Genomic DNA, 461,373 nt, shown 5'->3' on the forward strand with positions numbered 1-461,373 from the left:
TCGACACCCTGTACGCGCGCGTGGACGCCCTGCGCGGTCACACCGAGGCCGGTGTCACCGACGCGCTCGCCCAGGGCAACACGCCCATGCAGGCCCGCCTGGAGCGGGACATCCTCGTCGCCGAGCGCTCGGGGCTGCTCGCCGCGCTCAACGCGGTGGACGGTTCGCTGTGCTTCGGCCGGATCGATCTGACGTCCGGCACCAGTCACCACGTCGGCCGGATCGGTCTGCGCAGGGACGACGCCGAGCGCACACCGATGCTGATCGACTGGCGGGCCGCCGTGGCCCGGCCGTTCTACCTGGCCACCGGCCACACCCCGATGGGGCTGCGGCGGCGCCGGCACATCACCACCGAGGGCCGTGAGGTCACCGCCCTGCACGACGAGATCCTCGATCTGGGCGACGCGACCCGCACCGGCCACGAGGACCCGACCGGCGACGCCGTCCTGCTGGCCGCGCTCGACGCCGCCCGCACCGGCCGGATGCACGACATCGTGCAGACCATCCAGGCCGAGCAGGACGAGATCATCCGGGCACCGCACCGCGGGGTGCTGGTGGTCGAGGGCGGCCCCGGCACCGGCAAGACCGCCGTCGCCCTGCACCGGGCCGCGTATCTCCTGTACGAATACCGTGAGTTGCTGGCCAAGCGCGCCGTTCTGATCGTCGGCCCCAACCCCGCCTTCCTCGGCTACATCGGCGAGGTGCTGCCCTCGCTGGGCGAGACGGGCGTCCTCCTCGCGACGGTCGGAGAACTGTTCCCCGGCGTGAAGGCGAAGGCGACCGACACCCGCGAGGCGGCCGCGGTGAAGGGGAACGCCGCGATGGCGGACGTCCTCGCCGCAGCCGTCCGCGACTGGCAGTCACTGCCCGACCCGGTGATCGCGATCGAGCACGAGCGCGAGATCCTCATGCTCGACGACGACCTCGTGCGGGTCGCCCGCGAGCGCACCCGCGAGGCCGGACTGCCGCACAACGTCGCCCGTGAGCACTTCGAGGGCCACATCCTCAACACGCTCACCGAGCTGTACGCCGAGCGCGTCGGCACCGACCCGTACGACGGCACGAACCTCCTCGACCCGAGCGATGTCACACAGATCCGCGACGAGATCGCCGAGAACCGTGAAGTGTGGGCGGCCATCGACCAGTTGTGGCCCCGCCTGACGCCACAGCGTCTGGTCGCGGACTTCCTCGCCGACCCGGTGGGCTACCTCCCCGACGAGGACGCGGCCGCGATCCGCCGCCCGGTGACCCGGGCCTGGACCGTGGCGGACGTACCCCTCCTCGACGAGGCGGCCGAACTGCTCGGCGTGGACGAACGGCTGGCGCGGGCCCGGGCCGAGCGCGAGCGGGAGACCCAGGTCGCCTACGCACAGGGCGTGCTGGACGTCTCCTACGCCTCCCGGACCTATGAGTTCGAGGACATCGACGACGAGGAGTCCGAGGTGCTGTCCGCGCACGACATCATCGACGCCGAACGGTTCGCCGAGCGGCAGGAGGAGGACGACCACCGCAGCGCCGCCGAACGCGCGGCCGCCGACCGGACCTGGGCCTTCGGACACATCATCGTCGACGAGGCGCAGGAGCTGTCGCCGATGGCCTGGCGGCTGCTCATGCGACGCAGCCCGACCCGCTCGATGACCCTGGTCGGCGACCCCGCGCAGACCGCGGAGGCGGCGGGCGTCGGCTCCTGGCAGAAGATCCTCGAACCGTATGTCGAGGACCGCTGGGACCACACCCGCCTGGGCGTCAACTACCGCACACCCGCCGAGATCATGGAGCTGGCGGCAGCCGTCGTACGGGCGGAGAACCCGGACTTCGAACCGCCGAGCTCGATCCGTTCGACGGGGGTACGGCCCTGGGTCCGCGCCACCGACGACCTCCCCGGCGCCGTGGCCAAGGCGGTCGAGGAGCTGACCCCCGCCGAGGGCCGGCTCGCGGTCATCGCCCCGCGCCATCTGCACGCCAGGCTGGCGGCGCACCTGGACGGGGTGACGGCGGGCGCCGAACCCGACCTCACCCGGACCGTCGTCCTCCTCGACCCGCGGCAGTCCAAGGGCCTCGAATTCGACTCCGTGCTGGTGGTCGAGCCGGGGCTGTACGGCACGAGCGATCTGTACGTGGCCCTGACCCGCGCCACCCAGCGGCTGGGGGTGCTGCACACCGGGCGGCTGCCGAAGGCGCTGGCCGGTTAGGGCGAGGGTGCCTCGGTCGTCGTCGTGGAGTAGTTCGGGTGCAGCGAGGGGGCGAGGGGCTCCAGTGACGCGCACAGGGCGGTAGGGAAGGCCGGCTCCCTGTCCCGCACGTCCTGGCAGCCTCCCTCCGCGGTGCGGAAGAACGGCTTCCAGCCCGACTTCCCGGCCTTGAAGAACCAGCGGTCGCCCAGCCGCGAGGTGCAGGCCCCGTTCGTGGTGTCTCCGCAGACCGGACCCGTGCGCCAGGAGAAGTCCAGCACCAGCCACCTGCCGTCGCAGTGCTCCGCGTCCCGATAGGTGTGCGCGGGTACGCCGACCGCCTTCAGCGCCTGGTCGTACGAGGGGGCGGTGCAGCCGGTGGCCGCAGGGGTGCAGCCCAGGTCGCCGCAGAGCCGCAGCGCGGGCAGGTGGGCGCCCTCGGCGGTGAAGACGGCGCCGGGGTAGCCGACCACCAACTCGCGCTCTCCCAGGGGTTCGGGCAGCTTGACGCGGGCCCTCGCCGTGGTCGTCTTCGAGCAGCCGGAGCTCCGGTCCCCGGACGGCGAGACGAAGGTGACCTGGACCGGCACGGTGTTCCCGACGGGCTCGGTGAGTTTCGCCTCGAGGTCGCGCACACACGGGTTCGGGCCGCTGGGCACCTCCACGGTGATGGTCACCGTGCGCCGGTCAGCGCCGATCTCGGCGCCGTTGATCTGGGTGCGCGTGGGCGCCGACAGCGTCCACCGGAGCGCGGTGGCCGCCGGGGACGCAGCGTCCGACGGCGAGGTCCCGCGGCCGGCCGCCTCGGTTCCGCACGCACCGAGCAGCAGTACGGCGACAGCGCAGAGCAGGACGGCCAGGGCCGCCCCGCGTGTGCTTCCGGATCGCATGGGCCCGCAACTCCCCGTGGACGCCGACGTGGACCCGGACCACTCTACGGAGCGGCGCTCCCGGCTACTCGGGCCGTAGCCACACCGTGGCCAGCGGCGGCAGCGAGAGCGTGATGCTGGCCGGACGGCCGTGCCAGGCGGTCGCCTCCGGCTTGATGACGTCCGGGTTGGTCACGTCTCCGCCGCCGTACTTGCCGACGTCGGTGTTGAGGGTCTCGTGCCAGGCGGGGACGGAGTCGGGCACGCCGAGGCGGTAGTCGTGGCGGACGACGGGGGAGAAGTTGGAGACGGCGAGGAGGGGGTTTCCTTCGGCGTCCAGGCGCAGGAAGGCGAAGACGTTGTCCTCGGAGGCGTCTCCCACGATCCACTCGAAGCCGTCGGGGCTCGTGTCCAGCTGCCACAGGGCCGGGGTGTGGCGGTAGACGATGTTGAGGTCGCGGACCAGGTCCCGGACCCCGCGGTGGTCCGCTTCCGCGCCGTAGCCGGGGTCGAGGAGCCACCAGTCCGGGCCGTGCGCCTCGGACCACTCGGCGCCCTGGGCGAACTCCTGGCCCATGAAGAGGAGTTGTTTGCCGGGGTGGGCCCACATGAAGGCGAGGTAGGCGCGGTCGGTGGCGCGCTGCTGCCACCAGTCGCCGGGCATCTTCGACACCAGGGAGCGTTTGCCGTGGACGACCTCGTCGTGGGAGATCGGCAGGACGTAGTTCTCGCTGTAGGCGTACACCATGGAGAAGGTCATCTCGTGGTGGTGGTACTTGCGGTGCACCGGCTCGTGCTGGACGTAGCCCAGGGAGTCGTGCATCCAGCCCATGTTCCACTTCAGACCGAAGCCCAGACCACCGAAGCCGCCGGGGCCGATGTGGTGGGTGGCACGGGTGACGCCGTCCCAGGCCGTCGACTCCTCGGCGATGGTCACCACGCCCGGCACCCGCCGGTAGACCGTGGCGTTCATCTCCTGGAGGAACGCCACCGCGTCCAGGTTCTCCCGGCCGCCGTGCTCGTTCGGCACCCACTGGCCGGGCTCGCGCGAGTAGTCGAGGTAGAGCATCGAGGCGACCGCGTCCACCCGCAGCCCGTCGATGTGGAACTCCTCGCACCAGTACACGGCGTTGGCGACCAGGAAGTTGCGCACCTCACGGCGGCCGAAGTCGAACTCCAGGGTGCCCCAGTCGGGATGCGCGGAGCGGAGCGGGTCCTCGTGCTCGTACAGGGGCCGCCCGTCGAACTCGGCCAGCGCCCAGTCGTCGCGCGGGAAGTGGGCCGGCACCCAGTCCATCAGCACGCCGATGCCCGCCTGGTGGAAGGCGTCCACCAGGTACTTGAAGTCGTCGGGCGTGCCCAGCCGGGCCGTCGGGGCGTAGAAGCCGGTGACCTGATAGCCCCAGGAGCCGCCGAAGGGATGCTCGGCGACCGGCATGAGCTCGACATGGGTGAAACCGAGGTCCTTGACGTACGCCGGGAGCTGCTCGGCGAGTTGACGGTACGTCAGTCCCGGTCGCCAGGACGCCAGATGGACCTCGTACACCGAGAACGGAGCCTCGTGCGCCGGGGTGTCCGCGCGCCCCTCCAGCCACACGTCGTCGTGCCACTCGTGATGCGAGGCGTGCACGATCGACGAGGTGTTGGGCGGGACCTCGGTCCTGCGGGCCATCGGGTCGGCCCGCAGGGTCTTCGAACCGTCCTGCCGGGTGATCGCGAACTTGTACAGCTCGCCCTCGCCGACGCCGGGCACGAACAGCTCCCAGATACCGGTCGAACCGAGGGAGCGCATCGGATACCCCGTGCCGTCCCAGAAGTTGAAGGTGCCGGCCACACTCACCCCGCGCGCGTTCGGCGCCCACACCGTGAAGCGGGTGCCGGTCACGCCCTGGTGGGTCATCGGCTCGGCGCCGAGCGCCCGCCACAGCTGCTCGTGCCGGCCCTCGCCGATCAGATGCAGGTCCAGATCGCCCAGCGCGGGCAGGAAACGGTACGCGTCCTCCGTCTCCTGGACGCTGCCCTCGTACGTCACGAGCAGCCGGTAGGCGGGGACCTCCTGCAGCGGCACGAGGCCCGAGAAGAACCCGTCGCCGTCGTCGTGCAGCTCCGCCCGCAGGGTTCCGGCGAGGACCGTGACGGAGAGCGCGTACGGCTTGAAGACGCGGAAGGCTATGCCGCCGGGTATCGGATGGGCGCCCAGGACGCCGTGCGGGTCGTGGTGGGTGGCGGAGAGCAGACGGTCGCGGTCGTGGGCGTCGAGGGCGGGAGAGGCGGCCGGCACGACGGGCTCGGGCCGCGCCGGCGCCTTCTCGGCGGGCGCCTTCTTCGCCGTGGCCTTCTGGGCGGCGGCCTTCTTCACCGCCGGAGTCTCCTTCGCGGCGGCCTTCTTGGTGACCGCCTTCTCCGCGGCCTTCTTGACCGACTTCTTCGGATCCGAATCGCTGGACGGGGGGCGCGGGGTCACGGGTGGAGCCTCCTCGGCTGTGCGGGTCAGATCAGATCGGATGTGGCGTACCGCTCGATCGCGGCCATCGGCACCGGCAGCCAGTCGGGGCGGTGGCGGGCCTCGTAGACGACCTCGTAGATCGCCTTGTCCGTCTCGTAGGCCCGCAGCAGCACGGGATCGGTACGCGGATCGGCGCCGGCGACCTCGGCGTACCCGGAGCAGTACGCGGCCCGGCAGGCGTGGGCCCAGCCCGGCATCGGGGGATCGGCCGAGAGGGCGGCGTAGTCGAAGGAGCGGAGCATGCCCGCCACGTCCCGCGCCGGCGGCTGTGGCATCCGCCGCTCGGCCAGCGGCTTCGACGGCTCACCCTCGAAGTCGATCAGCGACCACTGCCCGGCGGGCGAGCGCAGACACTGGCCCAGATGCAGATCGCCGTGCACGCGCTGCGCGGTCCAGGTACGGCCCTCCGCGGCCAGGTCGGCCAGCGCGGTGAACGCCGAGTGCAGCCCGGGGGCGTACGGGCGCAGCGAGGGCACCGCCTGCACGGCCGCCTCCAGGCGCTCGGTCATGCCGTCGACCAGCGGTTGCAGCTGGGCCGCGCCCAGGGTCACCGAGGGCAGCGCCCGGGCCAGCGCGGTGTGCACCTCGGCGGTGGCCCGCCCCAGCGCGCGCGCCTCCGCAGTGAAGTCCTCCCCCTTGGCCAGCTCGCGCAGCGCCAGCTCCCAGCCGTCCGCCGCGCCCTGGACGAAGGGCTGGAGCACACCGAGGACGGACGACTCCCCGTCGAGCTCGGCGTGCAGCCACGCCGTCGGCGCCGGTACCCGTGGGCAGCCTTCGCGGGCCAGCGCCAGCGGGAGCTCCAGGTCGGGGTTGACGCCGGGCACGACCCGGCGGAGCAGCTTGAGAATGAACGTATCTCCGTAGATCACCGACGAGTTCGACTGCTCGGCGGTCACCATGCGGGGCACCAGACCGGACCGGATCTCCTGGTCCGGGTCCCGTTCGAAGCGCAGCCCGCCGATGCGGGCCTGGGCGCGCAGCGCCTCCAGGAGCACCTCGGCGGGCCGGGTGTCGTACAGGGCCTCGTACACCGTGCGTCCGGCGAGCGGGCCCTCTTCCATGTGACCGATCAGCGCGGGCGCCAGATGGGGTGGCAGCGCCTCGCGCACGCCTATGAGGAGCTGGTAGCAGTCGCCCGAGGTCATGGGCTGATGGGCCCGCACCAACAGGTGGTACAGGCCCAGCCTGCCCTCGACGGGGAGCAGCTCGGTCGCCGCGACCAGCGAGAATCCGGTGACCGGACGGCCCTTGCCCGCGAACCACCGCTGCCGTGGCAGCCACTCCCGCAGCAGTGGATCAAGAGACGCAAGGAGGGCGGGACTCGTCGTGGCAGTACGGATGACGGCTTCCGACATGGCGTCGCGTCCTTTCCCCGGGGTGGGCGGGGTGTTACTGATGCGTGCCCCGGGCGGGACGGGGGAAACCGCCCCGCCCGGGCTTCTAGAGCGCTTCCTTGCGGAGGCGGAACCAGTAGAAACCGTGCCCTGCCAGCGTCAGCAAGTACGGCAGGTCCCCGATGGCCGGGAACCGCACCCCGCCGAACAACTCGACCGGGTGCCGTCCGTTGAACGTGCTCAGGTCCAGCTCCGTCGGCTGTGCGAAGCGGGAGAAGTTGTGCACGCACAGGACCAGGTCGTCCTCGTACTCGCGCAGGAACGCGATCACGGCGGGGTTGGACGACTGGAGTTCGGTGTAGGAGCCGAGGCCGAAAGCGGGGTTCTGCTTGCGGATCTCGATCATGCGGCGGGTCCAGTGCAGCAGCGAGGAGGGCGACGACATCGACGCCTCGACGTTGGTGACCTGGTAGCCGTAGACGGGGTCCATGATGGTGGGCAGGTACAGCCGCCCGGGGTCACAGGACGAAAAACCTGCGTTGCGGTCCGGTGTCCACTGCATGGGGGTGCGGACCGCGTCGCGGTCGCCGAGCCAGATGTTGTCGCCCATGCCGATCTCGTCGCCGTAGTACAGGATCGGCGAGCCGGGCAGGGACAGCAGCAGCGCGGTGAACAGCTCGATCTGGTTGCGGTCGTTGTCCAGCAGGGTGGCGAGCCGGCGGCGGATACCGATGTTGGCGCGCATGCGGGGGTCTTTGGCGTATTCGGCCCACATGTAGTCGCGTTCTTCGTCGGTGACCATCTCGAGGGTGAGCTCGTCGTGGTTGCGCAGGAAGATGCCCCACTGGCAGCTCGACGGGATCGCCGGGGTCTTGGCGAGGATCTCCGAGACCGGGTAGCGCGATTCGCGGCGCACCGCCATGAAGATGCGGGGCATGACCGGGAAGTGGAAGGCCATGTGGCATTCGTCGCCGCCGGACCGGTAGTCGCCGAAGTAGTCGACGACGTCCTCGGGCCACTGGTTGGCCTCCGCCAGCAGCACCGTGTCCGGATAGTGCGCGTCGATCTCCTTGCGGACCCGCTTGAGGAACTCGTGGGTCGCCGGAAGGTTTTCGCAGTTGGTGCCCTCTTGCTGGTAGAGGTACGGCACCGCGTCGAGGCGGAAGCCGTCGATGCCGAGGTCCAGCCAGAACCGCAGCGCGGAGATGATCTCCTCCTGGACCGCCGGGTTCTCGTAGTTGAGGTCCGGTTGGTGGGAGAAGAAGCGGTGCCAGTAGTACTGCTTGCGGACCGGGTCGAAGGTCCAGTTGGAGGCCTCGGTGTCGACGAAGATGATCCGGGCGTCCTGGTACTGCTTGTCGTCGTCGGCCCAGACGTAGTAGTCGCCGTAGGGGCCGTCGGGGTCGTTGCGGGACTCCTGGAACCACGGGTGCTGGTCGCTGGTGTGGTTCATGACGAAGTCGATGATGACGCGCATGCCGCGCTGGTGGGCGGAGTCGACGAACTCCACGAAGTCGGCGAGGTCGCCGAACTCGGGCAGGACGGCCGTGTAGTTGGAGACGTCGTAGCCGCCGTCACGCAGAGGTGACTGGAAGAACGGCGGCAGCCACAGGCAGTCGACACCCAGCCATTGCAGGTAGTCGAGTTTGGCGGTGAGGCCCTTGAGGTCGCCGACGCCGTCGCCGTTGCTGTCCTGGAAGGAGCGGACCAGCACTTCGTAGAAGACGGCACGCTTGAACCAGTCGGGGTCCCGGTCCTTCGCGGGGGTGTCCTCGAAGGTGTCCTGGACGGGCTCGTTGACGATCATATTGTGGGTGACCCTCCGGTCTGCGGGGTGGACGGTCGCAGGACGGTCAGGATGTGCGCGGGGCGAGTGCCCGGTTCGAGGCGCACATAGTTCGCCCTGCCCCAGTGATAGGTCTCGCCGGTGAGCTCGTCGCGCACCGGCACCGACTCGTGCCATTCCAGGCCGAGTTGCGGCATGTCCAACGAGACCGTGGCCTCCTGGGTGTGGTGAGGGTCGAGGTTGACGACCACCAGAACCGTGTTCGAGCCGCTCTGCTTCGAGTACGCGATGACCGCTTCCTGGTCCGCGTGGTGGAAGTGGAGATCGCGCAACTGGCGCAGTGCGGGGCTCGCCCGCCTGATCCGGTTCAGCTGGGTGATCAGGGGGGTGATGCTGTCGGCGGTGTCCCAGTCACGGTGGCGGAGCTGGTACTTCTCGGAGTCGAGGTACTCCTCGCTGCCCTCGCGCAGGGGGGTGTTCTCGCACAGTTCGTAGCCGCTGTAGATCCCCCAGGTGGGGGAGAGGGTCGCGGCCAGCACCGCCCGGATCTCGAAGGCGGGCCGGCCGCCCTGCTGGAGATAGGCGTGCAGGATGTCGGGGGTGTTGGCGAAGAAGTTGGGCCGCATATAGGCGGCCGCCTCACCCGACAGCTCGGTCAGGTACTCGGTGAGTTCTTCCTTGGTGTTGCGCCAGGTGAAGTACGTGTACGACTGCTGGAACCCGATCTGGGCCAGGGTGTGCATCATCGCCGGCCGGGTGAACGCCTCGGCCAGGAAGATCACGTCCGGGTCGGCGGCGTTGATCTCCGCGATCACCCGCTCCCAGAAGACCACCGGCTTGGTGTGCGGGTTGTCGACCCTGAAGATCCGCACCCCGTGCTCCATCCAGAACCGCAGCACCCGCAGCGTCTCCGCGACCAGACCGTCCATGTCGGCGTCGAAGGCGATCGGGTAGATGTCCTGGTACTTCTTCGGCGGGTTCTCCGCATAGGCGATGGTGCCGTCGGGGCGGTGATGGAACCACTCCGGATGCTTGTGCACCCAGGGATGATCCGGCGAACACTGCAGCGCGAAGTCCAGCGCGATCTCCAGATGGTGCTCGCGGGCCCGGGCCACGAACCAGTCGAAGTCCTCGATCGTCCCCAGGTCGGGGTGGACGGCGTCGTGGCCGCCCTCCGGGGAGCCGATCGCCCACGGCACGCCCACGTCCTCGGCGGTGGCGGACAGGGTGTTGTTGGGGCCCTTGCGGAAGGTCGACCCGATCGGATGGACCGGCGGCAGATACACCACGTCGAACCCCATCGCCGCGATCGCCCCCAGCCGCCGCGCGGCCGTGCGGAAGGTACCGTGCGGACGCTGCGGCGTGCCCTCGGAGCGCGGGAAGAACTCGTACCAGGCCCCGTACAGCGCCCGCTCCCGCTCCACCAGCAGCGGCAGCACCTCGGAAACCGTCACCAGCTCGCGCAGCGGATACCGCGCCAGCACCGCGTCCACCTCCGGCGTCAACGCCCCCGCCAGCCGCGCCGCGGCCGGGCGGGTCTCGTCGCGGAGGGCCGCCACGGCGGCGCGGATCACCTTGCGCAGGCCCTCGCCCTTGGGAACGCCGTCGGCGGCCCGCTCGTACAGGCGCGCGCCGTCCTCCAGGACGAGGTCGGTGTCCATGCCCGCCGGGATCTTGATCTGGGCGTGGTGGCGCCAGGTGCTGATCGGATCGCCCCAGGCCTCGACGTGGAACGTCCAGTGGCCGGGTTCACCGGCCGTGACCTCGGCGCCCCAGCGATCGGTGCCGGGGACCAGTTCACGCATCGGGGTCCAGGGGCCCGGGCGCCCTTCGGGGTCTTTCAGTACGACGTTGGCGGCGACCGCGTCATGGCCTTCGCGGAACACGGTGGCCGAGATCTCGAACGTCTCGCCGGTGACCGCCTTCGCGGGCCGGCGTCCGCGCTGGACGATCGGACGGACGTCGAGGACGGGTATGCGCCCGATGCCGTCGCCGACGGAGGGTGGCTCCGGAGGCGGTGGCTGGATGGCTGCCGAGTGGTGCTCGGGGGGTGACTCGGTACCGGCCGTCGGGGGTGCTGACGAGTGGTGCGTGGCGGGCATGACCGCTCCTGTCCGCGTCAACGTGGGTGGGCGGATGGCTGTGGGGAGGTGGGTCCTGCGTGGTGTTGCTGGGGGTTGTACCGGAGGAGCCTTCCCACCCTATTCGGGTGAGCAATCCGGCACTTTGTTAACTACTCACGCGTATGTCTACACACAAGACCGGCCCCGTTCGAGACGAACGGGGCCGAATCCTGCACACTGTCGCTACGGGGCCGGAACCTGCAGCAGTTTGTTCGGCGAGGCAAGCCCTCGGCCGGAGATTTTTCCGGAAACCGCCTGCGCGACCAGCGCCTTGGACACCTGTGCGGGTGTAGCCCTGGGATGGTCGGCCAGATAGAGCGCGGCCGTGCCCGCCGCGTGCGGCGACGCCATCGACGTACCCGAGAAGGTGGCCTTGGCGGTGTCGGCCTTGTGGGATGCCGAGGTGATCGCGACGCCCGGGGCGAAGAGGTCGAGGGCGGCGCCGAAGTTGGAGAAGTCCGCCCGCGCGTCCTTCTTGTCGCTCGCGCCGACCGTGATCGCCTGCCGGACGTTCGCGGGCGAGTAGAGGCTCGCCGGCAGCGCGTCGTTGCCCGCCGCGACCGTGTACGTGACACCCGACTTGATCGAGTTGCGTACGGCGGCGTCGAGTTGGGCGTTGCGGTAGCCGCCGAGGCTGACGTTGGCGACGGCGGGCTTCCTCGCGTGCTTGGTCACCCAGTCGATACCCGCGATGACCTGGGCGGTCGTGCCCGAACCGGCGTTGTCGAGGACACGGACGGCGACGACCTCGGCCCGCTTGGCGACGCCGTACCTGGTGCCCGCGACGGTGCCGGCGACATGGGTGCCGTGGCCGTTCCCGTCGCTCGCGGTCCGGTCGCCGTCGACGAAGTCCCAGCCGTAACGGGCGCGTCCGGCGAAGTCCTTGTGCGAGACGCGGATGCCGGTGTCGATCACGTACACCGTCGCTCCGGCGCCCGCGGACTCGGGCCAGGTGTAGCTCTTGTCCAGCGGCAGATTCTTCTGGTCGACGCGGTCCAGCCCCCAGGACGGCGGGTTCTGCCGGCTGCGCTCCAGGGTCACACGGGTGTCCTGGGTGACCGACGCGACGCGGGAGTCGGCGGCGAGGAACCTGGCCTGTCTCTCGTCGGCCTCGACCGCGTAGCCGTTGAGGACCGTGCCGTAGGTATGGCTTATTTTCGCCCCGTACATCTCGGCGACACGTCTTCCCGCCGACGACGGAGCCTTCGTTCCCCCCTTGAGAGTCACCAGGTAGCTTCCCCCGACGGAACCGGGGGTCCCGGCGCCGAGTATCTTCCCCTCCGGCGCGGCGTGCGCGGGCAGGGTGATGGCCGAAAGCGCGGCGGCACAGGTCACCGCGGTCAGGCCCCCCGCCCAGCGCAGACGCCATGTGCGCGTCCGTGCCATGGTGTGAGTTCCCCTCCTCGACTCGGCGTACGACGGCCGTGGTGCACCGGGAGCCGACCGGCGTGGCCGATACGCCACCCGCAGCCTCTCGTGGGGTGCGAAGCCGCCACAAGCACGCCTATGGGGGCGGAATCGGCCATACCGTCCATGGGGGGCGCGTGAAGGTTGCGGCGTTTTCCGGTCTGTCTGCTTCTGCCGCACCGTGGTTACGAGGGCCGCCGCCCTATACCGTCGACGGTGACGACGGGGCGCACAGCGCGGTGCGTCCCCCTCCGCACGTCGTACGAGGTGGCAATGAAGGCTATCCGTCGCTTCACCGTCCGACCCGTACTGCCCGAACCCCTCCGGCCGCTGAGCGACCTCGCGCGCAATCTGCGCTGGTCCTGGCATGCGGAGACCCGTGACCTGTTCCAGTCGGTCGATCCGGAGTGCTGGGCCGCTTCGGGCTGTGATCCCGTACGCCTGCTGGGCGACGTACCGCCCCGGCGGCTCGCCGAGCTGGCGGAGGACCGCCGCTTCCTGCGCCGGCTGACGGCCGCCGCGGACGATCTGCACGACTATGTCTCCGGCGCGCGCTGGTACCAGGCGCAGTCCGGCGAACTCCCCGCCGCCGTCGCCTACTTCTCACCCGAGTTCGGCGTCACGGCGGCCCTGCCCCAGTACTCCGGCGGTCTGGGCATCCTGGCGGGCGACCATCTGAAGGCGGCCAGTGACCTGGGCGTCCCGCTGATAGGCGTGGGCCTGCTGTACCGGCACGGCTACTTCCGCCAGTCGCTGTCCCGCGACGGCTGGCAGCAGGAGCACTATCCCGTCCTCGACCCCAACGAACTGCCCGTGGCGTTGCTGAGGGAGGCCGACGGCGCGCCCGCACAGGTGTCGCTGGCCCTGCCCGGCGGCAAACAGCTGCACGCCCGGATCTGGCTGGCCCAGGTCGGCCGCGTGCCCCTGCTGATGCTCGACTCCGACGTCGAGGAGAACGACCTCGGCGAACGCGGGGTGACCGACCGGCTCTACGGCGGCGGCAGCGAGCACCGCCTGCTCCAGGAGATGCTGCTGGGCATCGGCGGGGTCCGGGCGGTCCGCACCTACTGCCGGCTGACCGGCCACGCCGCACCCGAGGTCTTCCACACCAATGAGGGCCACGCCGGGTTCCTGGGGCTGGAGCGGATCGCCGAACTGGGCGATCAAGGCCTCGATTTCGACGCGGCACTGGAAGCGGTCCGGGCCGGGACGGTCTTCACCACCCACACCCCCGTCCCCGCCGGCATCGACCGCTTCGACCGCGAACTGGTCGCCCGGCACTTCGGCACGGATGCCGAGTTGCCGCGCATCGACGTCGAACGGATCCTGCGGCTCGGCATGGAGACCTATCCGGGAGGCGAGCCCAACCTGTTCAACATGGCGGTGATGGGCCTGCGCCTGGGGCAGCGCGCGAACGGCGTCTCGCTGCTCCACGGTCAGGTCAGCCGCGAGATGTTCTCCGGACTCTGGCCGGGATTCGACCCCGACGAGGTGCCGATCACCTCAGTGACGAACGGGGTGCACGCGCCGACCTGGGTCGCCCCGGAGGTCTTCCGGCTCGGCGCCCGGCAGATCGGCGCCCAGCGCACCGAGGACGCGCTGACGGTCGGCGGCTCGGACCGGTGGGACGCGGTGGGGGAGATCCCCGACCAGGACATCTGGGAGCTGCGCCGGGTGCTGCGCGAGCAGCTGGTGACGGAGGTGCGCGAGCGCCTGCGCGTGTCGTGGCGCCAACGAGGCGCGGGAACAGCCGAGTTGGGGTGGATCGACGGGGTGCTGGACCCGGACGTCCTGACGATCGGATTCGCGCGGCGCGTCCCGTCGTACAAACGCCTGACGCTGATGCTGCGCGACCGGGACCGGCTCATGGACCTGCTGCTGCACCCCGAGCGGCCGATCCAGATCGTGGTCGCGGGGAAGGCGCACCCGGCGGACGACGGCGGAAAGCGGCTGGTCCAGGAGCTGGTCCGGTTCGCGGACGACCCGAGGGTGCGGCACCGGATCGTGTTCCTGCCGGACTACGGCATGGCGATGGCGCAGAAGCTCTACCCGGGCTGCGACATCTGGCTGAACAACCCGCTGCGCCCGCTGGAGGCGTGCGGGACGTCGGGGATGAAGGCGGCGCTCAACGGCTGCCTCAACCTGTCGGTCCTGGACGGCTGGTGGGACGAGTGGTTCCAGCCCGACTTCGGCTGGTCGATCCCGACCGCGGACGGAACGGGCACGGACCCCGACCACCGGGACGACGTGGAGGCGGCGGCGCTGTACGACCTGCTGGAGCAGCGGGTCACGCCACGGTTCTACGAGCGCGGGCAGGGCGGGCTGCCGGACCGCTGGATCGAGATGGTCCGCCAGACCCTGACCCTGCTCGGCCCGAAGGTGCTGGCCGGCCGCATGGTCCGGGACTACGTGGAGCGCCTCTACACGCCGGCCGCGCACGCGCATCGCGCGATGACGCCGGACCTGGCGCGGGAGCTCGCCCTCTGGAAGGCGCGGGTGCGCGGCGCCTGGTCCTCGGTCACCGTCGACCACGTCGAGACGTCGGTCGCGACGACCACGGCGGAACTCGGGTCCACGCTCGGGCTACGGGTGCGGGTGGGGCTCGGTGAGCTGAGCCCCGAGGACGTCGAGGTGCAGGCCGTGTCCGGGCGCGTGGACGAGGAGGACCGGATCGCGGACGCGATGACGGTTCCCCTGAAGCCCGTGGGCGGGCCCGACCAGGAAGGGCGGTGGGTGTACGAGGGGCCGCTGTCACTGGACCGGACGGGGCCCTTCGGATACACCGTCCGCATCCTTCCCTCGCATCGGCTGCTGGCGTCCGGGGCGGAGCTGGGGCTGGTGGCGGTGCCGTCGGAGGACGTGGTGGAGGCGGCGGGGGTGCTGATGAGGTGACAGGCGCTTGAGCTCGACAGGCGGCTGGCGCGGCCCGGGCAGGACTCAGTCCTCGCCCCCGCCGCTCAGCCGCCGCAGCACCACCCCGCACCTGCGCGCGTACGCGTGCTGCAACCCCCGGGTCGCCGGCCCGCCCGCCTTGGCGTACCACTTCGCGGCCCGGCTGAACGCGGAGACGGTGAGCCAGACCGTGCCGTCTCCCGTCCGGTCCACGACGAAGGACTCCTCGCCGCACTCGGGGTGGCCGGAAAGCGTCCCGTACGCCCAGCCCGCGCGGCGGTGTTCCTCCACCGTCCAGACCACACGGCAGGGTGCCTTGATGAGGCCGGCCAGCGTCACCGTGACGTCGACGTCGGGCGCCGCGCGTTCCGCGGAGGCGTCGATGCCCATGCCCAGCGCCCGGTGCATCTCCCAGGTCAGGACCGCTTCCGAGGCGCGGCGGAAGACCTGTTCGCCCTCGCCGATGCGGTTGCGGACGTGGAGGGGGCGGAAGCCGGGCGGGCAGAAACCGTTCCGCTGGGTCGCGCCTACGTCGTCGTACGTGAAGGACATGGGAGACAAGGGTAGGGCGGCACCCGGGAATGCCTTCGTCCCGGGTACCGCCCAGCGAGCCCCCCTCGGGCTAGCTCACGTTGACCGCGGACCAGGCGGCGGCCACCGCCTTGTACTCGGTGCTGGTGGAGCCGTACAGGGCGGAGGCCGCCGAGAGCGTGCCCGTGCGTGCCGCCTTGTAGTTGGTCGTCGACGTGAAGTACGTCGTCAGCGCCTTGTACCAGATCTGGAGCGCCTTGGCGCGGCCGATGCCGGTGACCGTGGAGCTGTTGGACGTGGGCGAGTTGTAGCTCACGCCGTTGATCGTCTTCGCGCCGCTGCCCTCCGAGAGGAGGTAGAAGAAGTGGTTCGCGACGCCGGACGAGTAGTGGACGTCCAGGTTGCCGACCGAGGAGGACCAGGAGTCCGCCGAGCCGCCGTCCTTGCTGGGCTTGTCCATGTAGCGCAGCGGGGAGCCGTCGCCGTTGATGTCGATCTCCTCGCCGATGAGGTAGTCACCGACGTCGTTGGAGTTGGCCGCGTAGAACTCGACACCCGTGCCGAAGATGTCCGAGGTCGCCTCGTTGAGGCCGCCGGACTCGCCGCTGTAGTTCAGACCGGCCGTGTTCGAGGTGACACCGTGGCTCATCTCGTGGCCGGCCACGTCCAGCGAGGTCAGCGGGTGCGTGTTCGTCTCGCCGTCGCCGTACGTCATGCAGAAGCAGCTGTCGTCCCAGAACGCGTTGACGTACGCGTTGCCGTAGTGGACCCGGGAGTAGGCCGCGACACCGTTGTTCTTGATGCCGGAGCGGCCGAAGGTGGACTTGTAGAAGTCCCAGGTGGTCGCCGCGCCGTAGGCGGCGTCGACGGCCGCGGTCTGGTCGGTGGTGGAGCTGGAGGCGGCTCCGGTGCCCCACGTGTTGTCGGCGTCCGTGAAGAGCGTGCCAGCGGAGGAGCTGGTGCCGTGGGACTTGTTGTACGTCTTGTGGCTGCCGCGCGTGCCGTCGGTCAGCTGGTACGTCGAGCCCGACAGGGTGGTCTCCAGGCTGACCGTGCCCGAGTACAGGCTCTTGCCGGTGCCGGTCGCGTTCTCGATGCCCTGGTACTCGAAGAGCTTCTTGCCGGTGGCGGCGTCGGTGATGACGTGCAGCTGGTTGGGGGTGCCGTCGTCCTGGAAGCCGCCGACGATCGTCTCGTAGGCGAGGACGGGGGTGCCCGAGCCGGCCCAGACGACCTTGCGCGCGCCGTCGGCGGCGGTCTTCTCCGAGCCCGCGGCCTTGGCGATGGTCAGCGCCTGCTTCTCGGCCTTGGCGACGGTGAGCTTCGGGGTCAGGGAGGAGACCTTGATGGTCTTGGTCGTCGCTCTGGAGACGCCCTTGGCCGCACCGGACTTCGACTCGTGGACGACCAGGTCGCCACCGAGGACCGGCAGCCCGGCGTAGGTGCGCTCGTAACGGGTGTGAACGGTGCCGTCGGCGTCCTTCACGACGTCCTTGACGACCAGCTTCTCCTTGGCGCCGAGGCCTATCTCCCGGGCGGTGTCGGAGGCGTCGGCCTGCTGCTGCTTGATGAGCGTGGTGCGCGCGGCGGGAGACAGCTGGAGGGGCGCTGCGGCGAGAGTGGCCTTGCCCGTGGCTTCCGCCGGGCTCTGCGCCGCGGCACTGCCGGTGGTCAGACCGGTGGCGAGGAGGGCTCCGGCCGCGACAGCGGTGGCGATGGCCAGAGTGGTGTGCTTGCGACGCGCGTAGACGGGGGTCACACAAGCTCCTTAGTGGGGGAGCCCGGACGGTTGTGGGGCAACCGGCCGGGGTGGTTGTGAAGTTGTGCGGCGGGTGTGAGGAAGAGTGACATCAGGGCCGCATAAATGTCATGACCCCGTCGTGATGTTGGCCGAAAACCAGCGACTGGGTGAACATTTCCGCAATGTAAAGCGACGTGACCTCGGCAAAGGCCCAACAAGCCCTCGGTAAGGCGCTGGCAAAAAGAGGGCGCCGCCCCGGGGAGTCGAACCACCGGGACGGCGCCCTGTCCTTCAGCCGATCGGCACCACCCGGTCTACGGGAAGGTGAGCTTCCAGCTGTTGATGTAGCCGGTGTCGATCGCCGCGTTGTCCTGAACCCTCAACAGCCAGGTCCCGTTGGCGACTTCGGAGGACGCGTTCACCGTGTAGGTGGTGTTGAGGTTGTCCGTGCTCCCACCGGTGCCGTACGCCTTCAGCGTGTACGCCGAGCCGTCGGGGGCGACCAGCTGGACCTGGAGGTCACCGATGTAGGTGTGCACGATGTCGACCGCGACCGCGAGGTTCGACGGCGCGTTGCCCGTACGGCCGGACACCGTGATCGGGGACGTCACCGCGGCCCCGTTGTCCGGAATCGATACGTCGGTCGTGCTCTCGAAGGAGGTGCCGCCGCCACCGCCGCCACCGGGACGCGAACCGACCGCCACGCCCGCCCAGGCGTTCTGGACCGCCGTGTACTCCGCGCTCGTCGTGCCGTACAGCTCACCCGTCGCCGCGAGGGTGCCGGTGCGGGCCGCCGCGTAGTTGGTCGTGGAGGTGAACTTCGTGGTCAGCGCGCGGAACCAGATCTTCTCCGCCTTGTCGCGGCCGATACCGGTGACCGGAAGGCCGTCCGCGGTGGGCGAGTTGTAGCTGACGCCGTTGATGGTTTTGGCGCCGCTGCCCTCGGACAGGAGGTAGAAGAAGTGGTTCGCCGGTCCGGACGAGTAGTGCACGTCGGCGTTGCCGATGCTGGACGTCCAGTTGTTGTACGACGAGCCGTCCTTGCTCGGCTGGTCCATGTACCGCAGCGGCGTGCCGTCGCCGTTGATGTTGATCTCCTCGCCGATGAGGTAGTCACCGACGTCGGAGGAGTTGTTGGCGTAGAACTCGACGGTCGAACCGAAGATGTCCGAGGTCGCCTCGTTCAGGCCGCCGGACTCACCGCTGTAGTTGAGTCCGGCCGTGTTCGAGGTGAGCCCGTGGGTCATCTCGTGCGCGGCCACGTCGATCGACGTGAGCGGGTTGGTGTTGCCCGAGCCGTCGCCGTACGTCATGCAGAAGCAGCTGTCGGACCAGAACGCGTTGACGTAGTTGTTGCCGTAGTGGACGCGGGAGTACGCCCCGACGCCGTCACCGCGGATACCGCTGCGTCCGTGCACGTTCTTGTAGTAGTCCCACGTCAGCGCGGCACCGTAGTGCGCGTCCGCGGCGGCCGACTCCAGGTTGGACGGGCTGCCGTTGCCCCAGATGTCGTCCGGACCGGAGAAGAGGGTGCCGGTACCGGAGGTGCCGCGGTTGAGGTTGTACGTCTTGTGACCGCCGCGGGTGCCGTCCGTGAGGTTGTACGTCGACCCGGCCTGCGTGGTGCCGAGGGTGACCGAGCCCGAGTACACCGTGTTGCCGGTGCCGGTCTCGATCGCCTCCCACTCGTACAGCTTCGCGCCGGTCGCCGCGTCCGTGACGACGTGCAGCTCCTGCGGGGTGCCGTCGTGCTGGAAGCCGCCCACGACCGTCTCGTACGCCAGGGTCGGCTTGCCGTCGCCCGCCCAGATCACCTTGCGCGGGGCGCGGTTGACGGCGGGGCTCTTGGCGTCCTCCGCCTTCGCGGCGCCGAGGGCCTGGCTCTTGGCCTTGGCGGCGGAGACGGCGGCCGTGGTGGTGGCCGGCTTGATGGCGGCGCGGGTCGCCTTCACGACGGACTCGGTCGCGTCGGCCTTCGTGGATTCCACGACGAGGTCGCCGCCGAGGACGGGCAGGCCGTCGTAGGTGCGCTCGTAGCGGGTGTGGATGGTTCCGTTGCCGTCCTTGAGGACGTCACGGACGACCAGCTTCTCCTTGGCGCCCAGGCCCAGTTCCCTGGCGGTTTCCGCCTTGGTGGCGTTGGCCGTGCGGATCAGCGCGGCGCGCTGGGCGGGGGTGAGTTTGACGGACTCGGCGCCCGGTATGACCTTGCCCGCGGCCGACGGTGCCTTCTCCGGGGCTGCGGACGCGGCGCCCGACTGGACGGCCGCGGCGATCAGGGCGGACACACCGACCAGGGCCACTGCGGCGGCCCGGCGGGGCATGGTGTGGGAGGTGCGTCTGTGGGAGGAACTCGCTCTCAACACTGACTCCTGCGTCTGCGGGCCGCGGGTCGCGCGGCCGGGGGAGACCGGGCGGCGGGTGGGCCGGCCGGGCAGAACGGGAATTGCGCGTGCGGGAGTTCGGCCGCGGCACAGCGCTGTGCGGATGCTGTGGGGTTGCTGTGACGGGGCCGTGGGAAGAGTGGCAGCAGTTCGCGGTTTCTGTCAGGAGCGCGTCAGGAAGTTGGCTGGAAATCGTCCGTTGCCCGGATGGTCATGTTCGTTATACGGGCAATTTGCCTGCTCGTCAGGACGGCCGGCCCCCGTGCCACGAGTGCCACAGCGCCGCGTACGCCCCGTCCGCCGCCACCAGCTCCTCGTGCGAGCCGAGTTCGGTGAGCAGCCCGTCCTCCATCACCGCGACCCGGTCCGCGTCGTGCGCGGTGTGCAGCCGGTGCGCGATCGCGATGACGGTACGTCCCTCCAGTACGGCGGCCAGGGCGCGCTCGGTGTGCCGGGCGGTGGTCGGGTCGAGCAACGCCGTGGCCTCGTCGAGGATCAGGGTGTGCGGGTCGGCCAGCACCACCCGGGCCAGGGCCAGTTGCTGGGCCTGCGAGCCGTCGGTGGCGCGACCGCCGTCGCCCAGCGCGGTGTCGAGGCCGTCGGGCAGCTCACGCACCCAGGCGTCGGCGCCGACCGCGGCCAGCGCCGACCACAACTCCGCGTCCCCTGCGGACGGTTCGGCGATCAGCAGATTGTCCCGGACCGAGCCCAGGAACACATGGTGCTCCTGCGTGACCAGGACGACCTGGCGGCGCAGCAGCTCGGGGCCGAGCTCGACGACGGGCACCCCGCCGACCGTCACGCTGCCCGCGCTGGGCGCGTCGACGCCCGCGATGAGCCGGCTGAGCGTGGTCTTCCCGGCACCGGACGGCCCCACGACCGCGAGCCGCTCCCCGGGCCGTACCGTCAGATCGACCCCGTGCAGCACCTCGCCGCCCCGGCCGTAGGAATACCGCACGCCGGTCACGTCGATCCGGTCACCGGCCGGGGACAGGACCTTGGCCTCGCCGGCCCGCGGAGCGCGCGCCAGCCCCTCCACGCGGGCGAACGAGGCACTGGCGCTCTGCAGTTGCTCGACCCGGACCAGGATCTGGTCGAGCGGGTTGACCAACTGGTTGAGGTAGAGGGCGGCCGCCACGACCGAGCCCAGACTCATCGCCCCGTGCGTGTGCAGGAGTCCGCCGATGACCAGGATCCCGGCGATGGGGATGACGTACGACACCTCCACCGAGGGGAAGAACACGCTGCGCAGGTAGAGGGTGTGGAAGCGGGTGCGCCGGGCGGTCTCGAGGGTGTCCCGGCCGGCCCGGACACGCCGCTCCTCCAGCCGGAGCGCCTCCACCGTACGGGCGCCCGCCGCCGTCGCCGCGACGATCTCGGCGACGTCCGAGGTCGCCGCCCCCTCGGCGAGATAGCCCTCCCGGGCCCGGCGCAGATACCAGCGCAGGGCGAACCAGATCGGGGTGAGGCCGAGTACGGCGACGGCGCCGAGGACGGGATCGATCAGGAAGATGGCGACGAGCGCGAACAGGAACCGTACGGAGTTGATGAACAGGTCGGGACCGGCGTCGCGCAGTGTCGTGCCGACCGTGGCCACGTCCGCCGTACCGCGGGCGGTGAGGTCGCCCGTTCCCGCGCGCTCCACCACGGACGCGGGCAGGGCGAGCGTGCGGTCCACGAACTCCTCGCGGACCCGGGCGAGGGTGCGTTCGCCGAAGCGGTGGCCCACGTAACGGGCCCAGCGGGCGAGCAGCAACTCCGCGAGGGAGCACACCAGCAGGGCGAGGGCGAGCCGGTCCACGGCGCCCACTCCGCTGCCCGCGCGGACCTCGTCGATGATTCTGCCGAGCAGCCAGGGCCCGCCGAGGCCGGCGATCGCGGCCAGCGCGTTGAGGGCGAGGGCGGCGGTGAAGGCCCGGCCGTCGGCCCGGATCAGGCGGAGCGAGGCCTTGCGCACGTCCGCGGGTTCGGCGACGGGCAGGTGTCCGGACGTCACCGTACGGCCTCCTCGGAGTCGGTGTCCCTGGCGACGAGCCGGCGGTAGCCGGGGGTGGTGTCGAGGAGTTGGCGGTGGGTGCCGGTGGCCGCGACCTTGCCGTCGACCAGGTAGAGGACGGTGTCCATGTGGTCCAGGACCAGGGGGGAGGTGGTGGCGACGAGGGTGGTACGACCGTCGCGGGCGGCGCGGAGTCTGTCGGCGACGCGGGCCTCGGTGTGGGCGTCCAGGGCCGAGGTGGGTTCTGTGGCGAGGAGTATTTCCGGGTCGGCGGCGAGGGCTCGTGCGAGGCGGACGCGTTGGCGTTGGCCGCCGGAGAGGTTGCGGGCCTGGGCGTCGATCTGTGAGTCCAGGCCGTCCGGGAGGGCCTGGACTATGTCGTCGGCCACCGCTGCGTGGAGGGCTCGGGAGATGTGCGCTTCTAGGGGTGCCTCGGGTTGTCGCATGGCGTCCGCGGGTTCGTTGTGGCTGGTCGCGCCCCGCGGCGGAGCCGCAAATTGATACAGCCCCGAGCCCCTGAGGGTGTCTCCGGCGCTGTCTATGACGTTGCGCAGGGTGTCCGCGAACACGTCCGCCTCGTGGTCCGCCACCAGGATGCGGGCGCGGATCTCCTTCAACGGGATTTCGTCCAGGGGGACTTCGCCCCAGGTCGTTCGCGACGGGGTGTATCTGCCCAGGCGGTCGATCACCGTTGCCGCGTCCGCCGGATGGGCGCTCGCCAGTGCCGTCAGGCGGCCCGGTCGGACCTTCACGTCCGACTCGGGGTCGTGGAGTACCGACGGTTCCGCGGGGGCCGGCCTTGTGCCCGCGTCCTCCATCGGCTCCAGGCGCAGGAAACGTACGACGCGGCGGGCCGCCACCACGCCCCGGCTCAGCATGTAGCCGCACTCGACCCAGAACGCCACCGGGCCCACCAGGACCGCGACATAGCCGTAGACCGAGACCAGCTCGCCCACGGTGATGTCGCCCTGGGCTACGAGGCGGGCGGCCAGCCAGGTCACCACGGACAGGAAGACCGTCGGGAGGCCCACGCCGAGGGACTGGACCCAACTGGTGACCGCGCCGACGCGGTAGCCCTGCGCGCGCAGATGCTGGGAGTCGCGGTGGAAGGCGTCCGCGACCAGACCCTTGCCGCCGAGGCCGTTGAGAACGCGCAGGCCGCTCGCGAGGTCGGCGATACGGGCGGTGAGGACGCCCTGCCGCTCGCGGTACTCGGTCTCCGTGCCCTGGAGACGGGTGAGGAGAGGGCCGACGAGGACGACGATCGCGGGGATGCCCAGCAGCACCACGGCCGCGATCAGCGGCGAGACCGAGACCAGCAGTCCGGCGATCGTCAGATAGGCGATGACGGCCCCCACCCCCGGGCCGACCACGGTCAGGGCCTGGGCGATCGTCTGCACGTCGCCCACCCCGATCGTGACGACCTCCCCGGCACCCGCCCGGCGCGACAGCGCGGCGCCGAGCCGGACCGCGTGGCCGACGACGACCTTCACCGTGCGGAAGTTGGCGTCCATCCGCACCCGGGTCATCGTGCGGTGCCGCATGATGCTCAGCCACGCGTTGAACGACCCCACCACGAAGAGGACCGCGGACCAGCCGGTCAGCGCGCCGAAGTCACCCGGTTCCAGACCCTCGTCGATCGCCTTGGCCATCAGGTACGGCGTCGCGGCCAGCAGCACCATCCAGGTACTGGCGATCACCGCCCCGAGGGCACACCGGCCCGCCTGGCACCGCACCAGCCACCACAGGTACCACCAGCCGCCCCGCGCGTCGGGCGTGCCGGGATCCTCGTACGCGTCGATCACCTGTCGTTCCCCCCGATTCCCTACGCCAGACTGTCCCGCCACGCCCGGTGCAGATCCGCGAACCTGCCCGTCCCCGCGATGAGCTCGTCCGGCGGGCCGTCCTCGACGATCCGGCCGTGCTCCATCACCAGCACCCGGTCCGCGATCCCGACCGTGGAGAGACGGTGGGCGATCACCACCGCCGTACGGCCGTGCAGGACCGTCGACATCGCCCGCTGCACGGCCCGTTCGCCCGGGATGTCCAGCGAGCTGGTCGCCTCGTCCAGGATGAGCACCGCCGGGTCGGCGAGCAACGCCCGCGCGAACGCGACGAGTTGACGCTGACCGGCGGAGATACGGCCGCCCCGCTTGCGTACGTCCGTGTCGTAGCCGTCGGGCAGGGCGCTGATGAACTCATGGGCGCCGATCGCCTTCGCGGCCCGCTCGATGTCCTCGCGGGTGGCGTCCGAGCGGCCGATGGCGATGTTGTCGGCGACCGTGCCGGAGAACAGGAAGGCCTCCTGCGTCACCATGACGACCCCGCGCCGCAGTTCGGGCACGGCCAGCTCGCGCAGATCGACCCCGTCGAGCAGGACGCGGCCCTCGGAGGGGTCGTAGAAGCGGGCGAGCAGCTTGGCCAGCGTGGACTTGCCGGCGCCGGTGGAGCCGACCACCGCGACCGTCTGCCCGGCGGGGAGGGTGAGGTCGAAGCGGGGCAGGACCTCGCCGCCGGTGCGGTAGGCGAAGCGGACGCCGTCGAAGACGACCTCGCGGCCGGGGTGCTCGGACTCCAGGGGCGGAAGCTGCCGCGGCTCGGACGGCTCCGGCACCGACGGCGTCTGCGCGAGCAGGCCCGCGATCTTCTCCAGCGAGGCCGCCGCCGACTGGTACGAGTTGAGGAACATGCCGAGCCGGTCGATCGGGTCGTACAGCCGCCGCAGATACAGCACCGCCGCGGCCAGCACACCGAGCTCCAGCGTGCCGCCCGCCACCCGGTAGGCGCCCCACAGCACGATCAGCGCGACGGCCGTGTTGGCGACCAGCCGGGAGCCGACCACATAGCGGGCCATCTCGATGAGCGCGTCGCCGTTGGTGCGCTCGTGCCGCGTGTTGAGCACCGCGAAGTCGGCGTCGTTGGCCGCCTCGCGGCGGAACGCGCGCACCGGGCGGATGCCGTTCATCGTCTCGACGAACTTCACGATCACGGCGGCGATCGCCGTGGACCGCCGGGTGTACACCTCTCCCGCGCGCCGCTGGTAGATCCGGATGAGGAGATGGAGCGGCACGAACGACGCCACCGCCACCGCGCCGAGGCCCAGATCCAGCCAGAGCAGCAGCGCCGAGATGTAGACGAAGGACAGGACGACCGTCACCAGCTCCTGGAGCCCCTCGTTCAGGAGCTCGCGCAGCGACTCGACGTCCGCCGTGGAGCGGGAGATGAGCCGGCCCGAGGTGTAGCGCTCGTGGAAGTCGACGCTGAGGGCCTGCGCATGGCGGAAGATACGGCCGCGCAGGTCGAGGAGCACATCCTGGTTGACCCGCGCCGAGGCGAGGATGAACACGTACTGCAGCCCGCCCGCGGCCAGCGCGCACAGCAGATAGCCGACGCCCACGGCGATCAGCGGGCCGTGGCGGTCCTCGCGGAACGCCGGGACGGCCCTGTCGATCGCGTACGCCACCAGCAGCGGGCCCGCCTGCACCGCCGCCTGCTGGAGCAGCAGCAGAAACGCGGCACCGAGGGCGCGGGCCCGCATCGGCGCGAGCAGGGAGCGCAGGAGGTTCGAGGTCGCCCGGGGCGGTACGGGCAGGACGTCACGGTCGAAGGGATCGCCGCCGCCCGCGGACTTGTGGCCGTCCGGTTCCTCGTCGGCGGCGGTGGGCGCGGCCTTCGTCGGTGCCGTCATCGGTCCTCCCCCGTCTCCCCTGACCCCGCCATGAGGTGGGCGTACTCGGCGTTCGTGCGCAGCAGTTCGTGGTGGGTGCCCACGGCGGCGATCCGGCCCTGTGACAGCAGGGCGACCCGGTCGGCGAGCAGCACGGTCGAGGGCCGGTGCGCCACGATGAGCGCGGTGGTCTCGGCGAGCACCTCCCGCAGCGCGGCCTCCACGGCGGCCTCGGTGTGCACGTCCAGGGCGGACAACGGGTCGTCGAGGACGAGGAACCGGGGCTGCCCGACCACCGCCCTCGCGAGAGCCAGGCGCTGCCGCTGGCCGCCGGAGAGGCTGAGGCCCTGTTCTCCGACCTGGGTGTCGGTGCCGTGGGGGAGGGCGTGCACGAAGTCGGCCTGGGCGACGGCCAGGGCCCGGTCGAGATCCCCTTCCTCGGCGCCCATCAGCACGTTCTCGCCGACGCTCGCGGAGAAGAGGGTGGGTTCCTCGAAGGCCACGGCGACGAGTTCGCGCAGCGATTCCCGGGGGAGCTCGGTGATGTCCTGCCCGTCGAGTGTGATCCGGCCGGACGTCAACTCGTGGAGCCGGGGAACGAGCGCGGTGAGGGTGGTCTTGCCGCTGCCGGTGGCGCCTACCAGGGCCATGGACTCACCGGAGCGGACGTGGAGGTCTATGCGATCGAGGACGGCGGGTGAGTCGGGTGCGGCGTCGGGGTAACGGAACCGGACGTCGTGGAACCGAAGACCGTCGCTGTCGGCTGCGGGCCGGTGGGGGCTGGTCGCGCCCCGCGGCGCAGCCGCAATTTGATGCAGCCCCGCGCCCCTTTGGGGCGCGTCTGGCTCCGGTGTTTCGTCCATCACCTCGAAGTACCGTTCCGTCGCGCTCGCCGCGTCCTGGCTGATCGCCAGCAGGAAGCCGATCGAGTCGATGGGCCACCGCAGCGCCAGAGCCGTGGACAGAAAGGCGACCAGGGTCCCCGCCGACAGGTCCCCGTCGGCCACCTGTACCGACCCCAGCACCAGCGCGGCCCCGATGGCGATCTCCGGCAGCGTCACGATGACACCCCAGATCGACGCGAGGAGCCGGGCCTTGCGCAGCTCCGTCCCGCGCAGGGTCCGCGACAGTTCACGGAACGCCCGCGCCTGGCTCCGGTGGCGCCCGAAACCCTTGATGATGCGGATGCCGAGCACGCTCTCCTCGACGACCGTCGTCAGATCGCCGACCTGGTCCTGGGCGAGCCGCGCCACATGGAAGTACCGCCGCTCGAAGAGCACGCAGGTGACGATCACGGGCAGGGCGGGCCCCAGGATCACCAGCCCGAGCGTCCAGTCCTGAAGCAGCATGATGACCACGCCGATGAGGATCGTCACCGCGTTGACCAGCAGGAACGTCAGCGGGAAGGCCAGGAACATCCGCACCAGCATCAGGTCGGTGGTGCCGCGCGACAGCAGCTGTCCCGACGCCCACCGGTCGTGGAACGACACCGGCAGCCGCTGCAGATGGCGGTACAGATCCGCCCGCATCTCCGCCTCGACATGGGACAGCGGCCGCGCCACCAGCCACCGCCGCAGCCCGAACAGCAGCGCCTCCCCGAGCCCGAGCAGCAGCAGGAACAGCGCGCCGAGCCACACGCCCGCCGGATCCTGGTCGGCGACCGGTCCGTCCACCATCCACTTCAGGACGAGCGGGATCACCAGGCCCGCACAGGACGCGAGGATCGCCACCGCCGCGGCGCCGAGCAGCCGCGCCCGGACGGGCCTGACGTACGGCCACAGGCGCAGCAGGGTACGGACGGCGGAGTGTTCCTTGGTGGTGGCACGTGTCGAGGGCATCAGCAGTGAGCCTACAAATCGGCACTGACAACGCCCACCGAGTTTTGGCCGGACCGGAATCGGCCGTTGGACCTACGACCTGCGCGTTCGACCGGCCGCACGGCCCGGTCGTACCCCCGCGTCAACCGATCGGCTGATGCGCCTTCGAGCGCGACGGCCGATGTGCGCACCGCCCGCCGACCGCGACGCTGATGCCATGTCCGTCATCGAAGTCACCGAACTGCGCAAGTCCTACGGCGGCCGGCCCGCCGTGGACGGTGTCTCCTTCGCCGTCGAGGAAGGCGAGATCTTCGGCGTCCTCGGCCCTAACGGAGCCGGCAAGACCACCACCGTCGAGTGCGTCGAGGGCCTGCGCGTCCCCGACGCCGGCCGCGTCCGCGTCACCGGCCTCGACCCGATCGCCGACCACGAGCGGGTCGCCCGCGTCCTCGGCGCCCAGCTCCAGCAGAGCGAGCTCCAGCCCAAACTGACCGTGCGCGAGGCCCTGGAGCTGTACGCCGCGTTCCACGAGAAGCCCGCCGACTGGCGCCCCCTCGCCGAACGCCTCGGCCTGACCGGCATGTTGACCACCCGGTTCGGCAAGCTCTCCGGCGGTCAGAAACAGCGCCTGTTCATCGCGCTCGCCCTCATCGGCGACCCCAGGGTCGTCGTCCTCGACGAGCTCACCACGGGCCTCGATCCCCGCGCCCGCCGCGACACCTGGGAGCTCATCGAGGAGGTCCGCGCGAGCGGTGTCACCGTCCTGCTGGTCACGCACTTCATGGAGGAGGCGCAGCGGCTGTGCGACCGGATCGCGGTGATCGACAAGGGCCGGATCGCCGCCCTGGACACCCCGGCCGGACTGATCCGCCGCTCGGCGGGCGCCACCGTCATCAGCTTCACGCCGTCCGTCCCCCTCGACGACCGTGACCTGAACGCCCTGCCCGGGCTCGCGTCCGTCCAGCACCGGGACAGCCGCGTCACGCTCGCCGGCACCGACGAGACGGTCAACGCCGTCATCACCCTGCTGGCCCGCACCCACATCACGGCTCACCAACTCCGCGTCACCGAAGCCACGTTGGACGACGCGTTCCTCGACCTCACCGAGACCAAGGAGACAGCGGCATGAACACCGCCGTCCTCAGGACCGAGCTGCGGCTCTTGTGCCGCGAACCCGGCGCCCTCTTCTGGATCCTGCTCTTCCCGACCCTGCTGCTGGTGATCCTCGGCTCGATCCCGGCCTTCCACGACCACCAGGCCGACCTCGGCGGCCTGCGGACCATCGACGTCTACGTCCCCGTGGCCGTGCTCCTCGGCCTGATCGTGGGCGGCCTCCAGTCCATGCCGCAGACCCTCACCGGCTACCGCGAGCGCGGCATCCTGCGCCGTATGTCCACGACCCCGGTCCGCCCGTCCGCCCTGCTCGGCGCGCAGATGCTGGTCTACGGCGGTGCCGCCCTGGCGTCCGCGCTGCTCGCGCTCGCCGTCGGCCGGCTCGCCTTCGACGTACGACTGCCCGAGCAGCTCCCCGGATATCTGCTCGCCCTGGTCCTGGCCGTCCTGGGCGCCCTCGCGCTCGGCGCGGTGATCTCCGCGCTGTCCCGGACGACGAAGATCGCCGGTGCCATCGGGTCGGCCGTGTTCTTCCCGTCGATGTTCTGCGCGGGGGTGTGGGCGCCGGTGCAGACCATGCCGGACGTCCTCGCCCGGATCGTCGGGTACACCCCGTTCGGCGCGGCGGCCGAGGCCCTGAACCGGGCCGCGGGCGGCGACTGGCCGGGCTGGACGCACCTGGCGGTGGTGGTGGCCTGGACGGTGCTGCTCACGGCCGCCGCACGGCGCTGGTTCCGCTGGGAGTGAGGGAGGACCCGTGCAGACTGGGGAGATGACCGCGGCCGACCAGATCGAGCACCGTCAGGACCAGTTCCACACCTGGGGTGTCTACGGGCTGCTCGTCGTCTCCGTCGTCCTCGCGGTCGTCGCGAGCAATCTGATGGGGAGCGCCGCGGAGTGGTACGGGGCCGTGGCGCTGGTGGTGGCCGCGGTGCTGCTCCAGCTGTGGCACGGGCCCCGCCGCGGCCGCCGGACCCCGTCCCGCCGCGGGACCGTCTACTACGTGCTGCGGTGGGCGATCTCCTTCGCCCTCACCTGGATCAGCCCCTTCTTCGGCTTCTACGCGGCCTGCGGCTACTTCGACAGCGACGAGACGATCCGCGGAGCGTGGCGACAGCGGCTCGGTCTGTTCGCCACAGCCGTCGTGCTGGCGGGCACCCAGGCTGGCGGACTGCCGTTCCGCAGCATGATCCAATGGCCCCTGTTCGGCGTGATGCTGTGCACGAACACGGCCCTGCTGGGACTGACCGGTCATATCGCCCAGCAGGAGGAACAGCGCTCCCGCGACCGGGCCGTCGCCATCACCGAACTCGAACGCACCAACACGGCGTTGCAGCAGGCGCTCGACGAGAACGCCGCCCTTCACGCCCAACTCCTCGTCCAGGCACGGGAAGCGGGCGTCGCCGACGAGCGCCGGCGGCTCGCCGCCGAGATCCACGACACCATCGCCCAGGGCCTGACCGGCATCATCGCCCAGCTCCAGGTCGTCGCGAACGCCCCCGACCTGGACGTCGCCCGCACCCATCTAACCCGCGCCTCCGACCTGGCCCGGCACAGCCTCGGCGAGGCCCGCCGCTCGGTGCACAACCTCGCCCCGGTGGCGCTTCAGGACGCCGGGCTGCCGGAGGCACTGAAGAAGACGGTCGCCGAATGGGGTGCACACACGGGCGTACGGGCCGAGTTCACCGTGACCGGGAGGGCGGAGCAGCTGCACGAGGAGGTCGCCGCCACGCTGCTGAGGATCGTCCAGGAGGCCCTGTCGAACGCCGCCCGCCATGCGCGGGCCAGCCGGGTCGGGGTGACCCTCAGCTTCCTGGGGGACGAGGTGATCCTCGACATCCGCGACGACGGCCAGGGCTTCGACCCCCTCGCCGTCCCCGCCCGCACCCGCGCCGGCGGCTTCGGACTCGACGGCATGCGGGCCCGCGCCGAACGCATCGCCGGCTCCCTCGCCGTGGAGTCCGATCCGGGCCACGGCACGGCACTGTCGGCTCGCGTACCGTTGGTCCGCCATGACCCGTGACATCTCGCTGCTGATCGTCGACGACCATCCCGTCGTACGGGACGGTCTGCGCGGCATGTTCGAGAACGCCCCCGGATTCACCGTCCTCGGCGAGGCGTCGAACGGCGTCGAGGCGCTGGCGCGGGCCGCCGCGCTCGACCCCGACGTGATCCTGATGGATCTGCGCATGCCGGGCGGCGGGGGAGTCGACGCCATCCGGGAACTGACCCGCCGGGCCGCCCGCGCGAAAGTCCTCGTCCTCACCACGTACGACACGGACTCGGACACCCTGCCCGCCATCGAGGCGGGCGCGACGGGCTATCTGCTCAAGGACGCCCCGCGCGACGAGCTGTTCACGGCCGTCCGCGCGGCGGCGGACGGCCGTACGGTCCTCTCCCCGGCCGTCGCCTCCCGCCTGGTCTCGGCCGTGCGCGCCCCCGGCAACGAACCGCTCTCCGCGCGCGAACGCGAGGTGCTGGCCCTGGTCGCCAGGGGCACGTCCAACCGGGAGATCGCCCGGGAACTGTTCATCAGCGAGGCGACCGTGAAGACCCATCTCACCCACCTGTACGCCAAGCTGGGCGTCAAGGACCGGGCGGCCGCGGTGGCGACGGCGTACGAGCGAGGGATCCTCGGCTAGTCCGGGTACGGCAGCAGGGTGCCGGCGGTCTTCTCCCAGGACGCCTTCAGCTCGGCGAGCAACTCGGGCTCGTCCGGGGCCAGATCGGCCTGTTCGCGGGAGTCGGCGGCCAGGTTGTAGAGGTGGTCGGTCCTGTCGGCGTCCTGGTAGTACTTCCAGTCCCCGCGGCGCAGCGCCCGGTTGGCCCGCACCCGCCAGAACAGGTCCCGCTCGGGCAGCTCCTCGCCCTTGAGCAGGTATCCGGCGAGGCTCGTGCCGTCGAGCGGATACGCCGGGTCGGGGCGCGCGCCGCCGATCTCCAGCAGGGTCGCCGTCCAGTCGGGGGAGAAGTTGGGCTCGTGGCTGACCTGGTGGCCGTCGACGCGGGCGGGCCAGCGCACGATCGTCGGAACGCGGATACCGCCTTCGAGCAGCACGAACTTCTCGCCGCTGAGCGGCCAGTTGTAGGAGTAGCGCTCACCGCCGTTGTCGCTGGCGAACAGGACGAGGGTGTTCTCCTCCTGCCCGGAGCGGCGCAGCGCGGCGAGCACCTCGCCGACGGCGGCGTCCAGGCTCTCCACCATCTCCTTGTACTTCTCGACCGAGCCGCCGTCGAAGTGGTTGAGCGCGGCGACGACCTCGGCCTGCGTCTTCGCGGCGCGGATCTTCGCCTCGATCCCGGCGCCCGTCTCCTCGTCGCCCTCCGCGAGCCACGGCCAGTGCGGGGTGGTGAAGTTGAGGTTCAGCAGCCAGGGCCTGTCGTGGTCCCGGCCGACGTACTCGACGGCCCGCTCGGTCAGGACCTCGGTGTAGTAGCGCAGGTCCTTGTAGGTGGCGTCGCCCTCGTACAGGTCGTACTCGCCGAGCTGGCCGAGCTTGGAGAAGTACTCCAGCACACCGCCGTGGTTGCCGAAGAACTCGTCCCAGCCGGACTTGGTGGGGCTGTAGTCCGGCAGCCAGCCGCAGTGCCACTTGCCGATGAGGGCGGTGGCGTAACCGGCCTTCTTCAGCAAGGAGGCGAGCGTGGGGTGGTTCGGGTCCAGCCCCTGCGTCCGGTTTCCGATCGGCTCGGCGAGCCCGCCCGGGGTACGTCCCGGATAGCGCCCCGTGTAGAGGCTGAACCGGGTCGGCGAGCAGGTGGCCGACCCCGAGTACGCGTCGGTGAACCGCACACCCTGCCGGGCCAGCCGGTCCAGGTGCGGCGTCCTGATGTGCGGGGCGCCGTAGGAGGACAGGTCGGCCCAGCCGAGGTCGTCACCGAGGATGACCAGGAGGTTGGGGCGCCTGCCGGCGGAGGCGGCACGGCGGGCCCGGAAGGGGCGCTCGGCGGGGGCGGCGGTCTCAGCGGCCTCGGCGGCGGCGGCCGTACCGGCGACGGCGGTCACGGCACCGCCACCGACGAGACCACCGAAGGCACGACGGGATATCTCGGGCATGCCCTTCAGTGGATCAACCGACCCCGCCTCCTGACCAGAAATCCGCCGCGGAGTTCACGGACCTGCAACGTTGCCCGAGCCAACCGGTCTCAGCCGAGCTCCGGCTGCCCGGAGAAGGCGGCCCGCAGGAGATTGTTCCGTTTCCTGTTGATCTGGGTGGTCAACTGGATTGCCAGGGCGCAGCATCCGGTCAGCGCGGCCGTGGTGAGCAGTGGGATTCGCCAGCTGCCGGTCAGCTGCCTTCCGGTGTCGATAGCGGCCCACAACAGGAACGGTAGGAGAACCGCTCCGAAGATGGCCGCCAGAGTCACGACGTCGTCCAAGTCACGGTCCAACGAGGGCCTGAGCGCGATGAACAGCAGTCCCGCAGTGGCGACGAGTGCGAGGCAGACCACCTTGGCCAGTTCCGGGGGTCCCCAGGGACCGAGACCGAACGGGTGCCAGCCGAACACCTGCGAGGCGACGCGCGTGCCGCCGGTTCCGACGGTGAGGAGAGTCAGCAGACCTCCCGCGGCCCAGGCCACGGCGTTCAGGGTGCGCGGTGGATCCGGCTGCTCCTGGATCTGGCACCACTGGGTCCGCAGATCCTGTGCGCTGTGCCGCAGCCGCGCGCCGAACCGGACTGCCGGGTCACCGAACCGGATCTTGACGAGTTCTACCTGCACCGCCCACGGCAGAGCCCGCAGCACGGCCTGCTGCGTCGGTGCCACACCGTGGATCCTCAACAGCACATCGCGCAGCGGTTCCAGGGCCTGTCTGCCCCGGCCCGACGCCGCCGCCGGACTCTTGAAGGCGAACTCGCACAGACGTCGGCGATCGAGCAGAGGGCCCCTGGCGGAGACGTGAGACGGTAGCTCCAGCAGCTCCCAGGCCGCGTTGACCTGGCTGTCCACCTCGCCCCAGGTGGCGTCTCCGCTGGGCAGCCTCGCCCATCGAAATGTGGCACAGGCGAACAGAGGTATGCCGATATGCGGGTGGACGGCCGTGATGCCTGCTGCCGGTTCCATGTCCGCCGCCAGATCGGAGGCGGGATGCCCGTCGAGCCGCCCGCAGTCCATCAGCCACGCGACCCGCGCCGCGATCGTCTTCAGCGCGCCGCTGTACGGCAGCCCGCTCCAGATCCAGCCGTACTGCTGGTCGCGGGGGAGGCCCGAGGGGGGAGTCCACTCGCTCAGGGCGTCGCGCACGTCCGGGTTGCAGATCAGGGAGGCCAGATTCCAAGCCGCCGTCCGCGCGACGGGGAAGACCACCGGGTGTCCACTCCACAGCAGCCCCGCCAGTTGTATCGCCGCCGCCGGCGTCCCCACCGCCCTGAGTGAGCGCACCGCCCAGATCTCGCCCAGTTCGGCCCGCCGGGCCAGCGACGACACCGCCACGTCCCCCATCGCCTGGAGTGCCGTACGCGCCTCGTCGTCCTGTTGCCCGGCCAGGGCCTGCGCCGCCTCCTGGCGCCCCGACACGGTCAGGGCCCGCAGTGCCGCCGTCCGCCGCGCCGAGGCGGGCCCCTGTGCCGTCTCGACGAGCGCCTCCAGGACCCGCCGCCCCCGCGGGCTGTTGCTGGCGGCCAGCGTGCCGAGCCCCTTGGCGATGTGACCGTGGGGATCGCCAGGGGCGCCGAGCCCATCGAGGAAGAACGTCAGGATCTCCTCGGCAAGATCCTCCTCGATGTGCACGGCGTCGGCCAGACACTGCAGGGCGAGCACCTTGCGCCACATGTCGGCGTCCTCGAAGACCTCGCGTACCACCCGGGTGCAGGAGCCACGGGTGACCGCGCACCACATGCGCACGGTCTCCCGCCACGGTTTGGGGTCCCGCCGGTAGTGGTGCATCAACGTCCGCTCGTCGGCGCGCAGTTCACAGGCCGCCAGGTACTCGAGCAGCGTGAGGTGGGTGAACTGGTAGTGACGGCCGCGGTCGATGTCCTTGATCAGCTCGCTGCGGCTGACGATCTCCCGCAGCATTCCCTGGAGATGAGGGCTGCGGTCCAGGTCGAAGCCGGGCAGCAGCTCCTCGACGACGGACTCGAACTGCTCGCGCGTGATCTCCTGCTGGTCGCCGCGCGCCGACGACTCGCTCAGCTGCTTGAGAGCCAGCCGCTGGAGCACCAGGGTCTTGCGGCCCGCGTGGTACGAACCGATCGCCTCGCTGCGGTTCAGCAGCCGGTCCCGGTCCAGCAGATGGGCGACCGCCATGTCGTAGAAGCGGGACCGGGAGTTGGGCAGCGGGCCGACGCTCTCGGGCCGGTCGCCGGACTGGAGGTAGGCGATCAGGGTGAGCATCAGCGGGCTGCGCGCCAGCACCATCAGTTCCGGGTCGTCCTGGAGCGCCTGGAAGATCCGGGCCGCTGTGACCTGGTCGGCGAGCTCGGGCCACTTCGCCAGGAAGCGCAGGATGGAGGCGTCGTCGAACTCGGCGACCCGGATCTCCTGGTCGAACACGTCCTGCAGCTGCTGGTCGTAGGCAGCTGTCCGGCACGAGACGACCATGTCGCAGTCGGGATGCCGGACGGCGAATTCATGGAGGTCGCGGACCACCCGCTCGAACTCCTCGGAACCGACCTCGTCCAGTCCGTCGAAGAAGACCCGCAGTCCGCCGGAGTCCAGACGCCTCTCCACCATCTCCGCCGCGGTGGCGATGCCCGCCTGCTGGAACTTCTCGGTGATGAGCTCCTCGAAGGGGTCCTTCCTGCGGTTGCACGCGTGCAGTTCGACGATCACGGGCACGACCTTGTCGTCCCCGCCGTCCGCCCAGTCCAGCATCTCGTGCTTGAGCAGCAGGGTCTTGCCTGCCCCGGGGTCCCCCAGCAGAACGGTGCGGCGGTGGCCGTGCAGCAGCCCCGCCGCGTCGGTGCGCCCGCCGTTCTGCTCGCACTGCAGCGGCACATAGACGTCCCGCAGACCGGGCGGGCGCCCGCCCTCACCGTCTCGGTCGCCGGGCGAGAGGCCGATCCGCACTCGTGCGCACTCGACCCGGACCTGGTCGCGGTAGCGCTTCAGCCGGCGGCCGCCGACCGGGCGGAGCCGCCGGTACAGCCTGCGTACCGCGTGCGGAGTTGCCTGTGCGGCCCATGTGGCCAGAGTGGTGAAGTAAGGGCGCGCCACGAACAGAATCAGCGCCAAGAGGCCGACACCGAACGCGGAACCCAGAAGAGTCTGGATCTGTCCGCTCACGGACCGAGGCTACCGGCTCGGCCCTGCCCCACGAACGGCTTTGCTCACGAAGGCAGTTGAGGCCTCATCGGAACCCCACCGCCTACCCCGCCACCTTCAACAACAACACCGCCCGAGCCGGCACCGTGATCGCCGTCCCCGCCCGATGCGTCACCCCCGGCTCCTCCGCCTGGGTCTCCCGGGCCGTGTCGATGACCACCTCGTACCGTTCCGCCCACGGCGGGCCCGGCAGGACGAAGCTTGCCGGACGGTCTCCGGCGTGCAGTACGGCGAGGAAGCTGTCGTCGACGATCGGGGCGCCCCGCTCGTCGCGTCCGGGGATGTCGCGGCCGGACAGATACATGCCGAGGGTGGGTGCCGGGGCGTACCAGTCCCGTTCCGTCATCTCCGTGCCGCGTGCCGTGAACCAGGCCAGGTCCCGCAGCCCGTCCGCGGAGTGCGCCCGTCCGGAGAAGAAGGCCCGGCGGCGCAGGACCGGGTGTTGGTGCCGGAGTGCGATGAGCCTCGACGTCAGGTCGAACAGGGCCTTCCAGCCCGGCTGTTCCAGCAGCCCCCAGTCCAGCCAGCTGATCTCGTTGTCCTGGCAGTACGCGTTGTTGTTGCCGCGCTGGGTCCGTCCCAGCTCGTCGCCCGCGACCAGCATCGGCACCCCCGTCGACAGCAGCAGCGTCGTCAGCAGGTTGCGCAGTTGACGGCGCCTGAGCCCCCGTACCCGCTCGTCGTCGGTCTCGCCCTCCGCCCCGCAGTTCCACGACCGGTTGTCGTCCGAACCGTCCCGGTTGCCCTCGCCGTTGGCCTCGTTGTGCTTGCGCTCGTAGGACACCATGTCCCGCAGCGTGAAACCGTCGTGCGCGGTCACGAAGTTGACCGAGGCGTACGGGCGTCGGCCGCCCCAGGCGTAGAGATCGCTGGACCCCGACAGGCGGTAGCCGAGATCCCGCACGTCCGGCAGCGCGCCCCGCCAGAAGTCCCGTACGGCGTTGCGGTACCGGTCGTTCCACTCCGTCCACAGCGGAGGGAAGGCGCCGACCTGGTAGCCGCCCGACCCCACGTCCCACGGTTCGGCGATCAGCTTCACGCGCCGCAGCACCGGGTCCTGGGCGATCACCGCCAGGAACGGGGACAGCATGTCGACGTCGTGCATGGAGCGGGCCAGCGCGGCGGCGAGGTCGAAGCGGAAGCCGTCGACGCCCATCTCCGTCACCCAGTAGCGCAGGGAGTCGGTGATGAGTCGCAGGACATGCGGCTGGACCACGTGCAGGGTGTTGCCGCAGCCCGTGTAGTCGGCGTACCTCCGGGCGTCCGACTGCAGCCTGTAGTAGCCCCGGTTGTCGATGCCCTTCAGCGACAGCGTCGGGCCCAGCTCGCCCGCCTCCGCGGTGTGGTTGTAGACCACGTCGAGGATGACCTCGATCCCGGCGGCGTGCAGGGCGCGCACCATGCGCTTGAACTCGCCGACCTGCTGACCGGTCGTACCGGAGGCGGCGTAGGTGGCGTGCGGGGCGAAGTAGCCGATGGAGTTGTAGCCCCAGTAGTTCTTGAGGCCTCGCCGCAGCAGGTGGTCCTCGTGGGCGAACTGGTGCACGGGGAGCAGCTCCACAGCCGTGACGCCCAGCTTCACCAGGTGTTCTATGGCCGCCGGGTGCGCCAGCCCGGCGTAGGTGCCGCGCAGTTCCTCGGGTATCCCCGGGTGCAGTTTCGTGAAGCCCCGGACGTGCAGTTCGTAGATGACGGAGTCCGCCCACGGTGTCTTCGGACGGCGGTCGTCCTCCCACTCGTCGTCATCGTGGACGACGACACCCTTGGGGACGAACGGCGCCGAGTCCCGCTCGTCGCGCACGGTGTCGGCGACCTGCTGCTGCGGCCAGTCGCGGACATGCCCGTACACCTCGGGCGGCAGACTGAAGTCGCCGTCCACCGCGCGGGCGTACGGGTCGAGAAGCAGCTTCGCCGGGTTCCAGCGGCCGCCGGTCCACGGGTCCCAGCGGCCGTGCACCCGGTAGCCGTACCGCTGCCCGGGCATGACGCCCGGCACGAAGCCGTGCCAGATCTCGTGCGTCAGCTCGGTCAGCCGGGCCCGTGTCTCCTTGCCCCGCTCGTCGAAGAGGCACAGCTCGACCCCTTCGGCGCCGCCCGCCCACAGCGCGAAGTTGGTGCCCGCGACCCCGTCGGGGCCCACCCGGAACCGGGATCCCAGGGGCGTGGGTGCGCCCGGCCACACGGGTACCCCCGGTGCGGACGGCGTGCGCCGCGCACCGTTCACGACGGCCGGACCCGCTTCCTCGGCCACCGCCTCCTGCTCGGCTGCGCTGGACACCCTTCGTCCTCCCACGGCTCGGGGGACGACCTGGAAGGAGAGCGCACGGCATCCCGGCCGCGGCTCCCCAAGAGCGTCGTCCTCCCCACTGTTCTGCCCAACGGTTGGCCAACCGACCCGCGCCTGCGAGGGGCGCGAGGAACCGCGCGATCAGCCCCACCGGGCGGAGGATCCATGACGGCGTGTCAGCGGAGCGCCTCGCACTCACGTTTCCCCAGGGCGGGCCGGTCGTTGGGTGCGATGTGAGGCACGTACAAGGGCGCGCTCGGCGCGCAGGGGCCGCACTGGCCGCCGTACTGACATGGGCCGGACTGCTGGCCGGCTGCACTTCCGGATCCACGGGAGGGATCGATCTCGGCGGGCTGGGCAAGCCCCCCGCACCCGAGGACGTCATCCGCGTCCTGCCCGACGACAACAGCAAGGGCGTCCGGCAGGACACCAGATTCCTTGTCCGCGTACCCAGCGGGCGGCTGGAGTCGGTCGAGGTCGTCAAGGCGCAGGACGCGCAGGAGACCCCGGTGTCCGGGCACATCTCCGACGACGGCCTGCGCTGGGAACCCGACGAGGAGAGGCTCGCGCTCGCCGCCAAGTACACCGTCGACGTGGTGGCCCTGGACGGGCACGGGCGCCGCTCCGCCCGGCACACCACCTTCACCACGTACGTCCCCGACGAGCGCTTCATCGGATACGTCAGCCCGGAGAACCGCTCCACGGTCGGCACCGGAATGATCGTCTCCCTGGAGTTCAACCGGGAGATCGAGAACCGGGCCGCCGTCGAACGCGCCGTCCACGTCACGTCCGAGCCGCCCGTCGAGATCCGCCCGCACTGGTTCGGCACGGGCCGCCTCGACTTCCGTCCCGAGCGCTACTGGAAGCCCGGCACCCGGGTCACCGTCGGGCTGCGGCTGCGGGACGTCGAAGGGGCGCCCGGCGTCTACGGGTTGCAGTACAAGACGTTCTCCTTCACCGTCGGCCGCAGCCAGGTCTCCCTGGTCGACGCGGCGAAGCACACCATGCAGGTGCGGCGTGAGGGCGAGCTGCTCGCCACCGTGCCGATCACGGCGGGCGCCCCGAGGACGACGACGTACAACGGCAAAATGGTCGTCTCCGAGATGCTCGAGGTCACCCGGATGAACAGCCGCACGGTCGGCTTCGGCGGCGAGTACGACATCCCGGACGTCCCGCACGCCATGCGCCTGACCGACTCCGGCACCTTCCTGCACGGCAACTACTGGGCGCCGGACGCCCCCGGCAAGGTCAATGTCAGCCACGGCTGTGTGGGTCTGAGGGACGTGAAGGGGGGCGGTTCGGACACCCCGGCGGGCTGGTTCTTCGACCGCAGCCTCATCGGGGACGTGGTGGAGGTCGTCCACAGCAATGACAAAAAGGTCGCTCCTGACAACGGCCTCGGAGGGTGGAATATGGGCTGGAAGGAGTGGAAGGCGGGCAGCGCGGTGAAGTAGCCAGGTGGGGGGCGGGGTCGGGCCCCGGTCGAGCGGGCGCAGTTGGGACCGAACGGTGACAATCGCACCCCGCCGACGGGCCTGATCTTGCGGTTAATATCGCCGGACGCGCGGGACGCGCAGGGGTTGCGGGCCTGGGACCGGGCCCGGCGAGGGGAGAAAACATCTTGAACGTGCGACCGATATCGGGGGCGTCGGTTGACGCACGCGGGCGTGGCCGTCAGCGGATGGCCGCGCTGTTGCTGGGGGTCGTGCTGACCGCCGTCACCGCGTGCGGGGGAGGCGGCGGGGACTCGGACGCCAAGCCCGGCTCCGGCAAGGGCGCGGACACCGCGCAGAGCAAGCAGTCCGTGGCGGTCGTCTCCATCGCCCCCAAGGACGGTGCCAAGTCCGTCGAGACCAGCGGGGCTCTGAAGATCGGCGCCGACAAGGGCAAGCTGACCACGGTCGAGGTCAAGGACTCCAAGGGCGAGAAGATCGACGGCGCGATATCCGCCGACGGCGCCTCCTGGACGCCGGCCAGCCATCTGGCGGCCGCCACCAAGTACTCGGTGCACGCGGTCGCGAAGGACTCCGAGGGCCGTGAGGCCGCCGAGGACTCCAGCTTCACCACGCTGACGCCGAAGAACACCTTCATCGGCACCTTCACGCCCGAGGACGGCTCCAAGGTCGGCGTCGGAATGCCCTTCTCCATCCGCTTCACCCGGGGCATCACCAAGCCCGAGGACGTCGAGAAGGCCATCACCGTCAAGACCGAGCCGGCCGTCGAGGTCGCGGGCCACTGGTTCGGCAACGACCGGCTGGACTTCCGCCCCGAGGAATACTGGAAGTCCGGCACCAAGGTCACCGTCAAGCTGAACCTGGACGGCGTCGAGGGCCGCGACGGCGTCTACGGCGAGCAGTCCAAGACCGTGTCCTTCACCGTCGGCCGCAGCCAGGTCTCCATCGTGGACGCCAAGAAGCACACGATGAAGGTCATGCGGGACGGCAAGCTCTTCAAGACCATCCCGGTCACGACCGGCAAGCCCGGCTACGCCACCTGGAACGGCCAGATGGTCATCAGCGAGAAGTTCAGGGTGACCCGGATGAACGGCGACACCGTCGGCTACGACGGCGAGTACGACATCAAGGACGTCCCGGACGCCATGCGGCTGACCGACTCCGGCACCTTCGTGCACGGCAACTACTGGGGCGGCGACGCCTTCGGCAACTACAACGCCAGCCATGGCTGCATCGGTCTGCGCGATGTCCGCGGTGGCTACGACAGGTCGGTGCCGGCCGCGTGGTTCTTCGACAACTCGATGCCCGGTGACGTGGTGACGGTCAAGAACTCCACCGACCCGACGGTCGACCCGGCCAACGGCCTCAACGGCTGGAACCTCTCCTGGGAGAAGTGGAAGGCGTAAGCCCTACGGCGACGAGGGGCCCCGGTGTGAGACATCGCACCGGGGCCCCTGTCGTTAGTGGCCGTTAACCTTCCCTCATGACCGTGACTCTCGAAGTGGCCGACGGCGTCGGCACGATCCGACTCGACCGCCCGCCCATGAACGCGCTGGACATCGCCGTCCAGGACCGGCTCAAGGAGCTCGCCGAGGAGGCCACGCGCCGCGAGGACGTGCGTGCCGTGGTGATCTACGGCGGGGAGAAGGTGTTCGCGGCGGGCGCGGACATCAAGGAGATGCAGGCCATGGACCACACGGCGATGATCCTGCGCGCCCGCGCGCTCCAGGACTCGTTCACGGCGGTGGCCCGCATCCCCAAGCCGGTCGTCGCGGCCGTCACCGGTTACGCCCTGGGCGGCGGCTGCGAACTGGCGCTGTGCGCGGACTTCCGGATCGCCGCCGACAACGCCAAGCTGGGCCAGCCCGAGATCCTGCTCGGTCTGATCCCGGGCGCCGGCGGCACCCAGCGTCTGGCCCGGCTCATCGGCCCGTCCAAGGCGAAGGACCTCATCTTCACCGGCCGGATGGTCAGGGCCGACGAGGCCGAGAGGCTGGGCCTGGTGGACCGGGTCGTCCCGGCCGCCGACGTGTACACCGAGGCGCACGCCTGGGCGGCCAGGCTCGCGCAGGGTCCGGCGATCGCGCTGCGCGCCGCGAAGGAGTCCATCGACACCGGGCTGGAGACCGACATCGACACCGGACTGGCCGTCGAACGGAACTGGTTCGCGGGCCTGTTCGCCACCGCCGACCGCGAGACCGGGATGCGCAGCTTCGTCGAGGAAGGCCCTGGCAAGGCGAAGTTCCTGTGAGGAATCTCCTGAGGAAACCCGCCTGAACCACTTGCTGTTGACGGGACGTCTGATCCGGTTCCCTCGATGGGGCGGTTTATGGGAGCCTTAAGGCAACCTTAAGCCTGCCTTGTCGAGGGAGCCGTCGATTGCCGCCAGCCGAGCCTCCGTCGCAGGTCAGAGGGGCTGCTTCAAGCCCTGAAATGCCTTTGGCATATGTCGATCGGAACCAGCGGAATGATGGATTCCAGGGGGCGTATTCCGTAGAGACGACCCCGGAGGGCAGCGGGTGCGGCCATGATGGAGGCATGGCGGGGCTGGAGGGTATCGAACAGCCGCGGGGACACGGCCGTGCGACCGCGGCGCGCTGGTCGCCCACGGTCGAGGACGAACACGCGCTCAAGGTTCTGGAGTTGTTCGGTAACCCGACGGAGGCGGAGGTTCCGCTCCCCTCACGCCCCGAGTCCGCCGCCGCGGCCCGCCGGTTGACCCAAGTCGTGGTCCTGCGCCAGTGGGGACTCACCCCGAAGATGACCGAGGACGCGGTTCTGCTCGTCTCCGAGCTCGTGGGCAACGCCGTGCGTCATACGGGAGCCCGGGTTTTCGGGCTCCGGATGCGGCGTCGCCGTGGGTGGATCCGGGTCGAGGTGCGTGATCCCTCCCGCGGGTTGCCCTGTCTGATGCCGGTGCAGGAGATGGACATCAGCGGGCGGGGGCTTTTCCTCGTGGACAAGCTGTCCGACCGGTGGGGCGTCGACCTGCTGCCGCGTGGCAAGACGACGTGGTTCGAGATGCGGGTGGCTGACCGGTAGTTGTCCGGCTGCGGGTGCGTCGTGGCTTGTCGCGCCCCGCGGCGGAGCCGCCGATGTCGCAGCCCCGCGCCCCTAGGTGGGTGAATCGACCGATATATCCATGCAATCCCCTTAAATGGTCCGGGTGACCACGACCGATCGTCGGACCGTGCTGCGTGCCAGCGCCGGGCTCCTCCTCGCCACCGGGTGTGCCACCAGCGGTGCCGTCGCCCACCCCGTCCACTCCCGCGCACTGGCCAAGCCACCACTCGCACCCCGTCGCTTCCCCGGCCTCCCCGCCCAGCTCACCCACGGCCCCCGCACCCACCCCCGCGTAGCCCTCACCTTCCACGGCAACGGCGACCCCGCCACCGCCCGCGCCCTGCTCCGCGAGGCGGAACGGGCCGGGGCCCGCATCACCGTCCTCGCCGTCGGCACCTGGCTCGACGAGCACCCCGGGATCGCCCGCCGCATCCTCGACGGCGGCCACGACCTCGGCAACCACACCCTCCACCACCTCGGCGTCAACGACATGTCCGAGGCCGACGCCCGGGCCGAGATCGACGGCTGTGCCGAGCGGCTGAGACGGCTCACCGGCTCGATCGGCAGCTGGTTCCGGCCCTCGCGCGCCGCGCGTGCCACACCGCTCGTCGAGCGGCTGGCCCGTGACGCCGGCTACCCGCACGTCCTGTCGTACGACGTCGACTCCCTCGACTTCACCTCGCCCGGCGCCCCCGCCGTCACCCGCAAGGTCCTCGGCGAGATCCGCAACGGGTCCGTGGTGAGCCTGCACTTCGGGTACGCCGACACGGTCGCCGCCCTCCCCGCCGTACTGGAAGAACTCGACCGCCGCGGCCTGGCCGCCGTGACCACCACGGAGCTGTTCAGCTGATGCACCGCACCCACCTCCTCCAGCGCACCCTTGTCGCGGGCGCCGTACTCGCCGCCCTCGCCGCCTGTGGCACCGACGCCCGGGACAAGGCCCCCTCCGAAGAACGGCACCGCACCACCAAAGCCGCCGCCGTCCCCGCCCAGCCGAAGAAGAAGCCCGTCGAGGGACTGCCCGGCATGCCGCCCGTCCTCGACCCGAAGGACGTGTACGCCGCCGACCGCCCGGGCAAGCTCTCCCCGGTGGTCAAGGACTTCCCCTCCCGGGTCTACGTCCCCAACACCGAGTCCGACACGGTCTCCGTCATCGACCCGAAGACGTACCGGATCATCGAGACCGTCCGCGTCGGCCGCCAGCCCCAACACGTCGTCCCCTCCTGGGACATGAAGACCCTCTGGGTGAACAACAACCGCGGCCACACGCTCACCCCCATCGACCCGAGGACCGGGAAGGCGGGCAAGCCGGTCGCGGTGCACGACCCCTACAACCTCTACTTCACACCCAACGGCAAGTACGCCGTCGTGATGGCCTCCCTCGACCGCGAACTCGTCTTCCGCGACCCGCACACCATGGAGCAGGTCAAGACCGAACCGGTCAGCTGCTACGGCGTCAACCACGCCGACTTCTCCCTCGACGGCAGGTACTTCATCGTCTCCTGCGAGTTCAGCGGCGAACTGCTCAAGGTCGACACCGAGAAGATGAAGGTCGTCGGGCAGCAGAAACTCCCCTTCAAGGGGGCCATGCCGCAGGACGTGAAGATCTCGCCCGACGGGAAGCGGTTCTACGTCGCCGACATGATGGCCGACGGCATGTGGGTCCTCGACGGCGACACCTTCGGCAAGCCGAAGCTGCTGCCCACGGGCAAGGGCACCCACGGGCTGTACGTCAGCCGCGACTCCCGCGAGATGTACGTCTCCAACCGCGGCGAAGGCACCGTCTCCGTCTGGGACTTCGCACAGAACAAGGTCACCAGGAAGTGGCACCTGTCCGACGGCGCCAGCCCCGACATGGGCGGCGTCTCGGCGGACGGCAAGGTGCTGTGGCTGTCGGGGCGTTACGACGCCGAGGTGTACGCCATCGACACCCGCACCGGTGAGCAGCTGGCCCGGATCCCGGTGGGCAGCGGCCCGCACGGACTCGCGGTGTACCCGCAGCCGGGACGGTACTCGCTCGGCCACACCGGCATCTTCCGCTGACACCGGACCGGTTGACACGCCCCCGTACGAGTGATGATCCACAACCCGCCGTCGCAGAAACGGAATTGTGCTCCCCATGATCACAACCCAGCTGCGGCGGCGGGCTGCTGCCGCCGTCCTGTCCCTCGCCGCCGTCTTCGCGACCACGGCGGCCGCCGCCCCCGCGAAGGCCCCCGCTCCCCACGACTGCCCCGTCCAGTTCGACGACCCGATCAAGGCGGCCGTCGACAAGCGCGTCGAGGTCGACCGCATCACCCCGGACCCGGTCTGGCGCAAGACCTGCGGCACGCTCTACCGCAGCGACGGCCGCGGCCCCGAGATCGTCTTCGCGGAGGGCTTCAAGCCCAAGGACGTCATCGACGGCCAGTACGACATCGAGAAGTACGTCCTGGTCAACCAGCCCTCCCCGTACGTCTCCACGACGTACGACCACGACCTGTACAAGACGTGGTGGAAGTCGGGCTACAACTACTACATCGACGCCCCCGGCGGCGTGGACGTGAACAAGACCATCGGCGACACCCACAAGTGGGCCGACCAGGTCGAGGTCGCCTTCCCCGGCGGCATCCAGCGGAAGTACATCGTCGGCGTCTGCCCGGTGAACAAGACGACCAAGACCGAGATCATGAGCGGCTGTCAGAGCAACCCGCACTTCGAGGCCTGGCACTGAGCAGCAGCGCCTCCGCGCCGACGGGACGGTAGCCCGCCGCCTGGAACGCCCGTGTGCTGCGGGCGTTCCCGGGGGCCACCTGGGCCCACAGCGGCTCCTCGACGAGCTGCCGGGCGGCGGTCAGGAGCAGACGGCCCAGCCCCCGGTGGCGTACGTCCTCGTCCACCTCCAGCGAGACCTCCAGCCGGCCACCGATCCCGCGCCCCGCCACCAGGACCCCGCCGTCGGTCGTCCAGGCCCGTACGTCGTCACGGCGCCCGCGGGCGTACGCGATACGCGGATGACCGGCGTCCGTGATCTCCGCCAGCGCGAGCGGAGGCTCGCCGGGCAGGGGCGAGCCGACGAACATCGCGTCGATGGTCTCGGCCGTACGCCCCGTCCGCGCCATGAAGGCCGCCAGGAAAGCCGGGTTCATCGTCGCGGCCAGCGGATCGCACTCCAGGGCCGCCAGCGTGTCGTACACCCACCGCGGGTCCTCGTCCGTGAAGACGACGGAGTGCGCGGTGAAGGCGAGTACGCCCGCGTCCCGGGCGGAGGCCTGCGGCACGACGGTCGTACGGCCGTTGGGCGGCGGGAAGACACCGCGGGCGGCCGCGTCGAGAATGTCCCGAAGAGTCTCCACCGCACCCGCTCCTTGAGTCTCCACCCACTGGAAGGCCCAGACTCGCAGACATGATCGACGACGGCACCGGGCTTTTCACCATCGGCGAGCTGGCGCGGGCCACCGGCCTGACCGTCCGGACCATCCGTTACTGGTCCGACGAGGGCGTGCTCACGCCGGTGACCCGCTCGGACGGCGGCTACCGCCTCTACAACGCGGAGTCCGCCGCCCGCCTCGAACTGATCCGCACACTGCGCGAGCTGGGCCTCGGCCTGGTGGACGTGCGCAAGGTGCTGGCCGGGGAGCGGACGGTGGCGGAGGTCGCGGCGGCACATGTGGTGGCGCTGGACGCGCGGATCCGCTCGCTGAAGGTGACCCGGGCGGTGCTGTCGACCGTTGCGCGACGCGGGTCGACCGCGGAGGAGATGACTCTGATGAACAAGCTGGCACGGCTGTCCGCCGAGGAGCGGCGCAGGATCATCGAGGACTTCATGGCGGAGATCTTCGAGGGGCTCGACACGGCGGATCCCGACATCCGCACCCGGCTGCGGTTCGCCGGCTCCGCCAACCTGCCGGACGAACCCAGCCCCGAGCAGGTGGACGCGTGGGTGGAGCTGGCCGAACTCATCCAGGACCCGGAGTTCCGGGCGCTGATGCGCAGGGCGGTCGAGTTCAACGCGGCGGACCGGGGGCCCGATGTCCCCGCCGGGACGTCCCTGTGGTTCATGAGCCGGCTCGTCCAGCTGGCAGGGGAGGCGCGGGGGCGCGGGATCGCGCCCGAGGCGCCGGAGGCGGACGCGCTGCTGGCCGGTCTCCTCGGCGACGCCGACCGGGCCGAGGTGCTCAAGCGTCTCGAGGCGGGAACGAACCTGCGGCTCGCCCGGTACCGCGAGCTGTCGGCCGTCGTGAACGGGCTCGAACCCCAGCCGTCGTACGAGGAGGAGTTCGCGTGGGTGGTCGCCGCTCTGCGTGCTCGGAGCGCCGGATAATCTGGCCTCCGTCAGCAAGACGGCAAGGAACGACGAAAAAGGGGCGGCGCGGTGGCGGACATCGACGAGGCACGCAAGCATTTCGAACGGATCGACACGGACGGTGACGGCTTCATCACCGCAGCCGAGTTCAAGACCGCCCTCGCCCAGGCGGGCGACTGGAACGTCACCGAATCGGTCGCCGAGGTGATCATCAAGACACGCGACCTGAACGGCGACAAGGTGCTGTCGTTCGACGAGTTCTGGGCATACCTGAGCAAGTGACGCGAACGGAAGGGGGGCGCCCGGGCTCGGCTTTCGGGGCGCCCCCCTTCGTCATGCCCGGCGCACGGTCCAGCGGCCCTGGTGCCGGTCCAGGGACAGCGGCAGGTCGAAACACTTGCCGACCTGGTCGCTGGTGAGGACGTGGGCCGCCGGACCCTGCGCGAGGACGCGGCCCTCGCGCAGGAGCAGGGCGTGGGTGGTGCCGGAGGGGAGTTCCTCCAGGTGGTGGGTGACCAGGACGGTGGCGAGCGTGGGATGCTCCCGGCGCAGCTCGTCCAGCGCCGCGATCAGCTGCTCCCGGCCCGGCAGGTCCAGGCCGGTCGCGGGTTCGTCGAGGAGCAGCAGTCGCGGCTCCGGCATGAGCGCGCGGGCGATCAGGGTCCGGCCGCGCTGGCCCTGGGAGAGCGTGGGCCAGCGGGCATCGTGGAGCTCCGTGAGACCGAGCGTGGCGATCAGCCGTTCGGCGCGTTCCCCCTGCTCCGGTGTCGGGCGCCAACGGGGGAGCGGAGCCACGGAGTTGGTGAGCCCGGTCAGGACCACGTCCCGCACCCGCAGCGGCTCGGCGAGCGGATGACGCGGATCGACATGACCGACGCACGTCCGCAACTCCCGCAGATCCACCCGGCCCAGCCGGCTGCCGAGGACCTCCACCGATCCCCGGCTCGGATGGACCCGGGCACCCAGCAGGCTCAGCAGGGTGGATTTTCCCGCCCCGTTGGCGCCGAGCAGCGCCCAGTGCTCGCCGGCCCGGACGGTGAGAGACACCTCCTGAAGGATCGGCGTCCCCTCCCGTACGACATCCACCCCCTCGGCGCGCAGTACCTCCCTCACCGCGGCGCCCGGTTCACCGCCGACAGCACTGCCTGGACGGAGGCCCCCCGGCCCTCGCCGGCGCCCCAGGCCGGGACGCCGTCGGTCTCGCACTCGGCGTAGGCCGCCGTGCCGTCCTCGGCGAAGTCCCGGACGTGGACGGTGAATCCGGCGCCGGCCAGCGCGTCGACGAACGCGGTCACCGGACCGGCGCCGGTGCCCTCGTAGTCGCCCGTACGGTCCCCCGTGCGCAGGGTGCAGACGAAACGGTGCGCGCCGGACTCGTCCCGGTGGACCGACCAGGCCTCCAGGGCGACCTCCCCGTCCGTCACGACATACGTGGAACGGAACAGGCCGTACAGCTCCTTCGGCGTCATCTCCCGCCCGCTGTCGTCCGTGGCCTCCTGGACGACCCGCGAGAACTCGGGCCGCATACGGGCCGGCAGGTCGATGCCGTGGTGGGTCTTGAGCAGGTACGCCATTCCGCCCTTGCCCGACTGGGAGTTCACGCGGATCACCGCCTCGTAGGAACGGCCGATGTCGGCCGGGTCGATCGGCAGGTAAGGGACGTCCCAGGGCGCGTCCGGGTGCCCGGCCCGGCGGGCGAAGCCCTTGCTGATGGCGTCCTGGTGCGTACCCGAGAAGGCGGTGTGGACGAGGTCCCCGGCGTAGGGATGGCGGGGATGCACCGGCAGCCGGTTGCAGTGCTCGACCGTCTCCTTCACCGCGTCGATGTCGCTGAAGTCGATCATCGGGTCCACCCCCTGGGCGTACAGGTTCAGTGCCAGGGTGACCAGGTCGACGTTGCCCGTCCGCTCCCCGTTGCCGAACAGACAGCCCTCGACCCGCTGCGCCCCGGCCAGCACGGAGAGTTCGGCGCAGGCGACGCCGGTGCCGCGGTCGTTGTGCGGGTGCACGGAGAGGATGACCGAGTCGCGGCGGGACAGATGGCGGTGGAAGTACTCGATCTGGTCCGCGTAGACGTTCGGGGTCGCGATCTCCACCGTCGCCGGGAGGTTGTGCGTGACCGGACGGTCCGGGCTCGCGTCCCACAGCCCGGTCAGCCGGTCGCACAGCTCCAGGACGAAGTCGGGCTCGGTGAGGTTGAAGGTCTCGGGCGAGAACTGGAAGCGGACTCCGGGCGCCGCCCGCCGGACCATGTGCTCGGCCGCGTCCTTCACCGTCCGCCACACCTCGTCCCGGTCCCGGCCCAGGACGACGTCCCGCCACACCGGCGAGGTCGCGATGTACAGGTGGACGACGGCACGGGGCAGCCCTTCGATCGAGTCGAAGGTCCGGTCGATCAGCTCGCGCCGGGCCGGGGTGAAGACGACGGGGGTGACGTCGTCCGGTACGGCGCCGTCGGTCACCAGATGCCGTACGAAGTCGAAGTCGGTACGGCTCGCGGACGGATAGCCGACCTCGATCTCCTTGAAGCCCAGGGAGACCAGCAGGTCGAAGAAGCGGCGCTTGCGCGGCGTGTCCATCGGCTCGGCCAGCGCCTGGTTGCCGTCGCGCAGGTCGACGGGGACCCAGAGCGGGGCGCGCTCGATACGGGCGGAGGTCCAGCCGCGGTCGGTGACGGGGACGTCGACGCGCTGGTCGTAGGGGCGGTAGCGGTGGAACGGCATGGCGCTGGGCCGTTGCGGATTCCAGGTGAGGGTCATCGTCTGCTGCCTTCGTCGGCTCGGTCGGACGGTGACCGGCAGCACGGCGACCCGCGGCGGGGTGCCGGTCGCGTCAGGCCCCGCCGCGGCAGCCGAGAAGAAGACCGCGGAACGTCATACGGGCTACGCTAACCACTCCTCAGCTCCTCAGACAAGTGAGAATAGCTGGAGCACGGAAAACTCCTCAGACAAGTTGGTGAACGGTCGATGCCACTGGGTCCCCTCCGCCCGAGCCCCTTGGTGGAACAAGCCGCCGAGCGTCTGCGTGAGCAGATCGCCGCCGGTCACTGGGCGGTCGGCAGCAAACTGCCCGGCGAGACCACGCTCGCCAGGGAACTCGGCGTCGGCCGCTCGACGGTCCGCGAGGCGCTCCGCGCGCTGGCCGGCGCGGGTCTGGTGCAGCCCCGCCAGGGCGCCGGCGTCTTCGTCCTCGCGACCGAGCCGACGCGGGACTGGCCCACCCGGCTGCGGCGCGCTGCCGTCACCGACGTCTACGAGGTCCGCATGGCGGTCGAGGTCCACGCGGCCCGTCTCGCCGCGCGGCGGCGCACGCCCGAGGACGTGGCGGCGATGGAGGCGGCGCTGGAGGGGCGCCGGGTGGCTTCGGGCGCGGATGACGCGGCGTTCGTCGACGCGGACATCGCCTTCCACGCGGCCGTGGTGGCGGCCGCGCACAACCCCGTGCTCGACGACCTGTTCGCGGAGTTCACACCGGTCCTGCGACAGGGCCTCATCGACCTCCTGTCCCTGACCGGTCTGCGCACACGCGACCCCAACACGGCGGACGAGGCGCACGAGGCGATGGTCCGGGCCATCGCGGACGGGGACGCGGAGACGGCGGCCGAGGTGGTGCGCGAGGAGTTGGAGGACCCCTTCGCGGGCCAGGACGCGGTCAGGACGCCGTCCTCCGGTACTGCCCCGGCGCCACCCCGTACTCCCTCTTGAAGGCCTTGGCGAAGGCGAACTCGGAGGTATAGCCGGTGCGTTGGGCGACCAGGCGCAGGGGCAGGTCGTCCTCGCGGAGCAGCCGGCCGGCGGTCGTCATGCGCCACCACGTCAGATACGTCAGCGGCGGGCGCCCCACGAGGGCGGTGAACCGTCGGGAGAAGGCCGCGCGGGACAGGCCGCCGTGGGCGCCGAGTTCCTCCACCGTCCAGGGGCGGTCCGGGGCGGAGTGGATGGCCCGCAGCGCCGCTGCCACCGCGGGGTCGGCGAGCGCGGCGGCCCAGCCGGTGGGATGTCCGCCGGCGTGCGCCTCGCCCTGCCACCAGGCGCGCAGGATGTAGAGCAGCAGGGTGTCCAGGAGCGAGGAGACGATGGTGTCCGACCCCGGCTGCGGCTCGACCAGTTCCGCGCCCAGCAGCTCCACCGCCGCCCGCAGGGACCGGTGGGTGCCGACCTCGGCGGGCAGATGCACCACCTCCGGCAGCTCGGACAGCAGGGGGTGCGTCCGGCTGCGGTCCAGCCAGTAGGCGCCGCAGAGCATGACGGTGTCGGGAGGCGTCGTGGATTGCCTGGTGGGGGAGGGGGGTTCGGGGATGCTCCCGTCGGGGTTCGGCCGTACGACCTCCGGCTCCACGTCCAGGCCGCTCGCCAGCGCGTACCCCCGCCCGTGCGCCAGGAACACCACGTCCCCCGGTCCGAGCGCCACCGGCTCGCCCACCGTGGGGATCAGCCAGGCCGACCCCCGCAGCACCACATGGAACCCGGCGCCCTCCGAGTCCTCGATCCGCATCCCCCAGGGCGCGTACTTGTCCCGGCGCCCCGAGTGCGGCCGGCCGGCGCGCATCGCGGCGATCGCGTCGCTGAGTACGTCCATGTCCGCAACGGTAGCGGGGAGTTGAGAGTGGAAGACGTACGGACAGGAAAGGGAGACCGGTGGACATGGATCGTCTCGCCGCGGACTCCTAGCGTGGACGCCATGTCAACCACCGCACGTACCGTGCTCTTTCATGAAATCGGCGGACCTGACGTCCTCGAGATCGAGGAGGTGGCCGTCCCCGCGCCGGGTCCCGGTCAAGTCGCCGTGCGCGTCGAGGCGTTGGGCCTCAACCGTGCCGAGGCACTCTTCCGCTCGGGCGGCTACTACTACCAGCCGGCCCTCCCCGCCTCCCGCCTCGGCTACGAGGCCTCCGGCGTCGTCGAGGCGATCGGCGAGGGCGTCACCGAACTCGCCGTCGGCGACCCGGTGACGACCGGACCCGGCATCGAGATGAGCGCACAGGGTGTGTACGCGGAGCGGGTCGTGCTGCCCGAGAGCGCGGTCCTGCCCCGCCCCGCCTCCGTGGACGCCGTCACGGGGGCCGCGTCCTGGCTGACGTACACGACGGCGTACGGCGGCCTCCTGGAGACGGCCGGCCTGCGGCCCGGCGACCACGTCCTGATCACGGGCGCCTCCAGCGGGGTCGGCACCGCGGCGATCCAGGTCGCGCGGCGCATCGGCGCGATTCCGCTGGCGACGACCCGTTCGGAGGCGAAGCGGCAAGGGCTGCTGGACGCGGGGGCGGCGGAGGTGATCGTCTCCGGGGGCGACGCCGGGACGGTGGCCAAGGAGGTCAGGCGGCTCACCGGCGGCCGGGGCGCCGAGGTGATCTTCGACGCGATCGGCGGTCCCGGTTTCCGTCCGCTGGCCGAAGCGCTGGCGGAGGGCGGCACGGTCCTGGTCTACGGCTGGCTGGACCGCCGGCCCGCCGAGATCCCCTGGAACTGGCCGTTCACGATCCACACGTACGCCAACATGACCCTCACCGCGACACCGGGGGGCCGCCGCCGCTCCACGGCGTTCCTGAACGCGGGGCTGGCGGACGGGGGGTTCCGGCCGGTGGTCGCCGAGGTCTTCGACGGGCTGGACCGGATCCGGGACGCCCACCGGTTGATGGAGTCGAACCGGCACACGGGGAAGATCGTCGTACGGATCTGAGGCTCCGAGGAATACCTTCCGGGCCTCCCCGGTTGCCCTGCTCAGACGCATGCACATGCATCGACCTGGAGAGGGCTTTCATGAAGATCGGCATCATCGGCGCGGGACAGATCGGCGGCAACCTCACCCGCAGGCTCACCGCCCTCGGACACGAGGTGTCCGTCGCGAACTCCCGCGGCCCGCACACGCTCACCGAGCTGGCGAAGGAGACGGGTGCGACGCCCGTCCCGGTGGAGGAGGCGGCGCGCGGCGCGGAGGTGGTCGTCGTCACGATCCCGCTGAAGGCGATCCCCGACCTGCCCTCCGGCCTCTTCGCCGAGGCGGCGGACGGGGTCGCGGTCATCGACACCGGCAACTACTACCCCCGCCAGCGCGACGGCCGGATCGCCGCGATCGAGGACGAGGGCCTCACGGAGAGCCGCTGGACGGAACAGCACCTCGGCCATCCCGTCATCAAGGCCTTCAACGGCACCTACGCCCAGGACATCCTCGACCGCCACCGCCCGGCCGGCACCCCCGACCGCCAGGCACTCCCGGTCGCGGGCGACGACGCGGCGGCCAAGGCGAAGGTCCGCGCCCTGATCGACGAACTCGGCTTCGACACGGTCGACGCGGGCGGCCTCGACGACTCCTGGCGCCAGCAGCCGGACACACCGGTGTACGGACTGCGGGAGGGCGTCGAGGCGGTCACGAAGGCGCTGGCGGAGGCGAGCCCGGAGCGCCCGGCGGACTTCCGCGGCTAGACCCGGGCCGACGTCAGACGATCTCCAGCGGCATGTGCGGCCCGTCGGGAAGCTCGACCTTGATGGCATCCCCGGGCCGCACGACGCCGCCTTCGAGAACGACGCTCATGATCCCGGACTTGAACCGCGTCGTGCCGTCGTCGTCCCGCCCGACGACCTGCTTCATGAGCCCCTTCTGGAAGGTGTCGATCTGCGCACAGGGATTCCGCAGCCCGGTCACCTCGACGACGGCCTGCGTCCCGAGATGCAGCCGGGTCCCGACCGGCAGCCCGAGCAGATCGATCCCCCGGGTGGTGACGTTCTCCCCGAGCTCCCCGGCACCCACCTCGAACCCGGCCTCCCGCACCTCCTCGAACAACTCCTCGTGAATGAGGTGCACCTGCCGCAGATTCGGCTGCGAGGCATCCTTCTTCATCCGGAACCGGTGCTTCACCGTCTCCCCGGCATGCACATCCCCCTCCACCCCGAGCCCGGCGAGCAGCGTGACGCTGTCCCGGTTCGGCTTGGTGAACGAGTACGTCCCATTGCTGCTGACCGCAGCGACTGTCCCACCCATGCCGAGCAGCATAAGCCGAGCAGCGTAGATGGGCTCAGGCGTTCTCCGCCCACGCCCGCAGGGCGGCCTTGCTCGCGAAGTCCGCGACGTTCTTGTCCACCGGATCGTCGGTGTACTGGTGGAAGAGCCACTTCGCCTTGATACGGGGCTTGCCCGCGGTCACGTAGTCGGCGATCCAGAGGGCGTCACCGGCATAGGACGTCTTGTCGATGTCCAACCAGTAGTTGCGGTTGGCGTAGAGGATCACCCGGTTGTTCGGCCGCAGTTCCTTCAGCTTCCGGATGAACCGGTCCTTCTCCGCGTTGGTCGCGTGTGTCCCGTCCCCGGTCGTCTCCCAGTCCACCGCGAGGATCTCGCCGGCCCGCTCCGGAGCCTTGCTGAGGAAGTGCTCCGCCTGGGCGGTGAGGTTGCCCGGCCAGAGGAAGTGGTAGTAGCCGACGACCAGGCCGGCGTCGCGGGCCGTCTTCGTCTGGGCCGCCAGTTTGGGGTTGGTGTACGTGCGGCCCTCCGTCGCCTTGATGAAGACGAAGGAGAGGCCGTCCGTGTCGTAGGAGGAGGACTGGTACGAGCTGACGTCGATGCCGCGCAGCATGGGGGACTCCTCGAAATGCCGTAGGGGGACAGGAGTTGGAGTACCCCATACCTTAGGCACCACGGGTGTCAGGCACCGCGGGAGTTCAGCACTCGATGATGTTCACCGCGAGCCCGCCCCGCGCGGTCTCCTTGTACTTCACCGACATGTCCGCCCCGGTCTCCTTCATGGTCTTGATGACCTTGTCCAGGGACACCTTGTGCGAGCCGTCCCCGCGCATCGCCATCCGCGCGGCGGTCACCGCCTTGACCGCGGCCATGCCGTTGCGTTCGATGCAGGGGATCTGGACGAGGCCGCCGACGGGGTCGCAGGTCAGCCCGAGGTTGTGTTCCATGCCGATCTCGGCGGCGTTCTCGACCTGCTCCGGGGAGCCGCCGAGGACCTCCGCGAGCGCGCCCGCGGCCATCGAGCAGGCGGAGCCGACCTCGCCCTGGCAGCCGACCTCGGCGCCGGAGATGGAGGCGTTCTCCTTGAAGAGCATGCCGATCGCACCCGCGGCCAGCAGGAACCGCACGACCCCGTCCTCGTCGGCGCCCGGCACGAAGTTGATGTAGTAGTGCAGGACGGCCGGGATGATGCCGGCGGCGCCGTTCGTCGGGGCCGTGACGACCCGTCCGCCCGCCGCGTTCTCCTCGTTCACCGCCATCGCGTAGAGCGTGATCCACTCCATCGCGTGCGCCAACGGATCGCCCTCCGCCCGCAGTTGGCGTGCGGTGACGGCGGCGCGGCGCTTGACCCGCAGCCCGCCCGGCAGGATGCCCTCCCGCGACATGCCCCGCGAGACGCAGGCCTGCATCGCCCGCCAGATCTCCAGCAGACCGGCGCGGATCTCGTCCTCGGTGCGCCAGGCGCGCTCGTTCTCCAGCATCAGCGCGGAGATCGACAGCCCTGTCTCCCGGGTCACGCGCAGCAGTTCGTCGCCCGTGCGGAAGGAGTACTTCAGGACGGTGTCGTCCAGCTTGATCCTGTCCTCGCCCACCGCGTCCTCGTCGACGACGAAACCGCCGCCGACCGAGTAGTAGGTCTTGGACAACAGCTCCGCACCCGCCGCGTCGTACGCCCACAGCGTCATGCCGTTCGCGTGGTACGGCAGTGCCTTGCGCCGGTGCAGGACGAGGTCGTCGTCGAAGGAGAACGGGATCTCGCGCTCACCGAGGAGCTTCAGGACCCCCGTGTCCTTGATCGCCGACACCCGCTCGTCCGCCCCCTCCACGTCGACCGTGCGCGGAGAGGCTCCTTCGAGTCCCAGCAGCACCGCCTTGGGGGTGCCGTGGCCATGGCCGGTCGCGCCCAGGGAGCCGTAGAGCTCCGAGCGGACCGAGGCGACGTCGGGCAGCAGGCCCTCGTTGCGCAGACGGCGGGCGAACATACGGGCCGCACGCATCGGGCCGACCGTGTGCGAGCTCGACGGGCCGATGCCGATCGAGAACAGGTCGAAGACCGAGATGGCCACGGGAACTCCTTGCGAAAGGGTGGGGGCACACGTCGTCGGGTGCCCCCACCAGGGAACTACTTGTTCAGGCCGGGGTACAGCGGGTGCTTGTCGGCGAGCGTCTTGACCCGGGCCTTGAGGTCGTCGACGTCGTAGGACGGCTTCAGCGCGGAGGCGATCACGTCGGCGACCTCGGTGAAGTCGTCGGCGGTGAAGCCGCGGGTGGCCAGCGCCGGGGTGCCGATCCGCAGGCCCGAGGTGACCATCGGGGGCCGCGGGTCGTTGGGGACCGCGTTGCGGTTGACGGTGATGCCGACCTCGTGGAGACGGTCCTCGGCCTGCTGCCCGTCCAGCTCGGAGGCGCGCAGGTCGACCAGGATGAGGTGGACGTCGGTGCCGCCGGACAGCACGTTGACACCGGCCTCGCGGGCGTCCGGGGCTGTCAGACGCTCGGCGAGGATCCGCGCTCCCTCCACCGTACGCGCCTGGCGCTCCTTGAACTCCTCGCTCGCGGCGACCTTGAAGGAGACCGCCTTGGCCGCGATCACATGCTCCAGCGGGCCGCCCTGGAAGCCGGGGAAGACGGAGGAGTTGAGCTTCTTCGCGAACGCCTGCCTGGCGAGGATGATCCCGCCGCGCGGTCCGCCCAGGGTCTTGTGCGTGGTGGAGGTGACGACATCGGCGTACTCGACCGGGTTGGGGTGCAGACCGGCGGCGACCAGTCCGGCGAAGTGCGCCATGTCGACCCACAGGAACGCCTCGACCTCGTCGGCGATCCGGCGGAACTCGGCGAAGTCGAGCTGGCGCGGGTAGGCGGACCAGCCCGCGATGATCACCTTCGGCCGGTGTTCCTTGGCGAGGCGCTCGACCTCGGCCATGTCGACCAGGCCGGCGTCGTCCACGTGGTAGGCGACCACGTTGAACTGCTTGCCGGAGAAGTTCAGCCGCATGCCGTGGGTGAGGTGGCCGCCGTGCGCCAGGTCCAGGCCCAGGATGGTGTCGCCGGGGGAGGCGAGCGCGAACAGGGCGGCCTGGTTGGCGGAGGCACCCGAGTGCGGCTGGACGTTGGCGTACTCGGCGCCGAACAGGGCCTTGACCCGGTCGATGGCGATCTGCTCGGCGACGTCCACGTGCTCGCAGCCGCCGTAGTAGCGGCGGCCGGGGTAGCCCTCGGCGTACTTGTTGGTCAGGACCGAGCCCTGGGCCTCCATCACCGCGACCGGCGCGAAGTTCTCGGAGGCGATCATCTCCAGGGTGGACTGCTGACGGTCCAGCTCGGCATCGACCGCCGCGGCGATCTCCGGGTCGAGCTCATGCAGGGACGTGTTCAGAACGGACATCAGGTCTACGACTCCTCAGCCGGCGGAAAAGGCGGTGTACTCGTCGGCGGAGAGCAGGTCGGCCGGCTCGTCCGCGATGCGTACCTTGAACAGCCAGCCGCCTTCGAAGGGGGCGGAGTTCACCAGCGACGGGTCGTTGACGACGTCCTCGTTGACCGCGGTGACCTCACCGGAGACCGGGGAGTACAGGTCGGAGACCGACTTGGTCGACTCCAGCTCGCCGCAGGTCTCGCCCGCGGTCACCGTGTCACCGACCTCCGGGAGCTGCACGAAGACGACATCGCCGAGGGCGTTGGCCGCGTGCTCCGTGATGCCGACTGTCGAGACGCCGTCCTCGGCGCCCGACAGCCACTCGTGCTCCTTGCTGTAGCGCAGCTGCTGGGGGTTGCTCATGGCCTGAATTCTCCTGTACGCGGGGGAGTGCTGGTGGATGGGGGGCTACTGGGAACGTGCGTGAGCAGCGGAAATGTGCGCAGGGTCACGCGAGCGCGCGGGACCTCGCGTCCAGTGTCTACTTCTGGCGCTTATAGAACGGCAGAGCCACGACCTCGTAGGGCTCATGGCTGCCCCGGATGTCCACACCGACTCCGGTGCCCGGCGCGGCGTGCATGGCGTCGACGTACGCCATCGCGATCGGCTTGCCCAGCGTGGGCGAGGGGGCGCCGGAGGTGACCTCGCCGATCACCTGGCCGTCCGCGACCACGGCGTACCCGGCGCGGGGGACCCGGCGGCCCTCGGCGATCAGGCCGACGAGGACGCGCGGCGGCTCGTGGTCGGCGTGCTCGGCGGCCTCGCGCAGGGCCGCGCGGCCCACGAAGTCGCCCTCCTTCTCGAACTTCACGACCCGACCGAGGCCCGCGTCGAAGGGGGTCAGCTCCGTGGAGAGCTCATGCCCGTACAGCGGCATGCCCGCCTCCAGGCGGAGCGTGTCCCGGCAGGACAGACCGCAGGGGACCAGGCCGACGCCCTCGCCCGCCTTGGTCAGGGCCTGCCACAGCTCGACCGCGTGCTCGGGCTTCACGAACAGCTCGAAGCCGTCCTCGCCCGTGTAACCGGTGCGGGCGATCAGCGCCGGGACGCCGGCGACCGTGCCGGGCAGCCCGGCGTAGTACTTCAGTCCGTCGAGGTCGGCGTCGGTGAGCGAGGCGAGGATCCCCGGCGACTGCGGTCCCTGGACGGCGAGCAGCGCGTACGCGTCCCGGTCGTCCCGCACCTCGGCGTCGAAGCCGGCCGCACGCTCCACGAGTGCGTCCAGGACGACCTGGGCGTTGGAGGCGTTGGCGACCACCATGTACTCGGTCTCTTCGAGCCGGTAGACGATGAGGTCGTCGAGGATGCCGCCGTCCTCGCGGCAGATCATGGTGTAGCGGGCGCGGCCCACGCCGACGGAGGCGATGTTGCCGACCAGGGCGTAGTTCAGGAGGGCGGCCGCCTGCGGGCCGGTGACCGTGATCTCGCCCATGTGCGAGAGGTCGAAGAGCCCGGCCTTCGTGCGTACGGCGTTGTGCTCGTCGCGCTCGGAGCCGTAGCGCAGGGGCATGTCCCAGCCGGCGAAGTCGGTCATCGTCGCGCCGAGCGAGCGATGCAGGGCATCGAGCGCGGTAAGGCGGGGTTCATTGCTCATCGGACGGTTGTCTCCCAAGGCATGACGGCGAGGTCGTTCCTCCCCATCTGTCATCGGAACCTGAGAGGTTCGCCATGACCCCTGGGGACATGACTTGCACCTTGGGTGGAGCCGCCGGAGGGCGGCTCGCTTTTCAGATGTGCCTCGCCCGCGCGGTAACGGGGCCTGAGAGATTCAAGGGAGGGACTTGCTCCTTCGGCGCCCGGGCACTCGTACGAGGACGTACGGCCCGGAACTCTCCCGCGCGGATTCAAACGGCCGGTATGCAGTTGGCGCGGACATCATTGCACGCATCCGTCCGGCGGGGCAGGGGTGGCTCCCACAGGGGCCGCACAGCCTCAACCGTCACTCGCCGCACCCTGTAGCAGGCCTGTTGCGAGAAACGGACGGAAACAGGAGGCGCCGCGGATTACCTTCTCTTTACACTCGACGGGGAGGGTAACTCGTGACCCGCCCCAGGGGAGGACGATCACGGTGAACAGGCCCACTGCGTACGCCACCACGTCGGCCGTCGCGCTGCCCGCACAGCCGGCCGCTCCGGCCCGGGAGACGTGCGCGGCGCGACCGGTCGTCCGCGACCTGCGCGACCGCGCCGGCCACAGCCCGCACGCCCTGCTCTTCGCCCCGGACGACCTGGTCGTGATCACCGGCCTGCCCGGCAGCGGCAAGTCCACCCTGATGCGGCGGACGGTCAAGGGCGTCCGCATCGACTCCCAGGACACCCGCGACCGCTGGGACGACCGGGCGCCGCGCTTCCTGCCGTACGCGGTCTACCGCCCCCTCGTCCGCGCCGCCCACTACCTCGGTCTGTTCCGCGCCCTGCGCTCCGGCAAGGGTGTCGTCGTGCACGACTGCGGCACCCAGTCCTGGGTGCGCGGCTGGCTGGCCCGCGAGGCCCGCCGCCGTGGCGGCACCCTGCATCTGCTGCTGCTCGACGTCACCCCGGACACCGCCCTGGCCGGCCAGCGCGAGCGCGGCCGCGGCGTCTCGAGGTACGCCTTCCTGCGGCACCGCACCGCGGCCGACCGGCTGATCCGCTCCGTGGCCAAGGGCGACCTGCCGCAGGGCGTCGGCTCGGCGGTGCTGCTCGACCGGGACGCGGCGGACACCCTGCGCCGGGTCGGTTTCACGGGCTGATCTCAGCCGCCTCCACACCCGCTAGCCTTTTCAGCCACAGACAGGCCACAAGCGGCAGCACTCGGCAGGCGGACGGACAGATGGCATTCCCGGCACAGGCACACCCCCATCCGCACGGCGGCGGATGGCCCGGCAACGAGCTGGAGGAGGTGCTCTCGGCCTCCCTCGGCATGCCCGCGGCCGGCGGCCGGATCATCGAGGTCCTGGGCCGCAGCTTCGTCTGGGTCCCGCTGCCGAACGGCGGCGGCCCGCACAGCGGCCCGCTCGACCTGCCCAGCATGGAGATCGAGGGCCAGGCCTACGTCCCGGTCTTCAGCTCCGAGGAGCAGTTCCGGCACGTCGCGGGCGGGCACATGGCGTACACCATCGCGCCCGCGGTGGAGTTCGCGCGCGGTCTGCCCCCGCACATCGGGATCGCCGTGAACCCGGACGGTGTGGTCGGCGTCCCGCTCCCGCCGCCCGCCGTCGCCGAGCTCTGCCGCGTCGGCCGCACCCCGCTGGACGGCCCCAACACCGGCGGCCGCGTCAAGCTCTACGAGCCCGACTGGCAGGAGGACCCGGTCGACTTCCTCGCCACCGCCTCCGCCGAGTTCGCCGCGACCGGCGTGGTCCGCACGGCCCGCCGCTGCCTGGCCTCGATCGAGACGGCCGACCCCGTGATGTTCGTGGGAGTCGAACTCTCCCAATGGGAGGGCGACCTGCGTACCCTCCCCATGGACGCCCTGGGCCGCGCCCTGACCCGAACCCCGGTGCAGTGGCCGGTGAACCTGGTCCTGCTGGACGTAGCGGATGACCCGGTCGGCCACTGGATGCGAGAGAAAGTACGTCCGTTCTACCAAGGGAGCTTGTAAACGCCGCCAGGGGCACCGACCTCAGGGGCGCGAGGCTGTGTCGATTTGCGGCTCCGCCGCGTGGGCGCGATCAACCCCCACACACCCGCAGCCGACAGACCACCGCAAGCCCCGAGCTCCCACCGCTTAAGCTGTCGGCAGACACACGCAACTTTCCCGAAGGGGCGGTAGAAGGTGAGCGCGAGCGGCACCGCCGCGACCGGCCAGGTCGAGCACATGCTGCGCCAGGTGACGCCGGGGCGATACGACGCCTACGAGGCACTCCTCCGCGCCCTCGCCACCCCCTCCTCCGGTCAGATCTGGATGCTCCTCTGGCACGGCCAGTCGGGCTCGCCGGACGCCCAGTACGGAAACATGGAGGTGGGCGGGTACGGATACGCCCCGTGCGTCACCTCCGCCCAGGAGCTGAGCGCCAGCGGGTGGAACCGCTCCTACGAGGTCGTCGACGGCGTCGACGTCGCCCGCACCCTCTACCCCGACCACTTCGGCCTCTGGCTCAACCCGCACGCCCCCGGCGGCGGCGTCGGCATCCCCTGGCTCGACCTGCGCCGGATCGCCACCGGTCTGGAGCGCCAGCCCGCCGGCCCGCTGCGGCTGTCGGAGCCCGGGATCGAGATTCCGCAGTTCTACGGCCTGATCGCGCAGAACGCCCACCGCACCCCGGCCGTCCGCTCGCTGCGCCGCGCCTGGGTGCAGCCCGCGCTCGGGGCGCCGTACCTCGCCATCGGGCTGGACGTGTACGACACCAGCCCGCCCGCCGTGGACTCGGTGCGGGCGATGATGCAGCAGTCCATCGGCGCGGTCCCGGACGGGCTGCCGGTGTCGACCGTCGCCATGTCCGACGAGTACGACCCGGTCGCGATGTGGATGCGCGCGAGCGCCCGCCCCTTCTACGACCGCGAGGCGCACGCGGCGGCTCCGGCCCAGGCCCCGGCGGCGGGGTACGGCTACCCTCCGGCGCCCGGCGGCTACTGATCCAGACGGTCACAGGCTCTACTGTTACGGAAGTGCATCTGCGCGCGTAGATGAGGGCAGATAACGCCTATGAGGCCCTCATTGTCCCAACTGGTCCCCGTCCGGCGGCCGTTACCCGGCGTCCGGATAACGGAACCCTCCTAGCCGCATCACGTTTATGCATCCTTTCACCGCCAAGTCTGGCAACAGATCGCCAAAGCGTTGAAGACTCCCGCAGCAGGGGTGGGTTCGCCCCTGTGTACGACGGACTGATCACGCCGCCACAGCGGCAAGTGAAGGCCGGCTACCGCCGGTTGAGAGGGGCCCCTGCCAGATGACGGCACCACTGCACGAGCCGACCGCGGAAGCGGCCCCGAGCGCGGCCGAAGAAGCGGCGGTTATCAGCGCCGACGCCAAGGCCGTACAGGGGCGTTCCCTGGGACGGATCGCCTGGGAGCGCCTGAAGCGGGACAAACTGGCGCTCGCGGGCGGCATTGTCGTGCTCTTCCTCATCGTCGTCGCACTGCTCGCGCCGGTGATCACCAACCTGTACGGGCAGGACCCGAACACGTACAACGACAAAGACCTGATCGACCCGCTGTTCGGCACCCCCAAGGGGTCCTTCGGCGGCATCAGCGGCGACCACTGGCTGGGCGTCGAGCCGGTCAACGGCCGGGACATCTTCGCCCGGGTCCTCTACGGCGCCCGCATCTCCCTGCTCGTCGGCTTCCTGTCCGCGATCGTCGCCGTCGTCATCGGCACGATCCTGGGCATCCTGGCCGGGTTCTTCGGAGGCTGGGTCGACTCGGCCATCAGCCGCGTCATGGACGGGCTGCTGGCCTTCCCGCAGCTGCTCTTCATCATCGCGCTGGTCTCCGTCATGCCGAACGAGATGCTGGGACTGACCGGCACCGACGTGCGCCTGTTCGTGATGATCCTGGTCATCGGCTTCTTCGGCTGGCCCTACATCGGACGCGTGGTGCGCGGCCAGACGCTCTCGCTGCGCGAGCGCGAATACGTCGAGGCGGCCCGTTCGCTCGGCGCCGGGCGGTTCTACATCCTGTTCAAGGAGCTGCTGCCCAACCTGGTCGCGCCGATCATCGTCTACACGACGATGATGATCCCCACCAACATCCTCACCGAGGCGGCGCTCAGCTTCCTGGGCGTGGGCGTCAAGCCGCCCACGGCCTCCTGGGGGCAGATGCTCTCGAACGCGATCGACTACTACAAGTCGGACCCCACGTACATGGTGGTCCCGGGTGTAGCGATCTTCATCACCGTTCTGGCCTTCAACCTCTTCGGCGACGGCGTGCGTGACGCGCTGGACCCGAAGGGTTCCCGCTGAACTGCCGTACACAAAGCGTCCCGTGGCACCAACACGGGGTCTCTCATCAAATCCGGAGGATCCGAGATCGTGACTACCCAACGCACCTCAGGGCGGCGGAAGCAGGCGTTTGCCGCTGTCGCCGCGGTCGCCGCGCTGCTGACCACGGCGGCGTGCGGCGGCGGCGGTGATGACGGCGACGGCAACAACAGCTCCAAGGGCGCGGCCGGCTTCAACGCCGCGAACAACAAGGTCGCCCAGGCCTCGCTGGCCAAGAAGGGCGGCGAGCTGAAGTTCGCCGGTGCCCAGGACGCCGACTCGTGGGACACCACGCGTGGCTACTACGGCTTCATGTGGAACTTCGCGCGCTACTACAGCCGTCAGCTCGTGACGGGTGCCGCGGCGCCGGGCGAGAAGGGCACCGAGCTCACGCCGGACCTCGCCAACGGTCTGGCCAAGGTCTCCGACGACGGCAAGACCTACACGTACACCCTGCGTGACGGCATCACGTGGGAGGACGGCAAGCCGATCACGTCCAAGGACGTGAAGTACGGCATCGAGCGCGTCTGGGCGCAGGACGTGCTGTCCGGCGGTCCGGTCTACCTGAAGGACGTCCTCGACCCCAAGGGCGAGTACAAGGGTCCCTACAAGGACACCTCCAAGGACAAGCTCGGTCTGAAGGCGATAGAGACGCCGGACGACAAGACCATCGTCTTCAAGCTGCCCGCGGCCAACGCCGACTTCCAGGAGATCCTCGCCCTGGTCTCGGCCTCCCCGGTCCGCCAGGACAAGGACACCAAGTCCAAGTACGGTCTGAAGCCGTTCTCCTCCGGCCCGTACAAGTTCCAGTCGTACAGCCCGGGCAAGGACCTGGTCCTGGTCCGCAACGACAAGTGGGACCAGGCCTCGGACCCGATCCGCAAGGCGTACCCGGACAAGATCTCGGTCAAGTTCTTCTCGAACGCCAACGACCTGGACGCCCGTCTGCTCGCCGGTGACTACGACCTGGACATCAACCAGACCGGTCTGTCCCCGCAGGGCCGCACCAGCGCCCTCCAGGAGCACAAGGCCAACCTGGACAACCCGGTCTCCGGCTACATCCGCTACGCGGTCTTCCCGCAGACGGTGAAGCCGTTCGACAACATCCACTGCCGCAAGGCCGTGATCTACGGCGCCGACCACGTCTCGCTGCAGACCGCGCGCGGTGGCCCGGTCGCCGGTGGTGACATCGGCACCAACATGCTCCCGCCGACCGTTCCGGGTTCCGAGGGCCAGTCCTACGACCCGTACGAGCTCGCCGGTGCCAACAAGAACGGCAACGTCGCCAAGGCCAAGGAAGAGCTGAAGGCCTGCGGCAAGCCGAGCGGCTTCAAGACCACCATCGCGGTGCGTAACAACAAGCCGGTCGAGGTGGCCACCGCCGAGTCCCTCCAGGCCTCGCTGAAGAAGGTCGGCATCTCCGTCGACATCGAGCAGTACGACGGCTCGCAGACCTCCGGCATCATCGGCAGCCCCTCGAACGTGAAGAAGAAGGGCTTCGGCATCATCATCATGGGCTGGGGCGCGGACTTCCCGTCCGTCCAGGGCTTCGGTCTGCCGCTGTGGGATGGCAAGTACATCCTGGAGAGCGGTAACAACAACTTCGCGATGATCGACGACAAGAAGATCAACGGACTCTTCGACACCTACGTCAAGACGCAGGGTGACTCGGAGAAGCTGCAGCTCGCCAAGGACATCAACCACGCGGTGATGGACGGTGGCTACTACCTGCCGTTCGTCTTCGAGAAGTTCGTGAACTGGCGCGGTGACCGCCTGGCCAACGTCTACACGTCGGACAACTACAGCGGCATGTACGACTTCGTCAACCTCGGTCTGAAGTCCTCGAAGTAATCCCGGCACACCCGCCGAACGGCACGAAAGGCAGGTGAAGGCCGGCGACGTGTGATCGCGGGCCACCGGAAGACCTCCGGTGGCCCGCGATCCGCGGCGGGCCGAGAGCTGTGCTCGCTTACCTCATCAGGCGGCTGTTTGCCGCCGCAGTGATGCTCGTGGTCATCATCATGGTGGTCTTCGGCATCTTCTTCCTCGTCCCCAAGTGGGCGGGTGTCGACGTCGCCCTGAGCTTCGTGGGCAAGCAGGCCGACCCCGCCGCTGTCGAGGGCGTGCGGCAGAAGCTGGGACTGGGCGACCCGATCTACGCTCAGGTCTGGGAGTTCTTCAAGGGCATCTTCGCGGGCCGCACCTATGCGGGTGGCGGCGACGTCATCCACTGCTCCGCGCCGTGCTTCGGCTACTCCTTCCGCAGCGAGCAGGCCGTCTGGCCGGTGCTGACCGACCGCTTCCCGGTGACCCTGGGGCTCGCGCTCGGTGCCGCCGTACTGTGGCTGATCCTCGGCGTCTCGGCGGGTGTGCTCTCCGCGCTCAAGCGGGGCAGCCTCTGGGACCGCGGTGCGATGGTCGTCGCCCTCGCGGGTGTCTCCCTCCCGATCTACTTCACCGGTCTGCTGAGCCTGGCGATCTTCTCCTACAGCCTGGGCTGGATCGAGGGCGAGTACGTTCCCCTCGAGGAGAGCTTCACCGGCTGGTTCGGCGGCATGATCCTGCCCTGGATCACCCTGGCCTTCCTCTACGCCGCGATGTACGCCCGGATCACCCGCGCCACCATGCTGGAGATCCTCGGCGAGGACTACATCAGAACCGCGCGCGCCAAGGGCCTCAAGGAACAGGTCGTCATCGGCAAGCACGCCATGCGCTCCACGATGACGCCCATCCTCACCATGCTCGGTATGGACCTCGGCGCCCTCATCGGCGGCGCGATCCTGACCGAGACCACGTTCAGCCTCCCCGGCCTCGGCCAGGCGGTGCTGAACGGCATCAAGAACCAGGACCTGCCCATCATCCTGGGCGTCACCCTGATCACCTCCGTAGCCGTGCTGATCGCCAACCTCGTGGTGGACGTCATGTACGCCGTGATCGACCCCCGAGTGAGGCTCGCATGACCGAACTCAGCAAGAGCGGAGCGGCCGTGGGCGAGCCCACCCCCGCTTCGCCCGCGCCGACCGCGTTCCTGGAAGTGCGCGACCTGAAGGTGCACTTCCCGACCGACGACGGTCTGGTCAAGTCCGTCGACGGGCTCACCTTCCAGCTGGAGAAGGGCAAGACCCTCGGCATCGTGGGCGAGTCCGGCTCCGGCAAGTCGGTGACCTCGCTCGGCATCATGGGCCTGCACACCGCCGGCCAGTACGGCAAGCGCAAGGCGCAGATCTCCGGCGAGATCTGGCTGGACGGCACCGAGCTGCTCACCGCCGACCCCGACCACGTGCGCAAGCTGCGCGGCCGGGACATGGCGATGATCTTCCAGGACCCGCTGTCCGCGCTGCACCCGTACTACACGATCGGCCAGCAGATCGTGGAGGCGTACCGCATCCACCACAAGGTCGACAAGAAGACCGCCAAGCGCCGTGCCGTGGAGATGCTCGACCGGGTCGGCATCCCGCAGCCGGACAAGCGGGTGGACAGCTACCCGCACGAGTTCTCCGGCGGTATGCGCCAGCGCGCGATGATCGCGATGTCGCTGGTCAACAACCCCGAACTGCTCATCGCGGACGAGCCGACGACCGCCCTGGACGTGACCGTCCAGGCGCAGATCCTCGACCTGATCCGGGATCTGCAGAAGGAGTTCGGCTCCGCGGTCATCATCATCACGCACGACCTGGGCGTCGTCGCCGAGCTCGCCGACGACATCCTGGTGATGTACGGCGGCCGGTGCGTCGAGCGCGGTCCGGCGGAGAAGGTGTTCTACGAGCCCCGCCACCCCTACACCTGGGGTCTGCTCGGCTCGATGCCGCGCCTGGACCGCGACCAGCAGGAGCGCCTGATCCCGGTGAAGGGCTCCCCGCCCTCGCTGATCAACATCCCGTCCGGCTGCGCCTTCAACCCGCGCTGCCCGTACGCGGACATCCCGAAGGACGACGTCACCCGCACGGTCCGCCCCGAGCTGTCGGAGGTGGGCAGCCAGCACTGGGCCGCCTGCCACATGTCGCAGGAGCAGCGGGAGCGTATCTGGATCGAAGAGATTGCGCCGAAGCTGTGAGCGAGGACAAAGTGAGCATCCCTGCGCAGAGCGATGGCACGGTGATCACCAAGGGCGACGCCGCCCCTGGCGAGACCCTGCTGAAGGTGACCGGGCTCCAGAAACACTTCCCGATCAAGAAGGGCCTGCTCCAGCGGCAGGTCGGCGCGGTGCGCGCGGTCGACGGCATCGACTTCGAGGTCAAGTCCGGCGAGACGCTCGGTGTCGTGGGCGAGTCGGGCTGCGGCAAGTCGACGATGGGCCGGCTGATCACCCGGCTGCTCGAACCGACCGCCGGCACGGTCGAGTTCGAGGGCAAGGACATCACCCACCTCGGGGTGAGCGGGATGCGTCCGCTGCGCCGCGATGTGCAGATGATCTTCCAGGACCCGTACTCGTCGCTGAACCCGCGCCACACCATCGGCACGATCATCGGCGCCCCCTTCAAGCTCCAGGGCGTCACGCCCGAGGGCGGCATCAAGGCGGAGGTCCAGCGGCTGCTGTCGGTGGTCGGTCTCAACCCCGAGCACTACAACCGCTACCCGCACGAGTTCTCCGGCGGTCAGCGTCAGCGCATCGGCATCGCCCGCGCGCTCGCGCTCAACCCGAAGCTCGTGGTGGCCGACGAGCCGGTCTCCGCGCTGGACGTGTCGATCCAGGCCCAGGTCGTGAACCTGCTGGACGACCTCCAGCAGGAGCTCGGTCTGACGTACGTGATCATCGCGCACGACCTCTCGGTCGTCCGGCACGTCTCGGACCGGATCGCGGTGATGTACCTCGGCAAGATCGTCGAGCTGGCGGACCGCGAGTCGCTCTACCGGGCGCCTATGCACCCGTACACCAAGGCGCTCATGTCGGCGGTGCCGATCCCGGACCCGCGGCGCAAGAACGCCAAGAGCGAGCGCATCCTGCTCAAGGGCGACGTGCCCTCGCCGATCTCCCCGCCCAGCGGCTGCCGGTTCCACACCCGGTGCTGGAAGGCGACGGAGATCTGCAAGACGACCGAGCCGAAGCTCGTCGAGCTCAAGCCCGGTCAGCAGGTCGCCTGCCACCACCCGGAGAACTTCGAGGACCAGGCCCCGCAGGACACCGTCCTGCTGACGGTCGCCAGGGAGGCGGCCGAGCTGGTCGCGGACGAGGTGCTCGCGGAGTCGGCGGAGACGTCGGCGGCGGTGGCGGCGGAGGTCGCCGAGCTCACCGCCGAGGAGACGGCAGAGCCGGAAGCTCCTTCCGAAGAGCCTGAGGCTCCTTCCAAGGAGAAGTAAGCCCTGTCAGCGAGCCCCCGCCTTCATTTGTAAGGCGGGGGCTCACTGCTGGGTGAGAATATGAGGGTGTTCCAGAACCTGTTCAGCCCCTCCGTCCAGCACACGCTCGATCTGATCGGCATCTTCGTCTTCGCGATCTCCGGCGCGCTGCTGGCCGTCCGCAAGAACTTCGACGTCTTCGGCATCGCCGTCCTCGCCGAGGTCACGGCGCTGGGCGGTGGACTGTTCCGGGACCTGATCATCGGCGCGGTACCGCCCGCCGCCTTCACGGACCTGGGGTACTTCGTCACCCCGCTGCTCGCCGCCCTGCTGGTTTTCTTCCTGCACCCGCATGTGGAGCGCATCCAGGTCGGCGTGAACGTCTTCGACGCGGCCGGTCTCGGCCTGTTCTGCGTCGCCGGGACGACCAAGGCGTACGAGTACGGGCTCGGCCTCACCCAGTCGGTGACCCTCGGTCTCGCCACCGCTGTCGGCGGCGGTGTCCTCAGGGACGTGCTCGCCAACGAGGTGCCCTCGCTGCTGCGCTGGGACCGCGACCTGTACGCGGTCCCGGCGATCGTCGGCGCCACCATGGTCGCCCTGTGCATCCGCTACGACGCCCTCACCTCGTTCACCAGCGGGCTCGCGGCGCTCACGGCCTTCGTGCTGCGGCTGCTGGCGATGCGGTTCCACTGGCGAGCTCCGCGGGCCTGGAACCGGCGCTCGACCGTGCGCGAGGAGTAGCTGCCGCCCGGCCGTGCAGCAGTCCCATCTCCTCGGTCAGCCAGCGGAACGCCGGGATCACCTGCGGCCGCCACAGCGCCATGTTGTGGCCGCCCGCACTCTTCGGGACGTAGACGGCGTGCACGGTCGTCGGCGCCTTCGCGATCCGTGCGAGGCCGGTGGCCGCCTCGTAGCCGTCGCCGGGCTGGCCGGACTGGTAGAGCGCGACCGCGGGCGGGGTGCGGGCGGCGCGCAGCAGCACGTAGGGGTTGTTGGCGCGGCGCAGTGCGGGTGTCTCGGCGGCCAGCGAGTCGGGTTCGCCGATCGGGTCGTTGTAGCCGGACATGCTCACCGCGGCCCGGTAGCGGTCGGGGTGTGCGACGGCGAGCTTCGTCGCGCAGTGCCCGCCCGCCGAGTATCCGGCCACCGCCCAGCCCGCCGGACCGGCCTGGGCGCGGAAGTTGTCCGTGACCATCTTCGGCACGTCGACGCTGAGCCAGGTGTCGGCGTTCACGGTGCCCGTGATGTTGGCGCACCCGGTGTCCACCCCCGCCAGCAGGTTCATGCGCGGGGCGACCATGATGAACGGCGCCACCCGGCCGTCACGCATCAGGGGCCGCAGCTGGTCCGCCGCGTGCAGCGATCCGAACCAGGCCTTCGCCGAGCCCGGGTAGCCCGACAGCAGCTCGACGACGGGGAACCTGTGGTGCCGGTAGGCGGGTCGGCCGTACTGCGGCGGCAGCCAGACGTAGACCTCGGCGTTCACACCCGACACCCGGCCCGTGAGCTGGGTCTCCCGGACTGACCGCATCCCGGGACCGGAGGCGTCGGTGAAGTGCTGCCGGATCTTCGGGAGCCGTTTCAACGCGATACCGCCGGTGCCGTCGGCGCCGAGGTCCGCGGCCTGCTGGACGTGGTCGCCGGTGCCGAGCAGGTCGGCCCAGTCGTCGTACAGGTTGTTCTGGTTGTTGACCAGGACGAAGACGAGGGCGACGGCGGTCCCCTGGGCGAACACGACCATCAGCAGACGGCCCGCGGCGCGCAGGGCGCGGGGCCCGCGCAGCCGGGACCACAGGAGGAGCGGAAGGAGGACGGCGACGACGGACAGCACGATCAGTGTGGAGAGGAACGTGGTCCCGGTGAGGCTCATGCCCCTACAGAGGGGGCGGCGAGGCCTCGGGTTTACGGACGAGTGCGGACACTTACCAGGAAATTGCCCCGCTCTCACCCTGGCCCGACCGAGACCAAAGCTACCGCTTAGTAATTGGTTGTTGTACCGTTCAGCCATGCCAGAAGCAGCTACCGCCACGCAGGCCACGATCGGCGACAGCGAGTTCGACCGCGACACCGCGCTCACCCTTCGCGAGCCCGGCGTCTACGACATCGACCTCTCCGCCGGCTGGACGATCATCAGCGCCGTCAACGGCGGCTACCTTCTGGCCGTCCTCGGCCGCGCCCTCGCGGACGCCCTGCCGCACGCCGACCCGTTCACGATCTCCGCGCACTACCTGACCGCCTCCCAGCCCGGCCCCGCGGTCGTCCGCACGGACGTCGTCCGCACCGGCCGCACCCTGTCCACCGGCCAGGCCTCGCTCTTCCAGTACGACGAGCAGGGCAACGAGATCGAACGCATCCGCGTCCTCGCCTCCTACGGCGACCTGGACTCGCTGCCCGACGACGTCCGTACGACGGCGAAGCCGCCCGCCTTCCCGCCCATGGACCAGTGCTTCGGTCCCGAGGACGGGCCGGCCCCGGTCGACGGCAGCTCCGCCATCACCGACCGGCTGATGCTCAAGCTGGACCCGTCGACCCTGGGCTGGGCCCTCGGCGCGCCGTCCGGCAAGGGCGAGATGCGGGCCTGGTTCGGCCTCGCCGACGGTCGCGACGCCGACCCCTTCTCGCTGCTCCTCGCGGTGGACGCGCTGCCGCCCACCGCCTTCGAGATCGGCCTCAAGGGCTGGGTCCCGACGGTCGAGCTGACGGTCCACGTCCGCTGCCGCCCCGCGCCCGGCCCCCTCCGCGTCTCGATCACCACCCGCAACCTCGCCGGCGGCTTCCTGGAGGAGGACGCCGAGGTCTGGGACAGCACGGACCGCCTGGTCGCCCAGTCCCGCCAGCTGGCCCGCGTCCGGCTCGGCTGATCCGCCGCCGCTCCAGGCCGCTCCTGGTGGGTGCCTTCCGCGCGGGAGGGATCCTGGTGGGGTGAAATCCGACCGCCTCCTGTCGATCCTGCTGCTCCTGCAGACCCGCGGCCGTGTCCCCGCGCACGAACTCGCGGAACGCCTCGAGGTGTCCGTACGCACCATCTACCGGGACATCGAGGCCCTGTCCGCCTCGGGCGTCCCCGTCTACGCCGAACGCGGGCGGCACGGCGGCATCGAGCTGCTCGCGGGATTCCGTACGGATGTCACCGGGCTGACCGCCGACGAGTCCCGCGCCCTGTTCATCCTGGCCGCCCAGGGCGCGCACGCCGCGCTCGGTCTGGACGCGGCGCTCGGCTCGGCGCTGCGCAAGGTGATGGCGGCGCTGCCCGCACCCCATCGGCCCGCCGCCGAGGCGACCGCCCGGCGCATCCTTGTCGACGCCACGCGCTGGAAGGGCGGACCGCGGGCCGCCGTCGACCTGGACGTGCTCCAGGACGCGGTCTTCGCCGACCGCCGGCTCCGGCTGCGCTACCGGCACAGCGGGCAGCGGGAACCGAGGACGTACACCGTCGACCCGTACGGTCTCGTCTCCAAGGCCGGCGTCTGGTACCTCGTCGCCGACCGGCGGGGGAGTCCGCGGCTGTTCCGCGCCGACCGGGTGCGGGCGGCGACCGTGCTCGACGACCCGGTGAAACGCCGCCCGGGTGTCGAACTCGCCGACGTGTGGGAGGTGTTGCGCCGCGAGGTCGAGAAGCGGCCGGGCGGCATCGACGTCGTCGTGCGGGTCCGGCGCGACCGCCTCGACCTGTTCCTGCGGCTCAACGGCCCCTGGCTGGCCGAACTCCCCGCGGACGACGGCGAGGACGGCGGTGCGGGGGAGTGGGTGACGGTCCGGATGTCGTACGGCGAGCTCGGCGAGGCCCGCCAACTGCTCCAGTTCTCCGACCGGGTCGAGGTGCTCTCCCCGCCCGAGGTGCGCGAGGAACTGTTCCGGGCGGCCGCCTCTGTCACGGGTCTGTACCAGCGAGTAGACGGCGGACTCGAAGAAAATCGCAGTTCAGACGGGGTTCTTTAGAGGGGCTTTGCCTTGCGCACAGGCGGGGGACAGTGATCACTCAAGGAAGCCCTAAGCCGCGTTGATTGAGTTCCAGCCCTCAGGACTCCCTCATCCTTCTTGGAGTTGTTTCTCATGCAGCGTGCGCGTCTCATTCCCGCGGTGGCCCTGCTCGCGCTCTCGCCCCTCGCCCTGGTGGCCTGCGGCTCGGGCGACTCCTCGTCCTCCTCGAACAGCGGCAACTCCGGGCAGCAGTCGTGTCGGTCCGGTGCGCCGAGTGGCAACCCGTCGGGCATGCCGAGCGGCGCCCCGTCGGGCGCACCCACCGCCAACGGCACGGACCGGCCGTCCGGCGCGCCCTCCGGCATGCCCAGCGGCGGCCCCGGTGGGGGCGGTCAGGGTGGCGGTCCCGGCGGCGGCCAGGGCGGCTGCGGTGGTCCCGGCGGCGGCGGTGCGGCGCCGAGCGGTGCCCCGACCCAGCAGGCGACGGCGTCGGCCACGAAGAGCTGACCTGTCACGTCGTACGACAGGGGCGGCACTCCCGGTGAACGGGGGTGCCGCCCCTGGGCGTTGCGCTCGGCGCGGCTCAGCCGCGCCAGTGGTCCCGGCCGATGCTGATGAGCCGCATCTGGCTGGTGGCGACCTGCCGGACCCGCTCCCGCTCCTGCTCCGAGCCCTCCAGTGCCTCCAGGAACAGCGAGGCGGTGATGAGCATCTGGTCGACGTAGAGGTTCGCCAGCATCAGCAGGTCGTCGTCGCTCCAGCCCTCGGACTCCACGTCCTTGGCGAGCTCGTCCTTCACCTCCTGGGCGAACCGGGCCAGTTGGCCCCGGATGGCCTCCCGCACGGGCTGGACGCCGCCGTGCCGCTCACGGGCGATGAAGCGGACGTGGGCGGGGTGCGTGGCCACGTGGTGGGCGATCAACTCGACGGCGCGGACGATGCGTTCCTCGGCGCTCTCGGCCGAGGTGACCGTCGTGCGGATCAGCGGATGCAGGCTGCCCAGCGCCTCCTCGACGAGGGCCACGCCGAGGTCGGCGGTGGAGCGGAAGTGCCGGTAGAAGGCGGTCGGCGCGACGCCGATGGCCCGCGTGACCTCGCGCAGGCCCAGACTGCTCAGGCTCTGCTCCTCCAGCAGCCCCAACGCGGCGTCGAGGAGCGCCTGTCGGGTCTTCTGCTTCTGGACCTGCCGGATGCCGAGGGTGTGACTCATGTCTCCAGTAAACAACTGTTCTCTGGAATTGAGAAGTCGTAGGCAGCGCTAGACTGGGAACTCAGTGAACAAGTGTTACTACAACTGTTCACCGACACGTAACGAGAAGCACCACGCAAGCATCTCGGAGGGGGATCCATCCCATGCTGTTCCTCGTCGCCGCACTTCTGCTCTTCGGCGCCGTCCTGGGCACCGTCGCCCACGCGCCGTTCACCTTCACCGCCGTCGCCGCGACCGTGATCGCCGCCTGGCTCGGCATCTTCGCGCTCCGCGAGCGGCACTCCCGCCGCCACGCCTCGACCCGCTGACCCGCCGGCCCACCCGACATCACGCACCCAGGGAACTGATCACCATGCAGCTCACCGCACCGACCACCGACCGCACCCCGGTTCGCGACACTCCGGTCCGCGACGCCGACGGCATGGCCGTGGCCGCCTTCATCCTCGGCCTCGTCGGCCTCCTCGTCCTGAACGTCTTCCTCGGCCCGATCGCCATCGCCCTGGCCTCGGCCGCCCTGTGGCGCGGCACCGCCCGCCGCGGCCGCGCCTTCCTGGGTCTGGGCCTGGGCGTCGCCGACCTCCTGGTGCTGGTGGCGTTCATGCAGATGGACAGCACGGTGTCCTGGAGCTTCTAGCGTCAACCCTCGCACCGAGTCCTCTCCGCAGGGCCCGTAGAATCGGGTCACCATGGCTTACCTCGACCACGCCGCGACGACTCCGATGCTTCCCGAGGCAGTCGAGGCACTCAGCGCACAGCTGGCCGTCACCGGCAACGCCTCCTCCCTCCACGCATCCGGCCGCCGCGCGAGGCGCACCGTCGAGGAGGCCCGCGAGACCCTCGCCGAAGCACTGGGCGCCCGCCCCAGCGAGGTCGTCCTCACCTCCGGCGGCACCGAAGCCGACAACCTCGCGGTCAAGGGCCTGTACTGGTCCCGCCGCGACGCCGACCCGGCCCGCACCCGGGTCCTGGCCAGCCCCGTCGAGCACCACGCCGTCCTCGACGCCGTGCACTGGCTCGGCGAACACGAGGGCGCCACGGTCGAGTACCTCCCCGTCGACGCGTACGGCCGCGTCCACCCCGACGCCCTGCGCGAGGCCGTCGAGCGCAACCCCGACGACGTCGCCCTCGCCACCGTGATGTGGGCCAACAACGAGATCGGCACGATCATGCCGGTCCGTGAACTGGCGGACGTAGCAGGGGAGTTCGACATCCCGCTGCACGCGGACGCCGTCCAGGCCTACGGTCAGGTCCCCGTCGACTTCGCCGCCTCCGGCCTCGCCGCGATGACCGTCTCCGGTCACAAGATCGGCGGCCCGTACGGCATCGGAGCGCTCCTCCTCGGCCGTGAGTACACCCCCGTACCCGTCCTGCACGGCGGCGGCCAGGAGCGCCACGTCCGCTCCGGCACCCTCGACGTCCCCGCCGTCGCCTCCTTCGCGGTCGCGGGCCGGCTCGCCGCCGAGCAGCGCGAGTGGTTCGCCCGGGAGATCGGCGCCCTGCGCGACGACCTGGTCGAAGCGGTCCGTACGGCGGTCCCGGACGCGATCCTCGGCGGCGACCCTTCCCCGGGGGGCCGGCTTCCGGCCAACGCCCACTTCACCTTCCCCGGGTGCGAGGGCGACTCCCTGCTCCTGCTGCTGGACGCCCAGGGCATCGAGTGCTCCACCGGCTCCGCCTGCACCGCCGGCGTCGCCCAGCCCAGTCACGTGCTCCTCGCCACCGGAACCGACCCGGACCTCGCCCGCGGCACCCTCCGCTTCTCCCTCGGCCACACCTCCACCGAGGCCGACGTGGAGGCGGTCGCCAAGGCGATCGGCCCGGCGGTGGAACGCGCCCGGGCGGCGGGGCTGACCTAGGGAGCCGGAGGTGTGACCTGTGTCACGCCTTCACTGAGGCCTGGCGCACGAGCTTCATGTACCGGTCCCAGTCCCAGTGTTCACCCGGGTCGGTGTGGTCCGTCCCCGGCACCTCCACGTGCCCGATGATGTGCTCGCGGTCCACGGGTATGTCGTAGCGCGCGCAGATCCGGGCCGTCAGCCGGGCCGAGGCCTCGTACATCTCGTCCGTGAAGTCCTCGGGCCGGTCCACGAAACCCTCGTGCTCGATGCCGACACTGCGCTCGTTGTAGTCGCGGTTGCCCGCGTGGTACGCCACGTCCAGCTCGCGGATCATCTGGGTGACCCGGCCGTTCTTGCCGACTATGTAGTGCGCGGCCGCCTGGTGGTCCGGGTCCTGGAAGGCCTTCACCGCGCTGTCGAAGCTGCCCTGGGTGACATGGACGACCACCATGTCTATGCCGTAGTCGTCGGGCCGGTCCGCGCGCCGCCAGTTGGCGTCCGAGGCCGCGACCCAGCGTGCTCCGGTGTAGTCGACCTCGCCCGCCTTGCGCGGCTTCTCCACGCCGGGCGTGCGCCACCACAGGCGCGCCAGCTCGTCCCGGGCCAGCACACCGGTGCCCACCGCGGCGGCCGCCCCGCCGATCAGCAGGGCGCGGCGCCCGATCCGCCGGTCGCCGTCCTTGGATGCCTCGCTCGCCCCCATGTGATCGTCAACGGATACTCGTGGGCTCCGGTTCCCGCGCCCCCGTACCCTGGAGGAGTTATGACTCACTCCACGCAGCGCCCCCTCCGCGTCCTCGCCGCCATGTCCGGCGGCGTGGACTCCGCCGTCGCCGCCGCCCGTGCCGCGGAAGCCGGCCATGACGTGACCGGTGTCCACCTCGCCCTCTCGGCGAATCCCCAATCGTTCCGCACGGGCGCGCGTGGCTGTTGCACCATCGAGGACTCCCGCGACGCCCGCCGCGCCGCGGACGTCATCGGCATCCCGTTCTACGTCTGGGACCTCGCCGACCGCTTCCGCGAGGACGTGGTCGAGGACTTCGTCGCCGAGTACGAGGCGGGGCGCACCCCGAACCCGTGCCTGCGCTGCAACGAGAAGATCAAGTTCGCCGCCCTGCTCGACAAGGCGCTCGCGCTGGGCTTCGACGCGGTCTGCACGGGCCACTACGCCCAGGTGATCGTCCGTCAGGACGGCTCGCGCGAGCTGCACCGCGCCTCCGACATGGCGAAGGACCAGTCGTACGTCCTCGGCGTCCTCGACGAGAAGCAGCTCGCCCACGCGCTCTTCCCGCTCGGCGACACGGTCACGACGAAGGACGAGATCCGCGCGGAGGCCGAGCGCCGCGGCCTCGCGGTCGCCAAGAAGCCCGACTCCCACGACATCTGCTTCATCGCCGACGGCGACACCCAGGGCTTCCTGGCCAACCGCCTCGGCAAGGCGGAGGGCGACATCGTCGACGAGTCGGGCGCGAAGATCGGCACCCACGAGGGCGCGTACGGCTTCACCATCGGCCAGCGCAAGGGGCTGCGCATCGGCACCCCGGCCGCCGACGGCAAGCCGCGCTACGTCCTGGACATCTCCCCGGTGAACAACACCGTGACGGTCGGCCCGGCCGCCGCCCTGGACGTCGACGCGCTGACGGCGATCAAGCCCCGCTGGTGCGGCACCGCCCCCACCGGCCCCGGCACCTACACCGCCCAGCTCCGCGCGCACGGCGGCGAGACGCAGGTGACCGCGGAGCTGGTGGACGGCGAGTTGCGGGTGTCGTTCACCGAGCCCGTCCGCGGCGTGGCCCCCGGCCAGGCGATCGTGCTGTACGACGACACGCGCGTGGTCGGCTCGGCGACGATCGCGACGACCACGCGCGCGAGGTCGGGCGCTACGGCGTGAAGTAGTCGGCCAGCACCGGAGCCAGGGCGTCCGGGTCCACCATGTGGGTCTGGCCCGCCAGATTCCGGTACGACCCCTCCGGCACCGCCTCCGCGACCGCCCGGGTGGCCTCCTGGAGCCACTCGGGGCTCGCACCTCCCGCGACCGCCAGGACGGGGACGGTGATCGAGGCCAGCTGGTCCCGGGGCACCAGACCGTCGCCGAGGACGGCATTGTCGTAGGCCAGACTCGGTGCGACGGCCTCCATGCCGGGCCACATGGGGGACCGGCGGGCGCCCTGGATCATCTCGTCGGGCGTCTCGACGAGCCGGAGGAACAGCTCGACCGCGTCCCCGCGCCGGCCCTGAGCCAGGGCGACGGTCAGGTTCTCGGTGTACTCGGCCCGCCGCTTCGCACCGTCCTCGGAGAAGTCCGCGAACGGCGTCTCGTACACGGCGACCCGGCGCACCGGCAGCCCGCTCGCCGCCGCCCGGAGCACCAGCGCGCCGCCCGAGGAGATCCCGTACAGACACGCCTCGCCGCCCGCCGCGTCGATCAGTGCGGCGAGGTCCTCGACCTCACGCTCCACCGCGTACGGCGCCGTGTCACCGCTCTCGCCACGGCCCCGGCGGTCGTACACGAGGACCGTGAACCGGTCCGACAGCGGCACGGCCAGCGGAGCCACCGTGCCGCCCGTCGACATCGCCCCGCTCACGAGGATCACGGCGGGGCCCTGCCCGGTGCTTTCGTAGGCGAGGGGTGTGCCGTCGCGGGAAAGAATCTTCTTGTCCATGCCGGTGAAGACTGCCACCGGCCGCCGGACTAATCGGTGACATCCACCTCGTAGAAGCAGAGGTGGTCCTTGATCTCGGCCACGCCCGGCTTCGGATCGGGGTAGGCCCAGACCAGGTCCGCCGCGTCCGGCAGCGACCAGTACGAGGCCGTCCCCTTGAAGGGGCAGACGGTATGGGTGTCGGACGGGGTCAGCAGGTCCAGGCGTACGTCCTCGGCGGGGATGTAGTAGCGCACCGGAGAGCCCGTCTCGCGCAGGACGAGGGGCCGGTCGGTCTCCGCGAGGACCTGGTCGCCGTGGACGACACGGACGTGTGCGGTGCCCTTCTCGACGGTGATGCGGTGGCCTTGGGACACGGTGGGGCCTCCTTGGGGTAGCCGTATGTGGAAGATGCAGCGCGCGCCGGCCCCGAGTTCTTCCCGAGGAGGTCCTCATGGGAGCCGCAGATCCGTCCGGAGACCGCCAGAACGTCGTCCACCGGGTCCGTCACGCCCTGCGGCACCCCGGGCACATCGCGTACCACCGCGCGGTGACGGCCGACGACACGGACCGCAGCCCCGAGGCGGAGGCGGGGCACGACCTGTCGCGCGAACACTGGGCACAGCTCGGCCGGATGCAGTTCGACTATCTGCTGGCCCACGGCCTGCGCCCGGAGCACCACGTGCTCGAGATCGGCTGCGGGAACCTCCGCGCGGGACGCCTGTTGATCGACCACCTGGACACCGGCCACTACTACGGCATCGACATCTCCCCGGCCATCCTGCTCGCCGCCCAGGGCACCCTCGTACGCGAGGGTCTGCAGGCCAAACTGCCGCACCTGACGCTCGTCGGTGACCTGACCTTCGGCTTCCTGCCCGAGGGGCACTTCGACGTCGTCCACGCGCACAGCGTCTTCTCGCACTCGCCCCGGCAGGTAGTCGAGCAGTGCCTCGCGCATGTGGGGCGCCTCCTGGCGCCCGGCGGCCACTTCGACTTCACCTTCAACCGCACCGAGGGCCGCGAACACCAGCTGCCGCACGAGGACTTCTCCTACCGGACGCGGACCCTGACCACGATCGCCGCACGCCACGGCCTGAAGGCCCGTTTCATGGACGACTGGGAGCGGTTGCCGTACCGGCAGTCGAAGATCCGCGTCACCCTGATGTCGGACCGGCCCCGTACCGTGGGCCCATGAACATCTGCGTCTTCCTCTCCGCCGCCGATCTCGACGAGCGCTACACCCGCCCCGCGCGGGAGTTCGCGGAGCTGCTCGGCAAGGGCGGCCACACCCTGGTGTGGGGTGGTTCGGACGTCGGGCTGATGAAGGTGGTCGCGGACGGGGTGCACGAGTCGGGCGGCCGGCTCGTCGGTGTCTCGGTCGAGTTCCTGTCCGCCAAGGTCCGTCCCGGGGTCGACGAGATGGTGATCGCGAAGGATCTCGCCGAGCGCAAGAAGCTGCTCCTGGAGAAGGCCGACGCTGTGGTGATCATGGTGGGCGGCACGGGCACGCTGGACGAGGCGACGGAGATCCTGGAGCTGAAGAAGCACGGCCACACCGACAAGCCGGTGGTCCTGCTGAACACCGCGGGCTTCTACGACGGACTCAAGGAGCAGTTCCGGCGCATGGACGACGAGGGCTTCCTGCCGCGTCCACTGACCGACCTGGTGTTCTTCGCGGAGGAGCCGGTGGGGGCGCTGGCGTACCTGGAGGAGAGCCAGGGCATCGGGTGACCCCCGGGTGATGCGAGCATGGCGGCATGGCTACACATGTGATCACCGGGGCGGGCTCCGGCATCGGCGCGGCGGTGGCCCGCCGTCTGCACGCGCGCGGAGACGAACTCGTGCTCCACGCGCGCGACGCGGGCCGTGCGAAGGAGCTGGCGGCGGAGTTCCCCGGGTCGAGGACACTCGTCGGTGACCTGTCCGACCCGGACAAGCTGTCCTGGGCCTTCTCCCACCAGACGCTCCCCGACCGGATCGACTCCCTGCTGCACATCGCGGGCGTGGTCGACCTCGGTCCGGTCGGCGACCTGACCCCCAAGTCCTGGCGTCACCAGCTCAACGTCAACCTGATCTCCCCGGCCGAGCTGACCCGCCACCTCCTGCCCCAACTCCGCACCGCGCGCGGGCACGTGGTGTTCGTCAACTCGGGCGCGGGCCTGCGGGCGAGCGCGGAGTGGTCGGCGTACGCCGCCTCCAAGCACGGACTGAAGGCCCTGGCGGACTCCCTGCGCGCGGAGGAGCACGGCAGCGGCGTCCGCGTCACCTCCGTGTATCCGGGCCGCACGGCGAGCCCCATGCAGGCCAAGGTCCACCAGCAGGAGGGCAAGGAGTACGACCCCTCGGCGTGGATCGACCCCGAGTCGGTCGCCACGACGATCCTGACGGCGATCGACCTGCCCAGGGACGCGGAGATCAACGACCTGACGGTGAGGCCGGGACGATGACCGCGTTCGCTTTCGCTCCCGCCACCGGCGTGGGCTCCCTGCCCGGCGGCGACGCCAGGGAGGCCGCCAGGACGGCCACCGGTTCCTTCGAGGACTTCCCGTTCCTGCCCGAGCTCCCCGCGCGCGGACCCGGCGCGGACATGATCGGGCGGACCGCCGGGATGCTCGTCGAGGTGTACGCGCGCGTCGAGCCCAGCGGGTGGCGGATCGGGGACCGGCCGGGCCGGGACACCAAGCGCGCCCGGTCCTGGCTCAATGAGGACCTCGACGCCCTGGAGGAGTTCACCCAGGGCTACGAGGGCCCGCTCAAGGTGCAGGCCGTCGGCCCCTGGACCCTCGCCGCCGCGCTGGAGCTGAGGAACGGCGAATCCGCCCTGGGCGACCCCGGAGCCTGCCGGGACCTGGCCGTTTCGCTCGCCGAGGGACTGCGCGAGCACCTCGCCGAAGTGCACCGCCGCATCCCCGGCGCCCAGCTCGTCCTCCAGCTCGACGAGCCCTCCCTGATGGCCGTGCTCCGCGGGCACGTCAAGACCGCCAGCGGCTACCGCACCCACCGCGCCGTCGACCGGCAGGTCGTCGAGTCGACCCTCCGCGATGTCGTCGGGGTTCACGCGGACGGTCCCGTCGTGGTCCACTCGTGCGCACCGGACGTCCCGTTCGCCCTCCTGCGCCGGGCCGGTGCGGCGGCGATCTCCTTCGACTTCGGTCTTCTCACCGAGCGTGACGACGACGCGATCGGTGAGGCGGTGGAGGACGGCGCCCGGCTCTTCGCCGGTGTCGTACCCGGCACGGACACGGCATTGTCGGACCCTGCCGGTAGCGTCATGGGTGTCAGGACGCTGTGGCGCAGGTTGGGGCTGCATCCGGGGCTTCTCGCGGAGGCGGTCACGGTCACTCCGGCGTGCGGGCTCGCGGGGGCCTCCCCGAGTTACGCGCGTGCGGCTCTCGCCCACTGTGCCCAGGCGGCGAGGTCCCTCGCGGACAACCCAGAGTAACGGGAGGACAACACGGTGGCCGGCGACAAGCAAGCGGAGACGACGGTGCCCGCCGAGGCGCGGGAGCAGCACGCGAAGCTCGCTGAGCAGATCGAGGAGCACCGCTTCCGGTACTACGTGCAGGACGCTCCGGTCGTCAGCGACGCGGAGTTCGACCAGCTCCTGCGCTCGCTCGAGGCGCTGGAGGAGGAGTACGGCGAGCTGCGGACACCGGACTCGCCGACGCAGAAGGTCGCCGTCGAGTTCGAGACCGACCTCGCCAAGGTCGAGCACCGCGAACGCATGCTCTCGCTCGACAACGTCTTCGACGACGCGGGGCTCGCCGCGTGGGCCGAGCGCGTCCACAAGGACGTCGGCACCTCGGACCACCACTTCCTGTGCGAGCTCAAGATCGACGGCCTGGCGGTGAACCTGACCTACGAGAACGGCAGGCTCACCCGCGCGGCCACGCGGGGTACCGGGCGGATCGGTGAGGACATCACGCCCAATGTGATGACGATCGCCGAGATCCCGCACCGGCTGAAGGGCGACCGGGTGCCGAGCCTCGTCGAGATCCGCGGCGAGGTCTACTTCCCGATGGAGGCCTTCGAGGGCCTCAACGCCCGTCGCGTGGCGGCCGGTGAGAAGCCGTACGCCAACCCCCGCAACTCCGCCTCGGGTTCGCTGCGGCAGAAGGACCCGAAGGTCACGGCGACCCTGCCCCTGCACATGGTCGTCCACGGCATCGGCGCGCTGGAGGGCTTCGACGGCATGACCCGGCTGTCCCAGGCCTACGACCTGCTCAAGGAATGGGGCCTGCCCACCGCCGAGCACAACAGGGTGGTCGACGACCTCGACGGGGTACGGGAGTTCATCGCGTACTTCGGCGAGCACCGGCACTCGGTGGCGCACGAGATCGACGGCGCGGTCGTCAAGCTGGACGAGATCCCGCTCCAGGGACGCCTCGGCTCCACCTCGCGCGCGCCGCGCTGGGCGATCGCCTACAAATACGCGCCCGAAGAGGTCAACACCAAGCTCATCAACATCCGTGTGGGCGTGGGCCGTACGGGCCGGGTCACGCCCTACGCCCAGGTCGAACCGGTCACGGTCGCGGGCTCGGAGGTCGAGTTCGCCACCCTGCACAACCAGGACGTCGTCAAGGCGAAGGGGGTGCTGATCGGTGACACCGTGGTGATCCGCAAGGCCGGTGACGTCATCCCGGAGATCCTCGGGCCGGTCGCGGACCTGCGTGACGGCAGTGAGCGCGAGTTCGTGATGCCGGCCGAGTGCCCGGAGTGCGGGACGGCGCTCAGGCCCATGAAGGAGGGCGACGTCGATCTGCGCTGCCCCAACGCCGAGGGCTGCCGGGCCCAGTTGCGGGAGCGCCTGTTCTACCTCGCGGGCCGCAAGTCGCTGGACATCGAGCACTTCGGGTATGTGGCCGCCGCGGCCCTGACCGATCCGCTGGAGCCCTCCGATCCGCCGCTCACCGACGAGGGCGACCTCTTCGACCTCACCATCGAGCAGTTGCTCCCCATCAAGGCGTACGTCCTCGACCAGGACAGCGGTCTGCCCAAGCGTGACCCGAAGACCGGCGAGGAGAAGATCGCCACGGTCTTCGCCAACCAGCAGGGCGAGCCGAAGAAGAACGCGGTGGCCATGCTGGAGAACATCGCCGCGGCCAAGGAGCGCCCCCTGGCCCGTGTCCTCACCGGCCTCTCGATCCGCCACGTCGGCCCGGTCGCCGCCCAGGCGCTGGCCCGTGAGTTCCGCTCGATCGAGCGGATCGAGCAGGCGACGGAGCAGGAGCTGGCCGCCACCGACGGCGTCGGCGGGATCATCGCGAAGTCGCTCAAGGAGTGGTTCGCCGAGGAGTGGCACCAGGAGATCCTCCGCAAGTGGCGGGCCGCCGGCGTCCGCCTGGAGGAGGAGAGCTCCGGCGAGGACGAGGGCCCCCGCCCCCTCGAAGGCCTCACCGTTGTGGTGACCGGCACCCTGGACCGCTTCACCCGTGATGGTGCCAAGGAGGCATTGCAAACTCGGGGTGCGAAAGTGACCGGTTCTGTTTCGAAGAAGACGTCTTTCGTCGTTGTGGGTGACAATCCAGGTTCGAAGTACGACAAGGCGATGCAGCTCAAGGTGCCCGTCCTGAACGAGGACGGCTTCGACGTCCTGCTGGAACAGGGCCCCGAGGCGGCCGCCGAAGTCGCGCTTCCGACCGAGGAGTAGGCGCGCAGCGGGCGAGGAGCAGGACGGAGCAGCGGTTGAAGGCCACCCGATCGGCGCATACCAGATGCATACGGGTGGCCGGGGCGCATTCGGGCAACCGTCGGCGACCGTTGCCCGTGGAAGCCTTCTGCGGCCTACTGTTGAGAGGTGCGCCTGCCGTGCCCAGCTGCGGTCGGGGCATCCCCTTGCTCCTCCAGAGCAGGGGGAAGGGCTTTCCAACGCGGCGCCGTCGAAGGTTTGTCGGGCAACGGGCCGCGTGGCGTGGGCACCGCCGGCTGTGAGAGGGACGGGAATGGAACCGACCGAGAGCGCCGCCCCGGACTCACGGCTGCGCCGGATGACGGGCGCCTGGCAGGCGAGCCGGCGGTCGACGCGGTCCGCACCCCGTCCGGGCGAGGAGACGCGCGCCCTCGGACCGTACTCCGCCTCGGCAGCCGGACGTAGCCCCGTACAGCCCACCGAACACACCCCTGGACTGCCGGGCTCCGGGTCCGAGCGGCATCTGTCCTGGCCCGCGCTGCCCACCGGAGTCGTCGCGGCGGCCGGGTTCGTGCTCGGCGCCGGCTTCTACCGGGCCTTCACCGAAGGCCACGCGCTCTTCCCGTCCGGCACCGTCGGCTGGTCCCTGGCCCTGCTGAGCGGCATCATCGTCGGCCACCTGGTCGCGCTCGGCCGCGCCCGCTGGTGGGGCGGCACCGGCTCGGGCGCCGCCCTCACCCTCGCCGTGCTGCTGCTGTACGGCTGGGTGCCCGCCGGGATGGTCAGCCTCACCGTCGTCGTCCTGGTCGGCATAGCCAGGCGCAACCGCTGGCGACAGGGCGTCCTGCACGGCGCGGTGGACATCCTCGGCATCGGCGCCGGCGCCCTGGTGCTGGCCGCGTTCGGACGCGTTCCGTCCGTCGAGACCCCCTGGAACCCCGACACCTGGACCTTCTACACCGCCCCCGGGGTGGTCCTCGTGGCGGCCGCCTACCTCGCGGTCACCCGCACCCTGCTGTGGTACCTGCACGCCCCGCGCACCGGCGGACTGCCCACCGTGGCCCGCACCGCCCTCGTCAGACAGGGCCTGGTCGCGGTCGCGCTGCTCGGTATCGCACCGCTGGTCTGCGTCGTCGCCGTCGCCAAACCGGTGCTGCTGCCGCTCTTCTCGATCCCGCTCATCGCCCTCGACTCCACCCTGTGGATAGCCAGGGCCCGGGCGGAGGAGCAGCTGCGCGACCCGCTGACCGGGCTCCCCAACCGGCAATGGCTCCTCGAACGGATCTGGACCGCCCTGGACGACGCCGAACGCATCGGCGCCCGGGCCGCCCTGATGCTCATCGACCTCGACCGCTTCCGGTCGGTCAACGACACCCTGGGCCACCTGGCCGGTGACCGGCTGCTCCTGCAGATAGCCGACCGGCTGCAGGCGGCCCTGCCGCGCGGAGCGGAGGCCGCACGGCTCGGCGGTGACGAGTTCGCCGTCTTACTGCCCGTCGCCGACTCCACGACGTCCGCGACCCGGGTCGCCCGCAACCTCGTCGCGGCCCTCAGCTCCCCCCTCGACCTCGACGGGCTCACCCTCGTCCTGGAGGCCAGCGCCGGAGTCGCCGTCTTCCCCGACCACGCCCTGGACGCCGAGGGGCTGCTGCGCCGGGCGGACGTGGCGATGTACCAGGCGAAGCGGGACCGTACCGGCGTCGAGGTCTACGAGTCCAAGCGGGACTCCAACACCCCCGACCGGCTCGGACTGCTGGGCGATCTGCGCCGGGCCCTGGACGCGCACGAGGTCCAGCTGCACTACCAGCCCAAGGTCCGCTTCGACGGACAGGTGGCGGGCCTGGAGGCCCTCGTCCGGTGGGTGCACCCGGAGCGCGGGAAGGTGCCGCCGGACGAGTTCATCGCCATCGCCGAGTCGTCGGGGCTGATGCCGCACCTCACGGAGTACGTCCTGGACACCGCGCTCGCCCAGGTGGCCCGGTGGCGCGCCCAGGGCCTGTACGTGCCCGTCGCGGTCAACGTCTCCCCGCGCGACGTCCACACCCCCGGCTTCGCCGGCTCCGTCGCCGCCCGGCTGGCCCGGCACGGCGTCCCCGCGGGCTCGCTCCAGCTGGAGATCACCGAGCACGTGCTGCTGGAGGACCCGCAGCGCGCCGCCGACACCCTCGCGGGGCTGACCGGGCACGGCGTGAAGATGTCGCTGGACGACTTCGGCACGGGCTACTCGTCGCTGGTGCATCTGCGTCGGCTGCCGGTCAGCGAGCTGAAGATCGACCGCTCCTTCGTGGCGCGGCTGGCGATCGACACCGAGGACGCCGAGATCGTGCGGTGCACGGTGGACCTGGCTCACTCGCTGGGCCTCCTGGTGGTCGCCGAGGGCGTCGAGGACGACGAGACCTGGGAGCGGCTGCGGGACCTGGGCTGCGACGCCGTCCAGGGGTGGCTGGTCGCGGCGGCGATGCCGGCCGAGGAGGCCACCGCCTGGCTGCTGGCCCGGGGTTCACGCGGATGGCAGCGCCCGCGGGCGGCCCTGCCGGCGGCTGCCGCCGACGAGTAGCCAGGCGCTCTCCGCCCCCGCCGCCCTTACCCGTTCCCCTCCCCAGGGGCTGCCGCCCCTCCGGCGTTCGAGGAGCGGGGGTCCAGGAGGCTCCGCCCCCTGGACCCCCGCTCCTCGAACGCCGGAGGGGCTGAATTCACCGACGCCGACCGGGGGCGAGGAAACCGTTTCACGGGCACAGGGCGCCGCCCCATAGGATTGGCCCCAAACCACACACTCCCACCCAGAGGATCGCTGCATGCCTGGCATCACGCGCGAGGAGGTCGCCCACCTCGCACGGCTGGCGCGTCTGGAGCTGAAGCCCGAAGAGCTCGAGCACTTCGCGGGACAGCTGGACGACATCATCGGCGCGGTCGCACGCGTCAGCGAGGTCGCCGACCAAGACGTACCGCCGACCTCGCACCCGCTCCCGCTGACGAACGTCATGCGGGCGGACGAGGTCCGTCCGTCGCTCACCCCCGAGCAGGCGCTCTCCGGCGCCCCGGCCCAGGAGCAGCAGCGTTTCAAGGTGCCGCAGATCCTGGGGGAGGACTAACCGCCATGACGGACAACGTCAACATCATCAAGCTCACCGCCGCCGAGACCGCCGCGAAGATCGCCTCCGGCGAGCTCACCGCGGTCGAGGTGACCGAGGCCCACCTGGCCCGTATCGAGGCCGTCGACGAGAAGGTGCACGCCTTCCTGCACGTCGACCGCGAGGGCGCGCTGGCCCAGGCCCGTGCCGTCGACGAGAAGCGCGCCAAGGGCGAGAAGCTCGGCCCGCTGGCCGGCGTCCCGCTCGCGCTGAAGGACATCTTCACCACCGAGGGCATTCCGACGACCGTCGGTTCGAAGATCCTCGAGGGCTGGATCCCGCCGTACGACGCCACTCTCACCAAGCGGCTCAAGGCCGCGGACGTCGTCATCCTCGGCAAGACCAACATGGACGAGTTCGCCATGGGGTCCTCCACCGAGAACAGCGCCTACGGCCCGACCGGCAACCCCTGGGACCTCACCAGGATCCCCGGCGGCTCCGGCGGCGGCTCCTCCGCCGCGCTGGCCGCGCACATGGCGCCCCTCGCCATCGGCACCGACACCGGCGGCTCCATCCGCCAGCCGGCCTCCGTCACCGGCACGGTCGGCGTGAAGCCCACGTACGGGGCCGTGTCCCGCTACGGCATGGTCGCGTTCTCGTCCTCCCTCGACCAGGGCGGCCCCTGCGCCCGTACGGTCCTGGACGCGGCGCTGCTGCACGAGGTCATCGCCGGGCACGACCCGCTCGACTCCACCTCCATCGACGCCCCGGTCCCGCCGGTCGTCGAGGCCGCCCGCAACGGCAGCGTCGAGGGCATGCGCGTCGGCGTCGTCAAGCAGTTCCGCGGCGAGGGCTACCAGGCCGGTGTCATCCAGCGGTTCGACGAGTCCGTCGCGCTGCTGAAGGACCTGGGCGCCGAGATCGTCGAGCTGGACTGCCCGTCCTTCGACCTCGCGCTGTCGGCGTACTACCTGATCGCGCCGTCCGAGTGCTCGTCCAACCTCGCCCGCTTCGACGGCCTGCGCTACGGCCTGCGGGTCGGCGACGACGGCACCCACTCGGCCGAGGAGGTCACCTCCCTCACCCGTGAGGCGGGCTTCGGCCCCGAGGTGAAGCGGCGCATCATGCTCGGCACCTACGCGCTCAGCTCCGGCTACTACGACGCGTACTACGGCAGCGCCCAGAAGGTCCGCACGCTCATCACGCGCGACTTCGAGAAGGCCTTCGAGCAGGTCGACGTCATCGTCTCGCCGACGACGCCCACCACCGCCTTCCCGATCGGCGAGCGTGCCGACGACCCGATGGCGATGTACCTCGCGGACCTGTGCACCATCCCGACCAACCTGGCGGGCAACGCGGCCATGTCGCTGCCCTGCGGGCTCGCCCCGGAGGACAACCTCCCGGTCGGTCTGCAGATCATCGCCCCGGCGCTGAAGGACGACCGTCTTTACAAGGTCGGCGCCGCCGTCGAGGCCGCCTTCGTGGAAAAGTGGGGGCATCCGCTTCTCGAGGAGGCTCCGTCGCTGTGAGCGCACTGACCAAGGCCAAGGGCTTCAAGAAGTCCAAGTCCGGCACGTACCTGTCCATCGCCGGGACCGCGTTCGGCGCGATCGGCGTCGCCAAGCGGCTCAAGAAGGCCCGCGCCGACAAGGACACCCTGGTCCTCATCGACGCCACCGTGTCCGCCGTCGCCATCGTCACCGGCCTCGCCATCCTCTACCGCGAGCTGAAGCGGCTGGGCGACGACGACGTCCTGCTGGGCTGAGAGGGAAGTTTCACCGTGACCACCACGACCGACCTGGAGTCGTACGAGGACGCACTCGCGTCGTACGACCCCGTCATGGGCCTCGAGGTCCATGTCGAACTCGGCACCAAGACCAAGATGTTCTGCGGCTGTTCGACCGAACTCGGTCAGGACGCCAACACGCAGACCTGCCCCGTCTGCCTCGGCCTGCCCGGCGCGCTCCCGGTCGTCAACGCGACCGGAGTCGAGTCGGCGATCAGGATCGGTCTCGCGCTGAACTGCGAGATCGCCGAGTGGTGCCGCTTCGCCCGGAAGAACTACTTCTATCCGGACATGCCGAAGAACTTCCAGACCTCCCAGTACGACGAGCCGATCGCCTTCAACGGCTACCTCGACGTCCAGCTGGAGGACGGCGAGACCTTCCGTGTGGAGATCGAGCGCGCCCACATGGAGGAGGACACCGGCAAGTCGCTGCACGTCGGCGGTGCCACCGGCCGCATCCACGGCGCGTCCCACTCGCTGCTGGACTACAACCGGGCCGGCATCCCCCTCATCGAGATCGTCACCAAGCCGATCGAGGGCGCCGGCGAGCGTGCTCCCGAGGTCGCGAAGGCGTACGTCGCCGAGCTGCGCGAGCTCATCAAGGCGCTCGGTGTCTCCGAGGCCCGTATGGAGCAGGGGCAGATGCGCTGCGACGTGAACCTGTCGCTGCGCCCGCACGGCCGCGAGAAGTTCGGCACCCGCAGCGAGACCAAGAACGTCAACTCGCTGCGTTCCGTGGAGCGCGCCGCCCGCTTCGAGATCCAGCGGCATGCCGCCGTACTCAACAGCGGCGGGACGATCATCCAGGAGACCCGGCACTTCCACGAGGACACCGGGTCGACGACCTCGGGCCGCGTGAAGGAGGAGGCCGAGGACTACCGGTACTTCCCCGAGCCGGACCTCGTTCCGGTGGCCCCCTCGCGCGAGTGGGTCGAGGAGATCCGCGCCGGTCTGCCCGAACTGCCGCTGGCCCGCCGCAACCGCCTCGTCGCGGAGTGGGGCATCTCGGCGCTGGACATGCAGGCGATCCTCAACGCCGGTGCGCTGGACCCGATCGTCGCCACGATCGACGCCGGCGCGGACGCGGCCTCCGCCCGCAAGTGGTGGATGGGCGAACTCGCCCGCAGCGCCAACGAGTCGGGCACGTCGCTGGACGAGCTGGCCATCACCCCGGCGCAGGTCGCCCGGGTCACCGAGCTCGTCGCCAAGGGTGACCTCAACGACAAGCTGGCCCGTCAGGTCATCGAAGGCGTCCTCGCGGGCGAAGGCACCCCGGACGAGGTCGTCGACAAGCGCGGTCTGAAGGTCGTCTCCGACGAGGGTGCGCTGACCACCGCCGTCGAGGAGGCCATCGCCGGCAACCCGGGCATCGCCGACAAGATCCGCGGCGGCAAGGTCGCCGCCGCCGGCGCCCTGGTCGGCGCGGTCATGAAGGCGACCCGCGGTCAGGCCGACGCGGCCCGCGTCAAGGAACTGATCCTGGAGAAGCTGGGCGTCAGCGAGGGCTGAGGCAGGCGTGGGCGGGGCCCCGGAGGCATGACCTCCGGGGCCCCGCTGTCACTTACGGCGTCCCACGACCCGCGCGAAACCGAGCACATGCTCGACGTCGGCGTGCATCAGGTCGACCGACCAGCGCGCCATGTCCGCCATGAACTCGCTGGAGCTCTCCTCGGCGCACACCTCGCTCCACAGCAGCCAGTCGCGCCAGCCGTCCTCCAGCCAGTCGGCCGTCTCGACCGTCACGGCCCCGCCGCGCGTCCACAGCCGCCGCCACCAGGCGGGGGAGTGGAAGGCCCAGAACCCGGGGTCCTTCTCCCAGTACTCCGTCAGATGCGCCGGAGGGTCGTCGCCCTCCAACTCCTCCCGAAGCGCCGGTACGACGACCCCGATCCGCCCGCCGGGCTTCAACAGCCGCGCCAGCGTGGGCAGATACAGGTCGTTCGTGCCGAAGTACTGATACGCGTCGACGGAGACGATCGCGTCGAACGTGCCCTCGCCGAACGGCAGGTCGTGCGCCTCGGCGTACACCGGCAGCACACGGTCGCCGACACCCGCCTCGGCGACGCGTACGGCGTTCTCGTCGGCCCCGACCCACAGGTCGGCGGCGGTGACCTGGACGTCGTACTCCTTGGCGAGGAACACGGAGGTCATGGCGCGGCCGCAGCCCAGGTCGAGGACGCGGGCGCCGGGGCGCAGCCGGTCCAGGCCCAGCGCGGGCGCCAGCCACTCCAGCAGCCACAGCGCGTTGGGGCCCATCTGGTTCTCGATGACCCAGCGGACGTCGTAGCCGTTGCTGCGCGGATAGCGGCTCTGGGTCAGCCGCCGGACGAGGTCCTCACTCGAGGCACTCGGGGTGATGTCTGACATCGGTGAACGGGCTCCTTGAGTCCTTCGTAGGGAAGAGATGTGCAGAGGAGCTCGGTCGGACCTTCAAAAAATCAACCTGCTTCGGTCGGCGGCGGAAAGCCGGAGACGGCGGACGGCGGGACCGTAGCAGGGGGCGAGGCCGTCCGGCACCCGATTTCCCAGGGGGACGCGCTACGCTCGCCCGCCATGAACGGACGCGGTGATTCCGAGATACCGGAGGAGTACGCGGACCCGGCCGAGGACGCGCGGCGGGCCCGCTGGGCGGCTCTTGCCACCGGGGCCGTGCTGACGCTCGCGGGCATGGCGGCCTCGGCGCTCCGCTTCACGGGATCCGTCCCGGCGCTCGTCCCGGCCGCCTACGCCACCGGGGCCGCGGTCTGTGCGCTCGCGTCGGTGCTGGGTTCCCGGGGACGCACCCGCAGGGCGCTGTGGCTGCTGATCGTCGGCGTGATGGTGATGGCGCTGGGCGACCAGTTCGACTGAGGTGACAGAGAGGCCGTTACTGTCCTGTGATCTGCCTCCCACTCCTGTGAATAAAAGCACGAATGCGGTAAACGATCATTTCTGGCTGCAAGAGTGGTCTCCGCATTGCTCATGCGTTCTTTGCGGGCTGTTCTTCTCATCGACGACTGTTCCCGGTCAAAGATCCATAAATCCACCCGGGAGCACGTTTCGTGGCAGCCCTCGCACGCTGGTGTGTCCAGCGCCGCCTCGTCGCCGTTCTGCTGTGGCTCCTCGCCTTCGGCGGGGTGACCGCGGCGGCCGTGGCCACCGGCTCGGCGTACTCGAATGACTACGAGGTCCCCGGCACCGAGTCGGGCCGCGCCACCCAACTGCTGCGCGAAGGCTTCCCGGAGCTCGGCGGGGACAGCGACACCGTCGTCTGGCACACCGCGTCCGGCACGGTCCGTGCCTCCGCCGTCGAACAGACCATGACCCGGACCCTCGACGAGATCGCCGATCTGCCCGCAGTGGCCGCCGTCGTCAGTCCGTACGACGAGCAGGGCGCCACCCAGATCAGCGAGAACGGCCGGACCGCGTACGCCACGGTCACCTTCGACGACCGGGCCGAGGACATCGACGAGGGCCAGGCACAGGCCGTCGTCGACACCGCCGAGAAGGCGCGCAGCGACGGGCTCCAGGTGGAGCTGGGCGGCAGCGCCATCGCCCTCACCGAGTCCTCGGGCGGACATCTCGCCGAGGCCGTCGGCGTGCTCGTCGCCGCGCTCGTGCTGTTCCTCGCCTTCGGCTCGCTCGCCGCCTCACTGCTGCCCATCGCCACCGCGCTGGTCAGCGTCGGCACGGCCTACGCCGGGATCGTGCTGCTCGGGCACGCCATGACCGTCGCCGACTTCGCGCCCATGCTCGGCATGCTGATCGGGCTCGGCGTCGGCATCGACTACGCCCTGTTCATCGTGACCCGGCACCGGCGCGGACTGAAACGCGGACTGGGCGTCGCCGAGTCCATCACCAACGCCGTCGCGACCACCGGACGGGCCGTCGTCTTCGCGGGTGCCACGGTTTGCATCGCCCTGCTGGGCATGCTGATCCTCCGGCTGAGCTTCCTCAACGGCGTCGCGATAGCCGCCTCGCTCACCGTCGTCCTCACCGTCGCGGCCTCCGTCACCCTGCTGCCCGCCCTGCTCTCCTTCATCGGCATGCGCGCCCTGAGCCGCCGCGAGCGACGCCACCTGGACGAGCACGGCCCGCAGCCCGAGCTGCCGACCGGGCTCGCCGCGCGCTGGTCGGCGTTCGTGGAACGCCACCCCAAGCTGCTCGGCGCGGTCGCCCTCGCCGTCATGACCGTCCTGGCCCTGCCCACGCTGGGTCTGCACCTGGGCACCTCCGACCAGGGCAACAACCCGCAGGCGTCCACCACCCGCCAGGCCTACGACCTGCTCGCCGGCGGCTTCGGCCCCGGCGTCAACGGCCCGCTGACCCTGGTGACCCACGTCGACGGCGCCGAGGACAAGCTCCTCCTCGACAACCTCGACGCCACCATCCGCACCACCGAGGGCGTCGCCTCGGCGACTCCGGTGACCTACGACGCGGGCGGGGACACCGGGTACTTCACGATCGTCCCGGAGTCGTCCCCGCAGTCCCAGAAGACCAGCGACCTCGTCGACCGGCTGCGCACCGAGGTGCTGCCGCGCGCCGAGACCGGCACCTCGCTCGACATCCAGGTCGGCGGTGTGACGGCGTCGTACGACGACTTCGCCGAGGTGATCGTCGGCAAGCTGCCCCTGTTCGTCGGCGTCGTCATCGGCCTGGGCTGTCTGCTGCTCCTGCTCGCCTTCCGGTCCGTCGGCATCCCGCTGAAGGCGGCCGCGATGAACGTCGCCGCGGTCGCCGCCGCCTTCGGGATCGTCGTCGCGATCTTCCAGTGGGGCTGGGGGAGCGAGTTCCTGGGCCTCGGCCGGGCCGGGCCGATCGAGCCCTTCCTGCCGGTGATCATGGTGTCCGTCCTCTTCGGGCTCTCCATGGACTACCAGGTCTTCCTGGTCAGCCGGATGTACGAGGAGTGGCTGGAGACCGGCGACAACCGGCGGGCCGTCCGCGTCGGCCTCGCCGAGACCAGCCGGGTGATCAACTCCGCCGCGGTCATCATGATCTCGGTCTTCCTCGCCTTCGTCCTCAGCGGCGACCGCGTGATCGCCATGTTCGGCATCGCCCTCGCCGCCGCCGTCGCCCTCGACGCGTTCGTCCTGCGCACCCTGCTCGTCCCCGCCCTCATGCACCTGCTCGGCGGCGCCAACTGGTGGCTGCCGGGCTGGCTGGACCGCCGGATGCCCCGCATCAGCATCGAGCCGCCCGAGTGCCGGGCCGCCCATGCGAGGCTGGACGGCGTCGTGGCGGAGCTGGAGAAGGAGCGGGACATCGATGTACGCGATATCGCTGGGTGACGGCGCCGAACTGCGTCCGCTGGAGCCGTGGCACGCGGAGGAGTTCCTGGCGAACCTGGACCGCGGCAGGGAGTTCATCGGGGAGTTCATCCCCTTCGGCTCCCACGTGGTGGACGTGGAGTCCGCGCGCGAGACGCTCCAGCGCTACGCCCGGATGCGTTCCGACGACACCGGCGGCTACCACGGCATCTGGCTCGACGGAAAGCTCGTCGGCGGAGTGCTCACCCTCAACTTCGACGCCGCTCAGGGCAACGCCGAGGTCGGGTGCTGGCTGGAGCCCGCCGCCACCGGGCGCGGGCTGATCACCCGGGCGATGCGGGTGCTCATCGACTGGGTGATCGAGGAGCGCGGCATCCACCGCGTCGAATGGATCGCCGCCGCCGGCAACACCAACAGCCTCAATGTCGCCCGGCGGCTGGGGATGACCCGCGACGGTGTCCACCGCCAGGCGCACCTCTATGGTGGGGTGCGGCACGATCTCGAGGTGTGGTCGGTGCTGGCGCCCGAGTGGCGTGAGGCACGCGCGCGTGCTGCTCACAACGATCATTAAGAAACCTCTCAGACTGCGTCCGTACGGTGCGAGGTATGGGAACCAAGACTGTTGACGAGACCGGGGCCGACACGGGCCCCGAGGCCAGGACCGACGAGGAGAAGGTGGACGTCACGAAGAGCGACGCCGTGGGCGCCGACGAGGTGACCGAGGTCGATGACGCCGAGGACGGCGACGAGTCCGAACTCCTCGAGGGCGCCGGCGAGGACGAGAAGGAGGGCCCGTCCGGCGTCGGCCAGGGTGCGGCCGCCGTCGTGTCCGCCGGGCTCGGTCTCGTCTCCCTCACCGGTGGCTGGATCGGTACGGTCGCCGCCGCCCGCGAGACCCTCGTGGGTCAGCTGGAGACGGCGTCGACCGCGACCGTCGCCACGCAGGTCAAGGAGGTCTACGGCGACGCCTGGCAGACCTCCGCCCTGTGGGCCGGCTTCTTCGCGCTCGCCGCGCTGATCGTGGGCGTCTTCGTACTGGCCCGGCCCGCCTTCGGGGCGCCCGGCAAGCCGCAGGCCCCGTGGATCAAGTCGGTCGGCTGGGCGGGTGTCTCGCTCGGGGTCATCGGCCTGCTCCTGGCCGTCCTCAAGTACACCGACGTCCTGCTCGGACTGCCGTCCACGAGCTGAATCACCGCAGGTCACCAAGGGGTCTTAGGCCGAGCGTAAGCACCTTACGCGGCGCCTGAGGCCCCTTGGGCACGTCTAAGGCCCCTACCGTGGCCGAAGATGCGGAACTCTCCCGATGTGGCGGACCCGCCTTGGAGACGAAGGTAAAGGCATCGCAGAAAGCGAAGCACGAAACCGACTCTCCCAAGGGGACACCATGTACGAGTACGAGCTCTCCCAGCTGCGCTCCGCCGACCTGCGCCGCCAGGCCCAGCAGGAGCGGCTGGCCCGCGAGGCGGTCCGCGGACGCCGCGCCGCCCGCCGCGAGGCAGCCGGCCACGAGACCGAGGGCGAGGTGCATACCGGGCTCTCCCGCCGGCTCCGCTTCCTGCGCACCGCGTGACCACGGGGGAGGGGGACGGCCGCCCGCCGACCGAGGCGGCCGTCCCCCCGCACGCCGGGGCACCAGCCGACCCCATGAGGGAGGCGGCGGGCACCCTCCCCGCGAAAACCGGTGCCGCGCTGTCGGACCCCCGTGCGATGCTCGGGCCCGTGGAGACCAGGTCCGTCAGTCCCGTGTTCGTCGGCCGCGCCGATGAACTGACCCACTTGAACGAGGCGCTCGCCCGTGCCGCCGCGGGCGAGCCACAGGCCTTGCTGATCGGCGGCGAGGCCGGTGTCGGCAAGACCCGGCTCGTCGAGGAGTTCGCCACCGCGGCCGGCGGACACGGCGCGGTCGTCGCACTCGGCGGCTGCGTCGAGATCGGCGCCGACGGGCTGCCCTTCGCCCCGTTCTCCACCGCCCTGCGCGCCCTGCGCCGCGAACTGCCGGACGAGATGGCCGCTGCGGCCACGGGCCAGGAGGAGGAACTGGCCCGGCTCCTGCCCGAACTGGGCGAAGCGCCCTCGGGACGCCACGACGAGCAGAGCATGGCCCGCCTCTTCGAACTCACCGCGCGCGTGCTGGAGCGCGTCGCCGCCGACCGCACGGTCGTCGTCGCCCTCGAAGACCTGCACTGGGCCGACGCCTCCACCCGCCACCTCCTCGCCTACCTCTTCCGCACCCTGCGCACCGGCCGCCTCGTCGTCCTCGCCACCTACCGCGCCGACGACATCCACCGCCGCCACCCGCTGCGCCCCCTGCTCGCCGAACTCGACCGGCTGCGCACCGTCCGCCGCCTCGAACTCGGCCGCTTCAACCGCACCGAGGTCGGCCGCCAGATCGCCGGCATCCTCGCCTCCGAACCCGACCCGGCCACCGTCGACGACATCTTCGAACGCTCCGACGGCAACGCCTTCTTCGTCGAGGAACTCGCCGTCGCCGCCCACGAGGGCTGCTGCGCCGGCCTTACCGACTCACTGCGCGACCTGCTCCTGGTCCGGGTCGAGGGACTGCCCGAGAGCACCCAGCGGGTCGCCCGGGTCGTCGCCGAGGGCGGCTCCACCGTCGAGTACCGGCTGCTCGCCGCCGTCGCCGGACTCGCCGAGGACGACCTCATCGAGGCGCTGCGGACCGCCGTGAACGCCAACATCCTCAGCGCCGCACCCGACGGCGACGGCTACCGCTTCCGCCACTCCCTGGTCCGCGAGGCCGTCAGCGACGACCTGCTGCCCGGCGAGCGCTCCCGCCTCAACCGCCGCTACGCCGAAGCCCTGGAGGCCGACCCGGCGCTCGTGCCGGCCGACGGCCGCGTCATGCGCCTGGCCAGCTACTGGTACCACGCCCACGACGCGGCCAAGGCCCTGCCCGCCGTCCTGGACGCCTCCGTCACCGCCCGCCGTCGGCACGCCTACTCCGAACAACTGCGGCTCCTGGAACGCGCGATGGAGCTCTGGGACACCGCCCCCGAGAACGTACGGGCCGCCCTGCGACCCGTCGACTACGCCGAGGTCTACCCCGCCTGCGGCTGCGACCCGGCCACCACCCCGCTGCGCTATCTCGACCTGATGGCCGAGGCCGCCGTGGCCGGCCGGCTCTGCGGGGAACGGGAACGCGCCCTGAAGATCACCAAGCGGGCACTGCACCTCCTGGAGGAGGAGGGCGACCCGCTGCGCAGCGCCTGGTTCTGGGTACAGCGCTCCCGGCTGATCTCGGCGCTGTCCCGGGGCGACGGCTGGCAGGAACTGGCCACCGCCCAGGAGCTGGTACGCGGCCTGCCGCCCTCCGAGGTGCACGCCGAGGTCCTCGCCAGCGTCGCCAACTGGTCCATGGTGCACGTCCCCGGCCCCGACGCCTTCTCCGCCGCCGAGCGCGCCGTGGAGTACGCGCGCATGCTCGGCGTGCACGAGATCGAGATGAACGCCCGGCTCACCCTCGGCAGCCTCAAGGTCCACGCCGGTGACATCGAGACCGGACTCGGCGAGATGCTGGAGGTCAAGCGCGAGACGGTCGAGCACGGTCTCTCCGCCGTCGCGGCCCGCGTCTATGTGAACCTGCCGGACGCCCTCGAAGCCGTCGGACGCTCCGCCGACGCCGTGCCCGTCCTGGAGGAAGGGCTCGCCTACACCCGGCGGTTCGGCCTCCCGGACAGCGAGGCCTGGGCCTGGGGCAACCTTGCCGAATCCCTCTGCAGCCTGGGCCGCTGGGACGAGGCCGCCGAAGCCTCCGTCAACGCCGGTCGCATCGGGCAGAGCGCCAAGCCCCGCGGCTTCCACGCCCTCCTGCGCGCCGAACTCGCCCTCGCCCGCGGAGACCTGGCCGAGGCCCGCCTCCAACTGGCCGCCTCCCGAGCCCACTTCGGCAGCCACGACCGGCCGCCCCAGAACGAGATCCCCCTCGCCCGCATCGCCATCGGCGTCGCCGCCGGCGAGGGCCGCCTCCTGGACGCCCGCGCCGAACTCGAACGCGCCATGGACACCGGCTTCCCGCCCGACACCCAGCGCTACGCCTGGCCCCTCCTGCGAACCGCCGCCGCCATGGAGGCCGACGCCCTCGGCCTGCCCGCCGCCGACCCCGGCCGCGCCGAACTCCTCGAACGCATCCGTACGGCCGCCAAGCCCCTGGCCACCAACGTCCCCGTCTGGCAGGCCCACGAACGCTGGGTCCGCGCGGAACTCCTGCGCGCCGAGGGCACGAGCGACCCCGACGACTGGTCGGAGGTGACCGCCGCCTTCGAGTGCCTGAACCGCCCCTACGACCTCGCCCGCGTCCGCCACCGCCTCGCCGAGGCCCTCCTGGCCACCGGCGGCGAGGACGGACGCGACCGCGCCACGGAGCTGCTCCGCCTCGCCCACGTCGTCGCCCGCCACCTCGGTGCCCGTCCCCTGGCCGACGCCGTCACCCAGCTCGCCCAGCGCGCCCGCCTCCCCATGGCCCGCGCCCCGAAGCGGTCCCAGGCCCCGACGGCCGATTCCCTCGGCCTCACCGGCCGGGAACGCGATGTGCTGCGCCTGGTCTCCGCCGGCCGCAGCAACCGCCAGATAGCCGAGGAGCTGTTCATCTCCCCGAAGACGGCCAGCGTCCATGTCTCGAACATCCTGGCCAAGCTCGGCGTCTCGGGCAGGGGCGAGGCCGCGGCCGTGGCACACCGGCTGGAGCTGTTCCCGGCGGAGCCGCTCACCGGCCGGACGGCGGGATGAGGCCCCGCGGGAACGAGGCCACAGGCTCACCCTTCGGACCAACGGCGTCAGGCTTACGCTGTAAAGGACATCGGCCCAGGGAGGTCCCGTGTTCAACGCCTTCGAGGAACTGTTCGCACCCGGTCGAAAACACACCCAGGACGAAGAGAACCGGCTGGCACTGACACGGGAGGACATCGGAGACAACGACCCCGGACGCGGGCCGATAGACCTCGCGTCCGGCAAGGTCGTCGTACGGCGCCCGACATCGGACGAGGACGAGCCCGCCCAGGACTGACGGCCCGGTCAGCTCACCTGTATCTGCAGGATCCGGTCGTCCCCCTCCTTCGGGTCGCCCCTCCCGTCCGTGTTGCTGGTGACCAGCCACAGCTTGTCGCCGCCCGCCGACACCACCGTGCGCAGCCGGCCATACTCACCCTCCAGGAACGCCTGCGGGTCCGCCGAGGCCGCCGTGCCCTTCAGCGGGATGCGCCACAGGCGCTGGCCCTTCAGCCCCGCCATCCATATCGAGCCCTCGGCGTAGGCGATACCGCTGGGGGAGGCGTCATCCGTGGCCCACTGGGCTAGGGGGTCGCGGAAGTCACCCTCGTCGGACTTGCCTTCCGTCTCCGGCCAGCCGTAGTTGCCGCCCGGCTCGATCGCGTTCAGCTCGTCCCAGGTGTCCTGGCCGAACTCCGAGGCGAACAGACGCTGCTTGGAGTCCCAGGCCAGGCCCTGCACATTGCGGTGGCCCAGCGAGTACACGGGGGAGTCGGGGAACGGGTTGCCCGGAGCCGGCTCGCCCTCCGGCGTCAGCCGCAGGATCTTGCCGCCCAGGGACTTCTTGTCCTGGGACAGACCGGTGTTGCCGCTCTCGCCCGTGCCCGCGTACAGCATCTTGTCCGGGCCGAAGGCGATCCGGCCGCCGTTGTGGATATAGCCCTTGGGGATGCGCCTGAAGACGGTGTCCGGTGCGCCCAGCTGCTCGCCGGGCGGCTTCCCCTCCTCGTACAGCATGCGGACGACGCGGTTGTCCGAGGCAGAGGTGAAGTAGGCATAGACCATGTGGTCCGAGGCGTAGTCCGGTGACAGCGCGAGGCCCATGAGCCCGCCCTCACCGGCGGGGGAGACCCCTGGCACCTCGCCCAGCTCGGTCTTCTTGCCGCTCTCCCCGTCGACCCGGGTGATCGTCGCCTCGTCCCGGGAGGAGACCAGCAGATCGCCGTCGGGCAGCGGGGCCAGGCCCCAAGGGGTGTCCAGCCCGGTGGCGGCCGTGCGGAGCACCTTCACCGAGCCCTTCGCGGGAGGTGTCTCCTCGGCGGCCTGCCGGCTGGGGGCGGCCTCCGACGTCGTACTGCTGCTCGGTGTCGTCCCCCCGCCCGACGCCCCGCCACCGCCGTCGTCGGAGGAACATCCGGCCGTCACCAGGAGCGCGGTTGCGGCCAACACGGCCGACACTGCTCGTCGTTGCACGATCTCGGTCCCTTCGACGCGGTGGCTTCTACTGTTCTTACACCGCTCGGGCCTCACAGGTTCCCGATCTCCGGGACCCGAACCGCGACGGGCCGCTGTGCCGCCCGATCCCGTCAGTCCCAGGATCCCCGCGCCCTGGGCAGTGCCGCCACCTCCGCCAGGTCCTGCGCGGACAGCCGCAGCCCGGCCGCCGCCGCGTTCTCCGTCACCCAGCGCTCCTGCTTGGCGCCCGGGACCGGGACCACATGGCGGCCCCGGGAGAGCACCCACGCCAAGGCCACCTGGGCGGGTGTGACGGCGTCGCCGTGGCGGGCGGCGATGCGGCGCAGGCCGACGACGATCGGCTGGTTGGCGGCCATCATCTCCGCCGTGAAGCGGGGGTGGCGGGCCCGGACGTCGTCCGGTTCGAAGCCCTCGCCCGGGGTCAGCGTGCCGGTGAGGAAGCCGTTGCCCAGCGGCATCGCCGCCAGGAAGCCGACCCCGCGGGCCTCGCACCACGGCAGCAGCGACTCCAGGGCCTCCGGCGACCACACCGACAGCTCCGCCTCCACCGCACTCACCGGGAAGACCTGCTGGACGCGCTGCAGCTGGCGGATCGTCGCGTCGTGCAGCCGGGCCCCGGACCGGCGGCCACCGCGCGCACCCACCGCGCACAGCCCCAGCGACCGCACCTTCCCGGCCTGGACCAGTTCCGCCATCGCGCCCCAGGTCTCCTCGACCGGGACCTCGGGGTCGGCGCGGTGCAGCTGGTACAGGTCGATCACGTCCGTCTGCAGTCGCCGCAGCGACGCGTCGCACGCCCGCTTCACATAACCGGGCCGGCCGTTGGCCACGATGTGCTGCTCGCCGACCAGCAGCCCCACCTTCGTCGACACGAAGGCCTCACCGCGCCGCTCCTTCAACACCCGCCCCACCAACAGCTCGTTGGTGAACGGGCCGTACATGTCGGCCGTGTCCAGCAGCGTCGAGCCCAGGTCCAGCGCCCGGTGCACGGCCCTGAACGACTCCTCGCCCCGCTGCCGCGACCCGCTGTAGGCCCAGCTCATCGGCATGCAACCGAGTCCGACACCCCCCACCGCGAGCGCCGCCGCCCCGATCGTCCTGCGCTCCACCTGCTCGTGACCCTCCCTCTTCCGGCACCCCACAACCTAACCTCTGCATCCCACGCACCTGACATAGCCTCGGACCATGACCGCTGAAGTGTGGCTCCCCATCCCGCCGGAAGAGATCGCAGGGCTCCCGGAAGGGCCCCACTACCTGTTCTGGGACGGGGGTGAGGACGGGCGGCAGGAGTTCCCCGGGGACCCGGCCGACTGCGCCGTGTACGTCGTGCCGTACATGAAGCGGCAGCCCGTGAAGGTCCGCCCGCTGAAGGAGATGCGCAACCTGCGGCTCGTCCAGACGCTCACGGCGGGCGTCGACGACGTCCTGGCGCAACTCGACGACATCGTCCCCGGCGTGGAGCTGTGCAACGCGCGCGGTGTGCACGAGGCGAGCACCGCCGAACTCGCCCTGACGCTCACGCTGGCCTCGCTGCGCGGCATCCCCGGCTTCGTCCGCGCCCAGCAACAGGAGCACTGGCAGGGCGACTTCCACCCGGCGCTCGCCGACAAGTCGGTGCTCATCGTCGGCTACGGCTCCATCGGCTCCGCCATCGAGGACCGGCTCGTACCGTTCGAGGTCGCGCGGGTGGCGCGCGTCGCGCGCTCCGGGCGCACCACGGAGCGCGGACCGGTGCACCCGCTCGCCGAACTGCCCGCCCTGCTGCCGGAGGCGGACGTCGTCATCCTCTCCACGCCGCTCGACGACACCACCCGAGGTCTGGTGAACTCCGGGTTCCTGGCCCGGATGAAGGACGGCGCCCTCCTGGTGAACGTCGCGCGCGGTGGCGTCGTCGACACCAAGGCCCTGCTCGCCGAACTGGAGAGCGGCCGGATCACCGCGGCCCTGGACGTCGTCGACCCCGAACCGCTGCCCGCGGGGCACCCGTTGTGGCAGGCGCCCGGCGTGCTCATCAGTCCCCACGTGGGCGGACCGACATCCGCGTTCCTGCCGCGCGCCAAGCGGCTGCTGGTGGACCAGTTGGGGCGTTTCGTGAACCGGGAGCCGTTGCGCAACGTGATCCTTACGACGGGCTCCACAAGCGACGAGAGCCGCAGAGCAACAAGCGCGTAATCCGCTTCCGGTACCCTCCGCAATCCTCCGGACGCGGTCCGTGCTCGCATCCCCGCTGGTCGTCACGGAGCGTAGAGGAACTATGTCCCTGAGTGACGAGACTGGTGTATCGTCCCGACAGGGGCTGCGCCGCGGACAGTTCGGCGCCGGGGATGGACATTGCAGACTGTGAGGGGGGCGACGGGCGATGCACGGCCTATGGACGAACGATCCGACGCGGCGAAGCCGCCGACGACGACCCTGGCGCACGGCCGCGCGCAGACGCGGTCACCACGGCAGCCACACCTGCCGTCACAGCCATCACCAGCGCAGGCACAGCAGCCGCAGGAGGCATGCGCATCCAGCGACCCCGGATTCCCGGGACCCTGGAGCGGCGCGGACCAGGAGGGTCCGGTGAGTTCGCCGCCGCCTCCCACGACCACCCTCAACGGAGCGCTGCGGGCACAGCCTTCGCCGGGGGCGCGGCTGCCCCGGCCGCCGGCCTCCGGCAGCCGGACGAACATGGTCCACCAACTCCTGCTGGCCCTGGTGTGCGCGGGATACGCCGTCGGTTCCGCGCTCGGCTGGGGCTCGCAGGAAGTCGCGCTGATCATGGGCGACTTCGGGCTGAGCGCCGCGGCGGCCATCGCCGCCGTCTCCTGCTTCCTCTACGCCCGTAACCGGCGCGTCCGCTTTCGGCTCGCCTGGATACTGTTCGCCCTCTCCTCGGCCATGGCGTCCCTGGGCAACCTGGTCTGGGGGTGGTACGAGGTAGTTCTGCAACGCCCCGTGCCCACCCCCAGTTACGCCGACGGGTTCTTCCTGTGCTTCGCGCCGCCCGCCATCGTGGGCCTGCTGGTCCTCGCCAAACGGCCGGTGACGAAGGCCGGTTGGGTCTGCCTCGGTCTGGACGCCTGGCTGATCGGCGGCTCGCTGCTCACGCTCTCGTGGAGCCTGGCCCTCGCCCAGGCGGCGCGGTCCGACGGGTCGAGTGTGTCGCAGACCGCGCTGTCGCTCGCCTACCCGCTGCTGGACATCGCCCTGGTCAGCATGGTGCTCGCGCTGCACTTCCGGCGCTCGGCGGTGAACCGTACGGCGGTGAACACCGCGATCGGCGCACTCGCCCTGACCGTCATGTGCGACGCCCTGTTCACCTCGCCGCTGGTCCAGAACGCCTACCGCTCCGGCCAGTTGCTGGACGCGGGCTGGTTCGCGGGCTCGCTCCTGCTCGCCTACGCGCCCTGGGCCGCGGCCCGCCAGGGGCAGCCGGGCACCGAAGGGGCGGACGGCGCGGGGCACACGCGCGTGGTCCACGAGCATCTGCCGGGACAGCGCGGCGGCATCCACCACCACGCACCCCCGCAGGGCGGTGATCACAGCCGGTATCCGGCCGCGGGGCCCATCGTCGGTTCCCTGTCCGCGCTCACGCCGTATCTCGCCGCCGCCGTCTGCACGCTGGGCATCCTCTACAACGTCCTCAACGGCCACAGCGTCGACCGCGTGGTGCTCCTCACCGGCGGCACCGTCGTGCTCGCCCTCGTGGTGCGCCAGGGCATCATGCTGCTCGACAACATCACCCTCACCCAGGAACTGGCGCAGAAGGAGAACCACTTCCGCTCCCTGGTGCAGGGCTCCAGCGACGTCATCATGATCGCCGCACCCAACGGGATACTCCGCTACGTCTCCCCGGCCGCCGCCGGTGTCTACGGCTGCCCCGCGGAGGACCTGGTGGGCACCGAGCTGGCCAATCTCATCCACCCGGAGGACCTGGGCTGCGTGGTGCACGAGGTGCGCCGCTTCCTCGCCGCCAACCCTCTCGAGGAACCCACCACACGCATCGAGTGCCGTTTCCGGTCCGGCGACGGAGGCTGGCTCAATGTCGAGTCCACCGTCAACCGCCACCACGGCGGCCTCATCTTCAACAGCCGGGACGTGACCGAAAGAGTGCGCCTGCAGGCGCAGCTCCAGCACAACGCCGAGCACGACCCGCTCACCGACCTGCCCAACCGCGCCCTGTTCACCAAGCGTGTCCAGCACGCGCTCTCCGGCCGCCGCGCCTCCGACCGCGGCACCGCCGTCCTCTTCATCGACCTCGACGGCTTCAAGGCCGTCAACGACACGATCGGGCACCAGGCCGGGGACGAGCTGCTCGTCCAGGCCGCCCGCAGACTCCAGGACGCGGTCCGGCACGGCGACACCGCGTCCAGGCTCGGCGGCGACGAGTTCGCGGCCCTGATCGTCGGGGACGGCACCCGTGACCGCAGCGCCCGCGAGCGGCACATCCTGGACCTCGCCGACCGCCTGCGGATCACGCTCTCGCAGCCCTACCTCATCGACGGCAACGATGTCCGCGTCGCCGCCTCCATCGGCGTCGCGTTCTCCGAGCCGGGCCTCGGCGCGGGCGAGATCCTGCGCAACGCCGACCTGGCCATGTACCGCGCCAAGTCGGCCGGAAAGGGTCGCGTCGAGCTGTACGCGCCCCAGATGCAGCAGGACGTCGTACGCAAGGCGGAGCTGGCCACGCGCCTGCGGGCCGCGCTGCACGACGGCGAGTTCGCGCTGCTGCACCAGCCCGTGGTCTGTCTGGAGGACGGTCGGATCACCTCGGTCGCCGCCCAGGCACGCTGGCGCTCCTCGCAGGGGGTGCTCTTCACGCCGGCCGAGTTCCTCAGAGTCGCCGAGGACAGCGACAAGACCGCCGAACTGGGCCGCTGGATGCTGGAGGAGGCCGTCGAGCAGGCCGCCGAGCGCGCCGCGACCGGGCTGACCATGCCGGTGGCCGTCCGGATGAACGCCCGCCGGCTGCTGGACCGCTCCCTGCCGCTCGGCTCGATCGAGGCCCTGCTGACCCGGCACGGGCTGCCGTCCGGGTCCCTGGTGATCGAGCTGTCCGAGACCGACCCCCGGGTCTCCCTCGACGAGCTGGAACGCCGTCTCGGCGCCCTGCGCAGGCTCGGTGTCCGGATCGCCCTGGACGGCTTCGGGAGCGGCTACGCGGCGATCACGGCGCTGCGCAGACTCCCCGTCGACGTGCTCAAACTCGACCGCAGTCTGGTCGAGGGGGTCGTGGAGTCCGCGCGGCTGCACAAGATCACCAGTGGGCTGCTCAGGATCGCCGGCGATCTCGGGCTGCAGTCCGTGGCCGACGGCGTGGATCTGCCCGAGCAGGTCGTGGCGCTGCGCGCGATGGGGTGCACACACGGACAGGGAATGGCGTTTTCCGGTCCGTTGGACGAGTACCGGCTGCGCCGGGCGCTCGGTTCCGGCCATTATCCGGTTCCGCACGGACCGGCGGAGCCCGCGTTCGCGGGGGGAGGTGCGGGGGTGTACACAAGTGGTGTGCCCGCTGTTCTCGGAGGCGGAAGTGCCCTTCGCTCACATAATGAGACTCCCGTCCCACCCGCTTGACACTGGGTGTGCGCCGGGGGGAGGGTCTGTGCCATGCGCACCCGAATTCTCGTACTTGGACAGCGCGTCGGCTGAGCTGGTGACGTCCGGATCGACCCGGAACTCCCAGCGACCACACCCGGCGCGCTCCCCTCGCTTGCCTCTTGGCACGAGGGGTTTTTTGTTGCACAGACACCAGGCGTAAAAAGCATCACACCGTACGAACCTCGCAAAAACCCTCAGCATCGAGAAGAGAATGACGATGACCGAGCAGGCCACCGGGGCCCATCCGCAGCCGCGGCCCCGATCCGGAGGACAGCAGTCCGCCCCCGAGCACGTCACGGGCGCGCAGTCCCTCATCCGCTCTCTCGAGGAGGTCGGCGCCGAGACGGTATTCGGCATTCCCGGCGGTGCGATCCTGCCCGCGTACGACCCGCTGATGGACTCCCGGCGGGTGCGCCACGTCCTGGTCCGCCACGAGCAGGGCGCCGGCCACGCGGCCACCGGTTACGCGCAGGCCACCGGCAAGGTCGGCGTCTGCATGGCGACCTCCGGACCCGGTGCCACCAACCTGGTGACGCCGATCGCGGACGCGCACATGGACTCGGTGCCGCTCGTGGCGATCACCGGGCAGGTCGCGTCGAAGGCGATCGGCACGGACGCCTTCCAGGAGGCGGACATCGTCGGCATCACGATGCCGATCACCAAGCACAACTTCCTCGTCACCAAGGCCGAGGACATCCCGCGGGTGATCGCGCAGGCGTTCCACATCGCCTCCACCGGCCGCCCCGGCCCGGTCCTGGTCGACATCGCCAAGGACGCCCTCCAGGCGCGGACCACCTTCTCCTGGCCGCCCACCATGGACCTGCCCGGCTACCGGCCCGTCACCAAGCCGCACGCCAAGCAGATCCGCGAGGCCGCGAAGCTCATCACCAACGCCAAGCGGCCCGTCCTCTACGTCGGCGGCGGTGTCCTCAAGGCACACGCCACCGCGGAGCTCAAGGTTCTCGCCGAGCTCACCGGAGCGCCCGTCACCACCACACTGATGGCGCTCGGCGCATTCCCCGACAGCCACCCGCTGCACGTGGGAATGCCGGGCATGCACGGTGCGGTCACCGCCGTCACCGCGCTGCAGAAGGCCGACCTGATCGTCGCCCTCGGAGCCCGATTCGACGACCGCGTCACGGGCAAGCTGGACAGCTTCGCCCCGTACGCCAAGATCGTCCACGCCGACATCGACCCGGCCGAGATCGGCAAGAACCGCGCCGCGGACGTGCCGATCGTCGGGGATGCCCGCGAGGTCATCGCCGACCTGGTCCAGGCCGTGCAGAAGGAGCACAGCGAGGGCCACCAGGGCGACTACACCGCCTGGTGGAAGGACCTCAACCGCTGGCGCGACACCTACCCGCTCGGCTACGACCAGCCGAGCAACGGCACGCTGTCCCCGCAGCAGGTCATCGAGCGCATCGGCCAACTCGCGCCGGAGGGCACGATCTTCGCCGCGGGCGTCGGCCAGCACCAGATGTGGGCCGCGCACTACATCCAGTACGAGAAGCCCGCGACCTGGCTGAACTCCGGTGGCGCCGGAACGATGGGCTACGCGGTCCCGGCCGCGATGGGCGCCAAGGCCGGAGCCCCGGACCAGACGGTCTGGGCGGTCGACGGCGACGGCTGCTTCCAGATGACCAATCAGGAGCTCACCACCTGCGCCCTGAACAACATCCCGATCAAGGTCGCCATCATCAACAACGGCGCCCTCGGGATGGTCCGCCAGTGGCAGACCCTCTTCTACAACCAGCGGTACTCCAACACCGTGCTGCACTCCGGCCCCGACGACGTCAACCCGGCGGCCAGGGGCACCCGCGTCCCCGACTTCGTGAAGCTGTCGGAGGCCATGGGCTGCTACGCGATCCGCTGCGAGTCCCCGGAGGACCTCGACAAGGTCATCGAAGAGGCGAACTCCATCAACGACCGCCCGGTCGTCGTCGACTTCATCGTCCACGAGGACGCGATGGTGTGGCCGATGGTCGCCGCCGGCACCTCCAACGACGAGATCCTGGCCGCCCGGGACGTCCGCCCCGACTTCGGCGACAACGAAGACGACTGAGCGAGAGAGACGTAAAAGATCATGTCCAAGCACACGCTCTCCGTCCTGGTGGAGAACAAGCCGGGCATCCTCGCCCGGATCGCCGCGCTCTTCTCCCGCCGCGGCTTCAACATCGACTCGCTCGCCGTCGGCGTCACCGAGCACGCCGACATCTCCCGCATCACGATCGTGGTGAGCGTCGAGGCGCTGCCCCTCGAGCAGGTCACCAAGCAGCTCAACAAGCTCGTCGAGGTGCTCAAGATCGTCGAGCTCGAGCCGGCGAGCGCCGTCCAGCGTGAACTCGTTCTGGTGAAGGTGCGCGCCGACAACGAGACGCGCTCGCAGATCGTCGAGATCGTCCAGCTGTTCCGCGCCAAGACCGTCGACGTCTCCCCGGAGGCCGTCACCATCGAGGCCACCGGCGGCAGCGACAAGTTGGAGGCCATGCTCAAGATGCTGGAGCCGTTCGGCATCAAGGAGCTCGTCCAGTCCGGCACGATCGCCATCGGCCGCGGCGCCCGTTCGATCACCGACCGCTCACTGCGCGCCCTCGACCGATCTGCCTGACGCTTGACACGGGCGGCCGCGGTCGTCGGCCGCCCGTATGGCGAGACCCCGAAACTTCACGTCACCCCGCCGTCATACGGTGGGACGCAACACCTGCACTCAAGGAGAGAACCCAAAGTGGCCGAGCTGTTCTACGACGCCGACGCCGACCTGTCCATCATCCAGGGCCGCAAGGTCGCGGTCATCGGTTACGGCAGCCAGGGCCACGCCCACGCGCTGTCGCTGCGTGACTCGGGTGTCGACGTCCGGGTGGGTCTGCACGAGGGCTCGAAGTCCAAGGCCAAGGCCGAGGAGCAGGGCCTGCGCGTGGTGACGCCGTCGGAGGCCGCCGCCGAGGCCGACGTCATCATGATCCTGGTGCCGGACCCGATCCAGGCCCAGGTCTACGAGGAGTCCATCAAGGACAACCTCAACGACGGCGACGCGCTGTTCTTCGGCCACGGTCTGAACATCCGCTTCGACTTCATCAAGCCCCCGGCCGGCATCGACGTCTGCATGGTCGCCCCGAAGGGCCCGGGCCACCTCGTCCGCCGCCAGTACGAGGAGGGTCGCGGCGTTCCCTGCATCGCGGCCGTCGAGCAGGACGCCACGGGCAACGCCTTCGCGCTGGCCCTGTCGTACGCCAAGGGCATCGGCGGCACCCGCGCGGGCGTCATCAAGACGACCTTCACCGAGGAGACCGAGACCGACCTCTTCGGCGAGCAGGCCGTTCTCTGCGGTGGTACGGCCGCGCTGGTCAAGGCCGGTTTCGAGACGCTGACCGAGGCGGGCTACCAGCCCGAGATCGCGTACTTCGAGTGCCTGCACGAGCTGAAGCTGATCGTCGACCTCATGTACGAGGGCGGCCTGGAGAAGATGCGCTGGTCCGTCTCCGAGACCGCCGAGTGGGGCGACTACGTCACCGGTCCCCGCATCATCACGGACGCCACCAAGGCCGAGATGAAGAAGGTCCTCGCCGAGATCCAGGACGGCACCTTCGCGCGTGAGTGGATGGCCGAGTACCACGGCGGTCTGAAGAAGTACAACGAGTACAAGCAGCAGGACTCCGAGCACCTGCTGGAGACCACCGGCAAGCAGCTGCGCAAGCTGATGAGCTGGGTCGACGAGGAGGCGTAAAGCCTCGGCCGGCGGGGCCGGAGCGGACAGCTCCGGCCCCGTTGTCCAACCTGTCCGGCCACGGACGGGTGATCCTTCCGTAGAGGCGTAAGACGCTCTCGGCCGCGCCACTACACTGCCGTACTACATACGCGTCAGGCCCACAGCGTCGTGCGTCTTCCACGCGGCTAGCCACCTCCACCGCATGCGGCCGTCGGGACGGCCGTCCGCATTGGACTTGTGAGGACTCACGTGAGCTCGAAACCTGTCGTACTCATCGCTGAAGAGCTGTCGCCCGCGACCGTGGACGCGCTTGGCCCGGACTTCGAGATCCGGCAGTGCAACGGCGCCGACCGGGCCGAGCTGCTGCCCGCCATCGCCGACGTGGACGCGATCCTGATCCGCTCCGCCACCAAGGTGGACGCCGAGGCGATCGCCGCCGCGAAGAAGCTGAAGGTCGTCGCACGAGCCGGCGTCGGCCTGGACAACGTCGACGTCTCCGCCGCCACCAAGGCCGGCGTGATGGTCGTCAACGCCCCCACCTCCAACATCGTCACCGCCGCCGAGCTCGCCTGCGGTCTGCTGCTGGCCACCGCGCGCCACATCCCGCAGGCCAACACCGCGCTGAAGAACGGCGAGTGGAAGCGCAGCAAGTACACCGGCGTCGAGCTGGCCGAGAAGACCCTCGGTGTCGTCGGCCTCGGCCGCATCGGCGCGCTCGTCGCCCAGCGCATGTCGGCCTTCGGCATGAAGGTCGTGGCCTACGACCCCTACGTGCAGCCCGCGCGGGCTGCGCAGATGGGCGTGAAGGTCCTCTCCCTCGACGAGCTGCTCGAGGTCTCCGACTTCATCACCGTGCACCTGCCGAAGACCCCCGAGACCCTCGGTCTCATCGGCGACGAGGCCCTGCACAAGGTCAAGCCGAGCGTGCGCATCGTCAACGCCGCGCGCGGCGGGATCGTCGACGAGACGGCGCTGTTCTCGGCGCTGAAGGAGGGCCGCGTCGCCGGCGCCGGCCTCGACGTGTACGCGAAGGAGCCCTGCACGGACTCCCCGCTCTTCGAGCTCGACGAGGTCGTCTGCACCCCGCACCTCGGCGCCTCCACCGACGAGGCCCAGGAGAAGGCCGGCATCGCCGTCGCCCGCTCCGTGCGCCTCGCGCTCGCCGGTGAGCTGGTCCCGGACGCGGTCAACGTCCAGGGCGGCGTCATCGCCGAGGACGTCAAGCCGGGTCTGCCGCTCGCCGAGCGCCTCGGCCGGATCTTCACCGCGCTCGCCGGTGAGGTCGCGGTCCGCCTCGACGTCGAGGTCTACGGCGAGATCACCCAGCACGACGTGAAGGTGCTGGAGCTCAGCGCCCTCAAGGGTGTCTTCGAGGACGTCGTCGACGAGACCGTGTCGTACGTCAACGCCCCGCTGTTCGCGCAGGAGCGCGGTGTCGAGGTGCGCCTGACGACCAGCTCGGAGTCGGCCGACCACCGCAACGTCGTCACCGTGCGCGGCACGCTGGGCAACGGCGAGGAGGTCGCGGTCTCCGGCACGCTGGCCGGTCCGAAGCACCTCCAGAAGATCGTCGCGGTCGGCGAGTACGACGTCGACCTGGCCCTCGCCGACCACATGGTCGTCCTCAAGTACGAGGACCGTCCGGGCGTCGTCGGCACCGTGGGCCGCGTCTTCGGCGAGGCCGGCATCAACATCGCCGGTATGCAGGTGTCCCGTTCGGTGGCCGGCGGCGAGGCGCTCGCCGTCCTGACGGTGGACGACACGGTGCCCCCGGCGGTCCTGGCCGAGCTCGAGGTGGAGATCGGCGCGACGTCGGCCCGTGCGGTGAACCTGGTCTGACGTACCACGCGAAAAGCCGGGCGGGCCGAGGAATTCCTCGGCCCGCCCGGCCTTTTCCGTCCTACGCGGCAACCTTGTCCGGCTCCGGCTCCTTCACCGGCTCCCGCACCTCGACACCTCGCAGCGTCACCGCGGCCAGCACCGCCGCGCCCGCCAGCAGCACCGCCCCCGCGATCGCCGCCCAGTGCATCCCGTGGGTGAACGCCTCCCGGGCCACGGTCGCCAGTCCCGGCACCTGATCGGCGACCGCCAGCGCCCCGCCCAGCGTCTCGTGGGCCACGTCGGGCGCCGAGGCCGGGATGTCGTGGCGGTAGACGGCCGTACCGATGGAGCCGAGGACCGCCATCCCCAGCGCGCCGCCGAACTCCGCGCCGGTCTCCATCAGGGAGGACGCGGTGCCCGCCCGTTCGACCGGGGCGGTGCCCATCGCGAGGTCCATGATCTGGGACATCACGGTGACGGCGCCGACCGCGAGGACACCGCAGGAGACCAGCACCAGCCACATCGAGTCCGTACCGGCCAGTGCCAGCAGCGCGAAGCCGCACGCCGAGATCGCGAAGCCCGCGGTGACGACCCAGGCGCGGTTGACGCCCTTCTGGACGAGCGCGGTCGCGATCGGCGCGGCGGCCCCGATCGGCACCGACGGCAGCAGGGCCCACAGGGCTGACTCCAGCGCGCTCTTGCCGAGCACCGACTGCAGGTACTGCGTGGTGAAGTAGGCCGATCCCAGGATCCCGAACGCCGAGACGAGGTTCAGGGCGACGGCGGGCGCGAAGCCGCGGCCGCGGAACAGGGCCGGGTCGATCATCGGTGCGGCCGTGGTGCGCTGGCGGTGGACGAAGAGGGCGGCGAAGAGCAGACCGACGGTGATCGACAGGACGTAGAGGACGTTCCAGCCCTCCGAGGGGATCTCCTTGAGGCCGTAGATCACGGGGAGCACGGCGGCCATCGACAGGGGGACGCTCAGCCAGTCGAAGCGGCCGGGCGAGGGGTTCCGCGACTCGGGGAGCAGCAGCGGGCCGAGGAGCAGCAGCAGGGCCATCGCGGGCAGGTTGACCAGGAAGACCGAGCCCCACCAGAAGTGCTCGACCAGGACCCCGCTCATCACCGAGCCGAGCGCGATCCCGGCCGTCATCACGCCGGACCACAGGCCGATCGCCTTCGCGCGCTGGCCGGGGTCGGTGAACATCGTGCGCAGCAGGGCCATCGTCGAGGGCATCAGGGTCGCGCCGCCGATGCCGAGGACCGCGCGGGCCGCGATCAGGGTCTCGGCGCTGTTCGCGTACGCCGCCACCAGCGAGGCGGCGCCGAAGGCGGCGGCGCCGATCACCAGGAGCCTGCGGTGGCCGATACGGTCGCCGAGCGAGCCCATCGTCATCAGCAGGCCGGCCAGCACGAACGCGTAGATGTCGAAGATCCACAGCTGCTGGGTGCCGCTCGGCTCCAGGTCCGCGCTGATCGACGGGATCGCGAAGTAGAGGACGGAGACGTCCATCGAGACCAGGAGCAGCGGAAGCATCAGGACGGTGAGGGCGGTCCATTCACGGCGTCCGGCGAGGGTGCCGGTGGACGTGCTCGTCGGGTTCGTCATGGCGGCGACTATACGGATGTATTAAACGCTTGTCTATGACGCTTGTATAAATCGCTTGTCTAGATAGAGTTGAGCGCATGGGACACCGTGAGGATCTGCTCGAAGGCGCCAAGCGGTGCCTGCTGGAGAAGGGCTTCGCGCGCACGACGGCGCGCGACATCGTCAAGGAGTCGGGGACCAACCTCGCCTCGATCGGCTATCACTACGGCTCGAAGGACGCGCTGCTGGCCGAGGCGTACGTGTCGCTGGCCGAGGGGATGGGCGATGCCTTCGAGGGGGACGGAACGGCCATGAATGCCGAACCCGGTTCCCTCGAACGTTTCCAGGAGGTGTGGTCGAACGTCATCGCCACCATGCGGGAGCCCGGCTCGATCTGGCATCTCAGCATGGAGATCGTGGTCATGGGCGACCAACTGCCCGAGGTGCGCGACTACTTGGCGCGGGCCCAGCGGGAGGCCGGGCGGGGATTCGTGCCGATGCTCATGGGTGGGCGTGAGGAGGACGTCTCGGACGACACCGCGGACACCCTCGGCATGTTCTACGTGACGCTCATGACGGGGCTCATCGCCCAGTGGCACTTCGATCCGAAGACCGCGCCCAGCGGGGAACAGCTCGCCGAGGGGCTGCGCCAGGTGATCGCCGGGGTCAACAAGAGCTGATCCGTCCCTCCCGCATCTCCAGGACACGGTCCGCGAAATGCCGTACGACGGCCCGGTCGTGGCAGATGAACAGATAGCCGAGCCCCAGCTCGTCCCGGAGGTCGGCCAGCAGGTTCAGCACCCCGGCCCGCACCGACGGGTCCAGCGCCGACACCGGCTCGTCCAGCACCAGCAGGCGCGGCTCGGAGGCCAACGCCCGGGCGATCCCGGCGCGTTGGCACTGGCCGCCGGAGAGTTCGTGCGGATACCGGTCGCCGTACGACGGGTCGAGGCCGACCCGGTCCAGGAGTCCGGCCACCCGGGCGGGACCGGACGAGGCGTTCCAGCGGCCCTGGACCTTCAGCGGTTCCGCCACCGCGTCCCGGATGCGGTGGCGGGGGCTGAGGGAGCCGTAGGGGTCCTGGAAGACGGGCTGCATACGCGGGCGCAGGGGGCGGAGTTCGCGTTCCGTCAGGGTCGTCAACTCCCGGCCCTCGAAGCGGACTTCGCCGGAGGTCGGGCGGCGCAGCTGAAGCACCGCCAGCGCGGTGGAGGACTTTCCGCAGCCGGAGGGGCCGTTCAGGGCGAGGGTCTCGCCGGCCTCCAGGGAGAAGCCGACACGGTCCACCGCGGTCACGGCACCGTGGCGGACGACGAGGTCGCGGACGGCGAGAAGGGGTGTGCTCACACTCTCTCCCAGTGGTGGCAGGAGACCAACCGCCCCTCCACGCGCCGCGGTTCGGGTTCCTCGCGGCGGCAGGTGTCGGTGGCGAGCGGGCAGCGCGGGGCGAAGGCGCAGCCCGGCGAAAGCGTGCCCGGGGCCGGGGGTGTGCCGGGGAGGGCGGGCAGACGGCGCCCTCGGGCGTTCTGCGGGAGGGACGCCAGCAGGCCCGCTGTGTACGGGGCCCGGGGACGGGCCAGCACCTCCCGTGCCGGGCCGAGTTCGGTCAGCCGGCCGGCGTACATGACGAGCGCGCGGTCCGCGTGCCGCCGTACGACGTCCAGGTCGTGCGTGACCAGGACGAGCGCGGCGCCGACCGCCTCCCGCTGCTCGGCGAGGACCCGGAGCACCTGCTCGCGGCGTTCCTCGTCGAGGGCGGTGGTGGGTTCGTCGGCGACCAGGATGTCCGGTTCGTTGATCGTGGCCATCGCGACGACCGCGCGCTGGCGCATACCGCCGGAGAACTCGTGCGGATACGACCGTGCCCGCCGCGCGGCGTCCGGGATGCCCACCCGGTCGAGTGCCGCGACCGCGCGCGCCCGGGCCTCCTTGCGGGAGACGCGGGCCACCGACCGTACGGCGGCGGCGAGTTGGTCGCCCACCGGGTGCACGGGGGAGAGGGCGGACAGGGCGTCCTGGGGGACCAGGGCGATGCGGCTGCCGCGCTCGGCCGAGAGGTCCGGCCGGACGGTCCCGGTCGCCGTCGCGTCCTTGGGCAGCATGCCCAGCAGCGCCCGGGCGGTCAGGGACTTGCCCGCGCCCGACTCGCCGACGACCGCCAGCACTTCACGCGGGCGGATGTCGAAGGACAGTCCGCGCACGACCTCGACGCCGTCGAAGGCGATCCGCAGATCGCGTACCGACAGCAGTGCCTCAGACTCCAACGGGGATCTCCTTCACGGCTCGCCGGCCTTTCGTGCCGCTGCGGCCCTGCGCGTACGACGCCCCCGACACCGCCAGCCCCGCCAGCAGGGCCAGCGCCACCGCCGGGGCGAGGGCGGCCCAGGGGGCGCGTTCGACATAGGCGCGGGACTCGTCGAGCAGCAGGCCCCACTCCGGGGCGGGTGGCTGGGCGCCCAGGCCCAGGAAGCCCAGTGAGGCCAGGGCGAGCGCGATGCCGGGCAGCCGCAGCAGCGCGTGCCGGGCGACGGGCGCGGCGACCGAGGGCAGGACGTGCCGGGTCAGGATCCACAAGGGCGGTGCGCCGATGGCGCGTTGGGCCATCAGGAAGGAGGACGCCCGGACCTCCTGCACCAGCGACGCCGCGTGCGCGGCCAGCGGCGGCCACGAGATCAGGGCAACCGCGAGGGCCGCACCGCCCGTGCCGGGTCCGGCCGCCGCGGCGACCAGGATGCCGACGATCACCGGGGGCAGGGCGTTGGCGATGTCCGCCGCGCCCGCCGCGACACCGGGCAGGAAACCGAACACCAGCGCGACCAGCAGGCTCAGCAGACAGACGGCGGCGGCCGTGCCGACGGTGGAGGCGGCGCCGTGCCCGAGCCGGGCCAGGACGTCACGGCCGAGGCCGTCGGTGCCGAGCGGATGCACCCCGGTGGGAGAGGCCAGCCGGTTCGCGGTCTCGATCGCGTACGGGTCGCGCAGCAGACCCCAGCCGATCGCCAGGGCGAGGACGGCGAACAGGGCCGAGGGGATCGCCGGGTGGGTACGGACCGGCCTGGCGGGTGGCAGGGTGAGCGAGGCGTCCCGCAGGGCCGGACCCAGCAGCCGGCGCCGGGTGAGCGCGGACAGTGCCCCCACGGCCAGACCGAGCAGCAGCAGGGCGAGCACCGCCCCCTGGAGCAGCGGCAGGTCCTGCGACTTGGCGGCCCCCAGCGCCGTGCGCCCGATCCCCGGCACCGCGAACACCGTCTCCACGGCGACCGCGCCCCCGGTGAGCCCGACGGCGGCCATCCCGAACTGCGGGACCAGAGGCGGCAGTACGCGTCGGAGGGCGGCCGCGCAGACCCGGGCCCGGCCGACCCCGGCCCCGCGCCACAGCTCCACCCACCGCTCGTCGAGCACGGCGGGCAGCGCGTCCGCGACCAGCCGTCCGAGCAGCCCGCCCGCGGGGACGCCGAGCGCGAGGGCGGGCAGGACCATGTACGCCGGACCCTGCCAGCCGGAGGTGGGCAGCCATCCCAGCCACACCCCGCAGAGCAGCAACGCGACGGTGGCCAGCAGGAATTCGGGCACGGCGGCCAGCATCGCCGCGAAGGCCCCGGCCGACCTGCGCCCCCGTACCAGCACGGGCGCGACCAGTGCCCCCGCGAGCAGCACCGCGACGGCGAAGGCCGCGCCCATCAGCGCCAGCGACACCTGGAGCCCGGACACGACGGACGCCAGCACATCGGTACCCGACACCCACGAGGTCCCGAGGTCCCCGTGCAGCAGCTCGGACGCCCAGCTCCCCAGCAGCGAAAGGGGACCCGTGTCGAGGCCGAGATCCTGTCGTACGGCGTCCAGGGCCTCCTTCGTCGGCTCCTGCTCGGCGGAACGGGCGCGCAGGACGGTGAGCGCCGGGTCCCTGCCGGAGAGCCAGGGGAGCAGCCCGACGGCGGTCACGGTCCCGAGCAGGCACAGGACCCGGGTCACCCCGGCCGCGGTGGGCAACCGCCTTGAAGCGAGCCTCACTTGACGTACGTGTCGGCCGTGACCAGCTCACGCTCGCGCGGGTCGTGCGCGGCGTCCACGACGTCGGCGGCGTCACCCTGGATCACGCGCTCGTGCAGCATCGGGACGGCCGCGTCGGTGCCGAGCACGGCGGCCTCGGCCGCGATGACGGCCTTGCGCCGGGCCTCGCCGGCCTCGGTCCCGCCGGCCTTCCTCAGGGCGGCGTCCACCTGGGCGTCGGCGAGCTGGGAGATGTTGAAGGAGCCGTCGGAGGCGAAGTCGCTGTAGAGGTAGGCGGCCGGGTCACCGGAGTCGAGGACGGTCGCTCGGGACAGGATGAAGGCGTCGAACGCGCCGGCGAGGGCGTCGGACTCGATGTTGGCGTACTCGCGGACATCGAGCTTCACCTTGAACCCGGCCTTCTGAAGCTGCTGTTGCAGGGTGGCGGCGACCTCGGGGAGTTCGGCGCGGTCGGTGAAGGTGCCGATGGTCACGGTGCGGCCCTTCGGCTTCGCGGCGGCGGTGCGCTTGACGTCCGACCGCAGTTCGGCGGCCCAGGGCAGCGCGGGACCGAGCAACCCCTCGGCGACATCGGCGCGTCCCTCGTACACGCCCTTCACGATCGACTCGGCGTCGATCGCCTCGCGGGCGGCGGCACGCAGGGCGGCGTCCTTGAAGACGCCCTTCCCGTTGTTGAGGTACAGGGTGTTGGTGCGCGGCATCGGGACCTCGGTGATCAGGTCCTCGTCGAGGAGCGCGGCCTGGGAGACGGGGACCGCCTCGACGATGTCGGCCTCACCGCTGCGCAGGGCGGCGGCCCGGGCGGTGCCGTCGGGCACGAACCTCACGTCGATACCGGGGGACTTGGCCTTGCCGCCCCAGTAGGCGTCGTAGCGGTCGAGGGTGGCGGAGGAGGTGCCGTCGACCTCGGTGAGCTCGAAGGGGCCGGTGCCGGCGCCGACGGGGTTCACCGTCTTCCCGGTGTAGGCCTTCGCGGCGAGGACCGACAGCTGGGGCGAGCTGAGCCGCTGCGGGACCAGGGGGTCCTCGTCGGCGGTGGTGACGGTGACGGTGTCCGGGTCCTTCGTCTTCACGGTCAGGTCGACGCCGTCCAGGATGCGGGGCTTGGGGGAGGCGGTGGCGGCGGTGGTGAGCGAGCGTACGACGGCCTCGGCGTCGAGCTTCGTGCCGTCGTGGAAGGTGACGCCGTCGCGTATCTGGAACGTCCAGGTCCTGCCGGACTGCTGCCACTCGGTGGCGAGCGCGGGTTCGGCGTCCCCGTCGGCGTCGAGCTTCACGAGGGTCTCCGCCGTCGACCAGCGGGACAGCTTGAACGCGTCGTCGGAGAGCGGGGAGAGGGCCGAACGCGGGGGCAGCATCATCGCGACCCGGACGCGCTTGCCGTCACCGCCCCCGTCGCCCTCACCCTCGGCGGAGGCACCGGAGAAACAGCCGGTGAGCAGGGCGGAGGCCACGGCGGCCGAGAACAGGTGACGGGCGGGCAGGCGCACGGAACCCTCCGGGTAAAGGGGTGGTCAAGGGTGAGTGCGCCGACGCTAACACGATGACAATCATTTTCAGTAATCAGTGTGACGGAGATCGCGCAGCGCCGGGACCAGCGCGATCAGCATCAGCGCGGCCGTCGCAGCGAACGCCCACGGATAGCCGGTCAGCCCCGCGAGGACACCGAAGCCCGCCGCACCGACGCCCATGCCACCGTCGTAGGCGAGATTCCACAGCGCGCTGACCGTGCCGTACGAAGAGGCGGACACCCGGGCGTACATCAGGGTCAGGGTGGCGTTCTGGGCGATGCCGAAGCCGGCCCCGAACAGCGCCGATCCCGCGACGACGGCCACCGGGCTGCCGGTCGCCGCGGTGACCAGCAGGCCCGCCGCCGACAGGAGCAGACCGGGCAGGACGAGCCCGGCGCTGCCGTGCCGGTCACCGTGCCGGCCCGCCAGCCAGCGGGTGACGGTCGCGGCCGCGGGCTGGGCGAACAGGGCCGCCGCGATCACCGAGGAGGACACCGAACCGGCCGCCAACGGCAGGAAGGTGACCAGGATTCCGGCGGCCGTCGCGGTGGCGCCGAAGACGAGGACGGGGCGCAGCAGGGCACCGGTGCGCAGCCCGCGGACCACACCGACCGGCCGCTCGGCGCTCGCGCCACGGTCCGGCAGGCCGAACACCGAGACGATCGCGGCGAGCGCGGCACCGCCGCCGACGGCCGCGACGGTCCCGTACCCCGCGTGCTCCGCCAGCCACAGCCCGAGCGGCAGCGCGATCAGCGACGGCACACCGGACACCACGCCCACCACGGCGAGGCCCTCGCCCCTCCGCTCGGCCGGGATCAGCGTCGCCGTCAGGGCGCCGCCCGCGACGATGGTGAGCGCGAAGCCCAGTCCGCGCACCAGACACACGGCCACGATCCACACGATGTCCCGGGAGGCGGTCAGCGCCAGGGCCGGGGCGCCGAGCAGGAACAGGCCGGCGATCAGGACGACCCGGTATCCGAAGCGTGCGACCAGCCGGGGAGTGACCAGTTCACCGAGGACCGTGGAGAGCATCAGGGCACCGGTGGCGAGACCCGCCGCACCCCCGCCGCCCGACCCGGCCGCGTAGGCGGGGACGACCGACAGCAGCAGGAAGAAGCTGACGGTCGCCCCGACCAGGCTCACGAAGCGGAGCAGCAGGGGCCGGGTGAGCAGGGGCGGACGCGAACCGGTCGTTGGTGCGGGGTGCTTGGCCGAAGTCGTCATACCGTCGACGGTAGGTTCCCACCGGCCCTCCGCTAAGCTCCAATTCCATGCCAGTGCAGTGGGCCGGTCTGTCACCAGGGCTGCTTCTGACCGTCGACCGGGACAGCACGCAGCGACTGTCCGCGCAGGTGGAGGGACAACTGCGGGACGCCATCCGCACCGGTCGGCTCCAGGCCGGCGAACGCCTCCCGTCCTCCCGGGAACTCGCGCGGGAGCTCGGTCTGTCCCGTGGTCTCGTCCAGGACTGCTACGCCCAACTCCAGGCCGAGGGCTACCTCGTGACCCGCGTCGGCTCGGCCACCCGCGTGGCGGCCTGCGCCCAGCCGACGGAACCGGCCCCCGCATCCCCGGCCGGCCCCGGCCCCCGGCTGATCGCCGACTTCCGCCACGGGGTGCCGGACCTGACCTCCTTCCCGCTCGCCGACTGGCTCTGGGCCACCAGGGAAGCGGCCCGGCGCATGCCCACCGCCGACCTCGACTACGGGGATCCACGGGGGAGTTCGGCCCTGCGCGAGGTCGTCGCCGGATATCTGGGCCGGGTGCGCGGCGCCGCCACCGACCCTGCCCGGACCGTGGTCTGCTCGGGCTACGCGCAGGGGCTGAGCCTCGCCCTGGGCGCCCTCGCCCGCCGGGGTGCGCGGGTCGTGGCGTACGAGGACCCGGGCGGCCCGGCCACCGCGCGGGCGGCCGCCGAGGCTGCGGGGCTGACGGCCGTACCGGTCCCGGTCGACGAAGAGGGCGTGGACGTAGGGAAGTTGGCGGCCACCGGTGCCCGGGCCGTGATCGTCACCCCGGCCCACCAGTGGCCGACGGGAGTCGTGCTGGCGCCCGACCGCCGCCATGCGCTGATCGACTGGGCCGTGCGCCAGGACGCGTACGTCATCGAGGACGACTACGACGCCGAGTTCCGCTACGACCGCGAACCGGTCGGTGCGCTCCAGGGGCTGGCGGCCGACCGGGTGATCTCCATCGGCACGGTGAGCAAGTCACTGGCCCCCGCACTGCGGCTGGGCTGGCTGCTGTGCCCGCCGGCCCTGCTCGACCTCGTCACCGACCTCAAACGCGTCACCGACCGCGGCTCACCCACCCTCGACCAGCTCGCCCTCGCCCGCCTGATCGAGTCCGGCCGCTACGACCGCCATCTGCGGCGCATGCGCACGACCTACGCCACCCGCCGTACCGCCCTGGTCGACGCCCTGGCCGCGCACGCCCCCGCGGTACGGCTGTCCGGACTGGCGGCGGGATTCCACGCCGTGGCCCATCTGCCCGCGAGGGCCCACGAACACACCCTCGTCGATGCGGCTCGCACCCGCGGCGTCGGCCTGTACGGCATGAGCGCGTGCCGCACCTCGGCAGCCGCGGCGCCGCCTCAACTCGTCCTGGGATTCGGCAATGTGACGGAACGCGCGATCGCGGAGGGGGTGGCGGCGGTGGCGGACCTCCTCGACGGCGGCTGAGCCGGCACTCCTGGCGGACGCCGACTCGGATCGCGGCCCACCCGTGCTTTCAGCCTGCCCGGCGTTTGAGGACGAGGACCTGCCATTCCGATCCCCCGCCCACCCGCAGGCGGCTTCGCCTCTCAACGCCGGCCCGCATGCTTCAGCCCGTCCGGCGTTTGAGGACGAGGCCCTTGGGGCCGATGGGGGTCCAGGGGGCGGAGCCCCCTGGGGTGGGGTCGAAGGGGCGGCAGCCCCTGGGGAGGGGAACGGGTAAGGGCGGCGGGGGCGTAAACCCGATCAGCAGCAGCACGGGGTCACTCCCCGAAGGCCAGGCGGGCTCCGAAGGCGGCGATGACCGTGCCGGTGACGCGGTCCAGGACGCGGCGGGCGGACGGGCGGCGGAGCGTGTCGCGCAGGGTGCGGGCGAAGAGGATCAGGACGCCCGACCAGATCACCCCGAGCGCGATGTGCACGCCCGCCAGCAAGGTGCCGGCCACCAGGTGTGCCGCCGCGCCGCCCTCCGGGACGAACTGCGGCAGGACCGCCATGTAGAAGGCGCCCACCTTCGGGTTGAGCAGGTTCGTCAGGGCGCCCTTGCGCCAGCCGCTCCAGAAGCCGCCCCCGCTGTCCCCGTCCTGCGCGGGTCCGGCGTCCCCGCCCCGCCGCCGCAGCGTCGCCCACACCATGCGGGCGCCCATCCAGACCAGGTACGCGGCACCCGCCCAGCGCAGGGCGGTGTAGGCGAGGTGGGACGCGGTCAGGACGGCGGTGACGCCGAGCGCGCCGAGCACGCCCCAGACGAGGGTGCCGGTCTGGATGCCGAGGACCACGCCCCACGCGCGCGTGCGGCGCCCCGTGACGGCGGTGCGGAGGATGAGGGCGGTGTCGATGCCCGGGGTGAGGGTCAGCAGGCCCACGATCAGTGCGAAGGAGCCCAGTGCGGAGGCAGTGATCATGCGGGCACTGTAGAGGGGGGGAGTCGACGAATTCCCCCTCTTCCTGCCCGGATTCGGGCATGGGGACGGTCAAAAGAGCTCTTGAGGAGCTTTAGAGGCGCGCCCCCTTCAGTGCCATGTGCAGCAGCAGCCGGTCCTCGCCGTCGTCCAGGTCCAGGCCCGTCAGCTGCTCCACCCGGGACAGGCGGTAGTACAGGGTCTGGCGGTGGATGCCCAGCTCGGCGGCCGTGCGGCCCGCCTGGCCCGCGCGGTCGAGATAGATCTCGGCGGTGCGCGCGAGTTCGCGGTGGGCGGGGGAGAGCAGGGGCCGTACGGCGGGGTCGTGGGCCGTCTCCGCGGGGAGCGAGGTCAGCAGCCGGTACGGACCGATCCGCGACCACTCCGTGACCGGGCCGAGCGCAGGCTCAGCGAGGGCCGCGCGGGCCGCCGCCGAGGCCTCCCGCCAGGACGTCGCCAGATCGCCGAGACCGGTACGGGGCTCACCCACGCCGGCCGCCCGGGCGCCTTCCCCCAGCAGCCGCTGTGCCGCCGCGAGTGCCGGCGTCCGCACCTCGGGCGCCCGCAGCCGGACGAGGACCGCGAGGCTCTGCGCGGTCGTGCCCCACGGCACCGTGCACAGGGCCGTCGTGTGCGGCACCGTCCGCGCGGACGGCGCGTCGTCCAGGTCGGTGGACGGCCAGGGCGCGACACACACCACCGCGTGCGGCCCGTCGCCGCGCGGCCCGAGCGCCGTACGCAGCGCCGCCACCGCCATCTCCCCCTGCCAGCCCCGCTCGGCGGTCAGCACCGCCCGCAGCTCCCGGCTGAGGTCCGCCCCGTGCTGCGCCTCGTCCGCGAACAGCGCGCCGATCCGCACCGTCACCTCCATGGCGGCGGTCAGCTGGGCCTCGGTGGGCCCGGGGTCGGACTCCAGCAGCCAGACGTACCCCAGGACGACACCCCGATGGCGCACGGGCAGACAGATCCGTCCGCGGTACACCCCCGCCTCGGGCGTCGGCGGGATACGGACGGGACCGGTCGCGCGGGTGATGCCGAAGCCCTCGAACCAGGTCCGGACCGCGGCCGTCGAGCGGCGGGTCAGGATCGAGCGGGCGCGCACCGGGTCCAGCGCCGACGGATCGAGGTCGCCCTCACTGTCGTACGCCCCGAAGGCGATCAGCTCGAAGTCGCGGCTCTCCAGGGTCGCGGGTACCCCGAGCAGCTCGGAGATCTCGTCGACCAGCTCCTGGTAGTCACCGGCTCGGCTGGACGACGCGGCATCGGCTGTCACTCGGGCATTCTCCCGCACAATCCCGCCCCTTCATACATCTGTCTGAGATCTGCGGCACGGATGCGTGACAGCTGTCGATGGCCGACGATCGGAGGGATCCTTAGGTTTCACGGTGGTTCTATCTGCTGGTTTGTGGAGGTGCCCCGTGCTGGGTCCCGTGATTCTTGCCGCGTCGCGCAGCGACCGGATGCGACGCCTGATCTCGGCGGCGCCGGTGACCAAGCAGGTCGTCGACCGCTTCATCCCCGGCGAGACGGTCGACGAGGTCGTGCCGATCATCAGGGAGCTCACGGACCGGGGTCTGGAGCTGACGATGGACGTCGTCGGCGAGGACATCACCACCCCCGAGCAGGCCGAAGCCGCCCGGGACGCCTACCTCCGGCTCGTCGACCGGCTCAAGGAGCTGGACCTGGGCACCCGCGCCGAGATGTCCGTGAAGCTGTCGATGTTCGGACAGGCGCTGCCGGGCGGCCACGAGCTGGCCCTGGCCAATGTCCGACCGGTCGTCGAGGCGGCCGCCGCCATCGGTACCACCGTGACGCTGGACGCCGAGGACCACACCACCCTCGACTCGATGTTCGCCATCCACGAGGAGCTGCGGAAGGACTTCCCGCAGACCGGCTGCGTCATCCAGGCCTACCTCTTCCGCACCGAGGCCGACGCCCGCCGCCTCGCCGAGAGCGGCAGCCGCGTGCGGCTCGTGAAGGGCGCCTACAAGGAGCCCGCCGAGGTCGCGTACCAGCAGAAGCACGAGATCGACAAGGCGTACGTCCGCATCCTGAAGGTCCTGATGGAGGGCGAGGGGTACCCGATGATCGGGTCCCACGACCCGCGCCTGATCTCCATCGCCCAGGAACTGGCCCACCGGGCCGGCCGCAAGCCCGACGAGTACGAGTTCCAGATGCTGTACGGCATCCGCGGCGACGAACACCTGCGCCTCGCCGCCGAGGGCCACCGCATGCGCGTCTACACGGCCTACGGCACCGACTGGTACGGCTACTTCATGCGCCGCCTCGCGGAGAAGCCGGCGAACCTGCGCTTTTTCGCGCGAAGCATGATCACCAAGGGCTGATGCGCGGGGTGAGCGGCTGCCGTTGGCCTCCGGCGAGTGCTCGGAGGACGACGGCAGCCGCCCCGCGGCCGGCTGAGCCGGACCCGGATCCGCCGAAAGGAGTTACGGATCTCGTGACTCCGCCCCCGAAGAGGCTTCTCACGAACTCGCCGCAGCGAGCCCGTGACGGTCAAGCCCTGACCGCTGCTCACCATACGCAACCGCTTCAGCTCCCCCCGGCTGAAGCCCGGGAATCACTCGGAAGAGGTACCCCATGGACGCTGTGACCCAGGTCCCCACCCCCGTCAACGAGCCGGTGCACGGCTACGCCCCCGGCTCGCCCGAGCGCGCCCGTCTCGAGGTCAAGCTGAAGGAGCTGGCCGAGAACCCGATCGACCTGCCGATGACCATCGGCGGTGAGAAGCGGCTCGGCGGCGGCGACGCCTTCCAGGTCGTGCAGCCGCACAACCACAAGGCCGTTCTGGGCACGTACCGCAACGCCACCCAGCAGGACGCGCAGGACGCGATCGACGCGGCCCTCGCCGCCGCGCCCGCCTGGCGCGCGATGGCCTTCGACGACCGCGCCGCGATCATCCTGCGCGCCGCCGAACTCCTCGCCGGCCCCTGGCGCGAGACCCTCGCCGCCTCCACCATGCTCGGCCAGTCGAAGACCGCCCAGCAGGCCGAGATCGACACCCCCTGCGAGCTCGTCGATTTCTGGCGCTTCAACGTCAAGTATGCCCGCGACCTGCTGGCCGAGCAGCCCCCGGCGAACTCCCCGGGCGTCTGGAACCGCCTCGACCACCGCCCGCTCGAAGGCTTCGTCTACGCGATCACGCCCTTCAACTTCACGGCGATCGCGGGCAACCTCCCGACCGCGCCCGCGCTGATGGGCAACGTCGTCGTCTGGAAGCCGTCCCCGACGCAGACCCACGCCGCCGTGCTGCTCATGCAGCTCCTGGAGGAGGCCGGGCTGCCTAAGGGCGTCATCAACCTCGTCACCGGCGACGGCATCGAGGTCTCCAAGGTCGCCCTCGAGCACCGCGACCTCGCGGGCATCCACTTCACCGGTTCCACCAAGACCTTCCAGCACCTGTGGAAGACGGTCGGCGCCAACATCGAGAAGTACCGCACCTACCCCCGTCTGGTCGGCGAGACCGGCGGCAAGGACTTCGTCGTCGCCCACCCGAGCGCCGACAAGGCGATCCTCAAGACCGCACTGACCCGCGGTGCGTTCGAGTACCAGGGCCAGAAGTGCAGCGCGACCTCCCGGGCCTACATCCCGGCGTCGATCTGGAACAGCGGCTTCAAGGAGGAGTTCGCGGCCGAGGTCGACTACCTCACCATGGGCGATGTCACCGACCTCTCCAACTTCATCGGCGCCGTCATCGACGAGCGCGCCTTCGCCAAGAACAAGGCCGCCATCGACCGCGCCAAGTCCGACCCGGCCTGCACGATCGTCGCGGGCGGTTCGTACGACGACTCGGTCGGCTACTTCGTCCGCCCGACCGTCGTCGAGTGCTCGGACCCGGCGAACGAGGTCTTCACCACCGAGTACTTCGGCCCCTTCCTCGCCGTGCACGTCTACGAGGACGACAAGTACGACGAGATGCTGACCCAGATGGAGTCGGTGTCCGACTACGCGCTCACCGGCTCGGTCATCTCGGCCGACCGCGCGGCGGCGGCGTACACGATGGACAAGCTGCGCTACGCGGCCGGCAACTTCTACATCAACGACAAGTCCACCGGAGCCGTCGTCGGCCAGCAGCCCTTCGGCGGCGGCCGCGCCTCCGGCACCAACGACAAGGCCGGCGCCCCGCAGAACCTGATGCGCTGGACCCTGACCCGCGCCATCAAGGAGACCCTGGTCCCGCCGACCGACTACGCGTACCCGCACATGGGCTGACGGTAGGTCGGAGAGCTGGAAGGGCCGGGCTGTTGCCCGGCCCTTCGCCGTCTCCGGCTGGACCCGTGGCGCAGACTCGTGGCCATGACGGTGACGACTGACGACGGTGTACGGCTGTGGGCCACGCGGCAGGGGCACGGCGGCGAGGCCCTGGTGCTGTGTCACGGCGGCCCCGGACTGTGGGACATGTTCGAGGACGTGGCCGCCATGCTGGAGGACCGGGCGAGCGTCGTCCGCTGGGACCAGCGCGGGTGCGGGCGCTCCGAGCGGGCCGCGGGGCCCTGGACGACCGACCGGTTCGTGGCGGATCTGGACGCCGTACGACAGCACTTCGCGCTCGACCGGCCCGTGCTGCTCGGCCACTCCTGGGGCGCCCAGCTGGCGCTCAGCTATGCGCTGGCGCACCCGGAGCGGGTCGGGGGCCTCGTGTACGTGGGCGGCACGGGCATCGACCCGGTGTCCACCTGGCGCGGGCCCTTCGAGGAGAACTTCCGCGCGAGGCTGGGTGAGGTGCCCGAACGGCTCGCCCGTTGGCAGGAGTTGGTGGACGGGGACCGTGAGCGGGCGGTGCTGCAGTGGTCGGTCGACTTCGAGGACCGGGAGCGGGCGCTGGAGCACGCCGGTCGGATGGCGGACCCCTGGTTCGAGATCAACTTCGAGTGCAACAGGGCGCTGGGCGCGGAGACGAAACAGACCTGGGGGAGCCCCGAGCTGTACGCCGCCTGCCAGGGGCTGGATGTGCCGGTGCTGATCGTCGACGGTGAGCGGGACGTCCGGCCGCGCTGGGCGGTCGACTCACTGGAGCGGGCGCTGCCCCGGGTGCGGCGGGTGGTGCTCGCCGGTGCCGGGCACTCGCCGTGGGTGGAGGATCCGGACGGCTTCCGGGAGGCGGTGGGGGCGGCGCTCAGAGGGTCCGGCTGAGGAAGTCGCCTATCAGCGCGCCGATCTGGGGTGCGTGTGTCTCCAGGGCGAAGTGGCCCGTGGGCAGGAGGTGGATCTCGGCCTTCGGGAGGTCGCACTGGTAGGCGAGGGCGCCGGCCGGGACGAAGATCTCGTCGTGGGCGCCCCAGACGGCCAGCAGGGGGACCTGGCTGGTGCGGAAGTAGTCGTGGAAGGCGGGGTAGAGGGCGAAGTTGGAGCCGTAGTCGGCGATCAGGTCGAGCTGGATCTCCGGCTGGCCGGGGCGGGCCATGAGGGCCGCGTCGTGCTCGTACGCGTCCGGGCTGACGAGGTGTCGCAGGTCCTCCGGAACCCCGTGCAGGTACTGCCACTTGATGCCGTCCGGCGAGGAGATCTCCCGCACCGGCGCCTCGGTCTCCGGCGTCCGCTCGGCGATGAGCGCGAGCACGGGAGCCCAGGCCTCCTTCCCCAGCCCCTCCTCGTAGGCGTTGCCGTTCTGCGTGACGATCGCCGTCACCCGCTCGGGGTGCGCGAGTGCGAGCCGCAGGCCGATCGGGGCGCCGTAGTCCTGGATGTAGAGGGCGTACTCCTTCAGCCCCAACTGCTCGGTGAACTCGGCGGTGATCTCGGCGAGTTCGGCGAACGTGTACGCGAAGTCGGAGGCTCCCGGAGCCGACGAGCGCCCGAACCCGATGTGGTCCGGGGCGATGAGGCGGTAGCGGTCGGCGAGAAGCGGGATGAGGTCACGGAACATGTGCGAGCTGCTCGGGAAGCCGTGCAGCAGGAGGAGAGCGGGGGCGTCGGCGGGCCCGGCCTCGCGGTAGTGGACGTCGAGGCCGCGGACGGTGGTGGTGCGGTGGGCGGTCATCATGATGCTCTAACCCCTGACTGTCTCTGTGGCAGTTAGGTAAGTTCACCATGGATCGCTCTAACTGGTCAAGAGTATGAGAACAGTTAGGGCTCGCCGACCGCCCCCGCCCTCACCTGCTGGGTCACGTCCTCGCGCGTACCAAGATCTTCCCCACGTTCCCGCCCCCCAGCATCGACAAGAACGCCTCCACGATCCGTTCGAAGCCCTCCACCACCGTCTCGTCCAGCGTGAGCGCGCCGCTGAGGAGGTGCGGGACGGCGAAGTCGTACAGCTCGTCCTGGAGGTCGCGGTAGTCGCTGACCAGGAAGCCCTCGATGCGCAGGCGCTTCTCCACCACGTCGGCGTGGTTGAAGACGACCGGCGGCGCGTCCGGGGTGTTGTACTGGCTCACCGTGCCGACGCGGACCACGCGACCGTGGTCGCGCAGGGCGCCGATCGCCGCGCCCAGGTGGTCGCCGCCGACGTTGTCGACGAAGACGTCGATGCCGGTGGGGGCGGATTTCGCCAGGAGGTCCGGGACCGGGCCCTGGTGGTAGTCGAACGCCGCGTCGTAGCCGACCTGTTCGATCAGATGGCGGACCTTCTCCGGAGAGCCCGCGCTGCCCACCAGCCGACCCGCGCCCAGCAGCCGCGCGAAGCGGCCCGTCGCCGTGCCGACCCCGCCCGCCGCCGCGGAGACGAACACGTCGTCGCCTTCGCGGAGCCGCGCGATCCGGGTGAGACCGACGTACGCCGTCAGGCCCGTGCCGCCCAGCACGCTCAAGTACGCGGACAGCGGGACGCCTTCGTACAACGGCAGGCGTCTGATCTCCGCCGGGGTCACCAGGGAGTGGGTGCGCCAGCCCTGCCGGTGGAAGACGATCTTGCCCTCGGGCAGCCCCGGGTCCCGCGAGGCCACGATCCGGCCCAGCGCGCGGCCCTCCAGCGGCGCGTTCAACTCGAAGTCGCCGTCCATCATTTCGCGGTGGTAGGGGTCGACCGACCAGTAGAGGTTCTCCACCAGCGCCGTGCCGGGGGCGGGGGCGGGCAGGGAGGACTCCACGAAGGCGAAGTCGGCGGGGGTGGGGAAGCCCTTCGGGCGGGCGGTCTGGTGCACGGTGATCGCTGTGTCGGTCATGGACGGGACCGTACGGAGGAATGCCGGACCGCAGCAGAGGGTTGCGCTCATGGAACGGACACATCCATGAGCTTTCGCTCATAGCAGCAGGTGGGGGACCCGCCATGAGCAGCGCCGTCGATCTCGCGCCGCAGGAACTCCGTACCCTCGTCGCGGTCGCCGAGGAGGGCGGCTTCTCGGCCGCCGCCGTCCGGCTCGGCACGAGTCAGTCCGCCGTCTCGCACGCGGTGCGCGGCATCGAACGCAAGCTGGGCGTCGTGCTGTTCGACCGCGGACGGTACGGGGCCCGGCCCACGGCGGCCGGCGCACGGGCCGTCGCCCACGGCCGCCGCGTCCTGCGGATGCTGGACCTGCTCGTCCGGGAGGCGCGGGCCGCGGAGCCCCACGACGTCGCCGGCCCCCTGCGGATCGCCGCCTTCCGCAGCGCCGCCCTCCACCTCCTGCCCCCCGTCCTGGAACGCCTCACCGCACGGCACCCCGCGATCGAGCCGACCGTCACCGTCGTACGGGAGATCGGACCCGGCACGGCCGGAGAGGTCGCCGAGGGGCGGGCCGACCTCGGTATCGCCACCTTCGGCACCAGTTCCCCGATCCCGCCGCATCTGGTCGGGGACGTTCTGCTGGAGGAGCCGTACGCCCTCGTCCATCCGGCCGGCCATCCCGCCTCGCGCTCCCTGCCGCTCGTCGACTGGCGGGAGAACTGCTCCTCCTACACCCGCACCTGGTGGGCGGCCCAGGACTGGATCCCCACCGCGACCGTCCGCGCCGAGGACGACGGGGCGGTGCTCTCGATGGTGGGCAGCGGTCTCGGCATGGCGATCATGCCCGCGCTCTCCCTCACCAGGGCGCCGCACGGCCTGGAGATAACCGATCTCGGACCGGACCGGCCCACCCGTCGGATCGGATACGTCACCACACCCGAACTCGCCACCACCGCCGTCGTCCGGGCCCTGGTCCGCGAGCTGCGCAGCCATGCGAAACCGCAGGTCAGCGCCGTGTGACTCACTGCACTGTCTCAGATAGTAGGAAGTCCGAGTAATTGTGGAGACAGACCGAGCGTCCTCCCTTAGCTTTGTAGAAGCCGAACGTCTCGCTCGATCAAGCGAATGGCGGTCGTGAGCCGGGCCCCATGCAGGCAACCCCTGCGGCCAGTGCTCCCCGCCTCTTCCGGCGTCTCGCAACTCCCTTCTGCACTCCATGAATTCGAAGGAGTCGATTTCTCATGGCCGAGACGACCGCCCGCCGTCGAGTCCGTCACACCGTCCGTACGAACGAGTCCGACCGCAAGAACGCCGCGGCCGCCCTCCAGCGCGCCCTCGACCGCCGTGACAACGGCGGCTCGACCGGCCACTGAGGCCGCACACCCCCAGTACCGGGAGCCGCACCCGTCGGGATGCGGCGCGGGATCACGTCCCGCGCCGCACCTCGAAATGGTCGATCCGGTCGCCGTTCTGCGCCAGCGCCGACACCTTGAGCCTCGGGGTCGTACCGCTCTCCGCCTCCACCTGGAGGAAGGAGAACCCCCGGTAGCGCACCCGCGACCACTCCACGGTCTCCTTGTCGGCGGCCCGTGACTTCGTCCACCGGAAGGTGTCCACGGACTCGCGGTCGCGCACGTGCCCCTCGTAGCTCTCCTTCACGCCCGCCGGGAAGCCGTACAGGTCCTTGCCGCCGCCGCCCGCGGTGACGTACACGGTCCCGTCCCGCGTCGGGTCGGTCGACGCGCCGATCGGCACCCGCCTGCCGACCGCGTCGCCCTTGATGGCGTCGGTGCGCTCGTAGACGTGGTTGTGCCCGTTGATCACCAGGTCCACCTGGTGCTTCGCGAACAGCGGCAGCCACTCCTCGCGCACCCCGCCGTCGGAGGCGTGCGAGGAGGTCGAGTAGGCGCAGTGGTGGAAGAAGACGACGACGAAGTCCACCGACCCCCGCAGCTCGCCCAGCTTCTCGTCCAGCCACGCCGTCTGCTTGCCGCCCGTGTAGCCGAGGTTGGCGGGGATCTCGTACGACACGTCGTTGGCGTCCAGCGCCACGAAGCCGACGTTGCCGTATGTGAACGCGTACACGCCCGGCGCCGCGCGCGGATCGAAGCCGCTGTCCGGCAGGGACCAGCGGGCGAGCTGGCCGCCGTAGCCGTCGGGGGAGTACCAGGCCTCCATGTCGTGGTTGCCGGTCGTCACCATCCACGGCACCGACCGTGTGACCTCCTCGTTCTGCTTGAGGAACAGGTCCCAGTACGAGGGGTCGTAGCCGTCCGAGGTCTCGCCCCGGCCGTTGACGTTCGCATAGCAGATGTCGCCCGCGTGGAGATGGAACGCGGGGTTCCGGCGCAGCAGGATGTGGTCGTTGGCGGCGGCGGCCTTGCTGACGCCCTGGTCTCCGAAGGCCGTGAAGACGAACGTCTCCGGGCTCGCCGGGGCCGTGCGGAAGGACGCGATGGTGGAGCGGTGCGCGGCGGCGGCCGGGTCGAGTCCGTCGTGGCCGACGCCGTAGTAGTACGTGGTGCCGGGGCGCAGCCCGTCCAGGGCGGCGTGCAGGTAGTACTGGTCGAGGGCCGCGCGGACGCCCGGGACGCCCGGGGTGCGCAGATCGCGGACCTCGGCCCCGATCCGGCGGCTCAGATCGTCGGGGCGGGTGCCGATCCGGACGAATGGCTTCCGCACCGCGAGCGGGACCTGCCAGGAGATCCGCATCTGCGTCTTCGGGTCGGCGCCGAAGGCGAGGTGGCGGCCGAAGGGGGCGACGACCGAGCCGTGCACCTTGGCGGCGGTGGACGGGGAAGCGGCCGTACGGGAAGAGGGTGACGGCGAGTCTCCCGCGCAGCCGCCGGTCAGCAGCCCGCCCGCCACCGCGCCGGCCGTCACCAGGGTGCGGCGCCGGGTCACCTTCGTGCGCAGATACTCGTACTGCTCGGCCATGCTCATCCGGCGCGCGAGCCGCGGCGGGATGCCGACGTCGGGAAGGTCCATGCCGGGAAAGTTCCCAGCGCAGCCCAACACCCGCCATACATACGGGTGAACGCCAGTCGAAGGGCTGACGCCCAGGTGTGCGCGGCTGTCCGTATGGCGGACGTGTCGTGTCATCTCATGGGACGCGGAGTAGGGTGCCGACATGTCTCGCAGCATCAATCTCGCAGTGATTCCCGGTGACGGCATCGGCCAGGAGGTCGTGGCCGAAGGCCTGAAGGTCCTCTCCGCCGTCCTTCCGCAGGATGTGAAGCTGGAGACCAAGGAGTACGACTTCGGCGCCAAGCGCTACCACGCCACCGGTGAGACCCTCACCGACGCCGACGTGGACGCGCTGAAGCAGCACGACGCGATCCTCCTCGGTGCCATCGGCGACCCCAGCGTCCCCTCCGGCGTCCTGGAGCGCGGCTTCCTGCTCAAGCTCCGCTTCCTCTTCGACCACCACGTCAACCTGCGGCCGTCGAAGCTGCTGCCGGGTGTGGAGACGCCGCTGAAGGGCGAGCCGGCCATCGACTTCGTCGTGGTCCGCGAGGGCACCGAGGGCCCGTACACCGGCAACGGCGGCACCATCCGCAAGGGCACCCCGCACGAGGTCGCCACCGAGGTCTCCGTGAACACGGCCTTCGGTGTCGAGCGTGTCGTCCGCGACGCCTTCGCCCGTGCCCAGGCCCGTCCCCGCAAGAAGCTCACGCTGGTCCACAAGAACAACGTGCTCTCCTTCGCGGGCCACCTGTGGACGAACGTCTTCAACCAGGTGGCCGAGGAGTTCCCCGAGGTCACCACCGACTACATCCACGTCGACGCGGCCACGATCTACCTGGTCACCGACCCGGCCCGGTTCGACGTGATCGTCACCGACAACCTCTTCGGCGACATCATCACCGACCTCGCCGCGGCCGTCTCCGGCGGCATCGGCGTCGCGGCGAGCGGCAACATCAACCCCAGCGGCGAGTTCCCGTCGATGTTCGAGCCCGTTCACGGCTCGGCCCCCGACATCGCGGGCCAGGGCAAGGCCGACCCCACCGCCACGGTCCTGTCCGTCGCGCTGCTCCTGCGTCACCTCGGCTACGAGGCCGAGGCCGCCCGGATCGACGAGGCGGTCTCCGTCGACCTCGCCGAGCGCACCGGCAAGCCCGCGCGCAGCACCTCGGAGATCGGCGACGCGCTCGCCGTACGAGTAGCCGGCTGACCCGCCAGGCTCCCAGAACCACACGAAGCCGCCGGGTCGCATCCGCACCCGGCGGCTTTCCTTATGTCCCCGCCGGGTGCCACCATCATCCCCTGGGTCACATTCACGCCGTTTTCGTCCCTGGCCTCCGTAGCGCGATAATCGAACGCGGAGCCGCGGAATGAGGGAATGCTCGGACGTCCTAGCACTGGCAACTGACAGTAAAGGGCGTGGAGCGCGGCCCATCACTACACAACCGGTGAAGGACAACCACTCATGACGACGCCCACGATCGAGCTCAAGCCCTCAGCCTCGCCACTTTCCGACGCCGAGCGCGCCGCGATCCTGGCGAACCCCGGCTTCGGCCGCCACTTCACCGACCACATGGTCGTCATCAAGTGGACCGAGGGCCGCGGCTGGCACGACGGCCAGCTCGTGCCGTACGCCCCGCTCCAGCTCGACCCGGCGACGATGGTCCTGCACTACGCGCAGGAGATCTTCGAGGGCCTCAAGGCGTACCGCCAGCCCGACGGAACCGTCGCCACCTTCCGCCCCGAGAAGAACGCCGAGCGATTCCAGCGTTCCGCGCACCGCCTCGGCATGCCCGAGCTGCCGGTCGAGACGTTCATCGAGGCCTGCGACGCCCTCGTCCAGCAGGACCGGGACTGGGTCCCGGCGCACGGCGGCGAGGAGTCCCTCTACCTCCGCCCCTTCATGATCGCCACCGAGGTCGGCCTGGGCGTCAAGCCCGCCAACGAGTACCTCTTCCTGGTCATCGCCTCCCCGGCCGGCGCCTACTTCCCCGGCGGCGTCAAGCCGGTCTCCATCTGGCTCTCCGAGGACCGCGTCCGCGCCGTTCCCGGCGGCATGGGCGACGCGAAGACGGGCGGCAACTACGCGGCCTCCCTCCTCGCCCAGGCCGAGGCGGCCGCCAAGGGCTGCGACCAGGTCTGCTACCTCGACGCGGTCGAGCACAAGTGGGTCGAGGAACTCGGCGGCATGAACCTGTACTTCGTGTACGGCGACAAGATCATCACGCCGACGCTGACGGGCTCGATCCTGGAGGGCGTGACCCGCGACTCCCTGCTGGCGGTCGCCCGCGACCTCGGCTACGAGTCCGAGGAGGGCCGCGTCTCCATCGACCAGTGGCAGCGCGACGCCGAGAACGGCACCCTGACCGAGGTCTTCGCCTGTGGCACGGCCGCCGTGATCACCCCGGTCGGCACGGTCAAGCGCGCGAACTCCGAGTGGCAGCAGTCGGGCGGCGAGCCGGGCGAGGTCACGCTGAAGCTGCGGCAGGCCCTGCTGGACATCCAGCGCGGCACGGCCGAGGACAAGCACGGCTGGATGCACAAGCTGGGCTAGTCGCGGACCCGATCAGGGCCGCCGTGGACTCCGTGTCCGCGGCGGCCCTTTCGCATGCCGGGCTGTCGGCCGCGGCGCCGTCGTGGCTGGTCGCGCAGTTCCCCGCGCCCCTTCAGGGCGCATGTCGTGACCGGAATTAGAGCGGTGCTCAATGTGATGCGTGCCATGAAAGGCAGCCAGGGTTCCTTACATAGCCACCTGTGTTTAGAGTGGCGTTCTAAGAGAAGGGAACGACATGCGGCTGACCCCCACCGAACGCGACCGGCTGCTGCTCTTCGGAGCCGCCGAGCTGGCCCGTGCCCGCCGCGCCCGAGGGCTGCGGCTCAACGTGCCGGAGGCCACCGCGCTCATCGCGGACACCGTGTGCGAGGCCGCCCGCGACGGGGCGCGGCTCGCCGAGGCCGTCGAGCGGGCCCGCGCGGTGCTCGGCCCTGACGACGTGCTGCCCGGCGTCGCGGACGTCGTCACCGAGGTGCATGTCGAGGCCGTCTTCGACGACGGGTCCCGGCTGGCCGTGGTGAGCGACCCGATCGGCGGCGGGCTCGGCCCCGAGGCTCCCGGCGCGCTGCTGCCCGGACCCGAGCACACCGAGCCCGAGGCCGTCGTACGGCTGACGGTCACCAACACCGCCACCGTCCCCGTCTCCGTCACCTCCCACTTCCACTTCTTCGAGGTCAACCCTCGCCTCGACTTCGACCGCGCCGAGGCCTACGGGACACGGCTCGCCGTCCCCGCCGGCTCCTCGGTGCGGTTCGGGCCGGGGGAGTCGCTGGAGGTCGGCCTGGTGCCGATCGGCGGTGCCCGGGTCGCCATCGGCTTCGCCGGGCTCGTCGACGGACCGCTGGACGCGCCCGGCGCCCGCGAGGAGGCCCTGCGCCGCGCCGCCGCCTGCGGCTACCTGGGCGTGTCCGTCGAGGAGGCCGGCCGATGAGCCGCCCCGGAGGGCACCCCGCCGAGGCCCGCCGCCTCACCCCCCACGAGTACGCCGCCACCCACGGCCCCCGCGCCGGCGACCGCATCCGGCTCGGCGACTCCGGGCTGACGATCCGCGTCGAGGCCGACTCCCAGCGCCACGGCGACGAGTTCCTCGCCGGCTTCGGCAAGACCGCCCGCGACGGACTGCACCTCAAGGCCGCGGCCGTGCGGGAGACCTGCGACGTCGTCATCAGCAACGTCGTCGTGATCGATGCCGTGCAGGGGATCCGCAAGGTCTCCATCGGCATCCGGGAAGGCCGTGTCCACTCCATCGGGCGGGCCGGGAACCCCGACACCCTCGACGGGGTCGACGTCGTCGTCGGCACCGGCACGTCCATCGTGTCCGGCGAAGGGCTCATCGCCACCGCCGGGGCCGTCGACACCCACGTCCATCTGCTGTCGCCACGGATCATGGAGGCCTCGCTGGCCTCCGGCGTGACCACGATCATCGGCCAGGAGTTCGGGCCGGTCTGGGGCGTCGGCGTCAACTCGCCCTGGGCGCTGCGGCACACGTTCAACGCCTTCGACGCCTGGCCGGTCAACATCGGCTTCCTGGGCCGGGGTTCGTCCTCGCGCGACGCGCCCCTGATCGAGGCCCTCGCCGAAGGCGGTGCGTCCGGCTTCAAGGTGCACGAGGACATGGGCGCCCACACCCGGGCGCTGGACACGGCACTGCGGGTCGCCGAGGAACACGACGTCCAAGTCGCCCTGCACAGCGACGGGTTGAACGAGTGCCTGTCCGTCGAGGACACCCTGCGCGTCCTGGAGGGGCGCACCATCCACGCCTTCCACATCGAGGGCTGCGGCGGCGGACACGTCCCGAACGTGCTGAAGATGGCGGGCGTCGCGAACGTCATCGGCTCCTCCACCAACCCCACCCTGCCCTTCGGCCGGGACGCGGTCGCCGAGCACTACGGCATGATCGTCTCCGTCCACGGCCTGAAGACCGACCTGCCCGGCGACGCCGCCCTGGCCCGCGACCGGATCCGCGCCGGGACCATGGGCGCCGAGGACGTCCTGCACGACCTGGGCGCGATCGGCATCACCTCCTCGGACGCGCAGGGCATGGGGCGAGCGGGCGAGACGGTCCGCCGTACGTTCGCCATGGCAGGGAAGATGAAGGCCCAGTTCGGCGCCCCCGACGAGGACCACGACAACGAACGCGTCCTGCGCTACCTGGCCAAGCTGACGATCAACCCGGCCATCGCGCACGGTCTCTCGCACGAGGTCGGTTCCATCGAGGTCGGCAAGCTGGCCGACATCGTGCTGTGGCGCCCGGAGTACTTCGGCGCGAAACCGCAGCTGGTCCTGAAGTCCGGCTTCCCGGCGTACGGCGTGGTGGGCGACCCCAACGCGGCGACGGACACCTGTGAACCCCTGGTGCTGGGACCGCAGTTCGGCGCGTACGGCGCCACCCCCGCCGACCTCTCCGTCGCCTTCGTCGCCCGGGCGGCGCTCGACCAGGGCAACGACTCGATGCCGACCCGCCGCCGCAGGGTCGCCGTCCGCGGCACCCGCGGCATCGGACCGGCCGACCTGCGCCTCAACTCCCGTACCGGAGCGGTCGATGTCGACCAGCGCACCGGCCTGGTCACCCTCGACGGCGAGCCACTGCGCTCCGAGCCGGCCGACTCCGTCTCCCTCAACCGCCTGTACTTCCTCTAGGACCCCCGGAGCACCTGATGACCTACCGCATGCCCGCCGAGTGGGAGCCGCACGAGCGCACCTGGATGGCCTGGCCCGGACCCAACGCGACCTTCGCCGACGACGAGAAGCTCGCCGAGGCCCGGACCGCCTGGGCCGCGGTGGCCCGCGCCGTGCGCCGCTTTGAGCCGGTGACGATGGTGCACGGCACGGGCCAGGGGGAGTCCGCGCGCGAGCTGCTCGGACCGGACATCGACCTGGTGGAGCGCGAACTCGACGACGCGTGGATGCGTGACATCGGGCCCACGTTCGTGAGCGACGGCCGTCGACTGGCCGCCGTGGACTGGGTGTTCAACGGCTGGGGGGCACAGGACTGGGCGAGCTGGGAGCACGACTCCAAGATCGCCCGCCATGTCGCGGACCTGGCCGGGGTGCCGGTGCGGAGCAGCACCCTGGTCAACGAGGGCGGCGCGATCCACGTCGACGGCGAGGGCACGGTCCTGCTCACCGAGACGGTCCAGCTCGGCGCCGGGCGCAACCCCGGCTGGACGCGCGAGCGGGTCGAGGCGGAGATCCACGACCGACTCGGCACCAGCAAGGCGATCTGGCTCCCGCACGGCCTCGCCGGCGACTACGGCACGTACGGCACCCAGGGTCACGTCGACATCGTCGCGGCCTTCGCCGGGCCCGGCACCGTGGTCGTCCACAGCCAGCGGAACCCGGACCACCCCGACCACGCCCGCTCGCGGGAGTACGTCGAGATCCTGCGCGGACAGACGGACGCGAGGGGCCGCCGCCTGGAGGTCGTCGAGATCCCCGCCCCCACGGTCCTCAAGGATCAGGACGGGGAGTGGGTCGACTACTCGTACATCAACCACTACCTCTGCAACGGCGGCGTGGTGCTCTGCGCCTTCGACGACCCGAACGACGAACTCGCGGCCGGCGTCTTCCGCCGGCTCTTCCCCGAACGGACGGTGACACTGGTGGACGCGCGGACCGTCTTCGCGGGCGGGGGCGGCATCCACTGCATCACCCAGCAGCAGCCGCGGACGACGGTCAGGTAGAACGTACGGGTGAACGTGCTGACCTGTGCCGCCTGCGGAAGCCGCCTGACCGAGCCGCTGCGGCTCCTGCCGGAAGTGCCGCCCCGCCCGGAGTACGACGGACTCAAGAACCCCGACGGCTCCCGGCACGCCCCGTCGACCCTGCCGCGCGGGGCCTACGCGGTCGACCCGGAGCCGTGCGGGGCGCCGTACGTGCCGCATCCCGACCCCGAATGGTGCGGATCGGCCCACCCGGGAGACGTGTGCATGGGAGACCCCGACGGACCGGGATGCCTGATCTCCGCCGGGCCGCGCGACACATGGGTGGTCCACCCCGAGGACACCCGTGGGCGCCTGTCCGCCAACCCCGCCGTCGAGGAGGTCGGGTGCTGCGGCCGCCCCGGCCGCGAGGGGCCGAACGAGGTCTGCGCGGAGTGCGGCACGGCGGTGGCGACGCGGTACTCCGAGTGCTACGGCCCGTACGAGACGCACTTCCTGCCGGACGCCGTCCGCGTGGAGTCCGCCGTATGACCCCCGCCCGCCGTCGCACCCCCGCCCCGCCCCGCGAGGACGTCCTCGCCGCCGCCATGGAGATGATCGCCGAACTCGGCCTGGAGAAGCTCACCATGGCGGCCCTCGGCCGCGAGGTCGGGATGAGCAGCGGCCACCTCCTGTACTACTTCCACTCCAAGGACGAGCTGCTGCTCCAGACCCTGGAGTGGAGCGAGGGCCGGCTGGGCGCCGAACGCGGCCGCCTCCTCACCCGCACGGCCACCGCGCGCGAACGGCTCGATGCGTACGTCGACCTGTACGTCCCCCACGGCCATCGCGACCCCCACTGGACCCTCTGGCTTGAGGTCTGGAACCGCTCGCAGAACGCCCCCGCCGACGCCCGCGACCGGCAGGCCGCCATCGAGGGCGCCTGGCACCGCGACCTGGTGGCACTGCTGGCGGAAGGCGTGTCGAGGGGTGAGTTCCGCGCGGTCGACCCCGACCGCGTGGCCGCCCGGCTGCGGGCGCTGCTCGACGGATTCTCCATCCATGTGGCGATCGGGCTGCGAGGCGCGGACCGAGCGCAGATTCTCGGCCACGTACGGGAGTTCCTGGACGAGAACCTTCTCGCGGACGCCTGACCCCGAGCCCGGGTTGTACGCAAAAAGGCCGATTGACCCTGTGGCCCGTGGTGCGTTTGCCTCTTGGGGAGCCCTCGGCGCGGGGCCGGGGGAGAGCGTCCACGGGGGAACACAGGGGGGAACATGTCCAGAGCCGTACGTGTGTCCAGCATGTCCTTAGGTACGGCGCTGCTGCTCGCGCTCACCGGAACGACCGCCGGTGCCGAGCCGCACGCGCCCCGGGTGCACAGGGTCAGCACCGCCGCCGACGGCAGCCAGGCCGACGGGCAGTCGTCGGGCGGCGCGATCAGCGCCGACGGCCGCAAAGTGGCGTTCACCTCCGTCGCGCCGAGCTTCGGCTGCGCGCGCTTCGACAGGTGCCTGCTCGTGAAGGACCTGCACGACGGCGGGCTGACCAAGATCGACCTCGGCAGCGGCTACACCTACGGCTCGCCCGCGCCGAGCGCCGACGGCAGCCGTATCGCCTTCTCCGCGGGCACCCGGTTCCTCGCGCCCTACCTGTACGACGGCGCCACCGGCCGTACGGAGAAACTGTGGCCGCAAGACCCGCCAGGCTTCAACGAGTTGGGCCGCGCCCAGTCGATCAGCCCGGACGGCACGCATATCGCGTACACCATCGGCAACCGCAACGGCGACGAGAACTTCCGGCTGCTGTACGTCCGTGACACGGCCACCGGTACCGACGAGCTGATCTCACCGGCCGAGGAGGGCGACAAGCCGGGCGCCTCGGTGAGCGGCGACGGCAAGCGGGTCGCGTACTCGGTCCGGGGTGATGTGGAGGGGCCGGATCCGGCCGACCTCTTCGTGAAGGACCGGGCGACGGGGAAGCGGACCCAGGTCGACCAGGGCTTCGGCCCCGCCTCCCTGGTCCGTATCACCGCCGACGGCCGCCACGTCCTCTTCAACGCCGACAACGGTGTCTACAGCCGCGACCTCCGCACGGGCGACGCGCGGCGCGTGGCCGAGGGATCCGCCTCCTCGGTCACCGCGGACGGCCGGTACGCCGTCGTCGCGGGCGAGGACGGGGTGCGGGTGCGCGACCTGCGGACGGGGCTGCGGGGGGCCGCCCTTCCGCCGGACGCCCAGACCGGTGACGACATGCTGGCAGCCGGCGGGCGTGCGGTGGCGTTCAGTTCGAAGGCGTCCCACCTGGTGGCGGGAGACACCAACAGGGAGTCCGACGTGTTCGTCTTCTCGGGCGCGCTGAGGAAGAACCCGGCTCCGATGCCCTCCGTCACCGAGCGGATCAGCATGACCAGGGACGGACAGCAGCGGCCCGAGGCCTCGTACGACCCCGTGATGGGAGAGGGCAAGGTCGTCGCCTTCACCTCGGGCGACGACGTGTTCGTCAACGCGGCCGGCGGTCTCTCCCAGGTCGACTCCACCGACCAGGGCCCCTCGCGCGAGGGCGCCCCCTGCTACAGCGGGCGCATGGTCGGCTATGTGGCCCCGTCCCCGACCGACGGCGGCCCGCAGGTCCATATCCGCAACCGCTCGGTCGGGAAGCTGACCACCATCGGCTCCCACGACGGCGTCCGCTTCACCTGGATGGGACAGCCCCAGGTCGACCCGACCTGCGCGTGGGTCACCTACGCCGCCACACTGCCCGCCACCGACACCGATCCGTCGCCCGAACCCCGCCTCTACCGCTTCAAGTTCAACGGCGGCACCCTCGACGTGGTCAGCGCGCCCACGGGCGAGCCGGCGGGCAACCCGTCCATCAACTACGGCGGCCGGTACATCGCCTTCGAGCAGGGCGGCGAGGTCCACGTCCGCGACCTGGACACCGGTGCCCTGTCGACGCTCGGCGCGGGCTCGGCCCCGTCGATCAGCGCGGACGGCCGCAAGGTCGCCTTCCAGCAGGGTGGCGAGGTGCGCGTCCGCGACCTCGACACCGGAACGACCACCCGGATCAGGGGCACCCAGCCCTCGCTCTCCGGGGACGGCGCGCGCGTGGCGTACACCTCGCACGGCGCCGTATACCTGCGGGAACTCACCACCGGGAAGCGGCAGTTGATCAGCGTCGACCGCTGGGGCGGCCGCAACGACCTCCCGGCCCGGCATCCTTCCGTCAACGCCGACGGCACGGTCGTCGCCTTCGAGTCGGCGTCACCCGATCTGGTGGAAGGGGACACCAACGGGGTGTCGGACGTCTTCCTGCGGACAGTGCAATGACCAGCAGCAACCACAACGGGGGAACAACCATGCACAGCAACAAGCGAGCCGTCGCGCTCGCCGCCGCCTTCGTCGCCGCCACGGTGGCCGTGACCGTGACCTCGGCGGGCGCCGCGCCCCGCGTCCCGTCCACCGAGCGCGTCACCCTGTCGGCGACGGGGGAGCAGGGCAACGGCTCCGCGTACGGGCCGCAGCTCAGTGCCGACGGCCGGTTCGCGGCCTTCACGGCGGACGCGTCCAACCTGGTGCCCGGCGACACCAACGAGATGTCGGACGTCTTCGTGCGCGACCTGCGCAAGGGGACCGTCGAGCGGGTCAGCGTCAGCTCGGCCGGCGTACAGGCCGACCAGCCGTCGTCCGTGCGGGCCATCAGCGACGACGGCCGGTACGTCCTGTTCAGCTCGAACGCACGGAACCTGGTCCCCTGGGACACCCCGCCCGCGGACGCCGGTGCCGCCGACGTCTATCTGCACGACCGGCGCACCGGCACCACGCGGCGGATCAGTGTCGGCTTCGACGGGGGCTCCGCGTACGCGGCCGGCACCGACATGTCGGCGAACGCCCGCTACATCACCTTCAACGCCAAGGCCGACCGGATGGAGGAGGGAGCCCGCGACCTCTTCGGAGCCGTGTACGTCTTCGACCGCAGCACCGGCAGGACGGAGCGGGTCAGCAACCCGAACCGCCCGGACAACCCCGCGCTCTTCCAGGACGTGAGCGCCGACGGCCGCTATGTGCTGTACACGCAGCTGGTGCCGCGCAGTGGGCGCGGGATCACCTGGGTGCACGACCGCCGCACCGGCGCCGAGGAGCGGGTCAACGTCAAGGCGGACGGCTCCCCGGTCGAGGGGTACGCGATGCCCGCCACGCTCTCCGCGGACGGCCGCACCGTCGCCTTCCACAACACCGACGAGGGCCTGGTCCCCGGCCCCACCCCCGAGGACGCGTCCGACATCTATGTCCGCGACCTGCGTAAGGACGTCACCCGGCGGGTCGACACCGGCCCCGACGGCGAGACCATGCCCGACCGGCCGGAACTCAGCCCGGACGGCCGGTACCTGGGCTACGAGGCCACCCCGCGGCTGCCCGACGGCACGACCGGCCCGACCAACGTCTACCTTCGCGACCTGCGCACCGGCAGCACCCGTCTGGTGGGCGCGTCCGTCACCGGCGGGCCCGTGACGGACGCCTCCGTCTGGCTGAGCTCGGTGAGCGCGGGGGCGAAGCGCCTCGGCCTCGCCAGTGCCTCGTCCCAGCTCGTCGCCGGCGACACCAACGGCAGCTACGACGGCTTCGTCCGCCACCTGCGCTGACCAGCACCCGGTTCGCATCCTGAGACGGACGGTGAGCGCGGGGGAGTCTTGTGCCAGACTGCCCCCGTGCTCTCGTTCGCCATGATTATTGGCAGCAGGCGCGCCGGTCCGCAGTGACCGCCACGTACGACCAGGTACGGGCGGACACCGTCGTCCTCGACCCGCGCGCAGACCTCTCGCACCCGCGAGAGGTTTTTCGCTTTTCTGGCCCACCCGTAACCAGAGGCGAGAGCGCGAGGGACCATGTGGGGACGGTGGAGCCGGTCATTCCGGTACAGACCGAGATCCAATCCTCAGGAGCCTTGAGACCATGACCGCAACCAGCGAGCTCGACGATCAGTTCCACGTCTTCGACACCACCCTGCGCGACGGCGCCCAGCGGGAGGGCATCAACCTCACCGTCGCGGACAAGCTGGCCATCGCGCGGCACCTGGACGACTTCGGCGTGGGCTTCATCGAGGGCGGCTGGCCCGGCGCCAACCCGCGGGACACCGAGTTCTTCGCCCGCGCCCAGCAGGAGATCGAGTTCAAGCACGCCCAGCTGGTCGCCTTCGGCGCGACGCGCAGGGCCGGCGCCAAGGCGGCGGAGGACCCGCAGGTCAACGCACTGCTGGCGTCCGGCGCCCCGGTGATCACCCTGGTCGCCAAGTCCCACGACCGCCATGTCGAACTCGCCCTGCGCACCACGCTGGACGAGAACCTGGAGATGGTCCGCGACACGGTGTCGTACCTGACGGCACAGGGCCGCCGGGTCTTCGTCGACTGCGAGCACTTCTTCGACGGCTACCGCGCGAACCCGGAGTACGCGAAGGCGGTCGTACGGGCGGCCTCGGAGGCGGGCGCCTCGGTGGTCATCCTCTGTGACACCAACGGCGGCATGCTCCCCGCCCAGGTCCAGGCCGTCGTCTCCACGGTCCTCGCCGACACCGGCGCCCGGCTCGGCATCCACACCCAGGACGACACGGGCTGCGCGGTCGCCAACACCCTGGCCGCGGTGGACGCGGGCGCCACCCACGTCCAGTGCACGGCCAACGGCTACGGCGAGCGGGTCGGCAACGCCAACCTGTTCCCGGTGGTAGCGGCCCTGGAGCTGAAGTACGGCAAGAAGGTGCTGCCGGAGGGCAAGCTCCGCGAGATGACGCGGATCTCGCACGCGATCGCCGAGGTCGTGAACCTCACCCCCTCGACGCACCAGCCCTACGTCGGCGTCTCGGCCTTCGCCCACAAGGCCGGCCTGCACGCCTCGGCCATCAAGGTCGACCCGGACCTCTACCAGCACATCGACCCCGAGCAGGTCGGCAACACCATGCGGATGCTGGTCTCCGACATGGCGGGCCGCGCTTCGGTCGAGCTCAAGGGCAAGGAACTGGGCGTGGACCTCGGCGGCGACCGCGAGGTGGTCGGCCGGGTGGTGGAGCGCGTGAAGGAACGCGAGCTCAAGGGCTACACGTACGAGGCGGCGGACGCGTCGTTCGAGCTGCTGCTGCGCGCCGAGGTCGAGGGCAAGCCCCTGACGTACTTCCAGGTCGAGTCCTGGCGCGCGATCGTCGAGGACCGCCCCGACGGCAGCCACGCGAACGAGGCCACGGTGAAGCTCTTCGCCAAGGGCGAGCGCATCGTCGCCACCGCCGAGGGCAACGGCCCCGTCAACGCGCTGGACCGCGCACTCCGGGTCGCCCTGGAGAAGATCTACCCCCAGCTCGCCAAGCTCGACCTCGTCGACTACAAGGTCCGCATCCTCGAAGGCGTCCACGGCACCCAGTCCACGACCCGCGTGCTGATCTCCACGTCCGACGGCGCGGGGGAGTGGTCCACGGTAGGAGTCGCCGAGAACGTGATCGCGGCGTCCTGGCAGGCCCTGGAGGACGCTTACACCTACGGCCTGCTGCGCGCCGGCGTGGAGCCCGCCGAGTAACCGCCGCTCAACACGAGCCCTCGGCGAGCCCCTCGAACTCGCCGAGGCTCATGACCCGATCATCGGCCCAGACCTGACCGGGCTCCAGAGCGGCGAGGTCTGCCGCGCGGAACGTGACGGTGCCCGTGTACTCGTAGTTGAACTCGGCCTTCCCGAAGGCGAGTCGGTAGCTGTACGCCGGCACCAGCCGTTGCTGCCCGGCCGGCCGGGCGTGCCACGCGGCCGGCGGCTCGAACAGCGGGAACCCGATGTCCTCGCCCGCGCGTTTGCCGGACGTCTCCCAGCCGGAGAGGTTCTCGTCGGAGTCCTCCTCGGTCGGGGCCCCGGTCAGCCGGAGACCTTGGATCAGGTCGTCGCCGCACGGCCGCAGCAAGGCCTGGGGTGCCCCAGAGGCGTCCAGCCGCACCGCGACCAGCGGCAGTAGCGAGGCCCCGCACCCGCTCAGCAGCAATGCCCCGCCCACGGCCCCGACCAACGCCGCCACCCTCACACGCCCCATGCCCCCACCCTCCGTCGCCTTCACCACACCACGGGACGAAAAGCCGCACGACCACTGTTGTGCACCGTTCCCATTGCGGTCGCACAACGTGCCTCACCGGCCCGCCAGTTGGGGCTGAATGGCTGATGTGACGCCTTGACGGGCCTGGGTGCCACCAGTTAACTCACGGCGTGAGGTAAGTCATGAGTGGACTAACGAGAGCCAAGGGGGAAGCTCCATGCGAAGAACCGCCCTGCTCGCCTCAGCCGCCCTGCTGACAACCCTGCTGCCGATGGTGTCCGCACAGGCACAGCCACAGGCCGCCGACGATCCCGCCCCGGTCGCCGTGGACCGCTTCGAGGGCGAGGTGCCCTTCGCGAACCCGCCCGCGGGAGGCATCTTCACCTGGGGCAGCGACAACGACGACCCGCCCGCGCTCGCGCTCGAGGAACGCGCCGACGCCCCCGAGGGCGACCGCGTCCTGTCCGGCACCTACGACATCAGCGGCTACGGCGGCTTCACCCATGACTTCGCCTTCGCCGAGCCCGCCCACGACTGGTCCGCCCACAAGGGCATCCGCTTCTGGTGGGAAGGCCGCGACAACGGCAAGAAGGTCGCCTTCGAGCTCAAGGACGGCGGCGCCGACGGCGAGGCCTCCGAGCTGTGGACGACCTCCTTCACCGACGACTTCAGCGGCTGGAAACAGATCGAGATCCCCTTCACCGACTTCGCCTACCGCACGGACTACCAGCCCGTCGGCGGCATCGACCACATCCTCGGCCTCACCGAGACATGGGGCTACGCCGTCACCCTCCCCGTCGGCACCCAGGGCCGGTTCGCCATGGACGGCGTCGAGCTGTACGGCAAGGCCGACCAGTCACTGCGCGCCTCCGTCCTCACCGACTCCGCCGTCTATCCCACGGACGAGGGCGGCACGGCGACCGTGAAGATCTCCGTCGCCACCACCGGCTCCGCCCCGATCGACGAACCCGTCACCGTCGCCTACGAGACGGCCGCGACCGGCACCGCCGACCCCGGCAAGGACTACACCCCGGTCAGCGGGACCGTCACCTTCCCCGCGGGCACCGTCTCCGGCGCCACACGGACCGTGCGGGTACCGACGCTGAAGGACAAGCAGGCCGAGCCCGCCGAGACCATCCCCCTCGCCCTCACCGTCACCGGCGCCAAACCCCCGGCCGAGCCCCCGCAGATCGTCGTCGACGCGCACGGACTGCCGTATCTGAACGCCGAGTTGCCGGTGAAGCGGCGCGTCGCCGACCTCCTGTCCCGTATGTCGCTCGCGGAGAAGGCCGGTCAGATGACCCAGGCCGAGCGCGGAGCCGTGGGGACCGGGGCGGACGTCGCCACGTACGACCTCGGCTCGCTCCTGTCCGGCGGCGGCTCCACCCCGACGCCCAACACACCCGAAGCCTGGGCGAAGATGATCGACGGCTTCCAGCTCCGGGCCCAGGCGACCCGCTTCCAGATCCCCCTCGTCTACGGCGTCGACGCCGTCCACGGCCACAACAACCTGGTCGGCGCCACCGTCATGCCCCACAACATCGGCCTCGGTGCCTCCAGGAACCCCCAACTCGCCCAGCGGACCGGCGCGGTGACCGCCGCCGAGGTCCGCGCCACCGGCGTCCCCTGGGACTTCGCCCCCTGCCTCTGCGTCACGCGTGACGAACGCTGGGGGCGCTCCTACGAGTCCTTCGGCGAGGACCCGGCCCTCGTCGACTCCCTGGAGACGGTGATCCAGGGCCTCCAAGGCGCCCGGAACGGCAAGGACTTGAAGGACAACGACAAGGTCCTCGCCACCGCCAAGCACTTCGTCGGCGACGGCGGCACCGCGTACGGCTCCTCCACGACCGGCACCTACACCATCGACCAGGGCGTCACCAAGGTCACCCGGCAGCAGCTGGAAGCCGTCCACCTGGCGCCGTACGAGACCGCCGTCGACCGCGGGGTCGGCACCGTGATGCCCTCGTACTCCTCGCTCGACGTCCTCGGCGACGGCCAGGGACCGGTCAAGATGCACGCCCGCGCCGACATGATCAACGGCGTGCTCAAGGGCCGTATGGGCTTCGACGGCTTCGTGATCAGCGACTGGGACGGCATCGACCAGATCCCCGGCGACCGCGCGTCCGACGTCCGTACGTCGGTCAACGCCGGCGTCGACATGGTCATGGCCCCGTACGCCTTCAGGGAGTTCCGCACCACGCTCATGGAGGAGGCCCAGGCCGGGCGCGTCAGCGGGCAGCGCATCGACGACGCGGTCTCCCGCATCCTCACGCAGAAGTTCCGCCTCGGTCTCTTCGAGAAGCCGTACGCCGACACCAGCGGCGCCTCGAAGATCGGTTCCGCCGAGCACCGGTCCGTCGCGCGCCGGGCGGCCGCCGAGTCGCAGGTGCTGCTGAAGAACGCCGACGGCGTGCTGCCGCTGAAGGGGTCCCAGAAGGTGTACGTCGCCGGCTCCAACGCCGACGACATCGGCAACCAGAGCGGCGGCTGGACCGTCACCTGGCAGGGCGCGTCCGGCGACATCACCCCTGGTACGACGATCCTGGAGGCCATGCGGAAGAACTCCGCGCGGCTGACGTACTCCAAGGACGCCTCCGCCCCCACCACCGGCCACGACATCGGGGTGGTCGTCGTCGGCGAGACCCCGTACGCCGAGGGCGTCGGAGACGTCGGCAACGGTCATGACCTGGAGCTGAGCCCCGCCGACCAGGCGGCCGTCGACAAGGTCTGCGCGGCCATGAAGTGCGCGGTGCTGATCGTCTCGGGCCGCCCCCAGCTCATCGGCGACCGGCTCGGCGAGATCGACGCGCTGGTGGCCTCCTGGCTGCCCGGGACGGAGGGCGACGGCGTCGCGGACGTCCTCTACGGCAAGCGCGCCTTCACCGGGCAACTCCCCGTCACCTGGCCGAAGTCGCAGGAGCAGCTGCCGATCAACGTCGGCGACACGGCGTACGACCCGCAGTTCCCCTACGGCTGGGGCCTCACCACGCTGACCAAGGTGCCGGAGGGGGGCGCCACGACACTGAAGGCGCTCGGCGTCGCGGCGGCGGTGGCCGAGAGGGCCGGGTCCGAGGAGGCGGGCCGCGCGATCGTGACCAAGGCGCGGCTGATCGTCCAGCAGAGGAAGATCACGGCCGCTTCGGCCAAGCCCTTCGCCGAAGCGGACCACCTGCTGCTCACCGGGCGGTACGCGGCGGCGGTGGCACAACTGACACAGGCCTACCGGGCGACCGGCTGAAGCTCTTTTGGGAGGCTTCGGGTAGCTTCGAAGTATGACGTCCGTCCTGCGGACCCGAAGCCTCCCAGGGCTGCTCGCGGCACTTGTGCTCGCGGCCCTGACCGTACTGTGGGCGGTTCCCGCGCCCGCCTCCGCCGCCACGAGCGTCTCCAGGATCGCCGAGGCGCTCCGCGAGAGTCCGGTGTACGTCGACCCGGCGGCCTCCGCACAGCTGTCCTCCGGGGACGCCACCGCGCTCGCCGAGCAGATCGAGAACGCGGACAAGGCCCTGTTCGTGGCGGTCCTGCCCGCGGACCAACCGACCGAGAACCTCCTGCGGAACCTGCGCACCGCGACCGGCGTGACAGGTCTGTACGCGGTGCGGGTCGGCGACCGTTTCGACGCGGGCGCGGATTCCTCGGTCCTGCCGAGGACGGCCGTGCGCAACCTCGTCGCGAGCGTCGAGGGCGAGAGTGACGCGAAGACCCAGCTCGACGACTTCGCGGACCGGGCACTGGCCAACATGGGCGGCTCGGCGCCCGCGAGCTGGGGCTCGTCCTCCGACGGCGGAGGGGTCCCGGCGGGTGCGCTGGTGACGGTCGGCGCCGTGCTGGCGGTCGGTGGCGTGGGCGCGTACACGCTGGTCCGCCGTAACCGCCGCCGGCAGGCGGAGGAGCAGCGGGCCGCCCTGGAGAAGCTGCGGGTCGTGGTGGACGAGGACATCACCGCCTTCGGCGAGGAACTGGACCGCCTGGACTTCCACCCCGCCGAACCGGGCGCGGACGACGCCATGCGCGAGGACTACGAACACGCGCTCGACTCCTACGAGAAGGCGAAGTCGTTCATGGCGGCCGCGCGGCGGCCGGAGGAGGTCCGCGCGGTGACCCAGGCCCTGGATGACGGCCGCTTCTCCCTGGCACGACTGGCCGCCCGCAGGGAGGGCCGGCCCCTCCCGGACCGCCGCCCGCCCTGCTTCTTCGACCCCCGCCACGGCCCGTCCACCACGGACGCGACCTGGACCCCGCCCAGCGGTGCCCCGCGCGAGGTCCCGGTCTGCGCGGCCGACGCGACCCGCCTCGCCGACGGCCGCGACCCGGTGATGCGCGAGGTCGACACCGACCAGGGCCGCCGCCCCTACTGGGACGCGGGCCCCGCCTACGGCCCCTGGGCGGGCGGCTACTTCGGCGGCGGCCTGCTCCCCGGCCTCCTCGTCGGCACGATGCTCGGCAACATGATGACCACCCCGTCCTACGCCTCCGACCCCACCTCCGCCTACGAAGGCGGTGACACCTCAGGCGCAGACTTCAACTCCGACGACTTCTCAGGCGGCTTCGGCGGCGGCGACTTCGGAGGAGGCGGAGACTTCGGCGGGGGAGGCTTCTGACCGCACGGCCCTTGAGAACGAAGCCAAGCCGACACCCACCCGCTGGGACGGACCCTCTCGACGCCGGTCCAGGCATTTCAGCCCGTCCGGCGTTTGAGGACGAGGCCCTTCGGGCCGATCGGGGTCTGGGGCGGAGCCCCAGTGGGGTCGAAGGGGCGGAGCCCCTGGGGAGGGGACGGGTAGGGGCGGCGGGGGCGAAGGAAGCCCTCGTCCACGGCCACGGGCCCGGCGCACCACACGCCGAGCCCGCGGAAGACCGTACGAGACAACCCGCGCGTCAGAGAGAAGCCGCAGCCGACGCGATCGCCGACGCGAACGTCGACACCTCGGTGTACACACCCGGCGCGTTGGCCCGCGCACACCCGATACCCCAGCTCACGATCCCGACCTGCACCCACGCGTTGCTCGCGTCCCGCCGGAACATCGGCCCACCGGAGTCCCCCTGACAGGTGTCGACCCCACCCGCCGCGTACCCCGCACAGATCTCCTCGCTTGCGATGAGCCCGCTGTACCCGCTGTACGAACGGCAGGTCGCGTCACTCACGAACGGCACGGTCGCCTTGAGCATGTACCGCTGCTGGGAGCCACCCTCACTGGCCGCACCCCACCCGGCCACGGTGAACGTCCCGGTGTTGTACTGCGTGGTCGTCGCGATCTTCAGCGTCGGCAGATTGATCGGCGAGGCGAGCTTGATGAGCGCCCAGTCCTTGCCGTCACCGTTGTACCCGGGAGCCCGGTACACGTACGTCGACCTGACCTGGACCCGCCCGCTGGTGGACTGCAGGTCCACGACACCGGCGGTGGCGGTGATGGAGGTGTTGGCGCCGGTCCCGTTCACACAGTGCGCGGCGGTCAGCACGATCTGCTGCGTGTACAGCGCGCCGCCACAGCCCATGGAGAGCCGGACCATGAACGGGAACTCGCCCTGCGCGGCACGGGTCCCGCCGACGACGGGCGCAGGGGCGGCCTGCGCGGCCGAGACGGGCTGAAGACTGGCGATCGCGAGCGCGGCGGCGCCGAATGCCGCGCATCTCTTGAGGGCCGTGAGGAGTCTCTTCAACGTTCTGCCTTCCGTGGGGGGTGGAAGTGCTCATGAAGTGCTCAGTCCCAGATCTGTCGTGCGCATGCCAATCAGGAACGCAAAGAAACACCCATCTGTCGGCATGGGCCTGGCATGGGCAGGTCAAATCTGTTGCTGGATTATGAGAACGCTGTGACAGGCCGCACAAGGGGTGTGATTCGGCCAGCCCGGCCGCGCGTCAATTAGGACAGAAACCGACCTAATAGCGGCGTACGGTCACTCCATGTCGGAAACCTTCGCCTCCGCCGCCGCCCTCGAGGCCTGGCTCACCGAGCACCCGGCCCCCCACCCCGGCCTGTGGGTGAAGGTCGCCAAGAAGGGCTCGGGCATCCCCTCCGTCACCGCCGCCGAAGTCAATGACGTGGCCCTCTGTCACGGCTGGATCACCGGTCAGCGCAAGGGGTTCGACGCCTCGCACTTCCTCCAGAGGATCACCCCGCGCCGCACCGGCAGCCTCTGGTCCATGGTCAACGTGCGCCGGGTCGAGGAACTGATCACCGACGGCAGGATGCGTGAGACCGGCCTCGCGGAGATCGACGCGGCGAAGGCGGACGGACGGTGGGCGGCGGCGTACCTCTCCCAGAAGGAGGCGGAGGTGCCCGACGACCTGGCCGCCGCGCTGAAGCGCAGCCCGCGGGCCGAAGCGGCCTTCGAAGGGCTCGGCAGGACGGACCGGTACCAGGTCATGCTCGGTGTGCTGCGGGCCCTCACGCCGGAGAGCCGGGCCGCTCAGGTCGCCTCGGCGGTGGCCGGCCTGGAGGAACTGCCCGGCCGCGACGGCTGAGAACGCCGAGCGCCCGCCCTCAAGGACACGAGGGCGGGCATGCTCACGAACGACGCGTCACGCGTTCTTGATGGCCGAGATGTCGAAGTTCAGCTTGATCTTGTCGGAGACCAGCACGCCGCCCGTCTCCAGCGCCGCGTTCCAGGTCAGGCCCCACTCGGAGCGCAGGATCGTCGCCTTGCCCTCGAAGCCGACGCGCTCGTTGCCGAAGGGGTCCTTCGCGGCGCCGTTGAACTCGAGGTCGATGGTGAGCGGCTTGGTGGTGCCGAGGATGGTGAGGTCACCGGTGATGCGGTAGTCCTCGTCGCCGAGGGCCTCCGCCTTGGTGGAGCGGAAGGTCATCGTCGGGAACTCGTCCGTCTTGAAGAAGTCCGCGCTCTTGAGGTGGCCGTCGCGGTCCGCGGAGCCCGTGTCGATGCTGTCCATCTTGACGTCGATGGATGCCGAGGACGCGGCCGGGTCGCCGCCGTCCAGGTGCAGCGAGCCGCTGAAGTCGAGGAACTTGCCCTTGACGTTGGTGACCATGGCGTGGCGGACGGTGAAGCCGATCGTCGAGTGGGCCGCGTCGATCGCGTAGTCGCCGGTCAGGGCGGTCAGGTCGGTGTTCGCCATGGCGTGCTCCTTGGAAGTGAGGAAGTTGAACGTTGAATTACCTAACAGGAACGACCGTAGACCTATTCCGTACAAGTTTCAACATCATCCGTGAAGTGTTGGCGTGATTACGCTGAGGTGGTAGATGCCCAGGGCATGAACCCGTATCCCAGAGGCCCCCTCCGGCTCACCCGCCGGGCCGCCTTACTCACCGCGGCGCTCCTCGCCACGGCCGCCCCCGGTGCCCGCGCCGCCGCCCCCGACCCCTACCGCGCCCTGCGCCTCCGCTGGCTCGACATCGCCCTCGGCACCGGCTACGACCCCACCGCCGAGCCCTATGCCGCCCGCCTCGCCGAGACCGGCGCCCTCGCCCGCGGCTTTCGCGCGACCATGGCCCCCACCGCGACCTCCCTCTGGCCCGGCCACCCCTACGACCCGCCGTCCGGCATCACCCAGAGCTACGGCCGCCTGTGGACCATGACCCAGGCCTGCATCCAGTCGGGCACCGGCTCCACCGGCGACGAGTCCCTCCTCGCCGACGTCCTGCGCGGCCTCGACCACCTCTCCGCCACGGTCTACAACCCCTCCACCACCCGCTACGGCAACTGGTGGGAATGGCAGATCGGCAGCCCCCGGCTGCTCATGGACCTCACGGCCGCGCTGTACGACCACCTCACCGACGACCGGCGGGAAGCCGCCTGTGCCGCCGTCGACCACTTCGTCCCCGACGCGATGCTGAGCGACTACTCCGGTACCTCCACCGGCGCCAACCGCGTCGACCTGTGCCGCTCCGTCGTCCTGCGCGGCATCCTCGGCCCGGCCCCCGCCAAGATCGCCCTGGCCCGCGACGCGCTCTCGCCGGTCTTCCCGTACGTCGTCCAGGGCGACGGCCTCTACGCCGACGGCTCGTTCGTCCAGCACACCTGGGTCCCTTACTCCGGCACCTACGGCCAGGTCCTCCTCGACGGCCTAGGCCGCCTCTTCGCCCTCCTCGCCGGCTCCGAGTGGGCCGTGACCGACCCGAACCGGCAGATCGTCCTGGACGCCGTGGAGCACGCCTACGCGCCCCTGATCCACGACGGTCTGATGATGGACAGCGTCAACGGCCGTGCCATCAGCCGGGGTTACCTCAAGAGCGACGACCGGCACGTGCTGCGCGGCGACCACTTCCACGGCCAGGGCGTCATCGCCGCGACGGCCCTCCTCGCGGGCGCGGCGAGCGAGGCGGAGCGGGAGCGCTGGTACGGCCGTGTCAAGGGATGGATCGAACGGGACACCGTCTCACCGATCCTGACGGCGCGTCAGCTCGGCGTGGCCGACCTCGCCCGGCTGCGCGCGGTCGCCGAGTCCCCCGTGCCCGCCGCCCCCGACCCCGTCGGCCACCGGATCTTCGCCGCCATGGACCGGGCCGTCCACCGCCGCCCCGGCTTCGTCGCGAACATCGCCATGGCGAGCGACCGCATCGCGTACTACGAGTGCGGCAATGGCGAGAACCCGCGCGGCTGGCACACCGGAGCCGGAATGCTCTATTGGTGGACCGGCGGCCGGGCCGACCAGTACACAGACTGGTACTGGCCCACCGTCGACTGGTACCGCCTCCCGGGCACCACCGTCTCCACCCGCCGCCTTCCCGACCGGGCCGGTGGCGAATGGGGCGAGCCCAAACCCGACGCGCGCTGGGTCGGCGGTGTCACCGACGGCGAGTACGCGGCGATCGGACAGCACCTGAAGGGCCTCGGCTCGACGCTGGAAGCCCGTAAGTCGTGGTTCTGTGTCGCCGACGCGGTGATCTGCCTGGGCGCCGGCATCACCTGCGCCGACGGCGTCCCGGTCGAGACCGTCGTCGACAACCGCAACCTGGGGGAGGGCGGCACCCCGGCCTTCGTGCGGGGGCGCGGCTGGGCCCACCTGGAGGGCCACGGCGGCTGGGTGGTGCCGTACGGCGAACTGCGCACCCTCCGGGAGGACCGCACCGGCGCCTGGTCGGGCATCAACACCACCAGTACGACCGAGCGGGCCACGCGCCGCTGGCAGACCCTCTGGCTGGACCACGGCACGGACCCGACGGACGCGTCGTACGCCTATGTCCTGATGCCGGGGGCGTCCCGCCACGGGGTCGCGGCCCGCGCCGCCGACCGCCGGTGGCTGAAGGTGCTCGCCAATGACGGCACCCGCCAGGCCGTCCACGTCCCCTCCCTCTCGCTGACGGCCGCCAACTTCTGGCAGGCCGGTTCGGCGGGCCCGCTCGCCGCCTCCGCGGGCGCGAGCGTGCTGGTACGCCGCCGGGGCCGCACCGCTACCCTCTGCGTGAGCGAACCGCCGCGGACGGGGGAGCCGGTGGAGATCGCCTGGGACCATCCGGTCCGCGCGGTGATCCGGGCCGACGAATCGGTCGAGATCCTCGCCACGGGCCGCCGTCTGCGCCTCAGAATCACCCCGGGGAGGGCATGTGCCCCCCATGAATGTGAGGTGGCTCTCAGCTGATGTCTTTGTGTGATCTCTACAAGCGGGACGCCCCCTGAGCAGTCGGAATGGCTGCATGGCTCCGAGGTTCTGTTCAGGGGTACCAGGAAAACGGGTCGGAGACTGTACGGAGTCGACGGCCCGGTTTCCTTGCCGCACTTCGTAAGGTCACTACATGACCGTTTTGGATGACGCGCCGGGTGAGCCGACGGACGCACGGGGGCGAGTGGCCGAGCTGCACGAGATCCGTGCGCAGGCGATGGCCGGACCGAGTGACAGGGCGACCGAGGCGCAGCATGCCAAGGGCAAGCTGACCGCACGGGAGCGCATCGAGCTGCTCCTGGACGCGGGTTCCTTCCAGGAGGTCGAGCAGCTGCGCCGGCACCGGGCGACCGGGTTCGGCCTGGAGGCCAAGAAGCCGTTCACCGACGGTGTCATCACCGGCTGGGGCACGGTCGAGGGCCGCACGGTCTTCGTGTACGCGCACGACTTCCGGATCTTCGGCGGCGCGCTGGGCGAGGCCCACGCCACGAAGATCCACAAGATCATGGACATGGCCATCGCGGCCGGCGCGCCGCTGGTGTCCCTGAACGACGGCGCGGGCGCCCGTATCCAGGAAGGCGTCTCGGCGCTGGCCGGGTACGGCGGCATCTTCCAGCGCAACACCAGGGCGAGCGGGGTGATCCCGCAGATCTCGGTGATGCTGGGCCCGTGTGCGGGCGGCGCGGCGTACTCGCCGGCGCTGACGGACTTCGTGTTCATGGTCCGCGAGACCTCGCAGATGTTCATCACCGGCCCGGACGTGGTCAAGGCCGTGACGGGCGAGGAGATCACCCAGAACGGCCTCGGCGGCGCGGACGTGCACGCCGAGACCTCGGGCGTGTGCCACTTCGCCTACGACGACGAGGAGACCTGCATCGCGGAGGTGCGCTACCTCCTGTCGATGCTCCCGCAGAACAACCGCGAGAACCCGCCGCGCGCGGAGTCCACGGACGCCGCGGACCGCCGGGGCGACGTACTGCTCGACCTGGTCCCCGCGGACGGCAACCGGCCCTACGACATGGCCAAGGTCATCGAGGAGATCGTCGACGACGGCGACTACCTCGAGGTCCACGAGCGCTGGGCGCGGAACATCATCTGCGCACTGGCCCGTCTCGACGGCCAGGTCGTCGGCATCGTGGCGAACCAGCCGCAGTCCCTCGCGGGCGTCCTGGACATCGAGGCGAGCGAAAAAGCTGCGCGTTTCGTGCAGATGTGTGACGCTTTTAACATCCCGATCGTCACTTTCCTGGACGTCCCCGGGTTCCTCCCGGGCGTCGACCAGGAGCACGGCGGAATCATCCGCCACGGCGCCAAGCTCCTCTACGCCTACTGCAACGCGACCGTGCCGCGGATCTCGCTGATCCTGCGCAAGGCCTACGGAGGCGCCTACATCGTCATGGACAGCCAGTCCATCGGCGCCGACCTCACCTACGCCTGGCCGACGAACGAGATCGCCGTGATGGGCGCCGAAGGTGCCGCCAACGTCATCTTCCGCCGGCAGATCGCGGACGCCGAGGACCCCGAGGCCATGCGGCAGAAGATGGTCAAGGAGTACAAGTCCGAGCTGATGCACCCGTACTACGCCGCCGAGCGCGGCCTGGTGGACGACGTGATCGACCCGGCGGAAACCCGCGAGGTCCTCATCAAGTCCCTGGCGATGCTCCAGTCCAAGCACGCCGACCTGCCGTCCCGCAAGCACGGCAACCCCCCGCAGTAACCCAGCGGACCCTCCGCGGCACCCCTGCGGAAACCTCTCTCACGGAGACTGACACCCATGAACACTCCCGACATCCGCGTCGAGAAGGGCCACGCCGGGCCCGAGGAAGTCGCCGCGATCACCGCGATCCTCCTGGCCCGCGCCGCCGCCCAGCCCGCTTCCCCGGACCACCGCCCCCACCCCAAGGCCGGCTGGCGCCGCCTGGAACGCGAGGGCGGCTTCCGAGCCCCGCACAGCTGGCACTGAGCTGACGTACGACGTCTGAGGGCCCCCTCTCGAAAGAGAGGGGGCCCTCAGGCATTTGGCTTTCAGGGGCGCGAAGGTGTATCGATGTGCGGCTCCGCCGCGTGGGCGCGACAAGCCACTGGGCTGCCGCAGACGGCGTACAACCGTCCGTGGCAGCCCAGTGGCCGCAAACAGAGAACCACTTACCGCAGGCGCGCCATCAGCGCATGCTCCACGAGAGTGATCAGCGCCGACTTCGCGTCCGCACGGTGGCGAGCGTCGGTCGTGATGATCGGGGTGTCCGGGCCGATCTGAAGGGCCTCACGGACCTCGTCCGGGTTGTACGGCTGGTTCCCGTCGAACCCGTTCAGGGCGATCACAAAAGGAAGCCCCGAGTTCTCGAAGTAGTCGACAGCCGGGAAACAGTCGGCAAGGCGCCTCGTGTCAACGAGGACGATCGCACCGATGGCACCGCGCACCAGGTCGTCCCACATGAACCAGAAACGGTCCTGACCGGGCGTACCGAACAGGTACAGGATCAGGTCCTGGTCCAGGGTGATACGGCCGAAGTCCATGGCCACCGTGGTGGTGGTCTTGTCACCGGTGTGGGTGAGGTCGTCGATGCCCGCGGAAGCGGACGTCATGACGGCCTCGGTGCGCAGCGGGTTGATCTCCGAAACGGCCCCGACGAACGTGGTCTTGCCCACGCCGAAGCCACCCGCCACCACGATCTTCGCCGAGGTGGTGGAGCGGGAAGGACCGCCGCTAGAGCTTGCGAAGTCCACTGAGCACCCTTTCGAGCAGTGTCACGTCTGGCTGGCCGCCGGCGTTCTCGTCGCCGCCGGGCTGATGAATGGCGACCAGGCCCGCCTCCGCCAAGTCGGCGACGAGGATCCTGGCCACGCCGAGAGGGATCGTCAGCAGAGCCGAGACTTCGGCTACCGACTTGATCTCCCGGCAGAGGTTGCAGATCCGCTGATGCTCGGGCAACTGGCCCTGCATCTGGTGCGGCTGCGCGGTGGTGTGCACCAGTGCCTCGATGGCGAGCTGGTAGCGCGGGCGCGTCCGGCCGCCGGTCATGGCGTACGGGCGCACCAGGGGGTTGTGGTTGTTGTTCGACGCCCCTGAGGGCGCCGGCTCAGGGGCGCGTCGCTGCGGCTGCACAGGCTGGATACGCGGTGCCGACGGCTGGTCGTACGGCGAGGGGCCGGGGCCCTGGGGCGCGTACGGCTGCCGATGACTCGGTGCGGAGGGGAAGTTGTAACGGTTCGGGTTCTGGGAACCGTCGTTCTGACCCTGGCCAGGGCCGTACGACCAATTACCGGACGATGAACCGCCTGGGGGTGTTGCCACTTTCTCTCCTCCTCCGACTGTGCCGGGCACCGCATCACTGTGGAGCCGCGTCCCGAAACCTTATGGCCTCGGGACGCCAAAACGCACCGTCTGTCTGTTAGTTGAGAAGGCTCCCTTGGAGCTCGGCCCGAAGATCGGGCGTCAGGACCGTACCGGCACGGTCCACCAGGAGCGCCATCTCGTACCCGATGAGACCGATGTCCGCCTCGGGATGTGCGAGTACTGCGAGCGATGATCCGTCGGAGACGGACATGATGAAGAGGAATCCCCGCTCCATCTCCACAACCGTCTGGTTCACGCTGCCGCCCTCGAAGATGCGCGAGGCACCGGCGGTCAGTGAGGTCAGACCGGAGGCGACGGCCGCAAGCTGGTCGGCGCGGTCACGCGGAAAACCCTCGGACATCGCCAGAAGGAGTCCGTCGGCGGAGACCACCACCGTGTGGGACACCCCGGGGGTGTTGTCCACGAAGTTGGTGATCAACCAGTTCAGGTTCTGTGCCGCCTGGCTCATCGGGCTCACACTAACGCTCCTGGTTGTAGGTGCTGTCAGAACCGAAGCCCTGACCGTTCGTTTCACTGCTTGCGCTGCGGCCCCGCTCGACACCGCGGCGCAGGTTGCTCAACCTGCCCCGGACGTCCTCGGGAGCGCGGGAGACCTGTGGGCCGCCCTGCGGGGTGGTCTCGGCGGCTCCCTCGACCAGGTTGGCCTTGGGCACCCGCCTCGGCAGACCGGAGGAGGTGACCCCGCCCGCCTTGGGCTTCTTGAGCGCCGAAGCCTGCTGCCAGCGCTCGTCGTTGGCCGAACGCCAGTCACCGTTGCCGGTGCCGTTGCTCTCCGGTGCGGAGGCCGGCTGTTCCTGGGCCACGTGCCGCGAGCCGAACATGTCGGTCGTGCTGCCCGTGCCGTTCGTTCCGTTCGCACGGGCCGTGCCGTTCGCCCCGCCCCCGCCGGATCCGCGGCGGGGGAGCCCCGCCTCGGTCAGGTCGTGACTGGCCGACGGAGCCGGACCCGGACGGTCGAAGCCTACGTGGTCGCGCTCACCGACGTCAGCGGCCTGCGCGGATTCCGCTTCGGGAGCGTACTGGTCCTGGTACCCGTTCTGGTACCCGTCCTGCTGCGGCCAGTCGTCCTGGTAGCGCCGCTCCTCGAAGGCCGGGATGGATTCCGGTACGGACGTGTGGTCCGCCTGGGAGGGTTCCGCATACGTGGGCTCGGGGTAGCCGCCGTTCGCCGAGAAGCCGTCGTTCTGCGGCATGCCGCCGTTCGGCGCGTAGTACTGCTCGTCGTACGACGCCTGCTGCTGCGGCTCCTCGTACGCGGCGCGCTGCGGCTCGGCGTAGGGCGCCTGCTGCTGCTCCTCGTAGCCGGAGGGCTGCTGGAAGCCGCCGTGGCCGTTCTCGTAGGCGGCCTGCTGCGCGTCGAACTCGTCGGCGTACGACGGGTTCGCGGGGCCTTCCAGGGACGGCTGGCCGTGCTGGGCCTCCAGGGCCGCGCGACGCTCCTCACGCATGAGGGAGCGGCCCACGGGGTCCAGCTCGCGTATGTCGTCCGGGACCTCGGTGTAGCGGCTGTCGTCGAAGCCGAGTTCGGCGGCCGTGCGCATCGGCAGACCGTTGTTGAAGTTCTCGCCGCCGAAGCTCTGCTCCGGGATGATCTGCGAGACCGTGAACTCGTCCTGGGACGGCTGCTGCTGCTCGCCACCACCACCGTGGGTGATCGCGTCCGGCAGCATGACCAGGGAGGTCGTACCGGCCTGCTCGCCCGAGGGGCGCAGCTGGACGCGGATGCCGTGCCGGTCGGACAGCCGGCCGACCACGAACAGACCCATGCGCTGCGAGATCGCGGCGTCCACGGTCGGCGGGTTGGCCAGCTTGTGGTTGATGTCCGCGAAGTCCTCGGCGGTGAGGCCGATGCCCTTGTCGTGGATCTCGATCATCACGCGGCCGTCGGGGAGACGGGTCGCGGTCACGCGGACCTTGGTCTGCGGGGAGGAGAACGTGGTGGCGTTCTCCAGCAGCTCGGCGAGCAGGTGCACGAGGTCGGTCACGGCGCGGCCGTGGATCTCGGCCTCCGGGACGCCCGAGAGCTCGATGCGCTCGTACTGCTCCACCTCGGAGGAGGCGGCGCGGAGCACGTCGACCAGCGGGACCGGCTGGTCCCAGCGGCGGCCGGGCTCCTCGCCGGCGAGGACCAGGAGGTTCTCGCCGTTGCGGCGCATACGGGTCGCGAGGTGGTCCAGGCGGAAGAGGTTCTCCAGCTGGTCCGGGTCGGCCTCGTTGTTCTCCAGCTCGGTGATGAGGGTCAGCTGGCCCTCGATGAGCGACTGGTTGCGGCGCGACAGGTTGGTGAAGATCGCGTTGATGTTGCCCCGCAGGAGGGCCTGCTCGGCGGCGAGCCGGACGGCCTCGCGGTGGACCTGGTCGAAGGCGCGGGCGACTTCGCCGATCTCGTCGGTCGAGGTGATCGGGATCGGCGTGACCCGGGTGTCGACCCGGCCGGGGTCGGTGCGGGAGAGCTGGTCGACCAGCATCGGCAGGCGCTGCTCGGCGATACCGAAGGCGGCGTTGCGCAGCTGGCGCATCGAGCGGGACATCTGGCGGGCCACCATGCCGGCCAGGATGAACGCGGCGAGCAGGGCGACCACGACGGCGGCACCGGTGACGAAGGCGTCCCGCTGGGCCTCGTCGGCGATGCTGGCGGCCTCGTCCACGGCCTTGTCGGCCATGTCGGACTCGATCGTCCGGTAGACGTTGTACTTGAGGGTGTTGACCGCCCACCAGTTCTCGGCGGTGATGCCCTTGGTGGCGAGCGCGTCACGCTCGGACTTGTCCGTGGAGGTCAGACCGCCGATGCCCCGGACCATGTCGACGGGGTCGGCAGGGGGCGCCACATAGGCGGAGTTCTTCTGCTTGGCTTCCTTGGCCATCGCCGCGCCGTCGGCCAGGGCCTGCTTCTGCAGGGTGTCCAGCTTCTGGGCGTCGGCCTCGGTGCCACCACCGATGTACTCCTCGATGGCGATGCCCTCGAGGTAGGCGTACGAGGTGAGCGCGGTGCGCTGGGCGGCGAAGCTCTTGTCGTCGGTGCCCGGCTTGATCAGCAGGTGCATGCCGATGGAGCGCTCGAGCGACAGTGAGGCCTTGGTCAGCGCGATCGCGTAGACGGTACGGCCGTAGCTGGTGATGTTTCCGGTGCCGAGACCGAGTTCGTTGGAGAACTCCATCAGGGGGTGCGCGACCTCGACGTAACCCTCTTCGGTCTGCACACCGGCGAGGTTCTTGGTGTACGCGGCCGTACGCAGCTTCTGGAGCTTCGGCTCCACCTTGCGGAAGATCTGGAGGCGGCGCTGGAGGCCCGCCGTCTGCGGCATGTTCTGCGCGGCCTCGTCGAAGGCATCGGCGGCGGTGTCCGTGGCCTTGCGGGCGGCGACGACCGTCTTGTCGTCCTCACCCAGGCCCTGGAGCAGCGGGGCGGCGGTGGAGTCGCGCTCGGTGTAGAGGGCGTCGCCGTAGGTGAGGGCGGCCCGGACCAGACGTGCGGTCTTCTCCGCGTCCTCGGCCTGCTGCCAGGTGTCGATCGAGCTCTTCACCTGGAAGCCGCCCATGACGAGGCCGACCAGCACGGGTATGAGCAGGATCGCGTTCAGCCGCGTCGGCACGCGCCAGTTGCGCGGGGAGAGACGGCTGCCGCTCGGAGCGGGCGCGGCCGTCGGTTCCGAACCGGGCACAGGGGCGGGCGCCGCTCCGCGCGGCGGCGGGGTGAAGTTGCCCCGGGCCGACGGCTCGGGACCGTTCTTGCTTCGCCTCACTCGACCAACAACCTTCCGGCGGGGTCGGCACCAACGTTGTGCCGCAGTCTCTCAGAGCCCAGTACGCCATCGACTAGTGAGTACGTCTTTGACTATTGGGCAGTTCAGGCATTCCAGCATGTCCGCCTACGGTCCTCCAAACATGCGAGGGCGAGGATTCGGAGTGATGTAAGCCCTAGATAAAACGGTCATAAAGAGCGAGCCCCGTCAAATGACGGGGCTTTTGTGAGCGCAGTGAGACCGCTTGGCAACGACGCGTGGCCGTACCACCCGATTCCTCTGCCGAAACGTTATGAACACCGGGGCCGACCGTGTCAAAGGACACAGCCGGCTCCGGGGCGTCTACGACAACTTCCGTACGGCGCGGACGATTTGTGTGCTAGCGCAGCCGTGCCATCAAAGCGTGCTCGACCAGCGTGATCAGGGCACTCTTCGCATCCGAGCGGTGGCGGGCGTCCGTCGTGATGATCGGGGTGTCCGGACCGATCTGCAGCGCCTCGCGCACCTCCTCGGGTGCGTAGGGCTGGTGCCCCTCGAAGCCGTTGAGCGCGACGACGAAGGGGAGTCCCGAGTTCTCGAAGTAGTCGACCGCGGGGAAGCAGTCGGCGAGACGGCGGGTGTCCACCAGCACGATCGCGCCGATGGCACCGCGCACCAGGTCGTCCCACATGAACCAGAACCGGTCCTGGCCCGGCGTACCGAAGAGGTACAGGATCAGGTCCTGGTCCAGGGTGATGCGTCCGAAGTCCATGGCGACCGTGGTGGTCGTCTTGCCCCCGGTGTGCGTGAGGTCGTCGATCCCCGCGCTCGCCGAGGTCATGACGGCCTCGGTGCGCAGCGGGTTGATCTCGGAGACGGCGCCCACGAACGTGGTCTTGCCGACGCCGAAGCCGCCGGCCACCACGATCTTCGCGGAGGTGGTCGCCCGGCCTCCGTCAGAGCTTGCGAAGTCCACTGAGCACCCTTTCGAGCAGTGTCACGTCCGGAGCGCCGGTGCTCTCGTCGCCGCCCGGCTGGTGGATGGCGACGAGACCCGCCTCGGCGAGGTCCGCGACGAGGATGCGGGCCACACCGAGCGGCATGGCCAGGAGCGCCGACACCTCGGCCACCGACTTCACCTCACGGCACAGGTGGCAGATGCGCTGGTGCTCGGGGAGCAGGCCCATCAGTGCCGCCGGGTCGGCCGTGGTGCTGATCAGGGCCTCTATGGCGAGCTGGTAGCGCGGCCGGGTCCGGCCGCCGGTCATCGCGTACGGACGTACCAGCGGCTGGTCGCCCTCATCCTCGTACGGCTCCGCGTACGGATCATGAGAGGCGTTGGGCGGGGTCATGAATCCTCCGGGCGGGACAGCAAGTCGGTGAGTCAAGCCGTCTGACATGGCCGTGGGGGGATTGTGGCGGCCGGACGGTGGTTTGGTGAGACAGGTGGATCCGGGGCCGGTCAGTGAAGCAGACTGCCCTGTAGTTCGGCGCGGAGATCAGGCGTGAGGACCGCCCCCGCGCGGTCGACGAGCAGGGCCATCTCGTAGCCGACCAGGCCGATGTCGCAGTCCGGGTGCGCGAGCACGGCCAGCGACGAGCCGTCCGAGACGGACATCAGGAACAGGAAACCCCGCTCCATCTCGACGACCGTCTGTGCCACGTTGCCGCCCTCGAAGATCCGGGAGGCCCCGGCCGTCAGCGAGGTGAGACCCGACGCGACGGCCGCGAGCTGGTCGGCGCGGTCGCGCGGAAAACCCTCGGACATCGCCAGAAGGAGTCCGTCGGCGGACACGACGACGGTGTGGGACACCCCGGGGGTGTTGTCCACGAAGTTGGTGATCAACCAGTTCAGGTTCTGTGCCGCCTGGCTCATCGGGCTCAACTAACGCTCCTGCTGGTGAGTGGGGCTCGGGAAGCTGCCCGTCTGGCCGGTGCCGGCCTGACGACCTTGCTGGATACCCCGACGGAGATTGGTCAGCCGGCCGCGTACGTCATCAGGCGCACGCGAGACCGCCGGACCGGATTGGTGCTGTTGCTGCTGAGCCGTGCCCGGGACGAGGTTCGCCCGGGGCACCCGGCGCGGGAGGCCGGAGGTGGTGACTCCGCCCGCGGCCGGCTGCCTGACCCGCTCGGCCTGCCGGACGAGATCGTCGTTCGGCGAGCTGCGCCAGGAGGAGTTGGCCGCGGTCCGCTGGGGAGCGGAGGCGGAGGACTGGGGAGCCGCGGGAGTCTGCGGCTGCTGCGGGGCCTGAGCCGGAGCGCTGCCCTGCTGATCCTGCTGGCCGGCCTGCTGACCGTGGAACCAGTTGGTCTCCAGGGTGTCGTACAGCGGCGTCCGTCCGTCGCCCGCGCTCGTCGCCGGAGGCAGCGCCTCGGGCTCCTGACGGGCGGGACGCTGCGGACGCGGCGGGACCGGGGGAAGCGGGGCGCCGAAGTCGGCCGGACCACGTCCGCCGTTCGTCTGCGGGCGCTCGAACTGGCCGGTGTGCTGCGGGTTCTGCTGACCCGGCAGCGCGTGCTGGCCGGTGGAGCCGCTGTCCTGGCCCGGCATCGGGAACTGGCCCGTGGAGCCGTTGTCGTACCCCTGCGGAACCGTGAACGGGCCCGTCGCCGAGGGGCTGTTCTGCCCCGCGGTGCCGAAGACGTCCGGGCGGACGAACGAACCCGTGCCGTTCTGCGGGGCGTCGTACTCGGAGCGGGCGAACTGACCGGTGTTCTGCGGGGCGTCGAAGTCCGGGCGGGCGAACTCGGAGGTGGAGCCGGGACCCTGGCGGCCGTCCGACCGGGGGATCGCGGGCATCTCCGTGGTCGCGCCCGGGCCCTGCCGGTCGTCGATCCGCGGCATACGGGACGTCTGCGCGGAGTCCTGCTCGTCATGCCCGCGCGGGGTGTCGAGCGAGGTGTGCGAGATCTGCGGCTGCGCGTTCTCGTCGCTCCAGCTGGGCGTCCGGGGCTGCTGCGGGTTGCCGCCGGGCAGCTCGGCCCGCGGACCGCCACGGCCCGGGAGCTGACGCCCACGGCGACGGCCCTGCTGCTCGTTGCCCGAGGGAGCGGACTGCTGCGGCGGTACGGGACCGCGGCCGCCACCGAAGGCGTCCTGCGGCGCGGAGGTGCCCGCGGCCTGCAGACCCTGCGGGGCACCCGGCGCCTGACCGCCGAACCCGGCGCCCGCACCGGCCGGGGAAGGCCGGCCCTGCGGAGGAGCCGAGGGGGCCTGGGGTCCGCGCGCGCCACCCGGCGCACCCGGACGACCGCCGTTGCCCGTGCCCGGCAGCGCGGCCCGCGGCCCCTGACCGGCATTGAGCCGGCCACCGGGCTGAGCGCCGGCACCGAGGGGCGCACCCGCACCGAACGCGCCGCCCTGCTGGCCGGGGCCACGACGGGCCGCGGCCACACCGGCGGACGCCTGTGCGGCGGACGGGGCGCCACCGGCACCCTGGCCGGGCTTGGGCTGCGGCTTCTTGCCGCCCTGGGCGACATCGACGGGCAGCATGACCAGCGCGGTCGTACCACCGGAGTCGGACGGGCGCAGCTGGATGCGGATGCCGTGCCGCTGCGACAGCCGGCCGACCACGAACAGACCCATGCGGCGGGAGACCGAGACGTCCACGGTGGGCGGCGAGGCGAGCCGCTCGTTGATCGCCGCGAGGTCCTCGGGGGAGAGGCCGATGCCGGTGTCGTGGATCTCGATCAGTACGCGGCCGTCGGGCAGCGCGTGACCGGTGACCTTGACCTTGGTCTGCGGTGAGGAGAAGGAGGTCGCGTTCTCGAGCAGCTCGGCGAGGAGGTGCACGAGGTCGTTGACGACGCGGCCGGCGACTTCGGTGGTCGGCACCGAGGCCAGCTCGATGCGCTCGTACTGCTCCACCTCGGAGGCGGCGGCGCGGAGCACGTCGACCAGCGGGACCGGGCGGGTCCAGCGGCGGCCGGGCTCTTCACCGGCGAGGACCAGGAGGTTCTCACCGTTACGGCGCATACGGGTCGCGAGGTGGTCCAGCTTGAACAGCGAGGACAGCTGGTCCGGGTCGGCCTCACGGGACTCGAGCTCGGAGATCAGCGACAGCTGGCGCTGGATAAGACCCTGGGAGCGGCGCGAGAGGTTGGTGAACATCGCGTTGACGTTGCCCCGGAGGAGGGCCTGCTCGGCGGCGAGGCGGACCGCCTCGCGGTGCACGTCGTCGAAGGCCGCGGCCACCTTGCCGATCTCGTCCCGGGAGTGCACACCGACCGACTCCACGGACGTGTCGACGTCCTGCGGGTCGGACTCGGACAGCTGCTTGACCAGCTCGGGCAGCCGGTCCGTGGCGACCTTGGTGGCGGTCTCCTCCAGGCGGCGCAGCGAGCGGATCATGGACCGGGCCACCACGAAGGCGCCGACGAGCGAGATGCCGAGCACGAGCAGGATCAGCGCACCGGAGATGATCGCTTCCTGCTCCGACTCGTTGCGCAGCTCGCGGGCCTTCTGCTCCATCTCCTCGAGCAGCGTGTGCTCGATCTTGCCCATCTGGTCGATCTTGGAGGAGCTGTCGTCCACCCAGTCCTGGTAGGACCGCTTGTCCAGGTTCTCCAGGCCGTCCTGGGCGTTCAGGGCCCGGCTGGCGTAGGTGTCGGCGGACTGGATGGTCGAGTTGTTGTCGCTGATGGGCTCCATGAGCTCCACGGCGCTGGTCTTGCCGTAGATGACCTGGAAGCTCTTGATGTCGGCCTCTTCGTTGGTGAGAGCCGACTGGCCGTAGAGCCGGTCGTTCTCGGAGAGGTCGCCGAACGTCGTCTTGTTCGCGGGCAGCGCCGCCGCGAGGACCGCGCGCTGCACGGAGGAGTACTCCTTGGCGGCGGAGAAGGCCGCCAGGGCACGCGTGCGCTGGATCATCTCGGGGTTGCTGGTCGCCTGCGCCATGTCGCGCGAGAGGTCCAGCAGCTGCGTCACGAGGCGGTGGTAGGCCTCCACCGTCTGGGTGGAGTTGTTCTTCTGCTCGTACGCGGTGTTGCGGATCTTCTCGATACCGCGCAGGTTGCCGACCAGGAGCACCACGTTGTCGCGGATGCCCTGGAGGCCGTTGCCCTCGTCGCCGACCTCCTCCGAGGAGTCGACGAAGTCCTCGAGGGCGCGGTCCGTCTTGTCGCGCAGACCCTTGATCGTGTACTCGGTCGCGCTGGAACCGTGCGCCAGCGGGCCGGCGGACAGGTCGCGCTCCTTCTGGAGCGCGTCGGCCAGCGCCGTCGCCTGCTTGGTCATGTCCGTCAGCAGCTTCATGTTCTCGAGCTGCTGGATGTCGTCCATGTTGTCGCTGATGCGCAGGGCGCCCAGCGAGGTGGCCGCGACCACGGGCAGCGCGAGCAGCGACACCAGGCGGGTGGAGATCCGCCAGTTGCGCAGCGCTATTCGCGAGCCGGGTCCGGTCGGGCCCTTGGGCGCCTTCACCGTCGGGGCGGCGGGGTTCGCGGGTCCGGAGGACGCCGCGCCGGGTCGACCGGAGCGCTCGCCCCCGTCACCGGACGTGGCCGCCTGGCCCTGGTTCTGGGCGTGCTGGGGCGCGGAGCCGCCTTTCGGGCCAGTCCCGCCGTGCGGCTCCGGCTCCGCCGAAGCGCTGCCATCCCTCTTGAAACGTCCCTGCACTAGCGTCGCAACCTCTGGACCAGGCGCCCCTCCGAGTGAACGGAAGGACACGGTGTCGGCGTACTAGGGGGCGCCCTGAATTACGCCCCCCGATGGTCGTGAGTGACCGGCGCTGGCTCCCCCTTACTCGCCGCCACCCGGCGCGCGGAGCGCCCCCAGTGCGCCGGCTCGTTCCTGCGGCGGTCCGTGAGATTCCAGCACAGTGCAGGATCTCCAACAAGGGCCGTAGGCCAGGCTGTGACTTCCGTGACAGCACGTGAGGGGCGGGTTACGAGACGTAGGAAGTGATCCACTCAAAAGCGGACGTACCCGAACGGATCCCTTGTGGGACAAGGGTGTCCCAGTCGCCATGATCAGGAGCGGAATGGTGGCTTCAGGGGGTCAATGTCCGTTTCGTTGGGGTGGGTTGCGGGCCTGAATTGACCGCTTTGCGTCCCACCTCGTGAGCAAACTCACATGCAGATCATGGGGTCTTCACGCCTTCGGAGGGGAATCGCATGTTTAGCCTGACGCTTTACATGACGTAACACTTTGACAACCCGCGCCCACCCGGGGCCCCTTGGGACCCATGCGGCGCCCTAAGACGACAAGGTCTTGTACAACCGTGAAGACGACGATGATGTTCCGCAACATAGCCAACCCGCGGCGCACGACGCTGGCGCACCTCGAGGACGCCGACGACCTGCAGACCCCGGAGCTCCCGGAGCACTCGGTCGACCTCCCGGCCCAGACCGCCAACCCGCGCCGCACGATCCTGATGGACGTCCCGGTCTCCGCCACCGCCGAGTAGATCACGCTCGCAGAGCCGTCGGGGCGCCCGCCCCGATGCGCGAGGCGCCGGCCCCTTGCCGCGTTAGCCTGGAGCGTCAGACTCCAGACAGCTCAAGTGAGGGGCGCAAGGATCCCGTGCGCATCGCCAGATTCTCCATCGACGGGAACGTCGCCTTCGGCGCGGTCGAGGGCGACAAGCCGGACGAGCTCGTCCTCGACATCATCAAGGGCATCCCGTTCGCGGACTTCGAGCTCTCCGGTACGAAGGTCCCGCTGAGCAAGGTCCGGCTGCTGCCGCCGGTGCTCCCCAACAAGGTCGTGGCCTACGGCCGCAACTACGCCGAGCACGCGCGGGAACTGGGCAACGAGGTCCCCGACGCGCCGTTCGCCTTCTTCAAGCCGTCCACCTCGGTGATCGGCTCCGGCGACGAGATCCAGTACCCGTCCTTCTCCCAGGACCTCCACCACGAGGCCGAGCTGGCCGTGGTCATCGGCCGTATGTGCCGCGAGGTCCCGCGCGACCGCGTCAAGGACGTCATCCTCGGCTACACCTGCGCCAACGACATCACCGCCCGCGACGTCCAGAAGCGCGAGAAGCAGTGGGCCAGGGCCAAGGGCTTCGACACCTCCTGCCCGCTCGGCCCCTGGGTGGAGACGGACCTCGACCCCTCCGATCTCACGATCCAGCTCACGGTCAACGGCCAACAGCGCCAGCTCGGCCGCACCAGCGAGATGATCCACCCGATCGAGGATCTGATCGTCAACATCTCCGAGGCCATGACGCTGCTCCCCGGCGACGTGATCCTCACGGGCACCCCGGCAGGCGTCGGGCCGCTCACCGTCGGCGACGAGGTCGCCGTCACCATCGAAGGCATCGGCACTCTCACCAACAAGGTTGTCAAGCGTGGCTAGCGCACCCGTCCGCGTACGTTTCTGCCCCTCGCCCACCGGTAACCCCCATGTGGGCCTGGTCCGCACCGCCCTGTTCAACTGGGCGTTCGCCAAGCACCACCAGGGCACCCTGGTCTTCCGCATCGAGGACACCGACGCGGCCCGCGACTCCGAGGAGTCCTACGAGCAGCTGCTCGACTCGATGCGCTGGCTGGGCTTCGACTGGGACGAGGGCCCCGAGATCGGCGGCCCGCACGCCCCGTACCGCCAGTCGCAGCGCATGGACCTCTACAAGGAGGTCGCGGGCAAGCTGCTGGACGCCGGTCACGCGTACCACTGCTACTGCTCCCAGCAGGAGCTGGACACCCGCCGCGAGGCCGCCCGCGCCGCCGGCCGGCCCTCCGGCTACGACGGCCACTGCCGCGAGCTGACCGACGCGCAGGTCGAGGAGTACAAGGCGCAGGGCCGCGAGCCCATCGTCCGCTTCCGCATGCCCGACGAGACGATCACCTTCACGGACCTGGTCCGCGGTGAGCTGACGTTCACCCCGGAGAACGTGCCGGACTACGGGATCGTACGAGCCAACGGGGCGCCCCTCTACACCCTCGTGAATCCCGTCGACGACGCCCTGATGGAGATCACCCACGTCCTGCGCGGCGAGGACCTGCTCTCCTCCACCCCGCGCCAGATCGCCCTGTACAAGGCACTGACCGAGCTGGGCATCGCCAAGCGGACCCCGTCCTTCGGCCACCTGCCGTACGTGATGGGCGAGGGCAACAAGAAGCTCTCCAAGCGCGACCCGGAGTCCTCGCTCAACCTGTACCGCGAGCGCGGCTTCCTGCCCGAGGGGCTGCTCAACTACCTCTCCCTCCTCGGCTGGTCGCTCTCGGCCGACCAGGACATCTTCACGATGGACGAGATGGTCGCGGCCTTCGACGTCGCGGACGTCCAGCCCAACCCGGCCCGCTTCGACCTCAAGAAGTGCGAGTCGATCAACGGCGACCACATCCGCCTGCTGGACGTGAAGGACTTCACCGAGCGCTGCGCCCCCTGGCTGCGGGCCCCGTTCGCCCCCTGGGCGCCGGAGGACTTCGACGAGTCGAAGTGGCACGCGATCGCGCCGCACGCCCAGACCCGTCTGAAGGTCCTCTCGGAGATCACGGACAACGTCGACTTCCTGTTCCTGGCGGAGCCGGTCTTCGACGAGGCGTCCTGGACCAAGGCGATGAAGGAGGGCTCCGACGCCCTGCTCCGTACGGCCCGCGAGAAGCTGGAGTCGGCGGACTGGACCTCCGCCGAGTCCCTCAAGGAGGCGGTTCTGGCGGCGGGCGAGGCCCACGGCCTCAAGCTCGGCAAGGCCCAGGCCCCGGTCCGGGTCGCCGTCACCGGCCGCACGGTCGGCCTGCCCCTCTTCGAGTCCCTGGAGGTGCTGGGCAAGGAGACGACCCTGGCCCGTATCGACGCGGCCCTGGTGAAGCTGACCGCGTGACGCACGCGCACGTGAGGGGCGGCACCGGGTCACCGGGTGCCGCCCCTTCGCCGTACCCCGGACAGGGCGGCAACTCCCGGGTTACGGTCGGATCATGAGCATTCGTGCCGTGGTCTGGGACGTGGACGACACCCTCTTCGACTACACCGGTGCCGACCGCGCCGGAATGCGTCTGCACCTCGCGGCCGAGGGGCTGTCGGAGGCGTACGAGAGCGCCGAGCAGGCCATCGTGAGCTGGCGGGAGATCACGGACGCCCAGTGGGCGCGGTTCTCGGCGGGGGAGGTCGACTTCCAGGGCCAGCGCCGGGACCGGGTGCGGGCCTTCCTCGCCGCGGAACTGAGTGACGCGGAGGCCGACGCCTGGTTCGAGCGGTACATCGCCCACTACGAGACGGTCTGGACCCTCTTCCCGGACGTCCTGCCCGTCCTGGACGCCCTCGCCGACAGCCACCGGCACGCGGTGCTCTCCAACTCCAGCATCCACGTCCAGGACCGCAAACTGCGCGCCCTCGGCGTGTACGACCGCTTCGAGGCCGTCCTCTGCGCCGCCGAACTCGGCGTCTCCAAGCCGCAGGCCGGTGCCTTCCACGCGGCCTGCGAGGCCCTGGAACTCGCTCCGGGGGAGGTGGCGTACGTCGGTGACCATCCGGAGATCGACGGACGCGGTGCCGCCGAGGCCGGCCTGCGTTCCTTCTGGATCGACCGCGACGGCGTGTACACGGCCGGGACGGCACCCGTCGGCCTGCACCGGATCGCCAGCCTCGCCGAACTCCCCGCCCTCCTCGGCGCGGATACCCGTTTTGGAGCCCCGTCCACCTTCGGGTAATGTTCTTCCTGCGCCGCCGGAGACCGGGCCGAAAGGCCGGGACCGACGGAGCAAACTAGAACAAGATCCCCTTCGGGGCTTGCGTTCCAGTGGCCTATGGTGTAATTGGCAGCACGACTGATTCTGGTTCAGTTAGTCTTGGTTCGAGTCCAGGTAGGCCAGCTCGCAGAGCTCATCTGCAGCGGAGATCGATTCCGCAAAGCCCCCGTTGTGTAGCGGCCTAGCACGCTGCCCTCTCAAGGCAGTAGCGCCGGTTCGAATCCGGTCGGGGGTACAGATCCTTCCCGCGAGGATGGTCAGGGTAGCTCCCGCCGATCTCGATGCAGGATCGCTAGGGCCCCCGTTGTGTAGCGGCCTAGCACGCCGCCCTCTCAAGGCGGTAGCGCCGGTTCGAATCCGGTCGGGGGTACGAAAAGGTTTAAACCTTATTGGTCTATGGTGTAATTGGCAACACTACGGTTTCTGGTACCGTCATTCTTGGTTCGAGTCCAGGTAGACCAGCTCGGAACTGCGGAAACGCAGGATCGCTAGGGCCCCCGTTGTGTAGCGGCCTAGCACGCCGCCCTCTCAAGGCGGTAGCGCCGGTTCGAATCCGGTCGGGGGTACGTACAGGGAAGGCCCTCCACTTCGGTGGGGGGCCTTCGCCGTGCCCGGCGCCTACTCGTAGCCGTACCTCCGCGTCGACTCCTCCTCCTGCGCCAGCCGGTGCAGCGCCCGGAGCATCGGCTCGACGAGCACCACACCCAGCACCGCGACCTCCGCCTTCTCGGCCTCCGAGACATGCGACTCCATGAACTCCATGTCCAGCTCGGCCACTTGGTGCATGAGCCGGGCATAGGGCACGAGGGTCTCGGGATCCCAGTCGTAGCCGAGGCGGCGCAGTGCGGCCGTCGCCACCACCAGGGAGCGGAAAGAGGGCGAGATCGACGTCAGGGCCTGGGCGTTGGACCACCCCAGCGTCCGCAGCAGCTCCTCCATCGAGGCCCGTGCCCCCCGCACGAACTCGTCGTCAGCGTCCGGCTCCGGCACCTGCGGCATGGCCCACACCGCCGCGCCCAGCCGCATCGCGCGGGGCAGCGAATCGTCGTCGACATGCCCCAGCACCTCCCGGACCGTCGCCACCGGCATCCGGCCCACCTGGATCATCGCGCGGATCAGCCTCAGCCGGCGCAGGTGCTCCTCGTCGTACTCGGCCGTCGTCGTGTTGATCTGGCGGCCGGGGGCCAACAGCCCTTCGCGCAGGTAGTACTTGATCGTCGCCGTGGACACCCCACTGCGCTCGCTCAGTTCGGCCAGCCGCATGTCTTGCGCCCTTCATTGGGGAGTGCCACTATCCAAGCATTGCTCAGAAGGATAGTGCCGCTGTCCGACAGGGGAAACGGGGGCTCGTCATGTTCGCCAAGCCGGTACCGGGTCGCACCACAGCCGACGCCGAGGGCGATGTGGTCGTCCTGCTGATCGGCATGCGTATCAACCACTTCTGGGCCGTGCACCACTGGTTCCCGGTGCTCCTGGCCATGCCGCGGATGCTGCGCGAGCTGGGGAGGGCGCCCGAGCGGGGACTGCTCGGCCATGTCCTGCTGACGGCCAACCCGCGGACGTACTACGTCGTCCAGTACTGGGAGTCCAAGGAGAAGCTCTACGCCTACGCGCAGGCACCGGACATGTTCCACCGCCGGGCGTGGGCGATCCTCAACCGCAAGGAGAAGGCGGGCAAGGCCAGGCAGCACGTCGGGCTGTGGCACGAGACCTATGTCGTGCCCGAGGGGTCCTACGAGTCGATCTACGCCGACATGCCGGCCTTCGGACTCGCGGCGGCGCACGGTCAGGTGCCGCTGGAGCGGCGGGGGCGTACCGGCAAGGACCGCTTCGCGCACCGGTCGGCGAAGGCGAAGGTGGCCGAAGAAGCCAAGTGACGGGGGGATCGGGGGACGGGGAGGGCCTGCCGCGGCGTTGGGGCAGGTCCTCCCCGCTGTGGTGTCCCGGGTTCGTCAGCCGGTGCGGCGCAGGGCCTCGGAGAGGCGGGCGGCGGCGTCGATGACCGCCTGGGCGTGCATACGGCCCGGGTGGCGCGTCAGGCGCTCGATGGGGCCGGAGACCGAGACGGCGGCCACGACTCGGTTGGAGGGACCGCGGACGGGCGCGGACACGGACGCGACGCCCGGCTCGCGCTCACCGATGGACTGGGCCCAGCCCCGGCGTCGTACGCCCGAGAGCGCGGTGGCCGTGAAACGGGCGCCCTGCAGGCCGCGGTGGAGGCGCTCGGGCTCCTCCCAGGCCATCAGGATCTGGGCCGAGGAGCCGGCCTTCATCGTGAGCGTCGAGCCGACCGGGACGGTGTCCCGGAGTCCGGACAGCCGCTCGGCCGCGGCGACGCAGATGCGCATGTCGCCCTGGCGGCGGTAGAGCTGCGCGCTCTCGCCGGTGATGTCACGGAGATGCGTGAGCACCGGGCCTGCGGTGGCGAGCAGGCGGTCCTCGCCCGCGGCCGCGGCCAGCTCCGCCAGCCGGGGGCCGAGAATGAAACGGCCCTGCATGTCGCGCGCCACCATACGGTGGTGTTCCAAGGCCACGGCCAGCCGGTGGGCCGTGGGTCGTGCCAGTCCGGTGGCCGCCACAAGACCTGCGAGGGTGGCCGGACCGGACTCCAGGGCGCTGAGGACAAGGGCTGCCTTGTCCAGAACGCCGACGCCGCTACTGTTGTCCATGAAACGATACTCACGTCTCACTCTGTGAAACGCAAGTTCCTTTTTTCGTGAGACGCGCAACCCTTGGATACACAGCGGGCCCGCGGACCAACGGGCCTGGTGGCGGCTGCCCGGGAAACCAGGGGGTGCGGGCGCCGCTTCCTGAAGATCTCTAGTTGGGCCGGCGCACCGTTTGCCGGCCGGAGGGAAAGCGATGGGTAGGACACTCGCGGAGAAGGTCTGGGACGACCATGTCGTCCGGCGCGCCGAGGGCGAGCCCGACCTCCTCTTCATCGATCTGCACCTGCTGCACGAAGTGACCAGCCCGCAGGCCTTCGACGGCCTTCGCAAGAGCGGTCGCCCGGTGCGCAGGCTCGACCTGACCATCGCCACCGAGGATCACAACACCCCGACCCTCGACATCGACAAGCCCATCGCCGACCCGGTCTCCCGGGTCCAGCTGGAGACGCTGCGCAAGAACGCCGCCGACTTCGGTGTGCGCCTGCACTCGCTGGGCGACGTCGAGCAGGGTGTCGTCCACGTCGTGGGCCCGCAGCTGGGTCTGACCCAGCCCGGCATGACGGTCGTCTGCGGTGACTCCCACACCTCCACGCACGGCGCCTTCGGCGGTCTGGCGTTCGGCATCGGCACCTCCCAGGTGGAGCATGTGCTGGCCACCCAGACGCTGCCGCTGGTGCGTCCGAAGACCATGGCCATCACGGTCGACGGCGAACTGCCCGAGGGCGTCACCGCCAAGGACCTGATCCTGGCGATCATCGCGCGGATCGGCACCGGCGGCGGCCAGGGCTATGTCCTGGAGTACCGCGGCTCCGCCATCGAGAAGCTCTCGATGGAGGCCCGGATGACCATCTGCAACATGTCGATCGAGGCCGGCGCCCGCGCGGGCATGATCGCCCCCGACCAGACCACCTTCGACTACCTCGAGGGCCGGGTGCACGCCCCCAAGGGCGAGGACTGGGACGCGGCCGTCGCGTACTGGAAGACGCTGAAGTCGGACGAGGACGCGGAGTTCGACGCCGAGGTCGTCATCAAGGCCGACGAGCTGTCGCCGTTCGTCACCTGGGGCACCAACCCCGGCCAGGGCGCGCCGCTTTCGGCGACCGTCCCCGATCCTGCTTCGTACGAAGACGCTTCGGAGCGCCACGCCGCCGAAAAGGCCCTGGAATACATGGGGTTGGAGGCCGGACAGCCGCTGCGCTCCATCAAGGTGGACACCGTCTTCGTAGGTTCGTGCACCAACGGCCGTATCGAGGACCTGCGCGCCGCGGCCGAGCTCGTGAAGGGCCGCAAAGTCGCCGACGGTGTACGGATGCTGGTCGTCCCCGGCTCCGCGCGGGTCGGTCTGCAGGCCGTCTCCGAGGGCCTGGACGTCGTCTTCAAGGACGCCGGCGCCGAATGGCGGCACGCGGGCTGCTCGATGTGTCTGGGCATGAACCCGGACCAGCTGGCTCCCGGTGAGCGCTCCGCGTCCACCTCCAACCGCAACTTCGAGGGCAGGCAGGGCAAGGGCGGCCGTACGCACCTGGTCTCGCCGCAGGTCGCCGCCGCGACCGCCGTGCTGGGCCACCTGGCCTCGCCCGCCGACCTGTCCGACGCCCCTGTGCCCGCTGGAGTCTGAGAGTCATGGAAGCATTCACCACGCACACCGGCCGGGCCGTCCCGCTGCGCCGCTCCAACGTCGACACCGACCAGATCATCCCTGCTCACTGGCTCAAGAAGGTGACCAGGGACGGGTTCGAGGACGGTCTGTTCGAGGCCTGGCGCAAGGACGAGAAGTTCATCCTCAACCAGCCCGAGCGCGAGGGTGCGACCGTCCTGGTCGCCGGCCCCGACTTCGGCACCGGCTCCTCCCGTGAGCACGCCGTGTGGGCGCTGCAGAACTACGGCTTCAAGGCCGTCATCTCCTCCCGGTTCGCCGACATCTTCCGCGGTAACTCGCTCAAGAACGGCCTGCTCACGGTGGTTCTGGACCAGAAGATCGTGGACGCGCTCCAGGACCTCACCGAGAAGGACCCCGAGGCCGAGGTCACGGTCGACCTGGAGGCCCGCGAGGTGCGCGCCGAGGGCATCACCGCGAGCTTCGAGCTGGACGAGAACTCCCGCTGGCGGCTGCTGAACGGGCTGGACGACATCTCCATCACCCTTCAGAACGAGGAAGACATCGCCACCTACGAGGCCAAGCGGCCCTCGTACAAGCCGCGGACGATCGAGGTCTGATCCCCAGGCGTCCAACAGGTCGACTTTCGGCCACCGCAACACCCCCGCCGTACCCCCGATCAGCCCGATCGGGGGTACGGCTGTGTCTGCACCCGAACGGCCCTGCACCCGCTCGTGACCGTCCTCAACTTCCCACGTTAGGAGGGGTGTTGCCGGGGTACGCGAGTTGTACACCCGCGGCTTCCACAAGTGCCCGGAAGGCCGTTTGAGGCGGCAGTTGCACCCTGAGCAGGCGACAACTCGCCCCAGATGGCACAATCTGTGCATGGAACACGACGGCCAACTCAAGCTCTATGCGGCAGTCGCGGACCAACTCAAGGAAGCGCACACAAGAGTGCGCGCACTGCAAGTCCCGGAGGGCGTACGGATGGCGCTGACCCGGAAGCTGCTGGTCATTACGGCCGCGGCCAAGCACGATCTCGCCGATGCGGCAAGGCGTCTGGAGGCCTTCACGGCGGACCTCGACGCGGGTCGATTCCCCGAAGAGGAACGCTGAACAAGTCCACAACAGTCGAACCCGTTGCGGCACAAGGGTGATAAGCCCGTTTCGTGTTTGATTTGCGGTATATATCTGCCTAACGTGCGAAAAAGCCTGAACAGTTTCGTTCGGGCAATGTCTCCGAAGGGGAAGACGTGAACAAGGCGCAGCTCGTAGAAGCGATTGCCGACAAGGTCGGTGGCCGTCAGCAGGCCGCCGACGCGGTCGACGCGGTCCTGGACGCCATCGTCCGCGCGACCGTGGCGGGGGACCGGGTCTCGGTCACCGGCTTCGGTTCGTTCGAGAAGGTCGACCGTCCGGCTCGGTACGCCCGCAATCCCCAGACGGGCGAGCGGGTTCGGGTCAAGAAGACCTCCGTCCCGCGCTTCCGTGCCGGCCAGGGCTTCAAGGACCTGGTGAGCGGCACGAAGAAGCTCCCGAAGAACGACGTCGCGGTCAAGAAGGCGCCCAAGGGCAGCCTGACCGGCGGATCTTCGGCGACGGTCAAGAAGGCCGCCGCGAAGAAGGCCGCCCCGGCGAAGAAGGCGACGGCCGCCGCGAAGAAGACCACGGCGAAGAAGACGACCGCCAAGAAGACCACGGCGACCGCGAAGAAGACCACGGCGAAGACGACGACGGCCAAGAAGACCACGGGCGCCGCCAAGACCACCGCCGCGAAGAAGACCACCGCCAAGAAGGCGACGGCCAAGAAGGCCCCGGCGAAGAAGGCGACGGCCAAGAAGGCCCCCGCCAAGAAGTCGGCGGCTCGCACGACCACCGCCAAGAAGACCACCGCCCGCAAGCGGTAGGGGCGCAAGGGTACTCACGCGCCGGGCCGGACTCCGTGTCGGAGTCCGGCCCGCGGCGTGTTCAGGGGGTTCAAAAGGTCTGCAGGGTCACGAGGGTGACCTTGGAGTCCTCCAGTTCGATACGCACCCGCTGCCCGGGGCGCAGGAGCCTAAGACCGCCCGCGTCGAACGCCGGGGCGTCGAAGGGGACGGGGGTGCCGTCGTCCAGCAGCACGCTGCCGGTGCGGGTGTCGGCGTCGTACGTGTAAGCGGTGGCCTGCATGGTCGTCAGGGTAGTGGCTGGTGGTCGGGTGCGGGGTGCGTCGCGGCTGGTCGCGCCCGCTCGGCGGAGCCGCTCAGCGAGGCGGGCCCGCGCCCCTTCGGGACGTTCCTACTGGCCCCTGATCAGTAGTCCCGCGGTTGCCACTGCGGTCCTCGGGCCCACCCCCAGCGCCAGCGCCGCCCGCAGGTCCTCGCCGGTGTCCACGTCCTGTCGTACGGAATCCACCCCGGCGAGACACAGCTCCACCGCCCCCGACGCACGGTGGCGGGCCCGGGAATCCGTGCCGAAAGCCGGACGCAATTCCTGGCCCTTGGCGGCGGCCAGCAAAGTCGTGCCGATCGCGGCCGCATCCGGGAGAAAAGCACGGGGGAATTCGGCGGCCGCATCCAGTACCCGGGCCAATTCCCAGGGGCGCAGTGCCGGCACATCGGCATTCAGGGCTGCCACGGCGCTTTCGGGGTGCCGGGCACGTACGGTCGCGGCCCCGTGCGCCAGCGCCGCGTTCAGGCCCGCGCGCGGCTCGTCCGGGACGACGCGGGCGCCCAGGGCGATCAGCTCCCGAGCCGCCCGGGCGTCGTCCGTGACGACCGCCACATCCGCGACGGCAGGGCTGGCCAGCGCGGCTGCCACCGTGTCCTGGGCGAAGGCGAGGGCCAGGCCCGGACGCAACGCGTCGGCGGCGGTGTCCGAGAGCCTGCTCTTGGCGCGCGCCAGGGGCTTCAGGGGTATGACCAAGGTCCACTGCACGAGCGTTCCGTCCCTCTCTTGTCGCGAGCATTGTCACTCAGCCGTCACCTGGGCCATCTGGCGGCCGTCGCCCCTAGGCGTACGGTGTTCTCGACAGACGGGCGGCCTGGGGCGACACTTGTCCGGCCCTCAGGCCCTAGAGGAAGGTGTCCGCGTGCCCCGCCGCAGAATCGGCTTCTGGTACCGCCTCGCAGCGGTGATCGCCAAACCGCCTCTGGTGGTTCTGATCAAGCGGGACTGGCGCGGAATGGAGAACATTCCGGCCGACGGTGGATTTATCACCGCGGTGAACCACAATTCGCACGTCGATCCCTTCGCCTACGCACACTTTCAGTACAACACCGGCCGCGTTCCGCGATTCCTCGCGAAGAGCAGTCTTTTCAAGAAGGGATTCGTCGGCGCCGTCATGCGCGGCACCGGACAGATCCCCGTCTATCGCGAGACGACCGACGCGCTGAGCGCCTTCCGGGCCGCGATCGACGCCGTGGAACGCGGTGAGTGCGTGGCCTTCTATCCCGAGGGCACCATCACCCGGGACCCCGCCCAGTGGCCCATGACCGGCAAGACCGGCGCCGCGCGCGTGGCCCTGCAGACCAAGTGCCCGGTGATCCCGGTCGCGCAGTGGGGCGCCAACGAGCTGCTGCCGCCGTACGCCAAGAAGCTCAACCTCCGTCCCCGCAAGACCTCGCACGTCCTCGCGGGTCCCCCCGTGGACCTGTCGCGCTTCTACGACAAGGAGATGAGCCCGGAGATCCTGAAGGAGGCGACCGAGGTCATCATGGCCGCGGTCACCCGCCAGCTGGAGGAGATCCGCGGCGAGAAGGCGCCCGAGTCACCCTACGACCCGCGCCAGGAGCGGATCGAGCAGCGGCGCAGGACCTCCGCGCAGACTCAGGCGAAGGTCGAGCAGGAAGAGGGGCAGAGCACGTGAGCAAGCCGGTCAAGGCGGCCGTCTTCGGCACCGGATCGTGGGGCACCGCCTTCGGCATGGTGCTGGCCGACGCGGGCTGCGAGGTCACCCTGTGGGGCCGCCGCGCCGAACTCGCGGAAGCGGTCAACTCCACGCACACCAACCCGGACTACCTGCCCGGCGTCGAACTCCCGGTGAATCTGCGGGCGACGACGGACGCAGCCGAGGCCGCGCGCGACGCCGACTTCACCGTACTCGCCGTCCCCTCACAGACGTTGCGCGGCAACCTCGCCGAGTGGGTGCCGCTGCTCGCGCCCGACACGGTCCTCGTCTCCCTCATGAAGGGCGTCGAACTCGGCTCCGCCATGCGGATGAGCGAGGTCATCGAGGACGTCGCCAAGGTGGGCCCGAACCGCATCGCGGTGGTCACCGGACCCAACCTCGCCCGCGAGATCGCGGCCCGCATGCCGGCCGCCGCGGTGGTCGCGTGCGCGGACGAGACGGTGGCCCGGCGGCTCCAGTCGGCTTGCCACACGCCGTACTTCAGGCCGTACACCGAGACGGACGTGATCGGTTGCGAGCTGGGCGGCGCCGTGAAGAACGTCATCGGGCTCGCCGTCGGCATCGCGGACGGCATGGGGCTCGGCGACAACACCAAGGGCTCGCTCATCACGCGCGGTCTCGCCGAGACGATGCGCCTGGGGCTGGCGATGGGCGCCGACCCGCTGACGTTCTCCGGACTCGCCGGTCTGGGCGACCTGGTGGCGACCTGCTCCTCGCCGCTGTCCCGCAACCACACCTTCGGCACCAACCTCGGCAAGGGCATGACCCTCCAGGAGACCATCGCGGTCACCAAGCAGACCGCCGAGGGCGTCAAGTCCTGTGAGTCCGTGCTGGATCTGGCACGCAGGCACGGCGTCGACATGCCGATCACCGAGACGGTCGTCGCCATCGTGCACGAGGGCAAGCCTCCGGTGGTCGCCGTCAAGGAGCTGATGTCGCGCAGCGCGAAACCCGAACGACGCTGAGCGACGCCCCCTGAGCCACGCTGTATCGGGGCTCTACCAACGGGTACTCTCAACGCGATATGAGCACCGAGAACCTCCCCCAGAGCCCTGAGCAGCCGCCTCGCAAGCCGCGCGTGGCCGTCGTGTTCGGCGGGCGCAGCTCCGAACACGGGATCTCCGTGGTCACGGCCGGCGCCGTCCTCAAGGCCATCGACCGGACGAAGTACGACGTTCTGCCGATCGGCATCACCCAGGACGGCCGTTGGGCCCTCACCGCCGACGAGCCGGACCGGATGGCGATCGCCGAGCGCCGGACGCCCAACGTCGAGGAACTCGCCGAGTCGCGCGAGGGCGGCGTGGTGCTCCCCGTCGACCCCGCGAACCGTGAAGTCGTCTACAACGAGCCGGGATCGGTGCCCAAGGCGCTCGGCGAGGTCGACGTCGTCTTCCCCGTCCTGCACGGCCCCTACGGCGAGGACGGCACCCTCCAGGGCCTGCTGGAGCTCTCCGGTGTCCCCTACGTCGGCTCGGGTGTGCTCGCCTCGGCCGTCGGCCAGGACAAGGAGTACATGAAGCGGGTGTTCACCTCCTTCGGGCTCAAGGTCGGCCCGTACGTGGTGATTCGGCCCCGCGAGTGGGAGCAGGACGAGCCGGCCGCCCGCAGGAAGATCGTCGACCTGGCCGCCGAGCACGGCTGGCCGCTGTTCGTGAAGCCCGCGCGCGCGGGTTCGTCGATCGGCATCACCAAGGTCGACGACCCGTCCGGGCTGGACGAGGCCATCGCCGAGGCCCAGCGGCACGACCCGAAGATCCTCGTCGAGGCGGCGCTGCGCGGCCGTGAGATCGAGTGCGGTGTCCTGGAGTTCGAGGACGGCCCGCGAGCCTCGGTCCCCGCGGAGATCCCGCCGCCGGACGCGCACGCGTACTACGACTTCGAGGCCAAGTACATCGACTCCACCCCGGGCCTCGTCCCGGCCCCGCTGACCCCCGAGGAGACGGCGGAGGTCCAGCGCCTCGCCGTGGCGGCCTTCGACGCGGCGTCCTGCGAGGGCCTGGTGCGCGCGGACTTCTTCCTCACGGAGGACGGGGAGTTCGTCATCAACGAGATCAACACGATGCCGGGCTTCACCCCGATCTCGATGTACCCGCAGATGTGGCAGGCGACCGGGATCAGCTACCCGGAGCTGGTGGACCTGCTGATCCGGGCGGCGCTCCGGCGCTCCACTGGCCTGCGCTAGCGGCCCCTCCGGGAAGCCGTGGGGCTCACTTCCCGAAGGGGATCGCCTTCTTGACCGGCGAGGCCATGTCGGTCAGCATCCCCGCGGTGTCCCGCCCCTCGGGCACCGTCACCTCGACGTACGCATGCCGGTTGGCCGTGGTGAAGCGGGTCGATCCGTCGTCCTGCTTCTCCATGAGCCACTCGACGCCGTTCACCTCGCCCGCTATCGCCTTGGGGTCGCTTCCGGCCGCGACCTTGGGGTCGATCATCTTCGGCGGCCGGACGACACCGCAGCGCAGTATGATCGCCGGGCTTCCCCAGCCCGCCGTCAGCGCGGACGCGGGCTCGGGATCACGCCGGTCGAGACCGTCGACCTTGTCCGGCAGGACACTGTCCAGGTTTCGGCACAGCTTCGCGACCTTCGCCGTGGGGCTGGGAACCGTCACCGAGTCACTGTCGTCTGCTGAGGAGCACCCTGTGGTGACGATCAGCAGGGCCAGGGCGGGCAGCCCGAGGACAGCGCGGTGCCGGTGCCGGAAAAGGTTCACCGGCCAAGGGTAGACGGGGGCTACAGATGGACGACCGGGCAGGTCAGGGTGCGGGTGATGCCGTCCACTTGCTGGACCTTCGCGACCACCATGCGGCCCAGGTCGTCCACGGTGTCGGCTTGCGCCCGCACGATCACGTCATAAGGTCCTGTCACGTCCTCGGCCTGGATCACCCCAGGAATCTTGCTGATCGTCTCGGCGACGGTCGACGCTTTGCCGACCTCCGTCTGGATCAGGATGTACGCCTGTACCACGGAACCTCCAGGGCGGCCACGAGGATCATGTGGGGAAAAGGAACGCCACGGTATCGCGTCGCCGCTCGCCGCGGGGAGACCTGTGGGACAGGCGGCCTCCGCGCCGGGGGCAGGCATGACAGAAGTTGACGGTCTCTTCGACCGTATCGGGGACACTGGTCACGCGCGACCGGGCACAACAAGGGACAGAAGGGGCGAAAGGGCAATGAAGGGCACTGTTGGTGAGCTCGGGGAGTTCGGGCTCATCAGGGAGCTCACCTCCCGTCTCACCACCACCCCGGCGGTCCGGGTCGGCCCCGGCGACGACGCCGCGGTGGTGGCCGCTCCCGACCGCCGGGTCGTGGCCAGCACCGACATCCTCCTGGAGGGGCGGCACTTCCGCCGCGACTGGTCCACGGCCTACGACGTGGGCCGCAAGGCCGCCGCACAGAACCTCGCGGACATCGCCGCCATGGGCGCCGTACCGACGGCCCTCCTGCTCGGCCTGGTCGTGCCGGCCGAACTCCCGGTCACCTGGGCGAGCGAGCTGATGGACGGGCTGCGCGACGAGTGCCAGGTGGCGGGCGCTTCGGTGGTGGGCGGGGATGTCGTACGCGGGGACACGATCATGGTCTCCATCACCGCGCTCGGCGATCTGCGCAACCAGGAGCCCGTGACGCGCGGCGGCGCACAGCCCGGCGACCTCGTCGCGGTGACCGGCTGGCTGGGCTGGTCCGCGGCCGGGTTCGCGGTGCTCTCCCGCGGCTTCCGCTCACCGCGCGCCTTCGTGGAGGCGCACCGGCGTCCCGAACCGCCGTACCACGCGGGCCCCGCGGCCGCCGGGCTCGGCGCGACCGCGATGTGCGACGTGAGCGACGGGCTGATCGCCGACCTCGGGCACATCGCCGAGGCCAGCAAGGTCCGTATCGACATCCGCTCCGGCGCGATCGACATCCCCTCCCAGATGAACGACATCGGGCAGGCCGTCGGCGTCGACCCCATGCAGTGGGTGCTCACCGGGGGAGAGGACCACGCGATCGTGGCGACCTTCCCGCCGGACGTGAAGCTGCCGGCCCGCTGGAAGGTCATCGGCGAGGTCCTCAACCCCTCGGCGCTGCCCCAGGTGACGGTCGACGGGGCGCCCTGGACCAGCAAGGGCGGCTGGGACCACTTCGGGGACATCGAGTCGTGAGCGCGCCGCCGAGGGTGCTGACGGTCGCGGGCTCCGACTCCGGCGGAGGCGCCGGGATCCAGGCCGACCTGAAGACGATGCTCGCGCTCGGCGTGCACGGCATGAGCGTCGTCACGGCCGTCACCGCGCAGAACTCCCTCGGCGTGCAGGGGGCTTGGGAGTTGCCGGTGGCGGCGGTGCGGGCCCAGTACCGCAGCGTCGTCGACGACATCGGCGTACAGGCCGTGAAGACCGGCATGCTGGCCTCGGCGGAACTCGTCGAGGCGGTGGCCGAATTGATCGGCGGCACGGACGCCCCGGCCGTCGTCGACCCGGTCGGCATCTCCAAGCACGGTGACTCGCTGCTGGCCGCGTCCGCGCTGGACTCCGTGCGGACGAAGCTGCTGCCGGTGGCCACGGTGGCGACACCGAACCTCGACGAGGTGGCGCAGCTCACCGGCGTACGGGTGGAGACCGAGGACGACCTGCGCCGGGCCGCGGCCGCCATCCTGTCGTACGGGCCGCAATGGGCCCTCGTCAAGGGCGGTCATCTCACCGGCGACGCCGTCGATCTGCTCACCGACGGCTCGCGGGAGCACTGGCTGCGCGCGCCCCGTTACGACAACCGGCACACGCACGGCACGGGCTGCACGCTCGCCTCGGCGATCGCCTCGCATCTCGCCAAGGGCCTGTCAGTGCCGGAGGCGGTGGCGGCGGCCAAGGAGTACGTCACCTGGGCGATCCGGGGCGGGTTCGCGCTGGGCGGGGGTATCGGGCCCGTGGATCACGGGTGGGCCTTCAGGTTTCCGGGAGGACCGGGTACCACCTCGGCCTGACGGCCGTGGCCCTCCGGCCGGCGGGCGTTGCCCGGGCACAGCAAGAAGCCGATCCACCTGTCGGTGGACCGGCTACTTACAGCGAACCAGCAGTGGCCGCGCGCTTAACTGTGCGTCAGCGCGAGACCTTGCCGGCCTTGATGCACGAGGTGCAAGCGTTCACGCGCTTCGGCGTCCCGCTGACCACAGTACGGACGCGCTGGATGTTCGGGTTCCAGCGACGGGACGTACGGCGGTGCGAGTGCGAGATGTTGTTGCCGAAGCCCGGCCCCTTGCCGCAGACGTCGCAGTTGGCAGCCACGGGTCACTCCAAAGACTTCAGATGCACTTACGGATAGAACCCGGCGTGCCGGGATCGAGATCGTAGGATCAGAGATCTGAGTGGCGCTGCCGGGGGAAAAGGCCCGATGAGATCGGGCAACCGGAGCAGCATACAACGACTGCGCCAGTACAACGAAACTACCATGGCTGCTCATGGGCCTGCTCCAGGCCCTCTTCCGGCGGACACCTCTCCGGGGTCTACGCTGCGTCCACGTCCGGGCAGCTCAGGGAGGCGCAGGTGGCGCAGGTGCCGCAGACATTCTTCGATGCTCTCGCGGTACGCACCTGGTGCGGCCTCGCGTTGACGGCGCTGGGGCGGGCGCGCGAGGAGATCGACGCGATCAATGTCTACCCCGTCGCCGACGGGGACACCGGCACGAACCTGTACCTGACCATGGAGTCCGCCGTCGCGGCCGTCGAGGCCGCCTTCGAGGGCCACGGGGTCGGCCCCGGAGGCCGCCCGGGCGGCTCGGGGGGTGCCGGGAAGCCGTCACCGGCCGACGCGGCGCGCGCGATGGCGCACGGCGCCCTCATAGGCGCCCGGGGCAACTCCGGCACGATCCTCGCGCAACTGCTGCGCGGCATGGCCCAGGTGCTCGCCGCCGACAGCGACACACCTCACACCGACGGGGCCGGCCTGCGGCTCGCCTTCCGGCACGCCGCCGACTCCGCCCGCCAGGCCGTGGCTCACCCGGTCGAGGGCACGGTCCTCTCGGTCGCCTCGGCGGCGGCCGACGCGGCCGAGAGGACCGACGGCGGCTGCGGGGCGGTCGCCCGGGCCGCCTACGAAGGGGCACGGGAGGCTCTCGCGGCCACTCCCGGCCAGCTGGCCGTGCTGGAGCGAGCCGGGGTGGTCGACGCCGGGGGGCGGGGACTGGTGGCGGTGCTCGGGGCGTTGGTGGAGACGTTCACGGGGGAGGCGCCGGGGGCGGTCCCCGGGCGGCTCCCACGGGTGGGGCACGAAGGGTCAGGGGCCTTCCACGCGCGCGTGGACACCGGTGGCGCGGAGAGGACTGACGGTGTCGCGGCACCTGGCGCTGTCGCTTCCGTGGCCTACGGCGATCCGCGCGGAGGCTCCCTGTCCTTCGACTCCGGCTCCGCGGCTCGGGCCGATGCCCTTGCGGTCGGGGCGGTGGGCCCCGGTGACGTCGACGAGTGCGCCGACAGCCCCCCCGAGCAGGGCGGGCCCGCCTTCGAGGTGATCTATCTCCTGGAGGCCGAGGACGACGCCGTGGACCGGCTGCGGATGCGGCTCGACGGTCTCGGGGACTCGCTCGTCGTGGTGGGCGGCGACGGACTGTGGAACGTCCATGTGCACGTCGACGACGCGGGCGCCGCGGTGGAGGCGGGAGTCGAGGCCGGGCGGCCCTACCGGATCCGGATCACACACTTCGCGCTCGGCGACGTGCATACACGGGGCGGTGAACGGCCGCCGCGGGAGCGGGTGCAGCGGGCCGTCGTCGCCGTCGTACCCGGCGAGGGCCTGGCCGGGCTCTACAGCGAGGCCGGCGCGACGACCGTGCTCGCCCGCCCCGGAGAGCCGCCCGCCAGCGGGGAGATGGTCGAAGCCGTACGGCGGGCCCACGCGCGCGAGGTCGTCCTGCTGCCCAACGACGCCGACCTGCGCCACACCGCCGCCGCGGCGGCCGAACAGGCCCGCGCGGAGGGCATCCGCGTCGCCCTCATCCCGACCCGCTCCGCAGTCCAGGGCATCGCGGCGCTCGCCGTGCACGAGCCCGAGCGCCGCTTCGACGAGGACGTCGTGTCGATGACCTCGGCGGCCGGCGCGACCCGCTACGCCGAGGTCGTCCTCGCCGAGCGCCAGTCCTGGACCATGGCCGGCATCTGCCAGGCCGGCGACGTGCTCGGCCTCATCGAGGGCGACGTGTCCGTCATCGGCTCGGATGTCACCGCCGCCGCCGAGACCGTCCTGGACCGCATGCTCTCGGCAGGCGGCGAACTGGTCACCCTCGTCCTCGGCGACGAGGCACCCGAGTCCATCGCCGACCACCTCGAAGCACGCGTGCGTGAGGGACACCTCGGCGTCGACACGGTGGTCTACCGGGGCGGACGCCAAGGAGCCCTGCTGCTCATCGGGGTCGAGTAGCCGCTAGTCCTCCACGACGTCGAGCATCTGCCGCGCCTCCGCCCGCCGGGCCGGCACCGTCTCGTCGGTCTCGCTCTCCTCGTACGCCTCGTATGCCTGGTACGCCGCCAGCACCGCACGCGCGCGTGCCGCCGCCCGGTCGGGGCGGCCCAGGTCGGCCTCCAGCCAGCCCGCGGCGAGCTCGGCGCCGGTACGGCTGTGCAGGGCGTCCTCGCCGAGCGCGGCGAACACCACGATGGCCTCCGTCACCTGGGACAGGGCGTCCTCCATCGCGGCCCGGATGGAGTCGTCATCGTCGTCCTCGGCGGCGGAACGGGCGAGCAGGTCGCCGAACTGCCGGTGCGTGTGGCCGAGCTCGGCGACGAGCCGCTGCCGGGCCTCCTCGTCGGCGGCGTCCGCCCCCAGCGCCTCCTCGCACTCCCGGACCGCGTCCGCCATCAGCTCCTTGGCCTCGCCCTGCCCGTCCTCCGTGCCCAGCGCGAGCCACGCGCGGGCGCGCAGGGCACGGACCAGGCCGTGGACGTCGCCGAGCGAGCGCCACAGCTCGCCCGCGCGGGCGTAGGCCCGGTCCGCCTCGGCGGACAGCCCGGCCTGGCCGAGGGACTCGGCGGCGAGATGGGCGAGCGTCGCGTGGTCCTGCTGCTCGGGCCATAGCCTCGCGATCTCGGCCGCCTGCAACCGCCGCTCGGCCGCCGCGCGGTGCTCGCCGAGCTCGCTCAGACAGTCGCCGAGCCACCACTGCACCTGGACGACCGCGCCGTCGCCGTGCGTCTCGGGGGCCAGGTCGGGCAGCGCCGACTCCAGCACCTCCGCGGCCTCGGCCCACCGCCCCTGCCGCAGCAGGAACCCGCCGAGCAGCTGCCGCGCCCACGCGCCCAGCGCCGGCCCCTCACCGGCCGCGTCGGCCCAGTGCGCCGCCTCCAGGGCATGCTCGGCGGCCTCCTCGACCATCCCCCTGCCACCCAGCACCTCGGCGAGCTGGAGGTGCAGCTGGGCTCGTCCGATCGCCTCCAGATACGGCCCGCCGTGCTCCAACGCGGCCCGCAGCGCCCGCTCGGCCTCCTCGACGTCGCCCATATGGTGGGCGAGCTGCGCCAGCCGGGCCTCCGACTCCACGGCGAACCACGGCAGCCCGGCCCCCACGAACCCCTCCGCGGCATGCCGGAACAGGTCCGCACCGGTCCGCAGCTCCCCGGCACCGACGGCCAGCTCCGCGAACATCGCCCACGCCTCGGCGGCCCGCGACCCGAGCTGCACATCGTCCCCGGCCCGCCCGTCGACAAGCGCGAGCACCTCCCGCACGGCGGCGTCGGCGTCGGCTCGAAGGGAGGCCACGGAGGGCCGACGGCCCGGGACTCCGGCCGCTGTCGGGCTACCGCCCGGGGCGGCGGTCGGCGTCGGGTCGCCGTCTGAGCCCTCGGTTGTTGTCGGGTTGCTGCCTGGGGCCGTGGGTGCTGCCGGGGTGTTGTTCGGGGCCTCGGCAGTCGTCGGGTCGCCGTGTGCGCCTGTGGCGGCCGTCGCGGTGCCGTCGAGGGTCCTCGCTGCCGTCAGGTCGCCGTCCGTGATCCTGCCGTCCGTCGAACCGTCGTCCGAGGCCCCGGCCGCTGTGGGGTTGCTGCCTGGGGCCGTGGGTGCTGCCGGGGTGTTGTTCGGGGCCTCGGCAGTCGTCGGGTCGCCGTGTGCGCCTGTGGCGGCCGTCGCCGTGCCGTCGAGGGTCCTCGCTGCCGTCAGGTCGTTGTCCGTGATCCTGCCGTCCGTCGAACCGTCGTCCGAGGCCCCGGCGGCTGTGGGGTTGCTGCTTGGGGCTGTGGTTGCTGCCGGGGTGTTGTTCGGGGCCTCGGCAGTCGTCGGGTCGCCGTGTGCGCCTGTGGCGGCCGTCGCGGTGCCGTCGAGGGTCCTCGCTGCCGTCAGGTCGCCGTCCGTGATCCTGCCGTCCGTCGAACCGTCGTCCGAGGCCCCGGCTGTTGTCGGGTTGCCGCTCGTAACCCCGCCGTCCGTCGAGCCGTCGTCCGGCGTCTCGCCCTGGCGGGCAGCGCCACCGAGGGCCCCACCTGGCGGGAGGCCGTCCGTGACCGGGTGGTCCGCGGGAGGCTCGGCCGTCGTCGGTGCCCCCTCGCCGGCAGGGGCCTCCTCGACGGGACTCGCCCCTTCGGCGTCCGGCCGCTCGCCCCCCTCCGGCGTCTCCCCGGCCTCCTGTACCCGCCGCATCAGGATCCGGGCCCGTGCCATCAGCACCGACGCCGTCTGGCGTACGCCGGTGCCGTCCTCGGCGTAGAGCGCGAGGATCTCGTCGTACGGGCCGGCGATCGCCGTGAGCGCCGCGTCCGTGTCGCCCGCGAGGGTGCGGACGAGCGCCCCACGCGCGCGTGCGGCCAGCGCCTCGCCCGGGTCGCCGGCCTCCGTGTACAGCTCGGCGGCACGCTCGAACAGCTCGATGCCCTCGGGGCCGAGGTCCATGGCCTGGTGGTCGGCGATCTCCGCCCGGTCGCGCGGGTCCAGTTCGACACCCTGCGCCGCCCGTGAGACCGCCACCCACGCCTCGACGGCGTTCGGCCGCAGACCGTCCGACAGCCGCCGCGCCTCGGCGATCAGAGCCGCCAGATCCGGTTCCGCGGCCTCCGGCGCGACCGCGGGGGACGTGGCCGGCGGGGCGGCCGTCCTCGCCGACCGCACCCCCAGCGGCAACCGCTCCACCAGCGGCTCCTGCGCCATACGCGCGCGTGCCCGCTCACTGACGTGTGCCGTGCCGTTGCGCGCGTCGAAGCGGTCGGCCAGGTCGAGGGCCTCCGCACGCGCGTGCGTGGCGAGTTCACGGGCCGTCCACGAACGGCCGGCCGGTCCCGGCACCTCACGGTCGCCGAGGCCGAGCCCCGTCAGCCGGTCCATGAGCAACGCCACCACGCTCAGGAACTCCAGCCCGCTGCGCGGATGCCCGGTGTCCGTGAAGTACGCGGGCCGCTCCGCGAGCAGCTCCAGACCGCGCGCCTCATTGCCGCTCAGGGCGCAGAACTCGACGTGGTCCGCATAGGCGCCGCGCATGCTCTCCATGGCCCGTACGAGCCGGAAACCCCGCAGATGGTTCGCGCGCGCCTCGTCGAGGCGGCCGAGGCGCAACAGGGGCAGCAGGGAGGCCGCGAGCGAGGTGTGCGGCTCGTGCGCGCAACTGAGCTCGCCCTCCAGGACCGGCGCCCACAGCTCGAGCGCCGCCGCGTCCCGGCTCCGCTCGCTCTGCCACCAGCCCTGCCCGTGCAGCTCACACGCGGGACAGTCGGCCATGCGGTCCCGGTCGGCGGCGAGCCACGCGACGTACGCGCGTTCCGCGCGCGGCAGGTCCCCGATGTGCGCGGCGACGTTGAACTCGGCGCTGCGCACGGCCCGTTCGGAGTGCCCGGCAAGCCGGTAGCGGTGCTCCATCTCGCCGAGCCACTTCTCGATCGAGGCGAGCGGCACATGCGGCTGGTCGAGCATGCCGGACGACATCCACTTGAAGACCCAGTGCAGGGTGTGGGTCTCGTACTCGTCGAAGTCCTCGGGCCGCTCGTCCCACATGCGCAGCAGACGCGCGAAGGGGACGAACATCTTGTCCTTCTCGGAGCTGTAGTTGTAGACCTTCAGCTGGTGTCCGAGCGCCTCGATCACGGCGAGCGGCACGTTCAGCTTCTCGGCCGCCACCAGCAGCTGCTCCGCGCGCGCGTTGCGGGCGGGACCCTCCGGCTGCTCGCCGTTCTCGGCCATCGCCCGGCGCAGCGTGTCGAAGTCCGTGATCTCGCTCATCAGCGACCCTCCTCGCCGTTCGTGGCCCACTCCAGAAGGCCCATGAAGGCCCGGTTCAGCAATGCCGAGTCCGCGGGCCTGAGCGGCCGCTGTGCCATCAGCAGCGCCTGTCCGTACAGGGACTCCGTCGCGGTGCCGATCAGCTCCGGATCGCCGAGTGAACTGATCCTCCGGATCAGCGGATTGAGGTGGTTGAGCACCAGACGCGCGCGTGGCGCGCTGCCGCGCAGCGAGCCGAGGATGCCCGCCCACAGGTCGTCGGCCCGCGCCTCGGCGTCCGCGCGCGCCTGCTCGTGCCGGGCGGACCGGTCGTCCAGGTGCAGCGCGGGCACGGAGAGCGGGCGGAACGCGCGCAGGACGACGTCACAGCCCAGCGGATCGAGTCTGGCCCGCGCGGCGGCCAGGAACCCGGACAGCGCCAGTTCGTCGGCCGGGTCGACCGCGTCCAGGTGCGCGGTCACGGTGTCGGTGTCCAGCTCGGCGACCACCGTGCCCGGCCGCACCGAGGGGAGCGCCTCGACCAGGTCGCTGTCGTACGTGTAACCGCCGTTGACCACGCCCACGCCCTGCGCGGACGCGATCGGCGCGACCTGCCGGTACTCCTCCACGGTCCGTGTGAAGTGCACGACGGGGTGCCGCTGTGCGAACTCCTCCAGGGACAGCTGTCCGTCGGTCGTCTCGAAGGGCAGCCACGGCAGCATGGTGCGCAGCATGTCCTTGTCGTGCCGGGCCAGTGACTTCACGCCCAGGTGGTGCACGGAGAGGAAGGCCGCCAGCCGCTCCGGATCACCGGCGGCCAGCCCCGTCAGCCAGGACCGGATCCTCTCGCCCAGCGCCTCCCGTACGGCCGCCAGCGTCTCGTCCTCGTACAGCGACTCGCGCGAGGCCGTCGGCCGCAGACTGTCCGTGTCCAGGACGCAGCGCACGAAGAACGCCCAGTCCGGCAGCAGCTGTTCGGCGCGCTCGGTCAGCAGCATGCCCTTGAGGTGGACGCGGTGCGTCGCGCGCGTGGCCGGGCTGACCGCCGAGGGCAGCACGTACGCCACCCCGCGGATCCCGGCGAGCGGCACGGTCAGCTCGATCGAGTCCAGCGGGGTGAACCCGAAGAGGTCGTGACAGTGCCGCGCCAGGGCCACCCTTCGGGTGGCGGGGGAGGGGTAGGACCGGTCCCAGGGCGCCGGCAGGTCGGTGACCGCCTCGTCGCCCACCCGCACGTCGTACGGCAGCAGCGAGCCGAAGTCCCGCGCCAGCGTGAGGACCCGCTCGGGGGTGAGCCACTCGCCGGCTCCCGGCCGAGCCGTCAGATGCACGGTGGTACCGGGCTCGGGACGGGCCTCGTGCGGCAACGTCCGCACGGTGTACGAACCGTCGTCGCTCGCCGTCCACTCCACGGGTGCCGCCTCGGGCGTACGGGCACTACGGCTGACGACCCGGATCCGCTCGGCCACCACGAAGCAGGCGAGCAGGCCGATGCCGAACTGGCCGAGGAAGTCGGAGCGGACCTCCTGAAGCCCGTCCTGAAGCGCTCCGGCCCGCTTCGAGCTGCGGCCGATGGTCGCCAGCAGGGTGTGCACATCCGCCTCGGTGAGCCCCACGCCGGAGTCCTCGACCCGCAGGGTGCCCTCCTGGGCGTGGAGCCGCACCCTGGCCGGGGCGTCGGGCTGTTCGGCGCGCCGGGCGGTGATGGCGTCCACGGCGTTCTGCAGCAGCTCGCGCAGATAGACCTTCGGACTGGAGTAGAGGTGATGGGACAGCAGGTCCACCAGGCCACGCAGGTCGACCTGGAACGTATGAGGTGACGGGGATGCCTGGGATGACTGTGAGGTCTGGGAGTCCATCGCTGCAACGCCGAGGGTGGGGAGGTCTTCGGCGCGGGGTTGGGCGGTCCCGGTGGGGCGGTGACCGCGGGATGGCCGGAGCGCGTCATCCTAGAGCCGGAACAGCCCGTCTGACCAGGGGTTTCGCGAGACGTATACGGCAATGTCAGTGGGGTGGTGTGCAATGGATCTCGTGCCCGCACTCGAAGAACCACTGAAAAAGGTGCTCGGCCCACCCACCGCGAAGGTGATGGCCGAGCATCTCGGCCTGCACACCGTCGGCGACCTCCTGCACCACTACCCGCGCAGATACGAGGAGCGGGGCCAGCTCACACACCTGGCCGACCTCCCCATGGACGAGCACGTCACCGTGGTCGCCCAGGTCGCCGACGCCCGGCTGCACACCTTCGCCTCGGCCAAGGCTCCCCGCGGCAAGGGCCAGCGGCTGGAGGTGACCATCACCGACGGCAGCGGCCGCCTCCAGCTGGTCTTCTTCGGTGCCGGTGTCCACAAGCCCCACAAGGAGCTCCTGCCGGGCACCCGCGCGCTGTTCGCGGGCAAGGTCTCGGTCTTCAACCGCCGCCTCCAACTGGCGCACCCCGCCTATGAGTTGCTGCGCGGAGACGCCGAGGAGACGGTGGAGACCTGGGCCGGCGCCCTGATCCCCATCTACCCCGCCACGGCCAAGCTGGAGTCCTGGAAGATCGGCAAGGCGATCCAGACGGTCCTTCCCAGCGCCCAGGAGGCGGTGGACCCCCTCCCGGACTCCCTCCGTGACGGCCGGGGCCTGGTCCCCCTCCCCGAGGCCCTCCTCAAGATCCACCGTCCGCACACCAAGGCCGACATCGAGGACGCCCGCTCCCGCCTCAAGTGGGACGAGGCCTTCGTCCTCCAGGTCGCCCTCGCCCGCCGCCGCCACGCCGACGCCCAACTCCCCGCGGTGGCCCGAGAACCCAAGTCGGACGGCCTCCTGACCGCCTTCGACGCCCGCCTCCCCTTCACCCTCACCGAGGGCCAGCAGAAGGTCTCCAAGGAGATCTTCGACGACCTGGCCACAGAGCACCCGATGCACCGGCTGCTGCAGGGAGAGGTCGGTTCGGGGAAGACGATGGTGGCCCTCAGAGCCATGCTCGCCGTCGTCGACGCCGGCGGTCAGGCCGCCATGCTCGCCCCCACCGAGGTCCTCGCCCAGCAGCACCACCGCTCGATCGTCGAGATGATGGGCGATCTGGCCGAGGGCGGAATGCTGGGCGGGACCGAACACGCCACGAAGGTGGTGCTCCTGACCGGTTCGATGGGCATGGCCGCCCGTCGCCAGGCCCTGCTCGACCTCGTCACCGCGGACGCCGGGATCGTCATCGGCACGCACGCGCTGATCGAGGACAAGGTGCAGTTCCACGACCTCGGACTCGTCGTCGTGGACGAACAGCACCGCTTCGGCGTGGAACAGCGGGACGCCCTGCGCGGCAAGGGCAAACAGCCGCCCCATCTCCTCGTCATGACCGCCACCCCCATTCCGCGCACGGTCGCCATGACGGTCTTCGGCGACCTGGAGACCTCGGTCCTCGACCAGCTCCCGGCCGGCCGCTCCCCGATCGCCAGCCATGTGGTCCCCGCCGCCGACAAGCCCCACTTCCTGTCGCGCGCGTGGGAGCGCGTGCGCGAGGAGGTCGAGAACGGCCATCAGGCCTATGTCGTCTGCCCCCGCATCGGCGACGAGGAGGTGGACCCGAAAAAGAAGAAGTCCGCCGAGGACGAGGCCGAGAAGCGCCCGCCGCTGGCCGTTCTGGAGGTGGCCGACCAGCTGGCCAAGGGACCGCTCCAGGGCCTGCGTGTCGAGGTCCTGCACGGCCGGATGCACCCCGACGACAAGGACGCGGTCATGCGCCGCTTCGCCGCCGGCGAGACCCATGTCCTGGTCGCCACCACGGTCATCGAGGTCGGCGTCAACGTCCCGAACGCCACCGCCATGGTGATCATGGACGCCGACAGGTTCGGTGTCTCCCAGCTCCACCAGCTCCGCGGCCGCGTGGGCCGCGGCTCGGCGGCCGGCCTCTGTCTCCTGGTCACCGAGATGCCCGAGGCCAGCCCCGCCCGCCAGCGCCTCAACGCCGTCGCCGCCACCCTCGACGGCTTCGAGCTCTCCCGTATCGACCTCGAACAGCGCCGGGAGGGCGACGTCCTCGGCCAGGCCCAGTCCGGCGCCCGCACCAGCCTGCGCATGCTGGCCGTCATCGAGGACGAGGAGATCATCGCCGAGGCCAGGGAAGAGGCGGCGGCAGTGGTGGCGGCGGATCCGGAGCTCACCGACCTCCCGGGCCTGCGCACAGCCCTGGACGCTCTCTTGGACGAGGAAAGAGAGCAGTACTTGGAAAAGGGGTGAGGAAGACCCCCAGGGGCGCGGGGCCGTAATCCATATGCGGCTACCGCCGCGCGGGCGCGACCAGCCACACTGATACCGGAAGCCACCCACGACCAAGGATCGAAGATGACCCGCGTAATCGCCGGTGCAGCCGGCGGTCGCCGCCTGGCCGTCCCGCCAGGGACCGGCACCCGCCCCACGTCCGACCGTGCACGCGAAGGTCTCTTCTCGACCTGGCAGTCCCTGCTCGGAGGCCGCCCTCTCGACGGGGAACGCGTCCTGGACCTGTACGCGGGCTCAGGCGCCGTGGGCCTGGAGGCCCTCTCCCGTGGCGCAGGCCACACCCTTCTCGTGGAGGCCGACGCCCGAGCGGCCCGCACGATCCGCGAGAACGTGAAGTCTCTCGGTCTCCCCGGCGCCGAGGTGAGGGCGGGCAAAGCCGAACAGATCGTCCAGACGCCGGCGCCGCCGGACCCGTACGACATCGTCTTTCTCGACCCCCCGTACGCCGTCTCGGACGACGATCTTCGGGAGATTCTGCTCACACTCCGCACCCAGGGCTGGCTCACGGCCGAAGCCCTGGTCACCGTGGAGCGCAGCACCAGAGGCGGAGAGTTCCACTGGCCGGACGGCTTCGAAGCGCTCCGGTCCCGTCGCTACGGCGAAGGAACCTTTTGGTACGGTCGCGCCGCCTCTACGTGCGAAGACGCACGATGACCGGACCGGAGAGCGAGGGATCTCAAGTGCGCCGCGCCGTCTGTCCCGGGTCGTTCGACCCGATCACCAACGGACATCTCGACATCATTTCCCGCGCCTCCCGTCTGTATGACGAGGTCTATGTCGCGGTCATGATCAACAAGTCCAAGAAGGGCCTGTTCGAGGTCGACGAGCGGATCGAGCTGATCCGCCAGGTCACCGCCGAATACGGCAACGTGAAGGTCGAGGCCTTCCACGGCCTCCTCGTCGACTACTGCAAGCAGCGCGACATCCCGGCCATCGTCAAGGGCCTGCGCGCGGTCAGCGACTTCGACTACGAGCTGCAGATGGCCCAGATGAACAACGGCCTGTCCGGCGTCGAGACGCTCTTCGTACCGACCAACCCCACCTACAGCTTCCTGTCCTCCTCGCTCGTCAAGGAGGTCGCCACCTGGGGCGGAGACATCGCCCACCTGGTGCCGCCGCTGGTCCTGGAGGCGCTCAACGAACGCCTGCGCAAGGACTGATGGGGCTACAGTCGTCCCGTCCGTCTCCAACACAGCTGTAGAGAGTGGCGAGCACAGGTGGACGTGCAGAAGAAGCTCGACGAGATCGTCGCCGCGGTCTCCGGCGCCCGGTCGATGCCCATGTCGGCCTCGTGCGTGGTCAACCGCGCCGAGCTGCTCGCGATGCTGGAGGAGGTGCGGGCGGCCCTGCCCGACTCCCTCGCCCAGGCCCAGGAGCTGATCGGCGGCCGTGAGCAGATGGTCGAGCAGGCCCGCCAGGAGGCCGAGCGGATCATCTCGAGCGCGCACGCCGAGCGCGGCTCGCTGATCTCCGACACCGAGGTCGCCCGCCGCTCCCAGGCCGAGGCCGACCGCATCCTCGCCGAGGCCCGCCGCGAGGCCGAGGACGTCCGCGCGGAGGCCGACGACTACGTCGACTCCAAGCTCGCCAACTTCGAGGTCGTCCTCACCAAGACCATCGGCTCCGTCGGCCGCGGCCGCGAGAAGCTCCTCGGCACCGGCCCGGGCCTCGACGAGCAGGGCTACGAGGACGAGGACGCCCCCGAGCGCAGCCATGACCCCGAGACCCTGCGCCGGGACGCCGACACCTACGTCGACACCAAGCTCGGCGCCTTCGAGGCGGTCCTCACCAAGACCCTGGAGGCGGTCGGCAAGGGCCGCCAGAAGCTGCACGGCCGGATCGCCACGGACGACCTCCGCTCCCTCGCCGACGACAACACCACCGTCCAGCACTCCAGCGACGCCGACTACCTCGCCGACCTCACGGCCCTCGCCGAGCAGGACAACCGGGCCGCCGCCGGGCAGGCCGCCCCGCCGCAGTACGACCCGCAGCCGGCCTACGGCTACCAGCAGACGGACACCTACGGCGGCTACCCACAGCAGCAGGCCTACGCCCAGCAGCAGGACGCCTACGGCTACCAGCAGGCCGATCCCTACGCGTACCAGGGCTACGACGCCCAGCAGGCCGCCTACGACGCCGGACAGGCCCAGCAGGGCCAGCAGCAGGACCAGCAGCAGGTCCAGCAGTCGTACGCCCTCGACGAGACCAGCCTCTTCGACACCGGCATGATCACGCCGGAGCAGCTCAGGGCCTACGAGCAGGGTCGCGGCCAGTAAGAAACCACCGGATTGGGCCGTGAGGGAAAGGTCCAGTATCCTGGCTCTTCGGTCGCGTGTACGTCCGCGATCAGCGCTGCCCGGGAACACCGAAGGGCAGCGTCCCTCTGAGCTCGAAGATCGAAAGCAGGAATGGCTCTGAACGCCCGCCTCGACCACCGCAAGCCTCTCGTGTTCGACACGCACGAGCTGGGGCGGCGGCCCGGTGCGCTGCAGCGCCTGACCCGTGAGATCGACGCTCCCAAGGATCTCGGGATCGCGGGAGTGATCGGAGTGCCGGAAGGCGCCCCGGTGAAGCTCGACCTCCGGCTCGAGTCGGTCATGGAAGGGGTGCTTGTCACAGGCACCGCCCGTGCACTGGCCGAGGGGGAGTGCGTAAGGTGTCTGGAGCCGCTTGAGCTGGAGCTCGCAGCGGACTTCCAGGAGATGTTCTCGTACCCTGACGCCGACGACCGGGGCCGCCCCAAGGCGGAACCGGCCGACGACGCCGAGGAAGACGAGGACAGGCTCTTCATCGAGGACGGCTTGTTCGACCTCGAACCTGTGCTGCGTGACGCGGTGGTGCTTGCCCTGCCGATGCAGCCGGTGTGCCAGGACGACTGCCCCGGCCTGTGCTCCGAGTGCGGAGTGCGGCTGGCGGACGACCCGGACCACCACCATGACGCCGTCGACATCCGTTGGGCGGCACTGCAGGGACTCGCCGGTTCACTCGAAGATGGCGAGAAGGACGAGATCAGTGGCGAAGCGCCTCGACCGGCGCGCGCCAACGAGAAGCAGGAGAAGTAGCCGTGGCTGTTCCGAAGCGGAAGATGTCGCGCAGCAACACGCGCCACCGCCGGTCGCAGTGGAAGGCTGCGGTCCCCACCCTGGTTGCGTGCGAGCGCTGCCACGAGCCCAAGCTGCAGCACATCGCGTGCCCGTCTTGCGGCACGTACAACAAGCGCCAGGTCCTCGAGGTCTGAGCGGCTGGTGAGAGGCACTGTGTCCACTCCGAAGAAGAATTCTGCGGACAACACGGCCTCGTCCCACACGCTGTTGGAAGGGCGGCTCGGGTACAAACTCGAGTCCGCCCTTCTGGTGCGTGCGCTGACCCACCGGTCCTATGCGTACGAGAACGGCGGTCTGCCCACCAACGAGCGCCTGGAGTTCCTCGGGGACTCCGTGCTCGGCCTCGTGGTCACGGACACGCTGTACCGCACCCACCCCGACCTGCCCGAAGGCCAACTGGCCAAGTTGCGGGCCGCGGTGGTCAACTCTCGTGCGCTGGCGGAGGTGGGCCGTGAGCTCGACCTGGGCTCCTTCATCCGGCTCGGCCGTGGTGAAGAGGGTACGGGCGGCCGGGACAAGGCATCCATCCTTGCCGACACCCTTGAAGCGGTGATCGGCGCGGTCTATCTCGACCAGGGTCTGGACGCGGCGGGCGAACTCGTCCACCGGCTCTTCGACCCACTGATCGAGAAGTCCTCCAACCTCGGTGCCGGCCTGGACTGGAAGACCAGTCTCCAGGAGCTCACCGCGACCGAAGGGCTCGGCGTCCCCGAGTACCTGGTCACGGAGACCGGCCCCGACCACGAGAAGACCTTCACTGCTGCCGCCCGCGTCGGAGGCGTCTCGTACGGCACCGGCACCGGCCGCAGCAAGAAGGAGGCGGAGCAGCAGGCCGCCGAGTCCGCATGGCGGTCCATCCGGGCCGCGGCGGACGAGCGAGCCAAGGCTGCGGCGAAGGTCGTCGAAGCCGACGCCGACGCCGGCGCCGACGAGGCGCCCGCCTCCGCCTGACCGCACAGCGCGATACCCAGAGCGCCCGTCCCGCACCGGGGCGGGCGCTCGGCTCATACACCGGGGGATCCCATGCCCGAGTTGCCCGAGGTCGAGGTCGTACGGCGAGGTCTGGAGCGGTGGGTCGCCCACCGTGCCGTCGCCGAGGCCGAGGTGCTGCACCCGCGTGCGGTACGCCGTCACATCGCCGGCGCCGACGACTTCACCCACCGCCTCAAAGGGCATCGCATCGGTGTGCCCAGCCGTCGCGGCAAGTATCTGTGGCTGCCGCTGGAGGACACCAACCAGTCGGTCCTGGCGCACCTCGGCATGAGCGGCCAGCTGCTGGTCCAGCCGCACGAGACCCCGGACGAGAAGCATCTGCGCATCCGCGTCCGTTTCGCCGACGGCCTCGGTACGGAACTCCGCTTCGTCGACCAACGCACCTTCGGCGGCCTGTCGTTGCACGACAACACCGAGGACGGTCTGCCCGACGTCATCGCGCACATCGCCCGCGATCCCCTGGACCCGCTCTTCGACGACGAGGCGTTCCACCAGGCGCTGCGCCGCAAGCGCAGCACCATCAAACGGGCCCTGCTCGACCAGTCGTTGATCAGCGGAGTGGGCAACATCTACGCGGACGAGGCACTTTGGCGTGCCCGCGTCCACTACGAGCGCCCGACCGCGGGATTCACACGCCCGCGCACGGCCGAACTCCTGGGTCACGTCAGGGATGTGATGAACGCGGCGCTCGCGGTGGGCGGCACGAGTTTCGACAGCCTGTACGTCAACGTCAACGGCGAGTCAGGCTACTTCGACCGCTCGCTCGACGCGTACGGCCGCGAGGGGCTGCCCTGCAAGCGGTGCGGTACGCCGATGCGGCGAGCGGCCTGGATGAACCGGTCCAGCTACTTCTGCCCGAAGTGTCAGCGGGCGCCGCGCGTCTCGTCGTAGTGCTGACGGGCCGCGAGCACGTCGTCCATGCGGCCCTCCACGAACTCGATGAGGCCGACCAGTCGCTCGGCGACGCCGCGTCCGAGCGGGGTCAGTTCGTAGTCCACGCGGGGCGGGTTGGTCGGCTGGGCCTCGCGGTGCACCAGGCCGTCGCGCTCCAGTGCCTGCAAGGTCTGGGAGAGCATCTTCTCGCTCACGCCGTCCACACGACGGCGCAGCTCGTTGAAGCGCAGGGAGCCCTCGTGGAGGGCGCAGAGCGTCAGCCCGCCCCAGCGTCCCGTCACATGCTCCAGCGTGTTGCGCGAGGGACAGGCCTTGGCGAACACGTCGTAGGAGATGTCGAGCGTGGTGTCCATACATCCAGCGTACGGGAGCGCAGCGCTAACGAAAAGGGAGCACTAACCGTAAGTTAGCGCTCCCTTTGTCGGTCAGTAGCCGAAGTCCTGCGTCCACCACGGGCCACCCGACCCGAAGTGCACACCGACCCCCAGCGTCTGGAAGTCGCAGTTCAGGATGTTCGCCTTGTGGCCCGGGCTGTTCATCCAGGCCTCCATCACCGCGGCCGCGTCGGTCTGGCCCCGGGCTATGTTCTCGCCGCCGAGGCTGGTGATGCCGGCTGCCTCGGCCCGGTCCCAGGGAGTCTTGCCACTGGGGTCGGTGTGGTCGAAGAAGCCCTCGGCGGCCATCGCCTCGCTGAAGTCCTCGGCGAGCTTGCCCAGCGCGCTGTTCGCGGCCACCGGGCTGCAGCCCACCTTCGCCCGCTCCTCGTTGACGAGCTTCAGCACCTCGGCCTCGGCCTGTACCTCCGCGGAGACCGTCACCGGGGCCTTGGTGTTCGCCGGTGCCTTCGTGGCCGCGCGCGAGGGCGTCGTCTCCGGCTTCTTCTCGCTGGGTGTGGCCGTCGGCTTCTTCGACGGCGTCTTGGTCGGCGCGGCCGTAGGGGTGGAGGGTGAGGCGGACGGCGTGGGAGAGGCCGAGCGCTCGCCGGCGCGGCTGGCCGCCTCGTCGTCCCGGCCCTCGTCGGCGCTGCCGGAGGTGCCGCCCTGCTCGGTCGCGGAGTTGGTCGGGGTGTCCGCGGCCTGCACGTTGTCGGCGTTGCCGCCGCCGAGCTTGTAGTTGTCGAGGCCGGGCACCACACCCGTGGCCACCGCGACCGTACCGATCGCGACCGCCGCGGAGACCCCGAGCAGCCCGGTCCTGACCGGCGTCACGACCCTCTTCTTACGGCGACGGCGCGAACCCCCGTCGCGCCGCGGGCCGTCACCGGGCGAGTAACCCTCGCTGGGGAACAGCGCGGTGCTCGTGGTGCCCGTGGACTGCGCGTACTCGTCGTCCGTCGCGTAGAGGTAGGTGGTGCTGCGGGCGTGTGCCTCGGGGTTCAGATAGGGCGCGATGCCCACCGTGGGGTACTCGCCCGTGTGGTGGCTCCGGGCGTCGGCGTCGAAGTCGTACGAGAACTGCTGGTCCAAGCCGTAAGAGTGCTGCGGGTCGTAGTCGTACGAGTGCTGCGGGTCGTAGCCGCTCGTGTACGAGCCGTCTGTTTCCGTGACCCCCGTGGCGCGGCCCGTGGCGGCGCGGCCGGCGGCGGAGCGTCGGTGGCGTCCCATGTGTCCTGGCCTTCCTCGTCCTTTGTGGCCGACTCGTCCCCAGCGGTCGGACCGAACTCACAAAACTCACACGATCGAGTGAGTTTCGTATGAGATTCATTGGCAGGGGACGGTACCGCATGGCGCCAGGGGAGGGAGAGCCCAGAGAGACATTGGTTGGTTAGGTTGCGTCTATGAGCGAGGATGTGCGACTGGTCGCCTGGGTGCGAGGACGTGTCCAAGGTGTGGGTTTCCGCTGGTTCACGCGGGCCAAGGCCCTCGAACTCGGTGGGTTGAGTGGTTTTGCTCTCAATTTGGGGGACGGACGGGTCCAGGTGGTCGCGGAGGGCCCGAGGAAGCACTGCGAAGGACTCCTCGACTGGCTCCAGGGCGAGGACACGCCCGGGCGCGTGGACGGTGTCACCGAGATCTGGGACACACCCCGCGGGGGTTACGACGGGTTCGCCATCCGCTGAGCCGGTTCTGTAAAGCGGGCCAGGTGGGACCCGCGGGACATGCCACCGGCACCTGCCTGAAGCAGAAAGGCCCTGGTGGTTGCCAAGAACGGCATTTCCTGGGAGGCTCCGCACTTAAGGATGATCGCTACGCCCCTAGGGCCCCGCAGGAGTCGCCGCGCCGCCGTTTCCAGGCCGCGTGCCCCCGGGTTGCCGCCAATACAGGGCGTGATCGTGTTGACCGTCAAACTTTTTGGTGAGACGCTGAATGCACCCCGCGCACCTTAGCTGTTTGGCATGGATGAACGGCAGCACAAACTCAACAGTGCCAAGCATCGCGGGTGCGAATCCCTCACGACCCACACCGCTTCGGTCGGTCACTCAGTGTGGAGGACCATCCATCATGGCAAAGGCGCTTCTCGGTTACGTCGGCGGCTCCGACCCGCGACTCATCGCCGAGATGCGACGGCTCCAGCAGCGCGTCCAGGACCTCGAATCCGAGCTCGTACGGATTCAGGCCGAAAACGACGCGCTCGCGGCTGCCGCTTCTCACGACTCGCTTCTGGAGAGCATCGACGCACACCAGGCGGAGCCTGCGCTCACCTGATCACTGCATCGCATCACGACATACGCAGTGGTTGGGCCGCCCGGATCAACCGCTAAGTAGTCAGAGTTCGAGTTTGCAAGGGACGCTTCGGCGTCCCTTCTTTCTTTCCCCCGCGTACAACAACACCTTCCCGCTCTCTTTAACGTCTGATGTGCCCTGCACGTTCATGGGTGAAACCGCGGGGGACAGCGCGTTCATGGAGTGAGACAAGCCCGGAAGGTAGAGTCCAGCGGCGTGCACCTCAAGGCCCTGACCCTGCGCGGGTTCAAGTCGTTCGCCTCCGCGACCACGCTCCGGTTCGAGCCGGGTATCACGTGCGTCGTCGGACCGAACGGCTCGGGCAAGTCCAATGTGGTCGACGCCCTCAGCTGGGTCATGGGCGAGCAGGGCGCCAAGTCGCTGCGCGGCGGCAAGATGGAGGACGTCATCTTCGCCGGCACCACCGGGCGGCCCCCGCTGGGCCGCGCCGAGGTGTCCCTGACCATCGACAACTCCGACGGGGCGCTGCCCATCGAGTACGCCGAGGTCACCATCACGCGGATCATGTTCCGCAACGGCGGCAGTGAGTACCAGATCAACGGCGACACCTGCCGGCTGCTGGACATCCAGGAACTGCTCTCCGACTCCGGCATCGGCCGCGAGATGCATGTCATCGTCGGCCAGGGGCAGCTCGACTCGGTCCTGCACGCGGATCCGATGGGCCGCAGGGCCTTCATCGAAGAGGCCGCGGGTGTGTTGAAGCACCGCAAGCGCAAGGAGAAGGCGCTGCGGAAGCTGGACGCGATGCAGGCCAACCTCGCGCGCGTGCAGGACCTGACGGACGAGCTGCGCAGACAGCTCAAGCCGCTGGGCCGCCAGGCGGCGGTCGCGCGGCGGGCCGCGGTGATCCAGGCGGATCTGCGCGACGCCCGTCTCAGGCTCCTGGCCGACGATCTCGTACGGCTGCGCCAGGCGCTCTCGTCCGAGATCGCCGACGAGGCCGCGCTGAAGGAGCGCAAGGAGGCCGCCGAGCAGGAGCTGAAGAAGGCCCTGCAACGGGAGGCTCTCCTGGAGGACGAGGTGCGGCAGCTGACGCCGCGGCTCCAGCGGGCCCAGCAGACCTGGTACGAGCTCTCCCAGCTCGCCGAGCGGGTGCGCGGCACGGTCTCGCTCGCCGACGCGCGCGTGAAGAGCGCGACCTCGGCGCCACCGGAGGAACGGCGTGGCCGTGACCCCGAGGACATGGAGCGCGAGGCCGCCCGGATCCGTGAGCAGGAGGCCGAGCTCGAAGCGGCCCTGGAGGCGGCCGAGCACGCGCTGGAGGACACGGTCACGCACCGCGCCGAACTGGAACGCGCGCTCGTCCAGGAGGAACGGCGTCTGAAGGACGTCGCCCGCGCCATCGCCGACCGCCGCGAGGGGCTGGCCCGGCTGAACGGCCAGGTCAACGCGGCTCGTTCGCGCGCCGCCTCGGCCCAGGCCGAGATCGACCGGCTGGCCGCCACCCGGGACGAGGCCCAGGAGCGGGCCTTCGCCGCGCAGGAGGAGTACGAGGCGCTCAAGGCGGAGGTCGACGGGCTCGACGCGGGCGACGCCGAACTGGCGGAGCGGCACGACGCGGCGAAAGCGGAGCTGGCCGAGGCGGAGGCCGCGCTGACGGCGGCCCGGGAAGCGGCCACGGCGGCGGAGCGGAAGCGGGCGGCGACCCAGGCCCGGCACGAGGCGCTCGCGTTGGGGCTGCGCAGGAAGGACGGCACGGGAATACTGCTGGGCGCGAAGGATCGCCTCACCGGCCTGCTGGGCCCGGCGGCAGAGCTGCTGACGGTGACACCGGGCTACGAGGTGGCGCTGGCGGCGGCTTTCGGAGCGGCGGCGGACGCACTGGCGGTGACCTCACCGTCGGCGGCGGCGGACGCGATCCGGTTGCTGCGGAAGCAGGACGGCGGACGGGCGTCATTGCTGCTGGCCGGGGTGCCGGAGGCGCCCCTCGGGGGCGCGGGGAACGGCGCGACCGGCCACGACGAGCCGGCTGACGCCACACGACCCCGCGCGGCGGATTTCGTCCGCGGCCCTTCGGACCTCATGCCGGCCGTACGACGTCTGCTCCACGGCATCGTCGTCGTCGGCACTCTCGAAGACGCCGAGGACCTCGTCTACGCCCGCCCCGACCTGACCGCCGTCACCGCCGAAGGCGACCTCCTCGGCGCGCACTTCGCCCACGGCGGCTCCGCGGGCGCCCCCAGCCTCCTCGAAGTACAGGCATCCGTCGACGAGGCAGCGGCCGAGCTGGAAGAACTCGCCGTCCGCTGCGAGGAGTTGAGCGAGGCCCAGCACGAGGCCCAGGAGCGGCGGAAGGAACGCACCGCACTGGTCGAGGAGCTCAGCGAACGGCGCCGCGCCGCCGACCGGGAGAAGTCGACCGTGGCCCAGCAGCTCGGCCGGCTGGCCGGACAGGCACGCGGCGCCGCGGGCGAGGCCGAACGGTCCGTCGCCGCCGCGGCCAGGGCGCAGGAATCGCTCGACAAGGCCCTCCAGGACGTGGAAGAACTCGCCGAACGTCTCGCCGTCGCCGAGGAGCTGCCCGTCGAGGAGGAGCCGGACACCTCCGTACGGGACCGGCTCGCCGCCGACGGTGCCAACGCCCGGCAGACGGAGATGGAGGCCCGGCTTCAAGTGCGGACGCACGAGGAGCGGGTCAAGGGTCTCGCCGGCCGCGCCGACTCCCTCGACCGCGCCGCCCGGGCCGAGCGCGACGCACGCGCGCGTGCCGAGCAGCGGCGGGCACGGCTGCGGCACGAGGCCACGGTCGCCGAGGCCGTTGCCTCCGGTGCGCGGCAACTCCTCGCGCACGTCGAGGTGTCCCTCGGGCGAGCCGACGAGGAGCGGGCCGCCGCCGAGGCCGCCAAGGCGCGCCGCGAGCAGGAGCTGGCCGCCGCCCGCAACGCCGGCCGGGATCTGAAGGGCGAGCTCGACAAGCTGACCGACTCGGTGCACCGGGGTGAGGTGCTCGGCGCCGAGAAGCGCATGCGGATCGAGCAGCTGGAGACCAAGGCGCTGGAGGAGCTGGGGGTCGAGCCCGCCGGGCTCGTCTCCGAGTACGGGCCCCATCAGCTCGTACCGCCCTCTCCGCCCGCCGAGGGCGAGGAGCTGCCGGAGGACCCGGAGCATCCGCGCAACCAGCCGAAGACGTTCCACCGGGCCGAGCAGGAGAAGCGGCTCAAGGCCGCCGAACGGGCCTATCAGCAGCTCGGGAAGGTGAACCCGCTCGCGCTCGAGGAGTTCTCGGCGCTGGAGGAGCGGCACAAGTTCCTCAGCGAGCAGCTGGAGGACCTGAAGAAGACCCGCGCCGACCTGCTCCAGGTGGTGAAGGAGGTCGACGAACGCGTCGAGCAGGTCTTCACCGAGGCCTTCCGGGACACCGCCCGGGAGTTCGAGGGTGTCTTCAGCCGGCTGTTCCCGGGTGGTGACGGGCGGCTGATCCTCACCGACCCCGACAACATGCTCACCACCGGCGTCGACGTGGAGGCGCGTCCGCCGGGCAAGAAGGTGAAGCGGCTCAGCCTGCTCTCGGGCGGTGAGCGGTCGCTGACGGCCGTGGCCATGCTGGTGTCGATCTTCAAGGCCCGGCCCAGCCCGTTCTATGTCATGGACGAGGTCGAGGCGGCCCTCGACGACACCAACCTGCAGCGGCTGATCCGCATCATGCAGGAGCTGCAGGAAGCCTCGCAGCTGATCGTCATCACCCACCAGAAGCGCACGATGGAGGTCGCCGACGCGCTGTACGGCGTCTCCATGCAGGGCGACGGTGTGTCGAAGGTCATCTCGCAGCGACTCCGCTAGTCACGTGGCCTCTACACCTATCACGACCTGCGCCTTCTGGCTGACTTCAAGTCTTGAACGAATCGACACCTCGCGGGTACGGAAAATTCACAGCCGTCCCCCTGTTGACTAAGAAACTTGAAGGCATAGTCTCTGCAACGTTGCTTTTACCTTCAGGTGGTGGGCGGCGTGAAGCTATGCGCCACTGGAAGGGCTCACCCCCCACCCGGCAGCGCTGCCGGTGGCCCGAGGAGTTTCACTTGACCAGCACAGCGGCACCCACGTCAGGAGCCAGGTCGGCTCAGCCCGAGCACCTCGGGCACGTCATCTTCATCGCGGCGGCGGCCGCGATGGGAGGCTTCCTCTTCGGCTACGACAGCTCCGTGATCAACGGCGCGGTCGAGGCCATCCGGGATCGCTACGACATCGGGTCCGCAGCGCTGGCCCAGGTCATCGCCATCGCCCTGATCGGATGCGCCATCGGCGCCGCGACCGCCGGCCGGATCGCCGACCGGATCGGCCGCATCCGGTGCATGCAGATCTCGGCCGTCCTCTTCACGGTCAGCGCGGTGGGCTCGGCGCTGCCCTTCGCCCTGTGGGACCTCGCCTTCTGGCGCGTCGTCGGCGGCTTCGCCATCGGCATGGCCTCCGTGATCGGCCCCGCCTACATCGCGGAGGTCGCCCCACCGGCCTACCGCGGTCGCCTCGGTTCCTTCCAGCAGGCCGCGATCGTCATCGGCATCGCCGTCTCTCAGCTGGTCAACTGGGGCCTGCTGAACGCGGCCGGCGGTGACCAGCGCGGCGAGCTGATGGGCATCGAGGCCTGGCAGGTCATGCTCGGCGTCATGGTGATCCCGGCCGTCCTCTACGGCCTGCTCTCCTTCGCGATCCCCGAGTCCCCGCGCTTCCTGATCTCCGTCGGCAAGCACGAGCGCGCCCGCGAGATCCTCAAGGAGGTCGAGGGCGACACCATCGATCTGGACGCCCGCGTCACCGAGATCGAGCACGCCATGAACAGCGAGCACAAGTCCACCTTCAAGGACCTGCTCGGCGGCAGCTTCTTCTTCAAGCCGATCGTCTGGGTCGGTATCGGCCTCTCGGTCTTCCAGCAGTTCGTCGGCATCAACGTCGCGTTCTACTACTCCTCGACCCTGTGGCAGTCGGTCGGTGTCGACCCGACGGACTCGTTCCTCTACTCGTTCACGACGTCGATCATCAACATCGTCGGCACCGTGATCGCCATGATCTTCGTGGACCGCGTCGGCCGTAAGCCGCTGGCCCTCATCGGCTCGGTCGGCATGGTGATCGGTCTCGGACTGGAGGCCTGGGCCTTCTCCTTCGACCTGGTCGACGGCAAGCTGCCGGCCGCGCAGGGCTGGACCGCCCTGATCGCCGCCCACGTCTTCGTCCTCTTCTTCGCCCTGTCCTGGGGTGTGGTGGTCTGGGTCTTCCTCGGCGAGATGTTCCCGAACAGGATCCGCGCCGCCGCCCTGGGTGTGGCCGCCTCCGCGCAGTGGATCGCCAACTGGGCCATCACCGCGAGCTTCCCCTCGCTGGCGGACTGGAACCTCTCCCTGACCTACGTGATCTACACGGTCTTCGCCGCGCTCTCCATCCCGTTCGTCCTCAAGTTCGTCAAGGAGACGAAGGGCAAGACGCTGGAGGAGATGGGCTGAACGGCCCGCACGAACTCGGGGGGACGGGCCCATCCCCGCTGTCCTTCTCCCCGTATCCTGCCGCCGCCCCCGACCCGGTCACTGCCCGGGTCGGGGGCGGCGGTGCCGTTGGGTCACCGCACAGGTCAGTCCGTCAGCGCCGGCAGCACCTCCTGCGCGAACAGCCGCAGACTCCGCCACCCCTCCTCCAGCGGCATCCCGCCCGCCAGCGGATGCAGGACGAGGTTGTCGAGGCCCTGCGCCACGCACTCGGCCGGAGTCAGGATCCGGTACACGCCCTCGGCACGCAGCTCGTCCACGGTCGTGGCCCCCGACCGCACGGCGGACCGGATGTCCCCGGACTGCCAGGAGGCGTACGTCCGGGCCTCGTGCAGGAAACAGGAGCCGTACATGTCCCACGCCCGGTCCGGGTCCTCGGCGATGTGCAGCAGCGGGGTCTCGGCGGCGGGCATCATGGTCCAGCCCTCGGTGTCGTACTCGACGAGCCGCTCCTTGTAGTACGCCTCCAGCTCCGGCAGATGCGCGCTGGGGAAGAACGGCAGGCCCAGACGGGCGGCCCGGCGGGCGGCGGCCCGGGAGGAGCCGCCGACCAGGAGCAGGGGGTGCGGGTCGGTGCAGGGGCGCGGGGTGACCCGTACCGTACGGCCCCGGTACTCGAACTCCTCGCCGGTCCAGGCCCTGAGCAGCGTCTCGAGGAGTTCGTCCTGGAGCTTGCCGCGTCGCTTCCAGTCCACGTCGAACTGGGCGTACTCCTCGGGCCGGTAGCCGATTCCCGCGACCGTCACCAGGCGGCCGCCGCTCAGTAGATCCAGTACGGCGATCTCCTCGGCCAGCCGGAGCGGGTCGTGCAGCGGGCCGATGATCGCCGAGACCGTGACCGCGATCCTTCGGGTCGCTCCGAAGACGGCGCCCGCGAAGGCGAACGGCGAGGGCAGCCAGTTGTTGGCGACGCCGTGGTGCTCCTCGGTCTGCACGGTGGTGATCCCGTGCTCGTCGGCGTACGCGGCCATCTCCAGGGCGGTCTGGTAGCGGGCGCGCAGGGAGGCGGGGCCGGCGCCGGGTTCGACGAGGTTGAAGCGTACGACCGTGACGGGCATGGGTTCCCCCTCGATGCACTGGACGGTGGAGGGGGACGCTAGCTGACGATGCGTCAGATGGCCATGGTCGCGGGCCCTCGGGCGAGGTCGCCGACGCCGGGCCGGAGCCGCCCCGGTACCAGGAGGCGCTGGTGCTCATGGGGCGCCATCATGCTTTGATCTGTTTGGTCCCTCTATGAGCCCTTTTGTTCTTTGGTGGAAAGTGCAGGCTGGGTCCGGCAGGGGCCCATGACTGATACTGGACAGGTTATGGAAACCGTCATCCTTGCTGTAGTCATCGCCGTGGTCGTGCTCGGTGTGCTCGGCGGGCTCGTCGTCGGCAGCCGACGTAAGAAGCCGCTGCCCCCGCCGCCTCCCGCAGCGCCCGACATCACCGCCCCTCCGGCCGAGCCGCACGTCGGCGACGAGGCCGAGACGCCCCGCGACGAACCGCGCCGGACGATAGAGGAGGTGGATCTCCCGGACGGCTCGGCCCCGGTCGCCGTCGAGGAGCCGCCGGCTCTTGAAATCCCCGAGATCGAGGTCCCCGAGCCCACGGCCGGACGTCTCGTCCGCCTGCGCGCGCGCCTCTCCCGCTCCCAGAACGCGCTCGGCAAGGGGCTGCTCACGCTCCTGTCGCGCGAGCACCTCGACGAGGACACCTGGGAGGAGATCGAGGACATCCTCCTCACCGCCGACGTCGGCGTCGCCCCCACCCAGGAACTGGTCGAGAGCCTGCGCGAGCGCGTGAAGGTGCTCGGCACCCGGACCCCCGAGGAGCTGCGCGGCCTGCTGCGCGAGGAGCTCCTCAAGCTGCTCGGCACCGACTTCGACCGCACGGTCAGGACCGAGCCCGAGACCAGCAAGCCCGGCATCGTGATGGTCGTCGGTGTCAACGGCACCGGCAAGACCACCACCACCGGCAAGCTCGCCCGGGTCCTGGTCGCCGACGGCCGCAGTGTGGTCCTCGGCGCCGCCGACACCTTCCGTGCCGCCGCCGCCGACCAGCTCCAGACCTGGGGCGACCGGGTCGGCGCCCACACCGTCCGGGGCCCCGAGGGCGGCGACCCCGCCTCCATCGCCTTCGACGCGGTGAAGGAGGGCAAGCAGATCGGCGCGGACGTCGTGCTGATCGACACCGCCGGGCGCCTCCACACCAAGACCGGGCTCATGGACGAGCTCGGCAAGGTCAAGCGGGTCGTCGAGAAGCAGGCGCCGCTCGACGAGATTCTGTTGGTGCTGGACGCCACGACCGGGCAGAACGGCCTCGTGCAGGCCCGTGTCTTCGCCGAGGTCGTCGACATCACCGGCATCGTGCTGACCAAGCTGGACGGCACCGCCAAGGGCGGCATCGTGATCGCGGTCCAGCGGGAGCTGGGTGTGCCGGTGAAGCTGGTGGGTCTCGGTGAGGGTGCCGACGACCTGGCGCCCTTCGAGCCGGAAGCGTTCGTGGATGCCCTTATCGGTGAGTAGTACTCACCCGCCGTCGGTGGGGAGAACGCCTCCACATGAAGAAGTGCCCGCCCCCGAGGTGCAGTCGGGGACGGGCACTTCTTCATGTGCGCCTGCTCGTACCGCTACGCCCGCGACCGGTGTGCCACGTAGGCGAGCGTCCCCAGCAGCAGCCTCGCCGCCGGCGGTTTCGTCGCCGAGTCCAGCGCGGGGGAGCGCAGCCACTCGACCGGGCCCAGGCCCGCCCGGTCCGAGGGCGGGGCCGTGATGTGGGTGCCGGGGCCCAGGCCACGCAGGTCCAGGGAGGTCGGGTCGTCCCAGCCCATGCGGTAGAGGAGTTCGGGCAGTTCGGCGGCGGCGCCGGGGGCGACGAAGAACTGCGCGCGGCCCTCGGGGGTCGCCGTCACCGGGCCGAGGGGCAGGCCCATGCGCTCCAGGCGGACCAGGGCGCGGCGGCCGGCGGGTTCCGCCACCTCGATCACGTCGAAGGCCCGGCCGACGGGCAGCATCACCGAGGCGCCCGGGAACTCGGCCCAGGCGCCGGTCACTTCGTCCAGCGTCGCCCCGGCGGGCACCTCCGGCGCGAAGTCCAGCGGGTGCGCGCCCGGTGTCTGGCAGTCCGCCCGGCCACAGGAGCAGGCGCCCGCGGCGGCCCGGGCGCCCGGGACGACGTCCCAGCCCCAGAGTCCGGTGAACTCGGCCACGGCGGTGCACTCCGACGAGCGGCCGCGGCGACGCGAGGAGGACCGGATGTCGCGGATACCCCGACTGCTGCCGATCGTGAAGCCCATGCCCCCTCCAACGGGTCCGACGCACCGGTGGTTACGAGACGTGCACGGAAAGTGACCTGAGCGCTGTTCCCGAACGTCCGCTCGGCGCCCGGATGCGCCCCGGGTGGCGTGCTCGGCCCTGTGCGCCCCTGAGTGCACCGTTCCGCCCACTCCCGGCTGTCCTATGTCAAGTGAATCGCGCGCAGGCGACCGTGAGTTCATTCGAAGGGGTGGCGAATGGTGGCGTTTCCGGGATCCCCATGGCTGGAGGGGTGATCGTAGGATTACTGTGAGTGCACGAGTCCTGGGGGCACATGCACTTGTGGGTATGCCGGAGGCAAGTCGGTATCCCGTTCGAAGGGTGAGAAGTACCGGACGGGCGGCCGTATTTACCGGCATTCTGATAGGGCTTGGCGCACTCAGCGACAAGTGGTCTCAGGGATGGGGGCGTTCCAGTGAGCGGCAACGGCGAAAGCGGAACGGGCGCCGGCAGCGCGGCGAACGGTGACAAGCGCCCCAATGAGCTGCTCACCTCGTGGTTCGTGCGCAGCGGCTGGTCGAAGGGCGAACTCGCCCGCCAAGTCAACCGCCGGGCCCGCCAGTTGGGCGCCAACCACATCTCCACCGACACCTCGCGCGTCCGCCGCTGGCTGGACGGCGAGAATCCCCGTGAGCCGATCCCCAGGATCCTGTCGGAGCTGTTCTCCGAGCGGTTCGGCTGTGTCGTCTCGGTCGAGGATCTCGGCCTGCGGGCCGCCCGCCAGTCACCGTCCGTGTCCGGGGTCGACCTGCCCTGGACGGGCCCGCAGACCGTGGCCCTGCTCAGCGAGTTCTCGCGCAGCGACCTGATGCTGGCGCGGCGCGGCTTCCTCGGGACCTCGCTGGCCCTGTCCGCGGGCCCGTCCCTCATCGAGCCCATGCAGCGCTGGCTCGTGCCCTCCCCGTCCGCCGCGCACCACGAGCCCGAGTCGGCGGCCGCGGCCCGCCGGGTCGGCCGGCTGTCCAAGCCCGAGCTGGACCTCCTCGAGTCCACCACCGTGATGTTCCGGCAGTGGGACGCCCAGTGCGGCGGCGGTCTGCGCCGCAAGGCGGTCGTCGGCCAGCTGCACGAGGTCACGGACCTCCTCCAGGAACCCCAGCCCGACACCACCACCCGCAAGCTGTTCAAGGTCGCCGCAGAACTGGCGGAGCTCGCGGGCTGGATGTCGTACGACGTCGGGCTCCAGCCGACCGCGCAGAAGTACTTCGTCCTGGCCCTGCACGCCGCCAAGGAGGCCGGCGACAAGCCGCTGGGCTCGTACGTCCTGTCCAGCATGAGCCGCCAGATGATCCACCTGGGCCGGCCCGACGACGCCCTGGAGCTGATCCACCTCGCGCAGTACGGCAGCCGGGACTGCGCGAGTCCGCGCACCCAGTCGATGCTGTATGCGATGGAGGCCCGCGCGTACGCCAACATGGGACAGCCCGGCAAGTGCAAGCGTGCCGTCCGGATGGCCGAGGACACCTTCGCCGACTCCGATGAATGGGACGAGCCGGACCCCGACTGGATCCGCTTCTTCTCCGAGGCCGAGCTGTACGGCGAGAACTCCCACTCCTACCGTGACCTGGCCTATGTCGCCGGCCGCAGCCCCACGTACGCGTCCCTGGCCGAGCCCCTGATGCAGCGGGCCGTGGACCTCTTCGCCAAGGACGCCGAGCACCAGCGGTCGTACGCGCTCAACCTGATCGGCATGGCCACCGTGCACCTGCTCCAGCGCGAGCCCGAGCGGAGCACGGTGCTCACCGAGGAGGCGATGCATATCGCCAAGAAGGTCCGCTCCGAGCGGGTGAACACTCGTATCCGAAAGACGGTGGACACGGCCGTACGCGATTTCGGTGATCTCGCCGAGGTTGTGGATCTCACCGAGAAGCTCGGCATCGAGCTTCCGGAGACGGCCGAAGCAGTCTGAATTCCTTGAGCCCCGGCCGCGGCCGGCCCTCCCGAACTGCCCGACTCGGCTCCCCCATGCCAGGTCATCGGAAGGCCGACCGCGGCCGGTTTCTTGCCTTCACCGAAGGTTGCGCCACGATAACGATCATTCCGGTGAACATCCGGCAGTTCATCGAGGCGTAACACGTAAGGCGCCTTCGTCACGGCGGCGAAACAACGAGGGGCTTCCAACGAAACCGCGCTGCGCCAATCTCATGGCGCATAACCGGCCCACCCCTCAATCCGCTCAGGCTTCGCCCGCACGGGGCCGTACCAACGACGAGGAGACGCCGATGGCACCAGCCATCACGATGGCGGCAGACGTAGAGCTGTCGCCCGCCAACACGGGCTTCATGCTCATCTGTTCCGCCCTGGTGCTACTCATGACCCCGGGTCTGGCCTTCTTCTACGGAGGCATGGTCCGCGTCAAGAGCACCCTGAACATGCTGATGATGAGCTTCATCAGCATGGGGATCATCACCATCCTGTGGGTGTTGTACGGCTTCTCCGTCGCCTTCGGCGCCGACAAGGGCAGCCTCGTCGGCTGGACGTCGGACTTCGTCGGGCTCAGCGGAATCGACAAGGGCGACCTCTGGCTCCCGTACAACATCCCGGTCCTGGCCTTCATGGTCTTCCAGCTGATGTTCGCGATCATCACGCCCGCCCTGATAAGCGGCGCGCTGGCCGACCGTGTGAAGTTCTCCGCCTGGGCGCTGTTCATCGCGCTGTGGGCCACGATCGTGTACTTCCCCGTCGCCCACTGGGTCTGGGGCACCGGCGGCTGGGCCTTCGACCTGGGCGTGATCGACTTCGCCGGTGGTACGGCGGTCCACATCAACGCCGGTGCCGCGGCGCTCGGCGTCATCCTGGTCATCGGTAAGCGCGTCGGATTCAAGAAGGACCCGATGCGCCCGCACAGCCTCCCGCTGGTCATGCTCGGCGCCGGTCTGCTGTGGTTCGGCTGGTTCGGCTTCAACGCCGGTTCGTGGCTCGGCAACGACGACGGCGTCGGCACGCTGATGTTCGTCAACACGCAGGTCGCCACCGCCGCCGCCATGCTGGCCTGGCTCATCTACGAGAAGATCCGCCACGGCGCGTTCACCACGCTGGGCGCCGCCTCCGGCGCGGTCGCCGGTCTGGTCGCCATCACCCCGTCCGGTGGCGCGGTCACCCCGATCGGCGCGATCGCGGTCGGTGCCATCGCCGGTGTCCTGTGCGCCATGGCCGTCGGCCTGAAGTACAAGTTCGGCTACGACGACTCGCTCGACGTCGTCGGTGTCCACCTCGTCGGCGGTGTCGCGGGCTCGGTCCTGATCGGCTTCTTCGCCAGCGGCAAGGGCCAGTCGGACGCGACCGGCGTCTTCTACGGCGACCACTCGTGGACCCAGCTGTGGAAGCAGCTCGCCGGTGTCGGCGGAGTCCTCGCCTACTCCCTGATCGCCTCCGCGATCCTCGCCTTCATCCTCGACAAGACCATCGGCATGCGGGTCACCGAGGACGAAGAGGTCGCCGGTATCGACCAGGCCGAGCACGCCGAGACCGCATACGACTTCAGCGGCGCCGGTGGCGGTGCCGCCAAGACCGCGGCCGCTCCCGCCGCCGCAGGAGCGGGCAAGAAGGTGGACGCATGAAGCTCATCACCGCAGTCGTCAAGCCCCACCGGCTCGACGAGATCAAGGAAGCCCTCCAGGCCTTCGGAGTCCACGGCCTGACGGTCACCGAGGCGAGCGGTTACGGTCGTCAGCGGGGCCACACCGAGGTCTACCGCGGTGCCGAGTACACCGTCGACCTGGTCCCCAAGATCCGCATCGAGGTCCTCGCCGAGGACGACGACGCCGAACAGCTGATCGACGTCATCGTCAAGGCCGCCCGCACCGGCAAGATCGGTGACGGCAAGGTCTGGTCCCTGCCGGTCGAGACGGCCGTACGGGTCCGGACCGGCGAGCGCGGACCCGACGCGCTCTGACAGAAGAAGATTTAGGAGCTGCTGGGTGTCGAGTACGGACGTGCGAAAAGAAGCAGAAGACTCGGGACCCAGCGGCTACGCGGCGGCCCGGCTGCGCCTCCTCACCGAGGGGGCGCAGTCCGGGCCGCCGCGCCGTTCGGCCCTCGCCGAACTGACGGACGACTGGCTGTCGGGGCTCTTCGACACCGGCGCCGAGGCGCTGCGCGGGGTCTCCCTGGTCGCGGTCGGCGGCTACGGCCGTGGCGAGCTGTCCCCGCGCAGCGACCTGGACCTGCTCCTGCTGCACGACGGCAGCGACTCCGGCGCCGTCGCGACCCTGGCCGACCGTCTCTGGTACCCGGTCTGGGACCTGGGCCTCGCCCTCGACCACTCCGTGCGGACGCCCGCCGAAGCCCGCAAGACGGCCGCGGAGGATCTGAAGGTCCAACTCGGTCTCCTGGACGCCCGTCACCTCGCCGGTGATCTGGGCCTGACGGCCGGACTGCGCACCGCCGTCCTCGCCGACTGGCGCAACCAGGCGCCCAAGCGCCTGCCCGAACTCCAGGAGCTGTGCGCCGAGCGCGCCGAGCGCCAGGGCGAGCTCCAGTACCTGCTGGAGCCGGACCTGAAGGAAGCCCGCGGTGGACTGCGGGATGCCACCGCCCTGCGCGCCGTCGCCGCCTCCTGGCTGGCCGACGCCCCGCGTGAGGGCCTCGACGACGCCCGGCGCCGGCTGCTCGACGTACGCGACGCCCTGCACCTCACCACCGGGCGCGCGACCGACCGGCTCGCGCTCCAGGAGCAGGACCAGGTCGCCGCCGAGCTCGGACTGCTCGACGCGGACACGCTGCTGCGGCAGGTGTACGAGGCCGCGCGGGTCATCGCCTACGCCAGCGATGTCACCTGGCGCGAAGTGGGCCGCGTGCTGCGTTCGCGCGCCGTGCGGCCGCGGCTGCGCGCCATGCTGGGCGGCGGCAAGCCGGTGGCCGACAGGTCGCCGCTGGCGGAGGGCGTGGTCGAGCAGGACGGCGAGGTGGTGCTCGCCCGCGCCGCGCGTCCCGAACGCGACCCCGTGCTTCCGCTGCGCGCCGCCGCGGCCGCCGCACAGGCGGGCCTGCCGCTGTCGTTGCACGCCGTACGGCGTATGGCGGCCAATGTGCGGCCCCTGCCCACGCCCTGGCCCGCCGAGGCACGCGAACAGCTCGTGACCCTGCTCGGCTCCGGCTCCCCGACGATCGATGTCTGGGAGGCGCTGGAGGCGGAGGGGCTGATCACCCGACTGCTCCCCGACTGGGAGCGGGTGCGCTGCCGGCCGCAGCGCAACGCGGTGCACATCTGGACGGTCGACCGGCATCTCATCGAGACCGCGGTGCGGGCCTCCGAGTTCACCCGCCGCGTCCACCGCCCCGACCTGCTGCTCGTCGCCGCGCTGCTGCACGACATCGGCAAGGGGTGGCCCGGTGACCACTCCGTGGCCGGCGAGATCATCGCGCGTGACGTGGCGAGCCGGATCGGCTTCGACCGCGAGGACGTGGCGGTGCTCGCCTCCCTCGTACGCCATCACCTGCTGCTCGTGGACACGGCCACCCGGCGTGACCTGGAGGACCCGGCGACGGTCCGTTCGGTCGCCGACGCGGTCGGCTCGCAGGGCACGCTCGAACTGCTGCACGCCCTGACGGAGGCCGACGCGCTGGCCACCGGACCGGCCGCCTGGTCGTCCTGGCGGGGCTCGCTCGTCGCCGACCTGGTCAAGCGGGTCGCGGCCGTGCTCGCCGGCGACGACCCGGACGAGCCCGAGGCCGCGGCGCCCACCGCCGAGCAAGAGCGGCTCGCCATCGAGGCGATCGCGACGGGCAGCCCGGTTCTGTCGCTGCGCGCGCAGACCGAGCCGCCGGCCGTCGCGGAGGGACAGCCGGCCGGTGACCCCGAGCCGCTCGGTGTGGAGCTGCTGATCGCCGTACCCGACCGGCCGGGCGTGCTGCCCGCGGTGGCCGGCGTGCTCGCCATGCACCGCCTGACCGTCCGCACGGCCGAGCTGCGCGCACTGGACCTGCCGGACGGTGTCGAGGGCTCGGTGCTGCTGCTGAACTGGCGGGTGGCGGCGGAGTACGGCTCCCTGCCGCAGGCGGCGCGACTGCGCGCGGACCTGGTGCGGGCGCTGGACGGTTCGCTGGACATCGCCGGGCGGCTGGCCGAGCGGGACGCCGCGTATCCCCGCAGGCGCGGTGTGGTGGCGCCCGCGGCACGGGTGACCGTCCATCCGACCGCGTCCCGGCTGGCCACGGTGTTCGAGGTGCGCGCGCAGGACGCGCCGGGGCTGCTGTTCCGGATCGGGCGGGCGCTGGAGGACGCGGGAGTGCGGATGCGCAGCGCCCATGTGTCCACGCTGGGCGCCAACGCCGTCGACGCGTTCTACGTCACGGGGGCCGAGGGGGCGCCGCTGCCGGGGGAGGAGGCGTCGAGCGTGGCACGGAAGCTGGAGGAGACGCTGCGGGCGTGACCTTGCGGTCGTGTTGGCCGACAGCCGGGTGCGTTGCTGGCTGACGCGGGGGTGGCCGGACCGTCGGGTGTGTGCCCGGCTGACGCGGGGTGGTCCGGGGCGCCTCCGCGAGGCCGGCACGCGTGCGATCCGCTCCCCGCCGACGCGGGGGTTTCCGTCTTCGTCCGCTCAACCCGGCGGGCGGGGACGAATTGCTTGCCGGGCCGGATACCCTGGAAGGCAGTCCAAACGCCCCCGACTCCGAGGACCGACGCCGCCGTGTTCGATACCCTCTCCGACCGCCTCAGCGCGACTTTCAAGAATCTCCGCGGCAAGGGCAGGTTGTCCGAGGCGGACATCGACGCCACGGCCCGCGAGATCCGCATCGCCCTTCTCGAAGCGGACGTGGCCCTGCCCGTCGTCCGTACGTTCATCAAGAACGTCAAGGAGCGCGCGCTCGGCTCCGATGTCTCCAAGGCGCTGAACCCGGCGCAGCAGGTTCTGAAGATCGTCAACGACGAACTCGTCACGATCCTCGGCGGTGAGACCCGGCGACTGCGCTTCGCCAAGCAGCCGCCCACCGTGATCATGCTCGCGGGTCTGCAGGGTGCCGGTAAGACCACCCTCGCGGGCAAGCTCGGCCGCTGGCTGAAGGAGCAGGGCCACTCGCCGCTCCTCGTCGCCGCCGACCTCCAGCGTCCCAACGCCGTGAACCAGCTCAGCGTCGTCGCCGAGCGCGCGGGCGTGGCCGTCTACGCGCCGGAGCCCGGCAACGGCGTGGGCGACCCGGTCAAGGTCGCCAAGGACTCCATCGAGTTCGCGAAGTCCAAGGTCCACGACATCGTGATCGTGGACACCGCCGGCCGCCTCGGCATCGACCAGGAGCTGATGCAGCAGGCGGCGGACATCAGGGACGCCGTCTCGCCCGACGAGATCCTCTTCGTCGTCGACGCGATGATCGGTCAGGACGCGGTCAACACCGCCGAGTCCTTCCGCGACGGCGTCGGCTTCGACGGCGTGGTGCTCTCCAAGCTCGACGGTGACGCCCGCGGTGGTGCGGCCCTGTCGATCCGGCAGATCACCGGCAAGCCGATCATGTTCGCGTCGAACGGCGAGAAGCTCGAGGACTTCGACGCCTTCCACCCTGACCGGATGGCCTCCCGCATCCTCGACATGGGTGACCTGCTCACCCTGATCGAGCAGGCGGAGAAGACGTTCAGTCAGGAAGAGGCCGAGAAGATGGCCTCCAAGCTGGCGTCCAAGAAGGGCCAGGACTTCACCCTGGACGACTTCCTGGCCCAGATGGAACAGGTCAGGAAGATGGGCAGCATCTCCAAGCTGCTCGGCATGCTTCCCGGCATGGGCCAGATCAAGGACCAGATCAACAACCTGGACGAGCGCGACGTCGACCGCACGGCCGCCATCATCAAGTCGATGACCCCGGCCGAGCGCCAGGACGCGACGATCATCAACGGCTCCCGCCGCGCCCGTATCGCCAAGGGCTCCGGCGTCGAGGTCAGCGCGGTCAAGAACCTGGTCGAGCGGTTCTTCGAGGCCCGCAAGATGATGTCCCGCATGGCCCAGGGCGGCGGCATGCCGGGGATGCCCGGGATGCCGGGCATGGGTGGCGGTCCCGGCCGCGCCAAGAAGCAGCCGAAGCAGGCCAAGGGCAAGCAGCGCTCCGGCAACCCGATGAAGCGCAAGCAGCAGGAGGCCGAGGAGGCCGCGCGCCGGGCCGCGGCCGCCCAGGGCGGCAACGCCTTCGGTGTGCCGGGCCAGCAGGCCCCGCAGGACTTCGAGCTGCCGGACGAGTTCAAGAAGTTCATGGGCTGACGGTTCGTTCTGTACGTCGCTGGGGGCGCCCTCCGTTGTGGAGGGCGCCCCCAGCGTCGTAGGCGCACATGCCCGTGTTCCTGGTCGCCGACCTCGGAACGTTGAGACCGGCCGACGGCCCGCGACGCGGCACCGCCGGCGAAGCGCTACAGCACGCGCGCGATCAGGTACCGGAACACGTTCGGCATCCACACCGTCCCGTCCCGGCGCTGGTACGGGTGGAGGGCCTCCACGACCTCCTTGTCGACCTGGGCCTGGTCCGTCGCGGAGATCGCCGCGTCGAACAGGCCCGTGGAGAGCAGGCCCCGCAACGCGCTGTCCACGTCGGCGTAGCCGAAGGGGCAGGCGACCCGGCCGGAACCGTCCGGCTTGAGGCCCGCCCGCTGGGCCACCTCCTCCAGGTCGTCGCGGAGGGCGGGGCGCCAACTGCCCGCGCTGCGCAGCGGATCCGCCAGCTTGGTGGCCACCCGCAGCACGGACGACGTGGTGCACCGTTCCGGTGGACCCCAGCCGGCGAGCACCACGGGTGCCCCCCGCTCGACGAGCGGCGTCGCCGCGGCGAGCAGCCCGGCGAGCCCCTCCGAGTCGCCCGCGAGACACCCGATGGGCTCGAAGGCGGTCATCAGGGTGTACGCGGGCGTCTCCGCGTCGGCCGCGTCCCGAGGGTGACCGTCCACGATCCGGGTCCGCGCACGCGTGCGTGTGCCCCACTCCTCCGGCAGCAGCCGCTCCCGGGCCAGCGCCAGTCGTTCCGGGGCCGAGGAGTCGACCCCGGTGACCGCGGCCCCTCTCGACGCCGCCATCAGCAGGGCGAGTCCGCTGCCGCAACCGAGGCCCAGCACCCGGGTGCCGGTGCCCACTTCGAGTCGCTCGTAGACGGCCTCGTAGAGCGGAACCAGCATCCGCTCCTGGATCTCGGACCAGTCACGCGCGCGTGCACACCGGTCCACACGGGGCTCCTGCCCCGTATGAGTCAGGTGCTGCCGCACGAGCGTAGGTGTCATCGAAAGCGCCCCAATCCGCCGAGAGTTGCTGCTGTGCCCGATTCCATGGCCCCCGTGACGTGCGCTCGCACTCCCCCCGTATGCCAGATAACTCCGCACTCGAGCGCGCGTCCAGGGTCTGTGGGGCCCGGCTTGAGGGTTCCCTGGACACCTGACGAGAATTCACATCCCGGCAACCTGGAGCCGTACCATGGTCATCCGACTGAACGGGTACGGGCTGGGGGAGCGGACGCGGGCGGAGACGGCCGCTGCTGATCAACCAGTGGGCGGACGTGGTCCGTTGGGAGCAGTTCCAGGCCGTCGCTCCGGCGATCAAGGGCGACGAGACGGTTCTGGCCAAGGTCCGCGGGTGCGACGGTCGGAGCCTGTCGGCACGGATCGGGATCGAGCCCGTGACCTGGCGAGCGGTACGGCGAAGGCGGCCGGTTGCGCGGTGATCGTACGGTGTCTGGTCGTCGCGGGCGGGTCGGTTGGCGACGGAGACAAGGCGCCCGGTAACGTCACCGTCGTCGCCCGCGCTGATTGAGGTAGCGGCCTTCCGGCGCGAGAGCGACCGAAACGCCTCTTGCGCATCCGCGGACCACAGTCGCCCCGGGGCGCGGACACCGTCTACGTGGCGGGGCGTATATCGGCCTACGTACCGGCTTAGTACGAGCTGTGAGGCTTCTCCGCAGATCAGCGCACCCGCCCTCGTCCGGACGCATCAGCGGCAACTGACGGGTACGTGCAAATTATTTGGGATGCCCCGGAATCGGAACACTGGGGCACCCCGGCTCGTTGTCATTACGTGAGCACGACACAGACACCACCTGTTCTCGCCGCCGAGCTGGCGCAGGCGTGGGCCGACATTCAGCGGTACCACCCCGAGCTGCCCGATCTCGCCGCGCCAGAGTCCCTGATCGGAGAGTCGTCGTCCGCGTGCGGACACGAGCTCTCCTTCGAGCGACTGCTCCACGAGGCAGTCCATGGGATCGCCGCCTCCCGCGGCGTCCGCGACACCTCCCGCGCCGGCCGCTACCACAACCGCAGATTCCTCGCGATCGCCGAGGAGCTGGGCCTGGACCACCCCGAGGAACCGCATCCCAGCAGTGGCTTCTCCCTGGTCACGCTCAACCCCGAGGCCAAGCGCCGCTACCGCCCGACCATCGAGCGGCTCCAGCGCGCCCTGAAGGCCCACACGGCGGCCACCTCCGCCGACACGGCCCGTTCCTTCCGCGGCCCGGCCGCCCGGCACGGCTCGTCCGGCGGTGGCGTACGCGTCAAGGCGGTCTGCGACTGCGGTCGCAATGTGCGCGTCGTCCCGTCGGTCCTGGCGCAGGCGCCGATCGTCTGCGGAGGGTGCGGCAAGCCGTTCCGCATTCCCGAGGTACTCGGGGCCGCGTAACCGCGGCCGGTGGAGTACCGGCATCTCGTGGGTGCCGGCACGACGCCTGGGGGCACCCTGCGCTGCCGGGTGCCCCTCAGGCGTGCCCCGCCGCGGGCTCCGTCCGACGCGACCCGCCGGGTATGGCACAATGGCTAGCTGTACTCGACAGCCGCACAGGAACCCTCTCGCCTCCGGCTGACGCGTCCATCGGGCACTCGGGTACCGCAACCCCACGCGGCAATCTCGCCGTGCCCAACCACGTCAAATCCAGGAGAACCCACTCCCGTGGCAGTCAAGATCAAGCTGAAGCGTCTGGGCAAGATCCGTTCGCCTCACTACCGCATCGTCATCGCCGACTCCCGCACCCGTCGTGACGGCCGTGCGATCGAGGAGATCGGCCTGTACCACCCGGTGCAGAACCCCTCGCGCATCGAGGTCGACTCGGAGCGCGCGCAGTACTGGCTGGGTGTCGGCGCGCAGCCGACCGAGCCCGTCCTCGCCATCCTGAAGCTGACCGGCGACTGGCAGAAGTTCAAGGGCCTGCCCGCCCCGGCTCCGCTGCTCGTGGCCGAGCCGAAGGCCACGCGCCCGGTGTTCGACGCTCTCGGTGGCGACGACGAGGGCAAGGGTGAGGCCATCACCCAGAAGAAGAAGGCTGAGAAGAAGGACGAGGCTGCCGCCGAGTCCGAGTCGACCGAGGCCTGAGCATGCTCGAGGAGGCTCTCGAGCACCTCGTGAAGGGCATCGTCGACAACCCTGACGATGTGCAGGTCGCCTCACGCGACCTGCGTCGTGGGCGAGTGCTGGAGGTCCGGGTCCACCCCGACGACCTCGGCAAGGTGATCGGTCGCAACGGCCGCACCGCACGCGCTCTGCGTACCGTCGTGGGCGCCATCGGCGGCCGTGGTGTCCGCGTCGACCTTGTCGACGTCGACCACGTCCGCTGACGCCAAACGCAGCACCGGCTCGGGCCGGGGAGGGCCACTGGGCCGTCCCCGGCCCGTAGTCGTACCTACAGGAGAACAAGCACAGTGCAGCTGGTAGTCGCTCGCATCGGCCGTGCCCACGGCATCAAGGGCGAGGTCACCGTGGAGGTCCGCACCGACGAGCCGGAGCTCAGGCTCGGGCCCGGCGCCGTACTGCTCACGGACCCCGCCTCCACCGGCCCCCTCACCATCGAGACCGGCCGCGTCCACAGCGGACGCCTCCTTCTGCGCTTCGAGGGCGTGAAGGACCGCTCCGGCGCGGAGGCCCTCCGCAACACCCTCCTGATCGCCGAGGTGGACCCGGAGGAGCTGCCCGAGGAGGAGGACGAGTACTACGACCACCAGCTGATGGACCTGGACGTGGTCACCAAGGACGGGCTGGAGGTCGGCCGGATCACCGAGATCTCGCACCTGCCCTCCCAGGACCTGTTCATCGTCGAGCGGCCCGACGGCAGTGAGGTGATGATCCCCTTCGTGGAGTCGATCGTCACCGAGATCGACCTCGAGGAGCAGCGGGCGGTGATCGACCCGCCGCCCGGGCTGATCGACGACCAGGCCGAGATCGCGTCGTCCAAGGAAGACAGCGCATGAGGCTCGACGTCGTCACGATCTTCCCCGAGTACCTCGAACCGCTGAACGTCTCCCTCGTCGGCAAGGCACGCGCGCGTGGACAGCTGAACGTCCACGTCCACGACCTGCGCGACTGGACGTACGACCGCCACAACACCGTCGACGACACCCCCTACGGCGGCGGCCCCGGCATGGTCATGAAGACCGACCCGTGGGGAGACGCGCTGGACTCCGTGCTGGCCGACGGCTATGACACGGGCTCCCACGCGCCCGCGCTCATCGTCCCCACGCCCAGCGGCCGTCCCTTCACCCAGGAACTCGCCGTGGAGCTCTCCGAGCGGCCCTGGCTGGTCTTCACGCCCGCCCGCTACGAGGGCATCGACCGCCGCGTCATCGACGAGTACGCCACCCGGATGCCCGTCTACGAGGTCTCCATCGGCGACTACGTCCTCGCCGGCGGCGAGGCGGCCGTCCTCGTCGTCACGGAGGCCGTGGCCCGGCTGCTGCCCGGTGTCCTGGGCAACGCCGAGTCCCACCGGGACGACTCCTTCGCGCCCGGGGCCATGGCGAACCTCCTGGAGGGCCCCGTCTACACCAAGCCGCCCCGCTGGCGCGGCCGGGAGATCCCGGAGACGCTGCTCAGCGGCCACCACGGCAAGATCGCCCGCTGGCGGCGCGACGAGGCGCTCAAGCGCACCTCGGCCAACCGGCCCGACCTCATCGAGCGCTGTGAGCCCAAGGCCTTCGACAAGAAGGACCGCGAGATGCTCTCCATCCTGGGCTGGGCGCCCGATCCGGCAGGGGAGCCGTACGGCCGATTTTGGCGTCGGGTCGACGACGTGGAACAATAGGTCGCTGTTGTGCGTCGTCCGGCGTGCGCCCCTGCCACAGGGGGACACGACGCCCGCCCCGGCACGGACAGCATCCTCCGATACACCTAGCTACCGCCTATGACCTGTGGCATGGGTGAAGAAAGCAGACGAAATGTCTCACCTGCTCGACTCCGTCGACAGCGCGTCGCTGCGCACCGACATCCCGGCCTTCCGCCCGGGTGACACCGTCAACGTCCACGTCCGCGTCATCGAGGGCAACCGCTCCCGTGTGCAGCAGTTCAAGGGCGTCGTCATCCGTCGCCAGGGCGCCGGTGTCCGCGAGACCTTCACGGTCCGCAAGGTCTCGTTCTCCGTCGGCGTGGAGCGCACCTTCCCGGTGCACACCCCGATCGTCGAGAAGATCGAGCTCGTGACCCGCGGTGACGTGCGTCGCGCCAAGCTGTACTACCTCCGTGAGCTGCGCGGCAAGGCCGCGAAGATCAAGGAGAAGCGCGACAACTGATCTCGCCTTCCGGGGTCCACAGAGGGGCCGGATAGCATCTGGCCCCGATGGACACCGAAGCACAGCAGACGGAGCGCGACCGCTCCTCCCGCCCTTCCGCATCCGAGGAGATCTCGGACACAGAGGGTCAGGAGGGGCGGTCGCGCTTCGCGTTGGTGTCGTGGATCACCCAGTGGCTTCCCGGCGGCCGGATCAGCGTGACCCTGTTGGTCTGCCTGCTGTTTTTGCTGTCTCTCAACGCTTTCGTGGCGCAACCGTTCCAGATTCCCAGCGGATCCATGGAAAACGGATTGAGGATCGGGGACCGGGTTCTCGTAAATAAGTTGGCGTACCGTTTCGGTGCCGAGCCGCGGCGCGGAGATGTAGTGGTGTTCGACGGAACCGGGTATTTCGGGGATGCGGACTACATCAAGCGGGTCGTGGGTGTGGGGGGAGACCACGTGGTCTGCTGCGACAAGGAGGGGAGGATCCAGGTGAACGGCCGGTCGGTCGACGAGTCGTCGTTCCTGTATCCCGGTGACTCTCCGTCCTCGGTGGACTTCGACGTCGTCGTGCCCGACGGCACCCTCTTCGTCCTCGGTGACCACCGCGGCGAGTCCAGCGACTCCCGCGACCACCTGGGCTCGCCCGGCGGCGGCATGATCCCGGTGACCGAGGTGATCGGCCGCGCCGACTGGATCGTATGGCCGACCGCGCACTGGACCCGGCTGCACCGACCCGACGCCTACGCGCGGGTGCCCGCCGCGGCAGGTGCCGATGGGTAATCGCGGCAAACCGCGCGGTGTGCCCAGCGACGCCGCCGACAACCTTCTGCCCACCGGCGTCCGGCGCGCCTCCGCTCCCTCCGGCGGTCGTACGCGCGCGGAGCGGCGCAAGCTCCAGCGGAAGGTCAAGCGGCGCCGCAGGCGCTCCGCCGCCAAGGAGATACCGCTGCTCGTCGGTGTCGCCGTGCTGATAGCCCTGGTGCTGAAGACCTTCCTCGTGCAGGCCTTCGTGATCCCGTCCGGCTCCATGGAGCAGACGATCCAGATCGGCGACCGGGTGCTGGTCGACAAGCTCACCCCGTGGTTCGGCTCCAAGCCGCAGCGCGGGGACGTCGTGGTCTTCAAGGACCCGGGCGGCTGGCTGCAGGACGAGCAGACGACGACGAAGAAGGAAGACCCCGTCGTCATCAAGCAGATCAAGGAAGGGCTCACCTTCATCGGCCTGCTGCCGTCCGACAACGAGAAGGACCTCATCAAGCGCGTCGTCGGCGTCGGCGGGGACCGGGTCAAGTGCTGTGACGCGGAAGGGCGGGTCACCGTCAACGGCGTCCCGCTCACCGAGGGCGACTACCTCTATCCCGGCAACGCACCCTCGACGCAGGAGTTCGACATCACCGTCCCGCAGGGGCGGTTGTGGGTGATGGGCGATCACCGGGCCAACTCCGCGGACTCCCGCGCACATCAGGACACTGACTACGGCGGTACGGTCTCCGAGGACTCGGTGGTGGGACGGGCGAGGGTCATCGCCTGGCCCTTCGGCCACTGGAACAGCCTCGACGAGCCGAAAACATACTCATCCATTACCGACTCGGCCGCCGCGTCGACTGCGGCTCCCCAACTGTCGCATAGGGTTGCCTCCGACGATCCGAACGGAACGATCCAGCTCCCGAGCCCTGCGGAACTCCCGCTCGTTATGGGAGTGGTGGGCCTGCGCCGTACATGGGGCAGGCGGCGGCACAGAGTAAGGAGTTGGCGTGGGGGATGTGGCGGTTGGCGCACGGTCCGGGCACGACGGCGAGGAGCACCGCGGACGCCCCGTGGACGCGCCCGACCCGGCCACGGACGACGCCGTGACCTCAGGGAGTGACTCCGCGGCGGACGAGCGGCCACAGCCCGGGGACGACGGGCCGGGCGACTCGGCCCCCAAGCAGAAGACCCAGCGCTCCTTCTGGAAGGAACTGCCGATCCTGATCGGCATCGCGCTCGTCCTGGCGCTGCTGATCAAGACGTTTCTGGTGCAGGCGTTCTCGATCCCCTCCGACTCGATGCAGAACACCCTCCAGCAGGGTGACCGCGTCCTGGTCGACAAGCTCACCCCGTGGTTCGGTTCCGAGCCCGAGCGCGGCGAGGTCGTCGTCTTCCACGACCCCGCGCAGTGGCTGGCGGGTGAGCCGACCGCCGACCCGAACGCCATCCAGACGTTCCTCAGCTGGATCGGCCTGATGCCGTCCGCCGAGGAGAAGGACCTCATCAAGCGTGTCATCGGCGTCGGCGGCGACACCGTCGAGTGCAAGGGCACCGGCCCGGTGAAGGTCAACGGCAAGGCACTGAGCGAGTCGGCGTACGTCTACCCGGGCAACACCCCGTGCACGGTCGACGACATCGGCGGCCAGTTCAAGGTCAAGGTGCCCGAGGGCTACATCTGGGTCATGGGCGACCACCGCCAGAACTCACGCGACTCGCGGTACAACCAGGACGACAAGTACCACGGCATGGTCCCGGTCGACGAGGTCGTCGGACGCGCCATCGTGAAGGCCTGGCCGCTCAACCGCTGGGGCACCCTGCCGGTCCCGGACACCTTCGACCAGGATCTGAGCGCGCGGTCCGCCGCCTCCACCGCCCTGTCGGCGGCCCCGCAGGGCCTCGCGCTCGCGGGTGTGGTGCCGGTGGTGCTGTGGCGTCGGCGCAGGATCGCGCCGGCCGAGACCCGCTGACCCAGGGAAACCTTTACGGAGCGGATGACCTTCGTCGCTGGTGAGGGGCTGACCGCGTCCGGTACCGCCGGGTAGGGTGCGGACCCATGGGTGGCGAGAGCACGACACGCACGGCCCCGCGCAGCGGAGGCACGAACACGGGCCCGGTGGGCAGCCGGACCGGACAGCGACTGTCCGGACTGGCCGTCGCGCTGGGCCTTGTGCTGTTCCTCGGCGGGTTCGCCTGGGGAGCGGTGGTCTACCGGCCGTACACCGTCCCCACCAGCTCGATGGCGCCCACCATCGACGCCGGCAACCGGGTGCTGGCCCAGCGGGTCGACGGCGGTGACATACGCCGGGGCGATGTCGTCGTCTTCACCGACAAGACCTGGGTGTCCAACGCCCCCGTGGTCAAGCGCGTGGTCGCGGTCGGCGGCGACACGGTCGCCTGCTGCACGGACGGCAAGCTGACCGTCAACGGCAAGCAGATCGACGAGCCGTATCTGCCCGCGGGCAGCGCGGCCGAGTGGAAGACCATCCCGTCCGTGACGGTCCCCGAGGGACGTCTGTTCCTGCTGGGTGACGAGCGGCAGGGCTCCCTGGACTCCAGCGCCCATCTGACGGACGCCGCCAGCGGCACGGTCGCGCGGTCCGCCGTGACGGCCCGGGTGGACGCCGTCGTCTGGCCGATGAACGGCATGCTGAAGGAACCGACCGGCTTCGAGAAGCTCGGTGCGCTCTCCCCGCCGGGCCCGCTGCGGACCATCACGATCCTGATCGTGGCCGGTGCGGTGCTCGTCCTCGGCGGCGGCGCCTACGGCCCGGTCGCCAATCTGCTGGGCCGCGGCCGTTCCCGGACCCGGACGGAGCCCGTGGGTGCCCGCTGAGGCTTCGGCGGACACCTACCAGGGCGGATTGCGCAAGGTCGCCAGAGTGGTGCTGCTCGACCCGGACGACCGCATCCTCCTGCTGCACGGCCATGAGCCGGACGATCCGGCGAACGACTGGTGGTTCACCCCGGGCGGCGGGATCGAGGGCGAGGAGACTCGTGAACAGGCCGCTCTGCGGGAACTCGAGGAGGAGACCGGCATCACCGAGGTGGAACTCGGTCCGGTGCTGTGGCGACGGATGTGCTCCTTCCCGTTCGCGGGCCGTCGGTGGGACCAGGACGAGTGGTATTACTTGGCCCGGACCGCCAGGACGTCGGATGTGGTGCCCGGGGCCGTGGCGCTGACCGAGCTGGAACGACGCAGCGTCGCCGGAGCGCGCTGGTGGACGTGTCAGGAACTGACCCAGGCACATGAGACGGTGTATCCGACCAGACTCGCCGGGCTGCTCCGCAGGCTGCTCGACGAAGGTCCCCCGGCCACGCCCGTGACCCTCGACCCCGAAATCGTCTAGGGGCTGACGGGACTGGCGCACAATGGTGGGACCGCACGGCTGAAGGGGAACATGCCATGAGCGCCGAGGACCTCGAGAAGTACGAGACCGAGATGGAGCTGAAGCTCTATCGGGAGTACCGCGATGTCGTCGGTCTGTTCAAGTACGTGATCGAGACCGAGCGGCGCTTCTATCTGACCAATGACTACGAGATGCAGGTGCACTCGGTCCAGGGTGAGGTGTTCTTCGAGGTGTCGATGGCGGATGCATGGGTGTGGGACATGTATCGGCCGGCTCGGTTCGTGAAACAGGTGCGAGTGCTCACGTTCAAGGACGTGAACATCGAGGAGCTCAACAAGAGCGATCTGGAGCTCCCGGGCAGCTGACGTTGCCCCATCGGGGTGACGGAGTTTTCCACAACCACTGAGTAGCCCACCAAGATCAACTTGGTGGGCCGCTGTGCGTGACGGTTGGCGCCGGAGGTGGTGCCGACATGAACACACATCAGGCACGCAGTGCACTGGGAAAGTACGGCGAGACGCTGGCCGCGCGGCAGCTGGCGGCAGCGGGGATGACGGTCCTGGAGCGCAACTGGCGCTGTGGCAGGACCGGTGAGATCGACATCGTGGCGCGGGACGGGGACGTCCTGGTCGTCTGCGAGGTCAAGACACGCCGGACGGGTGCCTTCGAGCATCCGATGGCAGCCGTCACCCCTGAGAAGGCGGAGCGGCTGCGAGGTCTCGCCGCCTGCTGGATCCACGCCCACGGAGGAGCACCGCCGGGCGGGGTCCGCATCGACCTCGTGGGCGTCGTCCTCCCGAACCGCGGCGCACCCGTCGTCGAGCACGCGCGAGGGGTGGCCTGACATGGGGTTCGCTCGTACGTGCTCGGTGGCGCTGGTGGGCGTCGAGGGCGTGGTCGTGGAGGTCCAGGCGGATCTGGAGCCGGGGGTGGCGGCGTTCACGTTGGTGGGGCTGCCGGACAAGAGTCTTACGGAGAGCAAGGACCGGGTTCGCGCGGCGGTCGTGAACTCGGGTGTCGGGTGGCCGCAGAAGAAGCTGACGGTGGGGCTCAGCCCGGCGTCGGTGCCGAAAGCCGGCTCGGGCTTCGATCTCGCCATCGCGTGTGCCGTGCTCGGCGCCGCGGAGCGGATCGACCCACGGGTGCTCGCCGACATCGTGATGATCGGAGAGCTGGGCCTCGACGGACGTGTACGTCCGGTCCGGGGCATCCTGCCGGCGGTGCTGGCCGCCGCGGACGCGGGCTATGAGCAGGTCGTCGTGCCGGAGTGTGCCGCGGTCGAGGCCTCGCTGGTGCCTGGTGTCTCCGTGCTGGGTGTGCGCAGTCTGCGACAGCTGATCGCGGTCCTCGCGGACGAGCCGGTCCCCGACGAGGAGCCGGACGAGCCGGGCCGCCCCGACCCGCTCATGGCGGGCCTGCGGATGCCGGGCACCGGCGCCGCCACGGGGATGCACAGCATGGGCGCCGCACAGCAGGACTACGGCCACGACCTCGCCGACGTCGTGGGCCAGCGCTCGGCCCGTACGGCGGTGGAGGTCTCGGCGGCCGGCGGCCACCATCTCTTCCTCCAGGGGCCGCCAGGCGCCGGCAAGACCATGCTCGCGGAGCGGCTGCCCGCCGTCCTGCCCCGGCTGACCCGCGAGGAGTCCCTCCAGGTCACGGCGGTGCACTCGGTGGCGGGTCTGCTGCCGCCGGGCAAACCGCTGATCGACGTCGCGCCCTACTGCGCCCCGCACCACTCGGCCACCATGCAGGCGCTCGTCGGAGGCGGCCCGAGCATCGCCCGGCCCGGCGCGGTGTCCCTGTCCCACCGGGGGGTCCTCTTCCTGGACGAGACCCCGGAGTTCAGCAGTCAGGCCCTGGACGCGCTGCGGCAGCCCTTGGAGGCGGGCCATGTGGTGATCGCCCGCAGCGCGGGTGTCGTACGGTTCCCGGCGAAGTTCCTGATGGTGCTGGCGGCCAACCCGTGCCCCTGCGGACGCTTCTCGCAGACCGACGACTTCTGCGAATGCCCGCCCTCGGCGATCCGCCGGTACCAGGCCCGGCTCTCCGGCCCGCTGCTCGACCGGGTCGACCTGCGGGTGGAGGTGGACCGCGTCACCCGGGCCCAGCTCACCGAGCGCGGGGCCCGGGGCGAGTCGACCGCGACCGTGGCCGACCGGGTACGGGCGGCCAGGGAGCGGGCCGCGGCCCGTCTCACCGGCACCCCGTGGCGGACCAACAGCGAAGTGCCGGGCCGTGAGCTGCGCAGCCGCTGGCACGCGGTGCCCGGCGCGATGGACGAGGCCGAGCGCAACCTCGAACGCGGCGTCCTGACGGCCCGCGGACTCGACCGTGTCCTGCGCGTCGCCTGGACCGTCGCCGACCTGATCGGACACGACCGCCCCGACGCGACCGACGTCGCCCTCGCGCTGCAACTGCGCACCGGGGTCCCCAGGGGCGTACCGATGGCCATCGGAGCGCTGACGTGAACGCGGGCCAGGACCCGGACGGCGAACTCCTCGCCCGGGTCTTCCTCACCCGGGTCGTCGAACCCGGTGACGAGGTCGCCGGGCGGTGGGTGCGGGAGTTCGGGGCGTGTGAGGTGGCCCGGCGGGTGCGGGAGGGGCAGGAGGTCTCGCTGCCGGGGGTGACCGGGAAGCGGTGGGGCGGGCTGGTGGCTCGGGGGAGGGCCGCCGAGCCGGATGCCGATCTGCGGATCGCGCGGGACTGCGGGGTGCGGTTCGTGTGTCCCGGGGACGCCGAGTGGCCCGGGCAGCTCGACGACCTCGGTGACGCGCGGCCGCTGGGGCTGTGGGTGCGCGGGGCGCCCAGTCTGCGGATGTGGGCGCTCAGGTCGGTCGCCGTCGTGGGCGCCCGGGCGTGCACCGAGTACGGGGCCCACATGGCGGCCACCCTCGCGTGCGGTCTCGCCGAGCGCGGGTGGGTCGTCGTGTCCGGCGGAGCCTACGGAGTCGACGGCGCCGCACACCGCGGTGCCCTCGGCGCCGGCGGGGCCACCGTCGCCGTGCTGGCCTGCGGGGTCGACCGGCCCTACCCGCCGGGGCACACCGAGTTGATCACCAGGATCGCGGAACAGGGCCTGGTGGTCGGGGAGTTGCCGCCCGGCGATCATCCGACGCCGAGCAGATTCGTGCTGCGGAACCGGGTGATCGCCGCGCTGACCCGAGGGACCGTGGTGGTCGAGGCCGCCTATCGGAGCGGTTCCCTCGTCACCGCGCGGGCGGCGCAGCGGCTCGGCCGGCACACCATGGGCGTGCCCGGGCCGGCCACCAGCGGACTCTCCGCCGGGGTGCACGAGCTGCTGCGCGGGGACGCGGTGCTCGTCACGGATGCCGAGGAAGTCGTCGAGCTGGTCGGCGACATGGGAGAGCTCGCCCCGGACCGGAGAGGACCCGTCCTGCCGCGCGATCTGCTCACACCGGGCGCCCGGCGGGTCCTGGCCGCGCTGCCGTCACGCGGCGCGGCGACCGCGGCCGAGGTCGGAAGCGGTGCGCAGACGACGCGGGACGACGCGATCGCGAGACTGTACGAGCTCCGATCACTTGGTTACGTCGAACGACACGGCGACGGCTGGAAGTTGACACGCCAGGCGATGATCTCCGTCCGGGACGGTCGGAGTCGATGCTGACCGAGCGTGTTCGGCCGTCCGGGGGAACCCCGACAGCCTTGGGAATTCCCGCAGTTGACCTCGCCGCCCGGTCACGCAGAGCTACTGCCGTGACCCGGCGGGGCGGTCAAAGGAACGTATCTGCGCACAGCTTCCGCCACGCACTTCGCACACCGCGACACTCCAGTCACGCTACGCTCACGGGGATTCCGGCACAGACCGGCACCTCGGCATCGAACTCGACATCAGGCAGACAGCTCACCCAGGCACACCTCATTCACGGCAGAACGGCACAAGGCGACGAATGCCCCAGCACACCTCCGGGTCCGACCGGGCGGCGATCCCCCCAGCCGCCCGCGACGGTAGCGTGCGGCCGCCCGCTCCCTCGACACTCGACGAACTGTGGCGTTCGTACAAGGGGACGGGCGACGAGCAGCTGCGGGAGCAGCTGATCCTGCACTACTCGCCGCTGGTGAAGTACGTGGCGGGCCGGGTGAGCGTGGGGCTGCCGCCCAATGTCGAGCAAGCCGACTTCGTGTCCTCCGGGGTCTTCGGGCTCATCGACGCGATCGAGAAGTTCGACATCGACCGGGAGATCAAGTTCGAGACGTACGCGATCACGCGGATCCGGGGCGCGATGATCGACGAGCTCCGGGCGCTGGACTGGATTCCGCGCTCGGTGCGGCAGAAGGCGCGCAACGTCGAGCGGGCGTACGCGACGCTGGAAGCGCGGCTGAGGCGGACGCCCAGCGAGGGCGAGGTGGCCTCCGAGATGGGGATCGCGGTGGACGAACTCCACGCGGTCTTCAGCCAGTTGTCGCTGGCGAACGTGGTGGCACTGGAGGAGCTGCTGCATGTCGGGGGCGAGGGCGGGGACGGGCTCAGCGTCATGGACACGCTGGAGGACACCGCCGCCGACAATCCGGTCGAGGTGGCCGAGGACCGGGAGCTCAGACGGTTCCTGGCGCGGGCCATCAACACGCTGCCCGAGCGGGAGAAGACCGTGGTCACCCTCTACTACTACGAGGGGCTCACGCTCGCGGAGATCGGGAACGTGCTGGGTGTGACCGAGAGTCGGGTCAGCCAGATCCACACCAAGTCGGTGCTGCAACTGCGCGCGAAACTGGCCAGCTTCGGCCGCTGACCTGGCCGAATGACAAGCGCCGGGACGAGTGACTCCCGTCGGGCGTGGTGCGTCCGTAAAGTGGACGACGTGCCAAGGATTCGAGCGGCCTCCGTGGCCGAGCACCGGTCGATGCAGCGAGCCGCCCTGCTGGACGCGGCTCGGTCGTTGCTGTCCGAGGGCGGGACGGAGGCGCTGACGTTTCCGGCTCTCGCCGAGCGGACGGGGCTGGCGCGGTCGTCCGTGTACGAGTACTTCCGGTCGCGGGCCGCGGTGGTCGAGGAACTGTGCGAGGTCGACTTCCCGGTCTGGGCCGCGGAGGTCTCGGCGGCGATGGCCGCGGCCGAGGGGCCTGAGGCGAAGGTCGAGGCGTATGTGCGCCGGCAGCTGGCCCTGGTCGGGGACCGGCGGCACCGGGCTGTCGTGGCCATCTCGGCCAGTGAGCTGGATGCGGGGGCCCGGGAGAAGATCCGGGCCGCGCACGGTGGCCTCGTGGCGATGATCGGGCAGGCGCTCGGGGAGATGGGGCACTCGGAACCCCGGCTCGCCGCGATGTTGCTGCAAGGGGTCGTGGACGCGGCTGTGCGGCGGATCGAGCTGGGGATGGCGGAGGATCCTTCGGCCATCACGGACGCCGCTGTGGCCATGGCCCTGCGGGGCGTTCGGGGCTGAGGCGCGTGGGGCTGCCGTAGGGGCGGGGACCGTGCCCGTGCTCGCGGAGTGCCGTCTGCGCCCACCTGTGCCGTCTCGGGCAGCATCGCGTGCCCGTTGGCTAGGTGACCGAAGGAGGCAGCGGCACCCCAAGTACCGGCAGGAGCCTCGACGGGCCCCTGTGCAGCAGCCACGGTGGCAGCAGTGACAGCGGGTCCAGGTAGACCTCCTCTTTCCGCAGGCCCCAGTGCAGGCACGGAGCCGTGCAGTGCGAGCCCGTCGCCGCCACCGTGCCGAGCACCTCGCCGGGCGCCACCTCGTCCCCCTTCCCGACCGACGCCGTCACCGGTTCGTACGTCGTACGCAAATCCGTGCCGGCGAGTTCCACCGAGACCACGCCCTTGCCGGCCACCCGCCCCGCGTACAGCACCCGCCCCGCCGCCACCGCTCGTACAGGTGTGCCCGGTGCGGCCGCGAGGTCCACGCCCCGGTGACCGCGGCTGTACGCCGTCGCCGGGGGCTCCCAGCCCCGTAGGACCGAGGGACGCACCCCCACCGGCCAGGCGCGGCCGATGGCCGGAACCGAAGGGTCCGGGGCGGCCGGCGGAGGCGGGGCCGGGTCACCCGACACCGGGCCCGCGGCCAGCACCGTCAGCACCAGGGCCAGCAGCAACCCCGGGCCGCCCCCGCTCACACATCGCATCGCTCGCATGCCGCAAGCCTGCGGGAAAGCCGTGATCACGGCCGGGGGCTGTGGACCGCGCCGCGGTTGTGGACATCGGCGTCACCCGGTACCCCGCGGGTCCCGTACACTTCTACTGGCGATCCGGGTCACCGGGTCGACTTCGCACGCCCCGACACGGCGGCCGGCAACGGTCCCGGTCAGCGCCCCTCGGTCCTTAGCGGCACGGCGCATGTGGGCGTCAGGACATAACCGAGAAACAAGGAGAACGGCCATGGCCGTCGTCACGATGCGGGAGCTGCTGGAAAGCGGCGTCCACTTCGGTCACCAGACCCGTCGTTGGAACCCGAAGATGAAGCGATTCATCTTCACGGAGCGCAACGGCATCTACATCATCGACCTGCTCCAGTCGCTGTCGTACATCGACCGCGCCTACGAGTTCGTCAAGGAGACCGTCGCCCACGGCGGCACGGTCATGTTCGTCGGTACGAAGAAGCAGGCGCAGGAGGCCATCGCCGAGCAGGCGACGCGCGTCGGCATGCCCTACGTCAACCAGCGCTGGCTGGGCGGCATGCTCACCAACTTCTCGACCGTCTACAAGCGCCTGCAGCGCCTGAAGGAGCTCGAGCAGATCGACTTCGAGGATGTGGCCGCGTCCGGCCTCACCAAGAAGGAGCTCCTGGTCCTCTCGCGTGAGAAGGCCAAGCTCGAGAAGACCCTCGGTGGTATCCGCGAGATGTCCAAGGTTCCCAGCGCCGTCTGGATCGTGGACACCAAGAAGGAGCACATCGCGGTCGGTGAGGCCCGGAAGCTCAACATCCCGGTCGTCGCCATCCTCGACACCAACTGCGACCCCGACGAGGTCGACTACAAGATCCCGGGCAACGACGACGCGATCCGCTCCGTCACCTTGCTCACCCGCGTGATCGCCGACGCCGTCGCCGAGGGACTCATCTCCCGCTCCGGCGTCGCCACCGGCGACAAGGGTGACAAGGGTGCGGGCGAGCCGCTCGCCGCGTGGGAGCGCGACCTGCTCGAGGGCGAGAAGAAGGCCGAGGAGGCCCCGGCCGCCGACGCTCCGGCCGCTGCTGAGGCGCCGGCCGAGGCTGCTGCCGAGGCCCCCGCCGCCGAAGAGGCCGCCGCCCCCGCCGCCGACGAGGCGCCCGCTGCCGAGGCGCCCGCCGAGGCCGCTGCCGAGGCTCCGGCCGCCGAGGCCGAGCAGGCCTGACCCCTCACCCCTTCGGGTCTTTTGACGGCGGGGGCCGACCAGCCCCCGCCGTCAAGCCCGTAGATCTTCAGACTTCGAGAGAGATTCCAGGAATCATGGCGAACTACACCGCCGCCGACGTCAAGAAGCTCCGCGAGCTCACCGGCGCCGGCATGATGGACTGCAAGAAGGCCCTGGACGAGGCCGAAGGCGATGTCGACAAGGCCGTAGAGGCCCTGCGCATCAAGGGCCAGAAGGGCGTCGCCAAGCGCGAGGGCCGCTCCGCCGAGAACGGCGCCGTGGTCTCCCTCATCGCCGACGACAACACCTCCGGTGTCCTGGTCGAGCTGAAGTGCGAGACGGACTTCGTCGCCAAGGGCGAGAAGTTCCAGGCCGTCGCCACCGCGATCGCCGAGCACGTCGCCGCCACCTCCCCGGCGGACCTCCAGGCCCTGCTCGCCTCCGAGATCGAGGCCGGCAAGACCGTCCAGGCGTACGTGGACGAGGCCAACGCCAACCTCGGTGAGAAGATCGTCCTGGACCGCTTCGCGCAGTTCGCCGACGGTTTCGTCTTCTCCTACATGCACCGCACCATGCCCGACCTGCCCCCGCAGATCGGTGTCCTGGTCGAGCTCGACAAGGCCGACGCCGACCTGGCCAAGGGTGTCGCCCAGCACATCGCCGCCTTCGCGCCGAAGTACCTCTCCAAGGAGGACGTGCCGGCCGAGGTCGTCGAGTCCGAGCGTCGCGTCGCCGAGGAGACCACCCGCGCCGAGGGCAAGCCCGAGGCCGCCCTGCCGAAGATCGTCGAGGGTCGCCTCAACGGCTTCTTCAAGGACGCCACGCTGCTCGGCCAGCCGTACGCGCTCGACAACAAGAAGTCCGTCCAGAAGGTTCTGGACGAGGCCGGTGTCACCCTGAAGCGCTTCACGCGTATCAAGGTCGGCATCTGAGTCCGTACCGCGTGCGACGTCCGACCCCGATAGGGTCGGAGACAGTCGTCCGGTACGCCGCCACGCACGCGCGCGGCGGACGACAGCAGATCTGACGAGGAGGCCATTGCCGCGCATGGGATACGAACCAGTTCCCATCGGCAATGGCCTTCTTCGTATGTGCGACCCCTTGAAAGAGGCGAGAATCCGATGACCACCAAGGCCCAGAAGAGCGACGACGGCAAAGTGAGCGGCCGGTTTCTGCTGAAGCTGTCCGGAGAGGCCTTCTCCGGCGGTGGGGGCCTGGGCGTGGACCCGGACGTGGTGCACAAGATCGCCCGCGAGATCGCGGCAGTCGTGCGCGACGGCGCGGAGGTCGCGGTCGTCATCGGCGGCGGCAACTTCTTCCGCGGCGCCGAACTCCAGCAGCGCGGCATGGACCGCGCCCGCTCCGACTACATGGGCATGCTCGGCACCGTGATGAACTGCCTCGCCCTCCAGGACTTCCTGGAGAAGGAGGGCATCGACAGCCGCGTGCAGACCGCCATCACCATGGGGCAGGTCGCCGAGCCGTACATCCCGCTGCGCGCCGTGCGCCACCTGGAGAAGGGCCGCGTGGTCATCTTCGGCGCCGGTATGGGCATGCCGTACTTCTCCACCGACACCACCGCCGCCCAGCGCGCCCTGGAGATCGACGCCCAGGCGCTACTCATGGGCAAGAACGGCGTGGACGGGGTCTACGACTCCGACCCGAAGGCCAACCCCGAGGCCGTCAAGTTCGACTCGCTCAGCTACGGCGAGGTCATCACCCGCGACCTCAAGGTCGCCGACATGACCGCCATCACGCTGTGCCGCGACAACAAGCTCCCGATCCTCGTCTTCGAGCTCCTGGCAGAGGGCAATATCGCCCGCGCCGTCAAGGGTGAGAAGATCGGCACGCTCGTGGGTGACCAGGGCAGCCGGGACTGACGATCCGGCAACCAACCCGTCCGGGGGACGGACGGGACGGACCCTGACCGGGGGATGGACAATGTCCTGCCGGTCGGGAACCGTGCAGGAAGAAGACGCGACGCAGCCGGCCGCCGCCCCTCACCAAGGAACCGCAGCCGGGCCTCACTCAAGACACGCAGGAGCAAGTGGTGATCGAAGAGACCCTCCTCGAGGCCGAGGAGAAGATGGAGAAGGCCGTCGTGGTCGCCAAGGAGGACTTCGCCGCGATCCGCACCGGTCGTGCGCACCCGGCGATGTTCAACAAGATCGTGGCCGACTATTACGGTGCGCCGACGCCGATCAACCAGCTGGCTTCGTTCTCCGTGCCGGAGCCGCGCATGGCCGTGGTGACCCCGTTCGACAAGAGCGCGCTGCGCAACATCGAACAGGCGATCCGCGACTCCGACCTGGGCGTCAATCCGAGCAATGACGGCAACATCATCCGTGTGGTGTTCCCCGAGCTGACCGAGGAGCGCCGCCGCGACTACATCAAGGTCGCCAAGGCCAAGGCGGAGGACTCCCGTGTGTCCATCCGTTCGGTCCGCCGCAAGGCCAAGGACGCGATCGACAAGCTCGTCAAGGACGGCGAGGTCGGCGAGGACGAGGGCCGCCGTGCGGAGAAGGAGCTCGACGACGCCACGCACAAGTACGTCGCCCAGGTGGACGAGCTCCTGAAGCACAAGGAAGCGGAGCTGCTCGAGGTCTGATGAACGACTCTTCCTGGGGAGCGCCGCCACAAGCCGGGTACTGGGGGCCGTCCGACCAGGGGCCTGTCCAGGGGGCTGCCCCGGCGGGTCCCGCGTACGATGCGCCTGAGGCGCAGCACACTCGCCCCATGCCCATCGTGCCTGACGGACCTGACGTGCCCCGATACGGCGACGACCAGGATGACGACCGGGGGGCCGCTCGGCTGAGCGGCCCCTTGTTCCGCGACGAGACCACGTCGGCGCAGCCCCGTGCGGCGGCGCCGCAGAATCCGGAGCCCATGCCCGACGCCCCGCAGCCGGCTCCCGCGCCGCAGAAGAAGAGCGCGGGGCGGGATCTGGGTGCGGCCATAGGGGTCGGCGTCGGACTCGGTGCGGTGATCGTCGCGTCCTTGTTCGTCGTCAAGGCCGCCTTCGTCGGCGTCATAACGGTCGCCGTCGTCGTCGGTCTGTGGGAGCTGACGTCCCGGCTCGAGGAGCGCAAGGGCATCAAGGCGCCCCTCGTGCCGCTCGCGGTCGGCGGTGCGGCCATGGTCGTCGCCGGGTACGTCCGGGGCGCCGAGGGTGCCTGGGTGGCGATGGCACTCACCGCGCTGGCCGTCCTGGTCTGGCGGATGACCGAGCCGCCCGAGGGCTATCTGAAGGACGTCACCGCGGGGGTCTTCGCGGCGTTCTACGTGCCGTTCCTGGCGACGTTCGTCGCGATGATGCTCACCGCGGACGACGGCGCGTTCCGTGTCATGACGTTCCTGGTCCTGACGGTCGTCAGCGACACCGGGGCGTACGCGGTCGGCTGGCGCTTCGGCCGGCACAAGCTCGCGCCGCGCATCAGCCCCGGCAAGACCCGCGAGGGCCTGCTCGGCGCGGTGTCGTTCGCGATGGTCGCGGGCGCGCTGTGCATGCATTTCCTGATCGACGACGGCATCTGGTGGCAGGGCCTGCTGCTGGGCCTCGCGGTCGCCGCCAGCGCCACGCTCGGCGACCTCGGCGAGTCGATGATCAAGCGGGACCTCGGCATCAAGGACATGGGCACGCTGCTGCCGGGCCATGGCGGCATCATGGACCGGCTGGACTCGCTGCTGCCGACGGCGCCGGTGGTGTGGCTGCTGCTGGTGCTGTTCGTCGGGTCCGGCTGATCGCTTCCGGCTGACCGGTTCGGCTGTTCGTTTCCGTACAGGGAGAAGCCCTCGCTTCGGCGGGGGCTTCTCCGCGTCCGCCTAGGACGCGCAGACGTCCTTGAGCTCGTTCGCGGCGGCGTCGATCCGGCTGCTGTCCGGGTCGGTGTCGCCGTCGAGGACGGACCTGTTGTAGTCCTGGATGGCCTGGTTCAGGTCGTCGACCGCCTTGTCGACCTCGCCGTCGTCCGTGTCATTGTTGATCTTGTCGAGGTTCTTCTCGATGGTCTCGATGGATTCCTCGGTCCTCGACGGGTCCTTCGCCGCGTCCCGGCCCGCCTCGTGGATCGCCCTGAGACCGTCGGCGATCGTGTCGGCGTTGGTGAGACAGTCGAGCGCGTCGTCGGTGTTCTCGCAGCCGGTGAGGAGCCCGGCGGTCAGGGTGACGGCGGCGACGGTGGTGGCGAGGGCGGCGATACGGCGTCCGCGTCGTCGGTTGGCGGCCATGGAACGGGTCCCCTCCTGGAAGGCACAGGGCGCTGCTGCGATCTGTGTGCCGTCCACGATTCCGCCGTAGGGTCCCCTGCTACGAGGCAGCTGCCTCCCGTATGGGTGGTGGAGCGGGCTACACCGTGAAGGGCGGGGCGTATGCGGGTGCCGGACAGCCTGGAACGGCTGCGGGAGTGGCTGGAGCACTACGGGATTCCCCACGAGTCGTGGGGGACCGCCGGGACCAAGTCCGTCCAGCACCTGTGGGACGAGATCGAGGCGGGGGAGACGACCCTGGACTCCGAGCCACCGCTGCGCCGCGTCACCGTGGTCTCCCTGCGCGTCCGGCAGGGCGGCAAGGAGCTCGTGGAGATCGCGCAGCTGATGGCCGACGGGACCTGGCGCTCCAGGAACGAGGCCCCCGCCGAGAAGATGAAGCCCGGCGAGGACGCGGCGGACACGGCGCGGCGGTGCGTGGCCGAGGAACTCGGAGTCGAAGGCCCCGGCGTCGTCGTGGGCTCCGTGTCCGAACGGCGTCAGCGCCGGGACTCCTCCCCGTCGTATCCGGGTCTGGCGTCCGAATACGTCTTCCACGACATCGAGGTCCAGGTGCCGGGTCTGTCTGCGGGGAACTTCTGGACCCGGGAGGCCGGCGACGGGGTCGTTTCCGCCCATCTCTGGGCGTGGCGGTAGCCGACTGGGGCACTCCGGTTGATCTGCGACACTGGTATGACCATGCCCAAGCCCGGAGAACTCACTTTCGTCGCCCCCCGCGGAGCCAAGAAGCCGCCGCGGCACCTTGCCGATCTCACACCTGCCGAGCGCAAGGATGTCGTGGCCGAGATCGGTGAGAAGCCGTTCCGTGCCAAGCAGCTCTCGCAGCACTACTTCGCGCGGTACGCGCACGATCCGGAGCAGTGGACCGACATCCCCGCCGGTGCTCGCGGAAAGCTGCAGGAGGCGCTGCTTCCTGAGCTGATGACCGTCGTACGGCATCTGTCGACCGACCAGGGGACCACCCGCAAGACGCTGTGGCGGCTGTTCGACGGGACGCTCGTGGAGTCGGTGCTGATGCGGTACCCGGACCGGGTCACCATGTGCATCAGCTCGCAGGCCGGGTGCGGGATGAACTGTCCCTTCTGCGCGACCGGACAGGCCGGACTCGACCGGAATCTGTCCACCGCCGAGATCGTCCACCAGATCGTGGACGGGATGCGGGCGCTGCGCGACGGGGACGTGCCCGGCGGGCCCGCGCGGCTCTCCAACATCGTCTTCATGGGCATGGGCGAGCCGCTCGCCAACTACAAGCGGGTCGTGCAGTCCATCCGGGCCCTCACCGACCCCGCCCCCGACGGGCTCGGCATCTCGCAGCGTGGCATCACCGTCTCGACCGTCGGTCTGGTGCCGGCCATCCACCGGTTCTCCGACGAGGGCTTCAAGTGCCGGCTCGCGATCTCGCTGCACGCGCCGGACGACGAGCTGCGCGACACCCTCGTCCCCGTGAACACGCGGTGGAAGGTGCGCGAGGTCCTCGACGCCGGGTTCGAGTACGTCGAGAAGTCGGGGCGCCGGCTCTCCATCGAGTACGCGCTCATCCGGGACATCAACGACCAGGCCTGGCGCGGTGACCGGCTCGGGCGGCTGCTGCGGGGCAAGCCCGTGCATGTGAACCTCATTCCGCTGAACCCGACTCCCGGGTCCAAGTGGACCGCCTCCCGGCCGGAGGACGAGAAGGCCTTCGTCGAGGCCATCGCCGCGCACGGGGTGCCCGTCACCGTCCGGGACACCCGTGGGCAGGAGATCGACGGGGCCTGCGGTCAGCTGGCGGCGGGCGAGCGGTAACCTGAGCCCGTACGTACATCTTCATATTCCGACAGGGGAGCGCCACAGCGCTGAGAGTGCGGCAATCGGGCCGCAGACCCTCTGAACCTCGCCCAGGTCATTCTGGGTAGGAAGTTCGGTCATCACTCAAGCTGTTGCGCCCTGCCCGGAGCCCTCCAGGGGTTCCGGGCAGGGCCGCGTCTCTTCCTGGTCACCCCAGGAGGAATCCAGTGAGCATCACCAAGAAGGCCACGGTCCTCGCCGTCGGCTTCGGCCTCGTCGCGCTGTCCGCGTGCGGGTCGTCCGACAGCGACAACGACAGTGGCGGCGGCGGCTCCAAGACCGTCACCCTCGTCAGCCACAACTCGTGGGCCGTCTCCAAGAGCGTCCTCGCCGCGTTCGAGAAGGAGTCCGGGTACAAGGTCAAGGTCCTGGAGGACGGCGACGCCGGGCAGGCCGTGAACAAGGCCATCCTGACCAAGGACAATCCGCAGGGCGACGTCTTCTTCGGCGTCGACAACACCCTGCTGTCCAGGGCGCTGGACAACGGGCTGTTCCAGTCGTACGAGGCCAAGGGATCCGACCTGATCCTGCCCGCGTACCGGGTCGACGAGAACAAGCACCGGGTCACGCCGATCGACACCGGCGACATCTGCGTCAACTATGACAAGGCCTACTTCAGCGAGCACAAGCTGGACCCGCCGGCCTCCTTCGACGACCTGGTCAAGCCCGCCTACAAGAACCTCCTCGTCACCGAGAACGCCTCCACCTCCTCGCCGGGGCTGGGATTCCTTCTCGGGACCGCCGCCAAGTACGGCGATGGGGGCTGGGAGGGCTACTGGACCAAGCTCAAGGCCAACGGCGTGAAGGTCGTCGACGGCTGGGAGCAGGCCTACAACGAGGAGTTCTCGGGGTCCGCCGGCGGCAAGAAGGCCAAGGCCGACCGGCCGCTCGTCGTCTCCTACGCCTCCTCGCCGCCCGCCGAGGTCATCTACGCCGACCCGAAGCCGACGACCGCGCCGACCGGGGTCGCCGAGGGAACCTGCTTCCGCCAGGTCGAGTACGCGGGCCTGCTGAGCAACGCCGGGAACAGCAAGGGCGGCAAGGCGCTCCTCGACTTCCTGCTCACCAAGCGGTTCCAGGAGGACATGCCACTGAACATGTTCGTCTACCCCGTGCGGGAGGCCGCCGAGGTGCCGCAGGAGTTCACGAAGTACGGCCCGCAGGCCAAGGACCCCGAGACCCTCGACCCCGCCGAGATCGCCGCCAACCGTGACCAGTGGGTCAAGTCGTGGACCTCGCTCGTACTGAAGTAGCCCCACGCGGGAGCCTCAGGGGGAACGTGGCGCGGCTCGGGCTCATGGCCCTGCCCGTCGCGTTCTTCGGGGTCTTCTTCGCCTGGCCCGTCGCCGCGATCGTGGCGCGCGGGCTCAAGGCCGACGGCACGTGGCAGTTCGGCCGGATCACGGACGTGCTCGCACAGTCCGACATCCGGCACGTCCTGTGGTTCACCACCTGGCAGGCCCTCGCCTCCACCGCGCTCACCCTGCTGGTCGCGCTGCCGGGCGCCTATGTCTTCGCCCGCTTCGACTTCCCGGGCAAACAGGTCCTGCGGGCGGTCGTGACGGTGCCGTTCGTGCTGCCGACGGTCGTCGTGGGGACGGCGTTCCTGGCACTGGTCGGGCGCGGGGGACTGCTCGACGAGCTGTGGGGCGTACGGCTGGACACGACCGTGTGGGCCATCCTGCTCGCGCACGTCTTCTTCAACTACGCGGTCGTCGTCCGCACGGTCGGCGGGCTCTGGTCACAGCTCGACCCGCGGCAGGAGGAGGCCGCGCGGATGCTGGGCGCCTCGCGCCTCGCGGCCTGGCGGAAGGTGACCCTGCCCGCGCTCGGGCCCGCCGTGGCGGCCGCCGCCCTCATGGTCTTCCTGTTCACCTTCACCTCCTTCGGTGTGGTGCAGATCCTCGGCGGACCGACCTTCTCCACCCTCGAAGTGGAGATCTACCGCCAGACCTCGGAGATCTTCGACCTGGCCACGGCCGCGGTCCTCACGATCATCCAGTTCGTGGCCGTCGGCTCGATCCTCGCCCTGCACGCCTGGACCGTACGGCGACGGGAGACCGCGCTGCGGCTGGTGGACGCGTCCGGGACGGCCCGGCGGCCGCGCGGGGCGGGACAGTGGGCGCTGCTGGGCGGGGTGCTGCTCACCGTCGTCGTCCTCCTGCTGCTGCCGCTCGCCGTGCTCGTGCAGCGTTCGCTCGACGCCCCCGACTTCGGGTACTACCGGGCGCTGACGAAGTCCGACGGGGGAGTGTTCCTGGTGCCCCCGATCGAGGCGGTCGGCAACTCCCTTACGTACGCGCTCGCCGCCACCGCCATCGCGGTGGCGATCGGCGGTCTCGCCGCGGCGGCGCTGACCCGGCGGGACGCGGGGCGGTTCGTCCGGGGCTTCGACGCGCTGCTGATGCTGCCGTTGGGGGTGTCCGCGGTGACCGTCGGGTTCGGGTTCCTGATCGCCCTCGACGAGCCGCCGCTGGATCTGCGGGCCACCTGGATCCTGGTGCCGCTCGCGCAGGCGCTGGTCGGTGTGCCCTTCGTCGTACGGACCATGCTGCCCGTGCTGCGGGCCGTGGACCACCGGCTGCGGGAGGCCGCGGCGGTGCTCGGGGCGTCGCCCTGGAAGGTGTGGCGGGAGATCGATCTGCCCCTGGTACGGCGGGCGTTGCTGATCGCGGCCGGGTTCGCGTTCGCCGTGTCGCTGGGGGAGTTCGGGGCGACCGTGTTCATCGCGCGGCCCGACAACCCGACGCTGCCGGTCGCGGTGGCGCGGCTGCTGGGGCGAGCCGGTGAGCTCAACTACGGGCAGGCGATGGCCCTTTCGACGATTCTGATGGTGGTGTGCGCGGTGGCGCTGCTGGTCCTTGAGCGGCTGCGGACCGATCGGACGGGTGAGTTCTGATGCTGCTGAGCCTTCAGGGCGCCACGGTCCGCTTCGGCGGGCGGGCGGTGCTCGACAGGGTCGACCTGTCGGTCGCCGAGCACGAGATCGTGTGTGTGCTCGGGCCCAGCGGGAGCGGGAAGTCGACGCTGCTGCGGGTGGTGGCCGGGCTGCAACACCTGGACGAGGGGCAGGTGTTGCTGGACGGGCGCGATCAGGTGGGGGTGGCCGCGCACAAGCGCGGGGTCGGGCTGATGTTCCAGGATCATCAGCTCTTCCCGCAGCGGGACGTGGGCGGGAACGTGGCGTTCGGACTGCGGATGCACGGGGCTTCCAAAGCCGAACAGGGCTCGCGCGTACGGGAGTTGCTCGACCTCGTCGGGTTGCCGGGCGCCGGTCGGCGTGCCGTCGCCTCGCTCTCCGGTGGTGAGCAGCAGCGGGTCGCGCTGGCCCGGGCCCTCGCGCCCCGGCCGCGGCTGCTGATGCTGGACGAGCCGCTCGGGCAGCTGGACCGCTCGCTGCGGGAGCGGCTCGTCGTCGAACTGCGCGAGCTGTTCGGACGGTTGGGGACCACCGTGCTCGCGGTCACCCACGACCAGGGCGAGGCGTTCGCGCTTGCCGACCGGGTCGTCGTGATGCGGGACGGGCGGATCGCCCAGTCCGGTACGCCCCTTGAGGTGTGGCAGCGGCCCGCGGACGAGTTCGTGGCCCGCTTCCTCGGCTTCGAGAACGTCGTGGAGGGCATGGTCGGCGGAGAGGCCGCGGACACGCCCTGGGGCAAGCTGCCGGTCCCTGCGGACGCCGCGCAGGGCCCCCGGAGTCTGCTGGTGCGGCCCGCGGGCGTGCGGCTCGTGGCCGCCGACGAGGGGCTGCCCTGCACGGTGGCCGCCCGCACGTTCAAGGGCACGCACGTCGCCGTACGACTGCGACCGGAAGGGGACGCGCCGCACCTGGAGGCGGCGTGCGCCCTGCGGGAGGCGCCGGAGGTCGGGGACCGGGTCGGTGTGGAGTTCGACGCGGCCGAAATCGTCGTGCTCGGCTGATCCGGGTCCCCGTAGGGTGCGGGGCATGACGCCGCTCGCCCATGACCGTTACTGCGACGAAATCGCCCACCAGGTCGGCCTGCTGAGGTCCGTGGTGACCTCGGGCGCCGACCTGTCCGGCACGGTGCCGACCTGCCCCGACTGGTCGCTGGAGCAGCTGGTGCGGCACACCGGCGGGGCTCTGCGCTGGGTGGAGCTGATGGTGCGCACCAGGGCCGACGCCGAAGTCCCCGAGGAGCAGGTGCCCTTGGGGGACGGGCCCGAGCCCACGGGAGACGCGGCCGCGCTGGACGCGTGGCTCGCCGAGACCGGCGACATGCTCGTCGGGACACTCCGGGAGGCCGGGGCGGACACGGCGGTGTGGGCCTGGGCCGGGATCCCCACCTCCGGCTTCTGGGCCCGCCGGATGGCCCACGAGCTCACGGTCCACCGCGCCGACGCCACCCTCGCCGCGGGACTGCCCTACGAGGTCGCGCCCGACATCGCCGCCGACGCGATCGACGAGTGGCTGCAGATCGTGGAGTTCGTGCAGCGGACCATGCCGCACGACGAGGCCGGGGAGTTGAGGGGCGCGGGGCGCAGCATTCATCTGCACGCCACCGACGGCGCTCCCGCGCTCCGCGCCGAGTGGATGGTCGAGCTCACCGACGACGTCATCGTCTGGCGGCGCGGGCACGAGAAGGCGACGGTCGTGCTCAGGGGGCCGCTGACCGCCGTACTGCTCGCCTTCTACCGTCGACTGCCGCTGGACAGCCCGGAGTTGGAGGTGCTCGGTGAGCGGGAGCTGCTGGAGTTCTGGCTGGAGCGGGCCACGTTCGGGTGACGGTCCCCGGGCACGACCGCGGCCCGCCCCCCGACGGGGGACGGGCCGCAGCGGTACTGCTCACGAGACGTCAGCGGGTGTTGCTCGCCCCACGACGACGCATGCCGAAGAAGACCGCGCCGCCACCGATGGCGACGAGGGCCGCCGCGATGCCGGCGATGACACCGGTGTTGGAGTTCGCACCGGTCTCGGCGAGGTTGGAGTCACCGGCCGCGGGGGTCGGCGCGTTGCTCGGCGAGGACGCCGGAGCGGTGCTCTCGCTCTCCGAGGCCGACGGGGTCGGGCTGGGGCTCTCCTCCTCGGCCGGCGGGGTGGCCGAGTCCGACGGGGACGGCGTGGCCGTCGGGGTCGGGGACTCCTCCTCCGGCTTGCAGGCCGTGGAAGGGGTCGTCAGGTTCGGCTTGATGTCCGCGCCCTTGATGTAAGGCAGGGCTACGACGTGGACGCGGTACTCCGCGTTGGGCGCCCAGTCCTCCTTGAAGGTGATGGTCGTGCCGTCCTTGGAGCCCTTGACGGTCTGTTCGCCGACCATGCGGACGTCGGCGTTCTTCTCCACCAGGTACACCGAGACAGTGGCCTCGACGCCGGCCTTGTCGACGTCGGTGACGGTGATGACGCCGTTGGTGCCGTCGCACTTGGCTTCGGCGGAGAACTCGTTGATGTTGCATGCCAGCGCATTGCCGGCGGCGCCGAGCGCGAGCGCGGCCGAGGCGGAGGCGACACCGAGGATGCGCACGGAACGTGCGACGGTGCGGCGGGATATGGACAGAACTGCCACGTTTGTCCTTTACGGGATGCGCAAATGCGGGGGGTTGAGGGAGAAGTGATGTGACATCACGATCCCCACGAGACTCACAGGTTTATAAGCGTGACGTAAGTAGTGTCAACGTGTAGACGCATCCTGGGCATTGGCTTTGCCGTCTTATTAACCACCAAGACGTTTCAACGCCTCTGGAGCCTCCTCGATTCGGTCAACCAGGGCGATTCGCGACTCCATCGACCGCTCCCGGGCAAGTGACCGCAACAACGGCCACGTCGGCAGCTTCTCGGTCCAGTGCGCCCGGTCGACGAGCACCATCGGCGTCGGCTCGCCGCGTGACTCGTAGTAGTTGGGCGTCGCGCTGTCGAAGATCTCCTGTACGGTCCCGGCGGCGCCCGGCAGGAACACCACACCGGCGGTGGAGCGGGCCAGCAGGCCGTCCTCCCGGGTGGCGTTGGCGAAGTACTTGGCGATGTGCGAGGCGAAGGGGTTCGGCGGCTCGTGGCCGTAGAACCAGGTCGGGATGCCGACGGAGGTGCCGCCCCGGGGCCAGCGGGTGCGCACCTCGAAGGCGGCCGACGCCCAGTCGGTGATCGAGGGCGTGAACTTCGGTGCCGTGGCGAGGAGTCGCAGGGACTCGGTGAGCATCTCGTCGTCGAGGGGGGCGGCGTACGCGCCGAGGTTCGCCGCCTCCATCGCGCCCGGGCCGCCTCCGGTGGCGACGGTGAGGCCGGCGCGGGTCAGCTCGCGGCCGAGCCGTGCGGCACCGGCGTAGGCCTCCGTGCCGCGGCCCATCGCGTGGCCGCCCATCACGCCCACGACCCGGGTGTCCCTGAGGAGTTCGTCGAGAGCGTCCGAGACCGCGTCGTCGTGGATGGCCCGCAGCATCGAGGCGAGTATGTCGCCGTCGGCCTTGGTCCGCTGGAACCAGGCGTACGCACGGGCGTCGAGCGTCTTCTCGTACCCCTTGCCGAGCCCGGCGAAGAGCTCGTCCGGCGAGTAGAGGAGGCCGCGGTACGGGTTGAACGGCAGGTCCGGGACGGGCGGGAAGACCATCGCGCCGTCCGCGCTGACCTTGGCGGCCGCGTCCTCGCGCATCGGGCAGCCGAGGAAGACGGCGCCCGCCGTGTCCGTGGCGAGCAACTCCCGGGTGCGGTCCGTCAGATCGACGGCCTGGACGCGGAAGCCGACGAGGGTGCCGCGGGCCGAGACCGTGGCGTCGAACTCGTCGAGGCTCTCGATCTCGCGGTCGTTGTGGTGGGCCGCATGGGCGGGCATCGTCTGCACCCGCCCATGCTAGGCACAGCTCCTGCGGCGGGAGTTCAGCCGATCGCGGCCGGGTCCATCCACACGACCTCCCAGGTGTGGCCGTCGGGGTCGTCGAAGGCGCGGCCGTACATGAAGCCGGGGTCCTGGACCTTGTCCGACACGGTGCCGCCCGCGGCGCCCGCCTTCTCGACCAGTTCGTCGACCTTCTCGCGGCTCTCGGCGCTCAGACAGATGATCATCTCGCTGGTCGTCGCGGCGTCCGCGATCTCCTTCTTGGTGAAGGTCGAGTAGAACGGCTTGGTGAGGAGCATCGCGACGATGGTGTCGCTGATCACCACGGAGGCCGCGTTCTCGTCGCTGAACTGGGGGTTGATCGAGTAGCCGAGCTCCGTGAAGAACTTCTTCGAGGCGTCGAGGTCGTTGACCGGCAGGTTGATGAAGACCATCTGCTGGTACGCGGTGGAGGTCATGTCTGGCGTCTCCCATCGGGTTCGTGATGTTCGGTGGGTAGACCCGGGCGCCGAACGGAACTCATCGGCGAGTGGTCATCTTTTTTTCTACGAGTTCTCAGCGGGCCAGCGGCATCGCCGCCAGCTCGGCGACGAAAAGGGTGAGGGGGACGAAGAGGACCAGCACCGCGCCCGCGCGCAGGGCCGCCGCGCTGCGGAGCATGGTCGCGGGGGCGCCCAGGCGCAGGAGGGCGGCGGTGGTGTCCGCGCGGGCGTGTTTCGCCTCCACGGCCGCGGTGAGCAGGGTCGCCACCGTGCAGCCGGTCACCAGGAGGGCGCCGAGGACGGTCAGGGGACCGAAGGCGTCGCTGCCGGGGTGACGGAGCTCGGCCATGGCGTACGTGGCGGAGGCGACCGCGCAGACCACACCGAGGGGGCGGCCGATGCGGCTCGCTTCCTCCATGAGGACCCGGCCGGCGAGCAGGCGCAGGGCGCCCGGGCGGACCGCTTGCAGGAGGCGGCCGCAGAGGTGCGTGAGGCCGGGACCGGCGAGGGTCAGACCGACGGCGGTGAGGAGCCAGCCGAGGAGGACGGGGGTGGGACCGCCCGGGAAGGTGAGGGGGGTTGCCGAGGCTTCGGCGGCGTAGGCCTCCACCGCCAGGCCCGCGGCCAGGACCGCGATGCCCCAGGGGAGGTCCTTCGGGGCTTCCCTGGGGGTCTCGGGGAGGTTGTGGGGGTCCGGGTCGTCGGTCCCGCTCTCCTGGGCGGGAGGCGCTTCGCCGGACCGCGTCTGCCCGGTGCCGTCGGCCCCCCGTCGCAGCCGTGAGCCGAACCGGCCGTACGCGCCGAACGTCTCCCTCGTCCCCGTCCGGTCGTACGCCCCGAAGCGGCCGTACGACCGCGCGGCCCGCCGGGTCACGGTCGTGCGGGTGTCCTTCGGCCGGTGTACCAGGGCCACCGCGACCGACGCGATCACCGGGACCAGGCCCAGTAGGGTCAGCGCCGCGGGCAGCGGCAGGGAGGCGTCCGCGGCCAGGAACTCCGCCGCCGCGCCGTCGAAGGGCATCCCGGTCAGATCGCCCCGCAGGTGGAGGAAGAAGAGCAGGGCCAGCATCGAGCCCAGCGTGCAGGACAGGGCCGTGGTCGCGGCCGAGACCGCCATCAGACGGGCGGGGCCCAGGCCGATCGCCGCGAGGCCGGGGCGGGGGCGGGTGCCGGGGTCCGTGCGGGCCACCGCCACCGCGAAGTAGACCGTCGCCGCCAGCGGCGTCAGACACCACGCCAGGCGGAGCACCGAACCCCTCGGGTCGTCCGGGTGGCTGATCGCGTAGCCGAGGGTGCACAGCAGGAGGAATCCGGTGCCCGCCGCCGCCATGGCCACCAGCAGGCGGCGCAGCTGTACGGCCGGCTTGGCACCGCGGGTCAGACGGAGAGCGAGCACGCGGCCCGGCCTTCCGACTCGGCGACCGGGGGGAGGTGGACCGTGTTCACCCGGCGGCCGTCCAGGAGCGAGACCGTGCGGTCGGCCAGCGCCGCCGTGTCCGCGTCGTGGGTCGCCAGGACCACGGTGATGCCGTGCGAGCGGGCCGCCGTGGTCAGGGTGCGCAGTACATGGGCCCGGTCCGTGCGGTGCAGCGGGGCCGTCGGCTCGTCCGCGAACAGCACCGTCGGTGCCGGCGCCAACGCCCTGGCGATGCAGACCCGTTGGCGCTCCGCCTGGTGCAGTTCGTGCGGGCGCTTGCGGGTCTTGTCGCCGATGTCGAGGCGCTCCAGCCACTCCAGGGCGGCGGTCTTGGCGCGCCGGCGGCTGGTGCCGCGGAGCATCAGCGGGAGCGCGGCGTTCTCCCAGACGTTGAGCTCGGGGACGAGGACCGGGACCGGGTCGATCCAGCCGAAGCGGTCGCGGCGCAGCCGTTCCCGGGTCATCGGGCCCATCGTGTGGACCGGCACGCTGTTGAACCAGATCTCGCCGCGCTGGGCCGGGACCAGTCCGGACAGACAGTGCAGCAGGGTGGTCTTGCCGCTGCCGCGCGGGCCGCCGACGGCGAGGATCTCGCCCTCCTGGACGCCGAGCGAGACACCGCCGAGGCCCGGTGAGCCGTCCTTGTAGGTGAAGTGCAGGGCGCGCGCCCAGAGAACGTCGTTGTCGGGCGGGGCCTGCATACGCGTACACCTCGTTCTGATCCGTTATCCCTGCAAGTGATCCCCCGTGCGGGGGAACGAAGACAGGGCCGATCGGTCACTGGGCACGCTAGGGAGTCCGCCGTGCGAGGCCGGACAGCACGCGGCCCCGGGCGCCCGTTTCTCACTCGAACGGGCGGCACCGGGGCCGTTGTTGATCATCCAGACGGAAGATCGGTGCGCGAAGGTCAGAGCTTGGTCCACGCCTCCGTCAGCGTCGCGCGCAGGATCTGCTCGATCTCGTCGAACGTCTCCTGGTTGGAGATCAGCGGCGGGGCGAGCTGGACGACCGGGTCGCCGCGGTCGTCGGCACGGCAGTACAGGCCGTTGTCGTACAGCGCCTTGGAGAGGAAGCCGTACAGGACGCGCTCGGTCTCCTCGTCGGTGAAGGACTCCTTGGTCGTCTTGTCCTTGACGAGCTCGATGCCGTAGAAGAACCCGTTGCCGCGGACGTCGCCGACGATCGGCAGGTCGTACAGCTTCTCCAGCGTCGCGCGGAAGGCGCCCTCGTTGTCGAGCACGTGCTGGTTGAGGCCCTCGCGCTCGAACAGGTCGAGGTTGGCGATGGCGACCGCCGCGGAGACCGGGTGGCCGCCGAAGGTGTAGCCGTGCAGGAAGGTGTTGTCGCCCTTGTAGAACGGCTCGGCCAGCCGGTCGGAGATGACGCAGGCGCCGATCGGGGAGTAGCCCGAGGTCATGCCCTTGGCGCAGGTGATCATGTCCGGGATGTAGTCGAACTTGTCACAGGCGAACGTCGTACCGAGGCGGCCGAAGGCACAGATCGTCTCGTCCGAGACGAGCAGCACGTCGTACTGGTCGCAGATCTCGCGCACCCGCTGGAAGTAGCCGGGCGGCGGCGGGAAGCAGCCGCCCGCGTTCTGCACCGGCTCCAGGAAGACCGCGGCGACCGTGTCCGCGCCCTCGAAGAGGATCTCCTGCTCGATCTGGTCGGCGGCCCAGCGGCCGTAGGCCTCGGGGTCGTCGCCGTGGATCGGGGCGCGGTAGATGTTGGTGTTCGGGACCTTGTGCGCGCCCGGGACCAGGGGCTCGAAGGGGGCCTTCAGGGCCGGCAGACCGGTGATGGACAGGGCGCCCTGCGGGGTGCCGTGGTAGGCGACCGCGCGGGAGATGACCTTGTACTTGGTCGGCTTGCCGGTGAGCTTGAAGTACTGCTTGGCGAGCTTCCAGGCGGTCTCGACCGCCTCGCCGCCACCGGTGGTGAAGAAGACCTTGTTGAGGTCGCCCGGCGCCTCGTGCGCGAGACGCTCCGCGAGCTCCACGGCCTTCGGGTGGGCGTAGGACCACACCGGGAAGAACGCGAGCTCCTGCGCCTGCTTGAAGGCGGTCTCGGCGAGTTCGGTGCGGCCGTGGCCGGCCTGGACCACGAACAGGCCCGCGAGACCGTCGAGGTAGCGCTTGCCCTTGTCGTCGTAGATGTAGGTGCCCTCGCCCCGGACGATGGTGGGGACCGGGGAGTTCTCGTACGAGGACATGCGGGTGAAGTGCATCCACAGGTGGTCGTACGCGGTCTGGCTGAGGTCCTTGGAGCTCACGGTTATCGGGTCCTCACGGTTATCGGGTTCCCCACATGTAGGTCTGCTTCTTGAGCTTCAGGTAGACGAAGCTCTCGGTGGAGCGCACGCCGGGGATGGCGCGGATGCGTCGGTTGATGACCTCGAGAAGGTGGTCGTCGTCCTCGCAGACGATCTCCACCATCAGGTCGAAGGAGCCCGCGGTCATCACCACGTACTCGCACTCGGCCATGGAGGTCAGCGCGTCCGCCACGGACTCGACATCGCCCTCGACGTGGATTCCGACCATCGCCTGGCGCCGGAACCCCACGGTGAGGGGGTCCGTGACGGCGACGATCTGCATCACGCCCTGGTCGAGCAGCTTCTGGACGCGCTGGCGCACGGCGGCCTCGGAGAGGCCGACGGCCTTGCCGATGGCGGCGTACGGCCGGCGGCCGTCCTCCTGGAGCTGTTCGATGATGGCGAGGGAGACGGCATCCAGATGAGGAGTGCCGTTCCTGGACTCGCGGGAGTCCCTGTGCTCTGCGCTTCGACTGGCCACGACCTCACTGTGCACGACGTCTCGATGGTTTCGCAAGGTCGCAGCAATGAAATTCGTTGTTTACGGGAGTGAGTACTGCGGATTTCGCAGCCGCGGCGCGATCAGGGGTGTTGAAAACGTGGGTGAGGCGATTAGGGTGGGTGTCTCAACCAATGGACAGTTCGACCCGACACAGGAGGCCGGCAGTGAGCACCGAGCCGCGTGGGCTGCGCACCCTACGGAACTACATCGCTGGCGAGTTCCGGGACGCCGCTGACGGACGCACCACCGAGGTGGTCAACCCCGCGACCGGCGAGGCGTACGCGACCGCGCCGCTGTCCGGAGCGGCGGACGTCGACGCCGCGATGAGCGCGGCCGCCGCCGCCTTCCCCGGCTGGCGCGACACCACCCCCGCCGAGCGCCAGAAGGCCCTGCTGAAGATCGCGGACGCGTTCGAGGAGCGTGCCGAGGAACTGATCGCGGCCGAGGTGGAGAACACCGGCAAGCCGATCGGGCTCACGCGGTCCGAGGAGATCCCGCCGATGGTGGACCAGATCCGGTTCTTCGCCGGTGCGGCCCGCATGCTCGAGGGCCGTTCGGCCGGTGAGTACATGGAGGGGATGACCTCCATCGTCCGCCGTGAGCCGGTCGGCGTCTGCGCACAGGTCGCGCCGTGGAACTACCCGATGATGATGGCCGTGTGGAAGTTCGCGCCGGCGATCGCGGCCGGCAACACGGTCGTGCTGAAGCCGTCGGACACCACGCCGGCCTCGACGGTCCTCATCGCCGAGATCATCGGGTCGATCCTGCCCAAGGGTGTTTTCAACGTCGTCACGGGTGACCGTGACACCGGCCGGCTCATGGTCGAGCACCCGACCCCGGCCATGGCCTCCATCACCGGGTCCGTGCGCGCGGGCATGTCCGTTGCCGAGTCCGCCTCCAAGGACCTCAAGCGGGTCCACCTGGAGCTGGGCGGCAAGGCGCCGGTCGTGGTCTTCGACGACACCGACATCGCCAAGGCCGTCGAGGACATCTCCGTCGCGGGCTTCTTCAACGCCGGGCAGGACTGTACGGCCGCGACGCGCGTGCTCGTACAGGAGGGCATCCACGACGAGTTCGTGCAGGCGCTCGCGAAGGCCGCCGCCGACACGAAGACCGGGCAGCCGGATGACGAGGACGTGCTGTTCGGTCCGCTCAACAACCCGAACCAGCTGAAGCAGGTCTCCGGGTTCGTCGAGCGGCTGCCGGCCCACGCGAAGGTCGAGGCCGGTGGGCACCGGGTCGGGGAGAAGGGGTACTTCTACGCGCCGACCGTCGTGTCCGGGCTCAAGCAGGACGACGAGATCGTGCAGAACGAGGTCTTCGGGCCCGTCATCACCGTCCAGTCCTTCACGGACGAGGACCAGGCCGTCGAGTGGGCCAACGGGGTCGACTACGCGCTCGCTTCGTCGGTGTGGACGAAGGACCATGGGCGGGCCATGCGGATGTCCAAGAAGCTGGACTTCGGGTGTGTGTGGATCAACACGCACATTCCGCTGGTGGCGGAGATGCCGCACGGGGGCTTCAAGAAGTCCGGCTATGGCAAGGATCTGTCGGGGTACGGGTTCGATGACTACACGCGGATCAAGCACGTGATGACTTCGTTGGACGCGTAGTCGTTCGGCTGCGGGTGCGTGGGGGCTTGTCGCGCAGTTCCCCGCGCCCCTAGGTGTCTTACGGCGGCCCTGGGAGGGAAGGAACTCCCCTCCTAGGGCCGCCGTGTTGCCCCCTCCTCAGCGGTCAGGCTTTCTCCATGTGCTTGCGGAGCCCTGGGAGTTCGTCGCCGCCCGGGTGGCCCGGCAGGTTCGGTGGGCGGAGGGTGTCCGGGGTCTTCGGGAGGGTGAGGCCTGCCTCCTTCAGGATGGGGGCGCACTTCTTGAGGGCCTTGCGGTGGGCCTTGCCGAGGACGTCACCCTTTTCGGCCTTCATCCGGACGCGCAGCCGGATGCCCCCGTCCTCGCCCTTGTCCGCGTGGAAGTCGGGGAAGACTGTCTGGCCCTCGGCGCGCATGCACGCGGCGAAGTCGTCGTTGGCCTCGTTGAGGTCGTCCGGGGCGTTCGCGGTGGGCTCGTAACCGATCGCGAGGCCCGGTCGCGCGCGGGGCGGGTCGTCGGTGGAATCGGAGGCGGTGGCCGTCGACGCGCTGACCGTGCCGAGGGTGAGAGCCGTGATCGCGGCCAGGGCGAGGGCGAGCCGCCGTGGTCGGGGGGACGGAGCGGGCATGTGTTCCTCCAGTCGGTGCCGGGAGTTGTTCACGGCCCCCAGACAACCGCCGGCGGGGTTACGGCACGGGAACGGCCGCCCTTACCGCCGTGTAACCCCCGGCCCGCGACACTGACCGCATGCGTGTGCTGGTGGTCGAGGACCACGAAGAGCTCGCCGAGACCGTCGCCGCGGGGCTGCGCCGGGAGGGGATGGCGGTCGACCTCGCCTTCGACGGACCGACCGCGCTGGAGCGCGCCCAGGTCAACGGCTATGACGTCGTCGTGCTCGACCGCGACCTGCCCGGTGTGCACGGGGACCAGGTCTGCCGGACGCTCACCGAGGGCGGCAGCCGGGCGCGGGTGCTGATGCTGACGGCGTCCGGGACGGTGGCCGACCGGGTGTCGGGGTTGGGTCTGGGGGCCGACGACTATCTGCCCAAGCCCTTCGCGTTCACCGAACTCGTCGCCCGCGTACGGGCCGTGGCGCGGCGTGCGCAGCCCGCGCTGCCGCCGGTCCTGGTCCGCGGGGAACTGCGGCTCGACCCGGCCCGGCGTACCGTCACCCGGGCCGGGGGCCAACTGCCGCTCAGCCCCAAGGAGTTCGCGGTGCTCGAACTCCTCATGGCCGCACAGGGCGGGGTCGTCTCCGCGGAGGAGCTGCTCGAACGGGCCTGGGACGAGGCCGCGGACCCCTTCAGTCAGACCGTGAAGGTCACGGTGAGCCGGCTGCGGCGGAAGCTGGGCGAGCCGCCGCTGATCGAGACGGTCGAGCGGGCCGGGTACCGGCTCTGATGCGGCTCCCGACCTGGCGGGTTCGCGGCCCGCACAGCATCCGGTGGCGGCTCACCCTGCTCTACAGCGCGCTGTTCGTCGTCGCCGGAGCGGTGCTGCTGGCCTTCACCTATGTGCTCGTGGCCAACTCCGAGCCGTCCCTCACCGCGGGCTCGCCCCCACGGCTGACCGGGCGGGCCGAGGGCCCGAGCACGCCGGACCCGCCCACGGTCGCCTCGTACGTCCAGCAGCGGCTGTCGGTGCAGCGCTCCGAGCAGCTGCACGAGCTGCTGATCGAGTCGGCCCTGGCGCTGGCGGTGATGACCGTGTTCTCGCTGGCCCTGGGCCGGCTGATGGCCGGGCGGGTCCTGGACCCTCTGCGCACCATGACCGCGGCCACCCGTCGTATCTCCGCCGACAATCTGCACGAGCGGCTCGCCGTGGCCGGACCCGACGACGAGCTGAAGGCGATGGCGGACACCATCGACGCCGTACTCGCGCGACTGGAGGGTGCGTTCGAGGCGCAGAAGGCCTTCGTCGCCAACGCCTCGCACGAGCTGCGCACCCCGCTCACGCTCCAGCAGGCCGTCGTCGACGTGACCCTGGCTGACCCGGGCGCCTCCGTCGAGACGCTGCGGGCGGCGCTGCTTCGGGTGCGGGCGGCGGGGGAGGAGCAGGAGCGGCTGATCGACGCCCTGTTGACCCTCGCCCGTAGTCAACGGGGCTTGGAGCGGCAGGAGTTCGTCGACCTCGCGGCGATCGTCCGGGAGCGGTTGCCGTTGGCGGGGACGGGGGCAGGAGCGGGGATGCGGGTGGAGGCCCGGCTGGAGCCCGCGGCCGTGCTCGGGGATCCGCAGCTCATCGAGCGACTCGTCGTCAACCTCACGGACAACGCCGTACGGCACAACCTGGCGGAGGGCGAGGGGAGTTGGGTGCGGGTGTGGACCGGTGTGGACGTCATGGGCCGACCCGGGCTGCGGATCGAGAACAGCGGGCCGGTCATCCCGGCGGACCAGGCGGCCGGGCTGTTCCAGCCGTTCCGGCGCCTCGGGCCGGAGCGGGTGCGCAAGCGGGACGGGCTCGGGCTCGGCATGTCCATCGTCGCCGCCGTCGTGGCCGCGCACGGTGGCCGGGTGCGGGCCACCACTCGCCCGCAGGGGGGACTGACGGTGGAGGTCGGACTGCCGCCGTCGGCTCCCGCGCTCCCTGGCGGCTGATCGACAGGGTGTCCGTTCCCCGTTCCACGGCTCGACGCAGCGTCGATTGTCCGGCCACAGGTGCGCGCGGCATGCTGCCGGAATGGCCCTCCCACCGCGCAAACCCCGGCTCACCCGCCGCTCCCTGCTGCGCACGCTCGGTGGTGGCGCGGCACTGGGCGCCCTCGCCGGGTGTGGGGTGCCTGCCGCGTATGTGTCCGCCGGTGACCGTGCCGTGCCCGACCGGTCCGCCACCGACAAGCGGCTGGCGTGGGCGAACTGGCCGCTCTACATCGACACGGACGACGACGACTCGACGCAGCGGCCGACGCTGGACGCCTTCGGGAAGCGGTCGGGGATCACCGTCGACTACGTCGAGGAGATCAACGACAACGACGAGTTCTTCGGCAAGATCAGCCCCGCGCTGATGAACCACCAGCAGACCGACCGCGATCTGATCGTCATGAGCGACTGGATGTGCGCCCGGTTCGTCCGGCTCGGCTGGGTCCAGGAGATGGACCGGGCGAGCCAGCCCCACGTCACGCGGTACCTCGACCCGCTGCTGAGGTCGCCCGCCTTCGACCCGGGCCGCACCTTCACGGTGCCGTGGCAGTCGGGCATCACCGGCATCGCGTACGACCACCGCAGGCTGGGCCGCGAGATACGGAGCGTCGACGAGCTCTGGGCGAGCGACCTCAAGGGCCGGGTGACCCTGCTCTCCGGGCTCGACGAGGCGTTCGCGCTGCTCATGCAGGGCAACGGCGTCGACATCGGGAAGTGGGAGGCGGCCGACTTCGACGAGGTCTGCGACCAGGTCGAGCGGCGCGTCCGCGGCGGCCACATCCGCCGCTTCACCGGCAACGACTACACCAAGGACCTCGTCACCGGCGACGTCCTGGCCTGTCAGGCGTACTCCGGCGACGTCATCCAGCTCCAGGCCGACAACCCCGACATCCGCTTCGTCGTCCCCGAGGAGGGCGCCGAGCTGTGGTCGGACTCCCTGATGATCCCCGACCGCGCCCTGCACAAGGCGAATGCCGAGCGGCTGATCGACTACTACTACGAGCCCGAGGTCGCCGCGGAACTCGCCGCATGGGTCAACTACGTCTGCCCGGTCCCGGCGGCCCGGGACATCCTCGCCGGGTCCGACGACAAGGACACCGCGGAACTCGCCGAGAACCCGCTGATCTTCCCCGACGACGAGATGCGTGAACGGCTCGTGATCGCGCGGGACATCACGTCGCAGGAGCGGGTGGGGTTCGCGAAGCGGTGGAACGCCATCGTGGGGTTGTAGGCCGCCCCTCGCGGCTTTGCCATCTCTTTACAACCCCGTCGGTCGCTGCCTCGTCTCTCCGCTCGATCCTCCCGCACCCCGTGGGCGGACCGACGAAAGAGAGCGATTGATGCGCCGAACCGGCCTCAGTGCCCTGGTCCTCGCATGCACCGCCGTACTGGCGGGCGCGATGCCCGCGTTCGCCGACGAGACCGCGACCCCCAGCGCCGTACCCAGCGCCACGACCGCTCCGAGCGCGGCGCCGAGCGGGTCCACCGACCCCAGTACCGAACCGACCGCCGCTCCGACCGAGGCGCCGTCGGACCAGGTCTCCGTCGTGCCCAGCGGGGCGCCCGACACCGGCGTGGCCTCGTCCGGGTCCGGTGGCTCGGGCGTGCTGGTCGGCGGGGGTGCCGCCTCGGCCGTCGTCCTGGGCGGCGGGGCCGTCCTCCTCATGCGACGTCGGCGGGCGACCGGCGCATGAGCCCGCTCTCCAGGCGCGCCTTCACCGCGGCGGCGTTGACCACGCTGCTCGCGGGGTGCGGCGGCCCGGGAGCCACGAGCGGGAAGACCACGACGGAGGGCCGCGCCTCCAGTACGCCGTCGTCCACCGAAGCGGCCACCCCGCGGGGCCGTTCGGCCCCGGTGCGGCTGCGGATACCGGCGATCGGGGTCGACACTCCCGTCATGCGGCTGGGGCTGGCCCCGGACGGCACGGTGCAGGTGCCCCCTGTCACCGCGCACGACCAGGCGGGCTGGTACGAGCACTCGCCGACGCCGGGGCAGACCGGTCCGTCGGTGCTCCTCGGTCATGTCACGGTCGGCTCGTACGGGGACGGGGTCTTCCGGCGGCTGGGGGAACTGCGCCGGGGTGACCGCGTCGAGGCGCGCCTGGAGAACGGCGGCACGGCGGCCTTCGCCGTCACCGAGGTCCGTACGGTCGACAAGGCCGACTTCCCGGCCGGGGCCGTGTACGGGAACGTCGACCGGCCCGAACTGCGTCTCATCACCTGCGGCGGACCCCGGACCGGTGCCGGGTACCGCGACAACGTGATCGTCTTCGCCGCGTCCATCTCAGCAGGAGAACGTTGAAACGGTCCCGAGAGAGGGCGGCGTCCGAGCTGTTCGCCGCCCTCTACCCACGCCTCGCCGGCTGGTGCCGCCGGCTCGTCGACGACGACGAGACGGCCCACGAGATCGCCTCGGAGGCCTTCACCCGGCTGTGGGCACGCTGGACGGCGGTGGAGGAACCGCGCGGGTTCCTGTACGTCACCGCGGCGAACCTCGTCCGTGATCACTGGCGCAAGCTGGAGCGCGAGCGCCGGGCCGTGCGGCGGGCCGGCAACGAGGCCGCGGTGAGCCCGTACAACGAACAGGCCGATCCCGCCGTACGCCTGCTCGTCCAGTCCCTCCCCGAGCGACTGCGCGTCCCGATCCTGCTCCACTACTACGCTGACATGCCGATCCGAGAGGTGTCCGTGCTGACCGGACGCAAGGAAGGAACCGTCAAGGCCGACCTCCACGCGGCCCGCGAACTGCTCCGCGCCCATCTGAGGAGAAGCCTTGATCACGCGCCCTGACGACGACCCGGACCTCGACCCGGACGACCCGCTCACCGTCCTCCTGCGGCCCCCCGCCGACCACCTCGGCCCGCCCGCCGGCCGCTACGAGGTGATCCGCCGCGGCGCGACCCGGCGCAAGCTGCTGCGCGCGGCGGCGGGAACCGCCGTGGTCTGCGGGCTCGCCGCAGCCGTCCTGCTGCCGCTCAGGCTGACGGCGTCCGAGGCCCCCGGGTCCCCGACGGTCCCGCTCGCACCGCCGCCCGCGAGCAGTTCCCCGACCGCGCCGCCCTCGACCCCGCCCCCTTCGGACGGGCAGCCCTCGGCCGTGCCGTCCGCACCGGCGACGTCGGTACCCGTCCGCCCCGACACCCCCTCGGCCTCGCCGTCCACGGCACCCACCACCGCCGCCGAGCCGACGCCGACGGCGCAACCTCCCACGGAGCAGCCGTAGAAGCGACCGCCGAAAGATATTTTGAACATGTTCAATTACAGGCGTACGCTCCTGCCATGAGCGACAGAGCCGCCCTGCTCAAGGGCATTCGCGCCTGGTTGGTCCTGTTCGTCGTGTGTCTCGTGCTCAGCGGCGCCACGGCCTTCCCCCTCGTCCACGAACTGCGCTGGACCGAGGACCTGTTGCGGCACCTGCCCACCCCCGACCCCCTGATGGACTGGATCGTGCGGGTCCGCCAGGGCCTCGACACCGCCGACACCGACCACCCCTTCCTCCTGTACGGCACCGACTGGCTGGCCTTCGCCCACCTCGTCATCGCGGTCGCCTTCTACGGCGCCTACCGCGACCCCGTCCGCAACATCTGGGTCGTCGAGTTCGGGATGATCGCCTGCGCCGGGATCATTCCGCTCGCACTGATCTGCGGGCCGATCCGGGGGATCCCGTTCTGGTGGAGCGTGATCGACATGTCGTTCGGGGTGTTCGGGGTGATCCCCCTGAATGTGGTCCGCCGGAAGATCAAGCGGCTGGAGGCGCTCACCCCGGGCAACGCCTGGGCCGTTCCCGCTACTTGACCGCGGCCATGATGATCCCGGTGACGACCGGGTTCGCGTCCGTGCTCTTCGCGTCGGTGGAGTTGACCGAGTAGGCGAGGGTGCGGCTGAGGTCCTCGGTGGCGGCGATCGCCGAGTTGTAGCCGTACCGGCCGCCGGACTTGACCCAGTAGACGGTCCCCTCGATCTCGAAGCGCTGGAGGCCGCCCGCGCTGTAGCTCGCGCCGGTGATGTCCGTCGGGACGGCGAACACCTCCTTCATCCGCGACTTCGGCACGATCCGCCCCTGGAAGAGCGCGGTGATCAGCCGTTCCAGGTCCGCGGTCGTGGAGATCATGTCCCCGGCCGCGAACCGGTCCGCCTGGTTCCACTCCGTGACGTCCACGAACTCGGTGGTCCCGTCGGCCCGCTCCACCTTCTGGTAGCCGAGGTTGTGCGGGCCGCGAATGCGGGGATCGGTACCCGGGAAGTAGGTGTCCCGCATTCCGGCCGGCGCGAGCACCAGCCGGGTGACCTCGGAGGCGTACGGCCGTCCGGTCACCTTCTCGATCAGCAGCCCGAGGAACGTGTAGTTGATGTTGAGGTAGTGCTGCTGCTTCCCCGGGCAGAACTCCGGCTTCTTCGCGCCCGCCGACGCGGCGACCCGCTGCGGGGTGAGCGTGTCGAAGCGGTGGGCGTACAGCTCCTCGAAGGTGTCGCCGAGGCCGTCGCCGGCCGGGATGCCACTGGTGTGGTCGAGCAGCTGCCGCACGGTGATCGGCCGGAACTGCTTGCCGAGCAGGCCGGGCAGATAGCGCTGGACCGGCCTGTCCAGGTCGATCCGTCCCTCGGCCGCCAGCCGCAGCACGGCCGCCGCCGTCACCACCTTCGTCGTCGACCCGGCCCGGAACCGCGCGTCCGGGTCCGCCGCCCGGCCGTTCGCCAGGTCGTGCACGCCCGCGCTGCCCCGCCAGCTGCCGCCGCACCCGCCGACCCGGACGAGCGCGGCGGTCGCGTCCGCGTTAGGGAGCCCGGTGAGTGCGGCGCTCAGGGCCTTGGCGTCCGGCGCGTTCATGGTGCACTCGGCGGCGGCGGCCGGCGCCGCGGCGAAGGCGGGGGCGGCGAGGGGCCCGGCGGCCAGGGCGAGAGCCAGGGAGAGGGTGACGACGGACGTACGGGTGCGCATCTGATGCTCCAAGCGATCGGTGTGGTGATCATCGTCCGCCGGTACGCGCCCACCGGGATCGTCGGCGAGGAGGGCACCGCACCCTGGCGGAACCCTGAGCAACTTCCCTGCCCGGTAAGGGGATTGTGCGGGCCGGCCCCTAGGGGAGGCCGCGGCGCGCGAAAAACTGTTATCGCGGAAGCCTTCACTCCGTCTCCACCTTGTGATCTCCGGCATAGCCATGACCCCGGGGCCGCCTGAGAGGGTGCGTGCAGAACCGAACCGAGGGACGGAACGACGTGGACACGCGGCAATGGCGCGACACCATCGCGGCCGCGCAGGCCGGTGACCGGCAGGCGCTGGACGACCTGGTCGCGGGCTGGCTGCCGCTGGTCTACAACATCGTCGGCCGCGCCCTGAACGGTCACGCCGACGTCGACGACGTCGTCCAGGAGACCATGCTGCGGGCCGTCGACAACCTCGGTGCGCTGCGCGACCCGGACAGCTTCCGCTCCTGGCTGGTGGCCATCGCCATGCGCCAGATACGGGACCGGGCCCGGCGCCGCACGGCCCCCGCCCCGCTGGCGGAGGCAGCCGCGAGCGACGCCGCCGACTTCGCCGAACTCACCGTTCTCAGGCTCCAGCTGGAGGGGCAGCGGCGCGAGGTCGCGGAGGCGGTGCGCTGGCTCGACGACGAGGACCGGCAGCTGCTGTCGCTGTGGTGGCTGGAGGTCGCGGGCGAGCTGACCCGGCGCGAGCTGGCCGCAGCGGCCGGCATCAGCAGACAGCACGCCGCGGTGCGCGTCCAGCGGCTCAAGGAGCGCGTGGAGACCGCGCGCGGCATCGTGCGGGCCCTCGACGGTGCCTGCCCGGACCTGCGCGAACTGACCGGCCGCTGGAACGGGCGGCCCGACTCCGTCTGGCGCAAGCGGCTGGCACGGCACATCCGGGGCTGCGGCTACTGCGGGGACACCCGCGAGGCCGTCGTACCGGCGGAACGCCTGCTCGTCGGTATCGCCCTCGTCCCGCTCCCCGTCGGCTTCACCCTCTCCCTGGCCTTCGGCGGCAAGACGGCGGCAGCGGCGGCGGGGGCCGCCTCCGTGGGCTGGTCCGCCAAGGCGATGGCCGCGCTCACGCAGCCCTTCGTCGCGGTGACGGCGGGGGCCACGATCGTGGCGGGCGGCGCGTACGTCGTCACGCAGGCCCCGGACAGTCCGCCGCCGCGCGTGGTCGCCAGTCCCACGGCGGCGAGCACGGCCCGCCCACCGGTGAAGACCTCCCCGTCGGCGACCCCGACACCGTCACCGACCCCGTCCCCCACACCGAAGAAGGCCGATCTCTACGGCACGGTCGTCGACGCCGTCGACCGGGCCCCGGCCCCCGACGCCCGGCCCGCCGCCCTGCCGCACCGCCCCGAGTCCGGCATCACCAGCACCTGGGGCGCAAAGGCCGTCATGCAGCACCGGGGCGAGACAGTGACGCTGAGCGGACGGGGATACGTGCTGGTGCGCTGGCAGATCGCCCCGCAGGACCGGCCGGGCGGCCTGACCATGCCCACCTGGACCGGCCTCAAGGGCAGGCTCTTCCATGTCGCCTCGGGCGGCGGCCGCCGCATGGACGACGCCACCGGCCCCGACACCACCGGCATGGGCGGCCCGGACACCGGATACACGGTGCTGCCGGACGGCACCCAGCAGATGTGGCAGAACGAGTACTTCTACCTCGACGGCAGCGTCGACCTGACCGTGAACGAACGCGGCGCCTCCTACGGCCTGACCGTCTTCCCCTCCAGCTGGGAGGCGGCGGACAAGGACGTCAACTACGGCCCCCCGCAAGGCGCGATCCGCTACGGCCTGGTCCGCGACAACGGCAAGGACACGGCGCCGGTACCGCAGTACGTCACCCGGGAGCGCCCCGCCGATCCGGCGACGGTGCCTCAGCGCTCCCGCGTGTAGCGGTCCTGCGCCTCCATCACCTCGTCGCCGTGCTCGAAGGCCCAGGCACCGAAGGCGTCGATCGGTGCGAGCAAGGTCCGCCCCAGCTCGGTGAGTTCGTACGCGGCCCGGGTTCCCCCGGACGCGCGGCGGTGGACCAGCCCGTTGAACTCCAGTCGCCGCAGCGTCTCGGTGAGCACCTTCTGGCTGATGCCGCCGATGCGGACCTGGAGTTCCCCGTGGCGCACGGGACCGTCCCGCAGCGCCCAGAGCACCACGGCGTTCCAGGTGTTGGAGAGGAGGTCGAAGGCGAGGCGGGCGCGGCAGTCGGCGAGGTACGTCACGTACCGAATGGTGCCCGAGCGGCTTCCTACAGTCCTGAACATGCGGATAGGGATTCTCGGTACGGGCGGAATGGCGGACGCGCTGGGCACGCGGTGGCGGCGCGCGGGACACGAGGTGGTGGCCGGGAGCCGGTCACGGGGAGGGGTGCGGGAGGCGGCCGGGTCCGGGACGGACGCGGTGCTGCTCGCGGTGCCCTACGAGGCGGCGGTGGAGGTGGTCGCGGGGCTGGAGGAGGTGCTGCGTGGACGGGTGCTGATCGACTGCACCAACCCGGTGGGCCACCCCGGCTTCCGGCTGCTCACGGCGGGCGGCCCGTCGGCCGCCGAACGGATCGCGGCCGCCGCACCCGCCTCCCGGGTGGTCAAGGCCTTCAACCTCTGCCACGAGGACGTCTGGCGCCTGACCCCGCCGGTCTTCGACGGCCGCCCGCTGGCCGTGCCGCTGTGCGGGGACGACGAGGAGGCCCTGGAGGTCGTACGACGACTCGTGCGCGACCTCGGCTGTGAGCCCCTGAACGCCGGGGGGCTGCAACGGGCCGGACTGCTGGAGGCGACGGCGGCGCTGCTGATCGGCCTGTGGGTGGGGGAGGGGGCGGACGCGCAGGCCATCGCGCCCCCGCTTCCGTGGGCCGAGCCCGCGGTTTAGTCCTCGGCTCAGTCCTCGTCGCGCAGGGCGCAGAGGGCGTCGACGCGGTTCGTGGTGATCGAGTCGACGCCCGCCGCGATGAGACGGCGCATCGAGCGGACCGTGTCGGGGGTCCAGACGGAGACGAGGTAGCCGTCGCGGTGGACGCGCTCGGCGAGGGCCTTGTCGACCAGCCCGAAGCGGTAGTTCAGCCAGCGCGGGCGCACCGCCGCCAGCAGCGCGGGGCGCGGCGGGGCCAGCGAGGTCCAGGTCAGGGCGATCTCGGCGGCCGGGTCGGCGGCGCGTACGGCGAGCATGGCGGGGGCGCCCGCGCAGTAGTACACGCGGTCCTCGGCGCCGCTCTCCCGTACGGCGTCGACGACCCGGCGGGCGGCCCGCACGTCCGGCGCGCCCGGCAGGTCGAGCATCAGCCGGGCCCCTTCGGCCACCGCCAGCGCCTCGGCCAGCGTCGGCACCCTGCCGTCCGAGAGGCCGCGGACCTCGTCCGACGACAGGGACGAGAGCGGCCGGTCGTGGTCCCACAGCCGCTTCAGCGTGTGGTCGTGCAGCAGCACGGGGACCCCGTCCCGGGTGAGGCGTACGTCGATCTCGACGGCGTCCGCGCCCAGTGCGAGCGCGGCACGCAGGGAGTCGAGCGTGTTCTCACGGACGCGGTAGGGGTCGCCCCGATGGGCCACTGCGGTCAGCTTCTGCATGGGCCCATTGTGCTGGTGGCGGGTACCGGTTCGCGGTGGGGTCAGGGCGCGAGCCACGCCGTGGTGTACGCGTCGATCTCGTCCTTGATCCGGGCCTTGCCGGGCTCGTCGAGGAAGGACGCCTCGACCGCGTTCTTGGCGAGGTCGGCCAGGCCGCGCTCGTCGAGCTCGAGGAGCCGGGCGGCGACGGCGTACTCGTTGTTCAGGTCGGTGCCGAACATGGGCGGGTCGTCGGAGTTGATGGTGACCAGGACGCCCGCCTTCACGAACTCCTTGATCGGGTGCTCGTCGAGGTGGCGCACCGCGCGCGTGGCGATGTTGGAGGTCGGGCACACCTCCAGGGGGATCCGCTCCTGGGCGAGGTGCGCGAGCAGCTTCTCGTCCTGCGCCGAGCTCGTGCCGTGTCCGATGCGCTCGGCGCGCAGGTGGGTCAGCGCGTCCCAGACCGTCTCCGGGCCGGTCGTCTCACCGGCGTGCGGCACCGAGTGCAGGCCGGCCGCGATCGCGCGGTCGAAGTGCGGCTTGAACTGCGGCCGCGGTACGCCGATCTCGGGACCGCCGAGCCCGAAGGAGACGAGGCCCTCGGGGCGCAGGCGGTCGTCGGTGGCGAGCCGCACGGTCTCCTCCGCGGCCTCCAGGCCCGCCTCGCCGGGGATGTCGAAGCACCAGCGCAGCACGGTCCCGAACTCGGCCTCCGCCGCCTTGCGGGCGTCCTCGATCGCGTCCATGAAGGCGCGCTCGTCGATACCGCGGCGGGTCGAGGAGAACGGGGTGATGGTCAGCTCGGCGTAGCGCACCTGCTGCCGGGCCAGGTCACGGGCCACCTCGTACGTCAGCAGACGTACGTCCTCCGGCGTGCGGATCAGGTCGACGACGGACAGGTACACCTCGACGAAGTGGGCGAAGTCCGTGAAGGTGAAGTAGTCGGCCAGGGCCTCGGGGTCGGTCGGGACCTTGGAGTCGGCGTGGCGGGCGGCCAGTTCGGAGACGATCCGGGGGGAGGCGGAGCCCACGTGGTGGACGTGCAGTTCGGCCTTGGGCAGCGAGGCGATGAAGGCGTGCAGGTCGCGCGGGACGCTGGGCTCGATGAGGTGCTCGGTCAAGGTTCCTCCCCGGAACGGCGCCCTCGGCCGGCGTGCGGCGGGCGCGGGTGATCGGCTGATCGATGACTCGGGGATCATCGTAGGCCGCCTGCTTGTCGGGGCGGGACCTGGTCGTAGCATGACGGGGCACACGGCAGAGGGGGGTCCGGGCATGTCCGACGAGGCGCGGCCGCCGGAGGACGAGACACCGCGGCCGACTACGCCGTCGGCTCCGAAGGTGGGGCTGGACAAGGGCGACGCGTCAGGGGAGCGGGGGCCCTGGGCGTCCCCGGCGAGCGACGGGACGGCCGAGCCGACCGCTACCGCGGAGGAGGTGCCGCTCGCGCCGTCGGGAGACACGACGTTCGGGGCGACCGGTGGTGCGGTCGGTGGGGTGGCCGGTGCGGAACCGACCGCCGAGAACCCGACCGCCGAGAGGCCGACTCCGTCCTCCGGGCACGCGCCCGCCTCGTCGTCCGGCGATGTGTCCGCGTCCCCCTTCACCCCGATCGGGGGCGCCCACGCCTGGCCGCCCCCTTCCGCCCACGACCAGCGGACGGTCACCTCGATGCCGGGAGCGGACGGCACGGCCGCCACGCCCCCCGCGCAGCCCTGGACCAACCCTTTCGCCCCGCCAGGGCATACCACCCCCGCCACCCCGTTCGCGCCGCCGCCGAACCCGTTCGCGGCCCCGGCCGGTCCCGCCCCCTACGCCCAGGACAGTCATGTCCCGCCGCCGCCCATCGCCCCCGACGGTCCGGGGCAGGTGCCCTACGGCTATCCGGGCGGTGGGTACGGCCACCCGGGCGCCGCACCGCAGGGCTACTACGGCTGGCCCGGCATGCAGCCCCTGCCCAGCAACGGCATGGGCACCGCCGGGCTCGTGCTCGGCATTCTCTCGGCCCTCGTGTTCTGCCTCTGGCCGCTGGCGATCGTCCTCGGCGTTCTCGGCGTGATCTTCGGTGCGATCGGTCGCGGCAAGGCCCGCAGGGGAGTGGCCACCAACCCCGGTCAGGCCCTGGCCGGGATCATCTGCGGGGCCGCGGGCATCGCACTGGGCATCGGCATGGTCGTACTGCTGGTGGTGACGTAGGGGCAGGGGGTCGTGCCGCAGCGCGGGCGCGACCGGCCCGCGCGTCCACTGACGCGAACCCCAGCGGATTCGGCCCCCGCCACGGCTCCGGCTGACACCACGAGCCCGATCCCTTGCAGGCCTCACCGGCCGCAGATGCCCGACCTGGTCCGCTTCGGCGCCGCCCGCCCCCGCCCGCACCCGATCCCGCGTCTCCGCCAACGCGCCCCCGCGGATGCGCCCCCGCCACAGCCGCGAGCCCGGTCCTCCGCGGGCCCCACCATCCCCCGCCGATCTCACCCCCCGCAGGCACCCCAACCCCGTTCCGCCTAAGCGCCGCCGGTACCCCGCAACCGATCCCGCGCCTCCATCAGCGCGAACCCCAGCAGATTCGGCCCCCGCCAGCGCTCCGGATCCAGCGCGCCCTCGTCCGTGGCCGCGAGTCCGATCCCCCACACGCGGTCCACCGGGCTGGCCTCCACCAGTACCCGCTCCCCGGTGCCCAGGAGGAACGACCGCAGCGCGTCGTCCGCGTCGAACTTGTGCACGCTGCCCTCGACGACGATCGCGAAGCGCTCGCGCTCCCAGGCAGCCTCGTCGAAGCCCCGGACCAGGCGCCCTTCCCTCTTCGCGACCGAGGGATGGTCCGCGGCCAGCACCCGCCGTTCCGCCTCCGTGTCGCCGAACAGCCGCGCCTTGCCCGCCATCATCCAGTGCTCGGCGGTCGCATAGGTCACTCCGTCCACCACGAACGGTGACGGCCACCACTGGCTCAGACAGCTCGCCCCGATCCGGCCGTCCGGCAGCGGACGGTGTCCCCAGAAGTGGAGGTACTTGACCCTCGCCCCCGCCCGGACCGCCCTGACCAGGGTGTCCCGAGAATCGATCTTCGTCATGCATGCGAGTCTGGCAGGCACCACTGACACTCCGTCCTGGCTTTTCCAGGCCGGCTCGACACCTGGTCGACAGATTTCGTCGCGTAACTAAAAGGCAACAACGGAATCCCTTGTCGGACGCCACTTGCTCTGTCAGGATCGGCACTCAAATCGAGCTGGAGCTACGCCCCGCCTACGGGAACGTGGGCCGGCGGCGGAGGAGAGCGACATGCACAACCCGGGCAACGCCACCCCGGACCGGTTCCCCGCGCAGGAGCGCTTCGCGGACGGTGCGCAGTACATCGCGGGCCGTCTCACCAAGGGCACCTCAGGACGGACACACGCGGTCGTCGACCCCGCGACCGGCGAGGAGGTCTACACCTACGAACTGGCGAGCACCGCCGACGTGGACGCGGCCGTCGCCGCCGCGCGCGAGGCCTTCCCGGCCTGGGCCGCCACGACGCCCGGCGAGCGCTCGGACGCGCTGCACCGCTTCGCCGCCGTGCTCGCCGACCGTGCCGAGGATTTCGCCCGCGCCGAGTCCCTCCAGTGCGGCAAGCCGCTGAAGCTGACGCGTGAGTTCGACGTGCCGGGGACCATCGACAACACCGCCTTCTTCGCGGGCGCGGCCCGGCATCTGCAGGGGCAGTCGGCCGGTGAGTACTCCGGCGACCACACCTCGTACGTCCGCCGTGAGCCCATCGGTGTCGTCGGCTCCATCGCGCCCTGGAACTACCCGCTGCAGATGGCCGCCTGGAAGGTCCTCCCGGCGATCGCCGCGGGCAACACGATCGTGCTCAAGCCCGCCGAGCTCACCCCCCTGACCTCGCTGCTCTTCGCGCAGGCCGCCACCGACGCCGGGATCCCCGACGGTGTCATCAACATCGTCTCCGGGACCGGGAAGGAGGCGGGCGAGCATCTGGTCGGGCACCCCGACGTCGCCATGACCTCCTTCACCGGGTCCACCGCCGTCGGCAAGCGGGTCGCCGAGATCGCCACCGCCACCGTCAAGCGCATCCACCTGGAGCTCGGCGGCAAGGCGCCCTTCGTGGTCTTCGACGACGCCGACCTGGACGCCGCCGTCAACGGCGCCGTCGCGGGCTCGCTCATCAACACCGGCCAGGACTGCACCGCCGCCACGCGCGCGTACGTGCAACGTCCGCTCTACGAGGCGTTCGTGGAGCGGACGGCCGAGCTCATGGCCCAGGTCCGGCTCGGTGACCCCTTCGCCCCCGGTACCGATCTCGGCCCGCTCATCTCGCACGTCCAGCGGGACCGGGTCGCCGCCTTCGTCGACCGTGCGCGTGGCTACGCGCGCGTGGTGACCGGCGGGGAGGCTCCTCAGGGAGCTCTCAAGAACGGCGCGTACTATCGCCCCACCCTGGTCGCCGACGCCGCCCAGGACAGCGAGATCGTCCAGTCCGAGCTCTTCGGACCCGTCCTCGTGGTGCTGCCCTTCGACAGTGACGACGAGGGGATCCGGCTCGCCAACGACACCCCGTACGGACTCGCCGCCTCCGCCTGGAGCCGCGACGTCTACCGGGCGAACCGCGCCACCCGCGAGATCAAGGCGGGCTGTGTGTGGGTCAACGACCACATCCCGATCATCAGCGAGATGCCCCATGGCGGGTACAAGGCGTCCGGCTTCGGCAAGGACATGTCCTCGTACTCGTTCGAGGAGTACACCCAGATCAAGCACGTCATGTTCGACAACACGGCGGTCGTCAGGAAGGACTGGCACCGCACGATCTTCGGGGACCGATAGCCGTAACCAGGCCGCCCGACCCGCGGCCGATCCTCCCGAAAGGGCACCACGCGCATGGAGCAGTACGAGCCCGACCGCCTGAGCCCGGCCCAAGTGGCCGCCATGCGGCGCAGCTTCCAGAGCGGCCGGGCCGCCATGACCCGGCGGTCGCTGTTGCGCGCCTCCGCGGGCGGCGCACTCGCGGTCGGCGGCCTCGGAGCGCTGACCGGCTGCGGGATCCCCGCGGCGGGCAACACCAAGGGCGGAGTCTCCGCGGAGGACCACTCGGCGAAGGAGAAGATCGTCAACTTCTCCAACTGGACCGAGTACATCGACGTGGACGAGAGCGAGAAGCACCACCCCACGCTCGACCAGTTCAAGCAGCGGACCGGCATCACGGTCAAGTACACCGAGGACATCAACGACAACGTCGAGTTCTTCGGCAAGATCAAGCCGCAGCTCGCCGCCGGCCAGGACACCGGCCGCGACATCATCGTCCTCACCGACTGGCTCGCGGCCCGGCTGATCCGCCTCGGGTGGGTCCAGAAACTGGACCCGTCGAACCTGCCCCATGCGTACACCAACCTGTCGGCGCAGTTCCGCGACCCCGACTGGGACCCCGGCCGTGCCCACTCGTACGTGTGGCAGGGCATCTCGACCGTCATCGCGTACAACAAGAAGGCCCTCGACGGCGTCGAGGTGAAGTCCCTCTCCGACCTGCTCGACAACCCCAAGCTCAAGGGCAAGGTCGGCTTCCTGTCGGAGATGCGCGACAGCATCGGCATGACCCTGCTCGACATGGGCAAGGACCCGGGGAACTTCACCGCCGACGACTACGACGCGGCCGTCGCCCGCATCCAGAAGGCCGTCGACAAGGGCCAGATCCGCCGCTTCACCGGCAACGACTACACCTCCGACCTGAGCAGCGGCGACTTCGCCGCCTGTATCGCCTGGGCCGGTGACGTCGTCCAGCTGAAGGCGGACAGCCCGGACATCGACTTCCTGATCCCGGACAGCGGGTACATCACGTCGACCGACAACTTCCTGATCCCCAACAAGGCCCGTCACAAGACGAACGCCGAGCGGCTCATCGACTACTACTACGAGCCGAAGCCGGCCGCCGAGCTCGCCGCGTACATCAACTACGTGACGCCCGTCGACGGGGTGAAGGCCGAGCTGGAGAAGCTCGACCCGGATGCGGCGAACAACCCGCTGATCATCCCGGACAAGGCCATGGCCGCGAAGTCCCACGCCTTCCGCTCGCTGAGCTCGAAGGAAGAGACCGAGTTCGAAGAGAAGTTCGCGAAGCTGACTGGGGCGTGACCACCGTGACGAACAAGACAGACAACACCGGCGACGTCCGCCTTTCGGGCATCAGCAAGACGTACGACAACGGCTTCACCGCCGTGAAGCCGCTGGACCTGACCGTGCCGCAGGGCTCCTTCTTCGCCCTGCTCGGCGCCTCCGGCTGCGGCAAGACCACCACCCTGCGGATGATCGCGGGGCTGGAGGAGCCCACCACGGGCACCGTCTCGCTCGGCGAGCAGGACGTCACCGACCTGCCGCCCTACAAGCGGCCCGTGAACACCGTCTTCCAGTCCTACGCCCTCTTCCCGCACCTCGACATCTTCGAGAACGTCGCCTTCGGCCTGCGCCGGCGTGGCATCAAGTCGGTGAAGAAGCAGGTCGAGGACATGCTGGAGCTCGTCCAGCTCGGCGAGCAGGCCCGCAAGAAGCCGCACCAGCTCTCCGGCGGCCAGCAGCAGCGGGTCGCCGTGGCCCGCGCGCTGATCAACACCCCCAAGGTGCTCCTCCTCGACGAGCCCCTCGGCGCCCTCGACCTCAAGCTGCGCCGCCAGATGCAGCTGGAGCTCAAGCGCATCCAGACCGAGGTCGGCATCACCTTCATCCACGTCACGCACGACCAGGAGGAGGCCATGACCATGGCCGACACGGTCGCCGTGATGAACGCGGGCCGCGTCGAGCAGCTCGGCTCGCCGACCGACCTGTACGAGAACCCCAACACCACGTTCGTCGCCAACTTCCTCGGCACGTCGAACCTGATCGAGGCGGAGGTCGACTCCAGGAGCGGCGACGACATCGTCCTGAAGGCCGGCGGCGGCAAGCTCGTCCTGCCCGAGTCGCGGTGCTCGGCGCCCACACAGACCGGCGGCAAGGTGCTGGTCGGCGTCCGCCCGGAGAAGATCTCCCTCACCCACGCCGACGACGCCGGCGAGATCCCCGAGGGCCGCAACCGCATCACCGGCAAGATCGCCAACGGCAGCTTCATCGGCGTCTCCACGCAGTACGTCATCGACAGCGCGGTCTGCCCCGAGTTCGAGGTCTACGTCCAGAACATCGAGCGGGACCCCCGGCTCGTGCCCGGCGCCGACGTCGTCCTGCACTGGAGCCCGGCCCACACCTTCGGGTTCGACGCCGCGCAGGACATCGACGCCGGCCTCGACGAAGTGGCGGCGGTCTGATGGCGACCCTCACCGAGGCGCCGCCGCCTCTCTCCCCGACCGCGCCCGAGAAGAAGCCCCCGCGCAGACGCGGCCGGCTCGTGCCGTACTGGCTGCTGCTCCCCGGCATCCTGTGGCTGCTGGTCTTCTTCGCGCTGCCGATGGTCTACCAGGCCTCCACGTCCGTGCAGACGGGCTCCCTGGAGGAGGGCTACAAGGTCACCTGGCACTTCGCCACATACTGGGACGCGCTGTCCGAGTACTGGCCGCAGTATCTGCGCTCGATCCTGTACGCGGGCTCGGCGACGATCCTGTGCCTGATCCTCGGCTACCCGCTGGCCTACCTGATCGCCTTCCGCGCGGGCCGCTGGCGGAACCTGATCATGATCCTGGTGATCGCGCCGTTCTTCACCAGCTTCCTGATCCGCACCCTCGCCTGGAAGACGATCCTCGCGGACGGCGGCCCGGTCGTCGGCGCCCTCAACACCCTGCACGTCCTGGACGTCACCAGCTGGCTCGGCTGGACCTCCGGCGACCGGGTGCTGGCCACACCGCTGGCGGTGGTGTGCGGTCTGACGTACAACTTCCTGCCGTTCATGATCCTTCCGCTCTACACCTCACTGGAGCGCATCGACACCCGCCTCCACGAGGCCGCGGGCGACCTGTACGCCAAGCCGGTCACGACCTTCCGGAAGGTCACCTTCCCGCTGTCGATGCCGGGTGTCGTCTCCGGCACGCTGCTGACCTTCATCCCGGCCGCCGGCGACTACGTCAACGCGGACCTGCTCGGCTCGACGGACACCCGCATGGTCGGAAACGTCATCCAGTCCCAGTTCCTGCGGATCCTGGACTATCCGACGGCCGCGGCACTCTCCTTCATCCTGATGGCCGCCATCCTCGTCATGGTCACGGTCTACATCCGCAGGTCCGGAACGGAGGATCTGGTTTAAATGGCCTTCGTCAACTGGCTCAAGCGCAAATTCGTCGTCATCGCGGGACTGCTGACACTCGGATATCTCCTGCTGCCGAACGTCGTCGTGACGGTGTTCTCCTTCAACAATCCGAAGGGGCGCTTCAACTACGAATGGCAGCAGTTCTCCCTGGACGCCTGGAAAGACCCGTGCGGTGTCGCCGACATGTGCGGCTCACTGTCGATCAGTCTCCAGATCGCGTTCTGGGCGACGATCGGCGCCACCGTCCTCGGCACGCTGATCGCCTTCGCGCTGGTCCGCTACCGCTTCCGTGCCCGCGGCGCCGTGAACTCGCTGATCTTCCTGCCGATGGCGATGCCCGAGGTCGTCATGGCCGCCTCGCTGCTCACCCTGTTCCTCAACATGGGCGCGCAGCTGGGCTTCTGGACGATCCTCATCGCCCACATCATGTTCTGCCTCAGCTTCGTCGTCACCGCCGTCAAGGCGCGCGTGATGTCGATGGACCCGAGGCTGGAGCAGGCCGCCCAGGACCTCTACGCCGGCCCGTTCCAGACCTTCATCAGGGTCACCCTGCCGATCGCCGCCCCCGGCATCGCGGCGGGCGCGCTGCTCGCCTTCGCGCTTTCCTTCGACGATTTCATCATCACCAATTTCAACGCGGGTTCGACCGTCACCTTCCCCATGTTCGTCTGGGGTTCGGCACAGCGCGGCACACCCGTTCAGATCAATGTGATCGGTACGGCCATGTTCCTGGTCGCCGTACTGCTCGTTCTGGCCTCCATGGTCATCAGTAATCGCCGTAACAAGCAAAAGGCATAACCGAAAAACCCTTGTAGGGAGTTGAAATCATGGCCCCAAGCGCCATGAGTCGTGGCAGTGAATGGACGAAATCCCTTTCCGACGCCCAGCCGGTCCCGTACTGGCTGGACGACCCCGGCAAGCCGCACCCCGAGCCCGCCCTCACCGGCGCCGAGACCTGCGACCTGCTGGTCGTCGGCGGTGGTTACAGCGGACTGTGGACCGCGCTCCTCGCCAAGGAGCGCGACCCGCAGCGGGACGTGGTCCTGCTGGAGGGCCGTGAGGTGGGCTGGGCAGCCTCGGGCCGCAACGGCGGTTTCTGCGCCGCCTCCCTCACCCACGGTCTGGGCAACGGGCTGACCCGCTGGCCGGACGAGATCCACCGGCTGGAGGAGCTGGGCGCCCGCAATCTCGACGAGATCGAGAAGGCGGTCGCCCGCTACTCCCTCGACTGCGACTTCGAGCGCACCGGCGAGATCGACGTCGCGACCGAGACGTACCAGGCGTGGGAACTGCGCGACTGGTACGAGGAGATGGAGCGCGCGGGCCTCGCCGAGGGCGTGGAGTTCCTGGACGCCGAGGCGGTACGGGAACAAGTCGACTCACCGACATTCCAGGCGGGCCTGTACGACCGTCGGGGCGTCGCCATGGTCAACCCGGCGAAGCTCGCCTGGGGCCTGAAGCGGGCCTGCGTGCGACTCGGCGTCCGCGTCCACGAGCACACCCCCGCCCTGACGCTGAAGCCGTACGGCGCCGGGATGGCCGTACGCACCCCCTACGGCTCGGTCCGCGCCCGCAAGGTCGCGCTCGGCACCAACATCTTCCCGAACCTGGTCAAGCGCGTCCGGTCGTACACCGTCCCGGTCTACGACTACGCGCTGATGACCGAGCCGCTGAGCGGCGAGCAGCTCGCGGCGATCGGCTGGAAGAACCGCCAGGGCCTCGGCGACAGCGCCAACCAGTTCCACTACTTCCGGCTGTCCGCCGACAACCGCATCCTGTGGGGCGGCTACGACGCGGTCCACCACTACGGCGGCCGGGTGCGCGCCGAGTACGACGACCGCCCGGAGACGTACGCCAAGCTCGCCGAGCACTTCTTCACCTGCTTCCCGCAGCTCGAAGGCGTCCGCTTCACGCACGCGTGGGGCGGCGCGATCGACACCTGCTCACGCTTCTCGGCGTTCTTCGGCACCGCGCACCGCGGCAACGTGGCCTACGCGGCCGGCTACACGGGACTCGGCGTCGGCGCGACCCGGTTCGGCGCGGACGTGATGCTGGACCTGCTGGACGGCGAGACCACGGAGCGGACCTCGCTGGAGATGGTCCGCAAGAAGCCGCTGCCGTTCCCGCCCGAGCCCTTCGCGTGGACCGGCATCGCCCTGACCAAGTGGTCGCTGGCACGGGCGGACGCGCACGGCGGGCGGCGCAATCTGTGGCTGAAGACGATGGACAGACTGGGACTCGGCTTCGACAGCTGATCACTCGGAGGCCCGGCCTGACGCTGACAGGCGGCGTACAGCGTGACCCGGCGTCGACCCGCCCGCCCTTCCCGCCCCCATGTGATCCGGTTCACTCCAATGGGGTTGTGGAACCCGCGTAATGCACGCCCGGGACCTCCCTCTCCCTCGTGGACGCGAGCCGCGTCCACGGAGGAACAGGGAGGTCTTCTCATGACTGGGGCGAAGACGGCGGTCGAGTGGCTGGCATCGGTGGCACCGGATCCCGAAGCCTGCCGCTGGGAGTGGGAGCGCAATCCCCTCGGGGTCGCGCTGCTCCCCGCCGGCAAGGCCTGGGACGTGCTCATCCTGCCGGGCGAGCTCGGTTATCCCACGCTCGACGTCCTCACCCGCATCATCGACCAGCTCGGCCCGGTGCTGGTCGACTTCGGCGACGCCCGGATGGGCTTCCTCGTGCCGCCCGGTACGGCCGCACGCTGGGTCGGCACGGGCATCCGCACGGCCGGCGTCGGCACCTGGATCGTGGTGCCGTACCCGGGCCGCTCCACCGGCGGCGTCCGCTGGCTGGTCCCCCCGGACGGTTCCGGCACCCTCACCGACCCGGCACTCCTCGAACTGGCGATGCACGAGGCGGCGGCGGGTCTGGCCACGGAGGGGGACGGGTAGCCGACCGCGGGAGGTCTTGACCGCTGAGTCGGTCGGGACCGGATAGGGCGCGTTCCACCCCTCCCATTCCCCCAGTTCCGGAGGCTTGTGGATCGCTCAGACCTCTCGTCGGCCGCCCGTGCGGCCGACGCGGTCGCGGCAAGCGAAACGTCGAGGCGGGATGAGACGACTGAACCTGCAACGGGGTGGCCGGGTTCGCGGCATGCCACGTTTCCGGATGTACCCGACACTCGCGCAGGAGCGGCAGATGCTGCCGCATTGCGCGCGTGCCCGGTACGTGTGGAACCTGGCGGCCGAGCGGCGAAGACGTTCCGAGTCACCAACTCAACGGGGACCGGTACGGGAGCCGGGAGTTCCGGCGGACGCTCGACGGTTGCTTCGGCTGACCGCCAGGACGTAAGCGGTGAGCAGGACGGTGGAGAGGCACCAGCTCGCCACGACGTCCAGTGGCCAGTGGTAGCCACGGCGGACCAGGCCGTAGGAGACGCCGAGGACGAGGACGCCGTACGTGAACACGATCGTGCGGCGGAGCCATCCGGTGCGCAGCCAGGGGAGGAGGAGCAGGGTCGCGGCACCGTAGGCGACGGCCGCTGTGGCCGTGTGGCCGGACGGGTAGTAGCCGGTGGCCGGAGGGACGACCGGGGTGCCCGGGCGGTCGGTCAGTTCCTTGATCGGGATGATGAGGGCGGGGACCAGGGCCATCAGCAGCGCGGCGCCGGCGGACGGCTGCCACCAGTGGTCTGTGCCGGCGCGGCGGGCCCGCCAGGCCGCGTGTCCGAGCGCCAGGGCCAGGACCGGGACGGCGACCTGGACATTGCCGAGGTCGGCGAGGAGTTCCGAGGCGCGGTCGGGGTGGACCAGGGCGCGGCTGACGCGTTCGTCCAGGCGCACCAAAGGGCCGTCCTCGACGATCTGCCAGGTGATCAGCGCGAAGAGGACGGCCGGAAGGCCGAGAAGAAGGAAGGTGGAGAAGGAGGTCGGCCACCCCGGAACAGGGGGGGTGGTTCCGGGGTGGCCGTCCGGACCGGATCGTCGCGCGCCCCGGGGGGTTTGGGGCGGGCGACCGTCCGATCGGTGAGGAGATCCGGAGCCGGAGGCTCCGGTTGTGTGCGCGAGGGCACGACCAGGTCGAAGCTGGGGAGGCCCCGGCCTGATGTCGCCCACAGTCCCCTGTGGGCGGGGTGTATCTCTCATCTGGGTAGAACCTACGACAGCCGATGGGGCTGCGACAGCTGGAATCGCGTCCTGACAGAGACCCCGCACACGTTCTTCACACGCTCTGACGGCGGCCGCCCCAGACCCGGAATCCGCTGTGGATCCGGGGCTGGGGCGGGTGCGACGGGTGTGACCTGGGCCGGGGTGTGCCCCGTGTTCCTCCTGGGGCGTCAGACGCGTGCGAAGGCCTGCTCGATGATGTCGAGGCCCTCGTTGAGCAGGTCCTCGCCGATGACCAGCGGCGGCAGGAAACGCAGCACATTGCCGTAGGTGCCACAGGTCAGGACCAGCAGGCCCTCCTGGTGACAGGCCTTGGCGAGGGCGGCGGTCGCCTCCGCGTTGGGCTCCTTGGTGGCGCGGTCCTTGACGAGCTCGATGGCGATCATCGCGCCACGGCCGCGGACGTCGCCGATGATGTCGAACTTCTCGGCCATCGCGGTGAGCCGGGCCTTCATCGTGGCCTCGATGTTCTTCGCCCTGGCGTTGAGGTCGAGCTCCTTCATCGTCTCGATCGAGCCGAGCGCACCGGCACACGCGACCGGGTTGCCGCCGTAGGTACCGCCCAGGCCACCCGCGTGCGCGGCGTCCATGATCTCGGCGCGGCCGGTGACGGCGGCGAGCGGCAGACCGCCCGCGATGCCCTTGGCGGTGGTGATCAGGTCCGGGACGATGCCCTCGTCCTCGCACGCGAACCACTGGCCGGTACGGCAGAAGCCGGACTGGATCTCGTCCGCGACGAAGACGATGCCGTTGTCCTTCGCGAACTGGCTGAGCGCCGGCAGGAAGCCCTTGGCCGGCTCGATGAAGCCGCCCTCGCCGAGCACCGGCTCGATGATGATCGCGGCGACGTTGTCCGGGCCGACCTGCTTGGTGATCTGGTCGATGGCCTGCGCGGCGGCCTCGGGACCGGCGTTGTCCGGACCGGTCGGCCAGCGGTAGCCGTAGGCGACCGGGACCCGGTAGACCTCGGGCGCGAAGGGGCCGAAGCCGTGCTTGTACGGCATGTTCTTCGCGGTCAGCGCCATCGTCAGGTTCGTACGGCCGTGGTAGCCGTGGTCGAAGACGACGACGGCCTGGCGCTTGGTGTAGGCGCGGGCGATCTTGACGGCGTTCTCGACGGCCTCGGCACCGCTGTTGAACAGCGCGGACTTCTTGGCGTGGTCACCCGGCGTGAGCTCGGCGAGGGCCTCGGCGACCTCGACGTACCCCTCGTACGGCGTGACCATGAAACAGGTGTGCGTGAAGTCGGCGAGCTGGGCGGAGGCCCGGCGTACGACGGCCTCGGCGGAGGCGCCGACGCTCGTCACGGCGATGCCGGAACCGAAGTCGATCAGGCGGTTGCCGTCGACGTCCTCGATGATGCCGCCGCCCGCCCGCGCGGTGAACACGGGCAGCACCGAGCCGACACCCTGCGCGACCGCGGCGACGCGGCGGGCCTGCAGCTCCTGCGACTTCGGGCCGGGGATGGCGGTGACGATCCGGCGCTCCTGCGGAAGTGCGCTCATGAGGGGCTCCTGGGGTGTTGCGAACGGGGTCTTTGCGGACGCTTCTCTTCTTTTCTCGCAGGCTAGGACGGAGGACGGGGGGTGGGCATGCTCCATGTGGGCGTTGTCGGGGGTGCGGGTTTGTCCGTCGTGGACATAGCGACGCGGACCGGCTCGCTACCGGCGGGGCCGCGGACGATCCGGACGGCGACCGTCCGCTCCATGGAAGTCGGCCGCGTAAGCGGTGAACTCCCCTTGCGGGGGCGTTAGATTGACGGCTGATGGTGGACGGAACGGCTGGTCAGGGAACGAGGGCGATGGACAGGGACGGGACGCAGGACGCGCGAGGTACGCATGCGAACCCCGTGCCGCGTCCGGCGGGGCCGCCGGACGTGCCGCACGCGCCGCCGCGGCCGGCGCACACCCCGGGCGCGTCCGTGGCCGACTGGCTGGACGAGGCCCGGCCCGAGACCGAGCCCGGCATCTGGCGCTTCGGCTACCGGATGCCGAAGGCCGCCTCGAAGGCGGAGCGGCTCAATCCGCTGACCGTCGCCGGCATGCTCATCCCGTTCGTCGTGGCGCTGGTGGTGTGGTCCTTCTGGCGGCGCGGCGCGCTCCCGTACCAGTTCACGCTGCTGCGGCTCTTCACCCCGGACGACTGGTGGTGGGGCGGCACGATGGCCTCGCCGAAGCGGCTGGAGGGGCAGTCGCTGGAGTACCCGGGCGTCGAGGCCCTGGAGGTCTACAGCGGCCTCTTCTTCGCCGTGCTCGTCTACACGATGGGCCGCCTGGGCAGCTGGCCGGCCGTCGTGCGCCACCTCGTGACCCGCAAGCCCCAGCCCGCCCGCGCCCTGCTGGCCGCGCTGGGCGCCCTCATCACCCTCAGCTTCGTCTTCCCGGACGCCTTCCCCGGCGTCGGCTGGGACGCCCTGCCCGTCGTGAACCCGCTGTTCTCCCTCATCGCCCTCCTCAGCGGCGGATACGGCGTCTACACCTCGCCCTGGGCCACGGACACGCTGTACGCCCTGGTCACCGCCCTCGTCCTGTGGCCCTTCGCCCGGATCGGCGGCTGGTGGTCCCTGGCCCGTACCCGGCTCGAGGCCCGACGCCGGGCCCGGCAGGGACAGGATCCCGCACCCGTCACCGATCAGCCCCGCACCCGCTGGCCCGGACTGCGGGAGGCCGGGCAGCACCAGGCGGCCGACCTGCTCACCGCCGAAGTGCTGGCCGGGCGGATGAACGACGTGGACTGCGCCCGGATCGAGCGCGGCTGGAAACGGGCCCGCGGCCAGGGACGGCTCGCCGCCTTCACGGACACCGTGCTGCGCCAGGGCGCCGCCGCGCTCACCCACCCCTCCGGCGCCCGCGACCTGGCGGGCCGCACCGCCCGGCACGACCTGCTCACCGGACAGGTCCGCATCGGACAGTGGGCCCCCGCCGAACGCACCCCGCGGGCGTACCGCGGCGTGGGCGCGGCTCTCGGGCCGGAGACCCTCGCCACCTCGCTGCTGGTCGTCGGACCCTCGGGCGCGGGCAAGACCCGGCAGGTGGTCGCTCCGGTGGCCGAGTCCCTCACCCTCCAGGCACTCACCGGCGGTTGCGCCGTCGTCGCGGTGTGCGGCGCCGGCACACCGATCGGGGCGGACACGTCGTACGACGTCGTCGTGCGCGTCGGCGACCCCGGCTCGGTGCACGACCTCGACCCGTACGCCGAGACCGACGACCCCGACGAGGCGGCCGCGCTCCTCGCCGAGGCCCTGGCCGGGGACCTCGACACGGTGAGCCCCGAGCGCGCGGCGCGGACCCTCGCCCAGCTCCTCGGCCCCTACCGGACCGCGTACGGGCACTTCCCGCTCCTGCCCGTCCTGCGCGAACTGCTGGAAGGGGACCCCGCGGTCCTCGCCGGACTGCGCGAGCGGCTGGCGGACGAGCGGTTCGCGGGGATGCGTCGCGAGCTCGACGCCCGCGCACGGCAGAGCGCCCACCCCGGCGACCCCGGTCCCGTCCTCGCCGACCGGCTGGCCCTGCTGGACCGGCCCGCCTTCGCCGGCTTCTTCGGCTCGGCCGGGGCGCCCGGCTCAGGCGCGGACGTGATCCGTCCGTTCTCGCTGCGCGCCCTCGTCCACCACCCCCTGCGCGTCCGGATCGACCTGCCCGACCGTGGTCACGCGGAGGCGTCCCGGCTGATCGCCCGGCTGGTGCTGGCCCAGTTCACCGCCGTCGTACGGGAGGGGGGCCGCGATCACTTCGCCGGTCTGGTCCTCGACGACGCCACCGGCACCGTGACCCCCGAGTCCGTCCGGTGGCTCCAGCGGCTGCGCTCGCAGAACGCGGGTGTCGTGCTCGCGCTGCGCACGGTCTCCGACGTTCCGGAGGCGCTGCACGGGCCCCTGTTCGGGGCGGTCGGCTGCCGGATGGCGCTGTCCGGGGTGACGACCTGGGACGGCAGCCGCTTCGCCGAGGCGTGGGGCACCGAGTGGGTGGAGACGAAGGACGTCGCCCAGCACACGGTCTTCGCCGATCAGCCGATGACCCGGGCCATGCACGCCCTGCGCAAGCTGGTGACCGGGAAGGCGGTGACGACCGAGGCCGTCACCGTCCGCCAGGTCGAGCGGGAGCGGTGGTCCGCCTCCGAGCTGGCGCACGCCGTGCCGCCCGGGCACGCGGTGCTGTCGCTGACCGGGGCGAAGGGGGAGCACGCGCCGCCGTTGCTGGTGGATCTACGGGGTTAGGCGGGGGCCTTCGGTGCCGGGGGTTTGCGGTGACGGTGTGACCGTACGGTGAGGCAGAATCGGCACAGGCCGTTCATACAGGACGGCCAAGTGATCACCGGGCACGCCCGATCCCCGTAGACCTGAGGGCCCCATGCCACCCACGCTCGCCTCGCTCGTCCACCACTCCGCGCTCAAGCTGACCGTGCGGGCGGGCGAGGACCGGCTCGACGTTCCCGTGCGCTGGGCGCATGTCAGCGAGCTCGCCGACCCCGTGCCGTACATGGAGGGCGGGGAGCTGCTGCTGATCACCGCGCTGAAGCTGGACGCGGAGGATCCGCAGGCGATGCGGCGGTATGTGAAGCGGCTGGTCGGTGCGGGGGTCGTGGGGCTCGGGTTCGCGGTCGGGGTCAACTACGAGGACATTCCCGAGGCGCTCGTCGACGCCGCCGCGGGCGAGGGGCTCCCGCTGCTCGAAGTGCCCCGGCGCACCCCCTTCCTCGCCATCAGCAAGGCCGTCTCCGCGGCCATCGCCGCCGAGCAGTACCGGGCCGTGACGGCCGGGTTCGCCGCGCAGCGGGAGCTGACCCGGCAGGCGTTGACGGACGGTCCCGAAGGGCTGCTGTCCGCGCTCGCCTCGCAGGTGGACGGGTGGGCGGCGCTGTACGACGCGTCCGGTGCCGTCGTCGCCACCGCGCCGGAGTGGGCGGGGCGGCGGGCCGCACGGCTCACGGCGGACGTGGAGCGACTGCGGGAGCGGCCCGCGCCGGCCTCCTCCGTGGCCGGCGGCCCCGACAACGAGGACCGTGTCGAACTGCACTCCCTGGGCACCGGGCGCCGGCCGCGCGCCGCGCTCGCGGTGGGCACGGCGGCGGCGCCCGGGACGGCGGAGCGGTACGCCGTCCACTCGGCGATCGCCCTGCTCACCCTGACCACCGAGCGGTCCCGGTCCCTGCGCGCCGCCGAGCAGCGGCTCGGGGCGGCGGTGCTGCGGATGCTGCTGGCCGGGGAGCCGGACCATGCGCGGGCGGTCGCCGGGGATCTGTACGGGTCGCTGCTGGACGCGCCGTTCCGGATGGTCGTCGCCGAGGAGGGGCGTGCTCCGGCGGAGGGCGACCTTCTGGGTGCCCTCGCCGAGGTCGTGGAGTCCGCCGCCGCGCGGGCCGGGGAGGCCGTGCTGGTCGTTCCGGAGGGGGAGCGGCTGGTGGTGCTGGCCGTGGACGGGGGCGCGGCGATCGGGGCGTGCGGGGAGTACACCGCCGGGCTGGAGGCCGGGCGGGCGGTGGGGGAGCAGGGCGGCGCGGCGGGCGAGGACGAGCTCGTCGTGGGGGTGTCGGCGCCGGTCGGGCCGGTCGCGGCGGCGGCCGCCTACAAGCAGGCCGAGCAGGCGCTGTCCGTCGCGCGGCGGCGGGGGCGGGTGTGTGTGGAGCACGAGCAGCTGGCGGCGGGGTCGGTGGTGCCGTTGCTGGCCGATGACGCGGTGCGGGCTTTCGCGGACGGGTTGCTGCGGGCGCTGTACGACCACGACGCGACGGGGCGGGGGGATCTGGTGGCCTCGCTGCGGGCGTGGCTGTCGCGGCACGGACAGTGGGACGCGGCGGCCGCGGACCTGGGCGTGCACCGGCACACCCTGCGGTATCGGATGCGGCGCGTGGAGGAGATCCTCGGACGGTCGCTGGACGACCCGGACGTACGGATGGAACTCTGGCTGGCCTTGAAGACGACGTCGACGGAGCAGTGACCGGGGGTCGAGGGGGCGGCAGCCCCCAGGGACGGGACGGGTACGGGCGGCGGGGGCGAAAACCGCCCGGCGCGCACCCCCACCCCGCCAAACCGGTGCGCCCCCGCCCCCCACCACTCCGCGCCGGACAAACGTCCCTTCACGCCCTCCCCCCTACCGTGGACCCGAAAGCCAACGCACACCCCCAACGCGGAAGGGCCGGGACATGACTTCCACCCACGCCTTCTGGCTCGCCGGGCGCCAGGTCGCCGGCGAGGTCAGCTTCGATGTCAGCTCGCCGTGGGACGGGCGGGTCGTCGGCAAGGTCAGCGTGCCGAGCGACGCCCAGACCGAGGAGGCCGTCGCCGCCGCGTACGCCGTACGGGACGAGTTCGCCGCCACGCCCGCCCACATCCGCGCCGCCGCCCTCGACCACGTGAGCCGCCGCCTCGTCGAGCGCACCGAGGAGATCGCCCAGCTGATCTCCGCCGAGAACGGCAAGCCGGTCAAGTGGGCCCGGGGCGAGGTCGGCCGTGCCGTCTCCGTGTTCCGGTTCGCCGCCGAAGAGGCCCGCCGGTTCAACGGCGGCGAGGCCCAGCGCCTCGACACCGACCTCGGCGGCCAGGGCCGGCTCGCGCTCACCCGCCGCTTCCCGAAGGGCGTCGTCCTCGGCATCGCGCCCTTCAACTTCCCGCTCAACCTGTGCGCCCACAAGATCGCCCCGGCGATCGCGGCCGGTGTGCCGATCATCCTGAAGCCCGCCCCGGCCACCCCGCTCTCCGGGCTCGTCATCGGCGAACTCCTCGCCGAGACCGAGCTGCCGGCCGGTTCCTGGAGCATCCTTCCCGTCCCGAACGACCGGATGCCCGCCCTGGTGCAGGACGAGCGGCTGCCCGTCATCTCCTTCACCGGTTCCGAGAAGGTCGGCTACGCGATCATGGACTCGGTGCCGCGCAAGCACTGCACCCTGGAGCTGGGCGGCAACGGCGCGGCGGTCGTGCTCGGCGACTACGCCTCCGACGCCGACCTCGACTGGGCCGCGACCCGTATCGCCACCTTCTCCAACTACCAGGGCGGCCAGTCCTGCATCTCCGTGCAGCGGGTCATCGCCGACGCGTCGGTGTACGACCGGCTGCTTCCCCGGATCGTCGCCGCCGTCGAGGCCCAGGTCACCGGCGACCCGTCCGACGACAAGACCGACGTCGGCCCGCTGGTCAGCGAGGACGCCGCCAAGCGTGTCGAGACGTGGGTGGACGAGGCCGTCGCCGCCGGTGCCACCCTCCTCACCGGTGGCAAGCGCGACGGCGCCTCCTACGCGCCGACCGTCCTCACCGACGTACCGGCCGACACGACGATCTCCTGCGAGGAGGTCTTCGGACCGGTCCTGACCGTGCAGAAGGTGGACGGCGAGGCCGAGGCCTTCGCGGCCGCCAACGACTCCAAGTACGGCCTCCAGGCGGGCGTGTTCACGCACGACCTCCAGGTCGCCTTCCGCGCCCACCGCGCGCTCGAGGTCGGCGGCGTCGTCATCGGCGACGTGCCCTCCTACCGCGCCGACCAGATGCCGTACGGCGGCGCCAAGCAGTCCGGTGTGGGCCGCGAGGGCGTGAAGTTCGCGATGGACGACTACACCTACGAGCGGGTCCTCGTCCTCACCGGGCTCGCCCTCTGACCCTGCGGGTACATCCGTGCACAGCGCCTCTAGCTAATGGGAACCATTTTCAGCTAAGGTCGTCGCAGCGACGGTGGCTCACCGTCCCGAAGGGGCCCGGCACCGATGCCTTCCGGTGCCGGGCCCCTTCTTTGTGCCGAACTCCTCCGGACCCTCAGCCGGAGAAGCCGGCACGCGCGTGCCGCAGCGGGCCGCGCAGCCTGAGGTGGACGTCGTGCACACCGGAGGCGGTGAGCCCGGTGCGGAGCGTGACGTAGTCGTACGGCCCCGACGTGGGCGTCTTCGGTGACAGCGTCGCGAGCGCCGGGCCACCGTCGAGCGAGATCTCCACCGCGCCCTCGCCCGCCACGGACACCGTCACCTCTGTGACGCCCGCCCCGAAGTCACAGGCCCGGTAGACCAGTTCGGCCACCCCGCCGTTCGCCGGCGTCACCGCGTCGCCGGCCGCCTTCGTCCGGTCGACGATCGCGACACCGCTCTGCTCGTCGAAGTCGGCCCCGTCCAGGCCCCGTTCGACGACGGGGCGCGGCCCGCCCGGCTCGCCGTCCAGGAGAACCGTCGTACGCAGTCGCACATCCTCACTGGACGCGGCCGCCATCAGGTCGTACGGCCCCGGCTCCAGGCGCCACCGGCCGTGTGCCACGTCCCAGAACTCGAAGGCGGACAGCGGGACTTCGAAGGACAGCTCCGCCGTCTCGCCGGGGGCGAGCGTGACCCTGCGGTGGGCCACCAGCTCGCGGCGCGGGCGCGGGACCGAGGGGTCCACGGCGCGGGCGTAGAGCTGGGCGACCTCGTCGGCCGTCACGTCACCCGTGTTCCTGACCGTGAAGGAGACCTGCAACGTCCCGTCCTCCGTGCGGGACGTGAGATCGCCGTAGGAGAAGGACGCGTACGACAGGCCGTGCCCGAAGGGGAACAGCGGGGTGCCCTCGTAGTACAGGTACGTCTGGCGGCCGCCGAGCACGTCGTAGTCCAGCAGGTCGGGCAGGTCGGCGTCGTCGGCGTACCAGGTCTGCGGGAGGCGGCCCGCGGGGGAGACGTCGCCGGCCAGGACCCGGGCCAGCGCGGTACCCGCCGCCTGGCCGCCGTGGGACATCCAGAGCGCGGCCCGCAGCGGGCCCGGCTGGAACGTGTACGGGTAGGCGGAGACCAGGGCCAGCACCGTGTTCGGGTTGGCGGCGCGGGCCGCCCGCAGCAGGCGGTCCTGGTGGGCGGGGAGGGCGAGGGTCCTGCGGTCCTCGGTCTCGCGGCCCTCGATGTGCGGGTCGTTGCCCGCCACCACCAGCACCACATCGGCGTCGGCGGCGGCCCTGGAGACCGCGTCCCTGCCGTGCTCGGCGACGATCAGCGTGAAGATTTCGGGCTGATCGCCGAGTTCCGCGTTTTCATCGGCAACCTTTACTCCGTCGGCGCCGACAGCGACGTGGCGACCCGTGCCGACATGCCTGAGGAGGTGTCCGTTCCCATGGGGTTCCAGCCGGAATGTCTCCTGGACGATCCAGCCTCCGGGCTGGTCGGCGGAGGCGCGCACATAGCCGTCCTCGGCGACCGAGAGATAGCGGCCGTCGGGCGCGCGCAGGGTCAGCACGCCCTCGCCCCAGTCGACCAGGGCGAGCTCGGTGCCGACCGCGTGGGTGGTGAGCGGCGGGAGATCCGTGCGGCCCGCCAGCAGCGCGGGGTCGAGGGCACCCTCGGCGCCGCGCACCTCGTCGTCGGCGTTCGCTTCGGGCACGTGGAGGAAGGTTCCGTCGGACGTCTTCAGCAGGACCCGGTCCACGCCCTCCGCGAACTCGATCCGGTCGGCGCCGAACCGCTCGTACAGGCCCTCCAGCGGGGTGGAGCGATGGATCAGCGTGCCGCTGTACCAGTCGAGCTTGCACTCGTCGGCGAGCAGACCGACCACGGCGAGCCGGGTGTCCGGGGCGAGCGGCAGCACACCGTCGTTGCGCAGCAGGACGACCGACTGCTCGGCCGCCTCCTGCGCGAGGGCGCGGTGGGCCGGGGTGTCGAAGTCCCGGGTCAGCGCGTGCGGGTCGTACTGCGGGTCGAACTCACCGAGGCGGAAGCGGACCGAGAGCTGGCGGCGGACCGCCGTGTCGATGTCGGCCTCGGTCAACAGGCCCTGTTCGTACGCCTTCCTGACCCGTCCGGTGATCTGCGAGCTGTCGGTGCCGTGGTCGGTGAAGCTGTCGACGCCGGCCAGGAGCGAGGCCGCGGTGGCCTCCTCGTGGGTGTCGTAGTAGTGCTCGTGATCGACCAGGTTGGAGGGCGCGCCCGCGTCCGAGCAGACGAGCAGATCCTCGTCCGTCCAGGTGCGCAGGTGCTCGCGCAGATACGGACTCACGTGGTTCGGGCGGCCGTTGACCAGGTTGTACGCGGGCATCACCCCGGCCACCGCGCCCGCCTCGACGGTCTCGCGGAAGGCGCGCAGGTCGTACTCGTGCAGCACGCGCGGGCGGACCGAGCTGGACGAAGTGGCCCGGTCCGTCTCGTTGTTGTGGGCGAGCCAGTGCTTGAGGACGGGGGCGGTGCGCCAGTACGTCGGATGGTCGCCGCGCAGCCCGCGGGTGTACGCGACGGCGATCGCCGAGGTGAGCTTCGGGTCCTCCGAGTAGCCCTCCTCGTTGCGGCCCCACAGGGGGTGGCGCAGGAGGTTCACCGTCGGGGACCAGACGTTGAGGCCGATGCGGTCGTCGCGGGCCCGCATCGCGCGGACCTCCTTGGAGACGGCCTCGCCGACCCGTCGTACGAGATCGGTGTTCCAGGTCGCGCCCAGGCCCACCGCCTGCGGGAACACCGTCGCCGGGCCCATCCAGGCGACCCCGTGCAGGGCCTCCTGGCCGGTGCGGAAGGCGCCGACGCCGAGCCGCTCGACGGCCGGGGCGAACTGGTGCAGGAACCCGATCTTCTCGTCGAGGGCGAGCCGCGACAGCAGATCGTCGATGCGCTTCGCGAACGGCAGATGCGGATCGCGGAAAGGCGGCGTGGGCGGCGGCTGTGCGGTCACGTGGGGTTCCCCTTGGAGTGGAGCGGTCGAGCCCTTTCGAAGCGCTTCGATGCTCATTCGACATTGGGGTGGGTGTCAAGGGAGCAGCGCCATCACTTCAAGCGGTGCATAAGAAAAGGTCGCCTCCCCTGCCTCCGAGGAATATTGGGAACGACTCTTGTGCACCCACAGGGCTTCACTTAACCTCACAGCAACATCGAAGCGCTTCGACTACACGGTGACCGTAGACGTCGAAAGAACGCTTCAGCTCAGCCAGTTCCACTCAAGACACCGCAGCCGACGGCTCCTCCGCCGGGTGTCCTGGTGCGCCATGAAGGGTTGACGCAATGACGCCGAACGCCGCCGCCCCCTCCTCTGGTCCTTCCGGTCCCAGCCGGAGAAGCTTCCTCGCCTCCACCGCGGTGGCCACCGCAGCGGTGGCGGGCGGGGTGCCGCTGCTCTCCGCCTGCGGCGGTTCGGACAGTGGCTCGCGTGACGGCACCACGTCGGGCAAGGACGCGAAGAAGATCCTGCCGGCCTATGTGGCGAGCAACGTGGTGAAGCCGGACATCCCGTCCAAGAACGGCTCGTCGATGGGCTTCACCGCCAAGCTCGACGTCGCCACGCTCAAGACCTCGGTGCCCAAGAAGCTCGGCAGCGGCGGCAAGGTCACCATCATGTCGCCGTTCTGGGGCTCGCCCCCGAAGGGCAACAACCCCTACTACACGTCGATGAACGACCTGATCGGCGTCGACGTCCAGTGGCGGAACCAGGACGGCAACACCTACGACCAGAAGCTCGGCGCGGTCCTCGCCTCCAGTGACGTCCCGGACGTGGTGGTCATCCCCGGCTGGAACATGATGGGCAAGATACCCAGCGCCATCGCCGGCAAGATGGCCGACCTCGGCCCGTACCTGTCCGGCGACAAGATCAAGAAGTACCCGAACCTCGCGGCCATCCCCAGCGGCGCCTGGCAGCGCTCCATCTTCGGCGGCAAGCTGATGGGCCTGCCGATGCCCGCCTCGGAGATCCAGAACATCGTCCCCCTGTACCGCCGGGACATCTTCGACAAGGAGGGCTACGAGGTCCCGCGGTCCGCCGACGAGTTCATGGCCCTGTGCAAGGACATCACCAACGCCCGGGCCAAGGTGTGGGCCTGCGGCGACATGAAGTGGACCGCGATGAACACCTTCGGGGTGTTCAGCGGCGGGGAGAAGCCGCTCTGGTGGGACATGGTCGACGGCAAGCTGGTCAACCGCGTCGAAACCCAGGAGTACCTCGAAGCCATCGAGTGGACGCGCAAGCTGTTCGCCGCCGGAGTCGTCCACCCCGACTTCAAGCTGGGCAAGAGCCAGGCGGTCGACCCCGCCCCCAAGTTCGCCGCCGGCGAGTTCCTGATCTGGAACAACAACGTCGTCAACTGGTACGGCCAGCAGGCCTCCCTGGCCACCCAGAACCCCGACGTCAAGGTCTGGGGCATGGACGTCTGGGGCCACGACGGCGGCAACCCGACGCTGTACGCCCAGAACCCGGCCGGCATCTTCGCCTTCGTCAGCAAGAAGGCCTCCGAGTCCGTCATCCACGACGTGCTGGCGGTAGCCAACGTCACCGCGGCGCCGTACGGCACCAAGGAGTGGATGATGACCAACTACGGCGTCGAGGGCACGCACTACACCGTGAAGGACGGCGTGGCCGTCAAGAACGACAAGGGCAACAACGAAGTCGTCAACGCCTATGTCATGGTGGCCAGTCCCGCCCCGACCACCGCGCACCCGGACCTGCCGGACTACACCAAGGCCATGGTCGAGTGGGAGCAGCGGATGGGTGCCTTCACCAAGAAGACGTCCTTCTGGGGCCTTCAGGTCACGGAGCCCTCCCGCTACACCAACCTCGCCAACAACTTCGAGCAGCTCGAGGACGACATCATCCGCGGGCACAAGAAGATCAGCGACATGCAGCAGGCCGTGTCCGACTGGAAGGGCCAGGGCGGCGACAAACTGCGCGACTGGTACAAGAAGCTGCTCGACGAGAACGGCACGGCGGCGAGCTGACCGGGCTCTGAGGCAAGGAGAACAACCGTGTCCCACAGCACGGTGCCTCGGAGCAGCGCCGAGGCCGGCACACCGGTGAAGACCCCGGTGGCGTCCGAGGACGCCACCGTCGCCCGCAAGAAACAGGGCTCGGGCAAGCTGAGCCTCAAGCTCAGGTTCAGACGCGACCGCACCCTGATCCTCATGACGCTGCCTGCCGTCGTGTTGGTCCTGGTCTTCAACTACCTGCCGATCCTCGGCAATGTCGTCGCCTTCCAGGACTACGACCCCTACATCAGCGACAACGGCATCGTCTCCATCCTGCACAGCCCCTTCGTGGGCCTGGAGAACTTCCAGCGGATGTTCGAGGACTCGGCCTTCTGGAACGCGGTCCAGAACACCCTGGTCCTGTTCTTCGTCCAGCTGGTGCTGTTCTTCCCGATCCCGGTCCTGCTTGCGCTGCTCATCAACAGCGTGGTCCGGCCCCGGGTCCGCGCCGTCGCGCAGGCGGTCCTCTACCTGCCGCACTTCTTCTCCTGGGTCCTGGTCATCGCCGTCTTCCAGCAGATGTTCGGCGGCGCGGGCATGCTCTCCCAACTGCTCAGGCAGAACGGGTACGACGGCCTCAACATCATGACCAACCCGGACACCTTCGCCTTCCTGATCACCGCGCAGAGCGTGTGGAAGGACGCCGGGTGGGGGATCATCGTCTTCCTCGCCGCGCTGTCCTCGGTCTCCCCGGACCTGTACGAGGCCGCCGCGATGGACGGAGCCGGGCGCTGGCGCCGCATGTGGCACGTCACGCTGCCCGCCCTGCGCCCGGTGATCGCCCTCCTCCTCGTGCTGCGCGTCGGTGACGCTCTGACCGTCGGGTTCGAACAGATCCTGCTGCAACGTGACGGCGTCGGCACGGGCGCGGGGGAGGTCCTCGACACCTTCGTGTGGTGGAACGGCGTGCGCAACCAGGACTTCGGCTACGCGGCCGCCGCCGGTCTCGTCAAGGGCGTGGTCAGCATCGGTCTGGTCCTCGCCGCGAACAAAGTGGCCCATCTCATGGGCGAGCAGGGGGTGTACAAGAAGTGACCACCGTCATCGACAAGCCGGCGAGCAAGCCGCGCCCGTGGGCCGCACCTCCGCGTCCCGCATGGGAGGAAGAGCCCTCGAAGGCCGGCCTCGCGAGCAAGGGTCTCGTCCTGGCACTCGCTTGCCTGGCGGTCCTCTTCCCGCTGTGGATCGTGGTCGTCACCAGCCTGTCCTCACGGAAGACCATCGACGAGGCGGGCGGCCTCGTGATGGTGCCCAAGGACATCACCTTCATCGCCTACCAGGAACTGCTCAGCGGCGGCCAGGTCACCCGTGCCACGCTCGTCAGCATCTTCGTCACCCTGGTCGGCACGCTGTTCTCGATGTCGGTGTCCGTCCTGTGCGCCTACGGTCTGTCCCGCAGCGGATCCCTCGCCCACCGCGGGATCCTGATGACGCTGCTGGCCACCATGTTCTTCAGCGCCGGCCTCATCCCCACCTACCTGCTGGTGCAGTCCCTCGGCCTGACGGACAGCTATCTCGCGCTGATCCTGCCGAGCGCGCTGAGCGTCTTCAACATCCTGGTGCTGCGCGGCTTCTTCATGGGGATCTCGCAGGAACTCATCGACAGCGCGCGCATCGACGGCGCCGGGGACTTCCGGGTCCTGTGGCAGATCGTCATGCCGCTGTCGCGGGCGGTCCTCGCCGTGATCACCCTGTTCTACGCCGTCGGGTACTGGAGCGCCTGGTTCAACGCGTCGCTCTACCTGAACGACCAGGACAAGATGCCGTTGCAGAACGTCATGATCCAGCTGGTGCAGAAGCAGGAGGCACCGGTGGGGCTCAGCCAGGCCATCAGGACCGGGCAGCTTTCGGGGCTGGCGATCCAGATGGCGGTCATGGTGATGGCGCTGCTGCCGGTGGCCGTGCTGTCGCCCTTCGTCCAGAAGCACTTCAAGAAGGGCATGCTCACGGGTGCGGTGAAGGGTTGAGCCGCGCCTCTTGAGCAGGGGGCTTCGGATCGTCGGCGGCTGCTGGTTCGTTGTGGCTGGTCGCGCAGTTCCCCGCGCCCCTAGGTAGGTCTAACTCCCCTCATCCCTCAGAGCGAGGCTTGTCATGCGTACGTTCAACCTGAGCCGTCGTGCCGTTCTTGCGGGGTCCGCTGCCGCGGCCGCGCTCACCGCTCTTCCCGTCGGGCAGGCGCAAGCACACGCTGCTGAGGCCGTCGGCTCCTCCTACCGATGGCGCAACGTCTTCATCGGTGGCACCGGGTTCGTCACCGGGGTGCTCTTCCATCCCTCCGTCCGTGGGCTCGCCTACGCCCGTACCGACATCGGCGGCGCATACCGATGGGACGACAGGGCCGCCGCCTGGATCCCGCTCACCGATCACCTCGGGTGGGACGACTGGAACCTCCTCGGGGTGGAGGCCATGGCCGTCGACCCCGCCCACTCGAACCGGGTCTATCTGGCCCTCGGGACCTATGCGCAGTCCTGGGCGTCCAACGGAGCCGTGCTGCGGTCCGACGACCGCGGTGCCACCTGGGCCCGAACCGACCTCACCGTGAAGCTCGGGGGCAACGAGGACGGGCGGGGGACCGGCGAGCGACTCCTCGTCGACCCGCGTGACAGCGACACCCTCTGGCTCGGGACCCGGCACGACGGGCTGCTCAAGTCCACCGACCGGGGCGCCACGTGGGCCGCCGCCACCGGCTTCCCCGGCACCCCGAGCGCCTCCGGGCAGGGGGTCACCCTGCTCGTCGCCGCCGGGCGCACCCTCTACGCCGGCTGGGGGGACTCCGACGGGAGCGCCGCCAACCTGTTCCGCACCGCCGACGGGACGACGTGGCAGGCCGTGCCCGGACAGCCTTCCGGTGCGGCAGCCAAGGTGCCGATCCGGGCCGCGTACGACCGCTTCACCCGGGAGCTGTACGTGACGTACGCCAACGCTCCCGGCCCCAACGGGCAGTCCGACGGCAGTGTGCACAAGCTGTGCACGGCCAACGGGAAGTGGGCCGACGTGAGTCCGGTGAAGCCCGGCGGCACCACGAGTGACGGATCCGCCGACACCTTCGGGTACGGAGGGGTCGCCGTGGACGCGCGACGGCCCGGCACCCTCGTCGTCTCCACCAACAACCGGTGGGCCGCCGTCGACACCGTGTTCCGGTCCACCGACGGCGGCCGTCACTGGACGTCCCTCAAGGACTCCGCCGTCCTCGACGTGTCGCAGACCCCCTATCTCAAGTGGGGAGCGGACGCCCCCAAGTTCGGCTGGTGGATCCAGGCGCTCGCCCTCGACCCGTACGACTCCCGGCACATCGTCTACGGCACCGGCGCCACCCTCTACGGCACCCGGGACCTGAAGCACTGGGCGCCGCAGATCCGGGGCATGGAGGAGACGTCCGTGCGGCAGCTGATCTCGCCCCCGGCCGGGGAGGCGCATCTGATCAGCGGGTCCGGGGACATCGGCGTGATGTACCACGAGCGGCTCACCGCCTCGCCCTCACGCGGCATGGCCACGAACCCCGTGTTCGGATCGGCGACGGGACTCGCACAGGCCGCGCGGAAGCCGGCGTACGTCGTCCGCAGCGGGTGGGGCGACCACGGCAACGGTGCCTACTCGAACGACGGCGGACAGACCTGGGCGCCCTTCGCGGCCCAGCCCTCCCTCGCCAAGGACGCACCGGGGCCGATCGCCGTCAACGCCGACGGCAGCGTGCTGCTGTGGGTCTTCGTGCACTGGGACGGCACGAAGTACCCGGCCCACCGCTCCACGGACAACGGGGCCACCTGGACCGAGATCTCCTCCTTCCCGAAGGGCGCCACGCCGGTCGCCGACCCGGCCGACCCGACGCGCTTCCACGCGTACGACACCGACACGGGAACGCTGCACGTCAGCACCGACAGCGGCCTCACGTTCACTCAAGGTGCGACCGGGCTCCCCTCCGGGGACAGCCAGTTCGAGCTGGTCGCCGCGCCCGGGCGGTCCGGGGACCTCTGGCTGAGCGGGAAGGGGAACGGGCTCCACCGGTCCACCGACGGGGGCCTGAGCTTCGACAAGGTCGCCAGCTGCCGGGCCTCGCACACCCTCGGCTTCGGCAAGGCCGCCGCCGGGGCCGACTACCCGGCGATCTACATGGTGGGCTCCACCGAGAGCATCACCGCCGTCTACCGGTCCGACGACGAGGCGAAGACCTGGGTGCGGATCAACGACGACCAGCACCAGTGGGGGTGGACCGGCGAGGTCATCACCGGGGACCCGCGGGTGTACGGGCGCGTCTACCTCGCCACCAACGGGCGCGGCATCCAGTACGGGGAGCCGGTCTGATGCCCGGCCTCGGCGATGTGACGCGCGGCCGCATCCTCTTCGGCGGCGACTACAACCCCGAGCAGTGGCCCGAGGAGACCTGGCACGAGGACGTCCGGCTCATGAAGGACGCCGGCGTCAACTCCGTCACCCTCGGCGTCTTCTCCTGGGCCATGCTCGAACCCCGGCCGGGGGAGCGGGACTTCGGCCGGCTCGACCGGCTGATGGACCTGATGCACGAACACGGCATCGGCGTCGTCCTCGCCACCCCGACCTCCTCACCCCCGCCCTGGCTGGGACATCTGCACCCCGACACCCTGCCCGTCGACCAGGACGGCCGCACCGAGTGGTGGGGCGGCCGACAGCACTTCTCGCACTCCAGCGCGGTCTACCGCCGCTACGCCGCCGCCATCACCGAGGACCTCGCCGCCCGCTACGGCAACCACCCGGCCCTCACCATGTGGCACATCAACAACGAGTACTGCACCTACGACTGGGGCCCCGAGGCCGCCGCCCGCTTCCGCCGCTGGCTCCAGGACCGGTACGGCACGCTCGCGGAACTCAACGACGCCTGGGGCACCGCCTTCTGGAGCCAGGGCTACGGCGACTGGGCCGTGGTGCACACGCCCCGGCACGCCCACTACCTCAAGAACCCCGCGCAGGTGCTTGACTTCAAGCGGTTCACCTCCGACATGCTCCTGGAGTGCTACATCGCCGAGCGGGACATCGTGCGCCGGCACACCCCGCACCTGCCGGTCACCTCCAACTTCATGCCGCTCTGGTCCGGGCAGGACGCCTGGCGGTGGGCCGAGGAGGAGGACGTCGTCTCCGTCGACCTCTACCCCGATCCGCGCGACCCCTACGGCCCCCAGGCCGGCGCCCTCGTACAGGACATGACCCGCTCGCAGGCCCGCGGGCCGTGGATGCTCATGGAGCAGGCCGCCGGACCGGTCAACTGGCGGGGCGTCAACCACCCCAAGCCGCGGGGCCTCAACCGCCTCTGGTCCCTCCAGGCCGTCGCCCGTGGCGCGGACGCCGTCTGCTACTTCCAGTGGCGGCAGTCCCGGCAGGGCGCGGAGAAGTTCCACTCCGGGATGGTCAGTCACGCGGGGGAGCGGGGCCGGACGTATCAGGAGGTCAAGCGGCTCGGCGCGGAACTCGCCCGGATCTCCGGCGAGGTGACGGGCAGTCACACCGCGGGCGACATCGCCGTCCTGCACGACTGGCACTCCTGGTGGGCCGGCGCCCACGAGGGCCGTCTCTCCACCCAGGTCGACTACGCCCAGGTCCTCACCGCCTGGCACCGAGCCCTGTGGGAGGCCCACCTCGCCACCGACTTCGCCCACCCCGAGCACGACCTGAGCGCGTACAAGCTCGTCGTCGTCCCTCAGCTGTACTCCCTGAGCGACGCGGCGATCGACAACCTCCTCGCGTACACCCGGCAGGGCGGCACCCTCGTCGCCGGCTTCCTCACCGGCATCGCCGACGAGGACGACCGGGTGCGGCCCGGCGGTATGGACGGACGGCTGCGGGAGCTGTTCGGCATCCGCACCCTGCACGAGTGGTGGCCGCTGGACGCGGGGGAGGAGGTCGAGTGCGACGGGTTCCGCGGAACGCTGTGGTCGGAGGAGATCGAGAAGGACGCGGACGCGACCGCCGAGGCCGTGTTCAAGGGCGGCGAACTCGACGGGCTGCCGGCGGTGCTCCGCAAGGGGCGGGCGCGGTATCTCGCGACGCTTCCCGAAGCGGAGCGACTGCGCGCGCTCCTCGCACAGTTCGCGTCCGAGGCGGGCGTCCGCCCGGTGCTCGACCGGCTCCCCGCGGGCGTCGAGGCCGTACGCCGCGGTGACCTGCTCTTCGTCCTCAACCACTCCCGCGAATCCGTGACCGTCGAGGTCCCCGGCACCCACCACGACCTGCTCACGGGGACGACCGTCACGGACGAGTTGACCTTGGACCGGTACGGCGTGGTGGTGTTGCGCCCATGAACGTGTACGTGAACCCGGACACCGACGTGGTGCACCGCACCTGGGAACCCCGCCCCGCCGCCCGCTGGGAGGACGGCTTCCTGAGTGGCAACGGCCATCACGGCGCCCTGGTGTTCGGCGAGCCGGGCGATGAGCGGGTCGTCGTCACCCATCACACCCTCGTCCGCCCCAACGGCGCCGAACAGGCCCGCCCACCCGAGCTCGCCGCCGGACTGCCCGCACTCCAGGACCGGTTGCTGGCCGGAGAGACGGCCGCCGCGGAGAGCTTCACGGACGGGCGGGACCTCCAGTGGGTGCAGCCCTTCCATCCGGCCTTCCAGGTGCGGCTACGCAGCGTGCCCGGCAGCACCACCCGGAGATACAGACGTTCCGTCACCTTCACCACGGGCGTCGTCCACCATCGGTACGAGTGCTGGGGCAGCCGCGTCTTCGTCTCCCGCGCCGACGACGTCATCGTTCAGCAAGTCGTCGCCGCCGACCTCGACATCTCCCTGGACCACCACCTCCCGGGCGCCCCGAAGGACCTCGGCGTCGGCCACGGCGCCGTCCTCACCCCCGAGGGCGCCCTGCTCACCCTGCGCGCCCGCTACCCCGGCAGCGACCGCGCCTACACCGGCGTCACCCTCGTCCTCGTCACCGGCGGAACCACCACGCTCACCCCGCCCGGACTGCGGATCACCGGCGCCGAGTCGGTGCTGCTGCTGACGCGTGTACTGCGGCACACCGGCGAGCTCGACGTGCTGGAGCACGCCCGTGCCCTGCGCGAACTCGCACCCGAGCACGAAGACCCGTTCACCTTCCTTCTCGACCGCCACACCGCCCTGCACCGCACCGCCTACGAGCGGGTCACCCTCGACCTCCACGCCGGCCCCGCCGAACGTGCCCTCCCCGGCTCGGAGTTGCTCGACCGCACCGAGAGCCCCGCCCTCCTGGAACGCCTCTTCGCCGCCGGCCGCTACCACCTGCTCTCCGCCAGCGGCCTCTTCCCGCCCCGCCTGACCGGCCTGTGGACCGGCGACTGGGACACCGCCTGGTCGGGAGCGTTCACCAACGACGCCAACGTCAACCTCCAGACCGCGTCCGCGGCGGCCGCCGCCCTGCCCGAAGTCACCGAGGCCCTCGCCTCCCTGATCCACGGCCAGCTCGACGACTGGCGGGACAACGCCCGCGCCGTCTTCGGCGCCCGCGGGGTGGTCGCCCCGCCGCACAGCGACGGCGAGTCGGGGCTGACGTACCACTTCAGCCGCGAATACCCGCTGCACCTGTGGACGGCCGGCGCCGACTGGCTGCTCAAGCCGCTCGTCGACCACGACGAGACCCGCGGCGAGCGCGACCCGCGCACCGCCGCCGTGCTCGCCGAAGTCGCCCTGTTCTACGAGGACTTCCTCACCCGCACCGACACTGGCGGGAACCTCGTCGTCGTCCCCTCCTACTCACCCGAGAACCGGCCCGCCAACGGCAGTTGGGGTGCGATCAACGCGGCCATGGACCTCTCGGCCGCCCGGCACGCCCTGCACACGGCGGCCGACTACCACCCCGAGTCGGCGGAGCGCCGGCGAGCCCTCGCCGACCGGCTCCCGCCCCACCGGATCAACGACGACGGCGCCCTCGCCGAATGGGCCTGGCCCGGCCTCGACGACACCTACGACCACCGCCACCTCAGCCACCTCTACGGCGTCTGGCCGCTCGACGAGATCACCCCGTACGACACCCCCGACCTCGCCGCGGCCGCGCACCGCGCGCTCGAACTCCGGGGCGCCGAGAACGACTCGGCCCACGGCCACCTCCACCACGCCCTCGTCGCCGCCCGGCTGCGCGACGGCGAACGGGTCGCGCACGCCCTCGGCCAGGTCCTCAAGGGCGACTTCTTCCACGCCTCCCTGATGAGCGCGCACTACCCGAACCGCGACGTCTACAACGCGGACGCCGCACACACCCTCCCGGCCGTGCTCATCGAGATGCTCGTGCAGTCCACGCCGGACCGGCTGGTCCTGCTGCCGGCCCTCCCGGCGGCGTACCCGTCAGGCGAACTCAAGGGCGTCCGCACCCGGTTCGGGGCGGAGCTCGACCTCAGCTGGACCCCGCAGGAAGCGACCGCGGTGCTACGCCCCACCCGTACGCACCGCATCGAGATCCGGACTTCCACCGGCGCGCGGCCGCTCGACCTCGTCGCCGGAGAAGACCACGTCCTCCCGCTTGGGGCGTGGTAACCACCCCCGCATTTCCCCCCACCCATGGAAAGGGACACCATGGCAAAGAGCACACTGCGCAAGATCACCATGGCGATTCTGGCCCCGGCGATGGCCCTCGGCGCCACCGTCGGCCTCGCCTCCGCCCCCGCCTCGGCCGCCGTCTGGAACTCCTGCGACCAGTGGGGCAGCACCAGCCTGAACGGCTACACGCTCTACAACAACATCTGGGGTTCCGGCGCCGGCAGCCAGTGCATCTGGGCCAACTCCGGCACCAACTGGGGTGTCTGGGCCGACCACCCCAACACCGGCGGCATCAAGTCCTACCCCGACTCCAAGAAGGTGATCAACAAGACGATCACCTCCCTCGGCTCGCTCTCCAGCAGCTACAACGTCACGGTCCCGTCGTCCGGCGCGTACAACACGTCGTACGACATCTGGGACACGGACTACGACTACGAGATCATGCTCTGGGTCAACTACAACGGAGCCGTCGGTCCGCTGGGCACCTCGCAGGGCAACGTCACCCTCGGCGGCCACACCTGGACCGTCTACAAGGGCAGCAACGGCGCCAACGAGGTCTTCTCGTTCCTGCGCACCTCCGACTCCACCTCCGGCACGGTCAACGTCCTGCCGATCCTGAAGTGGATCAAGGACACCAAGGGCTGGTTCGGCAACGAGACCATCGGTGACGTGCAGTTCGGCTACGAGATCACGTCCTCGTCCGGCGGGCTGAACTTCACGACCAACAACCTGACGGTCAGCAGCAGTTGAGCGGGCGGGGTGGGGTGTCGCACGGGATCCGTGCGACACCCCACCCCTGATCGGCACCCACCCCCCACCGATCTCGGACACGCGTGTGCGGCCGGTCCCTCCCCTATGGGGACCGGCCGCACCGGCGCGTCTACTCCGCTACGGGCAGGCGCGCCCCGTCCCGCAGGAACAGCGGGATACGGTCCAGCGGGGCGTCGACCGTCACGGTCGTGCCGCCCTCGTACGTCTCACCGGTCCACGCGTCCGTCCAGGTCGCGCCGGCCGGGAGATAGGCCGTGCGGGCCGTCGCGCCCGCCGTCAGCACCGGGGCCACCAGCAGGTCGCCGCCGAAGAGATACGCGTCGTCGACGGACCAGGCCGCGTGGTCCTCGGGGAACTCCAGGAACAGCGGCCGCATGGGCGGCAGGCCCTCCTCGTGGGCCTCCCGCATCACCTGGAGGACATACGGCTTCAGCCGCTCGCGCAGCCGCAGATACCGCTCCAGGATCGCGCCGGCCTCCTCGCCGTACGACCACACCTCGTTCGGACCGCCGGTCATCTCCGGGCCCAGCGGCATACCCGGGTCGCGGAAGCCGTGCAGGCGCATCAGCGGCGACAGGGCGCCGAACTGGAACCAGCGGACCATGACCTCGCGGTACGCCTCGTCGTCCGGGTCGCCGCCGTGGAAGCCGCCGATGTCGGTGTTCCACCAAGGGATGCCGGAGAGCGCGGTGTTGAGGCCGGCCGCGATCTGGCGGCGCAGGGTCGGGAAGTCGGTGCCGATGTCGCCGGACCACAGAGCGGCGCCGTAGCGCTGACTGCCCGCCCACGCCGAGCGGTTGAGGGTGATGACCTCCTCGCCCTCGGCCGTCAGGCCCTCGTGGAAGGTGCGGGCGTTCTCCGCCGGGTAACTGTTGCCGACCTCCAGGCCCGGGCCCGCCCAGTAGCGCAGGTTCTCCGAGAAGCCCGGCTTCAGCTCCGGCTCGCAGGCGTCCAGCCAGAAGGCCGTGATGCCGTACGGGATCAGGTAGTTGTCGCGGACGCGCGACCACATGAAGTCGCGGGCCTCGGGGTTCGTGGCGTCGTAGAACGCGACCTGGACCGTGGAGGCGACCTCCTTGTCCGGCCAGTCGGCGTGCGCCATCGGGCCGTACTGGGTGCCGATGAAGTAGCCGCGCTGCTCCATGAGCTGGTGGTTCTCGCTCAGCGGGGACACCGACGGCCAGACGGAGACGACGAGTTTGATGCCGAGCTCCTCCAGCTCCCGCACCATGGCGCCCGGGTCGGGCCACTCGCTCAGGTCGAACTTCCAGTCGCCCAGGTGCGTCCAGTGGAAGAAGTCGCAGACGATCGCGGAGATGGGCAGGCCACGGCGCTTGTACTCCCGTGCCACGGCGAGGAGTTCGTCCTGCGTGCGGTAGCGCAGCTTGCACTGCCAGAAGCCCGCCGCCCACTCCGGCATCATCGGGGTGCGGCCCGTCACCGCGGAGTAGCGGCGCTGACCGTCGGCCGGGGCGCCCGCGGTGATCCAGTAGTCGATCTGACGGGCCGAGTCGGCGACCCAGCGGGTGCCGTTGTGCGCGAGCTCGACCCGGCCGATCGCCGGGTTGTTCCACAGCAGGGTGTAGCCGCGGCTGGAGCTCAGCACCGGGATGCCGACCTCGGCGTTGCGTTGCACCAGGTCGAGGACCAGGCCCTTCTGGTCGAGCCTGCCGTGCTGGTGCTGGCCGAGGCCGTACAGCTTCTCGTCGTCGTACGCGGCGAAGCGCTGCTCCAGCCGGTGGTGGCCGTTGCCGACGGCGGTGTAGAGGCGGGAACCGGGCCACCAGAAGTGGGCGCGGGCCTCGGCGAGGAGCTCGGCGGAGTCCTCGGTGCGGAGGAAGCGGACCAGGCCCTCGGCGTCTATCTCGACGGTGAGCGTGCCCACGGTCAACTGGCCCCGGCCGTCCTCGATCTTGATCGTGGACGAGGTGGCGGGCGGGCTCTCCAGCAACGCGCCCGGCAGCCCCTCGAGGATCGGCCCGCCGAGCCGCGACCGGACCCGGACCGCGTCCGGACCCCACGGCTCGATGCGGAGCGTCTCCTGGCGGCCGCTCCACTCCAGGCCGCCGTCCCGCTCACGGAACGTGCCGATGGTGGGAGACGACTGCGCGAGGCTGACAGCGCCCTGCTGGGGCTGATTTTCGGCAGGCTGAGTCACGAGGGGTGCTCCTGGAGGCGAGTGGAGACAGGTGGTGCCCCAGCGGGGCCGCTCGGGCTGCTCGGTGCGGAGGAACAGAGGGGTTCGTCAGAGCGCCGACGGCGCGGGTCCCGTACTCGTCCGGACGGTCAACTCGGGCGCGATGAGCACGACTTCGTCCTTGCCGCGGCCTTCCAGCTTGGCCACGAGGCGTTCCACGGCGTGCCGGCCCATGTCCTGTGCGGGGATGGCGACCGAGGTGAGCCGTACCGAGGCCTGGGTGGCGACCTGGTCGGGGCAGACCGCGACGACGGACACGTCCTCGGGCACGGCGCGGCCCTGCTGGCGCAGCAGGGCGAGCAGCGGCTCGACGGCCGACTCGTTCTGCACGACGAAGCCCGTGGTGCCCGGACGCTCGTCGAGGATGCGGGCGAGGGTCACGGCCATCGCGTCGTAGCCGCCCTCGCAGGGCCGGTGCAGCAGGCGCACACCCAACTCCTGGGCCCGGGTGCGCAGTCCGTCCAGGGTGCGCTCGGCGAAGCCGGTATGCCGTTCGTACACTGCCGGGGCCTCGCCGATGACAGCGATGTCGCGGTGGCCGAGCATCGCGAGGTGCTCGACACACAGGGCGCCGGTGGCCCGGAAGTCGAGGTCGACGCAGGTCAGTCCCGAGGTGTCGGCGGGCAGGCCGATGAGGACGGAGGGCTGGTCGGTGCCGCGCAGCAACGGCAGCCGCTCGTCGTCGAGTTCGACGTCCATCAGGATCATCGCGTCGGCGAGCCCGCTGCCGGTGACGCGGCGCACGGCGTCGGGGCCCTCCTCGCCGGTGAGCAGCAGGACGTCGTAGCCGTGCAGCCGGGCCGTGGTGGCCACCGCGATGGCGATCTCCATCATCACCGGCACGTACATGTCGGTGCGCAACGGGACCATCAGCGCGATGATGTTGGACCTGCTGCTGGCCAGGGCGCGGGCGCCCGCGTTGGGGTGGTAGCCCAGCTCGCGGATGCTCTGCTCCACCCGGTGCCGGGTGGCGCCGGAGATGGACCGCTTGCCGCTGAGGACATAGCTCACCGTGCTCGCCGAGACTCCGGCGTGCTGGGCGACCTCGGCGAGGGTGACCATCCAGCTCTCCAAGCTTTGTGAAGCGCTTCGACAGTGCGCAGTACGAACAAGGGCGGGTGAGGGTGGTTCGACAGTAGCTCCACCGGAGGTGGGTGTCCATAGGCTGTCGAAGCGCTTCGACATCGAGTTGGTACGGGCTCCCCTTCGGGCCTCCCGGCGGCTGTTCCGGGGTGTGGGGTTCCTCCCTACCATGGCCGATCGCGGGGGGCCACGGAACGGAATCGGCAGAGCCCGGCCGGCGGATCGGCCCGGGGGCGGCCCACACCACCCTCCACGGCAACCTTTGACGCCCCGGCGCCCACTGAGGGGACGCAAGCGATCACCCCCTTCGTGAGGACCCGCCCCATGCAGCACCGCCGCCGCCCCCGCCTCTCCAAGAAGGCGAAGACTCTCGTCTCCGGCACGGTCGCGCTCGCCGCGGCCGTCGGCGTGACCGTCGCGCAGGCGGACGAGTCCGGCAAGAAGTGCACGGACTTCGACACCGTCACGCTCGGCAAGTACTACGTGAACAACAACGTCTGGAACCGGGAGAAGGCCACCGGCACCCAGTGCGTCTGGGACAACTCCCGGTCGGGGTCGACCATTTCGTGGGGCACGGACTACAGCCTGGCCAACAGCGGCACCGGCAAGGACCACGACGTGAAGTCCTACGCGTCCAGCGTCCTCGGCTGGCATTGGGGCTGGAAGGTCGACAAGGCCGCCACCGGTCTGCCGATCCGCGTCGGCGACCGCAAGCCGGTGAAGACCGGCTGGGAGTTCACCGTCAGCTCGAACCCCGGCGTCATGAACGTCGCCTACGACCTGTGGCTGCACGACAAGAACACCGCGGACTGGCAGGACCAGCCCACCGACGAGGTCATGATCTGGCTCAACCGGCAGGGCGGCGCGGGTCCCCTCGGCGGCAAGTACGGATCCGTCAGCCTCGGCGGCGCCATGTGGGACATCTACCAGGGCGACATCGGCTGGAAGGTGTACTCCTTCGTCCGCCGCACCAACACCACCAAGGCCACGCTCAACCTGGACGACTTCACCCAGGCCCTCGTTCGGCGCAAGCTGCTGAGCAACGAAAAGTACGTCTCCGGCATCGAGTCCGGCACCGAGGTTTTCAAGGGCACCGGGCGCCTTGACACCAAGGCGTACTCCGTCAACATCGGCTGAACGGCCGCGTCCCAGGGGTGGTGGGCACGCTCGGTATCGGGTACATACGATCGAGTAGCACCGGTCGGTAACCATGATCCCGATTCGCGGTGAGGTGGCCCTCATGTCCGCACCACAACAGAAGCCCGTCGTCACCGAACGCGAGGCCCGGCAGGTGGCCGAAGCGGCCCGGGAACAGGACTGGCGCAAGCCCAGCTTCGCCAAGGAACTGTTCCTCGGCCGATTCCGGCTCGACCTCATCCACCCTCACCCCATGCCGCCCGACGAGGACGCCCGGCGCGGCGAGGAGTTCCTCGCCAGGCTCCGTGACTTCTGCGAGAGCAAGGTGGACGGCGCCCTCGTCGAGCGCGAGGCCCGGATCCCCGACGAGGTCATCGCCGGCCTCAAGGAGCTCGGCGCCCTCGGCATGAAGATCGACACCAAGTACGGCGGCCTCGGCCTCACCCAGGTGTACTACAACAAGGCCCTGGCCCTCGCGGGCTCCGCCTGTCCCGCGATCGGCGTCCTCCTGTCCGCCCACCAGTCGATCGGCGTCCCCCAGCCGCTGAAGATGTTCGGCACCCAGGAGCAGAAGGAGACCTTCCTGCCCCGGTGCGCCCGCACCGACATCAGCGCCTTCCTCCTCACCGAGCCGGACGTCGGCTCCGACCCGGCCCGGCTCGCCACGAGCGCGGTGCCCGACGGGGACGAGTACGTCCTCGACGGGGTGAAACTGTGGACCACCAACGGTGTGGTCGCCGACCTGCTGGTCGTGATGGCCCGGGTCCCCAAGAGCGAGGGCCACAAGGGCGGCATCACGGCCTTCGTCGTCGAGAGCGACTCACCCGGCATCACCGTCGAGAACCGCAACGCCTTCATGGGCCTGCGCGGCATCGAGAACGGCGTCACCCGCTTTCACCAGGTCCGGGTCCCGGCGGCCAACCGCATCGGCCCGGAGGGCGCCGGCCTCAAGATCGCGCTGACCACCCTCAACACCGGCCGCCTCTCGCTTCCCGCGTCCTGTGTCGCCGCCGGCAAGTGGTGCCTGAAGATCGCCCGCGAATGGTCCGCGGCCCGCGAGCAGTGGGGCAAGCCCATCGCCGACCACGAGGCCGTGGGCGCGAAGATCAGTTTCATCGCGGCGACGACCTTCGCCCTGGAGGCCGTACTGGACCTTTCCAGCCAGATGGCCGACGAGGACCGGAACGACATCCGCATCGAGGGCGCCCTGGCCAAGCTCTTCTCCTCCGAGATGGCCTGGCTCATGGCCGACGAACTGGTCCAGATCCGTGGCGGCCGCGGCTTCGAGACGGCGGCCTCCCTGGCGGCCCGCGGCGAACGCGCGGTCCCGGCCGAGCAGGTCCTGCGCGACCTCCGCATCAACCGCATCTTCGAGGGCTCGACGGAGATCATGCACCTCCTCATCGCCCGCGAGGCGGTCGACGCCCACCTCTCCGTCGCCGGCGACCTGATCGACCCGGAGAAATCCCTGTCGGACAAGGCGAAAGCAGGCGCCCAGGCAGGCGCCTTCTACGCCAAGTGGCTGCCGAAACTGGTGGCGGGCCAGGGCCAACTCCCATACTCGTACAACGAATTCAAACGCGAGGTCGACCTCTCGGTCCACCTCCGCTACGTCGAACGCACCGCCCGCAAACTCGCCCGCTCCACCTTCTACGCCATGTCCCGCTGGCAGGGCCGCATGGAGACCAAGCAGGGCTTCCTCGGCCGGATCGTCGACATCGGCGCGGAACTCTTCGCGATGAGCGCGGCCTGCGTGCGCGCCGAGCTCCTGCGCACCACCGAGGACCACGGCCGCGAGGCCTACCAGCTCGCCGACGCCTTCTGCCGGCAGTCCCGCATCCGCGTCGAGGAACTCTTCGGCCGCCTGTGGACCAACACCGACGACCTGGACCGCAAGGTCGTCAAGGGCGTCATGTCCGGCACCTACGCATGGCTGGAGGAGGGCATCGTCGACCCGTCGGGCGAGGGCCCGTGGATCGCCGACGCCGCCCCGGGCCCCTCGGAGAAGGAGAACGTCCACCGCCCGATCCGCTGAGCGACCGACACGGGTGTCCTCTTGCGAAGGGGACACCCTTGTCCGGCGCACCCGCTCGAACCATCACGCGGGAGGACCGGAAACTCACCCAGGACGATCTGGGCACCGCGACAAAACTCGGTCGCGGCCGGATCGACCAGGTCGAGCGCGGCGCATGCTGATCGCACATGTCCTCGACGTGGCGCCTGCGGACCTGGTTGCCGATTGAGCGCCGGCTCGCCCGGACCTACGGGACGCGAGTCGCTCATGTGACGCCCGGCACCCCCGGGAGGGGGACGCGCTGTCCTCACACACCGTCCTTACGGCAACAATGGGGGGATGAGCGACAGTCCAGCCCCTCTCGCCGACCCGCACCTCGTCTACGACCCCGTGGCGGGCGACGGCCCCAAGGACGTGGTGATCCTCGGCTCCACCGGGTCGATCGGGACCCAGGCCATCGACCTCGTCCTGCGCAACCCGGACCGCTTCCGCGTCACCGCGCTCTCCGCCAACGGCGGCCGGGTCGCCCTCCTCGCCGAGCAGGCGCACCGGCTCGGGGTGCGGACCGTCGCGGTCGCCCGCGAGGACGCCGTACCGCAGCTGCGCGAGGCGCTGACGAGCCGCTACGGCGCGGGCGAGCCGCTCCCCGAGATCCTCGCCGGACCGGAGGCGGCCACCCAGGTCGCCGCCTCCGAGAGCCACACCGTGCTGAACGGCATCACGGGCTCCATCGGCCTCGCCCCGACCCTCGCCGCCCTGGAGGCGGGCCGCACCCTCGCGCTCGCCAACAAGGAGTCGCTCATCGTCGGCGGCCCGCTGGTCAAGGCCCTCGCCAAGCCCGGGCAGATCATCCCCGTCGACTCCGAGCACGCGGCGCTGTTCCAGGCGCTGGCGTCCGGGACGAGGGCCGACGTACGGAAGCTGGTCGTCACCGCCTCCGGCGGCCCCTTCCGCGGCCGTACCAAAGCCGACCTCGCCCGGGTGAGCGTCGAGGACGCCCTCGCGCACCCCACCTGGGCCATGGGCCCGGTGATCACGATCAACTCCGCGACCCTCGTCAACAAAGGTCTGGAAGTCATCGAGGCACACCTCCTCTACGACATTCCCTTCGACCGCATTGAGGTGGTCGTGCATCCCCAGTCGTATGTCCACTCGATGGTTGAGTTCACGGACGGATCGACAATCGCCCAGGCGACGCCCCCCGACATGCGGGGGCCCATCGCCATCGGCCTCGGCTGGCCCGAACGCGTCCCCGACGCGGCCCCCGCGTTCGACTGGAGCAAGGCGTCGACGTGGGAGTTCTTCCCGCTCGACAACGACGCGTTTCCTTCGGTCAACCTTGCGAGGCACGTGGGGGAGCTCGCGGGCACGGCCCCGGCAGTGTTCAATGCCGCCAACGAGGAGTGCGTGGAGGCCTTCCGGGCCGGCGCGCTGCCGTTCAACGGGATCATGGAGACCGTGACGCGCGTGGTGGACGAACACGGCACGCCGGTCACGGGAACCTCACTCACCGTGTCGGACGTCCTCGAAGCGGAGACCTGGGCGCGTACCCGGGCCCGGGAACTGGCAGCACAGACGGCGGAGGCCCGTGCATGACGACCCTGATGTTCATCCTCGGCATAGCGGTCTTCGCGCTCGGCCTGCTGGTCTCGATCGCGTGGCACGAGCTGGGGCACCTGTCCACAGCGAAACTCTTCGGCATCCGGGTGCCGCAGTACATGGTCGGCTTCGGCCCGACCATCTGGTCGAGGAACAAGGGCGAGACCGAGTACGGCGTCAAGGCCATCCCGTTCGGCGGCTACATCCGCATGATCGGCATGTTCCCGCCGGGCGCCGACGGCAAGCTGGAGGCCCGCTCCACCTCGCCCTGGCGCGGCATGATCGAGGACGCCCGCTCGGCCGCGTACGAGGAGCTCAAGCCGGGTGACGAGAACCGGATGTTCTACACCCGCAAGCCCTGGAAACGCGTCATCGTGATGTTCGCGGGCCCCTTCATGAACCTCATCCTCGCGATCGCGCTCTTCCTGACGGTCCTGATGGGGTTCGGCATCCAGCAGCAGACGACCGACGTCGCCTCGGTCTCCCCGTGCGTGATCTCCCAGAGCGAGAACCGCGACACGTGCAAGAAGACCGACGCGGCCTCCCCGGCCGCGGCGGCGGGCATGAAGAAGGGCGACAAGATCGTCTCCTTCGCCGGCGTGAAGACCGACGACTGGAACACCCTCTCCGACCTCATCCGCGACAGCGCCGGCAAGACCGTGGCGATCGTCGTCGACCGGGACGGCAAGGAGGTCCCCCTCCAGGCGAAGATCGCCACCAACCTCGTCGCGAAGAAGGACTCCAACGGCGCCTACGTCGAGGGCGAGTACGTCAAGGCGGGCTTCCTCGGCTTCAGCGCCGCCACCGGCGTCGTCAAGCAGGACTTCGGCGACTCGGTGGTCTGGATGACGGACCGCGTGGGCGACGCGGTGGACTCCCTCGCCGCCCTGCCCTCCAAGATCCCGGCCCTGTGGGACGCCGTCTTCGGCGACGGCCAGCGCGAGCCGGACTCCCCGATGGGCGTGGTCGGCGCGGCCCGGGTGGGCGGCGAGATCGCGACGCTGGACATCCCGGCCTCGCAGCAGCTGGCGATGTTCGTCATGCTGCTCGCCGGCTTCAACCTCTCGCTCTTCCTCTTCAACATGCTCCCGCTGCTGCCCCTCGACGGCGGCCATATCGCGGGCGCCCTGTGGGAGTCGCTGAGGCGAAACGTCGCCAAGGTCCTGCGCCGCCCGGACCCGGGCCCGTTCGACGTGGCGAAGCTGATGCCGGTGGCCTATGTCGTGGCGGGGATCTTCATCTGCTTCACGGTCCTCGTCCTCATCGCCGACGTGGTTAACCCCGTGAGAATCTCCTAGCCATACGGCGTTCGTGGCGGCCCGGCACTGTGTGTGCCGGGCCGTCCTCGTTCGTGTGGGTTGACCGGCCGAATGTGCTCGGGCCAGTGCTCGTGCCGTAATCTCGAAGCCTGGAGCCCACTGTTCCGTTGGCGCCGGACCTTGATCCACGACTTGGGGTTGCACAGCAGATGACTGCGATTTCTCTCGGCATGCCGTCCGTTCCGACCAGGGTTGCCGAGCGCCGTAAGAGCCGGCAGATCCAGGTCGGCTCCGTCGCGGTCGGCGGAGACGCCCCGGTCTCGGTGCAGTCGATGACCACGACCCGTACGTCGGACATCGGCGCGACCCTCCAGCAGATCGCCGAGCTGACGGCCTCCGGCTGCCAGATCGTCCGGGTGGCCTGCCCCACGCAGGACGACGCCGACGCGCTCGCGACCATCGCCCGCAAGTCCCAGCTCCCGGTCATCGCGGACATCCACTTCCAGCCGAAGTACGTCTTCTCGGCCATCGAGGCCGGCTGCGCCGCGGTCCGCGTGAACCCCGGCAACATCAAGCAGTTCGACGACAAGGTCAAGGAGATCGCCAAGGCGGCGAAGGACCACGGCACCCCGATCCGCATCGGCGTGAACGCGGGCTCCCTGGACCGCCGCCTCCTCCAGAAGTACGGCAAGGCGACCCCCGAGGCCCTGGTCGAGTCGGCGCTGTGGGAGGCGTCCCTCTTCGAGGAGCACGACTTCCGGGACATCAAGATCTCGGTGAAGCACAACGACCCGGTCGTGATGATCGAGGCGTACAAGCAGCTCGCCGCCCAATGCGACTACCCCCTCCACCTCGGCGTCACCGAGGCGGGCCCGGCGTTCCAGGGCACGATCAAGTCGGCGGTGGCGTTCGGCGCGCTGCTGTCCCAGGGCATCGGCGACACCATCCGCGTGTCGCTGAGCGCCCCTCCGGTCGAGGAGGTCAAGGTCGGCAACCAGATCCTGGAGTCCCTGAACCTCAAGCAGCGCGGCCTGGAGATCGTCTCCTGCCCGTCCTGCGGCCGTGCCCAGGTCGACGTCTACAAGCTGGCCGAAGAGGTCACGGCAGGCCTCACCGGCATGGAGGTCCCGCTGCGCGTGGCCGTCATGGGCTGTGTGGTGAACGGCCCCGGCGAGGCCCGGGAGGCCGACCTCGGCGTCGCCTCCGGCAACGGCAAGGGCCAGATCTTCGTCAAGGGCGAGGTCATCAAGACCGTCCCCGAGTCCAAGATCGTCGAGACCCTCATCGAGGAAGCCATGAAGCTGGCCGAACAGATGGAGGCGGACGGCGTGGCATCGGGCGAGCCGTCGGTGGCGGTCGCGGGCTGAGGGTTTTTCGCCCCCGCCGCCCCTACCCGTCCCACCCCTGGGGGCTGCGCCCCCAGACCCCCGCTTCGGCCCTGAAGGGGCAGGAGGGCTCCGGAAGCCGGAGGGCTGAGGGGCCGCAGGCCCCAGCCCTCCAGGGGCGCGGGGAACTGAGCGACCAGCCCCCCCACGACCCGCAGCCGCCCCCGCACCGCAGCCTCCGAGCTCACAGGCGCCCGGCACCCCCCACGCCCCGCACCTGAAAACAACGGCACCCTCCACTGGGCGGCATCGCTCAGCTTCCGCAGGTACAGTGCGGAGATCAGCAGTCCCCAGTGTGAGGCCCCGCCCGTGTTGACCCAGACGACCTCCCGGGTCCTCGAACCGAGCGACCTGGACGCCGCGCTCGCCGTCCTCGACCGCGACCCGGTCGCGAACGCCTTCGTGACATCCCGCGTACAGGTCGCCGGCCTCGACCCCTGGCGGCTCGGCGGCGAGATGTGGGGCTGGTACGAGGACGGCATGCTGACGTCCCTCTGCTACGCCGGCGCCAACCTGGTCCCCATCTGCGCCACCCCCCGAGCCGTCCGCGCCTTCGCCGACCGGGCTCGCAGGGCGGGCCGCCGCTGCTCCTCGATCGTCGGCCCGGCCGAGCCCACCGCCGAACTCTGGCGCCTCCTCGAACCCAGCTGGGGCCCGGCCCGCGACGTCCGCCCGCGCCAGCCCCTCATGGTCACCGACCGCATGCCCACCGACATAGCCCCGGATCCGCACGTCCGCCGCGTCCGCAAGGACGAGATGGAGACGATCATGCCGGCGTGCGTGGCGATGTTCACCGAGGAGGTCGGCGTCTCCCCGCTGGCCGGTGACGGGGGTCTCCTCTACCAGGCGAGGGTCGCCGAACTCGTCGGCGCAGGCCGCTCGTTCGCCCGTATCGACGCCGACGGCAAGGTCGTCTTCAAGGCCGAGATCGGCGCGGCCACGACCCGGGCCTGCCAGATCCAGGGTGTGTGGGTGGCCCCCGAGTACCGGGGGAGGGGCCTGGCGGCCCCGGGCATGGCGGCGGTCCTGCGCTACGCGCTGGCGGACGTGGCCCCGGTGGTCAGTCTCTACGTCAACGACTTCAACACGTCGGCGAGAAGGACGTACCGGAGGGTGGGCTTCCAGGAGGTCGGCGCCTTCATGAGCGTCCTGTTCTGACAAGCCTTTTCCGGCAAACGTCTTTAGGGGCAACGGCCGTAGGGGCACGGGGCGGTATCGATGTGCGGCTACCGCCGCGTGAGCGCGACCAGCCACAACGAACCCGTACTCAGCCAACGACGCGCGCCCCCTATACGATCCCCACATGCGCTTCCCCGGTCACGGACACCGCCGCCAACCCGACGACATCGTGATCGGCCCTCTCGACCTCTCCACCCACGTCGACGAAGCCCTGGCCGTCCAAGCGGTGGCGTTCGGTCTCGGCGCCGACGAGGTGGCGGTCCGCCGCCAGATCGTCCTGCGCCACATGACCTACCCCGGCGCCCATGCCCTCGGCGCCACCTCGGCGGAGCGTCTGGTGGGCTTCGTCTACGGCATGCCCAACGACCGCACCCACTGGTGGTCCACGGTCGTGGAGCCCTATCTCCGCGCCCAGGGCCACGACGTCTGGCTGGACGACTCCTTCGTGATCACGGAACTCCACGTCCACCCGCGCTACCAGAACCGCGGTGTGGGCCGCTCCCTGATCACCACCATCACGGACGGCGCCCGCGAACCCCGCTCGATCCTCTCCGCGATCGACACCGACAGCCCGGCCCGTGGCCTCTACCACTCCCTCGGCTACCAGGACCTGGCCCGCCAGGTCCTGTTCCCCAGCGCCCCGAAGCCGTACGCCGTCATGGGCGCTCCTTTGCCCTTGCGCCGTCGTTAACCGATTTCCGCCACAACCGGCCCCCCGGCTAACCTCCTAGCCATCACCCTTATCCGGCAGGAGTACGAGAACCATGGCCAACGCACCGGTCCAGCGCATGTCCCAGTTGATGGCGAAGACGCTGCGCGACGACCCGGCGGACGCCGAGGTCCTCAGCCACAAGCTCCTCGTCCGCGCCGGCTACGTCCGCCGCACCGCGGCCGGCATCTGGAGCTGGCTGCCCCTCGGTATGCGGGTCCTGCGCAATGTGGAACGGGTCGTCCGTGAGGAGATGGACGCGATCGGCGCCCAGGAGGTGCTGCTCCCCGCCATCCTGCCGCGTGAGCCCTACGAGGCGACCGGCCGCTGGGAGGAGTACGGCCCCGAGCTGTTCCGCCTCCAGGACCGCAAGGGCGGCGACTACCTCCTCGGCCCGACCCACGAGGAGATCTTCACCCTGCTGGTGAAGGACCAGGCGTCCTCCTACAAGGACCTGCCGGTCATCCTCTACCAGATCCAGAACAAGTACCGCGACGAGGCCCGCCCGCGGGCCGGCGTGCTGCGCGGCCGCGAGTTCCTCATGAAGGACTCGTACTCCTTCGACACCGAGGACGAGGGCCTGGCCCGGTCCTACGCGCTGCACCGCGAGGCCTACCAGAAGATCTTCACGCGCCTCGGCCTCGACTACCGCATCTGCGCTGCCACCGCGGGCGCGATGGGCGGCTCCAAGTCCGAGGAGTTCCTCGCCCCGGCCGGCGCCGGCGAGGACACCTTCGCCGACTGCCCCAACTGCGACTTCGCGGCCAACACCGAGGCGATCTCGTACGAGCTCCAGCCCGTGGACGCCACCGACGTCCCCGCCGCCGAGGACATCCCGACCCCCGACACCCCCACCATCGAGACCCTCGCCGCCTCCCTCGGCGTGCCGGCCTCCGCCACCCTGAAGAACCTCCTCGTGAAGGTCGACGGCGAGATCGTCGCCGTCGGTGTCCCCGGCGACCGTGAGGTCGACATGGGCAAGGTCGAGGCGCACTTCGCCCCCGCGGCCGTCGAGATGGTCACCGAGGCGGACTTCGCGGGCCGCCCGGACCTGGTCCGCGGCTACGTCGGCCCGCAGGGTCTGGGCGAGAAGGTCACGTACATCGCCGACCCGCGTGTGGCTCCCGGCACCGCGTGGATCACGGGCGCCAACAAGGCGAACACGCACACCAAGAACGTCGTCGTGGGCCGCGACTTCGAGGTCGGCGAGTACGTCGACGTCGTGGTCGTCCAGGACGGCGACCCCTGCCCGAAGTGCGGCACCGGCCTCAAGCTGGACCGGGCCATCGAGATCGGCCACATCTTCCAGCTGGGCCGCAAGTACGCCGACGCCCTCAAGCTCGACGTCCTCGGCCAGCAGGGCAAGCCGGTCCGCGTGACCATGGGCTCCTACGGAATCGGCGTCACCCGCGCGGTCGCGGCCATCGCCGAGCAGAGCGCCGACGAGCAGGGCCTGTGCTGGCCCGCCGAGGTCGCCCCGGCCGACGTCCACGTCGTCGCCGCCGGCAAGGCCCTCCAGACCGAACTGGCCCTCGACGTCTCCGAGAAGCTGCGCGCGGCCGGCCTGCGGGTCCTGGTCGACGACCGGGCCGGCGTCTCCCCGGGCGTGAAGTTCACGGACGCCGAGCTGATCGGCGTACCGAAGATCCTCGTCGCGGGCCGCCGCTCCGCCGAGGGCGTCCTGGAGCTCAAGGACCGCAGGACCGGGGAGCGCGAGGAGCTGACGGTGGACGAGGCGATCGCCCGGCTCAGCGCCTGATCGGTCGTCAGGGGCCGGCGGTCGTACGAGAGCTCTCTCGGGCCGTTCCCTTCCGCGGGGCGTGACAGGACGTCACCGCGGAGGAGAACGGCCACCGCGCCGCCGGTTCAGCCCGCTTCGGCTGCCATGAAGCAGGGGATCAACTGGACGGGGAGTTCCACGCGCATACCGCAGAAGCAGTGGAGCAGGGCCCCGCGAGAGGCAGGGGCGCCCAGGTCGGTCATCAGGATGTCGCGTACTTCACGGAGTACGTCGTGCGCCGGGAGTCCTCTGGCCACGCGGATGCTGACCTCGTCCGGATCCCACACCGCGATCCTCGGCAGATCGTCCGTCAATAAAATGTGGATGCACACAACTGTCTCCCCAGGGATGCACGACGGTACGAAGTGATCCGCTCCGGGAGGCCAGCGGCGGACTGATGGTACCGACGGCTGTCGGGATCGTGAAAGCTTTTGACATGTTCCACGAACCCGCGCAGACCCGGCCGCCCTCACGAAATACGGGTGACCTGGAGCATTGCCTCGGCGTCCTTGAGCAGTGCGCGTTGACGTGACTCCGGCAGTTGCCGGTACAGCTTCAGGAGCCGCGCCTCACGCTCGTCCCCACTGGGGCCGGGCACAGGGCGGCCGACCGCCTCGAAGAACTCCTTCGGCGTTGTTCGCACGCCCCAGCGCCGGAACACCTCCACCATGGCCCGCAGTTTCTCCGGGTCGATGCGCGAGGTGCCGCGCGTCCGGTTCATCCAGGCGTTCAGCGTCGGGTACGAGATGCCGGCCTCCGACGCCAGATCCTTCTGCGTCTTTCCCGGGGCCCGCGCCAGGAGCTTTTCGAGCAGCGCCGCGAGGTCCTCGTCCCGGCGCGCCGGATCGTGGCCGGGGTTGGGGTCTTCCGGGCGGCTCTGCTCGTTCGTCACGCAACAGAGGATCGGCCATCGCTATCTACAAGCGCAAGTAGATCGCAGACCGGCAATTCGGACCTCTCCAGTCGCTCACGTTCCGTGAGTAACTTGACACAATATGCATCTACCTGAAGACTGTAGATACCCCCGGATGTCCAGTCCTCGACGTCCGGTCGTGAAATCTACATCTACATGAAGATTGCATATGTGGAGGCTTCTGTGTCCGTACCGCTCCATCCATCGATCGCCCCGGACGGCCTGGAGCCCGACCTGGTCGCCCGCGCCCGCGTCGGCGACAGGGAGGCGTTCGCCGCGCTGTACCACGAGCACTTCGGCCTCGTGTACAGCTTCCTGCTCGTCCGCACCCGCAACAGACACCTGGCCGAGGACCTCACGCAGGAGGTGTTCACCCGCGCGTTGCGCCATATCGACGCGTACACCTGGCAGGGCAGAGCCTTCGCCGCCTGGCTCACCACCATCGCGCGCAACCTCTTCCTCGACGAACTCGGCCACGGCCGCACCCGCTTGGAGACGCCGGTCGCCGAACTCAAGGACGTCGGGGACTCCGGACGGGGCGCCGAGTCGCTGGCCTTGCGCGAACTGGAGGCCGTCGAGGCCCACGAGACCGTCCGCACCGCCCTGCACACCCTCAATCCCCATCAGCGGCACTGTGTGGAGCTCCGTTTCCTCGACGAACTGACGGCGCAGGAGACGGCTCTGGCGATGGGCAGGAGCGTCGGCGCCGTCAAGACGCTCACCTACCGGGCGGTGCGGAAGCTGCGCTGGACCATCGGGACGGTGCCGGCGTGAACAGCAACCTTCCGCACGCGGCCGGGGTCGTCCGCACGGTGCTGGTGTCCGTCCGGGCGGAACAGGCGGCGGCCGTCGCGCACGCGCTGGACTCGGCCCGGCTCCTCGTCGATCCCGAAAGGTCCTTCGGCGTGGTGCTGCACCGGACGCCGGACAGGCACGGGGCCGGCGCCCCGCAACCCGTCACGGAACTGGAGCGGCAGGCTCTGGCCTGGGACCACTCCTGCGCGCGGGCCCGGGAGGTGGCGCGCGCCGTCGAACGTGAACTGGCCGGGCACCCTGGTCCGTACGACGTCCGGGTGGACGGTGACCGGGTGCGGGTGCTGCTCCGGGTCGACGATCCGGCTCACTGGGTCCGCTGGCGGGTCCACTTCGGTATCACGGCCGTCGGCGAGCGGCCCGAGCCCCGCACGGTGACCGGAGAGGGGGAACGTGACGGCGTGCGCGTGACCGTGGTGGCACACGGCATGGGCACGGCGCCGCCGAGCCCGCGGACCGGCCGGGAAAGGTGCCTGTTCCACCTCGACGGCACCACGTACGACCTGACCCTGCCGCAACGGGACGCGCAGGGGGACGTCTGGTACTTCCAGGGCTCCCGCACCCGGGACGGCATGCCATTGATGTCCCTCGACGGCCGGCCCGAACGATGCACCCTCGCCAACGTGGCGGCCTACCTGGGGCCGTTGACACCCCTCCCGCCCGTGATGCCGGGCACCGCCCCGACCGTGGACCTGGCCCGCGCCCGGGCCAGGCGGCCGGCACACGCCGGGTCCCGGGCCCGGAACCCGGTGGGGGAGCGAACCGGGCGCCGGGCCCGGGCGGTGCGGCCGACGGCCGGCGCGGCGGGGACCGTACGGATCGTGGAGCCGAGGCCCACGGGACCCGCGACGCTGCCGCCCACGGCAGCGCACGCTCGGGGAGAAACGGGCGGTGACGGCTCCGCGGTACGGCTCCGGCCTCTGCGGCAGTCACCGCCCGCGGTGTCCGGGCCGGACGGGCCGACCCGGTGAACCGGTCCCTGCCCGTCCGTGGGACCGGAGCCCGGGAGGACCGGGGTACCGCGCCGGAGGGCTCGCGTGCCTGGGAGGCCGGCGCCGCCTGTCTGCACCAGGACGCGGACATCTGGTTCTCCCGCAGGTCCTGGACCAGGGCCCGGGAGATATGCGCGGCATGTCCGGTGCTCGACGACTGCCGGGCCGCGGTGCTGCGCCGCGAGAAGGGGCTTCCCAAGGGCCGCCGCGACGGCGTCATCGCCGGACTGACGGGCCCCCAGCGCCACGATCTGGAGCGCCTGGAGGACCGCCGCGCGCGGACCCAGCCCCCGCCGCGGCCTCAGCCGGGCGCCGCGCCGCGCAGGCGACCCGCCCCTTGTGGCACCCGGGCGGCCTACCAGCGTCACCTGCGCCGGGGCGAACCCGTCGACGAGGCGTGCCGAGACGCCAACGCGCGCGACGTCGGCCGCTACCGCCGTACCGGCTCCACCCGGAGCCGAGCCGACGGCATACGGCCCGCCGTGGCCCGGTCCTGAGGCCAAGCGATCAGTGCGCCACGGACTCGCCGCCCGAGAATCCCGACCTCTCCCGTCTTCGGACCGCCGGGCCAGGACCCCGCCCGCGGTCAGTGGTGCCCCATGCCCGCGTCCTGGGCGGGACCGCCCAGGAAAACCCGCCGCCCGTTCCGGACCCGTCTCCCGCCCATCGCCACCGGAGTTCCCATGTCCCTACCCCCGACAACAACGCCGCCCGAGGCACCCGGTGCCGACGGTTCCCGGCCGCGAGGCCGTGCGGCCACCGCCCTGGTCAGGCTGCTCAGACCTCGGCACCGTCCCGGTCCACCGCGGTCCGCCCCGGGGCAGCGCCCCGACGTGACCTCGGACGGCTGTCGGCAGGAACTCGCCCGCTGGCAGCGGCACGCCGACTCCTACGCACGGGAACTGTCCCGCGTCGCCCTTGAACGGGCGCACCTGCTGGCCTGGCTGGCGGCGCTGCACCCGTCGAGCGCCGTCGTCACCCCGACCACCGGCGGCGGACCGGACGGCACGCACCTGTTGCGGCTCACGGCCGGGGAACGGCAGCTGTGCTGGTGGCTGCAGCCCACCGAGCTGCCGCTGTTCACCCATGTCCCGTACGCGGAGCCCACCCCGCAGTGCCCGCCGCGGGACGGCCACGGGGCCGCCGACCAGGCCGCCCACATCCGCCGCCACACCAGGCTGCTGGCGGTCGAGGGAGCCTTCCTCACCACCCCCGACGAACCGCGGCCTTCGGCCCGGCCCGCCGGTCACTGACGGCGGTCCGCACGGCCCTGCACCACAGACCCCGGTCGGCAGGCTCGGGAGGCACGTCGGCCGGACCCACCGCGCCCCTCTGCGACAACCCTCGGGCAGAGGGGCGCGGTCACCCGTGCAGCCAGGCCGCGAACTCCAGCAGCAGCTCGGCGTCCTGAAGCCGGCCCACCCGCCGCGCCCGCACCCCGGACTCCACCGCCCGGAACAGCGTCCACCCCCGCAGCCGCTCCTGATCCACATCCAACGACTCCGCGAGCCGCTTGATCCGCCGCCGGGTGATGGCCGCCCCCGACGGCTGGGCGATCAGGTCCTCGACGCGGTCCCGCACCAGCCGAGCCAGATCGAACGCACACTCCCCGACCACCGGATCCGGCCCCACGGCAAGCCACGGCGACCGCTCCGCCGCCAGCACCTTGCTCTGCCGAAACGTCCCGTGCAGCAACCGCGACTCCGGCGGAGCCACCAGCAACTCCTCACGGGCGGTGAGAGCCGCACTCACGAGATCGGCCACATCCGCGCCCGCGCCCGCCCGCATCGCCTCGGCCTGCCGCCCGGTCCGCTCGGCCACCGTCTCGAAGACCTGGTCACCCGGCGGCTCCACCCACAACCGGCGCAACGTGCCCGCCGCCTCCAGCAGCGCCTTCGCCTCCGGCAACGACCGCACCGACACATCGGGGTGCAGCCGCTCCAGCAGCAGCACCCCCTCGGTCACCGGCTCGTCGAGCAACTGCACCGCACCGCGCCCGCCCCAGTGCGCCAGTGCCGCCCGCTCGGCCTCCGGCCGGGACCGGGGCGGGGCCAGCTTGAGCACGGCGGGGGTGCCGTCGGACCGCCGGACCAGGACGACGAGGCTGCTGCGGCCGCCCGGCACCTGCACCCGTTCCACGGTCGACTCGCGTAGCGCGACGGCCTGCCGAGCCACCTCGGGCAGCTTCTCCAGCCAGCCGTCTCCGGGTGCCGTCTCACCGAGCGCCCTCACCAGACGCTGTGGCGGTTCGAAAGCCATACGCGAGCAGTTCCCTTCCCGTACCCGTTACGCCGTGGGTGTCGCCGAAGCCGGTGGGGCCGACGCGGTCGCCGCCCGTTCGGCGAGACCAGGGAAGGCTACGCTCTCCCCGCGCCAGCGCACCGCCCGCACCGCCGCCTCCCGCAGCGCCTCGGCGGCCATGGAGCGCCGCCCGTCCACGGTTGCCCGCACCAGGTCGGAGTACACCCCGGCGACCCGGTCCTCCAGCTCGGCGGCCAGCCGTACGGCCGCGTCCGAGTCCGGCACCGGGAACGGCAGCGCGTAACCCGCCGCGGCTGCCGCCGGGGTGCCGCCGAGGTCCCGCACCTCACGGGCGAGCGCGTCGCGCCGGGCGCGATGGGCGTCGTACGCCGACTTCGCCTCGGTACGCCGCCCCTCACGGATCCGCCCGCCGACGACCCCGTACCCGTACACGGCGGCATGTTCGGCCGCCAGCGCCGCCTGGAGCGCGGCCAGCTCACGCTTGTCCCGCTCGTCGCTCACTTCGCCGCCTCCGTCAGCAGATACGCGTGTGCCGCCCCGGCCGCCGCCACGGAGGCCAGCAGCCGGGCCAGCTCGCCCGGCACCTCGAGGAGCGACTTCGCCCGCGCGTCCGCGAGCGACCGCTCGGCGGTGGCGAGCCCGGCGAGGGCGTCCTTCTCGGTGCCGGGTACGACGGAGGGGGCGGGGGAGCCGACGGTGGGCGACGCCGAACCGGTCGCCGCCGGCGTACCGCCGAACGCCTCCACATGCCGCACGGCCTCCGCCCGCAGCACTCCCAGCCGCTCAGCGAGCCCCGGATACGCGGCGATCACCGCGTCGTACCGCTCGACGATCCCCCGGCTGTCCCGCGCCGCACGCGTGCGTGCCCGCTCGGCGACCGACGGACTGCCTCCGGTGCTCTCCTCGGTCTCCTCGGACCCGGAGGAGCAGCCCACCAGCAGGGCGGCACCGGCGGCCGAGGCGAGGAGGGTTCTTCGGCGCGGCCCCGAGGGGGTGCGCGGCGGCGGGGGGTACGGCACGGCAGTCGTCCTCGGGGGGCTCGTACGAACACATGGGCGGGTAGGCGCCCGCCGGTGATCACGGTACCCGCGCCCCGCTCCACAACCCCTCATCGGCACCGTGGCGGACCCCCGGTCGCCGCAGGGTGGACGGCAACACACCTTTGGAGCGGATACCCTTTGACCAGACACGCGACCTACCCACAACAGCACACGCGGCCGAGGAGTCACCCGGATGAGCACCACCCAGAGCGAGAGGCTGCGAGAGCTCCTGGAACCGCTCGTCAGCTCCCAGGGTCTGGATCTGGAAGAGATCTCAGTGGACTCCGTAGGACGGAAGCGGTTGCTCAGCGTCGTCGTGGACTCCGACACCGGGGCGGACCTGGACCAGATCGCCGATGTGAGCCGCGCGCTCTCGGCGAAGCTCGACGAGACGAACGCGATGGGTGAGGGCGAGTACACCCTCGAGGTCGGCACCCCGGGCGCGGAGCGCCCCCTCACGGAGCACCGGCACTATGTGCGGGCCGTGGGCCGGCTGGTGAAGTTCCAGCTGACCGAGGGCGGCGAAGTGGTCGCGCGGATCCTCGAGGTCGACGACGAGGGTCTGGACGTCGAGGTGCCCGGGGTCAAGGGCCGCAAGGCCACCAGCCGCAGACTCGCCTTCTCCGACATCGACAGGGCGCGCGTGCAGGTCGAGTTCAACCGCAAGGACAAGAAGGAAGAGGAGGCGTAGCCGTGGACATCGACATGAGTGCCCTGCGGGGCTTGGTACGGGAGAAGGAGATCTCCTTCCCCCTGCTGGTCGAGGCGATCGAGTCGGCCCTCCTCATCGCCTATCACCGCACCGAGGGAAGCCGCCGCCACGCGCGCGTGGAGCTCAACCGGGAAACCGGCCACGTGACGGTGTGGGCGAAGGAGGACCCCGAGGACCTCGAGGAGGGCCAGGAGGCCCGCGAGTTCGACGACACCCCGTCCGGCTTCGGCCGTATCGCCGCCACCACCGCCAAGCAGGTCATCCTGCAGCGGCTGCGCGACGCCGAGGACGACGCGACGCTCGGCGAGTACGCCGGCCGTGAGGGCGACATCGTCATGGGCATGGTCCAGCAGGGCCGTGACCCGAAGAACGTGCTCGTGGACATCGGCAAGCTGGAGGCCATCCTGCCGGTGCAGGAGCAGGTCCCCGGTGAGACGTATCAGCACGGCATGCGGCTTCGGTCGTACGTCGTGCGGGTGGCGAGGGGTGTGCGCGGTCCGTCCGTCACGCTGTCGCGCACACATCCCAATCTGGTGAAGAAGCTCTTCGCCCTGGAGGTGCCGGAGATCGCCGACGGTTCGGTGGAGATCGCCGCCATCGCGCGTGAGGCCGGTCACCGGACGAAGATCGCCGTACGGTCCACCCGTTCCGGACTGAACGCCAAGGGTGCCTGCATCGGCCCCATGGGCGGGCGGGTGCGCAACGTCATGGGTGAGCTGAACGGCGAGAAGATCGACATCGTCGACTGGTCGGACGACCCGGCCGAGATGGTGGCGAACGCGCTCTCCCCGGCCCGGGTATCCAAGGTGGAGGTCGTCGACCTCGCGGCCCGCTCCGCGCGCGTGACGGTGCCGGACTACCAGCTGTCGCTGGCGATCGGCAAGGAAGGGCAGAATGCCCGGCTCGCGGCTCGTCTGACCGGCTGGCGGATCGACATCCGTCCGGACATCGAGCAGCCGAGCGAATAGGTCCCGGATCACGATCGGGAATAGATCTCGGCCCACGAGGGCTGAGATCACGACAACAACCGTTCGATCGCTGCCCCGAAGGGGTGAGGTCGCTACGGGGAGGTAGACTTAGCAGTGTCTGGCCGGACGCACGCCCGCGCATGCCCTGAACGCACCTGTGTGGGGTGCAGGCAGCGAGCGGCCAAGACCGATCTGCTGCGTACCGTGGCGATCAAGGACGCATGCGTCCCCGATCCTCGCGGTACGCTGCCCGGCCGGGGCGCCTACGTGCACCCCGCCCTGGTCTGTCTCGACCAGGCGGTACGCCGCCGGGCGTTCACGAGGGCGCTTCGCGCCCCGGGAGCGCTCGACGTAAAGGCGTTGCGCCAGTACGTCGAGCAGACAGACAGTTGCTGAGCAGGCAACACCGCAAGGAGCGTCGCACGGAACCCCCGTGCGGCCCTGGTACCCCGCGAGTTGGAAGTAGGTCGAGATTGCGATGAGCACTCGATGAGCACGCGATGAGTACGCCCATGAAGTAGCGACGGTCCGGACGCAACCCGGACCTAAAAGGAGCGAAGTGGCTAAGGTCCGGGTATACGAACTCGCCAAGGAGTTCGGGGTGGAGAGCAAGGTCGTCATGGCCAAGCTCCAAGAACTCGGTGAATTTGTCCGTTCGGCGTCTTCGACCATCGAAGCGCCCGTCGTCCGTAAGCTGACGGACGCCCTTCAGCAGGGCAACGGAGGCGGCAAGCCCGCCCCCGCCCGCAAGGCCGCACCGGCCAAGCCGGGTGCCCCCTCTCCGGCGCAGGCTGCCCGTCCGGCCGCCCCGCGCCCGCCGGCCCCCAAGCCGGCCGTTGCCGAGACGCCCGCGGCTCCCGCCGCGCCGGCCGCTCCCGGCCCCCGTCCCACTCCGGGCCCGAAGCCCGCGCCGCGCCCCGCGCCGGCGTCACCGGCTCCGACCACGCCCGAGTTCACGGCACCCCCGTCGGCCCCCGCCGCGCCGCCGGCCTCCCAGGGCTCCGCCCCGCGTCCGGGCGCCCCGCGTCCGGCCGGCCAGCAGGCTCCGCGTCCGGGTGCTCCCCGTCCCGCCGGTGGCCCCGGTCAGGGCGGCCAGGGTCGCGACCGCGGCGATCGCGGCGACCGTCCGGGCGCCCCGCGTCCGGGTGGCCAGGCCTCGCGTCCCGGCGCTCGTCCGGCCGGTCCCCGTCCGGGCAACAACCCCTTCACCTCTGGTGGCTCCACCGGCATGGCGCGCCCGCAGGCGCCCCGTCCGGGCGGCGCCCCGCGTCCCGGTGGCCAGGGTGGCCCCGGTGACCGTCCCGGTGGCGCCCCGCGTCCGCAGGGCCAGGACCGTGGTCCCCGTCCCCAGGGCGCTGCGGGCGGTGCCCGTCCGGCGGCTCCGGGCGGCGCTCGTCCCTCCCCGGGCGGCATGCCCCGTCCGCAGGGCGGCGCTCCGCGTCCCGGCGGCGGTCCGCGTCCGAACCCCGGCATGATGCCGCAGCGTCCGGCTGCCGGCCCGCGTCCCGGTGGCGGTGGCCCCGGCGGCCGCGGTCCCGGTGGCGGCGGCGGTCGTCCCGGCGGTGCCGGCGGCGGTCGTCCGGGTGGCGGCGGCGGCTTCGCCGGTCGTCCCGCTGGTCCCGGTGGCGGTGGCGGCGGCTTCGCCGGTCGTCCGGGTGGTCCCGGTGGCGGTGGCGGTTTCGCCGGTCGTCCGGGTGGTCCCGGTGGTCCCGGCGGCGGTGGCCGTCCCGGCTTCGGCGGTCGTCCGGGTGGTCCCGGTGGCCGTGGTGGCACGCAGGGCGCCTTCGGTCGTCCCGGCGGTCCCGCGCGTCGTGGTCGCAAGTCGAAGCGGCAGAGGCGCCAGGAGTACGAGGCCATGCAGGCCCCGTCGGTCGGCGGCGTGATGCTGCCTCGCGGCAACGGACAGTCCGTCCGCCTGTCGCGCGGTGCGTCGCTCACCGACTTCGCCGAGAAGATCGGCGCCAACCCGGCGTCGCTCGTCGGCGTGATGATGAACCTCGGCGAGATGGTCACTGCCACGCAGTCCGTCTCCGACGAGACGCTGAAGCTCCTCGCGGACGAGATGAACTTCATCCTCGAGATCGTCAGCCCGGAGGAGGAGGACCGCGAGCTTCTCGAGTCCTTCGACATCGAGTTCGGCGAGGACGAGGGCGACGAGGAAGACCTGGTGGTCCGTCCGCCGGTCGTGACCGTCATGGGTCACGTCGACCACGGTAAGACCCGCCTTCTCGACACCATCCGCAAGACGAACGTCGTCGCGGGCGAGGCCGGCGGTATCACGCAGCACATCGGTGCGTACCAGGTGGCGACCGAGGTCAACGGCGAAGAGCGCAGGATCACCTTCATCGACACCCCGGGTCACGAGGCGTTCACCGCCATGCGTGCCCGTGGTGCCAAGTCGACCGACATCGCGATCCTCGTGGTGGCGGCCAACGACGGTGTGATGCCCCAGACGATCGAGGCGCTGAACCACGCCAAGGCGGCCGAGGTGCCGATCGTGGTCGCGGTCAACAAGATCGACGTCGAGGGCGCGGACCCGACCAAGGTGCGCGGTCAGCTCACCGAGTTCGGTCTGGTGGCCGAGGAGTACGGCGGCGACACCATGTTCGTCGACATCTCCGCCAAGCAGGGCCTCAACATCGAGAGCCTGCTGGAGGCCGTGGTCCTCACCGCGGACGCCTCGCTCGACCTGCGGGCCAACCCGGAGCAGGACGCGCAGGGTATTGCGATCGAGTCCCACCTCGACCGCGGTCGCGGTGCCGTCTCGACGGTCCTGGTCCAGCGCGGCACGCTGCGCATCGGCGACACGATGGTGGTCGGCGACGCGTACGGCCGTGTCCGGGCGATGCTCGACGACAACGGCAACAACGTCGAGGAAGCGGGTCCGTCGACCCCCGTCCTGGTCCTGGGTCTCACCAACGTCCCCGGCGCCGGCGACAACTTCCTGGTCGTCGACGAGGACCGCACGGCCCGTCAGATCGCCGAGAAGCGGGCGGCGCGCGAGCGCAACGCCAACTTCGCCCGGCGTGGAGTCCGGTTCTCCCTGGAGAACCTGGACGAGGCCCTCAAGGCCGGTCTGGTGCAGGAACTCAACCTCATCATCAAGGGTGACGCGTCCGGTTCGGTGGAGGCTCTCGAGTCCTCGCTGCTCCAGCTCGACGTCGGCGACGAGGTCGACATCCGTGTCCTGCACCGCGGTGTGGGTGCGGTCACCGAGTCCGACATCAACCTGGCGACCGGCTCCGACGCCATCGTCATCGGCTTCAACGTCCGCGCTGCGGGCCGCGCGGCGCAGATGGCGGAGCGCGAGGGCGTCGACGTCCGGTACTACTCGGTGATCTACCAGGCCATCGAGGAGATCGAGGCGGCCCTCAAGGGCATGCTCAAGCCGGAGTACGAGGAGGTCGAGCTCGGCACGGCGGAGATCCGCGAGGTCTTCAAGTCGTCCAAGCTGGGCAACATCGCCGGTGTCCTGGTCCGCTCGGGCGAGGTCAAGCGCAACACGAAGGCTCGACTCGTCCGCGACGGCAAGGTCATCGCGGAGAACCTCAACATCTCCGGTCTGCGTCGCTTCAAGGACGACGTCACCGAGATCCGCGAAGGGTTCGAGGGCGGTATCAACCTCGGCAACTTCAACGACATCAAGGTCGACGACGTCATCGCGACGTACGAGATGCGCGAGAAGCCGCGCGGCTGATTGTCGTAGCACGCGATCGGGGCCGGTCGGCGGACGTAATATCCGTCGATCGGCCCCGGCCGTTGCGTGTACGGTTCCTGTATCGGCGTCGACGCGGCGCCCATACCCCGAACCGGCGGGACATCCGGACACACACATGTATGTGGGGACTCTGTCCTTCGACCTGCTCCTCGGCGACGTTCACTCGCTCAAGGAGAAACGCTCTCTCGTCCGTCCGATCGTGGCCGAGCTCCAGCGCAAGTACGCGGTGAGCGCGGCGGAGACGGGCCATCAGGACCTCCATCGCAGGGCCGAGATCGGGCTGGCGATGGTGTCCGGGGACACCGGACACCTCACCGATGTACTGGACCGCTGTGAGCGGCTGGTCGCCGGGCGGCCCGAGGTGGAACTGCTCTCGGTTCGACGCAGGCTCCACGGCGACGAAGACTGAAGCGACGAAGACTCAGCAAGAAGCAAGACACTTAAGGAGACGGACCAGTGGCCGACAACGCGCGGGCGAAGAGGCTGGCGGACCTCATCCGAGAGGTGGTGGCCCAGAAGCTGCTGCGCGGGATCAAGGACCCGCGGCTCGGCTCACACGTCACCATCACGGACACCCGGGTCACGGGTGACCTGCGGGAGGCGACCGTCTTCTACACGGTGTACGGCGGCGACGAGGAGCGGGCGGCCGCGGCCGCCGGACTGGAGAGCGCCAAGGGCGTGCTCCGGTCCGCCGTCGGAGCGGCGGCGGGAGTGAAGTTCACCCCGACGCTGACCTTCGTGGCCGATGCGCTGCCCGACACCGCCAAGACCATCGACGACCTCCTCGACAAGGCGCGCCAGTCCGACGAGAAGGTGCGCGAGGTCTCGGCCGGAGCCGCCTACGCCGGTGAGGCGGACCCGTACAAGAAGCCGGGTGAAGACGAGGACGACACCGCCGAATGACACAGAAGAACCAGACGCCCGACGGGCTTGTCATCGTCGACAAGCCGTCGGGCTTCACTTCGCACGACGTCGTCGCCAAGATGCGCGGGATCGCGAGGACCCGCCGCGTCGGACACGCCGGCACCCTCGACCCGATGGCGACCGGTGTGCTCGTCCTCGGCGTCGAGAAGGCGACCAAGCTCCTCGGACACCTCGCGCTCACCGAGAAGGAGTACCTGGGCACGATCCGCCTGGGCCAGACGACCCTGACCGACGACGCCGAGGGCGAGATCACGGGAGCGGCAGACGCCTCGAAGGTCACCCGGGACGCCATCGACGCGGGGATCGCCAAGCTGAGCGGCGACATCATGCAGGTGCCGTCCAAGGTCAGCGCCATCAAGATCGACGGCGTGCGCTCCTACAAGCGGGCGCGTGAGGGCGAGGAGTTCGAGATCCCCGCCCGGCCCGTCAAGATCTCGTCCTTCGCGGTGTACGACGTCCGGGACGCCGTCGCCGAGGACGGCACGCCCGTGATGGACCTGGTCGTCTCGGTGGTCTGCTCGTCCGGTACGTACATCCGGGCGCTGGCCCGGGACCTGGGCGCGGACCTCGGTGTGGGCGGCCATCTCACCGCGCTGCGGCGCACGCGGGTCGGCCCGTACAAGCTGGACGCGGCCAAGACGCTGGAGCAGCACCAGCAGGAGCTGACGGTGATGCCGATCGCCGAGGCGGCCGCGGCCGCGTTCCCGCGCTGGGACGTGGACGAGAGGCGGGCCCGGTTGCTCGCCAACGGCGTACGCCTGGAGATGCCCGACGAGTACACGGGCCGTGGCACCGTCGCCGTCTTCACTCCCGAAGGCCGGCTGCTGGCCCTCGTGGAGGAGCAGAAGGGCAAGGCGAAGAGCCTCGCCGTCTTCGGCTGAGACGCTCCGCCCGTGGAGCGGCGGTCACGGAGTTGTCCGCCGCTCCACGGTCCCCCCTCGGTTCCCCCACCCCTAGGGTGTATCCATCGACTCCCTCCCATTCACCCGTGCGGGCAGGCGCTCGGAGTGAAGCGGGGGAGCGGACGGGGGCGCGTTCACCGCGCGATCTGTCCCGCCGATCACCTGGTGCCTACCGTCGAAGACAGGGCAGGGCACGGCGGGGAGGTTCGACCATGGCGGGACGAGGCCCGCGGACTGCGGGCGGCCGCCGACGCGCGGGTGACAGCGAGCACCACGCGTCCTCGGGCACGGCTTCCGGGCCGGGACGCGCACACGACGAATCCCTCGTCCGGATCCACGATCTGGCCGGCCGCCCCCGGGGCACCGGCTTCGTGGCCGACCACCACGGCACCGTGATCACCAGCCACGAGGCCGTCGACGGACTGCCGAGGCTGCTGCTCCACGCCACCGAGGACCGCCACTGCGTGGTGACCGCCGACGCGGTGACCGCCCTGCCCGAGCTGAACCTGGCCCTCGTACGGACCGAGGGGCTCGGCGTCGAACCGCTCCCCGTCACCGTGCGGGACCGGATCGAGACCGGTGCCTATGTGCGGATCGCCGCCGGGTGCTGGCGTGAGGCGAGGGTGCTCGGCGCGACCGCCGTGACGTACACCGCGACGGATCGCTTCCATCTCCTGGACAGCGCACTGGAGTTGGCGATCGGCACGGCCGGGCGGGACGCGCTGCGGCTGGGCGGCGGGGCGGCCGGCGGACCGGTACTCGACGCCGCGACCGGCGCGGTGGTCGGCGTCCTCGGCACCGCGCTGCAGGGCGGCGGCCGTGACGCCGGGTTCGCGGTCCCCCTGCTCCCGGCACCGCCCGGCCCGCTCGCCGAACTCCTCGCCGAGAACGCGGCGACCGTCCCCGCGTACGGCGTGGACCTCAACCTCGCGGGCGTACTGGAGCTGACGGCGACCTCGGTGGGTCAGGACGGCCCGCCGGGCGCGCTCGCGGGGTACGTCGGCCGGGCGAGCACCGGCACCCCAGGATCGGTGACACCGGTCCAACGGGCGGCCACGGCAGCGGAGTTCGCGGCCTTCACCGACGGTCCGGCCGCCGTTCTCGCCCTCGTCGGACCACCCGGCAGCGGCCGTACGACAGAACTCGCGTCCCTCGCCGCCCGCCGCAACCGGGGTGCCCGCCCCGCCCCGGCCCTGTGGCTGCGCGGCGCCGATCTGAGGGACGACGACACCTCGGTCGCGGACGCGGCACGCAGGGCGCTGACCCGGGCAACCCGGATCGTCGCCGCGTCACGCTCGGTGGACGTCGCCGACCTGGGCGATGTGACCCCTGAGCGGCTGGCCCGGCTCGCCCACACCGACGGCCGCCCCCTGCTCCTCCTCCTCGACGGCCCCGAGGAGATGCCACCCGTCCTGGCCCACCGCCTCACGGAATGGACCGACGGCACGGCGACATGGCTGGGGGAGACGAGGGCACGACTGGTGGTGGCGTGCCGGGAGGAGTACTGGGAGCGGGCGGGGGAGGGGTTCCCGGGAGGAATGCTGCACGGCCCGGATGCTGAGCCACTTCCGGCCCGTCCGGCGTCCGGGGGCGAGAAGCCGCCCTGCGTGCACCTGGCCGACCTGCACGAGGACGAAGCCCGCCAAGCCCGGGCCCGTTACGGCATCCCCGAGGACGCCCTCACCGACACCGACGCCCGCCACCCCCTCACCCTGCGCCTCCTGTCCGAGGTCCGAGCCGCCCTCCCCGACACCGACACGCCCGGCACCCGCGCGGATCGCCACGACGTCTTAGCCGCCCACCTCGACCTGATGTGCCTGCGCATCGCCGTCCGCCTCGCCGCCGAGAACGGCCTGCGCGGCACCGCCGTACGCCGCCTCGCCGCAAAGGTCTCCGGACAGGTGCACGAGGCCGCCCGCCGCAGCCTCGGCCCGGGCCAGGGCGAACTGGACCGCGAGTCGTTCGAGGCGGTGTTCCCCTGGGGCCAGGCCTCCGCCCGGCTCGGCGGCGGCACCGGCTGGGCGTCCGCCGTCCTCACCGAGGGCCTCCTGGTCCCCGCGGGCAACGGCTACCGCTTCGCCCACGAGGATGTCGCCGACTGGATCCAGGGCACGCACCTCGACCTGGACGAGGCCCTGCGCGCCCTGGTCCACCGCCGCAGCCCGCACCCCTTCCCGGTGCCGCACCACCGCATCGGCCCGGTCGTCCAGGCCCTGCTCCTCCAGTCCCGCCAGCACGGCACCCCCCGACTCGCCCTGCGCCTGGAGGAGTTGATCCAGGCACTGGACGCCGACCCCGACTCCTGGTGGGCGGCCCGACTCCTCACCGAGTCGTTGCTCCGCGTACCCGACGCGACGCCGTACACGGGCGTACTGCGCCTGCTCGCGGACCGCGTGGTGGACTGGCGACGCCAAGGACGCGACGAGGGGCTCGACGAGGAGCTCGACCAACTTCCCGTCCGGGCCACCGAGTTCGCCCCCGACTTCTGGCTGGCCCTGGCTCTGCCCCCGATCACCCTCTTCGACCTGCTCCGCCGTCTCGTCCTCGCCGACGGCCCCGCCCACGACACCGCCCCCCGCTTCCTGGACGCGGCCTCCGGGCTGCTCGCCGCCGACCCCACCGCCGTAGCGCCGCATCTGACGCGCTGGTTCGACGACGAGCGCCCGCTGCCCGCCACCCCGCACGCGACCGTCGCGAAGGCCGCGCAGGCGCTGCTGCACACCCACCGGCGGCTCGCCCTCGACGAGCTCACCGAGGTGCTCGTCGACTGCGCGCACCGGCGGGCCGACGAACTGCTCACCGTGCTCGCGGAGGACGAACCGTCGGCGCTGTGCCGGGCCGTGGACCGATGGGCGCACGACGAACGTCCCGACCGGAGGGTCGCGGCGGTGGCGTACGGCCTGTGCGCCGCCCCGCACCTGAGGACGGAGGCCGACCGCGAGCTGCTGCGCTACGCCGCGCTCACCCTGCTCGCCCGCCCCGCCGACTGCACCCTGCACGGCGGCGCGCTCGCCCTCCTCGTGCGCGATCCGCGCACGCGTGCCCGTCATCTCCCGCAGGCCCTCGGCCACTTCATGGCCGGCGACCCGCAGTTCCCGCCGAGTGCACTCGTCGCCGCAATGACCACACACCCGGAGCCGGTCCTCGACGCCTTCCGCGCCCGGCTGCGCCGCCCCGGCGCCGGAGCGGCCCTGCGCACCCTCGCCGACGTCACCACGCCCACGCAGGCCCGCCGGATCGCCGGTCTCGTGCGGGAGGCGGTGGAGCGGCGCCCGGAGACCGCGGCGGACATGGCCGCGTACGTCGACCGGCGCCTGGACCAGGGGCCGGGGGCGCGGGCGGTACTCCTCCCGCTGGTCACCGGCCTGCTGGACGGCGGCTCGGAGGAGGTGCGGGCCGCCCTCGCCGCCGTACTGGCCACCCCCGGCACCCCCGCCTCCCGCCCCCTCCGCCGAGAACTGCTCGAATTCCTGCTGAGCCACGAACACGCGCCCGCCGTCCTGGACACCCTCCTGCGCGCCGCCGCCCGCCACGCCGACGACGGACTGCGCGAACTCGTCCACCGCACCGGCCTTCTCCTCGTCCGCACCCCGGAGGGCGCGGCCCGTTTCGACCGCGGCCTGGTCGATCTCGGCCGTCAGGTGCCGGGCTTCGCGGCGCGGGTGGCGGGCTGGCTGACCGGCGCTCCGCAGCAGTGGGCGGCCGTGGTCGGCCCCAGTACCCGCCGGATGATCGAGAACCTGGCAGGCGTCCGCGTCCCCGCCTGACCCGCCCGCCCTACGTGCGTCGAGTCACAGCGTCCATGCCGATGCGGGCCGGAGCGACGCGGCATGGCACCCTTAGTCCTGCGTAAGAGATAAGCCGTACATACGGACACAGGTTCGACGAGGAGCGGTCACAGTGCAGCGCTGGCGTGGCTTGGAGGACATCCCCGAGGACTGGGGACGCAGCGTCGTCACCATCGGCTCCTACGACGGAGTCCACCGCGGACACCAGCTGATCATCCGGCACGCCGTGGAACGCGCCCGTGAGCTGGGCGTTCCCGCCGTCGTCGTCACCTTCGACCCGCACCCCAGCGAGGTCGTCCGCCCCGGCAGCCACCCGCCCCTGCTGGCCCCGCACCACCGCCGCGCCGAGCTGATGGCGGAGCTGGGCGTGGACGCGATCCTCATCCTGCCCTTCACGACGGAGTTCTCGAAGCTCTCGCCGGCCGAGTTCGTCGTCAAGGTGCTGGTCGACAAGCTGCGCGCCAAGGCGGTCGTCGAGGGCCCCAACTTCCGCTTCGGCCACAAGGCCGCGGGGAACGTGGAGTTCCTCGCCGAGCAGGGCAAGACGTACGACTTCGAGGTCGAGGTCATCGACCTGTTCGTGTGCGGCGAGGCGGGCGGCGGCGAGCCGTTCTCCTCCACCCTCACCCGCCGACTGGTCGCCGCCGGCGACGTCGAGGGCGCCCACGAGATCCTGGGCCGCCCGCACCGGGTCGAGGGTGTGGTCGTCCGGGGTGCGCAGCGCGGCCGCGAGCTGGGCTTCCCCACGGCCAACGTGGAGACCCTCCCGCACACCGCCATCCCCGCCGACGGCGTCTACGCCGGCTGGCTGCACGCCCAGGGCGAGGCGATGCCGGCCGCGATCTCCGTCGGCACCAACCCGCAGTTCGACGGCACCGAGCGCACGGTCGAGGCGTACGCCATCGACCGCGTCGGCCTCGACCTCTACGGCCTGCACGTCGCCGTCGACTTCCTCGCGTATGTGCGCGGCCAGGCGAAGTTCGACTCCCTGGAGGCCCTGCTGGAGCAGATGGCCGAGGACGTCAAGAAGTGCCGGGAGCTGATTTCGGCGGCCGAGTAGTCGTTCGTCCCGTTCCCACGACGCCGAAGGGCGGCCGGTGCTGGTGAGCACCGGCCGCCCTTCGCGTGTGCGGGCTACTGCTGCGGGGGCGCGGGCGGGTACGGCTGCCCGGGCTGTCCCGGCTGCGGGTAGGGCTGGCCGGGCTGCTGGGCCTGCTGAGGGTACGGCTGGGCTTGCTGAGGGTACGGCTGAGCCTGCTGCGGATAGGGCTGACCCGGCTGCGCGGCGTACGGGTGGCCCGGCTGCTGAGGCTGCTGCGGGTACGGCTGCCCGGGCATGGGCTGGCCCGGCATCGGCGGGGCCGCCACCGGGGGCGGGTTGCCGTCGCTGGTCCACAGGCCGTGCATCTGCTGGTGGCGTACGAAGTCCTCGGCGACCATCGCCGCGAGGTTGAAGTACGACTCCCGGACCTTCGGCCGCATCATGTCGAGGTCGACCTCGGCACCGGCCGCGAGGTGTTCGTCGAAGGGCACCACGATGACACCGCGGCAGCGCGTCTCGAAGTGGCTGACGATGTCGTCCACCTTGATCATCTTGCCGGTCTCGCGCACCCCCGAGATGACGGTGAGGGACCTCGACACGAGATCCGCGTACCCGTGCGCCGACAGCCAGTCCAGCGTCGTACTCGCGCTGCTCGCACCGTCGACGGACGGCGTCGAGATGATGATGAGCTGGTCGGCGAGGTCGAGCACACCGCGCATGGCGGAGTAGAGCAGACCGGTACCGGAGTCCGTCAGGATCACCGGGTACTGCTTGCCCAGCACATCGAGGGCCCGCCGGTAGTCCTCGTCGTTGAAGGCCGTGGACACGGCCGGGTCGACGTCGTTGGCGATGATCTCGAGCCCGGACGGCGCCTGGGAGGTGAACCGGCGGATGTCCATGTACGAGTTGAGGTACGGGATCGCCTGGACGAGGTCACGGATGGTGGCCCCGGTCTCCCTCCGCACCCGGCGGCCGAGGGTACCGGCGTCCGGGTTGGCGTCGATGGCGAGGATCTTGTCCTGCCGCTCGGTGGCGAGGGTCGAGCCGAGGGCGGTGGTGGTCGTGGTCTTGCCGACACCGCCCTTGAGGCTGATGACCGCGATGCGATAGCAGGACAGCACGGGCGTACGGATCAGCTCCAACTTCCGCTGCCGCTCGGCTTCTTCCTTCTTGCCACCGATCTTGAACCGGGAGGACTGAGCGGCGGGACGGCCGCTCTTCGCCTTCTGCTTCTTGTTGTTCAGCAGCCGGTCCGAGGACAGCTCCACCGCAGCGGTGTAACCGAGCGGCGCCGCACCGGGGTTGGTCATCTGCCGCTGGTCGTGCTGCATGGGCTGCGGCCAGGCGGTACCGGTGCGGGGGTCGACGGGGGGCTGGGGTGCCTGCGGGGCGAATCCCTGCGGCTGACCGTCGGGCTGGGGCTGCCCCTGCGGGACGCCCTGCTGAGGGTGGGGCTGGCCATCCTGCTGCGCGGGCGGCTGCGGGAAGCCGTAGCCACCGGGGGCGGGCGCCTGCGGGGCGTTGGGAGCACCGGGGTGCGGGAAGCCGTAGCCGGCCTGGGCGTTGGGAGCGGGGGCCGGAGCTCCGGGTTGCGGGAAGCCGTAACCGGCCTGCGGGCCGGGGGCGGGCGCCGGTTGGGCGTGCGGGTCCGAGGGGGTGGGGGCCGGGGGCTGTCCCTGCTGGGGGAAGCCGTAGCCGCCTTGGGCGTTGGGGGCCGGGGGCTGGGCAGCGCCGGGTTGCGGCTGGGGGGCGGGTGCGGGGGCTCCGCCGGGCTGCGGGAAGCCGTAACCGGCCGCTGCGGGAGGCGCGGTGGTTTGCGGGGTGCCGGGGGCGGGCGCCGGTTGGGCGTGCGGGGCGGAGGGAGTTCCGACCGGGGGCTGACCCTGTTGGGGGAAGCCGTAGCCGCCTTGGGGCTGGGGAGCGGTCGGCTGGGCGGCGCCGGGTTGCGGGAAGCCGTAACCGGGCTGCGGGTTGGGGGCTCCGCCGGACTGCGGGAAGCCGTGGCCGTCCTGCGGGGCGGGGGTGGTGGGCGGCTGCTGGGCCGCCGGGGTGCCGGGCTGCGGTGCGGCCGGGGCGGGTGCCGCGGGCGCGGGCGGCTGGTTCCAGGCGGCGGGCGCGGGCTGCGGGGCCTGCGGCTGGAAGGGCGGCTGCTGCTGCGGTACGGGCGGGTGAGGCTGCGCGGCCGTCGGCTGCGGGGCGGGTGCCGCCGGGACCGGCTGTTGGGGTTGGGGCTGGGGCTGGGGCGGCCACTGGGCCGCCGGGGCGGGAGCAGCGGGTTGGTACGACGGCGGCAGCGGCGGCATTCCGGCCTGCGGCGCCGGCGGGGGAGTCCAGGCGGGGGGTGCGTCCTGGGGTGCGCTGTCCGCGGGGGTGGTGTCCTCGGGCTCGGCGTCAGCCGGTACGGCGTCGGCGGGCTCAGGGCTCGTGGGTACGGCGTCGATGGGCTCCGCCGTCGCAGGTACGGCGTCCTCCGGCTCGGCCTCGGCAGGCGTCGCGTCCGAGAGCTCCGGGTCCTCCGGCTCGGCGTCGGTCGGCTCGGCGACGGCCTCCGAAAGCGCGGTCTCCTCCGCCTCGGTCTCCTCGTCGGGACCGGCGTCCTCCGGCTCGGTCGCCGCGGGCTCCGGGTCCTCCACGTCGGCGTCGGTGTCCTGGGACAGCGAGGTGTCGTCCGCGGCAGGCTCCGTGTCCTCGGCGGGGGTCTCCTCGGAGGCGCCCGGGAACGCCAGGACGTCGGCGTCGGCGTCTGTGTCGTTCTCCTCGGCCGTCACGTCCGGCTCCGTGATGTCCTCGGCAGCCGGTTCGACCGCTTCCGCGATGTCGTCGTCGGCCTCGTCCACCGCATCGGCACCCGGGGTGTCCGCCTCGGCATCCACCGACGGCTCCACGACGGCATCCTCGACGGAGTCGTCGGCGACGGGCTCGTCGGCAACGGAGGAATCGGCACCGTCGGCCTCTTCGGCCACCGTGGCGCGCTCCGCGATCTCGCGCTTCAGCGAGGCCGCGGAGAACCGCATCGTGGCGCCGCTCTCCAGGTCACCGTTCCCGGACTCCGGCTCCTCGTCCGCCGCAGGGGCAGGCGGAGCCGCGGGCGTGGGGAGGGTGAAGCTCGTCGGGGGCGCGGCGGGCGGCGCTGCCGGTGCGGGGTCGGGCTCCGCGGCGACCGGCGGCGTCACCGGCGTGGGCAGGGCGAAGCTCGACGGGGACGACGCGGGGGCAGCCGGAGCGCCCCACTGGGACTGGAACCCCGGAATGTTCGGCACGGCCGCCGGCGACCCGGCATCCGGGGCCGACGACTCGGACGGTGCGGGCTGCTGCGGCTGCGCGGCCTGCGGAGGCTGCGGCTCGAACCCGCTGCCCGCCGGAAGCCCGGGCACCGCACCCGGCCCCTCGCTCGACGGCGACGGCGCGGGCGGCTGGAACGGCGCACCCGGAGTCGGAGCCGGAGCCGGCGGCGTGAACGGGGCCCCGGGACCGGAAGACGTCGGCGCCGGAGGCGTGAAAGGCGCCCCCGGACCGGCAGCGGGCGGAGTGAAAGGAGCACCAGGACCCGGCGCGGGCGGCGTGAAGGGAACGCCCGGACCAGGCGCCGGAGGCGTGAACGGAGCCCCGGGCCCCGGAGCGGCACCCTGGGGACGCGAATGCGCGGGAGGCGTCAGCCCCGGGAGCGAGGAAGCGGACCAGTCCACGGGAGAGGGCGCGGCACCGGGCGTACCCGAAGCCGGCGAACCGGCCCCGGCCGACCCCGTCGTACCGGATGAACCAGCTGAACCGGACGTGCCGCCCGTGCCTGCCGATCCAGCCGTACCCGACGCGTTCTCCCCGTCGCCCGAACCCCCGGAAGCGTTCTGCGTGTACCAGGCAGGCGGCGCGTAGTCGATGGTGAACTCGCCCGTCATCTCGCTGGCGGACTCCGCGTCGGGCTGGTCATCGCCGGGTGTGGCCCAGCCCCCGCGGATCCCGTCCCGATCGCTGCTCACAATTCCTCCTGATGTGGTCGAGCACCCTCATACCGTGCTAGGGGCGACCTGTTCTTGTCGTCTTCTCGTCGTCCGAAGTCGTTCCAGGTCGTCCGATCCACCGGCTCTCCCCCTGGATATCAACGCCCGGTCCACGGGTTCTGGCGCCGCCCCCGGTACCAGCCTAATCACCACAAGCCCCACCCCGGCAGGCCCGTCCACCCCTGAGCGCACGTCCACCGCGTCACAACCTGCCCAGAACTGGCCTACACAGCTTTCGCATTCATGGTCAAAAAGGGCGATGTTCGTGAACACCCCGAACATAAACGGAAGGTGAGGGGAGACGAGCGGGACCTTCCCGAAGCGCCTTACCGGGCAGGGCTGTTGGGGCGGACGACGGCCCACCCCGAACCTCGCCCGAAACCGGCCGCCGGGCATAGTAGGGCCGATCCGATCACCGAAACGGTCATCGATCCGGTCACCATCCCGCCAGAAACAGAAGGGGCTCCTTCGCGTGAGCTTCGGCCCGCCTCCCTCGATCTACACCCAATCCGCACTCTCGGCCGACACCGCCCGCAGGCGCCGCCGCCGTACGACGCTGCTGGGCGCCGTGGCGGTCGCCGCGGCGGTCGCGCTGGGCGGAGGCGGCTGGCTCCTCGCGTCCGAGGACGACGGCGCACCCGCCGGCGCCGAGCAGGCCGTCGCGCAGAGCCCGGACGACATCAGGGAGACGACCGAGACGGTCCCCGCCTCGCCCGAGGGCCGGCTGATGATCGAGCACGACGAGGAGAACCTCGCCAAGACCAACGACGCCGCCCCTCGCTACGCGCCCGGCACCTGGGCCACCGACAAGGTCATGGTCAAGGGCGTCGCCAACCGTCTCGAGGGCTACAACATCGCCCTCGACGCCGACGAGAAGGCCTGGAGCCTCAAGCTGGACGGCCAGATCTGCGCCACCAGCAGACATGTCACCGCGGACGGCCGTACCGCCGTCGTCATCCAGCCTCCGCAGCCCAAGGGCTCGGAGAAGGAGGGCGTCTGCGACCAGGTGGTGTTCTTCGACCTCGACACCGGCGAGAAGCTGTGGCAGAAGAAGATGCCCGCGGCGAACTCCGCCTACGTCACCAACACCAACCTCACGCTCACGAAGGGCGTCGTCGCCGTGGCCTGGGGTCAGGGCTCCGTGGCGTACGACATGAAGTCCGGCGAGCAGCTGTGGAACAGCAGCCTCGGCTCCAAGTGCCAGGACAAGGCCTTCGCCGGCGGCCGCGCCCTGCTGTCCCTGCTCAGCTGCGGATCACCGCCCGACGTCACCTTCCAGGTGCAGAAGCTGGACCCGCGCACGGGCAAGGTGCGGTGGACGTACCGGGTCGCCCGTGGGGTCCAGACCGTCTATCTGCCGTCGTCCGATCCGCCGGTGCTCGCCGTCGCCGCGGGGGACAGCGAGGTGACCGACCTGATCTCGCTCGACAGCGCGGGCAAGCGCCGTACGACCATCGCGCTGAACGGCTACGACGCGAAGTGCGGCGAGCGGTACTTCGGACTGTCGTTCTTCGGCGAGTACGAGACCTGCGACGGCCTGGTCGTCGGACGCGACCGGGCCTTCGTCACCAGCGAGGAGAACATCGCCGCCAACCAGCCGTCGGGCTGGATCGTGGCGTTCGACCTGGTGACGGGCAGGACGGCCGGCAAGTTCGACGGGCGCGAGCTGCAGAAGGTCCATCCGCTGCGGATGAGCGGCGACGACCTCCTGATCTACCGGAGCGGTGCGGGCACCGTCGCCCCGGCCGCCGTGGTGCGCTGGAACCCGAGGACGGACAAGGAGACCCCACTCCTCCTCTTCACCCTCCCGGACGACGAGGACGGCGAGCTCAGCGACCCGGAGCAGTCGGACATCCTCTACCACCGGGGCCGGGTCTTCTTCGGGAAGCGGGAACTGGTCGCCGACGACAAGTACCCGACCGACCCGGTCCTGATGGCCCTCGCCGTCGGGGGCGCCGGACTGAAGCACTGAGAGAGCGAAGAGGGGCGGCACGCACGCGTGCCGCCCCTCACCGTCACTCCGCCTCTTGCGGCGCCGGCTCGATGTCGAACTCCCCGTCCCGCGCACCCAGCACGAACGCCCGCCACTCCGCCTCCGTGTACCGCAGCACGGTCTCCGGCTCCAGCGAGGACCGCATGGCCACGGCGCCCTCGGGCAGGTACGCGATCTCGACCCGCTCCTCGTGCTCCTCGGTGCCCGGCGCGCTGTGCCACTCGACGCCCGAGATGTCGAGGGCGTAGAGCTCGTCCCGCTCCCGCTCCTTGCGCGCCTTGATCTCCTCTGCCGTCTCCGCCATGTCCCGGCGACCCCTTCCGACGTCGTACGACCACGATCCGAGCGCTCACCCTAGTGGCCCCCCGCGCCCCATCAGGGTGCTTCCGGAACCGGGGCGAAGGCCCCCACCTTTGCCTGGTACCCTGAGTGACGGCCGTTCGTGTACGCACCCCCGGAGCCCTTCGCTCTGGAGGCCGCGCCCAGCGGATCCCCGCCTCCCGAGTAACGGAAGCTCCCCCGAGACACAGACCGGGGGCACTCGGTGGCCATTTTCAGACTACGAGGAGTTTCGAGTGCCGCTCGATGCCGCAGTGAAGAAGCAGCTCATCGCCGAGTTCGGTCAGAAGGAAGGCGACACCGGCTCCCCCGAGGTCCAGGTCGCCATGCTCTCGCGCCGGATCTCGGACCTGACCGAGCACCTCAAGACCCACAAGCACGACCACCACTCCCGTCGTGGTCTGCTGATCCTGGTCGGTCAGCGCCGCCGCCTTCTCCAGTACCTGGCGAAGAAGGACATCCAGCGCTTCCGCGCGCTGGTCGACCGCCTCGGCATCCGCCGCGGTGCGGCGGGCGCCAAGTAAGACGTCATGTGGGGAGCGGTTCCCGAAACGAGTCGGGGGTCGCTCCCTTTGCCGTACGTGCGGAAACGTGCGGAGTGTCACACCTACTTTGTAGTGTGGTAGCACAACGCAGTACCAAGCAGTACCACGAGGAGAAGTGCACCTCGCCGCCGCCGGTCCTCGGTAGTGGCTCCCGGGCAATGCGAACCCGGGTGCTTCGATCGAAGACCGGCCCGCAACAGACGGAGCGCTTCTCCGCCCATGTCCCCCCGCCACACGGGCGGGCCGGGACAAAAGACGAAAAGTAATGGAGAAACGCTAGTGGAGAACGAGACCCACTACGCCGAGGCCGTCATCGACAACGGCTCCTTCGGCACCCGCACCATCCGCTTCGAGACGGGCCGCCTGGCCAAGCAGGCCGCCGGCTCCGCCGTGGCGTATCTGGACGACGACACCATGGTGCTGTCGGCCACCACCGCCTCCAAGAACCCCAAGGAAAACCTCGACTTCTTCCCCCTCACGGTGGACGTCGAGGAGCGGATGTACGCCGCCGGCAAGATCCCCGGCAGCTTCTTCCGCCGTGAGGGTCGTCCCTCCGAGGACGCCATCCTCACCTGTCGCCTCATCGACCGTCCGCTGCGCCCGTCCTTCAAGAAGGGCCTGCGCAACGAGATCCAGGTCGTCGCCACGATCATGGCGCTCAACCCCGACCACCTGTACGACGTCGTGGCGATCAACGCCGCCTCCGCGTCCACCCAGCTGGCCGGTCTGCCCTTCTCCGGCCCGATCGGCGGCGTCCGCGTCGCGCTGATCAACGGCCAGTGGGTCGCGTTCCCGACGCACACCGAGCTCGAGGACGCCGTCTTCGACATGGTCGTCGCCGGTCGCGTCCTGGAGGACGGCGACGTCGCGATCATGATGGTCGAGGCCGAGGCCACCGAGAAGACCATCCAGCTGGTCGCGGGCGGCGCCGAGGCGCCGACCGAGGAGGTCGTCGCCTCCGGTCTGGACGCCGCGAAGCCCTTCATCAAGGTGCTCTGCAAGGCCCAGGCCGACCTCGCCGCGAAGGCTGCCAAGCCGACCGGCGAGTTCCCGGTCTTCCTCGACTACCAGGACGACGTCCTGGAGGCGCTCGCCGCCGCCGTCCGCCCGGAGCTCGCCTCCGCGCTGACGATCGCGGGCAAGCAGGACCGAGAGGCCGAGCTGGACCGCGTCAAGGGTCTGGCCGCCGAGAAGCTCCTGCCGGAGTTCGAGGGCCGCGAGAAGGAGATCTCCGCCGCGTACCGCTCCCTGACCAAGCAGCTCGTCCGCGAGCGCGTGATCAAGGAGAAGAAGCGCATCGACGGCCGCGGTGTCACGGACATCCGTACGCTCGCCGCTGAGGTCGAGGCCATCCCGCGCGTGCACGGCTCCGCGGTGTTCGAGCGTGGCGAGACCCAGATCCTGGGCGTCACCACCCTCAACATGCTCCGCATGGAGCAGCAGCTGGACACCCTCTCCCCGGTGACCCGCAAGCGCTACATGCACAACTACAACTTCCCGCCGTACTCCGTCGGCGAGACCGGCCGCGTCGGCTCCCCGAAGCGCCGCGAGATCGGCCACGGCGCTCTCGCCGAGCGCGCCATCGTGCCGGTCCTGCCGACGCGCGAGGAGTTCCCCTACGCGATCCGTCAGGTGTCCGAGGCGCTGAGCTCGAACGGCTCGACGTCGATGGGCTCGGTCTGCGCCTCCACCATGTCGCTGCTGAACGCCGGTGTGCCCCTCAAGGCCCCCGTCGCCGGTATCGCCATGGGCCTGATCTCCCAGGAGATCAACGGCGAGACGCACTACGTCGCCCTCACCGACATCCTCGGTGCGGAGGACGCCTTCGGCGACATGGACTTCAAGGTCGCCGGCACCAAGGAGTTCGTCACCGCCCTCCAGCTGGACACCAAGCTGGACGGCATCCCCGCCTCCGTCCTGGCCGCGGCCCTCAAGCAGGCCCGTGACGCCCGCCTCCACATCCTCGACGTGATGATGGAAGCGATCGACACGCCGGACGAGATGTCCCCCAACGCCCCGCGGATCATCACGGTCAAGATCCCCGTGGACAAGATCGGTGAGGTCATCGGCCCGAAGGGCAAGATGATCAACCAGATCCAGGAGGACACCGGCGCCGACATCACGATCGAGGACGACGGCACCATCTACATCGGTGCCCAGCAGGGCTCGCAGGCCGAGGCCGCGCGCGCCACGATCAACTCGATCGCCAACCCGACCATGCCGGAGGTCGGCGAGCGCTACCTGGGTACGGTCGTCAAGACCACCACCTTCGGTGCGTTCGTGTCGCTGCTCCCGGGCAAGGACGGACTGCTGCACATCTCGCAGATCCGCAAGCTCGCCGGCGGCAAGCGCGTGGAGAACGTCGAGGACGTCGTCGCCGTGGGCTCCAAGGTCCAGGTCGAGATCGCCGAGATCGACTCCCGCGGCAAGCTCTCCCTGATCCCGGTCATCGAGGGCGAAGAGAACGATGAGAAGAAGGACGACACCGACAAGTGACGTCGAGTAGCTCACCGGCGACGGCCCGCACCTCTTCGGAGGCGCGGGCCGTCGCCCGTACCCAAACCCTCGTCAAGGGCGCGAACGGCATCGGCACGGTCCGCAAGACGACCCTCCCGGGCGGCCTGCGCATCGTCACCGAGACGCTGCCCTCGGTCCGCTCCGCCACCTTCGGCATCTGGGCCCACGTCGGCTCCCGTGACGAGACCCCGTCCCTGAACGGTGCCACGCACTACCTGGAGCACCTGCTCTTCAAGGGCACCACGCGCAGGTCGGCGCTGGACATCTCCTCGGCGATCGACGCGGTCGGCGGCGAGATGAACGCGTTCACGGCGAAGGAGTACACGTGCTACTACGCACGCGTGCTCGACACCGACCTGCCGCTCGCCATCGACGTCGTCTGCGACATGCTCACGGGCTCGCTGATCCTCGAGGACGACGTCAACGTCGAGCGGGGCGCGATCCTCGAAGAGATCGCCATGACCGAGGACGACCCGGGCGACTGTGTGCACGACCTGTTCGCGCACACCATGTTCGGCGACAACCCCCTCGGCCGCCCGGTCCTCGGCACGGTCGACACCGTCAACGCCCTCACCGCCGACCGCATCCGCCGCTTCTACAAGAAGCACTACGACCCGACACACCTGGTCGTGGCGGCCGCCGGCAACATCGACCACAACACGGTCGTCCGACAGGTCCGCGCCGCCTTCGAGAAGGCGGGCGCCCTCAAGAACACCGACGCCACGCCCATCGCCCCGCGCGAGGGCAGGCGCGCCCTGCGCACCGCGGGCCGCGTCGAGCTGCTCGGCCGCAAGACCGAGCAGGCGCACGTCGTCCTCGGCATGCCGGGCCTGGCCCGCACCGACGAGCGCCGCTGGTCGCTGGGCGTGCTGAACACCGCGCTGGGCGGCGGCATGTCCTCCCGGCTCTTCCAGGAGGTCCGCGAGAAGCGGGGCCTGGCCTACAGCGTGTACTCGTACACCTCGGGCTTCGCCGACTGCGGCCTGTTCGGCGTGTACGCGGGCTGCCGGCCCTCGCAGGTCCACGACGTGCTGAAGATCTGCCGCGACGAACTCGACCACGTCGCCGAGCACGGCCTGACCGACGACGAGATCGACCGCGCCATCGGCCAGCTCCGCGGCTCCACCGTCCTCGGCCTGGAGGACACCGGCGCGCTCATGAACCGCATCGGCAAGAGCGAGCTGTGCTGGGGCGAGCAGATGTCCGTCGACGACATGCTGGCCCGGATAGCGTCGGTCACCCCGGACGACGTCCGCGAGGTCGCCCGCGACATCCTGGGACAGCGGCCCTCGCTGTCGGTCATCGGCCCCCTCAAGGACAAGCAGGCGTCGCGGCTGCACGAGGCCGTGGCCTGACCCGGTCCGACTCCGAGACTCCAGAACCCGGTTAAGGAAGCAAGAAGATGAGCAAGCTGCGCGTGGCGGTCCTCGGTGCCAAGGGCCGGATCGGCTCCGAGGCGGTACGGGCCGTGGAGGCCGCCGAGGACATGGAGCTGGTCGCCGCCCTGAGCCGGGGCGACAAGCTGGAGACGCTGGCCGAGACGGGCGCCCAGGTCGCCGTCGAACTGACCACGCCCGACTCGGTGATGACCAATCTCGAGTACTGCGTCGGCCACGGTATCCACGCCGTCGTCGGCACGACGGGCTGGACCGACGAGCGCCTCGCGCAGCTGAACGGCTGGCTGGCCGCCTCCCCGGAGACCGGCGTCCTCATCGCGCCGAACTTCTCCATCGGGGCCGTCCTCAACATGAAGTTCGCGCAGATCGCCGCGCCCTACTTCGAGTCGGTGGAGGTCGTCGAACTGCACCACCCGAAGAAGGTCGACGCCCCGTCCGGCACCGCCACGCGCACGGCCCAGCTCATCGCCGCGGCCCGCGCCGAGGCGGGCACGGCCCCGGCGCCGGACGCCACGGAGACGGGTCTGGACGGCGCGCGCGGCGCGGACGTCGACGGGGTTCCCGTCCACTCCGTCCGGCTGCGCGGCCTGCTGGCCCACCAGGAGGTCCTGCTGGGCGGCGAGGGCGAGACGCTGACCATCCGTCACGACTCGCTCCACCACAGCAGCTTCATGCCGGGCATCCTGCTGGGCGCCCGCCGCGTGGTCACCACTCCCGGCGTCACCTTCGGCCTGGAACACTTCCTGGACCTGAGCTGATGCGCGCCAAGCTGTCCTACGCCATAACGGCCGCCGTCCTGGTCTTCTACTTCGTCCTGGTCGGCAGCCGCGGCGTCATGCTCATCCAGACCGGCACGCTCCTGACCGTCACCTTCGGCGTGGCGGTGCTGATCCTGCCGGTCATCGGCGTGTGGTTCCTGTGGAAGAACACCGAGTTCGTCCGCAAGGCCAACCGGCTCGCCGCCGAACTCGACGCCGAGGGCGGCCTGCCCCTCGACGAACTGCAGCGCACCCCCAGCGGCCGTATCGACCGCGACTCGGCCGACGAGGTCTTCGCCCAGCGCAAGGCCGAGACGGAGGCGGCGCCCGACGACTGGCGCAGCTGGTTCCGCCTCGCCGTCGCCTACCACGACGCCCGCGACACCCCGCGCGCCCGCAAGGCGATGCAGCGCGCGATCGCCCTGCACGAGGGAAGGCCGGTCCGGGCCTGACCGACGCACACCGAAGGGGCCGGCCCGCAGCAGCTGCGGACCGGCCCCTTCGCCGTCTCTACGGGCGTCTCAACCGCGCTGGTACTCCGCGCCCCACGCCTCCACCGCGTCGGCAGCCCGGTCGAACGCCTCGGGGCGCGCCAGGAAGTCCGCGTTGTGCGTGGTCAGCAGCGGCACCGCGGCCCCGGCCGCCCGGTCATGGCGTACGACGGTCAGCGCCTGCCCCTGCACCGTCCGCGGCAGCCCCAGCCAGCGCACCGGCTGCTGCACCGTCCGCACGGCGACGATCTTGTCCCAGCGCGTCGTACGCGTGAGGAAGAACGCCACCTGGCGCACTCCGCGGGCGCTCACCCACACCCCCATGCGCAGCAGCCGCAGCGCGACGGCGATGACGGCCAGCGCGATCCCGAAGACCACACCGCCCTCGGACGCGGAGCCGGTGAGGGCGATGATGACCGCCGCGAACAGCACATACGAGGCGAGCAGCAACAGCAGCGCCGCCGCACCCACCCGATAGGGGCCGGGCCGGTAGGGACGCCGCCAGTGCTCGCGGTCGTCGAAGGGCAGCGCGACGTCGTCGGCTGTCTCGAATGCGCGGTCGGCCGTCAGGAAGGGCAGGGGCACGACTGGTCCTCACTCAATCCATGCGGTGGGCTGTGCCCGGTGAGGCTATCCGCCGGTGTCTTCTGGATCCACCCTTGGGGGTCCATGGGGGTCCCTCCCACGCCATTTGGGGCAGTGGGGGAGAGTCAGTGTCCCTGGGACGCTTGTGACTCCTGCGTCGAGGCAGGGGAGTGATCGAGCGTCAGCGCCGGCATCCCGAGAATCAGGGATCCCACCAGTGCGGCGACGATGGTGACCCCCAGAAGCCAGCTCCCGGCTATCTGCCCCGCGGTGGACTTCCCAGCGGGTGGGGGAGTGACATTGCTGCGGAACCTGTCGGCCTCGGCGACGAAGGCGAACGGGACGGGCTCACGCCGACGGAACATCGGGGGACGCTCCTCTCGAGCTCGAATAAGTGACTGTTATTGATACAGACGCACGAGTGCCACAAAAGGTGCCCTGATGCCCCGAATTCGCAGAACTTCACCGAAGATGTCGCGTCCCGGCACCGAACGCCCCGATGTCAGTGCCGGGCCGTAGAGTGGGCGCCGCCCGAGAGAAGTGATGGAAGGACCCTCCGAGCCGTGACCGACACCCCCGCCGACGACCTCAAGCCCAGCTTCCGTAGCGACGTCACCGTCGAGCTGGTCAAGCACACCGCGGCCGACTCGGACGTCCTGTGGGCCGCCCGCGTCTCCACCGCCGGCGAGCAGTCCCTGGAAGAGCTGCAGAAGGACCCCGAGCGCTCCAAGGGCCTCATCAACTACCTGATGAGAGACCGGCACGGCAGCCCCTTCGAGCACAACTCGATGACCTTCTTCATCAGCGCCCCGATCCTCGTCTTCCGCGAGTTCATGCGGCACCGCGTGGGCTGGTCCTACAACGAGGAATCCGGCCGCTACAGGGAGCTGGAGCCGGTCTTCTACGTCCCCGGCGCGGACCGCAAGCTCGTCCAGGAGGGCCGCCCCGGCAAGTACGTCTTCGTCGAGGGCACCGAGGCCCAGCAGCAGCTGGTCACCCGCACGATGGAGGACTCCTACCGGCAGGCCTACGAGGCCTACCAGGAGATGCTCGCCGCCGGCGTCGCCCGCGAGGTCGCCCGCGCTGTCCTCCCCGTCGGCCTGTTCTCCTCGATGTACGCGACCTGCAACGCGCGCTCGCTGATGCACTTCCTCGGTCTGCGCACCCAGCACGAACTGGCGAAGGTCCCGTCGTTCCCGCAGCGGGAGATCGAGATGGTCGGCGAGAAGATGGAGGCGGAGTGGGCCAAGCTCATGCCGCTCACCTACGCGGCCTTCAACGCGAACGGTCGTGTGGCGCCGTAACGCACCCGCGTTCTCCCTCCGGGCACAGATGTACGGGTCAGTCGTGCGAAGTGTCCGTATTGCGGCATTTGGAGAAGTTCATCTAGCCTGATCAAACGGACCCGGCACTGCTTGAACCCCCGAGCAGGCAGTGCCGGGCTCCTTCTTTGTCATGACTTTTCCAGCCCCCCGAGGGCAGACCACGTCTTGAGCAGCGAGTAGCGTGTTACCCATGGCTCCGACCTCCACTCCGCAGACCCCCTTCGGGCGGGTCCTCACCGCCATGGTCACGCCCTTCACGGCGGACGGCGCGCTCGACCTCGACGGCGCGCAGCGGCTCGCAACCCACCTGGTGGACGCAGGCAACGACGGCCTGATCATCAACGGCACCACCGGTGAGTCCCCCACCACCAGCGACGCGGAGAAAACGGACCTCGTACGAGCCGTGCTGGAAGCGGTCGGCGACCGCGCCCACGTCGTCGCCGGCGTCGGCACCAACGACACCCACCACAGCCTCGAACTCGCCCGTACGGCCGAGAGGACCGGCGCCCACGGCCTGCTCGTCGTCACGCCGTACTACAACAAGCCCCCGCAGGAGGGCCTGTACCGGCACTTCAAGGCCCTCGCCGACGCCACCGAGCTGCCGGTCATGCTCTACGACATTCCCGGCCGCAGCGGTGTCCCGATCAACAGCGAGACGCTGGTCCGCCTGGCCGAGCACCCGCGCATCGTCGCCAACAAGGACGCCAAGGGCGACCTCGGCCGCGCCAGCTGGGCCATCGCCCGCTCCGGCCTCGCCTGGTACTCCGGCGACGACATGCTGAACCTGCCGCTGCTCTCCGTGGGCGCGGTCGGCTTCGTCTCGGTCGTCGGCCACCTGGTCACCCCCGAGCTGCGCGCACTGGTGGAGGCGTACACCTCCGGCGACGTCCAGAAGGCGACCGAGATCCACCAGAAGCTGCTCCCGGTCTACACGGGCATGTTCCGCACGCAGGGCGTCATGACCACGAAGGCCGCGCTCGCCCTCCAGGGCCTGCCCGCCGGACCCCTGCGCGCCCCCATGGTGGAGCTCACGTCAGAAGAGACCGAGCAGCTCAAGATCGATCTTGCCGCCGGCGGGGTACAGCTCTGACAACGGACTTCGCGCGCCCCCGGCGCGCAACAGACTTCACAACTGAATAGGCAGGCCACCGGTGCCTGCCACCCACAACGACAACTGCTACTAGCACGAACGTCATGCGCGCCACGTGCCCTACCGGTACGTGGCGCGTGTGGTGAGGAGAGTCTTTTGAGTCATCCGCATCCTGAACTCGGTACGCCCCCGCCGCTCCCGGAGGGCGGCCTGCGGGTAACCCCGCTCGGCGGTCTCGGCGAGATCGGCCGAAACATGACGGTCTTCGAGTACGGCGGCCGTCTTCTGATCGTCGACTGCGGCGTCCTCTTCCCCGAGGAGGAGCAGCCCGGGATCGACCTGATCCTGCCGGACTTCTCGTCCATCAGGGACCGCCTCGACGACATCGAGGGCATCGTGCTCACGCACGGCCACGAGGACCACATCGGTGCCGTCCCCTTCCTGCTCCGCGAGAAGCCGGACATCCCGCTGATCGGCTCCAAGCTGACCCTCGCTCTGATCGAGGCGAAGCTCCAGGAGCACCGGATCCGTCCGTACACCCTCGAGGTGGTGGAGGGGAACCGCGAGCGCATCGGTCCCTTCGACTGCGAGTTCATCGCGGTCAACCACTCCATCCCGGACGCTCTGGCCGTGGCCATCCGCACCCCTGCGGGCATGGTGGTCCACACCGGCGACTTCAAGATGGACCAGCTGCCGCTGGACAACCGTCTGACGGACCTGCACGCGTTCGCACGCCTGAGCGAGGAGGGGATCGACCTCCTCCTGTCCGACTCGACGAACGCCGAGGTGCCGGGGTTCGTCCCGCCGGAGCGGGACATCTCCAACGTCCTGCACCAGGTCTTCGGCAACGCCCGCAAGCGGATCATCGTGGCGAGCTTCGCCAGCCACATCCACCGCATCCAGCAGATCCTGGACGCGGCCAACGAGTACGGCCGCAGGGTCGCCTTCGTCGGCCGCTCGATGGTCCGCAACATGGGCATCGCGCGGGACCTGGGCTATCTGAAGGTCCCGCCGGGCCTGGTGGTCGACGTCAAGACGCTCGACGACCTTCCCGACCGCGAGGTGGTCCTGGTCTGCACGGGCTCCCAGGGCGAACCGATGGCCGCCCTGTCCCGGATGGCCAACCGCGACCACCAGATCCGGATCGTCAACGGCGACACCGTGATCCTGGCGTCGTCCCTGATCCCCGGCAACGAGAACGCGGTCTACCGCGTGATCAACGGCCTGACCCGCTGGGGCGCCAACGTCGTCCACAAGGGCAACGCCAAGGTCCATGTCTCGGGCCATGCCTCGGCCGGCGAACTGCTGTACTTCTACAACATCTGCCGCCCGAAGAACCTGATGCCGGTCCACGGTGAATGGCGGCACCTGCGCGCCAACGCCGAGCTCGGCGCCCTCACCGGCGTCCCGCACGACCGGATCGTCATCGCGGAGGACGGCGTCGTCGTCGACCTCATCGAGGGCAAGGCCAAGATCTCCGGCAAGGTCCAGGCGGGTTACGTGTACGTCGACGGCCTCTCGGTCGGCGATGTGGGCGAACCGGCCCTCAAGGACCGCCGCATCCTCGGCGACGAGGGCATCATCTCGGTCTTCGTGGTCCTCGACTCGTCGACCGGGAAGATCACGGGCGGACCGCACGTCCAGGCCCGTGGCTCGGGTATCGAGGACTCGGCGTTCGCCGACGTGATCCCGAGGATCACGGAGGTCCTCGAGCGCTCGGCCCAGGACGGTGTGGTCGAACCCCACCAGATGCAACAGCTGGTGCGGCGGACCCTGGGCAAGTGGGTCTCCGACACCTATCGCCGCAGGCCGATGATCCTCCCGGTGGTGGTGGAGGTCTGACGGCCTGTCGGACATCCGTACGCGTGAACCTGGAGCGGGGCTCCTCGATTTGCATCGAGGAGCCCCGCTCCAGTACGTTTACGGCTCCGCCTGAACGGGAACCCGATCGCTTCGTGCGTCGGAACCAGTCCCCGAAGCGGGTGGGAATTCCGACTCAGAATCTCTGATAAAGTCGGAGCCGCCGGAAAGGGAAACGCGAAAGCGGGAACCTGGAAAGCACCGAGGAAATCGGAACCGGAAACGGTCTGATAGAGTCGGAAACGCAAGACCGAAGGGAAAAGCCCGGAGGAAAGCCCGAGAGGGTGAGTACAAAGGAAGCGTCCGTTCCTTGAGAACTCAACAGCGTGCCAAAAATCAACGCCAGATTAGTTGATACCCCGTCTCCGGCCGTCATGGTCGTAGATGAGGTTCCTTTGAAGAAAAACACAGCGAGGACGCTGTGAACCATCGGCTTATTCCGCCGGTGGTTCCGCTCTCGTGATGTGTGCACCCGATTACGGGTAAACATTCACGGAGAGTTTGATCCTGGCTCAGGACGAACGCTGGCGGCGTGCTTAACACATGCAAGTCGAACGATGAACCACTTCGGTGGGGATTAGTGGCGAACGGGTGAGTAACACGTGGGCAATCTGCCCTTCACTCTGGGACAAGCCCTGGAAACGGGGTCTAATACCGGATACCACTACCGCAGGCATCTGTGGTGGTTGAAAGCTCCGGCGGTGAAGGATGAGCCCGCGGCCTATCAGCTTGTTGGTGAGGTAATGGCTCACCAAGGCGACGACGGGTAGCCGGCCTGAGAGGGCGACCGGCCACACTGGGACTGAGACACGGCCCAGACTCCTACGGGAGGCAGCAGTGGGGAATATTGCACAATGGGCGAAAGCCTGATGCAGCGACGCCGCGTGAGGGATGACGGCCTTCGGGTTGTAAACCTCTTTCAGCAGGGAAGAAGCGAAAGTGACGGTACCTGCAGAAGAAGCGCCGGCTAACTACGTGCCAGCAGCCGCGGTAATACGTAGGGCGCAAGCGTTGTCCGGAATTATTGGGCGTAAAGAGCTCGTAGGCGGCTTGTCACGTCGGGTGTGAAAGCCCGGGGCTTAACCCCGGGTCTGCATTCGATACGGGCTAGCTAGAGTGTGGTAGGGGAGATCGGAATTCCTGGTGTAGCGGTGAAATGCGCAGATATCAGGAGGAACACCGGTGGCGAAGGCGGATCTCTGGGCCATTACTGACGCTGAGGAGCGAAAGCGTGGGGAGCGAACAGGATTAGATACCCTGGTAGTCCACGCCGTAAACGGTGGGAACTAGGTGTTGGCGACATTCCACGTCGTCGGTGCCGCAGCTAACGCATTAAGTTCCCCGCCTGGGGAGTACGGCCGCAAGGCTAAAACTCAAAGGAATTGACGGGGGCCCGCACAAGCAGCGGAGCATGTGGCTTAATTCGACGCAACGCGAAGAACCTTACCAAGGCTTGACATACGCCGGAAAGCATCAGAGATGGTGCCCCCCTTGTGGTCGGTGTACAGGTGGTGCATGGCTGTCGTCAGCTCGTGTCGTGAGATGTTGGGTTAAGTCCCGCAACGAGCGCAACCCTTGTCCTGTGTTGCCAGCATGCCCTTCGGGGTGATGGGGACTCACAGGAGACCGCCGGGGTCAACTCGGAGGAAGGTGGGGACGACGTCAAGTCATCATGCCCCTTATGTCTTGGGCTGCACACGTGCTACAATGGCAGGTACAATGAGCTGCGATACCGTGAGGTGGAGCGAATCTCAAAAAGCCTGTCTCAGTTCGGATTGGGGTCTGCAACTCGACCCCATGAAGTCGGAGTTGCTAGTAATCGCAGATCAGCATTGCTGCGGTGAATACGTTCCCGGGCCTTGTACACACCGCCCGTCACGTCACGAAAGTCGGTAACACCCGAAGCCGGTGGCCCAACCCCTTGTGGGAGGGAGCTGTCGAAGGTGGGACTGGCGATTGGGACGAAGTCGTAACAAGGTAGCCGTACCGGAAGGTGCGGCTGGATCACCTCCTTTCTAAGGAGCATCTAGGCCGCCAAGCTTGCTTGGTGGTCCAGGGCCATTACGCAGGCAAATGTTCTGCGGTGGTTGCTCAAGGGTGGAACGTTGATTATTCGGCACTCTCAGTCATCTCGGGCTGCAAGTACTGCTCTTCGGAGCGTGGAAAGCTGATCACGAGTGGCTAGGGTGTCGGGCACGCTGTTGGGTGTCTGAGGGAATGAACCCCCTCGACGCCGGCCCCAGTGAACTCGGAGTGAAGCTCCGGGGTGATGGGTGGCTGGTCGTTGTTTGAGAACTGCACAGTGGACGCGAGCATCTGTGGCCAAGTTTTTAAGGGCGCACGGTGGATGCCTTGGCACCAGGAACCGATGAAGGACGTGGGAGGCCACGATAGTCCCCGGGGAGCCGTCAACCAGGCTTTGATCCGGGGGTTTCCGAATGGGGAAACCCGGCAGTCGTCATGGGCTGTCACCCATACCTGAACACATAGGGTATGTGGAGGGAACGCGGGGAAGTGAAACATCTCAGTACCCGCAGGAAGAGAAAACAACCGTGATTCCGGGAGTAGTGGCGAGCGAAACCGGATGAGGCCAAACCTACGACGTGTGAGACCCGGCAGGGGTTGCGTCGTGGGGGTTGTGGGATCTCTCTTTCACAGTCTGCCGGCTGTGAGACGAGTCAGAAACCGTATGGATAGGCGAAGGACATGCGAAAGGTCCGGCGTAGAGGGTAAGACCCCCGTAGCTGAAATCTGTACGGCTCGTTTGAGAGACACCCAAGTAGCACGGGGCCCGAGAAATCCCGTGTGAATCTGGCGGGACCACCCGCTAAGCCTAAATATTCCCTGGTGACCGATAGCGGATAGTACCGTGAGGGAATGGTGAAAAGTACCGCGGGAGCGGAGTGAAATAGTACCTGAAACCGTGTGCCTACAAGCCGTGGGAGCGTCGCTGTATGTGCTTGCACATACAGTCGTGACTGCGTGCCTTTTGAAGAATGAGCCTGCGAGTTTGCGGTGTGTTGCGAGGTTAACCCGTGTGGGGAAGCCGTAGCGAAAGCGAGTCCGAATAGGGCGACATAGTAGCGCGCTCAAGACCCGAAGCGGAGTGATCTAGCCATGGGCAGGTTGAAGCGGAGGTAAGACTTCGTGGAGGACCGAACCCACCAGGGTTGAAAACCTGGGGGATGACCTGTGGTTAGGGGTGAAAGGCCAATCAAACTCCGTGATAGCTGGTTCTCCCCGAAATGCATTTAGGTGCAGCGTCGTGTGTTTCTTGCCGGAGGTAGAGCACTGGATAGGCGATGGGCCCTACCGGGTTACTGACCTTAGCCAAACTCCGAATGCCGGTAAGTGAGAGCACGGCAGTGAGACTGTGGGGGATAAGCTCCATGGTCGAGAGGGAAACAGCCCAGAGCATCGACTAAGGCCCCTAAGCGTACGCTAAGTGGGAAAGGATGTGGAGTCGCACAGACAACCAGGAGGTTGGCTTAGAAGCAGCCACCCTTGAAAGAGTGCGTAATAGCTCACTGGTCTAGTGATTCCGCGCCGACAATGTAGCGGGGCTCAAGCGTACCGCCGAAGTCGTGTCATTCATACAATAGGGCCAACGCCCGTATGGATGGGTAGGGGAGCGTCGTGTGCCGGGTGAAGCCGCAGCGGAAGCTAGTGGTGGACGGTTCACGAGTGAGAATGCAGGCATGAGTAGCGATACACACGTGAGAAACGTGTGCGCCGATTGACTAAGGGTTCCTGGGTCAAGCTGATCTGCCCAGGGTAAGTCGGGACCTAAGGCGAGGCCGACAGGCGTAGTCGATGGATAACCGGTTGATATTCCGGTACCCGCTGTGAAGCGTCAAACATCGAACCCATTAATGCTAAGGCCGTGAAGCCGTTCCGGACCCTTCGGGGAATGGAAAGTGGTGGAGCCGCCGAACCACGGTGGTAGTAGGTGAGTGATGGGGTGACGCAGGAAGGTAGTCCATCCCGGGCGGTGGTTGTCCCGGGGTAAGGGTGTAGGCCGAGTGGTAGGTAAATCCGCCGCTCATCAAGGCTGAGACCTGATGCCGAGCCGATTGTGGTGAAGTGGATGATCCTATGCTGTCGAGAAAAGCCTCTAGCGAGTTTCATGGCGGCCCGTACCCTAAACCGACTCAGGTGGTCAGGTAGAGAATACCGAGGCGTTCGGGTGAACTATGGTTAAGGAACTCGGCAAAATGCCCCCGTAACTTCGGGAGAAGGGGGGCCATCACTGGTGATCCGATTTACTCGGTGAGCTGGGGGTGGCCGCAGAGACCAGCGAGAAGCGACTGTTTACTAAAAACACAGGTCCGTGCGAAGCCGTAAGGCGATGTATACGGACTGACGCCTGCCCGGTGCTGGAACGTTAAGGGGACCGGTTAGTCACATTTCGGTGTGGCGAAGCTGAGAACTTAAGCGCCAGTAAACGGCGGTGGTAACTATAACCATCCTAAGGTAGCGAAATTCCTTGTCGGGTAAGTTCCGACCTGCACGAATGGCGTAACGACTTCTCGACTGTCTCAACCATAGGCCCGGTGAAATTGCACTACGAGTAAAGATGCTCGTTTCGCGCAGCAGGACGGAAAGACCCCGGGACCTTTACTACAGTTTGATATTGGTGTTCGGTTCGGCTTGTGTAGGATAGCTGGGAGACTGTGAACTCTGGACGCCAGTTCAGGGGGAGTCGTCGTTGAAATACCAGTCTGGTCGTGCTGGATGTCTAACCTGGGTCCGTGATCCGGATCAGGGACAGTGTCTGATGGGTAGTTTAACTGGGGCGGTTGCCTCCTAAAGAGTAACGGAGGCGCCCAAAGGTTCCCTCAGCCTGGTTGGCAATCAGGTGTTGAGTGTAAGTGCACAAGGGAGCTTGACTGTGAGACCGACGGGTCGAGCAGGGACGAAAGTCGGGACTAGTGATCCGGCGGTGGCTTGTGGAAGCGCCGTCGCTCAACGGATAAAAGGTACCCCGGGGATAACAGGCTGATCTTCCCCAAGAGTCCATATCGACGGGATGGTTTGGCACCTCGATGTCGGCTCGTCGCATCCTGGGGCTGGAGTCGGTCCCAAGGGTTGGGCTGTTCGCCCATTAAAGCGGTACGCGAGCTGGGTTTAGAACGTCGTGAGACAGTTCGGTCCCTATCCGCTGCGCGCGCAGGAATATTGAGAAGGGCTGTCCCTAGTACGAGAGGACCGGGACGGACGAACCTCTGGTGTGCCAGTTGTTCTGCCAAGGGCATGGCTGGTTGGCTACGTTCGGGAGGGATAACCGCTGAAAGCATCTAAGCGGGAAGCCTGCTTCGAGATGAGTATTCCCACCCCCTTTGAGGGGTTAAGGCTCCCAGTAGACGACTGGGTTGATAGGCCGGATCTGGAAGCACGGTAACGTGCGGAGGTGACCGGTACTAATAGGCCGAGGGCTTGTCCTCAGTTGCTCGCGTCCACTGTGTTGGTTCTGAAACCACGAACAGCCCCATACCCAAAATTTCGGGTGTGGTGCGGCATTGTTCGACAGTTTCATAGTGTTTCGGTGGTCATAGCGTGAGGGAAACGCCCGGTTACATTCCGAACCCGGAAGCTAAGCCTTACAGCGCCGATGGTACTGCAGGGGGGACCCTGTGGGAGAGTAGGACACCGCCGAACAATTCTTCAAAGGGTTGGATCCTGAACTTCGGTTCGGGGTCCAACCCTTTTTTGTTCTGCGTCACTTGACGTTCACGTTCCACGACCACCATCCGAAGCATGGGTACTGCTGCAATGCTCAGGGCCGCCGGCGTCGGAGTCGGTGACGAGGTCGTGGTGCCGGCCTTCGGGAACGTCGAGGTCGCCGAGGCTGTTGTTCTGGCCGGTGCGCTTCCGGTGTTCGCCGACATAGATCCGGTGAGCTACTGCCTGGATGCGTCCGCGGTCGAGGCGGCCGTGACCGCGCGGACCGCGGCCGTGGTGGTCGTACATCGATTCGGGCGGCGGGCCGGCATCGCGGCGCTGCACGCTCTGGGACAGCGTCACGGGCTGCTCGTGCTGGAGCAGGGTGAGTCCGAGGCGCCGTACGACGAGGTCGCTCAGCGCAGGGAGCGGGCGGCTTACCTCGATGGGAAGTTGAAGGGTGTGGGCAAGCCCGACGGTGGTGATGGGCACACCTATCAGCAGTACGTCGTGCGGGTGCCCGGGAACGGGCGGCCCGATCGCGATGCCTTCGCCCGTGCCTTGCGCGGCAAGGGCGTTGAGTGCCGGGTGCCGGTGAAGACGCCCGTGCACCGGTTGCCCGAGTTCCGGCGCTGTGTGTCGCTGCGGGAGACGGAGTTGGCGGCGGACGAGACGTTGGCGCTGCCGGTGGACGCGTCGCTGACCAAGCGGGACATGCAGCGGGTCGTGGGCGCGTGCAATGCGCTCGGAGGGCTGCTTCAGGCAGCCTTCTGATCGGCTTTCGTACCTCGTGGGCGTGGTTGGGAACACCCGTCTGTTCGGGGTATGATCTATCCCGTTGCCGCGAGGGAAACCTCGAAGGCGACAGGCCCCCTTAGCTCAGTCGGCAGAGCGTCTCCATGGTAAGGAGAAGGTCAACGGTTCGATTCCGTTAGGGGGCTCCAACTGAAAGGCCCCGCCCAATTGGGCGGGGCCTTTTTCGTACCGTTCTCAGTCCTTCTGGAGGCCCGGGACCCGCATGGCCAGGATCGCCATGTCGTCGGACGGGGCATCCGACGCGAAGCGTTCCACGGCGCGCATGATGCGGGCGGCGACCGCGCCGGCGGTCAGGCCCGTGCAGGTCGTGAGGACGTCGGTGAGGCCGTCGTCGCCCAACATGCGGGTGCCCTCGCGGCGTTCGGTGACGCCGTCGGTGACGCACAGCAGGACGTCGCCCGGGTCCAGGGTGACCGTCTGCTCGTACAGCTCGAGATCCTCGATGACCCCCAGGAGCGGCTGCGGCTCGGCGGCCGGTTCGACCGTGCCGTCCTGGCGGAGGCGGAGCGGGAGGGGATGGCCGGCGCAGACCACCTTCAGTTCGGCGCTGCCGTCCTCCTGGGGGCGCATCTCGCCGTAGAGGAGCGTCAGGAAGCGGCTGCGGGCTCCCTCGTCGAGGATCGCGGAGTTGAGGCGCTCCAGGACCGCCGGGCCGCTGAGGCCCTCCCTGGCCAGCAGCCGCAAGGCGTGGCGGGCCAGGCCCGTCACCGCCGCCGCGTTCGGGCCCGTACCGCAGACGTCGCCGATGGCGAAGCCGTAGGCGCCGTCGCTGATGGGGAAGACGTCGTAGAAGTCGCCGCCGACCTCGTTGCCCTCGCCGGCCGCACGGTAGATGACCTCGACCTCGACGCCGTCGATCTGGGGGAGCTCGGGCGGCAGGAGGCTGCGCTGGAGGGACTGGCTGATGGCCGTGCGCTCGGAGTACAGGCGGGCGTTGTCCAGCGCCAGCGCTGCCCTTCGGCTCAAGTCCTCGGCCAGTTCCAGGATTTCCTGGCGGAAGTGCTCGTCGGTCGGCTTGCCGAGGGTCAGCATGCCGATGACGCGGTTGCGGGCCACCAGGGGGAGGACGACCGTCTCGCCGCCCACGGCCGATGCGGTGGCGAGGGTCGGGCCGATGCCCGAGCTGAGGCGGCCGATGGGTTCGCCCAGGCCCAGACTGCGCATGGAGGTGCGCAGGGCCGCCTGGTGGGCCGCCTCGGCGGGGGCCGACCAGACGCGGGCGCCCGGGGTGGGTACCGGGTCGGGCGGGGAGATCTTCGAGAGCAACGACTTGATGCCGTCGATGAGTTCCTCGTCCTCGTGCAGGACGTACGACAGATACGGCTCCGAGGCCTGGTCGGCGATCGTGTAGACCGCGCACCAGGTCGCAAGCGTCGGGACGGTCATCTGGGCCATCAGGGCCAGCGTCTGGTCGCGGTCCAGGGTGCCGGCCAGGAGGTCGGAGGCCTCGACGAGGAAGCTGAGCGATCCGCGGCGCAGGCGTTCCAGTTCGCCGAGGCGGGCCGACTCGACGGCCAACGCGATGCGGTCCGCGGCGAATTGGAGGCGCAGGGCTTCTTCGTTCGAGTATCTGCCGGGGCCTTCGGCCGCGACGCCGAGGGAGCCTGTGAGGCGGCCCTCGACCTTCAGGGGGACCGTGACGACCGAGCGCATGCCGGTGCCGTTCAGGAGCGGGACGGCGCCCGGGACCGCCGTGAGGTCCTCGTGGACGGCCGGCATGCGGGCCGAGCCGTACCGGCCGGGGCCCGCCTCGACGGGGACGCGGGCGAACCGCTGGCGGGCGGAGGGCAGGCCGGTGGAGGCGCGGACCTCCAGCTCCGTTTCGTCGTCGGTGGCCAGGAGGAGGAAGGCGGAGTCGGCGTCGAGCATGTCGCGGGCGCGTTCCACCGTGCGCTGGAGGAGGCCGTCCAGGTCGTCCGGGGCCGGGGAGCCGATGAACACCTCGAAGGGGTCGGTGCTCTGGCCGTCGGAGGAGGGTGAGGTGTCGGAGGCCGGGATGCGCAACGGGGTCTGGAGGACCGCGCGTTCGTGGTCGCGGACCAGGAGGCAGACCGTGGAGGGCTCGCCTTCCGTGTCGCGGACGCGGAGGTGGGAGGCGTACACGGGGGTGACGCGGCCGTTGGCGCCCCTTATGCCGTAACTGCCTTCCCAGCGGGAGAGTTGGAGGGCCTCCGCGATGCCCGTACTGGTGCCCGGGGTGTGGGGCCAGGCCGCGAGATCGGTCAGGGGTTTGCCGGTGACCTGCTCGGCCGGGTAGCCGAAGAGTTCCTCGGCGTCCTCGTTCCAGGCCGAGATGGCCGCCGTACGGTCGATCTGGACGACGGCGACGCGGACGCGGCCGTCGGCGAGGGGGAGGAGGTTCGCGGGGAGCGAGGGGCCGGCGGCGCGGGTGCCCACCTGGCGTTCCGGGAGGGCGATCTGGAACCAGACCTGCTTGTGTGTGGGCGTGTACTCGACGCCCCAGCGGCCGGCCAGGGCCGCGCACAGCTGGAGGCCGCGGCCGCCCTCGCGGTCGGGGCTGCCCATGGTGGCGAGGGAGCCCTGGAGGGGGACCTCGCGCTCGGGGTAGCGGTCGGCGACCTCGATGCGTACGCCGTCGTCGCTGCGCAGACACAGGACGTCCGCCGTGGTGCCCGCGTGCACGACGGCGTTGGTCACCAGTTCGCTGGTGAGGACGACCGCGTCGTCGACGATGTCCGCGAAGCCCCAGCCCTGGAGTGTGTCGCGGACGAAGGAGCGGGCACTCGCGACCGAGCGCCCGACGGGCTCGAAGCTGGCGGCCGCGCGCGCGGTGATCACAGAACTCCTCGACCGGTTGTCGACGTGCAGGGCTGCGCTGACGGGCGGCTCGTGCCGCTGGTGCGGCAGGCTGTCCGTCGGCCGGCGGTCCGGGGGATGTCCCCCAGGGATCAGTCCGGTGGTCATGTTGTGCGGCCGCCCCTCCGATGCCCGCTCGTTCTCGTGCCACCGCCCAAGGCCGGACGGACCGGCGCGGCTGGACAGCCGCATGCAAGGTTACTTACCTTCCCCGTCCATGCGGATGCCGGTCACCAGTGTTTCCGTCCGGAGGGTGTGCGGACCGTGTGCGAAGCTGCCGAACTGTTATGGCCTGGTTCAGCCAGGGTGAAACACTGGGCAAGCTTCTTGTGAAGGTCCGGGCAGGCTGAGTGTGGTCCGCGCAGTGTGGGCAGCAGCCCGGGGCGCGGCCTGGTCTGCCCGGCGAAAACGCGCAGCATTAACCGGTACGTCGAACAGTAGTACCGGAGCAGCAGTAACGGTCGACCCCTGCGGGAGGGACACAGTGGAGTCTGGCGCAGCGACGCGGGGCACTAAGACGCGCGCGAAAGGCGGACAGTCCCTGAACAACCAGCGCAAACCACGCGGTGGGACCACCGCGGTGGACACGGCCGCCCTGAACAGACTGCTGGCGGCTCTCGTGTCGATGCGTGACGGGAACTTCCGGAAGCGGCTCACGGTGTCCGGCGACGGCGTGTTGTCCGAGATCGCCGCTGTGTACAACGAGGTGGCCGACCGGAATCTGCATCTGACGGGTGAGCTGTCGCGGGTGCGGCGGATGGTGGGCCGTGAGGGAAAGCTCACGGAGCGGCTGGAGATCGGCGCCTGTGAGGGGTCGTGGCTGACGGCCATCGACGCTTCCAATGCCCTGGTCGACGATCTCGTACGGCCTGTGTCGGAAGTCGGCAGGGTGCTCTCCGCCGTCGCGGAGGGTGATCTTTCGCCGCGGATGGAGCTGCGGACGCAGGCGGCGGACGGGTCGGGGCACCCGCTGCGGGGTGAGTTCCTGAAGGTCGGGCGGACCGTCAACAATCTGGTCGACCAGCTGTCGACGTTCACCGACGAGGTCACGCGCGTGGCCAGTGAGGTGGGCACCGAGGGCAAGCTGGGCGGACAGGCCAAGGTGCGCGGTATGTCCGGTTCCTGGAAGGACCTGACGGATTCCGTCAACACGATGGCGTACCGGCTGACGGCACAGGTGCGGGACATCGCGCTCGTCACCACGGCCGTCGCGAAGGGCGACCTGTCCCGGAAGGTCACGGTTCACGTGGCCGGCGAGATGCTGGAGCTGAAGAACACCGTCAACACGATGGTGGACCAGCTGTCGTCCTTCTCCTCCGAGGTGACCCGCGTCGCGCGCGAGGTGGGCGTCGAGGGTGAGCTGGGCGGTCAGGCGCAGGTGCCCGGTGTGGCGGGTGTGTGGAAGGACCTCACCGATTCGGTGAACCTGATGGCCGGCAATCTGACGGCCCAGGTGCGCGGGATCGCCCAGGTGACGACCGCGGTCGCCAACGGTGACCTGTCGCAGAAGGTCACCGTCTCGGCACGCGGTGAGGTCGCGCAGCTCGCCGACACGATCAACCAGATGACCGAGACGCTGCGGATCTTCGCGGACGAGGTCACCCGCGTGGCCAACGAGGTCGGTGCCGAGGGCCAGCTCGGCGGGCAGGCGAACGTGCCGGGTGCGGCGGGGACGTGGAAGGACCTCACCGATTCGGTGAACACGGTCTTCAGGAACCTCACCACACAGGTGCGGGACATCGCCGCCGTGACGACGGCCGTGGCCAACGGCGACCTCTCGCAGAAGGTCACCGTCGACGTGGCCGGCGAGATGCTGGAGCTGAAGAACACCGTCAACGGGATGGTGGACCAGCTGTCGGCGTTCGGTGCCGAGGTCACGCGCGTGGCGCGCGAGGTCGGTGTCGAGGGTGAGCTGGGCGGTCAGGCGCAGGTGCCGGGTGCGGCGGGTACGTGGAAGGACCTCACGGACTCCGTCAACACGGCGTTCCGGAACCTCACCGGACAGGTGAGGAACATCGCCCAGGTGACGACGGCCGTGGCCAACGGCGACCTGTCGCAGAAGGTCACCGTGGACGTCTCCGGCGAGATGCTCCAGCTGAAGAACACCGTGAACACGATGGTGGACCAGCTCTCCGCCTTCGCCGACCAGGTGACGCGGATGGCCCGGGACGTGGGCACCGAGGGCCGCCTCGGGGGTCAGGCCGTGGTGCCGGGGGTCTCGGGGACGTGGAAGGAGCTCACGGACTCCGTCAACTTCATGGGCGGCAACCTCACCTCGCAGGTGCGACAGATCGCCCAGGTGACGACGGCGGTGGCGCGGGGCGACCTGTCCCAGAAGATCGACGTGGACGCGCGCGGCGAGATCCTCGAGCTGAAGAACACCATCAACACGATGGTCGACCAGCTCTCCGCCTTCGCCGACCAGGTGACCCGGGTCGCCCGTGAGGTGGGCACCGAAGGACGGCTGGGCGGGCAGGCGCAGGTGCCCGGCGTCGCCGGTGTGTGGCGCGACCTGACCGACTCCGTGAACGGCATGGCGTCCAACCTGACCGGACAGGTGCGCAACATCGCCCAGGTCGCCACCGCGGTGGCCCGGGGTGACCTGTCCCAGAAGATCACCGTGGACGCGCGCGGCGAGATCCTCGAGCTGAAGAACACCCTGAACACGATGGTCGACCAGCTGTCGTCGTTCGCCGAAGAGGTCACGCGTGTGGCCCGCGAGGTGGGCACCGAGGGCATCCTCGGCGGTCAGGCCGAGGTGCAGGGGGTCTCCGGCACCTGGAAGGACCTCACGCAGTCGGTGAACTTCATGGCGAACAACCTGACGATTCAGGTGCGGAACATCGCCGAGGTCACGACCGCCGTCGCCAAGGGCGATCTGTCGAAGAAGATCACCGTCGACGCGAAGGGCGAGATCCTCGAACTCGTCAGCACCGTCAACACGATGGTGGACCAGCTGTCGTCCTTCGCCGAGCAGGTGACCCGGGTCGCCCGCGAGGTCGGTACCGAGGGCATCCTGGGCGGGCAGGCGCACGCGTCGGGGGTCACGGGCATCTGGAAGGACCTCACCGACAACGTCAACCTGATGGCCAACAACCTGACCGTGCAGGTGCGGAACATCTCCCAGGTCGCGTCGGCCGTCGCCAACGGCGACCTGACGCGGACGGTGACCATCGAGGCGCGCGGCGAGGTCGCGCAGCTCGCCGACACCTTCAACACCATGGTGAAGACGCTGAGTTCGTTCGCCGACCAGGTCACCAAGGTGGCCCGTGAGGTGGGCACGGACGGGATCCTCGGCGGGCAGGCGCGGGTGCCGGGTGTGGCCGGTACGTGGAAGGACCTCACCGAGTCGGTGAACCAGATGGCGTCCAACCTGACCGGTCAGGTGCGGAACATCGCCATGGTCACGACCGCCATCGCCAAGGGCGACCTGACGAAGAAGATCGACATCGACGCCCGGGGCGAGATCCTCGAGCTGAAGACCACCATCAACACCATGGTCGACCAGCTGTCCTCCTTCGCCGAGGAGGTCACCCGGGTCGCCCGTGAGGTGGGCACCGAGGGACAGCTCGGCGGCCAGGCACGCGTGCGTGACGTCGACGGCACCTGGCGCGACCTGACCGAGTCCGTGAACGAGATGGCCGGGAACCTGACCCGGCAGGTGCGTGCCATCGCGCGCGTGGCGACCGCGGTGACCCGCGGCGACCTGAACCTGAAGATCGACGTGGACGCGTCCGGGGAGATCCAGGAACTCCAGGACTACATCAACAAGATGATCGCCAACCTGCGCGACACCACGATCGCCAACAAGGAGCAGGACTGGCTCAAGGGCAACCTGGCCCGTATCTCCGCGCTGATGCAGGGCCGCCGCGACCTCGCGGACGTGGCCTCGCTGATCATGAGCGAGCTGACGCCGGTGGTGTCCGCGCAGCACGGCGCGTTCTTCCTGGCGATGCCGCTCGTCGACGGCAAGGACGCGAGCGCCGACCAGGAGGAGTCGTACGAACTGCGCATGCTCGGGTCGTACGGCTACTCCATGGGATCGATGCCGACGTCCTTCAGGCCGGGCGAGGCACTCATCGGGACGGCCGCGCAGGAGCGGCGCACGATCCTGGTGGAGAACGCGCCGAGCGGCTATCTGAAGATCTCCTCGGGGCTCGGGGAGGCGCCGCCCGCGCAGGTGATCGTGTTGCCGGTGCTCTTCGAGGGCCAGGTGCTCGGCGTCATCGAGCTGGCGTCCTTCACGCCGTTCACGCAGATCCAGAAGGACTTCCTCAACCAGATCGCGGAGATGATCGCGACCAGCGTCAACACCATCTCCGTCAACACCAAGACCGAGGTGCTGCTGCGGCAGTCGCAGGAGCTGACCGAGCAACTCCGCGAGCGGTCGGCGGAGTTGGAGAACCGGCAGAAGGCCCTCCAGTCGTCCAACGCGGAACTGGAGGAGAAGGCCGAGCTGCTGGCCCAGCAGAACCGTGACATCGAGGTGAAGAACACCGAGATCGAGGAGGCGCGGCAGGTCCTGGAGGAGCGCGCCGAGCAACTCGCGGTGTCGATGCGGTACAAGAGCGAGTTCCTCGCCAACATGTCGCACGAGCTGCGCACGCCACTCAACTCGCTGCTGATCCTTGCCAAGTTGCTCGCCGACAACGCCGACGCGAACCTCTCGCCGAAGCAGGTCGAGTTCGCCGAGACGATCCACGGCGCAGGCTCCGACCTGCTCCAGCTGATCAACGACATCCTCGACCTGTCGAAGGTCGAGGCGGGCAAGATGGACGTCTCGCCGACGCGCATCGCGCTCGTCCAGCTCGTGGACTACGTGGAGGCCACCTTCCGCCCGCTGACCGCGGAGAAGGGCCTCGACCTGTCCGTACGGGTCTCGCCGGAGCTGCCCGCCACGCTGCACACCGACGAGCAGCGGCTGCTGCAGGTGCTGCGCAATCTGCTGTCCAACGCCGTGAAGTTCACCGACTCCGGGGCGGTGGAGCTGGTCATCCGGCCCGCCGGCGCGGATGTGCCGATGCAGATCCGTGAGCAGTTGCTGGAGACCGGTTCGCTGCGGGATCCGGACGCCGATCTCATCGCGTTCTCCGTGACCGACACCGGGATCGGGATCGCCGCGAGCAAGATGCGGGTGATCTTCGAGGCGTTCAAGCAGGCCGACGGCACGACGAGCCGGAAGTACGGCGGTACGGGGCTCGGGCTCTCCATCTCGCGGGAGATCGCCCAGCTGCTCGGTGGTGAGATCCACGCGCAGAGCGAGCCGGGACGCGGCTCGACGTTCACGCTGTATTTGCCGCTGCACCCGAGCGAACTGCCTCCGCAGGGCTACCAGCAGTCCGCGGCGGTCCTGGACGTCGGTGACCTGAGCGCTTCCGAGAACGGCCGCGCCGAGGTCGAGATCGGGACGCCGGCCGAGGTGAAGTCGTACCAGGAGACCCAGAACGGCGCCGCGGCGCTCTTCAGGCGCCGCCGCAGGACCCTGCCGGAGGTCGAACAGCGGCCCCAGCTGGACCAGTGGGCGACGACGGCGCAGAGCCCGGCGCCGGAGGTGCGGCGGGGCATCCGGTTCGGCGGTGAGAAGGTGCTGATCGTCGACGACGACATCCGCAACGTCTTCGCGCTCACCAGCGTCCTGGAACAGCACGGACTGTCGGTGCTGTACGCCGAGAACGGCCGCGAGGGCATCGAGGTCCTGGAGCAGCACGACGACGTCACGGTCGTCCTGATGGACATCATGATGCCCGAGATGGACGGGTATGCGACGACGACGGCGATCCGTAGGATGCCGCAGTTCGCGGGCCTGCCGATCATCGCGCTGACGGCGAAGGCGATGAAGGGCGACCGGGAGAAGGCGATCGAGTCGGGCGCCTCCGACTATGTCACCAAGCCGGTCGATCCCGATCATCTGCTGTCGGTGATGGAGCAGTGGATGCGGGGCGCGTGATCGCGGCGGATGCAGGAGGCGTGACGGGATCGGTCGGGCCTCGCGTGGATGCTGCGAGGACCTTCCGTGTTCACGCGGAGTTGCTGACTCAGTGTGCTCGAAGCCGTGTAGAAGTACGGGATTCGGGGAACCTTCTGGTCTCCCGCTGCGTTTCTGCTACGTGCACAGTGACATCGCGGTGACAGGGTGTGGCGACGGGCGGGGTGCGGCTACCATGACCGGCACGAGGACGGACGGCGCAAGGGAGCCGTCCCACGGGGCGGCACCTGCCGGTGTCACCACGAGTCCTGAGGACAGGGGAGGCCCCAAGCCGGGGCGAGGAGGGCGGGCCATGGTGCAGAAGGCCAAGATCCTCCTGGTCGATGACCGGCCGGAGAATCTGCTGGCGCTGGAGGCCATTCTCTCCGCGCTCGATCAGACGCTGGTGCGGGCATCGTCCGGGGAGGAAGCGCTCAAGGCGCTGCTCACCGACGACTTCGCGGTGATTCTGCTGGACGTGCAGATGCCGGGCATGGACGGCTTCGAGACGGCGGCGCACATCAAGCGGCGCGAGCGCACCCGGGACATCCCGATCATCTTCCTCACCGCGATCAACCACGGCCCGCATCACACCTTCCGCGGGTACGCGGCGGGCGCGGTCGACTACATCTCCAAGCCCTTCGACCCGTGGGTGCTGCGCGCGAAGGTCTCCGTGTTCGTCGAGCTGTACATGAAGAACTGCCAGCTGAGGGAGCAGGCGGCGCTGCTGCGGCTCCAGTTGGAGGGCGGTGCCGCCGGCAAGGCTCCGGCCGGTGAGGCGAAGGAGCCGGCGGGACTGCTGGCCGAGCTCTCGGCGCGGCTCGCCGCGGTCGAGGAGCAGGCCGAGGCCCTGTCCAAGCAGCTGGACGACGAGTCGGCGGACGCGGCGGCCGTGGCCACCGCGGCGCATCTCGAACGCAAACTCACCGGCCTGCGGCGGGCACTGGACGCCCTGGAGCCGGGAACGGGCAGCACCCAGTCGGTGCCCTCGCAGAACTGACCCCCACCCGTAGCTCAGTTGCGGGTGAGCGCGTGTCAGTTCCGCGTCCCCGCAAGGGCGACACGAACGGGTGAAGCACCGGGCACACGTGTCCCCAGTCGTCTCCCCCGGTAACCTCACACCTATGGCCTCACGTCCCTCCGCTGCCAAGAAGCAGCCCGCGAAGAAGGCGGCGGCTCCGGCGAAGAAGGCCGCTGCGAAGAAGGCCCCGGCGAAGAAGGCGCCCGCCAAGAAAGCCGTCGCGAAGAAGACCGCGCCGGCCCCGAGGCCGGCGCCCAGTCCGACCGGCGGCATCTACCGGCTCGTGCGCGCCGTCTGGCTGGGCCTCGCGCACGCGGTGGGCGCTGTGTTCCGCGGCATAGGGAATGGCGCGAAGAACCTCGACCCGGCGCACCGCAAGGACGGTGTCGCGCTGCTGCTGCTCGGCCTCGCGCTGATCGTCGCGGCCGGTACCTGGTCGAATCTGCGCGGTCCCGTCGGCGACCTGGTCGAGATCATCGTCACCGGCGCCTTCGGCCGCCTCGACCTGCTGGTGCCGATACTGCTCGCGGTCATCGCGGCGCGGTTCATCCGGCACCCCGAGCAGCCCGAGGCCAACGGCCGCATCGTGATCGGCCTGTCCGCGCTCGTCATCGGTGTGCTCGGGCAGGTCCACATCGCGTGCGGCGCACCTGCCCGCAGCGACGGCATGCAGGCCATAAGGGACGCGGGCGGTCTCATCGGCTGGAGCGCGGCGACCCCGCTGACCTACACCATGGGCGAGGTCCTCGCCGTACCCCTGCTCGTGCTGCTCACGGTCTTCGGGCTGCTGGTCGTGACGGCCACCCCGGTCAACGCCATCCCGCGGCGACTGCGGGAGCTCGGTGTGCGGCTCGGTGTCATGCACGATCCGGCCGAGGACGAGTTCGGCGAGGACGACGAGCGCTACGACGACCAGTGGCGCGAGGCGCTGCCCGCGCGTACCCGCAGGCGCGGGCCGGCCCCCGAGGCGTACGACCCCGACGGCGCCGAGCAGGAGGCCCTCTCGCGGCGTCGCGGCCGTCCCCGGCGCTCCGCGGTGCCGCAGCCCGACATGGACCGTCCGATGGACGCCGTGGACGTCGCCGCGGCGGCCGCCGCCGCGCTCGACGGTGCCGTCCTGCACGGCATGCCGCCGTCGCCGATCGTCGCCGACCTCACCCAGGGGGTGAGCGTCGGGGACCGCGAGGACACGACGCCGACGCCGGTGCCGACCTCCGTGCCGGCCCCGGCCGCGCGCCCGCGGCAGGGGAAGCTGAAGGTCCAGGAGAAGCTGAAGGTCGAGGTCGCGGACCTCACCAAGCCCGCGCCCGAGGCCCAGGGCGAACTGCCGCCGCGCGCCGAGCAGCTCCAGCTGTCCGGTGACATCACGTACTCGCTGCCCTCGCTCGACCTCCTCACGCGCGGGGGCCCCGGCAAGGCGCGCAGTGCGGCCAACGACGCCGTCGTCGCCTCGCTGACGAACGTCTTCATGGAGTTCAAGGTCGACGCGGCCGTCACCGGTTTCACGCGCGGGCCGACGGTCACGCGGTACGAGGTCGAGCTCGGCCCCGCCGTGAAGGTCGAGCGGATCACCGCGCTGGCGAAGAACATCGCGTACGCCGTCGCCAGCCCGGACGTCCGGATCATCAGCCCGATCCCGGGCAAGTCGGCGGTCGGCATCGAGATCCCCAACACCGACCGCGAGATGGTCAACCTCGGTGACGTGCTGCGGCTGGCCGCGGCGGCCGAGGACGAGCATCCGATGCTGGTCGCGCTCGGCAAGGACGTCGAGGGCGGCTATGTGATGGCCAACCTCGCGAAGATGCCGCATGTGCTCGTTGCCGGAGCGACGGGTTCCGGTAAGTCGTCGTGCATTAACTGCTTGATCACTTCCATCATGGTCCGCGCGACCCCCGAGGACGTGCGGATGGTCCTCGTCGACCCCAAGCGCGTCGAGCTGACGGCCTACGAGGGCATTCCGCACCTGATCACGCCGATCATCACCAACCCCAAGCGGGCCGCCGAGGCGCTCCAGTGGGTCGTACGCGAAATGGATCTGCGCTACGACGACCTGGCGGCGTTCGGGTACCGGCACATCGACGACTTCAACGAGGCCATCCGCGAAGGCAAGCTCAAGACGCCGGAAGGCAGCGAGCGGGAGCTGAAGGCGTACCCGTATCTGCTGGTGATCGTCGACGAGCTCGCCGACCTGATGATGGTCGCGCCGAGGGACGTCGAGGACTCGATCGTGCGCATCACGCAGCTCGCGCGCGCGGCCGGTATCCACCTGGTGCTCGCCACGCAGCGGCCCTCGGTCGACGTCGTCACCGGTCTGATCAAGGCGAACGTGCCCTCCCGGCTCGCCTTCGCCACCTCCTCGCTCGCCGACTCCCGGGTCATCCTCGACCAGCCCGGCGCCGAGAAGCTGATCGGCAAGGGTGACGGGCTGTACCTGCCCATGGGGCAGAACAAGCCCACCCGTATGCAGGGCGCCTTCGTGACCGAGGACGAGGTCGCGGCGGTCGTCCAGCACTGCAAGGACCAGATGGCGCCCGTCTTCCGGGACGACGTCGTGGTGGGCACCAAGCAGAAGAAGGAGATCGACGAGGAGATCGGCGACGACCTGGACCTGCTGTGCCAGGCGGCCGAGCTGGTGGTCTCCACGCAGTTCGGGTCGACCTCCATGCTCCAGCGCAAGCTGCGCGTCGGCTTCGCCAAGGCGGGGCGTCTGATGGACCTGATGGAGTCCCGGGGCATCGTCGGACCGAGCGAGGGATCCAAGGCTCGTGACGTTCTTGTGAAGGCTGACGAGCTGGACGGAGTGCTCGCGGTGATCCGCGGGGAGGCTTAAAGGCAGGAAACGGGGCGCAGTGGTCGCCGGGCCCACGGATGAGCCGCCGATGGGTGTTCGATCGTGACTCACCCGTAAGGGATCATTGAGCAACCGTTTCCCTTCGACGTACGTCAAGTTGAGGGAAGCGAAAAGCTGCTGTCCCACCATCGGTGTGTCCGGCCATACCGATGGCGTACAAAGTCCCACCGCCCGGTTGCCCCACCCTTTCGCACCCCCCCTAGACTGAATCCTCAGCACAGGTGGCTTAAACGCTCGAAAGGCGCCCCCGTGTCCATCGGCAACTCCCCTGAAGACGAGCGTCCGTTCGAAGACGACCGCGAGGAAGCCCGTATCTCCATCGGCCGTGCCCTCCAGCAGGCACGTATCGCGGCCGGGCTGACCGTCGACGACGTCAGCAGCGCCACCCGGGTCCGCATCGCCATCGTGCATGCCATCGAGGCGGACGACTTCGCCCCCTGTGGCGGGGACGTCTACGCCCGTGGGCACATCCGGACCCTGGCCAAGGCCGTCCATCTCGACCCGGCCCCCTTGCTGGACCAGTTCGCCGCCGACCATGGCGGCGGGCGTCCGGCGCCGACCCCGGCCGCCCCGCTGTTCGAGGCGGAACGCATCCGTCCCGAGCGGCGTGGACCCAACTGGACCGCCGCCATGGTCGCGGCGATCGTCGCCGTGGTCGGCTTCGTCGGGTTCACCGCGTTCAAGGGTGACGACGAGGGCGGGAAGGCGCAGGTCGCCGAGGGTGTCGAGCCCTCCGCCGGCAAGTCCTCCTCGCCCACGCCCAAGAGCGAGAAGCCCGAGTCGCCGAAGCCGGACCCGTCCGACAGCGCCATCGCGGCCGCGCCCCAGGACAAGGTGACCGTCCAGGTCGGCGCGCCCGACGGCAGGAGCTGGATCTCCGCCAAGGACCACAGCGGCCGGCTGCTGTTCGACGGGGTGCTCGAGAAGGGCGAGAGCAAGACCTTCCAGGACAACGAGAAGATCAACCTCGTCCTCGGTGACGCCGGGGCGATCCAGCTGTACGTGAACGGCAAGAAGATCGACGACGACTGGCAGCCGGGAGCCGTGGAGCGGCTCACGTACACGAAGGGCGACCCGACGGTCGGTTAGGCCCGGGTGAGCGTTCCGGCAGGCATGGAAGGGGTTGGCGCCAAGATCGCCAACCCCTTCGACGTGGGCTGTCGGTGGAACGAAGTAGTCTTGAGCCCATGCCTGAACGCCGTACCGTCGCACTCGTCACTCTTGGCTGCGCCCGTAACGAGGTGGACTCGGAGGAGCTCGCAGGCCGCTTGGAGGCGGACGGCTGGGAGCTCGTCGAGGACGCCGAGGACGCGGACGTCGCCGTCGTCAACACCTGTGGCTTCGTCGACGCCGCCAAGAAGGACTCCGTCGACGCCCTCCTGGAGGCCAACGATCTCAAGGGGCACGGCAGAACCCAGGCCGTCGTGGCGGTGGGCTGCATGGCCGAGCGGTACGGGAAGGACCTCGCCGAGGCCCTCCCGGAGGCGGACGGCGTGCTCGGCTTCGACGACTACGCCGACATCTCGGACCGCCTGCAGACCATCCTGAGCGGCGGCATCCACGCCGCCCACACCCCGCGCGACCGGCGCAAGCTGCTGCCGATCAGCCCTTCGCAGCGGCAGGAATCGGCGGCGGCGGTCGCGCTGCCGGGGCACGGGGCGGCCGTCGAGGTCGCCGCGCCCGCGCCCGCGGACCTTCCGGAAGGGCTCGCTCCGGCCTCCGGCCCCCGGGCGCCCCTGCGCCGTCGACTGGACGGCTCCCCGGTCGCCTCGGTGAAGCTCGCCTCCGGCTGCGACCGGCGCTGCACCTTCTGCGCCATCCCGTCCTTCCGCGGCTCCTTCATCTCCCGCCGCCCCTCCGACGTGCTGAACGAGACGCGGTGGCTGGCCGAGCAGGGCGTCAAGGAGATCATGCTGGTCTCCGAGAACAACACCTCGTACGGCAAGGACCTGGGCGACATCCGGCTGCTGGAGTCCCTGCTGCCCGAGCTCGCCGAGGTCGACGGCCTGGAGCGGGTGCGCGTCAGCTACCTCCAGCCTGCCGAGATGCGGCCCGGGCTCATCGACGTGCTCACCTCCACGCCCAAGGTCATGCCCTACTTCGACCTCTCCTTCCAGCACTCCGCCCCCGACGTGCTGCGCGCGATGCGCCGCTTCGGTGACACCGACCGCTTCCTGGAGCTGCTCGACACGATCCGCGGCAAGGCCCCGCAGGCCGGTGTGCGCTCCAACTTCATCGTGGGCTTCCCGGGCGAGACCGAGGCCGACCTGGCGGAGCTGGAGCGGTTCCTGAACGGCGCGCGGCTGGACGCCATCGGCGTCTTCGGCTACTCCGACGAGGAGGGCACGGAAGCGGCGACGTACGACAACAAGCTCGACGAGGACGTCGTCGCCGAGCGCCTCGCGCGGGTCTCCCGGCTGGCCGAGGAACTCGTCTCGCAGCGGGCCGAGGAGCGCGTGGGCGAGACCGTGCGGGTGCTGGTGGAGTCCATGGACGACGAGGGCGTCCACGGACGCGGCGAGCACCAGGCCCCCGAGACGGACGGCCAGGTGCTGCTCACGAGCGGCGAAGGTCTGAGTGTCGGTCGTATGGTCGAGGCGAAGGTGATCGGCACCGAGGGTGTCGACCTGGTGGCCGAGCCGCTGGCCGGCTCGCTCGCGTGTAGTGAGGAGGCGGGCAGATGACCGGAGCACCGGCATCCGCTGCGGGTGGCCCCTCCCCGGCGGGTGCGACCGGCACGGCGGGTGCGTCCGGCACCGAGACCGGTGCCAAGCCCGCGCGGAGCGGGAAGATCGCGGCGGCCGCCGTCGACCAGGCCAGTCTCTGGAACATCGCCAACCTCCTGACCATGCTGCGGCTGCTGCTGGTGCCGGGCTTCGTCGCGCTGATGCTCGCCGACGGCGGGTACGACCCGGCCTGGCGGTCGTTCGCCTGGGCGGCTTTCGCCGTCGCGATGATCACCGACCTCTTCGACGGTCATCTGGCGCGCACCTACAACCTCGTCACCGACTTCGGGAAGATCGCCGACCCCATCGCCGACAAGGCGATCATGGGGGCGGCGCTCATCTGTCTGTCCACGCTCGGCGATCTGCCGTGGTGGGTGACCGGGGTCATCCTCGGTCGGGAACTCGGGATCACGCTGCTGCGTTTTGTGGTCATCCGGTACGGCGTCATCCCGGCGAGCCGCGGCGGCAAGCTGAAGACGCTCGCCCAGGGCATCGCGGTGGGTATGTACATCCTGGCGCTGACGGGGTGGCTGGCCACCGCGCGGTTCTGGGTGATGGCTGTGGCGGTCGCGCTGACCGTGGCGACCGGCCTCGACTATGTGAGACAGGCCATTGTGCTGCGCCGGCAGGGAATCGCCGAGCGCCAGGCGGCGTTGGAGGAGACGGAAGCGTGAATTCCCCGGCCACCGAAGTGGTAAGACTACTCACAGTGAGGGCGGAGACGCTCGCTGTTGCCGAGTCGCTCACAGGTGGGTTGGTTGCGGCGGAAATCACAGCGGCCCCCGGTGCGTCCAGGGCGTTCCGGGGTTCGGTGACTGCCTACGCCACCGAGCTGAAGCACGAACTGCTCGGCGTCGACGCCACTCTGCTGGCTGAGCGTGGAGCGGTGGATCCCCAGGTCGCGGCCCAGATGGCGGCCGGAGTGCGCAAGGCGCTCGGGGCCGCCTGGGGCATCGCGACCACGGGTGTCGCAGGTCCGGACGAACAGGACGGAAAGCCCGTCGGGACGGTCTATGTGGCGGTCGACGGACCCACCTCGGAACTCTCCGGTGGCGGGAAAGTGGCGTCGCTGCGGTTGAACGGCGACCGGGCGGAAATTCGTATGGAGAGTGTACGGAGCGTACTCGCACTGCTCCTTCAGGAGCTTGCGGGCGAACAGACCGGGAATGAGCGGGCACAGGATACGGAACGGAACGGGGGGTTTTGATGTTTGCAGCCCTGAGTGAACACGACATCGCTCCCCGCACGGCCGCGGCGCAAGGCGGTACGGTGGGGCGTGAAGGATGCGGCTACGCGGTCCGAGGAGGGAGCCACCGATGATTCTGCTCCGTCGCCTGCTGGGTGACGTGCTGCGTCGGCAGCGCCAGCGCCAGGGCCGTACTCTGCGCGAAGTCTCCTCGTCCGCCCGAGTCTCACTCGGCTATCTCTCCGAGGTGGAGCGGGGGCAGAAGGAGGCATCTTCCGAGCTGCTCTCCGCCATCTGCGACGCGTTGGACGTACGGATGTCCGAACTGATGCGAGAAGTGAGCGACGAGCTCGCCCTCGCCGAGCTGGCCCAGTCCGCTGCGGCCACCCCCAGCCAGCCCGTGCCCACGTCGGTACGTCCGATGCTGGGCTCCGTCTCGGTGGCCGGTGTGCCACCGGAACGGGTCACCATCAAGGCGCCCGCCGAAGCGGTGGACGTCGTCGCCGCTTGAGCGTCGCCGGCGTTTGCGCTTGAGACGCGCTCGAAGACGAGCTGAGGGCGCGCTGAGAAGTGCGGGAGGCCCCGGCCAGGTTTCTCCGGATCATCCGGAGAGGCGTGGACCGGGGCTTTCGTGCATCGTGGAGTGACGTGGTTCGCGGTCACCGGTGCCGGTTGTGCGGACGATGCCTCTCTGCGCTGCCGGTGCGCCCGCGCGGCGGGTGACGGAGGTGACCTAGCTTCGGGTTGTTCGGGTTGGTCGGCCTGCTTGTCTCGCTCACCCCGTTCGTCCTGCTCCGGCTGGAGGTGGGTTGATGGCGCGGCCGATAGTGCGGTGGGGGGTGGCCCTGGGGGCCGGGGTGGTGTGGTGGTGGGCCGTGCTGCGGTTGGCCTTCGCTCCCGGCGCTGGGGTGCTGGAAGGTGCGGTCGCCGCCGGAGGGTGGGGGCTGAGTCTGCTGCCGGTGCACTGTGTGCCCAGGGCGCGGGCGGTCGGGGCGCTTGCCGTGGGGCGGTGGCGGGCGGCCTGGGGGGTCACCACGGCATCGCCACTCCGCCGTTCGGACGCAGGATCTGGCCCGTCGTGAAGGACGAGGCGTCGGAGGCCAGATACAGCACGGCGTGGGCGATGTCCTCCGGCTCGCCGACCCGGCCCAGCGGGGACATCCGGGCCATCAGCGCCTCGGTCCGTTCCTGGTTTTCGCCGTGGCGGTCGGTCATGGGGGTGCGGATCCAGCCCGGGGCGACGGCGTTGACGCGGATGCCGTGGCGGCCGACCTCGGTCGCCAGGGTCTTCGTCAGCTGGACGACGGCCGCCTTGGCGGCGCCGTAGCAGAGCAGGCCGGGACCGCCGGTGTCGACGGCGCCGGAGGCCATCGTGATGATGCTGCCCCTGGTCCGGTGCTCCAGCATCAGACGGGCCGCCTCCTGGCAGGCGTACAGGACTCCCTTGAAGTTGATGTTCAGGACCCGGTCGAGGTCCTCGTCCCGGGTCTCCAGGACCGGGCTGCTGTGCATGATGCCGGCGATCGCCGCCATCACGTCCAGGCGCCCGCAGGAGGTGACGGCCTGGTGGAGCCGGTCGCGGTCCGTGACGTCGAGGTGGTGGGTGTGAGCGGTACCGCCCGCGCTCTTGATCAGGGTCGCCGTCTCGTGCAGGCCCTGCGCGTCCCGGTCCGCGCAGTGCACGGTGGCGCCGGCTTCGGCGAGCAGGACCGCGGAGGCGCGGCCGATACCGCCGGCGGCGCCGGTGACGAATGCGGTGCGTCCGGTCAGGTCGTACGCGCTGACGGTCATGTGGGGACGGTACGAGGGAATCTGACGGGTCGTCAATTAGTCGTACGGTGTGGGGTTCCGGGGCGTCGGGCGGTGCCGGGGGCCGGGCCGGTCTGGCATGCCGGGCACCAGTAGGTGGGGCGTTCGCGGGAGCCGTCGCCCTGGTCCGCCTTGCGGACGGGGGTGTGGCAGCGCAGGCACGGGTGGCGGGCGCGACCGTAGACGAAGAGGTCCTGGCCACGGCGGCCCGTGGTGGTGCGGACCGGGCGGTCGCGGTTGGCCTCCAGGAGCTTCTTGGCGAGCAGGGGCAGCTTGGCCGCGCGGTCCTCGGGGAGGGCGCCCACGGGGAGCCACGGGGTGACGCCGAGCAGGAAGCAGAGCTCGCTCTTGTACACATTGCCGATGCCGGCGAGGTTGCGCTGGTCGAGGAGTGCCTCGCCGAGGGGGCGGGCGGGGTCCTGGAGGAGGTTGGCGAGGGCGCGGTCCGGGTCCCAGCCGGGGTCCAGGAGGTCGGGGCCCAGGTGTCCCACCGCACGGTCTTCGTCGGTGGTGCGCAGGAGTTCCAGGACGGGGAGGCGGTAGCCGACGGCCGTGCGGTCGGCGGTGCCGAGGATCGCGCGGATCTGGTGGGCGGGGCCGCCGGTCCAGCGCTGGTCCGTGGCGTACACCTTCCACGAGCCGTCCATTTTGAGGTGTGAGTGGAGGGTCAGGCCGCCCTCGATACGGGTGAGCAGGTGTTTGCCGCGCGGGGTGACGTCCAGGACGGTCCGGCCCGTGAGGTCGGCCGTGGCGAACTTGGGGACGCGGAGGTCGCTGCGGGTGAGTACCTTGCCGGCGAGGGCGGTGTGCAGTCGGCTCGCTGCCTGCCAGACGGTGTCTCCTTCGGGCATGGGTCCAGGGTGGCATGGGGTGGTGGGTGGGCGCCTAATGGGTTGAGGGCTGCTGTCTTGTGGCGGGTGCGGGTTGTCGGTGGCTTGTCGCGCAGTTCCCCGCGCCCCTGGGTGTACGGCGTCAGGCCCGTAGGCGTAGGCCCCGTGGGGTGGCGATGAAGCCTGATCCCTCCAGGAGGGTGCCGATGGGGGACGTCAGGGCCGGGGTGCCGTTGATGCGTTCCACCGTGACCGTGCCGAGGGAGCCTGCGCGGGCGGCCGTGGCGAGGGCTTCGGCGGCCTGCTGGAGGCGGGGGTCGTCGGTGGCCTTGCCGTCCGGGTCCTCCGGCCAGGCCAGCAGGGTCTTGCCGCCGCGCTCCATGTAGAGGGTCAGTTCCCCGTCCACCAGGACCACCAGGGACCCCGCCTTACGGCCTGCCTTGTGGCCCGCGCCGGTCGGGGGCTCCGGCCAGGGGAGGGCGGCGCCGTACGCGTTCGCCGGGTCGGCGGCGGCGAGGACGACGGCGCGGGAGTCGGGGGTGCGGGTCGGGGTCCGGTGGGGGGTGACGGGGCGGCCCGCCGGTGGGGCCAGGTCGCGGGGGGAGACGTAGTCGCCGGGGGAGCGTGGGGCCTCGTCCAGCCAGTCGAAGGCGAAGTCGTCGGCGGGGGCGGTGCCGGCGGGCACCTCGAAACCGTCTTGTGCGCCGGGGGCACCGAAGCCGGAGTTCGCGCCCGGCAGGCCGTCTCCCCGGTCGCGGGCGTTGGCCACCGCGCGGAGGCGGTCGACCGCGCCGTCCATGGCGAACTGGGCGGCGCCGAGGCCTTCCACGACGTAGCCGCGGCGGGCCTGGCCGGTCTCCTCGAAGGCGGACAGGATGCGGTACGTCGCCGAGAAGCCGCCCTCGACGCCTTCCGCGGAGACCGCGCCCCGGGTCACCACACCGTGCCGGTCGAGGAGAGTGCGGGCCAGGGCGTGCGCGCGCAGGGTGGGGTCGGGCTCCCGGTCCGGCAGCAGGGACCAGCGGCCGGCGACCGTGGGCGGGCCGGTGCGGGAGGCGGGGCGGGCGGCGGCGGTGAGGGAGCCGTAGCGGCCGCGCGGGACCGTGCGTTTGGCGCGGTGGGCCGTGGAGCCGGCCGTGCGGCCCGAACCCAGCAGGGAGCGCATCGGGGTGAGCGTGTCGTTGGTCAGGCGGCCGGACCAGGCCAGGTCCCAGACGACGTCGGCGAGTTGGGGATCGGTGGCATCGGGGTGGGTGGTCGCGCGGACCTGGTCGGCGATCTGGCGGAAGAACAGGCCGTAGCCGCCGGAGAGGGCGGTCAGGACCGACTCGTGGAGTGCCGTCAGCTCCAAGGGGTGCGGTGGTGGCAGGAGCAGGGGTGCCGCGTCGGCGAGATAGAGGGAGACCCAGCCGTCCTTGCCGGGGAGGGAGCCCGCTCCGGCCCACACCAGCTCGCCCGCGGAGGTGAGTTCGTCGAGCATCGCCGGGGTGTAGTGCGCGACGCGGGACGGCAGGACCAGCTTCTCCAGGGCGGAGGCGGGCACCGAGGCGCCCTGCAACTGCTCGACCGCGCGCACCAGTCCGTCGGCACCCCGCAGCCCGTGGCCCTTGCCGATGTGCTGCCACTGGGGGAGGAACTGGGCGAGGGCGGGCGGGGACACCGGCTCCAGCTCGTGGCGCAGGGCGGCCAGGGAGCGGCGGCGCAGTCGGCGCAGCACGGCGGCGTCGCACCACTCCTGGCCGATCCCCGCCGGATGGAACTCGCCTTGCACGACTCGTCCGTTCGCGGAAAGGCGCTGCAGCGCGCCCTCCGTGACCGCCACGCCGAGGCCGAACCGGGCCGCCGCGGTCGCCGAGGTGAACGGGCCGTGGGTGCGGGCATGGCGGGCCAGGAGGTCGCCCAGCGGATCCTTGACCGGTTCCGTGAAGGCTTCCGGTACGCCGACCGGCAGTGCTGTGCCCAGTGCGTCGCGCAGGCGGCCGGCGTCCTCGATCGCCGCCCAGTGGTCGGTGCCGGCGATACGGACCTTGATCGCGCGCCGGGCCCGGGCGAGCTCCTGCGCCCACTGCGGCTCCGCGCCCCGCGCGGCCAGCTCCGCGTCCGTGAGGGGGCCGAGGAGGCGGAGGAGGTCCGCGACGCTCTCGGCGTCCTTGGCCCGGCGGTCCTCGGTGAGCCACTGGAGTTCTTGCTCCAGCTCGGTCAGCACCTCGGCGTCGAGCAGCTCGCGCAGCTCCGCCTGGCCGAGCAGTTCGGCCAGCAGACGGGAGTCGAGCGACAGGGCCGCCGCGCGGCGCTCGGCGAGCGGCGAGTCACCCTCGTACAGGAACTGGGCGACGTATCCGAACAGGAGGGAGCGGGCGAAGGGGGAGGGCTCGGGGGTGGTGACCTCGACCAGGCGGACCTTGCGGGACTCCAGGTCGCCCATCAGCTCGACGAGGCCGGGGACGTCGAAGACGTCCTGGAGGCACTCGCGGACCGCCTCCAGGACGATCGGGAACGAGCCGAACTCGCTGGCGACCTGGAGCAGTTGGGCGGCGCGCTGGCGCTGCTGCCACAACGGGGTGCGCTTGCCCGGATTGCGGCGCGGCAGCAGCAGCGCGCGGGCGGCGCACTCGCGGAAGCGGGACGCGAACAGAGCCGATCCGCCCACCTGGTCGGTGACGACCTGGTCGACCTCGCCCTTGTCGAAGACGACGTCCGCGGCGCCGACGGGGGCCTGGTCCGCGTCGTACTCCGTGCCGAGCCTGGCCGGTTCCTGGTCGAGCAGGTCCAGGCCCATCATGTCGGCGTCGGGCAGCCGCAGGACGATGCCGTCGTCCGCGTGCATGACCTGGGCGTCCATGCCGTACCGCTCGGAGAGCTTGGCGCCCAGGGCAAGGGCCCACGGGGCGTGCACCTGGGCGCCGAAGGGGGAGTGGACGACCACGCGCCAGTCGCCGAGTTCGTCGCGGAAGCGCTCCACGACGATCGTGCGGTCGTCGGGGATGTGGCCGCAGGCCTCGCGCTGTTCGTCGAGATACGCGAGGACATTGTCGGCCGCCCAGGTGTCCAGGCCCGCCGCGAGGAGGCGTGGGCGGGCCTTGTCCTTGGGGAGCGAGCCGACCTCGCGGAGGAACGCGCCCACCGCGCGGCCGAGTTCGAGCGGGCGGCCCAGCTGGTCGCCCTTCCAGAAGGGGAGCCTGCCCGGGACACCGGGGGCGGGGGAGACCAGGACGCGGTCGCGCGTGATGTCCTCGATGCGCCAGGAGCTGGTGCCGAGCGTGAAGACATCGCCGACGCGCGACTCGTAGACCATCTCCTCGTCGAGCTCGCCCACCCTGCCGCCGCCCTTCTTCGGCTCGGCTCCGGCGAGGAACACTCCGAAGAGGCCGCGGTCGGGGATCGTGCCGCCGGAGGTGACGGCGAGGCGCTGGGCGCCGGGGCGGCCGGTGATCGTGCTGGCGACCCGGTCCCAGACCACGCGGGGGCGCAGTTCCGCGAAGGCGTCGGACGGGTAGCGGCCCGCGAGCATGTCGAGGACCGCGGTGAAGGCGGAGTCGGGCAGCGAGGCGAAGGGAGCGGCTCGGCGGACCATGGCGAGGAGGTCGTCCAGCTGCCAGGTGTCCATCGACGTCATCGCGACCACCTGCTGGGCCAGTACGTCCAGGGGGTTGGCGGGGACCTTCAGGGACTCGATGGAGCCGGTGCGCATGCGTTCGGTGACGACCGCCGCCTGGACCAGGTCGCCTCGGTACTTCGGGAAGACCACGCCGGTGGAGACCGCGCCCACCTGGTGGCCCGCGCGCCCCACGCGCTGGAGACCGGAGGCCACGGAGGGAGGCGACTCGACCTGGATGACCAGGTCCACCGCGCCCATGTCGATGCCGAGTTCGAGGCTGGAGGTGGCGACCACCGCGGGGAGGCGGCCCGCTTTGAGGTCCTCTTCGACGAGGGCGCGCTGCTCCTTGGAGACCGAGCCGTGGTGGGCGCGGGCGATGACCGGGGGTGCGCCCTGGGCCGCGCCCGAGCCGCCCATGAGTTCCGCGGGGGCGTGGTGCTCGTCCAGGGTTTCGCCTGTGGCCCGTTCGTAGGCGATCTCGTTGAGGCGGTTGCAGAGGCGCTCCGCGAGGCGGCGGGAGTTGGCGAACACGATCGTGGAGCGGTGGGACTGGACGAGGTCGGCGATGCGCTCCTCCACGTGCGGCCAGATCGAGGGGCGTTCCGCGCCCTCGGTGCCGTCGGCCACCGGGGAGCCGCCCAGTTCGCCCAGGTCCTCCACGGGGACCACGACGGACAGGTCGAACTCCTTGCCGGATTTCGGCTGGACGATCTCCACCTTGCGGCGGGGGGAGAGGTAGCGGGCGACCTCGTCGACCGGGCGGACGGTCGCGGAGAGGCCGATGCGGCGGGCCGGCTTGGGGAGGAGCTCGTCGAGGCGTTCGAGGGAGAGGGCGAGGTGGGCGCCGCGTTTGGTGCCCGCGACGGCGTGCACCTCGTCGAGGATCACCGTTTCGATGCCGGTCAGCGCGTCGCGGGTGGCCGACGTCAGCATCAGGAACAGGGATTCCGGGGTGGTGATCAGGATGTCCGGGGGGCGGGTGGACAGGGCCCGGCGCTCGGCGGCGGGGGTGTCGCCGGAGCGGATGCCGACCTTGACCTCGGGCTCGGGGAGGCCCAGGCGGACGGATTCCTGGCGGATGCCGGTCAGGGGGCTGCGGAGGTTGCGCTCCACGTCGACCGCGAGGGCCTTGAGGGGGGAGACGTAGAGGACTCGGCAGCGCTTGCGGGGGTCCGCGGGTGGGGGTGTGGAGGTCAGCTGGTCCAGGGCGGCGAGGAAGGCGGCCAGGGTCTTGCCGGAGCCGGTGGGTGCGACCACCAGGACGTCCGAGCCCTCTTTGATGGCGTTCCACGCGCCGGCCTGGGCGGCGGTGGGCGCGTCGAAGGCTCCCGTGAACCAGCCGCGGGTGGCGGGGGAGAAGCCGTCCAGGGCTCGGCGTGGGTTGCTGACCATGTGTCCATCCTGCACCCGGGTACTGACAAACGGGTCTGACCTGTGGTTTTCCGTGGTGCGGGCGCGTCTCGTATGCCTGCGGCGGCCCGTGCGGCTTTGGTGGGGGTTCGCGTTGCGCACTACGGTCGCGTTGTGGGTCGGTGCCGCACCGGGGGGTGTCCGTCTTCGGTCGGGCGGTGCTGTGGGTTGGGGATGTGGGGTTGGTTGGTCGCCCGACGCTGCGGGCGGACACCCCCCGGTACGTCCCCTTCTCGCCGTTGCGCGAGCGCGGGCAGGCGGACAATGGGGGCATGGCGGGTTCTCGTGAGCGGGCGCGGCACTGGCGGTACGCCGAGTTGCCGGGTGTGGATCTGTTGCGGGCTCGGTATGTGCGGAAGAACTTCGTGCGGCATACCCACGAGAACTTCGTGATCGCCGCCATCGCCGATGGTGTGGAGGTTTTTCACTATCGAGGGGCCGATCGGTATGCGGGGGCCGGGTCGCTCGCGCTGGTCAATCCCGACACCGCGCATACCGGGCGGGCCGGGGTGCCCGAGGGGTGGCGGTACGGGGCGGTGTACCCGTCGCCCGAGGTGGTGGCGGAGATCGCCGGGGAGACCACGGCCATCCGCGGTACTCCCGGGTTCGTCAGCCCGGTTCTCGATGATCCTTATGCCGCTGGGCTCGTGCATCGGGTGCTGCGGGCCGCGGACGAGGGGAACGCGCTGGCCGCCGACACGTTGCTGCGGGTTGCCGTGACCCGGTTGCTGCGGCTCAACGGCGGGGCGTTGCCGGAGCGGGAGGTGCGGACGGCGGGGGCGCGGGTGGCGGCACGGGCGCGTGGCGTGCTGGAGGAGCGGATGGTCGCGCCGCCGACCCTGGAGCGGCTGGCCGCCGAACTCGGTGCCCGTCCGTTCGCGTTGCTACGGGCCTTCCGGGACGCGTACGGGATGCCGCCGCATGCCTGGCTGACCGATGCGCGGGTGCGGCGGGCCCGGCGGCTGCTGGACGCGGGGACCTCGCCGGCCGAGGCCGCCCTCGCCGTGGGGTTCACCGATCAGCCGCATCTGAACCGGCACTTCACCCGGATCGTCGGTGTGCCTCCCGGGGCGTATCAGCGCGAGCGCAAGAACGTACAAGACAGCGGGCGGGAGCTGGTTCTACCGTCCGATGCGTGGCAGAACAGACAGCTCTCCCGGATTCACGCGCCGACGACGGAGGAAGGCCGGACGCCGCCGTCGTCCGGGACGCCCTCGGGGTCGGGGTCGCCGTAGGACTCTCGGGGTTCGCCTTCGGGGTGACCTCGGCGGGCAGCGGGCTCACGCTGCTGCAGACCTGTGCGCTCAGTCTCCTGGTGTTCACCGGGGCGTCCCAGTTCGCGCTCGTGGGGGCCCTCGCCGCCGGTGGCAATCCGCTCACCGCGGCCGCCGGGGCGTTCTTCCTGGGCGTGCGCAACGCGTTCTATGGACTGCGCCTTTCGCAGTTGCTCGCCCTTCCGCGCGCGGTACGGCCCTTTGCCGCTCAGTGGGTCATCGACGAGACGGCGGCCGTCGCGCTGGCCCAGCCCACCCGGCGCAGCGTGCGTATCGGGTTCGCCGTCACGGGGCTCAGCCTGTACGTGCTGTGGAACCTCACGACGCTGCTCGGTGCGCTGGGTGCCGAGGCGATCGGCGACACGGACGCGTGGGGTCTCGATGCGGCCGGGCCGGCTGTGTTCCTGGCGTTGCTCGCGCCGATGCTCAAGACCGCCACCGAGCGTGCCGTCGCCGGGCTCGCCGTCCTGCTGGGGCTCGGCCTGCTGCCGGTGCTGCCCGCCGGGGTGCCTGTCCTGGCGGCCGCCCTCGCGGCGCCGCTCGTGCTGTGGGTCCAGGGACGTCGTAGGGGGAACCGGTGAACGTCTGGATCGCGATCGGTGTCACCGCGCTCGGTTGCTACGCCGTCAAGCTCCTCGGGCTGCTCGTCCCCGCGGGCGCCCTGGAGCGGCCTCTCGTCAGGCGGCTCGCCGCTCTGCTGCCGGTCGCCCTGCTTGCCGCGCTCACGGCTCAGCAGACCTTCGCCGACGGGCGCGACCTCGTGCTGGACGCCAGGGCCGCGGGGCTTGCGGCGGCCGCGCTCGCCCTGGTGCTGCGCGCCCCCTTCCTGGTCGTCGTCGCGGCGGCCGTGGTGGTGACAGCGGGCGTGCGGGCCATCGGGTGAGGACAGCCGATCGAGCGGGCCGGCAAGCCGAGATCAGCCGATGGAGCGGCCGTACGCCCGCAGGGTGCGTAGTGCCGCGATCGTCACTATGGGGCGTGCCTCCAGGGCCGCGCTCGGGGCCCATTGATGCCGGCGGACCGGCCAGCCGCCGTCCTCCTGCTGCTCGCCCGTCAGGAAGTCCAGGGAGCGCTCCATCTCCTCGTCCGTGAACCACGCGCGCGCGAGCGAGTGCGGGGTCTTCGCGTAGTCGTGCGGGAAGTGGTGCTCACCTGGGGCGTAGCCGGGCGACACCGGGGAGGAGTCGAGGCGCTCCTGGTCCAGGGCCGCGAGACGGTTCTCGCGCACCAGGCGGCCGAGCCGGTCGGCGGCCGCCTCCGCGCGCGGACGGTCGGAAGCGGAGTCCAGGAAGGCCACGGCGGCCTGCACCTCGTACGGGTGCGACTCCCGCAGGGACTCGACCGCGTGCCAGCAGAAGTCCGTGGCCCGGAACAGCCACGCGTGCCACACCTCGTTGCGGTGCAGCAGGCCCACCACCGGGCCGGTGGCGAGGAGCTCGCTGGGCGGGTCGTCCACGATCGGGATGAACGGGGCCGCGGGATAGCCGCGCTGACTGGGACGGATCGCCGGCAGGGCGCCGTCCGGGGCGGAGACCGAGGTCAGATAGCGGCACACCCGTTCCACGCGCTGTCCGCCGCAGCGGCCGATGGCGTCCAGGACGCGCAGCGCGTGACCGGCGTGCAGCGGCTGGCTGACCGGGCCGCGCAGGTCGGGCTCCAGCGCGTGGCCGTATCCGCCGTCCTCGTTGCGGTAGGCGTCCAGCGCGGTCTCCACCGGATCGGCGTTCCCGTTCAGGAAGTGGTGCGCGAAGAGGCGCTGTTCCAGCACGCGCGCGGTGATCCAGACGAAGTGCTCGGCGCGGAAGAGCGGGGAGCGCGCCGGGGGCGTCGGGGGGAGTGGGGAAGCTCCTGTTTCGGCCATGCGTCAGACCGTAGGGCGGAAAGCGTTCTCGGCAAGCGGTCCCGGACGAGGCCCACTCTCAGGGGCGGGATACTGGTGTCATGCGGTTGACGGTCTTCTGGCAGCGGATGGCGGAGCACTTCGGTCCGGGCTCCGCCGAGACCTTCGCGCGTGACCACGTCATGGCGGAGCTCGGTGGGCGCACGGTGTACGAGGCGCTGGACTGTGGCTGGGAGGCCAAGGACGTGTGGCGTGTGGTGTGCGGCGTCATGAACGTGCCTCAAGAACAGCGCTGACCGGTCACGAAGATCGGACGCGGGCGGCGCATTGTCGGCCGCGTGGGCGAAACTTGCTCCGTGGCACCCACCGACGAGACCGACGAGGTCCCCCAGCACGCGTCGCCGTTCGGCACGACGCCGCCCACCCGGCCCCCGGCCGACGGACCCACCGGGGCGAACGCGCGCATGCCACGCTGGATTCCGCGTGCCGTGGTGCTGACGCTCGCCCTCTATGCCGCCTTCCAGTTGGGCACGTGGGCCTTCCACCAGCTCACCGGGCTGCTGATCAACATCCTCATCGCGTTCTTCCTGGCCCTGGCCATCGAGCCGGCGGTGAGCTGGATGGCCTCGCGCGGGGTGCGGCGGGGGCTGGGCGCCTTCCTCGTCTTCCTCGCCGTGCTGATCGTGTCCGCGGGCTTCGTGACCCTGCTCGGCACCATGCTGGCGAACCAGATCATCAAGATCGTCGAGGACTTCCCCGCCTACATCGACTCCGTCATCAACTGGATCAACACCCACTTCCACACCGAGCTGAAGCGGGTGGACGTGCAGGAGGGGCTGCTGCGCTCCGACTGGTTGCGCAATTACGTGCAGAACAGCGCCACCGGCGTCCTGGACGTGTCCGCCCAGGTTCTCGGCGGGCTCTTCCAGCTGCTGACGATCTCGCTGTTCTCGTTCTACTTCGCCGCGGACGGCCCGCGACTGCGCCGTGCGCTCTGCTCGGTCCTGCCGCCCGCCAAGCAGGCGGAGGTGCTGCGGGCCTGGGAGATCGCCGTCAACAAGACCGGCGGGTATCTGTACTCACGCGGTCTGATGGCGCTGATCTCCGGTGTCGCGCACTACATCCTGCTCCAGGCCCTGGGGGTGCCCAACGCGCCCGTGCTCGCCGTCTGGGTGGGGCTGGTCTCGCAGTTCATCCCGACGATCGGTACGTATCTCGCGGGCGCGCTGCCGATGCTGATCGCCTTCACGGTCGATCCCTGGTACGCGCTGTGGGTGCTGATCTTCGTCGTGATCTACCAGCAGTTCGAGAACTACGTGCTGCAGCCCAAGCTGACCTCGAAGACCGTCGACGTCCACCCTGCCGTCGCCTTCGGCTCGGTCATCGCCGGTACCGCCCTCCTCGGTGCGGTGGGTGCGCTGATCGCCATTCCGGCGGTCGCCACGCTGCAGGCGTTCCTGGGGGCGTATGTGAAGCGGTACGACGTCACGGACGACCCCCGGGTCCACGGTCACCGCCTGTCGGAATCCAACCTCTTCACACGCGCGCGTGCGCTGTGGACGAGACGGCCCGGGGAGCGGGACTCGAGGGACGATCCCTCCTGAGGGGCGTGCCTGTCAGACCCTCGCGGCCTTTCGCAGCGTGGCGACGGCCCCGGCGACGACCAGCCCGGCGAGAGCGATGATTTCGGCGCCGGTCGAGACGATGAGCGCGGTGTCCCCCGACCCGAGGTGGTCGCCGGTGTTCGGGGTCAGGAATGCGCCCGCGCCGATGAACAGGCCGACCGTGAGAGCGAGCCCGGTCGTCCAGCGGTTGGTGCGCCAGAACAGCAGTCCCGCCGTCACCAGTGGGATGACGAGGCCCGGCGGGACGGCCGGGTAGTCCGCACCGGCGGCGATCTGGCCTGCGATGGATGCGGCCAGCAGGAGCAGGGCGGCCAGGGTGGCGGTGACGGCGGGCGTGCGTGTCGGCAAGGTGCCCTCCTCGGCGGGCTGCACGGGCTCGTGGGTGCTCTTCGTGGTCTCCATGACCCAAGGCTCGCGAAGGCAGCCTGTCCCGTCGTCGTACGGTCGGAGGCACCGGTCGTACGACGGGGGAAGCACGCCGGCCCGGAACCCCGGGCGCCATACCGGGCCGCGCGGCACCGGACAAACCTCAATAGGCCTGCCCCGGCGGGGTATTCGGAAGCGACAGCGGTTTCGTCGACTTCGAGGAGGTACGTGCCGTGCGCGCCTTCAAGCGCTTGCTCGACCGCAGTCTCACCGCGCAGGCGGTCCTGATCTTCCCGCTGCTCCTGGGGTTCACCGCCCTGTTCCGGCGGCACGAGAACCCGGTCTGGTGGGTGGTTCAGGCCGCGCTCTGCACCGCCATCAGCATCGGGTTCCTGGCCGCGCAGCGTCGCAGGGTCGGCCGTGTCACCGGCACCGACCCGCGCGGAATCGCCGAGCTCAACCGCAAGCTCCGGCACGGCGAGGTACCCAAGGCGCCCGAGGAGCGGGCCACCATGCGACGGCTGATCGACGCGGAACTGGGACGGGTGGAGCGGGGCGGCCGGTGGCTGCCGTACTGGTTGGGTTTCATGGGGCTGATCGCGATCGGAACACTCGCTCTCGGGGTGAGCGCCGGTGCGTGGATCATTCCGCTGGTCCTCGCGGTCGCTGTGGTGGGGTTCTGCTGGTCTCTCCTCTGGGCGCGCCGCCGCTTCATCGACCGCTGCCACCACATGCGGTCGGCCCTGCAGAGCTAGCTTCACAACGCCGCCACACAGACCACCCGGCAGTGCCGCGTGGTGCGCTTGACACGGAAATCGAACATCCATTCTGATGGGAGTTCCGGCGAGGCGCGCCGTGGGTATTAAGGCACGGTTTCGGTGGAGAAGTGGCCGAGTTATCCACAGGCCGGACGGGCGTCGGGGCCCATTGTCAGTGGCAGGCGTTAGCGTCGTTGACGTGAAGCGATCGACTCAAGCAAATCGGGTGGAACCCATGGCAGGAACCGACCGCGAGAAGGCCCTGGATGCCGCTCTCGCACAGATTGAACGGCAATTCGGCAAGGGCGCGGTGATGCGTCTGGGCGAGCGGCCGAACGAGCCCATCGAGGTCATCCCCACCGGGTCGACCGCACTCGACGTCGCCCTTGGCGTCGGCGGCCTGCCGCGTGGCCGTGTGGTGGAGGTGTACGGACCGGAGTCCTCCGGCAAGACCACGCTGACGCTGCACGCGGTGGCGAACGCGCAGAAGGCCGGCGGCCAGGTCGCCTTCGTCGACGCGGAGCACGCCCTCGACCCCGAGTACGCCAAGAAGCTCGGCGTCGACATCGACAACCTGATCCTGTCCCAGCCGGACAACGGCGAGCAGGCCCTGGAGATCGTGGACATGCTGGTCCGCTCCGGTGCCCTCGACCTCATCGTCATCGACTCCGTCGCGGCCCTCGTCCCGCGCGCGGAGATCGAGGGCGAGATGGGTGACAGCCACGTCGGTCTGCAGGCCCGTCTGATGAGCCAGGCCCTGCGGAAGATCACCAGTGCGCTCAACCAGTCCAAGACCACCGCGATCTTCATCAACCAGCTCCGCGAGAAGATCGGCGTGATGTTCGGCTCCCCGGAGACCACGACCGGTGGCCGGGCGCTGAAGTTCTACGCCTCGGTGCGACTCGACATCCGGCGCATCGAGACTCTGAAGGACGGCACGGACGCGGTCGGCAACCGCACCCGCGTCAAGGTCGTCAAGAACAAGGTCGCACCGCCCTTCAAGCAGGCCGAGTTCGACATCCTCTACGGGCACGGCATCAGCCGCGAGGGCGGCCTGATCGACATGGGCGTGGAGCACGGCTTCGTCCGCAAGGCCGGCGCCTGGTACACGTACGAGGGCGACCAGCTCGGCCAGGGCAAGGAGAACGCGCGCAACTTCCTGAAGGACAACCCCGACCTGGCCAACGAGATCGAGAAGAAGATCCTCGAGAAGCTGGGCGTCGGCGTACGGCCCCAGGAGCCGACCGCCGAGCCGGGCGCGGACGCCGCGGTCACCGCCGCGCCGGACGACGCCGCGAAGACGGTGCCTGCTCCGGCGGCCAAGGCCGCCAAGCCCAAGGCCGCGGCTGCCAAGAGCTGACCCCGTGACACGACGAACCGACTGGGCCGAGTACGCCCACCAGGACGCTCCGCGTGAGCGGGGCGGGGCAGGCGACGGGGGGTTCTCCGGGCCGGGCGGCGATGCGTACGGGGACGACGCGGGGTACGGGGGACACGGCCGCGCCGTGTCGTACGGCACCGGGGGAGCGTTCGGCGACGACCGGGTCCACGGTGCCGGGCAGTCGTACGGCCATGACGGGCCGTACGACGAAGAGCCGGGCGACGGCTCGGTGCCGTCCGGCGGCGGTTCCCGACGTGGGCGCGGTGGCGCCCGTGGGAGCCGTGCGGCCCGTGGGGAGGGCGGTTCCCGTGGGCGTCGGCAGCGACGCGGCGGGGAGCCGTCCGGTGCGGACGAAGGCGCTCCCTCCTCGTCGAGGGCCGAGCAGGGGGAGTCTTCAGGGGACCCGGTCGAGCGGGCACGGGCTATCTGTCTGCGCCTGCTCACCGGGACCCCGCGCACGCGCAAACAGCTCGCGGACGCCCTGGTCAAGAAGGGGATCCCCGACGAGGCGGCGCAACAGGTGCTGTCGCGGTTCGAGGAGGTCGGGCTGATCAACGACAGCGCGTTCGCCGAAGCCTGGGTGGAGTCCCGGCACCACGGCCGGGGACTGGCCCGGCGCGCCCTCGCCCAGGAGCTGCGGACCAAGGGGGTCGACTCGACACTGATCGACGAGGCCGTCTCACAGCTCGACTCCGAGCAGGAGGAGGCGACCGCGCGCGACCTCGTCGCCCGCAAGCTGCGCTCCACCCGTGGCCTCGACCGCGACAAGCGACTGCGCCGCCTCGCGGGCATGCTCGCCCGCAAGGGGTACCCCGAGGGCATGGCCCTGAGAGTGGTCCGGCAGGCGCTCCAAGAGGAGGGCGAGGACGCGGAGTTCCTCGACGAGGGGTTCTGAAGCCGCGGGCCGAGTTCGGCGGGGAACTGGGGCCCGGGAGCGTGTCGGGGCTGGGCTCGCGGAAGACTTCGCGGAGCCGCGATGGAACCCTGACAGGGCGCCGGTGCAGGTGTCCGACCCCGCACTGCTTCCGTCCCTCGGCGAACGGACGTCGAGGGTGGGGTGGGGACACAATCGCCGCGATCCGGGTCCGCCTCGTCACTGAAGGCAGCGCTGTCGCCGCCCCGCTCCGCTGCGGACCCGAGATCGACCGAGACCCGGCCCTACGACGTCACGGGCAGACCCGAGGCCTTCCACGCCTGGAACCCGCCCACCAGATCCGTGGCCCGGCGCAGCCCCAGCCGATGCAGTGACTCGGCCGCCAGACTCGAGGCGTAACCCTCGTTGCAGATCACCACGACGCGCAGATCGTGCCCCGTGGCCTCGGGGACGCGATGGCTGCCCCGCGGGTCGAGGCGCCACTCCAGCTCGTTGCGCTCGACGACGAGGGCGCCGGGAACCAGTCCGTCCCGTTCGCGCAGCGCGGCGTAGCGGATGTCGACCAGCAGCGCCTCCCCGCGCCGGGCGGCGTCGTACGCCTCTCGGGCCTCGATCCGCTCATAGCTCGCGCGGACCTGCTCCAGCAACTCGTCGATGCCGACCGGGACTTCGCCCGAACCGTCACCGGGGCCGCCCACGCGCTGCTCCTCCCGCGTGCCCGAGCCGCTCACTGCCAGTCCTCCGGGCGCTCCACGTGCTCCAGGCGCAGCACCTGCCCGGTGCGGCTGTAGCGGCGGATCTGCGGCAGGGGCGGGTAGTAGGCGTGGACCGAGATCGCGTGCTCGGCGGTGGACTCGTTGAGCACCTCGTGGACGTGGTGCTGCCCGAAGGAGCGCCCCTTGCCGGCCGTGAGCCTCCGCTCCCGGTCGATGCCGTCGGCGAGTTCCAGGGTCTGCCAGCCGTCCGCGGGGAGGCGGGCGGCGAGCGAGTTCTCCTTGAGCTCACCGGCGGCCGTCACGAAGGCACCGACGGACTCGGCGTGGTCGTGCCAGCCGGTGCCCGTACCGGGCGGCCAGCCGATCAGCCAGGCCTCGCTGCCGCCGGGCCCCTTCAGGCGCACCCAGGTGCGGCCCTCGGGGTCGAGCGGGAGCGAGGAGATCAGCTCGGCGTCGGCGGCGGTCCGCCGTACGAAATCGAGGAGTTCCGCCTGCGTCGGTGTGGAAACGGCGGACACAGAGGGGGAGACAGACACGGGCACCGTCCTGATGAGCGTTCGCGGGAAGCGCGCGGCAGCACCGAAGCGGCGCGCGCTGGAAGGGGGAGGCGAATTTCAGCAGGACACGCGACACACGCAGCCCGCATAGCGGACGAGGTCCATATGGACCCTCCGCCACAGGCGCACACAGGTGTCGGTCACGATCCGGAGTACACCATTGCCGGTGCGGGCCGGTCAACTCACTGTCACGATGTGGACCTCACGGTGACGGTGCGTACGGCAGTCACGCACTGGTGTGGCCCGGCCCGTGACCTCGGGCCGAGCCATCCGCACCACTCGGACTCGACCCCGCGACGACCGCGGCCCGAGCTGTCCGGCATGGTCGACGCGAGCCGGATTCCGCTCCCGTACGAGCTCCCCGGCGTCGTCAGCGCGCCCCCGCTCCCGCCTCCGCCTCCGTCTTCGCCGGCCCGCCCAGCGTGGCCTCGGCGGCCGCGTAGAGATCGGCCGGCCGCACGCCGTTCAGCGCGGTCACCAGGTGACCGTCGGGCCGTACCAGCAACACCGTGTGGGCCGCCGCGCCCGGATAGCCCTCCGCGACCAGCAGCTCGGCCGGATGCGGCAGCGCCGCCACCGCGGCCGCGAGGCGGGGCATGAGCCCGGCGCCCACCCAGTGCTTGCGCTCCCACACTCCGGTGCCCGGCGCGATCAGCACCACGAGCAGCGCCCCACGACCGAGCCGGTCCCGCAGTCCTACGAAGGAACCGTCCTCGGCGGTGACCCGGACATCGGCGACCGGCGCGCCCGCAGCGGTGTCCACCGGGACCTCCGCCTCCAGATGCCGCGGCGCGAGCGGCGAGGTGGCGTACGCCCCCGGCGCACCGAGCGCCCCGCGCCCCAGGTGACCGTCCGTGAGGAGCGCGTCGTGCCCGCGCGCGGAACCCGGGACGACGGCCCGCAGCCCTCCGCCGCCGCGCACCAGCGGCAGCGCCTGGTCGGCGGCGCGCAGCCGGGCGGCGACGACCCCGCGCCGCTCGGCCTGGTAGCTGTCGAGCAGCGTCTCGTGCGGCCCGTGATGCCAGGCCAGGGCCAGCTTCCAGGCGAGGTTGTCGGCGTCCCTGAGCCCCTCGTCGAGCCCCTGCGTGCCGAGCGCGCCGAGCAGATGCGCCGCGTCCCCGGCGAGGAACACCCGCCCGACCCGCCAGCGGCGCGCGAGACGGTGGTGCACGGTGTGCACGCCGGTGTCGAGGAGTTCGTACGGCGGTGTCGGGCCGCCTGTCCAGCCGGCGAGGGTCTCCCGGATCCGGGCCACCAGGAGTTCGGGGGTGACCAGCTCCTTGCCGGGCGGCAGCAGCCAGTCGAGGCGCCAGACGCCGTCCGGGAGGGGCCGTCCGGTGACCTCCCCGGCCGAGGGTCCCGACGTCCGCCACGGAGGCATCCGGTGGAGCAACGCCTCGTCCTCCCACGGAAGTTCCGTGCGCAGCGCGGCGACGGCGTGCCGTTCCACCGCCGTACGGCCGGGAAAACGGATGTCGAGGAGTTTGCGGACCGTCGAGCGGGGGCCGTCGCAGCCGACCAGGTGACTGCCGCGCCACCACGTGCCCTTGGGGCCGCGGGTGTGGGCGGTGACACCGGAGGGCTCCTGCTCGACGGTGTCGAGACGGCTGTCCACGGAGAGCTTGACCAGCCGCTCCTCGGCGCAGGCCTCGCGCAGGGCGCCGGTCAGCACGTGCTGGGCGATGTGCAGCGGCGCCGGCTCCACGTCGTCGAAAGTGACCTCGCGCATCACCTGCTTGCGGCGCAACGACCGCCATCCGGCCCAGTGGCAACCGGCCTCGGAGAGCGGGACGCCGGTCAGGCGCTCCATCAGGGCGGCGGTGTCCTCGCGCAGGACGACGGTGCGGGCGGGACGCGGTTCGTCCTTGCCGGGACCCTCGTCGAGGACCACGGACGGCACGTCCTGACGGGCCAGCGCGAGGGCGAGCGTGAGCCCGACAGGCCCCGCTCCGACGATGATCACCGGGTCCACGACGCGGCGCCCCCTGCCCGCGAGGGCGTCCCGAGAGACGTGTGTGAACAGGAGGTTGGAGCAGGGTGCACGATCACAGAACGTATGCAACCCATTGCCGGTGCTTGCGTCAAGTGACGGAGGCAGTGGCGATCACGCCACTGCCTCTGCACTGGTCACGGCCCTGTGGCCGTGTCACTCAAGCATCTTGACTGATCATCAGTTTCCGCCGCCGGTGTTCTCGCCGGTGCCGAGAGTGCCGGGGATCGCGGCGGGATTGATCTCCGTGTCCTCGCCGAGAACCGCGCCCGTGCTCTTCTTGCTGCGCCGCAGCCGCTGCTCCAGCCAGCTCGCGAAGCTGGTGAGGAGGAAGTTCAGGACGATGAAGATGATCGCGACGACGATGAAGCTGGGGATGACGTTGGCGTAGTTGGCCGCCAGCGTCTGGCGCGAGTTGAGGAGCTCGGGGAAGTTGAGCATCACGCCGCCCAGGGCGGTGTCCTTCACGATGACGACGAGCTGGCTGACGATGGCCGGCAGCATCGCGGTGACGGCCTGCGGCAGCAGGATGCTGGACATCGTCTGGCCCTTGCGCAGGCCGACCGCGTAGGCCGCTTCCGTCTGGCCCTTGGGCAGGGAGAGGATGCCGGCCCGGACGATCTCGGCGAGGACGGAGGCGTTGTAGAGCACCAGGCCGGTGACGACCGCGTACAGCGGCCGCTGCTCGCTGCTGATGTCCGTGGAGCGGACGTAGAGCTCGTTGGCGAACAGCATCAGCAGCAGCACCGGGATGGCCCGGAAGAACTCCACCACGGTTCCGGCCGCACCGCGCACCCAGCGGTGGTCGGAGAGGCGGGCGATGCCGAAGACCGCGCCCAGCGGGAGGGCGATGACCATGGCGAGGGCCGCGGCCTTCAGGGTGTTGGCGAGACCTGGCAACAGATAGGTCGTCCAGGCCTGTGCGGTGGTGAACGGCTCCCAAAGGCTCCACTCGAGCTGGTTGTTGTCGTCCATGACCAGCCAGACCCACCACAGGAGGAGGGCGAGCAGGAGGAAGAAGACCACCGAGATCAGGACGTTGCGCCGTTTGGCGCGGGGTCCGGGGGTGTCGTACAGAACGGAGCTCATCGCTTCACCGCCAGTCGCTTGCTCAGCCATCCGAGGAAGAGGCCGGTCGGCAGGGTCAGGACGATGAATCCGAGGGCGAAGACGGCGCCGATGGCGAGCGTCTGGGCTTCGTTCTCGATCATCGTCTTCATCAGGGCGGCGGCCTCGGCCACGCCGATCGCGGCCGCCACGGTCGTGTTCTTGGTGAGGGCGATCAGTACGTTGGCCAGCGGGCCGATGACCGAACGGAAGGCCTGCGGCAGCACGATGAGCCGCAGGACCTGGCTGAAGTTCAGCCCGATGGCGCGTGCCGCCTCGGCCTGCCCCACGGGGACGGTGTTGATGCCGGAGCGGATCGCCTCGCAGACGAAGGCCGCCGTGTAGACGATGAAGCCGAGGACCGCCAGCCGGAAGCCCTGGACGGCGAAGTCCTCGGAGCCCATGGTCACGCCGAAGGTGTCGGCGAGACCGAGCGAGGTGAAGACGATGATCACCGTCAGGGGGGTGTTCCGGACGATGTTCACGTAGGCGGTGCCGAACCCGCGCATCAGCGGGACCGGGCTGACCCGCATCGCGGCCAGCAGGGTGCCCCAGATCAGGGAGCCGAGGGCGGAGATGACGGTGAGTTTCACCGTCATCCAGAACGCCGCTAGGACGTCGTAACCATCAAGAAAGTCGAACACGATCTCCCGCGCTTCCGGGTGTCTGGGGTACGTGGAGGGGCGCGGCGCGCCGCCGCCCTGATCGCGGCGGGCGGCGGCGCGCCAGTGGATCCCGGTGTTACTTGACGATCACGCCGATCTTCGGGGCGGGCTCGTTCTTGTACTCGGCCGGGCCGAAGTTGTCCTGGACCGCCTTGTCCCAGGCCTTGTCGGCGACCATCTTCTCGAGGGCCTTGTTGATCTTGTCCACGGTCGCGGTGTCGCCCTTCTTGACACCGATGCCGTAGTTCTCGTTGCTCAGCTTGAGGCCGGCGAGCTTGAACTTGCCCTTGTACTGCGACTGCGCGGCGAAGCCCGCGAGGATCGAGTCGTCCGTGGTGAGCGCGTCCACGGTGCCGCTCTGCAGACCCGAGAGGCACTCGGAGTAGCCGCTGACCGTCTTGAGGTTGGCCTTCGGGGCGAAGTCGTCCTTGACGTTCTGCGCCGACGTGGAGCCGGTCACCGAGCACAGCTTCTTGCCGTTGAGGTCGGTGGCCTCGGTGATGTCCGAGTCCGCCTTGACCAGCAGGTCCTGGTGGGCCAGCAGGTACGGGCCGGCGAAGTCGACCTTCTGCTTGCGCTCGTCGTTGATCGAGTAGGTGGCGGCGATGAACTTGACGTCACCACGGGCGAGCGCGTTCTCGCGGTCGGCGCTCTTCGTCTCCACGAACTCGATCTGGTCCGGCTTGTAGCCGAGCTCCTTGGCCACGTACGTCGCGACGTCCACGTCGAAGCCGGAGAAGGAACCGTCGGGCTCCTTGAGGCCCAGACCGGGCTGGTCGTACTTGATGCCGATCTTGATCTTGCCGCCGCCGCTGGAGCCCGAGTCGGTGCTGTCGCTGTCGCCGTCGTCCCCACCGCACGCGGTCGCGGTCAGGGAGAGGACCAGCGCAGCGGCGGCCGCGGCGGTGACCTTGCGGAGCTTCATGGTGAACATCCTTTGTGTGATGAGAGATGCGAGCCGTCGAGGCGGGTGACGCGGGTCGTGACGCGCTGTCAGTGGTGCAGGATCTTGGACAGGAAGTCCTTGGCGCGGTCGCTGCGCGGGGCGCTGAAGAACTGGTCCGGCACAGCCTCCTCGACGATGCGACCGTCTGCCATGAACACCACCCGGTTCGCGGCCGAACGGGCGAATCCCATCTCGTGCGTGACGACGATCATGGTCATGCCGTCCCGGGCGAGCTGCTGCATGACCTCGAGGACCTCGTTGATCATCTCGGGGTCGAGCGCCGAGGTGGGCTCGTCGAAGAGCATGACCTTGGGGTCCATCGCCAGGGCTCGGGCGATGGCGACACGCTGCTGCTGGCCGCCGGAGAGCTGTGCGGGGTACTTGTCCGCCTGGCTCGCCACGCCGACCCGGTCGAGCAGGGCGCGAGCCTTCTCCTCGGCCTTCTTCTTGTCGGCCTTGCGGACCTTGATCTGGCCGAGCATCACGTTCTCGAGCACGGTCTTGTGCGCGAAGAGGTTGAAGGACTGGAAGACCATCCCGACGTCGGCGCGCAGCCGGGCCAGCGCCTTGCCCTCCGCGGGCAGGGGCTTGCCGTCGATGGCGATCGTGCCGGAGTCGATCGTCTCCAGGCGGTTGATGGTTCGGCACAGCGTGGACTTACCGGACCCGGAGGGTCCGATGACCACGACGACCTCGCCGCGGGCGATCGTGAGATCGATGTCCTGGAGAACATGCAACGCGCCGAAGTGCTTGTTGACGCTCTTCAGGACGACCAGTTCGCCGGTCGCGGCCACATCTTCCTTGGCCACCGATACTTCGGTCATCGCTATCGGGCTCCGTCCTCCTCGGTTTCGGAGGACAGTAGTGACCCCACGCGACCTGCGTCATTACCTTTGAGGGGAATCTGAGCATCACGATCCGATAGCAATCGGACACGTGTCGTAGCAGTTATGAGCAGGGCGCATATCGGCCGGGTAACGGAAGCGGCTCGCAACCGGAACCCACTTGACGTCGTCCTCTTCCATCGGCGTGACTTCACACGGTGCACGCGCGCGTGCGCATGCGTTTTTGTACACCACTAAATCGTACTTTTACCCTCATTTAGATCGTACGGCCGATGAACCGAAGGAGGCCCGGATGAGACTGCTCCTCGTAGAGGACGACAATCACGTCGCCGCCGCTCTGTCCGCGGTTCTGGCGCGGCACGGTTTCGACGTCACCCACGCGCGCAGTGGCGAGGAAGCCCTCCAGGCACTCGTCCCGGAAGGCGCCGGCTTCGGAGTCGTCCTCCTCGACCTGGGCCTGCCGGACCAGGACGGATACGAGGTCTGCGGCAAGATCCGCAAGCGCACCAGCACCCCGGTGATCATGGTCACCGCCCGCTCCGACGTCCGTTCCCGCATCCACGGCCTCAACCTCGGCGCGGACGACTACGTCGTGAAGCCGTACGACACGGGAGAACTGCTCGCCCGGATCCACGCCGTCAGCCGTCGCACCGCCCACGAGGACCCCGCGGCCGAAGCCGAGGCCGCGCTGCACCTGGGCCCGGTCCGTATCGAGCTGCCGACCCGTCAGGTCAGTGTGGACGGTTCGGTCGTCCAACTGACCCGCAAGGAGTTCGACCTGCTCGCCCTGCTGGCCCAGCGCCCCGGAGTCGTCTTCCGCCGGGAGCAGATCATCAGCGAGGTGTGGCGCACCAGTTGGGAGGGGACCGGGCGCACTCTCGAAGTCCACGTGGCCTCCCTGCGCGCCAAGCTGCGCATGCCGGCCCTCATCGAGACCGTACGCGGCGTCGGCTACCGGCTCGTCGCCCCGTCCTCGTAGCGGGCCCGGGTGCGCACACGACTCCTCCCGCTGCTGATCGTCCTGATGGCGGCCGTGCTGCTGGCGCTGGGCATCCCGCTCGGCTTCAGCGTGGCCGCGGCCCAGCAGCAGAAAGTGGTCGTCGACCGGATCGACGACACCGCGCACTTCGCGGCCCTCGCCCAGTACGTCACCGGCGAGGGCGGCGAGCGCCAGAAGACGCTGCAGAGCGAACTCGACAGCTACTACGAGGTCTACCGCATCCGCGTCGGCGTCTTCTACCAGAACAAGAACATCATGGCCAACGCTCCCATGACCTTGTTCATCCCCGAGACGGGCGAGGTGCGGACCGCGTTCGACGAGGCGCTGCTCAGCCGGCGCAGCGAGGATCCCCCGCAGGTCTTTCCCTGGCAGCAGGGGCGGCTCGTGGTCGCCTCCCCGGTCATCCGGGACGGTGACGTCATCGCGGTCGTCGTCACCGACTCGCCCACGGGGGAGATGCGTTCGCGCATTCTGCACGGCTGGCTGGTCATCGGCGCGGGCCTGATGGCCGCGATGCTGGTGGCCGTCGGCGCCGCCCTGCGGCTGACCGGATGGGTGCTCAGGCCGGTGCGTGTCCTCGACGCCACGACGCACGCGATCGCGAGCGGCCGCCTGAAGTCCAGGGTCGCGGCCGCCGGCGGGCCGCCGGAACTCCAGCGCCTGGCCCGGTCGTTCAACGAGATGGCGGACAACGTCGAGGACGTCCTGGAGCAGCAGCGCGCCTTCGTCGCCGACGCCTCGCACCAGCTGCGCAACCCCCTCGCCGCGCTGTTGCTGCGCATCGAACTGCTCGCCTTCGAACTCCCGGAGGGCAACAAGGAGATCGCCTCGGTCCAGACGGAGGGCAAGCGTCTCGCCCAGGTCCTGGACGACCTGCTGGACCTGGCCCTGGCCGAGCACACGGACGCGCATCTGCGCATCACCGACATCGGCGCGCTGGCCGCCGAGCGCGTGGCGGCATGGGCGCCGACCGCCGAGGCCAAGGGCGTACGCCTGGTGGGCGACTGCCCGCCCACCACCGGCTGGGCCGACCCGGTCACCCTGTCCAGCGCGCTGGACGCGGTCATCGACAACGCGGTCAAGTTCACGCCCGAGGGCGAGTGCGTCGAGGTGACGGTCTCCTCCAACGGCGAGACGGCGACCGTCGTGGTCACCGACAACGGCCCCGGTCTGACGGCCGAGGAACTCGCCCGCATCGGCGATCGCTTCTGGCGCAGCAACCGCCACCAGAACATCAAGGGCTCCGGCCTCGGTCTGTCCATCTCGCGGACCTTGCTGCACGCGGGCGGCGGCACGATCTCGTACGACCACCACGAGCCGCACGGCCTGAAGGTGACGGTGACGGTGCCCCGCAGCGCGGCTACGGCTTGACGGAGCGGTAGTAGCGCCGTGCGCCCTCGTGCAGCGGCAGGGGCGAGGTGTAGATCGCGGTGCGCAGATCGACCAGCTGTGCGGAGTGCACCTCGCTGCCGATGTGGTCCCGGCTGCGGATCACGGTCCGGGTCAGCCACTCGGTGAGCCGCGGGTCCAGGTCCTCGCGGGTGATCAGCAGGTTGGACACGGCGATCGTCGGCACGGCGTACGCGTCCTGGCCGTCGTAGGCCGCCTCCGGGATGTTGGTGGGCCGGTAGTAGCGGTTGGCGGCGCTCTGGGTGTGGAGTTTGGTGACGAAGTCGGCCTTGATCGGGACGAACTTGAACGAGGACGTCTCGGCGAGCGCCTTCAGTCCGTTCGTCGGCAGTCCGCCCGACCAGAAGAACGCGTCGATGGTGTGCCCGAGCTGGTCGACGTCCTTGATGCCGTACGAGAACGGCTTGATGTCCTTGGCCGGGTCGATGCCCTCCGCGTTGAGCACCCGGGTGGCGATCAGCCGCACGCCCGACGTCTTCAGCCCTATGGCGACCCGCTTGCCCTTCAGGTCGGCCACGGAGTCGATGGCCGACTTCCGCGGGACGACGAGCTGTACATAGTCGTCGTACAGGCGTGCGACACCGCGCAGCCGGGCGGCCTCGACCGGATGGTCGATCGCGAACGACTCCACCGCGTCGGCCGCCGCGATGGCGAAGTCGGCCTGGCCGGACGCCACGCGCGCGACGTTGTCCTGCGACCCGTCGCTGGTCTCCAGATCCACCTTGAGGTCCGGCATGTCCTTGGCGAACTCGCCGCTGAGGTCCTTGCCGTACTCCTCGTACACCCCGCCGCGCGAGCCGGTGGCGAAGGAGATCGACCCGCCGGGCGGCTCCTCGCCCGGCAGCAGCCACCACAGCAGCAGCCCGAAGACCACGAAACCGGCGGCCGCACCCTGCAGCGCCCGGTTCCTGCTCATACGGGGGAACACCTTGGACATGCGCGCGATCCTGCCAGCAGGGACGCCGTGCTGACCAGGGCAGGGGGCACAGGGGCGTCCTTGGGGGCTGCCGGGCGGGGCTGGTGAAGGCCCGCCGGACTGTCAGTGGTGATCGATAGAGTCGCCGTATGAGCTCATCGCCCGCCGACCTGGTCCGTCAGTTCCACCTCGCCTTCGGGCTGGACGCCCGTAGTACGCCGGCCGCGGTGTCGCCGGAGCTGGCCGCCCACCGGGGCGAGCTGCTCGCGGAGGAGGCCGCCGAGGTCGCCGAGGTGGCCGTCGAGGGCCCGCTCGACCGGCTCGCGCACGAACTCGCCGACGTGGTCTACGTCGCCTACGGCACGGCCCTCGTCCATGGCATCGACCTCGACGCGGTGATCGCCGAGATCCACCGTTCCAACATGACCAAGCTGGGGCCCGACGGCCGTGTCGCCCGCCGGGCCGACGGCAAGGTCCTCAAGGGTGAGCACTACGAGGCACCGGATGTGTCGGGCGTGCTGCGCAGACAGGGGTGGGCTCCGGAGGGGGTTGCCTGAGAGGCGGAGGCTTGTCGGACGGATGGGCTGATGCCAGGCACCCGACGCCGCCCCTCAGTCCGCCACCGATGCCTCCGCCACTGTGGACGCGTCCTCCCGTACCGTCCGGCGTTCCCCGGAGCGTCGTGTCCACCAGGACGCCAGCGGCTCCGTGTAGCGCGCGGTCAGCGGGCCGAGGACGACCAGGATCAGGACGTACGCCGTGGCCAGCGGGCCCAGTGACGGCTCGATGCCGGCGCTCACCGCGAGGCCGGCGATGACGATCGAGAACTCGCCGCGGGCGACCAGCGCGCCGCCCGTACGCCAGCGGCCCTTGACGGAGATCCCCGCCCGCCGGGCGGCCCAGTAGCCCGTGGCGATCTTCGTGACCGCGGTGAGCAGGGCCAGCGCCAGGGCGGGCAGCAGTACGGGCGGGATGCTCGCCGGGTCGGTGTGCAGCCCGAAGAAGACGAAGAACACGGCGGCGAACAGGTCCCGCAGCGGGCTCAGCAGGGTGTGCGCTCCCTCCGCGACCTCCCCGGACAGCGCGATGCCGACCAGGAAGGCGCCGACCGCCGCCGACACCTGCAACTGCTGGGCCACGCCCGCGACCAGGATGGTCAGCCCGAGCACCACAAGGAGCAGCTTCTCCGGATCGTCGCTCGACACGAACCGTGAGATCAGCCGCCCGTAGCGGACCGCCACGAACAGCACCAGCCCCGCCGCGCCCAGCGCGATGGCCAGCGTCAGGCTCCCGGCCAGCAGTCCGGCTCCGGCCACCAGCGCGGTGACGATCGGCAGGTACACCGCCATCGCCAGGTCCTCCAGGACCAGCACGCTGAGGATCACCGGCGTCTCCCGGTTGCCCACCCGGCCCAGATCGCCGAGCACCTTCGCGATGACGCCGGACGACGAGATCCAGGTGACGCCCGCCAGGACCACGGCGGCCACCGGGCCCCAGCCCAGCAGCAGCGCGGCTGCCGCACCCGGTACGGCGTTCAGCGCACAGTCGACCAGTCCGGACGGATAGTGCGCCTTGAGGTTGGTGACGAGATCGCCCGCCGAGTACTCCAGGCCGAGCATCAACAGCAGCAGGATGACGCCGATCTCGGCGCCGATGGAGACGAACTCCTCGCTCGCGCCCAGCGGCAGCAGCCCGCCCTCCCCGAAGGCGAGACCGGCGAGGAGGTAGAGCGGGATGGGGGAGAGCCGGAACCTGGCGGCGAACCGGCCGAGCAGGCCGAGGCCGAGAATGATGGAACCGAACTCGATGAGCAGGACCGCGGAGTGCACCGGTTCACTCCCGCCCGAGTATCGCCGCGGCGGCGTCGACGCCCTCACGCGTACCGACGACGATCAGCGTGTCCCCGCCCACCAGCCGGAAGTCCGGCGCCGGCGAGGGAATCGCCTCGGCCCGGCGCAGCACCGCCACGATGGACGCGCCCGTGTCCGTGCGCATCCGGGTCTCGCCCAGGACGCGCCCGTTCCAGCGTGAGGTCGCGGCCACCTCGATCCGCTCGGCGACCAGCCCCAGATCCGTGGTGTAGAGCAGGCTCGCGCTGTGGTGGGACGGCATCAGCGCGTCGATCAGCGAGCCCGCCTCCGCACCGGTCAGCCGCAGCGACTGGGCGCAGGAGTCGGGGTCGTCGGCCCGGTACAGGCTCACCGTCCGGGCACCGTCGCGGTGCGCCACCACGGACAGATGGCGGTGTTCGCGCGTCACGAGGTCGTACTGGACCCCGATCCCCGGCAGCGGCGTCGCCCTCAGGCGCGGTGCAGACACGTTTCTCCCCTTGTGCTGGGCCTGTGTACCAAGCGTGATCGTGGGTGCCGAGTCCGCATGCTGCCATCGGCCCGTACCGTGGCGACATGGGTGTTGCCACGGATATGCGCGACCGGCGCCGGGCGGCGAAGCTGGTCACGGAAGGGCCATGCGACAGGGGCGAGGAAGGCGAGAACACGCACGTGTCACTGTTCTGGCGGATCTTCTCGCTCAACGCCGCCGGCCTGGTCGTGGCCGCCGCGCTGCTGCTGGGCCCGGTCACCGTGTCGACGCCGATCAGACAGGCCGAGGCCCTGGTCGTCCTCGTCGGCCTCGCCCTGCTGCTGGTCGCCAACGCCCTGGTCCTGCGGGTCGGCCTCGCCCCGCTCAAACGGCTCGGCCGGGCCATGTCCACCGCCGACCTGCTGCGACCCGGTGCCCGCGCGGATGTCGCCGGTCCCGCCGAAGCGGCCGAGCTCATCACGACGTACAACACGATGCTCGACCGGCTGGAGGCCGAGCGCGCCGCCGGGGCCGGCCGGGCCCTGTCCGCGCAGGAGCGGGAGCGTCACCGGATCGCGCGTGAGCTGCACGACGAGGTCGGTCAGACCCTGACCGCCGTCCTCCTCCAGCTCAAGAGGGTCGCCGACCGGGCACCCGAGGCGCTGCGCGAGGAGGTGGCCCAGGCCCAGGAGGCCACGCGCGCGGGGCTCGACGAGATCCGCTTCATCGCCCGCCGGCTGCGCCCCGGCGTCCTGGAGGAACTCGGCCTGGCCAGCGCCCTGCGCTCGCTCGCCGGTGAGTTCAGCGCCCATGGTCTGACCGTGCGTCACCACGTCCCCGGCGGACTGCCGCCCCTGACCGAGGAGTCGGAACTCGTGCTCTACCGGGTGGCCCAGGAGGGCCTCACCAACACCGCCCGGCACGCCGCCGCCGACCACGCGGAGGTCCGCCTCCAGCAGATCGAGGGCGGTGTCGAACTGCTCGTCCGCGACAACGGCCGAGGCCTGGGGGAGGCCACGGAAGGGGCCGGGATACGGGGCATGCGCGAGCGGGCGCTGCTGATAGGAGCGGAGCTCACGGTCGCCGGGGCGCCCGGCGGGGGCACGGACGTACGCCTGCGCGTCGGAGGGCACCGATGACGTCCCGGGCACCCCGCACCCCGGTCCGTGTGCTGCTCGCCGACGACCACACCCTCGTACGACGCGGAGTCCGTCTCATCCTCGACGGCGAGGACGATCTCACGGTCGTCGCCGAGGCCGGCGACGGGGCGGAGGCGGTCGAGCTGGCACGCGCGCGTGACGTCGATCTGGCCGTCCTGGACATCGCCATGCCCCGGATGACGGGCCTCCAGGCGGCCCGCGAGCTCTCCCGCCGCCTGCCCGACCTGCGCATTCTCATCCTGACCATGTACGACAACGAGCAGTACTTCTTCGAGGCCCTCAAGGCGGGGGCCAGCGGCTACGTCCTCAAGTCCGTCGCCGACCGCGATCTGGTCGAGGCGTGCCGCGCGGCCGTCCGCGACCGGCCGTTCGTCTACCCGGGCGCCGAACGCGCCCTCGTCCGCTCCTACCTGGAGCGCCTCCATCGCGGCGACTCCCTGCCCGAGCGGGCCGTCACCGAACGCGAGGAGGAGATCCTCAAGCTCGTCGCCGAGGGGCACACGTCCAAGGAGATCGGCGAGATGCTGTTCATCAGCGCGAAGACGGTCGAACGGCACCGGGCGAACCTGCTCCAGAAGCTGGGCATGCGGGACCGCCTGGAACTGACGCGGTACGCGATACGGGCCGGGCTGATCGAGCCCTGAGACCCCGGTTGTCCACAGGGCGACCGGAGCCGCTTCCGGCACCGCCTACCCTTGTCGCATGAGCAGCATCGACCGGAGCCAGGACGTCTCCTCTTCCAAGACCTACGAAGTACGCACCTACGGGTGCCAGATGAACGTCCACGATTCCGAGCGATTGTCCGGGCTGCTCGAAGACGCCGGTTTCGTGAAGGCGCCGGAGGGTTCCGACGGCGACGCGGACGTCGTCGTCTTCAACACCTGCGCGGTGCGCGAGAACGCCGACAACCGGCTGTACGGCAACCTCGGCCGCCTCGCGCCCATGAAGACCAAGCGCCCCGGGATGCAGATCGCGGTCGGCGGCTGTCTGGCGCAGAAGGACCGCGACACCATCGTGAAGAAGGCGCCCTGGGTGGACGTCGTCTTCGGCACGCACAACATCGGCAAGCTGCCCGTCCTGCTGGAACGCGCGCGCGTCCAGGAGGAGGCGCAGGTCGAGATCGCCGAGTCCCTCGAGGCGTTCCCGTCCACGCTCCCCACCCGGCGCGAGAGCGCGTACGCGGCGTGGGTGTCGATCTCCGTGGGCTGCAACAACACCTGCACCTTCTGCATCGTCCCCGCGCTGCGCGGCAAGGAGAAGGACCGCCGCACCGGCGACATCCTCGCCGAGATCGAGGCCCTGGTCAGCGAGGGCGTCTCCGAGATCACGCTGCTCGGGCAGAACGTCAACGCGTACGGCTCCGACATCGGCGACCGCGAGGCGTTCAGCAAGCTGCTGCGGGCCTGCGGGAAGATCGAGGGCCTGGAGCGCGTGCGCTTCACGTCCCCGCACCCGCGCGACTTCACCGACGACGTGATCGCGGCCATGGCCGAGACGCCGAACGTGATGCCGCAGCTCCACATGCCGATGCAGTCCGGCTCGGACACGATCCTGAAGGCGATGCGCCGCTCGTACCGGCAGGAGCGTTTCCTCGGGATCATCGAGAAGGTGCGTGCCGCCATGCCGGACGCCGCGATCTCGACCGACATCATCGTGGGCTTCCCCGGCGAGACCGAGGAGGACTTCGAGCAGACGATGCACGCGGTCCGCGAGGCCCGCTTCACGAACGCCTTCACCTTCCAGTACTCCAAGCGTCCCGGAACCCCCGCGGCGACCATGGACGGGCAGATCCCCAAGGAGGTCGTGCAGGCGCGCTACGAGCGTCTCGTCGCCCTCCAGGAGGAGATCTCCTGGGAGGAGAACAAGAAGCAGGTCGGCCGCACCCTCGACCTCATGGTCGCCGAGGGCGAGGGCCGCAAGGACGGCACCACCCACCGCCTCTCCGGCCGTGCCCCCGACAACCGCCTGGTTCACTTCACCAAGCCGGACGAAGAGGTCCGCCCCGGCGACGTCGTCACGGTCGAGATCACCTACGCCGCCCCGCACCACCTCCTCGCCGAGGGCGAGGTCCTGAAGGTCCGCCGCACGCGCGCGGGCGACGCCTGGGAGAAGCGCAACGCCGCCGAGGCGGCGAAGCCGGCGGGCGTGCTGCTGGGGCTGCCGAAGATCGGCGTACCGGAACCGCTGCCGGCGGCGACGGGTGGCTGCGCGATCGACTGAGCGCACGCCATACTCGTCGTCCGACGAGGGACGGGGGCGGGACATGGCGCGCTGGGTGGTCCTGGTGCAGGCCGGCTACGGGGATGAATACACCCTCGACGAGGTGGAGCACATCGAGGACACCCTCGAACGGGCTCGCGCGAGGCTGTACGAGATCGCCTGCACCCACCTGCCAAGGTCCAGGCTGCGGCAGCAGAGCCGACAGGTCTACCGGATCGGCGACGGGGACGCGTACTACGCCACCATCGAAGGCAAGATGTCCACGCATCGCGTGCTGTACCGCCTGGCCGAACTGGTGTGGAGCGTCGATCCCGAGCCGAAGCCCTGGCAGTAGGCTGCCGATCATGCTTGTCGCCGCCGCCGTCTGCCCCTGTCCGCCGCTCCTCGTGCCGGAGGTCGCCGCGGGCGCCGCGCCCGAGCTGGACGCGGCCCGGACCGCGTGCACGGACGCGCTCGGGGTGCTCGCCGCCGCCCGGCCCGATCTTCTGGTGGTCCTCGGACCCGCCGCGCAGAGCGGGCGCGGTACGCATCCGCAGGGCACGGCGGGGTCCTTCCGCGGCTTCGGCGTGGAGGTCGACGTCAGGCTGGGCGCGGACAAGGGCGGGGCGTCCGGGCGTGTGCTTCCGCCCTCCCTCGCCGTGGCCGCGTGGCTGCTGGAGCGCACCGGTTGGGCGGACGCCCCGATCGAGGGACTCGGCGTCGGGGAACCTCTGGCCGCCGAGCGGTGTATTGAAGTCGGAAGGGAAATCGCCGCGCGGGCCGAGCGCGTGGCGCTGCTGGTGATGGGAGACGCCAGCGCCTGCCGCACGCTCAAGTCACCCGGCTACCTCGACGAGCGGGCGGCGCCCTTCGACGCGGAGGTCGCGCGGGCGCTGGGGGCGGCGGACGTGGCGGCCCTCGAAGCGCTGGACGCCGGGCTGGCGTACGAGCTCAAGGTGTCCGGGCGGGCGCCCTGGCAGGTCCTGGCGGGCGCCGCCGAAGGGGCGGGCCTCGACGGCCGGCTGCTGTACGACGACGCGCCGTACGGCGTGGGGTACGTGGTCGCGACCTGGTCGTGACCTGCCTCGTCGGGATCTGCGCCGTCGGGACCGGCCCGGTCGTGACGCCGGTGCGGGCCGTGTGAAACGGCGGACGGCCGCCAGGCGTCATGCCCCGCGGCCGTCCGTCGGTGTGCCGTTCAGGAAGCGGGCGGCGGTGAGGACGGGGGCGTGGTCGTGCCGCCGCCGGTTCCGTCGTCCTTGTGCGCGAGTCGGTCCATGGCGTTCTTGGCCTTGCCCATGCCCGTCTGGATCTTGCCGCTGTACTTGCCCTTGGTCTTCTCGTCGACGACCTTCGCGGCCTTGTCGAGACCGTGCTGCACCTTGTCTCCGTGCTGCTGTGCGAGTCCGGAGACCTTGTCCTTGGCCGGGCTGAGCTTGGCTTTCAAATTGTCCAGGAGACCCATCGTTCACCTTCCCGCGCGGGGCAGTTATGTGCGGGCGCCCTCGCCGGCCTCGCTGTCGGCCGCCTCTTCGGCGGACTGCTGCTTGGGGATGTCGACGCCTTCGGCGGCACCGGCCTCGACGGCCTCCGTCGCCGTCGGCTCTGCCGTGTCGGCGTCGGTCCCGGCCGGGGCGTCCGCCTCGGCCGGCTCCTTCGCCTCTGCCGCCTTCTCCGCCTCGGGCTCGGCCGTCAGCGTGGCGGCCTCCACCTCGGCGGTTGACGTCTCCTCCGCAGCCTTTGACCTCCGGAGAAGTCGTGCGAAAACGCCCATATCCACTCCATACGTTACTTGTGCGGGTGAAATCCCGCGTTGCCCGGTGCGTCCGTTTGCGTCGCCCGAGACGCCGCCTCCCGAAACCGGCGGCGAAAACCTCGCAACAGGCAACGACCCCGCGCGCGTGCCGTCACGTAACTCGTTCGAGGCCACACCCTGACGTTTGCGAGACTGGTGCGGTGAGCAGCGCACCCCCCGCCCCCCGAGTCATCGCCGTCGTCGGACCGACCGCGGCCGGAAAGTCCGATCTGGGAGTTTTCCTGGCCCGACGTCTCGGCGGCGAGGTCGTCAACGCCGACTCCATGCAGCTCTACCGAGGGATGGACATCGGCACCGCGAAACTGACGCCCGAGGAGCGCGAGGACGTCCCGCACCACCTCCTGGACATCTGGGACGTGACCGTCACGGCCTCCGTCGCCGAGTACCAGCGACTCGCGCGCGAGCGCATCGACGCGCTGCTCGCCGAGGGACGCTGGCCGATCCTCGTCGGCGGCTCCGGCCTGTACGTCCGCGGCGCCGTCGACAACCTCGAGTTCCCCGGCACCGACCCCGAGGTCCGGGCCCGGCTCGAGGAGGAGCTCACGCTTCGCGGGTCCGGCGCGCTGCACGCCCGTCTGGCCGCCGCCGACCCCGAGGCCGGCCAGGCGATCCTGCCCAGCAACGGCCGCCGCATCGTCCGGGCCCTGGAGGTCATCGAGATCACCGGCAAGCCCTTCACCGCCAACCTCCCCGGCCACGACTCGGTCTACGACACCCTCCAGATCGGTGTCGACGTCGCGCGCCCCGAGCTGGACGAGCGCATCACGCGCCGGGTCGACCGGATGTGGGACGCGGGCCTGGTGGACGAGGTACGGGCGCTGGAGGCGCACGGGTTGCGCGCGGGGCGTACGGCATCGCGCGCGCTCGGGTATCAGCAGGTGCTCGCGGCGCTCGCCGGGGAGTGCACGCTCGCAGAAGCGCGGGACGAGACCGTCCGTGCCACGAAGCGCTTCGCGCGCCGCCAGGACTCGTGGTTCAGGCGCGATCCGCGGGTGCACTGGTTGAGTGGGGCTGCGGCGGATCTCACAGAACTTCCGCAGCTCGCGCTGGCGTTGGTCGAACGACCGGTCACAGCCTGATCACGTCCTGGCATCGGGACGCTCAGGCCGTCATCCGGCCCTCCGGCGCCGTGCCATCATCGAGCTTCGATCGACCAAGTGGAGTCCGAGTTGGGAGGGCGCGTGGCGATGGAGGCCGGCCCTCGCGACACCGCACAAGGCACCGAGCCCCTCACCGTCGACAGCGGTGAACCGGAGCAGGACGAGGACAGTCTGAGCCCCGACGGGCCCGACGACACCCAGGGTGGAGTGACCGCCGACGGTCCCGAGCCCGAGGAGATGTTCGCGGGCGGGCCGGAGGTCGAGGTCGAGCTGCGTCCGCAGCGCCGGATGCGTATCTGGCAGCTCGCGCCCATCGTCACCCTGGCCGCGGTCGGCTCCCTGATGTTCGCCTTCCCGCTGGCCTTCGACTTCGGCGACAGCGGGGCCGTGATCGCCATGCTGGGCCTGCTGATCTGCTCCTGTGCGGCCGGGTGGGGCATGATGGCCGCCCGCCGGGTCGGTCACACGTGGCCCGGGCTGCCGCAGCGGGGCTCCGGGCTGCGTCCCGACTGGCGCATGGTGCTGCTGTACGTCGTGGTCGTGGCCGCGGTGATCGCGCTGGCCGTGTTCCGCGTGGCCCGGCTGCGCTGACCTCCACGCACGCGTGGCGTGAGGTACGACCACGTACGCGTGCAGACGTCGTACGGCTGTCCGTGACCCGCTGTCGTACCCACCCCGTACGATCGAGGAATGAGCACGCGGATCGCCTTCCTCAAGGGTCACGGCACCGAGAACGACTTCGTGATCGTCCCGGATCCCGAGAACGCCATCGACCTCCCCCCGGCCGCCGTCGCCGCCCTGTGCGACCGCCGCGCCGGCATCGGGGGTGACGGTCTGCTGCACGTGGTGCGATCCGCCGCCCACCCGGAGGCCCGGGGCATGGCCGCCGAGGCGGAGTGGTTCATGGACTACCGCAACGGCGACGGCTCCGTCGCGGAAATGTGCGGCAACGGCGTACGCGTCTTCGCGCGCTACCTCCAGCACGCCGGGCACATCACCGAGGGCGACCTGGCCGTGGCCACGCGCGGGGGCGTGAAGACCGTGCACCTCGCGAAGGACGGTGACGTCACCGTCGGCATGGGCGCGGCCCGCCTCCCCGAAGGGGACGTCACCGTGAGCGTCGGCGAGCGCAGCTGGCCCGCGCGGAACGTGAACATGGGCAACCCGCACGCCGTGGCCTTCGTGGACGACCTCGCCCACGCGGGCAACCTGTACTCCCCGCCGCCCTTCAGTCCGGCCGCCGCCTACCCGGACGGGGTCAACGTGGAGTTCGTCGTCGACCGTGGTCCACGTCACGTCGCCCTGCGCGTGCATGAGCGCGGATCCGGCGAGACCCGGTCCTGCGGCACGGGCGCGTGCGCCGTCGCCGTGGCCACCGCACGCAGGGACGGGGCCGACCCGGCTGTGACCGGGACGCCGGTGACGTACACCGTCGACGTACCCGGCGGCACCCTCGTGATCACCGAGCGGCCCGACGGCGAGATCGAGATGACCGGCCCCGCGGTGATCGTCGCCGAGGGTGAGATCGAACCGGAATGGCTGGAAAACGCGGTCCGCTGAGCGCGTGAATCATGGGTCCGTCGGCCTTGGTCACTGGGATCCGCAGCTCCAGGCATCCGGGGCGGTTCGAATCGACGGACGATCACCGGTCAGCTGGCGCGAAATCGTAAACCTCGGAATCGTCGCTCGAATGGGTGATCCGTTTCACGCTCGACGAGAGGCGGTCAGCCGCACGTGGTGGGCTCGGTAGCATCAAGCACCGGCCCGGACGGGGGACCGATGCCATCCCCTGAGCCGTGTCCGCCCTGGGGCACCCCGTCCGCCGGTTGACGCAGCCGGAGGTGCCCATGAGTGCGGAGGCCACGAACCCCGCGACCCCAGGTCCGGTAACAGGACCTGCGGCGCGCTGGCGGGCGCGGATCGACCTGCGCCGTCTGGGCCGCGCCGCCCTGCTCGGCCCAGCGACCCGCGACCGGCTGCCCGACGCCATCAGCCACGTCGTCGAGGCCCACCGGGCCCACCACCCCGACGCCGACCGCGACATCCTGCGCCGCGCCTATGTCCTGGCCGAGTCCTCGCACCGCGGCCAGATGCGCAAGAGCGGTGAGCCGTACATCACACATCCGCTCGCCGTGACCCTGATCCTCGCCGAACTCGGCGCCGAGACCACGACGTTGACGGCGTCCCTGCTCCACGACACCGTCGAGGACACCGATGTGACGCTCGATCAGGTGCGGGAGCAGTTCGGCGAGGAGGTCCGCTTCCTCGTCGACGGTGTGACGAAGCTGGAGAAGGTCGACTACGGCGCCGCCGCCGAGCCCGAGACCTTCCGCAAGATGCTCGTCGCCACCGGCAACGACGTCCGTGTGATGTCGATCAAACTCGCCGACCGGCTGCACAACATGCGCACCCTCGGCGTGATGCGCCCCGAGAAGCAGGAACGCATCGCCAAAGTCACCCGCGACGTCCTCATCCCGCTCGCCGAACGGCTCGGCGTGCAGGCGCTCAAGACCGAACTGGAAGACCTGGTCTTCGCGATCCTGCACCCCGAGGAGTACGAGCACACACGGGAGTTGATCGTCGACAACGCCTCCCGCGCCGACGACCCCCTCGCGGAGATCGCCGACGAGGTACGCGGCGTCCTGCGCGACGCGGACATCCCGGCCGAGGTCGTCATCCGGCCCCGGCACTTCGTCTCCGTGCACCGCGTTTCCCGCAAGCGCGGCCGGCTGCGCGGTTCCGACTTCGGCCGGCTGCTGGTGCTGGTCAACGAGGACGCCGACTGTTACGGCGTGCTCGGCGAGCTGCACACCTGTATGACGCCCGTCGTCTCGGAGTTCAAGGACTTCATCGCCGTACCGAAGTTCAACCTGTACCAGTCGCTGCACACCGCCGTCGCGCGCGGTGACGGCCAGGTCGCCGAAGTCCTCATCCGCACCCACCAGATGCACAAGGTCGCCGAGGCCGGCGTCGTCGCGCTCGCCAATCCCTACGCTCCTCCGTCGGAGGAGTCCGCGGACGGCGAGCGAGAGGACCCCACACGCCCCGGCTGGCTCTCCCGACTCCTCGACTGGCAGGAGGCGGCGCCCGACCCCGACACCTTCTGGTCCACCCTGCGCGAGGACCTAGCCCAGGACCGCGAGATCACTGTCTTCCGGCCCGACGGCGGCACGCTCGGCCTCCCCGAGGGGGCGACCTGTGTGGACGCCGCCTACGAGCAGTACGGCGAGGACGCGCACGCGTGCATCGGCGCCCGCGTCAACGGCCGGCTGGCGACGCTCAGCACCGTTCTGCGGGACGGCGACACCGTCCAGCTGCTCATGGGACAGGACCCGGCCTCCGAGCCCTCCAGGGAGTGGCTGGAGCACGCGCACACGCCCGCCGCGCGGATCGCCATCCAGCGGTGGATCGCCACGCACCCCTCCCAGGAGGAGCCGCACGAGGTCGAGGAGCGCGAGCCGGCCCCGCGCTCCGCCGCCGAAGCGCCGGTCGCGGACGGTCCGGCCGCCCGCCCCGGCAGCGCCGACGTCCTCGTCGACCTGCCCGGCGCGACCGTACGGCTGGCCGGGTGCTGCACGCCCGTACCGCCCGACGACATCACCGGGTTCGCCGTGCGCGGGGGAGTGGTCACCGTGCACCGCGTCGGATGCGCCGCGGTGGCGCGTATGAAGGACGCGAAGCGCGCGGAGGTCGATGTGCGCTGGGGCGACACCACCGAGTGCCGGGTCACGCTGTTCGCCGAATCGTTCGGCCGCCCTCATCTGCTCGCCGACCTCACCGAGGCCATGGCACTCGAAGGTGCCGAGATCGTCTCGGCGACCGTCGAACCCCCCACCCAGCAGCGCGTCCGCCACACCTACACGGTCCAGCTCCCGGACGCGGCACTGCTGCCCGCGCTCATGCGGGCGATGCGGAACGTCCCGGGTGTGTACGACGTGAGCAGGGCGCAGACGACGGGCGTGTGACCGGCGCTCGCCCTACTCGAAGGCCGTCTCGGCGAAGGAGCAGCCGCCACGCTCGGCGTGGCCGAGGACAAGGCGGCGCGAGAGCCGGGGCGGCTGCCGGATGTACTGGCGGAAGCCGGGGGCGCGGAACCTGAGGTCGAACGCATGCCCCTCCAGGTGCCACAGCGGCGCGTCACTCCACCCGGGCCGGTCGTCCTCGGGCGTCAGCCGGTGCAGCGCGTCGAGTTCCAGGTCCACGCCCAGCCCTTTGAAGTCGAGATCCCCTTCGAGATCCCAGACCTCGTCGAAGACGAGCGTCGACGGCGCGATCCAGAAGCTGAAGTGCGTCTGCGGCGGGACCGGGTGGACCCAGCGGGTGACGTAGTCGAGATCGAACAGCAGGCGCGGCAGCACGTCGTCGGTCCGCTGCACGTACATGCCGTGCACGGTGACGTCGTGCCACCCCATCTGCTCGAAATCGGCGTCGCTCCAGAGCGCCTTCGTGAGTCCGGACTCCGCGTTCACGTCCATGTCCGCATCCAACCAGGCCGTTACCCGTTCGGGTGGGCCGGGCGCGAGTCGCCGCCGTACGGCACGCGCGCGCTGGTAGCCGTGGTGCATGCTGCTCACCCCCCACGCCAGGAGCCCTCGCCGGCTGAAGGCGGCCGCGCTGCTCGCCTCCGCCGTCTCCGTCTGTCTCATCGCAGCGAGTGCGCCCGCCGCCCCGCTGGGCGTCGGCGACCGTCTCTTCCCGCACCTGGGCAACCCCGGGTACGACGTGGCGTCGTACGACCTCTCCTTCACCTATGCCGGCCCCAACAGCAAGCCGCTGAAGGCCGTCACCACGATCGACGCCTGGACCACCACCGAACTGGACCGCATTAACCTCGACTTCGCCCACGGCAAGGTCGATTCGGTCGAGGTGGACGGCGAGCCCGCCACGTTCACCGGCGCCGGCGAGGATCTGGTGGTCACGCCCGAGGAGCCGCTGCCCGGCGGCAGTTGGATGCGGATCACCGTGCAACACACCAGCGATCCCGTGTCCGCCCAGGGCCGCGACGGCGGCTGGGTGCGGACCACGGACGGCCTCGCCATGGCCAACCAGGCCGACGCCGCCCATCTGGTGTTCCCGTGCAACGACCACCCCTCCGACAAGGCGATGTTCACGATCCGGGTCACCGCGCCCGACGGCTACACCGCCGTCGCGAACGGCCTGCCGGCCGGCGTGGACCGGGTCGCCGGGGAGACCACGTGGACGTACCGCACCCAGCACCCCATGGCCACCGAGCTCACCCAGGTGTCCATCGGCCGCTCCACCGTGCTGCACCGCACCGGCCCGCACGGACTGCCGGTCCGTGACGTCGTCCCCACCAAGCACCGCGAGGCGCTCGAACCCTGGCTGGAGAAGACCCCCGACCAGATCTCCTGGATGGAGAGCAAGATCGGCCGCTACCCCTTCGAGACGTACGGCCTGCTCATGGCCGACGCCGACACCGGCTTCGAACTCGAGACGCAGACCCTCTCTCTCTTCGAGAGAGACCTGTTCACCGAGCCCGCCTACCCCAAGTGGTACGTCGAGTCGATCATGGTGCACGAGCTCTCCCACCAGTGGTTCGGCGACAGCGTCAGCCCCCGCAACTGGTCCGACCTGTGGCTCAACGAGGGACACGCCACCTGGTACGAGGCCCTGTACGCCGAGGAGAAGGCCGACAGGCCCATGGAGACGCGGATGAAGGCCGCGTACGGCGCCTCCGACCGCTGGCGCGCCGCGGGCGGACCGCCGGCCGCGCCCAAGGCGCCCAACCCCGGCCAGAAGATCAGCATCTTCCGTCCCAACGTCTACGACGGCGCCGCGCTGGTCCTCTACGCGCTGCGCGAGGAGATCGGCCGGCCCGTCTTCGAGGGGCTGGAGCGGGCCTGGGTGCGCCGTCACGAGGACGGTGTCGCCACGACCGCCGACTTCGTCGCGCTCGCCGAGGAGCTCTCGGGCCGTGACCTGGGGGGCTTCTTCCAGGACTGGCTCTACGGCGAGAAGACCCCGCCGATGCCGGGCCACCCGGACTGGAAGCCGGTGGCGATCCCGAAGGCGGCCACTGGGAAGGCCGCGAAATAAGGCGATGACGAGACGGGCCGTGCCGTGCGACCATCTTCAGGTCGGCGCGGCACGGGACACGGGAATCTCCCGGGGTACTCGTGCGTTGTCACCAGTGACGGTCGCCGAATCGGCATCCCCAACGACGTAAGGACCCAATGACCTCCTCTTCATCCCCTTCCCAGGACTCGCAGCGCTTCGCGCACTCACACCCCGAAGGTCTTCGGGCCGATGCCCTGATGGAAGAGGACGTCGCCTGGAGCCACGAGATCGACGGAGAGCGGGACGGCGACCAGTTCGACCGCTCCGAGCGCGCGGCCCTGCGCCGCGTGGCAGGCCTCTCCACCGAACTCGAGGACGTCACCGAGGTCGAGTACCGCCAGCTCCGCCTGGAGCGGGTCGTGCTCGTCGGCGTCTGGACCTCGGGGACCGCACAGGACTCGGAGAACTCCCTCGCGGAGCTCGCCGCCCTCGCGGAGACCGCGGGCGCACTCGTGCTCGACGGCGTGATCCAGCGCCGCGACAAGCCCGACGCGGCCACCTACATCGGATCCGGCAAGGCCACCGAGCTCAGGGACATCGTCCTGGAGACCGGCGCCGACACCGTCATCTGCGACGGTGAGCTCAGCCCGGGCCAGCTCATCCACCTCGAAGACGTCGTCAAGGTCAAGGTCATCGACCGTACGGCCCTGATCCTCGACATCTTCGCCCAGCACGCCAAGTCCCGAGAGGGCAAGGCGCAGGTCGCGCTCGCGCAGATGCAGTACATGCTGCCGCGACTGCGCGGCTGGGGTCAGTCACTGTCCCGTCAGATGGGCGGCGGCAAGGGCGGCGGCCTCGCCACCCGTGGTCCCGGTGAGACCAAGATCGAGACGGACCGGCGACGGATCCGCGAGAAGATGGCGAAGATGCGCCGGGAGATCGCGGACATGAAGACCGGCCGCGAGATCAAGCGCCAGGAACGCAAGCGCAACAAGGTGCCGTCCGTGGCCATCGCGGGCTACACCAACGCCGGCAAGTCCTCGCTGCTCAACCGCCTCACGGGCGCGGGCGTGCTGGTCGAGAACTCCCTGTTCGCGACCCTCGACCCGACCGTGCGCCGGGCCGAGACCCCGAGCGGGCGGCTGTACACACTGGCGGACACCGTCGGCTTTGTACGCCACCTGCCGCACCACCTGGTCGAGGCGTTCCGCTCCACCATGGAGGAGGTCGGCGAGTCCGACCTGATCCTGCACGTGGTGGACGGCTCGCACCCGAACCCGGAGGAGCAGCTGGCCGCCGTGCGCGAGGTGATCACGGACGTGGGCGCCACCCGCGTGCCCGAGATCGTCGTGATCAACAAGGCCGACGCGGCGGACCCGCTGACGCTCCAGCGGCTGATGCGGATCGAGAAGCGCTCCATCGCGGTCTCGGCCCGTACCGGCCAGGGCATCGAGGAACTGCTCGCCCTCATCGACAACGAGCTGCCGCGGCCGTCGGTCGAGGTCGAGGCGCTCGTGCCGTACACGCTCGGCAAGCTCGTCGCCCGCGCCCACACCGAGGGCGAGGTGATCTCCGAGGAGCACACCCCGGAGGGCACCCTGCTCAAGGTCCGGGTGCACGAGGAGCTGGCGGCGGATCTCGCGCCGTACGTGCCGGTCGCGGTGCCGGTCGCCTGACGGCCGTAGCTCTTCAGGAACGCCGTGAAGGCCCGCCCCCTCCGCAGGGGGCGGGCCTTCAGCGCGTTCCGGTCACTGACCGCCGTACGTCTTGCTCATGCTCTGGTAGATCGCCTCGGCCCCCTGGCCCAGCTGCGGACCGGCCAGCCAGGTGTTGTCGGCCGGGCCGATCGACGTGTTCGAGACCAGCTTGGTCTCGCCGTCCACCACCCGGAACCAGCCGCCGCCGGACGAACCGCCGGTCATCGTGCAGCCGATGCGGTACATCGTCGGCAGCGTCGTGCTGAGCGAGAGCCGGCCCGGACGGTCGATGCACTTGAACATCTTCTGACCGTTGTACGGCGCCGCCTGCGGGTAGCCCCAGGCGCCCATCTTGGCGACCTCGGTCGCGGACGGGGCGGAGAAGTCCACGTCCAGCGCGGCTCCGACCGTCTCCTCCAGCGACTTGGCGCCCGACTCCGGCTTCACGTGCAGCACCGAGTAGTCGTACGCGGCACCGGCACCGCCGGTCTCCGAGCCGCCCGCGATCCACTCGTTCGAGGTCGACGCCCAGTCCGCCCACCACTGGCCGTACGGCGCGATCTCGGCGGGGTTGGAATTCGTCAGCTGCGCCTCGGACTTGCCGTAGTCGTTGTAGGCGGGGACGAACATGATGTTGCGGTACCAGCCGCCGCCGTCACCCGCGTGCACGCAGTGACCGGCCGTCCACACCAGGTTCGACTTCCCCGGGTGGTTCACGTCCTTGACGACCGTGCCCGAGCAGACGGCCGAGCCCTCGGGAGTGTCGAAGAAGATCTTGCCGACGGGGGCCGCGTTCTCGTGGTACGGCGTCTTCTCGGCCGAGGCCTCGACGGGCACCGGGTCCGGGTCGCTGACGCCCTGGTCGGCCGCCGCGTCCTTCGTCGAGTACGTCTTGTTGGCCTCCTTCGCGGACTTCATCCGCTCCGGCTTCCAGAGGCCCTCGATCACCGGGTTGACGAAGTCCTTGGCCTCACTGAGCCACTTGTCCTTGTCCCAGTCCTTCCAGGCGCCGTCCTTCCACTGGTCGACGTCGATGCCGTGCTCCTTGAGCTTGCCGGCGAGGTCGGCAGGGATCTGGACCTTGTCGTTGCCGCTGTCGGCGGCCTGGGACGTCGTGGCGCCCGCCTTGTCGCCAGCCGTGTCCGAGCCTTCGCAGGCGGTCGCGGTCAGCGCCAGGGCGGCGGTGAGGCCGGTGACGGCAAGAGCGGTGCGCCGCCTGCGACTCGGCGCCGCGGACGTACGTGTGGAACGCATGGTGCGGTAACCCCCGTTGGAGCGATTGGTGTTTCACAGTGCGTTGGTGTCATGGGCGTGTCACTCATGGGGTCCGTGCTCTGCGCGAACCCCTCGTGACGCGAGAACCCACTATGCCCGTGGAGTTGAGGGCGAACGGCGACGGGGCGGTGAAGGTTTTCGTGAGCCGGTGGGCCCGGTGAACCGCCCCGTCGCCGTCGTCGTCACTGACCGGCGAACTTGTCGCTGACCGAGTCGTACACGCCCTTGGCCACCTCACCCAGCCGCGGTCCGGCCAGCCAGCCCGCGGTCACCGGGCCGATCGAGGTGTTGGACACCAGCGCCGGCTTGCCGTCGGAACCGGTCGCGACCCAGCCGCCACCGGACGAGCCGCCCGTCATGGTGCATCCGATGCGGTACATCGTCGGGTCAGAGGCGCTGATCGACAGACGGCCCGGCTTGTCCTGGCACTGGTACAGCGTCTGGCCGTCGAACGGCTTCGCGGCCGGGTAGCCGGTCGCCGTCATGTCCTGGATCTTCGTCGCGGCCGGAGCCTTGAAGTCCACCGGCAGAGCCGAACCGACCGTCTCCTCCAGCGACTTGCCCGTGCCGCCCTCCTCCGGGGTCACATGAATGACCGCGAAGTCGTACGAGGCTCCGTCGCCGCCTGTCGTACCGCCCTGCTCGATCCACTGGTCCGAGGTCTGCGCCCAGTCGGCCCACCAGACGCCGTACGGAGCGACCTCTTCCCGAGCGGCACTCTCCAACTCGGCGGTGGCCAGGCCCTTGTCGTTGTACGACGGCACGAACGCGAGGTTGCGGTACCAGCCGCCGCTCTTGCCCGCGTGGACACAGTGGCCCGCCGTCCACACCATGTTGGACTTGCCGGGGTTGGCCGGGTCCTGCACGACCGTTGCCGAGCAGACCATCTGTCCTTCGGGGGAGTCGAAGAACACCTTGCCCGCCTCGGGGACACTGTCGTGATACGTAGGCGACACGGCCTTCGCGTCCACCGGCGCGGGCTCCGGGTCGGTCACGCCCTGGTCACCGTCGAGGTCGCTGTCGTCGACCCCCTTGTCCGGCTCCTCGGCCTCCCGCATCCGGTCCGGGTCCCACAGGCCCTCGATGATCGGGTTGAAGTAGTCCTCGGCCTCGCGCAGCCAGTCGTCCTTGCTCCAGTCCTTCCAGGCGCCGTCCTTCCACTTGTCGACGTCGATCCCGTGCTCCTTGAGCCGGTCCTTGATGTCGTCCGGGATGGTGATCTTCCCGTCGCCCGACGTGGCGGAGGCGGAGGACTCGCCGCCTGCCTCGGCGTCACCCGAGTCACAGGCGGTCGCCGTGAGCGCGAGCGCCGAGGCGAGAGCAACGGCGGCCAGCACGGGGGAGGTTCTGCGGCGCGCCCCCCTTTCCCGGCGGACGGTGGACAACGGCCGTATGGATCGCATGATCTGACTCCCCCTGAGGTGAACGAGCTAGGCGCTGCGGCCGTGACCCCCACATCGGCACTCCGGCGGCTCTGGTCCGTCCGGTGCCGTTCTCCTGTGGGCGCACGGCCTCTTGGAACGGCAACACACACTATGCGCTCGCTGTGGGGGACTCCCCACGGAACGGCAACGGTTCCGTCACGGCAAGGATCTTGAGGCAACCCGTAACCGGGCGAACCGTCCGGGGTTGGTAGCCGTGGGGGCCTGCTGTCTCTGTGCGGTCCCCTGTGCCCGTGGTGCGACGTCGGCTCGCCCCTGGGCGTGGGACGACGGCGGGAGGACAGCGAGACGTGGCCGAGTCTTCGCACGGCGGGTGCGTGTCCGAGGGGGCTCCGCGCCGACAGTCGGCCCGCGAGTCGGCGGCGCGCACCTATGCGCGTGCCCTTCCGATCGTGCCCGTGCGGGCGCGCGGACTCACCATCGAGGGCGCGGACGGCCGCCGCTACCTGGACTGTCTCTCCGGCGCGGGGGCCCTCGCGCTCGGGCACAACCATCCCGTGGTGCTGGAGGCCATCCGCAAGGTCCTCGACTCGGGCGCACCCCTGCACGCTCTCGACCTGGCCACCCCCGTCGAGGACGCCTTCGTCGCCGAGCTGTTCCGCACCCTGCCGGCCGGTCTCGCCGACCACGCGCGCGTGCAGTTCTGCGGACCGGGCGGCACGGACGCGGTGGCGGCCGCCTTCAAGCTCGTGCGGGCGGCAACCGGGCGCACCGGCATGCTGGCCTTCGCCGGCGCCCACCACGGCATGACCACCTCGGCATGCGCCACCTCCGAGGAGGCGGCCGGCGTCCGGGTCACGCGGCTGCCCTATCCGCAGGACTACCGCTGCCCGTTCGGCGTCGGCGGCACTCGCGGCGCCGAACTCGCCGCCAGCTGGACCGAGTCGCTCCTCGACGACGCCGCGTCGGGTGCTCCGAGACCTGCCGGGCTGATCGTCGAAGCAGTGCAGAGCGAGGGCGGCGTCATCCCCGCGCCGGATACCTGGATGCGGCGCATGCGGCAGATCACGGCGGCCCGATCCATCCCCCTGATCGCCGACGAGGTCCACACGGGAGTCGGTCGCACCGGCGCCTTCTGGGCGGTGGAGCACAGCGGGATCACCCCCGACGTGATGATCCTCTCCAAGGCCATCGGGGGCAGCCTGCCGCTGTCCGTCCTGGTGTACCGCGACGACCTCGGCCGCTGCGACCGCGGCGCTCCCGCCGACACCTTCCGCGGCAACCAACTCGCCCTGGCCGCGGGCACCGCGACCCTCACGTACGTCCGCGAGAACGGCCTCGCCGAGCGCGCGTCGGTACTGGGGGCGCGGATGCTGTGCCGACTCAGGGATCTGGGGCAGCGCCTTTCGTGTGTGGGGGAGGTGCGGGGAAGGGGGCTGATGCTCGGGGTCGAGCTGGTGGATCCCGAGACGGGACTTCGGCATGCTGAGGCTGAAGCCGGCCGGAGCGGGTCTGCCGAGACTCCGGCCACCGATTCCCGCCCTGCCGCTCCCGAACTCGCCGCCGCGGTCCAGCGGGAGTGTCTGCGGCGCGGCCTCATCGTCGAACTCGGCGGCCGCCACGCGAGCGTCGTACGCCTCCTCCCACCCCTGACCATCAGCGAGGAGCAGGCGGACGCGGTGCTCGATCGGCTGTCCGACGCGCTGGGGGCGGTGGCGCGCGGCCACACCTCTCACGGCCAGACAAGCCCATCGGGTCACGCACACCACCGTCACGGCGATCGCCCCGCACGCATGGGCCAGCCCGCCGGCCGATGACACGGATCGCGCGAACGCCCACACGCGCGCGACCTGGACCGACCCCGACCCACTGCTCCAGCTCCGGAAAGACATCGCACCCCCACTCGACTCACCACCGACCAAGACGCCACAGGCCGACGCACTCCCACACCCCGACATGACCCCGGCCCGCTCGCACGACCCAGAACCCGCTCACGAGGAACAGCCTTGAACAGCACCTCCGCACCCGACGGCCCGGTCCGCACACCCACCCGAGGCCCCTCCGTCACGGAGACTTCCCGGCAGCCCGAGCCCGAGCCCGGACCGACGGCCGTCGCGGCCCCCCGCCCGCAGGAACGGGTGCCGGAACAGGGACGACGGAGTCCTCAGGAAGCGAAGACCTCCAGCCGGGGCGACGGACCAGGTCAGGAGCGGGTTCCGGGACAGCTCCCCGGCCAGGACGGGACCCCCGCGCCGGGAAACCGTCAGAGCGTCGACCGGCCGCGGGGCACCCCTGCGGACCCCCTGGACCATCCCGACCCGCACACCGCGGCCCAGGCCGCAGCCGTGGAGAACCTCCTCCGCTGCTGGGTGCGCGAGGCCGACCTCCCCGCCCCCGCCGACGGCACCCTCCGCATCCCTCTGCCCGCCAGCGGCACCGCTCTGCTGGCCCCCGTCCACTACTGGTCCCCGACGGGCTGGCACCGCTTCGGCCCTCCCCGTCTGGCTGACGTTCCCCCACAGGCCCCGCCCGTAGACGCCGTCATGGTCACCGCACTGCTCACCAGGGAGAGGTCGGACGGAAGCCCCGACGCCCGGCCCCTGACCGCGGTCTCCAGCCCGGCCACCGACGCCGAGCCGGCCGCCGTCCCTGCCCCGGTCGGCCAAGCCGCCTTCCCACTCCTGGACGCCACCGCCGGCAACGACCTCGCCGCACGCGTAGCCGACTCCGTGCGCCGCACCGCCACGTTCATCGACGAGCGCAGAAGGCATCCCGCCGACGAATCCGACCTCTTCCTAGCCGCCGAACAGGCATTGGTGCTCGGACACCCCCTGCACCCCGCTCCGAAGAGCCGCGAGGGTCTCTCCGAGGTCGAAGCACCCCTCTACTCACCTGAGTTGCGCGGTTCCTTCCCCCTCCACTGGATCGCCGTCGCTCCTTCCGTCCTCGCCACCGACTCGGCCTGGACCGAGCGCGGCCGCCCCATCCCGGCGGCACACCTCACAGCACGCCTCGCCGAAACCGGCCTGCCCCTGCCCGACGGATACGCCGCCCTGCCGCTCCACCCCTGGCAGTTGCGGGAAGTCCGGCACCATCCCGCGACCGCGGCCCTGCTCGACGCCGGACTGCTCAGGGATCTCGGAGCACACGGCTCCGCGTGGCACGCCACCTCGTCCGTCCGGACCGTGTATCGCTCCGGTGCCCCCGCCATGCTCAAGCTCTCGTTGGGACTGCGCATCACCAACTCCCGCCGCGAAAATCTCCGTAAGGAACTCCACCGAGGCGTCGAGGTCCACCGCCTTCTGCGCAGTGGGCTCGTCGAGCACTGGCAAGCCGTTCATCCTGGCTTCGACATCGTCCGCGACCCGGCCTGGCTGGCCGTGGACGGACCGGACGGCCAACCCGTGCCGGGACTCGACGTGATGATCCGGCACAACCCCTTCCGCCCCACGGACGACGTCTCCTGCGTCGCCGGGCTCGTCTCGCCCAGGCCCTTCCCCTGGCCGGACACCACGACAGGCGGTGGGACGGCCCACCCGCCGGCCACGCGGTCCCGTCTCGCCGACGTCGTCACGCGCCTCGCGTGCCGGACCGGTCGACCGCCGGGTGCCGTCGCCGCCGAGTGGTTCCTGCGCTATCTGGAGCAGGTCGTCCGTCCGGTGCTGTGGTTCGACGCGGAGGCCGGCATCGCCCTGGAGGCGCATCAGCAGAACACGCTGGTCCACCTGGACGGCGACGGTTGGCCCGTGGGAGGCCGTTACCGGGACAACCAGGGCTACTACTTCCGAGCCTCCCGACGTGCGGAACTCGACGCCAGGCTCCCCGGAACCGGCGAGCACAGCGACACATTCGTCTCCGACGAGGTCACCGACGAACGCTTCGCGTACTACCTCGGCATCAACAACGTCCTCGGTCTCATCGGTGCGTTCGGCTCCCAGCGCCTCGCCGACGAACGGCTGCTGCTCGCCGCCTTCCGCCGTTTCCTGAGCGAGATCGCCTCCGGACCCTCCCGGCTGCGCACCTCACTGCCCGCCCGCCTGCTCGACTCACCCGTTCTTCGTTGCAAGGCCAACCTCCTGACCCGACTGCATGGCCTCGACGAACTCGTCGGCCCGGTCGACACCCAGTCCGTGTACGTCACCATCGCCAACCCCCTGCATTCGTGATCACCCCCGTGTATCGCCTCATCGCCGGCGCTCCGTCGCCCGTGATCACCGTCAACCCCCTTCATTCCCGAGGAACATGCCCCGACCCGTCTCCTGAGAGGAGCGTCGCCGTGCCTTCCACCGACGCGAGTGCCGACGCCGGTACCGCCCCCGGCACCGATGCCGCAACCTGCACCAACCCCGGCCCGGCCGACCGTCGCACCGCCTTCGGAGCCGGCCCGGGCATCGCCGATGCCGGTCCCGTCCGGGGTATCGACGCCGATCCAGCGTGGGGATCCGACAGCGAGGACACTCTCGAACTGCGCCTGCCCGACGAATTCCTCGCGCTCATCGCGAACGAAGCCTCCGACAGCGGCGAGGATCGACGAGGCGAGCACGGCACGGCAGGGCCCGGATCGGCCACCCGGGCATGTGCCGACCTCCTCGACAGCGTCACCGACTGGGGATCCGTGGACACGCCCGTGGGGATGTTCCACCTCGTCCCTGTCCAGGGCGAGCAGGACCTCGCGCTCATCAGCCGCTGGATGAACGACCCCACCGTCGCGGAGTTCTGGCAACTGTCCGGCCCCCGGAACCTGGCCGCGGACCATGTGCACGCCCAACTCGCCGGAGACGGCCGAAGCGTCCCCTGCCTAGGCGTCCTGGACGGCACGCCGATGAGCTACTGGGAGATCTACCGGGCAGACCTCGATCCCTTGGCCCGCCACTACCCCGCCCGACCTCACGACACGGGTATCCACCTCCTCATCGGCTCGGTCACGGACCGCGGACGAGGTCTCGGCAGCGCACTGCTCAGAGCTGTCGCCGACCTCGTGCTCGACAAGCGCCCCGCCTGTGCCCGTGTCATCGCCGAACCCGCCATGCGAAACACCCCTTCTGTCTCCGCTTTCCTGAGCGCCGGCTTCCGGTTCTCCGCCGAGGTCGACCTGCCCGACAAACGAGCCGCCCTCATGGTCCGAGACCGATGCCTGCGCGATCTGATGTGACACAACGTCGCGACAGTGTCACTTTTGGTACACCGCTCGTCCCGGCTCGGTTCCCACTCGCCTCGCACCTTTTTTCAGGCCGGAGTGACATCGCCGTGCAGGGCGGGTGCGGGCCCCCGACCGGACCTCCTGGGCCAGTACTGACCGCCCGCGTGCCTTCGACCGACACCCCTCGACCGGTCGGCACCCGGCAAGTCCCTGGTCAGCCAGTCCGTGCTCAGCAGGTCCGCGCCAGACCCGGTCGGCATCTGAGTGTCCGACGGGCCCGCACACCGCAGACCGATCCCGTCCGGAATTGACCGATCCGGACCGAGCCCGACGCACTCGTCTCGCATCTGAACCGATCCCACCTCCGCACAGACCGAAACCGACCCTGAATCGCCCAATCCCGACCTCAAGCGAACCCATCCGATCCCCAGCCCCTCCCGTACCCGGCCTTGATCCCGCCCCTCGTCCCCCCTTGGCCTCTCGTTTGTCAGTGGTGGGCCGTAGGGTTGTCGCGCTATGACGAAGCCCTCACTCCCCGAACTCCTGCATGCCGCCGTCGCCGCCGTCGGCGGCACGGAGCGCCCAGGTCAGGTGACCATGGCCGAAGCCGTCGCGGAGGCGATCGACGACGGCTCCCATCTGCTGGTGCAGGCCGGCACCGGCACCGGAAAGTCGCTGGGCTACCTCGTGCCCGCGCTCGCGCACGGGGAGAGAGTCGTCGTGGCCACCGCCACCCTGGCCCTGCAGCGCCAGCTCGTGGAACGGGACCTCCCGCGCACGGTCGACGCGCTGCACCCTCAGCTCCGCCGCCGCCCGGAGTTCGCCATGCTCAAGGGCAGGTCGAACTACCTGTGTCTGCACCGCCTCCACGAGGGCGTCCCTCAGGAGGAGGAAGAGGGCCTCTTCGACCAGTTCGAGGCGGCGGCGCCCACCAGCAAGCTGGGCCAGGACCTGCTGCGGCTTCGCGACTGGTCGGACGAGACGGAGAACGGCGACCGCGACGACCTCACTCCGGGCGTCTCCGACCGGGCCTGGGCCCAGGTGTCGGTGTCGTCCCGGGAGTGCCTGGGTGCCACGAAGTGCGCGTACGGCGCGGAGTGCTTCGCCGAGATGGCCCGTGAGCGCGCCAAGCTCGCCGACGTCGTCGTCACCAACCACGCGCTCCTCGCCATCGACGCCATCGAGGGTGCCCCGGTGCTGCCGCAGCACGAGGTACTGATCGTCGACGAGGCACACGAACTGGTCTCCCGGGTCACCGGAGTCGCCACCGGCGAGCTCACCCCCGGGCAGGTCAACCGCGCGGTGCGCCGGGCGGCGAGGCTCGTCAACGAGAAGGCCGCCGACCAGCTCCAGACCGCCGCGGAGGGCTTCGAGCGGCTGATGGAACTCGCGCTGCCGGGCCGCCTGGAGGAGATCCCGGAAGACCTCGGCTACGCCCTCATGGCGCTGCGCGATGCCGCCCGCACAGTCATCTCCGCCATCGGCGCCACCCGCGACAAGTCCGTCCAGGACGAGGACTCCGTACGCAAGCAGGCTCTGGCCTCTGTCGAGAGCGTGCACGACGTGGCGGAGCGGATCACCAACGGCTCCGAGTGGGACGTCGTCTGGTACGAGCAGCACGACCGCTTCGGCGCCTCCCTTCGTGTGGCCCCCATGTCCGTGTCGGGCCTGCTGAGGGAGAAGCTATTCGCGGACCGCTCCGTCGTCCTGACGTCGGCGACCCTGAAGCTGGGCGGCGACTTCAACGGCGTCGGCGCGTCCCTGGGACTGTCCCCCGAGGGCCTCGAAGGAGACGACCTCCCGCAGTGGAAGGGCGTCGACGTCGGCTCGCCCTTCGACTACCCGAAGCAGGGCATCCTCTATGTCGCCAAGCACCTGTCGCGCCCCGCGCGGGACGGCGACCGCGCGGACATGCTCGACGAGCTCACGGAACTGATCCAGGCGGCCGGCGGTCGCACCCTGGGCCTGTTCTCCTCGATGCGGGCCGCCCAGCTCGCCGCCGAGGAACTGCGCTCCCGTATCCCCGAGTTCCCGATCCTCCTCCAGGGCGAGGAGACCCTCGGTGAGCTGATCAAGAACTTCGCGGCAGACCCGAAGACATGCCTGTTCGGCACGCTGTCGCTCTGGCAGGGCGTCGACGTGCCCGGCCCCAGCTGCCAGCTGGTCGTCATGGACAAGATCCCCTTCCCGCGCCCCGACGACCCGCTCATGAGCGCCCGGCAGAAAGCGGTGGAGGACGCGGGCGGCAACGGCTTCATGGCGGTCGCCGCCACGCACGCGGCGCTGCTCATGGCCCAGGGCGCCGGCCGTCTCGTGCGGGCGTCGGGGGACCGGGGTGTGGTCGCCGTACTGGATCAGCGGCTCGCCACCGCCCGATACGGGAGCTACCTCAAGGCGTCGCTGCCCGACTTCTGGTACACGACGGACCGTAACCAGGTCCGGAAGTCGCTGGCTTCGATCGACGCGACGGCGAAGTCGGCGGAAGCGGAGTAGGAGTGCGGGGTGGGCTGACCGTCGCTGGTCAGGCCGCCCCACACCCCACGCCCGGCGATGGCGTCGGTCGCCTGAACCGCCGTAAGGCGTCCGCACAGCACTGGGCCCCGGAACCGGCGCAGAGGTCCCGGGGCCCGGTCAGAAGGCGGACCATCGAAGTGGTCCGCCCGCCGCGGCCGTCACACGCGGCGCAGCACTGCCACCACCTTGCCGAGGATGGTCGCGTCGTCGCCGGGGATCGGCTCGTAGGCGGCGTTGTGCGGGAGCAGCCAGACGTGGCCGTCCTCGCGCTTGAAGCGCTTGACGGTGGCCTCGCCGTCGAGCATCGCGGCCACGATGTCGCCGTTCTCGGCGACGGGCTGACGGCGGACCGTGACCCAGTCGCCGTCGCAGATGGCGGCCTCGATCATGGAGTCGCCGACGACCTTCAGGACGAACAACTCGCCGTCACCGACGAGCTGTCGTGGAAGCGGGAACACATCCTCGACGGACTCCTCCGCGAGGATCGGTCCGCCAGCGGCGATACGGCCGACCAGCGGGACGTAGGACGCGGCGGGCTTGCCGGCGGTGTCCGTGGGCTGGGCGGAGGCGGCCTGGTCCGAGCCCCGCACCTCGTATGCGCGCGGGCGGTGCGGGTCGCGCCGCAGGAAGCCCTTGCGTTCCAGTGCCATGAGCTGGTGTGCGACCGAGGAGGTGCTGGAGAGGCCGACGGCCTGTCCGATCTCCCTCATCGACGGCGGGTAGCCGCGCCGCTGCACGGAGTCCCTGATGACCTCGATCACCCGGCGCTGCCTGTCGGTGAGCCCCGAGCTGTCCGCCCGGATGCCTGGCGGTCGGCCCGGCAGGGAGCGCTTGTGCCCCTCGGGATTCGTGGCTTCGTTCATCGCATGCACCGGCTCGAGTCGGCCCTGGGAGCGGTCCTGGGCAGTGATGGTGGCACTGTCTGCGGTGGTGGTCACGTCGGCCCCTCTCGATGGTCTCCCTGCTGGACAACGGTAGTTGCTTTCGAAAGGTTGCGCCAAACACACGTTCGAGTGAAAAATCGCGGATTGCCTGCCGCGATCATGTGTCTGGGTGTATGGCTAACGTGATGTCCAGCGGACAAAAGGGCCCTTTGTTGTACTCTTCACCGCCGAGGTGGGGACCTCATGGGCTGGTGCCCCAGTCTGCCATCCAGTGCTCCGGCGGCAGGGCCCCGGCCCTCATCTGCGCGGGAGCCCCACGTCCCCTCCGTGCGGTGCCCACGGTATCTCCGCATGCGCCGCAGCGGTACGCCTGTGCATGAGCGTCCCCGGCGTGGCGGCGTTGTCGCGCGGCACATGCCAATACGGGAGCGACACGCGCGTACGGCGTGTTTATGGAGCCGATCCCTACATCTAGTGCTTGGATTGCTACAGCAGCCCAGAAGTTGTGGTCCCCCGGGTCTCCGGACCCTCGGCGATCGCCTATGCTGGGGGCTGCTTCGAGGGGCCCAAGAGGCCCAGCGAGGCTATTGATTCTGCTGTGAGGAGGGTTGGGACTTCATGCACTGCCCCTTCTGCAGGCACCCCGACAGTCGCGTCGTCGACAGTCGTACGACCGACGACGGCACGTCGATCCGCAGGCGCCGCCAGTGTCCGGACTGCTCCCGTCGTTTCACGACCGTGGAGACGTGCTCGCTCATGGTGGTCAAGCGGTCCGGGGTCACCGAGCCTTTCAGCCGTACCAAGGTCATCAACGGCGTGCGCAAGGCATGCCAGGGACGACCTGTCACCGAGGACGCGCTCGCCCAACTCGGCCAACGGGTCGAGGAGGCGGTGCGGGCCACCGGAAGCGCCGAGCTGACCACCCATGACGTGGGGCTGGCCATACTCGGCCCGTTGCAGGAGCTCGACCTGGTCGCCTATCTGCGATTCGCCTCCGTCTACCGGGCGTTCGACTCGCTCGAGGACTTCGAGGCCGCGATCGTGGAGCTCAGGCACCAGACGGGACCGCCCACCGCGGACGACGAGGACCGCGAAGGGGCTGTCACGGGGAGCCAGGAAGACGACCGCGGGTCCGGAGGGACTGCTCAGGTCCCCGAACCCGCCCACGCCGCCGACTGACCGGCGGGCCGGAACCGGGCCAAGACCCCGGATCCGGCCGGGCGGCGTCGGACGACGACTTTGTTGCGGGCGGCAAGCACGTGGGTGCCCGCGACACCAGACACAACACAGTGCCACGGGAACATCGTGGCATTTCAGGGCGTTTTTGCCTGTACAGGGAGGCGGCATGACAGAGACGGCGAGCGGTCCGGCACGGAGTTCCCGCGCCAAGGGCACCAAGGCGACCAAGGGGCTGCGTATCGAGCGCATCCACACCACCCCCGGCGTGCATCCGTACGACGAGGTGGCCTGGGAGCGTCGTGACGTCGTCATGACCAACTGGCGCGACGGCTCGGTCAACTTCGAGCAGCGTGGCGTCGAGTTCCCCGACTTCTGGTCGGTGAACGCGGTCAACATCGTCACCAGCAAGTACTTCCGCGGTGCCGTCGGCACCCCGCAGCGCGAGACCGGCCTCAGGCAGCTGATCGACCGCATCGTGAAGACGTATCGGAAGGCCGGCGAGGACTACAAGTACTTCGCCTCGCCCGCCGACGCCGAGATCTTCGAGCACGAGCTGGCGTACGCCCTCCTGCACCAGATCTTCAGCTTCAACAGCCCGGTCTGGTTCAACGTCGGTACCCCGCAGCCGCAGCAGGTCTCCGCGTGCTTCATCCTGGCCGTCGACGACTCCATGGAGTCGATCCTCGACTGGTACAAGGAAGAGGGCATGATCTTCAAGGGCGGCTCCGGTGCCGGCCTGAACCTCTCCCGGATCCGCTCCTCCAAGGAGCTGCTGTCCTCCGGCGGCAACGCCTCGGGTCCCGTCTCCTTCATGCGCGGTGCCGACGCCTCCGCGGGAACGATCAAGTCCGGTGGTGCCACCCGTCGCGCCGCCAAGATGGTCATCCTCGACGTCGACCACCCCGACATCGAGGACTTCATCGAGACCAAGGTGAAGGAAGAGGAGAAGATCCGCGCCCTGCGTGACGCGGGCTTCGACATGGACCTGGGCGGCGACGACATCACGTCGGTCCAGTACCAGAACGCCAACAACTCGGTCCGTGTGAACGACACGTTCATGAAGGCCGTCGAGACGGGCGGCAAGTTCGGCCTGACGTCGCGCATGACCGGCGAGGTCATCGAAGAGGTCGACGCCAAGACCCTGTTCCGCAAGATGGCCGAGGCGGCCTGGGCCTGCGCCGACCCGGGCATCCAGTACGACGACACCATCAACCACTGGCACACCTGCCCGGAGTCCGGCCGTATCAACGGCTCGAACCCCTGCAGCGAGTACATGCACCTGGACAACACGTCCTGCAACCTCGCCTCGCTGAACCTGATGAAGTTCCTCAAGGACGACGGCTTGGGCCACCAGTCCTTCGAGGTCGAGCGCTTCGCCAAGGTCGTCGAGCTCGTCATCACCGCGATGGACATCTCCATCTGCTTCGCGGACTTCCCGACGCAGAAGATCGGTGAGAACACGCGCGCGTTCCGCCAGCTCGGCATCGGCTACGCCAACCTCGGCGCCCTGCTGATGGCGACCGGCCACGCGTACGACTCGGACGGCGGCCGCGCCCTCGCCGGTGCCATCACCTCCCTGATGACCGGCACGTCGTACAAGCGTTCCGCCGAGCTCGCCGCGGTCGTCGGCCCGTACGACGGCTACGCCCGCAACGCGCAGCCGCACCTGCGGGTCATGAAGCAGCACTCCGACGAGAACACCAAGGCCGTCCGCGTGGACGACCTGGACACGCCGATCTGGGCCGCCGCCACGGAGGCCTGGCAGGACGTGCTGCGTGTCGGTGAGAAGAACGGTTTCCGTAACGCCCAGGCGTCCGTCATCGCCCCGACCGGCACCATCGGTCTCGCGATGTCCTGCGACACCACCGGTCTCGAGCCCGACCTCGCCCTGGTCAAGTTCAAGAAGCTGGTCGGCGGCGGCTCGATGCAGATCGTCAACGGCACCGTCCCGCAGGCCCTGCGCCGCCTGGGTTACCAGGAGGAGCAGATCGAGGCGATCGTCGCCCACATCGCCGAGAACGGCAATGTCGTCGACGCTCCGGGCCTCAAGCACGAGCACTACGAGGTCTTCGACTGCGCGATGGGCGAGCGCTCCATCTCCGCGATGGGCCACGTCCGGATGATGGCCGCGATCCAGCCCTGGATCTCCGGCGCGCTCTCCAAGACGGTCAACCTGCCGGAGACGGCGACCGTCGAGGACGTCGAAGAGGTCTACTTCGAGGCCTGGAAGATGGGCGTCAAGGCGCTCGCCATCTACCGCGACAACTGCAAGGTCGGCCAGCCCCTCTCCGCCAAGACCAAGGAGAAGGAGAAGGTCGAGGTCACGGCGAAGGCCGAGGCGACCATCCGCGAGACGGTCGAGAAGGTCGTCGAGTACCGCCCGGTCCGCAAGCGCCTCCCCAAGGGCCGTCCCGGCATCACGACGTCCTTCACGGTCGGCGGCGCCGAGGGTTACATGACCGCCAACTCCTACCCGGACGACGGTCTCGGCGAGGTCTTCCTGAAGATGTCCAAGCAGGGCTCCACCCTCGCGGGCATGATGGACGCCTTCTCCATCGCGGTGTCCGTCGGCCTCCAGTACGGCGTGCCGCTGGAGACGTACGTCTCCAAGTTCACCAACATGCGCTTCGAGCCGGCCGGTATGACGGACGACCCGGACGTGCGGATGGCGCAGTCGATCGTCGACTACATCTTCCGCCGCCTGGCGCTCGACTTCCTGCCCTTCGAGACGCGCTCCGCGCTCGGCATCCACTCCGCCGAGGAGCGTCAGCGCCACCTGGAGACCGGCTCGTACGAGCCGTCCGATGACGAGATGGACGTCGAAGGGCTGGCCCAGTCGGCGCCGCGCGCCCAGGAGCTGAAGGCCGTCGTCACCCCCAAGGCCGAGGTCGAGGCCGCCAAGCCCGCCCCGAAGCAGGCCCACACCAGCGCCGAGCTGGTGGAGATGCAGCTGGGCATCCAGGCCGACGCCCCGCTCTGCTTCTCCTGCGGTACGAAGATGCAGCGGGCCGGTTCCTGCTACATCTGCGAGGGCTGCGGCTCCACCAGCGGCTGCAGCTGAAGGTGAGCGCCGTTCAGGCGTGAAGTGACTGCAAGAGGCGGGGAGCCGGCGAAGTGCCGGCTCCCCGCCTCTTGCAGTCGGCGGCCCGTGGCGCCAGGCCTGCCTCGTTCATGGCAAGGTGACTATCCGCGCGGGGCCATCTCAACGGCTACTTCGCGGGCAGGGTCGCGGAGGTGGTGGGTCTGTGTGACGCCATGACACGGCAGACACCCGACGCCGTCATGGCGGCTCACGTACGTGAGGTCGCTCGACTCGGGCCGTCGGCCGAACGGTTCTTCATTGCCGGGATGCCGGCCAGGGGCCCGGGTTCGGAGAGACAGAGACTCCGTCGACCCCGCCGAGCGGTGGGCGGCCTCGCGTCGTGCCTATCTCGCGCTGCTCGACCGGCAGGACTGGTGCGAGACCGCCCGAGCCGGACTCGTCGCCGGCGACGGGCAGTTGATGTGGCTCGCGTCAATCGCCGCGGACTCGGAACTCAAGGGTCTGAAGGTCAAGGGCCCGGAGCTCGGAGGCCTCGCACCGGCACCCCTTGATCAGGGCCGGTGTGCCTGCCCCATGGCCCGCGTGTAGCCCGCGGGGTCGTCCTCGAAGCCGTGGATGCCGGGGTGCAGCTCCCACGTTCCGGACCCGTCCCGCACGAACTCCGCGACCGTCGCCGCGGTCGCCCCGAGGACGCTGCCGAAGTCGTCCTCGGTGAGCACGGTGTATCCCTCACGGATCCGCAGCGCGGGGTTGAGTACACCGACGAACGTCCGGTCCTCGGAGCGCTGTTGGATGACGACACCGACGACCACGCGCGCGTAACGGCTGTCGAGCCGGTTGAGCTCCAGGGTCATGACCTCGTCCCAGCCGAAGCCCTTGCCGTCCTTGCTGTCCCGATTGAGGGTGATGGTGCCGTCGGGGGAGCGGCTGTCGAAGTGCACCACATAGGCGGGATCGCCGTACGGATCCGCCTCCAGATACGTTGCGGCGACGATGTCCAGGTCGGTGGCAGCGCTCCCCACCGGACTCGGATCCCACTTCAGCGAGACCTCGACCTTGCGGATCCCCTTGTTGAGGGCGTTCACCAGGATTCCCCTTCTCCGTGTCCACGGTCCGAACTGCCAGGCAGCCGGGGCCGGTTGTCCATCCTGCCACGCGCGCGTACCGCTCGCGTGAGAGATCTCTGCCGGAGCGTGACCTGGGCCACGCTGCGTGGCCTTACGATGGCGCGGTGCTGGTCAAGTGGATTCGCTGCACCGTGGTGGACCGCCGCGGCTTCGAGCGCGGGCAGCGGAAATGGGCGGGGCTTCTGGGGGAGCCGGGGTTTCGGGGACAGGGCGGAGGCTGGAGCCGGGGGCGGCCCGGAGTGGCGCACATCTTCTCCTTCTGGGAGAGCCGTTCCTTCTACGACTCCTTCATGGCCCGTTCCCACGACCGTCTCGCGTCCACACAGTCGGGCACGTTCAAGGACGCGCAGGTCAAGCTCTTCGACTACCGCTTCGACGTGAAGACCGGCTTCGAACCGCGCTTCACGGACACCGACCTCGTACGGGTCGCCCACTGCCGGGTGCACGGGGAGCGCGCCGAGCACTTCACGCTGATGCAGGAGAAGGTCTGGAACCCCGCGATGGCCGGTTCGCCCGGCATGATCCGCGGCCTGTTCGGTGAGGCGCCGGGCCATGAGTTCCTGGTGCTGTCGATGTGGCAGTCGGCCGCCGAGCACGGCAAGTACCGCACGGAGCGCATCGAGCGGCTCGCGCTGCGCGCCCAGACCGAGGCGGACGTGGCGTCCTTGACGGGCGACATCGTGCAGCTGGAGCCGAGCTGGACGGTTTGAAAACCGGACTGTTAACCGTACAAACTGGTGTGGCCCACGGTGCAGGAAATGTGTGACCTACGCCGTATGGAGGCCGTACGGGTGCTCGATCGGCCCTCACTCGATCTAGGGTCATGGCATGGCACGACCACGGCGCATCGTCCTTGTCCGGCACGGCGAGTCAACGGGCAATGTTGATGACACCGTGTACGAACGCGAGCCAGACCACGCTCTGGCCCTGACCGAGCGAGGCTGGCAGCAGGCCGAGGAGACCGGCAAACGGCTGCGCGAGGTGTTCGGCCGCGAGCGGGTCAGCGTGTACGTCTCCCCCTATCGCCGCACTCATGAGACGTTCCGCGCCTTCCACCTCGACCCTGAGCTCGTACGCGTGCGTGAGGAGCCCCGGCTGCGTGAGCAGGACTGGGGGAACTGGCAGGACGGTGACGACGTGCGCCTGCAGAAGGCCTACAGGGACGCCTACGGCCACTTCTTCTACCGCTTTGCCCAGGGGGAGTCCGGGGCCGACGTGTACGACCGGGTCGGCGGCTTCCTGGAGAGTCTGTTCCGCAGCTTCGAGGCTCCCGACCATCCGCCGAACGTCCTGCTGGTGACCCATGGCCTCGCGATGCGCCTGTTCTGCATGCGCTGGTTCCACTGGACCGTCGCGGAATTCGAGTCCCTGGCGAATCCGGGGAACGCGGAGATGCGGATGCTCGTTCTCGGGGACGACGGCAAGTACGTGATCGACCGGCCTTTTGAACGCTGGCGTGACCCGGAGCCCTACGGGATCACCGGATAGGGTGGCAGAGCGATGACCGCTGACACCTCTCCCGACGGGCGCCTTGACCGCGCCCTGTCCAGCCTGCGCGGACTCGCGGTCGGGGACGCGCTGGGCTCACAGTTCTTCGTGCCGGTGAACTATCCGCTGCTGAAGCGCCGCGAGCTGCCGTCCGAGCCCTGGCAGTGGACGGACGACACCGAGATGGCCTGCTCCGTGGTGGCCGTCCTGGGCGCCCACCGTCGGATCGACCAGGACGCGCTGGCTCACTCCTTCGCCCACCACCACGACTTCGACCGTGGCTACGGCCCCGCCGTCAACCGTCTGCTGCGACTGGTCCGGGAGGGCGGCGACTGGCGTGAGCTCGCCGCCGCACTCTTCAACGGGCAGGGGTCCTGGGGCAACGGCGCCGCGATGCGGATCGCCCCCCTCGGAGCCTGGTACGCGGACGACCCGGAGCAGGCGGTGCACCAGGCCGAGATCTCCGCCTACCCCACGCATCAGCACCGCGAGGCCGTGGTGGGCGCCATGGCCGTCGCCGCGGCGGCCTCGTTCGCCGCGGCTCCCGGAGGGCCGCCCAGCCCCGAGGCCCTCCTCGACGGAGTCATCGCGCTCGTCCCCAAGAGCGCTGTCGGAGCGGGCCTGCGACGTGCCCGCGACATGCTCGACTACGGCGACGCGGGGACGGTCGCGGCGGTGCTGGGCTGCGGACGGCGCACGACGGCTCATGACACGGTGCCTTTCGCCCTCTGGTCGGCAGCCCGGTCCCTCGGGGACTACGAGGAGGCGTTCTGGTCGACCGCTCAGGTGGGCGGCGACGTGGACACGACCTGCGCCATCGTGGGCGGGGTGATCGCCGGGGGCAAGGCGGGGACACCGCCTGCCGCATGGGTGGAGCGCACCGAGGCGCTGCCGGACTGGCTGCCGACCACCGCCTGAGGCCTCGCTGTATCCACCTGCATGAAACTCTCTGTGCATGTCGGGAACTCTGCGTGACCGCTTGCTCGTTGTCGTGGCATTCCGCTGTGTGAGTCATGGGGACGCACAGGCAGGTGACTCACGAGGGGCGCAGGGGGTGGTCATGGGGTTCATGTCGATGTTCGCGGTCCTGTCGGCCGCGGTGGCCATGGTGACCGGAGCGTGGGCCGTACGACGACGCGCCGCCTGCGTCTCGTCGCGCCCCGTGCGGGGAGTGCGGATGACCGGAGCATCGTCCTCGCCGTCGACTCGTTGGACGAGGTCCGGCCATCCGCGACCCTGCGAGGGCCCGGTGGAGTCAGCCGACTCCGGGGCCCGCCGTGCCCGCGAGCGCTTCCAGGTCGCTCTTGCGGACCCGGATGACGAACGCGGCGGTGGCCAGGGCGAGTACGGCCATCGAGGCCGCCGCAATGAATCCCGTCGAGATGCCCTGGGTGAGCACTTCATGACCCCACGGCGCGGGCAGCTCGTGGGTCTTGGCGAACTCCGCTTTCTGCTCAGGCGAGGCGTCGGCCATGAACTGCGGCAGCTGCTTCTCCGCCTCGTCCTTGCTGGCCGTGCCGAACACCGTCGTCAGGATGGACAGACCGAGCGCCCCGCCCACCTGCTGGGTGGTGTTGAGCAGTCCGGATGCCGCGCCCGCCTCGTGCGGGGCGACCCCGGAGACGGCGGTGATCGTCAACGTGACGAAGTTGAGGCCCATGCCGAAACCGAAGAGCAGCATCGGACCGAGTACTCCGCCGGCGTACGAGCTGTCGGAGCTGATGAGGGTCTGCCAGAACAGTCCGATCATCGTGAGTGCCGAACCGGCGATCATGAACGGCTTGGGTCCGAGCACCGGCAGGAACCGCTGGGACAGGCCCGCGCCGAGGGCGATCACGACCGTCACCGGCAGGAAGGCGAGACCTGCCTCGATCGGGGTGTACCCCAGCACGTTCTGCACGAAGAGCACGATGTAGAAGAACATGCCGAACATCGCCGCGGCCAGGCTCAGCATGATCACGTACGTGCCCGAGCGATTGCGGTCGGCGAACATCCTCAGCGGTGTGATCGGCTCCTTCGCCCGGGTCTCGACGAAGAAGAAGGCGACCAGCAGCACGATCGCCGCGCCGAACGAACCGATGGTCAGACTGTCCCGCCAGCCCTGGTCCGCCGCGCGGATGAAGCCGTAGACGAGGGACGCCATGCCCGCCGTCGAGGTCAGCGCGCCGGCGATGTCGAAGCGGCCGGTGTGCCGTTCGGACTCGCTGATGTACAGCGGCGTGAGGACGGCGATCAGGACACCGATCGGCACATTGACGAAGAGCACCCAGCGCCAGTCGAGCCACTCGGTGAGCATGCCGCCCGCGAGCAGGCCGATCGCGCCGCCGCCCGCGGAGACCGCGGCGAACACTCCGAACGCCCTGTTCCGTTCCGGGCCCTCGGGGAACGTGGTGGTGATGAGGGCCAGCGAGGTCGGCGACGCGATCGCGCCACCGGCACCTTGCAGGACGCGTGCGGCCAGCAACTGCCAGGGCTCCTGGGCGAATCCGCCGAGCAGCGAGGCGAAGGTGAACAGCAGGATGCCGGTCGTGAAGACCCGGCGCCGGCCGAGGATGTCGCCGGCCCGGCCGCCCAGGAGCAGCAGCCCGCCGAAGGTGAGTGTGTACGCGCTGACGACCCAGGTGAGGTCGGTGGTGCTGAACTTGAGAGCGTCTTGAATGTGCGGGAGGGCGATGTTCACAATCGTCGCGTCCAGGACCACCATGAGTTGGCAGGCCGCGATGACGGCGAGCGCGATGCCGGGGTGTCCTTCCCGACGAGCCGCACCTGGCTTCTGTTCCTTGATCAACTGAGAGGTTGTCACTATGGGTCCCCCACAAGTGCGTTAGTGAACGCTCGCGTTCACTGTCGCGTCAACCGTAGTGAGTCCCTCATAGTGAACGCAAGCGTTCACTTAGGTTCTCGTCGTGCGGCGTATTCCCCGTCGTCGCCACGCACCGCCCCCGTATTCCCGGAATCCCCGCTTCCTCTGCTCGTTGGAGTCAGTCAGATGGTTACCTCGCGCTGGACGGCCGCCCCCGCTCAGGCGGCCTCCCTCCGTCGGCGCGGCGCAGTGCTCGAACGCGCGATCCTCGATGCCGCGCTGGAACAGCTCAGTACGGTCGGCTGGAAGGGCCTCACGATGGAGGGCGTCGCGGCCGGCGCCCAGACCGGCAAGGCCGCGGTCTACCGGCGCTGGCCGTCCAAGGAGGACCTCGTCGCCGATGCCCTGCAGTCCGGGCTGCCGATCATCGAGACGGCTCCCGATCTGGGCAGCGTGCGCGAGGACCTTCTCGAGCTGTGCCGACAGGCGCGTGAGGCGATGTACTCGCGCCCCGGATTCGCGCTCCGTGCCGTGATTCACGAGTGCGATCCCATCCAGGCGGAGCGTTTCCATGGCGTGATCTTCAACGGGGTCGTCGAGCCGACCATCAGGTTGCTCCGTGAGGTCATCACCCGTGGAATCAAGAGGCAAGAGGTCCGATCCGACGCGGCGAACAGCTACGTCTTCGATGCCATACCGGCGATGATGATGTACCGATCGAAGATGTGCGGCAGTGAATGGAACGATCGGGATCTTGAAGAGATGATCGACCAGTTGATGGTTCCCCTGCTGCGGACGAGCGGCGGGTGAACGTGGCCGGGGCCGGGGGCGACAGGGCTCGGGGAAACCGGGGTGTCGCCGGGTGATCCAGGCGGCGTACGCTAAGGGCGCCATGCCGTACGAACCCCCTACACACACTGTCGAGCGCTCCCTCCGTGCCACGACCGGAGCGAAGGTCATTGCCGGTGTCGACGAGGTGGGGCGCGGCGCCTGGGCCGGCCCCGTCACCGTCTGCGCGGCCATCACCGGACTGCGCCGGCCCCCCGAAGGCCTCACCGACTCCAAGCTGCTCACCGTCAAACGGCGCACGGCGCTCGACGTGGAGCTCCGCAAGTGGGTGACGTCCTATGCCCTCGGTCATGCCTCCCCGGAGGAGATCGACACCATGGGCATGACGGCCGCCTTGCGACTGGCGGCGGTCCGTGCCCTGGAGGTCCTGCCGGTCCGGCCGGACGCGGTGATCCTCGACGGCAAGCACGACTATCTCGGGGTCCCCTGGAAGGTCCGCACGGTGATCAAGGGTGACCAGTCGTGCGTGGCCGTCGCGGCGGCCTCGGTGATCGCCAAGGTTCAGCGCGACAAAATGATGGCCGAACTGGGTATCGACCATGCAGACTTCGGTTTTGCGGACAATGCCGGGTATCCGTCGCCCGTGCACAAGGCCGCACTGGAGGAGCGGGGACCCACCCCGTACCACCGGATGTCGTGGGCGTATCTTGATGCGCTGCCCCAGTGGCGGCACCTCAAGAAGGCCCGCAGCTGGGCAGACGGAGGCGTTCCGGAGATCGAAGGCCAACTCGGATTCGATTTCTGACCGTTCCGCTCGCACTGATGTGCCACCCGCCGACGCGAGTCGCACCAACGTTTGATAGAAGTCAGCCATGCCTCTCCTTCCCGAGGAGCCTCAGATTCACGAGAGTGCCCAGGGTCCCCGCGCCACTTCGGCCAGTGGCCGTACCGCGCCGACCCCCCGTCCCGTACCCGGCCCCCGGCCCACGGCGCATCCGCGTCCCGGCCGTCCCGGCCCCCTCCGGCCCACGCCTCCGGTGCAACGCACGCCGCATGACGTGGCCGCCACGCCCGGACCGTCGGGTCCGGCTGTCCGCACCGCCGCCGCTCCGGCTCCGGCGTCCCCGCAGATCCAGCTGATCCCGGCCTCCGCCGAAGGCGCGCTCGACGCCGCCGAGGAAGCCGTGGACCTGCTGCTGGATTCGGGTCGTGCCCCCGGTGAGGTGCTGGTGATCACCACCGGCGAGCAGCACCCGTGGGCCACCCACGAGCTGACCTTCGGCGAAGCCTCCTACTGGGCCCAGCACGACGCGGGCGACGACGTCTTCTACGCCGACGCCACCGCAGTGGGCCGTGCCGCCAAGCGCCCCGTGGTCGTGGTCGCCGTCAACGGCGGTCCCGACTCCTCTGCCGCGACCGTGCTGCCTCTGGCGCACGGCCGGGCCGGTGCCCTGCTGATCGTCTGCGGAGACCCGCAGCAGATCAACTCGGTGCTGGGCGCGCGCGTCTGAGCCCGTTCCGGCGCGTCCGGGGGACGCGGGGGTGATGAAGGCGCCGCTTCGGCGGCACCTGCACAGCGGGGGGTTTGTCGTGCGCGGACGATCGTGGGGATGGTCCGTGCGCGTCCGCCGTCGCCCAAGTGCGCCCTGAACCCGTGGGGGAGTTGCGTTGTCGGCCGGCAGCAGCCATCGAGGTGTGGTCTGCGATCACTGGGCGGCCGCCCGATGCTCCTCGCGTCCGGCCGTCGTACGCCGTACTGAGGCGCACCAAGGCGGGTGCCGTTCGAAGCCGTATGCCGTACGCGGCTGACCGCGACGCGAACCAGAGCGATCCGTGGACATGCTCAAGCCGGACCGCTCCGACGGCTCGGGCTCGGAGCGTTCCCCGACCTCTGATCCACAAGGGTCGGGGTTCTGCGGTGCTTCTTCAGCGGGCTGCCGCGCGGCGCAGGACTTCCGAGGCGGCACCGCCGGTGCGAGGCAGCGGGGGCGGCGCCTCGGAGAGAGCGAAGGGCTCCGGTGCCGAATCGGAGTTGGGGCGGCGGCCGCCGCGCCCCTCGCCGAGAACCTGCCAGCCGTCACGGGTCAGCGTGATGTACGCACCGCAGCGCAGCCCGTGCAGCGTGCAGGCGTCCCGCAGGCCCCACATCCACGCGCCGTCCTCCTCTGTCCAACGCGCGTCGCCGTCCCGGCAGTAGAGCAGCACGGCGGTACGCACCGGAGTGCGGCGCCGCAGGTCGTGCGGGATGACCCTGCGCAGCTGTGCGAGCAGCGTGTTGCGGAACATCCAGCCGTCGGCCGGGGCCGGGCGTCGGGTGAACGACGCACTCGCGCACAGCCGCTCGTCCGGATCGAGCACGGCCACGATCGCGGTCGCCGGCTTCGGGCGATGCCGGGAGTGCAGTCCGCTGACGACCTCCCGTGGGTTGCGCAGCAGGGGTATTCCGGCTGCGGCCCACTCCGCGGGTTCGAGCATGCGGGTCAGCGGGTTGTTGGATGCGGCGGACAGGTCGGCAGACGTCGACGTGGATGCCGCGGAGGACGGAGCGAATCCGAAGGTCACGGTCCTCCCTTCGGCTACGCGCCCACACTGCGGGCGGGGTCGGATTCGGGGGAACGCACGCCGCAGCAGAGCCCTACCGGACCACGGGCGAGCCGTGCGGGGAGCGGACTTCAATTCTTCCTGTCGAACTTGGTTGCGGCAACGAGCAATTGGGGTCACCGACCGGAATCTGGTGGTGTGTGGTTTATATCCCTACCCGTCGAAGCGCCGTGTGACGCCCGGGACATCCGCGCACCTCAGCGAGGTGCGGAGTCCCGAGGTGCCGGGCAGTCGGTGTGTGCCGTCGGAGACCGGGTTCCGCAACGCGGTGTCATCAACCCTGCACGGCCAGCACCAGCGGCAACACCCCCTGCGCACCGGCTCGTCGGAGCATCCGGGCGACCACCGCGAGGGTCCAGCCCGTCTCGGTGAAGTCGTCCACGAGGAGGACGGGACCCCCGGCTTCGGCCAGCGCGGCAGAGAGGGCGGACGGCACGACGAGGGCTCCGTCGAGTGCCTTGAGGCGCTGGGCGCTGTTGCTCCGGGACAGCGGGGGCGCCTCGCCCGCGTACTCCACCGACCCCAGCAGTGGCAGTCGCCCGACCTCCGCGATGCGCGCACCGAGGGAGTTGATCAGCTGAGGCCGGGTGCGCGAGGGGACGGTGACCACACCGACGGGCCGTGGCGGGGCGTCCGGCGCCCCCGAAGCCCAGCCGCCCGGGCCCCTGGCCCAGTCGGTCAGCACGCCCACGACCGCCTTCGCGACGTCGTCGGGCACCGGACCGTCCGGGGCCTGGGGGGCGAACATCGGTCGAAGCCGGTTTCCCCACCCGATGTCCGACAGGCGGCCCAACGCCCTTCCGGGTGCGGTCTGTTCGCCTGCCGGGATGCGACCCTTCAGCTCGACACCGATCGCCGGCAGCCCGGTGGGCCACATGCGGCGCGGCTCGACCTCAACGCCCGCCCGGCCCAGGTCGACGCGTGCGGCGTCCAGTGCGGCCGTCGAGGTGTCGGCGGTGAAGCGCGTCCCCGCGCAGTTGTCGCAGCGTCCGCAGGGCTTGGCCCCCTCGTCGTCCAGCTGGCGCTGCAGGAACTCCATCCGGCAGCCCGTCGTGGACGCGTACTCGCGCATCGCCTGCTGTTCGGCCTTGCGCTGCCGGGCGACCCACTCGTACCGCCCCGCGTCGTAGGCCCACGGCTCCCCGGTCGCGACCCAGCCGCCCTTGACCCGATGGACGGCCCCGTCCACGTCCAGGACCTTGAGCATGGTCTCCAGCCGGGAACGGCGCAGTTCCACCAGCGGCTCCAGCGCGGGCAGCGACATCGGTCCGGTCGCGCGGGTGAGGACGTCGAGCGTGCGGCGCACGAGGTCCTCGGAAGGGAAGGCGAGAGAGGCGAAGTACTCCCAGATCGCCTCGTCCTCCTTGCCCGGCAGGAGGAGCACCTCGGCGTGCTCGACGCCGCGTCCGGCGCGACCCACCTGCTGGTAGTAGGCGATGGGGGAGGAGGGCGAGCCCAGGTGGACCACGAAGCCGAGATCGGGCTTGTCGAAGCCCATGCCCAACGCGGAAGTGGCGACCAGGGCCTTGACCCGGTTGGCCAGCAGGTCGTCCTCGGCCTGCTGACGGTCGGCGTTCTCCGTCTTGCCCGTGTACGAGGTGACGGTGTGGCCCCGCTGCCGGAGGAAGGCGGTGACCTCCTCGGCGGCGGCCACGGTGAGGGTGTAGATGATGCCGGAGCCCGGCAGCTGGTCCAGGTGGTCGGCCAGCCAGGCCATCCGGTGCGCGGCGTCCGGCAGCGGCAGGACGGCCAGGCTCAGGCTCTCCCGGTCCAGCGGGCCGCGCAGGACCAGGGCGTCCGAGGTGGCCCCCGTGCCGAGCTGCTCGGCCACGTCGGCGGTCACACGCGCGTTGGCGGTGGCGGTCGTCGCCAGCACGGGGACGCCGGGCGGGAGGTCGGCGAGCATGGTGCGCAGCCGCCGGTAGTCCGGGCGGAAGTCGTGGCCCCAGTCGGAGATGCAGTGGGCCTCGTCCACCACGAGGAGCCCGGTCGCGGCGGCCAGCTTGGGCAGCACCTGGTCGCGGAAGTCAGGGTTGTTCAGCCGCTCGGGGCTGACGAGCAGGACGTCGACCTCGCCGGCCGCGATCTCGGCCTGGACCGTGTCCCACTCCTCCGTGTTGGAGGAGTTGATGGTCCGTGCGTGGATGCCGGCCCGGGCGGCGGCGTCGACCTGGTTGCGCATCAGCGCGAGAAGCGGCGAGACGATCACGGTGGGGCCGCTGCCCCGGGAGCGCAGCAGCGACGTCGCCACGAAGTACACCGCGGACTTGCCCCATCCCGTGCGCTGTACGACGAGGGCCCGCCGTTTGTCGGCCACCAGCGCCTCGATCGCCCGCCACTGGTCCTCCCGCAGCCGGGCCGTGCCCGTGGGGTCCCCGACGAGACGGGCGAGAACCGCGTCGGCGGCCACTCGGAGATCGGCGTTGCTCGTGTGCTCCATGCGTCCATACAACAGGACGCCACTGACAATCCGGGCCCCGGACCACTCGGGGCGGGGCGCTGGGCGGAGGTGCCTGTGGACGAGGTCTCGCGGTCAAGATGTGAATTGACGTGTCCCTGGTCGGGGTTATCCACAGGGCAAAGCGGAACTTCATGATCCGCGAGATCGTCTGCGCATGACGAACCACAGCGAAACGACTGGATCCCCCGAAAACGGTGACGCGGCGGGACAGGAGCCGCGCGCACCCCACGGTGTGCACGGCGGGCACGCGACGCCCATGGGCCACCTCGACTGCACCACCTACGACGGCCACAGCGCCGAGCATCAGGTGACGCTGCGCACCCCGGCCGAACTGGCCGACGCCCTGCCGTATCTGCTCGGATACCGCCCCGAGGACAGCATCGTCCTGGTCGCCCTCCACGACCGGGGCGGACGGGGCCGCTTCGGGGGCCGTGCCCGGCTCGGCGTCCCCGCCAGTGCCGACGACTGGCCCGCCGTGGCGCGACAGCTGGCCCACGGACTGGTCACCGGCAGCGAACGCAGGGGAGCCCGCCCCGAGCAGATGGTCGCCTATCTCTGTCAGGAGCCCGGAAAGGGCGAGTCCGGCAGGCAGGTGATGGAGCGACTGAGGGGGCTCGCCCAGAAGCTGCGCGTCGAGTGCGGTCTCCTCGACGTACCGGTGATCGAGGCGCTGTGCATTTCGGACGGTCGCTTCTGGTCCTACTGCTGCGGAAGCGAGGAATGCTGCCCGCCCGAAGGGGAGGCGATGGGTCTGCCCGGCACATCCGTCCTGGCGGCAGCCGCCACCTACGCCGGGCTCCAGGTGCGCGGCACCCTCAGGGAGCTGCGGGGCAGGCTGCTGCCCTGGGAGAACGCTTCGGCCCTGGCTCAGGAAATCGCCCTGGACACGGGCAGTATGGCGATCGTCCCGAGGATCCTCGACGGCGCGAGCCGTACGGGCGTGGCAGAGGAGACGCTGCAGCTGGCGAGGCAGATCATGCAGCGTTACGCACTGGCTCCGGCCGTGTCCGGCACGCTCACGCAGGATCTCCGCGACGATCAATTGCTCGACCACGACGAGGCCGCCACGCTCATTCTCGGTCTGCAGGACCGCACCACTCGCGACCGCGCGGCCGAGTGGATGGAGGGCGACGAGGCCGTCCTCGCGCTCCGGCTGTGGCGGGCCCTGGCCCGGCGCTGTGTCGGCCCGTACGGCGAACACGCCGCCGCGCCGCTCACCCTCGCCGGCTGGGTCGCCTGGTCCACCGGCGACGACCTGGAGGCCAGGGAGGCCTTGGCCATGGCACTCGGCGCGGACCCCGACTACCTCTTCGCGCGGCTGCTCCACCAGGCCTGCAACGAGGGCCTGGACCCCGAGTCGATCCGCCGCTGTCTGCGCGCCGAGCGGGGGGACAGGGAACAGCCGGAAGCCGGAAGTCCCGAAGGCGCCGAGGACCCGGAGTCGGGCGACGTGGACGGACCTGCGTCCTGCGCCGCACCGGCTAGCGGGCGCCGACGCAGGACGCGACCCGGTGACGCTGCGGACGCCAGGGCGCAGGGGCAAGGGCACGGGGCCAAGGGTTCCCGCCCTCGTACGCCGGCGGCGGGAGGCACGAGGCCGCTGGCGGCGCGGGTGAACCGCACGCGGAAGAGGGCGGTGCGGAGTCGGGGCGGTGACACTGACGGGGACGTGTGAGCGGGAGCGACTGGTAGGCGGACCCGGGTCGGTGCCCAAGGGGCTTGGGCTGTCCGGACCTGAGCCCTCGGTATGTCCGTGCGCCCACACAGGCCGTCGGCCAGGGGCCTTGGCGGACCCGGACACCGCTCTTCGGAATGGCAGCCCGCATCGGCGTCCAGGGGCCGTCGCCGACCGAGCACCGACCTCAGATATGTCGGCCTACTTCCTGCCTAAGAGATGACAGCCGACCGGACCGGCCTGAGGAATGGCAGCCCACGTCGGTGACTGGCCGCTACGGCCGCCCTTACACCCGCCGCCAATCGGTCGGCTTGGCCGGTCACAGGCGTGACCCCGAGGAGCTCTGTTCCGTTCACCTGAGTGGCGGAACGCCTGGGCGGGCCTTGCCGGTGTGCCGCTCAGGCCGTTCAGGAACCTCCATGCCGACGCCGATCACGCCCGAGGCGCACAGAGCGCAGAAGAAGCCGCCCATGTATCAGCCGACTCCGCCCGCCGCCACCGACGACGACCGCTCCGCCGCAGGCGGACCAGGGCCGCAGACCGGCCTGCCACGGCACGCGGCCGGCGCCGACCGCCACGCGCCGGAGGGTCCGAGTGGCCCCTCTGCCTCCCCCGGCCAGGTCCGATACGCGCCCACGTCGCCCGAGGAAGAGGTGTATTCCGCCTGGCCGACGGGCCGAGTCGCACCCCCTGGTCCGGTGACCGCTCCAGGTCCACTCCACTTATCGGAGGCGCACCCCGACGGTCACCCTGGTTCTGCGATGCCTCCGGCCTCGGTGCCCTCGTGGGAGGCGACCCCTGATGGCCGTCCCGGGCCTGCGACGCCCTCGGTCTCACGCCCCTCGTGGGAGGCCGAGCCGGCCGATCGCCCCAGCCGGGGGAGGGCGACGGGCCCGCCAGGCGGGGGAGAGGAGGACCCGGCCGTTCTGTCCGGCTCGCCCCGTGCCCGATCGGCAGGTCGGCCGCACAACTCAGGTCCGTCGGCCGCCGAAAGGCCCGCCTCTCCGCCTCCCACGGGCCACCGCTCGGCACCACCTCAGCCCACCGGCCAGACAGGTCGCCCGCCGGCTTCACCTGGTCGTGGCAGCCCCCTTCCGCCACCCCGCCGCCCCGTCGACCTGCCGTCCACCCACACCGCCCTCATCTGCGTCGCTCTCCCGGGCCTCGTGATCTCCACGGAACAGGGGCAGTTGACCGGGCGGGGGCTGGAAGGGTTCTACCGGGCCGGTCGACGCGTGCTGTCCCGCTGCCAGGTCCGAGTGGCTGGACGCGAACCCGTCGCGGTCCAGTCGCGCATGACCACGGCCGACAGCGCCCGTTTCCTGGGAACCGTCCGGACCTCCGCGCACACGGGACCGGACCCGGACGTCGTCGTCGAGCGCGTCCGGCACGCGGACGGCACGGAGCGGATCACCCTGTACAGCGCGGCCCCACGCCCGCTGCGCCTACCGGTCGAGGTGGCCCTCGGGACGGACCTGGCCGACCTGGGGGCGATCGCGAGCGGCACCCCCGGACCCGAACTGCCCGCGAGCGTCCACGACTCCGGTCTGCGCTGGTCCTCGCCCGTCGGCAACTCGTCGATCACTGCGGACCCGCAGCCCGCCGACGCGCTGGCCTCGGCCGGGTTGCTGCGCTGGGAGTTCGTCCTGCCCCCGGGAGGCAGTACGAGCGTGGAACTGCGGGTCCGTCCGGACGGTACGGGGCCCGTGCGGGCCGTGGGCCGGGCGGCCACCAGTCCTCTCGCCCCCGCACAGGCAGCGGGCGACGATCCCCGAGTCCGGGACCTGCTCCGGACGAGCATCGAGGACCTCCAGGCGCTGCTCCTGCGGGACCCCGCACATCCCACCGACACACACCTGGCCGCCGGAGCCCCCTGGCGATGTGGCCTGGCCCCGGCCGAGGCGCTTGCCGCCGCCCGAATGCTCCTGCCACTCGGTACCCGGCTGGCCGCGGGCACCCTGCGCACCCTTGCCCGCACCCAACTCCGGGGCCCGGGAGAGCAGTCCGGCATGATCCCCGGACCCAGACGCGACGCGGGCACCCATCTCCCGCCGAGCTGCACCGGCACGGAAGCCACGCTGCTCTTCCCCGTGCTCCTCGCGGAAGCGCGCCGCTGGGGCCTTTCCGATCCCGACACGGAAGAACTGCTGCCCACGGCCGAACGTTGCCTGACCTGGCTGCGGACCACGGTGGGGGATGCCCCCTACCTGCGCGATCCCCAGCCCGCCGGACCGGTCCGCTGCGAGACACAGGCTCATGCCCATCGAGCCGCACTGCTCGGCGCCGATCTGCTGGACGCCTGCGGCAGACCGGGCGGTGCCGGGCTGCGGCAATGGGCCCAGGAACTGCGGGCCGCGTTCCGGGAGGAGTTCTGGATCGACGACCTGGGCGGTGGCCGGCCCGCGGCCGCCCGTGCTCCGGACGGGCGGCTCGTGCCACACCTGGGCGCCGCAGCCGTCCACCTTCTCGACACGGGGCTCCTGGGCGGAGGTGAGCTGGCGTCCGGGCTGCTCGCCAAGGTGCAGACCGAACAGCTGGCCCGGCTGCTCGGCGGCCCCGCCATGGACTCGGGCTGGGGGTTGCGCGGTCTGGGTGCCAAAGAGGCGGGGTACAACCCGTTCGGCCACCGCGGGGGAGCCGTGCGCACCCACGAGACGGCCGTAGCCGTCGCCGGACTCGCCGCCGCCGGCTACGAGAAGGAGGCGGCCTCTCTGCTGCGGGGCACACTCGCGGCGGCCGAAGCCTTCGGTCACCGGCTGCCGGAGATGTACGCGGGGGAGCAGCGCACCGACGGGAGCGCCCCCGTCCCGCATCCGGCGGCGTGCCGGCCCGCGGCCACGGCGGCGGCAGCGGGCGTACTGCTGCTGACCACGCTCGCGGGCATCCGCCCCGACGCCCCCGCGGGGACCGTCACCCTGCGGCCGATGCGCAGCGCACCCCTGGGCGAGATCGTTCTGACCGGACTGCGGATCGCGGGTGCCCCGTTCTCCGTACGGGTCGGGCGGCTGGGCCTCGCCATGGTCGAGGAGGCGGCCGACGGGCTGCAACTGGGCGTGTGACCTCGTACGACGTGTCGCCGCACGACGGCAGGGAGGACGGTGCAACCCGCTCGAGCCGCAGTGGACCAGCCATCGATGCGGCCCACGAAGGGAGTGTTTATCGTCAGGCAGACGACTATGATCGCCGCATGCCCTACGACCCGTCAGCCTTTCCGCCCTTCGCCGTCACCGTGGACCTGGTCGTGCTGACCGTGCGCCGCCATGCTCTGTGCGCGCTGGCGGTGCGCAGGGGCGAGCCGCCGTTCCAGGGACGCTGGGCGCTGCCGGGCGGTTTCGTACGGGCCGATGAGGATCTGTCGCAGGCCGCGGCCCGCGAGCTGGCCGAGGAGACCGGGCTGCGTGCCCACGAGCCTGCCGCTCCCGTGCAGGACAACGGCGCCCACCTGGAGCAGCTCGCGACGTACGGCGACCCCAAGCGGGACCCCCGCATGCGGGTGGTCAGCGTCGCCCACCTCGCGCTCGCCCCCGACCTCCCCGCGCCCCGCGCGGGCGGCGATGCCAGCAACGCCCGCTGGGCGCCGGTCGAGGAGTTGCTGCAACGGGGCGGTTACGGGCGGGACGGCGAACCGGTCGCGCCGCTCGCCTTCGATCACGCTCAGATCCTGGCCGACGGTGTGGAGCGCGCCCGTTCCAAGATCGAGTACTCGTCGCTGGCGACGGCGTTCTGCCCCACCGAGTTCACCGTCGGAGAGCTGCGCCGCGTCTACGAAGCGGTGTGGGGAGTGGCGCTGGACCCACGCAACTTCCACCGCAAGGTGACGGGTACGCCGGGCTTCCTCGTCCCCACCGGCGGCACCACCACCCGGCAGGGCGGACGCCCCGCCCAGCTCTTCCGGGCCGGTGGCGCCACGCTGCTCAACCCGCCGATGCTGCGCCCCGAAGTATGACGACCACTCAATCTCCTTGCTGACGCCGCGAGATGTGACTCCACCGCCGCGGTCCAGACCGGCCGACCTCGCCCGCAGCCACCGAACAAGGGTCCGGCCGGGCTGAATCTCTGCTCACGGAGCGAGCCTTGCGGTGCCCGCAAAACCGGACATAGCGCGCTATCTTGCTACGGGTGATCCAGGCCTTCGGACTGACCAGCAACCCCCGCAAGGAGCTTCCGCCCGCCGTCGACGACGTCTCCTTCGAGGCACGCGCGGGCCGCGTCACCGCGCTGCTCGGCGCTCCGGGAGCGGGCAAGACGACAGCACTCAGACTCATGCTCGAACTCCAACAAGGCCGCGGGGTCACCTACTTCAGAGGACGCCCCCTGCGCCGGATCGCCCATCCGTCGCGCGAGGTCGGCGTGCTCCTCGGCGATGTGCCCGGGCACCCCGCCCGCACGGTCCGCGGTCATCTGCGCATGCTGTGCGCCGCCGCGGGCGTCCCGGTGCGTCGCGCCGACGAAGTGCTCGAGGTCGTCGGTCTCGTCAGCCTGCGCGAGGAACGCCTCGGGACCCTCTCGCGCGGAATGGACCGTCGCCTCGGCCTGGCCTGCGCCCTGCTGTCCGACCCGCACACACTCGTCCTCGACGATCCCGTCGGCGGGCTCTCCGCCCGTGAGAGCCGCTGGCTGTACGGCATGCTGCGCGCCCACGCGCACCAGGGCGGCACGGTCCTGATCACCGCGACCGACCCCAAGGAGGCCGCCCGCACCGCGGACCGGATCGTCACGCTCGAGGAGGGCCGACTCGTCGCCGACCAGGAGGCCGCCGACTTCTCCCGCACCCGACTGCGCCCCCGGGTCGCCGTCCGGACCCCGCACGCCGCCCGTCTCGCGACCCTGCTGACCAAGGAGGCCCGCACGGCACAGCGCTCCGTCGAGGTCGTGCGCGAGGGCGGCAGCCGTCTCTCCGTGTACGGCAGCACCTGCGCCGACGTGGGCGAGACCGCGTACCGTCACGGCATCCTCGTACACCAACTCGCGGACGAGATCGGCGACATGGGTCCCGGAGCGGGAGAGGCCCCCTCGGACGCACCGCAGGCCACCCGGAACGGGCACCGGCTCGACGCGGTCCGGGAACCCGACACCGCCGCACACGGTCCGGCACCGACCACTGCGCCCGGAACAGCGGAAGCACAGCCGAAGCTGTCTGCCGACGAGCCGCGACCGGACGCGGCCGCCTTCCGTCCCGAGGCCCTGGACGGAGTCGACCGGCAGTCGTCGACTGTCGCTCACGAAGGCCACCTCGATCCGGGTGGATCGCGGGAGGTGCCGTCGCCGCTCGCAGAGGACGGTCACGCCGACCAGGGGGAGGTCGGCGAGACACAGCTCGTCGCCGAGTCCGATCACTCAGAGGCCCACGAAGCCGGCAGTGCAGGCGAAGCCGACGTCAGTGCCCAACCAGCGACCTCCGCGCATACCTCGGCCGACAGCGCGACCACCCGGCAACCCTCCGCCGGTGCCGCACCCCAACCGGCCAAGGGCGTGTCGCCTCAGCGCCCCACGCGACCCCGACCCGCTGCCGGAGTCACCACCCTCACCGCCCTCTCCGAACTCCCGCCCCCCATCTCCGTCCGCCCCGCTCCCAGCCCGCTCCGCCCGCTGCGGTACGAGTTGCGCCGGGCCACCGGTGTCGGGACCGGGTTCCTCACCGGGGCTGCCGTACTCGTGGTCTCCGCCCTGACCGCCGCACTCCTCGCCCGTGTCGGTCATACCCCGCAGCACCGCCTGCTGGCCGCATGGCCGCAGGAGCTGCCGTTGCCGCCTGCTGCTCTGGGCGCGGGGCTGCTCGGGGCGTTCGCCTTCGGCGACGAGTTCCGCCACCCCGCACTGGCGGCGGACCGCGGCACCGTGCCCCGCCGACTGGGGCTGCTCGCGGCCAAACTCGTCGTCTCCGCTGTCACCGCGCTGCTGCTGGCCTTTCTCACGGTGGGCTGCGACGCCGAAGTGCTCTATCTCCTCTACGGACGAGAGCTCGCGCGAGTTCCCGCCGACTGGCTGCCGCTGAGCGCGAGTTGGTTCGGGCTCGTGATCGGATGCGCCTGGGCCGGTGTGCTGGCCGCCGGGATCTTCCGCTCCACCACGGCCGGGCTGGCGGCGGTGGTCGCGGTACCCGTCCTGGTCGTACCCCTCGTACAAAAGGTCTTGGAGGGACCGGCTGTGCGGACGGCGGCCGGGTTTCCACTGCGGCTGCGCGAGGGGCTCTTTCTGCAGTGGCCTTTCGGTGGAGAGCGCTATCTTTTCGCCGCGGCGCGCATGATCGCCCAACCTGTGGGTGGTGCGCTGGCGTTGTCGTTGATGGCCCTGCTCTGCGCATATGTGCTCACGACCCTGCGAAGCAGGGTCCGATGACGACCGCCCGTGCCCGTCCGGTCCTGCTCTGCGCACAACTCCCCGTGGAAAGCCCATTTCTTTCCGATAAGGCGTCAATTGCGACGGGGTGAGCGATCACCCTTTCGTGTGCTTTTCACCAAAGACCTCAAGGCAGTTGAGGCCAGCGCCGACAAATGATCCGTGAGTACCCTTGCGCACACCATGATGACCGCCGCCCGCTCCGCAGACTCCGGCCTCGCCGGCCCGGGCGGACTTGACCGCTACCCCTATGCCGAGGCGCCCGCCGCCGACCGTGGGATGTCCGCCTGGGACGCCGCGGATCCCGAGCTGGGGCGCGTGGGCCGACGCTCCGCGGGCAGCCGTGGACGCGGGCTGCACGGCCAACTCGTCCAGCAGCTGGGCCAGATGATCGTCTCTGGCGACCTGGGCGCCGACCGCCCGCTGGTGCCCGAGGAGATCGGCCAGCGTTTCGAGGTCTCCCGCACCGTCGTCCGTGAGTCCCTCCGTGTCCTGGAGGCCAAGGGCCTGGTCAGTGCCCGTCCGAACGTCGGCACGCGCGTGCGTCCCGTCAGCGACTGGAACCTGCTCGACCCGGACATCATCGAGTGGCGGGCCTTCGGGCCGCAGCGTGACGACCAGCGCCGCGAGCTGAGCGAGCTGCGCTGGACCATCGAACCGCTCGCCGCGCGCCTCGCCGCCGGGCATGGACGCGACGATGTCCAGCAGCGGCTCTCCGACATGGTCGAGATCATGGGCCATGCCATGGCGCAGGGTGACGCGCTCACCTTCTCCCGCGCGGACGCCGAGTTCCACTCCTTGCTCATCCAGGTCGCGGGCAACCGCATGCTGGAGCACCTCTCGGGAATCGTCTCGGCGGCCCTTCAGGTCTCCGGCGGTCCGCTCACGGGATGTGAGCGGCCCAATGAGGCGTCGCTGGTGCAGCACGGCAGGATCGTCGACGGCCTCGCCACGGGCGACGGGACGGCGGCCGAGGCGGCCGTACGGCAACTGCTCACCATTCATCCCGAGGTCGAGCGCGTGGTGCCGGCGCCGCGCGAGCACTGACCACGCACCGCGGGCGGTACGGCCGGAGGGTGCCTCCCCCTCCTGGGCATCGTTCGGCCGGTGAACCGTCCCCCCGTCGGACCCCGCAGGATCCTTCGGAATCCTGCGGGGTCCGATGGTGTGACAGGGCAGTTTTTCCTCTGAAGGGCTCGCTGGTGACCACCTCTGTCTATGTCTGACCGTTTTTGAACGCTTACGGGGTGTGACTCGGGCCACGCAGATTGGGCGTAACGCTTGTGGAAACAACGCGATGACCTAAGAGGTGACAGCCGCGGAGGGAATACGGACGCCGTCAAAGGCGCTGTGCATCTTCCCGGCCCCCGCCCGCACCGTCGGCCCATCCCCACGGCCGGTGGTCGGTTCCTGTCCATCCCGGACGGGGCCGGAAGCCGTTTTCCAACGTTCCGAGAGGTTGTTCGTGTCGGCCAGCACATCCCGTACGCTCCCGCCGGAGATCGCCGAGTCCGTCTCTGTCATGGCTCTCATTGAGCGGGGAAAGGCTGAGGGGCAGATCGCCGGCGATGACGTGCGTCGGGCCTTCGAAGCTGACCAGATTCCGGCCACTCAGTGGAAGAACGTACTGCGCAGCCTCAACCAGATCCTCGAGGAAGAGGGTGTGACGCTGATGGTCAGTGCCGCGGAGCCCAAGCGCACCCGAAAGAGCGTCGCAGCGAAGAGTCCGGCCAAGCGCACCGCCACCAAGACGGTCGCTGCGAAGACGGTGACCACGAAGAAGGCCACCGCCACCGCCACCCCGGCTGCCCCCGCCGCCGAGGCGTCCGTCGAGGACGAGGCGCCCGTGAAGAAGGCCGCCGCCAAGAAGACGACGACCGCCAAGAAGGCGGTCGCGAAGAAGACCGTCGCCAAGAAGACGGCGGCGAAGAAGACGGCCGCCGGCAAGGACGACGCCGAGGGCGCCGAGGACGAGGTCCTCGAGGAGATCAAGCCCGGCGAAGAGGAAGAGGAGGGCGGCGAGACCAAGGGCTTCGTCCTCTCCGACGACGACGAGGACGACGCGCCTGCTCAGCAGGTCGCCGTGGCCGGTGCCACCGCCGACCCCGTCAAGGACTACCTCAAGCAGATCGGCAAGGTCCCGCTGCTCAACGCGGAGCAGGAGGTCGAACTCGCCAAGCGCATCGAGGCCGGTCTGTTCGCCGAGGACAAGCTGTCCAACGCCGACAAGCTGGCTCCGAAGCTCAAGCGTGAGCTGGAGATCATCGCCGAGGACGGCCGCCGCGCCAAGAACCACCTTCTGGAGGCCAACCTCCGTCTGGTGGTCTCCCTGGCCAAGCGCTACACCGGTCGCGGCATGCTCTTCCTGGACCTGATCCAGGAGGGCAACCTCGGTCTGATCCGCGCGGTCGAGAAGTTCGACTACACCAAGGGCTACAAGTTCTCCACGTACGCCACATGGTGGATCCGTCAGGCGATCACCCGCGCCATGGCCGACCAGGCCCGCACCATCCGTATCCCGGTGCACATGGTCGAGGTCATCAACAAGCTCGCGCGCGTGCAGCGCCAGATGCTCCAGGACCTGGGCCGCGAGCCCACCCCGGAGGAGCTGGCCAAGGAACTCGACATGACCCCCGAGAAGGTCATCGAGGTCCAGAAGTACGGCCGCGAGCCCATTTCGCTGCACACCCCGCTCGGCGAGGACGGCGACAGCGAGTTCGGTGACCTCATCGAGGACTCCGAGGCCGTTGTCCCGGCCGACGCGGTCAGCTTCACCCTGCTGCAGGAGCAGCTGCACTCGGTGCTGGACACCCTGTCCGAGCGCGAGGCCGGTGTGGTCTCGATGCGCTTCGGTCTCACCGACGGTCAGCCGAAGACCCTCGACGAGATCGGCAAGGTGTACGGCGTGACGCGTGAGCGCATCCGCCAGATCGAGTCCAAGACCATGTCGAAGCTGCGCCACCCGTCGCGTTCGCAGGTGCTGCGCGACTACCTCGACTAGGTCGCGGTCGTACGACGTCGAAGGCCCGGTTCTCCTGGTGGGAGCCGGGCCTTCGTGCTGAGCGGGTGCGCGTCGCGCCGACGTGGATCACTCTGGGTGTCCCATGACCACCCCTGAGTGAGGAGCGTGCATGCGCCGTCCCTTTGCCCGGACACTGAACGGGTCGCTGATGCTGGCGGCCGTGGCGGGTGTCATACCGCTGGTGTCCGCCGCCCCCGTGGCCGCCGACAGCGTCGTCGTCGGCGGGTTTCCCGTCGACATCTCCGAAGGGCCGTGGACCGTGGCCCTCTCCAGCCGTGACCGCTTCGGAGGTACTCGCGCGGGACAGTTCTGCGGCGGTGTCGCCGTGAGCCGGACCGTCGTGCTCACCGCCGCGCACTGTATGGGTGCGGATGTGCTGGGGGCGCCTCCGAACCGGGTGCGCGATCTCAAGGTCATCGCGGGCCGCACGGACCTGCTCTCGGACCAGGGGCAGGAGATCCCCGTCAGCGACACCTGGGTGAATCCCGGATACGACACGAGCACCAACGCCGGAGACTTCGCGGTCCTCAGACTCGCCGAGCCCCTGGCGGGCAGTTCCGTCGTCACGATGGCGTCCGCCGGTGACGCGGCTTACGAGCCGGGGACGGCTGCCGTCGTCTACGGCTGGGGTGACGCCACGGGGGGTGGCGACTACGCGCGCAGTCTGCGGGCGGCACGCGTGCATGTGCTGGCCGACGCTCTCTGTGAGCGGGCCTACCCGGGCGGCGACGACGGCACCTATGCCTCCGGCCCGATGCTGTGCGCCGGGGAGGCGGAAGGCGGTGTCGACGCCTGTCAGGGGGACAGCGGCGGGCCGCTGGTCGCCCAGGGGAAGTTGGTAGGGCTCGTGTCCTGGGGGAGCGGCTGCGGTCGCCCGGGCAGCCCAGGCGTCTATACGCGCGTGTCCGACGTCGTACGGACGCTGGGGTGGGGCAGGGGCCTGCGAGGGCCGCACGCGGCCCCCTGACGGCGCCTGAGGGTCATTGCCGGATACGGCGCGGGCGGCCGCCCCTGCTTCCAGGGGCGGCCGCCCGTGTGCCGGCCTGTGCCGACGCTGGCTCGTCGTGGACGCGAGGTGTCAGCGCTCTTCTTCGTTGGAGGATGCCGGAACGGTCGTCAGCCGCTCCGTCTCGTCCTGTATCTCAGCGGCGATCTTCTTGAGTTCCGGCTCGAACTTGCGGCCATGGTGGGCGCAGAAGAGCAGTTCACCGCCACTGAGCAGGACGACGCGCAGGTATGCCTGGGCGCCGCAGCGGTCGCAGCGATCGGCGGCCGTCAACGGGCTCGCGGGGGTCAGAACAGTAGTCACGTCGCCTCTTCTCTAGCTCGACGAGCTGTCGTACCAGGGTCAACATCCAACCAGCCCCAAAACGTTCCCGCTCTGGGTCTCTCCTCGAAAAAAATCTTCGAGTCCGGCTGTCTGCTGCCGGTTGGCGGCGAATGTGCCGTATTGCGTGTCTATGTGTCTTACGGGTTCGCTCTTGCTGTCAAGGTCCATCCTCCCGGCTGGGTTGCCGGTTGTTCATGAGGACGTGCCCGGAGCCTAAATGGTTCATGCCTCGAAGGGAACGTGATATGTACTTCACTCAATCGAGGGATCGAACACCTATGCGACCCTGGACTATCGTGAGTTTGGGACGAGGGTGGCGTTACAACGGCTCTACCAGGCCTCGGTACCCTCTTGGCGGCGACCGAAGCCGCGCCCTTACCCACAAGGGCCACATCTGAAATTCAGCGAGGAGCGAACCGCGTGACCGCCGAGACGTCCGTGCCGTCCACAGCGCTGCTGGCAGGAGCAGACCGGGACGGTTCCAACTACACCGCGCGGCACCTCCTCGTCCTCGAGGGGCTCGAGGCCGTGCGCAAGCGCCCGGGTATGTACATCGGCTCGACCGACAGTCGAGGCCTGATGCACTGCCTCTGGGAGATCATCGACAACTCCGTGGACGAGGCCCTCGGGGGCTACTGCGACCACATCGAGGTCATCCTGCACGATGACGCCTCGGTGGAGGTCCGGGACAACGGCCGGGGCATCCCGGTCGATGTCGAGCCCAAGACCGGCCTGTCCGGCGTCGAGGTCGTCATGACGAAGCTGCACGCCGGCGGCAAGTTCGGCGGAGGGTCGTACGCGGCCTCCGGCGGCCTGCACGGCGTCGGTGCCTCCGTGGTGAACGCCCTGTCCGCCCGGCTGGACGTCGAGGTGGACCGCGCCGGCAACACGCACGCGATCAGCTTCCGACGCGGCGTCCCCGGCTCCTTCGCCGCGATCGGTCCCGACGCCAAGTTCGAGACGGGCGGCCTGCGCAAGACCAAGCGGGTCCCCAAGACCCGTACCGGCACGCGCGTGCGCTACTGGGCCGACCGGCAGATCTTCCTCAAGGACGCCAAGCTGTCCTTGGAGAACCTCCACCAGCGCGCCCGTCAGACCGCGTTCCTGGTGCCGGGGCTGACCATCGTCGTCCGTGACGAGTTCGGTCTCGGCGAGGGCGGCAGCAAGGGAGAGGAGTCCTTCCGCTTCGACGGCGGCATCAGCGAGTTCTGCGAGTACCTCGCCACCGACAAGGCGGTCTGCGACGTCCTCCGTTTCTCCGGCCAGGGCACCTTCAAGGAGACGGTGCCGGTCCTGGACGAGCATGGACAGATGACGCCCACCCAGGTCACCCGGGAGCTCGACGTCGATGTCGCCATGCGCTGGGGCACGGGCTACGACACGACCCTGAAGTCGTTCGTCAACATCATCGCGACCCCCAAGGGCGGCACCCACGTCGCGGGCTTCGAGACCGCCGTGGCCGGCACCATGAACGAGGTGCTGCGCGCCAAGAAACTGCTCCGTGTCGCCGAGGACGACATCGTCAAGGACGACGCCCTGGAGGGCCTCACGGCGGTGGTGACGGTGCGACTGGCCGAACCGCAGTTCGAGGGGCAGACGAAGGAGGTCCTCGGTACCTCGGCGGCCCGCCGCATCGTGAACACCGTGATCGCCAAGGAGCTCAAGGCGTTCCTGACGTCCACGAAGCGGGACGCGGCGGCGCAGGCCCGGGTCGTCATGGAGAAGGCGGTCGCTGCCGCACGCACGCGTATCGCGGCCCGCCAGCACAAGGACGCGCAGCGCCGGAAGACGGCCCTGGAGTCCTCGTCGCTGCCCGCCAAGCTCGCCGACTGCCGCAGTGACGACGTCGACCGCAGCGAGCTGTTCATCGTCGAGGGCGACTCCGCGCTCGGTACGGCGAAGCTGGCCCGGAACTCGGAGTTCCAGGCGCTGCTGCCGATCCGCGGCAAGATCCTCAACGTCCAGAAGTCGTCCGTGACCGACATGCTCAAGAACGCCGAGTGCGGCGCGATCATCCAGGTCATAGGGGCGGGGTCGGGCCGGACCTTCGACATCGACGCGGCCCGCTACGGCAAGATCATCATGATGACCGACGCCGATGTGGACGGCTCCCACATCCGGACCCTGCTGCTGACGCTGTTCCAGCGCTACATGCGGCCGATGATCGAGGCCGGCCGGGTGTTCGCGGCGGTGCCGCCGCTGCATCGCGTCGAGCTCGTCCAGCCGAAGAAGGGGCAGGACAAGTACGTCTACACGTACTCGGACCGAGAGCTGCGCGACAAGCTCATGGAGTTCCAGACGAAGGGCGTCCGGTACAAGGACTCCATCCAGCGGTACAAGGGCCTCGGTGAGATGGACGCCGACCAGCTGGCCGAGACGACCATGGACCCCCGCCACCGCACGCTGCGACGCATCACCTTCTCCGACCTGGAGGCCGCCGAGCAGGTCTTCGACCTCCTGATGGGCAACGATGTGGCGCCGCGCAAGGAGTTCATCTCCAACTCGGCGGCGACGCTGGACCGGTCGCGCATCGACGCGTAACGCCGCGCTGGGCTTGGGCCGGGAACCCGGACCGGCGATGCCGGAGTGGGGCCCGGCCGGGCTTGGCGGGGCCGGGCTTGGCGGGGCCGGGCTTGGTGGGCCGGTCCGGTGAGCGCGGCTGCGCCGGGAGTGGTCGCCGGTCGTCTCGGGCCGGTGAAGTCGCCGGGCTCGGCCCGGGGTGCGTCTGAGGCGCGCCTCCGGTTCACCTCGAGGCGCACGAACGCTCCCGGCGGGGCGCGACGCGGTGAGACCGGTCGGTGTCGGCCGGCGTAGGGCCGCCCCGCCCACGACCGACTGGCGGCAGCGTCTCTCCACCCGTGGGTGGACGCCGCCGCACTCGCGGATCCACCCACGATCCACCCCTGCTCCGATCTCCTGACCTGCGAATTTCCGTAGCTTCGAAGGCGTCGGCAGCACTCGCTGTCGGCACGGCCCTTCTTCGCTCACGGAGGCTCCGATGTCCGGGCTGGTCGACGCGTTTCTGATCGTGGCCGTGGTCGCCCTGGTGATCGCGCGCCAGTTCCGCGCGCAGCGGATCGACGCGGGACGGCGCTGGTGGCTGCTGCCCGTCGTCCTGGGCGTCGTGGCGCTGCGCGAGCCCGGCATCGTCGATGCCCGACACCACACGGCGTCGGTCGTCCTGCTCAGCGCCGAGCTGCTCATCGGTCTGGCCACCGGAGCCGCCTGGGCCTGGACCACCCGCATATGGACGGAGCCGGACGGAGCCGTGTGGAGCAGGAGCACCAAGGCGAGCGGCATGGTCTGGTTCGTCGGCATAGCCCTCCGCGCCGGCCTCTACGCCCTCGGTGCCGCCCTGGGTGTCCACCAGGAGTCGTCCGCCCTGCTCCTCGCCCTGGCAGCCACACTGCTCGTCCGCTCCGGGATCCTCGCCCTGAGGGCCGGGTCCCCGCACACGGCTCCCGCACAGGGCGCGGCGTACGGTGACGGCATGCCCCGGCCCGCACGGAAGGAGCGTGTGTGACGGAGAACGCCTGGACACGCTGGCCTTCGCGGGAGGCGCTGGGCCGTGACGGCGCCGCGCGGTCCCGGCGGCTGATCGGCTGGGTCGTGCGGCTGTTGGTGATCGGCATGCTGCTGTGGGGTGCCTACGACAGCACGCACGTCCATGGGTGGGGCGTGGCCGGGGCCGTCGCGGGAGTGCTGCTGACCGCCTTCGTCGCCTGGGCGTTCTGGCGCGCCACGCTCGCGCACCGGCTCCTGCCGTCGATGGCGCTCATCGCCGTGCTCGTGGGGATCGCGGTCGTGGGGCAGGCCGCCGACTTCACCACGGTGGCTCTCGTCATCTGGTGCGGCTGTGCCATCAGCGCCCTGGAGCGGCTCCCCCTCGCCGCCGCGCTGCCCGTGACGGCGGTCTCCCTCGGAGCCTTCGCCGTGATGAACGACGACGCGTGGCTGACGACCGCGGTGACGGCGGCCGGGCTGGCGCTCGCCGGCTACACCCTGCGCCTCGACGCCGAAGCCCGTGGCAACGCCCAGCGGCTGCTGGCGCAGGAGCGGGCCGCGCGGGAGGCGGAGGCGGAGTCGGCGGCCCTCGCGGAGCGGGCCCGCATCGCACGGGAGATCCATGACGTGCTGGCGCACAGCCTCTCGGCGCAGCTCGTGCACCTGGAGGCCGCGCGGCTCCTGATCGAGCGGGGCGCCGACCGGGAGCAGATCCTCGAGCGGGTCGTGGCGGCACGGGGGATGGCGCGGGACGGGCTCGCCGAGACCCGGCAGGCTCTCTCGGCGCTGCGCGGTGATCTCACGCCGTTGGAGGACTTCCTGGCCCAGCTGGTGGAGACGACCGCCGATGCCGAGGTCACCATTACGGGTGAGCGCAGGGGACTGCCGGCCGAAGCCTCGCAGGCTGTCCGCAGGGTGGCCCAGGAGGCGCTGACCAATGTCCGCAAGCACGCTCCGGGCGCCAAGGTGCGGCTGAGACTGGACTACGGCGAACACCAAGTGACCCTGGGCGTACGGGACTCGGGGGGATCGCCGGGCGAACTCACCGCTGCGGGGGCCGGGTACGGTCTGCTGGGCATGCGGGAGCGTGCCGAGCTGCTCGGCGGGTCGCTGGAGGCCGGGCCGGACGAGGAGGGGTTCGTGGTGACGCTGAAGGTGCCCGTATGACGCAGGAGGTCCAGGGCAGGACCGCGCGGGTGGTGGTCGCTGACGACCAGACCGTCGTCCGGGAGGGCATCGTGATGCTGCTCGGGTTGCTGCCCGGTGTCGAGGTCGTCGGCGCGGCGGGCGACGGGGACGAGGCGGTGCGGCTCGTGGCCGAACTCGCCCCGGACGTGGTGCTGATGGACCTGCGCATGCCCCGCTGCGACGGCGTGGAGGCGACCCGGCGGATCCGGACCGAGCACCCTGGCACCCAGGTGGTGGTGCTCACCACGTACGCGGACGACGAGTCGCTGTTCCCGGCGCTGCGAGCCGGGGCGCGCGGTTATCTGACGAAGGACGCGGGTGGGGACGAGATCGTCAGGGCGGTGCACAGTGTGCTGTCCGGGGACGCCGGGTTGTCGCCGAGCATCCAGCGGCGGTTGCTGGAGCGGTTGTCGGACCCCGAGCAGCAGTCGGCCGAGCCGGTGGAGGCGCCGGACGGGCTCACGGGACGGGAGACCGAGGTGCTGGTGCTGATCGCCGATGGGCTCAGCAACCAGGAGATCGCCAGAAGGCTGCATGTCTCCACCGCGACCGTGAAGACGCACATCAACAACCTGTTCGCCAAGACGGGGCTCAAGGACCGGGCGCAGGCGGTGCGTTACGCGTACGCGAAGGGACTTGTGCGGCCTCCGGCGGGTTGAGTCACCTGATGGGGTGAAGCCCGAGGGGAAGAAGAGTCGGGGATCTTCCCGTTCTGTCCATCCTTGGGCATGCAGTCAAGCAACGGTCGTCCCCGCGGCGTCGGGGGTGGTCCCGAAAGTGCGGCCGAACACCACGGCGGTCACGACCCGGCACTCGCCGAGGCGCCCGAAGCCGTGAGGTACGAGGACCCCTGGTACGACGCGCTCGCCTCCGGCTGGGGTGAGTTGGGCGGTGCCGGTGCGCCGGTGCCGTTGCCCGTTGCTCAGGCCGGGCGGGCGCAGCGGGAGGAGGCGGCGGCTGCGGACGTGTACCTCCAGGTGCAGCGCAGTGCGGCCTTCCAGGAGGTGCGCGGCCGGTACCGGAGGTTCGTCGTGCCGGCGTGCGTCGTGTTCTTCGGCTGGTACGTGGGGTACGTCGTGACCGCGACGACCGCGCCCGGGTTGATGGCACGGCCGGTGGCGGGTGCGGTGAACGTGGCGATGGTCGCCGGACTGGGGCAGTTCCTCACCACCTTCCTGTTCACGTGGGCGTACGCACGGCACGCGCGGTTGCGCAGGGATCGGGCGGCGCTGGAGCTGCGGTGGGACACCCAGGAGCTGACGCGGGGCATCCGGGGCGGTGCTTCGTGACGGGCAACCATCAGACACTGGCGTTACTGCTGTTCAGCGCGTTCGTCGCGGTCACGCTGGCGATCACGACGTGGGTGAGCCGCAACCGGCACGGTTCGGCGGAGGAGTTCTACGCGGGGGGTCGCCTCTTCTCGCCGATGGAGAATGGTTTTGCCATCGCGGGTGACTACATGTCGGCGGCATCGTTCCTGGGCATCTCCGGGCTCATCGCGCTCTTCGGGTACGACGGGATGCTGTACTCGGTGGGCTTTCTCGTGGCGTGGCTGGTGGTGCTGTTCCTGGTCGCCGAACTGGTGCGCAACTGCGGGCGGTTCACGCTGGCAGACGTGGTGGCGGCGCGGATGCGTGAGCGGCCGGTGCGGATTGCGGCGGGAACGTCCTCGGTCACGGTGTCCGTTCTGTATCTGGTGGCTCAGATGGTGGGCGCGGGGAGCCTGGTCGCGCTGCTGCTCGGCGGTACCAGTGAGGCGGCGCAGACCTGGACGGTCATCGGGGTGGGCGCGCTCATGGTGATCTATGTGTCGCTGGGAGGGATGCGGGCCACCACATGGATCCAGATCGTGAAGGCGGTCCTGCTCCTCAGCGGCACGATCGTCCTGACCGTGCTCGTTCTGGTGCGCTTCCACGGAAATTTCGACCAGCTGCTGCTCACCGCGGCCGAACGCAGCGGGCACGGCGAGAAGTTCCTGGCGCCCGGGCTCAAGTACGGTGAGGACTGGACCGCGCGCTTCGACTTCATGAGCCTCGGACTGGCGCTGGTGCTGGGGACGGCGGGGCTGCCGCACATCCTCTCGCGTTTCTACACCGTGCCCACGGCGCGGGCGGCACGCCGTTCGGTGGTCTGGTCGATCGGGCTCATCGGCGGCTTCTATCTGATGACGATCGTCCTCGGTTTCGGGGCGGCCGCGATCGTGGGCCCGGAAGCGGTGCGCGGGTCCAACGCGGCCGGGAACACGGCCGTGCCCCTGTTGGCCCTCGACCTGGGCGGAGGCGAGAACTCCACAGGCGGAACGGTTCTGTTCGCGATCGTCGCCGCCATCGCCTTCGCCACGATCCTCGCGGTCGTCGCCGGCATCACCCTCGCCTCCTCCGCGTCGGTGGCCCACGATTTGTACGCGTCGCTGCGGCGACGGAACGCGAAGCCCCGCAGCGAGGTCGCCGTGGCGCGCCTCGCC

384 protein-coding genes, 6 tRNA genes, 3 rRNA genes, 2 pseudogenes and 2 riboswitches (2 of these 397 only partly in view) are annotated in these 461,373 nt (G+C 70.5%); of the genes and pseudogenes, 267 read left to right on the top strand and 128 right to left on the bottom strand.

Features of this window, described 5'->3' with window-relative positions; translation table 11 throughout:
* Window positions 1-2,192, top strand: the 3' portion of a protein-coding gene (locus OG381_RS31880; RefSeq protein WP_327722608.1) for a HelD family protein. It extends 22 nt beyond the left edge of the window; the window shows 2,192 of its 2,214 coding nt (coding positions 23-2,214); its start codon lies off the left edge, out of view; its stop codon occupies window positions 2,190-2,192.
* Here the strand turns inward: OG381_RS31880 and OG381_RS31885 are convergent.
* The 6 genes from OG381_RS31885 to OG381_RS31910 form a co-directional block, all read right to left on the bottom strand.
* Window positions 2,189-3,061, bottom strand: a complete 873-nt coding sequence (locus OG381_RS31885; protein WP_327719479.1) for a hypothetical protein — start codon at window positions 3,059-3,061, stop codon at window positions 2,189-2,191. The two genes, OG381_RS31880 and OG381_RS31885, sit on opposite strands and share 4 nt — an antisense overlap.
* Window positions 3,062-3,125: 64 nt before the next feature.
* Window positions 3,126-5,504, bottom strand: coding sequence for a 1,4-alpha-glucan branching enzyme (gene glgB / locus OG381_RS31890; RefSeq protein WP_327719480.1), 2,379 nt, complete (start codon window positions 5,502-5,504; stop codon window positions 3,126-3,128).
* A gap of 26 nt (window positions 5,505-5,530) precedes the next feature.
* Window positions 5,531-6,901, bottom strand: coding sequence for a maltokinase N-terminal cap-like domain-containing protein (locus OG381_RS31895; RefSeq protein ID WP_327719481.1), 1,371 nt, complete (start codon window positions 6,899-6,901; stop codon window positions 5,531-5,533).
* Window positions 6,902-6,986: 85 nt separating this feature from the next.
* Window positions 6,987-8,687 carry a maltose alpha-D-glucosyltransferase gene (treS, locus tag OG381_RS31900; RefSeq protein WP_327719482.1) on the bottom strand — a complete coding sequence of 567 codons (1,701 nt, stop codon included), beginning with the start codon at window positions 8,685-8,687 and terminating at the stop codon, window positions 6,987-6,989.
* Window positions 8,684-10,768 (bottom strand): alpha-1,4-glucan--maltose-1-phosphate maltosyltransferase, encoded by a 2,085-nt coding sequence (locus tag OG381_RS31905; RefSeq protein WP_327719483.1) that lies wholly within the window; start codon window positions 10,766-10,768, stop codon window positions 8,684-8,686. Before OG381_RS31905 ends, treS begins: the two co-directional genes overlap by 4 nt.
* 204 nt (window positions 10,769-10,972) lie before the next feature.
* Window positions 10,973-12,175 (bottom strand): S8 family peptidase, encoded by a 1,203-nt coding sequence (locus tag OG381_RS31910; RefSeq protein WP_327719484.1) that lies wholly within the window; start codon window positions 12,173-12,175, stop codon window positions 10,973-10,975.
* Window positions 12,176-12,469: 294 nt separating this feature from the next.
* Here OG381_RS31910 and OG381_RS31915 point away from each other — a divergent pair, with 294 nt between their 5' ends.
* Window positions 12,470-15,088, top strand: coding sequence for a glycosyltransferase family 1 protein (locus OG381_RS31915; RefSeq protein ID WP_327719485.1), 2,619 nt, complete (start codon window positions 12,470-12,472; stop codon window positions 15,086-15,088).
* A 45-nt stretch (window positions 15,089-15,133) separates the two neighbouring features.
* Here OG381_RS31915 and OG381_RS31920 read toward each other — a convergent pair whose 3' ends face one another.
* The 7 genes from OG381_RS31920 to OG381_RS31950 form a co-directional block, all read right to left on the bottom strand.
* Window positions 15,134-15,640: a DUF1990 family protein gene (locus OG381_RS31920; RefSeq protein ID WP_327719486.1), complete on the bottom strand. Its 507-nt coding sequence runs from the start codon at window positions 15,638-15,640 to the stop codon at window positions 15,134-15,136.
* A gap of 70 nt (window positions 15,641-15,710) precedes the next feature.
* Complete coding sequence (locus tag OG381_RS31925) at window positions 15,711-17,378, bottom strand: M4 family metallopeptidase (RefSeq protein ID WP_327719487.1); 1,668 nt, start codon at window positions 17,376-17,378, stop codon at window positions 15,711-15,713.
* Window positions 17,379-17,674: 296 nt separating this feature from the next.
* Complete coding sequence (locus OG381_RS31930; protein ID WP_443062056.1) at window positions 17,675-19,684, bottom strand: M4 family metallopeptidase; 2,010 nt, start codon at window positions 19,682-19,684, stop codon at window positions 17,675-17,677.
* A gap of 304 nt (window positions 19,685-19,988) precedes the next feature.
* Window positions 19,989-21,740, bottom strand: a complete 1,752-nt coding sequence (locus tag OG381_RS31935; RefSeq protein WP_327719489.1) for an ABC transporter ATP-binding protein — start codon at window positions 21,738-21,740, stop codon at window positions 19,989-19,991.
* Window positions 21,737-23,545 (bottom strand): ABC transporter ATP-binding protein, encoded by a 1,809-nt coding sequence (locus OG381_RS31940; protein ID WP_327719490.1) that lies wholly within the window; start codon window positions 23,543-23,545, stop codon window positions 21,737-21,739. Before OG381_RS31940 ends, OG381_RS31935 begins: the two co-directional genes overlap by 4 nt.
* A gap of 20 nt (window positions 23,546-23,565) precedes the next feature.
* Window positions 23,566-25,428 carry an ABC transporter ATP-binding protein gene (locus OG381_RS31945; protein WP_327719491.1) on the bottom strand — a complete coding sequence of 621 codons (1,863 nt, stop codon included), beginning with the start codon at window positions 25,426-25,428 and terminating at the stop codon, window positions 23,566-23,568.
* A complete protein-coding gene (locus OG381_RS31950) occupies window positions 25,425-27,245 on the bottom strand; it encodes an ABC transporter ATP-binding protein (RefSeq protein ID WP_327719492.1) in 1,821 nt (606 codons plus the stop codon). The genes OG381_RS31945 and OG381_RS31950 overlap by 4 nt, the downstream gene beginning before the upstream one ends.
* A 196-nt stretch (window positions 27,246-27,441) precedes the next feature.
* On the opposite strand from OG381_RS31950, the gene OG381_RS31955 reads away from it, so the two are divergent.
* Genes OG381_RS31955 through OG381_RS31970 form a run of 4 tightly spaced genes read left to right on the top strand, consistent with a single transcriptional unit; the run spans window position 27,442 to window position 30,979 of the window.
* Entirely contained in the window at window positions 27,442-28,353 is a 912-nt protein-coding gene (locus OG381_RS31955; protein WP_327719493.1) for an ABC transporter ATP-binding protein, read from the top strand.
* A complete protein-coding gene (locus OG381_RS31960) occupies window positions 28,350-29,084 on the top strand; it encodes an ABC transporter permease (RefSeq protein WP_327719494.1) in 735 nt (244 codons plus the stop codon). Before OG381_RS31955 ends, OG381_RS31960 begins: the two co-directional genes overlap by 4 nt.
* A 25-nt stretch (window positions 29,085-29,109) precedes the next feature.
* Window positions 29,110-30,360 (top strand): sensor histidine kinase, encoded by a 1,251-nt coding sequence (locus OG381_RS31965; protein WP_327722609.1) that lies wholly within the window; start codon window positions 29,110-29,112, stop codon window positions 30,358-30,360.
* Entirely contained in the window at window positions 30,350-30,979 is a 630-nt protein-coding gene (locus OG381_RS31970) for a response regulator (protein WP_266887831.1), read from the top strand. Before OG381_RS31965 ends, OG381_RS31970 begins: the two co-directional genes overlap by 11 nt.
* On the opposite strand, the gene OG381_RS31975 is transcribed toward OG381_RS31970, so the two are convergent.
* The 3 genes from OG381_RS31975 to glgX form a co-directional block, all read right to left on the bottom strand.
* Complete coding sequence (locus OG381_RS31975) at window positions 30,976-32,394, bottom strand: sulfatase family protein (protein ID WP_327719495.1); 1,419 nt, start codon at window positions 32,392-32,394, stop codon at window positions 30,976-30,978. The genes OG381_RS31970 and OG381_RS31975 overlap by 4 nt on opposite strands.
* Before the next feature lie 89 nt (window positions 32,395-32,483).
* Entirely contained in the window at window positions 32,484-35,564 is a 3,081-nt protein-coding gene (locus OG381_RS31980) for an NACHT domain-containing protein (protein ID WP_327719496.1), read from the bottom strand.
* An 82-nt stretch (window positions 35,565-35,646) separates the two neighbouring features.
* A complete protein-coding gene (gene glgX / locus OG381_RS31985) occupies window positions 35,647-37,881 on the bottom strand; it encodes a glycogen debranching protein GlgX (protein WP_327719497.1) in 2,235 nt (744 codons plus the stop codon).
* 242 nt (window positions 37,882-38,123) lie between these two features.
* On the opposite strand from glgX, the gene OG381_RS31990 reads away from it, so the two are divergent.
* The 7 genes from OG381_RS31990 to OG381_RS32020 all read left to right on the top strand — a co-directional run bounded on the left by OG381_RS31990 (window position 38,124) and on the right by OG381_RS32020 (window position 45,120).
* On the top strand, window positions 38,124-39,344 hold the full coding sequence (locus OG381_RS31990; RefSeq protein ID WP_327719498.1) for a L,D-transpeptidase: 1,221 nt from the start codon (window positions 38,124-38,126) through the stop codon (window positions 39,342-39,344).
* A 227-nt stretch (window positions 39,345-39,571) separates the two neighbouring features.
* The gene (locus OG381_RS31995) at window positions 39,572-40,750 is read left to right on the top strand and encodes a L,D-transpeptidase (RefSeq protein ID WP_327719499.1); all 1,179 of its coding nucleotides are present in this window, start codon (window positions 39,572-39,574) and stop codon (window positions 40,748-40,750) included.
* A 77-nt stretch (window positions 40,751-40,827) separates the two neighbouring features.
* Window positions 40,828-41,595: an enoyl-CoA hydratase/isomerase family protein gene (locus OG381_RS32000; RefSeq protein WP_327719500.1), complete on the top strand. Its 768-nt coding sequence runs from the start codon at window positions 40,828-40,830 to the stop codon at window positions 41,593-41,595.
* Window positions 41,596-41,882: 287 nt separating this feature from the next.
* On the top strand, window positions 41,883-42,386 hold the full coding sequence (locus tag OG381_RS32005) for an ATP-binding protein (RefSeq protein WP_327719501.1): 504 nt from the start codon (window positions 41,883-41,885) through the stop codon (window positions 42,384-42,386).
* 115 nt (window positions 42,387-42,501) lie between these two features.
* Complete coding sequence (locus OG381_RS32010) at window positions 42,502-43,257, top strand: polysaccharide deacetylase family protein (protein ID WP_327719502.1); 756 nt, start codon at window positions 42,502-42,504, stop codon at window positions 43,255-43,257.
* Window positions 43,257-44,450 carry a YncE family protein gene (locus tag OG381_RS32015; protein WP_327719503.1) on the top strand — a complete coding sequence of 398 codons (1,194 nt, stop codon included), beginning with the start codon at window positions 43,257-43,259 and terminating at the stop codon, window positions 44,448-44,450. The genes OG381_RS32010 and OG381_RS32015 overlap by 1 nt, the downstream gene beginning before the upstream one ends.
* Window positions 44,451-44,526: 76 nt before the next feature.
* On the top strand, window positions 44,527-45,120 hold the full coding sequence (locus tag OG381_RS32020; protein WP_327719504.1) for an ADP-ribosyltransferase: 594 nt from the start codon (window positions 44,527-44,529) through the stop codon (window positions 45,118-45,120).
* Here the strand turns inward: OG381_RS32020 and OG381_RS32025 are convergent.
* Complete coding sequence (locus tag OG381_RS32025) at window positions 45,074-45,742, bottom strand: GNAT family N-acetyltransferase (RefSeq protein WP_307025628.1); 669 nt, start codon at window positions 45,740-45,742, stop codon at window positions 45,074-45,076. The genes OG381_RS32020 and OG381_RS32025 overlap by 47 nt on opposite strands.
* Window positions 45,743-45,792: 50 nt before the next feature.
* On the opposite strand from OG381_RS32025, the gene OG381_RS32030 reads away from it, so the two are divergent.
* Complete coding sequence (locus OG381_RS32030; protein WP_327719505.1) at window positions 45,793-46,710, top strand: MerR family transcriptional regulator; 918 nt, start codon at window positions 45,793-45,795, stop codon at window positions 46,708-46,710.
* Window positions 46,711-46,761: 51 nt separating this feature from the next.
* Window positions 46,762-46,974, top strand: a complete 213-nt coding sequence (locus OG381_RS32035; protein WP_307025624.1) for an EF-hand domain-containing protein — start codon at window positions 46,762-46,764, stop codon at window positions 46,972-46,974.
* A 51-nt stretch (window positions 46,975-47,025) separates the two neighbouring features.
* On the opposite strand, the gene OG381_RS32040 is transcribed toward OG381_RS32035, so the two are convergent.
* Both OG381_RS32040 and OG381_RS32045 read right to left on the bottom strand, forming a co-directional pair.
* Window positions 47,026-47,805: an ABC transporter ATP-binding protein gene (locus tag OG381_RS32040; protein ID WP_327719506.1), complete on the bottom strand. Its 780-nt coding sequence runs from the start codon at window positions 47,803-47,805 to the stop codon at window positions 47,026-47,028.
* Window positions 47,802-49,451: a 2-isopropylmalate synthase gene (locus OG381_RS32045; protein WP_327719507.1), complete on the bottom strand. Its 1,650-nt coding sequence runs from the start codon at window positions 49,449-49,451 to the stop codon at window positions 47,802-47,804. Before OG381_RS32045 ends, OG381_RS32040 begins: the two co-directional genes overlap by 4 nt.
* A gap of 207 nt (window positions 49,452-49,658) precedes the next feature.
* On the opposite strand from OG381_RS32045, the gene OG381_RS32050 reads away from it, so the two are divergent.
* Window positions 49,659-50,396, top strand: a complete 738-nt coding sequence (locus OG381_RS32050; RefSeq protein WP_327719508.1) for a FadR/GntR family transcriptional regulator — start codon at window positions 49,659-49,661, stop codon at window positions 50,394-50,396.
* Here the strand turns inward: OG381_RS32050 and OG381_RS32055 are convergent.
* Window positions 50,344-51,270: an AraC family transcriptional regulator gene (locus tag OG381_RS32055; RefSeq protein WP_327719509.1), complete on the bottom strand. Its 927-nt coding sequence runs from the start codon at window positions 51,268-51,270 to the stop codon at window positions 50,344-50,346. The two genes, OG381_RS32050 and OG381_RS32055, sit on opposite strands and share 53 nt — an antisense overlap.
* 102 nt (window positions 51,271-51,372) lie before the next feature.
* Between OG381_RS32055 and OG381_RS32060 the strand changes: the two genes are divergently transcribed.
* Both OG381_RS32060 and OG381_RS32065 read left to right on the top strand, forming a co-directional pair.
* The gene (locus OG381_RS32060) at window positions 51,373-52,371 is read left to right on the top strand and encodes a zinc-dependent alcohol dehydrogenase family protein (RefSeq protein ID WP_327719510.1); all 999 of its coding nucleotides are present in this window, start codon (window positions 51,373-51,375) and stop codon (window positions 52,369-52,371) included.
* Between the two features lie 65 nt (window positions 52,372-52,436).
* Complete coding sequence (locus OG381_RS32065) at window positions 52,437-53,114, top strand: NADPH-dependent F420 reductase (RefSeq protein ID WP_389964221.1); 678 nt, start codon at window positions 52,437-52,439, stop codon at window positions 53,112-53,114.
* 13 nt (window positions 53,115-53,127) lie between these two features.
* Here OG381_RS32065 and OG381_RS32070 read toward each other — a convergent pair whose 3' ends face one another.
* From OG381_RS32070 to gcvT, 6 genes are all read right to left on the bottom strand, one after another.
* Window positions 53,128-53,670, bottom strand: a complete 543-nt coding sequence (locus OG381_RS32070; RefSeq protein ID WP_327719512.1) for an MOSC domain-containing protein — start codon at window positions 53,668-53,670, stop codon at window positions 53,128-53,130.
* A 34-nt stretch (window positions 53,671-53,704) separates the two neighbouring features.
* A complete protein-coding gene (locus OG381_RS32075; RefSeq protein WP_327719513.1) occupies window positions 53,705-54,262 on the bottom strand; it encodes a glycoside hydrolase family 25 protein in 558 nt (185 codons plus the stop codon).
* 85 nt (window positions 54,263-54,347) lie between these two features.
* The gene (locus tag OG381_RS32080) at window positions 54,348-55,715 is read right to left on the bottom strand and encodes an L-serine ammonia-lyase (protein ID WP_327719514.1); all 1,368 of its coding nucleotides are present in this window, start codon (window positions 55,713-55,715) and stop codon (window positions 54,348-54,350) included.
* Window positions 55,716-55,771: 56 nt separating this feature from the next.
* On the bottom strand, window positions 55,772-57,034 hold the full coding sequence (glyA, locus tag OG381_RS32085; protein WP_327719515.1) for a serine hydroxymethyltransferase: 1,263 nt from the start codon (window positions 57,032-57,034) through the stop codon (window positions 55,772-55,774).
* 15 nt (window positions 57,035-57,049) lie between these two features.
* The gene (gcvH, locus tag OG381_RS32090) at window positions 57,050-57,427 is read right to left on the bottom strand and encodes a glycine cleavage system protein GcvH (protein ID WP_046261643.1); all 378 of its coding nucleotides are present in this window, start codon (window positions 57,425-57,427) and stop codon (window positions 57,050-57,052) included.
* 118 nt (window positions 57,428-57,545) lie between these two features.
* A complete protein-coding gene (gene gcvT, locus OG381_RS32095; RefSeq protein ID WP_327719516.1) occupies window positions 57,546-58,658 on the bottom strand; it encodes a glycine cleavage system aminomethyltransferase GcvT in 1,113 nt (370 codons plus the stop codon).
* A gap of 37 nt (window positions 58,659-58,695) precedes the next feature.
* Window positions 58,696-58,801: riboswitch (glycine riboswitch) on the bottom strand.
* A riboswitch (glycine riboswitch) is annotated at window positions 58,802-58,911 on the bottom strand.
* 221 nt (window positions 58,912-59,132) lie between these two features.
* Between gcvT and OG381_RS32100 the strand changes: the two genes are divergently transcribed.
* From OG381_RS32100 to OG381_RS32140, 9 genes are all read left to right on the top strand, one after another.
* Window positions 59,133-59,795 carry an AAA family ATPase gene (locus OG381_RS32100; protein ID WP_327719517.1) on the top strand — a complete coding sequence of 221 codons (663 nt, stop codon included), beginning with the start codon at window positions 59,133-59,135 and terminating at the stop codon, window positions 59,793-59,795.
* Between the two features lie 80 nt (window positions 59,796-59,875).
* Window positions 59,876-60,646: an enhanced serine sensitivity protein SseB gene (locus OG381_RS32105; RefSeq protein ID WP_327719518.1), complete on the top strand. Its 771-nt coding sequence runs from the start codon at window positions 59,876-59,878 to the stop codon at window positions 60,644-60,646.
* Between the two features lie 174 nt (window positions 60,647-60,820).
* Window positions 60,821-61,621 (top strand): enhanced serine sensitivity protein SseB C-terminal domain-containing protein, encoded by an 801-nt coding sequence (locus OG381_RS32110; RefSeq protein ID WP_266821720.1) that lies wholly within the window; start codon window positions 60,821-60,823, stop codon window positions 61,619-61,621.
* Between the two features lie 313 nt (window positions 61,622-61,934).
* Complete coding sequence (locus OG381_RS32115; protein ID WP_327719519.1) at window positions 61,935-62,945, top strand: ABC transporter permease; 1,011 nt, start codon at window positions 61,935-61,937, stop codon at window positions 62,943-62,945.
* Between the two features lie 69 nt (window positions 62,946-63,014).
* Entirely contained in the window at window positions 63,015-64,814 is a 1,800-nt protein-coding gene (locus OG381_RS32120; RefSeq protein ID WP_327719520.1) for an ABC transporter substrate-binding protein, read from the top strand.
* Window positions 64,815-64,924: 110 nt separating this feature from the next.
* Window positions 64,925-65,923 (top strand): ABC transporter permease, encoded by a 999-nt coding sequence (locus OG381_RS32125; RefSeq protein WP_327719521.1) that lies wholly within the window; start codon window positions 64,925-64,927, stop codon window positions 65,921-65,923.
* On the top strand, window positions 65,920-67,017 hold the full coding sequence (locus OG381_RS32130; RefSeq protein WP_307025594.1) for an ABC transporter ATP-binding protein: 1,098 nt from the start codon (window positions 65,920-65,922) through the stop codon (window positions 67,015-67,017). Before OG381_RS32125 ends, OG381_RS32130 begins: the two co-directional genes overlap by 4 nt.
* A gap of 11 nt (window positions 67,018-67,028) precedes the next feature.
* Complete coding sequence (locus OG381_RS32135) at window positions 67,029-68,261, top strand: ABC transporter ATP-binding protein (RefSeq protein WP_327719522.1); 1,233 nt, start codon at window positions 67,029-67,031, stop codon at window positions 68,259-68,261.
* A gap of 66 nt (window positions 68,262-68,327) precedes the next feature.
* Entirely contained in the window at window positions 68,328-68,984 is a 657-nt protein-coding gene (locus OG381_RS32140; RefSeq protein WP_046261652.1) for a trimeric intracellular cation channel family protein, read from the top strand.
* Here the strand turns inward: OG381_RS32140 and OG381_RS32145 are convergent.
* Entirely contained in the window at window positions 68,893-70,113 is a 1,221-nt protein-coding gene (locus tag OG381_RS32145; RefSeq protein ID WP_327719523.1) for an alpha/beta hydrolase, read from the bottom strand. The genes OG381_RS32140 and OG381_RS32145 overlap by 92 nt on opposite strands.
* 136 nt (window positions 70,114-70,249) lie before the next feature.
* Between OG381_RS32145 and OG381_RS32150 the strand changes: the two genes are divergently transcribed.
* The 3 genes from OG381_RS32150 to OG381_RS32160 all read left to right on the top strand — a co-directional run bounded on the left by OG381_RS32150 (window position 70,250) and on the right by OG381_RS32160 (window position 72,671).
* The gene (locus OG381_RS32150) at window positions 70,250-71,104 is read left to right on the top strand and encodes a thioesterase family protein (RefSeq protein ID WP_327719524.1); all 855 of its coding nucleotides are present in this window, start codon (window positions 70,250-70,252) and stop codon (window positions 71,102-71,104) included.
* Between the two features lie 61 nt (window positions 71,105-71,165).
* Window positions 71,166-72,182, top strand: a complete 1,017-nt coding sequence (locus OG381_RS32155) for a helix-turn-helix transcriptional regulator (RefSeq protein ID WP_327719525.1) — start codon at window positions 71,166-71,168, stop codon at window positions 72,180-72,182.
* A 114-nt stretch (window positions 72,183-72,296) separates the two neighbouring features.
* Window positions 72,297-72,671, top strand: coding sequence for a PT domain-containing protein (locus tag OG381_RS32160; protein WP_327719526.1), 375 nt, complete (start codon window positions 72,297-72,299; stop codon window positions 72,669-72,671).
* Window positions 72,672-72,747: 76 nt separating this feature from the next.
* On the opposite strand, the gene OG381_RS32165 is transcribed toward OG381_RS32160, so the two are convergent.
* Complete coding sequence (locus tag OG381_RS32165) at window positions 72,748-73,374, bottom strand: TetR family transcriptional regulator (protein WP_327719527.1); 627 nt, start codon at window positions 73,372-73,374, stop codon at window positions 72,748-72,750.
* A 143-nt stretch (window positions 73,375-73,517) separates the two neighbouring features.
* Between OG381_RS32165 and OG381_RS32170 the strand changes: the two genes are divergently transcribed.
* Genes OG381_RS32170 through OG381_RS32180 form a run of 3 tightly spaced genes read left to right on the top strand, consistent with a single transcriptional unit; the run spans window position 73,518 to window position 75,230 of the window.
* On the top strand, window positions 73,518-73,682 hold the full coding sequence (locus OG381_RS32170) for a hypothetical protein (RefSeq protein WP_327719528.1): 165 nt from the start codon (window positions 73,518-73,520) through the stop codon (window positions 73,680-73,682).
* A gap of 44 nt (window positions 73,683-73,726) precedes the next feature.
* The gene (locus OG381_RS32175; RefSeq protein ID WP_327719529.1) at window positions 73,727-74,008 is read left to right on the top strand and encodes a DUF4190 domain-containing protein; all 282 of its coding nucleotides are present in this window, start codon (window positions 73,727-73,729) and stop codon (window positions 74,006-74,008) included.
* Window positions 74,009-74,060: 52 nt separating this feature from the next.
* Window positions 74,061-75,230, top strand: a complete 1,170-nt coding sequence (locus tag OG381_RS32180) for a cysteine desulfurase family protein (RefSeq protein WP_327719530.1) — start codon at window positions 74,061-74,063, stop codon at window positions 75,228-75,230.
* Window positions 75,231-75,252: 22 nt separating this feature from the next.
* Here the strand turns inward: OG381_RS32180 and OG381_RS32185 are convergent, their stop codons facing one another.
* Window positions 75,253-75,915 (bottom strand): N-acetylmuramoyl-L-alanine amidase, encoded by a 663-nt coding sequence (locus tag OG381_RS32185; protein ID WP_327719531.1) that lies wholly within the window; start codon window positions 75,913-75,915, stop codon window positions 75,253-75,255.
* Between the two features lie 60 nt (window positions 75,916-75,975).
* Between OG381_RS32185 and mnmA the strand changes: the two genes are divergently transcribed.
* Window positions 75,976-77,103 (top strand): tRNA 2-thiouridine(34) synthase MnmA, encoded by a 1,128-nt coding sequence (gene mnmA, locus OG381_RS32190; RefSeq protein ID WP_327719532.1) that lies wholly within the window; start codon window positions 75,976-75,978, stop codon window positions 77,101-77,103.
* Here mnmA and OG381_RS32195 read toward each other — a convergent pair.
* Window positions 77,093-77,875 (bottom strand): alpha/beta fold hydrolase, encoded by a 783-nt coding sequence (locus OG381_RS32195; protein ID WP_327722610.1) that lies wholly within the window; start codon window positions 77,873-77,875, stop codon window positions 77,093-77,095. The two genes, mnmA and OG381_RS32195, sit on opposite strands and share 11 nt — an antisense overlap.
* Window positions 77,876-77,904: 29 nt before the next feature.
* Window positions 77,905-78,231: a DUF427 domain-containing protein gene (locus tag OG381_RS32200; RefSeq protein ID WP_327719533.1), complete on the bottom strand. Its 327-nt coding sequence runs from the start codon at window positions 78,229-78,231 to the stop codon at window positions 77,905-77,907.
* A 77-nt stretch (window positions 78,232-78,308) separates the two neighbouring features.
* On the opposite strand from OG381_RS32200, the gene OG381_RS32205 reads away from it, so the two are divergent.
* The 10 genes from OG381_RS32205 to gatB all read left to right on the top strand — a co-directional run bounded on the left by OG381_RS32205 (window position 78,309) and on the right by gatB (window position 89,849).
* Entirely contained in the window at window positions 78,309-79,049 is a 741-nt protein-coding gene (locus OG381_RS32205; protein ID WP_327719534.1) for a class I SAM-dependent methyltransferase, read from the top strand.
* A complete protein-coding gene (locus OG381_RS32210) occupies window positions 79,046-79,585 on the top strand; it encodes a TIGR00730 family Rossman fold protein (protein WP_327719535.1) in 540 nt (179 codons plus the stop codon). The genes OG381_RS32205 and OG381_RS32210 overlap by 4 nt, the downstream gene beginning before the upstream one ends.
* Before the next feature lie 26 nt (window positions 79,586-79,611).
* Window positions 79,612-80,301 (top strand): SDR family oxidoreductase, encoded by a 690-nt coding sequence (locus OG381_RS32215; protein WP_327719536.1) that lies wholly within the window; start codon window positions 79,612-79,614, stop codon window positions 80,299-80,301.
* A complete protein-coding gene (locus OG381_RS32220; RefSeq protein WP_327719537.1) occupies window positions 80,298-81,296 on the top strand; it encodes a methionine synthase in 999 nt (332 codons plus the stop codon). Before OG381_RS32215 ends, OG381_RS32220 begins: the two co-directional genes overlap by 4 nt.
* Window positions 81,297-81,311: 15 nt before the next feature.
* A complete protein-coding gene (gene ligA / locus OG381_RS32225; protein WP_327719538.1) occupies window positions 81,312-83,504 on the top strand; it encodes an NAD-dependent DNA ligase LigA in 2,193 nt (730 codons plus the stop codon).
* Between the two features lie 292 nt (window positions 83,505-83,796).
* A complete protein-coding gene (locus OG381_RS32230; protein ID WP_327719539.1) occupies window positions 83,797-86,040 on the top strand; it encodes a putative bifunctional diguanylate cyclase/phosphodiesterase in 2,244 nt (747 codons plus the stop codon).
* Between the two features lie 238 nt (window positions 86,041-86,278).
* On the top strand, window positions 86,279-86,575 hold the full coding sequence (gene gatC / locus OG381_RS32235; RefSeq protein ID WP_007384860.1) for an Asp-tRNA(Asn)/Glu-tRNA(Gln) amidotransferase subunit GatC: 297 nt from the start codon (window positions 86,279-86,281) through the stop codon (window positions 86,573-86,575).
* A gap of 5 nt (window positions 86,576-86,580) precedes the next feature.
* Window positions 86,581-88,083: an Asp-tRNA(Asn)/Glu-tRNA(Gln) amidotransferase subunit GatA gene (gatA, locus tag OG381_RS32240; RefSeq protein WP_327719540.1), complete on the top strand. Its 1,503-nt coding sequence runs from the start codon at window positions 86,581-86,583 to the stop codon at window positions 88,081-88,083.
* A complete protein-coding gene (locus tag OG381_RS32245) occupies window positions 88,080-88,319 on the top strand; it encodes a hypothetical protein (RefSeq protein ID WP_053747884.1) in 240 nt (79 codons plus the stop codon). Before gatA ends, OG381_RS32245 begins: the two co-directional genes overlap by 4 nt.
* Window positions 88,320-88,334: 15 nt before the next feature.
* Window positions 88,335-89,849, top strand: a complete 1,515-nt coding sequence (gatB, locus tag OG381_RS32250) for an Asp-tRNA(Asn)/Glu-tRNA(Gln) amidotransferase subunit GatB (protein WP_327719541.1) — start codon at window positions 88,335-88,337, stop codon at window positions 89,847-89,849.
* A 48-nt stretch (window positions 89,850-89,897) separates the two neighbouring features.
* On the opposite strand, the gene OG381_RS32255 is transcribed toward gatB, so the two are convergent.
* A complete protein-coding gene (locus OG381_RS32255) occupies window positions 89,898-90,707 on the bottom strand; it encodes an SAM-dependent methyltransferase (RefSeq protein ID WP_327719542.1) in 810 nt (269 codons plus the stop codon).
* 186 nt (window positions 90,708-90,893) lie between these two features.
* Between OG381_RS32255 and OG381_RS32260 the strand changes: the two genes are divergently transcribed.
* From OG381_RS32260 to OG381_RS32290, 7 genes are all read left to right on the top strand, one after another.
* On the top strand, window positions 90,894-91,190 hold the full coding sequence (locus OG381_RS32260; RefSeq protein WP_327719543.1) for a hypothetical protein: 297 nt from the start codon (window positions 90,894-90,896) through the stop codon (window positions 91,188-91,190).
* A 191-nt stretch (window positions 91,191-91,381) separates the two neighbouring features.
* Window positions 91,382-93,610: an MMPL family transporter gene (locus OG381_RS32265; RefSeq protein ID WP_327719544.1), complete on the top strand. Its 2,229-nt coding sequence runs from the start codon at window positions 91,382-91,384 to the stop codon at window positions 93,608-93,610.
* Entirely contained in the window at window positions 93,588-94,160 is a 573-nt protein-coding gene (locus tag OG381_RS32270) for a GNAT family N-acetyltransferase (protein WP_327719545.1), read from the top strand. The genes OG381_RS32265 and OG381_RS32270 overlap by 23 nt, the downstream gene beginning before the upstream one ends.
* 35 nt (window positions 94,161-94,195) lie before the next feature.
* Window positions 94,196-94,777, top strand: coding sequence for a hypothetical protein (locus OG381_RS32275; RefSeq protein ID WP_327719546.1), 582 nt, complete (start codon window positions 94,196-94,198; stop codon window positions 94,775-94,777).
* 196 nt (window positions 94,778-94,973) lie between these two features.
* A complete protein-coding gene (locus OG381_RS32280) occupies window positions 94,974-95,159 on the top strand; it encodes a hypothetical protein (protein WP_307025542.1) in 186 nt (61 codons plus the stop codon).
* 137 nt (window positions 95,160-95,296) lie between these two features.
* A complete protein-coding gene (locus OG381_RS32285) occupies window positions 95,297-98,335 on the top strand; it encodes a helix-turn-helix transcriptional regulator (RefSeq protein ID WP_327722611.1) in 3,039 nt (1,012 codons plus the stop codon).
* Window positions 98,336-98,423: 88 nt separating this feature from the next.
* Window positions 98,424-98,612 carry a DUF6191 domain-containing protein gene (locus OG381_RS32290; protein ID WP_327719547.1) on the top strand — a complete coding sequence of 63 codons (189 nt, stop codon included), beginning with the start codon at window positions 98,424-98,426 and terminating at the stop codon, window positions 98,610-98,612.
* An 8-nt stretch (window positions 98,613-98,620) separates the two neighbouring features.
* Here the strand turns inward: OG381_RS32290 and OG381_RS32295 are convergent, their stop codons facing one another.
* Together OG381_RS32295 and OG381_RS32300 are read right to left on the bottom strand one after the other, a co-directional pair.
* The gene (locus OG381_RS32295; RefSeq protein WP_327719548.1) at window positions 98,621-99,787 is read right to left on the bottom strand and encodes a PQQ-dependent sugar dehydrogenase; all 1,167 of its coding nucleotides are present in this window, start codon (window positions 99,785-99,787) and stop codon (window positions 98,621-98,623) included.
* Between the two features lie 113 nt (window positions 99,788-99,900).
* On the bottom strand, window positions 99,901-100,899 hold the full coding sequence (locus OG381_RS32300) for an aldo/keto reductase (RefSeq protein WP_327719549.1): 999 nt from the start codon (window positions 100,897-100,899) through the stop codon (window positions 99,901-99,903).
* Between the two features lie 76 nt (window positions 100,900-100,975).
* Here OG381_RS32300 and OG381_RS32305 point away from each other — a divergent pair, with 76 nt between their 5' ends.
* The 6 genes from OG381_RS32305 (at window position 100,976) to serA (ending at window position 110,918) form a co-directional block, all read left to right on the top strand.
* Window positions 100,976-101,962, top strand: a complete 987-nt coding sequence (locus tag OG381_RS32305; protein ID WP_327719550.1) for a 2-hydroxyacid dehydrogenase — start codon at window positions 100,976-100,978, stop codon at window positions 101,960-101,962.
* Between the two features lie 393 nt (window positions 101,963-102,355).
* Entirely contained in the window at window positions 102,356-105,349 is a 2,994-nt protein-coding gene (locus OG381_RS32310; RefSeq protein ID WP_327719551.1) for a putative bifunctional diguanylate cyclase/phosphodiesterase, read from the top strand.
* Window positions 105,350-105,584: 235 nt separating this feature from the next.
* A complete protein-coding gene (locus OG381_RS32315; RefSeq protein WP_327719552.1) occupies window positions 105,585-107,435 on the top strand; it encodes an acetolactate synthase large subunit in 1,851 nt (616 codons plus the stop codon).
* 21 nt (window positions 107,436-107,456) lie between these two features.
* Complete coding sequence (ilvN, locus tag OG381_RS32320) at window positions 107,457-107,981, top strand: acetolactate synthase small subunit (RefSeq protein WP_266887700.1); 525 nt, start codon at window positions 107,457-107,459, stop codon at window positions 107,979-107,981.
* A 117-nt stretch (window positions 107,982-108,098) separates the two neighbouring features.
* The gene (gene ilvC / locus OG381_RS32325; protein WP_046261684.1) at window positions 108,099-109,097 is read left to right on the top strand and encodes a ketol-acid reductoisomerase; all 999 of its coding nucleotides are present in this window, start codon (window positions 108,099-108,101) and stop codon (window positions 109,095-109,097) included.
* Window positions 109,098-109,328: 231 nt separating this feature from the next.
* On the top strand, window positions 109,329-110,918 hold the full coding sequence (gene serA, locus OG381_RS32330) for a phosphoglycerate dehydrogenase (protein WP_327719553.1): 1,590 nt from the start codon (window positions 109,329-109,331) through the stop codon (window positions 110,916-110,918).
* A gap of 61 nt (window positions 110,919-110,979) precedes the next feature.
* On the opposite strand, the gene OG381_RS32335 is transcribed toward serA, so the two are convergent.
* A complete protein-coding gene (locus tag OG381_RS32335; protein ID WP_327719554.1) occupies window positions 110,980-112,509 on the bottom strand; it encodes an MFS transporter in 1,530 nt (509 codons plus the stop codon).
* A 77-nt stretch (window positions 112,510-112,586) separates the two neighbouring features.
* Here OG381_RS32335 and OG381_RS32340 point away from each other — a divergent pair, with 77 nt between their 5' ends.
* Window positions 112,587-113,168: a TetR/AcrR family transcriptional regulator gene (locus OG381_RS32340; RefSeq protein ID WP_327719555.1), complete on the top strand. Its 582-nt coding sequence runs from the start codon at window positions 112,587-112,589 to the stop codon at window positions 113,166-113,168.
* Here the strand turns inward: OG381_RS32340 and OG381_RS32345 are convergent.
* The 5 genes from OG381_RS32345 to OG381_RS32365 form a co-directional block, all read right to left on the bottom strand.
* Entirely contained in the window at window positions 113,155-113,835 is a 681-nt protein-coding gene (locus OG381_RS32345; protein ID WP_327719556.1) for a dipeptide/oligopeptide/nickel ABC transporter ATP-binding protein, read from the bottom strand. The two genes, OG381_RS32340 and OG381_RS32345, sit on opposite strands and share 14 nt — an antisense overlap.
* Window positions 113,832-114,752: an ABC transporter ATP-binding protein gene (locus tag OG381_RS32350; RefSeq protein ID WP_327719557.1), complete on the bottom strand. Its 921-nt coding sequence runs from the start codon at window positions 114,750-114,752 to the stop codon at window positions 113,832-113,834. Before OG381_RS32350 ends, OG381_RS32345 begins: the two co-directional genes overlap by 4 nt.
* Window positions 114,742-116,460, bottom strand: coding sequence for an ABC transporter permease subunit (locus tag OG381_RS32355; protein WP_327719558.1), 1,719 nt, complete (start codon window positions 116,458-116,460; stop codon window positions 114,742-114,744). The genes OG381_RS32350 and OG381_RS32355 overlap by 11 nt, the downstream gene beginning before the upstream one ends.
* Before the next feature lie 35 nt (window positions 116,461-116,495).
* Window positions 116,496-117,989 (bottom strand): ABC transporter substrate-binding protein, encoded by a 1,494-nt coding sequence (locus tag OG381_RS32360; RefSeq protein WP_327719559.1) that lies wholly within the window; start codon window positions 117,987-117,989, stop codon window positions 116,496-116,498.
* A gap of 66 nt (window positions 117,990-118,055) precedes the next feature.
* Window positions 118,056-119,234, bottom strand: a complete 1,179-nt coding sequence (locus tag OG381_RS32365; RefSeq protein ID WP_327719560.1) for an MFS transporter — start codon at window positions 119,232-119,234, stop codon at window positions 118,056-118,058.
* A gap of 47 nt (window positions 119,235-119,281) precedes the next feature.
* On the opposite strand from OG381_RS32365, the gene pdxR reads away from it, so the two are divergent.
* Entirely contained in the window at window positions 119,282-120,691 is a 1,410-nt protein-coding gene (gene pdxR / locus OG381_RS32370) for a MocR-like pyridoxine biosynthesis transcription factor PdxR (protein ID WP_327719561.1), read from the top strand.
* A 296-nt stretch (window positions 120,692-120,987) separates the two neighbouring features.
* On the opposite strand, the gene OG381_RS32375 is transcribed toward pdxR, so the two are convergent.
* Together OG381_RS32375 and OG381_RS32380 are read right to left on the bottom strand one after the other, a co-directional pair.
* A complete protein-coding gene (locus tag OG381_RS32375; protein WP_327719562.1) occupies window positions 120,988-121,629 on the bottom strand; it encodes a LysE family translocator in 642 nt (213 codons plus the stop codon).
* Between the two features lie 91 nt (window positions 121,630-121,720).
* Complete coding sequence (locus OG381_RS32380; RefSeq protein ID WP_327719563.1) at window positions 121,721-122,917, bottom strand: PucR family transcriptional regulator; 1,197 nt, start codon at window positions 122,915-122,917, stop codon at window positions 121,721-121,723.
* Window positions 122,918-123,044: 127 nt separating this feature from the next.
* Here OG381_RS32380 and OG381_RS32385 point away from each other — a divergent pair, with 127 nt between their 5' ends.
* The 3 genes from OG381_RS32385 (at window position 123,045) to OG381_RS32395 (ending at window position 126,777) form a co-directional block, all read left to right on the top strand.
* A complete protein-coding gene (locus tag OG381_RS32385; protein WP_327719564.1) occupies window positions 123,045-123,971 on the top strand; it encodes a proline dehydrogenase family protein in 927 nt (308 codons plus the stop codon).
* Window positions 123,972-124,224: 253 nt separating this feature from the next.
* The gene (pruA, locus tag OG381_RS32390; RefSeq protein WP_327719565.1) at window positions 124,225-125,856 is read left to right on the top strand and encodes an L-glutamate gamma-semialdehyde dehydrogenase; all 1,632 of its coding nucleotides are present in this window, start codon (window positions 124,225-124,227) and stop codon (window positions 125,854-125,856) included.
* 84 nt (window positions 125,857-125,940) lie between these two features.
* Window positions 125,941-126,777: an alpha/beta fold hydrolase gene (locus OG381_RS32395; RefSeq protein WP_327719566.1), complete on the top strand. Its 837-nt coding sequence runs from the start codon at window positions 125,941-125,943 to the stop codon at window positions 126,775-126,777.
* Here the strand turns inward: OG381_RS32395 and OG381_RS32400 are convergent.
* Both OG381_RS32400 and OG381_RS32405 read right to left on the bottom strand, forming a co-directional pair.
* On the bottom strand, window positions 126,761-127,627 hold the full coding sequence (locus OG381_RS32400; RefSeq protein WP_327719567.1) for an alpha/beta fold hydrolase: 867 nt from the start codon (window positions 127,625-127,627) through the stop codon (window positions 126,761-126,763). The genes OG381_RS32395 and OG381_RS32400 overlap by 17 nt on opposite strands.
* Before the next feature lie 121 nt (window positions 127,628-127,748).
* The gene (locus tag OG381_RS32405) at window positions 127,749-128,744 is read right to left on the bottom strand and encodes an NADP-dependent oxidoreductase (protein WP_327719568.1); all 996 of its coding nucleotides are present in this window, start codon (window positions 128,742-128,744) and stop codon (window positions 127,749-127,751) included.
* A 104-nt stretch (window positions 128,745-128,848) separates the two neighbouring features.
* On the opposite strand from OG381_RS32405, the gene OG381_RS32410 reads away from it, so the two are divergent.
* Entirely contained in the window at window positions 128,849-129,745 is an 897-nt protein-coding gene (locus OG381_RS32410; RefSeq protein WP_327719569.1) for a LysR family transcriptional regulator, read from the top strand.
* 221 nt (window positions 129,746-129,966) lie between these two features.
* Window positions 129,967-130,098 (top strand): hypothetical protein, encoded by a 132-nt coding sequence (locus OG381_RS32415; protein WP_266887662.1) that lies wholly within the window; start codon window positions 129,967-129,969, stop codon window positions 130,096-130,098.
* Window positions 130,099-130,150: 52 nt separating this feature from the next.
* Here the strand turns inward: OG381_RS32415 and OG381_RS32420 are convergent, their stop codons facing one another.
* Complete coding sequence (locus tag OG381_RS32420; protein ID WP_327719570.1) at window positions 130,151-131,713, bottom strand: purple acid phosphatase family protein; 1,563 nt, start codon at window positions 131,711-131,713, stop codon at window positions 130,151-130,153.
* Between the two features lie 142 nt (window positions 131,714-131,855).
* Between OG381_RS32420 and OG381_RS32425 the strand changes: the two genes are divergently transcribed.
* The 10 genes from OG381_RS32425 (at window position 131,856) to cimA (ending at window position 144,441) form a co-directional block, all read left to right on the top strand.
* Entirely contained in the window at window positions 131,856-132,899 is a 1,044-nt protein-coding gene (locus tag OG381_RS32425) for a 3-isopropylmalate dehydrogenase (protein ID WP_307025499.1), read from the top strand.
* Window positions 132,900-133,154: 255 nt separating this feature from the next.
* Window positions 133,155-134,243 (top strand): branched-chain amino acid aminotransferase, encoded by a 1,089-nt coding sequence (locus OG381_RS32430; protein ID WP_327719571.1) that lies wholly within the window; start codon window positions 133,155-133,157, stop codon window positions 134,241-134,243.
* A gap of 235 nt (window positions 134,244-134,478) precedes the next feature.
* Complete coding sequence (gene ureA, locus OG381_RS32435) at window positions 134,479-135,174, top strand: urease subunit gamma (RefSeq protein ID WP_327719572.1); 696 nt, start codon at window positions 134,479-134,481, stop codon at window positions 135,172-135,174.
* The gene (locus OG381_RS32440) at window positions 135,171-136,883 is read left to right on the top strand and encodes an urease subunit alpha (protein WP_327719573.1); all 1,713 of its coding nucleotides are present in this window, start codon (window positions 135,171-135,173) and stop codon (window positions 136,881-136,883) included. Before ureA ends, OG381_RS32440 begins: the two co-directional genes overlap by 4 nt.
* Window positions 136,884-136,900: 17 nt before the next feature.
* On the top strand, window positions 136,901-137,926 hold the full coding sequence (locus tag OG381_RS32445; protein ID WP_327719574.1) for an agmatine deiminase family protein: 1,026 nt from the start codon (window positions 136,901-136,903) through the stop codon (window positions 137,924-137,926).
* A gap of 9 nt (window positions 137,927-137,935) precedes the next feature.
* Window positions 137,936-138,436: a hypothetical protein gene (locus tag OG381_RS32450; protein WP_327719575.1), complete on the top strand. Its 501-nt coding sequence runs from the start codon at window positions 137,936-137,938 to the stop codon at window positions 138,434-138,436.
* A complete protein-coding gene (locus OG381_RS32455; RefSeq protein ID WP_327719576.1) occupies window positions 138,433-139,038 on the top strand; it encodes a TetR/AcrR family transcriptional regulator in 606 nt (201 codons plus the stop codon). The genes OG381_RS32450 and OG381_RS32455 overlap by 4 nt, the downstream gene beginning before the upstream one ends.
* Before the next feature lie 123 nt (window positions 139,039-139,161).
* Complete coding sequence (locus OG381_RS32460) at window positions 139,162-141,213, top strand: hypothetical protein (protein WP_327719577.1); 2,052 nt, start codon at window positions 139,162-139,164, stop codon at window positions 141,211-141,213.
* Between the two features lie 29 nt (window positions 141,214-141,242).
* Entirely contained in the window at window positions 141,243-142,526 is a 1,284-nt protein-coding gene (locus tag OG381_RS32465) for a TolB family protein (protein WP_327719578.1), read from the top strand.
* A gap of 310 nt (window positions 142,527-142,836) precedes the next feature.
* The gene (cimA, locus tag OG381_RS32470) at window positions 142,837-144,441 is read left to right on the top strand and encodes a citramalate synthase (protein ID WP_327719579.1); all 1,605 of its coding nucleotides are present in this window, start codon (window positions 142,837-142,839) and stop codon (window positions 144,439-144,441) included.
* 7 nt (window positions 144,442-144,448) lie between these two features.
* On the opposite strand, the gene OG381_RS32475 is transcribed toward cimA, so the two are convergent.
* Entirely contained in the window at window positions 144,449-144,940 is a 492-nt protein-coding gene (locus OG381_RS32475; protein WP_327719580.1) for a hypothetical protein, read from the bottom strand.
* Window positions 144,941-145,157: 217 nt separating this feature from the next.
* Here OG381_RS32475 and OG381_RS32480 point away from each other — a divergent pair, with 217 nt between their 5' ends.
* Window positions 145,158-148,178, top strand: a complete 3,021-nt coding sequence (locus OG381_RS32480; RefSeq protein ID WP_327719581.1) for a glycoside hydrolase family 3 N-terminal domain-containing protein — start codon at window positions 145,158-145,160, stop codon at window positions 148,176-148,178.
* A 34-nt stretch (window positions 148,179-148,212) separates the two neighbouring features.
* The gene (locus tag OG381_RS32485) at window positions 148,213-149,541 is read left to right on the top strand and encodes a hypothetical protein (protein ID WP_327719582.1); all 1,329 of its coding nucleotides are present in this window, start codon (window positions 148,213-148,215) and stop codon (window positions 149,539-149,541) included.
* Between the two features lie 277 nt (window positions 149,542-149,818).
* Here the strand turns inward: OG381_RS32485 and OG381_RS32490 are convergent, their stop codons facing one another.
* On the bottom strand, window positions 149,819-150,601 hold the full coding sequence (locus tag OG381_RS32490) for a serine protease (RefSeq protein WP_327719583.1): 783 nt from the start codon (window positions 150,599-150,601) through the stop codon (window positions 149,819-149,821).
* A 244-nt stretch (window positions 150,602-150,845) separates the two neighbouring features.
* Between OG381_RS32490 and OG381_RS32495 the strand changes: the two genes are divergently transcribed.
* Entirely contained in the window at window positions 150,846-151,406 is a 561-nt protein-coding gene (locus tag OG381_RS32495; protein WP_327719584.1) for a YdeI/OmpD-associated family protein, read from the top strand.
* A gap of 57 nt (window positions 151,407-151,463) precedes the next feature.
* On the opposite strand, the gene OG381_RS32500 is transcribed toward OG381_RS32495, so the two are convergent.
* Window positions 151,464-152,018: a YceI family protein gene (locus tag OG381_RS32500; protein WP_327719585.1), complete on the bottom strand. Its 555-nt coding sequence runs from the start codon at window positions 152,016-152,018 to the stop codon at window positions 151,464-151,466.
* Window positions 152,019-152,153: 135 nt separating this feature from the next.
* Between OG381_RS32500 and OG381_RS32505 the strand changes: the two genes are divergently transcribed.
* From OG381_RS32505 to OG381_RS32515, 3 genes are all read left to right on the top strand, one after another.
* The gene (locus OG381_RS32505; RefSeq protein ID WP_327719586.1) at window positions 152,154-154,481 is read left to right on the top strand and encodes a polysaccharide lyase 8 family protein; all 2,328 of its coding nucleotides are present in this window, start codon (window positions 152,154-152,156) and stop codon (window positions 154,479-154,481) included.
* A 154-nt stretch (window positions 154,482-154,635) separates the two neighbouring features.
* Window positions 154,636-156,219 carry an acyl-CoA carboxylase subunit beta gene (locus tag OG381_RS32510; protein WP_307025467.1) on the top strand — a complete coding sequence of 528 codons (1,584 nt, stop codon included), beginning with the start codon at window positions 154,636-154,638 and terminating at the stop codon, window positions 156,217-156,219.
* Between the two features lie 57 nt (window positions 156,220-156,276).
* Window positions 156,277-156,465, top strand: a complete 189-nt coding sequence (locus OG381_RS32515) for an acyl-CoA carboxylase subunit epsilon (protein WP_327719587.1) — start codon at window positions 156,277-156,279, stop codon at window positions 156,463-156,465.
* Between the two features lie 182 nt (window positions 156,466-156,647).
* Here OG381_RS32515 and OG381_RS32520 read toward each other — a convergent pair whose 3' ends face one another.
* The 8 genes from OG381_RS32520 to OG381_RS32555 all read right to left on the bottom strand — a co-directional run bounded on the left by OG381_RS32520 (window position 156,648) and on the right by OG381_RS32555 (window position 167,202).
* Window positions 156,648-157,229: a GTP-binding protein gene (locus OG381_RS32520; RefSeq protein WP_026248371.1), complete on the bottom strand. Its 582-nt coding sequence runs from the start codon at window positions 157,227-157,229 to the stop codon at window positions 156,648-156,650.
* Complete coding sequence (locus OG381_RS32525; RefSeq protein WP_327719588.1) at window positions 157,210-157,797, bottom strand: DUF742 domain-containing protein; 588 nt, start codon at window positions 157,795-157,797, stop codon at window positions 157,210-157,212. The genes OG381_RS32520 and OG381_RS32525 overlap by 20 nt, the downstream gene beginning before the upstream one ends.
* 97 nt (window positions 157,798-157,894) lie before the next feature.
* Entirely contained in the window at window positions 157,895-158,308 is a 414-nt protein-coding gene (locus OG381_RS32530; protein ID WP_005479603.1) for a roadblock/LC7 domain-containing protein, read from the bottom strand.
* A gap of 10 nt (window positions 158,309-158,318) precedes the next feature.
* Complete coding sequence (locus tag OG381_RS32535; RefSeq protein ID WP_327719589.1) at window positions 158,319-161,603, bottom strand: sensor histidine kinase; 3,285 nt, start codon at window positions 161,601-161,603, stop codon at window positions 158,319-158,321.
* A 379-nt stretch (window positions 161,604-161,982) separates the two neighbouring features.
* The gene (locus tag OG381_RS32540; protein ID WP_046258886.1) at window positions 161,983-162,558 is read right to left on the bottom strand and encodes a GTP-binding protein; all 576 of its coding nucleotides are present in this window, start codon (window positions 162,556-162,558) and stop codon (window positions 161,983-161,985) included.
* Window positions 162,539-162,934: a DUF742 domain-containing protein gene (locus OG381_RS32545; protein WP_188289079.1), complete on the bottom strand. Its 396-nt coding sequence runs from the start codon at window positions 162,932-162,934 to the stop codon at window positions 162,539-162,541. Before OG381_RS32545 ends, OG381_RS32540 begins: the two co-directional genes overlap by 20 nt.
* A gap of 110 nt (window positions 162,935-163,044) precedes the next feature.
* The gene (locus OG381_RS32550) at window positions 163,045-163,458 is read right to left on the bottom strand and encodes a roadblock/LC7 domain-containing protein (protein ID WP_046258885.1); all 414 of its coding nucleotides are present in this window, start codon (window positions 163,456-163,458) and stop codon (window positions 163,045-163,047) included.
* A 9-nt stretch (window positions 163,459-163,467) separates the two neighbouring features.
* Window positions 163,468-167,202 carry a nitrate- and nitrite sensing domain-containing protein gene (locus OG381_RS32555; protein WP_327719590.1) on the bottom strand — a complete coding sequence of 1,245 codons (3,735 nt, stop codon included), beginning with the start codon at window positions 167,200-167,202 and terminating at the stop codon, window positions 163,468-163,470.
* 604 nt (window positions 167,203-167,806) lie between these two features.
* Between OG381_RS32555 and OG381_RS32560 the strand changes: the two genes are divergently transcribed.
* From OG381_RS32560 to OG381_RS32600, 9 genes are all read left to right on the top strand, one after another.
* Complete coding sequence (locus tag OG381_RS32560; protein WP_046258883.1) at window positions 167,807-167,992, top strand: hypothetical protein; 186 nt, start codon at window positions 167,807-167,809, stop codon at window positions 167,990-167,992.
* 116 nt (window positions 167,993-168,108) lie between these two features.
* The gene (locus tag OG381_RS32565) at window positions 168,109-168,885 is read left to right on the top strand and encodes a fumarylacetoacetate hydrolase family protein (protein ID WP_327719591.1); all 777 of its coding nucleotides are present in this window, start codon (window positions 168,109-168,111) and stop codon (window positions 168,883-168,885) included.
* Window positions 168,869-170,353, top strand: coding sequence for a glutamate--tRNA ligase (gene gltX / locus OG381_RS32570; RefSeq protein WP_327719592.1), 1,485 nt, complete (start codon window positions 168,869-168,871; stop codon window positions 170,351-170,353). Before OG381_RS32565 ends, gltX begins: the two co-directional genes overlap by 17 nt.
* Window positions 170,354-170,447: 94 nt before the next feature.
* On the top strand, window positions 170,448-171,179 hold the full coding sequence (locus OG381_RS32575; protein WP_327719593.1) for an HAD family hydrolase: 732 nt from the start codon (window positions 170,448-170,450) through the stop codon (window positions 171,177-171,179).
* A 90-nt stretch (window positions 171,180-171,269) separates the two neighbouring features.
* Window positions 171,270-171,341: transfer RNA gene (locus OG381_RS32580), tRNA-Gln, on the top strand.
* Between the two features lie 39 nt (window positions 171,342-171,380).
* Window positions 171,381-171,453 (top strand) — tRNA-Glu (locus tag OG381_RS32585).
* Between the two features lie 62 nt (window positions 171,454-171,515).
* Window positions 171,516-171,588 (top strand) — tRNA-Glu (locus tag OG381_RS32590).
* Window positions 171,589-171,608: 20 nt separating this feature from the next.
* A tRNA-Gln gene (locus OG381_RS32595) sits at window positions 171,609-171,680 on the top strand.
* Between the two features lie 31 nt (window positions 171,681-171,711).
* A tRNA-Glu gene (locus tag OG381_RS32600) sits at window positions 171,712-171,784 on the top strand.
* A gap of 52 nt (window positions 171,785-171,836) precedes the next feature.
* On the opposite strand, the gene OG381_RS32605 is transcribed toward OG381_RS32600, so the two are convergent.
* Window positions 171,837-172,481, bottom strand: a complete 645-nt coding sequence (locus OG381_RS32605) for a MerR family transcriptional regulator (protein ID WP_327719594.1) — start codon at window positions 172,479-172,481, stop codon at window positions 171,837-171,839.
* Between the two features lie 89 nt (window positions 172,482-172,570).
* Here OG381_RS32605 and OG381_RS32610 point away from each other — a divergent pair, with 89 nt between their 5' ends.
* Window positions 172,571-173,095: a DUF4188 domain-containing protein gene (locus OG381_RS32610; RefSeq protein ID WP_327719595.1), complete on the top strand. Its 525-nt coding sequence runs from the start codon at window positions 172,571-172,573 to the stop codon at window positions 173,093-173,095.
* 75 nt (window positions 173,096-173,170) lie between these two features.
* Here OG381_RS32610 and ndgR read toward each other — a convergent pair whose 3' ends face one another.
* Window positions 173,171-173,887, bottom strand: a complete 717-nt coding sequence (gene ndgR, locus OG381_RS32615; RefSeq protein WP_007384919.1) for an IclR family transcriptional regulator NdgR — start codon at window positions 173,885-173,887, stop codon at window positions 173,171-173,173.
* A gap of 193 nt (window positions 173,888-174,080) precedes the next feature.
* Here ndgR and leuC point away from each other — a divergent pair, with 193 nt between their 5' ends.
* The 4 genes from leuC to OG381_RS32635 all read left to right on the top strand — a co-directional run bounded on the left by leuC (window position 174,081) and on the right by OG381_RS32635 (window position 177,391).
* Window positions 174,081-175,505 carry a 3-isopropylmalate dehydratase large subunit gene (leuC, locus tag OG381_RS32620; RefSeq protein WP_307025447.1) on the top strand — a complete coding sequence of 475 codons (1,425 nt, stop codon included), beginning with the start codon at window positions 174,081-174,083 and terminating at the stop codon, window positions 175,503-175,505.
* Between the two features lie 5 nt (window positions 175,506-175,510).
* Window positions 175,511-176,104 carry a 3-isopropylmalate dehydratase small subunit gene (gene leuD / locus OG381_RS32625; RefSeq protein ID WP_327719596.1) on the top strand — a complete coding sequence of 198 codons (594 nt, stop codon included), beginning with the start codon at window positions 175,511-175,513 and terminating at the stop codon, window positions 176,102-176,104.
* A gap of 265 nt (window positions 176,105-176,369) precedes the next feature.
* Window positions 176,370-176,600: a hypothetical protein gene (locus OG381_RS32630; protein ID WP_046258874.1), complete on the top strand. Its 231-nt coding sequence runs from the start codon at window positions 176,370-176,372 to the stop codon at window positions 176,598-176,600.
* 137 nt (window positions 176,601-176,737) lie between these two features.
* The gene (locus OG381_RS32635) at window positions 176,738-177,391 is read left to right on the top strand and encodes an HU family DNA-binding protein (protein ID WP_327719597.1); all 654 of its coding nucleotides are present in this window, start codon (window positions 176,738-176,740) and stop codon (window positions 177,389-177,391) included.
* Window positions 177,392-177,461: 70 nt separating this feature from the next.
* Here OG381_RS32635 and OG381_RS32640 read toward each other — a convergent pair whose 3' ends face one another.
* Window positions 177,462-177,653, bottom strand: a complete 192-nt coding sequence (locus OG381_RS32640; protein ID WP_307025440.1) for a hypothetical protein — start codon at window positions 177,651-177,653, stop codon at window positions 177,462-177,464.
* 108 nt (window positions 177,654-177,761) lie between these two features.
* Window positions 177,762-178,400, bottom strand: coding sequence for a 2-phospho-L-lactate guanylyltransferase (cofC, locus tag OG381_RS32645; protein WP_327719598.1), 639 nt, complete (start codon window positions 178,398-178,400; stop codon window positions 177,762-177,764).
* Window positions 178,401-178,554: 154 nt separating this feature from the next.
* Here cofC and OG381_RS32650 point away from each other — a divergent pair, with 154 nt between their 5' ends.
* Genes OG381_RS32650 through OG381_RS32660 form a run of 3 tightly spaced genes read left to right on the top strand, consistent with a single transcriptional unit; the run spans window position 178,555 to window position 181,555 of the window.
* On the top strand, window positions 178,555-179,331 hold the full coding sequence (locus tag OG381_RS32650; RefSeq protein ID WP_327719599.1) for a lysophospholipid acyltransferase family protein: 777 nt from the start codon (window positions 178,555-178,557) through the stop codon (window positions 179,329-179,331).
* A complete protein-coding gene (locus tag OG381_RS32655) occupies window positions 179,328-180,338 on the top strand; it encodes an NAD(P)H-dependent glycerol-3-phosphate dehydrogenase (protein ID WP_327719600.1) in 1,011 nt (336 codons plus the stop codon). The genes OG381_RS32650 and OG381_RS32655 overlap by 4 nt, the downstream gene beginning before the upstream one ends.
* A 59-nt stretch (window positions 180,339-180,397) precedes the next feature.
* The gene (locus OG381_RS32660) at window positions 180,398-181,555 is read left to right on the top strand and encodes a D-alanine--D-alanine ligase family protein (RefSeq protein ID WP_327719601.1); all 1,158 of its coding nucleotides are present in this window, start codon (window positions 180,398-180,400) and stop codon (window positions 181,553-181,555) included.
* Window positions 181,556-181,580: 25 nt separating this feature from the next.
* Here OG381_RS32660 and OG381_RS32665 read toward each other — a convergent pair whose 3' ends face one another.
* Both OG381_RS32665 and OG381_RS32670 read right to left on the bottom strand, forming a co-directional pair.
* Window positions 181,581-182,084, bottom strand: a complete 504-nt coding sequence (locus OG381_RS32665; protein WP_327719602.1) for a DUF3515 domain-containing protein — start codon at window positions 182,082-182,084, stop codon at window positions 181,581-181,583.
* Window positions 182,085-182,104: 20 nt separating this feature from the next.
* The gene (locus tag OG381_RS32670) at window positions 182,105-182,338 is read right to left on the bottom strand and encodes an Lrp/AsnC family transcriptional regulator (protein ID WP_003997603.1); all 234 of its coding nucleotides are present in this window, start codon (window positions 182,336-182,338) and stop codon (window positions 182,105-182,107) included.
* Between the two features lie 205 nt (window positions 182,339-182,543).
* Between OG381_RS32670 and OG381_RS32675 the strand changes: the two genes are divergently transcribed.
* Both OG381_RS32675 and thiD read left to right on the top strand, forming a co-directional pair.
* Window positions 182,544-183,509 (top strand): thiamine-phosphate kinase, encoded by a 966-nt coding sequence (locus OG381_RS32675; RefSeq protein WP_266887579.1) that lies wholly within the window; start codon window positions 182,544-182,546, stop codon window positions 183,507-183,509.
* On the top strand, window positions 183,506-184,324 hold the full coding sequence (gene thiD / locus OG381_RS32680; protein ID WP_327719603.1) for a bifunctional hydroxymethylpyrimidine kinase/phosphomethylpyrimidine kinase: 819 nt from the start codon (window positions 183,506-183,508) through the stop codon (window positions 184,322-184,324). Before OG381_RS32675 ends, thiD begins: the two co-directional genes overlap by 4 nt.
* A 115-nt stretch (window positions 184,325-184,439) precedes the next feature.
* On the opposite strand, the gene rpmB is transcribed toward thiD, so the two are convergent.
* On the bottom strand, window positions 184,440-184,625 hold the full coding sequence (rpmB, locus tag OG381_RS32685) for a 50S ribosomal protein L28 (RefSeq protein WP_003973430.1): 186 nt from the start codon (window positions 184,623-184,625) through the stop codon (window positions 184,440-184,442).
* A 258-nt stretch (window positions 184,626-184,883) separates the two neighbouring features.
* Here rpmB and OG381_RS32690 point away from each other — a divergent pair, with 258 nt between their 5' ends.
* On the top strand, window positions 184,884-186,752 hold the full coding sequence (locus OG381_RS32690; protein ID WP_327719604.1) for a DAK2 domain-containing protein: 1,869 nt from the start codon (window positions 184,884-184,886) through the stop codon (window positions 186,750-186,752).
* 3 nt (window positions 186,753-186,755) lie between these two features.
* Here OG381_RS32690 and OG381_RS32695 read toward each other — a convergent pair whose 3' ends face one another.
* Both OG381_RS32695 and OG381_RS32700 read right to left on the bottom strand, forming a co-directional pair.
* Window positions 186,756-190,526, bottom strand: coding sequence for a hypothetical protein (locus OG381_RS32695; protein WP_327719605.1), 3,771 nt, complete (start codon window positions 190,524-190,526; stop codon window positions 186,756-186,758).
* The gene (locus OG381_RS32700) at window positions 190,526-192,364 is read right to left on the bottom strand and encodes an HSP90 family protein (protein ID WP_327719606.1); all 1,839 of its coding nucleotides are present in this window, start codon (window positions 192,362-192,364) and stop codon (window positions 190,526-190,528) included. Before OG381_RS32700 ends, OG381_RS32695 begins: the two co-directional genes overlap by 1 nt.
* 163 nt (window positions 192,365-192,527) lie before the next feature.
* Between OG381_RS32700 and recG the strand changes: the two genes are divergently transcribed.
* From recG to mutM, 8 genes are all read left to right on the top strand, one after another.
* Entirely contained in the window at window positions 192,528-194,726 is a 2,199-nt protein-coding gene (recG, locus tag OG381_RS32705; RefSeq protein ID WP_327719607.1) for an ATP-dependent DNA helicase RecG, read from the top strand.
* Between the two features lie 105 nt (window positions 194,727-194,831).
* Complete coding sequence (rsmD, locus tag OG381_RS32710) at window positions 194,832-195,422, top strand: 16S rRNA (guanine(966)-N(2))-methyltransferase RsmD (RefSeq protein WP_327719608.1); 591 nt, start codon at window positions 194,832-194,834, stop codon at window positions 195,420-195,422.
* A 26-nt stretch (window positions 195,423-195,448) separates the two neighbouring features.
* Complete coding sequence (gene coaD, locus OG381_RS32715) at window positions 195,449-195,928, top strand: pantetheine-phosphate adenylyltransferase (protein WP_307037168.1); 480 nt, start codon at window positions 195,449-195,451, stop codon at window positions 195,926-195,928.
* Between the two features lie 57 nt (window positions 195,929-195,985).
* Window positions 195,986-197,044, top strand: coding sequence for an ATP synthase F0 subunit B (locus OG381_RS32720; protein WP_327719609.1), 1,059 nt, complete (start codon window positions 195,986-195,988; stop codon window positions 197,042-197,044).
* A gap of 132 nt (window positions 197,045-197,176) precedes the next feature.
* Window positions 197,177-197,830, top strand: coding sequence for a YceD family protein (locus tag OG381_RS32725; RefSeq protein WP_327719610.1), 654 nt, complete (start codon window positions 197,177-197,179; stop codon window positions 197,828-197,830).
* A 2-nt stretch (window positions 197,831-197,832) separates the two neighbouring features.
* Complete coding sequence (gene rpmF, locus OG381_RS32730) at window positions 197,833-198,006, top strand: 50S ribosomal protein L32 (protein ID WP_007493396.1); 174 nt, start codon at window positions 197,833-197,835, stop codon at window positions 198,004-198,006.
* Window positions 198,007-198,013: 7 nt separating this feature from the next.
* Window positions 198,014-198,823, top strand: a complete 810-nt coding sequence (gene rnc, locus OG381_RS32735; RefSeq protein WP_389953919.1) for a ribonuclease III — start codon at window positions 198,014-198,016, stop codon at window positions 198,821-198,823.
* Window positions 198,824-198,895: 72 nt separating this feature from the next.
* Window positions 198,896-199,756, top strand: coding sequence for a bifunctional DNA-formamidopyrimidine glycosylase/DNA-(apurinic or apyrimidinic site) lyase (gene mutM / locus OG381_RS32740; protein WP_327719612.1), 861 nt, complete (start codon window positions 198,896-198,898; stop codon window positions 199,754-199,756).
* Here mutM and OG381_RS32745 read toward each other — a convergent pair.
* The gene (locus OG381_RS32745; RefSeq protein WP_327719613.1) at window positions 199,729-200,112 is read right to left on the bottom strand and encodes a winged helix-turn-helix transcriptional regulator; all 384 of its coding nucleotides are present in this window, start codon (window positions 200,110-200,112) and stop codon (window positions 199,729-199,731) included. The genes mutM and OG381_RS32745 overlap by 28 nt on opposite strands.
* A gap of 72 nt (window positions 200,113-200,184) precedes the next feature.
* The gene (locus OG381_RS32750; RefSeq protein WP_327719614.1) at window positions 200,185-201,363 is read right to left on the bottom strand and encodes a CAP domain-containing protein; all 1,179 of its coding nucleotides are present in this window, start codon (window positions 201,361-201,363) and stop codon (window positions 200,185-200,187) included.
* Between the two features lie 173 nt (window positions 201,364-201,536).
* On the opposite strand from OG381_RS32750, the gene OG381_RS32755 reads away from it, so the two are divergent.
* The 4 genes from OG381_RS32755 to OG381_RS32770 all read left to right on the top strand — a co-directional run bounded on the left by OG381_RS32755 (window position 201,537) and on the right by OG381_RS32770 (window position 207,878).
* A complete protein-coding gene (locus tag OG381_RS32755; RefSeq protein ID WP_327719615.1) occupies window positions 201,537-201,818 on the top strand; it encodes an acylphosphatase in 282 nt (93 codons plus the stop codon).
* Window positions 201,819-202,200: 382 nt separating this feature from the next.
* Window positions 202,201-202,404 carry a hypothetical protein gene (locus OG381_RS32760; protein ID WP_037649730.1) on the top strand — a complete coding sequence of 68 codons (204 nt, stop codon included), beginning with the start codon at window positions 202,201-202,203 and terminating at the stop codon, window positions 202,402-202,404.
* Between the two features lie 234 nt (window positions 202,405-202,638).
* Complete coding sequence (smc, locus tag OG381_RS32765) at window positions 202,639-206,223, top strand: chromosome segregation protein SMC (protein WP_327719616.1); 3,585 nt, start codon at window positions 202,639-202,641, stop codon at window positions 206,221-206,223.
* Between the two features lie 239 nt (window positions 206,224-206,462).
* Window positions 206,463-207,878 carry a sugar porter family MFS transporter gene (locus tag OG381_RS32770; protein ID WP_327719617.1) on the top strand — a complete coding sequence of 472 codons (1,416 nt, stop codon included), beginning with the start codon at window positions 206,463-206,465 and terminating at the stop codon, window positions 207,876-207,878.
* 125 nt (window positions 207,879-208,003) lie between these two features.
* Here the strand turns inward: OG381_RS32770 and OG381_RS32775 are convergent, their stop codons facing one another.
* The gene (locus OG381_RS32775) at window positions 208,004-208,975 is read right to left on the bottom strand and encodes an LLM class flavin-dependent oxidoreductase (RefSeq protein WP_327719618.1); all 972 of its coding nucleotides are present in this window, start codon (window positions 208,973-208,975) and stop codon (window positions 208,004-208,006) included.
* A 249-nt stretch (window positions 208,976-209,224) separates the two neighbouring features.
* Here OG381_RS32775 and ftsY point away from each other — a divergent pair, with 249 nt between their 5' ends.
* The gene (ftsY, locus tag OG381_RS32780) at window positions 209,225-210,427 is read left to right on the top strand and encodes a signal recognition particle-docking protein FtsY (protein WP_327719619.1); all 1,203 of its coding nucleotides are present in this window, start codon (window positions 209,225-209,227) and stop codon (window positions 210,425-210,427) included.
* Between the two features lie 104 nt (window positions 210,428-210,531).
* Here ftsY and OG381_RS32785 read toward each other — a convergent pair whose 3' ends face one another.
* Window positions 210,532-211,197 (bottom strand): bifunctional DNA primase/polymerase, encoded by a 666-nt coding sequence (locus OG381_RS32785; RefSeq protein ID WP_327719620.1) that lies wholly within the window; start codon window positions 211,195-211,197, stop codon window positions 210,532-210,534.
* Window positions 211,198-211,631: 434 nt separating this feature from the next.
* Between OG381_RS32785 and nsdA the strand changes: the two genes are divergently transcribed.
* The 5 genes from nsdA (at window position 211,632) to ffh (ending at window position 219,402) form a co-directional block, all read left to right on the top strand.
* Window positions 211,632-213,125, top strand: a complete 1,494-nt coding sequence (gene nsdA / locus OG381_RS32790) for a transcriptional repressor NsdA (protein ID WP_327719621.1) — start codon at window positions 211,632-211,634, stop codon at window positions 213,123-213,125.
* A 313-nt stretch (window positions 213,126-213,438) separates the two neighbouring features.
* The gene (locus OG381_RS32795) at window positions 213,439-214,776 is read left to right on the top strand and encodes an ammonium transporter (RefSeq protein WP_327719622.1); all 1,338 of its coding nucleotides are present in this window, start codon (window positions 213,439-213,441) and stop codon (window positions 214,774-214,776) included.
* Entirely contained in the window at window positions 214,773-215,111 is a 339-nt protein-coding gene (locus tag OG381_RS32800; protein ID WP_003997576.1) for a P-II family nitrogen regulator, read from the top strand. The genes OG381_RS32795 and OG381_RS32800 overlap by 4 nt, the downstream gene beginning before the upstream one ends.
* Before the next feature lie 25 nt (window positions 215,112-215,136).
* The gene (locus OG381_RS32805; protein WP_327719623.1) at window positions 215,137-217,590 is read left to right on the top strand and encodes a [protein-PII] uridylyltransferase; all 2,454 of its coding nucleotides are present in this window, start codon (window positions 215,137-215,139) and stop codon (window positions 217,588-217,590) included.
* 258 nt (window positions 217,591-217,848) lie between these two features.
* Entirely contained in the window at window positions 217,849-219,402 is a 1,554-nt protein-coding gene (ffh, locus tag OG381_RS32810) for a signal recognition particle protein (RefSeq protein ID WP_327719624.1), read from the top strand.
* 146 nt (window positions 219,403-219,548) lie between these two features.
* Here ffh and OG381_RS32815 read toward each other — a convergent pair whose 3' ends face one another.
* Window positions 219,549-220,406, bottom strand: coding sequence for an SAM-dependent methyltransferase (locus OG381_RS32815; protein WP_327719625.1), 858 nt, complete (start codon window positions 220,404-220,406; stop codon window positions 219,549-219,551).
* Window positions 220,407-221,193: 787 nt separating this feature from the next.
* Between OG381_RS32815 and OG381_RS32820 the strand changes: the two genes are divergently transcribed.
* The 17 genes from OG381_RS32820 (at window position 221,194) to OG381_RS32900 (ending at window position 234,146) form a co-directional block, all read left to right on the top strand.
* Window positions 221,194-221,790 carry a hypothetical protein gene (locus OG381_RS32820; protein WP_046258840.1) on the top strand — a complete coding sequence of 199 codons (597 nt, stop codon included), beginning with the start codon at window positions 221,194-221,196 and terminating at the stop codon, window positions 221,788-221,790.
* 267 nt (window positions 221,791-222,057) lie between these two features.
* Entirely contained in the window at window positions 222,058-222,477 is a 420-nt protein-coding gene (gene rpsP, locus OG381_RS32825; RefSeq protein ID WP_046258839.1) for a 30S ribosomal protein S16, read from the top strand.
* Window positions 222,478-222,479: 2 nt separating this feature from the next.
* Window positions 222,480-222,719 (top strand): RNA-binding protein, encoded by a 240-nt coding sequence (locus OG381_RS32830; protein WP_005479813.1) that lies wholly within the window; start codon window positions 222,480-222,482, stop codon window positions 222,717-222,719.
* 84 nt (window positions 222,720-222,803) lie between these two features.
* A complete protein-coding gene (rimM, locus tag OG381_RS32835; RefSeq protein ID WP_327719626.1) occupies window positions 222,804-223,349 on the top strand; it encodes a ribosome maturation factor RimM in 546 nt (181 codons plus the stop codon).
* Window positions 223,346-224,179 (top strand): tRNA (guanosine(37)-N1)-methyltransferase TrmD, encoded by an 834-nt coding sequence (gene trmD, locus OG381_RS32840; protein WP_327719627.1) that lies wholly within the window; start codon window positions 223,346-223,348, stop codon window positions 224,177-224,179. Before rimM ends, trmD begins: the two co-directional genes overlap by 4 nt.
* A 133-nt stretch (window positions 224,180-224,312) precedes the next feature.
* A complete protein-coding gene (gene rplS, locus OG381_RS32845; protein WP_046258836.1) occupies window positions 224,313-224,663 on the top strand; it encodes a 50S ribosomal protein L19 in 351 nt (116 codons plus the stop codon).
* Window positions 224,664-224,710: 47 nt separating this feature from the next.
* Window positions 224,711-225,427 carry a signal peptidase I gene (gene lepB / locus OG381_RS32850; RefSeq protein WP_327719628.1) on the top strand — a complete coding sequence of 239 codons (717 nt, stop codon included), beginning with the start codon at window positions 224,711-224,713 and terminating at the stop codon, window positions 225,425-225,427.
* Window positions 225,420-226,514, top strand: a complete 1,095-nt coding sequence (gene lepB, locus OG381_RS32855) for a signal peptidase I (protein ID WP_327719629.1) — start codon at window positions 225,420-225,422, stop codon at window positions 226,512-226,514. The genes lepB (OG381_RS32850) and lepB (OG381_RS32855) overlap by 8 nt, the downstream gene beginning before the upstream one ends.
* On the top strand, window positions 226,402-227,361 hold the full coding sequence (gene lepB, locus OG381_RS32860) for a signal peptidase I (protein ID WP_327719630.1): 960 nt from the start codon (window positions 226,402-226,404) through the stop codon (window positions 227,359-227,361). The genes lepB (OG381_RS32855) and lepB (OG381_RS32860) overlap by 113 nt, the downstream gene beginning before the upstream one ends.
* Window positions 227,362-227,447: 86 nt before the next feature.
* The gene (gene lepB / locus OG381_RS32865; RefSeq protein WP_327719631.1) at window positions 227,448-228,227 is read left to right on the top strand and encodes a signal peptidase I; all 780 of its coding nucleotides are present in this window, start codon (window positions 227,448-227,450) and stop codon (window positions 228,225-228,227) included.
* Window positions 228,217-228,741, top strand: coding sequence for an NUDIX hydrolase (locus OG381_RS32870; protein ID WP_327719632.1), 525 nt, complete (start codon window positions 228,217-228,219; stop codon window positions 228,739-228,741). Before lepB (OG381_RS32865) ends, OG381_RS32870 begins: the two co-directional genes overlap by 11 nt.
* Before the next feature lie 56 nt (window positions 228,742-228,797).
* The gene (locus OG381_RS32875) at window positions 228,798-229,106 is read left to right on the top strand and encodes a DUF2469 domain-containing protein (protein WP_005311352.1); all 309 of its coding nucleotides are present in this window, start codon (window positions 228,798-228,800) and stop codon (window positions 229,104-229,106) included.
* A 107-nt stretch (window positions 229,107-229,213) separates the two neighbouring features.
* Entirely contained in the window at window positions 229,214-229,585 is a 372-nt protein-coding gene (locus OG381_RS32880; RefSeq protein WP_327719633.1) for a YraN family protein, read from the top strand.
* A 1-nt stretch (window position 229,586) separates the two neighbouring features.
* Window positions 229,587-231,212: a YifB family Mg chelatase-like AAA ATPase gene (locus tag OG381_RS32885; protein WP_327719634.1), complete on the top strand. Its 1,626-nt coding sequence runs from the start codon at window positions 229,587-229,589 to the stop codon at window positions 231,210-231,212.
* Complete coding sequence (gene dprA / locus OG381_RS32890; RefSeq protein ID WP_327719635.1) at window positions 231,209-232,372, top strand: DNA-processing protein DprA; 1,164 nt, start codon at window positions 231,209-231,211, stop codon at window positions 232,370-232,372. The genes OG381_RS32885 and dprA overlap by 4 nt, the downstream gene beginning before the upstream one ends.
* A 283-nt stretch (window positions 232,373-232,655) precedes the next feature.
* On the top strand, window positions 232,656-233,495 hold the full coding sequence (whiG, locus tag OG381_RS32895) for an RNA polymerase sigma factor WhiG (RefSeq protein WP_327719636.1): 840 nt from the start codon (window positions 232,656-232,658) through the stop codon (window positions 233,493-233,495).
* 93 nt (window positions 233,496-233,588) lie between these two features.
* On the top strand, window positions 233,589-234,146 hold the full coding sequence (locus OG381_RS32900; RefSeq protein WP_307037166.1) for a TetR/AcrR family transcriptional regulator: 558 nt from the start codon (window positions 233,589-233,591) through the stop codon (window positions 234,144-234,146).
* 100 nt (window positions 234,147-234,246) lie between these two features.
* On the opposite strand, the gene OG381_RS32905 is transcribed toward OG381_RS32900, so the two are convergent.
* Window positions 234,247-234,837 carry a murein hydrolase activator EnvC family protein gene (locus tag OG381_RS32905; RefSeq protein ID WP_327719637.1) on the bottom strand — a complete coding sequence of 197 codons (591 nt, stop codon included), beginning with the start codon at window positions 234,835-234,837 and terminating at the stop codon, window positions 234,247-234,249.
* 244 nt (window positions 234,838-235,081) lie between these two features.
* On the opposite strand from OG381_RS32905, the gene rpsB reads away from it, so the two are divergent.
* The 5 genes from rpsB to OG381_RS32930 all read left to right on the top strand — a co-directional run bounded on the left by rpsB (window position 235,082) and on the right by OG381_RS32930 (window position 239,776).
* Window positions 235,082-236,035, top strand: a complete 954-nt coding sequence (rpsB, locus tag OG381_RS32910) for a 30S ribosomal protein S2 (RefSeq protein ID WP_327719638.1) — start codon at window positions 235,082-235,084, stop codon at window positions 236,033-236,035.
* Between the two features lie 95 nt (window positions 236,036-236,130).
* Window positions 236,131-236,967: a translation elongation factor Ts gene (tsf, locus tag OG381_RS32915; protein WP_307025353.1), complete on the top strand. Its 837-nt coding sequence runs from the start codon at window positions 236,131-236,133 to the stop codon at window positions 236,965-236,967.
* A 189-nt stretch (window positions 236,968-237,156) separates the two neighbouring features.
* Window positions 237,157-237,915, top strand: coding sequence for a UMP kinase (gene pyrH, locus OG381_RS32920; protein ID WP_307025351.1), 759 nt, complete (start codon window positions 237,157-237,159; stop codon window positions 237,913-237,915).
* 170 nt (window positions 237,916-238,085) lie between these two features.
* Window positions 238,086-238,643, top strand: a complete 558-nt coding sequence (gene frr / locus OG381_RS32925) for a ribosome recycling factor (RefSeq protein WP_266821475.1) — start codon at window positions 238,086-238,088, stop codon at window positions 238,641-238,643.
* A complete protein-coding gene (locus OG381_RS32930; RefSeq protein WP_327719639.1) occupies window positions 238,643-239,776 on the top strand; it encodes a phosphatidate cytidylyltransferase in 1,134 nt (377 codons plus the stop codon). Before frr ends, OG381_RS32930 begins: the two co-directional genes overlap by 1 nt.
* Window positions 239,777-239,857: 81 nt before the next feature.
* Here OG381_RS32930 and OG381_RS32935 read toward each other — a convergent pair whose 3' ends face one another.
* On the bottom strand, window positions 239,858-240,319 hold the full coding sequence (locus OG381_RS32935; protein WP_327719640.1) for a hypothetical protein: 462 nt from the start codon (window positions 240,317-240,319) through the stop codon (window positions 239,858-239,860).
* A gap of 84 nt (window positions 240,320-240,403) precedes the next feature.
* On the opposite strand from OG381_RS32935, the gene OG381_RS32940 reads away from it, so the two are divergent.
* From OG381_RS32940 to OG381_RS32965, 6 genes are all read left to right on the top strand, one after another.
* Window positions 240,404-240,937: an NUDIX domain-containing protein gene (locus tag OG381_RS32940; protein ID WP_327719641.1), complete on the top strand. Its 534-nt coding sequence runs from the start codon at window positions 240,404-240,406 to the stop codon at window positions 240,935-240,937.
* A 42-nt stretch (window positions 240,938-240,979) separates the two neighbouring features.
* On the top strand, window positions 240,980-242,086 hold the full coding sequence (gene rlmN, locus OG381_RS32945) for a 23S rRNA (adenine(2503)-C(2))-methyltransferase RlmN (protein WP_046261937.1): 1,107 nt from the start codon (window positions 240,980-240,982) through the stop codon (window positions 242,084-242,086).
* Window positions 242,087-242,295: 209 nt separating this feature from the next.
* Complete coding sequence (locus OG381_RS32950; protein WP_327719642.1) at window positions 242,296-243,381, top strand: thiamine ABC transporter substrate-binding protein; 1,086 nt, start codon at window positions 242,296-242,298, stop codon at window positions 243,379-243,381.
* A gap of 44 nt (window positions 243,382-243,425) precedes the next feature.
* Window positions 243,426-245,027 carry an ABC transporter permease gene (locus OG381_RS32955; protein WP_327722612.1) on the top strand — a complete coding sequence of 534 codons (1,602 nt, stop codon included), beginning with the start codon at window positions 243,426-243,428 and terminating at the stop codon, window positions 245,025-245,027.
* Window positions 245,027-246,049, top strand: a complete 1,023-nt coding sequence (locus tag OG381_RS32960; RefSeq protein WP_327719643.1) for an ABC transporter ATP-binding protein — start codon at window positions 245,027-245,029, stop codon at window positions 246,047-246,049. The genes OG381_RS32955 and OG381_RS32960 overlap by 1 nt, the downstream gene beginning before the upstream one ends.
* Window positions 246,050-246,074: 25 nt before the next feature.
* Window positions 246,075-246,872, top strand: coding sequence for a maleylpyruvate isomerase family mycothiol-dependent enzyme (locus OG381_RS32965; protein ID WP_327719644.1), 798 nt, complete (start codon window positions 246,075-246,077; stop codon window positions 246,870-246,872).
* Window positions 246,873-246,942: 70 nt separating this feature from the next.
* Here the strand turns inward: OG381_RS32965 and OG381_RS32970 are convergent, their stop codons facing one another.
* From OG381_RS32970 to OG381_RS33000, 7 genes are all read right to left on the bottom strand, one after another.
* Window positions 246,943-247,650: an LAETG motif-containing sortase-dependent surface protein gene (locus OG381_RS32970; RefSeq protein ID WP_327719645.1), complete on the bottom strand. Its 708-nt coding sequence runs from the start codon at window positions 247,648-247,650 to the stop codon at window positions 246,943-246,945.
* 147 nt (window positions 247,651-247,797) lie between these two features.
* Entirely contained in the window at window positions 247,798-248,919 is a 1,122-nt protein-coding gene (locus OG381_RS32975) for an LOG family protein (RefSeq protein ID WP_327719646.1), read from the bottom strand.
* Window positions 248,920-248,954: 35 nt separating this feature from the next.
* A complete protein-coding gene (locus OG381_RS32980) occupies window positions 248,955-249,371 on the bottom strand; it encodes a VOC family protein (protein ID WP_327719647.1) in 417 nt (138 codons plus the stop codon).
* 97 nt (window positions 249,372-249,468) lie between these two features.
* Window positions 249,469-250,791 (bottom strand): hypothetical protein, encoded by a 1,323-nt coding sequence (locus OG381_RS32985; RefSeq protein ID WP_327719648.1) that lies wholly within the window; start codon window positions 250,789-250,791, stop codon window positions 249,469-249,471.
* Window positions 250,773-251,513, bottom strand: coding sequence for an ABC transporter ATP-binding protein (locus OG381_RS32990; RefSeq protein WP_327719649.1), 741 nt, complete (start codon window positions 251,511-251,513; stop codon window positions 250,773-250,775). Before OG381_RS32990 ends, OG381_RS32985 begins: the two co-directional genes overlap by 19 nt.
* A gap of 206 nt (window positions 251,514-251,719) precedes the next feature.
* Window positions 251,720-253,084: an aspartate aminotransferase family protein gene (locus OG381_RS32995; RefSeq protein WP_327719650.1), complete on the bottom strand. Its 1,365-nt coding sequence runs from the start codon at window positions 253,082-253,084 to the stop codon at window positions 251,720-251,722.
* Between the two features lie 19 nt (window positions 253,085-253,103).
* Window positions 253,104-253,619, bottom strand: coding sequence for an Lrp/AsnC family transcriptional regulator (locus OG381_RS33000; protein ID WP_046261928.1), 516 nt, complete (start codon window positions 253,617-253,619; stop codon window positions 253,104-253,106).
* A gap of 170 nt (window positions 253,620-253,789) precedes the next feature.
* On the opposite strand from OG381_RS33000, the gene OG381_RS33005 reads away from it, so the two are divergent.
* Window positions 253,790-255,238, top strand: coding sequence for a gamma-aminobutyraldehyde dehydrogenase (locus tag OG381_RS33005; protein ID WP_327719651.1), 1,449 nt, complete (start codon window positions 253,790-253,792; stop codon window positions 255,236-255,238).
* Window positions 255,239-255,362: 124 nt separating this feature from the next.
* On the opposite strand, the gene OG381_RS33010 is transcribed toward OG381_RS33005, so the two are convergent.
* On the bottom strand, window positions 255,363-255,845 hold the full coding sequence (locus tag OG381_RS33010) for a hypothetical protein (protein WP_327719652.1): 483 nt from the start codon (window positions 255,843-255,845) through the stop codon (window positions 255,363-255,365).
* A gap of 119 nt (window positions 255,846-255,964) precedes the next feature.
* On the opposite strand from OG381_RS33010, the gene OG381_RS33015 reads away from it, so the two are divergent.
* The 8 genes from OG381_RS33015 (at window position 255,965) to OG381_RS33050 (ending at window position 261,651) form a co-directional block, all read left to right on the top strand.
* Window positions 255,965-256,618, top strand: a complete 654-nt coding sequence (locus tag OG381_RS33015; protein ID WP_327719653.1) for a response regulator transcription factor — start codon at window positions 255,965-255,967, stop codon at window positions 256,616-256,618.
* Window positions 256,618-257,814 carry a sensor histidine kinase gene (locus tag OG381_RS33020; protein ID WP_327719654.1) on the top strand — a complete coding sequence of 399 codons (1,197 nt, stop codon included), beginning with the start codon at window positions 256,618-256,620 and terminating at the stop codon, window positions 257,812-257,814. Before OG381_RS33015 ends, OG381_RS33020 begins: the two co-directional genes overlap by 1 nt.
* Before the next feature lie 82 nt (window positions 257,815-257,896).
* Complete coding sequence (locus OG381_RS33025) at window positions 257,897-259,087, top strand: polyamine ABC transporter substrate-binding protein (protein ID WP_327719655.1); 1,191 nt, start codon at window positions 257,897-257,899, stop codon at window positions 259,085-259,087.
* A 109-nt stretch (window positions 259,088-259,196) separates the two neighbouring features.
* A complete protein-coding gene (locus OG381_RS33030; RefSeq protein WP_327719656.1) occupies window positions 259,197-259,550 on the top strand; it encodes a sortase-dependent protein in 354 nt (117 codons plus the stop codon).
* Window positions 259,547-260,158 (top strand): class F sortase, encoded by a 612-nt coding sequence (locus tag OG381_RS33035; RefSeq protein WP_327719657.1) that lies wholly within the window; start codon window positions 259,547-259,549, stop codon window positions 260,156-260,158. The genes OG381_RS33030 and OG381_RS33035 overlap by 4 nt, the downstream gene beginning before the upstream one ends.
* Window positions 260,155-260,646 carry an RNA polymerase sigma factor gene (locus OG381_RS33040; protein WP_046261921.1) on the top strand — a complete coding sequence of 164 codons (492 nt, stop codon included), beginning with the start codon at window positions 260,155-260,157 and terminating at the stop codon, window positions 260,644-260,646. The genes OG381_RS33035 and OG381_RS33040 overlap by 4 nt, the downstream gene beginning before the upstream one ends.
* The gene (locus OG381_RS33045) at window positions 260,630-261,079 is read left to right on the top strand and encodes a hypothetical protein (RefSeq protein WP_327719658.1); all 450 of its coding nucleotides are present in this window, start codon (window positions 260,630-260,632) and stop codon (window positions 261,077-261,079) included. Before OG381_RS33040 ends, OG381_RS33045 begins: the two co-directional genes overlap by 17 nt.
* A 56-nt stretch (window positions 261,080-261,135) precedes the next feature.
* Window positions 261,136-261,651 (top strand): hypothetical protein, encoded by a 516-nt coding sequence (locus OG381_RS33050; RefSeq protein ID WP_327719659.1) that lies wholly within the window; start codon window positions 261,136-261,138, stop codon window positions 261,649-261,651.
* Here the strand turns inward: OG381_RS33050 and OG381_RS33055 are convergent.
* Window positions 261,644-262,795 (bottom strand): serine hydrolase domain-containing protein, encoded by a 1,152-nt coding sequence (locus OG381_RS33055; protein WP_327719660.1) that lies wholly within the window; start codon window positions 262,793-262,795, stop codon window positions 261,644-261,646. The genes OG381_RS33050 and OG381_RS33055 overlap by 8 nt on opposite strands.
* A gap of 278 nt (window positions 262,796-263,073) precedes the next feature.
* Here OG381_RS33055 and OG381_RS33060 point away from each other — a divergent pair, with 278 nt between their 5' ends.
* Window positions 263,074-264,729, top strand: a complete 1,656-nt coding sequence (locus tag OG381_RS33060) for an RNA polymerase sigma factor (protein WP_327719661.1) — start codon at window positions 263,074-263,076, stop codon at window positions 264,727-264,729.
* Here OG381_RS33060 and OG381_RS33065 read toward each other — a convergent pair.
* A complete protein-coding gene (locus OG381_RS33065; RefSeq protein WP_327719662.1) occupies window positions 264,711-265,094 on the bottom strand; it encodes a winged helix-turn-helix transcriptional regulator in 384 nt (127 codons plus the stop codon). The two genes, OG381_RS33060 and OG381_RS33065, sit on opposite strands and share 19 nt — an antisense overlap.
* Here OG381_RS33065 and OG381_RS33070 point away from each other — a divergent pair.
* Window positions 265,093-265,698 carry an NADPH-dependent F420 reductase gene (locus tag OG381_RS33070; protein WP_327719663.1) on the top strand — a complete coding sequence of 202 codons (606 nt, stop codon included), beginning with the start codon at window positions 265,093-265,095 and terminating at the stop codon, window positions 265,696-265,698. The genes OG381_RS33065 and OG381_RS33070 overlap by 2 nt on opposite strands.
* Window positions 265,699-265,706: 8 nt before the next feature.
* On the opposite strand, the gene OG381_RS33075 is transcribed toward OG381_RS33070, so the two are convergent.
* Entirely contained in the window at window positions 265,707-266,393 is a 687-nt protein-coding gene (locus OG381_RS33075) for a glycerophosphodiester phosphodiesterase (RefSeq protein WP_327719664.1), read from the bottom strand.
* 41 nt (window positions 266,394-266,434) lie between these two features.
* A pseudogene (locus OG381_RS33080) lies at window positions 266,435-267,626 on the bottom strand (adenosine deaminase).
* A 21-nt stretch (window positions 267,627-267,647) separates the two neighbouring features.
* Here OG381_RS33080 and OG381_RS33085 point away from each other — a divergent pair.
* Complete coding sequence (locus OG381_RS33085; RefSeq protein WP_327719665.1) at window positions 267,648-268,568, top strand: DUF4190 domain-containing protein; 921 nt, start codon at window positions 267,648-267,650, stop codon at window positions 268,566-268,568.
* A gap of 308 nt (window positions 268,569-268,876) precedes the next feature.
* Here the strand turns inward: OG381_RS33085 and OG381_RS33090 are convergent, their stop codons facing one another.
* Entirely contained in the window at window positions 268,877-269,443 is a 567-nt protein-coding gene (locus OG381_RS33090) for an NADAR family protein (protein WP_327719666.1), read from the bottom strand.
* 208 nt (window positions 269,444-269,651) lie between these two features.
* Here OG381_RS33090 and OG381_RS33095 point away from each other — a divergent pair, with 208 nt between their 5' ends.
* From OG381_RS33095 to OG381_RS33130, 8 genes are all read left to right on the top strand, one after another.
* A complete protein-coding gene (locus OG381_RS33095; RefSeq protein WP_327719667.1) occupies window positions 269,652-271,187 on the top strand; it encodes a gamma-aminobutyraldehyde dehydrogenase in 1,536 nt (511 codons plus the stop codon).
* Between the two features lie 54 nt (window positions 271,188-271,241).
* Window positions 271,242-272,489, top strand: a complete 1,248-nt coding sequence (locus tag OG381_RS33100; protein WP_327719668.1) for a polyamine ABC transporter substrate-binding protein — start codon at window positions 271,242-271,244, stop codon at window positions 272,487-272,489.
* The gene (locus tag OG381_RS33105; RefSeq protein WP_327719669.1) at window positions 272,486-273,649 is read left to right on the top strand and encodes an ABC transporter ATP-binding protein; all 1,164 of its coding nucleotides are present in this window, start codon (window positions 272,486-272,488) and stop codon (window positions 273,647-273,649) included. Before OG381_RS33100 ends, OG381_RS33105 begins: the two co-directional genes overlap by 4 nt.
* Entirely contained in the window at window positions 273,649-274,578 is a 930-nt protein-coding gene (locus tag OG381_RS33110; protein WP_327719670.1) for an ABC transporter permease, read from the top strand. Before OG381_RS33105 ends, OG381_RS33110 begins: the two co-directional genes overlap by 1 nt.
* Complete coding sequence (locus tag OG381_RS33115) at window positions 274,579-275,379, top strand: ABC transporter permease (protein WP_307025278.1); 801 nt, start codon at window positions 274,579-274,581, stop codon at window positions 275,377-275,379.
* Window positions 275,380-275,408: 29 nt separating this feature from the next.
* Window positions 275,409-276,836 (top strand): NAD(P)/FAD-dependent oxidoreductase, encoded by a 1,428-nt coding sequence (locus OG381_RS33120; RefSeq protein WP_327719671.1) that lies wholly within the window; start codon window positions 275,409-275,411, stop codon window positions 276,834-276,836.
* 192 nt (window positions 276,837-277,028) lie between these two features.
* Complete coding sequence (locus OG381_RS33125) at window positions 277,029-277,481, top strand: hypothetical protein (RefSeq protein ID WP_327719672.1); 453 nt, start codon at window positions 277,029-277,031, stop codon at window positions 277,479-277,481.
* A gap of 217 nt (window positions 277,482-277,698) precedes the next feature.
* Window positions 277,699-277,881, top strand: a complete 183-nt coding sequence (locus OG381_RS33130) for a hypothetical protein (RefSeq protein WP_327722613.1) — start codon at window positions 277,699-277,701, stop codon at window positions 277,879-277,881.
* Here the strand turns inward: OG381_RS33130 and OG381_RS33135 are convergent.
* Window positions 277,806-278,675 (bottom strand): phosphatase PAP2 family protein, encoded by an 870-nt coding sequence (locus OG381_RS33135; protein WP_443061951.1) that lies wholly within the window; start codon window positions 278,673-278,675, stop codon window positions 277,806-277,808. The genes OG381_RS33130 and OG381_RS33135 overlap by 76 nt on opposite strands.
* Before the next feature lie 191 nt (window positions 278,676-278,866).
* A complete protein-coding gene (gene gabT / locus OG381_RS33140) occupies window positions 278,867-280,201 on the bottom strand; it encodes a 4-aminobutyrate--2-oxoglutarate transaminase (protein ID WP_327719673.1) in 1,335 nt (444 codons plus the stop codon).
* A gap of 296 nt (window positions 280,202-280,497) precedes the next feature.
* Between gabT and OG381_RS33145 the strand changes: the two genes are divergently transcribed.
* The 3 genes from OG381_RS33145 to OG381_RS33155 all read left to right on the top strand — a co-directional run bounded on the left by OG381_RS33145 (window position 280,498) and on the right by OG381_RS33155 (window position 286,283).
* Window positions 280,498-282,912, top strand: a complete 2,415-nt coding sequence (locus OG381_RS33145) for an ATP/GTP-binding protein (RefSeq protein WP_327719674.1) — start codon at window positions 280,498-280,500, stop codon at window positions 282,910-282,912.
* Between the two features lie 133 nt (window positions 282,913-283,045).
* Complete coding sequence (locus tag OG381_RS33150) at window positions 283,046-284,632, top strand: PucR family transcriptional regulator (RefSeq protein ID WP_327719675.1); 1,587 nt, start codon at window positions 283,046-283,048, stop codon at window positions 284,630-284,632.
* 205 nt (window positions 284,633-284,837) lie between these two features.
* Window positions 284,838-286,283, top strand: a complete 1,446-nt coding sequence (locus OG381_RS33155) for an aldehyde dehydrogenase family protein (RefSeq protein ID WP_327719676.1) — start codon at window positions 284,838-284,840, stop codon at window positions 286,281-286,283.
* A gap of 154 nt (window positions 286,284-286,437) precedes the next feature.
* Here OG381_RS33155 and OG381_RS33160 read toward each other — a convergent pair whose 3' ends face one another.
* Entirely contained in the window at window positions 286,438-289,290 is a 2,853-nt protein-coding gene (locus OG381_RS33160) for a glycoside hydrolase family 3 C-terminal domain-containing protein (RefSeq protein ID WP_327719677.1), read from the bottom strand.
* A gap of 326 nt (window positions 289,291-289,616) precedes the next feature.
* Between OG381_RS33160 and OG381_RS33165 the strand changes: the two genes are divergently transcribed.
* The 7 genes from OG381_RS33165 (at window position 289,617) to OG381_RS33195 (ending at window position 300,579) form a co-directional block, all read left to right on the top strand.
* Complete coding sequence (locus OG381_RS33165; RefSeq protein ID WP_327719678.1) at window positions 289,617-291,320, top strand: extracellular solute-binding protein; 1,704 nt, start codon at window positions 289,617-289,619, stop codon at window positions 291,318-291,320.
* 27 nt (window positions 291,321-291,347) lie between these two features.
* On the top strand, window positions 291,348-292,382 hold the full coding sequence (locus tag OG381_RS33170) for an ABC transporter permease (RefSeq protein WP_327719679.1): 1,035 nt from the start codon (window positions 291,348-291,350) through the stop codon (window positions 292,380-292,382).
* Window positions 292,379-293,314, top strand: coding sequence for a carbohydrate ABC transporter permease (locus OG381_RS33175; RefSeq protein WP_327719680.1), 936 nt, complete (start codon window positions 292,379-292,381; stop codon window positions 293,312-293,314). The genes OG381_RS33170 and OG381_RS33175 overlap by 4 nt, the downstream gene beginning before the upstream one ends.
* A gap of 124 nt (window positions 293,315-293,438) precedes the next feature.
* Window positions 293,439-295,649, top strand: coding sequence for a 1,4-beta-glucanase (locus OG381_RS33180; protein ID WP_327719681.1), 2,211 nt, complete (start codon window positions 293,439-293,441; stop codon window positions 295,647-295,649).
* A complete protein-coding gene (locus tag OG381_RS33185; protein ID WP_327719682.1) occupies window positions 295,649-297,616 on the top strand; it encodes a beta-galactosidase in 1,968 nt (655 codons plus the stop codon). The genes OG381_RS33180 and OG381_RS33185 overlap by 1 nt, the downstream gene beginning before the upstream one ends.
* Window positions 297,613-299,826, top strand: a complete 2,214-nt coding sequence (locus tag OG381_RS33190) for a glycosyl hydrolase family 95 catalytic domain-containing protein (protein ID WP_327719683.1) — start codon at window positions 297,613-297,615, stop codon at window positions 299,824-299,826. The genes OG381_RS33185 and OG381_RS33190 overlap by 4 nt, the downstream gene beginning before the upstream one ends.
* A 39-nt stretch (window positions 299,827-299,865) precedes the next feature.
* Window positions 299,866-300,579, top strand: a complete 714-nt coding sequence (locus tag OG381_RS33195; RefSeq protein WP_327719684.1) for a glycoside hydrolase family 12 protein — start codon at window positions 299,866-299,868, stop codon at window positions 300,577-300,579.
* A gap of 130 nt (window positions 300,580-300,709) precedes the next feature.
* Here OG381_RS33195 and OG381_RS33200 read toward each other — a convergent pair whose 3' ends face one another.
* Both OG381_RS33200 and OG381_RS33205 read right to left on the bottom strand, forming a co-directional pair.
* The gene (locus OG381_RS33200; protein ID WP_327719685.1) at window positions 300,710-302,758 is read right to left on the bottom strand and encodes a glycoside hydrolase family 31 protein; all 2,049 of its coding nucleotides are present in this window, start codon (window positions 302,756-302,758) and stop codon (window positions 300,710-300,712) included.
* 87 nt (window positions 302,759-302,845) lie between these two features.
* Entirely contained in the window at window positions 302,846-303,859 is a 1,014-nt protein-coding gene (locus OG381_RS33205) for a LacI family DNA-binding transcriptional regulator (RefSeq protein WP_327719686.1), read from the bottom strand.
* A gap of 345 nt (window positions 303,860-304,204) precedes the next feature.
* On the opposite strand from OG381_RS33205, the gene OG381_RS33210 reads away from it, so the two are divergent.
* From OG381_RS33210 to OG381_RS33245, 8 genes are all read left to right on the top strand, one after another.
* Complete coding sequence (locus tag OG381_RS33210; protein ID WP_327719687.1) at window positions 304,205-305,017, top strand: GH12 family glycosyl hydrolase domain-containing protein; 813 nt, start codon at window positions 304,205-304,207, stop codon at window positions 305,015-305,017.
* A gap of 103 nt (window positions 305,018-305,120) precedes the next feature.
* Window positions 305,121-307,052, top strand: coding sequence for an acyl-CoA dehydrogenase family protein (locus tag OG381_RS33215; protein ID WP_327719688.1), 1,932 nt, complete (start codon window positions 305,121-305,123; stop codon window positions 307,050-307,052).
* 318 nt (window positions 307,053-307,370) lie between these two features.
* A complete protein-coding gene (dxr, locus tag OG381_RS33220; RefSeq protein ID WP_327719689.1) occupies window positions 307,371-308,627 on the top strand; it encodes a 1-deoxy-D-xylulose-5-phosphate reductoisomerase in 1,257 nt (418 codons plus the stop codon).
* Window positions 308,628-308,635: 8 nt separating this feature from the next.
* Window positions 308,636-309,928, top strand: coding sequence for a M50 family metallopeptidase (locus OG381_RS33225; RefSeq protein WP_327722616.1), 1,293 nt, complete (start codon window positions 308,636-308,638; stop codon window positions 309,926-309,928).
* Between the two features lie 170 nt (window positions 309,929-310,098).
* The gene (ispG, locus tag OG381_RS33230; RefSeq protein ID WP_327719690.1) at window positions 310,099-311,256 is read left to right on the top strand and encodes a flavodoxin-dependent (E)-4-hydroxy-3-methylbut-2-enyl-diphosphate synthase; all 1,158 of its coding nucleotides are present in this window, start codon (window positions 310,099-310,101) and stop codon (window positions 311,254-311,256) included.
* Window positions 311,257-311,583: 327 nt separating this feature from the next.
* Complete coding sequence (locus OG381_RS33235; RefSeq protein ID WP_327719691.1) at window positions 311,584-312,432, top strand: GNAT family N-acetyltransferase; 849 nt, start codon at window positions 311,584-311,586, stop codon at window positions 312,430-312,432.
* A gap of 145 nt (window positions 312,433-312,577) precedes the next feature.
* Window positions 312,578-313,144, top strand: coding sequence for a GNAT family N-acetyltransferase (locus tag OG381_RS33240; protein ID WP_327719692.1), 567 nt, complete (start codon window positions 312,578-312,580; stop codon window positions 313,142-313,144).
* 73 nt (window positions 313,145-313,217) lie between these two features.
* Window positions 313,218-314,921, top strand: coding sequence for a proline--tRNA ligase (locus tag OG381_RS33245; RefSeq protein ID WP_327719693.1), 1,704 nt, complete (start codon window positions 313,218-313,220; stop codon window positions 314,919-314,921).
* A 107-nt stretch (window positions 314,922-315,028) separates the two neighbouring features.
* Here OG381_RS33245 and OG381_RS33250 read toward each other — a convergent pair whose 3' ends face one another.
* Window positions 315,029-315,256: a hypothetical protein gene (locus tag OG381_RS33250; RefSeq protein WP_327719694.1), complete on the bottom strand. Its 228-nt coding sequence runs from the start codon at window positions 315,254-315,256 to the stop codon at window positions 315,029-315,031.
* Window positions 315,257-315,411: 155 nt separating this feature from the next.
* Window positions 315,412-315,834, bottom strand: coding sequence for a helix-turn-helix domain-containing protein (locus OG381_RS33255; RefSeq protein ID WP_327719695.1), 423 nt, complete (start codon window positions 315,832-315,834; stop codon window positions 315,412-315,414).
* A 204-nt stretch (window positions 315,835-316,038) separates the two neighbouring features.
* Between OG381_RS33255 and OG381_RS33260 the strand changes: the two genes are divergently transcribed.
* The 4 genes from OG381_RS33260 to OG381_RS33275 all read left to right on the top strand — a co-directional run bounded on the left by OG381_RS33260 (window position 316,039) and on the right by OG381_RS33275 (window position 318,913).
* On the top strand, window positions 316,039-316,629 hold the full coding sequence (locus OG381_RS33260; RefSeq protein ID WP_327719696.1) for a sigma-70 family RNA polymerase sigma factor: 591 nt from the start codon (window positions 316,039-316,041) through the stop codon (window positions 316,627-316,629).
* Entirely contained in the window at window positions 316,626-317,639 is a 1,014-nt protein-coding gene (locus OG381_RS33265; protein ID WP_327719697.1) for a BN159_2729 family protein, read from the top strand. The genes OG381_RS33260 and OG381_RS33265 overlap by 4 nt, the downstream gene beginning before the upstream one ends.
* Window positions 317,636-318,157, top strand: a complete 522-nt coding sequence (locus tag OG381_RS33270) for a WhiB family transcriptional regulator (RefSeq protein ID WP_327719698.1) — start codon at window positions 317,636-317,638, stop codon at window positions 318,155-318,157. The genes OG381_RS33265 and OG381_RS33270 overlap by 4 nt, the downstream gene beginning before the upstream one ends.
* A gap of 336 nt (window positions 318,158-318,493) precedes the next feature.
* Window positions 318,494-318,913, top strand: a complete 420-nt coding sequence (locus OG381_RS33275) for a hypothetical protein (RefSeq protein ID WP_327719699.1) — start codon at window positions 318,494-318,496, stop codon at window positions 318,911-318,913.
* Between the two features lie 109 nt (window positions 318,914-319,022).
* Here the strand turns inward: OG381_RS33275 and OG381_RS33280 are convergent, their stop codons facing one another.
* The 3 genes from OG381_RS33280 to OG381_RS33290 are packed head-to-tail and all read right to left on the bottom strand — an operon-like array spanning window position 319,023 to window position 320,941.
* Complete coding sequence (locus OG381_RS33280; RefSeq protein ID WP_327719700.1) at window positions 319,023-319,919, bottom strand: aminoglycoside phosphotransferase family protein; 897 nt, start codon at window positions 319,917-319,919, stop codon at window positions 319,023-319,025.
* A 27-nt stretch (window positions 319,920-319,946) separates the two neighbouring features.
* The gene (locus OG381_RS33285) at window positions 319,947-320,423 is read right to left on the bottom strand and encodes a ferritin-like domain-containing protein (RefSeq protein ID WP_327719701.1); all 477 of its coding nucleotides are present in this window, start codon (window positions 320,421-320,423) and stop codon (window positions 319,947-319,949) included.
* Window positions 320,420-320,941: a hypothetical protein gene (locus OG381_RS33290; RefSeq protein ID WP_307025224.1), complete on the bottom strand. Its 522-nt coding sequence runs from the start codon at window positions 320,939-320,941 to the stop codon at window positions 320,420-320,422. The genes OG381_RS33285 and OG381_RS33290 overlap by 4 nt, the downstream gene beginning before the upstream one ends.
* Before the next feature lie 214 nt (window positions 320,942-321,155).
* On the opposite strand from OG381_RS33290, the gene rimP reads away from it, so the two are divergent.
* The 9 genes from rimP to OG381_RS33335 all read left to right on the top strand — a co-directional run bounded on the left by rimP (window position 321,156) and on the right by OG381_RS33335 (window position 333,034).
* A complete protein-coding gene (rimP, locus tag OG381_RS33295) occupies window positions 321,156-321,653 on the top strand; it encodes a ribosome maturation factor RimP (RefSeq protein WP_327719702.1) in 498 nt (165 codons plus the stop codon).
* Window positions 321,654-321,655: 2 nt separating this feature from the next.
* Window positions 321,656-322,642, top strand: a complete 987-nt coding sequence (gene nusA / locus OG381_RS33300) for a transcription termination factor NusA (RefSeq protein WP_307025220.1) — start codon at window positions 321,656-321,658, stop codon at window positions 322,640-322,642.
* A 114-nt stretch (window positions 322,643-322,756) separates the two neighbouring features.
* Entirely contained in the window at window positions 322,757-323,038 is a 282-nt protein-coding gene (locus OG381_RS33305) for a YlxR family protein (protein ID WP_095046730.1), read from the top strand.
* 163 nt (window positions 323,039-323,201) lie between these two features.
* Window positions 323,202-326,339: a translation initiation factor IF-2 gene (infB, locus tag OG381_RS33310; RefSeq protein WP_327719703.1), complete on the top strand. Its 3,138-nt coding sequence runs from the start codon at window positions 323,202-323,204 to the stop codon at window positions 326,337-326,339.
* 136 nt (window positions 326,340-326,475) lie between these two features.
* A complete protein-coding gene (locus OG381_RS33315; protein WP_327719704.1) occupies window positions 326,476-326,769 on the top strand; it encodes a DUF503 domain-containing protein in 294 nt (97 codons plus the stop codon).
* Window positions 326,770-326,816: 47 nt separating this feature from the next.
* The gene (rbfA, locus tag OG381_RS33320; RefSeq protein ID WP_266887322.1) at window positions 326,817-327,263 is read left to right on the top strand and encodes a 30S ribosome-binding factor RbfA; all 447 of its coding nucleotides are present in this window, start codon (window positions 326,817-326,819) and stop codon (window positions 327,261-327,263) included.
* On the top strand, window positions 327,260-328,165 hold the full coding sequence (gene truB / locus OG381_RS33325) for a tRNA pseudouridine(55) synthase TruB (RefSeq protein ID WP_327719705.1): 906 nt from the start codon (window positions 327,260-327,262) through the stop codon (window positions 328,163-328,165). Before rbfA ends, truB begins: the two co-directional genes overlap by 4 nt.
* A 233-nt stretch (window positions 328,166-328,398) precedes the next feature.
* Window positions 328,399-331,953 carry a trypsin-like peptidase domain-containing protein gene (locus OG381_RS33330; protein ID WP_327719706.1) on the top strand — a complete coding sequence of 1,185 codons (3,555 nt, stop codon included), beginning with the start codon at window positions 328,399-328,401 and terminating at the stop codon, window positions 331,951-331,953.
* Window positions 331,954-332,086: 133 nt separating this feature from the next.
* Window positions 332,087-333,034 carry a bifunctional riboflavin kinase/FAD synthetase gene (locus OG381_RS33335; RefSeq protein ID WP_327719707.1) on the top strand — a complete coding sequence of 316 codons (948 nt, stop codon included), beginning with the start codon at window positions 332,087-332,089 and terminating at the stop codon, window positions 333,032-333,034.
* Between the two features lie 74 nt (window positions 333,035-333,108).
* Here OG381_RS33335 and OG381_RS33340 read toward each other — a convergent pair whose 3' ends face one another.
* Window positions 333,109-336,030: an AAA family ATPase gene (locus OG381_RS33340; RefSeq protein ID WP_443062057.1), complete on the bottom strand. Its 2,922-nt coding sequence runs from the start codon at window positions 336,028-336,030 to the stop codon at window positions 333,109-333,111.
* An 882-nt stretch (window positions 336,031-336,912) separates the two neighbouring features.
* A pseudogene (locus tag OG381_RS49685) lies at window positions 336,913-336,993 on the bottom strand (SCO5717 family growth-regulating ATPase); the annotation flags it as partial.
* 493 nt (window positions 336,994-337,486) lie between these two features.
* On the opposite strand from OG381_RS49685, the gene OG381_RS33345 reads away from it, so the two are divergent.
* Window positions 337,487-338,986: an outer membrane protein assembly factor BamB family protein gene (locus tag OG381_RS33345; protein ID WP_327719709.1), complete on the top strand. Its 1,500-nt coding sequence runs from the start codon at window positions 337,487-337,489 to the stop codon at window positions 338,984-338,986.
* 43 nt (window positions 338,987-339,029) lie between these two features.
* On the opposite strand, the gene OG381_RS33350 is transcribed toward OG381_RS33345, so the two are convergent.
* Entirely contained in the window at window positions 339,030-339,311 is a 282-nt protein-coding gene (locus OG381_RS33350; protein WP_307025167.1) for a DUF397 domain-containing protein, read from the bottom strand.
* Window positions 339,312-339,582: 271 nt separating this feature from the next.
* Between OG381_RS33350 and rpsO the strand changes: the two genes are divergently transcribed.
* From rpsO to OG381_RS33375, 5 genes are all read left to right on the top strand, one after another.
* The gene (rpsO, locus tag OG381_RS33355; RefSeq protein WP_046263478.1) at window positions 339,583-339,870 is read left to right on the top strand and encodes a 30S ribosomal protein S15; all 288 of its coding nucleotides are present in this window, start codon (window positions 339,583-339,585) and stop codon (window positions 339,868-339,870) included.
* 300 nt (window positions 339,871-340,170) lie between these two features.
* Complete coding sequence (locus OG381_RS33360) at window positions 340,171-342,387, top strand: polyribonucleotide nucleotidyltransferase (RefSeq protein ID WP_307025165.1); 2,217 nt, start codon at window positions 340,171-340,173, stop codon at window positions 342,385-342,387.
* A complete protein-coding gene (locus OG381_RS33365; protein ID WP_327719710.1) occupies window positions 342,384-343,763 on the top strand; it encodes a M16 family metallopeptidase in 1,380 nt (459 codons plus the stop codon). The genes OG381_RS33360 and OG381_RS33365 overlap by 4 nt, the downstream gene beginning before the upstream one ends.
* 47 nt (window positions 343,764-343,810) lie before the next feature.
* Window positions 343,811-344,563 (top strand): 4-hydroxy-tetrahydrodipicolinate reductase, encoded by a 753-nt coding sequence (dapB, locus tag OG381_RS33370; protein ID WP_327719711.1) that lies wholly within the window; start codon window positions 343,811-343,813, stop codon window positions 344,561-344,563.
* Window positions 344,563-345,015 (top strand): hypothetical protein, encoded by a 453-nt coding sequence (locus OG381_RS33375; protein ID WP_327719712.1) that lies wholly within the window; start codon window positions 344,563-344,565, stop codon window positions 345,013-345,015. The genes dapB and OG381_RS33375 overlap by 1 nt, the downstream gene beginning before the upstream one ends.
* A 69-nt stretch (window positions 345,016-345,084) precedes the next feature.
* On the opposite strand, the gene OG381_RS33380 is transcribed toward OG381_RS33375, so the two are convergent.
* Both OG381_RS33380 and OG381_RS33385 read right to left on the bottom strand, forming a co-directional pair.
* Complete coding sequence (locus OG381_RS33380) at window positions 345,085-345,639, bottom strand: hypothetical protein (RefSeq protein WP_327719713.1); 555 nt, start codon at window positions 345,637-345,639, stop codon at window positions 345,085-345,087.
* A gap of 125 nt (window positions 345,640-345,764) precedes the next feature.
* Window positions 345,765-346,004, bottom strand: a complete 240-nt coding sequence (locus OG381_RS33385) for a hypothetical protein (RefSeq protein WP_327719714.1) — start codon at window positions 346,002-346,004, stop codon at window positions 345,765-345,767.
* A 198-nt stretch (window positions 346,005-346,202) separates the two neighbouring features.
* Between OG381_RS33385 and thyX the strand changes: the two genes are divergently transcribed.
* The 8 genes from thyX (at window position 346,203) to OG381_RS33425 (ending at window position 356,519) form a co-directional block, all read left to right on the top strand.
* Complete coding sequence (gene thyX / locus OG381_RS33390) at window positions 346,203-346,943, top strand: FAD-dependent thymidylate synthase (protein ID WP_046263471.1); 741 nt, start codon at window positions 346,203-346,205, stop codon at window positions 346,941-346,943.
* A gap of 211 nt (window positions 346,944-347,154) precedes the next feature.
* Window positions 347,155-348,054, top strand: coding sequence for a 4-hydroxy-tetrahydrodipicolinate synthase (gene dapA, locus OG381_RS33395; RefSeq protein WP_327719715.1), 900 nt, complete (start codon window positions 347,155-347,157; stop codon window positions 348,052-348,054).
* A gap of 156 nt (window positions 348,055-348,210) precedes the next feature.
* Window positions 348,211-349,896, top strand: coding sequence for a ribonuclease J (locus tag OG381_RS33400; protein ID WP_327719716.1), 1,686 nt, complete (start codon window positions 348,211-348,213; stop codon window positions 349,894-349,896).
* A gap of 507 nt (window positions 349,897-350,403) precedes the next feature.
* Window positions 350,404-351,929: ribosomal RNA gene (locus OG381_RS33405) — 16S ribosomal RNA — on the top strand.
* 305 nt (window positions 351,930-352,234) lie between these two features.
* Window positions 352,235-355,358, top strand: a 23S ribosomal RNA gene (locus OG381_RS33410).
* Window positions 355,359-355,455: 97 nt separating this feature from the next.
* Window positions 355,456-355,572 (top strand): 5S ribosomal RNA (gene rrf, locus OG381_RS33415).
* The 16S, 23S and 5S rRNA genes sit together here, the layout of an rRNA operon.
* A 114-nt stretch (window positions 355,573-355,686) precedes the next feature.
* The gene (locus OG381_RS33420; RefSeq protein ID WP_307037158.1) at window positions 355,687-356,349 is read left to right on the top strand and encodes a DegT/DnrJ/EryC1/StrS family aminotransferase; all 663 of its coding nucleotides are present in this window, start codon (window positions 355,687-355,689) and stop codon (window positions 356,347-356,349) included.
* Between the two features lie 94 nt (window positions 356,350-356,443).
* A tRNA-Thr gene (locus OG381_RS33425) sits at window positions 356,444-356,519 on the top strand.
* Window positions 356,520-356,565: 46 nt separating this feature from the next.
* Here the strand turns inward: OG381_RS33425 and OG381_RS33430 are convergent.
* Complete coding sequence (locus OG381_RS33430; protein ID WP_327719717.1) at window positions 356,566-359,316, bottom strand: SpoIIE family protein phosphatase; 2,751 nt, start codon at window positions 359,314-359,316, stop codon at window positions 356,566-356,568.
* A gap of 376 nt (window positions 359,317-359,692) precedes the next feature.
* Between OG381_RS33430 and OG381_RS33435 the strand changes: the two genes are divergently transcribed.
* From OG381_RS33435 to OG381_RS33475, 9 genes are all read left to right on the top strand, one after another.
* Window positions 359,693-365,155, top strand: a complete 5,463-nt coding sequence (locus OG381_RS33435) for a HAMP domain-containing protein (RefSeq protein ID WP_327719718.1) — start codon at window positions 359,693-359,695, stop codon at window positions 365,153-365,155.
* Between the two features lie 331 nt (window positions 365,156-365,486).
* The gene (locus tag OG381_RS33440) at window positions 365,487-366,173 is read left to right on the top strand and encodes a response regulator (RefSeq protein ID WP_266821383.1); all 687 of its coding nucleotides are present in this window, start codon (window positions 365,487-365,489) and stop codon (window positions 366,171-366,173) included.
* A gap of 124 nt (window positions 366,174-366,297) precedes the next feature.
* The gene (locus tag OG381_RS33445; protein WP_327719719.1) at window positions 366,298-369,024 is read left to right on the top strand and encodes a DNA translocase FtsK; all 2,727 of its coding nucleotides are present in this window, start codon (window positions 366,298-366,300) and stop codon (window positions 369,022-369,024) included.
* A gap of 270 nt (window positions 369,025-369,294) precedes the next feature.
* The gene (locus OG381_RS33450; protein ID WP_327719720.1) at window positions 369,295-370,134 is read left to right on the top strand and encodes a helix-turn-helix domain-containing protein; all 840 of its coding nucleotides are present in this window, start codon (window positions 369,295-369,297) and stop codon (window positions 370,132-370,134) included.
* Between the two features lie 98 nt (window positions 370,135-370,232).
* Complete coding sequence (rimO, locus tag OG381_RS33455; RefSeq protein WP_327719721.1) at window positions 370,233-371,729, top strand: 30S ribosomal protein S12 methylthiotransferase RimO; 1,497 nt, start codon at window positions 370,233-370,235, stop codon at window positions 371,727-371,729.
* Window positions 371,726-372,445 carry a CDP-diacylglycerol--glycerol-3-phosphate 3-phosphatidyltransferase gene (pgsA, locus tag OG381_RS33460; RefSeq protein ID WP_327719722.1) on the top strand — a complete coding sequence of 240 codons (720 nt, stop codon included), beginning with the start codon at window positions 371,726-371,728 and terminating at the stop codon, window positions 372,443-372,445. Before rimO ends, pgsA begins: the two co-directional genes overlap by 4 nt.
* Window positions 372,442-372,978, top strand: coding sequence for a CinA family protein (locus OG381_RS33465; RefSeq protein ID WP_327719723.1), 537 nt, complete (start codon window positions 372,442-372,444; stop codon window positions 372,976-372,978). Before pgsA ends, OG381_RS33465 begins: the two co-directional genes overlap by 4 nt.
* Before the next feature lie 109 nt (window positions 372,979-373,087).
* On the top strand, window positions 373,088-373,468 hold the full coding sequence (locus OG381_RS33470; RefSeq protein WP_266821377.1) for a helix-turn-helix domain-containing protein: 381 nt from the start codon (window positions 373,088-373,090) through the stop codon (window positions 373,466-373,468).
* A gap of 301 nt (window positions 373,469-373,769) precedes the next feature.
* Window positions 373,770-374,039 carry a hypothetical protein gene (locus OG381_RS33475; protein WP_327719724.1) on the top strand — a complete coding sequence of 90 codons (270 nt, stop codon included), beginning with the start codon at window positions 373,770-373,772 and terminating at the stop codon, window positions 374,037-374,039.
* On the opposite strand, the gene OG381_RS33480 is transcribed toward OG381_RS33475, so the two are convergent.
* The 3 genes from OG381_RS33480 to OG381_RS33490 all read right to left on the bottom strand — a co-directional run bounded on the left by OG381_RS33480 (window position 373,987) and on the right by OG381_RS33490 (window position 380,586).
* Window positions 373,987-374,748: an SDR family NAD(P)-dependent oxidoreductase gene (locus OG381_RS33480; protein ID WP_327719725.1), complete on the bottom strand. Its 762-nt coding sequence runs from the start codon at window positions 374,746-374,748 to the stop codon at window positions 373,987-373,989. The two genes, OG381_RS33475 and OG381_RS33480, sit on opposite strands and share 53 nt — an antisense overlap.
* Window positions 374,749-374,780: 32 nt before the next feature.
* Window positions 374,781-375,617, bottom strand: coding sequence for a DNA-formamidopyrimidine glycosylase family protein (locus tag OG381_RS33485; RefSeq protein WP_327719726.1), 837 nt, complete (start codon window positions 375,615-375,617; stop codon window positions 374,781-374,783).
* A gap of 121 nt (window positions 375,618-375,738) precedes the next feature.
* Window positions 375,739-380,586 carry an ATP-dependent helicase gene (locus tag OG381_RS33490; RefSeq protein ID WP_327719727.1) on the bottom strand — a complete coding sequence of 1,616 codons (4,848 nt, stop codon included), beginning with the start codon at window positions 380,584-380,586 and terminating at the stop codon, window positions 375,739-375,741.
* A gap of 290 nt (window positions 380,587-380,876) precedes the next feature.
* Here OG381_RS33490 and OG381_RS33495 point away from each other — a divergent pair, with 290 nt between their 5' ends.
* From OG381_RS33495 to OG381_RS33505, 3 genes are read left to right on the top strand one after another with little or no spacing between them, the layout of a single operon-like run.
* Complete coding sequence (locus tag OG381_RS33495) at window positions 380,877-381,839, top strand: AraC family transcriptional regulator (RefSeq protein WP_327719728.1); 963 nt, start codon at window positions 380,877-380,879, stop codon at window positions 381,837-381,839.
* Window positions 381,740-382,459: an AzlC family ABC transporter permease gene (locus tag OG381_RS33500; RefSeq protein WP_307025119.1), complete on the top strand. Its 720-nt coding sequence runs from the start codon at window positions 381,740-381,742 to the stop codon at window positions 382,457-382,459. Before OG381_RS33495 ends, OG381_RS33500 begins: the two co-directional genes overlap by 100 nt.
* Window positions 382,456-382,761, top strand: a complete 306-nt coding sequence (locus OG381_RS33505) for an AzlD domain-containing protein (RefSeq protein WP_327719729.1) — start codon at window positions 382,456-382,458, stop codon at window positions 382,759-382,761. The genes OG381_RS33500 and OG381_RS33505 overlap by 4 nt, the downstream gene beginning before the upstream one ends.
* 33 nt (window positions 382,762-382,794) lie before the next feature.
* Here OG381_RS33505 and OG381_RS33510 read toward each other — a convergent pair whose 3' ends face one another.
* Window positions 382,795-383,739, bottom strand: a complete 945-nt coding sequence (locus OG381_RS33510; RefSeq protein WP_327719730.1) for a hypothetical protein — start codon at window positions 383,737-383,739, stop codon at window positions 382,795-382,797.
* 80 nt (window positions 383,740-383,819) lie between these two features.
* Between OG381_RS33510 and OG381_RS33515 the strand changes: the two genes are divergently transcribed.
* Both OG381_RS33515 and OG381_RS33520 read left to right on the top strand, forming a co-directional pair.
* Window positions 383,820-384,014, top strand: coding sequence for a DUF3046 domain-containing protein (locus OG381_RS33515; protein WP_307025115.1), 195 nt, complete (start codon window positions 383,820-383,822; stop codon window positions 384,012-384,014).
* A 60-nt stretch (window positions 384,015-384,074) separates the two neighbouring features.
* Complete coding sequence (locus tag OG381_RS33520) at window positions 384,075-385,322, top strand: AI-2E family transporter (protein WP_327719731.1); 1,248 nt, start codon at window positions 384,075-384,077, stop codon at window positions 385,320-385,322.
* Between the two features lie 12 nt (window positions 385,323-385,334).
* Here OG381_RS33520 and OG381_RS33525 read toward each other — a convergent pair whose 3' ends face one another.
* The gene (locus OG381_RS33525) at window positions 385,335-385,745 is read right to left on the bottom strand and encodes a hypothetical protein (RefSeq protein ID WP_327719732.1); all 411 of its coding nucleotides are present in this window, start codon (window positions 385,743-385,745) and stop codon (window positions 385,335-385,337) included.
* A gap of 197 nt (window positions 385,746-385,942) precedes the next feature.
* On the opposite strand from OG381_RS33525, the gene OG381_RS33530 reads away from it, so the two are divergent.
* The 3 genes from OG381_RS33530 (at window position 385,943) to recX (ending at window position 388,743) form a co-directional block, all read left to right on the top strand.
* Window positions 385,943-386,464 carry a hypothetical protein gene (locus OG381_RS33530; RefSeq protein WP_327719733.1) on the top strand — a complete coding sequence of 174 codons (522 nt, stop codon included), beginning with the start codon at window positions 385,943-385,945 and terminating at the stop codon, window positions 386,462-386,464.
* A 238-nt stretch (window positions 386,465-386,702) separates the two neighbouring features.
* Window positions 386,703-387,827: a recombinase RecA gene (gene recA, locus OG381_RS33535; protein ID WP_327719734.1), complete on the top strand. Its 1,125-nt coding sequence runs from the start codon at window positions 386,703-386,705 to the stop codon at window positions 387,825-387,827.
* A gap of 4 nt (window positions 387,828-387,831) precedes the next feature.
* Complete coding sequence (recX, locus tag OG381_RS33540; RefSeq protein ID WP_327719735.1) at window positions 387,832-388,743, top strand: recombination regulator RecX; 912 nt, start codon at window positions 387,832-387,834, stop codon at window positions 388,741-388,743.
* 263 nt (window positions 388,744-389,006) lie between these two features.
* Here recX and OG381_RS33545 read toward each other — a convergent pair whose 3' ends face one another.
* The 8 genes from OG381_RS33545 to OG381_RS33575 form a co-directional block, all read right to left on the bottom strand.
* On the bottom strand, window positions 389,007-389,453 hold the full coding sequence (locus OG381_RS33545) for a rhodanese-like domain-containing protein (protein WP_443061952.1): 447 nt from the start codon (window positions 389,451-389,453) through the stop codon (window positions 389,007-389,009).
* Window positions 389,450-389,974 carry a cysteine dioxygenase gene (locus OG381_RS33550; protein ID WP_327719736.1) on the bottom strand — a complete coding sequence of 175 codons (525 nt, stop codon included), beginning with the start codon at window positions 389,972-389,974 and terminating at the stop codon, window positions 389,450-389,452. The genes OG381_RS33545 and OG381_RS33550 overlap by 4 nt, the downstream gene beginning before the upstream one ends.
* A 78-nt stretch (window positions 389,975-390,052) precedes the next feature.
* Window positions 390,053-390,100: a hypothetical protein gene (locus OG381_RS49690; RefSeq protein WP_362393767.1), complete on the bottom strand. Its 48-nt coding sequence runs from the start codon at window positions 390,098-390,100 to the stop codon at window positions 390,053-390,055.
* 265 nt (window positions 390,101-390,365) lie between these two features.
* Complete coding sequence (locus tag OG381_RS33555) at window positions 390,366-391,967, bottom strand: FAD-dependent monooxygenase (protein WP_327719737.1); 1,602 nt, start codon at window positions 391,965-391,967, stop codon at window positions 390,366-390,368.
* 198 nt (window positions 391,968-392,165) lie between these two features.
* Window positions 392,166-393,074 (bottom strand): amino acid ABC transporter permease, encoded by a 909-nt coding sequence (locus tag OG381_RS33560; RefSeq protein WP_327719738.1) that lies wholly within the window; start codon window positions 393,072-393,074, stop codon window positions 392,166-392,168.
* A complete protein-coding gene (locus OG381_RS33565; protein WP_327719739.1) occupies window positions 393,071-393,736 on the bottom strand; it encodes an amino acid ABC transporter permease in 666 nt (221 codons plus the stop codon). The genes OG381_RS33560 and OG381_RS33565 overlap by 4 nt, the downstream gene beginning before the upstream one ends.
* Window positions 393,737-393,833: 97 nt before the next feature.
* Window positions 393,834-394,682: a glutamate ABC transporter substrate-binding protein gene (locus tag OG381_RS33570; protein WP_327719740.1), complete on the bottom strand. Its 849-nt coding sequence runs from the start codon at window positions 394,680-394,682 to the stop codon at window positions 393,834-393,836.
* 68 nt (window positions 394,683-394,750) lie between these two features.
* Complete coding sequence (locus OG381_RS33575) at window positions 394,751-395,527, bottom strand: amino acid ABC transporter ATP-binding protein (protein WP_327719741.1); 777 nt, start codon at window positions 395,525-395,527, stop codon at window positions 394,751-394,753.
* A gap of 313 nt (window positions 395,528-395,840) precedes the next feature.
* On the opposite strand from OG381_RS33575, the gene OG381_RS33580 reads away from it, so the two are divergent.
* Together OG381_RS33580 and OG381_RS33585 are read left to right on the top strand one after the other, a co-directional pair.
* Window positions 395,841-396,527, top strand: coding sequence for a response regulator transcription factor (locus tag OG381_RS33580; protein WP_046257015.1), 687 nt, complete (start codon window positions 395,841-395,843; stop codon window positions 396,525-396,527).
* A gap of 9 nt (window positions 396,528-396,536) precedes the next feature.
* The gene (locus OG381_RS33585; RefSeq protein WP_327719742.1) at window positions 396,537-397,919 is read left to right on the top strand and encodes a sensor histidine kinase; all 1,383 of its coding nucleotides are present in this window, start codon (window positions 396,537-396,539) and stop codon (window positions 397,917-397,919) included.
* Here OG381_RS33585 and OG381_RS33590 read toward each other — a convergent pair.
* Entirely contained in the window at window positions 397,909-398,895 is a 987-nt protein-coding gene (locus tag OG381_RS33590) for a TAXI family TRAP transporter solute-binding subunit (protein ID WP_327719744.1), read from the bottom strand. The genes OG381_RS33585 and OG381_RS33590 overlap by 11 nt on opposite strands.
* A gap of 128 nt (window positions 398,896-399,023) precedes the next feature.
* On the opposite strand from OG381_RS33590, the gene OG381_RS33595 reads away from it, so the two are divergent.
* Window positions 399,024-399,431 carry a MazG nucleotide pyrophosphohydrolase domain-containing protein gene (locus OG381_RS33595; RefSeq protein ID WP_327719745.1) on the top strand — a complete coding sequence of 136 codons (408 nt, stop codon included), beginning with the start codon at window positions 399,024-399,026 and terminating at the stop codon, window positions 399,429-399,431.
* A gap of 54 nt (window positions 399,432-399,485) precedes the next feature.
* On the opposite strand, the gene OG381_RS33600 is transcribed toward OG381_RS33595, so the two are convergent.
* Together OG381_RS33600 and OG381_RS33605 are read right to left on the bottom strand one after the other, a co-directional pair.
* Window positions 399,486-400,703 (bottom strand): cation:proton antiporter, encoded by a 1,218-nt coding sequence (locus tag OG381_RS33600; protein ID WP_327719746.1) that lies wholly within the window; start codon window positions 400,701-400,703, stop codon window positions 399,486-399,488.
* 4 nt (window positions 400,704-400,707) lie between these two features.
* Window positions 400,708-401,193 (bottom strand): cation:proton antiporter regulatory subunit, encoded by a 486-nt coding sequence (locus OG381_RS33605; RefSeq protein ID WP_266887220.1) that lies wholly within the window; start codon window positions 401,191-401,193, stop codon window positions 400,708-400,710.
* 86 nt (window positions 401,194-401,279) lie between these two features.
* Between OG381_RS33605 and OG381_RS33610 the strand changes: the two genes are divergently transcribed.
* From OG381_RS33610 to OG381_RS33630, 5 genes are read left to right on the top strand one after another with little or no spacing between them, the layout of a single operon-like run.
* Window positions 401,280-402,314: a sensor histidine kinase gene (locus OG381_RS33610; RefSeq protein ID WP_327719747.1), complete on the top strand. Its 1,035-nt coding sequence runs from the start codon at window positions 401,280-401,282 to the stop codon at window positions 402,312-402,314.
* The gene (locus tag OG381_RS33615) at window positions 402,311-402,979 is read left to right on the top strand and encodes a response regulator transcription factor (protein WP_327719748.1); all 669 of its coding nucleotides are present in this window, start codon (window positions 402,311-402,313) and stop codon (window positions 402,977-402,979) included. Before OG381_RS33610 ends, OG381_RS33615 begins: the two co-directional genes overlap by 4 nt.
* Window positions 402,980-403,037: 58 nt before the next feature.
* Window positions 403,038-404,555, top strand: a complete 1,518-nt coding sequence (gene miaB / locus OG381_RS33620; protein WP_327719749.1) for a tRNA (N6-isopentenyl adenosine(37)-C2)-methylthiotransferase MiaB — start codon at window positions 403,038-403,040, stop codon at window positions 404,553-404,555.
* Between the two features lie 43 nt (window positions 404,556-404,598).
* On the top strand, window positions 404,599-404,889 hold the full coding sequence (locus OG381_RS33625; RefSeq protein ID WP_327719750.1) for a hypothetical protein: 291 nt from the start codon (window positions 404,599-404,601) through the stop codon (window positions 404,887-404,889).
* Window positions 404,890-404,899: 10 nt separating this feature from the next.
* The gene (locus OG381_RS33630) at window positions 404,900-405,613 is read left to right on the top strand and encodes a class III extradiol dioxygenase subunit B-like domain-containing protein (RefSeq protein WP_327719751.1); all 714 of its coding nucleotides are present in this window, start codon (window positions 404,900-404,902) and stop codon (window positions 405,611-405,613) included.
* Window positions 405,614-405,732: 119 nt separating this feature from the next.
* Here OG381_RS33630 and OG381_RS33635 read toward each other — a convergent pair whose 3' ends face one another.
* Together OG381_RS33635 and OG381_RS33640 are read right to left on the bottom strand one after the other, a co-directional pair.
* On the bottom strand, window positions 405,733-405,999 hold the full coding sequence (locus tag OG381_RS33635) for an antitoxin (RefSeq protein ID WP_327719752.1): 267 nt from the start codon (window positions 405,997-405,999) through the stop codon (window positions 405,733-405,735).
* 24 nt (window positions 406,000-406,023) lie between these two features.
* The gene (locus OG381_RS33640; RefSeq protein WP_327719753.1) at window positions 406,024-406,308 is read right to left on the bottom strand and encodes a hypothetical protein; all 285 of its coding nucleotides are present in this window, start codon (window positions 406,306-406,308) and stop codon (window positions 406,024-406,026) included.
* A gap of 182 nt (window positions 406,309-406,490) precedes the next feature.
* Between OG381_RS33640 and miaA the strand changes: the two genes are divergently transcribed.
* From miaA to OG381_RS33660, 4 genes are all read left to right on the top strand, one after another.
* The gene (miaA, locus tag OG381_RS33645; protein WP_327719754.1) at window positions 406,491-407,429 is read left to right on the top strand and encodes a tRNA (adenosine(37)-N6)-dimethylallyltransferase MiaA; all 939 of its coding nucleotides are present in this window, start codon (window positions 406,491-406,493) and stop codon (window positions 407,427-407,429) included.
* A 108-nt stretch (window positions 407,430-407,537) separates the two neighbouring features.
* Window positions 407,538-408,041 (top strand): hypothetical protein, encoded by a 504-nt coding sequence (locus OG381_RS33650; RefSeq protein WP_327722618.1) that lies wholly within the window; start codon window positions 407,538-407,540, stop codon window positions 408,039-408,041.
* Between the two features lie 99 nt (window positions 408,042-408,140).
* On the top strand, window positions 408,141-409,010 hold the full coding sequence (gene dapF, locus OG381_RS33655; protein WP_327719755.1) for a diaminopimelate epimerase: 870 nt from the start codon (window positions 408,141-408,143) through the stop codon (window positions 409,008-409,010).
* A 287-nt stretch (window positions 409,011-409,297) separates the two neighbouring features.
* Window positions 409,298-411,415, top strand: a complete 2,118-nt coding sequence (locus tag OG381_RS33660) for a RelA/SpoT family protein (protein WP_327719756.1) — start codon at window positions 409,298-409,300, stop codon at window positions 411,413-411,415.
* 12 nt (window positions 411,416-411,427) lie between these two features.
* On the opposite strand, the gene OG381_RS33665 is transcribed toward OG381_RS33660, so the two are convergent.
* Window positions 411,428-411,925 (bottom strand): hypothetical protein, encoded by a 498-nt coding sequence (locus tag OG381_RS33665; RefSeq protein WP_327719757.1) that lies wholly within the window; start codon window positions 411,923-411,925, stop codon window positions 411,428-411,430.
* 88 nt (window positions 411,926-412,013) lie between these two features.
* Between OG381_RS33665 and OG381_RS33670 the strand changes: the two genes are divergently transcribed.
* Window positions 412,014-413,507 (top strand): M1 family metallopeptidase, encoded by a 1,494-nt coding sequence (locus tag OG381_RS33670; protein ID WP_327719758.1) that lies wholly within the window; start codon window positions 412,014-412,016, stop codon window positions 413,505-413,507.
* A 137-nt stretch (window positions 413,508-413,644) separates the two neighbouring features.
* Window positions 413,645-415,144, top strand: a complete 1,500-nt coding sequence (gene hflX / locus OG381_RS33675; protein ID WP_327719759.1) for a GTPase HflX — start codon at window positions 413,645-413,647, stop codon at window positions 415,142-415,144.
* A gap of 72 nt (window positions 415,145-415,216) precedes the next feature.
* Here the strand turns inward: hflX and OG381_RS33680 are convergent, their stop codons facing one another.
* The gene (locus OG381_RS33680) at window positions 415,217-416,419 is read right to left on the bottom strand and encodes a trypsin-like serine peptidase (protein WP_327719760.1); all 1,203 of its coding nucleotides are present in this window, start codon (window positions 416,417-416,419) and stop codon (window positions 415,217-415,219) included.
* Between the two features lie 203 nt (window positions 416,420-416,622).
* A complete protein-coding gene (locus OG381_RS33685) occupies window positions 416,623-417,843 on the bottom strand; it encodes a trypsin-like serine peptidase (protein ID WP_327719761.1) in 1,221 nt (406 codons plus the stop codon).
* 329 nt (window positions 417,844-418,172) lie between these two features.
* On the opposite strand from OG381_RS33685, the gene OG381_RS33690 reads away from it, so the two are divergent.
* The 4 genes from OG381_RS33690 to OG381_RS33705 all read left to right on the top strand — a co-directional run bounded on the left by OG381_RS33690 (window position 418,173) and on the right by OG381_RS33705 (window position 425,455).
* Entirely contained in the window at window positions 418,173-419,639 is a 1,467-nt protein-coding gene (locus OG381_RS33690; protein ID WP_327719762.1) for a diaminobutyrate--2-oxoglutarate transaminase family protein, read from the top strand.
* A 189-nt stretch (window positions 419,640-419,828) separates the two neighbouring features.
* A complete protein-coding gene (locus OG381_RS33695; protein ID WP_443061953.1) occupies window positions 419,829-421,988 on the top strand; it encodes an IucA/IucC family protein in 2,160 nt (719 codons plus the stop codon).
* 110 nt (window positions 421,989-422,098) lie between these two features.
* Window positions 422,099-422,974 (top strand): GNAT family N-acetyltransferase, encoded by an 876-nt coding sequence (locus OG381_RS33700; RefSeq protein WP_443061954.1) that lies wholly within the window; start codon window positions 422,099-422,101, stop codon window positions 422,972-422,974.
* Window positions 422,975-423,478: 504 nt separating this feature from the next.
* Window positions 423,479-425,455 (top strand): ATP-dependent DNA helicase, encoded by a 1,977-nt coding sequence (locus OG381_RS33705; RefSeq protein ID WP_327719763.1) that lies wholly within the window; start codon window positions 423,479-423,481, stop codon window positions 425,453-425,455.
* A gap of 179 nt (window positions 425,456-425,634) precedes the next feature.
* Here OG381_RS33705 and lexA read toward each other — a convergent pair whose 3' ends face one another.
* Entirely contained in the window at window positions 425,635-426,414 is a 780-nt protein-coding gene (gene lexA, locus OG381_RS33710) for a transcriptional repressor LexA (protein ID WP_046257039.1), read from the bottom strand.
* A 564-nt stretch (window positions 426,415-426,978) separates the two neighbouring features.
* On the opposite strand from lexA, the gene nrdR reads away from it, so the two are divergent.
* Together nrdR and OG381_RS33720 are read left to right on the top strand one after the other, a co-directional pair.
* Window positions 426,979-427,539, top strand: coding sequence for a transcriptional regulator NrdR (gene nrdR / locus OG381_RS33715; RefSeq protein ID WP_327719764.1), 561 nt, complete (start codon window positions 426,979-426,981; stop codon window positions 427,537-427,539).
* Between the two features lie 166 nt (window positions 427,540-427,705).
* Window positions 427,706-430,600 (top strand): vitamin B12-dependent ribonucleotide reductase, encoded by a 2,895-nt coding sequence (locus OG381_RS33720; RefSeq protein WP_327719765.1) that lies wholly within the window; start codon window positions 427,706-427,708, stop codon window positions 430,598-430,600.
* Window positions 430,601-431,133: 533 nt separating this feature from the next.
* Here the strand turns inward: OG381_RS33720 and OG381_RS33725 are convergent.
* Window positions 431,134-431,667, bottom strand: coding sequence for a TerD family protein (locus tag OG381_RS33725; protein WP_327719766.1), 534 nt, complete (start codon window positions 431,665-431,667; stop codon window positions 431,134-431,136).
* Between the two features lie 146 nt (window positions 431,668-431,813).
* Between OG381_RS33725 and OG381_RS33730 the strand changes: the two genes are divergently transcribed.
* From OG381_RS33730 to OG381_RS33740, 3 genes are all read left to right on the top strand, one after another.
* Window positions 431,814-432,419 (top strand): YdbC family protein, encoded by a 606-nt coding sequence (locus tag OG381_RS33730; RefSeq protein WP_327719767.1) that lies wholly within the window; start codon window positions 431,814-431,816, stop codon window positions 432,417-432,419.
* A 118-nt stretch (window positions 432,420-432,537) separates the two neighbouring features.
* Window positions 432,538-433,197: a histidine phosphatase family protein gene (locus tag OG381_RS33735; RefSeq protein WP_327719768.1), complete on the top strand. Its 660-nt coding sequence runs from the start codon at window positions 432,538-432,540 to the stop codon at window positions 433,195-433,197.
* Window positions 433,198-433,209: 12 nt separating this feature from the next.
* Window positions 433,210-434,115, top strand: coding sequence for an ADP-ribosylglycohydrolase family protein (locus tag OG381_RS33740; RefSeq protein ID WP_327719769.1), 906 nt, complete (start codon window positions 433,210-433,212; stop codon window positions 434,113-434,115).
* Window positions 434,116-434,452: 337 nt separating this feature from the next.
* On the opposite strand, the gene OG381_RS33745 is transcribed toward OG381_RS33740, so the two are convergent.
* Complete coding sequence (locus tag OG381_RS33745) at window positions 434,453-436,000, bottom strand: MFS transporter (RefSeq protein WP_327719770.1); 1,548 nt, start codon at window positions 435,998-436,000, stop codon at window positions 434,453-434,455.
* Window positions 436,001-436,186: 186 nt separating this feature from the next.
* Here OG381_RS33745 and OG381_RS33750 point away from each other — a divergent pair, with 186 nt between their 5' ends.
* The 3 genes from OG381_RS33750 (at window position 436,187) to OG381_RS33760 (ending at window position 438,300) form a co-directional block, all read left to right on the top strand.
* Window positions 436,187-436,810, top strand: coding sequence for a TetR/AcrR family transcriptional regulator (locus tag OG381_RS33750; RefSeq protein ID WP_327719771.1), 624 nt, complete (start codon window positions 436,187-436,189; stop codon window positions 436,808-436,810).
* 82 nt (window positions 436,811-436,892) lie between these two features.
* Window positions 436,893-437,594: a ribonuclease HII gene (locus OG381_RS33755; RefSeq protein ID WP_307025024.1), complete on the top strand. Its 702-nt coding sequence runs from the start codon at window positions 436,893-436,895 to the stop codon at window positions 437,592-437,594.
* A gap of 67 nt (window positions 437,595-437,661) precedes the next feature.
* Complete coding sequence (locus OG381_RS33760; RefSeq protein ID WP_327719772.1) at window positions 437,662-438,300, top strand: hypothetical protein; 639 nt, start codon at window positions 437,662-437,664, stop codon at window positions 438,298-438,300.
* 415 nt (window positions 438,301-438,715) lie between these two features.
* Here the strand turns inward: OG381_RS33760 and OG381_RS33765 are convergent, their stop codons facing one another.
* A complete protein-coding gene (locus OG381_RS33765; RefSeq protein WP_327719773.1) occupies window positions 438,716-439,351 on the bottom strand; it encodes a hypothetical protein in 636 nt (211 codons plus the stop codon).
* A gap of 313 nt (window positions 439,352-439,664) precedes the next feature.
* Window positions 439,665-441,830, bottom strand: a complete 2,166-nt coding sequence (locus OG381_RS33770) for a RecQ family ATP-dependent DNA helicase (protein ID WP_327719774.1) — start codon at window positions 441,828-441,830, stop codon at window positions 439,665-439,667.
* A gap of 175 nt (window positions 441,831-442,005) precedes the next feature.
* Between OG381_RS33770 and OG381_RS33775 the strand changes: the two genes are divergently transcribed.
* The 7 genes from OG381_RS33775 to OG381_RS33805 all read left to right on the top strand — a co-directional run bounded on the left by OG381_RS33775 (window position 442,006) and on the right by OG381_RS33805 (window position 453,854).
* A complete protein-coding gene (locus tag OG381_RS33775; RefSeq protein ID WP_327719775.1) occupies window positions 442,006-443,526 on the top strand; it encodes a DUF4192 domain-containing protein in 1,521 nt (506 codons plus the stop codon).
* A 1,142-nt stretch (window positions 443,527-444,668) separates the two neighbouring features.
* Window positions 444,669-446,585: a glycogen debranching N-terminal domain-containing protein gene (locus tag OG381_RS33780; RefSeq protein WP_443062058.1), complete on the top strand. Its 1,917-nt coding sequence runs from the start codon at window positions 444,669-444,671 to the stop codon at window positions 446,583-446,585.
* Between the two features lie 128 nt (window positions 446,586-446,713).
* Window positions 446,714-447,472 carry an NUDIX hydrolase gene (locus tag OG381_RS33785; protein WP_327719776.1) on the top strand — a complete coding sequence of 253 codons (759 nt, stop codon included), beginning with the start codon at window positions 446,714-446,716 and terminating at the stop codon, window positions 447,470-447,472.
* A 173-nt stretch (window positions 447,473-447,645) separates the two neighbouring features.
* Window positions 447,646-449,865: an ATP-binding cassette domain-containing protein gene (locus OG381_RS33790; RefSeq protein ID WP_327719777.1), complete on the top strand. Its 2,220-nt coding sequence runs from the start codon at window positions 447,646-447,648 to the stop codon at window positions 449,863-449,865.
* Between the two features lie 162 nt (window positions 449,866-450,027).
* The gene (locus tag OG381_RS33795) at window positions 450,028-450,912 is read left to right on the top strand and encodes a FadR/GntR family transcriptional regulator (protein ID WP_307025012.1); all 885 of its coding nucleotides are present in this window, start codon (window positions 450,028-450,030) and stop codon (window positions 450,910-450,912) included.
* A 418-nt stretch (window positions 450,913-451,330) separates the two neighbouring features.
* Entirely contained in the window at window positions 451,331-452,866 is a 1,536-nt protein-coding gene (locus OG381_RS33800) for an RNA polymerase sigma factor (protein WP_327719778.1), read from the top strand.
* A gap of 130 nt (window positions 452,867-452,996) precedes the next feature.
* Window positions 452,997-453,854, top strand: coding sequence for a S1 family peptidase (locus OG381_RS33805; RefSeq protein ID WP_327719779.1), 858 nt, complete (start codon window positions 452,997-452,999; stop codon window positions 453,852-453,854).
* A 111-nt stretch (window positions 453,855-453,965) separates the two neighbouring features.
* Here the strand turns inward: OG381_RS33805 and OG381_RS33810 are convergent, their stop codons facing one another.
* Window positions 453,966-454,196, bottom strand: coding sequence for a DUF7455 domain-containing protein (locus OG381_RS33810; RefSeq protein WP_046257057.1), 231 nt, complete (start codon window positions 454,194-454,196; stop codon window positions 453,966-453,968).
* A gap of 441 nt (window positions 454,197-454,637) precedes the next feature.
* Here OG381_RS33810 and OG381_RS33815 point away from each other — a divergent pair, with 441 nt between their 5' ends.
* From OG381_RS33815 to OG381_RS33840, 6 genes are all read left to right on the top strand, one after another.
* The gene (locus OG381_RS33815) at window positions 454,638-456,758 is read left to right on the top strand and encodes a DNA gyrase/topoisomerase IV subunit B (RefSeq protein ID WP_327719780.1); all 2,121 of its coding nucleotides are present in this window, start codon (window positions 454,638-454,640) and stop codon (window positions 456,756-456,758) included.
* Between the two features lie 457 nt (window positions 456,759-457,215).
* Window positions 457,216-457,740, top strand: coding sequence for a DUF1453 domain-containing protein (locus OG381_RS33820; RefSeq protein ID WP_327719781.1), 525 nt, complete (start codon window positions 457,216-457,218; stop codon window positions 457,738-457,740).
* Window positions 457,737-458,888: a sensor histidine kinase gene (locus tag OG381_RS33825; protein WP_327719783.1), complete on the top strand. Its 1,152-nt coding sequence runs from the start codon at window positions 457,737-457,739 to the stop codon at window positions 458,886-458,888. Before OG381_RS33820 ends, OG381_RS33825 begins: the two co-directional genes overlap by 4 nt.
* Entirely contained in the window at window positions 458,885-459,568 is a 684-nt protein-coding gene (locus tag OG381_RS33830; protein ID WP_327719784.1) for a response regulator transcription factor, read from the top strand. Before OG381_RS33825 ends, OG381_RS33830 begins: the two co-directional genes overlap by 4 nt.
* Window positions 459,569-459,637: 69 nt before the next feature.
* Window positions 459,638-460,198 (top strand): DUF485 domain-containing protein, encoded by a 561-nt coding sequence (locus OG381_RS33835; protein ID WP_327719785.1) that lies wholly within the window; start codon window positions 459,638-459,640, stop codon window positions 460,196-460,198.
* On the top strand, window positions 460,195-461,373 hold the 5' portion of the coding sequence (locus OG381_RS33840; RefSeq protein WP_327719786.1) for a solute symporter family protein. Its footprint extends 414 nt past the window's final position; only the first 1,179 of its 1,593 coding nucleotides appear in the window; its start codon is at window positions 460,195-460,197; the stop codon falls past the right edge of the window. The genes OG381_RS33835 and OG381_RS33840 overlap by 4 nt, the downstream gene beginning before the upstream one ends.

This window comes from Streptomyces sp. NBC_00490, assembly GCF_036013645.1.
GTDB lineage: Bacteria > Actinomycetota > Actinomycetes > Streptomycetales > Streptomycetaceae > Streptomyces > Streptomyces canus_F.

Coding starts and splice junctions, on each gene's coding strand:
- OG381_RS31885 (WP_327719479.1), bottom strand. CDS start 3,061: ATGCGATCCGGAAGCACACGCGGGGCGGCCCTGGCCGTCCTGCTCTGC.
- OG381_RS31895 (WP_327719481.1), bottom strand. CDS start 6,901: ATGTCGGAAGCCGTCATCCGTACTGCCACGACGAGTCCCGCCCTCCTT.
- treS (WP_327719482.1), bottom strand. CDS start 8,687: ATGATCGTCAACGAGCCCGTCCAGGACACCTTCGAGGACACCCCCGCG.
- OG381_RS31905 (WP_327719483.1), bottom strand. CDS start 10,768: ATGCCCGCCACGCACCACTCGTCAGCACCCCCGACGGCCGGTACCGAG.
- OG381_RS31910 (WP_327719484.1), bottom strand. CDS start 12,175: ATGGCACGGACGCGCACATGGCGTCTGCGCTGGGCGGGGGGCCTGACC.
- OG381_RS31915 (WP_327719485.1), top strand. CDS start 12,470: ATGAAGGCTATCCGTCGCTTCACCGTCCGACCCGTACTGCCCGAACCC.
- OG381_RS31920 (WP_327719486.1), bottom strand. CDS start 15,640: ATGTCCTTCACGTACGACGACGTAGGCGCGACCCAGCGGAACGGTTTC.
- OG381_RS31930 (WP_443062056.1), bottom strand. CDS start 19,684: ATGCCCCGCCGGGCCGCCGCAGTGGCCCTGGTCGGTGTGTCCGCCCTG.
- OG381_RS31945 (WP_327719491.1), bottom strand. CDS start 25,428: ATGACGGCACCGACGAAGGCCGCGCCCACCGCCGCCGACGAGGAACCG.
- OG381_RS31950 (WP_327719492.1), bottom strand. CDS start 27,245: ATGCCCTCGACACGTGCCACCACCAAGGAACACTCCGCCGTCCGTACC.
- OG381_RS31955 (WP_327719493.1), top strand. CDS start 27,442: ATGTCCGTCATCGAAGTCACCGAACTGCGCAAGTCCTACGGCGGCCGG.
- OG381_RS31960 (WP_327719494.1), top strand. CDS start 28,350: ATGAACACCGCCGTCCTCAGGACCGAGCTGCGGCTCTTGTGCCGCGAA.
- OG381_RS31965 (WP_327722609.1), top strand. CDS start 29,110: ATGACCGCGGCCGACCAGATCGAGCACCGTCAGGACCAGTTCCACACC.
- OG381_RS31970 (WP_266887831.1), top strand. CDS start 30,350: ATGACCCGTGACATCTCGCTGCTGATCGTCGACGACCATCCCGTCGTA.
- OG381_RS31975 (WP_327719495.1), bottom strand. CDS start 32,394: ATGCCCGAGATATCCCGTCGTGCCTTCGGTGGTCTCGTCGGTGGCGGT.
- OG381_RS31995 (WP_327719499.1), top strand. CDS start 39,572: ATGGCCGCGCTGTTGCTGGGGGTCGTGCTGACCGCCGTCACCGCGTGC.
- OG381_RS32000 (WP_327719500.1), top strand. CDS start 40,828: ATGACCGTGACTCTCGAAGTGGCCGACGGCGTCGGCACGATCCGACTC.
- OG381_RS32005 (WP_327719501.1), top strand. CDS start 41,883: ATGGCGGGGCTGGAGGGTATCGAACAGCCGCGGGGACACGGCCGTGCG.
- OG381_RS32010 (WP_327719502.1), top strand. CDS start 42,502: ATGGTCCGGGTGACCACGACCGATCGTCGGACCGTGCTGCGTGCCAGC.
- OG381_RS32015 (WP_327719503.1), top strand. CDS start 43,257: ATGCACCGCACCCACCTCCTCCAGCGCACCCTTGTCGCGGGCGCCGTA.
- OG381_RS32020 (WP_327719504.1), top strand. CDS start 44,527: ATGATCACAACCCAGCTGCGGCGGCGGGCTGCTGCCGCCGTCCTGTCC.
- OG381_RS32030 (WP_327719505.1), top strand. CDS start 45,793: ATGATCGACGACGGCACCGGGCTTTTCACCATCGGCGAGCTGGCGCGG.
- OG381_RS32045 (WP_327719507.1), bottom strand. CDS start 49,451: ATGACCCTCACCTGGAATCCGCAACGGCCCAGCGCCATGCCGTTCCAC.
- OG381_RS32050 (WP_327719508.1), top strand. CDS start 49,659: ATGCCACTGGGTCCCCTCCGCCCGAGCCCCTTGGTGGAACAAGCCGCC.
- OG381_RS32055 (WP_327719509.1), bottom strand. CDS start 51,270: ATGGACGTACTCAGCGACGCGATCGCCGCGATGCGCGCCGGCCGGCCG.
- OG381_RS32060 (WP_327719510.1), top strand. CDS start 51,373: ATGTCAACCACCGCACGTACCGTGCTCTTTCATGAAATCGGCGGACCT.
- OG381_RS32070 (WP_327719512.1), bottom strand. CDS start 53,670: ATGGGTGGGACAGTCGCTGCGGTCAGCAGCAATGGGACGTACTCGTTC.
- OG381_RS32075 (WP_327719513.1), bottom strand. CDS start 54,262: ATGCTGCGCGGCATCGACGTCAGCTCGTACCAGTCCTCCTCCTACGAC.
- glyA (WP_327719515.1), bottom strand. CDS start 57,034: ATGTCCGTTCTGAACACGTCCCTGCATGAGCTCGACCCGGAGATCGCC.
- gcvH (WP_046261643.1), bottom strand. CDS start 57,427: ATGAGCAACCCCCAGCAGCTGCGCTACAGCAAGGAGCACGAGTGGCTG.
- gcvT (WP_327719516.1), bottom strand. CDS start 58,658: ATGAGCAATGAACCCCGCCTTACCGCGCTCGATGCCCTGCATCGCTCG.
- OG381_RS32105 (WP_327719518.1), top strand. CDS start 59,876: ATGGCATTCCCGGCACAGGCACACCCCCATCCGCACGGCGGCGGATGG.
- OG381_RS32115 (WP_327719519.1), top strand. CDS start 61,935: ATGACGGCACCACTGCACGAGCCGACCGCGGAAGCGGCCCCGAGCGCG.
- OG381_RS32130 (WP_307025594.1), top strand. CDS start 65,920: ATGACCGAACTCAGCAAGAGCGGAGCGGCCGTGGGCGAGCCCACCCCC.
- OG381_RS32145 (WP_327719523.1), bottom strand. CDS start 70,113: ATGAGCCTCACCGGGACCACGTTCCTCTCCACACTGATCGTGCTGTCC.
- OG381_RS32150 (WP_327719524.1), top strand. CDS start 70,250: ATGCCAGAAGCAGCTACCGCCACGCAGGCCACGATCGGCGACAGCGAG.
- OG381_RS32160 (WP_327719526.1), top strand. CDS start 72,297: ATGCAGCGTGCGCGTCTCATTCCCGCGGTGGCCCTGCTCGCGCTCTCG.
- OG381_RS32165 (WP_327719527.1), bottom strand. CDS start 73,374: ATGAGTCACACCCTCGGCATCCGGCAGGTCCAGAAGCAGAAGACCCGA.
- OG381_RS32170 (WP_327719528.1), top strand. CDS start 73,518: ATGCTGTTCCTCGTCGCCGCACTTCTGCTCTTCGGCGCCGTCCTGGGC.
- OG381_RS32175 (WP_327719529.1), top strand. CDS start 73,727: ATGCAGCTCACCGCACCGACCACCGACCGCACCCCGGTTCGCGACACT.
- OG381_RS32180 (WP_327719530.1), top strand. CDS start 74,061: ATGGCTTACCTCGACCACGCCGCGACGACTCCGATGCTTCCCGAGGCA.
- OG381_RS32185 (WP_327719531.1), bottom strand. CDS start 75,915: ATGGGGGCGAGCGAGGCATCCAAGGACGGCGACCGGCGGATCGGGCGC.
- mnmA (WP_327719532.1), top strand. CDS start 75,976: ATGACTCACTCCACGCAGCGCCCCCTCCGCGTCCTCGCCGCCATGTCC.
- OG381_RS32195 (WP_327722610.1), bottom strand. CDS start 77,875: ATGGACAAGAAGATTCTTTCCCGCGACGGCACACCCCTCGCCTACGAA.
- OG381_RS32205 (WP_327719534.1), top strand. CDS start 78,309: ATGGGAGCCGCAGATCCGTCCGGAGACCGCCAGAACGTCGTCCACCGG.
- OG381_RS32210 (WP_327719535.1), top strand. CDS start 79,046: ATGAACATCTGCGTCTTCCTCTCCGCCGCCGATCTCGACGAGCGCTAC.
- OG381_RS32215 (WP_327719536.1), top strand. CDS start 79,612: ATGGCTACACATGTGATCACCGGGGCGGGCTCCGGCATCGGCGCGGCG.
- OG381_RS32220 (WP_327719537.1), top strand. CDS start 80,298: ATGACCGCGTTCGCTTTCGCTCCCGCCACCGGCGTGGGCTCCCTGCCC.
- OG381_RS32230 (WP_327719539.1), top strand. CDS start 83,797: ATGGAACCGACCGAGAGCGCCGCCCCGGACTCACGGCTGCGCCGGATG.
- gatC (WP_007384860.1), top strand. CDS start 86,279: ATGCCTGGCATCACGCGCGAGGAGGTCGCCCACCTCGCACGGCTGGCG.
- gatA (WP_327719540.1), top strand. CDS start 86,581: ATGACGGACAACGTCAACATCATCAAGCTCACCGCCGCCGAGACCGCC.
- OG381_RS32255 (WP_327719542.1), bottom strand. CDS start 90,707: ATGTCAGACATCACCCCGAGTGCCTCGAGTGAGGACCTCGTCCGGCGG.
- OG381_RS32260 (WP_327719543.1), top strand. CDS start 90,894: ATGAACGGACGCGGTGATTCCGAGATACCGGAGGAGTACGCGGACCCG.
- OG381_RS32270 (WP_327719545.1), top strand. CDS start 93,588: ATGTACGCGATATCGCTGGGTGACGGCGCCGAACTGCGTCCGCTGGAG.
- OG381_RS32275 (WP_327719546.1), top strand. CDS start 94,196: ATGGGAACCAAGACTGTTGACGAGACCGGGGCCGACACGGGCCCCGAG.
- OG381_RS32280 (WP_307025542.1), top strand. CDS start 94,974: ATGTACGAGTACGAGCTCTCCCAGCTGCGCTCCGCCGACCTGCGCCGC.
- OG381_RS32285 (WP_327722611.1), top strand. CDS start 95,297: ATGCTCGGGCCCGTGGAGACCAGGTCCGTCAGTCCCGTGTTCGTCGGC.
- OG381_RS32305 (WP_327719550.1), top strand. CDS start 100,976: ATGACCGCTGAAGTGTGGCTCCCCATCCCGCCGGAAGAGATCGCAGGG.
- OG381_RS32315 (WP_327719552.1), top strand. CDS start 105,585: ATGACGATGACCGAGCAGGCCACCGGGGCCCATCCGCAGCCGCGGCCC.
- ilvN (WP_266887700.1), top strand. CDS start 107,457: ATGTCCAAGCACACGCTCTCCGTCCTGGTGGAGAACAAGCCGGGCATC.
- OG381_RS32335 (WP_327719554.1), bottom strand. CDS start 112,509: ATGACGAACCCGACGAGCACGTCCACCGGCACCCTCGCCGGACGCCGT.
- OG381_RS32340 (WP_327719555.1), top strand. CDS start 112,587: ATGGGACACCGTGAGGATCTGCTCGAAGGCGCCAAGCGGTGCCTGCTG.
- OG381_RS32365 (WP_327719560.1), bottom strand. CDS start 119,234: ATGACGACTTCGGCCAAGCACCCCGCACCAACGACCGGTTCGCGTCCG.
- pdxR (WP_327719561.1), top strand. CDS start 119,282: ATGCCAGTGCAGTGGGCCGGTCTGTCACCAGGGCTGCTTCTGACCGTC.
- OG381_RS32375 (WP_327719562.1), bottom strand. CDS start 121,629: ATGATCACTGCCTCCGCACTGGGCTCCTTCGCACTGATCGTGGGCCTG.
- pruA (WP_327719565.1), top strand. CDS start 124,225: ATGGACGCTGTGACCCAGGTCCCCACCCCCGTCAACGAGCCGGTGCAC.
- OG381_RS32395 (WP_327719566.1), top strand. CDS start 125,941: ATGACGGTGACGACTGACGACGGTGTACGGCTGTGGGCCACGCGGCAG.
- OG381_RS32400 (WP_327719567.1), bottom strand. CDS start 127,627: ATGATGACCGCCCACCGCACCACCACCGTCCGCGGCCTCGACGTCCAC.
- OG381_RS32405 (WP_327719568.1), bottom strand. CDS start 128,744: ATGACCGACACAGCGATCACCGTGCACCAGACCGCCCGCCCGAAGGGC.
- OG381_RS32410 (WP_327719569.1), top strand. CDS start 128,849: ATGAGCAGCGCCGTCGATCTCGCGCCGCAGGAACTCCGTACCCTCGTC.
- OG381_RS32415 (WP_266887662.1), top strand. CDS start 129,967: ATGGCCGAGACGACCGCCCGCCGTCGAGTCCGTCACACCGTCCGTACG.
- OG381_RS32420 (WP_327719570.1), bottom strand. CDS start 131,713: ATGGACCTTCCCGACGTCGGCATCCCGCCGCGGCTCGCGCGCCGGATG.
- OG381_RS32425 (WP_307025499.1), top strand. CDS start 131,856: ATGTCTCGCAGCATCAATCTCGCAGTGATTCCCGGTGACGGCATCGGC.
- OG381_RS32430 (WP_327719571.1), top strand. CDS start 133,155: ATGACGACGCCCACGATCGAGCTCAAGCCCTCAGCCTCGCCACTTTCC.
- ureA (WP_327719572.1), top strand. CDS start 134,479: ATGCGGCTGACCCCCACCGAACGCGACCGGCTGCTGCTCTTCGGAGCC.
- OG381_RS32440 (WP_327719573.1), top strand. CDS start 135,171: ATGAGCCGCCCCGGAGGGCACCCCGCCGAGGCCCGCCGCCTCACCCCC.
- OG381_RS32445 (WP_327719574.1), top strand. CDS start 136,901: ATGACCTACCGCATGCCCGCCGAGTGGGAGCCGCACGAGCGCACCTGG.
- OG381_RS32455 (WP_327719576.1), top strand. CDS start 138,433: ATGACCCCCGCCCGCCGTCGCACCCCCGCCCCGCCCCGCGAGGACGTC.
- OG381_RS32460 (WP_327719577.1), top strand. CDS start 139,162: ATGTCCAGAGCCGTACGTGTGTCCAGCATGTCCTTAGGTACGGCGCTG.
- OG381_RS32465 (WP_327719578.1), top strand. CDS start 141,243: ATGCACAGCAACAAGCGAGCCGTCGCGCTCGCCGCCGCCTTCGTCGCC.
- cimA (WP_327719579.1), top strand. CDS start 142,837: ATGACCGCAACCAGCGAGCTCGACGATCAGTTCCACGTCTTCGACACC.
- OG381_RS32475 (WP_327719580.1), bottom strand. CDS start 144,940: ATGGGGCGTGTGAGGGTGGCGGCGTTGGTCGGGGCCGTGGGCGGGGCA.
- OG381_RS32480 (WP_327719581.1), top strand. CDS start 145,158: ATGCGAAGAACCGCCCTGCTCGCCTCAGCCGCCCTGCTGACAACCCTG.
- OG381_RS32485 (WP_327719582.1), top strand. CDS start 148,213: ATGACGTCCGTCCTGCGGACCCGAAGCCTCCCAGGGCTGCTCGCGGCA.
- OG381_RS32495 (WP_327719584.1), top strand. CDS start 150,846: ATGTCGGAAACCTTCGCCTCCGCCGCCGCCCTCGAGGCCTGGCTCACC.
- OG381_RS32500 (WP_327719585.1), bottom strand. CDS start 152,018: ATGGCGAACACCGACCTGACCGCCCTGACCGGCGACTACGCGATCGAC.
- OG381_RS32505 (WP_327719586.1), top strand. CDS start 152,154: ATGAACCCGTATCCCAGAGGCCCCCTCCGGCTCACCCGCCGGGCCGCC.
- OG381_RS32510 (WP_307025467.1), top strand. CDS start 154,636: ATGACCGTTTTGGATGACGCGCCGGGTGAGCCGACGGACGCACGGGGG.
- OG381_RS32515 (WP_327719587.1), top strand. CDS start 156,277: ATGAACACTCCCGACATCCGCGTCGAGAAGGGCCACGCCGGGCCCGAG.
- OG381_RS32530 (WP_005479603.1), bottom strand. CDS start 158,308: ATGAGCCAGGCGGCACAGAACCTGAACTGGTTGATCACCAACTTCGTG.
- OG381_RS32545 (WP_188289079.1), bottom strand. CDS start 162,934: ATGACCCCGCCCAACGCCTCTCATGATCCGTACGCGGAGCCGTACGAG.
- OG381_RS32550 (WP_046258885.1), bottom strand. CDS start 163,458: ATGAGCCAGGCGGCACAGAACCTGAACTGGTTGATCACCAACTTCGTG.
- OG381_RS32575 (WP_327719593.1), top strand. CDS start 170,448: ATGAGCATTCGTGCCGTGGTCTGGGACGTGGACGACACCCTCTTCGAC.
- OG381_RS32605 (WP_327719594.1), bottom strand. CDS start 172,481: ATGCGGCTGGCCGAACTGAGCGAGCGCAGTGGGGTGTCCACGGCGACG.
- OG381_RS32610 (WP_327719595.1), top strand. CDS start 172,571: ATGTTCGCCAAGCCGGTACCGGGTCGCACCACAGCCGACGCCGAGGGC.
- ndgR (WP_007384919.1), bottom strand. CDS start 173,887: ATGGACAACAGTAGCGGCGTCGGCGTTCTGGACAAGGCAGCCCTTGTC.
- leuC (WP_307025447.1), top strand. CDS start 174,081: ATGGGTAGGACACTCGCGGAGAAGGTCTGGGACGACCATGTCGTCCGG.
- leuD (WP_327719596.1), top strand. CDS start 175,511: ATGGAAGCATTCACCACGCACACCGGCCGGGCCGTCCCGCTGCGCCGC.
- OG381_RS32630 (WP_046258874.1), top strand. CDS start 176,370: ATGGAACACGACGGCCAACTCAAGCTCTATGCGGCAGTCGCGGACCAA.
- OG381_RS32640 (WP_307025440.1), bottom strand. CDS start 177,653: ATGCAGGCCACCGCTTACACGTACGACGCCGACACCCGCACCGGCAGC.
- OG381_RS32660 (WP_327719601.1), top strand. CDS start 180,398: ATGAGCACCGAGAACCTCCCCCAGAGCCCTGAGCAGCCGCCTCGCAAG.
- OG381_RS32675 (WP_266887579.1), top strand. CDS start 182,544: ATGAAGGGCACTGTTGGTGAGCTCGGGGAGTTCGGGCTCATCAGGGAG.
- OG381_RS32695 (WP_327719605.1), bottom strand. CDS start 190,526: ATGAGCGAGATCACGGACTTCGACACGCTGCGCCGGGCGATGGCCGAG.
- OG381_RS32700 (WP_327719606.1), bottom strand. CDS start 192,364: ATGGACTCCCAGACCTCACAGTCATCCCAGGCATCCCCGTCACCTCAT.
- recG (WP_327719607.1), top strand. CDS start 192,528: ATGGATCTCGTGCCCGCACTCGAAGAACCACTGAAAAAGGTGCTCGGC.
- rsmD (WP_327719608.1), top strand. CDS start 194,832: ATGACCCGCGTAATCGCCGGTGCAGCCGGCGGTCGCCGCCTGGCCGTC.
- OG381_RS32725 (WP_327719610.1), top strand. CDS start 197,177: ATGGCTCTGAACGCCCGCCTCGACCACCGCAAGCCTCTCGTGTTCGAC.
- mutM (WP_327719612.1), top strand. CDS start 198,896: ATGCCCGAGTTGCCCGAGGTCGAGGTCGTACGGCGAGGTCTGGAGCGG.
- OG381_RS32745 (WP_327719613.1), bottom strand. CDS start 200,112: ATGGACACCACGCTCGACATCTCCTACGACGTGTTCGCCAAGGCCTGT.
- OG381_RS32750 (WP_327719614.1), bottom strand. CDS start 201,363: ATGGGACGCCACCGACGCTCCGCCGCCGGCCGCGCCGCCACGGGCCGC.
- OG381_RS32755 (WP_327719615.1), top strand. CDS start 201,537: ATGAGCGAGGATGTGCGACTGGTCGCCTGGGTGCGAGGACGTGTCCAA.
- OG381_RS32760 (WP_037649730.1), top strand. CDS start 202,201: ATGGCAAAGGCGCTTCTCGGTTACGTCGGCGGCTCCGACCCGCGACTC.
- OG381_RS32775 (WP_327719618.1), bottom strand. CDS start 208,975: ATGCCCGTCACGGTCGTACGCTTCAACCTCGTCGAACCCGGCGCCGGC.
- ftsY (WP_327719619.1), top strand. CDS start 209,225: ATGGAAACCGTCATCCTTGCTGTAGTCATCGCCGTGGTCGTGCTCGGT.
- OG381_RS32785 (WP_327719620.1), bottom strand. CDS start 211,197: ATGGGCTTCACGATCGGCAGCAGTCGGGGTATCCGCGACATCCGGTCC.
- OG381_RS32795 (WP_327719622.1), top strand. CDS start 213,439: ATGGCACCAGCCATCACGATGGCGGCAGACGTAGAGCTGTCGCCCGCC.
- OG381_RS32800 (WP_003997576.1), top strand. CDS start 214,773: ATGAAGCTCATCACCGCAGTCGTCAAGCCCCACCGGCTCGACGAGATC.
- OG381_RS32815 (WP_327719625.1), bottom strand. CDS start 220,406: ATGACACCTACGCTCGTGCGGCAGCACCTGACTCATACGGGGCAGGAG.
- OG381_RS32830 (WP_005479813.1), top strand. CDS start 222,480: ATGCTCGAGGAGGCTCTCGAGCACCTCGTGAAGGGCATCGTCGACAAC.
- trmD (WP_327719627.1), top strand. CDS start 223,346: ATGAGGCTCGACGTCGTCACGATCTTCCCCGAGTACCTCGAACCGCTG.
- rplS (WP_046258836.1), top strand. CDS start 224,313: ATGTCTCACCTGCTCGACTCCGTCGACAGCGCGTCGCTGCGCACCGAC.
- lepB (WP_327719628.1), top strand. CDS start 224,711: ATGGACACCGAAGCACAGCAGACGGAGCGCGACCGCTCCTCCCGCCCT.
- lepB (WP_327719629.1), top strand. CDS start 225,420: ATGGGTAATCGCGGCAAACCGCGCGGTGTGCCCAGCGACGCCGCCGAC.
- lepB (WP_327719631.1), top strand. CDS start 227,448: ATGGGTGGCGAGAGCACGACACGCACGGCCCCGCGCAGCGGAGGCACG.
- OG381_RS32875 (WP_005311352.1), top strand. CDS start 228,798: ATGAGCGCCGAGGACCTCGAGAAGTACGAGACCGAGATGGAGCTGAAG.
- OG381_RS32880 (WP_327719633.1), top strand. CDS start 229,214: ATGAACACACATCAGGCACGCAGTGCACTGGGAAAGTACGGCGAGACG.
- OG381_RS32885 (WP_327719634.1), top strand. CDS start 229,587: ATGGGGTTCGCTCGTACGTGCTCGGTGGCGCTGGTGGGCGTCGAGGGC.
- whiG (WP_327719636.1), top strand. CDS start 232,656: ATGCCCCAGCACACCTCCGGGTCCGACCGGGCGGCGATCCCCCCAGCC.
- OG381_RS32905 (WP_327719637.1), bottom strand. CDS start 234,837: ATGCGAGCGATGCGATGTGTGAGCGGGGGCGGCCCGGGGTTGCTGCTG.
- rpsB (WP_327719638.1), top strand. CDS start 235,082: ATGGCCGTCGTCACGATGCGGGAGCTGCTGGAAAGCGGCGTCCACTTC.
- tsf (WP_307025353.1), top strand. CDS start 236,131: ATGGCGAACTACACCGCCGCCGACGTCAAGAAGCTCCGCGAGCTCACC.
- pyrH (WP_307025351.1), top strand. CDS start 237,157: ATGACCACCAAGGCCCAGAAGAGCGACGACGGCAAAGTGAGCGGCCGG.
- OG381_RS32930 (WP_327719639.1), top strand. CDS start 238,643: ATGAACGACTCTTCCTGGGGAGCGCCGCCACAAGCCGGGTACTGGGGG.
- OG381_RS32940 (WP_327719641.1), top strand. CDS start 240,404: ATGCGGGTGCCGGACAGCCTGGAACGGCTGCGGGAGTGGCTGGAGCAC.
- rlmN (WP_046261937.1), top strand. CDS start 240,980: ATGCCCAAGCCCGGAGAACTCACTTTCGTCGCCCCCCGCGGAGCCAAG.
- OG381_RS32955 (WP_327722612.1), top strand. CDS start 243,426: ATGGCCCTGCCCGTCGCGTTCTTCGGGGTCTTCTTCGCCTGGCCCGTC.
- OG381_RS32960 (WP_327719643.1), top strand. CDS start 245,027: ATGCTGCTGAGCCTTCAGGGCGCCACGGTCCGCTTCGGCGGGCGGGCG.
- OG381_RS32965 (WP_327719644.1), top strand. CDS start 246,075: ATGACGCCGCTCGCCCATGACCGTTACTGCGACGAAATCGCCCACCAG.
- OG381_RS32980 (WP_327719647.1), bottom strand. CDS start 249,371: ATGACCTCCACCGCGTACCAGCAGATGGTCTTCATCAACCTGCCGGTC.
- OG381_RS32990 (WP_327719649.1), bottom strand. CDS start 251,513: ATGCAGGCCCCGCCCGACAACGACGTTCTCTGGGCGCGCGCCCTGCAC.
- OG381_RS33010 (WP_327719652.1), bottom strand. CDS start 255,845: ATGCCCGCTCCGTCCCCCCGACCACGGCGGCTCGCCCTCGCCCTGGCC.
- OG381_RS33015 (WP_327719653.1), top strand. CDS start 255,965: ATGCGTGTGCTGGTGGTCGAGGACCACGAAGAGCTCGCCGAGACCGTC.
- OG381_RS33020 (WP_327719654.1), top strand. CDS start 256,618: ATGCGGCTCCCGACCTGGCGGGTTCGCGGCCCGCACAGCATCCGGTGG.
- OG381_RS33025 (WP_327719655.1), top strand. CDS start 257,897: ATGGCCCTCCCACCGCGCAAACCCCGGCTCACCCGCCGCTCCCTGCTG.
- OG381_RS33030 (WP_327719656.1), top strand. CDS start 259,197: ATGCGCCGAACCGGCCTCAGTGCCCTGGTCCTCGCATGCACCGCCGTA.
- OG381_RS33035 (WP_327719657.1), top strand. CDS start 259,547: ATGAGCCCGCTCTCCAGGCGCGCCTTCACCGCGGCGGCGTTGACCACG.
- OG381_RS33050 (WP_327719659.1), top strand. CDS start 261,136: ATGAGCGACAGAGCCGCCCTGCTCAAGGGCATTCGCGCCTGGTTGGTC.
- OG381_RS33055 (WP_327719660.1), bottom strand. CDS start 262,795: ATGCGCACCCGTACGTCCGTCGTCACCCTCTCCCTGGCTCTCGCCCTG.
- OG381_RS33070 (WP_327719663.1), top strand. CDS start 265,093: ATGCGGATAGGGATTCTCGGTACGGGCGGAATGGCGGACGCGCTGGGC.
- OG381_RS33065 (WP_327719662.1), bottom strand. CDS start 265,094: ATGTTCAGGACTGTAGGAAGCCGCTCGGGCACCATTCGGTACGTGACG.
- OG381_RS33075 (WP_327719664.1), bottom strand. CDS start 266,393: ATGCAGAAGCTGACCGCAGTGGCCCATCGGGGCGACCCCTACCGCGTC.
- OG381_RS33085 (WP_327719665.1), top strand. CDS start 267,648: ATGTCCGACGAGGCGCGGCCGCCGGAGGACGAGACACCGCGGCCGACT.
- OG381_RS33090 (WP_327719666.1), bottom strand. CDS start 269,443: ATGACGAAGATCGATTCTCGGGACACCCTGGTCAGGGCGGTCCGGGCG.
- OG381_RS33095 (WP_327719667.1), top strand. CDS start 269,652: ATGCACAACCCGGGCAACGCCACCCCGGACCGGTTCCCCGCGCAGGAG.
- OG381_RS33100 (WP_327719668.1), top strand. CDS start 271,242: ATGGAGCAGTACGAGCCCGACCGCCTGAGCCCGGCCCAAGTGGCCGCC.
- OG381_RS33110 (WP_327719670.1), top strand. CDS start 273,649: ATGGCGACCCTCACCGAGGCGCCGCCGCCTCTCTCCCCGACCGCGCCC.
- OG381_RS33115 (WP_307025278.1), top strand. CDS start 274,579: ATGGCCTTCGTCAACTGGCTCAAGCGCAAATTCGTCGTCATCGCGGGA.
- OG381_RS33120 (WP_327719671.1), top strand. CDS start 275,409: ATGGCCCCAAGCGCCATGAGTCGTGGCAGTGAATGGACGAAATCCCTT.
- OG381_RS33125 (WP_327719672.1), top strand. CDS start 277,029: ATGACTGGGGCGAAGACGGCGGTCGAGTGGCTGGCATCGGTGGCACCG.
- OG381_RS33130 (WP_327722613.1), top strand. CDS start 277,699: ATGTACCCGACACTCGCGCAGGAGCGGCAGATGCTGCCGCATTGCGCG.
- OG381_RS33135 (WP_443061951.1), bottom strand. CDS start 278,675: ATGAGAGATACACCCCGCCCACAGGGGACTGTGGGCGACATCAGGCCG.
- gabT (WP_327719673.1), bottom strand. CDS start 280,201: ATGAGCGCACTTCCGCAGGAGCGCCGGATCGTCACCGCCATCCCCGGC.
- OG381_RS33145 (WP_327719674.1), top strand. CDS start 280,498: ATGGACAGGGACGGGACGCAGGACGCGCGAGGTACGCATGCGAACCCC.
- OG381_RS33150 (WP_327719675.1), top strand. CDS start 283,046: ATGCCACCCACGCTCGCCTCGCTCGTCCACCACTCCGCGCTCAAGCTG.
- OG381_RS33155 (WP_327719676.1), top strand. CDS start 284,838: ATGACTTCCACCCACGCCTTCTGGCTCGCCGGGCGCCAGGTCGCCGGC.
- OG381_RS33165 (WP_327719678.1), top strand. CDS start 289,617: ATGACGCCGAACGCCGCCGCCCCCTCCTCTGGTCCTTCCGGTCCCAGC.
- OG381_RS33180 (WP_327719681.1), top strand. CDS start 293,439: ATGCGTACGTTCAACCTGAGCCGTCGTGCCGTTCTTGCGGGGTCCGCT.
- OG381_RS33185 (WP_327719682.1), top strand. CDS start 295,649: ATGCCCGGCCTCGGCGATGTGACGCGCGGCCGCATCCTCTTCGGCGGC.
- OG381_RS33190 (WP_327719683.1), top strand. CDS start 297,613: ATGAACGTGTACGTGAACCCGGACACCGACGTGGTGCACCGCACCTGG.
- OG381_RS33195 (WP_327719684.1), top strand. CDS start 299,866: ATGGCAAAGAGCACACTGCGCAAGATCACCATGGCGATTCTGGCCCCG.
- OG381_RS33205 (WP_327719686.1), bottom strand. CDS start 303,859: ATGGTCACCCTCGCCGAGGTCGCCCAGCACGCCGGAGTCTCGGCGAGC.
- OG381_RS33210 (WP_327719687.1), top strand. CDS start 304,205: ATGCAGCACCGCCGCCGCCCCCGCCTCTCCAAGAAGGCGAAGACTCTC.
- OG381_RS33215 (WP_327719688.1), top strand. CDS start 305,121: ATGTCCGCACCACAACAGAAGCCCGTCGTCACCGAACGCGAGGCCCGG.
- dxr (WP_327719689.1), top strand. CDS start 307,371: ATGAGCGACAGTCCAGCCCCTCTCGCCGACCCGCACCTCGTCTACGAC.
- OG381_RS33225 (WP_327722616.1), top strand. CDS start 308,636: ATGTTCATCCTCGGCATAGCGGTCTTCGCGCTCGGCCTGCTGGTCTCG.
- ispG (WP_327719690.1), top strand. CDS start 310,099: ATGACTGCGATTTCTCTCGGCATGCCGTCCGTTCCGACCAGGGTTGCC.
- OG381_RS33240 (WP_327719692.1), top strand. CDS start 312,578: ATGCGCTTCCCCGGTCACGGACACCGCCGCCAACCCGACGACATCGTG.
- OG381_RS33245 (WP_327719693.1), top strand. CDS start 313,218: ATGGCCAACGCACCGGTCCAGCGCATGTCCCAGTTGATGGCGAAGACG.
- OG381_RS33280 (WP_327719700.1), bottom strand. CDS start 319,919: ATGGCTTTCGAACCGCCACAGCGTCTGGTGAGGGCGCTCGGTGAGACG.
- rimP (WP_327719702.1), top strand. CDS start 321,156: ATGAGCACCACCCAGAGCGAGAGGCTGCGAGAGCTCCTGGAACCGCTC.
- OG381_RS33315 (WP_327719704.1), top strand. CDS start 326,476: ATGTATGTGGGGACTCTGTCCTTCGACCTGCTCCTCGGCGACGTTCAC.
- truB (WP_327719705.1), top strand. CDS start 327,260: ATGACACAGAAGAACCAGACGCCCGACGGGCTTGTCATCGTCGACAAG.
- OG381_RS33330 (WP_327719706.1), top strand. CDS start 328,399: ATGGCGGGACGAGGCCCGCGGACTGCGGGCGGCCGCCGACGCGCGGGT.
- OG381_RS33340 (WP_443062057.1), bottom strand. CDS start 336,030: ATGCGGTTCTCCGCGGCCTCGCTGAAGCGCGAGATCGCGGAGCGCGCC.
- OG381_RS33350 (WP_307025167.1), bottom strand. CDS start 339,311: ATGGCGGAGACGGCAGAGGAGATCAAGGCGCGCAAGGAGCGGGAGCGG.
- dapB (WP_327719711.1), top strand. CDS start 343,811: ATGAGCAAGCTGCGCGTGGCGGTCCTCGGTGCCAAGGGCCGGATCGGC.
- OG381_RS33375 (WP_327719712.1), top strand. CDS start 344,563: ATGCGCGCCAAGCTGTCCTACGCCATAACGGCCGCCGTCCTGGTCTTC.
- OG381_RS33385 (WP_327719714.1), bottom strand. CDS start 346,004: ATGTTCCGTCGGCGTGAGCCCGTCCCGTTCGCCTTCGTCGCCGAGGCC.
- dapA (WP_327719715.1), top strand. CDS start 347,155: ATGGCTCCGACCTCCACTCCGCAGACCCCCTTCGGGCGGGTCCTCACC.
- OG381_RS33420 (WP_307037158.1), top strand. CDS start 355,687: ATGCTCAGGGCCGCCGGCGTCGGAGTCGGTGACGAGGTCGTGGTGCCG.
- OG381_RS33430 (WP_327719717.1), bottom strand. CDS start 359,316: ATGACCACCGGACTGATCCCTGGGGGACATCCCCCGGACCGCCGGCCG.
- OG381_RS33440 (WP_266821383.1), top strand. CDS start 365,487: ATGGTGCAGAAGGCCAAGATCCTCCTGGTCGATGACCGGCCGGAGAAT.
- OG381_RS33445 (WP_327719719.1), top strand. CDS start 366,298: ATGGCCTCACGTCCCTCCGCTGCCAAGAAGCAGCCCGCGAAGAAGGCG.
- rimO (WP_327719721.1), top strand. CDS start 370,233: ATGCCTGAACGCCGTACCGTCGCACTCGTCACTCTTGGCTGCGCCCGT.
- pgsA (WP_327719722.1), top strand. CDS start 371,726: ATGACCGGAGCACCGGCATCCGCTGCGGGTGGCCCCTCCCCGGCGGGT.
- OG381_RS33470 (WP_266821377.1), top strand. CDS start 373,088: ATGATTCTGCTCCGTCGCCTGCTGGGTGACGTGCTGCGTCGGCAGCGC.
- OG381_RS33475 (WP_327719724.1), top strand. CDS start 373,770: ATGGCGCGGCCGATAGTGCGGTGGGGGGTGGCCCTGGGGGCCGGGGTG.
- OG381_RS33480 (WP_327719725.1), bottom strand. CDS start 374,748: ATGACCGTCAGCGCGTACGACCTGACCGGACGCACCGCATTCGTCACC.
- OG381_RS33485 (WP_327719726.1), bottom strand. CDS start 375,617: ATGCCCGAAGGAGACACCGTCTGGCAGGCAGCGAGCCGACTGCACACC.
- OG381_RS33490 (WP_327719727.1), bottom strand. CDS start 380,586: ATGGTCAGCAACCCACGCCGAGCCCTGGACGGCTTCTCCCCCGCCACC.
- OG381_RS33495 (WP_327719728.1), top strand. CDS start 380,877: ATGGCGGGTTCTCGTGAGCGGGCGCGGCACTGGCGGTACGCCGAGTTG.
- OG381_RS33510 (WP_327719730.1), bottom strand. CDS start 383,739: ATGGCCGAAACAGGAGCTTCCCCACTCCCCCCGACGCCCCCGGCGCGC.
- OG381_RS33515 (WP_307025115.1), top strand. CDS start 383,820: ATGCGGTTGACGGTCTTCTGGCAGCGGATGGCGGAGCACTTCGGTCCG.
- OG381_RS33525 (WP_327719732.1), bottom strand. CDS start 385,745: ATGGAGACCACGAAGAGCACCCACGAGCCCGTGCAGCCCGCCGAGGAG.
- recA (WP_327719734.1), top strand. CDS start 386,703: ATGGCAGGAACCGACCGCGAGAAGGCCCTGGATGCCGCTCTCGCACAG.
- OG381_RS33560 (WP_327719738.1), bottom strand. CDS start 393,074: ATGAGCTCCGTTCTGTACGACACCCCCGGACCCCGCGCCAAACGGCGC.
- OG381_RS33570 (WP_327719740.1), bottom strand. CDS start 394,682: ATGAAGCTCCGCAAGGTCACCGCCGCGGCCGCCGCTGCGCTGGTCCTC.
- OG381_RS33575 (WP_327719741.1), bottom strand. CDS start 395,527: ATGACCGAAGTATCGGTGGCCAAGGAAGATGTGGCCGCGACCGGCGAA.
- OG381_RS33580 (WP_046257015.1), top strand. CDS start 395,841: ATGAGACTGCTCCTCGTAGAGGACGACAATCACGTCGCCGCCGCTCTG.
- OG381_RS33590 (WP_327719744.1), bottom strand. CDS start 398,895: ATGTCCAAGGTGTTCCCCCGTATGAGCAGGAACCGGGCGCTGCAGGGT.
- OG381_RS33595 (WP_327719745.1), top strand. CDS start 399,024: ATGAGCTCATCGCCCGCCGACCTGGTCCGTCAGTTCCACCTCGCCTTC.
- OG381_RS33610 (WP_327719747.1), top strand. CDS start 401,280: ATGGGTGTTGCCACGGATATGCGCGACCGGCGCCGGGCGGCGAAGCTG.
- OG381_RS33615 (WP_327719748.1), top strand. CDS start 402,311: ATGACGTCCCGGGCACCCCGCACCCCGGTCCGTGTGCTGCTCGCCGAC.
- miaB (WP_327719749.1), top strand. CDS start 403,038: ATGAGCAGCATCGACCGGAGCCAGGACGTCTCCTCTTCCAAGACCTAC.
- OG381_RS33625 (WP_327719750.1), top strand. CDS start 404,599: ATGGCGCGCTGGGTGGTCCTGGTGCAGGCCGGCTACGGGGATGAATAC.
- OG381_RS33630 (WP_327719751.1), top strand. CDS start 404,900: ATGCTTGTCGCCGCCGCCGTCTGCCCCTGTCCGCCGCTCCTCGTGCCG.
- OG381_RS33635 (WP_327719752.1), bottom strand. CDS start 405,999: ATGGGTCTCCTGGACAATTTGAAAGCCAAGCTCAGCCCGGCCAAGGAC.
- OG381_RS33640 (WP_327719753.1), bottom strand. CDS start 406,308: ATGGGCGTTTTCGCACGACTTCTCCGGAGGTCAAAGGCTGCGGAGGAG.
- OG381_RS33650 (WP_327722618.1), top strand. CDS start 407,538: ATGGAGGCCGGCCCTCGCGACACCGCACAAGGCACCGAGCCCCTCACC.
- dapF (WP_327719755.1), top strand. CDS start 408,141: ATGAGCACGCGGATCGCCTTCCTCAAGGGTCACGGCACCGAGAACGAC.
- OG381_RS33660 (WP_327719756.1), top strand. CDS start 409,298: ATGAGTGCGGAGGCCACGAACCCCGCGACCCCAGGTCCGGTAACAGGA.
- OG381_RS33665 (WP_327719757.1), bottom strand. CDS start 411,925: ATGGACGTGAACGCGGAGTCCGGACTCACGAAGGCGCTCTGGAGCGAC.
- OG381_RS33670 (WP_327719758.1), top strand. CDS start 412,014: ATGCTGCTCACCCCCCACGCCAGGAGCCCTCGCCGGCTGAAGGCGGCC.
- hflX (WP_327719759.1), top strand. CDS start 413,645: ATGACCTCCTCTTCATCCCCTTCCCAGGACTCGCAGCGCTTCGCGCAC.
- OG381_RS33680 (WP_327719760.1), bottom strand. CDS start 416,419: ATGCGTTCCACACGTACGTCCGCGGCGCCGAGTCGCAGGCGGCGCACC.
- OG381_RS33685 (WP_327719761.1), bottom strand. CDS start 417,843: ATGCGATCCATACGGCCGTTGTCCACCGTCCGCCGGGAAAGGGGGGCG.
- OG381_RS33705 (WP_327719763.1), top strand. CDS start 423,479: ATGACGAAGCCCTCACTCCCCGAACTCCTGCATGCCGCCGTCGCCGCC.
- nrdR (WP_327719764.1), top strand. CDS start 426,979: ATGCACTGCCCCTTCTGCAGGCACCCCGACAGTCGCGTCGTCGACAGT.
- OG381_RS33720 (WP_327719765.1), top strand. CDS start 427,706: ATGACAGAGACGGCGAGCGGTCCGGCACGGAGTTCCCGCGCCAAGGGC.
- OG381_RS33735 (WP_327719768.1), top strand. CDS start 432,538: ATGGCACGACCACGGCGCATCGTCCTTGTCCGGCACGGCGAGTCAACG.
- OG381_RS33740 (WP_327719769.1), top strand. CDS start 433,210: ATGACCGCTGACACCTCTCCCGACGGGCGCCTTGACCGCGCCCTGTCC.
- OG381_RS33750 (WP_327719771.1), top strand. CDS start 436,187: ATGGTTACCTCGCGCTGGACGGCCGCCCCCGCTCAGGCGGCCTCCCTC.
- OG381_RS33755 (WP_307025024.1), top strand. CDS start 436,893: ATGCCGTACGAACCCCCTACACACACTGTCGAGCGCTCCCTCCGTGCC.
- OG381_RS33760 (WP_327719772.1), top strand. CDS start 437,662: ATGCCTCTCCTTCCCGAGGAGCCTCAGATTCACGAGAGTGCCCAGGGT.
- OG381_RS33770 (WP_327719774.1), bottom strand. CDS start 441,830: ATGGAGCACACGAGCAACGCCGATCTCCGAGTGGCCGCCGACGCGGTT.
- OG381_RS33775 (WP_327719775.1), top strand. CDS start 442,006: ATGACGAACCACAGCGAAACGACTGGATCCCCCGAAAACGGTGACGCG.
- OG381_RS33785 (WP_327719776.1), top strand. CDS start 446,714: ATGCCCTACGACCCGTCAGCCTTTCCGCCCTTCGCCGTCACCGTGGAC.
- OG381_RS33805 (WP_327719779.1), top strand. CDS start 452,997: ATGCGCCGTCCCTTTGCCCGGACACTGAACGGGTCGCTGATGCTGGCG.
- OG381_RS33820 (WP_327719781.1), top strand. CDS start 457,216: ATGTCCGGGCTGGTCGACGCGTTTCTGATCGTGGCCGTGGTCGCCCTG.
- OG381_RS33830 (WP_327719784.1), top strand. CDS start 458,885: ATGACGCAGGAGGTCCAGGGCAGGACCGCGCGGGTGGTGGTCGCTGAC.
- OG381_RS33835 (WP_327719785.1), top strand. CDS start 459,638: ATGCAGTCAAGCAACGGTCGTCCCCGCGGCGTCGGGGGTGGTCCCGAA.